Annotated in this window: 404 protein-coding genes, 1 other RNA gene, 1 pseudogene and 1 riboswitch (1 of these 407 only partly in view); of the genes and pseudogenes, 164 read left to right on the top strand and 242 right to left on the bottom strand. The window is 65.9% G+C overall.

What is annotated here, in order from left to right; genetic code table 11:
* The 7 genes from lpxC to murC all read right to left on the bottom strand — a co-directional run.
* On the bottom strand, positions 1 to 538 hold the 5' portion of the coding sequence (gene lpxC / locus HL666_RS02030; RefSeq protein WP_172111032.1) for a UDP-3-O-acyl-N-acetylglucosamine deacetylase. Its footprint begins 422 nt before the window's first position; the window shows 538 of its 960 coding nt (coding positions 1–538); it begins with the start codon at positions 536 to 538; its stop codon lies beyond the left edge, outside the window.
* Positions 539 to 883: 345 nt separating this feature from the next.
* Entirely contained in the window at positions 884 to 2,725 is a 1,842-nt protein-coding gene (gene ftsZ / locus HL666_RS02025; protein ID WP_172131702.1) for a cell division protein FtsZ, read from the bottom strand.
* A gap of 91 nt (positions 2,726 to 2,816) precedes the next feature.
* The gene (gene ftsA, locus HL666_RS02020) at positions 2,817 to 4,136 is read right to left on the bottom strand and encodes a cell division protein FtsA (RefSeq protein ID WP_172111034.1); all 1,320 of its coding nucleotides are present in this window, start codon (positions 4,134 to 4,136) and stop codon (positions 2,817 to 2,819) included.
* On the bottom strand, positions 4,133 to 5,188 hold the full coding sequence (locus tag HL666_RS02015; RefSeq protein ID WP_172179622.1) for a cell division protein FtsQ/DivIB: 1,056 nt from the start codon (positions 5,186 to 5,188) through the stop codon (positions 4,133 to 4,135). The genes ftsA and HL666_RS02015 overlap by 4 nt, the downstream gene beginning before the upstream one ends.
* 306 nt (positions 5,189 to 5,494) lie before the next feature.
* Positions 5,495 to 6,484 carry a D-alanine--D-alanine ligase family protein gene (locus HL666_RS02010; RefSeq protein ID WP_172179620.1) on the bottom strand — a complete coding sequence of 330 codons (990 nt, stop codon included), beginning with the start codon at positions 6,482 to 6,484 and terminating at the stop codon, positions 5,495 to 5,497.
* A 69-nt stretch (positions 6,485 to 6,553) separates the two neighbouring features.
* Entirely contained in the window at positions 6,554 to 7,477 is a 924-nt protein-coding gene (gene murB / locus HL666_RS02005; protein ID WP_172111037.1) for a UDP-N-acetylmuramate dehydrogenase, read from the bottom strand.
* Positions 7,478 to 7,481: 4 nt separating this feature from the next.
* Positions 7,482 to 8,885 (bottom strand): UDP-N-acetylmuramate--L-alanine ligase, encoded by a 1,404-nt coding sequence (gene murC, locus HL666_RS02000; protein WP_172111038.1) that lies wholly within the window; start codon positions 8,883 to 8,885, stop codon positions 7,482 to 7,484.
* A gap of 359 nt (positions 8,886 to 9,244) precedes the next feature.
* Between murC and HL666_RS01995 the strand changes: the two genes are divergently transcribed.
* Complete coding sequence (locus HL666_RS01995) at positions 9,245 to 9,982, top strand: carbonic anhydrase (protein ID WP_172179618.1); 738 nt, start codon at positions 9,245 to 9,247, stop codon at positions 9,980 to 9,982.
* Between the two features lie 4 nt (positions 9,983 to 9,986).
* On the opposite strand, the gene HL666_RS01990 is transcribed toward HL666_RS01995, so the two are convergent.
* The 10 genes from HL666_RS01990 to rsmH all read right to left on the bottom strand — a co-directional run bounded on the left by HL666_RS01990 (position 9,987) and on the right by rsmH (position 22,244).
* Complete coding sequence (locus HL666_RS01990; RefSeq protein ID WP_172179616.1) at positions 9,987 to 10,796, bottom strand: IclR family transcriptional regulator; 810 nt, start codon at positions 10,794 to 10,796, stop codon at positions 9,987 to 9,989.
* Positions 10,797 to 10,870: 74 nt separating this feature from the next.
* Positions 10,871 to 11,974 (bottom strand): undecaprenyldiphospho-muramoylpentapeptide beta-N-acetylglucosaminyltransferase, encoded by a 1,104-nt coding sequence (gene murG, locus HL666_RS01985; protein ID WP_172179614.1) that lies wholly within the window; start codon positions 11,972 to 11,974, stop codon positions 10,871 to 10,873.
* Between the two features lie 46 nt (positions 11,975 to 12,020).
* Positions 12,021 to 13,172 carry a putative lipid II flippase FtsW gene (gene ftsW, locus HL666_RS01980; RefSeq protein WP_172179612.1) on the bottom strand — a complete coding sequence of 384 codons (1,152 nt, stop codon included), beginning with the start codon at positions 13,170 to 13,172 and terminating at the stop codon, positions 12,021 to 12,023.
* A 230-nt stretch (positions 13,173 to 13,402) separates the two neighbouring features.
* On the bottom strand, positions 13,403 to 14,803 hold the full coding sequence (gene murD / locus HL666_RS01975) for a UDP-N-acetylmuramoyl-L-alanine--D-glutamate ligase (RefSeq protein ID WP_172179610.1): 1,401 nt from the start codon (positions 14,801 to 14,803) through the stop codon (positions 13,403 to 13,405).
* Between the two features lie 114 nt (positions 14,804 to 14,917).
* Complete coding sequence (gene mraY / locus HL666_RS01970; protein ID WP_172111044.1) at positions 14,918 to 16,024, bottom strand: phospho-N-acetylmuramoyl-pentapeptide-transferase; 1,107 nt, start codon at positions 16,022 to 16,024, stop codon at positions 14,918 to 14,920.
* A 181-nt stretch (positions 16,025 to 16,205) separates the two neighbouring features.
* Positions 16,206 to 17,582, bottom strand: coding sequence for a UDP-N-acetylmuramoyl-tripeptide--D-alanyl-D-alanine ligase (locus tag HL666_RS01965; RefSeq protein WP_172179608.1), 1,377 nt, complete (start codon positions 17,580 to 17,582; stop codon positions 16,206 to 16,208).
* On the bottom strand, positions 17,579 to 19,039 hold the full coding sequence (locus tag HL666_RS01960; RefSeq protein ID WP_172179606.1) for a UDP-N-acetylmuramoyl-L-alanyl-D-glutamate--2,6-diaminopimelate ligase: 1,461 nt from the start codon (positions 19,037 to 19,039) through the stop codon (positions 17,579 to 17,581). The genes HL666_RS01965 and HL666_RS01960 overlap by 4 nt, the downstream gene beginning before the upstream one ends.
* A 68-nt stretch (positions 19,040 to 19,107) precedes the next feature.
* On the bottom strand, positions 19,108 to 20,856 hold the full coding sequence (locus HL666_RS01955) for a peptidoglycan D,D-transpeptidase FtsI family protein (RefSeq protein ID WP_172111047.1): 1,749 nt from the start codon (positions 20,854 to 20,856) through the stop codon (positions 19,108 to 19,110).
* A complete protein-coding gene (gene ftsL, locus HL666_RS01950; RefSeq protein ID WP_172111048.1) occupies positions 20,853 to 21,245 on the bottom strand; it encodes a cell division protein FtsL in 393 nt (130 codons plus the stop codon). The genes HL666_RS01955 and ftsL overlap by 4 nt, the downstream gene beginning before the upstream one ends.
* Positions 21,246 to 21,248: 3 nt before the next feature.
* Positions 21,249 to 22,244, bottom strand: coding sequence for a 16S rRNA (cytosine(1402)-N(4))-methyltransferase RsmH (gene rsmH / locus HL666_RS01945; RefSeq protein WP_172179604.1), 996 nt, complete (start codon positions 22,242 to 22,244; stop codon positions 21,249 to 21,251).
* A 566-nt stretch (positions 22,245 to 22,810) separates the two neighbouring features.
* On the opposite strand from rsmH, the gene HL666_RS01940 reads away from it, so the two are divergent.
* Complete coding sequence (locus HL666_RS01940; protein ID WP_172179602.1) at positions 22,811 to 23,662, top strand: peptidoglycan recognition protein family protein; 852 nt, start codon at positions 22,811 to 22,813, stop codon at positions 23,660 to 23,662.
* Between the two features lie 4 nt (positions 23,663 to 23,666).
* Here HL666_RS01940 and HL666_RS01935 read toward each other — a convergent pair whose 3' ends face one another.
* A complete protein-coding gene (locus tag HL666_RS01935) occupies positions 23,667 to 24,911 on the bottom strand; it encodes an RNA polymerase sigma factor (protein WP_172179600.1) in 1,245 nt (414 codons plus the stop codon).
* 23 nt (positions 24,912 to 24,934) lie between these two features.
* Positions 24,935 to 25,288 carry a YciI family protein gene (locus tag HL666_RS01930; RefSeq protein ID WP_172179598.1) on the bottom strand — a complete coding sequence of 118 codons (354 nt, stop codon included), beginning with the start codon at positions 25,286 to 25,288 and terminating at the stop codon, positions 24,935 to 24,937.
* A 139-nt stretch (positions 25,289 to 25,427) separates the two neighbouring features.
* Between HL666_RS01930 and rnpB the strand changes: the two genes are divergently transcribed.
* An RNA gene (gene rnpB, locus HL666_RS01925) (RNase P RNA component class A) lies at positions 25,428 to 25,867 on the top strand.
* A gap of 45 nt (positions 25,868 to 25,912) precedes the next feature.
* Here rnpB and HL666_RS01920 read toward each other — a convergent pair.
* From HL666_RS01920 to HL666_RS01910, 3 genes are all read right to left on the bottom strand, one after another.
* Positions 25,913 to 27,730: an ABC transporter ATP-binding protein gene (locus HL666_RS01920; RefSeq protein ID WP_172179596.1), complete on the bottom strand. Its 1,818-nt coding sequence runs from the start codon at positions 27,728 to 27,730 to the stop codon at positions 25,913 to 25,915.
* A gap of 320 nt (positions 27,731 to 28,050) precedes the next feature.
* Positions 28,051 to 29,640, bottom strand: coding sequence for a DHA2 family efflux MFS transporter permease subunit (locus HL666_RS01915; protein ID WP_172179595.1), 1,590 nt, complete (start codon positions 29,638 to 29,640; stop codon positions 28,051 to 28,053).
* A 235-nt stretch (positions 29,641 to 29,875) separates the two neighbouring features.
* A complete protein-coding gene (locus tag HL666_RS01910) occupies positions 29,876 to 31,195 on the bottom strand; it encodes an HlyD family secretion protein (protein WP_172179594.1) in 1,320 nt (439 codons plus the stop codon).
* 189 nt (positions 31,196 to 31,384) lie between these two features.
* Here HL666_RS01910 and HL666_RS01905 point away from each other — a divergent pair, with 189 nt between their 5' ends.
* The 3 genes from HL666_RS01905 (at position 31,385) to HL666_RS01895 (ending at position 33,966) form a co-directional block, all read left to right on the top strand.
* Positions 31,385 to 32,023 (top strand): TetR/AcrR family transcriptional regulator, encoded by a 639-nt coding sequence (locus tag HL666_RS01905; RefSeq protein WP_172111056.1) that lies wholly within the window; start codon positions 31,385 to 31,387, stop codon positions 32,021 to 32,023.
* Positions 32,024 to 32,473: 450 nt separating this feature from the next.
* Positions 32,474 to 32,776: a hypothetical protein gene (locus tag HL666_RS01900; RefSeq protein ID WP_172131687.1), complete on the top strand. Its 303-nt coding sequence runs from the start codon at positions 32,474 to 32,476 to the stop codon at positions 32,774 to 32,776.
* Between the two features lie 629 nt (positions 32,777 to 33,405).
* Entirely contained in the window at positions 33,406 to 33,966 is a 561-nt protein-coding gene (locus HL666_RS01895) for a dihydrofolate reductase family protein (RefSeq protein WP_172131686.1), read from the top strand.
* Positions 33,967 to 34,227: 261 nt separating this feature from the next.
* Here HL666_RS01895 and nikR read toward each other — a convergent pair whose 3' ends face one another.
* On the bottom strand, positions 34,228 to 34,725 hold the full coding sequence (nikR, locus tag HL666_RS01890; protein ID WP_172111059.1) for a nickel-responsive transcriptional regulator NikR: 498 nt from the start codon (positions 34,723 to 34,725) through the stop codon (positions 34,228 to 34,230).
* A 188-nt stretch (positions 34,726 to 34,913) separates the two neighbouring features.
* On the opposite strand from nikR, the gene HL666_RS01885 reads away from it, so the two are divergent.
* A complete protein-coding gene (locus tag HL666_RS01885) occupies positions 34,914 to 37,262 on the top strand; it encodes a TonB-dependent receptor (protein WP_172180175.1) in 2,349 nt (782 codons plus the stop codon).
* 162 nt (positions 37,263 to 37,424) lie between these two features.
* Positions 37,425 to 38,039 (top strand): class I SAM-dependent methyltransferase, encoded by a 615-nt coding sequence (locus HL666_RS01880; protein ID WP_172179593.1) that lies wholly within the window; start codon positions 37,425 to 37,427, stop codon positions 38,037 to 38,039.
* On the opposite strand, the gene HL666_RS01875 is transcribed toward HL666_RS01880, so the two are convergent.
* Together HL666_RS01875 and HL666_RS01870 are read right to left on the bottom strand one after the other, a co-directional pair.
* Complete coding sequence (locus HL666_RS01875; protein ID WP_172111061.1) at positions 38,040 to 38,285, bottom strand: hypothetical protein; 246 nt, start codon at positions 38,283 to 38,285, stop codon at positions 38,040 to 38,042. It abuts the gene before it with no gap.
* A 284-nt stretch (positions 38,286 to 38,569) separates the two neighbouring features.
* Positions 38,570 to 39,772: an extensin-like domain-containing protein gene (locus HL666_RS01870; RefSeq protein WP_172179592.1), complete on the bottom strand. Its 1,203-nt coding sequence runs from the start codon at positions 39,770 to 39,772 to the stop codon at positions 38,570 to 38,572.
* A 38-nt stretch (positions 39,773 to 39,810) separates the two neighbouring features.
* Between HL666_RS01870 and HL666_RS01865 the strand changes: the two genes are divergently transcribed.
* Together HL666_RS01865 and HL666_RS01860 are read left to right on the top strand one after the other, a co-directional pair.
* Positions 39,811 to 39,960 carry a hypothetical protein gene (locus HL666_RS01865; RefSeq protein ID WP_172131683.1) on the top strand — a complete coding sequence of 50 codons (150 nt, stop codon included), beginning with the start codon at positions 39,811 to 39,813 and terminating at the stop codon, positions 39,958 to 39,960.
* Positions 39,961 to 40,184: 224 nt separating this feature from the next.
* On the top strand, positions 40,185 to 40,964 hold the full coding sequence (locus HL666_RS01860; RefSeq protein WP_172179591.1) for a DUF2147 domain-containing protein: 780 nt from the start codon (positions 40,185 to 40,187) through the stop codon (positions 40,962 to 40,964).
* A 79-nt stretch (positions 40,965 to 41,043) separates the two neighbouring features.
* On the opposite strand, the gene HL666_RS01855 is transcribed toward HL666_RS01860, so the two are convergent.
* The gene (locus HL666_RS01855; protein ID WP_172179590.1) at positions 41,044 to 42,417 is read right to left on the bottom strand and encodes an ATP-binding protein; all 1,374 of its coding nucleotides are present in this window, start codon (positions 42,415 to 42,417) and stop codon (positions 41,044 to 41,046) included.
* Positions 42,407 to 43,174 carry a response regulator gene (locus tag HL666_RS01850; RefSeq protein ID WP_172111066.1) on the bottom strand — a complete coding sequence of 256 codons (768 nt, stop codon included), beginning with the start codon at positions 43,172 to 43,174 and terminating at the stop codon, positions 42,407 to 42,409. Before HL666_RS01850 ends, HL666_RS01855 begins: the two co-directional genes overlap by 11 nt.
* 229 nt (positions 43,175 to 43,403) lie before the next feature.
* Here HL666_RS01850 and HL666_RS01845 point away from each other — a divergent pair, with 229 nt between their 5' ends.
* Genes HL666_RS01845 through HL666_RS01835 form a run of 3 tightly spaced genes read left to right on the top strand, consistent with a single transcriptional unit; the run spans position 43,404 to position 48,157 of the window.
* Entirely contained in the window at positions 43,404 to 44,879 is a 1,476-nt protein-coding gene (locus HL666_RS01845) for an efflux transporter outer membrane subunit (RefSeq protein WP_172179589.1), read from the top strand.
* Positions 44,880 to 44,906: 27 nt separating this feature from the next.
* Positions 44,907 to 46,196, top strand: coding sequence for an efflux RND transporter periplasmic adaptor subunit (locus HL666_RS01840; protein ID WP_172179588.1), 1,290 nt, complete (start codon positions 44,907 to 44,909; stop codon positions 46,194 to 46,196).
* On the top strand, positions 46,196 to 48,157 hold the full coding sequence (locus HL666_RS01835) for a MacB family efflux pump subunit (protein ID WP_172111069.1): 1,962 nt from the start codon (positions 46,196 to 46,198) through the stop codon (positions 48,155 to 48,157). Before HL666_RS01840 ends, HL666_RS01835 begins: the two co-directional genes overlap by 1 nt.
* 175 nt (positions 48,158 to 48,332) lie before the next feature.
* Here HL666_RS01835 and HL666_RS01830 read toward each other — a convergent pair whose 3' ends face one another.
* The 6 genes from HL666_RS01830 to asd form a co-directional block, all read right to left on the bottom strand.
* Positions 48,333 to 49,226, bottom strand: a complete 894-nt coding sequence (locus tag HL666_RS01830) for a DUF3313 domain-containing protein (RefSeq protein ID WP_172180173.1) — start codon at positions 49,224 to 49,226, stop codon at positions 48,333 to 48,335.
* Positions 49,227 to 49,656: 430 nt separating this feature from the next.
* Positions 49,657 to 51,861 carry a xanthine dehydrogenase family protein molybdopterin-binding subunit gene (locus HL666_RS01825; RefSeq protein WP_172179587.1) on the bottom strand — a complete coding sequence of 735 codons (2,205 nt, stop codon included), beginning with the start codon at positions 51,859 to 51,861 and terminating at the stop codon, positions 49,657 to 49,659.
* A 4-nt stretch (positions 51,862 to 51,865) separates the two neighbouring features.
* Positions 51,866 to 52,882, bottom strand: a complete 1,017-nt coding sequence (locus HL666_RS01820) for an FAD binding domain-containing protein (protein ID WP_172179586.1) — start codon at positions 52,880 to 52,882, stop codon at positions 51,866 to 51,868.
* Positions 52,879 to 53,388 (bottom strand): (2Fe-2S)-binding protein, encoded by a 510-nt coding sequence (locus HL666_RS01815; RefSeq protein ID WP_172179585.1) that lies wholly within the window; start codon positions 53,386 to 53,388, stop codon positions 52,879 to 52,881. Before HL666_RS01815 ends, HL666_RS01820 begins: the two co-directional genes overlap by 4 nt.
* A gap of 144 nt (positions 53,389 to 53,532) precedes the next feature.
* On the bottom strand, positions 53,533 to 54,537 hold the full coding sequence (locus HL666_RS01810) for an NUDIX hydrolase (protein ID WP_172179584.1): 1,005 nt from the start codon (positions 54,535 to 54,537) through the stop codon (positions 53,533 to 53,535).
* 108 nt (positions 54,538 to 54,645) lie between these two features.
* The gene (gene asd / locus HL666_RS01805) at positions 54,646 to 55,521 is read right to left on the bottom strand and encodes an archaetidylserine decarboxylase (RefSeq protein WP_172111075.1); all 876 of its coding nucleotides are present in this window, start codon (positions 55,519 to 55,521) and stop codon (positions 54,646 to 54,648) included.
* 38 nt (positions 55,522 to 55,559) lie between these two features.
* Here asd and HL666_RS01800 point away from each other — a divergent pair, with 38 nt between their 5' ends.
* Positions 55,560 to 57,221: an aminotransferase class III-fold pyridoxal phosphate-dependent enzyme gene (locus HL666_RS01800; protein ID WP_172180171.1), complete on the top strand. Its 1,662-nt coding sequence runs from the start codon at positions 55,560 to 55,562 to the stop codon at positions 57,219 to 57,221.
* Between the two features lie 275 nt (positions 57,222 to 57,496).
* On the opposite strand, the gene HL666_RS01795 is transcribed toward HL666_RS01800, so the two are convergent.
* The 3 genes from HL666_RS01795 to HL666_RS01785 all read right to left on the bottom strand — a co-directional run bounded on the left by HL666_RS01795 (position 57,497) and on the right by HL666_RS01785 (position 60,050).
* Positions 57,497 to 58,129 carry a hypothetical protein gene (locus HL666_RS01795; RefSeq protein WP_172131671.1) on the bottom strand — a complete coding sequence of 211 codons (633 nt, stop codon included), beginning with the start codon at positions 58,127 to 58,129 and terminating at the stop codon, positions 57,497 to 57,499.
* Between the two features lie 130 nt (positions 58,130 to 58,259).
* Complete coding sequence (locus HL666_RS01790; RefSeq protein WP_172111077.1) at positions 58,260 to 58,949, bottom strand: class I SAM-dependent methyltransferase; 690 nt, start codon at positions 58,947 to 58,949, stop codon at positions 58,260 to 58,262.
* 45 nt (positions 58,950 to 58,994) lie between these two features.
* Positions 58,995 to 60,050 (bottom strand): glycosyltransferase family 4 protein, encoded by a 1,056-nt coding sequence (locus tag HL666_RS01785; protein ID WP_172179583.1) that lies wholly within the window; start codon positions 60,048 to 60,050, stop codon positions 58,995 to 58,997.
* Positions 60,051 to 60,399: 349 nt separating this feature from the next.
* On the opposite strand from HL666_RS01785, the gene HL666_RS01780 reads away from it, so the two are divergent.
* The 4 genes from HL666_RS01780 to HL666_RS01765 all read left to right on the top strand — a co-directional run bounded on the left by HL666_RS01780 (position 60,400) and on the right by HL666_RS01765 (position 65,327).
* Entirely contained in the window at positions 60,400 to 61,095 is a 696-nt protein-coding gene (locus tag HL666_RS01780) for a L,D-transpeptidase (RefSeq protein WP_172179582.1), read from the top strand.
* Positions 61,096 to 61,338: 243 nt separating this feature from the next.
* Complete coding sequence (locus HL666_RS01775) at positions 61,339 to 62,976, top strand: DUF4403 family protein (protein ID WP_172179581.1); 1,638 nt, start codon at positions 61,339 to 61,341, stop codon at positions 62,974 to 62,976.
* A gap of 220 nt (positions 62,977 to 63,196) precedes the next feature.
* Positions 63,197 to 63,937, top strand: a complete 741-nt coding sequence (locus HL666_RS01770) for a response regulator (protein ID WP_172111081.1) — start codon at positions 63,197 to 63,199, stop codon at positions 63,935 to 63,937.
* A gap of 25 nt (positions 63,938 to 63,962) precedes the next feature.
* Positions 63,963 to 65,327, top strand: a complete 1,365-nt coding sequence (locus HL666_RS01765) for an ATP-binding protein (RefSeq protein ID WP_172179580.1) — start codon at positions 63,963 to 63,965, stop codon at positions 65,325 to 65,327.
* Positions 65,328 to 65,395: 68 nt separating this feature from the next.
* On the opposite strand, the gene HL666_RS01760 is transcribed toward HL666_RS01765, so the two are convergent.
* Both HL666_RS01760 and HL666_RS01755 read right to left on the bottom strand, forming a co-directional pair.
* Complete coding sequence (locus tag HL666_RS01760) at positions 65,396 to 65,938, bottom strand: PRC-barrel domain-containing protein (protein ID WP_172111083.1); 543 nt, start codon at positions 65,936 to 65,938, stop codon at positions 65,396 to 65,398.
* A 300-nt stretch (positions 65,939 to 66,238) separates the two neighbouring features.
* Complete coding sequence (locus HL666_RS01755; RefSeq protein ID WP_172111084.1) at positions 66,239 to 66,487, bottom strand: hypothetical protein; 249 nt, start codon at positions 66,485 to 66,487, stop codon at positions 66,239 to 66,241.
* 448 nt (positions 66,488 to 66,935) lie between these two features.
* On the opposite strand from HL666_RS01755, the gene HL666_RS01750 reads away from it, so the two are divergent.
* The 11 genes from HL666_RS01750 to HL666_RS01700 all read left to right on the top strand — a co-directional run bounded on the left by HL666_RS01750 (position 66,936) and on the right by HL666_RS01700 (position 77,646).
* Positions 66,936 to 67,727, top strand: a complete 792-nt coding sequence (locus HL666_RS01750) for a lytic transglycosylase domain-containing protein (RefSeq protein ID WP_172111085.1) — start codon at positions 66,936 to 66,938, stop codon at positions 67,725 to 67,727.
* A gap of 78 nt (positions 67,728 to 67,805) precedes the next feature.
* Positions 67,806 to 67,916, top strand: a riboswitch (TPP riboswitch).
* Positions 67,904 to 68,917, top strand: coding sequence for an FAD-dependent oxidoreductase (locus HL666_RS01745; protein ID WP_172179579.1), 1,014 nt, complete (start codon positions 67,904 to 67,906; stop codon positions 68,915 to 68,917). It overlaps the preceding riboswitch by 13 nt.
* Positions 68,908 to 69,105, top strand: coding sequence for a sulfur carrier protein ThiS (thiS, locus tag HL666_RS01740; protein ID WP_172131664.1), 198 nt, complete (start codon positions 68,908 to 68,910; stop codon positions 69,103 to 69,105). The genes HL666_RS01745 and thiS overlap by 10 nt, the downstream gene beginning before the upstream one ends.
* Positions 69,106 to 69,421: 316 nt before the next feature.
* Positions 69,422 to 70,204, top strand: coding sequence for a thiazole synthase (locus tag HL666_RS01735; RefSeq protein WP_172179578.1), 783 nt, complete (start codon positions 69,422 to 69,424; stop codon positions 70,202 to 70,204).
* Positions 70,191 to 70,799 (top strand): thiamine phosphate synthase, encoded by a 609-nt coding sequence (locus tag HL666_RS01730; RefSeq protein ID WP_172179577.1) that lies wholly within the window; start codon positions 70,191 to 70,193, stop codon positions 70,797 to 70,799. The genes HL666_RS01735 and HL666_RS01730 overlap by 14 nt, the downstream gene beginning before the upstream one ends.
* 387 nt (positions 70,800 to 71,186) lie before the next feature.
* On the top strand, positions 71,187 to 73,088 hold the full coding sequence (gene thiC, locus HL666_RS01725) for a phosphomethylpyrimidine synthase ThiC (RefSeq protein ID WP_172179576.1): 1,902 nt from the start codon (positions 71,187 to 71,189) through the stop codon (positions 73,086 to 73,088).
* 226 nt (positions 73,089 to 73,314) lie between these two features.
* Complete coding sequence (locus HL666_RS01720) at positions 73,315 to 74,511, top strand: HEPN domain-containing protein (protein ID WP_172179575.1); 1,197 nt, start codon at positions 73,315 to 73,317, stop codon at positions 74,509 to 74,511.
* A gap of 66 nt (positions 74,512 to 74,577) precedes the next feature.
* Positions 74,578 to 74,964 (top strand): RidA family protein, encoded by a 387-nt coding sequence (locus HL666_RS01715; RefSeq protein WP_172179573.1) that lies wholly within the window; start codon positions 74,578 to 74,580, stop codon positions 74,962 to 74,964.
* 515 nt (positions 74,965 to 75,479) lie between these two features.
* A complete protein-coding gene (locus HL666_RS01710) occupies positions 75,480 to 76,802 on the top strand; it encodes an acyltransferase family protein (RefSeq protein WP_172179571.1) in 1,323 nt (440 codons plus the stop codon).
* Positions 76,803 to 76,915: 113 nt separating this feature from the next.
* Complete coding sequence (locus HL666_RS01705; protein WP_172111094.1) at positions 76,916 to 77,173, top strand: hypothetical protein; 258 nt, start codon at positions 76,916 to 76,918, stop codon at positions 77,171 to 77,173.
* A 203-nt stretch (positions 77,174 to 77,376) separates the two neighbouring features.
* Positions 77,377 to 77,646, top strand: coding sequence for a hypothetical protein (locus HL666_RS01700; RefSeq protein ID WP_172111095.1), 270 nt, complete (start codon positions 77,377 to 77,379; stop codon positions 77,644 to 77,646).
* Between the two features lie 30 nt (positions 77,647 to 77,676).
* Here HL666_RS01700 and HL666_RS01695 read toward each other — a convergent pair whose 3' ends face one another.
* Complete coding sequence (locus HL666_RS01695) at positions 77,677 to 78,297, bottom strand: glutathione S-transferase family protein (RefSeq protein WP_172179569.1); 621 nt, start codon at positions 78,295 to 78,297, stop codon at positions 77,677 to 77,679.
* A gap of 111 nt (positions 78,298 to 78,408) precedes the next feature.
* Between HL666_RS01695 and HL666_RS01690 the strand changes: the two genes are divergently transcribed.
* Complete coding sequence (locus tag HL666_RS01690) at positions 78,409 to 78,909, top strand: mismatch-specific DNA-glycosylase (RefSeq protein ID WP_172180169.1); 501 nt, start codon at positions 78,409 to 78,411, stop codon at positions 78,907 to 78,909.
* An 853-nt stretch (positions 78,910 to 79,762) separates the two neighbouring features.
* Here the strand turns inward: HL666_RS01690 and HL666_RS01685 are convergent.
* On the bottom strand, positions 79,763 to 80,203 hold the full coding sequence (locus tag HL666_RS01685; protein ID WP_172111098.1) for a hypothetical protein: 441 nt from the start codon (positions 80,201 to 80,203) through the stop codon (positions 79,763 to 79,765).
* Positions 80,204 to 80,670: 467 nt separating this feature from the next.
* On the opposite strand from HL666_RS01685, the gene HL666_RS01680 reads away from it, so the two are divergent.
* Positions 80,671 to 80,940, top strand: a complete 270-nt coding sequence (locus HL666_RS01680; RefSeq protein WP_172179567.1) for a helix-turn-helix domain-containing protein — start codon at positions 80,671 to 80,673, stop codon at positions 80,938 to 80,940.
* Positions 80,941 to 81,101: 161 nt separating this feature from the next.
* Complete coding sequence (locus HL666_RS01675; protein WP_172179565.1) at positions 81,102 to 81,641, top strand: collagen-like protein; 540 nt, start codon at positions 81,102 to 81,104, stop codon at positions 81,639 to 81,641.
* Positions 81,642 to 81,696: 55 nt separating this feature from the next.
* Here HL666_RS01675 and HL666_RS01670 read toward each other — a convergent pair whose 3' ends face one another.
* Positions 81,697 to 81,969: a DUF2277 domain-containing protein gene (locus HL666_RS01670; protein WP_172111101.1), complete on the bottom strand. Its 273-nt coding sequence runs from the start codon at positions 81,967 to 81,969 to the stop codon at positions 81,697 to 81,699.
* 93 nt (positions 81,970 to 82,062) lie between these two features.
* Between HL666_RS01670 and HL666_RS01665 the strand changes: the two genes are divergently transcribed.
* The 7 genes from HL666_RS01665 (at position 82,063) to HL666_RS01635 (ending at position 89,259) form a co-directional block, all read left to right on the top strand.
* Complete coding sequence (locus tag HL666_RS01665; RefSeq protein ID WP_172179563.1) at positions 82,063 to 83,121, top strand: alpha/beta fold hydrolase; 1,059 nt, start codon at positions 82,063 to 82,065, stop codon at positions 83,119 to 83,121.
* A 19-nt stretch (positions 83,122 to 83,140) separates the two neighbouring features.
* A complete protein-coding gene (locus HL666_RS01660) occupies positions 83,141 to 83,494 on the top strand; it encodes a hypothetical protein (RefSeq protein WP_172131653.1) in 354 nt (117 codons plus the stop codon).
* 36 nt (positions 83,495 to 83,530) lie between these two features.
* On the top strand, positions 83,531 to 83,947 hold the full coding sequence (locus HL666_RS01655; protein ID WP_172179561.1) for a DoxX family protein: 417 nt from the start codon (positions 83,531 to 83,533) through the stop codon (positions 83,945 to 83,947).
* A 30-nt stretch (positions 83,948 to 83,977) separates the two neighbouring features.
* Positions 83,978 to 84,583, top strand: a complete 606-nt coding sequence (locus tag HL666_RS01650) for a pyridoxamine 5'-phosphate oxidase family protein (RefSeq protein ID WP_172111105.1) — start codon at positions 83,978 to 83,980, stop codon at positions 84,581 to 84,583.
* A gap of 166 nt (positions 84,584 to 84,749) precedes the next feature.
* Positions 84,750 to 85,877 carry an efflux RND transporter periplasmic adaptor subunit gene (locus HL666_RS01645; RefSeq protein WP_172131650.1) on the top strand — a complete coding sequence of 376 codons (1,128 nt, stop codon included), beginning with the start codon at positions 84,750 to 84,752 and terminating at the stop codon, positions 85,875 to 85,877.
* Positions 85,874 to 88,951: an efflux RND transporter permease subunit gene (locus HL666_RS01640; RefSeq protein WP_172179559.1), complete on the top strand. Its 3,078-nt coding sequence runs from the start codon at positions 85,874 to 85,876 to the stop codon at positions 88,949 to 88,951. Before HL666_RS01645 ends, HL666_RS01640 begins: the two co-directional genes overlap by 4 nt.
* Positions 88,948 to 89,259: a DUF3240 family protein gene (locus HL666_RS01635; protein ID WP_172111108.1), complete on the top strand. Its 312-nt coding sequence runs from the start codon at positions 88,948 to 88,950 to the stop codon at positions 89,257 to 89,259. Before HL666_RS01640 ends, HL666_RS01635 begins: the two co-directional genes overlap by 4 nt.
* Positions 89,260 to 89,359: 100 nt before the next feature.
* On the opposite strand, the gene bfr is transcribed toward HL666_RS01635, so the two are convergent.
* The 3 genes from bfr to HL666_RS01620 form a co-directional block, all read right to left on the bottom strand.
* Positions 89,360 to 89,845, bottom strand: coding sequence for a bacterioferritin (gene bfr, locus HL666_RS01630; RefSeq protein WP_006615586.1), 486 nt, complete (start codon positions 89,843 to 89,845; stop codon positions 89,360 to 89,362).
* Positions 89,846 to 89,965: 120 nt separating this feature from the next.
* Positions 89,966 to 90,250: a (2Fe-2S)-binding protein gene (locus tag HL666_RS01625; RefSeq protein WP_172111109.1), complete on the bottom strand. Its 285-nt coding sequence runs from the start codon at positions 90,248 to 90,250 to the stop codon at positions 89,966 to 89,968.
* A 163-nt stretch (positions 90,251 to 90,413) separates the two neighbouring features.
* The gene (locus HL666_RS01620) at positions 90,414 to 90,668 is read right to left on the bottom strand and encodes a hypothetical protein (RefSeq protein WP_172111110.1); all 255 of its coding nucleotides are present in this window, start codon (positions 90,666 to 90,668) and stop codon (positions 90,414 to 90,416) included.
* A 166-nt stretch (positions 90,669 to 90,834) separates the two neighbouring features.
* Here HL666_RS01620 and HL666_RS01615 point away from each other — a divergent pair, with 166 nt between their 5' ends.
* Together HL666_RS01615 and HL666_RS01610 are read left to right on the top strand one after the other, a co-directional pair.
* Entirely contained in the window at positions 90,835 to 91,173 is a 339-nt protein-coding gene (locus HL666_RS01615) for a hypothetical protein (RefSeq protein WP_172111111.1), read from the top strand.
* 219 nt (positions 91,174 to 91,392) lie between these two features.
* Positions 91,393 to 91,674, top strand: coding sequence for a hypothetical protein (locus HL666_RS01610; RefSeq protein ID WP_008964967.1), 282 nt, complete (start codon positions 91,393 to 91,395; stop codon positions 91,672 to 91,674).
* A 117-nt stretch (positions 91,675 to 91,791) separates the two neighbouring features.
* Here HL666_RS01610 and HL666_RS01605 read toward each other — a convergent pair whose 3' ends face one another.
* The 3 genes from HL666_RS01605 to ettA form a co-directional block, all read right to left on the bottom strand.
* Complete coding sequence (locus HL666_RS01605) at positions 91,792 to 93,036, bottom strand: lytic murein transglycosylase (protein WP_172180167.1); 1,245 nt, start codon at positions 93,034 to 93,036, stop codon at positions 91,792 to 91,794.
* 229 nt (positions 93,037 to 93,265) lie between these two features.
* A complete protein-coding gene (locus tag HL666_RS01600; protein ID WP_172131646.1) occupies positions 93,266 to 93,847 on the bottom strand; it encodes a TIGR00645 family protein in 582 nt (193 codons plus the stop codon).
* A 144-nt stretch (positions 93,848 to 93,991) separates the two neighbouring features.
* Positions 93,992 to 95,641, bottom strand: coding sequence for an energy-dependent translational throttle protein EttA (gene ettA / locus HL666_RS01595; protein ID WP_172131645.1), 1,650 nt, complete (start codon positions 95,639 to 95,641; stop codon positions 93,992 to 93,994).
* Between the two features lie 303 nt (positions 95,642 to 95,944).
* On the opposite strand from ettA, the gene HL666_RS01590 reads away from it, so the two are divergent.
* Both HL666_RS01590 and HL666_RS01585 read left to right on the top strand, forming a co-directional pair.
* A complete protein-coding gene (locus tag HL666_RS01590) occupies positions 95,945 to 96,163 on the top strand; it encodes a hypothetical protein (protein WP_172131644.1) in 219 nt (72 codons plus the stop codon).
* A gap of 146 nt (positions 96,164 to 96,309) precedes the next feature.
* Positions 96,310 to 97,272: a D-2-hydroxyacid dehydrogenase family protein gene (locus tag HL666_RS01585; RefSeq protein ID WP_172179557.1), complete on the top strand. Its 963-nt coding sequence runs from the start codon at positions 96,310 to 96,312 to the stop codon at positions 97,270 to 97,272.
* Between the two features lie 66 nt (positions 97,273 to 97,338).
* Here the strand turns inward: HL666_RS01585 and HL666_RS01580 are convergent, their stop codons facing one another.
* Positions 97,339 to 98,505, bottom strand: a complete 1,167-nt coding sequence (locus tag HL666_RS01580) for a L,D-transpeptidase (protein WP_172179555.1) — start codon at positions 98,503 to 98,505, stop codon at positions 97,339 to 97,341.
* Between the two features lie 363 nt (positions 98,506 to 98,868).
* Between HL666_RS01580 and HL666_RS01575 the strand changes: the two genes are divergently transcribed.
* On the top strand, positions 98,869 to 99,876 hold the full coding sequence (locus HL666_RS01575; RefSeq protein ID WP_172179553.1) for a hypothetical protein: 1,008 nt from the start codon (positions 98,869 to 98,871) through the stop codon (positions 99,874 to 99,876).
* A 4-nt stretch (positions 99,877 to 99,880) separates the two neighbouring features.
* Here the strand turns inward: HL666_RS01575 and sseA are convergent, their stop codons facing one another.
* From sseA to HL666_RS01560, 3 genes are all read right to left on the bottom strand, one after another.
* A complete protein-coding gene (gene sseA / locus HL666_RS01570) occupies positions 99,881 to 100,738 on the bottom strand; it encodes a 3-mercaptopyruvate sulfurtransferase (protein WP_172179551.1) in 858 nt (285 codons plus the stop codon).
* 108 nt (positions 100,739 to 100,846) lie between these two features.
* Positions 100,847 to 101,257 (bottom strand): rhodanese-like domain-containing protein, encoded by a 411-nt coding sequence (locus tag HL666_RS01565; protein ID WP_172179549.1) that lies wholly within the window; start codon positions 101,255 to 101,257, stop codon positions 100,847 to 100,849.
* 166 nt (positions 101,258 to 101,423) lie between these two features.
* On the bottom strand, positions 101,424 to 102,599 hold the full coding sequence (locus HL666_RS01560; protein WP_172179547.1) for a vWA domain-containing protein: 1,176 nt from the start codon (positions 102,597 to 102,599) through the stop codon (positions 101,424 to 101,426).
* Positions 102,600 to 102,716: 117 nt separating this feature from the next.
* On the opposite strand from HL666_RS01560, the gene HL666_RS01555 reads away from it, so the two are divergent.
* The gene (locus tag HL666_RS01555) at positions 102,717 to 102,962 is read left to right on the top strand and encodes a GlsB/YeaQ/YmgE family stress response membrane protein (RefSeq protein ID WP_172111121.1); all 246 of its coding nucleotides are present in this window, start codon (positions 102,717 to 102,719) and stop codon (positions 102,960 to 102,962) included.
* A 98-nt stretch (positions 102,963 to 103,060) separates the two neighbouring features.
* Positions 103,061 to 103,903 carry an AAA family ATPase gene (locus tag HL666_RS01550; protein ID WP_008964954.1) on the top strand — a complete coding sequence of 281 codons (843 nt, stop codon included), beginning with the start codon at positions 103,061 to 103,063 and terminating at the stop codon, positions 103,901 to 103,903.
* Positions 103,904 to 103,946: 43 nt separating this feature from the next.
* Here HL666_RS01550 and HL666_RS01545 read toward each other — a convergent pair whose 3' ends face one another.
* Both HL666_RS01545 and HL666_RS01540 read right to left on the bottom strand, forming a co-directional pair.
* Entirely contained in the window at positions 103,947 to 104,321 is a 375-nt protein-coding gene (locus HL666_RS01545) for a response regulator (RefSeq protein WP_172111122.1), read from the bottom strand.
* Positions 104,314 to 105,753, bottom strand: coding sequence for a sensor histidine kinase (locus HL666_RS01540; RefSeq protein ID WP_246741425.1), 1,440 nt, complete (start codon positions 105,751 to 105,753; stop codon positions 104,314 to 104,316). The genes HL666_RS01545 and HL666_RS01540 overlap by 8 nt, the downstream gene beginning before the upstream one ends.
* 265 nt (positions 105,754 to 106,018) lie before the next feature.
* On the opposite strand from HL666_RS01540, the gene HL666_RS01535 reads away from it, so the two are divergent.
* Positions 106,019 to 107,530 carry a helicase HerA domain-containing protein gene (locus HL666_RS01535; RefSeq protein ID WP_172131637.1) on the top strand — a complete coding sequence of 504 codons (1,512 nt, stop codon included), beginning with the start codon at positions 106,019 to 106,021 and terminating at the stop codon, positions 107,528 to 107,530.
* A 48-nt stretch (positions 107,531 to 107,578) separates the two neighbouring features.
* Here the strand turns inward: HL666_RS01535 and HL666_RS01530 are convergent, their stop codons facing one another.
* A complete protein-coding gene (locus tag HL666_RS01530) occupies positions 107,579 to 109,708 on the bottom strand; it encodes a phosphocholine-specific phospholipase C (protein WP_172131636.1) in 2,130 nt (709 codons plus the stop codon).
* Positions 109,709 to 109,951: 243 nt separating this feature from the next.
* On the opposite strand from HL666_RS01530, the gene HL666_RS01525 reads away from it, so the two are divergent.
* Complete coding sequence (locus HL666_RS01525; RefSeq protein ID WP_446471654.1) at positions 109,952 to 111,544, top strand: ATP-binding protein; 1,593 nt, start codon at positions 109,952 to 109,954, stop codon at positions 111,542 to 111,544.
* A 789-nt stretch (positions 111,545 to 112,333) separates the two neighbouring features.
* On the opposite strand, the gene HL666_RS01520 is transcribed toward HL666_RS01525, so the two are convergent.
* Entirely contained in the window at positions 112,334 to 113,449 is a 1,116-nt protein-coding gene (locus tag HL666_RS01520; protein WP_172131819.1) for a helix-turn-helix transcriptional regulator, read from the bottom strand.
* Between the two features lie 343 nt (positions 113,450 to 113,792).
* Between HL666_RS01520 and HL666_RS01515 the strand changes: the two genes are divergently transcribed.
* Positions 113,793 to 115,472, top strand: coding sequence for a methyl-accepting chemotaxis protein (locus HL666_RS01515; RefSeq protein WP_172179545.1), 1,680 nt, complete (start codon positions 113,793 to 113,795; stop codon positions 115,470 to 115,472).
* A gap of 42 nt (positions 115,473 to 115,514) precedes the next feature.
* On the opposite strand, the gene HL666_RS01510 is transcribed toward HL666_RS01515, so the two are convergent.
* Positions 115,515 to 116,693, bottom strand: coding sequence for a cytochrome P450 (locus HL666_RS01510; RefSeq protein ID WP_172179543.1), 1,179 nt, complete (start codon positions 116,691 to 116,693; stop codon positions 115,515 to 115,517).
* Between the two features lie 97 nt (positions 116,694 to 116,790).
* Positions 116,791 to 117,582: a helix-turn-helix transcriptional regulator gene (locus HL666_RS01505; protein ID WP_172179541.1), complete on the bottom strand. Its 792-nt coding sequence runs from the start codon at positions 117,580 to 117,582 to the stop codon at positions 116,791 to 116,793.
* 178 nt (positions 117,583 to 117,760) lie between these two features.
* Between HL666_RS01505 and HL666_RS01500 the strand changes: the two genes are divergently transcribed.
* A complete protein-coding gene (locus tag HL666_RS01500) occupies positions 117,761 to 118,906 on the top strand; it encodes an ABC transporter substrate-binding protein (protein WP_172111128.1) in 1,146 nt (381 codons plus the stop codon).
* A gap of 309 nt (positions 118,907 to 119,215) precedes the next feature.
* Here the strand turns inward: HL666_RS01500 and HL666_RS01495 are convergent, their stop codons facing one another.
* The 5 genes from HL666_RS01495 to HL666_RS01475 all read right to left on the bottom strand — a co-directional run bounded on the left by HL666_RS01495 (position 119,216) and on the right by HL666_RS01475 (position 123,950).
* Positions 119,216 to 120,850 (bottom strand): GMC family oxidoreductase, encoded by a 1,635-nt coding sequence (locus HL666_RS01495; RefSeq protein ID WP_172179539.1) that lies wholly within the window; start codon positions 120,848 to 120,850, stop codon positions 119,216 to 119,218.
* A gap of 63 nt (positions 120,851 to 120,913) precedes the next feature.
* On the bottom strand, positions 120,914 to 121,507 hold the full coding sequence (locus HL666_RS01490) for a GNAT family N-acetyltransferase (RefSeq protein WP_172111130.1): 594 nt from the start codon (positions 121,505 to 121,507) through the stop codon (positions 120,914 to 120,916).
* 112 nt (positions 121,508 to 121,619) lie between these two features.
* Positions 121,620 to 122,546, bottom strand: a complete 927-nt coding sequence (locus tag HL666_RS01485) for an SMP-30/gluconolactonase/LRE family protein (protein ID WP_172111132.1) — start codon at positions 122,544 to 122,546, stop codon at positions 121,620 to 121,622.
* Between the two features lie 172 nt (positions 122,547 to 122,718).
* Positions 122,719 to 123,558, bottom strand: coding sequence for an AraC family transcriptional regulator (locus HL666_RS01480; RefSeq protein WP_172179537.1), 840 nt, complete (start codon positions 123,556 to 123,558; stop codon positions 122,719 to 122,721).
* An 86-nt stretch (positions 123,559 to 123,644) separates the two neighbouring features.
* Positions 123,645 to 123,950: a hypothetical protein gene (locus HL666_RS01475; protein WP_246741453.1), complete on the bottom strand. Its 306-nt coding sequence runs from the start codon at positions 123,948 to 123,950 to the stop codon at positions 123,645 to 123,647.
* A gap of 185 nt (positions 123,951 to 124,135) precedes the next feature.
* Here HL666_RS01475 and HL666_RS01470 point away from each other — a divergent pair, with 185 nt between their 5' ends.
* On the top strand, positions 124,136 to 124,408 hold the full coding sequence (locus HL666_RS01470) for a hypothetical protein (protein WP_172111136.1): 273 nt from the start codon (positions 124,136 to 124,138) through the stop codon (positions 124,406 to 124,408).
* A 23-nt stretch (positions 124,409 to 124,431) separates the two neighbouring features.
* Here the strand turns inward: HL666_RS01470 and HL666_RS01465 are convergent, their stop codons facing one another.
* The 4 genes from HL666_RS01465 to HL666_RS01450 form a co-directional block, all read right to left on the bottom strand.
* Complete coding sequence (locus tag HL666_RS01465) at positions 124,432 to 124,908, bottom strand: HXXEE domain-containing protein (protein ID WP_172131632.1); 477 nt, start codon at positions 124,906 to 124,908, stop codon at positions 124,432 to 124,434.
* Between the two features lie 330 nt (positions 124,909 to 125,238).
* Entirely contained in the window at positions 125,239 to 125,673 is a 435-nt protein-coding gene (locus HL666_RS01460; protein ID WP_172111140.1) for a cupin domain-containing protein, read from the bottom strand.
* 89 nt (positions 125,674 to 125,762) lie between these two features.
* Positions 125,763 to 125,924 carry a hypothetical protein gene (locus HL666_RS01455; protein WP_172111141.1) on the bottom strand — a complete coding sequence of 54 codons (162 nt, stop codon included), beginning with the start codon at positions 125,922 to 125,924 and terminating at the stop codon, positions 125,763 to 125,765.
* A gap of 81 nt (positions 125,925 to 126,005) precedes the next feature.
* A complete protein-coding gene (locus HL666_RS01450) occupies positions 126,006 to 126,659 on the bottom strand; it encodes a glutathione S-transferase family protein (protein ID WP_172111142.1) in 654 nt (217 codons plus the stop codon).
* Between the two features lie 196 nt (positions 126,660 to 126,855).
* Here HL666_RS01450 and HL666_RS01445 point away from each other — a divergent pair, with 196 nt between their 5' ends.
* Positions 126,856 to 128,076: a polyhydroxyalkanoate depolymerase gene (locus HL666_RS01445; protein ID WP_172131630.1), complete on the top strand. Its 1,221-nt coding sequence runs from the start codon at positions 126,856 to 126,858 to the stop codon at positions 128,074 to 128,076.
* Here HL666_RS01445 and HL666_RS01440 read toward each other — a convergent pair.
* The gene (locus tag HL666_RS01440) at positions 128,066 to 129,115 is read right to left on the bottom strand and encodes an AraC family transcriptional regulator (protein WP_172131629.1); all 1,050 of its coding nucleotides are present in this window, start codon (positions 129,113 to 129,115) and stop codon (positions 128,066 to 128,068) included. The two genes, HL666_RS01445 and HL666_RS01440, sit on opposite strands and share 11 nt — an antisense overlap.
* Positions 129,116 to 129,248: 133 nt before the next feature.
* Here HL666_RS01440 and HL666_RS01435 point away from each other — a divergent pair, with 133 nt between their 5' ends.
* The 3 genes from HL666_RS01435 to HL666_RS01425 all read left to right on the top strand — a co-directional run bounded on the left by HL666_RS01435 (position 129,249) and on the right by HL666_RS01425 (position 132,456).
* Entirely contained in the window at positions 129,249 to 129,698 is a 450-nt protein-coding gene (locus HL666_RS01435) for a cupin domain-containing protein (RefSeq protein WP_172111146.1), read from the top strand.
* A gap of 272 nt (positions 129,699 to 129,970) precedes the next feature.
* On the top strand, positions 129,971 to 131,458 hold the full coding sequence (locus tag HL666_RS01430; RefSeq protein ID WP_172179535.1) for a flavin-containing monooxygenase: 1,488 nt from the start codon (positions 129,971 to 129,973) through the stop codon (positions 131,456 to 131,458).
* Positions 131,459 to 131,661: 203 nt separating this feature from the next.
* Positions 131,662 to 132,456: an extracellular solute-binding protein gene (locus tag HL666_RS01425; protein WP_172179533.1), complete on the top strand. Its 795-nt coding sequence runs from the start codon at positions 131,662 to 131,664 to the stop codon at positions 132,454 to 132,456.
* A gap of 91 nt (positions 132,457 to 132,547) precedes the next feature.
* On the opposite strand, the gene HL666_RS01420 is transcribed toward HL666_RS01425, so the two are convergent.
* From HL666_RS01420 to HL666_RS01410, 3 genes are all read right to left on the bottom strand, one after another.
* Positions 132,548 to 133,345, bottom strand: a complete 798-nt coding sequence (locus HL666_RS01420) for a transporter substrate-binding domain-containing protein (RefSeq protein ID WP_172111151.1) — start codon at positions 133,343 to 133,345, stop codon at positions 132,548 to 132,550.
* Positions 133,346 to 133,507: 162 nt separating this feature from the next.
* Positions 133,508 to 133,747, bottom strand: a complete 240-nt coding sequence (locus tag HL666_RS01415) for a hypothetical protein (RefSeq protein ID WP_172111152.1) — start codon at positions 133,745 to 133,747, stop codon at positions 133,508 to 133,510.
* Positions 133,748 to 133,900: 153 nt separating this feature from the next.
* The gene (locus tag HL666_RS01410) at positions 133,901 to 134,776 is read right to left on the bottom strand and encodes a hypothetical protein (protein WP_172179531.1); all 876 of its coding nucleotides are present in this window, start codon (positions 134,774 to 134,776) and stop codon (positions 133,901 to 133,903) included.
* A gap of 432 nt (positions 134,777 to 135,208) precedes the next feature.
* Here HL666_RS01410 and HL666_RS01405 point away from each other — a divergent pair, with 432 nt between their 5' ends.
* Positions 135,209 to 136,357, top strand: a complete 1,149-nt coding sequence (locus HL666_RS01405) for an efflux RND transporter periplasmic adaptor subunit (protein ID WP_311975671.1) — start codon at positions 135,209 to 135,211, stop codon at positions 136,355 to 136,357.
* Between the two features lie 9 nt (positions 136,358 to 136,366).
* A complete protein-coding gene (locus HL666_RS01400) occupies positions 136,367 to 139,516 on the top strand; it encodes an efflux RND transporter permease subunit (protein ID WP_172179529.1) in 3,150 nt (1,049 codons plus the stop codon).
* A 4-nt stretch (positions 139,517 to 139,520) separates the two neighbouring features.
* On the opposite strand, the gene HL666_RS01395 is transcribed toward HL666_RS01400, so the two are convergent.
* On the bottom strand, positions 139,521 to 140,714 hold the full coding sequence (locus HL666_RS01395; RefSeq protein ID WP_172180161.1) for an MFS transporter: 1,194 nt from the start codon (positions 140,712 to 140,714) through the stop codon (positions 139,521 to 139,523).
* Positions 140,715 to 140,806: 92 nt separating this feature from the next.
* Here HL666_RS01395 and HL666_RS01390 point away from each other — a divergent pair, with 92 nt between their 5' ends.
* Together HL666_RS01390 and HL666_RS01385 are read left to right on the top strand one after the other, a co-directional pair.
* Positions 140,807 to 141,610, top strand: a complete 804-nt coding sequence (locus HL666_RS01390; protein WP_172131624.1) for an AraC family transcriptional regulator — start codon at positions 140,807 to 140,809, stop codon at positions 141,608 to 141,610.
* 128 nt (positions 141,611 to 141,738) lie between these two features.
* Positions 141,739 to 143,088 carry a malonyl-CoA decarboxylase gene (locus HL666_RS01385; RefSeq protein WP_172111159.1) on the top strand — a complete coding sequence of 450 codons (1,350 nt, stop codon included), beginning with the start codon at positions 141,739 to 141,741 and terminating at the stop codon, positions 143,086 to 143,088.
* Between the two features lie 985 nt (positions 143,089 to 144,073).
* Here the strand turns inward: HL666_RS01385 and HL666_RS01380 are convergent.
* The 6 genes from HL666_RS01380 to HL666_RS01355 all read right to left on the bottom strand — a co-directional run bounded on the left by HL666_RS01380 (position 144,074) and on the right by HL666_RS01355 (position 149,178).
* Complete coding sequence (locus HL666_RS01380; protein ID WP_172179527.1) at positions 144,074 to 144,484, bottom strand: SRPBCC family protein; 411 nt, start codon at positions 144,482 to 144,484, stop codon at positions 144,074 to 144,076.
* A 270-nt stretch (positions 144,485 to 144,754) separates the two neighbouring features.
* A complete protein-coding gene (locus HL666_RS01375) occupies positions 144,755 to 145,219 on the bottom strand; it encodes a DUF2269 family protein (protein ID WP_172179525.1) in 465 nt (154 codons plus the stop codon).
* 293 nt (positions 145,220 to 145,512) lie between these two features.
* Complete coding sequence (locus HL666_RS01370; RefSeq protein ID WP_172179523.1) at positions 145,513 to 146,568, bottom strand: hypothetical protein; 1,056 nt, start codon at positions 146,566 to 146,568, stop codon at positions 145,513 to 145,515.
* Positions 146,569 to 147,058: 490 nt separating this feature from the next.
* Positions 147,059 to 147,307 carry a DUF3297 family protein gene (locus HL666_RS01365; RefSeq protein WP_006614234.1) on the bottom strand — a complete coding sequence of 83 codons (249 nt, stop codon included), beginning with the start codon at positions 147,305 to 147,307 and terminating at the stop codon, positions 147,059 to 147,061.
* Positions 147,304 to 147,780: a glutathione peroxidase gene (locus HL666_RS01360; protein WP_172179521.1), complete on the bottom strand. Its 477-nt coding sequence runs from the start codon at positions 147,778 to 147,780 to the stop codon at positions 147,304 to 147,306. The genes HL666_RS01365 and HL666_RS01360 overlap by 4 nt, the downstream gene beginning before the upstream one ends.
* A 3-nt stretch (positions 147,781 to 147,783) precedes the next feature.
* On the bottom strand, positions 147,784 to 149,178 hold the full coding sequence (locus tag HL666_RS01355; protein ID WP_172179519.1) for an amidase family protein: 1,395 nt from the start codon (positions 149,176 to 149,178) through the stop codon (positions 147,784 to 147,786).
* Between the two features lie 397 nt (positions 149,179 to 149,575).
* On the opposite strand from HL666_RS01355, the gene HL666_RS01350 reads away from it, so the two are divergent.
* Both HL666_RS01350 and HL666_RS01345 read left to right on the top strand, forming a co-directional pair.
* A complete protein-coding gene (locus HL666_RS01350) occupies positions 149,576 to 150,679 on the top strand; it encodes a lactonase family protein (protein ID WP_172179517.1) in 1,104 nt (367 codons plus the stop codon).
* Positions 150,680 to 150,898: 219 nt separating this feature from the next.
* Positions 150,899 to 151,333 (top strand): group III truncated hemoglobin, encoded by a 435-nt coding sequence (locus tag HL666_RS01345; RefSeq protein WP_172180159.1) that lies wholly within the window; start codon positions 150,899 to 150,901, stop codon positions 151,331 to 151,333.
* A 94-nt stretch (positions 151,334 to 151,427) separates the two neighbouring features.
* On the opposite strand, the gene HL666_RS01340 is transcribed toward HL666_RS01345, so the two are convergent.
* Positions 151,428 to 151,685 (bottom strand): DUF6894 family protein, encoded by a 258-nt coding sequence (locus HL666_RS01340; protein ID WP_172111173.1) that lies wholly within the window; start codon positions 151,683 to 151,685, stop codon positions 151,428 to 151,430.
* Between the two features lie 303 nt (positions 151,686 to 151,988).
* On the opposite strand from HL666_RS01340, the gene pqqA (HL666_RS01335) reads away from it, so the two are divergent.
* The 10 genes from pqqA (HL666_RS01335) to HL666_RS01290 all read left to right on the top strand — a co-directional run bounded on the left by pqqA (HL666_RS01335) (position 151,989) and on the right by HL666_RS01290 (position 162,981).
* Complete coding sequence (gene pqqA / locus HL666_RS01335; RefSeq protein WP_012029362.1) at positions 151,989 to 152,069, top strand: pyrroloquinoline quinone precursor peptide PqqA; 81 nt, start codon at positions 151,989 to 151,991, stop codon at positions 152,067 to 152,069.
* 211 nt (positions 152,070 to 152,280) lie between these two features.
* Positions 152,281 to 153,210, top strand: coding sequence for a pyrroloquinoline quinone biosynthesis protein PqqB (pqqB, locus tag HL666_RS01330; protein WP_172131616.1), 930 nt, complete (start codon positions 152,281 to 152,283; stop codon positions 153,208 to 153,210).
* A gap of 20 nt (positions 153,211 to 153,230) precedes the next feature.
* Positions 153,231 to 153,986, top strand: coding sequence for a pyrroloquinoline-quinone synthase PqqC (pqqC, locus tag HL666_RS01325; protein ID WP_210261728.1), 756 nt, complete (start codon positions 153,231 to 153,233; stop codon positions 153,984 to 153,986).
* A 246-nt stretch (positions 153,987 to 154,232) separates the two neighbouring features.
* Positions 154,233 to 154,541 carry a pyrroloquinoline quinone biosynthesis peptide chaperone PqqD gene (gene pqqD / locus HL666_RS01320; protein ID WP_008966525.1) on the top strand — a complete coding sequence of 103 codons (309 nt, stop codon included), beginning with the start codon at positions 154,233 to 154,235 and terminating at the stop codon, positions 154,539 to 154,541.
* On the top strand, positions 154,538 to 155,731 hold the full coding sequence (gene pqqE / locus HL666_RS01315; RefSeq protein WP_172179513.1) for a pyrroloquinoline quinone biosynthesis protein PqqE: 1,194 nt from the start codon (positions 154,538 to 154,540) through the stop codon (positions 155,729 to 155,731). Before pqqD ends, pqqE begins: the two co-directional genes overlap by 4 nt.
* On the top strand, positions 155,724 to 156,716 hold the full coding sequence (pip, locus tag HL666_RS01310; protein ID WP_172179511.1) for a prolyl aminopeptidase: 993 nt from the start codon (positions 155,724 to 155,726) through the stop codon (positions 156,714 to 156,716). The genes pqqE and pip overlap by 8 nt, the downstream gene beginning before the upstream one ends.
* Positions 156,717 to 156,867: 151 nt before the next feature.
* Entirely contained in the window at positions 156,868 to 157,536 is a 669-nt protein-coding gene (locus HL666_RS01305) for a DUF4286 family protein (protein WP_172131611.1), read from the top strand.
* A gap of 645 nt (positions 157,537 to 158,181) precedes the next feature.
* The gene (locus tag HL666_RS01300; protein WP_172179509.1) at positions 158,182 to 159,981 is read left to right on the top strand and encodes an FAD-dependent oxidoreductase; all 1,800 of its coding nucleotides are present in this window, start codon (positions 158,182 to 158,184) and stop codon (positions 159,979 to 159,981) included.
* Complete coding sequence (locus tag HL666_RS01295; RefSeq protein WP_172179507.1) at positions 159,951 to 161,801, top strand: 2-oxoacid:acceptor oxidoreductase subunit alpha; 1,851 nt, start codon at positions 159,951 to 159,953, stop codon at positions 161,799 to 161,801. Before HL666_RS01300 ends, HL666_RS01295 begins: the two co-directional genes overlap by 31 nt.
* 124 nt (positions 161,802 to 161,925) lie before the next feature.
* The gene (locus HL666_RS01290; protein WP_172179505.1) at positions 161,926 to 162,981 is read left to right on the top strand and encodes a 2-oxoacid:ferredoxin oxidoreductase subunit beta; all 1,056 of its coding nucleotides are present in this window, start codon (positions 161,926 to 161,928) and stop codon (positions 162,979 to 162,981) included.
* Between the two features lie 280 nt (positions 162,982 to 163,261).
* Here the strand turns inward: HL666_RS01290 and HL666_RS01285 are convergent, their stop codons facing one another.
* Entirely contained in the window at positions 163,262 to 164,533 is a 1,272-nt protein-coding gene (locus HL666_RS01285) for a TMEM143 family protein (RefSeq protein ID WP_172179503.1), read from the bottom strand.
* Positions 164,534 to 164,678: 145 nt separating this feature from the next.
* Between HL666_RS01285 and HL666_RS01280 the strand changes: the two genes are divergently transcribed.
* Positions 164,679 to 165,089 (top strand): VOC family protein, encoded by a 411-nt coding sequence (locus HL666_RS01280; protein ID WP_172179501.1) that lies wholly within the window; start codon positions 164,679 to 164,681, stop codon positions 165,087 to 165,089.
* Positions 165,090 to 165,114: 25 nt separating this feature from the next.
* On the opposite strand, the gene HL666_RS01275 is transcribed toward HL666_RS01280, so the two are convergent.
* From HL666_RS01275 to HL666_RS01265, 3 genes are all read right to left on the bottom strand, one after another.
* On the bottom strand, positions 165,115 to 166,653 hold the full coding sequence (locus tag HL666_RS01275; RefSeq protein WP_172111191.1) for a SpoVR family protein: 1,539 nt from the start codon (positions 166,651 to 166,653) through the stop codon (positions 165,115 to 165,117).
* Positions 166,650 to 167,927: a YeaH/YhbH family protein gene (locus HL666_RS01270; RefSeq protein WP_172111193.1), complete on the bottom strand. Its 1,278-nt coding sequence runs from the start codon at positions 167,925 to 167,927 to the stop codon at positions 166,650 to 166,652. Before HL666_RS01270 ends, HL666_RS01275 begins: the two co-directional genes overlap by 4 nt.
* 224 nt (positions 167,928 to 168,151) lie before the next feature.
* Positions 168,152 to 170,095, bottom strand: a complete 1,944-nt coding sequence (locus HL666_RS01265; protein WP_172111194.1) for a PrkA family serine protein kinase — start codon at positions 170,093 to 170,095, stop codon at positions 168,152 to 168,154.
* 999 nt (positions 170,096 to 171,094) lie between these two features.
* On the opposite strand from HL666_RS01265, the gene HL666_RS01260 reads away from it, so the two are divergent.
* Genes HL666_RS01260 through HL666_RS01240 form a run of 5 tightly spaced genes read left to right on the top strand, consistent with a single transcriptional unit; the run spans position 171,095 to position 178,620 of the window.
* The gene (locus tag HL666_RS01260; protein WP_172179499.1) at positions 171,095 to 173,941 is read left to right on the top strand and encodes a bifunctional transaldolase/phosoglucose isomerase; all 2,847 of its coding nucleotides are present in this window, start codon (positions 171,095 to 171,097) and stop codon (positions 173,939 to 173,941) included.
* A 12-nt stretch (positions 173,942 to 173,953) separates the two neighbouring features.
* A complete protein-coding gene (gnd, locus tag HL666_RS01255) occupies positions 173,954 to 175,003 on the top strand; it encodes a phosphogluconate dehydrogenase (NAD(+)-dependent, decarboxylating) (RefSeq protein ID WP_172179497.1) in 1,050 nt (349 codons plus the stop codon).
* On the top strand, positions 175,000 to 176,517 hold the full coding sequence (gene zwf / locus HL666_RS01250) for a glucose-6-phosphate dehydrogenase (protein WP_172179495.1): 1,518 nt from the start codon (positions 175,000 to 175,002) through the stop codon (positions 176,515 to 176,517). Before gnd ends, zwf begins: the two co-directional genes overlap by 4 nt.
* A gap of 3 nt (positions 176,518 to 176,520) precedes the next feature.
* Positions 176,521 to 177,789, top strand: coding sequence for a 6-phosphogluconolactonase (gene pgl / locus HL666_RS01245; RefSeq protein WP_172179493.1), 1,269 nt, complete (start codon positions 176,521 to 176,523; stop codon positions 177,787 to 177,789).
* Positions 177,790 to 177,807: 18 nt separating this feature from the next.
* Positions 177,808 to 178,620 carry an HAD family hydrolase gene (locus tag HL666_RS01240; RefSeq protein WP_172111203.1) on the top strand — a complete coding sequence of 271 codons (813 nt, stop codon included), beginning with the start codon at positions 177,808 to 177,810 and terminating at the stop codon, positions 178,618 to 178,620.
* A gap of 25 nt (positions 178,621 to 178,645) precedes the next feature.
* On the opposite strand, the gene HL666_RS01235 is transcribed toward HL666_RS01240, so the two are convergent.
* Together HL666_RS01235 and malQ are read right to left on the bottom strand one after the other, a co-directional pair.
* On the bottom strand, positions 178,646 to 180,457 hold the full coding sequence (locus HL666_RS01235) for a glycoside hydrolase family 15 protein (RefSeq protein ID WP_172179491.1): 1,812 nt from the start codon (positions 180,455 to 180,457) through the stop codon (positions 178,646 to 178,648).
* 41 nt (positions 180,458 to 180,498) lie between these two features.
* Positions 180,499 to 182,451, bottom strand: a complete 1,953-nt coding sequence (gene malQ, locus HL666_RS01230; protein WP_172179488.1) for a 4-alpha-glucanotransferase — start codon at positions 182,449 to 182,451, stop codon at positions 180,499 to 180,501.
* Positions 182,452 to 182,803: 352 nt separating this feature from the next.
* Between malQ and treS the strand changes: the two genes are divergently transcribed.
* The 5 genes from treS to treY are packed head-to-tail and all read left to right on the top strand — an operon-like array spanning position 182,804 to position 194,888.
* Complete coding sequence (gene treS / locus HL666_RS01225; protein WP_172179486.1) at positions 182,804 to 186,106, top strand: maltose alpha-D-glucosyltransferase; 3,303 nt, start codon at positions 182,804 to 182,806, stop codon at positions 186,104 to 186,106.
* The gene (glgB, locus tag HL666_RS01220; protein ID WP_172179484.1) at positions 186,103 to 188,241 is read left to right on the top strand and encodes a 1,4-alpha-glucan branching protein GlgB; all 2,139 of its coding nucleotides are present in this window, start codon (positions 186,103 to 186,105) and stop codon (positions 188,239 to 188,241) included. Before treS ends, glgB begins: the two co-directional genes overlap by 4 nt.
* 4 nt (positions 188,242 to 188,245) lie before the next feature.
* Complete coding sequence (gene glgX / locus HL666_RS01215) at positions 188,246 to 190,321, top strand: glycogen debranching protein GlgX (RefSeq protein WP_172131598.1); 2,076 nt, start codon at positions 188,246 to 188,248, stop codon at positions 190,319 to 190,321.
* On the top strand, positions 190,318 to 192,081 hold the full coding sequence (gene treZ / locus HL666_RS01210) for a malto-oligosyltrehalose trehalohydrolase (RefSeq protein WP_172179482.1): 1,764 nt from the start codon (positions 190,318 to 190,320) through the stop codon (positions 192,079 to 192,081). Before glgX ends, treZ begins: the two co-directional genes overlap by 4 nt.
* A gap of 2 nt (positions 192,082 to 192,083) precedes the next feature.
* Entirely contained in the window at positions 192,084 to 194,888 is a 2,805-nt protein-coding gene (treY, locus tag HL666_RS01205; RefSeq protein WP_172179480.1) for a malto-oligosyltrehalose synthase, read from the top strand.
* Here treY and HL666_RS01200 read toward each other — a convergent pair whose 3' ends face one another.
* Entirely contained in the window at positions 194,889 to 195,200 is a 312-nt protein-coding gene (locus HL666_RS01200) for a polyhydroxyalkanoic acid system family protein (protein WP_172179478.1), read from the bottom strand.
* Between the two features lie 171 nt (positions 195,201 to 195,371).
* On the opposite strand from HL666_RS01200, the gene HL666_RS01195 reads away from it, so the two are divergent.
* Positions 195,372 to 195,536, top strand: coding sequence for a DUF3309 family protein (locus HL666_RS01195; RefSeq protein ID WP_006614022.1), 165 nt, complete (start codon positions 195,372 to 195,374; stop codon positions 195,534 to 195,536).
* A gap of 67 nt (positions 195,537 to 195,603) precedes the next feature.
* Here HL666_RS01195 and ligD read toward each other — a convergent pair whose 3' ends face one another.
* Positions 195,604 to 198,333, bottom strand: a complete 2,730-nt coding sequence (ligD, locus tag HL666_RS01190; RefSeq protein WP_172179476.1) for a DNA ligase D — start codon at positions 198,331 to 198,333, stop codon at positions 195,604 to 195,606.
* An 816-nt stretch (positions 198,334 to 199,149) separates the two neighbouring features.
* On the opposite strand from ligD, the gene ku reads away from it, so the two are divergent.
* Complete coding sequence (ku, locus tag HL666_RS01185) at positions 199,150 to 200,028, top strand: non-homologous end joining protein Ku (protein ID WP_172179474.1); 879 nt, start codon at positions 199,150 to 199,152, stop codon at positions 200,026 to 200,028.
* A gap of 253 nt (positions 200,029 to 200,281) precedes the next feature.
* Here the strand turns inward: ku and HL666_RS01180 are convergent, their stop codons facing one another.
* From HL666_RS01180 to cyoA, 8 genes are all read right to left on the bottom strand, one after another.
* Complete coding sequence (locus HL666_RS01180) at positions 200,282 to 200,584, bottom strand: DUF6496 domain-containing protein (RefSeq protein WP_172111223.1); 303 nt, start codon at positions 200,582 to 200,584, stop codon at positions 200,282 to 200,284.
* A 216-nt stretch (positions 200,585 to 200,800) separates the two neighbouring features.
* Positions 200,801 to 201,334 (bottom strand): response regulator transcription factor, encoded by a 534-nt coding sequence (locus tag HL666_RS01175; RefSeq protein WP_172111224.1) that lies wholly within the window; start codon positions 201,332 to 201,334, stop codon positions 200,801 to 200,803.
* A complete protein-coding gene (locus HL666_RS01170; protein ID WP_172179472.1) occupies positions 201,324 to 202,676 on the bottom strand; it encodes an ATP-binding protein in 1,353 nt (450 codons plus the stop codon). The genes HL666_RS01175 and HL666_RS01170 overlap by 11 nt, the downstream gene beginning before the upstream one ends.
* Positions 202,677 to 202,722: 46 nt before the next feature.
* Complete coding sequence (locus HL666_RS01165; RefSeq protein WP_172111226.1) at positions 202,723 to 203,553, bottom strand: SURF1 family protein; 831 nt, start codon at positions 203,551 to 203,553, stop codon at positions 202,723 to 202,725.
* Positions 203,553 to 203,924 (bottom strand): cytochrome o ubiquinol oxidase subunit IV, encoded by a 372-nt coding sequence (gene cyoD, locus HL666_RS01160; protein ID WP_172111227.1) that lies wholly within the window; start codon positions 203,922 to 203,924, stop codon positions 203,553 to 203,555. Before cyoD ends, HL666_RS01165 begins: the two co-directional genes overlap by 1 nt.
* Positions 203,921 to 204,550: a cytochrome o ubiquinol oxidase subunit III gene (gene cyoC / locus HL666_RS01155; protein WP_172111228.1), complete on the bottom strand. Its 630-nt coding sequence runs from the start codon at positions 204,548 to 204,550 to the stop codon at positions 203,921 to 203,923. The genes cyoD and cyoC overlap by 4 nt, the downstream gene beginning before the upstream one ends.
* Positions 204,547 to 206,556 carry a cytochrome o ubiquinol oxidase subunit I gene (gene cyoB / locus HL666_RS01150; RefSeq protein WP_172179470.1) on the bottom strand — a complete coding sequence of 670 codons (2,010 nt, stop codon included), beginning with the start codon at positions 206,554 to 206,556 and terminating at the stop codon, positions 204,547 to 204,549. Before cyoB ends, cyoC begins: the two co-directional genes overlap by 4 nt.
* 25 nt (positions 206,557 to 206,581) lie before the next feature.
* Positions 206,582 to 207,757, bottom strand: a complete 1,176-nt coding sequence (cyoA, locus tag HL666_RS01145; protein ID WP_172179468.1) for a ubiquinol oxidase subunit II — start codon at positions 207,755 to 207,757, stop codon at positions 206,582 to 206,584.
* A 152-nt stretch (positions 207,758 to 207,909) separates the two neighbouring features.
* Between cyoA and HL666_RS01140 the strand changes: the two genes are divergently transcribed.
* Complete coding sequence (locus tag HL666_RS01140; protein WP_172179466.1) at positions 207,910 to 209,217, top strand: MFS transporter; 1,308 nt, start codon at positions 207,910 to 207,912, stop codon at positions 209,215 to 209,217.
* A gap of 357 nt (positions 209,218 to 209,574) precedes the next feature.
* Here the strand turns inward: HL666_RS01140 and HL666_RS01135 are convergent, their stop codons facing one another.
* The 8 genes from HL666_RS01135 to HL666_RS01100 form a co-directional block, all read right to left on the bottom strand.
* Positions 209,575 to 211,287, bottom strand: a complete 1,713-nt coding sequence (locus tag HL666_RS01135; protein ID WP_172179464.1) for a 2-hydroxyacyl-CoA lyase — start codon at positions 211,285 to 211,287, stop codon at positions 209,575 to 209,577.
* Positions 211,288 to 211,315: 28 nt separating this feature from the next.
* Positions 211,316 to 212,254, bottom strand: coding sequence for an AEC family transporter (locus tag HL666_RS01130; RefSeq protein WP_172179462.1), 939 nt, complete (start codon positions 212,252 to 212,254; stop codon positions 211,316 to 211,318).
* Positions 212,255 to 212,296: 42 nt separating this feature from the next.
* Positions 212,297 to 213,847 (bottom strand): AMP-binding protein, encoded by a 1,551-nt coding sequence (locus HL666_RS01125; protein WP_172179460.1) that lies wholly within the window; start codon positions 213,845 to 213,847, stop codon positions 212,297 to 212,299.
* Positions 213,848 to 214,083: 236 nt separating this feature from the next.
* Entirely contained in the window at positions 214,084 to 214,182 is a 99-nt protein-coding gene (gene pqqA / locus HL666_RS01120) for a pyrroloquinoline quinone precursor peptide PqqA (protein WP_172111298.1), read from the bottom strand.
* A 130-nt stretch (positions 214,183 to 214,312) separates the two neighbouring features.
* Positions 214,313 to 214,945 carry a hypothetical protein gene (locus HL666_RS01115; RefSeq protein ID WP_172131583.1) on the bottom strand — a complete coding sequence of 211 codons (633 nt, stop codon included), beginning with the start codon at positions 214,943 to 214,945 and terminating at the stop codon, positions 214,313 to 214,315.
* The gene (locus tag HL666_RS01110; protein ID WP_172111299.1) at positions 214,942 to 215,439 is read right to left on the bottom strand and encodes a c-type cytochrome; all 498 of its coding nucleotides are present in this window, start codon (positions 215,437 to 215,439) and stop codon (positions 214,942 to 214,944) included. Before HL666_RS01110 ends, HL666_RS01115 begins: the two co-directional genes overlap by 4 nt.
* Positions 215,440 to 215,538: 99 nt before the next feature.
* Positions 215,539 to 217,317: a methanol/ethanol family PQQ-dependent dehydrogenase gene (locus HL666_RS01105; RefSeq protein WP_172111300.1), complete on the bottom strand. Its 1,779-nt coding sequence runs from the start codon at positions 217,315 to 217,317 to the stop codon at positions 215,539 to 215,541.
* 106 nt (positions 217,318 to 217,423) lie between these two features.
* On the bottom strand, positions 217,424 to 217,846 hold the full coding sequence (locus HL666_RS01100; RefSeq protein WP_172179458.1) for a copper chaperone PCu(A)C: 423 nt from the start codon (positions 217,844 to 217,846) through the stop codon (positions 217,424 to 217,426).
* A 235-nt stretch (positions 217,847 to 218,081) separates the two neighbouring features.
* Between HL666_RS01100 and HL666_RS01095 the strand changes: the two genes are divergently transcribed.
* From HL666_RS01095 to HL666_RS01085, 3 genes are all read left to right on the top strand, one after another.
* Complete coding sequence (locus HL666_RS01095) at positions 218,082 to 218,795, top strand: GntR family transcriptional regulator (RefSeq protein WP_172111236.1); 714 nt, start codon at positions 218,082 to 218,084, stop codon at positions 218,793 to 218,795.
* A 103-nt stretch (positions 218,796 to 218,898) separates the two neighbouring features.
* Entirely contained in the window at positions 218,899 to 219,585 is a 687-nt protein-coding gene (locus tag HL666_RS01090) for a GntR family transcriptional regulator (protein WP_172131582.1), read from the top strand.
* Between the two features lie 143 nt (positions 219,586 to 219,728).
* Positions 219,729 to 220,589: a formate/nitrite transporter family protein gene (locus tag HL666_RS01085; protein ID WP_172111238.1), complete on the top strand. Its 861-nt coding sequence runs from the start codon at positions 219,729 to 219,731 to the stop codon at positions 220,587 to 220,589.
* A 15-nt stretch (positions 220,590 to 220,604) separates the two neighbouring features.
* Here the strand turns inward: HL666_RS01085 and HL666_RS01080 are convergent, their stop codons facing one another.
* From HL666_RS01080 to HL666_RS00915, 34 genes are all read right to left on the bottom strand, one after another.
* Entirely contained in the window at positions 220,605 to 221,969 is a 1,365-nt protein-coding gene (locus tag HL666_RS01080; protein ID WP_172179456.1) for a sensor histidine kinase, read from the bottom strand.
* Positions 221,944 to 223,401 carry a sigma-54-dependent transcriptional regulator gene (locus HL666_RS01075; protein ID WP_172179454.1) on the bottom strand — a complete coding sequence of 486 codons (1,458 nt, stop codon included), beginning with the start codon at positions 223,399 to 223,401 and terminating at the stop codon, positions 221,944 to 221,946. The genes HL666_RS01080 and HL666_RS01075 overlap by 26 nt, the downstream gene beginning before the upstream one ends.
* 8 nt (positions 223,402 to 223,409) lie before the next feature.
* Complete coding sequence (hypE, locus tag HL666_RS01070) at positions 223,410 to 224,450, bottom strand: hydrogenase expression/formation protein HypE (RefSeq protein WP_172131580.1); 1,041 nt, start codon at positions 224,448 to 224,450, stop codon at positions 223,410 to 223,412.
* Positions 224,447 to 225,574, bottom strand: a complete 1,128-nt coding sequence (gene hypD, locus HL666_RS01065; RefSeq protein ID WP_172179452.1) for a hydrogenase formation protein HypD — start codon at positions 225,572 to 225,574, stop codon at positions 224,447 to 224,449. Before hypD ends, hypE begins: the two co-directional genes overlap by 4 nt.
* A complete protein-coding gene (locus HL666_RS01060) occupies positions 225,571 to 225,807 on the bottom strand; it encodes a HypC/HybG/HupF family hydrogenase formation chaperone (RefSeq protein WP_172111243.1) in 237 nt (78 codons plus the stop codon). The genes hypD and HL666_RS01060 overlap by 4 nt, the downstream gene beginning before the upstream one ends.
* Positions 225,807 to 228,065, bottom strand: a complete 2,259-nt coding sequence (gene hypF / locus HL666_RS01055; RefSeq protein WP_172179450.1) for a carbamoyltransferase HypF — start codon at positions 228,063 to 228,065, stop codon at positions 225,807 to 225,809. The genes HL666_RS01060 and hypF overlap by 1 nt, the downstream gene beginning before the upstream one ends.
* Positions 228,062 to 229,036, bottom strand: coding sequence for a hydrogenase nickel incorporation protein HypB (gene hypB, locus HL666_RS01050; RefSeq protein ID WP_172179448.1), 975 nt, complete (start codon positions 229,034 to 229,036; stop codon positions 228,062 to 228,064). Before hypB ends, hypF begins: the two co-directional genes overlap by 4 nt.
* Positions 229,036 to 229,377 (bottom strand): hydrogenase maturation nickel metallochaperone HypA, encoded by a 342-nt coding sequence (hypA, locus tag HL666_RS01045; protein ID WP_172111246.1) that lies wholly within the window; start codon positions 229,375 to 229,377, stop codon positions 229,036 to 229,038. The genes hypB and hypA overlap by 1 nt, the downstream gene beginning before the upstream one ends.
* Complete coding sequence (locus HL666_RS01040; RefSeq protein ID WP_172179446.1) at positions 229,370 to 230,470, bottom strand: nickel-dependent hydrogenase large subunit; 1,101 nt, start codon at positions 230,468 to 230,470, stop codon at positions 229,370 to 229,372. Before HL666_RS01040 ends, hypA begins: the two co-directional genes overlap by 8 nt.
* Complete coding sequence (gene hybE / locus HL666_RS01035; protein WP_172179444.1) at positions 230,467 to 230,976, bottom strand: [NiFe]-hydrogenase assembly chaperone HybE; 510 nt, start codon at positions 230,974 to 230,976, stop codon at positions 230,467 to 230,469. The genes HL666_RS01040 and hybE overlap by 4 nt, the downstream gene beginning before the upstream one ends.
* On the bottom strand, positions 230,973 to 231,182 hold the full coding sequence (locus tag HL666_RS01030) for a rubredoxin (RefSeq protein ID WP_172111249.1): 210 nt from the start codon (positions 231,180 to 231,182) through the stop codon (positions 230,973 to 230,975). Before HL666_RS01030 ends, hybE begins: the two co-directional genes overlap by 4 nt.
* A complete protein-coding gene (locus tag HL666_RS01025) occupies positions 231,179 to 232,042 on the bottom strand; it encodes a hydrogenase expression/formation protein (RefSeq protein WP_172131576.1) in 864 nt (287 codons plus the stop codon). Before HL666_RS01025 ends, HL666_RS01030 begins: the two co-directional genes overlap by 4 nt.
* Positions 232,043 to 232,045: 3 nt before the next feature.
* The gene (locus HL666_RS01020; RefSeq protein WP_172131575.1) at positions 232,046 to 232,486 is read right to left on the bottom strand and encodes a thioredoxin domain-containing protein; all 441 of its coding nucleotides are present in this window, start codon (positions 232,484 to 232,486) and stop codon (positions 232,046 to 232,048) included.
* A 223-nt stretch (positions 232,487 to 232,709) separates the two neighbouring features.
* Positions 232,710 to 233,000, bottom strand: a complete 291-nt coding sequence (locus HL666_RS01015) for a HypC/HybG/HupF family hydrogenase formation chaperone (RefSeq protein WP_172111252.1) — start codon at positions 232,998 to 233,000, stop codon at positions 232,710 to 232,712.
* A 24-nt stretch (positions 233,001 to 233,024) separates the two neighbouring features.
* Positions 233,025 to 233,609 carry a HyaD/HybD family hydrogenase maturation endopeptidase gene (locus HL666_RS01010; protein ID WP_172179442.1) on the bottom strand — a complete coding sequence of 195 codons (585 nt, stop codon included), beginning with the start codon at positions 233,607 to 233,609 and terminating at the stop codon, positions 233,025 to 233,027.
* Positions 233,610 to 233,623: 14 nt separating this feature from the next.
* On the bottom strand, positions 233,624 to 234,367 hold the full coding sequence (gene cybH / locus HL666_RS01005; RefSeq protein WP_172179440.1) for a Ni/Fe-hydrogenase, b-type cytochrome subunit: 744 nt from the start codon (positions 234,365 to 234,367) through the stop codon (positions 233,624 to 233,626).
* Between the two features lie 14 nt (positions 234,368 to 234,381).
* A complete protein-coding gene (locus HL666_RS01000) occupies positions 234,382 to 236,172 on the bottom strand; it encodes a nickel-dependent hydrogenase large subunit (protein WP_172179438.1) in 1,791 nt (596 codons plus the stop codon).
* A gap of 22 nt (positions 236,173 to 236,194) precedes the next feature.
* Entirely contained in the window at positions 236,195 to 237,298 is a 1,104-nt protein-coding gene (locus HL666_RS00995) for a hydrogenase small subunit (RefSeq protein ID WP_172179436.1), read from the bottom strand.
* 225 nt (positions 237,299 to 237,523) lie between these two features.
* On the bottom strand, positions 237,524 to 238,963 hold the full coding sequence (locus tag HL666_RS00990; RefSeq protein ID WP_172179434.1) for a nickel-dependent hydrogenase large subunit: 1,440 nt from the start codon (positions 238,961 to 238,963) through the stop codon (positions 237,524 to 237,526).
* Positions 238,960 to 239,976, bottom strand: a complete 1,017-nt coding sequence (locus HL666_RS00985) for an NADH-quinone oxidoreductase subunit B family protein (protein WP_172179432.1) — start codon at positions 239,974 to 239,976, stop codon at positions 238,960 to 238,962. The genes HL666_RS00990 and HL666_RS00985 overlap by 4 nt, the downstream gene beginning before the upstream one ends.
* A gap of 14 nt (positions 239,977 to 239,990) precedes the next feature.
* Positions 239,991 to 241,094, bottom strand: coding sequence for a HoxN/HupN/NixA family nickel/cobalt transporter (locus HL666_RS00980; protein ID WP_172180158.1), 1,104 nt, complete (start codon positions 241,092 to 241,094; stop codon positions 239,991 to 239,993).
* Positions 241,095 to 241,269: 175 nt separating this feature from the next.
* The gene (locus HL666_RS00975) at positions 241,270 to 242,586 is read right to left on the bottom strand and encodes a trypsin-like serine protease (protein ID WP_172179430.1); all 1,317 of its coding nucleotides are present in this window, start codon (positions 242,584 to 242,586) and stop codon (positions 241,270 to 241,272) included.
* Positions 242,587 to 242,744: 158 nt separating this feature from the next.
* The gene (gene phoB / locus HL666_RS00970) at positions 242,745 to 243,452 is read right to left on the bottom strand and encodes a phosphate regulon transcriptional regulator PhoB (RefSeq protein WP_009028046.1); all 708 of its coding nucleotides are present in this window, start codon (positions 243,450 to 243,452) and stop codon (positions 242,745 to 242,747) included.
* Positions 243,453 to 243,468: 16 nt separating this feature from the next.
* Complete coding sequence (phoU, locus tag HL666_RS00965; RefSeq protein WP_172111260.1) at positions 243,469 to 244,185, bottom strand: phosphate signaling complex protein PhoU; 717 nt, start codon at positions 244,183 to 244,185, stop codon at positions 243,469 to 243,471.
* Positions 244,186 to 244,215: 30 nt separating this feature from the next.
* Positions 244,216 to 245,037 carry a phosphate ABC transporter ATP-binding protein PstB gene (gene pstB / locus HL666_RS00960; protein WP_172111261.1) on the bottom strand — a complete coding sequence of 274 codons (822 nt, stop codon included), beginning with the start codon at positions 245,035 to 245,037 and terminating at the stop codon, positions 244,216 to 244,218.
* Positions 245,034 to 245,924 carry a phosphate ABC transporter permease PstA gene (gene pstA, locus HL666_RS00955; RefSeq protein ID WP_246739145.1) on the bottom strand — a complete coding sequence of 297 codons (891 nt, stop codon included), beginning with the start codon at positions 245,922 to 245,924 and terminating at the stop codon, positions 245,034 to 245,036. The genes pstB and pstA overlap by 4 nt, the downstream gene beginning before the upstream one ends.
* Before the next feature lie 3 nt (positions 245,925 to 245,927).
* Positions 245,928 to 246,926: a phosphate ABC transporter permease subunit PstC gene (gene pstC / locus HL666_RS00950; RefSeq protein WP_172111262.1), complete on the bottom strand. Its 999-nt coding sequence runs from the start codon at positions 246,924 to 246,926 to the stop codon at positions 245,928 to 245,930.
* A 91-nt stretch (positions 246,927 to 247,017) separates the two neighbouring features.
* Entirely contained in the window at positions 247,018 to 248,028 is a 1,011-nt protein-coding gene (pstS, locus tag HL666_RS00945) for a phosphate ABC transporter substrate-binding protein PstS (RefSeq protein WP_172111263.1), read from the bottom strand.
* A 1,018-nt stretch (positions 248,029 to 249,046) separates the two neighbouring features.
* Positions 249,047 to 249,367: a hypothetical protein gene (locus HL666_RS00940; RefSeq protein WP_172131567.1), complete on the bottom strand. Its 321-nt coding sequence runs from the start codon at positions 249,365 to 249,367 to the stop codon at positions 249,047 to 249,049.
* A gap of 174 nt (positions 249,368 to 249,541) precedes the next feature.
* Positions 249,542 to 249,736, bottom strand: a complete 195-nt coding sequence (locus tag HL666_RS00935) for a hypothetical protein (RefSeq protein WP_172114313.1) — start codon at positions 249,734 to 249,736, stop codon at positions 249,542 to 249,544.
* 38 nt (positions 249,737 to 249,774) lie between these two features.
* The gene (locus HL666_RS00930) at positions 249,775 to 250,008 is read right to left on the bottom strand and encodes a type II toxin-antitoxin system HicB family antitoxin (protein WP_172114312.1); all 234 of its coding nucleotides are present in this window, start codon (positions 250,006 to 250,008) and stop codon (positions 249,775 to 249,777) included.
* Positions 250,005 to 250,619, bottom strand: coding sequence for a hypothetical protein (locus tag HL666_RS00925; RefSeq protein WP_172179428.1), 615 nt, complete (start codon positions 250,617 to 250,619; stop codon positions 250,005 to 250,007). The genes HL666_RS00930 and HL666_RS00925 overlap by 4 nt, the downstream gene beginning before the upstream one ends.
* A 177-nt stretch (positions 250,620 to 250,796) precedes the next feature.
* Positions 250,797 to 251,258: a hypothetical protein gene (locus tag HL666_RS00920; RefSeq protein WP_172179426.1), complete on the bottom strand. Its 462-nt coding sequence runs from the start codon at positions 251,256 to 251,258 to the stop codon at positions 250,797 to 250,799.
* Between the two features lie 190 nt (positions 251,259 to 251,448).
* Positions 251,449 to 252,378, bottom strand: coding sequence for a hydrogen peroxide-inducible genes activator (locus tag HL666_RS00915; protein WP_172179424.1), 930 nt, complete (start codon positions 252,376 to 252,378; stop codon positions 251,449 to 251,451).
* Positions 252,379 to 252,607: 229 nt separating this feature from the next.
* Between HL666_RS00915 and katG the strand changes: the two genes are divergently transcribed.
* A complete protein-coding gene (katG, locus tag HL666_RS00910; RefSeq protein WP_172179422.1) occupies positions 252,608 to 254,788 on the top strand; it encodes a catalase/peroxidase HPI in 2,181 nt (726 codons plus the stop codon).
* A 241-nt stretch (positions 254,789 to 255,029) separates the two neighbouring features.
* Here the strand turns inward: katG and HL666_RS00905 are convergent, their stop codons facing one another.
* Positions 255,030 to 255,845: a lytic murein transglycosylase gene (locus HL666_RS00905; RefSeq protein ID WP_172131564.1), complete on the bottom strand. Its 816-nt coding sequence runs from the start codon at positions 255,843 to 255,845 to the stop codon at positions 255,030 to 255,032.
* A 622-nt stretch (positions 255,846 to 256,467) separates the two neighbouring features.
* Between HL666_RS00905 and HL666_RS00900 the strand changes: the two genes are divergently transcribed.
* Positions 256,468 to 257,058 carry a PepSY domain-containing protein gene (locus HL666_RS00900; protein WP_172114306.1) on the top strand — a complete coding sequence of 197 codons (591 nt, stop codon included), beginning with the start codon at positions 256,468 to 256,470 and terminating at the stop codon, positions 257,056 to 257,058.
* A 40-nt stretch (positions 257,059 to 257,098) separates the two neighbouring features.
* On the opposite strand, the gene HL666_RS00895 is transcribed toward HL666_RS00900, so the two are convergent.
* The 9 genes from HL666_RS00895 to HL666_RS00855 form a co-directional block, all read right to left on the bottom strand.
* Positions 257,099 to 257,794: a TetR/AcrR family transcriptional regulator gene (locus HL666_RS00895; protein ID WP_172114305.1), complete on the bottom strand. Its 696-nt coding sequence runs from the start codon at positions 257,792 to 257,794 to the stop codon at positions 257,099 to 257,101.
* A 151-nt stretch (positions 257,795 to 257,945) separates the two neighbouring features.
* Positions 257,946 to 258,668 carry an HAD-IA family hydrolase gene (locus tag HL666_RS00890; RefSeq protein ID WP_172114304.1) on the bottom strand — a complete coding sequence of 241 codons (723 nt, stop codon included), beginning with the start codon at positions 258,666 to 258,668 and terminating at the stop codon, positions 257,946 to 257,948.
* A gap of 5 nt (positions 258,669 to 258,673) precedes the next feature.
* Positions 258,674 to 259,609, bottom strand: coding sequence for a CbbX protein (cbbX, locus tag HL666_RS00885; RefSeq protein WP_172114323.1), 936 nt, complete (start codon positions 259,607 to 259,609; stop codon positions 258,674 to 258,676).
* A 157-nt stretch (positions 259,610 to 259,766) separates the two neighbouring features.
* On the bottom strand, positions 259,767 to 260,186 hold the full coding sequence (locus HL666_RS00880; protein ID WP_172114303.1) for a ribulose bisphosphate carboxylase small subunit: 420 nt from the start codon (positions 260,184 to 260,186) through the stop codon (positions 259,767 to 259,769).
* Positions 260,187 to 260,260: 74 nt separating this feature from the next.
* Entirely contained in the window at positions 260,261 to 261,721 is a 1,461-nt protein-coding gene (locus HL666_RS00875) for a form I ribulose bisphosphate carboxylase large subunit (RefSeq protein WP_172114302.1), read from the bottom strand.
* Positions 261,722 to 261,756: 35 nt separating this feature from the next.
* Positions 261,757 to 262,839 carry a class II fructose-bisphosphate aldolase gene (gene fba, locus HL666_RS00870; protein WP_172114301.1) on the bottom strand — a complete coding sequence of 361 codons (1,083 nt, stop codon included), beginning with the start codon at positions 262,837 to 262,839 and terminating at the stop codon, positions 261,757 to 261,759.
* 45 nt (positions 262,840 to 262,884) lie between these two features.
* A complete protein-coding gene (tkt, locus tag HL666_RS00865) occupies positions 262,885 to 264,924 on the bottom strand; it encodes a transketolase (RefSeq protein ID WP_172179420.1) in 2,040 nt (679 codons plus the stop codon).
* Positions 264,921 to 265,796 carry a phosphoribulokinase gene (locus HL666_RS00860; RefSeq protein ID WP_172131560.1) on the bottom strand — a complete coding sequence of 292 codons (876 nt, stop codon included), beginning with the start codon at positions 265,794 to 265,796 and terminating at the stop codon, positions 264,921 to 264,923. The genes tkt and HL666_RS00860 overlap by 4 nt, the downstream gene beginning before the upstream one ends.
* 36 nt (positions 265,797 to 265,832) lie before the next feature.
* On the bottom strand, positions 265,833 to 266,885 hold the full coding sequence (locus tag HL666_RS00855) for a class 1 fructose-bisphosphatase (RefSeq protein ID WP_172131559.1): 1,053 nt from the start codon (positions 266,883 to 266,885) through the stop codon (positions 265,833 to 265,835).
* Between the two features lie 146 nt (positions 266,886 to 267,031).
* On the opposite strand from HL666_RS00855, the gene HL666_RS00850 reads away from it, so the two are divergent.
* Positions 267,032 to 267,952, top strand: coding sequence for a LysR family transcriptional regulator (locus tag HL666_RS00850; protein WP_172114297.1), 921 nt, complete (start codon positions 267,032 to 267,034; stop codon positions 267,950 to 267,952).
* 48 nt (positions 267,953 to 268,000) lie between these two features.
* Here HL666_RS00850 and bchJ read toward each other — a convergent pair whose 3' ends face one another.
* The 16 genes from bchJ to bchF all read right to left on the bottom strand — a co-directional run bounded on the left by bchJ (position 268,001) and on the right by bchF (position 285,984).
* Positions 268,001 to 268,642, bottom strand: a complete 642-nt coding sequence (bchJ, locus tag HL666_RS00845; RefSeq protein ID WP_172131557.1) for a bacteriochlorophyll 4-vinyl reductase — start codon at positions 268,640 to 268,642, stop codon at positions 268,001 to 268,003.
* A 1-nt stretch (position 268,643) separates the two neighbouring features.
* Entirely contained in the window at positions 268,644 to 270,248 is a 1,605-nt protein-coding gene (gene bchE, locus HL666_RS00840) for a magnesium-protoporphyrin IX monomethyl ester anaerobic oxidative cyclase (RefSeq protein ID WP_172179418.1), read from the bottom strand.
* 96 nt (positions 270,249 to 270,344) lie between these two features.
* Positions 270,345 to 271,556, bottom strand: a complete 1,212-nt coding sequence (gene hemA / locus HL666_RS00835; protein WP_172179416.1) for a 5-aminolevulinate synthase — start codon at positions 271,554 to 271,556, stop codon at positions 270,345 to 270,347.
* Positions 271,553 to 272,608, bottom strand: coding sequence for a putative photosynthetic complex assembly protein PuhE (gene puhE, locus HL666_RS00830; protein ID WP_172114293.1), 1,056 nt, complete (start codon positions 272,606 to 272,608; stop codon positions 271,553 to 271,555). The genes hemA and puhE overlap by 4 nt, the downstream gene beginning before the upstream one ends.
* A 13-nt stretch (positions 272,609 to 272,621) precedes the next feature.
* Positions 272,622 to 273,683, bottom strand: a complete 1,062-nt coding sequence (gene acsF / locus HL666_RS00825) for a magnesium-protoporphyrin IX monomethyl ester (oxidative) cyclase (RefSeq protein ID WP_172179414.1) — start codon at positions 273,681 to 273,683, stop codon at positions 272,622 to 272,624.
* The gene (locus tag HL666_RS00820; RefSeq protein WP_172114291.1) at positions 273,680 to 273,985 is read right to left on the bottom strand and encodes an O2-dependent cyclase accessory protein; all 306 of its coding nucleotides are present in this window, start codon (positions 273,983 to 273,985) and stop codon (positions 273,680 to 273,682) included. Before HL666_RS00820 ends, acsF begins: the two co-directional genes overlap by 4 nt.
* Positions 273,982 to 274,473, bottom strand: coding sequence for a photosynthetic complex assembly protein PuhC (gene puhC, locus HL666_RS00815; RefSeq protein ID WP_172114290.1), 492 nt, complete (start codon positions 274,471 to 274,473; stop codon positions 273,982 to 273,984). Before puhC ends, HL666_RS00820 begins: the two co-directional genes overlap by 4 nt.
* A gap of 13 nt (positions 274,474 to 274,486) precedes the next feature.
* Positions 274,487 to 275,140, bottom strand: a complete 654-nt coding sequence (gene puhB, locus HL666_RS00810) for a photosynthetic complex putative assembly protein PuhB (protein ID WP_172114289.1) — start codon at positions 275,138 to 275,140, stop codon at positions 274,487 to 274,489.
* On the bottom strand, positions 275,137 to 275,916 hold the full coding sequence (puhA, locus tag HL666_RS00805; protein WP_172114288.1) for a photosynthetic reaction center subunit H: 780 nt from the start codon (positions 275,914 to 275,916) through the stop codon (positions 275,137 to 275,139). Before puhA ends, puhB begins: the two co-directional genes overlap by 4 nt.
* 19 nt (positions 275,917 to 275,935) lie before the next feature.
* Entirely contained in the window at positions 275,936 to 277,366 is a 1,431-nt protein-coding gene (locus tag HL666_RS00800; RefSeq protein ID WP_172131554.1) for a BCD family MFS transporter, read from the bottom strand.
* Positions 277,363 to 278,064 carry a magnesium protoporphyrin IX methyltransferase gene (gene bchM, locus HL666_RS00795; protein ID WP_172114286.1) on the bottom strand — a complete coding sequence of 234 codons (702 nt, stop codon included), beginning with the start codon at positions 278,062 to 278,064 and terminating at the stop codon, positions 277,363 to 277,365. Before bchM ends, HL666_RS00800 begins: the two co-directional genes overlap by 4 nt.
* Positions 278,065 to 278,079: 15 nt before the next feature.
* Positions 278,080 to 278,988: a ferredoxin:protochlorophyllide reductase (ATP-dependent) iron-sulfur ATP-binding protein gene (bchL, locus tag HL666_RS00790; protein ID WP_172131553.1), complete on the bottom strand. Its 909-nt coding sequence runs from the start codon at positions 278,986 to 278,988 to the stop codon at positions 278,080 to 278,082.
* The gene (locus HL666_RS00785; protein WP_172179412.1) at positions 278,985 to 282,575 is read right to left on the bottom strand and encodes a magnesium chelatase subunit H; all 3,591 of its coding nucleotides are present in this window, start codon (positions 282,573 to 282,575) and stop codon (positions 278,985 to 278,987) included. The genes bchL and HL666_RS00785 overlap by 4 nt, the downstream gene beginning before the upstream one ends.
* Complete coding sequence (bchB, locus tag HL666_RS00780; RefSeq protein WP_172179410.1) at positions 282,550 to 284,109, bottom strand: ferredoxin:protochlorophyllide reductase (ATP-dependent) subunit B; 1,560 nt, start codon at positions 284,107 to 284,109, stop codon at positions 282,550 to 282,552. The genes HL666_RS00785 and bchB overlap by 26 nt, the downstream gene beginning before the upstream one ends.
* Before the next feature lies 1 nt (position 284,110).
* Complete coding sequence (locus HL666_RS00775; protein WP_172114282.1) at positions 284,111 to 285,397, bottom strand: ferredoxin:protochlorophyllide reductase (ATP-dependent) subunit N; 1,287 nt, start codon at positions 285,395 to 285,397, stop codon at positions 284,111 to 284,113.
* On the bottom strand, positions 285,394 to 285,984 hold the full coding sequence (gene bchF, locus HL666_RS00770; protein WP_172179408.1) for a 2-vinyl bacteriochlorophyllide hydratase: 591 nt from the start codon (positions 285,982 to 285,984) through the stop codon (positions 285,394 to 285,396). The genes HL666_RS00775 and bchF overlap by 4 nt, the downstream gene beginning before the upstream one ends.
* Positions 285,985 to 286,213: 229 nt before the next feature.
* Here bchF and HL666_RS00765 point away from each other — a divergent pair, with 229 nt between their 5' ends.
* From HL666_RS00765 to HL666_RS00740, 6 genes are all read left to right on the top strand, one after another.
* Complete coding sequence (locus tag HL666_RS00765; protein WP_172114280.1) at positions 286,214 to 287,110, top strand: cobalamin B12-binding domain-containing protein; 897 nt, start codon at positions 286,214 to 286,216, stop codon at positions 287,108 to 287,110.
* Between the two features lie 140 nt (positions 287,111 to 287,250).
* Positions 287,251 to 288,621, top strand: coding sequence for a transcriptional regulator PpsR (gene ppsR, locus HL666_RS00760; RefSeq protein WP_210261685.1), 1,371 nt, complete (start codon positions 287,251 to 287,253; stop codon positions 288,619 to 288,621).
* 16 nt (positions 288,622 to 288,637) lie between these two features.
* Positions 288,638 to 289,564 carry a chlorophyll synthase ChlG gene (gene chlG, locus HL666_RS00755; RefSeq protein WP_172179406.1) on the top strand — a complete coding sequence of 309 codons (927 nt, stop codon included), beginning with the start codon at positions 288,638 to 288,640 and terminating at the stop codon, positions 289,562 to 289,564.
* Positions 289,561 to 290,895 (top strand): BCD family MFS transporter, encoded by a 1,335-nt coding sequence (locus tag HL666_RS00750; protein WP_172179404.1) that lies wholly within the window; start codon positions 289,561 to 289,563, stop codon positions 290,893 to 290,895. Before chlG ends, HL666_RS00750 begins: the two co-directional genes overlap by 4 nt.
* Before the next feature lie 4 nt (positions 290,896 to 290,899).
* Positions 290,900 to 292,111, top strand: coding sequence for a geranylgeranyl diphosphate reductase (locus HL666_RS00745; RefSeq protein ID WP_172179402.1), 1,212 nt, complete (start codon positions 290,900 to 290,902; stop codon positions 292,109 to 292,111).
* Between the two features lie 11 nt (positions 292,112 to 292,122).
* The gene (locus HL666_RS00740) at positions 292,123 to 292,386 is read left to right on the top strand and encodes a hypothetical protein (protein ID WP_172179400.1); all 264 of its coding nucleotides are present in this window, start codon (positions 292,123 to 292,125) and stop codon (positions 292,384 to 292,386) included.
* 273 nt (positions 292,387 to 292,659) lie between these two features.
* On the opposite strand, the gene HL666_RS00735 is transcribed toward HL666_RS00740, so the two are convergent.
* Positions 292,660 to 293,094 (bottom strand): c-type cytochrome, encoded by a 435-nt coding sequence (locus tag HL666_RS00735; protein ID WP_172114274.1) that lies wholly within the window; start codon positions 293,092 to 293,094, stop codon positions 292,660 to 292,662.
* A gap of 328 nt (positions 293,095 to 293,422) precedes the next feature.
* Between HL666_RS00735 and ppsR (HL666_RS00730) the strand changes: the two genes are divergently transcribed.
* The gene (gene ppsR, locus HL666_RS00730; RefSeq protein ID WP_172114273.1) at positions 293,423 to 294,793 is read left to right on the top strand and encodes a transcriptional regulator PpsR; all 1,371 of its coding nucleotides are present in this window, start codon (positions 293,423 to 293,425) and stop codon (positions 294,791 to 294,793) included.
* On the top strand, positions 294,794 to 296,968 hold the full coding sequence (locus HL666_RS00725; protein ID WP_172114272.1) for a GAF domain-containing protein: 2,175 nt from the start codon (positions 294,794 to 294,796) through the stop codon (positions 296,966 to 296,968). It abuts the gene before it with no gap.
* A 320-nt stretch (positions 296,969 to 297,288) separates the two neighbouring features.
* Here HL666_RS00725 and HL666_RS00720 read toward each other — a convergent pair whose 3' ends face one another.
* The 12 genes from HL666_RS00720 to HL666_RS00665 form a co-directional block, all read right to left on the bottom strand.
* Positions 297,289 to 297,984 carry a biliverdin-producing heme oxygenase gene (locus tag HL666_RS00720; RefSeq protein WP_172179398.1) on the bottom strand — a complete coding sequence of 232 codons (696 nt, stop codon included), beginning with the start codon at positions 297,982 to 297,984 and terminating at the stop codon, positions 297,289 to 297,291.
* Between the two features lie 18 nt (positions 297,985 to 298,002).
* The gene (gene pufM / locus HL666_RS00715) at positions 298,003 to 298,929 is read right to left on the bottom strand and encodes a photosynthetic reaction center subunit M (protein WP_172114270.1); all 927 of its coding nucleotides are present in this window, start codon (positions 298,927 to 298,929) and stop codon (positions 298,003 to 298,005) included.
* Positions 298,930 to 298,947: 18 nt separating this feature from the next.
* A complete protein-coding gene (gene pufL, locus HL666_RS00710; RefSeq protein ID WP_172114269.1) occupies positions 298,948 to 299,790 on the bottom strand; it encodes a photosynthetic reaction center subunit L in 843 nt (280 codons plus the stop codon).
* Positions 299,791 to 299,953: 163 nt separating this feature from the next.
* A complete protein-coding gene (pufA, locus tag HL666_RS00705; protein ID WP_172114268.1) occupies positions 299,954 to 300,142 on the bottom strand; it encodes a light-harvesting antenna LH1, alpha subunit in 189 nt (62 codons plus the stop codon).
* A 16-nt stretch (positions 300,143 to 300,158) separates the two neighbouring features.
* The gene (pufB, locus tag HL666_RS00700; protein ID WP_172114267.1) at positions 300,159 to 300,389 is read right to left on the bottom strand and encodes a light-harvesting antenna LH1, beta subunit; all 231 of its coding nucleotides are present in this window, start codon (positions 300,387 to 300,389) and stop codon (positions 300,159 to 300,161) included.
* 151 nt (positions 300,390 to 300,540) lie between these two features.
* Positions 300,541 to 300,768, bottom strand: coding sequence for a hypothetical protein (locus HL666_RS00695; protein WP_172114266.1), 228 nt, complete (start codon positions 300,766 to 300,768; stop codon positions 300,541 to 300,543).
* Between the two features lie 29 nt (positions 300,769 to 300,797).
* Entirely contained in the window at positions 300,798 to 302,249 is a 1,452-nt protein-coding gene (gene bchZ / locus HL666_RS00690) for a chlorophyllide a reductase subunit Z (protein ID WP_172179396.1), read from the bottom strand.
* Complete coding sequence (bchY, locus tag HL666_RS00685) at positions 302,249 to 303,796, bottom strand: chlorophyllide a reductase subunit Y (RefSeq protein ID WP_172131548.1); 1,548 nt, start codon at positions 303,794 to 303,796, stop codon at positions 302,249 to 302,251. Before bchY ends, bchZ begins: the two co-directional genes overlap by 1 nt.
* Before the next feature lie 45 nt (positions 303,797 to 303,841).
* Complete coding sequence (locus HL666_RS00680) at positions 303,842 to 304,840, bottom strand: chlorophyllide a reductase iron protein subunit X (protein ID WP_172131547.1); 999 nt, start codon at positions 304,838 to 304,840, stop codon at positions 303,842 to 303,844.
* Positions 304,837 to 305,778, bottom strand: a complete 942-nt coding sequence (gene bchC / locus HL666_RS00675) for a chlorophyll synthesis pathway protein BchC (protein WP_172179394.1) — start codon at positions 305,776 to 305,778, stop codon at positions 304,837 to 304,839. Before bchC ends, HL666_RS00680 begins: the two co-directional genes overlap by 4 nt.
* Positions 305,779 to 305,868: 90 nt before the next feature.
* Entirely contained in the window at positions 305,869 to 307,014 is a 1,146-nt protein-coding gene (locus HL666_RS00670) for a methyltransferase (protein ID WP_172179392.1), read from the bottom strand.
* 319 nt (positions 307,015 to 307,333) lie between these two features.
* The gene (locus HL666_RS00665; RefSeq protein WP_172114260.1) at positions 307,334 to 308,203 is read right to left on the bottom strand and encodes a polyprenyl synthetase family protein; all 870 of its coding nucleotides are present in this window, start codon (positions 308,201 to 308,203) and stop codon (positions 307,334 to 307,336) included.
* 46 nt (positions 308,204 to 308,249) lie between these two features.
* Here HL666_RS00665 and crtD point away from each other — a divergent pair, with 46 nt between their 5' ends.
* Together crtD and HL666_RS00655 are read left to right on the top strand one after the other, a co-directional pair.
* Positions 308,250 to 309,854, top strand: coding sequence for a 1-hydroxycarotenoid 3,4-desaturase CrtD (gene crtD / locus HL666_RS00660; protein ID WP_311975691.1), 1,605 nt, complete (start codon positions 308,250 to 308,252; stop codon positions 309,852 to 309,854).
* Positions 309,851 to 310,714, top strand: a complete 864-nt coding sequence (locus tag HL666_RS00655) for a carotenoid 1,2-hydratase family protein (protein WP_246741423.1) — start codon at positions 309,851 to 309,853, stop codon at positions 310,712 to 310,714. The genes crtD and HL666_RS00655 overlap by 4 nt, the downstream gene beginning before the upstream one ends.
* Before the next feature lie 423 nt (positions 310,715 to 311,137).
* Here the strand turns inward: HL666_RS00655 and HL666_RS00650 are convergent, their stop codons facing one another.
* From HL666_RS00650 to hutI, 10 genes are all read right to left on the bottom strand, one after another.
* Positions 311,138 to 311,281, bottom strand: a complete 144-nt coding sequence (locus tag HL666_RS00650; protein ID WP_172114258.1) for a hypothetical protein — start codon at positions 311,279 to 311,281, stop codon at positions 311,138 to 311,140.
* Positions 311,282 to 311,318: 37 nt separating this feature from the next.
* On the bottom strand, positions 311,319 to 312,359 hold the full coding sequence (locus tag HL666_RS00645) for a phytoene/squalene synthase family protein (protein ID WP_172179388.1): 1,041 nt from the start codon (positions 312,357 to 312,359) through the stop codon (positions 311,319 to 311,321).
* Entirely contained in the window at positions 312,356 to 313,894 is a 1,539-nt protein-coding gene (locus HL666_RS00640; protein ID WP_172179386.1) for a phytoene desaturase, read from the bottom strand. Before HL666_RS00640 ends, HL666_RS00645 begins: the two co-directional genes overlap by 4 nt.
* A 51-nt stretch (positions 313,895 to 313,945) precedes the next feature.
* Positions 313,946 to 314,851 (bottom strand): alpha/beta fold hydrolase BchO, encoded by a 906-nt coding sequence (bchO, locus tag HL666_RS00635; RefSeq protein WP_172179384.1) that lies wholly within the window; start codon positions 314,849 to 314,851, stop codon positions 313,946 to 313,948.
* Between the two features lie 48 nt (positions 314,852 to 314,899).
* On the bottom strand, positions 314,900 to 315,868 hold the full coding sequence (locus HL666_RS00630) for an alpha/beta fold hydrolase (RefSeq protein WP_172179382.1): 969 nt from the start codon (positions 315,866 to 315,868) through the stop codon (positions 314,900 to 314,902).
* A 133-nt stretch (positions 315,869 to 316,001) separates the two neighbouring features.
* Entirely contained in the window at positions 316,002 to 317,741 is a 1,740-nt protein-coding gene (locus tag HL666_RS00625; RefSeq protein WP_172179380.1) for a magnesium chelatase subunit D, read from the bottom strand.
* Entirely contained in the window at positions 317,738 to 318,784 is a 1,047-nt protein-coding gene (gene bchI / locus HL666_RS00620) for a magnesium chelatase ATPase subunit I (protein ID WP_172131814.1), read from the bottom strand. The genes HL666_RS00625 and bchI overlap by 4 nt, the downstream gene beginning before the upstream one ends.
* A gap of 82 nt (positions 318,785 to 318,866) precedes the next feature.
* On the bottom strand, positions 318,867 to 320,537 hold the full coding sequence (hutU, locus tag HL666_RS00615) for a urocanate hydratase (protein WP_172179378.1): 1,671 nt from the start codon (positions 320,535 to 320,537) through the stop codon (positions 318,867 to 318,869).
* A 9-nt stretch (positions 320,538 to 320,546) separates the two neighbouring features.
* Positions 320,547 to 322,094 carry a histidine ammonia-lyase gene (gene hutH, locus HL666_RS00610; RefSeq protein WP_172179376.1) on the bottom strand — a complete coding sequence of 516 codons (1,548 nt, stop codon included), beginning with the start codon at positions 322,092 to 322,094 and terminating at the stop codon, positions 320,547 to 320,549.
* Positions 322,091 to 323,305 carry an imidazolonepropionase gene (hutI, locus tag HL666_RS00605; protein ID WP_172179374.1) on the bottom strand — a complete coding sequence of 405 codons (1,215 nt, stop codon included), beginning with the start codon at positions 323,303 to 323,305 and terminating at the stop codon, positions 322,091 to 322,093. Before hutI ends, hutH begins: the two co-directional genes overlap by 4 nt.
* 88 nt (positions 323,306 to 323,393) lie before the next feature.
* Between hutI and HL666_RS00600 the strand changes: the two genes are divergently transcribed.
* From HL666_RS00600 to HL666_RS00580, 5 genes are all read left to right on the top strand, one after another.
* Positions 323,394 to 324,752 (top strand): formimidoylglutamate deiminase, encoded by a 1,359-nt coding sequence (locus tag HL666_RS00600; protein ID WP_172179372.1) that lies wholly within the window; start codon positions 323,394 to 323,396, stop codon positions 324,750 to 324,752.
* Positions 324,749 to 325,486: a histidine utilization transcriptional repressor HutC gene (hutC, locus tag HL666_RS00595; RefSeq protein WP_172179370.1), complete on the top strand. Its 738-nt coding sequence runs from the start codon at positions 324,749 to 324,751 to the stop codon at positions 325,484 to 325,486. Before HL666_RS00600 ends, hutC begins: the two co-directional genes overlap by 4 nt.
* 130 nt (positions 325,487 to 325,616) lie before the next feature.
* Positions 325,617 to 326,561, top strand: a complete 945-nt coding sequence (locus HL666_RS00590; protein ID WP_172131533.1) for an ABC transporter substrate-binding protein — start codon at positions 325,617 to 325,619, stop codon at positions 326,559 to 326,561.
* A gap of 177 nt (positions 326,562 to 326,738) precedes the next feature.
* On the top strand, positions 326,739 to 327,512 hold the full coding sequence (locus HL666_RS00585) for an ABC transporter permease (protein WP_172180154.1): 774 nt from the start codon (positions 326,739 to 326,741) through the stop codon (positions 327,510 to 327,512).
* On the top strand, positions 327,509 to 328,294 hold the full coding sequence (locus tag HL666_RS00580; protein WP_172179368.1) for an ABC transporter ATP-binding protein: 786 nt from the start codon (positions 327,509 to 327,511) through the stop codon (positions 328,292 to 328,294). Before HL666_RS00585 ends, HL666_RS00580 begins: the two co-directional genes overlap by 4 nt.
* Positions 328,295 to 328,594: 300 nt before the next feature.
* On the opposite strand, the gene HL666_RS00575 is transcribed toward HL666_RS00580, so the two are convergent.
* Together HL666_RS00575 and HL666_RS00570 are read right to left on the bottom strand one after the other, a co-directional pair.
* The gene (locus tag HL666_RS00575; protein WP_172179366.1) at positions 328,595 to 328,882 is read right to left on the bottom strand and encodes a hypothetical protein; all 288 of its coding nucleotides are present in this window, start codon (positions 328,880 to 328,882) and stop codon (positions 328,595 to 328,597) included.
* Positions 328,883 to 328,899: 17 nt separating this feature from the next.
* Positions 328,900 to 329,661, bottom strand: coding sequence for a DUF899 domain-containing protein (locus tag HL666_RS00570; protein ID WP_172131530.1), 762 nt, complete (start codon positions 329,659 to 329,661; stop codon positions 328,900 to 328,902).
* Positions 329,662 to 329,748: 87 nt separating this feature from the next.
* On the opposite strand from HL666_RS00570, the gene HL666_RS00565 reads away from it, so the two are divergent.
* Positions 329,749 to 330,969, top strand: a complete 1,221-nt coding sequence (locus tag HL666_RS00565; RefSeq protein ID WP_172131529.1) for a winged helix-turn-helix domain-containing protein — start codon at positions 329,749 to 329,751, stop codon at positions 330,967 to 330,969.
* 33 nt (positions 330,970 to 331,002) lie between these two features.
* A complete protein-coding gene (locus HL666_RS00560) occupies positions 331,003 to 331,647 on the top strand; it encodes a Vgb family protein (protein WP_172179364.1) in 645 nt (214 codons plus the stop codon).
* A 45-nt stretch (positions 331,648 to 331,692) separates the two neighbouring features.
* On the opposite strand, the gene HL666_RS00555 is transcribed toward HL666_RS00560, so the two are convergent.
* A complete protein-coding gene (locus HL666_RS00555; RefSeq protein WP_172131527.1) occupies positions 331,693 to 332,862 on the bottom strand; it encodes a hypothetical protein in 1,170 nt (389 codons plus the stop codon).
* A 209-nt stretch (positions 332,863 to 333,071) separates the two neighbouring features.
* Between HL666_RS00555 and HL666_RS00550 the strand changes: the two genes are divergently transcribed.
* From HL666_RS00550 to HL666_RS00525, 6 genes are read left to right on the top strand one after another with little or no spacing between them, the layout of a single operon-like run.
* Positions 333,072 to 333,893 (top strand): sugar phosphate isomerase/epimerase family protein, encoded by an 822-nt coding sequence (locus HL666_RS00550; RefSeq protein ID WP_172131526.1) that lies wholly within the window; start codon positions 333,072 to 333,074, stop codon positions 333,891 to 333,893.
* A gap of 50 nt (positions 333,894 to 333,943) precedes the next feature.
* Positions 333,944 to 335,581 (top strand): ABC transporter substrate-binding protein, encoded by a 1,638-nt coding sequence (locus HL666_RS00545; RefSeq protein WP_172131525.1) that lies wholly within the window; start codon positions 333,944 to 333,946, stop codon positions 335,579 to 335,581.
* A gap of 4 nt (positions 335,582 to 335,585) precedes the next feature.
* Positions 335,586 to 336,560, top strand: a complete 975-nt coding sequence (locus HL666_RS00540) for an ABC transporter ATP-binding protein (protein ID WP_172131524.1) — start codon at positions 335,586 to 335,588, stop codon at positions 336,558 to 336,560.
* The gene (locus HL666_RS00535) at positions 336,557 to 337,549 is read left to right on the top strand and encodes an ABC transporter ATP-binding protein (RefSeq protein WP_172179362.1); all 993 of its coding nucleotides are present in this window, start codon (positions 336,557 to 336,559) and stop codon (positions 337,547 to 337,549) included. The genes HL666_RS00540 and HL666_RS00535 overlap by 4 nt, the downstream gene beginning before the upstream one ends.
* On the top strand, positions 337,549 to 338,478 hold the full coding sequence (locus tag HL666_RS00530; RefSeq protein WP_172131522.1) for an ABC transporter permease: 930 nt from the start codon (positions 337,549 to 337,551) through the stop codon (positions 338,476 to 338,478). The genes HL666_RS00535 and HL666_RS00530 overlap by 1 nt, the downstream gene beginning before the upstream one ends.
* Positions 338,479 to 338,489: 11 nt before the next feature.
* Positions 338,490 to 339,332, top strand: coding sequence for an ABC transporter permease (locus HL666_RS00525; protein ID WP_376698575.1), 843 nt, complete (start codon positions 338,490 to 338,492; stop codon positions 339,330 to 339,332).
* A 6-nt stretch (positions 339,333 to 339,338) separates the two neighbouring features.
* On the opposite strand, the gene HL666_RS00520 is transcribed toward HL666_RS00525, so the two are convergent.
* A complete protein-coding gene (locus HL666_RS00520) occupies positions 339,339 to 339,506 on the bottom strand; it encodes a hypothetical protein (protein WP_172131520.1) in 168 nt (55 codons plus the stop codon).
* A gap of 86 nt (positions 339,507 to 339,592) precedes the next feature.
* Positions 339,593 to 340,504 (bottom strand): NAD(P)/FAD-dependent oxidoreductase, encoded by a 912-nt coding sequence (locus HL666_RS00515; protein WP_172114236.1) that lies wholly within the window; start codon positions 340,502 to 340,504, stop codon positions 339,593 to 339,595.
* Positions 340,505 to 340,754: 250 nt separating this feature from the next.
* Between HL666_RS00515 and HL666_RS00510 the strand changes: the two genes are divergently transcribed.
* The gene (locus tag HL666_RS00510; protein WP_009025659.1) at positions 340,755 to 340,916 is read left to right on the top strand and encodes a hypothetical protein; all 162 of its coding nucleotides are present in this window, start codon (positions 340,755 to 340,757) and stop codon (positions 340,914 to 340,916) included.
* A 284-nt stretch (positions 340,917 to 341,200) separates the two neighbouring features.
* Here HL666_RS00510 and HL666_RS00505 read toward each other — a convergent pair whose 3' ends face one another.
* From HL666_RS00505 to HL666_RS00485, 5 genes are read right to left on the bottom strand one after another with little or no spacing between them, the layout of a single operon-like run.
* Positions 341,201 to 342,688, bottom strand: a complete 1,488-nt coding sequence (locus HL666_RS00505; protein ID WP_172179358.1) for an ABC transporter substrate-binding protein — start codon at positions 342,686 to 342,688, stop codon at positions 341,201 to 341,203.
* Between the two features lie 35 nt (positions 342,689 to 342,723).
* Entirely contained in the window at positions 342,724 to 343,758 is a 1,035-nt protein-coding gene (locus tag HL666_RS00500; protein WP_172180153.1) for an ABC transporter ATP-binding protein, read from the bottom strand.
* Between the two features lie 14 nt (positions 343,759 to 343,772).
* Entirely contained in the window at positions 343,773 to 344,783 is a 1,011-nt protein-coding gene (locus tag HL666_RS00495) for an ABC transporter ATP-binding protein (RefSeq protein WP_172179356.1), read from the bottom strand.
* Positions 344,780 to 345,646, bottom strand: coding sequence for an ABC transporter permease (locus HL666_RS00490; RefSeq protein ID WP_172179354.1), 867 nt, complete (start codon positions 345,644 to 345,646; stop codon positions 344,780 to 344,782). The genes HL666_RS00495 and HL666_RS00490 overlap by 4 nt, the downstream gene beginning before the upstream one ends.
* A gap of 8 nt (positions 345,647 to 345,654) precedes the next feature.
* Positions 345,655 to 346,605, bottom strand: a complete 951-nt coding sequence (locus HL666_RS00485) for an ABC transporter permease (protein WP_172114232.1) — start codon at positions 346,603 to 346,605, stop codon at positions 345,655 to 345,657.
* 204 nt (positions 346,606 to 346,809) lie between these two features.
* Between HL666_RS00485 and HL666_RS00480 the strand changes: the two genes are divergently transcribed.
* From HL666_RS00480 to HL666_RS00470, 3 genes are read left to right on the top strand one after another with little or no spacing between them, the layout of a single operon-like run.
* Positions 346,810 to 348,165, top strand: a complete 1,356-nt coding sequence (locus tag HL666_RS00480; RefSeq protein ID WP_172179352.1) for a GH1 family beta-glucosidase — start codon at positions 346,810 to 346,812, stop codon at positions 348,163 to 348,165.
* Between the two features lie 4 nt (positions 348,166 to 348,169).
* Positions 348,170 to 349,150, top strand: a complete 981-nt coding sequence (glk, locus tag HL666_RS00475; RefSeq protein WP_172114230.1) for a glucokinase — start codon at positions 348,170 to 348,172, stop codon at positions 349,148 to 349,150.
* A gap of 6 nt (positions 349,151 to 349,156) precedes the next feature.
* Positions 349,157 to 350,095, top strand: coding sequence for a 1-phosphofructokinase family hexose kinase (locus tag HL666_RS00470; protein WP_172114229.1), 939 nt, complete (start codon positions 349,157 to 349,159; stop codon positions 350,093 to 350,095).
* On the opposite strand, the gene HL666_RS00465 is transcribed toward HL666_RS00470, so the two are convergent.
* Complete coding sequence (locus HL666_RS00465; RefSeq protein ID WP_172179350.1) at positions 350,055 to 351,245, bottom strand: SbmA/BacA-like family transporter; 1,191 nt, start codon at positions 351,243 to 351,245, stop codon at positions 350,055 to 350,057. The two genes, HL666_RS00470 and HL666_RS00465, sit on opposite strands and share 41 nt — an antisense overlap.
* 100 nt (positions 351,246 to 351,345) lie before the next feature.
* Between HL666_RS00465 and ppsA the strand changes: the two genes are divergently transcribed.
* Positions 351,346 to 353,781 (top strand): phosphoenolpyruvate synthase, encoded by a 2,436-nt coding sequence (ppsA, locus tag HL666_RS00460; RefSeq protein WP_172179348.1) that lies wholly within the window; start codon positions 351,346 to 351,348, stop codon positions 353,779 to 353,781.
* Here the strand turns inward: ppsA and HL666_RS00455 are convergent.
* Together HL666_RS00455 and HL666_RS00450 are read right to left on the bottom strand one after the other, a co-directional pair.
* A complete protein-coding gene (locus tag HL666_RS00455; RefSeq protein WP_172131510.1) occupies positions 353,778 to 354,056 on the bottom strand; it encodes a hypothetical protein in 279 nt (92 codons plus the stop codon). The two genes, ppsA and HL666_RS00455, sit on opposite strands and share 4 nt — an antisense overlap.
* A gap of 241 nt (positions 354,057 to 354,297) precedes the next feature.
* On the bottom strand, positions 354,298 to 355,323 hold the full coding sequence (locus HL666_RS00450; RefSeq protein ID WP_172114225.1) for a histone deacetylase family protein: 1,026 nt from the start codon (positions 355,321 to 355,323) through the stop codon (positions 354,298 to 354,300).
* 468 nt (positions 355,324 to 355,791) lie between these two features.
* Here HL666_RS00450 and HL666_RS00445 point away from each other — a divergent pair, with 468 nt between their 5' ends.
* The 7 genes from HL666_RS00445 to HL666_RS00415 all read left to right on the top strand — a co-directional run bounded on the left by HL666_RS00445 (position 355,792) and on the right by HL666_RS00415 (position 365,898).
* Positions 355,792 to 357,129, top strand: a complete 1,338-nt coding sequence (locus tag HL666_RS00445) for an MFS transporter (protein WP_172179346.1) — start codon at positions 355,792 to 355,794, stop codon at positions 357,127 to 357,129.
* Between the two features lie 1,053 nt (positions 357,130 to 358,182).
* The gene (locus HL666_RS00440) at positions 358,183 to 359,085 is read left to right on the top strand and encodes a LysR family transcriptional regulator (RefSeq protein WP_172114223.1); all 903 of its coding nucleotides are present in this window, start codon (positions 358,183 to 358,185) and stop codon (positions 359,083 to 359,085) included.
* Positions 359,086 to 359,222: 137 nt separating this feature from the next.
* Complete coding sequence (gene kdgD, locus HL666_RS00435) at positions 359,223 to 360,164, top strand: 5-dehydro-4-deoxyglucarate dehydratase (protein ID WP_172179344.1); 942 nt, start codon at positions 359,223 to 359,225, stop codon at positions 360,162 to 360,164.
* A gap of 158 nt (positions 360,165 to 360,322) precedes the next feature.
* Complete coding sequence (gene gudD, locus HL666_RS00430; protein ID WP_172179342.1) at positions 360,323 to 361,678, top strand: glucarate dehydratase; 1,356 nt, start codon at positions 360,323 to 360,325, stop codon at positions 361,676 to 361,678.
* A gap of 53 nt (positions 361,679 to 361,731) precedes the next feature.
* Positions 361,732 to 363,180: an aldehyde dehydrogenase family protein gene (locus HL666_RS00425; RefSeq protein ID WP_008966065.1), complete on the top strand. Its 1,449-nt coding sequence runs from the start codon at positions 361,732 to 361,734 to the stop codon at positions 363,178 to 363,180.
* Positions 363,181 to 363,385: 205 nt separating this feature from the next.
* Positions 363,386 to 364,924 (top strand): galactarate dehydratase, encoded by a 1,539-nt coding sequence (garD, locus tag HL666_RS00420; protein WP_172179340.1) that lies wholly within the window; start codon positions 363,386 to 363,388, stop codon positions 364,922 to 364,924.
* Between the two features lie 179 nt (positions 364,925 to 365,103).
* Positions 365,104 to 365,898 (top strand): class II aldolase/adducin family protein, encoded by a 795-nt coding sequence (locus HL666_RS00415; protein ID WP_246741422.1) that lies wholly within the window; start codon positions 365,104 to 365,106, stop codon positions 365,896 to 365,898.
* Between the two features lie 96 nt (positions 365,899 to 365,994).
* On the opposite strand, the gene HL666_RS00410 is transcribed toward HL666_RS00415, so the two are convergent.
* Positions 365,995 to 367,083 (bottom strand): SMP-30/gluconolactonase/LRE family protein, encoded by a 1,089-nt coding sequence (locus tag HL666_RS00410; protein WP_172179338.1) that lies wholly within the window; start codon positions 367,081 to 367,083, stop codon positions 365,995 to 365,997.
* Positions 367,084 to 367,310: 227 nt separating this feature from the next.
* On the opposite strand from HL666_RS00410, the gene HL666_RS00405 reads away from it, so the two are divergent.
* The 4 genes from HL666_RS00405 to HL666_RS00390 all read left to right on the top strand — a co-directional run bounded on the left by HL666_RS00405 (position 367,311) and on the right by HL666_RS00390 (position 372,561).
* On the top strand, positions 367,311 to 367,892 hold the full coding sequence (locus HL666_RS00405) for a hypothetical protein (RefSeq protein WP_172114217.1): 582 nt from the start codon (positions 367,311 to 367,313) through the stop codon (positions 367,890 to 367,892).
* A gap of 113 nt (positions 367,893 to 368,005) precedes the next feature.
* Positions 368,006 to 369,163, top strand: a complete 1,158-nt coding sequence (locus HL666_RS00400; protein WP_172179336.1) for a patatin-like phospholipase family protein — start codon at positions 368,006 to 368,008, stop codon at positions 369,161 to 369,163.
* 52 nt (positions 369,164 to 369,215) lie between these two features.
* Complete coding sequence (locus HL666_RS00395; protein ID WP_172114215.1) at positions 369,216 to 371,126, top strand: gluzincin family metallopeptidase; 1,911 nt, start codon at positions 369,216 to 369,218, stop codon at positions 371,124 to 371,126.
* A gap of 160 nt (positions 371,127 to 371,286) precedes the next feature.
* Positions 371,287 to 372,561 carry a ComEC/Rec2 family competence protein gene (locus tag HL666_RS00390; protein ID WP_172180149.1) on the top strand — a complete coding sequence of 425 codons (1,275 nt, stop codon included), beginning with the start codon at positions 371,287 to 371,289 and terminating at the stop codon, positions 372,559 to 372,561.
* On the opposite strand, the gene pdxR is transcribed toward HL666_RS00390, so the two are convergent.
* Positions 372,549 to 374,009 carry a MocR-like pyridoxine biosynthesis transcription factor PdxR gene (pdxR, locus tag HL666_RS00385; protein WP_172179334.1) on the bottom strand — a complete coding sequence of 487 codons (1,461 nt, stop codon included), beginning with the start codon at positions 374,007 to 374,009 and terminating at the stop codon, positions 372,549 to 372,551. The genes HL666_RS00390 and pdxR overlap by 13 nt on opposite strands.
* A 64-nt stretch (positions 374,010 to 374,073) precedes the next feature.
* Here pdxR and HL666_RS00380 point away from each other — a divergent pair, with 64 nt between their 5' ends.
* Entirely contained in the window at positions 374,074 to 374,796 is a 723-nt protein-coding gene (locus HL666_RS00380; RefSeq protein WP_246741420.1) for a pyridoxamine 5'-phosphate oxidase family protein, read from the top strand.
* 140 nt (positions 374,797 to 374,936) lie between these two features.
* On the opposite strand, the gene HL666_RS00375 is transcribed toward HL666_RS00380, so the two are convergent.
* From HL666_RS00375 to HL666_RS00345, 7 genes are read right to left on the bottom strand one after another with little or no spacing between them, the layout of a single operon-like run.
* On the bottom strand, positions 374,937 to 375,983 hold the full coding sequence (locus HL666_RS00375) for an ABC transporter substrate-binding protein (protein ID WP_172179332.1): 1,047 nt from the start codon (positions 375,981 to 375,983) through the stop codon (positions 374,937 to 374,939).
* Positions 375,980 to 377,152, bottom strand: a complete 1,173-nt coding sequence (locus tag HL666_RS00370) for an NAD(P)/FAD-dependent oxidoreductase (RefSeq protein WP_172114664.1) — start codon at positions 377,150 to 377,152, stop codon at positions 375,980 to 375,982. The genes HL666_RS00375 and HL666_RS00370 overlap by 4 nt, the downstream gene beginning before the upstream one ends.
* Positions 377,136 to 378,530, bottom strand: coding sequence for an FAD/NAD(P)-dependent oxidoreductase (locus tag HL666_RS00365; protein WP_172179330.1), 1,395 nt, complete (start codon positions 378,528 to 378,530; stop codon positions 377,136 to 377,138). The genes HL666_RS00370 and HL666_RS00365 overlap by 17 nt, the downstream gene beginning before the upstream one ends.
* The gene (locus HL666_RS00360; protein ID WP_172134512.1) at positions 378,523 to 378,816 is read right to left on the bottom strand and encodes a (2Fe-2S)-binding protein; all 294 of its coding nucleotides are present in this window, start codon (positions 378,814 to 378,816) and stop codon (positions 378,523 to 378,525) included. Before HL666_RS00360 ends, HL666_RS00365 begins: the two co-directional genes overlap by 8 nt.
* Positions 378,817 to 378,820: 4 nt before the next feature.
* Positions 378,821 to 379,615, bottom strand: a complete 795-nt coding sequence (locus HL666_RS00355; protein WP_172179328.1) for an ABC transporter permease — start codon at positions 379,613 to 379,615, stop codon at positions 378,821 to 378,823.
* Positions 379,616 to 379,620: 5 nt separating this feature from the next.
* Positions 379,621 to 380,478: an ABC transporter permease gene (locus HL666_RS00350; protein WP_172179326.1), complete on the bottom strand. Its 858-nt coding sequence runs from the start codon at positions 380,476 to 380,478 to the stop codon at positions 379,621 to 379,623.
* Positions 380,475 to 381,530, bottom strand: a complete 1,056-nt coding sequence (locus tag HL666_RS00345; protein ID WP_172179324.1) for an ABC transporter ATP-binding protein — start codon at positions 381,528 to 381,530, stop codon at positions 380,475 to 380,477. Before HL666_RS00345 ends, HL666_RS00350 begins: the two co-directional genes overlap by 4 nt.
* A 177-nt stretch (positions 381,531 to 381,707) precedes the next feature.
* Between HL666_RS00345 and HL666_RS00340 the strand changes: the two genes are divergently transcribed.
* Complete coding sequence (locus tag HL666_RS00340; protein WP_172179322.1) at positions 381,708 to 382,529, top strand: IclR family transcriptional regulator; 822 nt, start codon at positions 381,708 to 381,710, stop codon at positions 382,527 to 382,529.
* A gap of 187 nt (positions 382,530 to 382,716) precedes the next feature.
* Here HL666_RS00340 and HL666_RS00335 read toward each other — a convergent pair whose 3' ends face one another.
* From HL666_RS00335 to HL666_RS00310, 6 genes are all read right to left on the bottom strand, one after another.
* Positions 382,717 to 383,727, bottom strand: a complete 1,011-nt coding sequence (locus HL666_RS00335; RefSeq protein WP_172179320.1) for a CobW family GTP-binding protein — start codon at positions 383,725 to 383,727, stop codon at positions 382,717 to 382,719.
* Positions 383,724 to 385,331 carry an amidohydrolase family protein gene (locus tag HL666_RS00330; RefSeq protein WP_172179318.1) on the bottom strand — a complete coding sequence of 536 codons (1,608 nt, stop codon included), beginning with the start codon at positions 385,329 to 385,331 and terminating at the stop codon, positions 383,724 to 383,726. The genes HL666_RS00335 and HL666_RS00330 overlap by 4 nt, the downstream gene beginning before the upstream one ends.
* A 232-nt stretch (positions 385,332 to 385,563) precedes the next feature.
* Positions 385,564 to 386,394, bottom strand: a complete 831-nt coding sequence (locus HL666_RS00325; protein WP_172179316.1) for an ABC transporter permease — start codon at positions 386,392 to 386,394, stop codon at positions 385,564 to 385,566.
* An 81-nt stretch (positions 386,395 to 386,475) separates the two neighbouring features.
* Positions 386,476 to 387,507, bottom strand: coding sequence for an ABC transporter substrate-binding protein (locus HL666_RS00320; protein WP_172114644.1), 1,032 nt, complete (start codon positions 387,505 to 387,507; stop codon positions 386,476 to 386,478).
* 30 nt (positions 387,508 to 387,537) lie between these two features.
* Complete coding sequence (locus tag HL666_RS00315) at positions 387,538 to 388,602, bottom strand: ABC transporter ATP-binding protein (RefSeq protein ID WP_172179314.1); 1,065 nt, start codon at positions 388,600 to 388,602, stop codon at positions 387,538 to 387,540.
* The gene (locus HL666_RS00310; protein ID WP_172179312.1) at positions 388,602 to 389,426 is read right to left on the bottom strand and encodes an ABC transporter permease; all 825 of its coding nucleotides are present in this window, start codon (positions 389,424 to 389,426) and stop codon (positions 388,602 to 388,604) included. Before HL666_RS00310 ends, HL666_RS00315 begins: the two co-directional genes overlap by 1 nt.
* A gap of 629 nt (positions 389,427 to 390,055) precedes the next feature.
* Here HL666_RS00310 and HL666_RS00305 point away from each other — a divergent pair.
* The 6 genes from HL666_RS00305 to HL666_RS00280 all read left to right on the top strand — a co-directional run bounded on the left by HL666_RS00305 (position 390,056) and on the right by HL666_RS00280 (position 399,167).
* Positions 390,056 to 390,946 (top strand): ABC transporter substrate-binding protein, encoded by an 891-nt coding sequence (locus HL666_RS00305; RefSeq protein WP_172179310.1) that lies wholly within the window; start codon positions 390,056 to 390,058, stop codon positions 390,944 to 390,946.
* A gap of 304 nt (positions 390,947 to 391,250) precedes the next feature.
* Entirely contained in the window at positions 391,251 to 392,879 is a 1,629-nt protein-coding gene (locus HL666_RS00300) for an amino acid ABC transporter permease/ATP-binding protein (protein ID WP_172179308.1), read from the top strand.
* A 229-nt stretch (positions 392,880 to 393,108) separates the two neighbouring features.
* The gene (locus HL666_RS00295) at positions 393,109 to 394,350 is read left to right on the top strand and encodes an acetamidase/formamidase family protein (protein ID WP_172179306.1); all 1,242 of its coding nucleotides are present in this window, start codon (positions 393,109 to 393,111) and stop codon (positions 394,348 to 394,350) included.
* A 172-nt stretch (positions 394,351 to 394,522) separates the two neighbouring features.
* The gene (locus HL666_RS00290; RefSeq protein ID WP_172179304.1) at positions 394,523 to 396,856 is read left to right on the top strand and encodes an acetamidase/formamidase family protein; all 2,334 of its coding nucleotides are present in this window, start codon (positions 394,523 to 394,525) and stop codon (positions 396,854 to 396,856) included.
* A 200-nt stretch (positions 396,857 to 397,056) separates the two neighbouring features.
* On the top strand, positions 397,057 to 397,440 hold the full coding sequence (locus HL666_RS00285; protein ID WP_172114630.1) for a RidA family protein: 384 nt from the start codon (positions 397,057 to 397,059) through the stop codon (positions 397,438 to 397,440).
* 131 nt (positions 397,441 to 397,571) lie between these two features.
* Positions 397,572 to 399,167 (top strand): gamma-glutamyltransferase family protein, encoded by a 1,596-nt coding sequence (locus HL666_RS00280; protein WP_172114628.1) that lies wholly within the window; start codon positions 397,572 to 397,574, stop codon positions 399,165 to 399,167.
* Between the two features lie 78 nt (positions 399,168 to 399,245).
* Here the strand turns inward: HL666_RS00280 and HL666_RS00275 are convergent, their stop codons facing one another.
* Positions 399,246 to 400,106, bottom strand: a complete 861-nt coding sequence (locus HL666_RS00275; protein ID WP_172114626.1) for a LysR substrate-binding domain-containing protein — start codon at positions 400,104 to 400,106, stop codon at positions 399,246 to 399,248.
* 175 nt (positions 400,107 to 400,281) lie between these two features.
* Here HL666_RS00275 and HL666_RS00270 point away from each other — a divergent pair, with 175 nt between their 5' ends.
* Positions 400,282 to 401,031, top strand: coding sequence for a haloacid dehalogenase type II (locus HL666_RS00270; protein ID WP_172179302.1), 750 nt, complete (start codon positions 400,282 to 400,284; stop codon positions 401,029 to 401,031).
* A 41-nt stretch (positions 401,032 to 401,072) separates the two neighbouring features.
* On the opposite strand, the gene HL666_RS00265 is transcribed toward HL666_RS00270, so the two are convergent.
* From HL666_RS00265 to kynU, 4 genes are all read right to left on the bottom strand, one after another.
* Positions 401,073 to 402,584 (bottom strand): amidase, encoded by a 1,512-nt coding sequence (locus HL666_RS00265; RefSeq protein WP_172179300.1) that lies wholly within the window; start codon positions 402,582 to 402,584, stop codon positions 401,073 to 401,075.
* Positions 402,585 to 402,835: 251 nt separating this feature from the next.
* Entirely contained in the window at positions 402,836 to 403,660 is an 825-nt protein-coding gene (locus tag HL666_RS00260; protein ID WP_172179298.1) for a hormone-sensitive lipase, read from the bottom strand.
* Between the two features lie 36 nt (positions 403,661 to 403,696).
* Positions 403,697 to 404,536, bottom strand: coding sequence for a tryptophan 2,3-dioxygenase (kynA, locus tag HL666_RS00255; protein WP_172179296.1), 840 nt, complete (start codon positions 404,534 to 404,536; stop codon positions 403,697 to 403,699).
* Positions 404,533 to 405,726 carry a kynureninase gene (kynU, locus tag HL666_RS00250; protein ID WP_172179294.1) on the bottom strand — a complete coding sequence of 398 codons (1,194 nt, stop codon included), beginning with the start codon at positions 405,724 to 405,726 and terminating at the stop codon, positions 404,533 to 404,535. The genes kynA and kynU overlap by 4 nt, the downstream gene beginning before the upstream one ends.
* A 129-nt stretch (positions 405,727 to 405,855) precedes the next feature.
* On the opposite strand from kynU, the gene HL666_RS00245 reads away from it, so the two are divergent.
* On the top strand, positions 405,856 to 406,260 hold the full coding sequence (locus tag HL666_RS00245) for a DUF4864 domain-containing protein (protein WP_172134495.1): 405 nt from the start codon (positions 405,856 to 405,858) through the stop codon (positions 406,258 to 406,260).
* Positions 406,261 to 406,287: 27 nt separating this feature from the next.
* Here the strand turns inward: HL666_RS00245 and HL666_RS00240 are convergent, their stop codons facing one another.
* Both HL666_RS00240 and HL666_RS00235 read right to left on the bottom strand, forming a co-directional pair.
* Positions 406,288 to 407,610, bottom strand: coding sequence for a TAXI family TRAP transporter solute-binding subunit (locus tag HL666_RS00240; RefSeq protein WP_246741419.1), 1,323 nt, complete (start codon positions 407,608 to 407,610; stop codon positions 406,288 to 406,290).
* Positions 407,611 to 407,917: 307 nt separating this feature from the next.
* Positions 407,918 to 409,156: an MFS transporter gene (locus tag HL666_RS00235; RefSeq protein WP_172114611.1), complete on the bottom strand. Its 1,239-nt coding sequence runs from the start codon at positions 409,154 to 409,156 to the stop codon at positions 407,918 to 407,920.
* A gap of 589 nt (positions 409,157 to 409,745) precedes the next feature.
* Between HL666_RS00235 and HL666_RS00230 the strand changes: the two genes are divergently transcribed.
* From HL666_RS00230 to HL666_RS00180, 11 genes and pseudogenes are all read left to right on the top strand, one after another.
* The gene (locus tag HL666_RS00230) at positions 409,746 to 410,177 is read left to right on the top strand and encodes a hypothetical protein (protein ID WP_246740063.1); all 432 of its coding nucleotides are present in this window, start codon (positions 409,746 to 409,748) and stop codon (positions 410,175 to 410,177) included.
* Between the two features lie 75 nt (positions 410,178 to 410,252).
* Positions 410,253 to 410,534, top strand: a complete 282-nt coding sequence (locus tag HL666_RS00225) for a hypothetical protein (protein WP_172114607.1) — start codon at positions 410,253 to 410,255, stop codon at positions 410,532 to 410,534.
* Positions 410,535 to 410,543: 9 nt separating this feature from the next.
* Positions 410,544 to 411,959: a TolC family protein gene (locus HL666_RS00220; RefSeq protein ID WP_172179292.1), complete on the top strand. Its 1,416-nt coding sequence runs from the start codon at positions 410,544 to 410,546 to the stop codon at positions 411,957 to 411,959.
* Positions 411,960 to 411,972: 13 nt separating this feature from the next.
* Positions 411,973 to 413,307 carry a multicopper oxidase family protein gene (locus tag HL666_RS00215; RefSeq protein ID WP_172179290.1) on the top strand — a complete coding sequence of 445 codons (1,335 nt, stop codon included), beginning with the start codon at positions 411,973 to 411,975 and terminating at the stop codon, positions 413,305 to 413,307.
* A 29-nt stretch (positions 413,308 to 413,336) separates the two neighbouring features.
* Positions 413,337 to 413,798 carry a cupredoxin domain-containing protein gene (locus tag HL666_RS00210; RefSeq protein ID WP_172179288.1) on the top strand — a complete coding sequence of 154 codons (462 nt, stop codon included), beginning with the start codon at positions 413,337 to 413,339 and terminating at the stop codon, positions 413,796 to 413,798.
* Between the two features lie 163 nt (positions 413,799 to 413,961).
* Positions 413,962 to 414,258, top strand: coding sequence for a copper-binding protein (locus HL666_RS00205; RefSeq protein ID WP_172179286.1), 297 nt, complete (start codon positions 413,962 to 413,964; stop codon positions 414,256 to 414,258).
* Between the two features lie 268 nt (positions 414,259 to 414,526).
* Complete coding sequence (locus tag HL666_RS00200) at positions 414,527 to 414,820, top strand: DUF1330 domain-containing protein (protein ID WP_172114597.1); 294 nt, start codon at positions 414,527 to 414,529, stop codon at positions 414,818 to 414,820.
* Between the two features lie 109 nt (positions 414,821 to 414,929).
* Positions 414,930 to 415,715: a hypothetical protein gene (locus HL666_RS00195; protein ID WP_172179284.1), complete on the top strand. Its 786-nt coding sequence runs from the start codon at positions 414,930 to 414,932 to the stop codon at positions 415,713 to 415,715.
* A 92-nt stretch (positions 415,716 to 415,807) separates the two neighbouring features.
* Positions 415,808 to 416,095, top strand: a pseudogene (locus HL666_RS34475) (type II toxin-antitoxin system HicB family antitoxin); the annotation flags it as partial.
* A 774-nt stretch (positions 416,096 to 416,869) separates the two neighbouring features.
* Positions 416,870 to 419,098, top strand: coding sequence for a tetratricopeptide repeat protein (locus HL666_RS00185; RefSeq protein WP_172179280.1), 2,229 nt, complete (start codon positions 416,870 to 416,872; stop codon positions 419,096 to 419,098).
* A 288-nt stretch (positions 419,099 to 419,386) separates the two neighbouring features.
* Entirely contained in the window at positions 419,387 to 420,550 is a 1,164-nt protein-coding gene (locus HL666_RS00180) for a TAXI family TRAP transporter solute-binding subunit (protein WP_172114591.1), read from the top strand.
* A 440-nt stretch (positions 420,551 to 420,990) separates the two neighbouring features.
* On the opposite strand, the gene HL666_RS34045 is transcribed toward HL666_RS00180, so the two are convergent.
* Positions 420,991 to 421,200 carry a glutathione S-transferase N-terminal domain-containing protein gene (locus HL666_RS34045; RefSeq protein WP_246741418.1) on the bottom strand — a complete coding sequence of 70 codons (210 nt, stop codon included), beginning with the start codon at positions 421,198 to 421,200 and terminating at the stop codon, positions 420,991 to 420,993.
* A 38-nt stretch (positions 421,201 to 421,238) separates the two neighbouring features.
* Positions 421,239 to 421,586, bottom strand: coding sequence for a MerR family transcriptional regulator (locus HL666_RS00170; RefSeq protein WP_172179278.1), 348 nt, complete (start codon positions 421,584 to 421,586; stop codon positions 421,239 to 421,241).
* An 86-nt stretch (positions 421,587 to 421,672) separates the two neighbouring features.
* Between HL666_RS00170 and HL666_RS00165 the strand changes: the two genes are divergently transcribed.
* Positions 421,673 to 422,683 carry a zinc-dependent alcohol dehydrogenase family protein gene (locus HL666_RS00165; protein ID WP_172180145.1) on the top strand — a complete coding sequence of 337 codons (1,011 nt, stop codon included), beginning with the start codon at positions 421,673 to 421,675 and terminating at the stop codon, positions 422,681 to 422,683.
* A gap of 83 nt (positions 422,684 to 422,766) precedes the next feature.
* Here the strand turns inward: HL666_RS00165 and HL666_RS00160 are convergent, their stop codons facing one another.
* Positions 422,767 to 423,690, bottom strand: a complete 924-nt coding sequence (locus HL666_RS00160) for an alpha/beta hydrolase (RefSeq protein WP_246741417.1) — start codon at positions 423,688 to 423,690, stop codon at positions 422,767 to 422,769.
* An 860-nt stretch (positions 423,691 to 424,550) separates the two neighbouring features.
* Between HL666_RS00160 and flhA the strand changes: the two genes are divergently transcribed.
* Complete coding sequence (gene flhA / locus HL666_RS00155) at positions 424,551 to 426,674, top strand: flagellar biosynthesis protein FlhA (RefSeq protein ID WP_172179276.1); 2,124 nt, start codon at positions 424,551 to 424,553, stop codon at positions 426,672 to 426,674.
* Between the two features lie 370 nt (positions 426,675 to 427,044).
* Positions 427,045 to 427,245 (top strand): hypothetical protein, encoded by a 201-nt coding sequence (locus HL666_RS00150; RefSeq protein WP_172114573.1) that lies wholly within the window; start codon positions 427,045 to 427,047, stop codon positions 427,243 to 427,245.
* 131 nt (positions 427,246 to 427,376) lie between these two features.
* Here HL666_RS00150 and HL666_RS00145 read toward each other — a convergent pair whose 3' ends face one another.
* The 4 genes from HL666_RS00145 to fliI form a co-directional block, all read right to left on the bottom strand.
* Positions 427,377 to 428,381, bottom strand: a complete 1,005-nt coding sequence (locus HL666_RS00145) for an anti-sigma factor (RefSeq protein ID WP_172179274.1) — start codon at positions 428,379 to 428,381, stop codon at positions 427,377 to 427,379.
* A gap of 54 nt (positions 428,382 to 428,435) precedes the next feature.
* The gene (locus HL666_RS00140) at positions 428,436 to 428,984 is read right to left on the bottom strand and encodes a sigma-70 family RNA polymerase sigma factor (protein WP_172114569.1); all 549 of its coding nucleotides are present in this window, start codon (positions 428,982 to 428,984) and stop codon (positions 428,436 to 428,438) included.
* 155 nt (positions 428,985 to 429,139) lie between these two features.
* Positions 429,140 to 429,559, bottom strand: coding sequence for a flagellar export protein FliJ (gene fliJ, locus HL666_RS00135; RefSeq protein WP_008960735.1), 420 nt, complete (start codon positions 429,557 to 429,559; stop codon positions 429,140 to 429,142).
* Positions 429,560 to 429,668: 109 nt separating this feature from the next.
* Positions 429,669 to 430,991, bottom strand: coding sequence for a flagellar protein export ATPase FliI (fliI, locus tag HL666_RS00130; protein ID WP_172114567.1), 1,323 nt, complete (start codon positions 430,989 to 430,991; stop codon positions 429,669 to 429,671).
* Positions 430,992 to 431,432: 441 nt separating this feature from the next.
* On the opposite strand from fliI, the gene ctrA reads away from it, so the two are divergent.
* A complete protein-coding gene (ctrA, locus tag HL666_RS00125; protein WP_012046382.1) occupies positions 431,433 to 432,134 on the top strand; it encodes a response regulator transcription factor CtrA in 702 nt (233 codons plus the stop codon).
* Positions 432,135 to 433,231: 1,097 nt separating this feature from the next.
* Here ctrA and HL666_RS00120 read toward each other — a convergent pair.
* Complete coding sequence (locus HL666_RS00120; protein ID WP_172179272.1) at positions 433,232 to 434,410, bottom strand: hypothetical protein; 1,179 nt, start codon at positions 434,408 to 434,410, stop codon at positions 433,232 to 433,234.
* A gap of 177 nt (positions 434,411 to 434,587) precedes the next feature.
* On the opposite strand from HL666_RS00120, the gene HL666_RS00115 reads away from it, so the two are divergent.
* Positions 434,588 to 436,303: an alginate export family protein gene (locus tag HL666_RS00115; protein WP_172179270.1), complete on the top strand. Its 1,716-nt coding sequence runs from the start codon at positions 434,588 to 434,590 to the stop codon at positions 436,301 to 436,303.
* Between the two features lie 14 nt (positions 436,304 to 436,317).
* Positions 436,318 to 437,319, top strand: a complete 1,002-nt coding sequence (locus HL666_RS00110; RefSeq protein WP_172179268.1) for an SDR family NAD(P)-dependent oxidoreductase — start codon at positions 436,318 to 436,320, stop codon at positions 437,317 to 437,319.
* Between the two features lie 147 nt (positions 437,320 to 437,466).
* On the opposite strand, the gene HL666_RS00105 is transcribed toward HL666_RS00110, so the two are convergent.
* The 6 genes from HL666_RS00105 to HL666_RS00080 form a co-directional block, all read right to left on the bottom strand.
* Complete coding sequence (locus HL666_RS00105) at positions 437,467 to 439,608, bottom strand: phospholipase D-like domain-containing protein (protein ID WP_172179266.1); 2,142 nt, start codon at positions 439,606 to 439,608, stop codon at positions 437,467 to 437,469.
* 366 nt (positions 439,609 to 439,974) lie between these two features.
* On the bottom strand, positions 439,975 to 441,378 hold the full coding sequence (gene hydA, locus HL666_RS00100; RefSeq protein WP_172179264.1) for a dihydropyrimidinase: 1,404 nt from the start codon (positions 441,376 to 441,378) through the stop codon (positions 439,975 to 439,977).
* 29 nt (positions 441,379 to 441,407) lie between these two features.
* Complete coding sequence (locus HL666_RS00095) at positions 441,408 to 442,136, bottom strand: maleate cis-trans isomerase family protein (RefSeq protein ID WP_172179262.1); 729 nt, start codon at positions 442,134 to 442,136, stop codon at positions 441,408 to 441,410.
* Between the two features lie 343 nt (positions 442,137 to 442,479).
* Positions 442,480 to 443,259: an ABC transporter ATP-binding protein gene (locus HL666_RS00090; RefSeq protein ID WP_172179260.1), complete on the bottom strand. Its 780-nt coding sequence runs from the start codon at positions 443,257 to 443,259 to the stop codon at positions 442,480 to 442,482.
* A gap of 2 nt (positions 443,260 to 443,261) precedes the next feature.
* Positions 443,262 to 444,074, bottom strand: a complete 813-nt coding sequence (locus tag HL666_RS00085; RefSeq protein ID WP_172179258.1) for an ABC transporter permease — start codon at positions 444,072 to 444,074, stop codon at positions 443,262 to 443,264.
* Positions 444,075 to 444,385: 311 nt separating this feature from the next.
* Entirely contained in the window at positions 444,386 to 445,393 is a 1,008-nt protein-coding gene (locus HL666_RS00080) for an ABC transporter substrate-binding protein (RefSeq protein WP_172180141.1), read from the bottom strand.
* A 192-nt stretch (positions 445,394 to 445,585) separates the two neighbouring features.
* Here HL666_RS00080 and HL666_RS00075 point away from each other — a divergent pair, with 192 nt between their 5' ends.
* From HL666_RS00075 to HL666_RS00045, 7 genes are all read left to right on the top strand, one after another.
* The gene (locus tag HL666_RS00075) at positions 445,586 to 446,338 is read left to right on the top strand and encodes a GntR family transcriptional regulator (RefSeq protein ID WP_172179256.1); all 753 of its coding nucleotides are present in this window, start codon (positions 445,586 to 445,588) and stop codon (positions 446,336 to 446,338) included.
* Between the two features lie 69 nt (positions 446,339 to 446,407).
* On the top strand, positions 446,408 to 446,812 hold the full coding sequence (locus HL666_RS00070; RefSeq protein WP_172114550.1) for a DUF350 domain-containing protein: 405 nt from the start codon (positions 446,408 to 446,410) through the stop codon (positions 446,810 to 446,812).
* Positions 446,813 to 446,814: 2 nt separating this feature from the next.
* The gene (locus HL666_RS00065; protein ID WP_172114547.1) at positions 446,815 to 447,222 is read left to right on the top strand and encodes a hypothetical protein; all 408 of its coding nucleotides are present in this window, start codon (positions 446,815 to 446,817) and stop codon (positions 447,220 to 447,222) included.
* Between the two features lie 326 nt (positions 447,223 to 447,548).
* Entirely contained in the window at positions 447,549 to 448,724 is a 1,176-nt protein-coding gene (locus tag HL666_RS00060) for a glutathionylspermidine synthase family protein (RefSeq protein WP_172114544.1), read from the top strand.
* 111 nt (positions 448,725 to 448,835) lie between these two features.
* Positions 448,836 to 449,216 carry a response regulator gene (locus tag HL666_RS00055; protein WP_172134473.1) on the top strand — a complete coding sequence of 127 codons (381 nt, stop codon included), beginning with the start codon at positions 448,836 to 448,838 and terminating at the stop codon, positions 449,214 to 449,216.
* Between the two features lie 287 nt (positions 449,217 to 449,503).
* Entirely contained in the window at positions 449,504 to 450,331 is an 828-nt protein-coding gene (locus HL666_RS00050) for a hypothetical protein (RefSeq protein WP_172114540.1), read from the top strand.
* Positions 450,332 to 451,161: 830 nt separating this feature from the next.
* On the top strand, positions 451,162 to 453,336 hold the full coding sequence (locus HL666_RS00045) for a RelA/SpoT family protein (RefSeq protein WP_376698574.1): 2,175 nt from the start codon (positions 451,162 to 451,164) through the stop codon (positions 453,334 to 453,336).
* Between the two features lie 608 nt (positions 453,337 to 453,944).
* Here the strand turns inward: HL666_RS00045 and HL666_RS00040 are convergent.
* The 8 genes from HL666_RS00040 to HL666_RS00005 form a co-directional block, all read right to left on the bottom strand.
* A complete protein-coding gene (locus HL666_RS00040) occupies positions 453,945 to 455,432 on the bottom strand; it encodes a sensor histidine kinase (protein WP_172179254.1) in 1,488 nt (495 codons plus the stop codon).
* 11 nt (positions 455,433 to 455,443) lie between these two features.
* Positions 455,444 to 455,740, bottom strand: coding sequence for a circadian clock KaiB family protein (locus HL666_RS00035; RefSeq protein WP_006613308.1), 297 nt, complete (start codon positions 455,738 to 455,740; stop codon positions 455,444 to 455,446).
* A complete protein-coding gene (gene kaiC / locus HL666_RS00030; RefSeq protein WP_172179252.1) occupies positions 455,737 to 457,491 on the bottom strand; it encodes a circadian clock protein KaiC in 1,755 nt (584 codons plus the stop codon). The genes HL666_RS00035 and kaiC overlap by 4 nt, the downstream gene beginning before the upstream one ends.
* A 226-nt stretch (positions 457,492 to 457,717) precedes the next feature.
* Positions 457,718 to 458,587 carry a CheR family methyltransferase gene (locus tag HL666_RS00025; protein ID WP_172134469.1) on the bottom strand — a complete coding sequence of 290 codons (870 nt, stop codon included), beginning with the start codon at positions 458,585 to 458,587 and terminating at the stop codon, positions 457,718 to 457,720.
* Positions 458,584 to 459,777: a protein-glutamate methylesterase/protein-glutamine glutaminase gene (locus HL666_RS00020; protein WP_172179250.1), complete on the bottom strand. Its 1,194-nt coding sequence runs from the start codon at positions 459,775 to 459,777 to the stop codon at positions 458,584 to 458,586. Before HL666_RS00020 ends, HL666_RS00025 begins: the two co-directional genes overlap by 4 nt.
* A gap of 73 nt (positions 459,778 to 459,850) precedes the next feature.
* Positions 459,851 to 460,216, bottom strand: a complete 366-nt coding sequence (locus HL666_RS00015) for a response regulator (protein ID WP_006613312.1) — start codon at positions 460,214 to 460,216, stop codon at positions 459,851 to 459,853.
* 68 nt (positions 460,217 to 460,284) lie between these two features.
* Complete coding sequence (locus HL666_RS00010; protein ID WP_172114528.1) at positions 460,285 to 460,755, bottom strand: chemotaxis protein CheW; 471 nt, start codon at positions 460,753 to 460,755, stop codon at positions 460,285 to 460,287.
* A 25-nt stretch (positions 460,756 to 460,780) separates the two neighbouring features.
* A partial coding sequence (locus HL666_RS00005) for a response regulator (protein ID WP_172179248.1) occupies positions 460,781 to 461,373 on the bottom strand: 593 nt, incomplete at its 5' end.

Here is a 461,373-nt window from a genome sequence, read left to right as displayed (position 1 = left end):
TGAGCTCGAAATGGTAGGCCTGACGGCCGATCACGGCGTTCGAGAAGTCGACCTCGACCTCGACACGGAAGCCCGCATTGTAGGGGCGCAGCTCGCCCATCGAGGACCCCATGGTCACCTGAACGGGCTTGAGGACCTGGATGTAACGGCGGGGAGCGGACTGGTTGATGATGCCGGCCTGGTCGATCGCCGCCACGAACGGAGCTGCGCTGCCGTCCATGATCGGAACTTCGGGACCATCGACCTCAATCAAAGCGTTATCGACGCCCATGCCGCGCAGCGCGGCCAGAATATGCTCGGCGGTGGAGACCAGCGGCCCCTGGCGGTCACCCAGGACGGTCGCGAGCTCGGTGGCGATCACCGAACCGAAAGCAGCCTGGACCTCACGGTCGGCACCATCGAGGCCGGTCCGAAGGAACACGATTCCGGTATCAATCGGCGCCGGCCCGATCGTCAGGCTGGCAGGCGCGCCGGAGTGGACGCCTACACCGGTGACGGTGGCTTGCGAACGAAGCGTTGTTTGCCGGCTGAATTTCATCGACGATCGCCCAAGACCCCGCCTGAACCCGTATCGGCCGCCCCTCGCGAACCGACTCATTTTCAGGCATCCCCAAGTCACGGCAGAACTTAACGAGCCCCCCAAAGAGCGCCAACTCACGCTTCTTTACGGATTGTTACCCCATCTCTGCCGTATTCGCGCCAACCCTTAACCAAACTGGAACGTGGCTTTAACCCTCCTCGTTCCGCATCCAAGCACCGAAAGAATAATTAATCATTTAAAATCAGTTAGTTGAAGCACCACTCGAGCCTCCCGGCAGCCCATCAAAAAGGCCCGGCTCTCGCGAGCCGGGCCTGTTCAGCGCCATCGGGGCTGTAACAATTCTCAGGTTGCCTGCCGGCGCAGGAAGGCCGGGATATCCAAATGGTCGTCGCCCTGTGGCGCAGGGGCCACAGGCGCGGGACGGCCATGGACGTCCAAACCCTGCGGAGCGGGACGGCGCGCATATTCCGAGACCGGCGATTCGTGACTCGCGACCTGCTGGCTAACGCTCCGCTGCGGCTTGCGTTCCGGCAGGGGCGGCATCTGCGGCATGGCCGGAGCGACGTTGCGCGCCGAGACCGGCTGCTCGCCATCCTCTTCGCGCCGGCCGAGGCCGACATTGGCGAGACGCTGCAGCAGCGACATCCGGGTCTTCTGCGGATGCTCCTCGCCCTCGTCTCCCCTCGCCTGCCGGATCTCGGCCTGAGCCGGCATCGGCAGATCTTCGAACTTCGGCATGCGCTGGGTGCGGACCGGAACCCGCTCGGCCGCCTGCGGAATGAAGGTCTCCGGCGGGGCCGCCGGTTCCACCGGCGCAGCGCGCTGCGCCTCCGGCTCGGGGAACAGCGACGGCTTCTGCGCGATCGGGCGAACGGTCACGTCGCCGTAGGAGGCCGGCTGCACGGGGGCAGCGACCGGCGCCGGCTCGCTCGCCATCGCGGCGGCGACGGCGGCCAGCGTGTCGCGCTCGAGATTCGGAGCCGGCCGCGGCGCCGGGGCCATCGGCGCGGGCGCCGAAGCGGCGACGGCCGGAGCCTGCGAGGCCTGCTGCTCGAGCTTGGCGGCGCGTTCCGCCAGCCGCTGATTGTCGGCGCGCAGGCGCGCCGTCAGGTCGGCGAGGCGGCTTTCAGGGAGACCCGCATGAGCGGTCGGGGCGGCGGCAATCGGAGCGACAGCCGCCGCCGGCTGTGCAGTCGTCGTGACGCCTCGGTTGAACTGCGCCTGCTCGATGCCGGTGGCAACAACGGAGACGCGGATCAGGCCATCGAGCGATTCATCGAAGGTGGCGCCGACGATGATGTTGGCGTCCTGGTCGACCTCCTCACGGATGCGGGTCGCGGCTTCGTCGACCTCGAACAGAGTCAGGTCCTTGCCGCCGGTGATCGAGATCAGCAGGCCACGGGCGCCCTTCATCGAGGAATCGTCGATCAGCGGGTTGGCGATCGCGGCTTCCGCCGCGGTCAGCGCGCGCTTCTCGCCCGACGCTTCGCCGGTGCCCATCATCGCCTTGCCCATTTCTCTCATCACCGCTCTCACGTCGGCGAAGTCGAGGTTGATCAGGCCTTCCTTGACCATGAGGTCGGTGATGCAGGCGACACCCGAATACAGCACCTGGTCGGCCATCGCGAAGGCGTCGGCGAAGGTGGTCTTCTCGTTGGCGACCCGGAACAGGTTCTGGTTGGGGATGATCAGCAGCGTATCGACGACCTTGTGCAGCTCGGAGATACCCGACTCCGCGGTGCGCATCCGGCGCGCGCCCTCGAAGTGGAACGGCTTGGTGACGACACCGACCGTGAGGATGTTCATCTCGCGCGCCGTCTTGGCGATGACGGGAGCCGCACCCGTGCCGGTTCCGCCGCCCATGCCGGCGGTCACGAACACCATGTTGGCACCCGAGAGATGATCGCGGATCTCGTCGATCACCTCCTGCGCGGCGGCAGCTCCGACGTCCGGCTGCGAGCCGGCGCCGAGACCCTGCGTCACCTGCGTGCCCATCTGGATGATGCGCTGCGCCTTGGACATCGTCAGCGCCTGCGCGTCGGTGTTGGCGACGACGAAGTCCACGCCCTGCAGTCCGGCCGTGATCATGTTGTTGACGGCGTTGCCGCCCGCGCCGCCGACGCCGAACACGGTGATCCGGGGCTTCAGCTCGTGGATATCAGGAGGGGTAATAGTGAGTGCCATGGGGTGCCTCTCGATCACGCGCGCGTGGGTTCGCCCCGGCCGCCGGCCGTGGGTGGTGTTGGTGAAAATCGCAGGGTGCGGACGTCGGTCATCAGAAGCCCTCGCGAAGCCATCGTCCGACCTTTCCGAAATAGCCGTCGGTTCCTGTCCCGACCTGCCGCGTATGCCGCGGTTCGACATGTTCGAGATGCGCGTATTGCGGATAGACCAGGAGCCCGGTGGGGACCGCGAAGGCGGCGTTCTTGGCCTCGTTGGGAAGGCGGCCAAAGCCGAGCGGACGCCCGACCCGGACCGGCCGGTCCAGGATCCGCGTCGCAAGCTCGACCAGCCCCGTCAGCTGGGAGGCGCCTCCGCTGAGGACGACGCGCGCCTTGGGTTCTGCCGCAAAGGGCGAATCCTTCAGCCGGTCGCGGACCATTTCAAAAATCTCCTCTGCGCGGTGCCTGACGATGTTCGCGATGGTGGCGCGGGACACGATCTGCGGAACATCCCGCTCGTTGTCACCCGCCGTCGGAACAGACATCAACTCACGCGCGTCGGACCCGCCAGTCAGCACCGTGCCATATAACGTCTTGATTCGCTCGGCATCTGCAATGCACGCTGATAGTCCGCGCGCAAGATCCATGGTCACGTGATGCCCGCCGAGCGCAAATCCGGAGGCATGGACGAAGCGGCCGCCGGAATAGAACGCGATCGTCGTGGTGCCCGCGCCCATCTCGACCACGGCCGCACCGAGATCCGCCTCGTCGTCGGTCAGCACCGACAACCCGGCAACATACGGGCTCGCCGCCATCGCCTCGACGTTGAGATGGCAGCGCTCGACCACGAGCATCAGGTTCTTGGCCACGGTGGCGTCGGTCGTGACGACGTTCATGTCGACGCCGAACTGCCGCGCCAGCATGCCGCGGGGGTCGCGGATGCCCTTCACGCCGTCGAGGGTGTAGCCGACCGGCAGGGCATGCAGCACCGCCCGGCCCTCCCCCGTCGCATGATGCATCCCGGTCGAGGTCACGCGGCTGACATCGGCCTGGGTCACGGCAGCGCCGCGGATGTCCGACGTGGCCTCGATCAGATGACCCATCACGCGGCCGCCGGCGACCGGCAACAGCACGGACTCGACCCGCACCTTGGCCATGCGCTCGGCCAGCGCGACCGCCTGCCGGACGGCCTGCTCGCATTCGACCGGATCGACCACGGCGCCGGCCTTGACACCGCGCGACTGGATCTGGCTGTAGCCGATCAGCTCGACGGCATGGGTGCGGCCACGCAGCGCGTCGCTCGGTGGCGCCGGCTTCAATCGCGCGATCATGCAGGCGATCTTGCTGGTGCCGACATCGAGCGAGGCGACGAGCGCCGTGCGCTTCTGGCCCATCGGGCGCGTCTTCGGAGTCTGGCGATCGAAGCCGGTCATGCGTCACCGGCCTTCTTCTTGGACTTCTTATCCTTGAACAGTTCGTCGCGCGCCTTGCCCGCATCTTCGGAGAGCTGCACCGTCAACCGGTCCGCAAGACGCATGTCGATGGCGACGATGTCGCGCGAGAACAGCTTGTCCTCCTGGTCGAGCTGACTCAGGGTGGCGAGCGCGTTGCCGACGTCGTATTCGGGCAGGCGAATGTCGAGGCCGTCCTTGGTGCGCAGGTTCCAGCGGCGCTCGCCGACGAACACGGCCGCCTTGGTCACGGCGCGGACCTGCGGATAGCGCGCGAGCAGCGCCAGGAAATCACGCGCACGGCTCTCGGCGCCCTTGCCGACCACGAGCGGCAGGGTCAGGAAGCGGCGCGACACATATTGTTCGAGCACGGCACCATCGTCGGCGATCACCGAGAGCCGGCCGTCCTGCTGCCACAGCGCGAAAGCCTTGCGCTCGACGATGTCGATCTGCAGCTGGTTCGGAAAGAACTTCTGCACGGTCGCTTCCGCAATCCAGGGATTGGCCTTCAGCCTGTCGCGAACCGCGGCGGCATCGAGGAACAGCAGCGAGGAGCGGCCGGTGACGCCGCCGATCGCCAGGATCTCGTCCTGGGTGAGCTGCTTGCGGCCGTTGATCGCAACCGCCGTGATGCGGAAGCCGGCGGCATTGGCGAGGGAATTGCGGGTGTCGGACAGCGCCGCGCTGACATCCTGCGCGTGGCCGCCCTTGACGATGCCGAGCCAGACGCTGCCGAACAGCAGGGCCACCGTGGCAATGGTGCCGAGCCGGCGCGGCAGATAGCGCTCGACGAAAGCCACGATGCGCGGCGGCGCCTCGCGCTCGACCATCGGCGCCAGCGCGACCGGCACCTGCGCACGATCCCCGCGCGGCGGCCGCCTGCCGTGCTGCGGCTTCGTCTGTCGCCGCGGCAGCCTGACGCGCGTAAGACGGGCTGAGACATACTCGCGCAGCAGGATCACCGCGCCAAGGGCAGCGGCCTTGAGGTCAGCTTGAGGCCTCTGCGATCGAGCGAGGCGTCCTGCACCATCCATTGCACGAGCTCATCAACTGTTGCGCCCGCAATACTCGCGGACCCACGCCCACGATCCCGGCCGGCCGATACTGGTGACGATGGCGATGCGCATCGTCACGACAGCTCGACCCGGCAGCCGAGCACCACTGAAGCGCCAGCGTTAACCTTCGGACGTCCTGGTAAACAAAAAGTAAAATCGGTCCGGAGAGACGATTTTTTTCTCCGATTTATGAGGACCTTGCCCAGGATTCTTAAGCATTTTACCGATTACAGGAACCACCGGGGGACGCCGGGCCGGGTTCCTCCGGTGCGCGTATCGAACGTCTTATCTGCGGACGCGGCGTTCGGCCAAGGCGAGCTGCTGCTGCAGAAAATCGACGAAGGCGATGCCTTCCGCCTTCAAGGCCTTCGGATACAGGGAGGCGGCGGTCAGCCCCGGCAGGGTGTTCGTCTCGAGATAAACGGGGCCATTGGCCGAGACGATGAAATCGGTGCGCGAATAGCCGCCGCAGGACAGCGCACGATGCGCCTTGATGGCTTCGCTCTGCAGCGCGGCCGTCACCTCCGGGCTGAACCGCCCGGGACAGATCTCCTTCGTCGCCGTGGCGAGGTACTTCGCGAAATAGTTGAAGGCGCCATCGGCGGGAAGGATCTCGATCGGCGGCAGCGCGATCAGCGCGCCATCGGCCTGTTCGAGCACGCCACAGGTCGCCTCGGTCCCGGTGACGAAGGGCTCGATCAGATACTCCTCGGTTGCAGCCGCCGCCTTGACGGCGACGAGGTCCTGCTTGGCGTTCACGAAGATCAGCCCGAAGCTCGAGCCGTCCTTCACAGGCTTGGCGATCAGTCGGCCGTAGCGGGCGAGCGCCGCTTCGGCATCATCCAGCGCGACGCCCTCAGCCGCCGTCACCCCTCCGAGCACGGCAAAGCGCTTGGCCGCCACCTTATCGAAGGCGAGGTGCGAGGCAGCGGAGCTCGAGCCGGTGAACGGCACGCCGCGAAGCTCGCACATCAGTTGAAGCTCGCCATTCTCCGCCCGGCCACCATGCAGGCCGAGCACCAGGACCCTATCCTCCGTGCGAGCACGATCGAGCGCCTCGGCCAGCGTGCCGATCCTCGCGCCATCGGCCGTGAACGGCTCCTCGAACGGCTTGGCATGAGCGGTCAGCGCCTCGCCGCTCGCCTGATGCACCGTGTCGTCGGCCTCCCAGAACCACAGGTCCGCCTCCGGCAGCGCCGCATGCAGCGCCTTGGCGCTGGCGACCGAGACGAGGCGTTCCTTGTTGGAGCCGCCGAATAAAATCGTGGTGCGCATCAATGGCTTCTCGGTTGATCTCAAAACGCGGTCGCGACGATACGGAAGTTGCGTCAACAGGCGGGCCGTTCAGCTCGCCTTGAGTCCAATCCGCTTGATTTCCCACTGCAGCTCGATGCCCGAAGTCGCCTTGACGCGCTCGCGCACGGTCTCGCCGAGCGTCTCGATGTCGTCGGCGCTGGCGCTGCCGGTGTTGATCAGGAAGTTGCAGTGCATCTCCGAGACCTGCGCGCCGCCGACCTTGAGGCCGCGGCAGCCGGCGGCATCGACGAGCTTCCAGGCCGAATGGCCCGGCGGATTCTTGAAGGTCGAACCGCCGGTCTTCTCGCGGATCGGCTGCGCCGTCTCGCGATGCGCCTGCACCTCGGCCATGCGCGCGCGGATCGCCTCAGGCGCGGATGGCGTTCCGCGAAAGCGCGCCCCGGTGAAGATCAGCGAGGGATCGGCGCCGCTCGCGCGATAGGTGAACTTCATCTCCGGATTGGTGAAGCGATGCGTCTCGCCCTGGCGGTCGATCGCGGTCGCCTCGACCAGGATATCCCTGGTCTCGCCGCCATTTGCGCCGGCATTCATGCGGAGCGCGCCACCGACGGTGCCGGGAATGCCGAACAGGAATTCCAGACCGGCGAGATTGGCTGAAGCGGCAACCTCGGCGACCCGCTTGTCGAGCGCCGCGGTGCCGGCCGCAACGATTTCACCCTCCGCCTTGACCTCGCCGAACGCGCGCGGCGCCAGCCGGATCACCACGCCCGGGACGCCGCCATCGCGCACGATCATGTTCGAGCCGACACCGATGACGTAGACCGGCAGATCGGCGGAGAGGTGCTTCAGGAAGTAGGCGAGGTCGTCGGCGTCGGCCGGCGTGAACAGCACCTGCGCCGGTCCGCCAACGCGAAACCAGGTGAGCGGCGCGAGGCTCTCATTGGCGAGCAGCCGTCCGCGCAGCTCGGGCATGGCGGCTTTGAGGGCGGGCGTGATGTCGGGGAAGCTCACCGCCCTACCCCAGAGCCTTGAGCTCGTTCGGCAGCGCGTAGGCCCATTGCGTGATGTTGCCGGCGCCGAGGCAGACGACGAGGTCGCCCGGCTTGGCGAGGTCCTTGACGATGCCGGCGAGATCGGCGGCCTTCGGCAGCGGCACCACGTCACGATGGCCGTGCGCGCGCAGGCCGAGCACGAAATGATCGCGGTCGATGCCCTCGATCGGCGCCTCGCCCGCCGCATAGACATCGGCGACGATAACGGCGTCCGCATCGTTGAAGCAGGTGCAGAACTCCTCGAACAGCGACTGCAGCCGGGTGTAGCGATGCGGCTGCACCACGGCGACGACCTTGCCGTTGGTGGATTCCCGCGCCGCCTTCAGCACGGCGGCGATCTCGACGGGATGGTGGCCGTAGTCATCGATGACGGTGACGCCATTCCACTCTCCGGTACGGGTGAAGCGGCGCTTGACGCCGCCGAAGCCGGCGATCGCCTTGCGGATGGCGTCGTCGGACAGGCCGAGTTCGCGGGCCACCGCGATCGCCGCTGTCGCGTTCGAGGCATTGTGCCGGCCCGGCATCGGCAGCGCGATGTCGGAGATCTCATGCGTCACGCCGCTCTTGCGGTCGCGGAACACGACCTTGAACGACGAGCCGCCGCCCATCGGCGTGAGATCGACCAGGCGGACGTCGGCCTGCGGGTTCACGCCATAGGTGATGATGCGGCGGTCCTCGATCTTGCCGACCAAAGCCTGCACCACCGGATGATCGATGCACATCACGGCGAAGCCGTAGAACGGGACGTTCTCGACGAAGGCACGGAACGCGTCCTGCACGGCGTCGAAGGTCTTGAAATGATCGAGATGCTCGGGATCGACATTGGTGACGATCGCGACGTCAGCCGGCAGCTTCAAGAACGTGCCGTCGCTCTCGTCGGCCTCGACCACCATCCACTCGCCCCCGCCGAGCCGCGCATTGGTGCCATAGGCATTGATGATGCCGCCATTGATGACGGTGGGATCGAGCCCGCCGGCATCAAGCAGCGCCGCGACCATCGAGGTGGTCGTGGTCTTGCCATGGGTTCCGGCGATCGCGACGCAGCTCTTCAGCCGCATCAGCTCGGCCAGCATCTCGGCACGGCGCACGACGGGGATGCGCTGCGCACGCGCGGCCATCAGCTCGGGATTGTCGCGCTTGATCGCGGTCGAGACCACGACCACATCAGCGCCCGCGACGTTCTCGGCCTTATGGCCGACGCTGACATTGATGCCCTTCTCGCGCAAACGCGCGACGTTCGCGTTGTCGGACGCGTCCGAGCCCTGCACCGTGTAACCGAGATTGCACAGCACCTCGGCGATGCCGCTCATGCCGATGCCGCCGATCCCGACGAAGTGGATGGGTCCGATCTCGCGCGGCAGTCTCATGGGGGCATCTCGTCTCAAGGGTTCCGGGCGCCCGGCGGGAGGGGAGCGGCCGCGAATCATCAGCCCTTCTTGCAAGACATGACCGACCTGGACAAGTCCGGCCGGGCCGTAAGAACTGCCAAATTCGCTGGCGTTCGCCCGATTTTGGCCGAATTTGGCAGCCCGGCCGGCGCGGTCGGCCAGGAGTTCCCGCTCGATCCCCACCTTTACAAATTGTTAAGCGCGATTACACGCTGCCCCCTCCCAACAGGATACCTGCAATTTTTGCGCGATCACCGCGTCAGTTCGCGTGGCATGAGTAGCGGGCGGCCGGCGTGCCGGGCACGCATATTTCAATCTTTGATGGAGAACCCTCGCCGATGTGCTCGCTGTGTGAAACGCACCCTCCCGTATTGTCCCGCCGCCGGCTGCTCGGCGGCGGCGCAGTGCTGGCTGCCGCGGCGGTCGGCGCACTTCCGGCGTTTGCCAAGGAAGCCAAGCAGGCGAGCGACAGCGCAATGCCCCCCAACGCCATCTCTCCGGACGACGCGATGAAGCGCATCGTCGATGGCAACGCCCGCTATGTCGCCGGCAACCTCGACAACAAGGATTTCTCGGCCGGCCGGGCAGCGCGCGCCGCGGCCCAATACCCGATCGCCGCGATCGTGAGCTGCGCCGATTCCCGGGTCGCGCCCGAGCTGGTGTTCGATCAAGCGCCCGGTGAGCTGTTCGTGGTCCGGGTCGCCGGCAATTTCGTCAACGACGACGGTCTCGCCAGCCTCGAATATGGCGTCAAGTTCCTCGGCACGCCTCTCGTGCTGGTGCTCGGTCACAGCGGCTGCGGCGCCATCGATGCGACGATCAAGGTCCTCAAGGACGGCACCAAGCTGCCAGGCCACCTGCCCGCCCTGATCAATGCGCTGAAACCCGGCGTCGAGGCTGCGATCGCGAAGAAGCCGCAGGATCTGCTGGCCGAAGCCACCGCGGAGAACGTGCGCAACAACGTCCGACGCCTGTCGACCGCCAAGCCGATCGTCGGCCGCATGGTCGCCGAGGGCAAGGTGAAGATCGTGGGCGGCATCTATGACATCGGCACCGGCCGGGTCACGATGATCTGACGCCTCAAGCCGGCCGCAGCACGCGATCCGCACGCGCGGCTGCGGCCGCGAGCCAACACACCTGGTGGCAGAACCAGGCCTCCACGGAGGCCACGAAACCCGGCGTCAGCATCAGATGCCGGCGCCCGTCGCTGAAGCGCAGCAGACCGCGCCCCTCCATGGTCGCCAGCAGATTGCGGATATGGGAGCGCGAGACGCCGAGCGAGGTCGCAAGCTCCGCCGTCGAAATCTCGACGGCCTCGCGCCCAGCGGCGGACCGGGCGACGAGCGTCAGCGCCAGATGGATGCCGCTGTCGTGCTCGTCGGTCCAGGCGAGATCGGGAAATCCCGTCAGGGGCCGATTGTCGCGGCACAGCCAGCTCGCACATTGCCGGATCGTCTCCGCATAGAACGTGGCGTCGTCCTGCAGACGAAAGCTCGGTCCGTCGGACTGCGTCAATCGGGCGTGGCAATCCAGATGCATGGCAAGCCAGCCTCGCAGCCCCTCGAGGATGACGGGGCCGGGCACCAGGTAGCGGATACGGGCATCCTCGGGATCACGCTCGACGGTCACCAGCGACAGACCGCGCAACACCGCGACGAACGCCGCCGTCTGCCGCGGACCCGGCAGCCGCCTCTGCAGGCGTGTCAGGGTCGGCCGCTCGACCGGCTTGCGCGCCGACATGTGCATCATCACGATGTGCGCAGCGATTTCCGTCGGAGCGCGCTGACCGAACAGCTTGATCATCAGGCGTTGACCGCGCAGCGGCGCAATCAGCTGGTCGCAAAATCCGACGAGCACAGGCACAAAGGACGGATGGCGCCGCAAGTGCATCGGATGATCGTCAAGCAGGACAGGGCCATCGTCGGAGCTCCGGTTCATCATGGGATCACCGTGCGCTTGCGCGACTAGAGCGCCGCCGTCCTGATCACGAGATCGGCCAGCCGTTCCGCGGCATCGAGCCGCCCGGCAGTGCGCGCGGCCTGGGCCATCGCGGCGAGACGCGTGGGCTCGGCGGCGAGCGCCGAGATCTCGGAGGCCAGCCTGTCGGAGGTGAATTCGCTCTGCACGATCCGGATCGCGGCGCTCGCGTCCGACAGCACACCGGCATTGGCGAACTGGTCCTGGTCGATGGCGCCCGGCAGCGGCACCAGGATCGAGGGCCGGCCGATCGCGGCGAGTTCGGCCACGGTGCCGGCGCCGGAGCGCGAGATCACGAGATGATTGGCGGCAAGCCGCGCCGGCAGGTCGGCGAAGAAGGGTTGCAGGTCGGCATTGATCTTCAGCCGGTCATAGACTGCGCGCACCCGCGCCATGTCCTCCTGGCGCACCTGCTGGGTCAACACCAGGCGGCCCCAAAGGGCGGGCTCGAGCCGCTCGATCGCGCCAGGAACGACGTCGCTCATCACGCGGGCGCCCTGGCTGCCACCGACCACGAGCAGCCGCAGCGGACCTGCCGTCTCCGGCGCAACATAGGGCACGGCCGCAGCTTCGAGGATCGCTGGTCGCATCGGCGTGCCGACGGTGGTGGTCTTTGCGGCAAGCGCCGGATCGCGGTCGAGCACACCGGGCAGCGAGGTGGCAATCGCCTTCACATGCGAGGACAGGAACCGGTTGGCGCGGCCGAGCACGGCATTGGCGTCGTGGATCAGGCTGGGCACCCCGGCGAGCCGCGCGGCCAGCAGCGGCGGCACGGTGGGATATCCGCCGAAGCCGATCACGGCCGCAGGCTTCAGCCGCCGCATCAGGCTGAAGGCGGCGACAGTGCCGGTGCCGAGCAGCAGCGCGGTGCGCGCGAGCGCCACCGGAGAGCGGCTGCGCACGGTCTCGCTCGGCACCACGTCGATCATGTCCTTGGTGAACAGCCCACCGTAGCGCAGCGCGCGCGCATCGGTGACGAGACGAACGCGGTAGCCGCGTCTGATCAGCTCGACACCAAGCGCTTCGGCAGGAAATAGATGTCCGCCGGTGCCGCCGGCCGCGAGCAGGATGAGGGGCGCAGTTGAGGTCATGCGCGCTTGTTTACAGCCAATGTGTCGTCATTGCGAGCGAGGCGGCTCACGCATAGTTGCGCAGCGAGCCGGCCGCGTCGGTCGCCTCCATCTCGATCCGCGGCCGCTGCCGTGTCAGCGCCAGCATCATGCCCACGCCGTAGGCCAGCGACACGATCGAGGAGCCGCCATAGGAGATGAACGGCAAGGTCATGCCCTTGGCCGGGATCAGCTGCAGATTGACCGAGATGTTGATGGCCGCCTGGATGCCGAACAGGATCGCGAGTCCCGACGCTGCGAAGCGCGAGAAGCCGTCCTCGCTGGCATAGGCGCGCGACAGCGTGCGGATCACGATGAAGCCGAACAGCGCGACCAGCGCCAGGCACAGGATGATGCCGAACTCCTCGGCCGCGACGGCAAAGACGAAGTCGGTGTGGCTGTCCGGGAGACTCCGCTTGGCGATGCCCTCGCCGGGCCCGAGCCCGAACCAGCCGCCATTGGAGAACGCCTCCATCGCGGTGTCGACCTGGAAGGTGTCGCCCGACGCCGGGTTCATGAAGCGCTTGATGCGCCCCGCCACGTGCGGCACCAGCAGATAGGCGCCGAACAGGCCCGCGGCCGCGGCACCGGCGAGGCCTGCGACCCAGATCATGCGCATGCCGGCGATGAAGAACAGCGAGCCCCAGACCATCAGGATCAGCATCGTCTGGCCGAAATCCGGCTCCATCACCAGAAGCGACACCAGCATCAACAGCAGCACCAGCGCCATCGTCGTCGCCGGCATGTCGGGCCGCCGCGCGGACTCCGAGAACAGCCAGGCGGAGACAACGACGAAGGCCGGCTTCGCCGCCTCGGACGCCTGGATGTTGACGCCGACCAGCGTGATCCAGCGGCGCGAGCCCTTCACCTCGGGGCCGATCGCCAGCGTCAGCACGATCAGCACGATAGCGATCGTGAACACCACCAGCGCGCTGCGCCGGATCTGCCGCGGCGACAGGAAGGAGACGCCGATCAGCACGATGAAGGACGGCAGCAGGAACAGGACGTGGCGGTTGAAGAAGTGGAACGGATCGAGCCCGATCCGGGTCGCCACCGGCGGGCTCGCCGCCAGCGACAGGATCACCCCGCACAGCATCAGCGCCAGGATCGAGCCGAGCAGCGGCTTGTCGACCGTCCACCACCAATCGGACAGCGGATTGCGTTCTTCACGGGAGAGCATCGGACCACCACCTGAGCCGAGGAATCAGCCCATTGGCGCCCAGGATGGTTATCGAAGGGTTAAGTCAATCCCATCAATTGGAGCAGTCATGTGATCCAACAAAGGCTGGATCCCCCGCGAAAGCGGGGGATCCAGTACGCCGAGATAGCGCGGTGAAAGCACATAGGCCTCTGGAATACTGGGTCACCCGCCTTCGCGGGTGACGACAGCGGAGGTTGGTATGAGAGCGATTACACCACCGGCTTCACGCCCGGCAGCGCCTGCACCAGATCGCGAAAGCGGCTGCCGCGGATCTCGAAGTTGCGGAATTGGTCGAACGAGGCGCAGGCGGGAGATAGCAGGACGACCGCATCCTTCAGTCCCGAAGCTTCGGCATCGGCGGCCGCCTGGGCCACCGCAACCTCAAGCGTGCCTGACATGGTGTGGGGCACTCTGTCCCCCAGCGTGCCGGCGAACTCCGTCGCCGCTTCGCCAATCAAATAGGCCTTGCGGATGCGCGGGAAGAAACCGGACAGGCTGGTGATGCCGCCGGCCTTGGGCTTGCCACCGGCGATCCAGAAGATGTCGGCGAAGGACGACAGCGCATGCGCCGTTGCGTCCGCATTGGTGCCCTTGGAATCGTTGACGAACAGGACGCTACCGCGGCGGCCGACCTGCTCCATGCGATGGGCGAGGCCGGGAAAGCTGCGCAGCCCCTGCTGCAGCACGTCTTCCTTGACGCCGATCGCAAGCGCGGCGGCCGCGGCGCAGGCCGCGTTCTGGGCGTTGTGCTGGCCGCGCAGCGAGCCGATGCCGCCGAGCCGCGCGATCTCGCTGCGCGCCCCGCCCGCGCTGCGCACGATCGTTTCATGCTCGACATACATCCCGTCGGCCAGCGGGTTCCGCACCGAGATGCGCACGACGCGCTTGCCGGCCTGGTCCAGCCGGTCGGCGGTCGCGCGCGAAAAACCATCGTCGACGCCGACGACCGCGGTGCCCCTGGCTTGGACGCCCGCAACCAGCCGCTCCTTCACCGCCGCGTAGTTCTCGATCGTGCCGTGGCGGTCGATGTGGTCCTCGCTGACATTGATCAGGATGCCGACGCTCGGATCGAGCGACGGCGTCAGGTCGATCTGGTAGGACGACATCTCGATGACATGGACGCGGCCCATGCGCGGCGGCTCCAGCGACAGGATCGCGGTGCCGATATTGCCGCCCATCTGAGTGTCGTAGCCGGCCACGCGCATCAGATGCGCGAGCAGCGCCGTTGTGGTCGACTTGCCGTTGGTGCCGGTGATCGCGATGAACGGAGCATCAGGCGCGTGGCGCCGGCGCTCGCGGCAGAACAGCTCGATGTCGCCGATCACCTCGACGCCTGCATCGCGCGCCTTCAGCACACTCCAATGCGGCACGGGATGGGTCAGCGGCACGCCGGGCGCCAGCACCAGGGCGGCGAAGTTCGCCCAGGAGACGGTGCGCAGATCGGCGGTAATGAACCCGGCCTGTGCGGCTTCCGTCATACGCTCGGCACCATCATCAGCCGCGATGACTTCTGCGCCGCCGGCCCGCAACGCGTGACACGACGCCAGCCCCGAGCCGCCGAGCCCGAACACGGCAACGGTCTTGCCGGCGAATGAGGTGACGGGGATCATGTGGAGAACTCCGTCATTCCGGACACCGCGCCGCGGTGATCCGGAGTCTGGAGATTCCGGGTTCGCGCCGCGCGCGCCCCGGAATGAAATGACGGTGTACTTGAAACGACATCATCAGCGCAGCTTCAGCGTGGACAGGCCGACCAGCGCCAGCATCACCGAGATGATCCAGAACCGGATCACGATCTGCGGCTCGGTCCAGCCGAGCTGCTCGAAATGATGGTGAATCGGCGCCATCTTGAAGATGCGTTTTCCCGTCAGCTTGAACGAGGCCACCTGCACGATCACCGACACGGCTTCGAGCACGAACAGGCCGCCGATCACTGCCAGCACGATCTCGTGCTTCACGGCAACCGCGATCGAGCCGAGCATGCCGCCGAGCGCCAGCGAGCCGGTGTCCCCCATGAAGATGGAGGCCGGCGGCGCGTTGAACCAGAGAAAGCCGAGGCCGGCGCCGAGCACGGCACCACAGAGCACGGCGAGCTCGCCGGTGCCTGCGACATAGTGGATCTGCAGATAATCCGCGAATACGGCATTGCCGGCGAGGTAGGCGATCAAGCCGAAGCTTGCGGATGCGATCATGACCGGCACGATGGCGAGGCCATCGAGCCCATCGGTCAGGTTGACGGCGTTGCCGGCACCGACGATGACGAAGGCGCCGAAGATCACGTACATCCAGCCGAACTTGAAGACGAGATCCTTGAAGAACGGAATCGCCAGCCCGGTCGAGGACGGATCGCGTCCCAGGCGAACCAGCGCATAGCAGGCGACCAGCGCGATCGCCGCTTCGATCAGCAGGCGGAGGCGGCCGGCGAAGCCTGAATGCGATTGCTTTGTGACCTTCAGATAGTCGTCATAGAAGCCGACGAAGCCGAAGCCGAGCGTCACCGCCAGCACGATCCAGACATAGGGATTGAGCGGATTGGCCCACAGCACGGTGGACACGACGAGACCGGACAGGATCATCAGCCCGCCCATGGTGGGCGTGCCCTTCTTGCTGATGATATGCGATTGCGGCCCGTCGGTGCGGATCGGCTGGCCCTTGCCCTGGCGCAGCCTCAGATGGTCGATGATCCAGGGCCCGAACAGGAACACGAACAGCGCCCCGGTGACGACGGCGCCGCCGGTCCGGAACGTGATGTAGCGGAACACGTTGAGCAGCCCGCGAAAGACGGACAGGCTTGGAAAGGTATTCGTGAGCTCGATCAACCAGTAGAACATTCAACCCGCCTATGCCGCCTCACCGAGACCGCGAACACGGATTCTGTCGCGAATCCAGTCCAATCTCTTTTAACCATGATCGGGGCCGGGTGCGAATCGTTGCCTGCGACGAGGGACCCGTCCGGCACGGCAGCCCGGCCACCAGTGGAAGATATTCTGCAGCGCCGCGATATCGCCGAATTCACGTCGCAGGGCGCAGGGCCGCCGCGAGCTTCGACACGAACTTGTTGACCCAGAAGATCTTCTTGCTGCCTTTGATGACGACGACGTCGCCGGGTGCAAGCAGCGCCGCGACATGGCCGGGGTCCAGCGTCACCGGGTCCTCGTGCCAGCCCAGCCGCTTCTGCTGTGGCAGCTCGTCGAACAGGTGGCGCATCAGCGGGCCGACGCAGTAGACACCGTCGATGCCGGCGAGATGGCTGATCATTCCTTGATGATAGGCCGGCGCCTCCTCGCCTAGTTCCAGCATGTCGCCGATGAGGGCGATCCGCCGCCCCAGGACCGGCCGCGCCTGCAGGCTGTCGAGCGCCGCGGCCATGCTGGCCGGATTGCCATTGAAGCTGTCGTCGATCAGGACGATGTCGCCGACGCTCTGCTCAACGCCGCGCCCGGTCATGATGCCGACGTGGCCGAGCGCCGGCGCCAGCTGCGTCGGATCAAGGCCGGCCGCGGCGACCGAGGCCAGCGCCGCCAGCGCGTTGTGCAGGCGATGCGGCGCACCGGGCGTCAGCGCGAAGGCGACGCGGCGGCCAGCGATGTCGGCGGTCACGTCCCAGCTTTCGCCGCGCGAGCTATGCGACAGCTCGCGAACCTCAGCGTCGCCGCCGAAGCGGATCACCTTGCCGCTCCATTCGGGCGCGGCAAGATCGGCGGGAAGCACCAGGATGCCGTCGGCCGGCAAGCCACGCGCGATCGAGATCTTCTCCTGCCGGATCGCCTCGAGACTGCCGAGCTTTTCCAGATGCACGGGCTGGACATTGACCACCAGCGCCACCGATGGCTGCGACAGCTCGGTCAGCCGCGCGATCTCGCCCTTCTGGTTCATGCCCATCTCCACCACCCAGACCGAGGCGGAGGGATCGGCATTGCACAGCGTCAGCGGCACGCCCCAGAAATTGTTGAAGCTCGACGGGCTGGCTGACGCGCCGGGATAGGCAGCGATGAATTCCTTGGTTGAGGTCTTGCCGGCGCTCCCGGTCAATCCGATCACCGGCCCATGAAAACGCGCCCGTGCCGCACGCGCGAGCGCCCACAAGCCATCGATCAGCGTATCCGCCACCACGAGCTGCGGCACCGTGACGCCCTCGATCCGACGCGGCACGATCATTGCGACGGCGCCGGCCAGTTCGGCATTCGCGGCAAACTCCCAGCCGTCACGGCTTGAGGCGAAGCTCGAGACGAAGCCGCCGCTCGGGGTCCCGCTCAGCGCAACGAAGAGGCTGCCGGGCTTGACGGCGCGGCTGTCCTGCGTGACGAAGTCGATCGGCGTCTCCGGATAATCGCCGGTGAGGCCGAGCGCGCGTGCCGCCTCGGCCACCGTCCACAGCGCCTTCGTCATGATGCCCTCGCTGCCAATGCGTCCGCGACCGCTTCATGATCGCTGAAATGCAGCACCGTGCTGCCGATGATTTGTCCGGTCTCATGGCCCTTGCCGGCGATCACCAGCGCATCGCCCGGCTTCAGCTCGCCGATCGCGATCCGGATCGCCTCGGCGCGATCGCCGATCTCTCGGGCGCCTGGGGCCGCGGCCAAGATCGCGGCGCGGATCGCCGAGGGATCCTCGCTGCGCGGATTGTCGTCGGTGACGATGACGCTGTCAGCTTCTTCAGCGGCAATCGCGCCCATCAGCGGCCGCTTACCGGTGTCGCGGTCACCGCCGGCGCCGAACACCACCACAAGCTTTCCTGAGGCATAGGGCCGCACGGCCTGCAACGCCTTGGCGAGGGCGTCCGGCTTGTGGGCGTAGTCGATGAAGACGGGCGCGCCGTTGTACTCGCCAACCAGTTCGAGCCGCCCCTTGGCGCCCTCGAGCCTCTCGAGCGATTCAAACACGGCCTGCGGATCACTGCCGGTGCCGATGGCAAGGCCCGCCGCTACCAGAGCATTCTCGACCTGGAACGCGCCGACCAGCGGCAGCCGGACCGTGGACATGCGGCCGCAATGCTGCAGCTCGAGCTGTTGCGTGAAGCCATCCACCGCGGCGGCCACGAGCCGGATGCCCTCCCCGGTCCCGTCGCCGCTCGTCCCAACGGTCATCAGGCGAAGCCCCCGCGCTTGCGCCGCCGCGATGACCTCCGGAGAGCACTCATGATCGGCCGAGATCACGGCGGCACCGCCGGGCGCAACGAGATCGCGGAACAGCCTGAGCTTGGCATTCAGATAGTGCGCGAGGTCCGGGTGGTAATCCATGTGGTCGCGCGACAGGTTGGTGAACCCGCCGGCCGAGACCTTCACGCCATCGAGCCTGAATTGATCGAGACCATGCGAGGAGGCCTCGAACGCCAGGTGCGTGACGCCGTCCCGGGTGATCTCGTCGATCTGCCGATGCAGCGCGATGGGATCGGGCGTGGTCAGCGAGCCGTAGACGGTGCGCCTGTCCGACACGAGGCCGACGGTGCCGATGCTGGCCGAGCTGTGGCCCAGCATCTGCCAGATCTGCCGCGTGAAGGCGGCCACCGAGGTCTTTCCGCTCGTACCGGTGACGGCGGCGATGGTGGAAGGCTGGCGCGGGAAGAAGCGCGAGGCGGCGAGCGCCAGTGCCCGCCGAGGGTTCGCCAGCGTGACGAAGGGAACGGACAGCACTGATCCAGGCGCTGCGGCGCCCGCTACCGCGACCGCACCGGCTGCGATCGCAGCGGTGATGAAGCTGGCGCCGTCGGCTTTGGTTCCCGGGAGTGCGAAGAACAGATCGCCGGGCCGGACGGCGCGGCTGTCCACGGCAAGGCCGGAGACTTCGACGGCGGCGATCTGCGGGGCGAGCTCCGCCTGATCCCCGAAGAGGTCGTGAAGTTTCATCCTGGTCCCGTACCGATTCTGGCCCGCCCGGGTGGCGGAACCTGCAAAGCCGACGATTCGCGGACGGCTTACTGTGTCAGCCGCGATGCCGCAAGAATTTGGCGGTCGGACGGCGGCAGGTCGAAACGGGGCTCGATGCCGAGCAGCGGCCCGATCCGGGAGATCACGTTGCCGGCGGTCGGCACTGCATTCCAGCCCGAGGTGATGAAGCCGTAGGTTTCCTTCAGCGGCTGCGGCTCGTCCAGCATGATCAGGAGCTGGTATTTCGGCTTGTCGGCCGGGATCACGGCGGTGAAGAGGGTCAGCACCTTCTTCTTGGCGTAGCGGCCGTTGATCACCTTCTCCGCTGTGCCGGTCTTGCCGCCGATGTAGTAGCCCTTCACGTCGGCCTTGCGCGCGGTGCCGACCTCGGCGTTCAGACGCATCAAGTACCGCATTTTCTCCGAGGTCTCCGGCTTGATCACACGCTTGGCGATCGCCATCGCCTCGGCCTCGGTGCGCTTCATGAAGGTCGGCGGGATCAGATAGCCGCCATTGACCAGCGCGCTGACGCCCATCACGCCCTGCAATGGCGCCACCGCCATGCCGTGACCGAACGCGATCGTGACCGTGTTCAACTCGCTCCAGCGCTTGGGCAGGATCGGCGAGGCGCTTTCGGGAAGCTCGGTGCGCAGCCGGTCGAACTGGCCCATCTTGCGCAGGAACGCCTTGTGGCCCTCGACGCCCTGCGTCAGCGCGATCCTTGCTGCGCCGACATTGGAGGAGAAGTAGAACACTTCCTTCATGTTGAGGAAGCGCCCCTTCGGCTCGTCGTCATGGATCGCGAATTTGCCGTAATGCAGCGGCCCGCGCGCGTCCCACAACGAGTTGAGATCATATTTTCCGGTGTCGAGCGCCATGGCCAGGGTGAAGGCCTTGAAGGTCGAGCCCATCTCGTAGACCCCGGTGGTGAGGCGGTTGATGCGGTCGGGATCGTGCGCTTCTTTCGGATTGTTGGGATCGAAATCCGGCAGCGACACCATCGCAATGATCTCGCCGGTCCTGACATTGACGACCAGGCCGGAGGCCGCCTTGGTCTTGAACTTTTCCTTCGCCTTCAGCAATTCGTCGCGCAGTGCGTGCTCGACGCGCAGATCGACCGACAGCTCTACAGGGCGCTGCAGGCGGTCGGTAGCGAAGCCGGCGCGATGCAGGTCGGCCAGACCCTGATTGTCGAGCCACTTCTCCATGCCGGCGATGCCCTGGTTGTCGATGTTCACCAGGCCGATCAGATGGGCCACCTCGTTGCCGGTCGGATAGACACGCTTGTTCTCGCGCAGGAACCCAATCCCAGGCAGACCGAGGCGATGGATGTCCTGCTGCTGCTTCGGCGTCATCTCGCGCTTGAGCCAGACGAAACCCTTGCGCGACATCAGGCGGTCGCGCACCTCGCTCGTATCGAGATCCGGCAAGGTCGCGGTGAGCAGCTCGATCGCCTCGTCCTTGTCGATCAGGCGGCGCGGCTCGGCAAACAGGCTCGGCGTCTTGACGTCGGTGGCAAGCACGGCCCCGTTGCGGTCGACGATGTCGGGCCGCGCGGTCGCGATGGCGTCCTGCTGCGCGGCCCGACGCGCGCTCGGCCCGTCGGAGCCGACCGCAAACATCACGAGCCGGCCGCCGATGATCGCGTAAACCGCGGCGAAGGCAATGATCGCAAGCCCGATGCGGGCGCGGGCCTTGGCGGTGCGATCGACGTCGCGCCCGTACAGCAGCGTGCGCACCAAGCGCTGGCGCCAGGGCTCCTGTGGCTTGACCTGGGGCCGAAGCTGATCGGTCATTGCTGATCCTCCGGGCGACGCACCGATCCGGTCACGGGGGGCTCTTCATTGATCGCGTCGATCGCATCGATCATCGATCCGATCGGATCCGGATTGTCCGGGCGCGTAAACCGCGGCGGCCGCTCCGGGAGATTCTTGAGGCTGTCGTACTGCGTGGCGTTGAGCGGCTTCAGCGGCAGATGCCGCTCGACGAGACCCTGCAGCCGGAGCGGCGCATCGAGTTTGGCCCATTCCGAACGCAGGAGAGCGATGGCCTCGCGCTGCTCGCGAATCTCGGCGCGGAGTTGCAGCACGCGCTCGACGCGCGCGGTCGATTCCATCTTGATGCGGTAGACATAAGCGGCCGCGAAGATCAGCGAGCAGATCACGACCAGATGGAGGAGGCGCATCGGTCAGCCTCCCCGCAGGACAGCGGCCAGACGCGGCCATGGAGAGGACTTCGCTGCGACATGTGTCGGCGCAGCCGTGCGCTCGGCGCCGCGCAGCTTGGCGGAGCGCGCGCGCGGATTGGCCTCGGTCTCGGCCTCGTCCGCCACGACCGGCTTTCGGTTGAGCAACTGGAAGCTCGGCGCCTCCTGCGCGATCTCCGGCAGATGGCGCGAGCCGCCGCCGGTCTTGCTGCGCTCGGCGAGGAAGGTCTTGACGATGCGGTCCTCGAGCGAATGGAACGAGACGACCGCGAGACGGCCGCCCGGCGCAAGGATGCGCTCCGCGGCCGACAGCGCCTGTTCGAGTTCGTCGAGCTCCTCATTGACGAGGATACGCAACGCCTGGAACGTCCGGGTCGCCGGATGGATGTCGCCCGGCTTCGACCTGACGACCCGCGCGACGAGATCGGCGAGTTGCCGCGTCGTGGTGATTGGCTGCTCTTTCCGCGCGGCGACGATGGCGCGGGCCACCGCACGGGAGTGGCGTTCTTCGCCGAAGATGTAGATGACGTCGGCCAGATCGCGCTCGGAGGCCTGCGCCACGATATCGGCGGCGGTCGGCCCCTGCCCTCCCATGCGCATGTCGAGCGGGCCATCGAACCGAAACGAAAAGCCGCGCGCGGCGGAATCGAGCTGCATCGATGACACGCCGACGTCCATCACGATGCCATCGACATGGCCGAGACCTTGCGCAGAGCAGATGTCGGCCAGTGCAGAGAAACGGTTCTCCACCAGCGTAAGACGGCCGCCTGCCTCGGTGGCGAGATCGGCTCCGCCGGCAATCGCGGTGCTGTCGCGGTCGATCCCGATCACCCGTGTTCCCGGCGTAGCCAGGATCAAACGCGTGTAGCCGCCTGCGCCGAAGGTCGCATCGACATAGGTTCCGCCGGCGCGCGGTGAAAGCATCTCGACCGCTTCAGGGCCGAGCACCGGGACGTGGCGCTGGTCAGCCGTGCTCACGCGGCTTCCCCACAGGAAATCCGCCGATCCGGACTGACTATGCTTGGCTGCGAGCCCATCGCGCCTTCGATCCTCGCGCCCCGTCAATTCGCCCAACCATCGCCCAGAACGGCCGACGGTCAGCCCCACAAATGCCCGGCCCCCAGCACGCGAACTCCGTGCCGGGGCATTCCCCCGTTGATCAGCGACCAAGCGCTGCCGGATGCCCCCGGCAGCACTCGGTACGGTAATATCCCGTGCAGGACCTTGCATATGGCGGCTTGCCGTCTCGAAAGCCGGCTCGGCTCTTCACCACTTAGTAACGGCGTTTAGCGTTAACAAACCGTTGACGGTCTGTGGCGGATATGAGGCACTTGGGGCGGGCAGCGCGAGCGCGGAAGAACCGATTGCCCTGCGAGCCGAGCTCGCTCGACGAAACCTCGATGGTTCTCGGCGCGTTTGCGCAACGGTCGGATCAATATGATGGGCCGGCATGCGATTTCGATTGCGGCTGGGACATGTAAAAGAGTAGTGCCTGCCCATATTCGATTTGAGCCATTGCCCTTGCCGCCCGCTTCGAGTCGTTCATGCCAAATTCCACCGACAAGCCGGAATCGAAGCGTCCCCGTGCGCTGCCGATCCCCAAGGGCGTTTCAGACCTGCCGATGTTCACGCCGGATTCGTCGATCGCATCCGACGTGATCCCGTCGGCGAACTTCGGCGAGCGCAAGGGCGGCCGCCAGCCGGACATGGTCATCCTCCACTACACCGGCATGCCGGACGTCGAGGGCGCGATCACCAAACTGTGCACCGCCGGCACCGAGGTGTCAGCGCACTACATCGTGCTCGAGGACGGCCGCATCGTCCAATGCGTGCCCGAGGCGCTGCGTGCCTGGCACGCGGGGCTGTCGTCCTGGGGCGGCGAGGAGGACATCAACTCCTGCTCGATCGGCATCGAGATCGTCAATCGCGGCCATGACTGGGGCTACCCGGACTTTCCGCCACGGCAGATCGCCGCCGTGATCGCATTGTGCCGCGGCATCATGCTCCGCCGCAACGTGCCCGCGCATCGCGTGCTCGGCCATTCCGACGTCGCCCCGTCGCGCAAGAAGGATCCGGGCGAGAAGTTCCCCTGGCACTCCCTCGCCAATTCCGGAGTCGGCCATTGGGTGCAGCCGGCGGCGATCACCAAGGGCGAGACGCTGAAGCTCGGCAGCATCGGCGATGACGTCAAGGGCTTGCAGAAGGCGCTCGCCAAGTACGGCTATGGCGTGCCGATCACCGGCAAGTTCGATGGTCTCACGATGGAGGTCGTGACCGCGTTCCAACGGCACTTCCGTCCCGAGAAGGTCGACGGCATCGCCGACCGCTCAACCTTGTGGACGCTGCATGCCCTGCTGACGAGTCTGCCGGCGGACGAGCCGCCGCCGCGAGCGTGAGCGATCACGTCTCAGCGTCGAGCTCGGCGAGCCGGCGCGCGTAGAGACGCTTCAGCGGTACGAGCTGCGTCGCATCGCTCGCCTCATGATAGGCCGCGCGCGCCTCGTCGTGCTGTCCGAGCCGCCGCAACAGATCGGCGCGCACGGCCGGAAGCAGATCATACTGCTTCAGGCCGCCGCGCGCCGCCAGCGAGTCGACCAGCGCAAGCGCGCGCGCCGGGCCGTCGACCATCGAGACTGCCGCTGCATGATTGAGCTCGATCACCGGCGATGGCGCAATTCGCAAAAGCACCTCGTAGAGACCGACGATCTGCCGCCAGTCCGTGTGCTCGTAGCTCGACGCCTGCGCATGGAGCGCAGCGATCGCCGCTTGCACCGTATAGGGCTGCGGTCGTCCTTTCACGGCCAGGGCGCATTCGACCAGGGCCAACCCTTCGTCAATCTGCGCGCGATTCCACGTGGAGCGATCCTGGTCCTCGAGCAGGACGATGTCGCCCGAGGCATCCATGCGCCCGGCGCGCCGCGCGTCGTGCAGCAGCATCAAAGCGAGCAGACCCGAGATGTCGGCGGCCTCCGGCATCAGGTCCCGCACGAGACGGCCGAGCCGGATCGCCTCGCGCGCCAGATCGTGTCGGATCAACGCGGAGCCGGAGGTCGCGAGATAGCCTTCGGTGAATACGAGATAGATGACCGTCAACACGCCGCGCATGCGCTCATCGAGGGCGTCGCGACCGGGCACCTCATAAGGGATGCCGGCGAGGCGGATCTTCTGCTTGGCGCGCACCAGGCGCTGCGCCATCGCGTCCTCGCTGGTGAGGAAGGCGCGGGCGACTTCCGCCGTGGTGAGGCCGCACACCGTGCGCAGCGTCAGCGCCACCTGCACCTCCGGCGCGAAGGCCGGATGGCAACAGGTGAAGATCAGCCGCAGCATGTCGTCAACGAGATCGGCGGGGGCGGTGGTCTCATCGCTGGCGGCGTCGCGCTCGATCGCGTCGACGATTTCCTGCTCCTTGGCACGAAAGCTGCGCTGCCGCCGGATGCGATCGATCACCTTGTTGCGCGCGACATGCACCAGCCACGCCCGCGGATTGGCGGGGATCTCGGACCCCCGCCATGTGACCAGCGCCGCCGCGAACGCATCCTGCAACGCATCCTCAGCGAGATCGAAATCGCCGACGAGCCTGATCAAGGTCGCAAGCGCGCGGCCCGATTCGTCGCGGAACAGTTTTTCGATGGCATCGGGCGTCATGTTCTCGCGCCGCCGAACTGGCCTCAATGATTGTACTGCCAGACGGGCCTGACCTCGATCGAGCCGAGTCGGGCGCCGGGAATGCGCGCGGCAATGCCGATCGCCTCGTCGATGTTCTTGGCCTCGATCATGTAGTAGCCGCCGAGCTGCTCGCGCGTCTCGGCGAAGGGTCCGTCGGTGGTGAGGATCTTGCCGTCGCGCACCCGGACGGTCGTGGAGGTCGAGGTCGGCTGCAGCCGGTCACCGCCCTTGTAATTGCCGCTCGAGATGATCGATTGGGTGAAGGCCTGATACTCCGCGAGCATCTTGCCTTCGGCTTCCTTCTCCATCTTCGCGTATTCGACCTCGTTCAGGTAGATCATCAACAGGTACTGCATCGGACTTGCTCCTCTCTTCGGCTGGATCGCCGACATCCAGTCGAATGGCATCGACGCGGAACGACACGCGCAGGATAATATTTTTTGACCGCCCGGCGACGGCTTGACGCGCCGGCTGCGAAGCCCCATTCACAGCGCATCAGTCGGCCGGACGGCCGCTCCGGCAGGTGCCGAAAGGCCGCCGGGGAGGAAAGTCCGGGCTCCATCGACATGCGGTGCCGGATAACGTCCGGCGGGGGCGACCCCAGGGACAGTGCCACAGAGAACGAACCGCTTCTTCCCGCAAGGGAGGCAGTAAGGGTGAAAAGGTGCGGTAAGAGCGCACCGCGGGACCGGCAACGGAACCGGCATGGTAAACCCCACCGGGAGCAAAACCGAATAGGGACGGCCACGCGGAGACAATCGCCAAGGCACTTTGTGTCAGGCGATGACGTCCGCGGGAGCGATGTCAGGCTCGCCGTCCGGGTAGGTTGCCCGAGGTCTCGCGCAAGCGCGATCCCAGAGGAATGGCCGTCACGTATCGTCATGCGCAAGCTTGGCGGTGCCCTACAGAACCCGGCTTACAGGCCGGCTGATATGTTCATGAGGGGCTCGGCGCAATAGCGCCGGGCCCCTCACCATTTCTCACCCCGCGGCGGAGAGCTGGCTGAACTCGATGGCCTGGCGCTCGAACAGGCTGCGATAGAGCCCACCCGGCTTGCCGACCAGCGTGGCGTGGCTGCCCTGCTCGACAATGCGGCCGCGGTCGAACACCAGGATGCGGTCGAGGCTGCGCACCGTCGCGAGACGATGTGCGATCACGATCGCCGTCCTGCCCTTCATCAGCCGCTCCATCGCCTCCTGGATCAGCGCCTCCGATTCCGAGTCCAGGCTCGAGGTCGCCTCGTCCAGGATCAGCACGCGCGCATCCGCCAGGAAGGCGCGCGCCAGCGCCACCCGCTGCCGTTCGCCGCCCGACAACTTGACGCCGCGCTCGCCGACCAGGGTGCCATAGCCCTTGGGCAGGCGCATGATGAACTCATGCGCATTGGCAAGCCGCGCCGCCTGCTCGATCTCCGCCTGGCTGGCGCCGGGCCGGCCATAGGCGATGTTCTCGGCGAGCGAGCGGTGGAACAGGATCGGCTCCTGCTGCACGATCGCGATCTGGCTGCGCAGCGAATCCTGCTTCGCATGGGCGATGTCCTGCCCGTCGATCAGGATCCGGCCGCCGCTGACGTCGTAGAGCCGCTGCACCAGCTTGACGAAGGTCGTCTTGCCGGAGCCCGAGCGCCCAACCAGCCCGATCCGCTCGCCCGGCCGGATGTCCACCGACAGCCGGTCGTACAGCGGGGCGCGATGGCCGCCATAGTGGAACGTGACGCCGTCGAACACGATATGCCCGCCCGTCACCGCGATCGCCTTGGCATCGGCGGCATCGACGATACCGATCGGCTCGCCGTGGATCGCCACCAGCTCGTCCATGTCGTTGACCGCGCGCTGGAGGTTGTTGATGTGCATGCCGACATCACGCAGATAGGCGTGGATGACGTAGTAGCTGGTCAGCACATAGGTGACGTCGCCCGGCGAGGCCCGGCCCTCCATCCACAGCAGCACGGCGCCGCCGATGACCGACGAACGCAGGCACAGCAGCACGCCGAGCTGCACAGCGGCGGTCGTGTTATAGCGCAGCCATGTGCGGCTGACGCGCCGGGACCAGCGGTTGACGACGCGCATCAGCCGGCCGTCCTCGCGGGCTTCCGCGCCGAACGACTTCACCACGGCGTTGCAGCTCAAGGCATCCGCCAGCGTGCCACCGACCTTGGTGTCCCAGGCGTTGGAGATGCGCGCGGCCGGCGCGATGTAGCGGGTCGAGAACACGACCGTCATCGCCACGTACAGCACGGCGCCGACAGCGATCACCGCGCCCAGCGCGCCCCAATGCAGGCCGAGCAGCACCATCGAGCCGAGCAGCACCGAGAGCGACGGCAGCAGGGCCAGCAGGATGGTGTCGTTGTAGAGGTCGAGCGCCCACATGCCCCTTGTGATCTTGCGCACCGTGGAGCCGGCGAAGCTGTTGGCGTGCCAGTCGGTCGAGAAGCGCTGCACGCGCACGAAGGCCTCGCGCGCCACGTCCGACATGATGCGCAGGGTGAACGGCACGATCAGTTGCAGTCCCGACAGCCGCAGCACGATCGAGGCGAAGCCGAGCGCCACGATGGCGCCGAACGCCACCAGCGCGCTATGCCGCGCGTCGGCATTTGCCGGGCCTAGTGTCAGCGCGTCGACGAGTTTGCCGGAGAATAGCGGCATGAACAGGTCGGCGGCGGTGGCGCCCAGCAAGCACACGGCGATGCCGAGGGTCATGCGCGGCTGCTTCAGCCAGTGACGGGTGACGAACGGGATCACGACGCGGATGGCGGCGGGACGCTTGTCGGCCTTCAGGCCGGAGACGTTGAGGGTCATGGCATCATCCGGCCGCGCTCGCGGGCGACAGGCCGGCTCCAAATGAAGCAGAGGCGACGCGGCGCGCGGTCTGCGAATGAACGATCAGGCGTTGGGAAGTGAAGCGGTGGCGCTCAATGCGAGCGGCGGAACACCAGGACCGGCATCGAGCGCGTGGGCGTGACAAGCACAGGCGTCGACAACGCGAGCATCGACCGGGTGCATGCGGTCTGCAGATGCGATGTGGTCATGCAGATCTCCCCGGTTCGAGCGACAATTCGTGTTCCATACCATCGCTGGTATGATTTGGCAACCCGCGCTCCCCGCGCGGGCCGCTCACGTCAATGTGCGTCGCCGCCGCCGGCCATCGGCGAGCTCGGCTTGTTGAGCAGCATCACCATGAAGCTGAGCGCGATGTAGAAGCAGGTCAGCATGAAGAACGCGTCGCCATAGCCCATCACCACGGCCTGGCGATGCACGATCTGCGTCAGCTGCTTCATCGCCATCAGCACCGAGTCGCCCATGCCCTGCAGCTTCTGCTGCAGCATGTTCAGCGTCTCGACCGCGGTCGCATTGCCCCAGGTCACCCGCTCGTGCAGGCGGGAGATATGCAGGTCGGTGCGGTCATTCAGCACCTGGTTGATCACGGCGAGGCCGACGGCGCCGCCGAGATTGCGCATCAGGTTGAACAGGCCCGACGCATTCTTGACGCGCTCCGGCGCCAGCGTGCCGAGCGCGATGTTGTTGGTCGGAACCATCGCGCACATCATGCCAACGCCGCGCAGCACCTGCGGCAGGAACAGCTCCCAGAAATCATAGTCGCGGGTGATGCCGGTCATCTGATAGGAGCCGATCGCAAAGATGACGAGGCCGAAGGCGATGATCAGGCGCATGTCGATCTTCACCATCAGGCGGCCGACCACCGGCGCCATCAGGAACATGGTGACGCCGGAGACGAACATCGTCTCGCCGATCATCAGCGCGCTGTACCCGCGGACCTCGGCGAGATAGCGCGGATAGATGTAGGTCAGGCCGTAGAGGCCGATGCCGATGCAGAACTGCAGCAGGCAGCCGACCGCGAAATTGCGGTCGCCGAACGTTCTTAGATCGACGATCGGCTCGTCCGCCGTCAGCACGCGCCAGAAGAAGCAGACCGCCGAGACCACGCAGACCGCGGCGCAGACCGCGACCGACGTATCCTGCAGCCACTCATGCAGCGGCCCCTCCTCCAGCACGTATTCGAGCGAGCCGAGGAAGCCGGCCATGAACAACAGGCCCCACCAGTCGAAGCGGTCGAGCAGCGCGAAGTTCGGCTGGTCGAAATCGACCAGCGCCAGCACGCCTGCCGTGATGATGACGCCCGGCACGATGTTGACGAAGAACAGCCAGTGCCACGACATCGCATCGGTGATGTAGCCGCCGACCGTCGGGCCGACCGTCGGCGCCAGCGTTGCGACCAGGCCGATGATCGGGCCGACGATGTGGAACTTGGAGCGCGGGAACACCGTGTAGGCCGAGGCGAACACGGTCGGGATCATGCCGGCGCCGAGGAAGCCCTGCAGCGCGCGCCACACGATCATCTGCTCGATCGAGGAGGCGAAGCCGCACAGGAAGCTCGAGATCGTGAAGCCGGCCGCCGAGATCGCGAACAGCAGCCGCGTGCCGAGCGCGCGCGACAGGAAGCCGGACAGGGGAATCGCGATGACCTCGGCGATCAGATAGGCGGTCTGCACCCACGAGACTTCGCTGGAGCTGGCCGACAGCCCGGCCTGGATCTCGCTCAGCGAGGCCGAGACGATCTGGATATCCAGGATCGCCATGAACATGCCGAACACCATGATCAGGAACGCAAACAGCCGCCGCGGCGCAATGCGATCCGACGGCGCCGCGGGCGCGCTCATGGTGGGATTGGCTGTGGTTGCGGTGGCCATGGTCTAATTAGTCCGCTTGGGTCAAGGACCGCGCCGCGAAAAATGGTGCGCTCCCCTCCCCCTTGCGGGGAGGGGTCGGGGGTGGGGGTCCCCAACGGCGGTCTCGCCCGGAGTACCCCCCTCCCCAACCCTCCCCCACAAGGGGGGAGGGAGCTCACTGTCGATGCCGACGCATCTTCGTTCAACGTCGACTGCAGAATCGATATATCTGCAGCCTTAACGTCCAATCAGCTGACTACTTCCCCTGCACCGTCGCCGGTGCGTCGAGGTCGGCGTCGTTGTCGGCATCCTTGGCGCCGTCGGTGGTGTCGACTGTCACGTAGACCGACATGCCGGCGCGCAGCAGGTTTTGCCGAGCCACTTCCTTCGGCACGCGGATGCGGACCGGCAGGCGCTGCACGATCTTGGTGAAATTGCCGGTGGCGTTGTCGGGCGGCAGCAGCGTGAACACCGAGCCTGATGCTGGCGAGATGCTGTCGACCACGCCCTTGAAGCCGCGAGCGCCATAGGCATCGACCTTGATCGTCACGGGCTGGCCGGGACGGATGCGCTTGAGCTGGGTTTCCTTGAAGTTCGCATCGATGAAGACGTCGTCGAGCGGCACGACGTTGCCGAGCCGCTGGCCGACCGCGACGAAATCGCCGGTGTTGACAAGGCGGTTGGAAAACGTGCCGTCGACAGGCGCGCGCACGGTGGCGAATTCGAGATCGCGCTCGGCCTTGGCGAGCGAGGTCCTCAGCTCGGCGAGTTGCGCCTGGGCCTCGGCCTGCTGCGCCTTGGTCACCTCGACATTGTCGCGTGCAGCGTCGAAGGCGGCGCGCGCGGCGCGGACCGCGGCCATGCCCTGGTCGCGCGCGGCTTCCGACTGCTCGAAGGTGGCGTGCGAGGCGAAGCCCTTGCTGCTCAGCGCCTGCTGGCGCTCATAGTCGAGCCCGGCGCGCTTCATCGCCGCCTCGGAGGAGGTCAGATTGGCCTGCGCCTGCTCCACCGCGCTCTGCTGCGCGGCGACCTGACGGCCGATGCGCGCGATGGTCGCCTCCTGGGTGGCGATCTTGCTGCGCGCGGCGTCGACCGCGATCTTGTAGTCGCCGTCGTCGATGCGGAAGATCACGTCGCCCTTGCGCACCGCCGAATTGTCGCGCGGCACGATCTCCTGGATGTGGCCGGAGACGCGCGCGCCGAGCATGGTGTTGTTGGCGCGGACATAGGAGTCGTCGGTCGAGACCATGAAGCGGCCGACCAAGAAATAATGCGTGGCGTAGCCAGCGACGGCGAGCGCCAGCAGCAGGCCGATGCCGGCGAGCACACGCTTGCGCTTGCCGGATTTGGGCGGGGCAGCCGGCGCGGCCTGCGGCTTCTCTCCGGCCGGGGCCGCCGCCGGCAGCTCGAGCGGAGCTTCGGTGGTCACGTCGGCCTTCGGCTCGACGGCCTTTGCATCGGCCGGCTTGCGCGGAGCAGCGTCATGCGTGCGGATCGCCTCGCGTGTCCCCTGGCCCAGCGCATCCTCCGATTCCGGACGGCGTGCCCGCACAGCCTGTTCTCTCGCAGCAGCCATCAGCCACTCCCACCCATGACAACGGAGCCGCCCCGGCCCCGCAAAAAATCCGACCGAACCGTTCGGTCAATCCACTTCTATCATTGACCGAACCGTTCGGTCAATATATATCTTCGCTACCGCAACATATCCGCGCAGATGCTTGTGTGACGTTGGCGCCGGCCAAATCTTCGGGAACAGCCTAAACCAATGATTGATGCTGCCGACAACACTACCCAGGTGACGCAGGACGAGGATTCCTCGAAACGGCGTCAGATCCTCGAAGGCGCTCGCAAGGTCTTCATGGACATGGGTTTCGATGGCGCCAGCATGGGCGAGATCGCGCGTGTCGCCGGCGTCTCGAAGGGCACGCTCTACGTCTACTTCGCCGACAAATTCCGCCTGTTCGAGGCCATCGTCGAAGAGGAGAGCGTGCATCGCGGCGCCTCGAATTTCAGCTTCGATCCGGATCGCGATGCTGCGACGGTTCTCGGCGAGTTCGGCAAGGCCTGGATCGCGGTGGTGTGCCGGCCGGGCGGCGGATCGGCGATCCGCACCGTGATGGCGATCGCCGAACGCATGCCGGACGTCGGCCGCCGCTACTACGAATGCGTGCTCAATGGCACGATCAGCCGGCTGGCGGCCTATCTGCAGGCCCGCGTCGAAGCCGGCGAACTCGCCATCGACGACTGTCATCTGGCGGCCTCGCAGTTTCAACAGATGTGCCAGGCCACGCTCTTCCTGCCCTTCATCTTCCAGGCCGAGCCGGCCCCCTCGCCCGACCGTGTTCACAAGGTCATCGGCAGCGCCGTGGGCATGTTCCTGGCCCACTACGGCGTGAAGAACTGACGGACTGATCCGCACGCCCGCCGGCGCGGCAACGATCTCGTCACGATCGGACATGCGCTCACCTTCTCGCGGCGGATGACGCCCGAGCTCTGCAATCGGATCACCCTCGTCTTGATCAGAGGGTGCAGGGAAGGCCGGGCGCTGGCCGCGCCCGTGGCCCGCCTGCTCAAAAAAATGCAGGCGGCAGGTACCACAGGTCTGGCCGAGAACACCCGGCCTTCCCTGCGCGATGGGCTTACGACTTATACGTACTCTCCCCGGTGTCCGGGCTTGTAGCCACCGTCGCCGTCCGGATCATCACCGAACGACTTAGCGCCAGCGTCGGGGCGCCAGGACCATACGACTTCATCGTCCTGCCGGAAACGTTCGTCCGCTCGCGATAAGCGCGCTGCGCTCCCGACAGGCCACCGCTCCCCGCCTCCCACGTTCGTGACGATCGCGAAACGCCCCTTGCCGATCGAGACAGGATGGCGACAGACAAACACGATTTCCGAAAAAAAGAAACAAGAATCTTTTTCGCCGGAAGACTGGACAGGGCAAATCAGTCTGATCGGACGAACGAAATTGGATTTTGCGCGCACGCGGTTTTTGGCGCGCGACCGCCGCAGCGCGGTGTCGCGCGAGCAAAGCGATGCGATCCCGCGGCAGCACCACGAATCTGAGTTGCCTCAGCGCAAGTGCGCTCGCAACGAGGTGGACGATGCAAGGCGTGGAGGAGGCAAAGGCGCCTCGCTCCGCTGCAGCCGCAGGTGACGATGCAGCGGCGCCATGCCCACGGCCGGAGCATAGAGGCCCGAACAGGCCTCTTCCTGACATCACGACTGCCGTTTCCATTCACCTCGACTTAGCTCAGCGCCGGCGATACTGTTGATGCGGACCTGCCGGGCGGCTGCGAGAAACGCCCATCATGCCCCCTAAAATCAATATACCGCCGCCACCACCAACACAGTGCTGGGCGCTGCAATTGCTGCAATCGCAAGGAACCGGCGGGCGTGTCGAAGCCGCTCTCTTCGGCGGGCCGGGCTGGGCAGCTGCCGGCTCGGAATGCAGGGTCGTCACTGCAAGGGCTAGGGCCAGAATCAGCACGGTCATGATACGCATAGCTGTCCTCCTGTGTGACGCTGTGGTCGCGGAGCGTCTTTTCGCTGCCAACGCTATCGGCTTCTTGCACCCGTAGTCGGAGTGGCGCGCAATCAGGTTCAGGCGGTGTCTCGCGGGAAGCATCAGTTCCACCGTCTCGGCCGGCGTCGGCGCACGGCGGGCGTATGGGCAGACTCCTTGCTCAGATGCAGCCAACCGATGGTCCGCGATGGCCAACAGCTGCATCTGCGCGAGTGGCGGCAATTGCTTGTACCTGTGAGGCCCTGTGATATCGTTTCGCCATGGCCAAGCTCGTCTTTGGAATGAACATGTCGTTGGACGGCTACGTCGACCACGACCACGAGGCGTTCGCGCCCGATCCGGTGATGTTCAAATACTTCATCGAGCAGACGCGCAGAACCGCCGGCAGCATCTATGGGCGCGGCCTCTACGAGGTGATGCGCTATTGGGATGGGAACGATTGGGAGCAGGGTGACTCGGCGATGGGCGGCGATCTGCAGGCGTTCGCGGAAGCGTGGCGGACCATGCCGAAATGGGTGGTGTCGCGTTCGCTTGAATCGGTGGGGCCGAATGCGACGTTGATCGGCGACGATGTCGATGCCGTACGAAAGCTGAAGGCCGATCTCGTCGGCGAGATCGAGGTCGGCGGGCCGAAGCTGGCGGCGAGCCTGACCAGGCTTGGGCTGATCGATGAGTACCAACTCTTCCTTCATCCCGTCGTGCTTGGTCACGGCCGGCCATTCTTCGTTGGCCCACAGCCGCGGCTCCGACTGGTGGCCAGCGATCGCATTGGAGAGGACGTGATCAGGTTGACGTACGTCCCTGCCAAATCTGAATGCTAGCCGCGTTGCGGCGGGCACGGCGCGATACGTACCTCATGAGCATCGCAGACGCGCCTTTGCCCAAAGTACCCTGCGTTGGCGCAAGGCGCCTCGCAATGACGTGAGTGGGCAAGGTCTGCGCGTCGACCTCAACGGTCATCGCCCGGCTTGACCGGGCGATCCAGTACGCCGAGTCGGTTGCGATAGCGCCGACAGGCCGCGGCGTGCTGGATGCCCGCCTCCGCGGGCATGACGGCCGAGTGTGTGGCGGCCAGGAGGCGTCTACTTCTTCGCACTCTTGGTCGTGTGGGAGTGTGAATGGCTGTGGCTGCTGCTATGGCTGTGCGAATGACTCTGCGCGTGCCCATGCCCGACCGCCGCCTCGATCGGCATCATCGCGACGTGACCGTGGCGGACGCCGCGTTCGGCGATGACGTGGTCGGCGAAGGCCTTGACCTCGCCCCTCTCGCCCTTGAGCACGGTGACTTCGAGGCAGCTCTCCTGGTCGATGTGAACGTGCAGGGTGGCCTGGGCGAGGCCGGAATGATCGTGCGCCTCCTGCGTCAGCCGCTTCGGTAGTTCGCGCGCAGCATGGTCGTAGACGTAGCTCAGCGTCGCAATGCAGGCACGGCTGTCGGTGCCGACATTGTCGGCGCTCTCGAGCCCGCTGCGAAGCAGGTCGCGAAACGCCTCCGAGCGATTGTCGTAGCCGCGCGTCGCCATGAAGGCGTCAACCTCCGCGAGCAGATCGTCGTCGATGGTGATCGTCAGGCGCTGCATGCATCGTCTCCCGGCGGCAACAGTGTCGTCGAAGTATGATGTTTCCACGTTGACATCATACCGGTGTCACCTTAGCGTTCTTTAACACTCGACAGTGGGGCGATCCAAGCGCGCGTGCCGCCGGCCAATGAGGGCTCGCGGCCAACGACGGTGCACGCCCGATGGTGAGATCGAGGCGCGTGGCGACGATGCGGTGGCGTGGAGCGAGTGTTGGGGTGCTGATGGCGGCATTGGCGCAGCAGGCGGAGGCCCATCCGGAGCGTGCCCCCGCCGAATTGCCAACCGTCGATGTCGATGCGCCCAAGCGAACCGCCAAGCCGCAGGCACGACGCGCGGCGCAACAGCCGAAACCCGGCGCAGCACGCCCGCGCGCCGGCGCAACGCCAGCAGCGACAGCCGCAGCGGCCTCGGCGCCTTCCGGAGCGCCCAGTGTCGGCTCAGGCGCGGCACGCCCGCGGGACATGGCGAGCGAGACAGTGATTACCGGCGAGGAGATCAACGCGCGCCCGGCGACGCGTCCCGGCGAGGTGCTGGAGGCGGTGCCCGGCCTGATCGTCACGCAGCATTCCGGCGAAGGCAAAGCCAACCAGTATTTCCTGCGCGGCTACAATCTCGATCACGGCACCGACCTCGCGCTGTTCGTCGACGGCGTGCCGGTCAACATGCGCACCCATGCGCACGGCCAGGGCTACGCCGATCTGAACTGGCTGATGCCGGAGACGATCGGCCGGGTCGACGTCCGCAAGGGCCCCTACTTCGCCGACGAAGGCGACTTCGCCTCGGTGGGAAGTGTCCATATCGGCCTGATCGACAGCGTACCCAAGGCGATCGCGCAGATGACGGCCGGCAGCTTCGGCTATCGCCGTTTCTTCGGCATGGACTCGGTGCATGTCGGCGACGGCCACCTCCTGATTGCCGGCGAAGCCGGCCGCTATGACGGTCCCTGGACCACGCCCGACGATGCCAAGAAGATCAACGGCCTGATGCGCTACTCGCAGGGCACCGCGACCGACGGCTTCTCCATCACCGGCATGGCCTATGCAAACCGCTGGACCTCGACCGACCAGGTGCCGGAGCGTGCGATCACCTTGGGCGATCTCGGCCGCTACGACGCGTACGATCCGACCGACGGCGGCAAGACCAACCGCTTCGCGCTGTCAGGCCGCATTGCCGGCACCGACGACGCCGGCTCCTGGAAGGCCAACGCCTATGTGGTCAAGAGCCAGCTCGATCTCTACAACAACTTCACCTATGCGCTCAGCAACCCGACCTACGGCGATCAGTTTCACCAGCACGACGACCGGCTGATGCTCGGCGCCAACGCGTCGCGGACAATCAACGGCAGCTTCGCGGGGCGGCCGATGGAGACGACGATCGGGATCCAGACGCGCTATGACGACATCGCGCTGGCGCTGACCAACACCCGTCAGCGGGTGCTGCTCTCCGACATCGATCAAAATGAAACCGGCATCGTTCGCGCCGACAAGGTCGGTGAAGGCAGCGTCGGGCTCTATGTCGAGAACACCGTGCGCTGGACCGACTGGCTGCGCACCACGGTCGGCTATCGCGGCGACTATTATCAGACCCACGTGTATTCGCTGACCAACGGCAACAACACCGGCGATGCTGCAGCCAGCCTCGGCAGTCCGAAATTCAGGATGGTGATCGGGCCGTTCAACAAGACCGAGTTCTTCGTCGGCGCCGGCTATGGCATGCACAGCAACGACGCCCGCGGCGCCACCACCACGGACGATCCGACTGCGCCGAGCACCAGGATCGACTCCTCGCCCCTTCTGGTGCGCACCAAGGGCGCCGAGGTCGGCGTTCGCACGCGCATCATCCCGGGGCTCGACTCGTCGCTCAGCCTGTTCATGCTCAACCAGGACTCCGAGATCCTGTTCTCCGGCGATGCCGGCAACACCGAGGCGAGCCGGCCGAGCCGGCGCTATGGCTTCGAGCTGACCAACCATTACCGCCCGGCGTCGTGGATCGACATCGATGCCGATCTGGCGATGACGCATGCCCGCTTCGTCGGCTCCGACGACGGCCAGGCCGACACCTATAACCAGCTCGTCGCGGCCGTCGCAGCCGGCGCGACGGCCGAGGTGCTGCGCGGCAACGCGCCCGGCAATTACATCCCCAACGCGCCGTCGATGATCGCCTCGGCCGGCATCACACTGGGCGAGAAGACCGGCTGGTTCGGGTCCTTGCGCTGGCGCTATCTCGGATCGACGCCGCTGACCGAGGACAACTACTTCCGCTCGACCGCGACCAGCGTGTTCAACGGCCGCATCGGCTTCCGCGACGCCAATGGCTGGCGCATCCAGCTCGACGTGCTGAACCTGCTCAACACCAAGGCCAGCCAGATCTCCTACGGCTACGGCTCGCTGCTGCCGACCGACCAGCTCTACAAGGACTGCTACGGCAGCGCGCCGACAGGCGTGCCGGCGCAGGTCTGCCAGACCGGCGTGATGGACCGCGTGCTGCACCCGATCGAGCCGCTGACATTCCGGGTGACGGTGGCGGGGACGTTCTAATCCAACGCGGTGCCCCCACCGTCATTCCGCGGCAAGGCCGCGGGCCTTGAACCCGGATGACGACGAGTGGCGGCTGTTCCGCTCCCCGCCCGGCCGCCATCGCACGCCGCGGCTCGGCTCGTGCTATCCTCGCACGCTGCGCCGAGACATCCAGAGCCCACCGTGACCGACCGCACCGCCCATTGGCAGACCGTCTACACCACCAAGACCGAGACCGAGGTCAGCTGGCATCAGGACGAGCCGGCGACGTCGCTGCGGCTGATCCGCGAGGCCGGCGCCGGGCCTTCATCGCGCATCATCGACGTTGGCGGCGGCGCCTCGCGGCTGGTCGATGCGCTGCTGACGGCGGGCTATGGCGCGCTGACTGTGCTCGACATTTCCGAAGCAGCGCTGGCGGCGGCGCGCGCCCGGCTCGGTGCGCCTGCGGCAACCGTCGGCTGGATCGCGGCGGATGTCACGCGCTGGAGGCCGCAAGCGAGCTATGACGTCTGGCACGATCGCGCCGCGTTCCACTTCCTCACCGACGCTGTCGATCGTGAAGCCTATGTCGTGCAGCTGCGCAGCGCCGTCGTGCCCGGCGGCGCCGTGATCATCGGCACCTTTGCCCTCGATGGTCCGGAGAAATGCAGCGGGCTGCCGGTCGTGCGCTACGATGCCCAGAGTCTCGCCGGAACGCTCGGCACCGGCTTCGTGCTGCAAGACAACTGCACCGAGGCGCATCGCACGCCGTGGGGCTCGGTGCAGAAATTCCAGTTCTGCCGGTTCCAAGCCTGTTAGTCAGCAGCACAAAGGCGGACCATCCGCCACGATCGCGATCTCATGATCCGCGACATCGTCCGCTGCGGCCGCCGGCGCACCCGGCGACACCCGCCACGGGATTGGCCTCGGCGGCATCCGCTCCAGCCGCTGCGCGTCGGCGACGGCGCGGCGCGCGATCTTCAGCGAGCGGCACACCAGAACCGGCTGCTCTTCGGTGCCGACCTCGAAGCCTGAGCCAATCGCCCTGATGCGATACAATGCCATCTCCGCCACTCCCAATCCCGCCTGCAACCAGGACCCCGCGCGCCTTGTTCCTGGCGACTGTGGCAGGTCTAGTGTCGGCCAATGGCGGACGACGAAGCTGGTGAAGGGAATCCTAACGCGCCGCGCGCTCCGACTGCATTTGCGTTCCGCAGCGGGACAGATGGCGCGCAAGGGCGCTTACCGGGGCGAGAAATCCACAGCCGCACACAGCCGCGCGAGCGAGTGGCGAATAGCGAGCAGCGAGGTGAACGTTCCCGATTCACCGCTCGCCATTCGCCTCGTTCTCAATAATCCCGGAACTCGTCTTCCTCGTTGATCAGCTGGCCGATCGACTTGGCCTGCTTGCGCGGCGCGATGGAGCTGGTGACATCCGGCTCGCGCTGGCCGTAGCCGTAGCGGCGCTGCTGGGCGCGGGCGGCGACCGTCTCGCCGGATTGCGCGGCAGGCTGGCAGATCAGCCGCCGGCTGGCGCGGCGCATCAGGTCCACATGGATGTGGTCGTAGTGATAGACGTTCGAACCCGGCGCCAGCACCGTGGTGAACTGCTGGCACGCCCCGCCCTGGATGTCGCGCAGAAAGCCCTGCTCCTCCGGCAATCCAATCCAGCCGTCCTTGACGGTGATGCGGCGGCCGTCGGCGAGCATGAAGGCGGAGATGTCGAGCGCGTTGCCGAACGCGTGCTCGGAAATATGCGCGCTGGGATTGCCGTTCATGCCCCGGCAGGAATAGGCCGAGATCTGCTTGATCTCGACGACCTTGGTGCCGAACCAGCGCTGCGCCGCCGGCTGCACCGACTCCGCGATCCAGCGGTCCAGCGCCGAGACGATCGGACAGGCGAGCGTCGCCGTCGGCTTGACCGCGACGGGGCCGACCGTGCCGACCGGATCGCGCGACGGGCCGAGCCGCGGCGGCGCCTCCGGCTGCTGCGGATAGGCCGATCGCGGAGTGGCAGGCTGCGTGCGGTAGGGCGAAGCGGGATAGGAGCCGTCGGGCGGCAGGTTGACGTCGTCCTCGCCGGCCGGCGGCTCGAGCTGCAGCGGCGCACCGGCGGGTGCGCCATAGGATGGCGCGCGCGGCGCCACGCTGGACGACGAATAGGTCGACGACGGATAGCTCGGCGGTGGCGCTGCTGGCGGCTGATAGGTGGTGGGCGGTGAATAGCCCGGCGCCGACCGGTTGATCGGCCAGCGCGGCTGGCCGCCGATCGTTGCCGGAGGACGCAGGCTCTCGTCGGCAAAGCCGTAGGTCGCGGTGGCTTCGCCGAGCGCCGCGACCTTGAGTGGATAGTCGGCGCCGCACATGCCCGGGCCGGAGATCGGATCGATACGGACGATGTCCGCACTCTCCTTCACGGCCCCTGATTTCAGGCAGGCGATCTCGGCCTCGGCCCGCCACGGCTCGCGCTCCTGGAAGAATCCACGGCCGCAACCCGCAAGCGAGACAAGGACGATGGAGCCGACGAGATACAAACGAACTCCGCGCGTCATCTGCAGAGGTTTGCGGCAATTTGCTTAAGGAGCTGTCAATGCCGTCCGTTGACGGTGCGGAAACCATCGCGGCTCGCGAGCTGATCGAAACCCGCGCAAGCGGCAGCGGCGCTGTCTTTTCTGCCGATGCGGACATGTTAATCTTCGCCGCAGTCCGAAAAACGCTGAGAACGGGAGCCGTGTCATGACCCCTGCTGGTCGGTTGAGCACGATGGTCGCGTATGCTGCGTTTGCCTTCGTTGGCGCAATCGTGATCGGGCTGGTCTAGAAGCCGCTGCGCTTGACGCGCGCGTGACCGGCCGCGTCGCCCGATCGGCGCAGACGCGACGGTGACCTGCATCACAGACCGGTGGGTTCCAGCCCCCTTAAGAGTTCCCTCAGGTTCACGACGCCGCCCGAGGGAGCTCCATCCATGAAGTCCGTGTTTCTGGCCGCAGCCGCCATTCTGATCGCCAGCAGCGCCGCGCAGGCCGGCAGCTCGATCGCGTTCGATTTCGACGGCCGCAAGATCCGCGTCACCGTACCGCGCAATTGCCAGTCGCTGTCCTGCCTGCAGGTGTCCGGCATCGATCTCAGCGGGCTGAAATCCAAGCTCGACGATGACGATGCGCCGGCGACGAGCGCGGCGGCACCGGCAGCCGCCGCGCCTGCGGCGGCAGCTCCCGTCGCACCTTCTCCCGTCGTCAACACGCCCGCGGCCGTCGCAGCCGCGCCCGCCGTCGCGGCGCCGGCCGCCCCTGCTCCGGTCGCCCCCCCCGCAACGGTGCAGATGCCGGTGCCGCCGGCGCCCGTCACCTCGACCGCGACGGTGGCAGCGCCGCCACCGGTCGCTGCGGCGCCGGCCCCTGCGCCCGTGCCGACGACCGTTGCCGCCGCGCCGGCCGCTCAGCCCGCACCGGCCGCAGACCCGAACTCGCCGCTCGGCCTGTGGGCCACGGAGGGCGGCAAAGGCAATGTCGTGATCGAGCCGTGCGGTCCCAACATCTGCGGCTACGCCGAGAAGACGCGCGAGAAGATCCTGATCAACATGAAGCCGAAGGACAGCAAATGGGTCGGCCGCATCCATGATCCCGACGGCGGCGGCAACTACGACTCGACCGTGGTGCTCAAGAACCCGAACACGCTGCGGGTCCAGGGTTGCGCCTTCGGCGGCCTGTTCTGCGGCGGCCAGACCTGGAAACGCGTGAGCTGACGCCGTCCCTCGACGTCAGCGACGCCGGAGCCCTGCCGGGATCAAGCACCGGCGGGGCGCTTCTCGCTCGGCGCACGGCTCACGCCACCTTGGCCGGGATTGCCGCGGCTGCCGGCATCACCGCCCGCAGCGGCAGCGACAGGCGGACCCGCAGGCCGCACGGCGTGTTCGGCATCAAGGCGATGCCGCCGTCGTGCTTCTTCATGATCTCCTGCGCGATCGACAGGCCCAAGCCGAAGCCGCCGGCGGAGCGGGCCTGGTCGAGCTTGACGAACGGCTCCAGCGCGCGCGCCTGCAGCGCCTGGGGAATGCCCGGGCCGTCATCGGCGACCTCGATGGCGATCATGCCGTCGACCACCGCCGACAGGCTGACGATGACCTCGTTGCCGTGCTTGACGGCGTTCTCGACCACGTTGGTGACGGCGCGCGACAGTGCCCGTGGCCGGCCCTCGCAGACCAGGCGCTGCGGCCCATGATAGGTGACCGCGTGGCCGACATCAGCGAAGTCGCAGCAGATGGTCTCGAGCAGACTCGACAGCTCGATCCGCGCCGGCTGCTCGGCCTTGGTGTCGTCGCGCAGGTAATCGAGCGTCTCGTCGAGCATGCGGCTGACCTGGTCGATGTCGCGCAGCATCGCGCTGCGCATGTCGGCCTGGCCGATGCGCTCCGAGCGCAGCCGCAGCCGCGTCAGCGGCGTGCGCAGGTCGTGGCTGATCGCGGCCAGCATCCGCGTGCGGTCGTCGAGCAGCGCGCGGATGCGCGCCTGCATGTCGTTGAGCGCCTCGGCGACCTGGGCGATCTCCCGCGGACCCCGTCCGCTGAGCGGCTCCTGCGCGCCCGGCGAGCGGCCGAACGCGGCCGCTGCGCGCGCCATCTCCGACAAGGGCCGGATGATCGCCCGCGCTGCATAGATCGACAGCAGCACGCCGAGGATCAGGATCAGGAACAGGAACACCATCGTCGGCTTGACCACCATCGGCCAGAAGTCCAGCCGGGGCACGTCGTCGAACACCAGCGCGCGCTCGCCGTCGACCTGGACAATGATCTGGGTCGGCGGCGCCGCGCCGTAGCCGACGCCGTGCAGCATGGTGATGTCGCGCAACACGGCGAGCTGACGGCGGGCGAGCTTCGAGGTCAAGGGCACGTTGCGCACCGGCTTGGCCAGCAGCGTGAGCGCGGTCAGCGGCACCAGCTCGACCTGGATGCCGGAGCTGCGCAGGCTCGACAGGCTGCTCTCGACCGCCACGGGGTCGTTCGCGGCGCGCACGAAATGCACGGCCTCGGCGACGCGGGCGATACCGTAGGCCGGGGATTCCTGCTCGTCCGGCGGATCGAGAAACAGCAGCGCTGCGGCGATCATCACGACCATGCCGAACAGCAACGACAGCGACGCCAAGGTCACGATCTGGGTGGTGAGGCCGAGCCGCGGGCACGTCTTGCTGTCAGGCTTCATCGATGGTCTCGACCTTTGGCGTGAAGACATAGCCGCCGAGGCGCACGGTCTTGATCATGCTCCAGCTCCTGGCGCCCGGCTCGATCTTCTGGCGGATGCGGCTGATGTGGACGTCGATGCTGCGCTCGACCGGTCCGGCCTGGCCGCCATGCGCCTGCTCGATCAGTTGCTCGCGCGACAGCACGCGACCGGCATTGCGGCAGAACGTCAGCAGGATGTCGAACTCGGCGCTGGTCAGGGTGATCTTGACGCGGTCGGGATCGAACAGCGTGCGCGTCGCCGGCTCGATGCGCCAGCCGTCGAAGCTCATCGCCGCCTGCCGCGCTGCGATCACAGCGGGATGCAGCTGCGAGCGGCGCAGCAGCGCGCGGATGCGCGCCACCAGCTCGCGCGGATTGAACGGCTTGACGACGTAGTCGTCGGCGCCGAGCTCGAGGCCGAGGATGCGATCGATGTCCTCGCCCTTCGCCGTCACCATGATGATCGGCACGGTCGAGATCTGGCGCAGGCGGCGGCAGATGCTCATGCCGTCCTCGTCCGGCAGCATCAGGTCGAGCATGATGAGATCGACCTGCTCGCGCTGCAGGACATCGTTCATCGCCGCCGCCGAGGCGACGAAGCGCGGCGCGAAGCCGTGCTCCTGCAGCAGCTCGGTGAGCAGTGCCGCGATCTCGCGATCGTCCTCGACGCAGAGGATGCGCGCGGCTGCCGGCATGTTCGCGTCTGCTGCCACGACGGTATTGTGTGACGACATCATGCGCGGAACATGGTCGATTTTAGCCCAAATGAACAGCCCGAAGCGGCGTCGGATCGTGGCGAAATCAAGCTGTATTGTTAAGGCGGAAACATTTCTTCACGCGACTTAATCCTGCGCAATCGGCATCCCGCCTACCGTCCCTGCCATCAGACGACATCAACAGGGAAGTCCTGCGGCGTGGCCAACCGGCCGGCACGGCCCGCTTCCGAACCGCGATCGCATCAATCCCGTGAAGCCCATCCTGCTTGCCTTCTGCCTCGCCACCCCGCTGCTCGCCGGTTGCGCCGTCGGCCCGGACTACGTCAAGCCGGATTTCGGCACGCCGCAGACCTGGAGCAGCGACCGCCGCCAGCCGGCGCAGACGCTGCGGCTCGCGCATTGGTGGCGCGGCTTCGGCGACGCCCTGCTCGATCAGCTGATCGGCGAAGCCGTCGGCGGCAATCTCGACGTCGCGGCCGCCAAGGCGCGCATCCGCGAGGCGCGCGCCACGCAGCGCCAGGCGATAGGCGCGCTGTTTCCGAGCGTGAGCGGCACGGGCTCGGCGACCGAGACCCGCAGCGCGGGCACCTCCGCGAGCGGCATCGCGATCGCCCCGACGACATACAGCCAGTTCCAGGCCGGCTTCGACTCCAGCTGGGAGCTCGATTTGTTCGGCGCCAATCGCCGCGCCGTCGAAGCCGCCGGCTACGGCATCGACGCCGCCGAGGACGATCTGCGCGCGACCTTGCTCACCTTGATCGGCGATGTCGCCTCCAACTACATCGATGCGCGGGCCTATCAGGCCCGGGTGGCGCTGGCCAAGCGCACCGCCGCCTCGCAGCGCGAGACCGCCGCGCTGACCGAGCGCAAGCAGAACGCCGGCTCGGCCTCGGCCGTCGATACCGCCAAGGCGAGCGCGCTCGCCGCCAGCACGGAAGCGACCATCCCGACCTATGAGAGCAGCTATCAGCAGGCGGTGCACCGGCTCGGCGTGCTGCTCGGCCGCGACCCGACCGCGCTCAGCCTGAGGTTGGCGCGCGCCACGGCGATCCCGTCGCCGCGACTGCCGCTGCCGAAGGGCATCCCGGCCGACGTGCTGGTGATGCGGCCCGATGTGCGCAAGGCCGAGCGGCAGCTCGCGCAATATACCGCCAAGATCGGACAAGCCACGGCTGCGCTCTATCCGGACGTCAGCCTCACGGGCTCGGTCTCGACCACGGCGCTCAAACTCGGCGATCTCGGCAAGAGCTCGACCATCGGCTGGTCGATCGGCCCGAGCGTGTCGCTGCCGATCTTCAACGGCGGCAAGCTGCAGGCGGCGGTCGAGATCGCGCAGGCCCAGCGCGACGAGTATCACGTCGCCTGGCAGAGCGCGGTGCTGACCGCCCTGGAGGATGTCGAGAATGCCATCGTCAGTCTCGCCCAGGAGCGCACCCGCATCCGCAGCCTGACGGAATCGGCGCGCCGCTATGGCGAGGCCGCCAAGCTGTCGCGCTCGCTGTACCAGACTGGATCCAGCACCTTCCTCGACGTGCTCGACGCCGAACGTTCGCAATTCACCGCCGAGGACAGCCTGCTCGCCAGCCGCGCCACGCTGGCGAAGAACTACGTGGCGCTGGCCAAGGCGCTCGGCGGCGGCTGGACCGGCGCCTTGGACAGCTCGATGCCCATCGTCGTCGACGACAACACCGGTCCGCATCTGGCGCAAGCCATCGCGCCGAAGTGACTCCTTGCGTTAACCCGAAGTGATGCCATGAATGCGCCGCTCTCCCCGATTCGCCATTCGATCGAGACCGACACCCCGGTCCCGCCGCAGCCGCCCAAGCGACATCGCCGCCGGACGCCGCTCATCATCGGACTGCTGGTTGCGCTGGCCGCCGGCGGCACCGCAGTGATGAAGCTCAAGCGCAACCCGAACGCCGATCTCGTCACCGCGCCGGTCACGATCGGCGACATCGAGCAGACCGTGCTCGCGACCGGCACGTTGAAGCCGGTCAAGCTGGTAGCCGTCGGCGCCCAGGCCTCGGGCCGTCTCGTCGCCCTCAACGTCCGGCTCGGCCAGGAGGTCAAAGCGGGAGACCTGATCGGAGAGATCGACTCGCTCACGCAGCAGAATACGCTGCGCACCAACGAGGCGTCCTTGCGCAATGTGCGCGCCCAGCGCGAGGAGAAGCTCGCCACCCTGGCGCTCGCGGAAGCCAATCTCGCCAGACAACAGACGACGCTGGCGCAGAAGGCCTCGTCGCGCGCCGACTACGACAGCGCCGAAGCCACCGTGAAGCAGACCCAGGCGCAGATTGCGCAGCTCGACGCACAGATCGTCGAGGCCGAGGTCGCGATCGAGACGGCGCGCGTGAACCTTGGCTACACAAGGATCACCGCGCCGATCGACGGCACCGTGCTGTCGATCGCCACCCAGCAGGGCCAGACCGTGAACGCGGTGCAATCGGCGCCAACCATCGTCGTGCTCGGCCAGGTCCATACGATGACCGTGCGAGTCGAGATCTCCGAGGCCGACGTCGTCAGGGTGAAGCCGGGTCAGAACATCTACTTCACCATTCTCGGCGATCCCGATCATCGCTACGAGGCCAAGCTCGCAACCATCGAGCCGGCGCCGGAATCGATCAAGAGCGATTCGAGCTTCTCCTCGACCTCGACCACGACATCGAGCAGCAGCAGCTCGTCGTCGAGCTCCACCTCCTCGGCGATCTACTACAATGGCGTCTTCAACGTCGCCAATCCCGACGGACGGCTGATGACCTACATGACCGCCGAGGTCCACATCCTGCTCGGCGAGGCGCGCAACGTGCTGACGATCCCCGCGTCGGCGCTCAGCAGCGCCAACGTCGACGGCAGCTATACGATCCGCGTGCTCGACGGCGCGGGCGCGCTCGACCGGCGGACGGTGCGCATCGGCCTGAACAACAAGATCAGGGCCGAGGTGACGTCCGGCCTGCGCGCCGGCGAGCGCGTGGTCATCAACGCCCCCGACCAGGCACCGAAGCAGGCCGTGATGCCGCCGCCCTCGGCGGGAGCCATGTGATGGCCGAGGTGCTGATCGACCTGCAGAACGTCGGCCGGCGCTATGCATCCGGCGAGGGCACCGTTCATGCGCTGCGCGGCGTCGACCTTCAGATCGCCCGCGGCGAGATGGTTGCGATCATCGGCCAGTCGGGGTCCGGGAAATCGACGCTGATGAACATTCTCGGCTGCCTCGACCGTCCGACGTCCGGCAGCTACCGGATTGCGGGCCGCGAGATGGGCTCGCTCGATCCGGACGAGCTCGCAGCGCTCAGGCGCGAGCATTTCGGCTTCATCTTCCAGCGCTATCATCTGCTCGGCGAGCTGACGGCGGCCGAGAACGCCGAAGTTCCAGCCGTCTATGCCGGCCTCGGCCCGGCCGCACGCCGCAGCAAGGCCGCGGCGCTGCTGCAGCGTCTCGGCATGGGCAGCCGCACCGATCACCGGCCCGGACAGTTGTCCGGCGGCCAGCAGCAGCGGGTGTCGATCGCGCGCGCACTCGTCAACGATCCGGACGTGATCCTCGCGGACGAGCCGACCGGCGCGCTCGACCGCGCCAGCGGCGAGGAGGTGCTCCGCATCCTCGAGGAGATCAGCGCGTCGGGCCGCACCGTGATCATCGTCACCCATGATGCAGGCGTGGCGCAGCGCGCCCGGCGGATCATCGAGATCGAGGACGGGCGCGTGCTGTCCGACCGGCTCAATGCGCGAGCGCCCGGTGGTGCGCGCAGGGACGCGCCCGTGATGCCGCAGCAACAGGCCCGCGCATGGTGGCACAGTCATCTCGACCGCTTCCGCGAGGCGGCCCGGATGGCGCTGCTGGCGATGAATGCGCATCGGCTGCGCGCCTTCCTCACGATGCTCGGCATCATCATCGGCGTGGCCTCGGTCGTTCTGGTGCTGGCGCTCGGCAGCGGCTCGCAGGCGCGGGTGCTCAAGGACATCAACCGGCTCGGCACCAACACGCTGGAGTTCTTTCCCGGCAAGGATTTCGGCGACACCAAGTCGAGCAAGATCAGGACGCTGGTGCTGGCGGACGCCAGGGTGATGGCGCAGCAGCCCTATGTCGACGCAATCTCGCCGACGGTCTCGACCACCAGCACGCTGCGCTATGGCGCCATCGAGGTCAGCGCCCAGGTCTCCGGCGTCGGCGAGCAGTATTTCCGCGTCAAGAACACCGAGCTCGCCGAGGGCAGCTATCTCGATGCCGACACCGTCAGGTCCTATGCCCAGGATGCCGTGATCGACGACAATGCGCGCAAGGCGCTGTTCCCCGACGCCGACATCAGCCCGCTCGGCAGCGTGATCCTTATCGGCAAGGTGCCGTGCCGGATCGTCGGTGTTACCAAGCAGCAGCAGGCCGGGTTCGGCTCCAGCTCGACGCCGATCGTCTATCTGCCCTACACCACCGTGCAGGCCCGCTTCATCGGCAACCAGGTCCTGCGCAGCATCAGCGTTCGCGTCGACGAGGCAACGCCGATGGCGGACGCCGAGCGCGCCGCGACGGCATTGCTGACGGCGCGGCACAACACCAAGGACTTCTTCGTCCTCAACACCGACGACATCCGCAAGACCGTCGAGAGCACGACGTGGGTGCTGACCCTGCTGGTCGCGGCCATCGCCGTGATCTCGCTCCTGGTCGGCGGCATCGGCGTCATGAACATCATGCTGGTGTCGGTGTCCGAGCGCGTCGGCGAGATCGGCGTGCGCATGGCGGTGGGCGCCCGCCGCAGCGACATCCTGATGCAGTTCCTGATCGAGGCCGTGCTGGTCTGCATGCTCGGCGGCGCTCTCGGCCTCTCGCTCGCCGTCGGCTTCGGCACCGTCTTCAACGCGCTCGATCTCGGTTTCCAGCTGATCTACTCGCCGCTCGCGATGGTCGGCTCCGCCGTGATCTCGATGGCCATCGGCATCGGCTTCGGCTACATGCCCGCCCGCAGCGCCTCCCGGCTGGATCCGGCCACGGCGCTGGCAAGGGAGTAGTAGCGGGAGGCGTCATTGCTCTTTGAGCGAGCCATTGGAAGAGAGAGCCGAGCATTCACCACAACGGCAGCGCGCTCCCTCTCCCCGTTCTTCACGGGGGGAGGGAGTGCCGCGTGCACGGGGCGAGTACGAGACTCTCAATCCTCTTAGCTTTCAAACAATCGCTTTCCCACCCCTACCGCTTCGCCGCCATCTGCGTGCTCGCCTGCGCGTCCTGCGTCACCGCGCCCTTGTCGACCCACTCCGGCGGGGCGCCGAGGCGGTTGGCGACCATGCCGATCAGTCCGGGGTCGCGGCCGTAGGCCTCGCAGACTGGGTTCTTCGGCTTGCCGCCGAGCGCGGCGCCGATGCGCTCGATCGAAGGGATCTTGGGCGGCTTGCCGAACGGCGTTTCGCCGGTCACCAGCAGCTGACCGAAATCGGCGCTGAACGAGCCGGCGAGGTCATAGGCGTCGCCGGCCTGCGAGATCACCGGCGAGTTGGTGAACGAGTTGGCGCCGCGCGCCCACACCATCGCGGCCTGCTGTCGCCCCCTGCGGTCGACGGCCTCGGCTTCGATGGTGAGACTGCCGAGCCCGATCGGCAGACGCGGCACCGGCACGGGAACGCCGAGTGCGCCGGGCACGGCGGAGACGACCTTCGAGGCGCCGGCCGCGACCGGGTCGGTCGCAGCCGCCTGCGTGATGAAGGTGCGCGTCGCGAGATCGGCGCGCTCGTTCGGCGCCACCACGATGAAGCGCTCACTCAAGTTCAGGCACAGTGCGCGATCGACGGCATTCGTCACCAATCTCTGCTGCGGCTCGCTGAGCACCGAGCCGACATCGCCCGCGAACGTCGTCGGCATGATGCGCACCGTCGAGGCCGCCAGCACGTTGTCCTTGTTGACGTTGAGCACCGACTTGGCGAGCACGCCGTTCGACTCCGCCAAAGACTGATAGGACTTCAGCGCGCCGCTTTGGGTGATCGGCGCCGACGCGCACCCGGCGAGACCGAGCGCCGCGCACAGTCCAGCAAGATGCGAGAGCAACAGAGACTTGCGCGACCTGACCAAACGCTCGATTTCGACCATGCCCGGGATCGCCTCACGCTGACCGATGTGCGCCGGCTTGGGCGCCCGCATGCTTGTCTCCCTACAATCCGGACAGCATGGGGCGGAACGGTGGAGAGATGTCACTCCACGCCGCGAACCAAGGAGAGAGTGCGGCAAGATTGGTCGGGTTACGGTCGCGGGTTTCAAAATTTCCTGGTGATTGCGGCGACGGCAAAGACCGCGCCGAGCCGCAGCCGACGGCCGGAGACCGGTCCTTTACAGAACGCCAGTCGGGCGATGAAATTCGTCTGAGAATACTCCGATTTGCTGCTCCGTCACGCCCGGGCTCGTCTCGGGCATCCACGTCGTTCCGAACGCGCGGGACGACGTCGATCGCCGGGACAGGCCAGGCCACGGCGACGTCGAAACAGACGTGCCCTGCAGATGCAGCGTTCTCACGCGCAACTCCTCACCCCAGCAGTTTGTCCAGCGTGATCGGCAGGTCGCGCACGCGCTTGCCGGTGGCGTGATACACCGCGTTGGCGATCGCGGCGGGCACGCCGACGATGCCGATCTCGCCGACGCCCTTGATGCCCATCTTGTTGATAATGCGATCCTCCTCGTCGACGAAGATCACCCGGATATCGTGAATGTCGGCGTTCACCGGCATGTGATACTCGGCGACGTTGGCATTCATGATGCGGCCAAAGCGGTGATCGATGGTGGCCTCCTCGTGCAGCGCCATGCCGACGCCCATGACGACGCCGCCCATGATCTGGCTCGCCGCGGTCTTGGTGTTGAGGATGCGTCCGGCCGCGACGGCGCTGACGATGCGTGTCACCCTGATGACGCCGAGCTCCTCATCCACCTTTACCTCGGCAAAGATGGCCGAGTGCGTGTTGTGCGCGTGCTGGTCGTCGTTCTCGAACTCCGAGCCGCGCTCCTTTTCGATCCGGTCCATGCCGCCATGGCGCATGATGTCGGCCATCGGCACCGAGCGGCTGCGGTCGGCAATGGCCATGACCGCGCCGTCTGCCAGCGTCACCTCCTCCGCACTCAGTCCCTGCAGTGGCGAGTCCTGCATCGTAAAGGCGATCTTCAACAACTCGGCGCGAATGTCGTCCGCCGCATTGACGATGGCGTGCGAGATCGAGGCGGCCGTCCACGAGCCGCCCTCGACCGGCGCCTTCGGCAAGGTCGAATCGCCGAGCTTCACGGTGATGCTGTCGAGCGGCACGCCGAGCATCTCGGCGGCGACCTGCGCCATGATGGTGTAGGTGCCGGTGCCGATGTCGGAGGTCGCGCTCGCGACCTCCACGTGACCGTTGGCCGTCATCACGATGCGGGTGGCGAACGGCATCTGCATCGCTTCCCAGGCGCCGCTCGCCATGCCCCAGCCGACGAGCTCGCGACCGTCCCGCATCGAGCGGGGCTTGGGACTGCGCTTCGACCAGCCGAACGCATCGGCGCCCTGCTGATAGCACTCCTTCAGCCGCTTGCTCGAGAACGGCAGGTCCTTGTCCTGATCGCGATCCGAATAGCAGCGCAGCCGCAGCGCCAGCGGATCCATCTTCAGCGCCACCGCCAGCTCGTCCATCGCGCATTCCAGCCCATAGACACCGCTGGCCGCACCGGGCGCGCGCATGTCGCCGGGCGTCGGCACGTCGAGCTTGGCCAGCCGGTGCGTCGCGCGCGAATTGGCCGAGGCGTAGAGCACCTCGCCCCAGCCGATGTCGTTGCGCGAGAACGCCTCGTGCTGCGAGGTCATCGCGATCGCCTCATGCGTCAGCGCGGCCAGCGTACCGTCCTCACGGGCCCCGAGCGCCAGGCGCTCGATCGTCGCCGGGCGATAGCACAAGCCGTACATCTGGGCGCGGCTGAGCACCACGCGCACCGCCCGCTTCAGCTTGAGCGCCGCCATCGCGGCCAGCACCACCTGATATTGCGGGCGCAGGCCGGAGCCGAAGGCGCCGCCGACGAACGGCGACATGACCTGGACATCGCCCTCCTTCAGCTCGAACACGCCGCAGACATAACGCTGCACGTTCTGCACGCCCTGGGTCTTGTCATAGACCACGAGCTTGCCGCCCTCGCGCCACAGCACGGTGGAGCCGTAGAGCTCCATCGGATTGTGGTACTCGATCGGCACGCCATAGTCGGCATCGTGGCGCACGGACGCTCCGGAGAGCGCCTTCGTCGCGTCGCCGCGCGGCTTCACCGGCTTGTCGACCTTGAAGGCCTGCTCGCGCCGGGCATGGAGATCCGTCGCGAACTCCTCCGTGTGATACCTGATGTCGACGAGCGTCGCGGCGAAACGTGCCGTGTCCTCGTCCTCGGCGACGACGAGCGCAACCGGCTGGAAATTGAAATGCACCCTGTCGTCGTAAAGCGGGCGATACGGGGCGCCGTCCTCGGGCGCGACCTCGTCGCGATAGGCCTCATCCTTGTCCGCCATCCGGATCCGGTTGGCGTGAGTGAGCACGTCGATGACGCCCTCGACCGCGCACGCGCGACCGGCGTCGATGCTGACGATCCGGCCTTTCGGAATGGTCGCGCTGACCACGACGCCGAAGGCAAGATCCGGCGCGGTGAACTCGGCGGCATATTTGGCGGCGCCGGTGACCTTGGCGCGACCGTCGACGCGGGAGGTGGCAGTGCCGATATGGGCGGTCATGAGGTCACCGGATCGTCTTGATGGATTGAATCTGCGGCGTGCCGCTCGCGGCCTGCGTCAGCGTGCGGATGATGGCGCGGCGGGCGAGCGGGACCTTGAAGGCGTTGTGGGCGACGTGCTTGGCATCCTTGAGCAGGATGTCGGCGGCCCGGCCGAACGCCTCGTGCCCGGGGGCCTGCCCGCGCAGCGCGTTTTCTGCGGCCTCGTTGCGCCACGGCTTGTGCGCGACGCCGCCGAGCGCCAGACGCGCCTCGCCGATGCGTCCGCCGTCGAGCTCCAGCGCGGCCGCGACGGAGACCAGGGCAAACGCGTAGGAGAGACGATCGCGAAGCTTGAGATAGCTGTGGTTGGCGGCGAAGCCTTGCGGCGGCAGCACGACGGCAAGGATGATCTCGTCGGCCCGCAGCGTGTTGTCGAGGTCGGGACGGTCGCCGGGCAGGCGATGGAAATCGGCGAACGGAATCGCGCGCTCGCCCTGCGCACCCGTCACCTGCACGGTGGCATTCAGCGCGGCCAGCGCCACGCACATGTCGGAGGGATGCGTCGCGATGCAATCGGCGCTGGCGCCCAGAATCGCATGATTGCGGTTGAGGCCGCCGGTCGCAGAGCAGCCCGCTCCGGGCGTCCGCTTGTTGCAGGGCGTCGCGACATCGTAGAAATAGGCGCAGCGCGTCCGCTGCAGCAGGTTGCCGCCGGTCGAGGCCATGTTGCGCAGCTGCGCCGAGGCGCCGGCGAGGATCGCGCTCGCCAGCAACGGGTAGCGACTCTCGATGAGCGAGTGATAGGCCAGCGTGCTGTTCGGCACGAGCGCGCCGATCCTCACGCCACCTGCGCTGGTTTCTTCCACGGCGGTCAGCGGCAGGCGACTGATGTCGATCAGCCGGCGCGGCTGCTCGACGTGATACTTCATCAGGTCGATCAGGTTGGTGCCGCCGGCGATGAATTTCGCGTGGGGCGTCGCCGCCTTCATCTTCACAGCCTCAGCGACGTCGCAGGCGCGGACGTAATCGAAATTGTTCATCGGCCGCCTCCCATGGCCTGCTCGATCGCGCCGACGATGTTCGGATAGGCACCGCAACGGCAGATGTTGCCGCTCATCAGCTCGCGGATCTCCTCCCTCGTCTTCGCCTTGCCCTCGGCGATCAGGCCGGCGGCCGAGCAGATCTGGCCCGGCGTGCAATATCCGCATTGGAAGGCATCGTGATCGATGAAGGCCTGCTGCAGCGGATGCAGCTCGTCGCCCTTGGCGAGGCCCTCGATGGTGGTGATCTCCGCGCCGTCCTTCATCACCGCAAGCGTCAGACATGACAGTGCGCGGCGGCCATCGATCAGCACCGTGCAGGCGCCGCATTGACCGTGGTCGCAGCCCTTCTTGGTGCCGGTGAGATCGAGATGATTGCGCAGGAGGTCGAGCAGCGTGGTCCAGGGCGCCACCGACAGCGTGCGGCTTTCCCCATTGATCCGCAAGGTGACGGACAGCGGGGCAGGCTTGGTGAGAGGTGCGGCACTCTCGCGCGACGGGCTCATGCGGGGTCTCCGTTGACGGACCCGCATCAACCCGCAATGGCGCGATTGGTTCTCAGCAATTTTCGGGCGGCGGACAGCGGCAACCGCCAAAAGTCGCGCGGGAGGGCCCGCCGCCTGCCCGTATCCATCGACGTCGAATAAGGCTCAGGCGGCGCGGCCGAGCCAGGCCCGCATCTTCTGCGCCAGACTGCGCCGGCCACCGCCATCCGGCGCGTCCGTGGCGGTTGTGGCGCCGTCCTGCAACTCAGCCTCCAAGTCGGGACGCGGCGTGTCGGGATGCGGCGTGGCCTCGCTCTGACGGTTGCCCTCGGCGGCCGGCTCCGAGGGTGCGGGCACCAGGGATTTGATCGCGGCCGCCACGGCCTCGATGCGTTCGAGATCAGCCGGCACGCGCTCCGTTGGCGGCGCGACCACGGGCTCCGCGTCCGACAGCGGCGCGACCATCTCGGAAGCACCGGACTCCGGGCGATCCAGCTGGGACGTTGCATCGAGCGCGGGCTCGCGTGCGATCTCCGGGATCGCCTCCGGCTCGGCCGCAGCAGGCCGCACTGCCGGCAGCTCCGACGGGGCGGGCTGCGCCACGCGGCCGCGGCGCCGCTTGGCCGTCGCGGGCTTTTCGGCCGGTGCCTTTTCCACCGTCGCTCTTTCGATCACCGGCTTGTCGTCTGCGGCCTGCTCGATCGCGGGCTTTTCAACGGCTGCCTTGGGCTCCAGCGCCGGCTTGGCCTTGGCCTTGCGGATCAGTCCGGCAAGCGCGTAGGGGCCGACCGTTTCCAGGAACGTCCTCTCGTGATCGCGCGACAGCCGCTCGACCGCGGCATCGAGCGTCAGCCAGTCGACGGCGCGGACGTCGTCCATCAGCGGCTGCGTCTGCGTGCCGATCGCTTCCATCCGCCAATAGTGCACGACCTTGGAGCGGGTGCCGGTGTCATGGACCAGGGTGCCGAGGAATTCATGCACCGTCACCTTGTGACCGGTCTCCTCCAGCACCTCGCGCTTGGCAGCATCGCGCGGCGTCTCGCCGTCGTCGAGCTTGCCCTTCGGCAGCACCCATTCGTCGCGCTTGCGCAGGCGCACGACCGCGATCCGCGGCGGTTGCTCCCGCCGCAGCACGATGCCACCTGCCGCCATGATCGGCGCTCTCGCCATCACCTCTCCCACACCACGGGGTTGCAGCCCGTTGATTCGCCAGTTCAACGCCAGGATATGGCGGCGCGCAACGGCGAAATCGAGATGTCGGTGGTGCCGATGTCACATTCAACCGGCGGCGACGCGCCTGCGCCACAGTGGCTGGCCGGCGCGGATGCGTGCGCCCTCCGCGACGTCAGGGCAGAACGTGAAGTCGCCGGGCGCGAGCAGGATGATGGTCGAGCCGTGCTCGAACCAGCCGAGCTCGTCGCCCTTGCGCACGCTCTCGTTACAGCTGTAGGCGAGCGGCCGCTCGGTCTGCGCGTTCAATACGCGGTCGAGCGCATGCAGGCGGATGCTCGCGACAAGGATCGCGGCGACCGGGACGATGGTGAGCGGCTCGCCGGTTGCGAGACGGGTGCGGATCACGGCGCGCTCGTTCTTGCAGAACAGCCGCTCGACGCGCTTCAGCGCGATCGGATTGACGTTCCAGACGTCGCCATGGATCAGGCTGACATGCTCGAGCGTCATGTCCGCCGGCGCATGGAAGCGGTGATACATGCTCGACGTCAGCCGGATCGTGACGAAGCTGCCGTTGCGATGGGTCTCGACCACGGCGGGATCGGCGACCAGCTCCTTCAGAGAATAAGGCGCACCCTTGATCTGATAGAGCTCGCCGTCCCTGATCGTACCGTGCGCGCCGATGATGCCGTCGGACGGCGTAGTCACGATGGCGGGATCGGGATCGAACGGCCTTAGGCCCGGCTTCAGCTCGCGGGTGAAGCAGGCGTGCAGGCTCTTGAAGTGGCTCTCCTTCGCCTCGGACAGGTCGAGATCGGAGAACAGCTTCCACAGCGCGATCGAGGCATCCCTGACCAGCGGATTCTCGATTCTGGAGAACCAGCCCATGAAGCGGGTCAGCGCGGCGCGCGGCACGCGGTTGGTGAACAGGAAGTTGAGATCTTCCTGTTGGGTGAAGGCGGCGATCAGGCTTTTGACTGTCATGAATCTGTCAGCAGGTGGGGTTAGCGCTTTTGGACATGATGGAAACCTCGATTCCTTATGTATCGCTCGCCGTTGGCGCTGCCGTGACGGCCGCCGTCGCACCGAAGGTCAAGGCCCGCATCGAACTGTCGCGCGCCAAGCACCGCTCGCTGGCCGGCCATTCCAAGATGTCGCGCCGGATCTCCAAGCTGATCCCGCGCTATGAGTTCGACATCGACGAGTTCTTCCGTTCCGACGGCGCGCCGCCCGACGTCGCGACCCGGCGTCAGGACGGCTTCTTCCGGCTCGGCGCGCTGTTCCAGGAGAAGTTCGCCAAGAGCCGCGCGCTGACGGCGGAGGCCGCAAGCCGGATCTCCGATTTGCAGTTCACGCAGGCCTACCGGGTGCCGTTCCAGTACAGCAAGCTGGTCAAGGAGCAGCTCGGCGCCGGCTCGTTCATGCAGTCCTCGTCGGGTGTGACGGTCACCGATCTCGACGGCAACCAGTTCTACGACCTGACCGGCTCCTACGGCGTCAACATCTTCGGCTACGACTTCTACAAGGAGTGCATCGCCGCCGCCGAGCGGCGCGCGCAGGCGCTCGGCCCGGTGCTCGGGCTGTACCATCCGGTCGTGGCCGACAATGTGAGGCGGCTGACGGAATTGTCCGGCATGGACGAGGTCTCGTTCCACATGTCCGGCACCGAGGCGGTGATGCAGGCGGTGCGGCTCGCCCGCTATCATACCGGCCGCAGTCATCTGGTGCGCTTCGCAGGCGCCTATCACGGCTGGTGGGGCGACGTGCAGCCCGGCGTCGGCAATCCGATCGCGCCGCACGAGACCTACACCCTGGCCGAAATGTCGGAGCGGACCTTGCACGTGCTGCGCACCCGGCGCGACATCGCCTGCGTGCTGGTCAACCCGCTGCAGGCGCTGCATCCGAACGGCAACGCGCCCGGGGATTCCGCGCTGGTCGATTCCTCGCGCAAGGGCCGTTACGACCGCGCGGCCTACACGGCCTGGCTGAAGCGGCTGCGCGAGGTCTGCACGGAGCGCGGCATCGTGCTCTTGTTCGACGAGGTGTTCCTCGGCTTCCGGCTCGCGCCCGGCGGCGCGCAGGAGTATTTCGGCATCACAGCCGACATGGTGACCTACGGCAAGAGCCTCGGCGGCGGGCTGCCGATCGGCGTGGTCTGCGGCAAGCGCGAGTTCATGCGCCGCTTCCGCGACGACCGCCCGGCCGACATCTGCTTCGCGCGCGGCACCTTCAATTCGCACCCCTACGTGATGACGGCGATGGACGAGTTCCTGAGCCGGCTCGACAGCCCGAACTTCCGCGCCATCTATGACGGGCTCGACGACAGCTGGAACGGCCGCGCCGCAAGGCTCAACGCGGAACTCACCGCCAAGGACCTGCCGGTGCGGGTGTCCAACATGCAGTCGATCTGGCTGGTCGAGTACACCGTGCCGTCGCGCTACAATTGGATGCTGCAATATTATCTGCGCGCCGAGGGTCTCGCCCTGAGCTGGGTCGGCACCGGCCGCTTCATCTTCAGCCTTAACTACACCGACGCCGATTTCACCGAGGTGACCAGGCGTATCGTCGCGGCTGCCGAGAAGATGAAGCAGGACGGCTGGTGGTGGAACGACGGCACCCTCACCAACAAGGCGATCAAGCGCCGGATCCTGAAGGAAATGCTCGGCGCCGTGGTCGGGCGCTGACGGCGCTGCCACCCTCCCCTGGAGGGGGAGGGTCGCCTTACGGGGCGCGCAGCCGCATGTAAGGCGGGGTGGGGTGATCCCTTCACGCAGTTCAGTGCCCGTGGAGAGATCGCCCCACCCCGACGCCCGCTGGGCGCGCGTCGACCCTCCCCCTCCAGGGGAGGGTGGCACTGCCGCCTTGGCCTCGCGCGCGATTGATCTCACTTGAATGTCCCCACAAACACCGATGCCCGGGACTGGCCCGGGCATCGCTTCACTTTGGGCGTCGAACCAGCTCAGGCGTGCTGCTCTTCGAGGCCCTCGCCCATCAGATCCAGACCCGGATCGATCAGCTCGCCGCGCAGCAGCGCGATCGGGGCCTTGCGGTACAGCATGAAATCGTTGAACGGGTCGGTGATGATCTTCGTCATCCAGACGAGGCCGGTCTCGACGTCGCGGATGAAGAACAGGTGGATGGTGCGGAACAGCAGGCCGCCGACGCCGATCACGAGCCAGAGCTTGGCGGTCTCGCGGGCGAAATCCATCGCCGACGTCCAGGGCGTGAGGAAGCCGAAGAACGACGGCTGCAGATAGAGGACGACCGGCGCGGCGGCCCAGATCGACATCAGCACGACCTTGCGCTGCAGATTGTAGCCGACCTTGATCTCCTCCTTGTGCTCGTGCGTCGCCTGGTTGACGTGGTCGTAGCCCTTCGGCTCGAAGAAGAAGTGCCCCGCCTGGCGCGAGGTCATCGACACCAGCCAGCCGATCAGCGCCGAGATCAAGGGATCGAACACCATCATCACATAGGCGATCATGAAGCTGACCGCGCTGACGAAGTGCAGGCTCTGATTGATGCGGCTGTGGTGATAGTAGCGATGGTCGTCCCAGCGCTGGATGCGCAGCTGCTCCAGGAAATGCTTGATCATGGTTGCTCCGAGGACTGAGTTGCAAGGCGTGTACGGGGATTCGATGTAGGCGATGTGACAACATCGACTTGTCACATCGCTGGACACACGAACGCGGGACTTGAGAGACTGCCGGAACGTCACCGCGGCATCAGGCCGCGGCGGCGGGCTCCATCTTTCGGAAGCGGACCAGCGAGAAATGGCCGAGCGGCGGGATCAGCCGGCGCTCGATCAGCTCCATGCGCTGCGCGCCCGCGAGCCAGCGCATGTAGCGCGACCAGCCGAATTCGGCGGTACGGAAGCCGAGCCGGCGCACCACCGGCTGCAAGGCCTGCTCGATCACCCGGCGCATGCCGTCATCGGCACTCACGCGGGTCAGGATGATCAGCTCGCCGCCTGGACGCAGCACGCGGGCGAACTCGTCGAGCGCGACCTCCGGGTTCGGCACGGCAGTGACGACATATTGCGCCATCACGACGTCGAAGGAATCATCCGGGAAGTCGAGATTCTCGGCATCCATCACCGCGAGCCCCTCGACGTTCTTCAGCCGCTGCTCGGCGACGCGCCGCATCGCCTTGCCGAGCATCGCCTCTGAGATGTCGGTGCCGAACACGCGCACATGCGGCGCATAGAGCGGCAGCGAGATGCCGGTGCCGACGCCGACCTCGAGCACGCGCCCGCCGAGCTTGTTGGTGGCTGATATCGCAGCCTTGCGGCCCTTCTCGAACACGCCGCCGAACACGAGGTCGTAGACCGGCGCCCAGCGGTCATAGGCCTGCTCGACCTGCTCGCGGTCGAAGTCGAGCTCCCGCGCACCGTCGAGCTTCATGGTTTCTGCCATCGTAACATCTCACTACGTTTGGAATGGATGGGGGTCACGCAAGGTTCAGCCGCGCACCGCGCTCTGCCCGGCCAGTACCGGCGTCGGACGCACGACGCGCGACGGCTGCAGCACGGCGAGGTTGCCGATGAACTGGCGCGCGCTGTTCTCCCAGGAGCGGTCGAGCGCGAACGCCCGGCAGGTCTCGCGCGACATCGTCAGCGCCTTCAGGCAGGCCGCGCGCAGATCCCAATCGATCGCGCCGATCGGATGGTCGGCGATGACGTCGAGCGGCCCGGTGACAGGAAACGCCGCGACCGGCGTGCCGCAGGCGAGCGATTCGAGCTGAACCACGCCGAACGTATCGGTCAGGCTCGGAAACACGAAGACGTCGGCCGCCGCCATGTGCGCGGTCAGGTCCTTGCCCTTCTTCTCGCCGAGGAAATGCGCAGTCGGGAAGCGGCGCTCCAGCTCCGCCTTCGCCGGGCCGTCGCCGACCACGACCTTCGAGCCCGGCAGATCCAGCGACAGGAACGCATCGAGGTTCTTTTCGACCGCGACGCGTCCGACGGACAGGAAGATCGGCCGCGGCAGATCGAGCACAGCAGGTTCGTCGGGATTGAACAGATTGGTATCGACGCCGCGCGTCCAGAAGCCGAGCTTCTTGAAGCCGCGCCCCGCGAGCTCCTGCCGCAGCGAATTGGTCGCGACCATCGTCATCGCGGCGGCGTCGTGGAAGCGACGCATCACCCAATAGCCGACGGCATCGGGAATACCGGTGCGCACGGAGACGTACTCCGGAAAGCGCGTCGTGTAGGACGTCGTGAACGGCAGGCCATGGCGCAGGCAGTAGCGCCGCACCGCCCAGCCGATCGTGCCTTCCGTCGCGATATGGATGGCGTCGGGCGCCGCCGCCTCGATGCGGCGGGCGATCTCGCCCGCCCTGGTGATCGCCAGCCGCAGGCCCGGATAGGTCGGCACACCGACCGATGAGAAGCCCTCCGGCGTGAGGAAGGTGATGTCGGCGCCGAGGCCTGCGGCTGCGCGCGACAACGATGTCAGCGTGCGCACCACGCCATTGACCTGCGGGTGCCAGGCGTCAGTTGCGATTAAGATCCGCATAAGGCGATCCGGAAAGTTGCAGCGATTCTGAACGGCCGCAAATTCCGACATTGTTATTTCAGGCGTGTGACGTCATCGAACTGTCGAAGGCTGTTTTTGTCGTCATCCGCCATTTTCCCAGCGAGTCATCGGAGGGACGCGGCACGGGCCTGTCGCGAAACCGTCATGAAACAATCGGTTAAAGCCACGAAACCGTTTTGCACCGGGCGCGCAAACGCACCGAAACTTTTCTCCCCTATGAGTTGCAGATCGAGGCGCCGCTCGAAGCGCCAAGCATGATGACAGGCAACCGATTTCAGATCCGCCGGCGGAGACGATGGCGGCGAGAGCATTCAAACAGGGGACGTCCATGTTCGCGTCAGGCACAGTCCGTTCGCAATCCAAATTTCTTCTCGGCGCGCTCGTCGCCTGCGTCTTCGCGGCCGCAGCCCCGGCGAAGGCCGCGCCCCCGGCACCGCTGCCGTTCCCGTTCCTGCTGCCGCCGGTCGCGAGCTATGAGCCGCCCGGGTTGGCGCCGCAGACCATCAATCCGCGCGAGGACGAGGCCAGCGCCTATGAGTTGCCGGCGCGGTTGCGCCGCCAGGTCGTGAGCTACGCGACCCGTGAGGCGCCGGGCACGGTCGTGATCGACACGCCCAACAAGTATTTGTACTACGTGCTCGGCAACGGCCAGGCCATGCGCTACGGCATCGGTGTCGGCCGCGACGGCTTCACCTGGTCGGGCGTGCAGTCGGTCACGAAGAAGGCCGAATGGCCGGATTGGACCCCGCCGCCGGAGATGATCGCCCGCCAGCCCTATCTGCCGCGCCACATGGCCGGCGGACCCGGCAATCCGCTCGGCGCCCGCGCGATGTATCTCGGCGGCACGGTCTATCGCATCCACGGCACCAACGCGCCCGAGACGATCGGCACGCATGTTTCGTCGGGCTGCATCCGCCTGACCAATCAGGACGTCATCGACCTGTATTCGCGCGTCAATGTCGGGGCCAAGGTGATCGTGCTGCCGATGGAGCGCCGCGCGGATCTCGGCCGCGTCACGCGCTGAGCCCTCACCTTCCCATTTCCCGATCCTCCCTGACTGGACCGCCGCGGCGCTGAGCCCCGGCGGTCACTTCTTTGCGCGCCCTGCTCCATTCACCATCACGGCCGATTGATGGCTGCCTGCTGCATTGGCCACTCTGGCGCGCCTCCGTCCGGCCCTGTAAGCTCGGCAATCTCGCATTAACCGCGATCTCGCCCGCTACCGGCATCAGCCGGCGTCGTGGCAGCTGGAGTCCGTGGATCCGACATGAACCTTCCGACGCCGCGACCGGATTGGCAGAGCAGGCCTCATCCGCTCGCTCCGAAAACGCAGCGGCGGCAGCGGCGCTCGCCGCCGCGGCTGCGGTTGATCCTGATCGGCGCCGCGGGCCTCGCCGCCATCGTGCTGATCGGCATCATCGTCGCGGAAGTGTTTCTGTTCTCGGGGAGCACGCCGGCCCCACAGCTCGCCGCGTTGCCGCCACTGCCGCCGGCGACGCGCAACTCGATCATCATGGCGCCGGTCTCGATCTCGCTCGCCGCGATTCGTGACGCCGCCGAAAAGGCCACGCCGCGCAACTTCTCCGGCAAGGCCGACAATCCCGTGGCCCAAGTGCTGCAGAACGCCGACATCGGCTGGACCGTCACGCGCGGCGCCATCGCCGCGACCGGCAGCCAGGACACGCTGTCGCTGGCCACGCCGCTGTCGGGGCGGCTCAACGTCACCGGCGCGTTGTCGGCGAAGGCGACCGGCGCGCTCGGCGACGCCATCGGCGGCCTGCTCGGCTCGGATGCGGCCAAGCAGATCGGCGGCATCAACATCAAGAACCTGAATGCCACCGCCGACATCAAGGGCAATGTCCTGATCGCGATGCGGCCGCGCCTGGCCGCATCCTGGTACGTCGAGCCGAACTTCTCGGCCCAGGTCAATCTCGGCGACACCGCACTCACGGTCGCCGGCGCCCGGGTCAACGTGCCCGCTCAGATGAAGCCGGTGATCGACAAGACCGTCAATGACCAGCTCAACGTGCTCAGCGAGCGGATCCGCAAGGATCCGACGATCAGGCGCACCGCCCAGGCGCAATGGGCTCGCGCCTGCCGCTCGGTGCCGCTTCAGGGCACCGCTCCGGGATTGCCGGCCGTCTGGCTGGAGGTCAAGCCGACGCGGGCGCTCGCCGCGCAGCCCGTGATCGATGCCAATGCCGCCAGCATCACGATGGGGATCGAGGCGGAAACCAGGGTGACCGCGGCGGAGACCAAGCCGGTGTGCCCGTTCCCCGAGAAGATCACGATCATTCCGCCGACGGCCGGCGGCATCAACGTCGCAGTTCCGATCGACGTGCCCTTCACTGAGCTCAACAAGCTCGTCGATTCGCAGCTCGCCGGACGCACCTTCCCCGAGGATGGCTCCGGCCCGGTCGCAGTGACGGTCAAGCATGCAACCGTCGTCCCCTCGGGGAACCGGCTGCTGATCTCGCTGCAGGTCAAGGGCAAGGAGAAGGAAAGCTTCTTCGGCTTCGGCGCCGACGCGACCGTGCACATCTGGGGCCGCCCGATGGTGGATCAGGCGCAGCAGATCCTGCGCCTCTCCGACCTGCAGCTCGCCGTCGAATCGGATGCCGCCTTCGGCCTGCTCGGCGCCGCCGCGCGTGCCGCAGTTCCGCATCTGCAACGCGCCCTGCTGGAACGATCGGTGGTCGATCTCAAGCCGTTCGCCGACAATGTCCGGGAGAAGATCGCAAACGCGATCGCCGAGCTGCAAAAGAACGAGAACGGCATCCGCGTCGATACCGACGTCAACAATCTGGCCCTGACCGACATCGCCTTCGACGCCAGCACGCTGCGCGTGATCGCGACGGCGGAAGGCACGCTGTCGGTTCGCGTCAATTCACTGCCGGGACTTTGAGGTTGCTGATCCGATCCATGCGCAAACTGCAGCATTGCTTGGTAGTCTGGTGCAGCCGAACTACCTTAGCACCGCTCCGGCAGCACCAAGCTCGACGCGCCCACGCGGAAGCCGTAACACCTGTCTGGACGGCTTCCAGTCCTTGCCGGACGTTGTCGCCAGGAAACATTCCGTAACAAAAAAATTCGCAAAACGCCGCGATTCTAGGTCACTTGTCGGTATGGCCCAGACACAACCACACATCCTTGTCGTCGAGGACGACCGCGAGACGCGAACGCTGATCGCGAAATATCTGCGCAACAATTCCTGCAACGTGACGACCGCGACCGACGGCCGCGAGATGACCCGGATCATGGGTGATCATCGCATCGACCTTTTGATCCTCGATGTGATGCTGCCCGGCGAGGACGGCTTGACCTTGTGCCGCAAGCTGCGCGCGGAATCGCAGGTGCCGATCATCATGCTGACCGCGCGCGGCGAGGACGTCGACCGCATCCTCGGCCTCGAAATGGGCGCCGACGACTATCTGCCGAAGCCGTTCAATCCGCGCGAGCTGCTCGCCCGCATCAATGCGGTGCTGCGCCGGCAGGCGGCGGCGATGACCGCGAGCGCCACCGAAGGCGCGACCGCGCTGAGCTTCCTCGGCTGGAAGATCGACTTCCGCCTGCGCGAGCTGCGCAATCCCGAGGGCGCCCGCGTCGCCATGACCAGCGCCGAGTTCGATCTGCTCCGCACCTTCTGCGAACGGCCGGGCCGGGTGCTGTCGCGCGACAGCCTGCTCGACCTGACGCAGGGCCGCAGCGCCGGCTCGTTCGAGCGCTCGATCGACGTCCTGGTCAGCCGCATCCGTCGCAAGATCGAGCCGGATCCGCAGGAGGCGACGATGATCAAGACCGTGCGTTCCGGCGGCTACATGTTCACGCCCGTCGTCGAAGTGGTGACTGCGCCGCAGAGCCATTGATCGGCCGGGCGCGGATAGCGGTGTCATGATGTCGTTCGGCTTTTTCAGCCTGAAGGGAATCCGCGGCCAGATCACCGCACTGGTGGCCATCTCGATCGTGGCGCTGCACGCCATCATCACCGCCGCGTTCCTGATCCATCGTGCCGACCAGCCCGAGGGCGGGGTCGAAGCGGGACCGTTCCAGCTCGCGGCCGTCGTCCACGTCATCGGCCGCGCGCCGGCGGCCGAGCGACCGCGACTGATGGAGGACATCTCCCGCGCCTATCCCGAATTCGACATCAGGCCGCATTCCGGGCCCTCGCCGGACGCCGGACCGCGTACCGAGGAGCAGGCTCCGCCACCCCGCAGCAATCTCGACGCTCGGGCGAATGTCGGCGGCTTTCGCGGTCTCGGGCCGGGCTATCGCGTCTTCATGCCACAGCGATCCGGCGACAATCGCATCATCTTCGCCCTGCCCGACAGTTCCATGGTTTCGGCCAAGATGACGGCCCCCCCGCGCCGTCCGCCGTTCTGGGGAGCGCCGTGGCTGACGACGATCATGTTCGCTCTGATCAGCACCACGCTGCTGGGCCTGTGGGCGGCGCGCGCGCTGACCGCGCCACTCTCCGGCTTTGCCAAGGCCGCGGAAACCTTCAGCCTCGACGGCGACGCGCCGGCCTTGCCTGAGCGCGGACCGGAGGAGATCCGCGCTCTGGCGCGGGCGCTGAACCGGATGCGCCAGCGCATCACCGCGCTGATCAACGACCGCACCAAGATGCTCGCGGCCATCAGTCACGACCTGCGCACGCCGCTGACCCGCATGCGGCTACGCTGCGAGTTCGTCGAGGACGAGTTGCAGCGCAGCCGCATGCTGGCGGATCTCGATCAGATGCATACGATGCTGGGCTCGGTGCTGTCATTCCTGCGCAACGGCCGCAAGCTCGAGCCGATGACCCTGGTCGATATCGCCAGCATCCTGCAGCTCGTCACCGACCAGTTCGCCGATGTCGGCCACAACGTCAGCTATGTCGGGCCAACGCGTGCGATGGCGACCGTGCGGCCGGACGACGTGATGCGCTCGGTCACCAACCTGGTCGAAAACGCCGCCAAATACGGCAAGGAAGTCATCGTCCGGCTGACGGTGTCCGGCAAGCGCCTGAGGATCGATGTCGAGGATGATGGACCGGGCATCGCCGATGCCCGCAAGTCCGACATGCTGGAGCCGTTCGTGCGCGGCGACGACGCCCGCAACATGGACGAGGCCACCGGCTTCGGGCTCGGGCTGTCGATCGCGAAGGCGATCGCTCTGGCCCATGGCGGAGAGCTGTCGCTGCACGACCGCAAGCCGTGCGGGCTGATCGCGCGCATCGAGCTGCCGCTCAGCCAGACCACGCTGCGTCCTGCGGCGTGACGCACGAACGCGCCCGGAACGATCCGGGCGCGCCGCGTGAAAGGTCGGCTCTACGTCGATGACGCGGGTTACTCCGAGTACTTGAACTCGGGCATCGCCTTCAGCTGATCCTTGGTCGAGTTGATCATCGCGTGGTCGGGGTACCAGCGGCTCTTCGACGAGCTCATCGAGGAAGAGGACGAGGTGCCGGTGGCGGCGCCGGTCGTCGTGGTGGAGGCCGGCGGGGTTGTCGCCGAGGTCGTGCCGGACGCCGGAGCGTTGGCGGCAGTGGTCGACTGAACCGGCTGGTCCGAGAACTTGATCTGGTCGAACGAAACGGCGACGAGGTGCTCGCCCATGCCGAGGAAGCCGCCGACGCCGATCACGACACCCTTGACCGCGCCGCTCTTGTCGACGAGCAGATCATCGATCGAGCCGACGTTCTCGTTGTTGTTGTTGTACACCTTGACGCCGACCAGCTTCGAGCTGCGCCAGTCACCCTGATAGGACGCTGCAGTCGTGCTGGCCGAAGTCGTGGTGCTGGTGGTCGTGGTGGTGCTCTCCGCAGCAAAGGCGGCGGTCGCGAGCAACAGGGAACCGGCAAGGCCGGCCGCAACAGTCTTCATCACCATGTGGTGTCTCCTCTTCGTGAATGGTGACGAGAGAACTGCAGCCGGCAGTCGGCGTTCCCACGGAACTACGATTTCGTCGCGCGGCGCGACAAGCGGCCCCAGTGCGACACGGCAGTGCGCATTTGTAACATTGAGATCAATGCGAACCCGTTACCACGACGACGGTCTGCTCCCTCCCGTTCTCGCGGGAAGAGAGAGCAGACCGTCATCGTGGTGAACAGGTCGGGGTGGTGGACAGGTCGGGTCGATCGATAGAATCCGATCCATCGGGATCGCTGCGGACGTCCTCACGTCCCCCGGCTACGCCGCCAGTGCGCCGTCCTCATCGACGGCCTCCGCGTAAAACGCGATCGTCTCGTAACGGTAGTCGCAGAGGCGGCAGTGCCAGAGATAGGCGGTGCGACGGCCATCCTTCTCGACCCAGGACGGCAGCGCGATCGGCTCGCCGCATTGGGCACAGGGATTGTTGCGCGGCAGGTCCACGACGCGGACGGTGGATTGCATCGCAACGACGTCGCGCGGATGAATGTCGGTTGCCTTCAAGGCCATGACGCGCTCCCTCTCTGTTCATGTCGTGAATGAGTCAGGCATGCTGTCGAACTAACAGCGTTATCATAGCTGCGGGGCGACCGATTTGCACGCGCCCGGATGCCGCGCGACATCCGACCTCACGGAGATGGGATGGACATTCCGCCGGCGACGAGCGGCGAACCGACCCAAATTCAGATCGCGGCCCAAGCCTTCATCCTCAACGAATCTCCATCGGACTGAGAGCTTCGGCTCCGTTCGTCGACAAGGCCCGCTAGGGTCCCGCAATGTCGCCGCGGAGGGCGGCAGCGGGCACAGGCAAGCCGGCATTTCCACCGGACTGCACGGACCCTTCGCCCCAATTTTGCCACATTATCGCCCGGCGTTCGCACCAATTACGGTGCGTAAAGTGTAAATGCGTGCCGGGGGGCTGCTTGGCATGCGCATGGTTCCCGGGGGATCCTGACACATGAAACGACTCGTGCTGACGGCCTGCATCGCGGGCTTCACGATGGCTGGTCACCTGCCGTCCGTCATGGCGGCCGAGGATGCGAGCGCGGCGTCGGACGCCAAGGCGAGGTCCGGCAAGATCAAGCTGGCGCATGTCCGCTCCGAGGGAATCAAGCAGCTGGCGGCGCGCAGCGCCGTGACCAAGGCCGCCCGAGAGGTCGAGGCGATCGAGGCCGTGAGCGGAGCCGACAGCTCCCGCCCCATGGATGCCATTGCCGCAGCGCCGGCAGAGGCCGATGCCGTTCCGGCTGAAGCGCCCGCGGCCGAGCCGCGCGACACCGAGCGCAAGGCGGCAGACGCCAAGCCCAAGCCCATGAACACCGGCCATCCGCATATCGATGCGCTGGTCGCCGTGCACGCGGCCGCCAACAACGTTCCCGAGGCCCTGATTCATCGCGTGATCGTGCGCGAGAGCAAGTACCAGCCGAACCTGGTCGGACGCTGCGGCTGCATCGGCCTGATGCAGATCAAGCTCGGCACCGCGCGCGGCCTCGGCTACACCGGCGACGCGCAGGGCCTGCACGATCCGAACACCAACCTCACCTATGGCGTGCGCTACCTCGCCGGCGCCTATCGCGCCGCCCGCGGCGACCACGATCGTGCCGTGGCCTATTTCGCCAAGGGCTATTATGAGGAGGCCAAGCGGCAGCGCGTCGCCGACGCCCGGCCCGCCGGCCGCTCCGAGCGCGTCAGCGCCCCGCTCGACATCACGCCGAAGATTGCAACCGGCCGCCACGCCCGGGCGCACTGATCGCATTTGGTTCCTACCCGGTCCCGACCGTCTTTCCGTGACACTCCGTTGACACGGGGCCGTATCGGTCTATTTTAAGCGCGTTCCGAGGGGAGCTCCGAGGGGGAGCTGAGATACCGCACGTGATGCGGTGACCCTTTGAACCTGATCCGGGTCATGCCGGCGAAGGGACAGGGATGCAGCAGACCACCACGCGCGGGGATCTCCCCGTATCCATCATCGGTGCAGGCATCGCGGGTGCCTGGCAAGCCTTGCTGCTGGCGCGCGCCGGCCGCGACGTCACGCTGCACGAGCGCAGCGACGCCGATCTGATGCTCTCCACCAGCCATTGGGCCGGCGGCATGCTCGCGCCCTATTGCGAGAGCGAGATCTCCGAGCCCGTCATCAGCCGCCTCGGCCTGGCCTCGCTGGACATCTGGCGGCGCGAGCTGCCGGAGACCCCGTTCAACGGCTCGCTGGTGATCGCGCATGCCCGCGACCGCGCCGATTACGACCGCTTCGCCCGCCGTACCTCGGGCTATCAGCGCCTCGATGCGGCCGCTCTCGCGGAGCTGGAGCCGTCGCTGGAGGGGCGCTTCCGCGAAGGCCTGTTCTATCCGGCCGAGGGCCATGTCGAGCCGCGCCGCGTGTTGCCGAAGCTGCACCAGCGCATCATGGAGGCCGGCGGCCGAGTGCTGTTCAACAGCGACGTCAAGGCCAGCGATCTCGACGGCCTGGTCATCGACTGCCGCGGCCTCGAGGCACGCGATGCCGAGCCGGAGCTGCGCGGCGTCAAGGGCGAGATGATCCTGATCGAAACGTCCGAGGTGAGCCTCGCACGCCCCGTGCGGCTGATGCATCCGCGCTTTCCGCTGTATCTGATCCCGCGCGAGGATAATCTGTTCATGCTCGGCGCGACCTCGCTCGAGGCCGAGGACACCGGCGTCTCCTTGCGCTCGGCGCTGGAGCTGCTGGGCGCCGCGTACTCCGTGCATCCCGCATTCGGCGAGGCGCGCATCCTCGAATTCGGCTCGGGGCTGCGCCCGGCCTATCCCGACAACCTGCCGCGCATCACGATCAGGGGCGAGCGCGAGATCCGCGTCAACGGCCTCTACCGCCACGGCTTCCTGATCGCGCCGGCGCTGGCGCAGGCGACCTTGAACTACGTCGCGCACGGCCAGATCGACAATGAGGTGATGCGATGCGCGTGACCGTCAATGGCGAAGCCCGCGACATCAGCGCCACATCCGTGGCCGCGCTGCTGTCCGAGCTCGACTACGAAGGCACCCATTTCGCGATCGCGCTGAACTACGACGTCGTGCCGAAGAGCCGCTGGTCCGAGACCGTGCTCAAGGCCGGCGACGAGATCGAGATCATCACGCCCCGGCAGGGAGGGTGACGATGCTGATGGAGCACGCGCTCTCACCTCGCCCTCCGCTGTCGTCCCGGCGAACGCCGGGACCCATAGCCACCGTCGGCCGTGATGGCACTCGGTATCTCCCCGTGTGCCTCAATGTGAGATCACGCGGTGTGGGTCCCGGCGTTCGCCGGGACGACGTGGAGAGACAGTATTCGCCACACCCAAAGCTGTCATCGCCCGGCTTGACCGGGCGATCCAGTACGCCGCGGCCGCTCGGCTCAACCGCACTGCCTCTGGAATACTGGCTCCCCGCTGTCGCGGGGATGACAGTGTCATTCGGGGAGAGAGCTTTCCCATGCTGAAATTCTACGACAAGACCGTCACCTCCCGCCTCCTCATCGGCACCGCGCTGTATCCCTCGCCCGCGATCATGCAGGACGCGATCCGCGCCTCCGGCGCCGAGATCGTCACGGTGTCGCTGCGGCGCGAGGCCGCCGGCGGCAAGACCGGAGATGCGTTCTGGAAGCTGATCAACGAGCTGAACGTGACGGTGCTGCCGAACACCGCCGGCTGCCGCAGCGTGCGCGAGGCGGTCACCACCGCGAAGCTCGCACGCGAGTTGTTCGGCACGAGCTGGATCAAGCTTGAGGTGATCGGCGACAACGACACCCTGCAGCCCGACGTGGTCGGTCTGGTCGAGGCGGCCACCATCCTGGTCAAGGACGGCTTCGAGGTCTTCCCCTATTGCACCGAGGACCTCACGGTGGCGACGCGCCTGGTCGATGCCGGCTGCAAGGTGGTGATGCCCTGGGCCGCGCCGATCGGCAGCGCCAAAGGCATCATCAACCGCGATGCGCTGAAGCTGCTGCGCGACCGCCTGCCGGATATCACACTGGTCGTCGACGCCGGCCTCGGTGCGCCATCGCATGCCGCAGAGGCGCTGGAGCTCGGCTACGACGCCGTGCTGCTCAACACGGCGATCGCCAAGGCCGCGGACCCGATCGCGATGGCGCGCGCCTTCCGGCTGGGCTGTGAGGCCGGCCGCACCGCCTACGAGGCCGGGCTGATGGACGCCCGCGATTTCGCCTCGCCCTCCACCCCTGTCGTTGGGACCCCGTTCTGGCATGCCGTATCCTGATCGTTTCTATCCCGTCGTCGACAGCCTCGCCTGGGTCGAGCGCCTGACCAAACTCGGCGTCGGCACCGTGCAACTGCGCGCGAAAAATCTCGACGACGGCCAGGCGCTGCAGATCGTCACCGACGCGTTGGCGATCACCAAGGGCACGGCGACGAAGCTGATCGTCAACGACTACTGGCGCGCCGCTGTCGTCGCAGGCGCCGAGCACGTGCATCTCGGCCAGGAGGATCTGGCGGAGGCCGACGTCAAGGCGATCAAGGACGCCGGCCTGACGCTCGGGCTGTCGACACACGACGACGCCGAGCTGGAAACCGCGCTCGCCGCCGAGCCCGACTACGTCGCGCTCGGCCCGATCTTCCCGACGACCCTGAAGGCGATGCGCTTCGCGCCGCAGGGCATCCCGAAGATCACCGTATGGAAGCAGCGCGTCGGCACCATCCCGCTGGTCGCCATCGGCGGCATCAAGCTGGAGCAGGCCGCGGAGATTTTTGCTGCCGGCGCTGATTCCATCGCGGTCGTCAGCGACGTTACGCAGAACCCCGACCCCGACGCCCGCGTCCGCGCCTGGCTCGATGCCACCAAGGAGCCTGCGTGATGCGCACCGCTTTTGCGAATGCGTCCGAGAGTGATTGGACGCCGCTCCCTCCCCAAACGAGGTCGTTCCCTCCCCCCTTGTGGGGGAGGGCCAGGGAGGGGGGTGGCTCCGGGGTCGGTGGGTGTGGCTTACCCCCCTCCCCAACCCTCCCCCACAAGGGGGGAGGGAGTCTGAACAGTCTGCGCCCCTCACGATCGCAACTCATCTCCGCTCTTAGCTCCGTGCAGGCATCAAGCCGGCGTGAAGCTCAACTCTCTCCACCGTCATTGCGAGCGAAGCGACGCAATCCAGGGCCGCGGGTGCTGCCCTGGATTGCTTCGTCGCTCACGCTCCTCGCAATGACGTCCCCCATTCACTCCGACAACAACAATTGAGAAGGAGGATCCCATGAACATCCGCTCCAATCCCGACACCACCCTGCCCGCCGTCACCACCGGCCCGCTGCCGTCCTCGCGCAAGATCTACGCGACCCCCGACGCCGCGCCCGATCTGCGCGTGCCGCTGCGCGAGATCATCCTGTCGGAAGCGGCCAGTGAGCCGAACCTGCCGGTCTACGACACCTCGGGCCCCTACACCGATCCGTCCGTGACGATCGACGTCAACGCCGGCCTGCCGCGCAACCGCACCGCCTGGGTCAAGGAGCGCGGCGGCGTCGAGGAATATGTCGGCCGCGACATCAAGCCGGAGGACAACGGCAATGTCGGCGCCGACAAGGCGGCGAAGGCGTTCACCGCGCATCACAAGCCGCTGCGCGGCCTCGACGGCCACAAGATCACCCAGCTCGAATTCGCCCGCGCCGGCATCGTCACCAAGGAGATGATCTACGTCGCCGAGCGCGAAAATCTCGGCCGCAAGGTCCAGCTCGAACGCGCCGAGGCCGCACTCGCCGATGGCGAGAGCTTTGGCGCGTCCGTGCCCGCCTTCATCACCCCGGAGTTCGTGCGCGACGAGATCGCGCGCGGCCGCGCCATCATCCCCTGCAACATCAACCATGCCGAGCTGGAGCCGATGATCATCGGCCGCAACTTCCTCACCAAGATCAACGCCAATATCGGCAACTCGGCGGTGACGTCGTCGGTCGAGGAGGAAGTGGACAAGATGGTGTGGGCGATCCGCTGGGGCGCCGACACCGTGATGGATCTCTCCACCGGCCGCAACATCCACACGACGCGGGAATGGATCCTGCGCAACTCGCCGGTGCCGATCGGCACCGTGCCGATCTACCAGGCGCTGGAGAAGTGCAACGGCGATCCGGTCGCGCTGACCTGGGAGCTCTACAAGGACACCCTGATCGAGCAGTGCGAACAGGGCGTCGACTACTTCACCATCCATGCCGGCGTGCGGCTGCAATACATCCACCTCACCGCGTCGCGCGTCACCGGCATCGTCAGCCGCGGCGGCTCGATCATGGCGAAGTGGTGCCTTGCGCATCACAAGGAGAGCTTCCTCTACACCCATTTCGACGAGATCTGCGACATCATGCGCAAGTATGACGTCTCGTTCTCGCTGGGCGACGGCCTGCGCCCCGGCTCCATCGCCGACGCCAACGACCGCGCCCAGTTCGCCGAGCTGGAGACCCTGGGCGAGCTCACCAAGATCGCCTGGGACAAGGGCTGCCAGGTCATGATCGAGGGCCCCGGCCACGTGCCGATGCACAAGATCAAGATCAACATGGACAAGCAGCTCAAGGAGTGCGGCGAGGCGCCGTTCTATACGCTCGGGCCGCTGACCACCGACATCGCGCCGGGCTACGACCACATCACCTCGGGCATCGGTGCTGCCATGATCGGCTGGTTCGGCTGCGCGATGCTGTGCTACGTGACGCCGAAGGAACATCTCGGCCTCCCGGATCGCAACGACGTCAAGACCGGCGTCATCACCTACAAGATCGCCGCCCACGCCGCCGACCTCGCCAAGGGCCATCCCGCAGCCCAGCTCCGCGACGACGCCCTCTCCCGCGCCCGCTTCGAGTTCCGCTGGACCGACCAATTCAACCTCGGCCTCGACCCGGACACCGCCAAGAGCTTCCACGACGAGACCCTGCCGAAGGAAGCCCACAAGGTCGCGCATTTCTGCTCGATGTGCGGCCCGAAATTCTGCTCGATGAAGATCACCCAGGACGTCCGCGACTACGCCGCCACGCTCAATGATCCCGCGACGGTCGGCATGACGATCAGCGGCACCATCGAGGACGGCATGGCCCAGATGAGCGCCAAGTTCAAGGAAATGGGCGGCAGCGTGTATCTCGACGCGGAGAAGGTGAAGGAGAGCAACAAGGCGTTGTCCTGACGACGCCCGCTCCGCTCCCACCATCGTCATGGCCGGGCTTGACCCGGCCATCCATCAAAGCCGGGCGCAAGCCCGGCTTTTTGGTTTGATGAAGTTCCGATAAAATTCAATCATAATCTGAAGCACGACTCCCGTCTCTCACCTAGAGAATGGCTTTCGGTACAATCAAAATGGACCGATTCGCTGCCATGCGAAGCTGGCAATACAAGCCACACGAGCTCCACCTATGACTCTGGACATCCTCAAGTCGGCACTTGAAAACGCGTCGAGATTGATTCAGCCCGGCCAGCCGCACTATCCCAGCCTGTTAAAAGGCGGATTCCCGATGCCCTACTTTGAGAGCTTTTTGACGGAACCTATCGCGATAGCAATGGATCAGCTCCCGCAACTGACAGCACTGTTTAATAGAAACTTGAATACAACTACTTCAAGCAGCAGAGTTTCAAGCTGGCAACTAGCCACAGCTTCAATTCATCACTTACTTGCAAAACGGCCTGTCGATGCAATTATCGCGGACTTTCTGGATCTGGCAAAGACCTCTGTCTGCAACAGTTTGACATACGTAGGAATTTTTGGCGCGGGAGTCACGAAGAAAATAGCGATAAGCGAAGACGTTGCAATCATGCCCGCCGTAGAGGCGCCACCATCTTTGGCACGAGAGATAGTGTTTGGAATCGACCGTTGGGGCCAAGCTATCGTCAAGATGGGCGAACTTCCGACCCCAAAACCCAACTTGTGCGCACTTCTTTCTAACAATGTTGAAATCTTCGATGGCTCCATAGAAAGTAACATCCGGACATCGCAAAACGCCGGAGAAAAAATAACCGCCCTCCTTCGCGCGCTAACTTTGTCTAGCGGTTGTCCCTTTAGCTGCGGATGGCAAATATCTTGGCTTGATCATCCCGCCATTCCTTATGAAGGCATGGGCGGCTACGGAGCGGGCGGAACGTTTGAGGAAACACCCAAACCTCGGGTTGAAACTTGCTCGCCCGTCGATGCGCATTTGGCCAGCGAAGTTTACAGATCGGCACTGTCCCTACCCTCAAACATCAAAACACCAACCGAACTTGCTATAGATCGACTCCGACGATCGCGAGTTCATACTCCATCGGCAGATACGGCGCTCGATCTGGGTATCGCAGGCGAGATTGTCCTTTTGCACGGACCTCCAGTTAAGAAGCATATCAGTCGGCGATATTCTGAACGTGGCGCTTATCTCATAGCTACGGATCCCGCCGACAGAAAAGAGAAATACAAAGCGTTTCGCGCCATGTACGACGCCAGATCAAGCGCCGCTCACACTGGCAGGATAAACGCCGCGCAACAATCCCGACTGGAGGAATTCGATCAGCTATGTCGCTTGGCAATTCTCAAGGTTATTGATCTCGGCGGCTATCCAAATTGGAGAAGCCTAAATCTCTGAATATAGTGATAGCAGCGACACAACGAAGTCGCAGTGTGAATTGATCAACTAGCAGCCCGAGGCTCCATGCCCATCCACCACATCCCCTCCCCACCGCACATCAAAGCCCCGCCGCTCTCCTTCGGCACCCGGATCGGCGACCTCCTCTTCATCTCCAGCATTCCCGGCTTCGATGCCGACGGCAACCTGCCCGATGAGTTCGAGGCGCAGTTCGCCAATGTCGTGACCAACTTCACGCGCGTGCTGACCGAGGGCGGCGCCGGCCTTCGCGATCTCGTCAAGGTCAACGTGCTGCTGACGCGCGCGGCCGATGTGGCGGCGACGAACCGGCTCTATGCCGCGGCGTTCGGGCCGGCGCCGTATCCGGCGCGGACGACGTGCGTGGTGGTGGCGTTGCCGGATCCGAAGATGCTGATCGAGATCGAGGGGGTGGCGGCGGTGGGGAAGGCGTAGCGGAGTGCCACAGGCTAACTGCTGCCTCTAGCTACTTGCGCGGTGCGCGTGACTGCGCCCTCGCCCCTTGCGGGAGAGGGCATGTAGGACAGCGCGGCGGGCTCGGTTGGGTGAGGGGTATGCTTCGGCGAGTCGCGCTCGCGGAGAGAGACCCCTCACCCAACCGAGGGTGCTGAGAGGCCCTACATGCCCTCTCCCGCAACGGGCGAGGGCGCTGTATCGGGCAGCGTTGCGCTCGGCAGCATTTTTTGGGCCTCTATCTGACTGCTGTGCTTGCGGCTTGCTGGTGAGCACGCTGCCGCCTGCGGCCTACGGCTTTGTCCGCCTGACAGCGCGCGTCCCGTGGCGGACCATTGCGTGGCTTGGGGCCGCCCAAAACTGCGCACGTCTGCCCATTCCCGCTGCAACCCTGCGTCGTCCTGCCCCACACGGCTCTATTTCTCCTCTTGCGCCACATTTAATTTTTAAATATTATAAAATAATCCGAAACATTATATCCGAAAATCTCCCGATTAATGTTTTATCTTTGGCCGATCCACGCCCTGCCCGGTCTCCTGCGCGATGCCGCCGTGTCGCTCCGTGACGCCATCCGCGATGCCTTCCGGGCGCAGGTCTATCCGCTCGGCTACGTGCCCTCGCATGACGGCATGCGCGGGCTGATGACCCTGGGGGTGGTGACGGCGCATGTGTCGCATACGCTGGTGCCGGGCGCGGTGCTGTATATCGACCTGTTCTTCGTCGCCAGCGCCTATTACATCACCGGGCTGCTGCTGCGGGACATCGACAAGCACGGCCAGATCCGCTTCCGCCAGTTCTACGCCCGGCGCTTCGCGCGGATCGTGCCGCCGCTGCTGCTGATGCTCGGCGCCTATCTGCTGTTCACCTGGCTGCTGCGGCCGCCGTTCCTGCCGGCGCTGGAGCGCGCCGCGATCGCGCTCGGCTACATCGCCAACTACTGGTACGTGTTCGATCCCAAGACGATCGAGGACATCGGTCACACCTGGACCTTGTCGACCGAGGAGCAGTTCTATCTGCTGTGGCCGCTGACCTTCGCCCTGCTGGTGAAACGCTTCGGCGTGACCTGGCGGCTGGTCGGCGCGATCTGCGCCATTGCGGCGGCGATCTGGGCATGGCGCGTATCGCTGGTGCTCGGCGGCGCGGAGTGGCGGCGGCTCTACACCGCGTTCGACACCCGCGCCGACGCGCTGATGGCGGGATGCGCGATGGCCGTCGTGCTGCGGCTGGTGCCGCCGGGCGCCTTTCCCGCGCTCGACCGGCTGTGGCCGAAGCTGGCCTGGCCGCTGCTGCTCTATTGGGGCACGGTCACCTTCGTGTTCTGGGCGGCGGACGGGCCGAGCATGAACTACTATCTGTTCGGCAGCATGGTGTGCGGCGTGCTGCCCGGCATCCTCGTGCTGACCATGCTGGCGCGCAGCCACGGCACGATCCTCCACCGCATCTTCGAGATGCCGGTCGCGATCTTCCTCGGCCGGATCTTCTACGGCATCTATCTCTGGCACCTGCCGATCCTCAACTTCCTCGACAGCTACGGGCTGTGGTGGCCGCTGCGGCTGCTGGTCGGACTGCCGCTGTCGATCATCGCCGCGACGTTGTCCTACGCCCTGCTGGAGCGGCACTTTCTGCGGCGCAAGTCGCAAGCCTCGCCGGCCCAGCCAGCAGCCCCCCCGAACACGACCGCCATTCCGGTCCCGGTCGGGGCTTCGCGGTTCAGGCCTGAGCCCATCGGCAATCCGGACCTCGGCTTCGCCTCGCGACAGGCCTCGCAGCCCGACACGGCCAGCGCTCCCGCACGCCATCGCTCGATGGCCGGGCGCTGAGCGCGGCGCGCGGATTTGCCGCATCACGCGGCCGTCAATGCCTTCAAAACGAACGACACCGCCGCGACAAGGCGCCCGACGGCTGGGGCCTGTTTGTTGCCGGAGTTTTCACGATGTCTCGTTTCACCACAATGGCTCTCGCGGGCGCTTGCGCAGTTGCGGCGCTGGTTGCCGCCGCCCCCGCACAAGCCGGCTATTACATCCTTCGCTGGGACAACACCGGCGTCTGCCAGGTCTGGAGCGAGGCGTTCACATTCAGGCCGATCCAATGGCCGTCCCGCTACCAGGTCATCAGCCGTTCCGTGCCGACCTTCAACGACGCCGTCACGCTGCAGGTCAAGCTGCGCCGACAGGGACGGTGCACGCTGTAAACACGACCGGCAAAGCTGCGCTCCGCCGCCTGGGCACGATATCGCCCACTGAGATCACTGACATGGCTGTGAACGGCTGATCCTGGCGCCTTGCCTTGATGGCGCTTTTGTCGCACCACTTCGCTCTGGTTGCCGCCGCCGGCCGCAAGGACCGCGGCGTGCAGCCATGATGCTTTGGGTTGGTTCGTTCCAGGAGATTGACGATGCGTCGCTTGACCTCTCTCGCCGTTGCCGCTGCGGTTGCGGCCGCCTCGATCGCTGCGCCGGCCCTCGCCGCGCCTGCCCCCAAGAGCGGCTACTACGTGATCCGCTGGGACAACACCGGCATCTGCCAGATCTGGAACACCGATTTGCAGTCGAAGCCGGTGGAATGGCCGTCGACGTACAAGATCGTCTCCAAGCCGGTGCCGACCTTCGTCGAGGCCACCAACATCCAGCTCAAGCTGCGCGACGAGCGCCGCTGCTTCCTGTAAGCGGCGTCCGCACGCGCTCGCCCCTGGCGGTCAGGCCGCGGTGACCGCGCTCGGCTGCATTGGCACGAAGCCGGGCAGAGCGGCGATCCGCGCCAGCCATGCCCTGACGTTGGGATAGGGCGTCAATGACACGCCGCCCTCGGGCGCGTGCGCGGTGTAGCTGTAGAGCGCGACGTCGGCGATGGTCGGCGTCGTGCCGGCGAGGAACGGGCGAACGCTGAGCTCGCGCTCCATCACCGCGAACAGATTGTTGGCGATCTGGTGCGCCCGGGCCATGTCGAGCGGGGCCCCGAACAATGTCGCCACCCGCGCCGCCGCCGGACCGAACGCCAGCGGACCGGCGGCCGCCGACAGCCAGCGCTGCACCTGCGCCTGCCCCAGCGGATCGCGCGGCCACCAGCGGCCGGAGCTGTCGTAGCGGCCGGCGAGATAGACCAGGATCGCGTTGGAATCGGGGATCACGGCGTCGCCGTCGACCAGCACCGGCACCTGGCCGAACGGATTGAGCGCCAGGAAATCCGGCCGCTTGTGCGCGCCGCCCTTGAGATCGACGTCGATGAGCTCGCACGGCAGCGCGAGCAGGCTCAGCATCAGCCGCGCGCGATGCGCGTGGCCCGACAAGGCGAAGTGGTAGAGGCGGCGTTGCGACATCAGGTGCTCCCGTTGCTGTGCCGCATGGTCTAAGCCGAGGCCGCCCGATCAACAACGCCGCGCCGCATCAATGGCTTGTTGCAGACAGTGCAACAATGCGACAAGCGCGCGATGGACCGCCTGCCCGACCAGCTCCAGCCCGGCCTGCGCCTCGTCTTCGTCGGCACCGCCGCCAGCGAGCGCTCGGCCGCGACCGGCCACTATTATGCGCATCCCGGCAACCGCTTCTGGCGCACGCTGCATGACGTCGGCCTGACGCCGCGGCTGTATCAGCCGGCGGAGTTTCCGGCGCTGCTGTCGCTCGGCATCGGCTTCACCGATCTGTGCAAGCTGGGCGCGGGGATGGACCATGTCGCGCTGAAAGCGGGCGTCGACGTCGCGGGCTTCATCGCGAAGATCCGGCACTATCGGCCGGCGACGATCGCCTTCACCAGCAAGAAGGCTGCGAGCCTGTTCTACGGCAGACCGACGATCGCCATCACGCTGGGGCGCCAACCGGAGCATGCGGATTTCCCGACGGTGTTCGTGCTCGCGTCACCGTCCGGGGCGGCATCGGGGGCGTGGACGTTGCAGCCGTGGCGGGAGCTGGCGGTGCATGTCGGTCAGCGGTGATGCGAGCGAGTGTCGCCTGATGCCGAGGGCGATGACTAGCAAACATCATGATCATTGCGACAGGGATGAGCTGAAACCGACGAGAACAATGCGGATGATTGCATCTTTCCCACCCCGCCCGACGGGCAATCGTCGCATATACCCCATGCACGAACTGCCCGTCGTGTTGGTTTGTCGCAGCCATCAGCGCTTGTCATGTCGGGCAAATCAGGACGATGTTCTCGCGCAACCCGCCTCATGCAGAGGGACGTACGCGTCGTCACGATACGTGGAGGTGGGCCGCGGTGGACGTGAGGGCTGCGCCGGACGAGCGCCGGCCGTCACGTACGGCGAAGTCGTGATGTCCTGATACCCCGACGCTGGTATCACGCAGGCGCTCATGCGAAAGCTTGGCGCGTGCCATGGTGGCCAACAAGCCGGCGCACCAGGGAGACCACGTATAAGCCGTCAGACCATGCGCGCAGGGAAGGCCGGGATGTCTCCGCCGAACCTGTGGTTCTGCCGCGTGCTTCTTGTTGCACGCGGACCATGGGAGCGGCGAGCTCCCGGCCTTCCCTGCCCCTCTCGAATTTCGATGGGGCTCTCACGATGCATCCCTCGCGCACGAGGTGCGGCGAGAACGCGGTTTCATGAAAGGTGGAGTGGTGGAGAGCAAGATGCACGACAAGGGTGGATGCTTGCGACCATCACAACTGTCATCGCCCGGCTTGACCGGGCGATCCAGTCTTCCAGAGGCAGCTGCGATCGAGCCGATGAGCCGCGGCGTACTCGATCGCCCGGCCTGACCGGGCGACGACACCGGTTGTTAGTTGCGGCGCCGTTGCTGATGTCAGGCACCTCACCCATGCCGCGACTACCTGATCGTGATCGCCAGTCCCGACAGATCGACATTGGCCAGCAGGCCGATCTGCTCGCCCGACAGCTCGAGCACGGCACCCTTCTGGTTGGTCAGCACGATGCCGCGCACGCCGCGGCCGACCGCAAGGCCGGCGCCGGCAGCGCCGTAGACGCCCTCGACGTCCGAAGGACGCCAGATGTTGCTGACGCGGCCGCGCAGCACCGTGCGCGAGCCGCCGAAGACGAGACCCCAGTCGAGCCCGCCGGTCGACAGCGGATAGGCGCGGCCGTGGAAGTTCAGCACGCCGCTGCCGCCGGAGCCGCCGATGATCCATCCTGCCTTGTAGATGGTCAGCGTGATGAAGCCGCCATCCGCGTGCGCCGTGGCCGGCAGGATGGCGCCCGTCGCGGCCGTCAACGCCACCAACAGACCGCGAAGCAAGGATGCAATTTTCATGGATGAAGTCTCCAGCGAAGTGAATGTGGACTGCGTGAACTTGAGGTCATCCGATGGCCACGCATGCCGATGATGCCCCACCAAGCGAATCGATCGGGCCGAATTTAGCCCTTTGCGCGGCGGCACGCATGCCGCGCCGTCAGTGTGTCGGAAATGCCGCCCTCGCGGGACGGCAATGGAGCCCGGCCGGCACGGCGCGATCGACATGCGGGAGTGGGCCCTCGTCGAGCCGCTCTGCGCAGCGAGGCCAGGGCCAGTGCGGCGCGTCGGCGGCGAATTGGGCCGAGACATCAGCGAAACCAAGGCGATTTCGGGGTATTTGGCCGCAGCGCCATGGCCCGCGGCCGGTGTTAAGGCCCCATTAACCTTGTCCGACCACGGTGATTTACGGGCTGGGTGTTCAGTTGGTCTCGATGTTTTCGCGTCGCTCTCTCGAGTTCAGGCGCGGGCGTTGATCGGGAGGAGTTATGTCGCAAGAGTTGTCAGCCGATTCCGCAAGTCCTTCACTCGTTCCCCTTGCCATGCCACCGTCGCGCTCCGCCGCGGAGGTTCTGCCGCTGTTGATCGGCACGCCCTTGTCCGAGATCGAGCGCGAGCTCATCGTTCAGACCCTGGCGCGCTGCAACGGCAACCGCACCCATGCCGCACGACTGCTCGGCATGCCCGTGCGCACCTTGCGGAACAAGATCCGCATCTACACGGCCGACGGCATCGCGGTGCCGGCCTATTCGGCCTGAACCAATGGCGGCCACGCGATATCCCATCGCGTGGAACTCATCAGGATGCGGCGTCGATTGATGTTGATCAATCGGCCTCGCAGCCCTGCTGCAATTGCTGGCCTCGTCGCGGCTCTGTTAGGCTTCGCCGCGAATCAGAGGTGTGTAGCGGAGTTGCGGTAGTGGCAAAGAATCCGGCCGGACGCGGCCTGCAGGGCCCCGTAGGTCCACGTGGCCCGCAAGGCCAGCCCGGACGGCGCGGACCGGATGGGCAGCGCGGCAAGCCCGGTCCCGACGGCAAGCCCGGCGCGCAAGGCAAGCCGGGACCGCAAGGTCCGCGCGGCGATGCCGGACCGCCCGGCAAGCCGGGGCCGCAGGGCCCGGCCGGACCGCAGGGGCCACAGGGCGAGCCCGGCACGCTGCCGACGATCGATCAGCTGATGCCCTGGCTGGAGCAGATCTTCGCCGCCTATGACGACTACAAGCGCAACAGGGATCGCGAGGCGCAGGAGCGCGACGCGCAATTGATCGCGGTGCGCGACATCTTCGCATCGACCGAGCATGACGAGGCGCTGGAAGAGGCCTTCGAGGACGACGATCCGCACGCGATCGACGTGCCGAAGAAGAAGAAAAAGAAGAAGCACAAGAAAAAGAAGAAGAAGCACGGCAAGCATGCCGGCGACGACCAGGGCGAAGACCACGGCGACGACGACGGGTTCTGAGCGTCGGGTTCTGAGCGTCGCCGCGCTGCCGCGACATCACGCGAAAGCTGTGGTCTCAGCCCTTGCCGAATCTGATCGCGGACCGTTCGCGCGCCTTGGCCGCCTCGATCTCGCGATCCCTCGGCGGCGCCTGGGTGTGCAGCGAGGTCAGGAGCCGCCGCGCCGCCTCGGCGACCTCCTCGACCGCACGTGCGAAGGCGGCCTCGTTGGCCTGCGACGGGGTGTTGAAGCCGGAGAGCTTGCGCACGAATTGCAGCGCGGAGGCCTGAATCTCGGCCTCCGTCGCCGGTGGCTCGAAATTGAACAGCGTCTTGATGTTGCGGCACATGACGGGACCAATCCGGTGCTGAACCAGGTCGAAGACCGTGCTATCATGCCTCCGACGCGGCCGCAAAGAGCCGCGCATTTGCAGGGGAAACACATGCTCCGACCGCTTGCCGCCGTCTTCGCCGCCGTGGTTTTTTGCGCGCCGGCCCGCGCCGCCGATTATCCCGCCCCGAAGCAGGGCGACTTCGTCGTCAAGGATTTCAAGTTTCACACCGGCGAAACGCTGCCCGAGCTGAAGCTGCACTACACGACCGTCGGCGAGCCCACCGGCCAGCCGGTCCTGGTGCTGCATGGCACCGGCGGCTCGGGCGCCAGCATGCTGGGTGCGACGTTTGCGGGCGAATTGTTCGGCAAGGACCAGCCGCTCGATGCGACCAAGTACTACATCATCATCCCCGACAGCATCGGCCACGGCAAATCGTCGAAGCCGTCGGACGGGCTGAAGACCAGGTTTCCCGCCTATGACTATGCCGACATGGTCGACGCGCAGCACCGGCTGCTGACCGAGGGTCTCGGCATCAAGCACGTCCGCCTCGTGATCGGCAATTCGATGGGCGGGATGCATAGCTGGGTGTGGGCGACGCGCTACCCGGACTTCATGGATGTCGCGGTGCCGATGGCCTCGCAGCCGACCGAGATGGCGGCCCGGAACTGGATGCTGCGCCGGATCATGCTGGAGACGATCCGCAACGATCCGGACTACAATGGCGGCAACTACACGGCGCAGCCGCGCATGATGAAATATGCCGTCACGGCGTATGGCACGGCCACCGCCGGCGGCACCATCGCCTATCAGCTGGCGGCGCCGACCGCGGCCAAGGCCGACAAGATGGTCGATGAGCGGCTGGCCACGCCGATCCCCACCGACGCCAACGATTTCATCTATCAGTGGGAGTCCTCGCACGACTACAATCCGGCCGCCGATCTCGACAAGATCAAGGCCACCGTCATGCTGATCAACTCGGCCGACGACGAGCGCAATCCGCCGGAGACGGGCGTCACCACCGAGGCGATGAAGCGCGTGACCAACGGCAAGGTCCTGCTGATCCCGACATCGCCCGAAACGCGCGGCCACCTCACCACCGGCAACGCGAAATTCTATGTGGAGCCGCTGCGCGAGCTGCTCGCCACGGCGCCGCAGCGGGGCACCTGAGCTCGGAAGGGACGGACGAATGCGCAAGGCGACGCTGGCCGCTGTTCTGATGGGCTCCCTGGCCTGCGCGAGCCGCGCGCTCGCCATCGACAACGGCCAGTTCGAGAACGTGCCGCCCGACATTCGCGCCTGGTTCAAGAGCGTGATCGCCCCCAACGGCGTGCCCTGCTGCGACGTCTCCGACGGCCACCGCACGATCTATGACGTGCGGGACGGCACCTATTGGGTGCCGATCGAGGGGCGCTGGATGGCGGTGCCGGAGCGCGCCATCATCCGCGACCGCGGCAATCCGATCGGCGAGGCGGTGGTATGGTATGTTCATCACCGCGGCGACATCATCATCAGCTGCTTCGTGCCCGCCGATGCCGTCTGAGCTGGGCGCTGCGAGGTCGGTTGCGGGGATGTGGCCATGACGGAGCCGTTGCGTGACGACGGGACCCGCGCGGTCATGCGCTGGTTGATGGCGGCGTTCTACACCGCAGCGGGGGTCGCGCATCTCGTGACCCCCGAGCCGTTCCTGCGGATCACGCCGTCGGTCGTTCCGTTTGCCCCGCAGGTCATCCTGCTCACCGGACTTTGCGAGCTCGCCGGCGCGACGGCACTGGTGACGAGGCCGCTGCGGCGCTGGGCGGGGATCGGGCTTGCGGCCTATGCCGTGTGCGTGTGGCCGGCAAACGTCAAGCATGCGATCGAGGGCATCGACCTGCCCTATCTCGGCAGCAGCTGGCTGTATCATGGTCCGCGCCTGGCATTTCAGCCGGTGCTGGTCTGGTGGGCGCTCTACGGCGCGGCGGTGATCGACTGGCCCTGGCGCCGCGATGTGTGACGGCGAGATGATGCGAACAGGAGAAGAGCCGTGAGCGACCCAGCCAATGCCGATCTTGCGGCGATCTATCCGAAACCGAACGAGCGGGTGATCGCCAAGGTGCGCCCGGGGCTCGATGCTCACAGCCGCAAGTTCATCATGCTGTCGCCGTTCTGTGTGATGGCGACCTCGGGCAGCGACGGCAGCGTCGATGCCTCGCCACGCGGCGGGCAGCCGGGATTCATCCAGATCGATGGCGATCAGCGCCTGCTGATGCCGGATCGCCCCGGCAACAACCGGCTCGACAGCCTCCGCAACGTGGCGGACGGCCCGGGCCAGGTGCAACTGATCTTCTTCGTGCCCGGAATCAACGAGACGCTGCGCGTCGGCGGCACGGCAGCGCTGTCGACCGATCCCGACCTGCTCGCGAGGCTCGAGGAGTTCGGCAAGCCGCCGCGCTCCGTGCTCGTGATTACCGTCCGGGAGATCTACTTCCATTGCGGCAAGGCGATCATGCGCTCCAAACTATGGTCGCAGGAGGCGCAGGTGCCACGCTCGGCGATGCCGAGCATCAGCGAGATCATCCACGATCAGACCAGCCTCGGTGCACCCGAACCGCAGGACGTGACTGACGCCCGGTGGCGCGAGCAGCTCTGAAAAAGCCACTGTTTCGCCTGAATGCGTCAGCGAGGCGTCAGCTGGAGCCGGGTAGGATGCGCGCTGGAAGTCGTGAGCGCGGGGTTTGATGCAGGTCAACGGCCACCGACGCGGCAGAAACTAGGTATGAATGCGTCATTCTCCGAAGCTGGAACCGATCTCGGTCATGCCAGAGCCCGCTCGCAGTGCACGTCACAGCTTCGCTGCTCTCTGGACCGGCACGCTTCTGCTGCTCGGCTCCGGCGCGCTGCCGTGCGCGGCGTCCGCCGAGGATGTGAAGCTCACGCCGGCCCAGGCGCAGAACCTCGGCATCCGCGTCACCCACCCCATCTCGAGCCGGACCGACAGGACCCTGCCCTATCCGGCCCAGATCGTGATCCCGACGCCGCAATTATGGGTCGTGAGCGCTCCAGTCTCCGGCATGGTCACCAATCTGGCGGTGGCGCGGGGCGACCGCGTCACTGCCGGACAGCCGCTGCTGACACTGGAGAGCCCGAGCTACGTGTCGCTGCAGCGTGACTATCTGCATGCCCTCGCGCAGGAGGTTCTCGCCGTCCAGCAGCTGAAGCGCAACGCCGACCTGTTCGAAGGCAAGGCGATCCCGCAGCGCGTCCTGGAGTCCAGCCAGACGGAGGCGCGCCAGGCCAGCATCGTGGTCGCAGAGCGGCGGCAGATGCTTCATCTCAGCGGCCTCTCCGACGAGGCCATCACGCGCCTGACCAATGAGGCCGCGATCAGCGCGACGCTGACGGTCAACGCGCCGCAAGCGGCATCGGTGGTCGAGATCGTGGTGTCGCCAGGCCAGCGCATGGAGCAGGCCGCCCCGCTGGTGAAGCTCGCACGGCTGTCGCCGCTCTGGGCCGAGATCGCCATTCCTGCCACCAACATCGGCGCCATCAAGGCCGGCGCACGTGTCGACATCGACGGCTACGCGACACCAGGTCGCGTCATCCTGGTATCGGAAACGACCGACGCAGCCACCCAGACGATCCTCGTGCGCGCCGAGATTCCCAACAATGGCGAGCTGCATTCCGGGCAGACCGCCGCAGCACGCATCGGCTTCATCTCCGCCGGCGAGAGCGCCTGGGAGATTCCCTATAGCGGTCTGGTCCGCCGCGGCGATCAGGCTTCGATCTTCGTCGCGATCGCCGGCGGGTTCCGCCAGGTTCCGGTCACGCTGCTCGCCGAAGATCAGGACCACGTCGTCGTGTCCGGCCCCGTCACTGAGCAGGACGAGGTGGCGGTCGGCGGCATCTCGGCGTTGCGCGGCATTCTCTCGCGGCTTGGGCAATGATGCTGCAGCGACTCGTCGCATTCGCGTTGTCGCAGCGGCTGTTCGTCGTTCTCAGTGTGATGCTGTTGATCGGTGCTGCGGCCGTCTTCCTGCCGAGCCTGCCGATCGACGCCTTCCCGGATGTCTCGCCGGTGCAGGTCAAGGTCATCATGAAGGCGCCGGGTCTCACGCCCGAGGAGGTCGAGCAGCGCATCACCGTGCCGATCGAGCTCGAGCTGCTCGGGCTGCCGAACAAGAAGATCCTGCGCTCCACCACCAAATACGCCCTGGCCGACATCACCGTCGATTTCGAGGACGGCACCGACATCTACTGGGCGCGTAACCAGGTGTCGGAGCGGCTGTCGAATATCTCGCGCGACTTGCCCGAAGGCGTGAGCGGCGGCCTGGCGCCGATCACGAGCCCGCTTGGCGAGATGTTCATGTTCACGATCGACAGCCCCGAGCTGTCGCTCGCCGAGCGCCGCAGCTTGCTGGATTGGGTGATCCGGCCGGCGCTGCGCACCGTGCCTGACGTCGCCGATGTCAATGCGCTGGGCGGCCACGTCCGCGCGTTCGAGATCGTTCCGCGCAACGATGCGCTGGCGGCCCGCGGCATCTCCTTCGATCTGTTCCGCAAGGCGATCGAGGCCAACAGCCGCAACGATGGCGCCGGCCGCGTGAACCAGGGCGAGGACAGCGCCCTGGTTCGGATCGAAGGCAGCATCCGCGGGATCGACGACATCAGGGCGATCGTCGTCGACACTCGCGACGGCATCCCGATCCGCGTCAGCGATGTCGCACGGGTGAAGATCGGGGCCCTGACCCGCTACGGCGCCGTCACCGCCGACGGCAAGGGCGAGACCGTCGAAGGACTGGTGCTCGGGCTGCGCGGCGCCAATGCCGGCCAGCTGGTGCGCGACGTCCGTACAAGGCTCGACGAGCTGAAGCCGTCATTGCCCGCCAGCGTCACGATCAACGTGTTCTACGACCGCAGCCGGCTGGTCAACCGCGCCGTCGGCACGGTGGTGCGGGCGCTCGGCGAGGCGACGGTGCTGGTCGTGGTGCTGCTGTTGCTCTTCCTCGGCAATTGGCGCGCCTCGCTGGTGATCGCGCTCAGCCTGCCGCTGGCGATCATGATCGCGCTGCTGGTGATGCGCGCGGTCGGCATGTCCGCCAACCTGATGAGCCTCGGCGGACTCGCGATCGCGATCGGAATGCTGATCGATGCGCTGGTGGTCGTGGTCGAGAACATCGTCGGTAATCTAGGCAAGCACGATCCCGACAGGACGACGCCACTGATCCACATCATCTATCGCTCGGTATGCGAGGTGCTGCAGCCGGTGGCCTCTGGGGTCCTGATCATCATCATCGTATTCGTGCCGCTGCTGACGCTGCAGGGGCTCGAAGGCAAGCTCTTCATTCCCGTCGCACTGGCCATCATCTTCGCGCTGGCGGCGTCGCTGCTGCTGGCGCTCACCGTGATACCCGTCGCGACGTCGTTCGTGCTCAAATCGGCCTCCCACGAAGATCCGCTGCTGATCCGGGCCGCGCAGCGCGTCTACGCACCCGCGCTCGACTGGGCGCTGGGCAACGAGCGCAAGGTCATCCTCGCCGCCATGCTCAGCCTCGTCGCCGCCGGCTACGGCTACACCCAGCTCGGCAAGACCTTCATGCCGACGATGGACGAGGGCGACATCATCGTGAGCGTGGAAACGCTGCCGTCGGTCAATCTCGATGAATCCGTTGCCATCAATGCGCGGCTGCAGGCGGCCTTGATGAAGGTGCCCGACATCGCCGGCATCATCGCGCGCACCGGCTCGGACGAGCTCGGCCTCGACCCCATGGGTCCCAACCAGACCGACACGTTCCTGGTGCTCAAGCCGGCGGACCAGCGGCAAAACCCCAGTCGCGAAGCCCTGCTGCAGCAACTTCGCGACGTGCTGACCGCCTTTCCCGGCATCTCGCTGAGCTTCACCCAGCCCATCGACATGCGCGTCCAGGAGATGATCAGCGGCGTCCGGGGCGACGTCGCCGTCAAGATCTTCGGGCCCGATATCGCACGGCTCAACGACATCGCGGCCAAGCTTTCAGCGCTCCTGTCGAGCGTCGACGGCGCCGAGGACGTTTACACGACCTTGAACGAGGGCGCGCAGTACTACACGGTCACGGTCAACCGGCTGGAAGCAGGCCGCCTTGGTCTCACCGTCGATTCCATCGCCACGTCGCTTCGGACCCAGATCGAGGGACGTACGATCGGCACCGCGCTGGAGACCGGACGACGGACACCGATCCTGGTCCGCGGCAGCGAGACGACGCGTGAGGCCCCGACCCTGCTCGCGATGCTGCCGCTGACGCTGGCGGCCGGACAGCACGTGGCCTTGTCGCAGGTCGCGCGCATCCAGCGCGTCGACGGTCCGGTGAAGATCGACCGCGAGGACGGCAATCGCATGAGCGTGGTACGCAGCAACGTCCGCGGCCGCGACATGGTCGGCTTCGTTCAGGCCGCCCAGCAGAAGGTCGCAGCCGAGCTGCAGCTCCCGGCCGGGTACCGGATGACCTGGGGCGGACAGTTCGAGAACCAGCAGCGCGCCGCCGCGCGGCTTTCGATCGTGGTGCCGGTGGCGATCGGCCTGATCTTCGTGCTCCTGTTCACGACCTTCGGCTCCGTTCGCCAGGCGCTGCTGGTGCTGGTCAACATTCCCTTCGCCTTGATCGGCGGGGTGTTCGCGCTGGTGTCGACAGGAGAATACCTCTCTGTCCCCGCTTCTGTCGGCTTCATCGCCCTGCTCGGGATTGCCGTCTTGAACGGTGTCGTGTTGGTGTCGCATTTCAATCAGCTCCGAAGTCACGGACTGTCCGAGCAGCGCATCGTCGTCGAGGGCGCGCGGCGCAGGCTGCGTCCGGTGCTAATGACGGCCAGCATCACTGCACTGGGACTGATTCCCCTGCTGTTTGCGTCCGGTCCAGGTTCTGAGGTTCAGCGCCCCCTCGCGATCGTCGTGATCGGCGGCCTGCTGTCATCGACGCTGCTGACCCTGATCTTGCTGCCGATCCTGTACCGCCGCTACGGCGCGGCAACGAAGGAAGCGACATGACGGGCCAAGCGGCGTGCCTGACGCTGATCGCGCCGTGTGAGCTGCGCGAGGAGCTGTTCGACTACATCACCGAGCAGACGGACCTCGTCACGGGCTTCACGGCTTCGGACGCGGCCGGACACGGCGCGCGCGTGCGGCTGCGCAGCGCCGCAGAGCGGGTCAAGGGTCATGCTGATGAGATCGTCGTGCGCATCGTGCTGCAGGAAGCGGACTGCGAGCGGCTGCTGGAGCGGCTCAGGAGCGCTTTCGGAGGAACCAAGCTCGTCTATTGGGTCATGCCCGTGACGGCCTTCGGGATCATCGACTGAGCCCGGGTAACTCTCGAATCGGCTTGCAGGGTCGATTCAAGGCCTGCGAGACCAGCCTTGAACCGACCTGCTGGAAGGAAATACCGCAAGGCGGCGAGCGTCAATGCTCGCTCTCGAGGCCGCCGACGTGCTTCTGCGTGTAGAGTTCCAGACCGATGCGGCCGATCAGATCGAGCTGGGTCTCGAGGAAATCGATGTGGTGCTCCTCGTCCTTCATCAGTTGCTCGAACAGGTCGCGCGACACGTAGTCCTTGACGCCGTGGCAATAGGTTGCGGCTTCCTGGTAGAGCGTCCGCGCGCCGATCTCGGCGGCGAGATCGCATTCGATGATCTCCTTGACGTTCTGGCCGATGCGCAAGGGATCGAGCACCTGCATGTTCGGGAAGCCGTCGAGGAACAGAATGCGATCGGTGAACTTGTCGGCGTGCTCCATCTCCTCGATGGATTCCTTGCGCCAGACCTTGGCCATCTCCAGAAGGCCCCAGTTGTTCAGCAGGCGATAGTGCAGCCAATACTGGTTGATGGCAGTCAGTTCGCTGCGCAATCCCTTGTTGAGATATTCGATGACCTTGGGGTCGCCCTGCATGGATAAGCTCCGAAAAAGTTAGAGGCCGCAGGCGCTCAATAACAGGTTCGAAGTGCGGAGACGACCCCCGTTCATGTGCATTTTTGGGGCGAAACAGGCGAGATTGAAGGCAGAAGCGCTTCAGCAGGCAGCCAGCGCAAAGCGGCTTTGGAGGTCGTCCTCTGCCACCTGGACGGAAGAATGACCGTGAGCATGGGCGTGCTGGCAGCCGGCCTGGCAATTGCGCGCGCAGGGCCCCAACGCCTCGTCGATGATGGTCTTGATGGTGCGCGCACAGCGACCGCATTCCGCGCTGCAGCCGAGGCAGCCATAGACCTGCTTCGGGCTGCGCGGCAATTCGTCCGCGGAGGTCACCACCTTGCGGATGTCGTGATCGCTGATGACGTTGCAGGAACAAACAATCATGAGAAACCGGCCAATCGTCTTCGGTCAGCTATCGATAGTCATCCGCACCTACCCGCGCAAAGGGAAAACGGCGCTTTTGAAGCTATTCCAATCTGATAGTAGACCTAGACCGGATCTAAGAATGCGACCTTGTCGCAGATCAAACTCGCTGCGCCGAGACACCTCAATCGCCTCCGCCGCCGTCGCCTCCACCCCCGTCGCTACCGCCGCCATCGATCGGATTTCCCATGGCGTCGGTTGCGGTATTGTTGAACCAGCTGGAAGGGGCGCCTGATTCCCAGGGCCATGAACCACCCGCGTCCGCCCCTGTCGTATCGGCGCCCCTCCCCCGACCCTTCCAATCCACCACGACCAGCAGCACGTAGCAGGCGCCCGCGGCCAGGCAGATCGCGACCGCGATGATCAGGGCGCTGGGCATGCCTGCTCCAGTCCAACGAATTTTGTGCAATGCAGCATTGAACATATCCTCGACATAGGTCGTCCAATGGGACGCGCCCGTTCATTGATCATTCAAGCGGGATATGTGAACCTGCCGTATCGCCTGATGCGCGATCCGCCGACCTGGAGTGAGAGAGGTTAAGGTCATGAAGAAGACTCTTGCGGCCCTGGCCGCCGTCGCAACGCTGTCGACCGCAGCGCTGGCTCCCGCTCCTGCCGAAGCGCGCAACGGTCGTGTCGCCGCCGGTGTCGCTGCCGGTCTGCTCGGTGGCGCCCTCATTGGTGGTGCCATCGCCGCGGGCAGCAATCCCTATTATTACGGGCCGGGCTACTCCTATTCGCCCGGTTACTCCTACGGACCCGGCTACTCCTATTATGGTGGCCCGGCCTACGTCTCCGATCCGGGTTACGCCTGCTACTGGCAGCGCCAGCGCTTCTGGGACGGCTACGGCTGGCGGATTCGCCGCGTGCGGGTGTGCGAGTGATCGTTCACCTTCATTAATTCTCTGAGCCTGCACCGGAATTTCGAATACGGCGGCCGCTTATGGCCACAAAAAACCGTTTTTCGGTCGCATGAGGCCAGACAGAGTTTACGAAGGGTTGACGGATTGTCGTGTTTTCTCGCGACACTAACGGCCCTTGATCGTGCGTAGAATTCACCACCCGGCGCCAGCTTGGGCGCTTCCTCCAGGAGATCTCGGAACATGAAGAAGATCCTGACCGCTGTTCTCGCGGTTGCGACAATCGCAGGTTCGCTGAGCGTCACCGCACCGGCTGCGAAGGCTGGCGACGTTGGCGCCGGCGTGGCTGCCGGCCTGATCGGCGGCGCGCTGATCGGCGGCGCGATTGCCTCCAGCCGTCCGGCCTATGGCGGACCGGTCTATGTCGAAGCCCCCCCGCCGGGCCCGCCGCCGTGCGTGTGGCGCCGTGAGCGCTATTGGGACGGCTATGGCTGGGTGTCCCGCCCGGTACGCGTCTGCTACTGATCTGACTCCCGTCAGAATGCATCAAGCCCGGCCTCAAGGCCGGGCTTTTTGTTTGCCGCCGCCGTTTCCCGTGGCGTCCGTTTCCAGAGTCGTCGTTGCCGTCTCGACCACCGCGCGTCAACGCGCGGCGTTGATCGCCTGGAGCACAGCCTCGCTGGGCCAGCAGTCCACCTTCAGGCCCGCCCTCTTCTGGAATGCGCCGAGCGCAGCACGGGTCTGCATGCCGGCCTTGCCATCCAGCTTGTCACCGTAGAGGCCAAGCCGCGTCAGGCCCTTCTGCATCGCCTCGACGTCTTTGCTCCGAAGCTGCTTCGATGCCGCCCACGGTGTCGCGAACGCAGCCGGGCTCGTCATGCGGTCCGCCAGGTGACCGACGAACAGCACGTAGAGATCGGAGAAATTGTATTCCTTGATGACGAAGTAGTTCACCGTGGTCAGGAACGCCGGACCATAGATGCCCTCGGGCTGCAGTAGCGAGGCGGGCTGCTGCTGCTCGGCGGCGCTGAGCCGCTGGCCTCGCACCGGCACGAAGCCGGCGCGGAGCCATTCGCCGATCGGCTTCTTCACCTCCGGCACGCCCATCGCGCAATCGACATTGGCCGGTGGCTTGACCTCGTAGGCCCAGCGCACGCCACCCTGCCAACCCTTGTTGGCAAGCTGCTGCGCGGCCGAGCCCAGCGCGTCCGGCACCGAGTGCCAGAGATCGACCTTGCCGTCGCCATCGAGATCGACACCGTGCTTGTAGTATTCCGAGGGGAGGAACTGCGTCAGGCCGACCGCGCCGCCCCATGATGCCCTGAGATCGCGGCGCGAGACCACGCCGTCGCTGAGCATCTTCAGCGCCATGATGAACTCGGTGCGATACTGTTCCTTGCGCCTGCCGACATAGGCCTGCGTGGCCAGCACGCGCAGGGCATCATAGGGCAGCGCGTAGCGACCGAAATCGGTCTCGCGGCCCCAGATCGCGAGCACGATCGGGCCGGGAACGCCAAAGCGGCGCTCGATCTCGGCCAGCGCCGGACGATATTGCCGGATCAGCGTCTGGCCATGGGCCGCGAGCCGCGCGATCGAGGCTTCCTTGATGTAGTCGGCAGGCACCTGCACGAACTCGGCCTGGGCCGGCGCCCCCGTGGCGGGACGGCCGGGCAGCAGCAGATCGGGGAGCTTGGTGTCGGGCTCGAGACCGCGCGTCTCGGCATCGAACGTCGCGCGGGAGACTCCCTGCTCCTTGGCTTCGGGCCACAGCGAAGCGATGAATTGCGTGAAGGCGGCGTCGGCGGCAACCGATGGGCCGGGATGGTACAGCAGAGCCAGAAGACAGACGAAAAGACGACAGCGAGCCGCACGCGCCACTCTAGGCATCCTCAAAGCCAAGTCGCCGCTCGACATGCTCGATCCCGAGATCCATCCCATCCGGCCGATTGGACATGCTGGCGCACGGGCTTTCGAGGTTCCCGAGCCGCGGCCTCAGTTCGCGAACATCGACATGCACATGATCAACAGCGTCGGGGATATGGCGCAGATGCTCCAGCACGAGCGAAGGATAGCACAGCCGGCAACGCCTGTGAACGCCAGGCCATGCCCCCGCACCTCAATGCCCCGCCGCCTTTTTCGCATCCTCGATCGCGGCATTCGACAATTTGTCGACCATGGCGATGCCGATCGCCGAGAGGATGAAGACCGTGTGGATGATGGTCTGCCACATCACACCGGTCTCGGTGTAGGTCGATTTGCCCGACGACAGTGCGCCCGCCTCGATGAAGGTCCGCAGCAGATGAATCGAGGAGATGCCGATGATGGCCATCGCCAGCTTGATCTTCAGCACGCTGGCATTGACGTGGCTGAGCCATTCCGGCTCGTCGGGATGGCCCTGCAGATTGAGCCGCGACACGAAGGTCTCATAACCGCCGACGATCACCATCACGAGCAGGTTCGAGATCATGACGACGTCGATCAGGCCAAGCACGGCGAGCATGATCTGCTGCTCGGAGAAGTCGAAGGCGTGCGCGAAAAGGTGCCAGAGCTCCTTGAGGAACAGCACCACATAGACACCCTGCGCGATGATCAATCCGACGTAGAGCGGCAACTGCAGCCAGCGCGAGCCGAAAATCAGCATCGGAATGGGGCGCAGCGCTCCGCCCTTGGAGGACAGGGTGGCGTCGGGAGAGGACATGTCGGGATTTCTCGTGACCAGATTCGATTGCGGAACCTACCATCTACGCAATCATGTCGCACAGGGAAGCGACAACTGGCCGCAGGCCGGGCGCGGCGCATTGTCCCGCAAGCGAGACCGCGCCGCGCCGAGTGATGCCGCCTGTCAGCGCGTCAGCTTCTTGTACTTGACCCGGTGCGGGATCACGCTGTCCTGACCGAGCCGGCGCATCTTGTCCTTCTCGTAGTCCTGGAAATTGCCCTCGAACCATTCGACGTGGCTGTCGCCCTCGAAGGCCAGCATGTGGGTCGCGATACGATCGAGGAACCAGCGATCGTGGCTGATGATGACGGCGCAGCCGGCGAAATCTTCCAGCGCCTCCTCGAGCGCGCGCAGCGTGTCGACGTCGAGATCGTTGGTGGGCTCGTCGAGGAGCAGCACGTTGGCACCCGACTTCAGCATCTTGGCGAGATGCACGCGGTTCCGCTCACCGCCCGAGAGCGCGCCGACCTTCTTCTGCTGATCCGCGCCCTTGAAGTTGAACGCCGAGCAGTAGCCGCGCGAGTTCACCTCCTTCTTGCCGAGCAGGATCAGCTCGTTGCCGCCGGAGATCTCCTCCCACACCGTCTTGTTGCCGTCGAGCGCATCGCGCGACTGGTCGACATAGCCGAGATGCACGGTCTCGCCGACGGTGATGGTTCCGGCGTCCGGCTTCTCCTGCCCGGTGATCATGCGGAACAGCGTGGTCTTGCCGGCGCCGTTCGGGCCGATCACGCCGACGATGCCGCCCGGCGGCAGCTTGAAGGTGAGATTGTCGATCAGGAGGCGGTCGCCGAAGCTCTTGGACAGCCCCTCGAAGTCGACGACGTTCTGGCCGAGCCGCTCGGCCACGGGAATGATGATCTGCGCGGTCTGGGTCTGCTTCTCGCTGGCCTTCTTCAGCAGCTCCTCATAGCGCTGGTAGCGCGCCTTGGACTTGGCCTGGCGGGCCTTCGGCGAGGCCGCGATCCACTCCTGCTCGCGGGCGAGCGTGCGCTGATGCGCGGCGTCCTCGCGGCCCTCCTGCTCCAGCCGCTTCTGCTTCTGCTGCAGCCAGGACGAGTAGTTGCCCTCGTAGGGAATGCCGCGGCCGCGATCGAGCTCCAGGATCCAGCTGGTGACGTTGTCGAGGAAGTAGCGGTCGTGGGTGACGATCAGGATCGCGCCGGGATAATTGCGCAGATGACCTTCGAGCCAGGACACCGATTCGGCGTCGAGATGGTTGGTCGGCTCGTCCAGCAGCAGCAGTTCGGGCTGGTCGAGCAGCAGCTTGCACAAGGCGACGCGGCGGCGCTCGCCGCCGGACAGCTTGGTGACGTCGGCATCGTCGGGCGGGCAGCGCAGCGCATCCATCGCCTGGTCGACCTTGCTGTCGAGATCCCAGAGGCCCTGCGCCTCGATCTCGTCCTGCAGCTTGGTCATCTCGTCGGCGGTCTCCTCGGAGTAGTTCATCGCCAGTTCGTTGTAGCGATCGAGGATCGCCTTTTGCTTGGCGACGCCGAGCATGACGTTCTCGCGCACGGTGAGCTTCGGATCGAGCTGCGGCTCCTGCTCGAGATAGCCGACGCGGGCGCCCTCTGCGACCCAGGCCTCGCCGGTATAGTCCTTGTCGATCCCCGCCATGATCTTGAGCAGGGTCGATTTGCCCGAGCCGTTGACGCCGAGCACACCGATCTTGGCATCCGGGTAGAACGACAGATGGATGTTATCGAGCACCTTGCGGGTCGGATAGGTCTTGGACAGACCCTGCATGAAATAGACGAACTGGCGCGCCATCGCGTGTCCCTCGAACCTGCCTGAATTTTCGGAAAATGGTTGCCGCTGATGTAACCGCGCGGTCCCCAAAGGGCAACCGGCGAGCCGGTCCCGGCCGGAACAAATGCCGGGAGAAGCCCGACGCATGGTGGTCGGCGTGGGCCTGCCGCCTCACGGACGATTACGGATCCGACACGATGTGTGCGGCCGGTCACGACAATTGCAACCGTCTTTTAATTAATTCAGCGGGACACTCGGTCTCGGCACGCAAGAACCGCGCGCCCAAGCGGCGACAAGCCCAGCCGACAACAGCGAGAGCCCGTCATGGCAACCCTTTCGTCAGTCTCCCTGTCCGCTGCAGCGGCAGAACGCCCGAACCGATCCGGCCTCGTCGAGGACATCCGAGGCTTCTGGCGCGAATTCGTTGCGCGAGCCTTCCATCCCTACCGGCCGGAACTGCATTACATGCGCGGCCCGGGACCGGCCTGGCGCGCCAAATACGGCAATGACGCCGCATTCCGTCTGAAGGCCGATCTCGACTGACCGCTCGCCTGCACCCGCGTCCCTGGCGCCTGGCGCTGGTGACCGAGACGGCGCCTTGCGCCGCCGGCACTTTGCGCGCAAGCATGGCTCCATTCCCGACGGCGTTCCTCGAATGACGCCCTCTCCCGACGAATGGACCTTTGCCGATGACGCGGCTGCGCTGTGCAATCCTCGATGACTATTACGATACGGCGCTGTCACTGGCCGATTGGCCGCGTCTGGCCGACAAGGTGGACGTCACCGCCTTCACCCATCCGTTCGCCGGCGAGGATGCGGCCGCCGCCGCACTGGCCGACGTCGACATCGTCTGCGCGATGCGTGAGCGGACACCGTTGCCGCGCACCCTGATCGAGCGGCTGCCGAAGCTGAAGCTCCTGATCACCTCGGGCATGCGCAACGCTGCGATCGATACCGAGGCTGCGAAGGCCCGGGGTATCGTGGTCTGCGGCACGCAATATGGTCGGGATCCGACAGCACCTCTCACGATGGGCCTGATCCTGGAGCTGACCCGCCGGATCGGCCAGGAGAACGCCCGCATGCATGCAGGCCAGCCCTGGCAGGCGCTGGGCGGCATCGAGATCGAGGGCAGGAGGCTCGGCGTGATCGGGCTCGGCAAGCTCGGCAGCAAGGTTGCGGGGCTCGCCAAGGCGTTCGGCATGGACGTGATCGCCTGGAGCCCCAACCTGACGCCGGAGCGCTGCAAGGAGGCCGGCGTCGGCTACGCGACCAAGGAGGAGCTGTTTGCGACCGCGGACATCATCACCATCCATGTCGTGCTCAGCGACCGTTCGCGCGGGCTGGTCGGCGCCGCCGACATCGCGCGGATGAAGCCTTCGGCCTATCTCGTCAACACCTCGCGGGCCCCCATCGTGGATGAGGTGGCGCTGCTGCAGGCCCTGCGCGGGAAGCGCATCGCCGGCGCCGGCCTCGACGTGTTCACGGTCGAGCCGCTGCCGGTCGTCCACCCGCTGCGCGGGCTCGACAACGTCGTGCTGACGCCGCATCTCGGCTACGTCACCGAGGAGAGCTTTCGCGCCCATTACAGCCAGATGGTCGATTGCATCGCAGCCTGGCTCGGCGGCGCGGAACCTCCGCGACGGCTGGCCTGACCCACGCAACAGCCCACAGCAAAACACCCTCCGCGAGGAGGGTGTTTCAATCGATCAAAGCCCGATTCAGCGGATCGTGACCGGTGGCGGCAACGGCTGCACCGTCGTCGGCTGGCTACCCGGGGCCGCCGCCTGGGCCTGGACCGGAATCTGGACCTGCTGCTGCGCCGGCACGGCTGGGCCCGCCGCCGCCATGTTCTTGCTCGAGCCGGGAGGCGCTCCGCCCGGCATGACCACGACGCGGGTGCCCACCTTGACGCGCTCGAACAGGTCGGCGACGTCGTCGTTCAGCATGCCGATGCAGCCCGACGAGACGAACTTGCCGATCGTCGACGGCTGGTTGGTGCCGTGGATACGATAGACGGTCGAGCCGAGATACATCGCGCGGGCACCGAGCGGGTTGCCCGGCCCACCGGCCATGAAGCGCGGCAGATAGGGCTGGCGCTCGATCATCTCGCTCGGCGGATACCAGTCCGGCCACTCGGTCTTCTTGGTGATCTTCTGCACGCCGGTCCAGGTGAAGCCTTCGCGGCCGACGCGGACGCCGTAGCGCATCGCCCGGCCGTTCCCGAGCACGAGATAGAGATAGGTGTTGGGCGTATCGACGACGATTGTTCCAGGCGGCTCCTTGGTGACGAAGTCGACCTCCTGGCGGCGCAGGTTGGCCGGCAGCGGAGCCGGCGCGGCGTCAGGCTGCTCTTCCGGCGGCAGCGCTGCGACCGTCATCGGGCGGTCGCCGGCCGGCGCCTGCGCGGTGCCCGGCACGCTGGTAGCGCCACTCACCACGCCCGGCGGACGCGGCGCACCGGCGTCGCCACCGGGCGCACCATTGCCATAAGTGCCGTAAGCCTGCTGACCGGAGGCCGGCCGATCGGCGTAAATCACCGGCGGCGGACTTGCCGGGCGGCCATATCGCGGATCATCCGGTGACATCACGGGGCCGGTCGGCGCCGCGCCATAGACCGGGGCGCCGGCGGGACGGCCGTAACGGGGATCATCGGGCGATATCACCCGCCCAGGAGGCGGAAGAGCCGCCGAGTTGCCCGGCGCATCCTCGTCGTCGAGCGCGTCGAAATCAGGGGCCTGTCCGCGCACATCGGCCGGATAGGGCGTGGGCTGCGGTGAATACTCGCCCGGCGCGGTCTGATAGACCTGCTGTGCCTCGGCAAACGAGGTTGCCGTCACGCCCGCTGCCGCGACCGCGCAAACCGTCAGGATGTGTCTGATCATCATTGCCCTTGCAATATCCCCAAGCCGCCGATTGGGACCTTTGCTGTGCCAAATGGCCGAAGATAGCGGCGCATTCAAGACAATTCCGGCCGGAGCGGTCCGACTTCGGCAATTTGTGATCATGTCCCCGTCGTTGCACGGAAGTCTCACGCCGCCGAAAAAGTGCAGCAGAGCCGCCGCGAGCCGCATCTCCGCCGCGATTTGACGAGCGAGCGGGAACGCTTTCGGTATTCTGACCTCAGCCTGATTCGCGATGCACGGCAGAAGCCGGCCCCGTCGTGAACCCTGCCATTCCCTGTGATCACCGCGTTCCCTACTGGCTCGAAGGTCTCGGCAGTCCCGCTGCCGTGACGAGAGTTCCCGTCAATGCTTCCCGGCTTTCGTTTCCTCGTCGCCGCGATCCTCTGTTCGATCTCTCTCACCATCTTCGGCATGGGCGCTGCAGCCCTGTTGCGCGCCGCCCATGAGCAGTTCGCCAGCAACTCGTCCTGGCGCTCGACTCAGGCCTCCGGCTTCACGGCCTTCCTGCCGCCGGCCGAGCCAACGCCGGTTCTGGCCGTGCTGCGGGTCGAGCCGAGTCCGGCGCAACCGGTCGCGCCGCCGTTTAGCGCAACCGACGTTCCTTCGGCGGCAGCGGCCGAGCCGCCGAGCCCGCCGGCGGCTGCAGCTCCGGTCACGGAGAAGATCGAGGCGGCGGTCGCGGCCGAACCGCCCGCATTGCCGACGCCATCGCTCCCTGCGGAGACGGTCGACACCGCCTCGGTCTCCGCTGCGATCAAGAGTGTGACAGCTGAACCGAACGAGCGGACCGACAGCGGTAAGCCGGAGCGCACCGCTTCGGAGCTGACTGCTTCGGTCGTCGTTGCCATCGACAAGGCCTCCGACAGGCCCAGGATGGACAACACTCCCCAACCTGCCGCCGCATCAACAGCGACCGTCTCGAGCGACGCCGCGATCGTTCCCGTCGCAGCCGCCGCCCAGGTTCTCGCCAGCGCCGATCCGGCGATGGCGACCCCGGCTCCGATCCCGTCCGCGCCGGCGGCCGCCGTGCTCGATCCGATCGCGGCCAAGCTTGCTGCGCTCGCCGAACAGCCGGCCCATCAGGAGCGGCCCGCCGCCGGCGAGCACCGTGCCTCGGTGAAGATCGCGAGCGTGCAGTTGCGCCGGAGCATTCTCAAGAAGCGTCTGGCCCGCGAGAAGCAGTTCGCCGCGCGCCGGGCCAAGCAGCGCCGCATCGCGCAGCGGGTCCGCTCGGCGCGACAGGCTGCTGCCGCTCAACAGCAGCAGCAGGCTTTCCCCGATCCGTTCGGACAGCAGCCGTTCGGTCAACCCCAGGCCGTTGGCCCGCAGGCGGCCGGGCCGCGCACGCGCTAACCGCTCAAGCGGGGCCCGTCGCCACCGGCGGGCCGTTTTCGACACCCCATTCCGACCAGGAGCCGTCGTACAGCGCGGTGTCGCGGATGCCGAGGCGATAGAGCGCCAGCGTCAGCACGGCTGCCGACACGCCGGAGCCGCAGGAGGTGACGATCGGCTTTGCCAGATCGACACCGACAGCGCCGAACGCCTTGCGCAGTTCCTCGAGCGGCTTCATCACGCCGGTCGCAGCGTCGAACAGCTCCGCATAAGGCAGGTTGCGGCTGCCGGGGATGTGACCGGACCGCAGGCCTGGCCTGGGCTCCGCCACCTCGCCCGCGAATCGCGGCGCCTGCCGCGCGTCGATCACCTGCTCGGCATTGCCGGCGAGATTGGCTACCATCTGCTCGATCCTGCGCACGCGCGCGGCGTCGAAGCTCGCGTCGTAGCTGCCGAGCGCCGGCGTCACCTGGCCGCCGTCGACCGGCCGCCCCTCGGCGGCCCACTTCTTCAGGCCGCCATCGAGCACGCGAATGTCTTTGTGGCCGAACGACAGGAACATCCACCAGGCGCGGGGCGCGGCGACCCAGCCGCCTGAATCATAGACCACCACCGTATCGCCATTGCTGATGCCGAGCCGGGCGGCATCTTGGCCGAACTGCTCGGCGCTCGGGTACATGTGCGGCAGCGGGTTGGAATGATCCGAGACCTCGTCGACGTCGAAGAACACGGCGCCGGGAATGTGCGCCTTCAGGTAGTCATCCTTCGGCAGCGGCAGCACGCCGGGCATCTTGAAGGTCGCGTCGACCACCTTGATCTTGGGGTCGCCGAGATGCGCCGCGAGCCAGTCCGTCGAGACGAGAGGGTCGTTTGGGGTGGTCATGGCCTGGCTCCAGGATCGCTTCAATGCCTCATCGCCGGCTTTGGTCCGGCGATCCATCTTCTTCAAGCGATGGACACGCGGGTCAAGCCTGCGTGTGACGATCAGGTTTCAATCCTTCTTCGGCGCCCACGCTTCGACCGGTCCGCCGGCCTCGCGCCAGGCGGCGAAGCCGCCGCCGATATGGGCGACCGGTGTCAGGCCCATGTCCTGCGCGGTCTTGGCGGCGAGCGCCGAGCGCAGGCCGCCAGCGCAGTGGAAGATGAACCTCTTGTCCGCCTGAAAGATCGGCTTGGCGTAGGGGCTCTGCGGATCGATCCAGAACTCCAGCATGCCGCGGGTGCAGGAGAATGCGCCGGGGATCCTGCCCTCGCGCTCGATCTCGCGTGGATCGCGGATGTCGACGATCACGACATCCTCGCGCTTGGCCGCCTCGATCGCGTCAGCCGCCGAGAGCGTCTCGATCTCGGCATTGGCTTCGTCGAGCAGCGCCTTGATGCCGCGGGTGATGGTCTGGGGCATTCTCTCGTTTCCTTCTGGCGCGTCCTCTTGGCATCTGGCACGCCGTCACATTCGCCGTCATTCCGGGGCGGTCCGCAGGACCGAACCCGGAATCCAGAACTGATACGACAACCTCTGGATTCCGGGTTCGGTCGCTGTCGCGACCGCCCCGGAATGACGGACCGTTCTAGCGCACCAGTTCCTTCATCGCCGACTCCAGCCCCTCGATCGTGATCGGATACATGCGCTCGGAGAAGAGGCGGCGGATGATGGTGGTGGATTCGGAATAGTCCCAGTGCTTCTGCGCGACCGGGTTGAGCCACACCGTATGCGGATAGGTGCGGATCACGCGGTCGAGCCAGACCGAGCCCGGCTCCTCGTTGACATGCTCGACCGAGCCGCCGGGCACCATGATCTCGTAAGGCGACATCGACGCGTCCCCGACGAACACGACCTTGTAGTCGTGCGGATATTTGTGAAGCACGTCCCAGGTCGGCGTGCGATCGGTGAAGCGCCGCTTGTTCTGCTTCCACACGCCTTCATAGAGGCAGTTGTGGAAGTAGAAATATTCCATGTGCTTGAATTCGCTCTTGGCGGCCGAGAACAATTCCTCGACCTGGGCGACGTGCGAGTCCATCGAGCCGCCGATGTCGAAGAACACCAGCACCTTCACCGCATTGCGCCGCTCGGGCCGCATGTGCACGTCGAGATAGCCGTGATTGGCGGTCTCGCGGATCGTGGTGTCCAGATCGAGCTCGTCTGGCGCGCCGGTGCGGGCGAACTTGCGCAGGCGGCGCAGCGCGACCTTGATGTTGCGGATGCCGAGTTCGACATTGCCGTCGAGATCCTTGAACTCGCGACGGTCCCACACCTTCACGGCGCGATTGTTGCGGTTCTTCTCCTGGCCGATGCGGACGCCTTCGGGGTTGTAGCCATAGGCGCCGAACGGCGAGGTGCCGGCGGTGCCGATCCACTTGCTGCCGCCCTGGTGCCGGCCCTTCTGCTCTTCCAGCCGCTTCTTCAAGGTCTCCATGAGCTTGTCCCAGCCCATGGCCTCGATCTCTTTCTTCTCTTCCTCGGTCAGATACTTCTCGGCGAGCTTCCGCAGCCATTCCTCGGGGATCTCGGCCTTCTCCATCGCATCCAGGAGATTTTCCAATCCCTTGAACACGGTGCCGAACACGCGATCGAACTTGTCGAGATTGCGCTCGTCCTTCACCAGCGCCGTGCGCGACAGATAGTAGAAGTTCTCGACCGAATGCTCGGCGAGATCGGCATCGATCGCCTCCATCAGCGTGAGATATTCACGCAAGGAGACCGGGACCTGCGCGTCGCGCAGTGCTGTGAAGAATTGCAGGAACATGCCCATTAGATTGCCCGCCCCTCTCCGCCCGTCAAGGCCTGTCGGAACCGGGCGTACTGGACCGGCCGCCTTTTTGCTCTACAATCCATGGAACAGAGTTCTGAATGGGGGCTTCCTATGAGTCTTATCGTCGCCATCATCATTGGCGCCATTGCTGGCTGGCTGGCCGGCCTGATCGTTCGCGGCGCCGGTTTTGGCCTGATCGGCAACATTGTTGTCGGCATCATCGGCGCGCTGGTCGCAAGCTACGTCCTGCCGGCGCTGCACATCGCGCTGGCCAGTGGCACGCTGGGCGCGATCCTGGACGCCACGATCGGTGCCGTCATCGTGCTCGTGATCCTGGCCGTGATCCGGCGCGCTTGATTATTTCCCCTTCCAATGGCAGCCATCATCTCAAAGCCGCAGCGGCGGTCGCCGCTGCGTAGCCACTCAACACAAGTTCGATCGACAAGCGAGGCGCGATGAAATTTACCGGCACCCAGGACTACGTCGCCACCGATGATCTGAAGGTGGCCGTCAACGCGGCGATCGTGCTCGAACGCCCGCTCCTGGTGAAGGGCGAGCCCGGGACCGGCAAGACCGTGCTGGCCGAGGAGGTCGCGAAAGCCGTCAACGCGCCGCTGCTGACCTGGCACATCAAGTCCACCACCAAGGCGCAGCAGGGCCTCTACGAATACGACGCCGTCTCCCGCCTGCGCGATAGCCAGCTCGGCGATTCCAGAGTCTCCGACATCAAGAACTACATCAAGCGCGGCAAGCTGTGGGAGGCCTTCACCGCCGAGCAGCGTCCAGTGCTGCTGATCGACGAGATCGACAAGGCCGACATCGAGTTTCCGAACGACCTGCTGCTCGAGCTCGACCGGATGGAATTCCACGTCTACGAGACCAACGAGACCATCAAGGCCAAGCTGCGTCCGATCGTCATCATCACCTCGAACAACGAGAAGGAGCTGCCGGACGCGTTCCTGCGCCGCTGCTTCTTTCACTACATCAAGTTCCCCGATGCCGACACGATGGGCCGCATCGTCGACGTGCACTTCCCGAACATCAAGAAGCGGCTGGTCGAGGAAGCCTTGCGGATCTTCTTCGAGGTGCGCGACGTGCCCGGCCTGAAGAAGAAGCCCTCGACATCCGAGCTGCTCGACTGGCTCAAGCTGCTGCTGAACGAGGACATCGGCCCCGAGCAGCTCCGTGAGCGCGATCCGCGCAAGCTGATCCCGCCGCTGCACGGCGCGCTGCTCAAGAACGAGCAGGACGTGCATCTGTTCGAGCGGCTCGCCTTCCTCAGCCGCCGCGAGGTGTGAGACCTCGCGGCTTGGCGGGATGAGCCACATGCCGCGGCCGCCCTCAACGCCCGACGACCATGCGCCCGAGCACGCCGACGATGCCATCGACGGCAATCGGCTTCTCGCAACGCAGGATGTGCGAGAAGCGCTCCGGGATGATGGATTCGTCATAGCCCGTCGTGAACACGAAGGGCACGCCGCGTTCGACCAGCAGATCCGCCACGGGAAACGCCATCTCACCGCGCAGATTGACGTCGAGGACGGCGCCTTCGATCCGTCCCTCGCGCCTGATCAAAGCGAGCGCGTCGGGAACGGTTCCGACCGGACCGAGCACCGTGCCGCCGGCGTCGCCGAGAGCGCAACGCAACTCGTCGGCCAGCATGTATTCGTCCTCGACGACGAGGATATGGCGGTCGCGCAGCGAGCGTTCAGGCATGCTCATCGAGCTCCAGCGTGGTGAGTGAGACGGGAATCGAAATCGTGCAGCAGACGCCATCAGGCGCGAGATTGTACGACGTCTTGGCGCTCAGCTGATACGGAAGAGCCTGCTCGATCAGCTCCCTCCCCTGCCCCGTGCCGGCAGGTTCCACACCGGACGGCGGCATGTCGACGCCGCTCTCCCGCCAATCGATATGCAGCCAGGGCTTGTCTTCCGCCCCATGACGCTCGAGCGACCAGGTCACCGCAAGGCGACCGGAGGGTTGCCCCAGAGCACCGTATTTGAGCGCGTTGGTGGCGAGCTCATGCAGCGCCATGGCGAGCGTCTGCACCGTCGACGACCGCAGCCGCACCCCCGTGGGACCAGCCAGCTCCACGCGCTCGGAGACGCCGGCAACCGCGGACAGCTCGCTGCGGATCAGATCGTCGAAGGTGACCCGGTCCTGCTCCTTCAGGCGCGACAAGAGCCCCTGCACGCGCGACAGCGTATCGAGCCGATCCCGGTAGCGGGCGCGGAAATCGGATAGATCGGTGCTGGCGCGCGCCGTCTTGTCGGCCATCGAGCGGACCACGCCCAACAGGTTGCGCGTGCGATGCTGCAGCTCGGCCACCAGCACCTTCTGCCGCTCCTCCCACTCCCGCCGCTCGGTGACATCGAGCATCGCGCCGGTCATGCGGATCGGCTGTCCGGCGGCGTCGTAAAAGAAGCGCCCGCGTCCATACAAATAGCGGACTGAACCGTCCGGATGCACGACGCGAAACTCGCGGACATATTCCTCGCCGGCCTCCATCGCCCGGCGCAGCGCTGCCTCAGTCGCGGCACGATCCTCCGGATGAAGACGCGCGGTCCAGGCCTCGTAGCTCGGGTTCACCTCTCCGACACCATAGCCTTCCAGGCGGAAGTGCTCGTCCGACCAGTAGACCTCGCCGGTTGCGACGTTCCAGTCCCACAGGCCGAGCCTTCCGACCTCGACCGCACTCCGCAGCCTCTCCTCGCTCTTGCGCAGCTCGTGCTCGGCCAGCTTCTGCTCGGTGACGTCGCGTGCCGCTCCGAACCACTCGAGGACGGCGCCATCGCCACTCATCATCGGAACGGCACGCGAATGCGCCCAGCCGAGCGTACCGTCGACCCTGATGACACGGTGCTCCAGCTCGAACACGCTCTTCGTCGCAATGGCCCTGCCGACGGCGTCCAGCACCTGCGGCTGGTCCTCGGAAGGGATGTACTTCGCGAGCCAGCGCCGGCTCGGAGTCATCGTATCGGCGATGAAATCCTTGCCCCGGAGAAAGCGCATCTCGCTCCAGTCCGGGCTCATGCAATAGACGACGTCGAAGCTCGCGGTCACGAAGGCGCGGAAACGTTCCTCGCTGGCACGCAGCCGCGCCATCGCATCGGCGCCCTGCAGGACCTCGGCTTGGGACGCGAGCATCTGTGTGTCCACGCGCACGGCGTCCGAATGCTCGTTCACTTGCGGCCCCTTTTCTGGCATCGTATCGTGAAACCTGAGCGTGCGCCAAGCGCCGCACGTTTCTTTTCGATAGCGGCTTCGACCGCCCCACGCAGCCGCGAAGTTCCATCAGGAAATCATCCACAGCCGATGCTGAACCTGGGACAAGCCCGCACGGAGGCTCGACGCGTCGGTCCGGGCTTGTTAAGCGCCACCCTCTGCGGGACGCGGGTTTGAGTCGGGGCACATGACGGTTGCGATCGAGATGGGGCAGACGGCGGCGGGATCGCCTGCGGCGCTCGACCTCGAAGAACTCCTGGCGACGCGGCTCCTCGTGCAGGGCAATTCCGGCTCCGGCAAGTCGCATCTGTTGCGGCGGCTCCTGGAGCAGAGCGCGCCCTGGGTGCAGCAGACGATCATCGATCCCGAGGGCGACTTCGTCACGCTCGCGGAGCGATTCGGACATCTCGTCATCGAGGCCGAGGACCACACCGAGCGCGCGCTGCAGGTCGCCGGCGAGCGGGCCCGCATCCACCGCGTTTCCACGGTGCTCAATCTCGAAGGTCTCGACGCCGAGAATCAGATGCGCCGTGCCGCTGCCTTTCTCAACGGCCTGTTCGAGATCTCGCGCGACCATTGGTACCCGATGCTGGTCGTGGTCGACGAAGCCCAGCTGTTCGCCCCGGCCGTCGCCGGCGAAGTCTCCGACGAGGCGCGCAAGGCCTCGCTCGGCGCCATGACCAACCTGATGTGCCGCGGCCGCAAGCGCGGGCTGGCGGGGGTGATCGCGACGCAGCGGCTGGCGAAGCTTGCCAAGAACGTCGCGGCCGAGGCCTCGAACTTTCTCATGGGCCGTACCTTCCTCGACATCGACATGGCCCGCGCCGCCGACCTGCTCGGCATGGAGCGGCGCCAGGCGGAGGCGTTCCGCGACCTCGAGCGCGGCCAGTTCATGGCGCTCGGCCCCGCTTTGTCGCGCCGGCCACTGGGCCTGCGCATCGGCCCGACCGACACCAAACCGCGCAATGCGACGCCGCGGCTGATGCCGCTGCCGGAGGCCTCGCTCGAGGACGCCCGCGCCGTCATCCTCGCCGCCCCGCCGCCCGAGGCCAACCCGCGGCCGCAGCGCAAGCCGCAGCCCGAGCTGCTCGACCAGCTGATGGCGGCGAAGTCCGCCGCGCTGGAGTTTCGTCCCGAGCCGCCGCCGCCCGAGATCAGCGAGGAGGAGCTCGCCGAGCGCCGCGCCCGCGTCGAGCGCGTGCTGCGCGCCGTGCTGGCCGAGCCCGACGCCGGCTTCCGCGCCGTCGGCGTGCTCTACCAGGAGTTCGTCGTCCGCTGCCGCATCGAGGGGCTTGGCACGGCGGTGCCCGACCTCAACGAATTCCGCCGCATGCTGACCCGCGCCCGCGCCGGCCTCGGCGGCGATGCGACCTCCGACGATGCCGGCTGGCAGGACGTCACCCTGCGCGCCTCGCTGCTGCCCGAGGACATGCAGGGCGTGTTCATGATGCTCGCCCGCGCCGCCAAGGACGGCCGTCCCTGCCCGAGCGATGCCGCGATCGCCCGCGCCTACGGCTCGCATTCGCTGCGCCGGGCGCAGCGCCTGCTGAGCTATATCGAGGACCAGGGCCTGATCGTCTGCCAGCTCGACGGTGCCGGCCGCCGCATCGTCACCCTGGTCGAGCTCGCGTGGGCCACCGCCCCCGGCGATCCCAACGCCGACGACGCCGATCACTCGCTCGCCACCTCTTCGTCTTGACGATGCGCCCGGATCGCTCCGGGCGCATCGCGTTGGTGTTGTCAGCGATCAGCTCGCGGCGATCTTGCCCATCGCCGGATCGCTGATGCTGGGGCGGCCATTTTCGACATGGCCCGCGAGCTGCCAGTTGAAATTCGCGTCGCTGTCGGTCGTCACCGTCAGGTCGTACCAGCCATGGGTGTGGCGCAGCCGCACCTTGGTCTCCAGGCGCTGGCCGCGCTGCAGGCGATGCCGATCGCCGCGTCCCGTGTAGTTGTCGGTCAGCGTCACCACGCAGCTCGCGCCCTTGTTGGTGAACGCCACCGCAAGGCTTCGAGCGTCGTCGCCTTCCTCCCAGTCACACATGTGAACGGTGTCGACGTCGACCAGCGCCGAGGCCGAGACGACGCCGCCCTTGAAGTGCCGGTAAAAGCCGTTCGGGCCGTACACCGACAGGTCATATTGGCCGGCGCTGGCCGCGAGGTCCCACACGCCGTTCAGAGACTTGCCGGCCTCGACCGTGTAGCTCCACGGTCCGGTCGCGGTGTTGCCGGAGCGGACGTGGAAGCAGACGCCCGCCTGCCCGGGATTGACGAAGCGGATGCCGAATTTCCTGCGCGCCGCGTCGGCGTCACCGTCGACGCGGAGATCGTAAGGCAGCGCGCGTGCCGGGCGGATGCCGGGCTCCTGCTGCGGCAACACCTGCTTGGCCGGCGGCACCGGATGATAGTCGTCGAAGCGCGCGCCCGAGGTGATGTCGGCGACCGGCGGCTTGTAGCCGGCCGTGCTGGGCAGCGGCGCCATGCCTTCGTTCGGCGAAGTGAAGTTGAACGCCGAGGTGAGATCGCCGCACACCGCGCGCCGCCACGCAGGGATGTTGGTCTCGAACAGATCCGGCGCCCTGTGATGGAAGCGGCGCTCGATGAAGCGGATCACCGAGGTGTGGTCGAACACTTCGGAGCACACGAAGCCGCCGCGCGACCACGGCGACACGACCAGCATCGGCACGCGCACGCCGAGACCATACGGGCCCGCAAGGTGATTGGCATCGCCGGCGAACAGGTCCGTGCCGACGTCGACGGTCGACTGTCCCCAGGCCTGCGACATCGCCGGATACGGACCGACGACGTGGTCGAAGAAGCCGCCCCCCTCGTCGTAGTTGATGATCAGCGCAGTCTTGCTCCACAGCTCCGGATTCGACGTCAGGATGTCGAGCACCTTGGAAATGTACCAGGCGCCCGGTCCGGGCAGCCAGTTCGGATGCTCGCTGAACGCCTCGGGGGCTGCGATCCACGACACCTGCGGCAGCGTGCCGTTGCGGACGTCGTTGCGCAGTCCGTCGAACAGATTGTCGAAGGTGCCGCCATTGGCAATGTTGCTGCCGCGCAGCGCCTTCTCGTACAGCGGGCTGCCCGGCTGTGAATTCTGGTACTGGTGGAAGTACAACAGCGAGTTGTCGCCGTAATTGCCGATCCACGGATTCTGGGTCCAGCCCCAGAAGCCTTCCGCCGTCAGGCCGAGGCCGATGTCCTGATAGACCTTCCAGGAGATGCCGGCCTTCTCCAGCCGCTCCGGGAACGTGGTCCAGTCGTAGCCGGCCTCGGCATTGGTGATGACCGGGCCGCCATTCTTGCCGTCATTGCCGTCCCAGCCGGTCCACAGATAATAGCGGTTGGGATCGGTCGGCCCCATGACCGAGCAGAAGTACTGGTCGCACACCGTGAACGCATCGGCGAGCGCGTAGTGCCAGGGCAGATCCTGCCGGTTCATGCAGGTCATCGTCGTGGTGCCCTTGTTGGCGATCCACTTGTCGTAATTGCCGTTGTTCCAGGCCTTCTGGCCGTCGTTCCAGCCGTGCGCCACGTCCTCGACATAGACCTGGCCGGCATTGTCGACGCGGAACGGCATCACCGATCCGGTGCCGTTCGGCTGCTGCCAGACCGGATTGCCGTTCGGCAGCCTCACGGCGCGCGGGTCGTTGAAGCCGCGCACGCCCCGCATCGCGCCGAAGTAATGATCGAAAGCGCGGTTCTCCTGCATCAGCACCACGATGTGCTCGACGTCCTTGATGCTGCCATGCCGATGGAAGGCGGGAATGGCATGCGCCCGCTCGATGCTCTGACTGAGCGCCGCGGTTGCAGCCGAGGCTCCGAGCAGGCGCAAGAACTCGCGCCGGTTGTGCGCGATCGTGTTCGACATCTCGTTCACTCCACAGGTGATGACGGTGTCGAGCGGCTTAGGTGGCGGCGTTAACAGCCGCGTGACCGGGCGGTTAAGGATGTGTGGCACGGGTTTGACAGCGGCCTTGAGAACGGCATTCCGCCGAGGCGCCATTGCCCTTGCGCCGGAGGTGAAAAGCTGAATGATCCTTTCGGTTTGAGACGACGAGAGGCCGGGCTGGCCTCGGCGGCGACGCGGTGCATTGTTGAGGATGGTTTGCAAATGCCGACATTGACGGTGCAAGCGGCCGGCCTGCCGGAGGCGCCGGGATGGTTCTGGCTGTATGTCGTGTCCAACGCGATCATCGCCTGCGCCTTCTTCACGATCTCCGCCGTCATCGCTCTGTACCTGTGGCGGCGCTGGAAGGAGGTCATGTTCCGCGGTGCTCTGGCCGCGCTCGGGGTGTTCGTGGCGCTGTTCGGCCTCACGCGTCTGCTCGCGATCCTCGATCTCTGGATGTCGGACCCGAGAGTCGAGAGCCTCGTCTATGCCCTTCTTGCCTTGATCTCGGTCGTGGTCATCGTGGCCATGGTCAGGATGCTGCGCCAGATCCTGGTGCTGCCGACGCGCATCGTGCTGCAGAAGGCCTACGAACGATTGGAAGAAGAGATCCGGCAGCGCCGCGCCGCCGAGGCGATGGTGCAGCGGTTCCAGGAGATCGAGGCGAACGAGGCCCAGGTCCGCCAGGCGCAGAAGATGGAGGCGATCGGCCAGCTCACCGGCGGCGTCGCGCACGACTTCAACAACATCCTGACGGTCATCACCGGCACGATCGAGATCCTCGCCGATGCGGTCAAGGACAAGCCGCAGCTCGCCGGCATCGCCGGCATGATCAGCGCCGCGGCCGAGCGCGGCGCCGACCTGACCCGGCACCTCCTCGCCTTCTCGCGCCGCCAGCCGCTGCAGCCGCGCGCCACCGACGTCAACGCGCTCGTGGTCGACGCGGCGCGCCTGCTGCGGCCGACGCTGGGCGAGCAGATCGAGATCGAATCGATGCTCAGCCATGACAGCGCGCCGGCGCTGATCGATCCGAGCCAGCTCTCGACCGCGATCCTCAACCTCGCGCTCAATGCGCGCGACGCCATGCCCGACGGCGGCAAGCTCACGCTGGAGACCAAGAACGTCACGCTCGACGAGGACTATGCGCAATTGAACCGCGAGGCCAAACCCGGCAGCTATGTCCTGATCGCGGTCAGCGACACCGGCGAGGGCATTGCGGCCCAGTTGATCGACAAGGTGTTCGAGCCGTTCTTCACCACCAAGGACGTCGGCAAGGGCTCGGGCCTCGGGCTGAGCATGGTCTATGGCTTCGTCAAGCAGTCCAACGGCCACGTCAAGATCTACAGCGAGCAAGGTCACGGCACCACGGTGAAGCTGTATCTGCCGCGTGCCACCAGCGCGCCGGAGGCGGTCGTGGCGGACACGACGCGGCCGGCGATGGCGCGCGGGGACGAAACCATCCTGATCGTCGAGGACGACGCGCTGGTTCGCGACTACGTCGTCGCCCAAGTGCGCCGGCTCGGCTATCGCACGCTCGCCGCGAGCAACGCCGCGGAAGGCCTCGCGCTGATCGACGCGAAGGAGCGCATCGACCTGCTGTTCACCGACGTGATCATTCCCGGCGGCATGAACGGCCGTCAGCTCGCCATCGAGGCCGAGCGGCGACGTCCAGGCCTGAAGGTGCTGTACACGTCGGGCTACACCGAGAATGCGATCGTGCATCACGGCCGCCTCGATGCCGACGTGCTGCTGCTCGCCAAGCCGTATGTCAGCGCCGACCTCGCCCGCATGATCAGGACGGCGCTGGAGGCGTGAGGGGCGTCGCGGCGCTCTGTGATTTGCCACGATGCACGCCCCATTCTCAGTGTCGTCCCGGCCTTGAGCCGGGACCCATAGCCACCCGCTGACGTGGCTAGGTGGGGTTTGTCCACTCGCGTGCCTCAAACAACTCCCTGGGGTTATGGGTCCCGGCTCAAGGCCGGGACGACAGCGGAGGTCTTGGCCGGCCCCTTCCATCACATGGCCTGCCTCAGGACAGATCATCGCCCCCCGCGGCACGGCGTGCCCGGGTGATGCATCGTCGTGTCCCTCTGAAACACGAGAGGGCGCGGAGAAGGCCGGACCTCGGCTGAGGCCCGTGGCCCGCCTGCTCAAAAGAATGCAGGCGGCAGGTACCACAGGTACAGCCGGACAGATCCGGCCTTCCCCGCGCGATTGGTTTTAACGGTGTCCTTCGTGCTCTCCCTGGGGATCGGCTCTCTTGCCCCCATCGCCTGCGCGTGCCCATAAGCAACAACGCAGACTTGACCTCAGCGTCGAGAGGCCAGGACCACACGACTTCGCCGTCCGTGCCGACTACGCTCGTCTGGCGCAGCCGTCACGTCCATCGCAGCCCACCTCAACGTTCGTGACGACGCGTACGTCCCTCTGCACGAGGCGGGTTGAGCACGACCATCAATCTGATTTGCCCGACGACGCAAGGGATCTGTCCGCGACAAACTAACACGACGGGCAATCGGCGCATGGCACGCATGCGAAGATTGCCCGTCGGGCACATCTGGCCGGTGCTCCTCCAGACGCGGCCTCGTGAAGGCCGGCTGGCGCCTAACGGATGGATGGAGTAACGGCAGGATCGTTGTGCGCCGCCGGCCGCAATGACGCCTGCCTCAGGCTTTCCGACGGCGTCTCACCATAGATCTTTCGATACTCCCTGGCGAAATGCCCCGGATTGCTGAAGCAGCATCGCAAGGCGATCGAGGTCACCGTATCACCTGCCTTCGCATCGTACAGCATGCGGCGCGCATGTTGGATGCGTGTCAGCTTGATCTTCTCGGCCAGGGACATGCCGTTCTTCGCAAAGTACTGGTAGACCGTGCGGGGGCTGACGCCGTAGCGCGCCGCAAGCTGCTCGATCGAGATCTTCTGATCCCAGTGCGTCTCGATGTGATCCAGGATGTTGCGAATGGACTCGGGCATGTGGTTCTCGCCACCGAGATGATCGGCGGTGACGTCGATCGTCGCGCCGACGAGGCGGGTTCGTCCGTCGGACGGGCTGTAGACGGAGGTCGCCATGCCACGGACCCAGCGCAGCGCACCGTCCTGACTCAGCAGCCGGTAGTCGCGCGTGTAGCCGGTTCGTTTCATGATGGCTCGGCCGATGGCCTGCTCGAGTCCGTTTCGATCCTCTGGATGCACGCGGCACAACATGTCGCGCACCGACGATGACGACGCCGGCGGAAACTCTCCCTCGGAATCGTCCGTGTCGACGATCAGGTTGAAGGTCGACAGCCCCGCAAGCTTCTCCGCGGCTGCAAGCTGTTCCTCCAGGATCTTGGTCGCCGTGATGTCCTCGACCACGGCGCAGAACCATCTCATGAAGCCTGTGGCGTCCCTGATCGGCGTGACGATCACGCGTGCCCACACGACGCTTCCGTCCTGACGAAGGTAGCGCTTGTCGAGCTGGTAGCTCGCGACCTCGCCTGCGACCAGCTTGTCGTGCTGCAGCCGGTTGCGCTCCCGATCCTCAGGATGGGTCAGATCGACGAAGGTCAGTTCGCCGGTCTTGAGTCGCTCCAGCGGGTATCCGACGATCCGGCAGCATTCGGCATTCGCAAACCGGATGTGTCCCGTCGAACTGTCGACGATCGAGATGCCGATGCCGAGGCTGTCCAGAAACACCCTGGGCAACGTGATGATTTCGGCAATTTCCTTCCCTGGCATATCCAAGCCGATAGCATATCCACGCCGATAGCATCCAATTTTCATCGAGCTTAGCGGTCAAGACGAACTCGATCTTGATCCAAGGCAAGCGGGCCCTGCGACACTTGATCACCCCTGGCAGATGCAACGGCGCCATTCCTGCACAATCAGAACAACCGCTGCAGATTTCTGCCTAACCGAACCTTACTGAAGACCTGTTAGATTGAATGAAGCCCCGGGATTTTACGGGGATCATCGCGTTCAGGGCTGATCGCAGTCGGCGCAGTCTCCGGATCATGGCAACCGCCGCATGATCTCGATCATCTGCTCATCGCTGACGTGATTGCTTGACAGGAGACCCTTCATGTTTGGCCGCAAGAACAACGCCGCAGCCATGGCCGCCCTGGCTGCAAACGCGATCACCGCAAGGGTGATGGTCGCTGACGACAAGCTCAACATCGTCTACATGAACGACGCAGTGATGGAGCTGTTGCGCGGGGCAGAGGCCGATCTCAAGACGCAGTTGCCGCACTTCCGTGTCGACGCACTCATCGGCACCAACATCGACGTCTTCCACAAGGATCCGACCCACCAGCGACGCATGCTGCAGGCCCTCGCCTCCGAACACCGCGCCACCATCAAGATCGGCAAGTGGACGTTCGATCTGGTCGCGCAGCCGTTGAAAAATCCGGATGGATCACGCGCAGGAACGGTCGTCGAGTGGTCCGACGCCAGCGTGCGGCTGCAGAACCTCGACTACAGCGCTCAGGTCGCGGCCATCGGCCGATCACAGGCCGTGATCGAATTCAACCTCGACGGCACCATCGTCACCGCCAACGACAATTTCCTGAATGCGCTGGGCTACAGCCTGTCGGAGATCCAGGGCAAGCATCACAGCATGTTCGTTTCGCCAGAGGAGCGCGACAGTGCCGCCTATCGCGAGTTCTGGGCCGCCCTGAACCGCGGCGAATACCAGGCCGCGGAATACAAGCGGATCGGAAAGGGCGGCAAGGAGGTATGGATCCAGGCGTCCTATAATCCCGTGATCGATCAGAACGGAAAGCCCTTCAAGGTCGTCAAGTTCGCCACCGACGTGACTGCCCAGAAGCTTCGGAATGCCGATCTCGCCGGACAGATCGCCGCCATCAGCAAGTCGCAGGCCGTGATCGAGTTCGAACTGGACGGCACCGTCATCAACGCCAACGACAATTTCCTGCAGGCGCTCGGCTATACGCTGTCGGAGATCAAGGGCCGCCATCATTCGATGTTCGTCGATCCGTCGGAGCGCGACAGTACGGCCTATCGCAACTTCTGGGCCGCCCTGAACCGCGGCGAATATCAGGCCGCGGAATACAAGCGGATCGGCAAGGGCGGTCGCGAGGTCTGGATTCAGGCCTCCTACAATCCGATTCTCGGTCTCAACGGCAAGCCGTTCAAGGTCGTGAAATACGCCACCGACATCACAAGGCAAGTGCTCACGCGAATGGGCAATGAGCGCGTCCGCGGCATGATGGAGTCCGTCGCCGCGGGTGCCGAGGAGTTGAACGCCTCGGTGCGCGAGATTTCCGAGGCCATGACGAAGTCGCGCGAGACGGCAATGGGGGCCGCTGACCGGGTCGCCTCCGCCGATTCGCAGGCCAAGCGCCTGAGCGAGGCGACACAGGCGATGAGCGGCATCGTCGAACTGATCGGCAACATCACCGGGCAGATCAACCTGCTGGCCCTCAATGCCACCATCGAATCAGCCCGCGCGGGCGATGCCGGCCGCGGCTTTGCCGTGGTCGCGTCGGAGGTCAAGAATCTCGCCACGCAGGCCAAAGCCGCCACCGACAAGATCGGGGCCGAGATCGCCGGGCTGAACGGGATCTCCAGCGAGGTTGTGAATGCGCTGAACGCGATCAAGGTCGAGATTCAGAACGTCAGCGAATACGTCACCTCGACCGCTGCCGCGGTGGAGGAGCAGAGCACGGTCACCGGCGAGATGTCGTCCAGCATGCAGCGCGCAGCCGCGGAGGCGCAGGCGATCGCAGCAGGCAGGGCGTAATCACCCTGAGCGAGCGTGCCCCGACCGGAACGGCGGCGAGGATCAACCCTGCGCCGCGTCCCAGGTCACCGGCAGATTGAGCAGGCCGCGAAAGGCCCAGCCGCCGATGCGCACCGGCTCGGTGTCGCGAAGCCGCAGGTTCTCGAGGCGGGCGAACAGCGTCGGCAGCGCGACGTCGGCGATCATCGCGCGCGAGGCCCAGGCGCCCGCACAGAAGTGCGGGCCGGCGCCGAAGGCGATGCTCTTGGTGAGGTCGCGGCGGATGTCGAAGCGGTCGGGATCGGCAAAATGCGCCTCGTCGCGGTTGGCCGAGCCGAACATCAGGAACACCCGCTCCTCCGGCTCGAAGGCGACGTCGCGGATCATCCAGGGCTTGGCGATGCGCCGCGGTGACATGCCGATCGGCGAAATCCAGCGGGCATATTCCTCGAATACCTGGAGCCAGCGCACCTCGCCGTTCACCGCCGACGCGCGTTGCTCGGGATGCAGCAGCAGGGCCCACACCGTGCCGGCGATCGCGTCGCGCGGCTCGTTCTGGCCGCCGGAGATCGCGAGCTTGATGTTGGCGCGGATACTCTCCATCGGCATGCCCGACGCCAGCATCACGCCGAGCAGGCTCTGATTCGGAGTCCTCTCCAGCACCGGCAGCATGTCGTCGATCGCGGCATCGATACCGGATGTCGCGGCATTGCAGCGCGCCTCGACCGCGGCGTCACCGGTGTAGTTGGCGATGCCATCGATCATGGCCTGCGACCACGCATTCATGTCCTCGAAACGCATGTTGACGAGGCCGGTGATCAGCTTCAGGCACTCGGCCGAGAACGGCAGCGCGAAGTCGCGCACGAGATCAACGTCGGCAGCCGGATCGAGCGCATCGATCAGCCGGTCGGCATGAGCCTGGAACTGCGCCAGCCAGTGCACCCGGACCGCCCGCGGAGAGACCGCCGGCGCGATCGCCTGGCGCTCGGCCATGTGCGCGGCGCCGTCCTTGCGCATCATGTTGTGGCCCATCAGCCGGTTCATCAATCCCTGCGGCTGATGCGAGCTGAACACCTCGATCTGCTTCTCCGAGACGAAGATGTCGTCGCGCCGGCACAGCAGCGTGCTGCCGAGCTGCGGCACGAACGCGATCGGCGCCTCCTTTCGCATCCGCGCCAGCGCCGGATAGGGATCGGCCCAGAACGCGGCCGGATCGATGTCGAAATGGGGTGCGGTGCTCACATTCAGCCTCCGGTCGGACGCCGCATGCTAGCTGCACGCGCGGGCGGCGTCTGTCCCGATGATGGGTGACACCTGCGGCGCGCTCAGTTCAGCCGCCTCAGTTCAGCGGCTTTGGCGCGGTCATCAACCGCAGCGCGATCGCGAACAGCTCGTTCTGCGAGGCGATGCCGAGCTTCTCATAGGCGCGCTTGCGATAGGTGAAGACGGAGTTCAACGCGATGCCGAGATCAGCGGCGATCGCCTCGGAGCTGAAGCCGGAGAGAATGCGCCGGCAGACGTCTTTCTCGCGCGGGGTCAACACCGACAGCGGGCCGCCGGCCGCAAAGAGTGAGGCGAGCTTGTCGGCCGGGTCCGCTGCGGCCGCATGCGCCTGGCAATGCCGCGCGACGATCGCCGCGACGAGCGGGGCGACCGCCCCGATGCGCTGCCGTTCGTCGGGGGCGAAGCCGCCCTGCGCCGCCGTGCGATAGAAATTCACATAGGTACAGTGATCGCCGACCCAGATCGCGGTCGCCGCCTTGTCGACGATCTCGGAATCCTCGAAGAACAGCTTGCGATAGCCCCTCGGATACATGCGGCGTGCGAAGTTGGGCAGCAGGATGTGACGGGCCTGCGCGCGCTGGCCGAAGATCGCCTCGCGGTTCGGATCGGCGGTGTGGAAATGCTGCGAATAAGCGGCGCCGAGGTCGGGGCCGATCGCGATGTTGCCGGTGCTGAGCAGGCAGCGCGCCGAGTGCTGGTTCTCGAAGGTGAACACCATGCAATGGCCGACACCGGCGACGGCACGCAGCGTCTCGATCAGGACCTCTGGAAACGATTGCTGGCCAATGGCGAGCACCATGGCGCTGACAGCGCCCGTCGCATCGCTCCCCGGCGTCATAGCCTCCATGGTGTTTCTCCCGGACCTCTTGTTTGCTTCAGCCTAGCAGCAACGGCCATTGCCTGGAAGCGGCGGCCGGCGTCACCAACCACGGGGACAGACGCGAGGCGGCGGGGCGGCTAGGTTTCGCGGCTCGAAGTCTCGGCCGATCAACGTGCCGGGCACGCTCAACGGGGAGGACGTCGCGATGAGAGCCGCATTCACTGCGCTCGGAATGGCAGCCATGCTGGTGCTCGGCGCGCCGGCGCGGGCCGACATCAAGGTCGGTATCGTGGTGTCCGCGACCGGGCCCGGCTCGGCGCTCGGGCAGCCGCAGATCAAGGCGGTCGCCGCACTGCCGAAGGAGATCGGCGGCGAGAAGATCGTCTACATCGCGCTCGACGACGAATCCGACAGCGTCAAGGGCCTGCAGAATGCGCGGCGCCTGGTGATCCAGGACGGTGTCGACGTCATCATCGGCTCGTCGTTGACGCCGGTCACGATGCCGATGCTCGACGTCGCGCTGGAGTCACGCACGCCGCTGCTGTCGCTGGCGGCCTCGACGGCGATCGTGCAGCCGATGGACGACAAGCGGAAGTGGGCGTTCAAGGTGGTGCCCAACGACGACATCATGGCCGCGGCGATGCTGAAATACATCGCCAAGAGCGGCGTCAAGACGCTCGGCTTCATCGGCGTCTCCGACGGCTATGGCGAGGGTTATTACCAGGAGGTGAGCAAGCTGGCGCCGAAGCTCGGCATCACCGTCACGACCCACGAGGTCTATGCGCGCGGCGACACCAGCGCGGCCGGCCAGGCGCTGAAGGTGATCGCCACCAATCCGGATGCGGTGTTCATTGCATCGGCCGGCACGCCGGCGGTGCTGCCGCAGCAGGCGCTGCGCGAGCGCGGCTATCAGGGCAAGATCTTCCAGACCCATGGCGTGGCGACGCAGGAGTTCATCAAGCTCGGCAAGGAGAATGTCGAGGGCGCGATCTTCGCCGGCGAGGCGTTCTCGATCGCCGACGATCTTTCGCCCGAGGATCCGTTCCGCCGCGCCAACGATGCCTTCGTGTCGGCCTATCAAGCCGTCCATGGCGACCGGCCGAACATTTTCGCGGCGCATCTGTGGGACACGGTCACGCTGCTGAAGGGCGCCATTCCCGGCGCGCTCAAGGCCGCCAAGCCCGGCACGCCGGAATTCCGCGCCGCGCTGCGCGACGAGCTCGAGCGCGGCAAGGACGTCTATCTCAACAACGGCCTCTCCACCATGAGCCCGACCGACCACAACGGCTACGACGAGCGCTCGGCGTTCCTGATCAAGGTCGAGGGCGGGAAGTTCAGGCTGGTGAAGTAGTTCATGTTCGCGTTTTTTGGCACAACTACCCCGACGCGGACGGTGCACTCCCCTCCCCCTTGCGGGGAGGGGTCGGGGGTGGGGGTCCACGAGTCCGACTATCAATGATGCGCGATTGAGTGCGCGCGAGACAGACTGCATCGGAGAGAACGAAGTCAGTGCTCTCGGCGAAGCACAGCTGCCGAAAGTGAGCCTGAAACTGCGTTCAGCGCCCGGGGACCCCCACCCCCGCCCCCTCCCCGCAAGGGGGAGGGGAGCTGACCTTTGGCGCGGTGGGTGCTCGACCTCCACGGGTGAGGTGACGCGCTCTTAAGCCGACAGCCTCTCCGCCGCCTCGCCCTTGCCCAAAATCAAATCCGCCGCCTTGTCGCCGATCATCAAGGTCGCCGCATTGAGGTTGGCCGAGATCATGCGCGGCATGATCGAGGCGTCGGCGACGCGCAGGCCTTGCAGGCCGTGGACGCGGAGCTGGTCGTCGACGGTGGCCCAGGTGGAATCGGCCGGGCCCATGCGGCAGGTGCAGCCGGGGTGGAACGTCGTGGTGGCGCGCTGGATGGCGGCGGCGAGGAATTCGTCGTCGCTGTTCACCTTCGGGCCAGGGAAATCCTCATAGGCGTAGTACGGCGCGAGCGGAGCCGACGCCAGCAGCCGGCGCGCCAGCTTCATGCCGGCGACGATGACGCGGCGATCGAGCTCGGCGGTGAGGTAGTTGGTCTGGATGATCGGCTGGGCGAACGGATCGGCGGAGCGGATGCGGACATAGCCGCGGCTCTCGGGACGCTGCTGCCAGGACGCGACCGTCATGCCGGGCTCGTCCTCGAGCTGGCCCTGCACACCTTCCTTGTAGCTCGCGGGCGTGAAGGTGAGCTGCAGGTCGGAGCTCTCCGCAGTCTCGCCGGAATGCCAGAAGCAGTAGACCATCGTGGGCGACAGCGACAGGATGCCCTTGCGTGTCACCGCCCATTTCAGCGCCTCGCCCCACAGATTGAGGCCGCGCGCGAGCTCGTTGATGGTCTTGATGTTCTTGACGCGCGCCACCGTGCGCGGCGCGTAATGATCCTGCAGGCCCTCGCCGACGCTGCGCAGCGCATGGCGCACCTCGATGCCGTGCTCCTGCAACAGCTCGGGCGCGCCGATGCCGGAGAGCTGCAGCAGCTGCGGCGAGTTGTACGCGCCGCCGGACAGGATCACCTCTTTGCGCGCGCGCACCTCGACCGGCACGCCGCCGCGTCCGCCGCGGCTGTAGCGCACGCCGACCGCACGCTTGCCCTCGAGCATGATGCCGGTGGCATGGGCATTGGTGCGGACCTCGACGTTCGGCCGCTTGCTGGCGGGCTTGAGGAACGCGGTCGCCGACGACACGCGGCGGCCGTTCTGGATGGTGCGCTGGACGTAGGACACGCCCTCCTGGATGGCGCCGTTGTAGTCGGGATTGCGGGGGATGCCGAGCGAGACAGCGCCGTCCATGAAGGCCTCGCACAGGGTGTCCTTCCACTCCATGGTGGTGACATGCAGGCTGCCGTCGCGGCCGCGATACTGCTCGTCGCCGGCGCCGATGCGCTTCTCCATCCGCCGGAAGTGCGGCAGCACGTCGGAATAGCTCCAGCCGCGATTGCCCATCTGCGCCCAGGTGTCGAAGTCCTGGCTCTGGCCGCGATTGTAGACGTGGCCGTTGATCGACGAGGAGCCACCGAGCGTCTTGCCACGCGGCGCATAGATGCTGCGGCCGGCTGTGTAGGGCCCCGGCTCCTGCTGGTAGCCCCAATTGATGCTCTTCATGTAGAAGGTCTTGATGAAGCCGGCCGGCAGATGGATGTAGGGGTGCCAGTCGCGCGGGCCCGCCTCCAGCACGCAGACGCTGACCGAGGGGTCCTCGCTGAGGCGGTTGGCGATCACGCAGCCGGCCGAGCCGGCGCCCACGATCACATAGTCGAAATTATCCATCTCGTCTGTCGTCCCGGTCTCGTCATGCCTGCCGCATGACGCGGCCAAGCGGCCATAGCGCGATCAGCGCGGCTTGTCATTCAACTGGTAGTCGAGATGCGCCCGCACCGTCGGCCATTCGGCCGCAGTGATGCTGTAGACGACGGTATCCCGCAGCGTGCCGTTCGGCGCGATCTGGTGGCTGCGCAGGATGCCGTCCTGCTTGGCGCCAAGCCGCTCGATGGCGCGGCGGCTCTGGTGGTTGAAGAAATGCGTGCGAAACTCGACCGCGATGCAATCCATCGTCTCGAAAGCGTGCGCCAGCAACAGCCGCTTGCACTGCGTATTGAGCGCGCTGCGCTGCACCCGCTTCGCATACCAGGTCGAGCCGATCTCGACGCGGCGGTTGGCGGCGTCGACGTTCATGTAAGTCGTCATGCCGGCGACCTTGCCATCGGCGTCGAGCACGGTGAACGGCTGCATGTGGCCCGCGGCGAACAGGCCGAGCCGGCGCTCGATCTCCTTGGCCATGGTCTCAGGTTTCGGAACTGCGGTGTACCACAGGTTCCACAATTCGCCGTCGCGGACGGCTTCGACCAGCGCGTCGTGGTGGTCTTGCGAGAGCGGCACGAGGCTGGCGTGCGCGCCACGGAGGGTGACCGGTTCGAGAAAGGGCATCAGCGGATTCCGTCATTGCGAGGAGCGCAAGCGACGAAGCAATCCAGAGCCGCGCGTGCCGCCCTGGATTGCTTCGCTGACGCTCGCAATGACGGAACTATCACGTGACGCGTCACTTGTTCAGAAAATTCAGCGGCAGGCCCGGCCGCGGCCAGTCCATCGCCACCAGCTCGCCCTTGCCGGAGAGCGTGATGTAGGCGGTCTTCAATTCCGGACCGCCGAAGGCGATGTTGGTGGTGACGCGGTCGCCGGTGGGCACCTGCTCGACCAGCGTGCCGTCGGGGGCGATCACGCTGATGCAGCCCGACACCAGCGTTGCCACGCAGACATTGCCGTTGGCCTCCACCGCCAGGGAATCGAACATCTGGTAGCCGCCGAGGCCTGCGATCGGCCGGCCGCGCTCGCCGCGATAGATCACCTCGCGCGGCTTGACCGTGCCGGGCTCGGACAGGTCGTAGGCCCAGAGCCGCGCCGTCGGCGTCTCCGCGATGTAGACGGTCTTCTCGTCGGGCGACAGGCCGATGCCGTTGGCCGGCAGGATGCCGTGCACGGCCTCGACGATCTCGGTCATGCCGGGCCTGAGATAATAGAACGCGCCGACATCCATGTCGCGGGCTCGGCGCTTGCCGAGGTCGGAGAACCACAGGCCGCCATGCCGGTCGAATACGAGGTCGTTCGGCCCGCGCAGCTCATGCTCGCCGCAACGGCTCACGACGGTCTCGACCTTGCCGCTCTGCAGATCGATGCGCTGGATCGAGCCGCCGAGATAATCCGCGGGCTGCGGGCCCGGCATGATCATCTTGCCGGTCGGAATCCAGGAGAAGCCGCCATTGTTGCAGATATAGATCTTGCCGTCGGGCCCGAGCGCCGCGCCATTCGGCCCGCCCGGAATCTGCGCGACGATCTCCTTGCGGCCGTCCGGAAACACCCGCGTCAGGCGCTTGCCGCGGATCTCGACCAGCACCACCGAGCCGTCGGGCATCACGACGGGCCCTTCCGGAAATTCCAGATCGGTGGCGAGCACGCGCATGTTGGACATCTGACGGCCTCCCGCTTGTTTGCCGCGATGCGGCGCATTGTTGTTATGCAGGAGTTTATCGCAAAGCCAGCACGGCTTGCCAAGCAAACCGCCGGTCGCACGACCGCAGAGCAGCCCTGCGGAGCGGCGCGCTTGCAGCGTGTCGACGCAAGTTCGGGCCGCGCGCGACGCGTCAGCGGATCACCGGCAGCCAGATTTCCAGTCCGCCATCGCCGGTGAGCGGGTCGAAGCGCTGATCGTAGCGCTCGAAGTTCGGCGCGTCGGCGACCTCATAGCCCGACTGCGGCAGCCAGCGATTCCAGATCGTATGCACGGTGCGGCGGATCGACGAGATGTGGCCGGCATGGGTGAACACGGCGAACGTCGCGGCCGGAACCCGCACGCGGCTGAACGTCCGCGGCAGGTCGGAAAAATCGGCCACCTCGACGCCCGCGACATAGTCGAAATTGCCGGCATCGTCGCCGTTGCAGCAGACACCGTAAGCCACCGCGCCGCAACGCCCCGGAACCTCGTGCATGATCTCGTTGAACCGTCGCCATAAGGCTGGAATGCCGGCACCGTTATCGAAACTGAAACGGTCGCCAAGACCGGCGACGAGCAGCGGCTCGGCAGTGACGAAGCGCGGCGCGGCGAGATCATCGAGCGGTGTCTGGTCCATGAGGATCGGCTCCTGCAATGCGAGGCCATCGAGGCGTGCATGGGCGCGGACCGCTTCCGGCGTGACGCCGAACTGATCGCGGAACGCGCGCGTGAATGCTTCGTGGGAGCCGTAGTCCGCATCCAGCGCCAGACGGAGAATGTCGGGCGCGCCGCCTGCCAAGGCCCGTGCCGCCTCGCTGAGACGCCGCAGCCTGACATAGCGCATCACCGATACGCCGGTCGCGGCCGCGAAGGCGCGCACGATGTGGAAGCGCGACACGCCGGCAATGCCGGCGATGTCGTCGAGCGACATCGGCGCCGACAGATGACTCTCGATGTACCAGAGCGCCTTCTGGGCCGGGTTGTTGGACACTCATCTCTCCGGACGAAGCAGCCGATCGTGCACGACCGGCGCCAACGTCGCTTGACAATTGTTGCTGTCGAACCGGCAGGTGCCTGCTATTTGCCGGCGGGCTTTGCCGGCGAATCAGCCTTCTTCTTCAGCTCGTCGACGAGCTTCGCCTGCGATGCCTTCAGTTCGTCGATCGCACCCTGCTGCGATATCAAGGCCGCCTTCAACGCCTGGATCTGCCGATTGGCCGCATCGAGCTTCTGCTGTTGATCGAGCGACTGCTTGGTCATCGTCTTCTGCAGGAAGTCGATGTTGCTCTGCAGACATGATGTACGCCGATCCATCGCCTTTTCTGCGGTGCAGATTTCGATCCCGGGAATATCCTGCGCATGTCCGGCAGAGCCCATGCACATTGCGAGCACATTCACGGCAAACAGGATTCGCGCGGCAACGACGATTCGCATCACAATTTTCTCATTGGCTTGCCAAACACATGATTTTGCGTGGAACTGATGCTGTTTCCAGAATGATACCATACTGAGACCTCAATCGCGCATTGAAGTTCGGGCCGGGACCCGTTTTTAGGGAGATGGACAGAATGGCTACGCGCGAAAAACGGCTGGCGCAATTCGACGGCAGCGGAGAGCCACCACCCGGGCAGACGGTCGAGGTGCTGTGCGAGGATCACAGCGGCACCTACCAACTTCCGTTCCCCTGTTTCTACATTGATGGCAAATGGCACAACAAGGAATCCGGCGGCGCACTCGAGGCCACCGTCATCGGCTGGCGCTTTCCGCGCGCGCGTTTCGACGAGCGCAACGGGCGGCGCATGCAGGCGAGCTTCGTTGCTGATCGCGCTTCGTCTTATTGATCACACCGGGCCCTGAGTTCCGCTCAGGGCCGGTCTTGCCGAAAATATGATTTCGAACGCAGATTGAGCAATACGACGGGATAGGCCATCAGCAGCGCGCCGGCCACGATTGCAGCAACCGCCGTCGCGCCATCGACCAATCCGTCACTCCACGCCCGCCGCCACATTGCGATCGCGACGGGAAAGAACAGCACCAGCGCCGTCGCCAGGCCCGGCGAGAACCGGCCACCGCTCCGTACGAACGGCAGCACGTGAAAGAACACCGCGTTGATCATCATCAGCGCGGCATAGGCGAGCGGTGCGAGGGGCCATGTCGCCGCGAGCTCTGCCTGCACCGCGCCGAGCACGACGACGAGGGCGTTGGTCACGTAGAAATCACTCCACTCGACCGGCAGCTTCATCACCGCCCGCGCCCAGTTTCGCCAGTCGAAGGTGTATTCCTCGAGAATATGCGCGCCATAGGCGGCCAATGCGAGCCAGGCCCACGTGGTCAATGTCATGATCGATCCCCCTCGCGTCCTGTGTACCGGCGCGGGATGAATCGTCCTAGCGTCGCGTGCTGCGAGGTTCACAGCGGACCGCCGCCGCATCAGAGCCGACGTTGTTTCAAAACGTGACGGTGCTGGGTTGCCGCCTTAATCTCTGGAACGCGCCCTGAACGAATCGCGTCCGAATCGGCCGCCGCGCCAGGTACGCCGCCTGTTCACGGCTACATATCGGCCTCGCGGCCGGTCACCCACGAGATCCTGAGACGGTGCATCCGGCCGCGGACGGCGACCGGATGCCAGGGAGTTAACGGCTGGGTGGAATGGTTGTGGGCGTGAGCCTGCTCAGCTCCAGGGCGTCACGGGCGGGACCTTGTCGGTCGCCGGCGGCATCTCGACGGTTTTGAAATCGGCCGGGCTGACGATCTCCATATATTCCATGTCAGGAGAATAATCGTAGAGATAGTGCGTGATCCCCGGGCGCTGATGCACCACGTCGCCGGCCTTCACCAAGGTCGGCTTGTCCTCATACATGAAGCGCGCCCAGCCTTTCATCATGATGACGATCTGAAAGTCGCAATCGTGCCGGTGCCAGCCGGTGCCATCGACAGGAGGACAATCGGGATTGGCCTTGACGAGATGGCAGATCACCTGACCACCGGTGGCGTCCGCGATGCCGAGATCGCGATAGAGGAAGAAGTCGCGCAATCCACCGCCCTTGTAGTCGGTGTCTTCGGGCTTCACGTGCGAGAACTTGGTCACCACTGCATGCTGGTTCATGACGGCCTCCACCGGTTGATCGCGGCATCGGCAACCGTTGCGGCCCATCGATCGGCCACAGCGGCCACCACGCTCGAAAGCTCGTTTTGCTATGCGAAAACCGCGCCACGCCCTGCGGGCAGCGCACGAATCAGGCCGCCAGAGCCGCCGTTGCAATCCGAACTGATTGTTAACAACCGATTTTTGACGCGGGCCGCGCGCGTGACGACGCGCAACGCCACGCGGGGATCGAGCATGATAAAGGCTGCCATGCGGCTTCAAATTGGGCAGCGGCTGCCGCTCCCCTGAGCCTTTGCGAGGCGGTCACGCGGCCGCGCGAACCCGCACGGCTGCTAATATTCGACCTCGAGCTCCTCGATCTCCTCCGGCTCGGCCTTGGCCGCCTCGATCCATTCGCGCATCTCCGGCATTGCCATGACCAGATCGGCATAGGCCTTCAGCTGCGGCTCGAGCTTCACGTCATAGGTGACGAAGCGCGTCACAACGGGCGCATACATCGCATCGGCCATGCCGCGTTGACCAAACAGGAACGGGCCGCCCGACTTGTCCAGACAGTCGCGCCAGATCGCCCAGATGCGATCGATGTCGGCCTGGGCTCGGGTCCACACCTTGAAGCCGGGAAAATGACCCTTGAGATTGACCGGGAGCGAGGCCCGCAAGGTGGTGAAGCCGGAATGAATCTCGCCCGAAATCGAGCGGCAATGCGCTCGCTGGATCCGGTCGGCGGGCAACAGGCCGGCGTCCGGGAACGCCTCGTTGAGATATTCCCCGATCGCGAGCGTATCCCAGATCGTCGCTCCGTCGTGCCGCAGGCAGGGCACCAGGATCGAGGACGACAACAGCAGGATCTCCGCCCGCGCGGAGGCATCGTCCGGCCCGACGATCACCTCATCGAAATCGAGCCCGGCAAACCTGGCGAGCAGCCAGCCGCGCAGCGACCATGACGAGTAGTTCTTGCTGCTGATGGTCAACGTCGCTTTGGCCATATCGCCCTGCCCCCTTTGTCGCTTGTCGTTCGGCCGCCGTCCGATGCGCGGCTGCCCCCGCCGGCTCAGGATCGGGTCCGGAGCCGGATACTCCAATGATTTCACGCAGCAAGCGACATGCCAGTTTTTGAGGCAAGACTCCCCGCCTCTGGCTCCGATATTGCATGCATGAAGTTGGAGTGACGGACGGGACCCCATGGCGCTGCTGTACCAAGCCTACCAGAATCACATGGACCTGACCGAGCCCTGGCGCCAGGGCGCCGCGGCCGCATTGCGCTATCTCAACCTGATCCCGTCGGGGCTCTCCAGCCGAGCCATGCGCCGGCTGTCGGCTGCCCTCGAGCTGATCTCGCGCTCGGCCCTGACCTATGCGCGGCCGGCGTACGGAATCGACAGCGTGATGGTCGGCAACCGCGAGCTTGGCGTTACCGAGGAGGTGACGTTCAAGACGCCGTTCGGCTCATTGCTGCACTTCAAGAAGGACGGCGCGCCGGACCAGCCCAAGGTCCTGCTGGTGGCGCCGATGTCGGGCCATTTCGCAACGCTGTTGCGCGGCACGGTGAAGACGCTGCTGCAGGATCATGACGTCTACATCACCGACTGGCACAATCCGCGCGACATCCCGCGCGATCACGGCCGCTTCGGACTGGAGGATTACACCGATCATCTCATCACCTTCCTCGGCCAGCTCGGTCCGCGCCCGCACATGGTCGCGATCTGCCAGCCGTCGGTGTCGGCCCTCGCGGCCACCGCAGTGATGTGCGAGGGCAACCACCCCTCACGGCCGGCGACCTTGACTCTGATGGCTGGACCGATCGACACCAGGCTGCAGCCGACCAAGGTCAACGAGTTCGCCAAGAGCAAGCCGATCGATTGGTTCGAGAACAATCTGATCCATTACGTGCCCTTTCAGTGCACGGGCGCCTTCCGCAAAGTGTATCCGGGCTTCGTGCAGCTGACGGCCTTCGTGTCGATGAATCTCGAACGCCACGTGAAGCAGCATATGGATCTCGCCAACCATCTCGCCAAGGGCGAGGTCGAGAAGGCCCAGACCATCAAGACGTTCTACGACGAGTACTTCGCGGTCATGGACCTGCCGGCCGAGTTCTACATCGAGACCGTGCGCGACGTGTTTCAGGAGCATCTGCTGCCGCAGGGCAAACTGATGCACCGGGGCCGGCCGGTCGATCCGAAGGCCGTGCGGCGGATCGGCCTGATGACCGTCGAAGGCGAGCGCGACGACATCTGCTCGATCGGCCAGACGCTCGCTGCGCAGGACATCTGCACCAATGTGAGGGCCTATCGCCGCGTGCATCACATGCAGGCCGGCGTCGGCCATTACGGCGTGTTCAGCGGCAAGAAGTGGAACAACGAGATCTACCCGCTGCTGCGGGATTTCGTGCACGTCAATTCGTGAGCCGACCGCGACGGCGCTGCACGCGTTGCAGCGTCGCTGACGGTGTCTCGCCGAACTTGTCGCGATAGGCGCCTGCCATCCGCCCGAGATGAGTGAAGCCGAGCTCGAAGGCGAGATCGATGATCCGTGCCTCCGGCGCCGCCGTCATCAGTTGCGCATTCAACCGGGCCAGCCGGATGTCGAGCAGCATGTCTGAGATCGACATGCCGAAATGACGGCGGAAGCCGCCTTGCAGCGCACGGATGCCGATGCCCGCCGCGGCGGCGAGCTGGGCCAGGTCGAGCGGCTCCGCGGCCTGCGCATCGAGCAGATCGCGAGCCCTGCGCACGGCGCCCGGCAGCGTCTCGATCCGGCCGGAATGACGTCTGATCGCCTCCGACAGCCCGTTACTCGGATGCGCGAACAGGATGTCCAGCAGCGTCTCCCGCCAATTGGCGGCCATCGCGGCGGGCGGCCTGCGCTCACCTACCAGGCCCTCGGCGAGGTCCGTGAGCGCGAGCATGTGGGCCCGCAGGCGCGCACCGTGAAGGGTCGTCAGCGCGACCGCGGGCTCGAACTCGACCGGCTGCACCGCACGCCCGGACAGCGCCGCAGCGCGCTGCTCCACCAGATCGCGGTCCAGCAGCAGGATCAGCTGCGCGCAATTGTCCCACACCATGCGCGTCGGCAATGTCGGCGACAACAAGGAGGCTGCACAATCCGGACCGGTCGCAATTTCGCGCGCGGCCGTGCGGATGCTTGCTGCCCCTGCGAATGGGAGCTGAACCAGGAAGAAGCGATCGAGGCAGCCGGGATCGATGGTGACGACGCCGCCATAGGCGACATAATTGATGGAGAAGCCATCGAATGCCGCGCAATTATGCAGCGCGAGGAAATCACGCGCAGTCTCGGCCTTCGGCTGCAACCCGTGCGGACAGAAGATGCGTCCTATTTGTTCAGCGGCTTCATCGACATCGTGCGTTGCAACACGACCATAGGCTGCCAGCCGCGGCGCTGCGGGCAGCTTCCAACTACGATCGATGGCTGCATCGGCAGTCATGGCTCACATCGTCCGTCGAAATCATTTGAAACCTATAATAATTAGCATCTGGCGTCGAGGGATTCGTTTTCTGGATAGACACCACGCCGCGACCTGCTCGATCCTCACCTCGTGTGCAGCAAGGAGATCCGCCATGATCACACTGGAAAAAGGCATCACGCGCGCCGGCACCGGCTATGCCGGCAAGACCTGGAACATCCTGGGTCAGCTCTACTTCCCAAAAGCCGTCACCGACTCGACCTTCGCGTTCGAGACCAACAGCGATCCCGGGCAGTTCGTGCCGGTTCACGTCCATCCGACACAAGACGAGTTCATCCTGGTGCAGGAGGGCGTGCTCGACCTCAAGCTCGACGGTGCGTGGGTGAAGGCCCACGCCGGCGATCTCGTGCGCATGCCGCGCGGCATTCCGCATGGCTATTTCAACAAGTCGGACAAGCCGGCGAAGGCACTGTTCTGGGTGTCGCCGATGCAGAAGCTCGAGGCACTGTTCAACATGCTGGACAACCTCGCCGACCCTGCCGAGGTCGTGCGGATCTCCGCCGAGCACGAGGTCAACTTCCTGCCGCCCGAGGCCAACGACTAGGCGCGGCGACGCCGGGAGCTCGAGCTCATCATGGAGCGTGCATCGGGCGCGATCGGCTTGGCGCCCCGCGGGATGAGCGGATGCGACGCTTGAACCACGTCTGACCGGCGAGAGCATTCTCGCCAGTTCGCCGGCGCTGGCCTGCTATCAGCGTCGTCTGCTGCGGTCGCGCCGGGCGACCTTCGTCATCATCACGTCTTTCAGCGAGCTCCTGCAGCGCGGCCGGTGACGCCTGCCCGCATGCAACTGCGTGCTCGCCAACAGGAGGTCCCATGATCACTCGAAAAAACGTCTGCGTGATCGGCGCCGGCGTCTCCGGCCTCGCTGCCGCGAAGGCATTCACGGCACACGGCCACAATGTCACCATCGTCGAGCGCAGCGCCGATCTCGGCGGCGTCTGGGAGCCGGCGCGCTCCTATCCGGACGTGCAGACCCAGAGCCCGAAGGAGCTCTATCGCTACACCGACAAGGCGATGCCGGACAGCTATCCGGAGTGGCCGAAGGGACCGCAGGTTTATGCTTATCTCGCCGACTACGCGCAAAGCCATGACCTCACTCGCCTCATGCGCCTGAACACCACGGTGCTGTCGATGCAGCGGCGTGCGGACGGCAAGCCAGGCTGGACGCTCGATCTCAAGACCGGCGATCAATCGAGCCGAGAGGATTTTGATTTCGTCGCCGTCTGCACCGGCCAGTTCAACGAGCCGCAGACATTGTCGCTTGCCGGTGAGGATCAGTTCGCGGCCGCTGGCGGCACCATCCTGCACTCGTCGAAGTATAACGATCCCAGCATCGCCAAGGGCCGCAACGTCGTCGTGCTCGGCGGTTCGAAATCGGCGACCGACATCGCCGTCAACGCGGTCCGCTCCGGCGCGCGCTCGGTGACGATCGTGTTTCGCGAGCCGGTGTGGCGCATCCCCTATTTCATCGGCGGCCTCATCAACTTCAAGCGCATCCTCTACATCCGCGCGCAGGAGCAGATGTTCGCGAGCTGGGGCATCGGACCGCTCTCACGTCTCGCACATCAGCTCGCCAAGCCGCTGGTCTGGGCGAATTGGCGCGGGCTGGAGAGCCTGCTCAAGGCCCAGCTCAAGCTCGCCAAGTGCAAGATGGTGCCCAAGGAGCGGATCGAGGACGGCGTCAATTGCTCGGTCCCGATCGCGACGCCCGACTTCTTCCCGATGGTCGCCGACGGCCGCATCAAGGCGGTGATCGGCACGTTCGATCACTACGAGTCGAACACGATCGTCGCCAGCAGCGGTGCGCGGATTCCAGCCGACGTCGCCGTGCTCGCCATCGGCTACAAGCTCGGCGTTCCCTTCCTCTCCGAGGCTGATCGCGCCAAACTGGTCGATCCCGACGGGCAATACCGGCTGTATCGGCTGATCGCCAATCCGGATCTTCCCGACATGGGATTCGTCGGCTTCAACTCCAGCTTCTGCACCGTGCTCTGCGCCGACATGGCAGCGCATTGGCTGGTTCGCTACGCCGACAAGCAGCTCGCGCACCAGCCGAGCGAGCGCGAAATGCAAGACAATATCGAGTTGATGCTGCACTTCAAGCGGGTCGAGCGCCCGGCCGCAGCCGTCTATGGCGGCTTGTGCGTCGCACCTTATCACTTCAAGCATTTCGACGAACTGCTCGCTGACATCGGTGCGACAAGACGGAAGAGACATCCAGTGGCCGAGATGTTCACGCCGCCAGATGCGGACGCATATGGCCGCTTCCTCGCGTCCGCGCCGACCTACCAGGCGAATTGACCTGCGAATGCGGCGTGGGCGCGCGCCGCACTGCAAACACCGCGGCGCCACAAACGTGGCCGATGATGGTGCAAAAGCGGGCTCCAATGGCGGTCGCATCCATCGTTTCGAAGACGCGTCGCGGGGTCGAAGGCTGGCCTTCGCTGCACGGTCACGCTATCCAGGGCGCCCTCCGCCTCCAGCGGTCCGCCTCGGAGCCTGCCATGCCAATCACCGCCCGTCTGCGCACCATCGGTCTTGCGGTCTCGTCCGCCATCCTCCTGACCACCTCAGTCCACGCAGCAGAGATCCATGTGATGATCTCCGGCGGCATGACGGCTGCGTTCAAGTCGCTCGTGCCGGAGTTCGAGCGGCGTTCCGGCCACAAGGTCACGATCGCCTATGGCCCGTCGATGGGAACGACGGCGAATGCGATTCCCGTTCGCCTCGAGCGTGGCGAGCCGGCCGATGTGCTGATCATGGTCGGCTATGCGCTGAGCGATCTCACCACCAAGGGCAAGGTGATGCCCGACAGCCGTGCCGATCTCGCCAACTCGCCGATCGGCGTTGCGGTGAAGTCGGGCACGCCGCATCCGGACATCTCGAACGCCGACGCCGTGAAGCGCATGCTGATCGCCGCCAAGACGATCGCCTATTCGGACAGCGCCAGCGGCGTCTACGTCTCGACCGAGATGTTCGACAAGCTCGGCATCAAGGAGGAGATGAAGGGCAAGGCGCGGATGATTCCGGCAACCCCCGTCGGCGAGATCGTGGCCACGGGCGAGGCCGAGATCGGCTTCCAGCAGATCAGCGAGCTCAAGCCGGTGCACGGCATCGACATCGTCGGACCGCTGCCGGCCGGGCTGCAGAAGATCACCGTGTTCTCGGCCGGTATCGCCATGGCGGCGAAGGAGCCGGAGGCCGGCAAGGCGCTGATCCATTTCCTGGGATCACCGGATGCACGCAAGACAATCGCCGAGAGCGGACTCGATCCGATCGTCAGAAGGTCTCCGAACTGATCCGATCGCATCGACGGCACAACGAAAAACTCTCCCTCGCATGACGCGCAGGGAGAGTTCGATCAGCGGAACTTGAAGGCGGCGGACGGCCTCACTGCGTGAGCAGCGTCGACTCGCTGAGATTGTTGGCGCCGTAGGCCTTCTTGAGCGTACCGTTGGCCTTGGCTTCGGTCATGAACTTCGTCACGAAAGCCAGCGATTGCGGCCGCTTCTGCGGCACCGCGACGGCGCTGTCCGTCTTCTTGAAGGTCTCGGCCAGCACCTTGGTGCCGGGGACCTGCTTGGCAATGAGGGTCAATTGATCACGCGCGAGCGCCAGCGCATCGATCTCCCCGGCCGACAGCAGGGCGTAGACCTCCTCGTAGGATTTGAAGCCGGTCACGGTCGCCTTCTTCAGGAACGCCTTCGCCCCGCGCAGCACCGTGGTATCGTTGATGGCCGCGATCTCATGGCCGGCCTGGTCGAGCGACGCCATGTTGGGGATATCGAGACCGGCGCGGATGATGAACGTGGTCTCGACCGAGTCGTAGACCGGTCCGAACGAGACCTTGGTCTCGCGCTCGGAATCCTTCGGCATGAACGCCACATCCCAGATGCCCTTCCCCGCGTCATCCGTGATGGCATTGGAGTTCGGATGCTCGACGAACTCGACGGGCACACCGATCTGCGCGGCCATGGCCTTTCCGAGTTCGACCGGCACGCCGGCATAGCCGCTGTCGGACTTGACACACCAGAATGCGCCGCCCGCAGGGCCGACGGCGATGGCGACCCGGAGCTTGCCGGTCGACGCGATTTCTTCTTTCAAGCCGGCTGCGAATGCAGTGTTGCCGATAACCGTGACTACCGCAGCTGCCAGGGCTGCATCACGCAGCCAGCGCCAGAACGCCATGGCCCTCTCCCATCCGATGCAAGTGAATCCAGACCGCACCTTGCCGGGAGCCCGTTAAATACAGCTTACCTTGCTTATGCAAAGCAACATGCGGCGCGTAAAACTTGCGCGCCGCAATCGCCGATTCAAATAACGCGATACCAAATACTTATTAAGTGCGCCTTAAACGCAGCGGCGCACCCAGACGCCGTTGACCAGCACCGTTCGGCAGGCCGTCGTCGCAGCAGCCACCGGCGGTTTACGGACGACCACGGCGCCGGCCGCACCGGCACAGCCGGCACGGACGACGCCGCGTGCGCAGACAACGGCATTGGCGTCCGACATCGACACGAATGGCATCAATGCCAGGACGAAAAGGCCGCACAGGGTGGAAAGAACGATACGTGAAAGAATGGCGCGCATGTCGAACTCCTGATGATCATTGGTTAGTAAAATATCCACCCTGTTAGAATTTTGCCGAGGCGCCGCCGCCTGACAACTGTGACAATTTGGGTGGATCGAAACAGCTGCGAGCTCGTGCCCGTCCGTGCAGCACTCGCCCCAGCACCCATCCGGTTACCGGTTAGCGGCAAACTGCGCGAGCATGCCCTTGCAGTTCGGCGACAGCGATCCCGCATTGGCCGCGAGACACTGCGCGATCCGGCCACCGCCGGGTTCGATCCCGCTGCAATAGGCGCGCGCATCCGAACCGCAGGCAGCCCGGACGATGCGCAACTCCTCCAGCGGCCGCAGCGGCCGCAGCACCATGGCGGGTGCCGCCGGTGCAGGCGCCGCAGCAGCCGGGGCCGTGGGAGCGGCCGCCACGGCCACGCCTTTCGCCGCCGGGGTTCCGCCGGCGCCCGCGATCGCCTGGGCGCAGGATGCCGATACCTTGGCCTTGTTCTGCTCCAGACATTGCAGCGCCGCCGAGCCGCCGGGAGGCACGCTGCTGCAAACCTTGCGATAGTCCCCGCTGCAAGCGCTGCGGATCGCCGCCACCTGGGCTTCGCTTGGCTTCGCGGTCGCTACCGGCTTGGCCGGCTCTGATTTCGCCGTTGCAGGCTGCGCGGGCGCCGGCTGCGCGGCCGTTTTCGGCGGCTCGGCCGGCTGGCTCGCCTCGGCTGCGGCCGGTTTGCTCGCGGCAGGCTGCGGTGCCGGCTTCGCCTCGGCGGCCGGCTTCACATCCGCCGCGGGCTTCGCTTCGGCCGCCGGCTCGAGCGCCTTCACCGCCGTCTGACAGGACGACGACAGACTCGCCATGTTCTTCTGCAGACACTGGAACGCCGCAGCGCCGCCGGGCGGCACGCTGGAGCATTTCGACATGTAGTCCGACCGGCAGGCCGATTTGATCGCATTGCGCTGGGCGTCGGTCTGCGCCAGCGCCTGCGTTGCAACAAACCCGGTCGCGGCCGCCATGCCGAGAGCGAGCATCCACCTGAAGCGATTGATCATGGGCCGATCCTCAATGGTCTTGAGCGTCAATCCGTCGTCGCCGGCGCGGCGGCGTGCATGGCGTTCGATTGGAGCTCGTGAGTATGCGTTCGCGCACAAATTCAGCACCGCCGGCCGACATCTCGTCATCCAGCGGCGCCCGAAGAAATGATGACCCAACGCTGCGCCGTCGATCGGCACTTGGCAAGTGGGAAAAATTGGGTGGATCGGCACGACACGCAGATTTCTTCGTGCTGCGGCTGCGCATTGCAGTTCCTCCGATGAACGATTGTTGTTATTCAGGCGACCAACATTCTTGTTGTTGCTCGACGTCGACATTTTTCGCAGTCATTGCATATGGAAAGCGGAATGGCGCCGACCTGCCCGGATCGACCCACGTCGTCTCGACAAACTCCCACGGCACCCGCAGCCCCGAAGCTGCCCGCGACGTCCGTGCCACGAACCGGATCCATCGCGCTTCTCATCAGTTCGGCGGCGTTGCTGCTCGTCGGCTGCGAGCAGAACAGCTACCAGCCGCCGCCTCCACCAAAGGTCGAGGTGGCTCAACCGGTGCAGCGCGCCGTGACGCGCTATCTGGAGGCCACCGGCAACACGGCGCCGGTCAAGAGCGTCGATCTCGTCGCCCGCGTCCAGGGCTTCCTGCAGTCGATCGACTACAAGGACGGCGACACCGTCAAGGAGGGCACGACGCTGTTCACGATCGAGCCGGAGACCTACAAGCTCAAGCTCGACCAGGCGCAGGCGGCCGAGGCTGGCGCTCAGGCCTCGTTCAAGCAGGCCGAGGCCGACTACAAGCGGCAAGCCGATCTCGTCGCGCGGCAGGCCGCCTCGCAGGTCGCGCTCGACAATTCGATATCGGCCCGCGACAACGCCCAGGCCAATCTGCAGCAGGCGCAGGTCAACACCAAGATCGCCAAGGTCAACTTTGGCTATACGAAGGTGACCGCGCCGTTCGATGGCGTCGTCAGCGCGCATCAGGTCTCGGTCGGCGAGCTCGTCGGGGTCGCATCGCCGACCCAGCTCGCGACCATCGTCGCGCTCGATCCGGTCTATGTGAACTTCACCGTCAACGAGCAGGACGTGCTGCGCATCCGCGCCGAGGCGCGGCGCCGCGGCATGACGTCCTCTGATCTCCAGCAGTTCCCGATCGAGTTGGGCTTGCAGACCGAGAACGGCTATCCGCATCAGGGCAAGCTCGACTACGCCGCTCCCACCGTCAACGCCTCGACGGGCACGCTGGCGGTGCGCGGACTCGTGCCGAATCCGGATCACATGCTGCTGCCGGGCTATTTCGTGCGCATCCGCGTGCCGGTCGATCGGACGGAAGCCGCGCTGCTGGTGCCTGACACCGCGCTCGGCAGCGACCAGAGCGGCCGCTATGTACTCGTCGTGAACGGCGACAACGTCGTCGAGCAGCGCAAGGTCAAGGTCGGCCCGCTCGACGGCGGCCTGCGCGTGATCGACGACGGCCTGAGGCCGAACGACCGCGTCGTCGTCGCCGGCCTGCTGCGCGCCATTCCCGGGCAAAAGGTAGATCCACAGTTGAAGGCCATCGAGCAGCCCGCCTCCGTGACCAGATAGGAGCGGCCCGTGATCTCCAAATTCTTCATCGAGCGGCCGGTCCTCTCCAACGTCATCGCGATCCTGATGATGCTGATCGGCGCCGTGGCGCTGTTCAACCTCGCCATCGCGCAATATCCCGACGTGGTGCCGCCGACCGTTCAGGTCAGCACGCGCTATCCCGGCGCCAGCGCCAAGACCGTGACCGACACCGTCGCGCTGCCGATCGAGCAGCAGGTCAACGGTGTCGAAGGAATGCTGTACATGCAGTCCTACAGCGGCGCCGACGGCAGCTATTCGCTGACGGTCACGTTCAAGATCGGCACCGATCTGAACTTCGCGCAAGTGCTTGTGCAGAACCGCGTCTCCAGCGCGCTGGCGCAGCTGCCGCAGCCGGTGCAGAACCAGGGCGTCACGGTGCAGAAGCGCTCGACGTCGATCCTCTTGTTCGTCACCCTGACGTCGCCTGACGCGAAGTATGACAGCCTGTATCTGAGCAACTACGCGACCATCAATCTCAAGGACGAGCTCGCGCGCCTGCCGGGCGTCGGCAGCGTCACGGTATTCGGCGCCGGGCAATATTCGATGCGGATCTGGCTCGACCCGAGCAAGCTGCAGGTGCGCAACCTGGTGCCGCAGGATGTGATCCAGGCGATCCAGCAGCAGAGCCAGCAGGTCGCCGCCGGCCAGATCGGCGCACCGCCGGCGCCATCCGGCCAAGCGTTCCAGTACACGCTGAACGTCGCCGGGCGGCTCGATGATGCCCGGGAGTTCGAGGACATCATCGTCAAGACCGGCAACAATGGCGACGTCACCCGCCTGCGCGACGTCGGCTCGGTCGAGCTGGGCGCGCAGACCTACGGCCAGATGTTCTCGCTCAACGGCCAGCCCGCCGTCGGCATCGGCGTGTTCCAGTCGCCGGGCGCCAATGCGCTGGAGGTCGAGAAGGCCGTCGAGACCAGGATGGCGCAGCTGGCGAGGACGTTCCCGAAGGGCATCCAGTACGACACGCCGTTCGACACCACGAAGTTCGTCAATGCCTCGATCCACGAGGTCTACAAGACGCTGATCGAAGCCGGAGTGCTGGTGCTGGTCGTGATCCTGATCTTCCTGCAGGACTGGCGCGCCATGCTGGTGCCGACCACGACGGTGCCGGTCACCATCATCGGCGCCTTCGCGGCGATGGCCGCGCTCGGCTTCACCATCAACCTCTCCACCTTGTTCGCGATCGTGCTGGCGATCGGCATCGTGGTCGACGATGCCATCGTCGTGGTCGAGGGCGCGGCGCACAACATCGAGCGCGGCATGAACGGCCACGACGCGGCGATCCGCGCCATGGACCAATTGTTCGGACCGATCGTCGGCATCACGCTGGTGCTGATCGCGGTGTTCCTCCCGGCCGCCTTCCTGCCCGGCCTGACGGGCCGCATCTACGCGCAGTTCGCGCTGGTGATCGCGGCGACCGCCCTGCTCTCGGCGATCAACGCCGCGACCCTGAAGCCGACGCAGTGCGCGCTGTGGCTGCGGCCGCCGGTGCCGCTGGAGCAGCGCAACATCCTCTACCGCGTCTTCAACAATCTCTATGCGCGGCTGGAGCGGCGCTACACCGCGCTCATCGGCAGGCTCGTCAGGCACAGCACCGCATCCGTCATCGTCGCGCTGGTCCTGATCGCCGCCGGCGGCTACGGGCTGTCGCGGGTGCCGACGGGCTTCCTGCCGATCGAGGACCAAGGCTATCTGATCGCCGCCGTGCAGCTGCCCGACGGCGCCTCGCTGGAGCGGACGCAGAAGGCGCTCGACAAGGTCGGCGCCATTGCGAAGGCCACGCCCGGCGTCGCCCAGGTCATCACCATCGCCGGCATCTCCGCGCTGGACAACAGCGCCAGCCTCGCCAATGCAGGGGTCGCCTACATCATCCTCAAAGACTGGGAGGCGCGCGGCAAGGGCGAGGACCTGCGCTCCCTCGTCTACGGCCTCAACGACAAGCTCGCCGACATCATCGAGGCGCGTAGTCTCGTCCTGCCGCCGCCGCCGATCCAGGGCATCGGCAATGCCGCCGGCTTCGCCATGCAGGTCGAGCTGCGCGACGGCAACAGCGACTATGCCAAGCTGCAGGCGATGACCTCGGCGATCGTCGCCAGCGCCCAGAGCCAGAGCGCGCTGCAGCGCGTGCAGTCGCCGTTCCGGGCCATGGTGCCGCAGTTCGACGTCGAGATCGACCGGGTCAAGACCCAGACCCTGCATGTCACGACCGACCAGGTGTTCTCGGCCTTGTCGTCCTATCTCGGTGCCTCCTACGTCAACCAGTTCAACAAGTTCGGCCGCGTGTTCCAGGTCTATGTCCAGGCCGATTCCACCGCGCGGCTGACGCCGCGGCAGATCGAGAGCCTGATGGTCCGCAACCAGTCGGGCGACATGATCCCGCTCGGCACGGTCGCAACGGTCAAGCCTTCGGTCGGACCGTCGCTCATCAGCCTGTACAATCTCTATCCCTCCGCGGCGATCGTCGGCCTGCCTGCGCAGGGCTATTCCTCCGGCCAGTCGCTCAAGCTGATGGAGGAGATCGCGGCGAAGACCCTGCCGCCGGGCGCGGGGTATGAATGGACCGCGATGTCGTATCAGGAGAAGGTCGTCTCCAATCAGATCTATCTCGCCTTCGCGCTCGCCCTCCTCCTGGTCTATCTCGTGCTCGCCGGCCAATATGAAAGCTGGTACGCCCCGGTCTCGGTCATCCTCGCCGTGCCGCTGTCGCTGCTCGGGCCGATGGCGGTCCTGACCGCGCTGAAGATCGACAACAATCTGTATGTCCAGATCGGCCTCATCCTCCTGATCGCGCTGTCGGCGAAGAACGCGATCCTGATCGTCGAGGTCGGGCTGGAGCTGCACGGCCGCGACGGCAAGCCGCTCATGGAAGCCGCGGTTGAGGCGGCGCGGTCGCGGTTCCGGCCGATCCTGATGACCTCGTTCGCCTTCATCCTCGGTGTCGTGCCGCTGGTGCTCGCGACCGGGGCCGGCGCCAGCGCGCGCAAGTCGATCGGCATCACCGTGTTCTCCGGCATGCTGGCCTCGACCTGCCTCGCCGTACTGTTCGTGCCGGCGTTCTTCGTCGTGGTGCAGCGTTTCGAGAACTGGCGCGCGGCGCGCAAGGCGAAACCGGTGATCGCGCAGCCCGCGGCCTGAGCCATCATTCGGCCGGCGCCTCCCGCAATGCGGGCCGCGCCGCTGGAAGCTCCGGCGGCAGGATCAGCGCGGCGATGATCGCGACCAGCGCCAGCGCGGCGAAGGCCTGCAGCATGGTGACGAAGCCGCCGCGCTCGTACAGCCAGGCGACCAGGCCGACCGAGGCGCCGGCCGCCGTGAAGCCGACGAAGTAACGCACGGCATAAGCGCGCGAGCGCCACTCCTCGGCGGTGTATTTGCCGACCATGGCGTCGTTGACGGTCACCTGCCCGAACGCCCCCATCACGATGCCGATCGAGGCCAAGATCAGCGCCCAGTCGCGCGCATCGGCGGCGAGGTAGAGCAGCGGCGCCAGCACCAGCGACAACGGCAGCGCGACCGCCTTGAGCGTGTGACGATCGAGCAGCCGGCCGATCGTGTACTGCGTCATCGCGCCGAACACGTAGACACCGGCCGCGATCACGCCGAGCAGCGCCGGGCTCTGCGTCAGGCCAGCCAGCCGCTCCGCGAACAGCTTTGGCAGCGCCACCGTGATCGCGTTGAAGGTGGTGGAGATCGCGATCACCACCAAGAGCAGCGCCAGCACCACCCGCCACATCTGCTCGCGCGCCACGCGGGCCTGCGCCGCCGCCTGCTTCGAGCCGCGGCGGTCTTCATGCGCGACCAGCATCGCGAAGGCCAAGCCGATGCCGATCGTGATCACGCCGGGCACGATGAAGGCGAAGCGCCAGCCGAGATACTGCCCCACGACGCCCGTCACCAGTGCAGAGGAGGCGACGCCGAGATTGCCGAACACGCCGTTCAGCCCCATGTCGCGGCCGAGCCGGTCGGCATAGGAGACGAGCATCGCGGTTCCCACCGGATGATAGATCGAGGCGAACAAGCCGATCGCGAACAGCGCCGCGCCGAGCTGCCACGGCGTCTGCACCAGACCGACCGAGATCATCGACAGGCCGATGCCGAGATAGAACACCAGCATCATGTGCCGCCGGCTCCAGCGGTCGCCGAGCCAGCCGGTCACGAGCGCGCCGGCGCCGAAGGCGATGAAGCCCGGCGTCGCATAGGGCAAGAGGTCCGCATAGGCCATGCCGAGCGCGGGGCCCATGATGATGACCGCGGCCGCGAAGATCAGCATCGCATAATGGTCGATGAAATGGGCCGCGTTGACGAAGCCGATGACGCGGCTTGGTCTGTTCAGGCTTGATCTGTTCAGGCCTGGGCTGTTCATGAGCGGATCCTCGATTCCCGAATAATTTGGTTATACTGGCTCGCCGCAACGAGAAGCCGCCAATGACCATCGTGGACACGCCATTGAAGCCGCTCGGCGCCGACCGGGTGACGACCGAGCCCGGCGTGCACCTGATCGCGCGCAGCTACCACAAAGGCACCCGGCTCGATCCGCACATGCACAGGGAGTCGCAGCTGATCTACGCCTCCGCCGGCACGATGCAGGTGACGACGCCGCAGGGGCGCTGGCTGGTGCCGCCGGACCGCGCGGTATGGGTGCCGGCGCGGCATGCGCATGCCATCGACATGCTGGCGGACAGCGAGATGCGGACACTGTATTTCGAGCTCGACTGGCTCGCGCGCGAGGCGCGCGGGCAGCGGCTCGACCGCGAGTTCGTGGTGCAGGTGTCGCCGCTGCTGCACCAGGCGATCCTGGCAATGTTCTCCCCCGACGGCGGGCCCGAGCGCACCGCCATGCTGGTCCGCCTGGCGTTGCTCGAATTGCGCCGCGCCGAGGATTCCTCGACCTTCATCCCGCTGCCACAGGACCCGCGTGCCCGCCGTGCCGCCCTGCTCGTCCTCGCCTCGCCCGCGAGCGAGCACGATCTCGCGACCCTTGCGGGCAAGGTCGGCAGCTCCGCCCGCACGCTGTCGCGGCTGTTCGCGGCGGAGACCCGGCTGAGCTTCAAGGCCTGGTGCCAGCGCGCCCGCATCGCCGCGGCGATCGAGCGGCTGTCGACCGACCGTCATCTCTCGGTCAAGCAGCTCGCCGCCGATCTCGGCTACGCCAGCGTGCCGGCTTTTTCGTACGCCTTTCGGCAGGTGACCGGCCGCACGCCGACGGAATTCGCCGGCCAGACGGGGTGACATCGCCGGCGCGCATGCGCGCGCGGGCGGCGGCGTTGACGATTTGTTATGTTTGAATGTCGCCACCTTTGCCATAAATCCATGTAACATCGCAGCCTGTCGCTTTTCGGGGATTCGACTGAGACCAGATGGCCAACGCCTTTTTCACTGACCTGATCACCACCATTTCCGAGCGCGGCCGGACATTGCTGCGCGGTGGAGGCAGCGCCGTCGACAAGCATGACGCGAAAAGCCTGACCGAACTGTGCGAGGCCCTGGTGTCCGGCGCCGGCGAAGCCTCGGGCACGGCCATGGCCCGCGATGTGCTCGATGGCTATCATGACCTCGATGCGGAGGGCCGCAAGGCGTTCTTCACCGCCCTCGTCCATGATTTCGGCCCCGACAACGCCCGGCTTGCCAAGGCGATCGACGACTGGCGCGCGGCGCCGTCGGACGAAGGCGCGAGCGCGCTGCATTTCGCCTCGGAGCCGCGACGGCAGGAACTGATCCGCCGCCTCAACCGCGCGCCGGGCGGCACGCCCGAGCTGGTCGCGATGCGCACCGATCTCCTGGATCTCCTGAAGGCAAATCCGGAACTCGCCGCGCTCGATCGCGACATCGTGCATCTCTTGAGTTCGTGGTTCAACAGGGGGTTTCTGGTGCTGCGCAAGATCGACTGGTCGACGCCGGCGAACATCCTCGAGCAGATCATCCGCTACGAGGCCGTGCACGAGATCCACGACTGGGACGACCTGCGCCGCCGCATCGATCCGGTCGATCGGCGCTGCTACGCCTTCTTCCATCCGGCGATGCCCGACGCGCCGCTGATCTTCGTCGAGATCGCGCTGACCGAGACCATCCCCGGCGCCATCGCGCCGCTCCTCGCGGTGGATCGCGCCCCGGTGCCCGCCGATCGCGCCCGCACTGCGGTGTTCTACTCGATCTCCAACACCCAGCGCGGCCTCGGCGGCATCTCGTTCGGCAACTTCCTGATCAAGCAGGTGGTCGAGGAGTTGAGACGCGAGCTGCCGAAGCTCGACACCTTCGTGACCTTGTCGCCGGTGCCGGGCTTCATGGGCTGGCTGAAATCGACCGAGGACGCGACCGAAGAGGATCGCAACGTGCTCAAGCTCTTGAACGAGCCGCGCTGGGTCGAGGACGTATCCATCACCGCCGAACTGCGCAGCGTGATCGAGCCGCTCGCCGCGCATTACTTCCTCAAGGCGCGCACGTCGAAGGGCAAGCTGATCGACCCCGTCGCCCGCTTCCACCTCGGCAACGGCGCAAGGCTGGAGCGCATCAACTGGCTCGGCGACCTCTCCGCCAAGGGCCAGCGCGAGTCGGCAACGGTGATGGTGAACTATTTGTACCGGCTCGAGGACATCGAGAAGAACCACGAGGCGTACGCCAATGACGGCGAGGTGGTGGCCTCCAGCGCGGTGAAGAAGCTGCTGCGCGGCGAAGGCCGGCGGCTGCTGGATATGCGGTTGTCGTCGTAGGATTTGCGGGCGCGCAGCAGGAGGCCGGCGATCGGTCCACCCCGATGACGTCACGACGTCAAGGCCGTAAGCTCGAAGATGGCGCGAACATTCATCTCAGCCGCCACCGACCTTCGCTTGTGGTCAGCTCTCCCCGTCATGGCCGGGCTCCGTCCCGGCCATCCACGTCGGCCGGCATCCTCGGAACGACGTGGATGCCCGGGACAAGCCCGGGCATGACGGAGTTGCTCATCAACAGATGCCCTCGTAGCTGAAGGTGGCTCGGCGGTGTGCCTTCGTCACAACCACCGCCGTCATCCCGGCGAACGCCGGGATCCATAACCACAGGCAGTCGTATGAGGCAGGCTCGTCATGACCTGCTCGGACAACCACGTCCGCCGCGGCGTGGGTCCCGGGTCGGCGCCGTGCCGCGCTGCGCGCGTCACGGCTTGCCCGGGACGACGCCGTGGGAAAACCGGTTTCACATCTCAAACAGCTGGGACGTGCGACAGTGGTCTCGCGGCGCATCGCGCCCGAGTGTTGCGAAACACGTCACCCTCATCGAAGACAGAGGGCGCAGGGAAGACCGGGTGCTGGCCGCAACCCATGGCCCCCGTGCGTGAGAAAAGTGCACGGGGCAGGAACCACAGGTACGACCGGTGCATTCCGGCCTTCCCTGCGCGATGGTTGGAACGGTGTCCTTCGTGCTCTCCCTGGGGATCGGGCTCTTTTGCCCCCATCGCCCGCGCTTGCCGTCAAGCAACAACGCAGACTTGACCTCAGCGTCGAGAGGCCAGGACCACACGACTTCTCCGTCCGCACGAACGCCGGTCGTCTGCCGACATCCTCACGGCCACCGCATCCCTGCCCCGACGTTCGTGACGACGCGTACGCCCCTCTGCGATGAGGCAGGACGCGCGCAGTATTGCTGATTTTCGGAATTTGTCAAGAGCGAAGATTCAGGCCGCTCACGACGCCCTATCGGGACGCCGTGCGCCCGGCACACTCAGGACGCCTTCGCCTCCACGTGCCGTTTGAAATTGTCGAGAATGGCCTGCCAGCCTTGCTGCTGCATCTCGACCGGGTGCGTCGTTTCAGGATCGAAGACAACGCGAACGAGAACGCCGTTCGGGCCGGGCTCGAAGTGGACCTCGGCTTTCCGGTCCCCGAAGGCGTAGGCGATCAGCTGATGTTCGACGATTTTCGTGTAGGTGCCGGCGAAGTCAAAACCCATGCTGCCGTCCTTGGCCTCCATCCGCGACGAGAACGCGCCACCTTCCCGGAGGTCGACCGTGGCCTTGGTCGTATGCCAATCGTCCGAGGCAGCGTTCCACTCCACGATGTCGGCCGGCGTCGTATAGGCGCGCCAGACCTGATCGATCGGGGCTGCGACGGTGGTTTCGACGGTGATCCGCATGACCATTGCTCCTGGTTCGATTCGACGGCTCGCTGCAGACGTGCAGGAGTCGTGCTCGAAGGACGATACAGACTGGCAGATCCCGACAGACGGATACGACAAATCTTGCCTCCAGGGATGAGGCCGCAGGATTCGCGATGCGCAAAGCGATACGCGTCATTCGTCGCCGCCGCAGCGGTCACCGAATTGCCCTGTCACCGATTGAATTAACGGTACCACTCTCGATCTGTGCGTGATCCAAGCAATCGCGAGAACCACCGCCGAAAGCGATCAGCCCGGCTTGAACACCATCAGATAGAAGATGCCGAGCATGGCCGTCGTCGAGGGAAGGCCAAGGAAGGTCCAGACCTTGAACAGCTTGTGATATTCGGCGGACAATCCCGCATTCGTCTCGACAGCCTTGCTCGAGAGGTCGACCATGCGATGCTGCAGCCGCACGCCGATGATCCAGCAGACTCCCGCCACGCCAAGCAGCATCAAGGCCCATCCGAGCCAGCCGCTCGACAGCGGGTAGTCCGCGATCGAGGCCATCCAAGATCCCGTGACAACCTGAGTCAGCGCCGCGAGGACGGTCAAATAGAGTTCGACCTTGACGATAGGAGGCCCGAATTCCGCGATCCATCTGGTCTTGTGAGAACCATAGACGATCGTCCCGAGCACGCCGGCGAAAACGCCGCCACCGAACAGAACCGTAGAGCTGATGATGTGGATCAGTGTCAGCGTTTGATAGAGCATGACCCGGCGTTGACCCCATGTTCAATCACGTGTTGCGGTCAGCCTGCGCGCGCGAAGGGAACGCAGCTCTCAAGCGAGCATGCAATGCCTACGAGCGAATGACAAGATTGCGGCGGAGCTCTCGGACGGGCTGAGCGATGCGTGCCCGATCCTCGATCGCCGAAGTCATATTGCTTGCGCCCGATGGTTCGAGGCGCGCAGCGGGCGCGCGCCTCGTGAGGCCTCCCAGCAGTGCCTGCGGCTGCGAACGTCATCAAGAGGAGCACGCGAGGACGACCGAACCGGTCATCGTCCTACTCGACCCCGCCCTGCGGTCGCAGCCGCATCACGGAGGGCGGCAGATTGGCGGCCAGCCACTCCGCAATCACACGCTGCTTCCTATGATACGCCAGACCGGCCGCCACCACCGCAACGCCGATCAGCGACAGCGCGAACGGAAACAGCAGCGAGTCCCTGAAGACGACGTTGGCGAGATGGCCGAGATACATCGTGATGCCGATGGCGCCGAACACGGCGTAGGCGCGGCGGACGATGATGACGGCCACGGCAAGCAAGCCGACATTCATCAGGCAGTAGATCGCCTTGCCGAGCTCGGTGGCGCCTTCGGTGGCGCTGATGCCGCCCCAGAAGGCCATCAGGCCGAACAGATGCAGCCAGAAGCCGAAGTCGCGGCTGTCGCTGGTGTAGTCGACGATCCAGGCCAGGCTGAGCATGCCCAAGCCGAACCAGATCGAGACGATGCGGCGCATCTCCCAATCGATGTGGCCGACATTGAAGATCCAGGGCGTGAGGTCCATCGACATGAACCACAGCGCCACGGAGATCACCGCATGGATGAAGGGCACGCGGTAGAAGCGCAGCGCAATGACCCCCGCTGCGACGGTGGCGAGCTCCATGAACAGCCAGCTGCCTTTGATCCAGACGTAGAAGTCGTGGACCGTGCCGGGCTTGCCGAACTTGCCCCACCAGCCGAGCTCGGCCTGGACGCCATAGACGGCGAGCGGCGCCATCGACACAGCGATGGCAATCAGCAGGCCGCCGGGGACGCGCAAGCTGCGGCGCCAGAGGTGGTCGCCGGCGAAGCCAAACGCGGCGGCGTAAGCGAGCGCGCAGGCGGTCAAAGCGCGGCCCCCCATCTGCGAGAAGGCGACCGTCGAGAACAGGCCCATGGCGCCGATCACGATCAGCGCGCCGGCATACCAGAGCAGGTGCGCGGCATCGAATTTGGCGCGGGGTGTGTTGGTGGAGGAGGCGCGCTGGTGGAGATAGGCGAGCAGGCGGTGCAGCTCGTCCGGGCTGATGGCGCCGGCGCTCGATGCGGCGCGGAGGTCGGTTTCGGAATAGGACATCGTCGTTACCTCAGGTGGTCCGCCGGAGGGCATGCGGGTCCGGTCGCGCCAACGCTGCTCGCGTTGCGCGTCACGGGCCGATGCCGGCGTGGCGGATAAGGGTGAGTGTAGCGGAACGTGAGCGACGTTCAAGAAATATTTTGAGCGACGCTCAAATATTCCTCAGGTCAAGGGTCAGTCCCCGCTCCCGCGCATCGGTTCCTGTCCGTAGGCCCGACGCCCGCACGTCACCCTCAGTGTCATTCCCCGCGCAGGCGGGGAATCCAGTACGCCGCGGCCTCTCGATCAATTGCTGCCGCCTCTGGGATACTGGATCGTCCGCCTGCGCGGACGATGACAGATGGGGTGGAACGAGCTTTTTCCGCGTCATTGCGAGCGAAGCGAAGCAATCCAGAGTCCTTGCTCCGGCCCTGGATCGCGTCGCTTCGCTCGCGATGACGACCAACCGCGACGCGAGATCTGCGGCTAACGCTGTCGAGGCCCCCGCCCGTCAATCCTTGAAATACGGCTCCACCGGGCCGTGCACCTTGATCGTCAGCGGGTTGCCGTGGCGGTCCTTGGCGGTGCCGGCGGCGACGCGGATCCAGCCTTCGCTGATGCAGTATTCCTCGACATTGGTCTTCTCGGCACCCTTGAAGCGGATGCCGACGTCGCGCGACAGGATCTCCGCGTTGTAATAGGGGCTCTTCGGATCGACCGAGAGACGGTCGGGGAAGGTGAAGGTCTCGTTGTCGCTCACAGCAGTGCCTCGATCTCTTTCTTCAACGCCTCGGGCGTGGTGGTCGGCGCATGGCGCGACACCACATGGCCAGCGCGATCGACCAGGAATTTGGTGAAATTCCATTTGATCGCCGAGCCCAGCAGGCCGGTCTTCTCGCCTTTCAGGAACTTGTACAGCGGGTGCGCCTCCGCGCCGTTGACGTCGATCTTCGCGAACAGCGGGAAGGTGACATCGTACTTCGCCGCGCAGAACGCGCCGATCTCCTCGGCCGTGCCGGGCTCCTGGGCGCCGAACTGGTTACAGGGAAAACCGAGCACGGCAAAGCCCCTGTCGGCGTAGGCGCGGTGCAGCGCTTCCAGGCCGCGGTATTGCGGCGTGAAACCGCAGGCGCTGGCGGTGTTGACGATCAGCAGCACCTGGCCTTCGAACCGCTTCAGCGGCACCTCCTCGCCCGACAGCGAGGTCGCGGTGAAATCGTAGATGCTCGCCATCGGTCAGGCCGTGACCGGATCGATCGGCGACGGCGGCGTGCCGCCGGCCTCGATGGCCTCGCCCGCGGCGAGGCACATGTCCTCACGAAAGCGCTGGCCGACGAGCTGCACGCCGACGGGAACGCGGCCGACCATGCCGGTGGAGACGACGAGGCCCGGCAGGCCGAAAAAGGGAATCGCGATCTGCGTCAACTGGGCGTGCCAGACCTGCTTGAACGACTCCTCGTCCTTGCGGTCGAGCTGGTCGGCGAACGGCAGCATGCCGGAGACGGGCATCAGCAGCAGCGGATGCTGCTCCATGAACAGGAGCCATTGCCGGGTCAGCGCGGCGCGGCGTGCCAAGGTCGCGGAGAGATCGAACGGATGCACCTTGTCGCGGTTGCCGCGCAGGCAGGCGAGCGCGCCGGGGTCGCCTTCCTTCTCCGCCGCGGCGAGCTGGGCCTCGTAGCCGTCGCCGAGCCACAGACGCGTCTGCAGCAGTGCGGCCTCCTGCATCGGCGGGGTGTCCTGGACCTCCTCGACGGTCCAGCCGGCGGCCTCGAGGCGCTTGGCAGCGTCGCGCAGCGCGGCGACCACCTCCGGCACCGGATTGAGACCGTCGGGATTGACGCAGAGCGTGACGCGCTTCGGCAGCGGCGGACCTTCGAGCGGCACCGGCATCCACCAGACATCCCGCACGTCGCGCGCCGACATCACTGAGAGCGCGATCCTGACGTCGTTGACCGTCCGGGCGAGCGGGCCGGAGACGGCGCTGATCTGCGGGCCGATCGGACGCTCCGGCAGGCAGGTGTTGAAGGCGGGGATGCGGCCGACGGTCGGGCGCAGGCCGTGGATGCCGCAGGCATAGGCCGGATAGCGCACGGAGCCGGCAATATCAGTGCCGTGGCCGATATGGCCGATGCCGGCCGCAGTGGCCGAGCCGGCGCCGCCGGAGGAGCCGCCGGGCGTGATGCCGGGGTCGCGCGGGTTCTTGGTGTGGCCATGGATGAGATTGCTGGTGAACCAGCGATAGGACACCGCAGGCGTATTGGTGCGGCCGAGCAGCACGGCGCCCGCCTTGACGAAATTGTTGACCACCGGGTTATGCGCGGTCGCGATCGCGTCCTTCTGCAGGTTGAGGCCGTTGGTGGTGGCGTAGCCCTGCTGGTCGACATTGACCTTGATGGTCACCGGCACGCCGGCGAGCGGCCCGGGATCCTCGCCGCGCGCCAGCCGGGCGTCGATCGCGTCGGCCTGCTGCAGCACGTCCGTAGGCCGATGGTCGATCACGGCGTTGATCGCGGGGTTCACCGCATCCAGCCGGGCCAGCGCCGATGTCGCGGCTTCTCGCGCGGAAACCTGTTTCGACTTGATGAGGGCGGCAAGGTCGGCAGCCGGCAGGCGCCAGAGATCGGTCATGAGGAGCTCCGTAATGGTCTGGCGTTCTTAGCGCGGCGGACAGAACGGAGAAAGCGGTCTGGGCGCGGCCCTCCTGATAGGCCTATGCAACAAAGTGCATGGGTGTTGTTGCTCCCCGCCCTCTCTTCCTCGTCATGGCCGGGCTTGTCCCGGCCATCCACGTCGTTCGGCGCCCGTGGATGGACGTGGATGCCGGGTCACGCCCGGGCATGACGGAGAAACAAACTGGCCTCGCGAAGTGTGGCGAGGAGCCGTCGCCGACGACGGACTGACTGCCCGATCGACAGCGCGGATCGATCAATACCCGTCCTGCATCGATCGATCCGGAAACAGGCTTGGTCAAGCCTGACAAACGACTTTAAGACCTCGACCAACAACATCACAAAGGGGGAAACACATGATCAGATCGGGCACCATCATGGCCGCAACATTCGTCCTCGCCGCCGCGGCCACGCTTGCGCCGCGCGCGGTCTCTGCCGAGACCTACGCCTATGTCGGCAATGCCGACAGCAACGACATCAGCGTGTTCAAGTTCGATGCAACGACCGGCGAGATGACCCTGGTGCAGACGGCGGCGTTCGCAGGCGTCGAGAAGCCGGGCTCGTCGACCCCGCTCGCGATCAGCCCGGACAGACGCGTGCTGGTCGCCGGCGTCCGCTCGCAGCCTTTCCAGGCGGAGAGCTTCGCGATCGACGGCAAGACGGGCCAGCTCACCCACATCGGCAACGGACCGCTCGCCGACAGCATGGCCAACATCGCCTTCGACCGCACCGGCAAGGTGCTGTTCAGCGCCTCCTATGGCGGCAACAAGGTGGCGGTGAATCCGCTGCAGGCGAATGGCGTGGTCGGAGCACCGAGCCAGGTGATCCCGACCGGACTGAACGCCCATGCCATCCTGCCCTCACCCGACAACCGCTTCGTGTTCGCGACCAATCTCGGCTCCGACCAGGTGCTCGGCTTCGCCTTCGATGCGGCAACGGGCACGCTGACGGCCAAGGACGCGCGGACGGTGAAGACGCCGGAGAAGTCAGGCCCGCGGCACTTCATCTTCCACCCGAACGGCAAGTTCATCTATCTGCTGCACGAGCTCAACGCGGATCTTGCAGTCTACGCCTACGACGCTGACAAAGGTACTTGGCGCGAGCAGCAGCGCATCACCACCCTGCCCCCGGGTTTCACCGGCAAGCCTTGGGCGGCCGATCTTCATGCAACGCCTGACGGGACATTCCTCTACACTTCCGAGCGCGGCTCCAACACCTTGGCCGCATTCAAGATCGATGCGGCGAGCGGGCGCGTGACCGTGATTGGCAGCGTGCCGACCGAGACCCAGCCGCGCGGCTTCGCCATCGACCCCACAGGGCGTCATCTCGCCGCCGTCGGCGAGGTGTCGAACGGCATGACGGTGTATCGGATCGATGCCACGAGCGGCGCGCTGGAGAAGGTGAAGTCCTACGCCGTCGGCAAGAAGCCGAACTGGGTGGAATTCGTCAGCCTCCCATGAGCGGCGGGTGGAGAGACCGAGCTTGTGGCCATCCTTCGAGACGCGCGCCCGAGGGCGCGCTCCTCAGGATGAGGGCGGAATGTGCGGCGAGGACTACTCTCCGCACACCGCACTGTTTACCCTGATGGTGAGGAGCGCCGTCTTCGGCGCGTCTCGAACCACGAGGACCGCTGCGGCGCGGCCTTTCCATCGGCGCTCTTTCTCCCTATATACAGCGCCATGAGCATGCCCGCCGCCCGGCCCGACCGCCATCCCCTTGCGGTTCAACATCCGGAACTCGACGATTCCTCGATCCACCTTCTCGTCCAGACCTTCTACGGCCGCGCGCGCGAGGACGAGTTGATCGGCCCGATCTTCAACCGCACGGTCGAGGATTGGGACGAGCATATCGACAAGATCAGCGATTTCTGGTCGTCGATGTTCCTGAAGACCGGCCGCTACAGCGGCGCACCGATGCGGCCGCATCTGTTGCTGGACTTGCAGGGCACGCATTTCGACCGCTGGCTGGAGTTGTTCGAGGCGACGGCCAGGGACCTGTTCGCGCCCGATCTCGCGGAACTCTTCATCATCCGGGCGCGGCGCATCGCCGACAGCTTCGAGATGGGGATCGCGAGCACGCGCGGCGATCTCGTGCGTCCCCGGCATTCGGTCTGAGCCCGACGCGCCATCAGCGGGCGCGGCGCCCCACCTCAGCCCGTTCGATCCGCGGCAACGCCGAACTGAGCAGCCTCTCCGCGCCTACGCGCGCTCAATGGCGCGTCATCGATTGCGCGGGCATGTTGAAGATCGCCTCGGAGAACGGAAACTCCAGCACGATCTCGCCATCCTCGTCGGTGACCTCGATGACGGCGGTCATCAACGCTGCATTGCCACCTTCGGTGCGCAGCAATTCCTTGATCATGTCGCGCGCCACTTCCCAGGCGCGATCGGGGTTGCGCAGCACTTCGCCGTCGGTGTCGGAGACCAGTTCCTCGCCGATCCGTGTGTTGAAGAAATATCTAGGCATCGTCAGCTTCCAATGGGGTCACACGCTGGGATTTTGAAGTCTCGAACGTCTCACAACTGCTTTATCCAGCCCATTCCACCGAAGGCTAATGGCGGAACAGGACGGCGTTGCGAAGCCATCGATCACGAATTCGTTGTTTTCGCGGCTCAATCCGGCGAAAACGACAGCAATTCGCGCTTGCGACTTCGCACTGCAATAAGCAGGCCTGAGAGGCTCAAACAAAAAGATTCCACTGGCGAACTTTTCGTAGCACGGTAGTTTAATGCTGAGGACGATAACCGTCCCATCTTGAAGGAGAGGACAATGGCCTGGAAAGCACCGAAGATCGTTGAAGTGCCGGTCGGCATGGAAATCAACATGTATGCCTGCGCCGCTCGCAAATAATTCGCGGGTGTGACGTCCCGGTCTCGCCGATCAGGACGTCGACGCTTGAGGGTGGGGATCAGCGATCGCGCGGCCCATGCGCAGGTCTCTTGCGGCAGATCCGATGTCCCACCCTCGTCACCTTCTTTGACCTGCCAGTCGTCCTGACTGCCGGTCGTGCTGCCGCTGGTAATCGCGTGCGTCACCACAGCTGAATTCCAGGAGACGGCTCATGCTTCGCCTCGTCGTCCTGGGCGCCGCCGCGGGCGGCGGAGTCCCGCAGTGGAATTGCGGCTGCGCCGTGTGCCGCGCCGCGCGCACCTCACATCCCGAGATCCGCAACAGCCAAGCCTCGGTCGCCGTCAGCGCCGATGGCGCCAACTGGTTCCTGATCAACGCCTCGCCGGACCTGCGCCAGCAGGTGACCCAGACGCCGCAGCTGCATCCGAAGCCGGGTGCGTTGCGCCACAGCCCGATCGCGGGCGTGATCCTCACCAATGGCGAGATCGATGCGGTCACGGGGCTGTTGTCGATGCGCGAGAGCTCGCCTTTTTCGATCCATGCGCACCCCAAGGTGCTTGCGATCCTCCGCTCCAACAACATCTTCGATGTGCTGAAGGAGGAGACAGTCAAGCGCGTGCCGATCGTGATCGACGTTCCGTTCCGCCCCTTGCTGCAGGACGGCACGCCGTCGGGACTGGAGATCACCGCCTTCGCCGTGTCCGGCACCAGCGCCTGGTATCTGCGCGACAAGCAGCATCCCGGCGGCAGCTCCTCCACCGGCGACACGCTCGGCTTGAGGATCGAGGACGTCGACAGCGGGCAATATGCCTACGTCATCGCCGCCTGCGCCGACGTCGACTTTGACTTGAAAACGAGATTGAAAGGCGCGCCGCTGGTGCTGTTCGACGGCACGGTGTGGCGCGATGACGAGATGATCCAGGCCGGACTCGGCAACAAGACCGGGCAGAGCATGGGACATATCGCGATGTCCGGAGAAAGCGGCGCGATCAAGCAACTGGCGGACCTCGGGATCGGCAGGAAGATCTTCCTGCACATCAACAACTCCAATCCGGCGTGGCTGCACGCCTCACCCGAGCGGCAAACGTTGGAACGCGAGGGATGGGAAATCCCCGCTGAAGGGATGGAGATCGTACTGTGAGTGAGGTCAATCTGAGCGGAATGACGGCGCTGTCGATCGGCCGCGGCGTCACGCTGAACAATGCGAGCGAACTGGAAGCCGCGCTGCGCCACATCGGGGCGACGCGCTATCACAATCATCACCCGTTCCATAAGCTGCTGCACGGCGGCAAGCTGAACAAGGGCCAGGTCCAGGCCTGGGCGCTGAACCGCTACTACTACCAGTCGACGATCCCGCTGAAGGACGCGATGGTGATGACCCGCTTCCGCGACCGCGCCACGCGGCTGGAATGGCGGCACCGCATCGAGGATCATGATGGCGACGTCGGCAGCGAGGGCGGCATCGAGCGCTGGATCAAGCTGACCGAGGGCCTCGGCCTCGATACGGCCTATGTGGAATCCACCGAAGGCATCCTGCCGGCGACGCGCTTCGCGGTGGAGGCCTATGTGCATTTCTGCCGTGACCGCTCGCCGCTGGAGGCGATCGCCTCGTCGCTGACCGAGCTGTTCGCGCCGAGCATTCACGAGGAGCGCATCTCCGGCATGCTCGAGCACTACAATTTCGTCAACAACGACACGATGAGCTACTTCAAGCGCCGCCTCACCCAGGCGCCGCGCGACGCCAACTTCGCCCTGCACTACGTCAAGGAGCACGCCACCACGCCGGAGCAGCGCGCCGCCGTCTGCAACGCGCTGATCTTCAAGACCAACGTGCTGTGGGTGCAGCTCGACGCGCTGTATCACGCCTATGTCGAGGGCCACATCCCGCCGGGCGCGTTCGTGCCGAAGGAGGGATGATCGTGTTGTTCGCGGCTTTCTCAGCAACACCGGTGCCACCCTCCCCTGGAGGGGGAGGGTCGCATCGCGCGAAGCGCGAGGCGGGGTGGGGTGAAGCCACCAGCCGTGGTGCGCGTGGAAAGATCACCCCACCCCGTTGCGCATCGCAAGCGATGCGCAACGACCCTCCCCCTCCAGGGGAGGGTGGGGACCGCCGATGCCGGAGCATCGGACCGAACGCACCCGTCGCTATTTAGAGACCCCGCCATGGCTCCGCGTCACATCCAGGTCACCGAAACCAGCCGCGTGGTGCTGCCGCGGCATACCAAGCTGAAGTATGACGAGACGCGGCAGGTCTGGGTGATCCTGGCGCCGGAGCGGGTGCTGGCGCCGGATGAGATCGCGGTCGAGGTGCTGAAGCTGTGCGACGGCGCGCGCAGCGTCGCCGGCATCATCGACGAGCTCGCGGCGAAATACGCGGCGCCGCGCGACGTCATCGCGACCGACGTCGTGGCGATGCTGCAGGATCTCGCCGACAAGGGCTTTCTCACCGAGGTTCGGGAGACCACATCATGACCGAACTGACCGACACATCACCGCAGATCGACAGCAATGATGGCATCGCCGTGCTGGAGCGCCGCGGCTCGGTCGCCGAGACCTACGGCATTCCGCTCGCGGTGCTGCTCGAACTCACGCATCGCTGCCCGCTGCAATGCCCCTATTGCTCCAACCCGCTGGAGCTCGATCGCGCTGGACAGGAGCTGACGACAGCCGAATGGAAGAAGGTGCTGTCCGAACTCGCCGAGATCGGCGTGCTGCAGGTGCATTTCTCCGGCGGCGAACCGACCGCGCGCAAGGACATCGTCGAGCTGGTGCAGCACGCCAATGATGTCGGGCTCTACACCAACCTCATCACTTCGGCGGTGCTGCTGACGCGCGAGCGGCTGAAGGAGCTGGCCGACGCCGGGCTGTGCCACGTGCAGATCAGCTTCCAGGGCAACGAGCCGGGAGTCGCCGACCGCGTCGGCGGCTACAAGGGCGGTCACGCCAAGAAGCTCGAAGTGGCGCGCTGGACCAGGGAGCTCGATCTGCCGCTGACGGTCAACGCCGTGATGCACCGGCAGAACCTGCATCAGTTGCCCGACATCATCCAGATGGCGGTCGATCTCGACGCCGACCGGCTCGAGGTCGCCAACGTTCAGTACTACGGCTGGGCCTTGAAGAACCGCGCCAGCCTGATGCCGACCTACGAACAGCTGGAACAGACCGATCGTCTGGTCGAAGAGGCGCGCGAGCGGCTGAAGGGCACGCTGACGATCGACTACGTCGTGCCGGACTACTACGCGCTGCGGCCGAAGAAGTGCATGGGCGGCTGGGGCCGACAGTTCTTCAACATCTCACCGTCGGGCAAGGTGCTGCCGTGTCATGCGGCCGAGAGCATCGCCGGGCTCGACTTCATGTCGGTGCGGTCGAACAATTCGATCGCCTGGATCTGGCAGAACTCGGAAGCCTTCAACCGCTATCGCGGCACCGGCTGGATGAAGGAGCCGTGCAAGAGCTGCGAGTTCCGCGAGATCGATTTCGGCGGCTGCCGCTGCCAGGCGTTTGCGCTGACCGGCGACGCCGGCAATACCGACCCGGCCTGCACCCTGTCGCCGCTGCACGAGAGCATCTTCAAGCAGGCCGAGCGCGATGCGGCCTCCGGCCAGGACCGCTTCCTGTATCGCAACTTCGCCGGCGGCACGCCCGAGAGCAACGATGCCTGACGCCGAAGCCGGCCGCGCTTCCGCGCGCCGCAGCAGCGATCCGTTCGCGCCGCTGACCTCGGAATGGCTTGACGTCTCCGGCGGGCACCAGATCTATGTCGAGAGCAGCGGCCGCGCCGGTGGCATTCCCGCAGTGTATCTGCACGGCGGCCCCGGTTCCGGCTGCCAACCGGATCACCGTCGCCTGTTCGACCCCGAGCGCTTCCATGCCGTGCTGTTCGACCAGCGCGGCGCCGGCCGCTCGCGCCCCGCGCGCAGCCGCGACAACAACACCCTGCCCGATCTGATCGGCGACATGGAGGCGATCCGCGCCAAGTTCGGCTTCGAAAAGTGGATCGTCGCGGGCGGCTCGTGGGGCGCGACATTGGCGCTGGCCTATGCGCAGGCACATCCGGACCGCGTAACGGGGCTGGTGCTGCGCGCGACCTTTCTCGGCACCCGCGCCGAGGTGGAGATGGCGTTCGGCGAGACCTTGGCTCGCTTCCATCCCACGCTCCACCGCGACTTCCTGGAGATGCTGCCGGAGACCGAACGCGCCAATCCCTGCGAGGCCTATTTCCGCCGCATCCTCGATCCTGATCCGGCCATCCACGGCCCGGCCGCGCGCGCCTGGCACGACACCGAGCGGGCGCTGTCCGAGGTCAAGCCGGCGCGCGCCCATCTCGATCGGCTCGCCATCCGCTCCGGCAGCGCGCTGCCGGCGACGCCGTTCATGGAGGCGCACTATTTTTCTCAGGACAGCTTCATGGCGCCCGACCAGTTGCTTCGCGATGCGACCAAACTCGCCGGCATTCCCGGCATCATCGTGCAGGGGCGTTACGACCTGCTCTGCCCGCCCTCAACCTCCGCGCGGCTCGCCGAGGCCTGGCGCGACGCCGAAATCCGTGTCGTCGAAGCCGCAGGTCACAATCTTTATGACCCCGGCATCCGCGATGCGGTCATGAAAGCCATCTGCGATCTGGCGACGCGCGCGACTGCGCCTTAAACACATCACTCATTCCCCTCATGCTGAGGTGGCGCGTCAGCGCCGTCTCGAAGCATGAAGCCCGCGACACTTCGGGCCTCATGCTTCGAGACGGCCGCCTTTGGCGGCCTCCTCAGGATGAGGATCAGCCACACGCTCAGGGAGCCTCGAGATGCCCATCGCCGGCAAAGGCATGCTGTTGACGTCGATGAACATCGACGCCGCTCACGAGGCCGACTTCAACCGCTGGTATGACAGCGAGCATCTCGAGGAGCGCGTCGCGATCCCCGGCTTCATCGAGGCGCGACGCTATGTCGCCGAGCAGGGTAGCCCGAAATATCTCTGCCTGTACTCGGCAGAAACCATCGATGTGCTCGACAGCGCGCCCTATCGCGCGCGGCTCGAGGCGCCGACGGAATGGTCCAAGGCCGTCATGGCGCGGTTCAAGAACATGATCCGCAGCGTCGCGCGGATTACGATCTCGAAAGGAGCCGGCCGCGGCGCGGTGCTCGGCCTCATCCGGCTGCGACCCAAACCGGGACAGGACGACGCGCTGCGAGATGCGCTGCAGATCGAGCTCGATCCGCGCGAACTGAAGGGCGTGATCTCGATGCACCTGCTCGAAGGCGATGCTGATCTCTCGGGTCCCGCGGCTGGCGTCCCAGCAACCTCGCGCGATGCCGACTGGTTCATCCTGATCGACGGCACCGACAGCCACGCCATCGCGACGCTGATGACGACGCGCTTTGCGGCGATCGATGGGCCATTGGCGACGCAGATTTCAGCCGGCATTTATCGCCTGATGTGGGACCTGAGCCGCGCTGATATCGCTACCAACTAAGTCAGTCCCGCTCTCTCTCCACGCGTCATGGCCGGGCTTGTCCCGGCCATCCACGTCGTTCGGCAAACTGGGAGGGACGTGGATGCCCGGGTCAAGCCTGGGCATGACGAGCAGTTTGACGAGTGCTTCCGGAGTCCTTGGCACATTGGTCATATCGACCCGGCTGTCATCGTCCGCGAAAGCGGACGATCCAGTACGCCGTGACACCTCGGTTCGATTACATCTGCCACGGAGTACTGGATGCTCCGCCTTCGCGGATCATGACAGCAGTGGAGCCGGCGAAAGCTTGTCCGGGAACACGGGGGGTTTGAGGGCGACCTCGTCTCATCGCAACATTTCGCGATACATTCACGCGGCAAACAAATGACGGTCGCACATCCCGCATCGCAACACGTGGCCGCATCGCGCCTGCAATGCGGCATTGCACCACTGTTCATGACCACCAGCCCTGCAAATTTGCCTTTGTGTGCGCCTTGGAATGGCTCTAGTCTGATAAGACTATTCAATTGAGCCATTCAAAAAACAGAAGGGCGACGATCAGGGCCTGCTCCGGACCTCAACCGATCCTCTGCTGATCCTGATCATCAGTCGTCCTCACGTCAGGAAGGCCGTGCGCTCGTGGTTCGCCGCGCGGACAGGGTAGGAATGAGAGCGACTGATATCTCGGCGCCCGACTACTTTCACAAAGTGGTCGATTGCCAATGGGCTTGTCCCGCACACACGCCGGTCCCCGAATACATCCGCCTGATCGCCGAGGGTCGCTACAGCGACGCCTACATGATCAATTGGAAGTCGAACGTCTTCCCCGGCATCCTCGGACGCACCTGCGATCGCCCCTGCGAGCCCGCCTGCCGACGCGGACGCGTCGAGGAGAGCCCGGTTGCGATCTGCCGGCTGAAACGCGTCGCCGCCGACTTCAAGGACGACGTGCAGGAGCGCATGCCGCGCCCTGCCCCGAAGAACGGCCGGCGCATCGCGCTGGTCGGCGGCGGACCGGCGTCGCTGACCGTCGCGCGCGACCTCGCGCCGCTCGGCTATCACTGTACCGTGTTCGACGCCGATCCCAAGCCCGGCGGCATGATGCGCTCGCAGATTCCAAAGTTCCGCCTGCCGGATAGCGTGATCGACGAGGAGACGGGCTATGTGCTCAGCCTCGGGGTAGACTACAAGGCCGGCCATCGCATCGACAGCCTGAAGGCGCTCCTCGCCGAGAATTACGACGCCATCTTCATCGGCTCCGGCGCGCCACGGGGCCGCGAGCTGAACATTCCCGGCCGCAAGGAAGCCGCCGCCAACATTCATCTCGGCATCGACTGGCTGTCCAGCGTGTCGTTCGGCCACATCGACAAGATCGGCAAGCGCGTGATCGTGCTCGGCGGCGGCAACACCGCGATGGACTGCTGCCGCACCGCGCGCCGGCTCGGCGGCGAGGACGTCAAGGTCATCGTGCGCTCCGGCTTCGAGGAGATGAAGGCGTCACCCTGGGAGAAGGAAGACGCCCTGCACGAGGACATTCCGATCCTCAACTACCTCGTGCCGGTGGCCTTCACGCAAGACAATGGCAAGCTGACCGGCGTCACCTTCCAGAAAGTGAAGGCCGAGTATGACGACAAGGGCCGCCGCTCGCTGGTGCCGTCGGGCGAACCGGATCAGACGTTCGAATGCGACGACGTGCTGGTCGCCGTCGGCCAGGAGAATGCCTTCCCCTGGATCGAAGCCGATTGCGGCATCGAGTTCGACAAATGGCACATGCCCAAGGTCGATCCGACCACCTTCGTCTCGACCAATCCAAAAGTGTTCTTCGGTGGCGATGCCGCGTTCGGCCCGAAGAACATCATCTGGGCGGTCGCGCAGGGCCATGAGGCGGCGCTGTCGATCCACCGCCTGCTCTCGGGCGAGGACATCACCGAGCGGCCGCTGCCCGAGGTGCATGTCTCGTCGCAAAAGATGGGCATCCATGAATGGAGCTATGACAACGACGTTTCGCCGGAAAAGCGCTTCAAGGTGCCGCACCGCGACAAGGTCGTTGCGCTGAAGGACATCCGCGCGGAGGTCGAGCTCGGCTACGACGTCAAGCTCGCGCTCGGTGAGGCGCATCGCTGCCTGAACTGCGACGTGCAGACGGTGTTCTCCAACACGCTGTGCATCGAATGCGACGCCTGCGCCGACATCTGTCCGATGGACTGCATCACCTTCACCGAGAATGGCGAGGAGGCCGATCTGCGCGCGCGGCTGCGGGCGCCGTCGCTGCATCCCGACCAGGATCTCTACGTGTCATCGGATCTGAAGACCGGGCGCGTGATGGTGAAGGATGAGGACGTCTGCCTCCATTGCGGCCTGTGCGCCGAACGCTGCCCCACCGGTGCGTGGGACATGCAGAAATATTTCATCGAGACGACTCACGCAGGTAACGCATGTCCCAGCAAGCGCCGCTCAGCAGCGTAAACGACTTCGTCGTCCGCTTCGCCAACGTCAACGGCTCCGGTTCGGCCAGCGCCAACGAGCTGTTCGCGCGCGCCGTGCTCCGCCACGGCGTGCCGGTCAGCCCCCGCAACATCTTCCCCTCCAACATCCAGGGCCTGCCGACCTGGTACGAGGTGCGCGTCACCGAAGCGGGCCATCTCGGCGCGCGCGGCGGCGGCACCGATCTGATGGTGGCGATGAACCCGCAGACCTGGGACAAGGATGTCGCCGGCATCGTGCCGGGCGGCTACCTGTTCTACGATTCGACCAAGCCGATGCCGTCGACCAAGTTCCGCGACGACGTCACCGTGATCGGCGTGCCGCTGACCGCGATCACCAACTCGACCTATTCGGACCCGCGCCAGCGCCAGCTGTTCAAGAACATCATCTATCTCGGCGCGCTCTCCGCCCTGCTTGAGATGGACCCGAAGCTGATCGAGCAATTGATCGGCGAGCAGTACAAGGGCAAGGAGAAGCTGCTCTCCTCCAACGTCCATGCGCTGCATCTCGGCCGCGACTGGGCGCTGCAGAACCTGAAATGCCCGATCGGCCTGCGCATCCGCAAGGCGGACAAGGTCGGCGACCGCATCTTCATCGAGGGCAACAATGCCGCCGCGCTCGGCGCCGTCTATGGCGGCGCCACCGTCTGCGCATGGTATCCGATCACGCCGTCATCGTCGGTGGCCGAGGCGTTCACCAATCACTGCAAGAAGCTGCGGCATGATCCGGAGACGGGCCAGGCCAAATACGCCATCGTGCAGGCCGAGGACGAACTCGCCTCGATCGGCATGGTGGTCGGCGCCTCCTGGAACGGCGCTCGCGCCTTCACCACGACATCGGGCCCGGGCGTCTCGCTGATGACCGAGTTCATCGGCCTGTCCTACTTCGCCGAGATCCCGGCCGTGATCATGAACGTGCAGCGCGCCGGCCCCTCGACGGGCATGCCGACGCGGACACAGCAATGCGACCTGATCGCCTGCGGCTATGCCTCGCACGGTGATACCAAGCATGTGATGTTGTTCCCCGAGGATCCCGCGGAAGCGTTCGAATTCGCGGCTGCATCGTTCGATCTGGCCGAGCGGCTGCAGACCACCGTTTTCCTGATGCTCGATCTCGACATCGGCATGAACCAGCGGCTGTGCCGGCCGCTGAAATGGGACGACGCCAAGCAGTATGACCGCGGCAAGGTGATGACCGCCGAGATGCTCGAGGAAGGCCGCGATTTCGGCCGCTACCTCGACGTCGACGGCGACGGCATCCCGTTCCGCACCCTTCCAGGCACGCATCCGACCAAGGGCTCCTATTTCACCCGCGGCACTTCGCGCGACCGCTACGCACGCTATTCGGAGGAAGGCGCCGTCTATGCCGACAACGTGCAGCGCCTGCTGCGCAAGTTCCAGACGGCACAGGACATGGTGCCGCGGCCCTTGCAGGCCAATGCGGCCAAGCCGTCCAAGTATGGCGTGATCTATTTCGGCTCGACCGCGCCGGCGATGGACGAGGCCATCGAACTCCTGGAGGCGCGCGGCCACCAGCTCGATCGGCTGCGCATCCGCGCGTTCCCGTTCCATTCGAGCGTGGCGAGCTTCATTGCCGAGCACGACTTCGTCTACGTGGTCGAGCAGAATCGCGATGCGCAGTTGCGTCAGCTGATCGTCACCGAGAACGGCATCGATCCGGTCCGTCTGGTGCCGATCCTGCACTATGACGGCACCCCGATCACCGCGCGCTTCATCGCGGATGCGATCGGCACCCATCAGGACCAGATCAAGGTCACCCCGCTGCGCAAGGCGGTGTCGTGATGGTTTACCCGCATTCTCCTCGCGTCATGCCCGGGCTTGACCCGGGCATCCATCTCCTTCCCGGCTCGACGTGGATGGCCGGCACAAGCCCGGCCATGACGGCCGTGAGCGACACGGTGCTCTCATGACCTACATCGCAAAGCCGACATTCCAGCATCCGGGCATCAAGAAGAACGAGCTCGGCTATAGCCATCGCGACTACGAAGGCAAGATCTCGACCTTGTGTGCCGGCTGCGGCCACGACTCGATCACGGCGTCGATCATCGAGGCCTGCTTCGAGCTGTCGATCGAGCCGCATCGGGTGGCAAAGATCTCGGGCATCGGCTGCTCGTCGAAGACGCCGGATTATTTCCTCGGCAATTCGCACGGCTTCAACACCGTGCATGGCCGCATGCCCTCGGTGCTGACCGGCGCCAACCTCGCCAACCGCGAACTGATCTATCTCGGCGTGTCCGGTGACGGCGATTCCGCCTCGATCGGCTTCGGCCAGTTCGCGCATGCGATCCGGCGCGGCGTGAACATGACCTATATCGTCGAGAACAACGGCGTCTACGGCCTGACCAAGGGCCAGTTCTCAGCGACCGCCGACCGCGGCTCGAAGTCGAAGAAGGGCGTCACCAACACGGACAACCCGATCGACCTCGTCGGCATCGCGCTGCAGCTCGGGGCCACCTATGTGGCGCGCTCGTTCTCCGGCGACAAGAAGCAGCTGGTGCCGATCATCGAAGGCGCGATCCGGCACAAGGGCGCCGCCTTCATCGACGTGATCAGCCCGTGCATCGCCTTCAACAATCACGCGGGCTCGACCAAGAGTTTCGACTATGTCCGCGAGCACAATGACGCCGTGAACCGGCTCGACGTGCTGACCGGGCGCGACCCGATCGAGATCGACCAGGATCCCGGCACGGTGCAGATCGTCGAGCAGCACGACGGCTCGCGGCTGGCGCTGCGCAAGCTCGACGCCGACTACGATCCGCACGACCGCCTGGGCGCCATGACCTTCCTGCAGAAGCATGCGGCGCAGGGCCAGATCGTGACAGGATTGTTGTATGTCGATCCCGAAGCGGACGACCTGCACAGCCACCTCAACACGGTGGAGCGGCCGTTGAACCGGCTGGAGGCGGCGGATCTGTGCCCGGGGCAGAGCGTGCTCGACAAGATCAATGCGAGCCTGCGTTAGCAGAGGAAAGCCCTGCTTGGACACATCACGCTTGGCTGCTCACCCCGCGTGAACCCAATCCTCGGGGGGCAAGTGCAGCGCCGTCCTCGGTGCGCCCCCTCACGGTGAGGAGCGTCGCCCTTGCGACGCGTCTCGAACCGCGAGGCCCGAGCTGTGGCCTTGCCCTTCGAGACGCCCGCCTGCGGCGGGCTCCTCAGGGTGAGGGTGAAGAGCATTTGCTGGGGCAAGAGAAGCAAGCCGCCGAAGTTCTTCACCAGCAGGCTGCGCATAATGAGCGAGACTACGCCCGCAGCGCATTCGCCCACACGCGGTCGAGCTGCGCGATCGCTTCCGGCAGCGGCAGCGCCGACAGCGACTCGTCATCACCGCTGACAAGTCCGAACTCGCGCAGCCTGATCAACGCCTCATCGATATTGAACGCCCGCCCCAGTCCGAACATCTGCTGCAATAATTCCTCGACATGGCTCCCCAGTGCCGCCCGGCTCAGCGGCACCGCCGCCAGCAGCAGGCCACCATAGGCCAGCACCGCCTCCTTCCAGTCCTGGTCCTCGGCCTCGCCGATCAAATAGTTGAAGATGCCGGAATTATTGTTGACGTTGCGGAAGTAGATGTTGTCCGTGACCTGCTTCTGATGAATCAGCGACTGGCGATGGAAGTTGCCCCATTGCCGCAGGATGAAGGCGCCGAGCGCGAACAGGCCGGACAGCGCCGCCAGCGCCTGCTCGGTGTCGTTGTCGTGCACGGTGCCGCTGAGGCCGAGATAGAAGCCGGCGACGATGAACAGCACCGTAAGCGTCGATGCCAGCTTGAGCAGGATCGGCACGCCGCCGACCAGCGCCGGCACCCCGAGCGTGAGCTGCTCGCGCAGGCCCATGACGACGCGGACGTTCGGCAGCAGCGCTTCGAGATCGAAGCGCGCGATGTGGCGGAAATATTTGAACAGCACCGCCCCGCCGCGGATCTTGTTGCGGCCGCGCCAGGCGGCGGTCTTGCGCTTCTTCTTGGTGGGCTCGTCGGGCCTGGTCGCGACCATCAGGATGATGTCGTCATAGACCTCGATGTCCTGCTTGCGCCGCCGCAGGCCATAGAGCATGGGCACCTCGATGGTCTCTTGATGCGTGCCCCGCCGGAACATGCGGACGGCGCGAAAGTCGGAGACCGGCGCCCTCAGCTTGACCCTGACAAGCGCGTGCTCGGCGAAGGCGCGCTCGATCTCATCGTGGCTGATCTCGATGAAATTGGCTTCGCCCAGCACCCGGACGAATTCGTCGGTGAGGTTGCAATAGGCGGTGTCGAGCTCCTGGGCGGAGCGATGGCGGCCGGCGGGGACCTCGGGATCGAAGTCGAAATAGACGTCGCGCAGCCGATCGAGCTCGTCGAAATATTCGTGGTGCAGGATGGCGCCGAGCATGTGCGCCAACCGGCGCAGCTCGGCCGCCTGGGCATCATCCAGGCCGCCATGCGCAATGACGGCATCCAGGACGTCGGACTTGCGTATCGGAATGAACCGGTCCCGCCGATCCGTTGCCGCCGTCTCCTTTGCTCCAACCACGCCTTATGCCCGAGCCTTGATCATCGTCCGCAACGGCCGGCTGTAACCACTCGGCCAACGGCGGGCACCATAGCGGGCTCGTCAGCCTTGCGCCACTCGACGCGGGATGGAAAAGCTCGCGGAGGCCGACCGGGAAGGAAAGATCATGACCGATGATGTAGAGACGGTGTCAGCATTTCGCGCCATTCGCGCCATTGATTACACGGTGATCCTCGCCCGCGACTGGGACGTCATGCGGCCGTTCTACGAGGAGGTCCTGGGCTTCCCGCTGCTCCGGGAATTGTCGCAGGGGTGGATCGAATTCCAGGTCGGCTCCAACACGCTCGCGCTCGCTCGGCCGCAGCGGCTGAGATCGGACCAGCCGACCCCGCCGGGAAGCGCGGCGCTTCAGCTCGCCTTCAAGGTCGGACGCGACGACGTCGACCGCTGCGCAGCCGAGCTGACCGCGAAGGGCGTCGCGCTCATGGAGCCGCCGAGGGACCAGCCCTTCGGCCATCGGACGCTGTTCTTCAGGGATCCCGACGGCAATCTGCTGGAGATCTTCGCGGAAATCTGACGTCGCTCAGGGCATGGCGGCCGCGCTACGCGGCCGCCGGTTGTATCCGGGGATTGAGCACGTACTCCTTCAGCACCTTGTCGGTGGCGGCGTCGACCTCGACCAGCGACACGTCGTAGCTCCAGAGATCGGCGAGATGCTGCAGCACGCGCTTGGTGTCGGTCTCGCTGAGCTGCGCGCCCTTCACCACCGTATGCCGCAGCATCAGACGACGGTCGCCCGCGAGGTCGACGTCGACCACCTCGATGTTGGGATCGATGTAGCCCACGTCATATTGCTTCGACAGTTCGCGGCGGATGCGGCGATAGCCGCGCTCGTCATGGATGGCATCGACCAGGATGCCAGCGCGCTCGGCCGGATCGTCATGCAGATGGAACAGGCGCAACTGCCGGATCAGAGCCGGGCTCAGGAACTGGCTGATGAAGCTTTCGTCGCGATAATTGGCCCAGACGTCACGCAGCACCGCCATCTCGTCGCCGGTGCCGGCGATGTCCGGAAACCACTCGCGATCCTCCTCGGTCGGATCCTTCACGATGCGCTCGATGTCCTGCATGATCGCAAAGCCGAGCGCGTAAGGATTGAAGCCGGAGAAGCGCGGATCGTCGAACTCCGGCTGGAACACGACGTTGGTGTGCGACTGCAGGAATTCCAGGAAATTGCCGTCGGTGAGACGACCCTCCTGGTGCAGGCGACTCATGATGCGATAGTGCACGTAGGTCGCCGTGCCCTCGTTCATCACCTTTGTCTGGCCCTGCGGATAGAAATACTGCGCGATGTGGCGGACGATGCGCAGCAATTCGCGCTGCCAGGGCGCCAGTCGCGGCGCTGATTTCTCCAGGAAATAGAGCAGATTCTCCTGCGGCAGGCCCAGCAGCGCGCGGCGGCGCTCGACATTCAGCACCGCGCTGGTCTTGGCCGGCCCTGTCGGCACCGTGCGCCAGAGATCGTTGAACTGCTCCTCTTCGTAGAGCCTTCGCTTGCCGGCGCGCTTCTCCTCCTCGCGGAAGTCGAGCTTCTTCTTGCCGGGATAGCGGTCGACGCCGTGCGACATCAGCGCATGCGCGGCATCGAGCGTGTGCTCGACCGCGAGCCGGCCGAACCGATCCTCGCATTGCGCGATGTAGCCGCGGGCAAAGTCGAGATAGTCCAGGATGCCGTCGGCATCGGTCCACTGCTTGAACAGGTAGTTGTTCTTGAAGAAGTGGTTGTGGCCAAACGCCGCGTGCGCGATCACCAGCGTCTGCATCGTCGCCGTGTTCTCCTCCATCAGGTAGGAGATGCACGGCGAGGAGTTGATCACGATCTCATAGGCGAGGCCCATCAGGCCCTTGCGATACGAGGCCTCGTGATACGCGAAGTGCTTGCCGAACGACCAGTGCTTGTAGAACAGGGGCATGCCGACCGAGGAATACGCGTCGAGCATCTGCTCGGCGGTGATCACCTCGATCTGGTTGGGATAGGTGTCGAGCCCGAGCTCCTTGTGCGCCACGGTCTCGCAGGCATCGTGGATGCGCTGCAAGGTGAGGAAGTTCCAGTCTGCGCCTTCGAACAGAAGCCCACTCATGACGCGGCCCTCTCCTGCGTCGTGCCGCGACGCTGAAACAGATCGTGAAAGACCGGGAAGATCTCGCTGCGGTCGCGCACCTTGCGCATCGACAGCGGCTCGCCATTGGCGCGCAGCCGTTCATAGAGCGACCACAGCGCCGAATCGGGCATCTCGAACGAATAGGTGCCGGATTCGCCGACCTCGAGATAGGCGAAGAATTGCGACACCGGCAGGATGTTGTCGGTCAGCAGCCGCGCGACGTTCTCCGAATCCGAGGTTGCGTTGTCGCCGTCCGAGGCCTGCGCCGCATAGATGTTCCAGTCCGACGGGCGGAAGCGCGAGCGGACGATGTCGTGCATGCATTGCAGGGCGCTCGACACCAAGGTGCCTCCGGACGCCGGGCCGTAGAAGAAGGTCTGCTCATCGACCTCCTCGGCGCGGTCGGTGTGACGGATGAACACGATCTCGACATGGCGGTAGCGCCGCGTCAGGAAGACGTAGAGCAGCATGTAGAACCGCTTGGCGAGGTCCTTCATGTGCTCGGACATCGAGCCGGAGACGTCCATCAGGCAGAACATCACCGCCTGCGCAATCGGCTTCGGCACCGCCTCGAAGCGGCGATAGCGAATGTCGATCGGATCGATGAAGGGAATGCGCTTGGCCTTCGCCTTCAACGCTTCGAGCTCGGCCGCGAGCGCGGCCTTCTTCTCCTCGTCGGTCTCCTGCTCCATCTGGGCTTCGAGCTCGGCAATCGCCTCGGGCCGCGGCCGGCGCAGCGCGACGCGGCGGGCGAGCGCGCGGGTCACCGTGCGGCTGACCGAAATGTTGGCCGGTGAACCCGATGTCGAATAGCCCGCGCGCACCAGCCCTTCGCTCTCGGCCTCGGCAAACTTGCGCTTGGCGAGATCGGGCAGCTCAAGATCGTCGAGGAACAGGTTGACGAATTCCTCCTTGCTGAGCACGAAGCGGAACGCATCCTCGCTGTCGCCCTGCCCCGGCCCCGACTTGCGGCCGCTGCCGTCGCCGGAACGCGGCAGGATGTCGCCCTCGACGAACTTCTTGTTGCCCGGCAACACCATGTCGCGGGTGCCGCCCTCGCGGCGAAGGCGCGGCTCGTCCATGCCGTCGAGCGGGATCGAGACCTCGCCGCCCTCCAGCACGTCCTTGATGTCGCGGTCCTGCGAGGTCTTCTTGACCGCTCCCTGAACCAGGGCCTTGGCGCGGCGCAAAAATCGTTGGCGGTTTTCCAGACTTTTGCCGCCCGGATTCAGGCGCCGATCAATAATGTGCATGACCACGTTCCATACGCCTCCTGCTGCAGCGGCTTCTGCTCCTGCTCTCCCCCGCCGCGATGCGCAATACGGTGTCGGATCCGGCACCGCATCAGCATCATCCGCCTGCTCGACGCTTCGCCTTGCAGCTCAGCGTCGACCGTTCCGCATCGACCGCAGTCCAGGCGCCGACGCTCCTCCGATGGCCTACAGCTCATGCAGTGAACACCGGCGCCGCACCACGATCAACCCGCCTGCTTCACGCGCATGTACCACTCGACCAGCCGGCGGACCTGCCGCTCGGTGTAGCCGCGCTCGACCATGCGCGCGACGAAGTCGTCGTGCTTCTTCTCGGTCTCGCCGTCCTTCTTGCTGCCGAACGAGATGACCGGAAGCAGATCCTCGACCTGGGAGAATATCCTCTTTTCGATGACCTCGCGGATCTTTTCGTAGGAGGTCCATGACGGATTTTTTCCGCCGTTCTGGGCCCGGGACCGCAGCGAGAACTTGACAACCTCGTTGCGGAAGTCCTTCGGGTTGGCGATCCCTGCCGGCTTCTCGATCTTGGTCAGCTCCTGGTTCAACAGCTCGCGATTGAGCAGCTGTCCCGTATCGGGATCCTTGAAGTCCTGATCCTCGATCCAGGCGTCGGCGTAGTCGACGTAGCGGTCGAACAGGTTCTGGCCATAATCGGAGTAGGATTCCAGATAGGCCTTCTGGATCTCGTGCCCGATGAACTCGGCATAGCGCGGCGCGAGGTCGGCCTTGATGAATTCGAGATAGCGCTTCTCGACCTCCTCCGGCAGCTGCTCGCGCTTGATCGACTGCTCCAGCACGTACATCAGGTGAACCGCGTCGGCGGAGACTTCCGACGTGTCGTGGTTGTAGGTCGCGGCCAGCACCTTGAACGCAAAGCGGGTCGAGATGCCGTCCATGCCCTCGTCGACGCCGGCGGCATCGCGATATTCCTGGACGCTGCGGGCCTTCGGATCGGATTCCTTCAGGCTCTCACCATCATAGATCCGCATCTTGGCATAGAGCGTCGAGTTTTCGTGCTTGCGGAGCCGCGACATGACCGAGAAACGGGCCAATGTCTCCAGCGTCGCCGGCGCACAGGGGGCGGTGGCGAGCTCGGAGCCCTGGATCAGCTTCTCGTAGATCTTTCGCTCCTCGGTGACGCGCAGACAGTACGGCACCTTGATCACGCAGATGCGGTCGATGAAGGCTTCGTTGTTCTTGTTGGTCTTGAAGCTCTGCCACTCCGCCTCGTTGGAGTGGGCGAGGATCACGCCATTATAGGGAATCGCACCGATGTTCTCGGTACCGATATAGTTGCCTTCCTGCGTCGCCGTCAGCAGCGGGTGCAGCATCTTGATCGGCGCCTTGAACATCTCGACGAATTCGAGAATGCCCTGGTTGGCGCGGTTGAGACCGCCCGAATAGCTATACGCATCCGGATCGTTCTGCGCGTAGGTCTCCAGCTTGCGGATGTCGACCTTGCCGACCAGCGAGGAGATGTCCTGGTTGTTCTCGTCACCCGGCTCGGTCTTGGCGATGCCGATCTGGCGAAGCCGCGACGGCTGGATCTTGGCGACGCGGAATTGCGAGATGTCGCCGCCGAAGGCTTCCAGCCGCTTGTAGCACCACGGGCTCATCAGACCGGACAGACGGCGGCGGGGAATGCCGTATTTCTCCTCGAGCATCGGACCGAGCGTGTCGGGATCGAACAGGCTGAGCGGCGATTCGAATACGGGGCTCAGCTCATCGCCGGCTTTGAGCACGTAGATCGGATGCGTTTCCATCAACTGCTTCAGTCGCTCGGCGAGCGACGACTTGCCGCCGCCGACGGGTCCGAGCAGATAGAGGATCTGCTTGCGCTCTTCGAGCCCCTGCGCGGCGTGGCGGAAGAAGCCGACGATGCGCTCGATCGTATCTTCCATGCCGTAGAAGCCCGCAAAGGCAGGATACAGGCGAACCGTCCGGTTCAAAAAAATACGGCCAAGGCGTGGGTCCTTGGCCGTGTCTATCATCTGAGGCTCACCGATCGCAGCTAGTAGTCGCTCAGCGGCGTTCGCGTATCGCATCGGGTCGGTTCGACACGATTCAAGATATTCCTGCATCGACATGTCGGTCTGGCTGCGTGCCTCGAACGACCTCGCGAACGCGTTGAACAACGAATCGTTGTACATGATCCCTCTCCACGTAGGTTCCGCCGCACTGCTGCAACGGGCCGAGATCAAAGTACGTTCCTACTGATCTCGAACCGATTTAGAGTGAAGCGCGCTAGCCCCCATTGGGCACCCTCTTGGTCCTCTTTCGCAACGCAAAGCGCATGCAGCATATGCCCTATCAACATGCACTTCGCTCAATAGTTCGGCAAAAGCAGGCCGACTCCCTTCATTTGTACCCCATTGTCTCTGCTTCGCAACATCCGCAATACCCCGGCACCGTAGTCTCCCTGCGCCGCACAAGCCGTTGTGAAGCCACGTGAAGCGGAGCTGCGACACGCCCGAAGCAGTGTCGGCGACGCAGGTGAACCACAAATGAACGAAGCTCTTCCCCGCGAAGACCGCGGCGCCGGAACGATTCGTTCCTGGCGTGACGTGGTGTGCGCGTCACATGCGACCGGAGAAATTCGCAAGTAGCGCCGGCAGCGTGGTCATGCTGTGATCGAAGTGCGCAATCGCTGCTATCCGGCAAGGATGAAGGCATCTCACCGAAACAGATGTGCGCTGCTTTTCGCTCTGCAAGGACGCGCACCTTCATCGGCCCAACATATTCGCGCGCATATTGACGGGTTCTGCTCGCGCGAGCATCGGCGAGTGGAGCCATCGTGCGATCATCTCTCATTTGAGCGAAATGGAACGAATGAGCGTCGTTTGGCAACGGCCTGTCCAATGACGCTGGCGCCAGCCGTTCGGATCACGTGACGCGATCGCGCGGCCAGTCAGGAGCCGTCTCAGCCAAGACATCGCCGCGCCGCCGCCGGGGCGATCTTGGCGTGCGCTCATATGGGAATCCGGTGCCCTTGGAAGGCTTTGGAAGCCCGCAGGAAGCGCTTGGGATTCAACGAGGATCAATCCAATATGAATGGCGTTATCCAAACGGCTGACGCATAGTTTCGTCCGGGGCCGGGCCGGTTCTGCCCGGAACCTAAAAAAGCAAGCCAGAGCACATAGATAGGCATCATGAATCCGGTCAAGAAACTCGAACGACATGGCCAGGCGGTCTGGCTCGACTTCCTCGCTCGCGGCTTCGTCGCCAAGGGTGACCTGAAGCGGCTGATCGAGGAGGACGGCGTCAAGGGCGTCACCTCCAATCCCGCCATCTTCGAGAAGGCGATCGGCAGTTCGGACGAATATGACACGCCCATCGCCAAAGCGTTGAAGGGCGGCGACCGCTCACCGACGCAGTTGTTCGAAGCCGTGGCGGTCGAGGACATCCAGAACGCCGCCGACGTGCTCCGATCGGTCTATGACAGTTGCAACGGCAATGACGGATTCGTCAGCCTCGAAGTCTCGCCCTATCTGGCGATGGACGCCGAGGGAACGATTGCCGAAGCCGAGCAGCTCTGGAAGGCGGTCGACCGCGAAAATCTGATGATCAAAGTGCCGGCGACGAACGCCTGCCTTCCGGCCATCCAGCACCTGATCTCCAGGGGCATCAGCGTCAACATCACGCTGCTGTTCTCGCAAGACGTCTATCGGCAGGTTGCCGAAGCCTATCTCGCCGGCTTGGAGGCTCATGTCGCCCACGGTGGCGATCCCTCGCATGTCGCGAGCGTCGCCTCGTTCTTCGTCAGCCGCATCGACAGCGTCGTCGACAAGCAGCTCGACGAGAAGATCGCCCAGGCCAACGACCCAACCGAGAAGGAGCGGCTGGCCGCGCTGAAGGGCAAGATCGCCATCGCCAACGCCAAGATGGCCTATCAGGACTACAAGCGGCTGTTCTCGGGCGAGCGCTGGGAACGGTTGGCGGCCAAGGGCGCCAAACCGCAGCGCCTGCTGTGGGCCTCCACCGGCACCAAGAACAAGGATTACAGGGACGTCCTCTATGTCGAGGAGTTGATCGGCCCCAACACCGTCAACACCGTGCCGCCAGCGACGCTCGACGCATTCCGCGACCACGGCGAGGTGCGCGACAGCCTGGAGGAGGACGTCGACGCCGCGAAGGCGGCGCTCGAGGAGCTGGCGAAAACCGGCATCTCGCTCGACGAGATCACCGCCGACCTCGTGGTCGACGGCGTCAAGCAGTTCGCCGATGCCGCCGACAAGCTGTATGGCGCGGTGGCACACAAGCGCGCGGTGGTCTTGGGCGCCGGACTTGGGCAGCAGTCGATCGTTGTTGCTGCTGATCTCGAGAAGAAAGTGCAGGCCGCGACCGAGGATTGGCGCAAGGCCGCCAAGATCCGCCGCCTCTGGCACAAGGATGCTTCGGTCTGGACCGGCCGCGACGAGCACAAATGGCTGGGCTGGCTGACCAGCGCCGAGAAGGCCGACCTCGCCGACTATGAGGACTACGCCCGGCGCGTGAAGGGACAGAAATTCTCCGACGCCGTCGTGCTCGGCATGGGCGGCTCCAGCCTCGGCCCGGAGGTGTTCGCCAAGACCTTCCCGCGCAAGGCCGGCTTCCCCAGGCTGCATGTGCTCGACTCCACCGACCCGGCGCAGGTACGCGCGATGGAGAAGAAGATCGACGTTGCGAACACGGTGTTCATCGTCTCCTCGAAATCGGGCGGCACCACCGAGCCGAACGCGATGAAGGACTATTTCTTCGCCCGCGTGAGCGAGGCGATCGGGGCCAAGAAGGCCGGCCATCGTTTCATTGCCGTCACCGATCCCGGTTCGTCGCTGGAGAAGGCGGCCAAGGCGCAAGGATTTGCGCGCATCTTCCACGGCGAGCCGAGCATCGGCGGCCGTTACTCGGTGCTGTCGCCCTTCGGCTTGGTGCCGGCCGCAACCGCCGGCATCGATGTGCGCAAGCTGGTCACGCAGGCGCTGTCGATGGTGCGCTCCTGCGGCCCCGACGTGCCGCCGTTGCAGAATCCGGGCGTGCAGCTCGGGCTCGCCATGGGTCTCGCCGGTCTCGATGGCCGTGACAAGGTGACCATCTTCGCCTCACCCAAGGTCGCCGATTTCGGCGCCTGGGCCGAACAGCTGATTGCGGAGTCCACCGGCAAGGAAGGCAAGGGCCTGATCCCGATCGACGGCGAGCCGATCGCCTCGCCCGAGGTCTATGGCAACGACCGCTTCTTCGTCGACATCAAGGTCGAAGGCGATGATGATCCCGATCACGCGGCGAATCTCGCCGCCCTGGAGGACGCCGGTCATCCCGTCGTGCGCATCGTGATGGGATCGATCGACCAGCTCGGGCAGGAGTTCTTCCGCTTCGAGATCGCCACTGCCGTGGCAGGCGCCGTGCTGGGCATCAACCCGTTCGACCAGCCTGACGTCGAATCGGCCAAGATCAAGACCCGGGAGCTGACGGCCGCCTTCGAGCAGAGCGGAGCGCTTCCCGCGGAAGAGCCCGTCGTCGCCATCAAGGGCTGCGAACTCTACACCGACGCGCACAATGCCGAGAGCCTGCGCGAGCATGGCGCCGACGGCACCCTCGCATCCTGGCTGAAGGCGCATCTCGGCCGCGCGGGCGACGGCGACTACATCGCGCTGCTCGGCTATATCGAGCACAATGGCGCGAACACCGAGGCGCTGCAGCGGATGCGCGTGAAGCTGCGAGACACCAAGCACCTCGCGACCTGTGCCGAGTTCGGCCCGCGCTTTCTGCATTCGACCGGCCAAGCCTACAAAGGCGGGCCGGACAGCGGTGTGTTTCTCCAGATCACCGCCGACGAGGCGCAGGATCTGACGATACCCGGTCAGAAGGCCAGCTTCGGAGTCATCAAGGCGGCGCAGGCGCGCGGCGATTTCGACGTGCTCACCGAGCGCGGCCGGCGGGCGCTGCGGGTTCATCTCAAGGGCAATCTGAAATCGGGCCTGAAGATGCTCGACGGCGCGCTCACCGAAGCGCTGAGCTAGGAAGGGCTCGTCATGCAATTGGGAATGATCGGTCTCGGGCGGATGGGCGGCAACATCGTGCGCCGCCTGATGCGCGCGGGACATTCTTGCGTCGTCTATGATCGCGACACGAAGGCCGTCGCGGCCCTTGTCTCGGAAGGCGCGACTGGCGCCGCGAGCTTGGAGGAGTTCGTCAGCAAGCTTGCCACGCCGCGGCACGCCTGGATCATGCTGCCGGCCGGCAAGATTACGGAAGCCACCGTTGAACAACTGACCAAGCTGATGTCGGCTGATGACGTCATCATCGATGGTGGCAACAGTTTTTGGCAGGACGACGTCCGCCGCGGCAAGGCACTCCGAGAGCGCGGGCTGCACTATGTCGATGTCGGCACCTCCGGCGGAGTCTGGGGCCTCGACCGCGGCTACTGCATGATGATCGGGGGCGACAAGGCCGTCGTGAACCGGCTTGATCCGATCTTCGCAACGCTCGCACCGGGGATCGGCGATATTCCGCGCACGCCGGGTCGTGATAGCCGCGACCCCCGCGTCGAGCAGGGCTACATCCACGCCGGCCCCACCGGCGCGGGACATTTCGTCAAGATGATCCACAACGGCATCGAGTATGGCCTGATGCAGGCCTATGCCGAAGGCTTCGACATCCTGCGCAATGCCAACAGCGAGGTGCTGCCAGAAGCGCACCGGTTCGATTTCGATCTCGCCGACATCGCCGAGGTCTGGCGCCGGGGCAGTGTCATTCCGTCCTGGCTGCTCGACCTCACCGCGAGCGCACTGGCGCGTCAGCCGGGACTCGAGAAGTACTCCGGCTATGTCGAGGATTCTGGCGAGGGCCGCTGGACCATCAATGCCGCGATCGACGAGGCCGTGCCGGCGGAAGTGCTGACGGCCGCTTTGTTCGCGCGCTTCCGCTCGCGCCAGGAGCACACTTTCGCGGAAAAGATCCTGTCGGCCATGCGCGAGGGCTTCGGCGGCCACAAGGAGCCGGAGCAGCATCCTGATCCCGCGCGCCAGAGCGCGCCCGAGATCGTCAAGCCCAAGGATAACAATGGGGCCGACCGCGCGTGACACATCCCCGCCAGCCGCAACATCAGAAGCCTGACGCCTGCGCCTTCGTTATCTTCGGAGTGACCGGCGATCTCACGCACCGCCTCGTCCTGCCGTCGCTCTACAATCTCGCCGCCAATCATCTGCTCCCGGATCGGTTCTGCATCGTCGGCATCGCCCGCAAGGGCATGTCGAGCGAGCAGCTGCGCGACAATCTGATGGAAGGCTTGCGCAAATACGCGACCCGTCCGGTCGAGGACGAGATCGCCCAGCGCCTGCTGCACTGCGTCACCGCGATCGAGGCCGATCCGAGGGAGCCGGACAGCTTCGATCAGCTGAAGGCGCGGCTCGAAAAGCTCGAGGCTGCGCGTGAGACCCATGGCAACCGGCTGTTCTATCTGGCGACGCCGCCGACTGCCTTTGCGCCGATCGCCCAGCAGCTCGGACGTGTCGGGTTGCTGAAGGAGGACGGCAAGGCGTGGCGCCGGCTCGTGGTCGAAAAGCCGTTCGGCACCGATCTCGCTTCGGCCAAGAAGCTGAACGACCAGTTGCTGGAGCTCGTCACCGAGCACCAGATCTACCGCATCGATCACTACCTCGGCAAAGAGACGGTGCAGAACATCCTGGTGCTGCGCTTCGCGAACGGCATGTTCGAGCCGATCTGGAACAGGCATCACATCGACCACGTCCAGATCACGGTCGAGGAGAAACTCGGGGTGGGAACGCGCGGCAGCTTCTATGACGCGACCGGCGCGCTGCGCGACATGGTGCCGAACCATCTGTTTCAGCTGCTGTCGCTGGTGGCGATGGAGCCGCCTGCGCGTTTCGATGCGCATACCGTCCGCTCCGAGAAGGCAGAGGTGCTCTCGGCCATCCAGCCGCTCACCGAACAGGAAGCGCTGCTGAATTCCGTCCGCGGCCAATACAAGGCGGGCCAGGTCGGCGACACCGAGCTGTCCGACTACCGCAAGACCAAGGATGTTCGGCCCGATAGCCCCACCGAAACCTATGCGGCGCTGAAGCTCACCATCGACAACTGGCGCTGGGCCGGCGTGCCGTTCTACCTCCGCACCGGCAAGGCCCTCGGCGCCAAGCGCACCGAGGTCGCGATCAAGTTCCGCCAGGCGCCGTTCGCGATGTTCAGCTGCACGCCGATCGATACGCTGGCGGAGAACTATCTCGTGATCGGCATCGAGCCGACCCAGAGCATCACCTTGCAGTTCAACACCAAGATTCCAGGGCCGACCATCCGCACCGACGGCGTGCAGATGAAGTTCAACTACAAAGATTATTTCCAGGCCGAGCCGGCCACCGGCTACGAGACGCTGATCTATGACTGCATGATCGGCGACAACATCCTGTTCCAGCGTGCCGACAGCGTGGAGGCCGGGTGGAAGGCGGTGGAGCCGTTCATCGAGGCCTGGAAGAAGGCCGGCCGCGACGGCCTGCATTCGTATGAAGCCGGCAGCGACGGCCCTGCGGCGGCCGCCGATCTGCTCGCGCGCGACGGTCGCAGCTGGCGAAGGCTGACCTGAGCCATGGCGACCGCCTCTCCCGCGTTGGTGCGCGTCGCCGACAAGGCGGCGATGGCACAGGCTGCAGCCGATCGCCTCATTGCACAGATCGCGGTCAACCCCGGCCGAATCGCCATCTGCCTGACCGGCGGATCCAGCCCGAAGCAGCTCTACGAACTGCTGGCGACGGACGCCTGCCGTGCGCGCATCCCATGGGCACGCGTGCACTGGTTCATCGGCGACGAGCGCTTCGTGGCCCCTGGCGACCCACTGCACAACATGACGGTGGCTCGGCACGCGTTCCTCGATGCCTGCGCACCACCTGCGAACATTCATCCGATCCCGACCGACACGGCCGCGCCCGAGGCTGCAGCGCGCGCCTATGAACGCGAGCTGATGGCCTTCTACGGCGCCGACAAGCTCGATCCGGCACGGCCGCTGTTCGATCTGGTGCTGCTCGGCATCGGCCCCGATGGCCACGTCGCCTCGCTGTTTCCAGGCTTCCCGGCCGTCGATGTCAGTGATCGCTGGGTCGTCGGCGTCGACAAGGCCAACGTGACGCCGTTCGTTCCCAGGGTCAGCCTGACCCTGCCTGCCCTCGGCTCCTGCCGAACCATGCTGTTCGAAGTGGCCGGCCCGGACAAGCGCGCGATCTTGACGCGGGTGCTGGCGGGCGAGAACCTGCCCGCCCATCGCGCCCGCTCGAACCATCACACGATACTTCTGATCGACGCGGCGGCGTGGCCGGAGACCTCATTGGATCGATCACCGCCGGAGCTGCCGCAGGCGCTCATCATCATGGGCGTGGCCGGCTCGGGCAAGAGCACGATCGGCGAGACCCTGGCTCAGCGCCTGGGGTGGCGCTTCGAAGACGGCGACAGCTTCCATCCGCCAGCCAACGTCGCCAAGATGAGTGCGGGCCACCCGCTCACCGACGAGGATCGCTGGCCGTGGCTTCAGGCGATCGCCGATGAGATTGCACGTTGCCGCGCGAACGGCGAACGCATCATCATCGCCTGCTCGGCCCTCAAGAAGGTTTATCGCGATATCCTGGCCGGCAATCGAGACGACGTCCGCATCGTCTATCTCGAGGGGAGCCAGAACCTGATCGCCGACCGGATGCGTCACCGCAAGGGTCACTTCATGCCGACCGGCCTGCTCGACAGCCAGTTTGCCACGCTGGAGCCGCCGGGAGGTGACGAACATCCCGTCACGGTATCGGTCGATGCTCCGGTGGAGACGATCGTGGACGGCATCCTGCAACGGCTGCGCATCGGTCAGGGCCGCGCCTGACTGCGAATGGAAGGTCTCATGACCCACATTGCTCTCGTCGTTTCCGATGTCGACGGCACGCTCCTGACCAAGGACAAGGTGCTGACCGAGCGGGCCGCAAAGGCGGCGCGCCAGCTCCGCGAGGCGGGCATCGCCTTCACCATCACATCCAGCCGGCCGGCGATCGGCATGGGCTTTCTGATCGCGCCATTGCAGATCGACCTGCCGGTCGGTCCGTTCAACGGCAGCTCGATCATCGGTCCCGACATGCGGCCGCTGGAGCAGAGCCTCATTCCGGCCGGGGCCGCCGAGCGGTGCATCGATCTGCTGCACCGGCGCGCCATCGACATCTGGGTGTTCACGAGCGATGCGTGGCTGACGCGCAATCCGGACGGCGACTACGTGCCCAACGAACAGCGCGCGATCCGCGCCGACCCGACCATCATCGATGATTTCACCCCCTATCTCTCCAGCGCCTGCAAGATCGTCGGCGCCAGCCGCGATTTCGAGCTGCTGGCCCGCTCCGAGAGCGAGATGCGCGAGCTGCTGGGGACGGAGGCAACTGCCGTCCGCTCGCAGAGCTATTATCTCGACATCACCCCGCCCGGCCGCAACAAGGGAACGTTCGTGACGGCGATGGCGCAGCGCCTCGGCATCCCTCTCGACCAGGTCGCGACCATCGGCGACATGCATAACGACGTCGCGATGTTCGATGTCAGCGGCCTCTCGATCGCCATGGGCAATGCCAGTGACGACGTCAAGAACAAAGCCAAGCGCATCACCACGTCGAATCAGGACGAAGGCTTCGCCAACGCCATGGAGATGATCCTGGCCGAGAACGCGCAAGGTTAGCGGCCCCGGCAGTCGGGCGCCGGGCTCATGACTCCGACCGCTGCTTGGCCGGCTTGTCGCTCGCCCGCTTGGCACCGCTGAGATTTTGCGCCGTGTTGATCAGCGCAATATGTGTCAATGCCTGAGGAAAATTGCCGGTCTGCCGGCGTGCTTCGATGTCATATTCCTCGGCAATCAGCCCGACGTCATTGGCGATTTCGACCACGCGCTGGAACAGGATCTCGGCCTTCTCGAGCTCGCCGGTCAGCACGTGCGCATCGGCCAACCACAGCGTGCAGGCCAGGAAGGCGCCTTCGATCGGCTGCTGCTCCTCCGACGACATCTCGCGCGGATCATGGCGCAGCACGAAACCATCGCGGAGCAGGTGCCGCTCGATCGCCGCGATGGTGCCGCGAATGCGCGCATCTGAGCACGGCAGGAAGCCGACGGCCGGCAACAGCAGCAGGCTGGCATCGAGCAGCCCAGACCCGTAGGATTCGACGAAACTGCCGAGCCCCGCATCGAAGCCCTTCTCGCAGACGTCGCGATGAATGGTCTCGCGCAGACGTCGCCAGCGCTCGAGCGGCGCCTCCAGATGGAAGCGCTCGGCGCTCTTGATGGCGCGGTCGAACGCAACCCAGGTCATGACCTTGGAGAACACGTAGTGGCGGCCGTCGCCGCGACGCTCCCAGATTCCGTGGTCGGGCTGGTTCCAGACGTCGGTGAGATGATCGAGCACCGCGCATTCGAGCGCCCAGGTGCCGTCATCGAGCTTGAGCCTGCTCATGCGTGCCTGGTGAAAGGCGTCGATCAGCTCCCCATAGACGTCGAGCTGAAGCTGCGCATGGGCTGCGTTGCCGATCCGGACGGGCTGGGCGCCTTCATAGCCCGGGAGCCATTCCGCTTCCCACTCGGTCAACCGGCGCTGCCCCATGATGCCGTACATGATCTGCATATGCGCCGGCGCGCCGGCCGCCGCCCGCAGCAGCCAATTATGCCAGGCCAGCGCCTCTTCGGTATAGCCGGAGTTCATCAGCGCCAGCAGCGTGAAGGTCGCGTCGCGCAGCCAGCAGAAGCGATAGTCCCAATTGCGCCAGCCGCCGAGCTTCTCCGGAAGCGATGTAGTGGGGGCCGCGACGATGCCGCCGGTCGGGCCGTAGGTCAGCGCCTTCAGCGTGATGAGCGAACGCATCACGAGATCACGATGGTCTCCCTGATAGGTGCAACGGCGCGACCAGTCCCGCCAGAACGCTTCGGTGTCGCGGAGCGCCTGCTCCGGATCGATCGCTTTCGGGGGCGCCAGATGCGATGGACCATAGGTCAGAACGAACGGCACGGTCTCGCCGGCCACGACCCCGAACTCCGCCACCGTCGTCATGTTCTCGCCGCGCGTCTCGACCGGCGTGTGCAGCACCGTCATGTCGGGGCCGCACACGGCGAGCAGCGCGGTGCGGTCCTCCGAGCGCCTCACCCAGGGGATTTCGACGCCGAAGCCGAAGCGGATGATCAGGTCCATCCGCAGGGCCACCTTGCCGCTGATGCCGCGAACTAGCCGGACGATGTCGGAGGCGCTGCCACGCGGCGGCATGAAATCGACCAGCTCGACCGTTCCGGCCGCGGTCTCGAACCGGGTCTCCAGGATCAGGCTGTCGCCACGATAGCGGCGCGAGCTGGCGGTCACTTTGTCCTGGGGCGCGATGAGCCAGCGGCCATGGTTGTGATCGCCGAGCAGCGCCGCGAAGCACGCGTCGGAATCGAACGCTGGCCAGCACAGCCAGTCGATCGATCCGTTCCGGCTCACCAGCGCCGCCGTCTCGCAATCACCGATCAGCGCATAATCTTCGATCCTGCAAGACATCCGGCATCCGCGTGAAAATGCCCCCGCCCGAACCCCGCTGCTTAAACGCCGGCCGGACTGATCCGTTCAGCGGTTGCGGCCTTCAGCGCCGCGACATTTGCGGCGCCGGAGATGTCCTCGATGTCGATCGGCATCTTGCGGCGCCAGTTGGGATGCTCGTCGATCGTACCGGGGATATTGGGCTGATCGACCACGCCGAGCAGATCCTCGAGCGAGATCGCCAGCAGCCGCGACCGCGTCCGCGACAGGAATCCAACCGCAGAATAAACGTTGTTGCCGTGGATCCCATTGTGGCGCAGCACCTCGTCCCAGAGCCCGAGCGCACGCCAGCGATCCTGATCGCTCTCGCCGGGATCGATGGCCAGACCGCGCTTGGTGTTGAGGTCGCCGAACGACCGCCAGCCGGCATAGGTCGAGAGATCGTGGGTGTTCAGAGTGACCAGGGCGTTGGGCGGGTAGGAGTCGACGTCGCGGAAGCGTCCGTTGTCGTCGCGCTCGAAGATCATCACCTTGTAGGACCACAGCCCCCAATCGGCCATCTGCTCGCGAAACCCTTCCGGCACGGTGCCGAGATCCTCACCGATGACGATGCATTCGTTGGCGATGCTCTCCATCGCGGTGGCGGCGAGCAGCGCATCGAACGGCATCTGGACATAGGCGCCCTGCTTGGCTGGAAAACCATGCGGCACCAGATAGAGCCGCTTCAGGCCGAGCACGTGGTCGAGCCGGATCGCGCCGGCGTGACGCATCGAGGCCCTGATCATCTCGCGAAACGGCTCGAAGTTCTTCAATTCGAGCCCTGGAGCATTGAAGCCCGCCAGTCCCCAGTTCTGTCCGACCGTGTTCAAGGGATCAGGCGGCGCGCCAACGGACAGCGTGCGCGAGATGGCGCCCTGCTCGTTCCAGGCATCGAACCCATCGGACTGGACGCCGACGGCGACATCGAGATACAGGCCGACCTTCATGCCCAACCGATGGGCAAGATCCTTGCAACGGCGCAACTGGCGCTCGGCGAGCCACTGCACATAGGCCACGAAGTCGGCCTCGCGCCGCTCCGGACCGCTCAGCAGCGCGGCGCAGCGCGCAGCGTCGGGCTGCCGCCATTCCTCGGGCCATTCCCACCACGGTTTTTGGAAACGATGCCGCAGCACCTCGAAACAGGTGAAGCGCGCCAGCAGATCGCCGCGCTCGGCGCGATAGGTCTTGAACTCCGCCGCTTCGGCGCTGTCGGGCGCAGACACGAAGGCGTCGAACGCCGCGCGCAAGGCCGGCCATTTCAACGCCGCGACGCCGTTGTAGTCGACCAGCACGGATTGCCGGAGCGCCTCGAGCTGCTTGTCGTCCGGTCCCTTCGCAAAGCCGGGCGCCTGCTCGACATCAATATACAGGGCGTTGAGAAACAGCCGGCTGTTCGGCGCGTAGGGACTGAAATCGCCGGGCCGGTCGTCGAACAGCGCGTGCAGCGGATTGAGGCCGACGCCGTCCGCGCCCAGCTTGGCACATAGCTGAATGAGATGGGCGAGGTCGGTGAAATCCCCCATGCCCCAGTTGCGGCGTGACCTGATGCCGTAGAGCTGCACCGCCAACAGCCAGACGCGGTCGAAATCGCCCGGGAACGCCTTGTCGGGCGCAACCAGCAGCGGCAGTTCCTCTCGGCATGACGTCGCATCCAGGAGCTCCAGGCGATAGCTGCCCACGGGTAGATCCTGGGGCCATTCGACCAAGGCGTCGTGCGTCTCACCCTTTGCAATTGTGGCGTCGCCGCGCTTGATGACCCAGGCCACCGGCAGCTTGGCGTCCTCGCTGAGGCGGCTGCGGACCGGCTGCGCAGACCGAATCACGATCGCGCCGCTCAGGAGCCGGTGAGGCGTCGGCCTGGGGAAGGCCTCGACGATAATCTTGAGGGCCGCCTCGTCGGTAACGCGGCGCTGTCCCTGACCATCATAGAATTCTGTCAGGATTCCGAGACTGTGAGCTTCGCTGTAGAGATCCATTCGGCACGCGATCTGGACGTATGGGGGTCGTACGTCGGTAAATTATTGTGGGACAGCAAGAGGATAGACCTCTAACGCGCCGCCCCTGCCCTCGTTCCTCAGGGAACAAATCCGGGCCCGGCAGCTTTGTATGAGGTCGTCTCGATTCCTAGCGAACCGGGACACCGATTTCTTGTCAATGGCATCACAGTGAACAAATTTACGCACACGTTCGAGAGCGTCGCCCTCCAGGACGCTTTCTCCCCTATTCTGCCCTCTTTTGAGGAGAGCCGCATCTGTCGGAGCCGAGACACGTCGCGTCGCGCCCCCGTCAGCAGCCGATCTTTCATCCTCTCTCCTAGGTGAGGGCCTCATGAACCTGATGTCATCCCTGGATGTCCCCAATCTTCAGACCGAGACCGACGGCGACGGCCTGTGGTACAAGGACGCGATCATCTACCAGTTGCACGTCAAGGCGTTTGCCGACAGCAACCATGACGGCATCGGCGACTTCGCCGGCCTCACCGAGAAGCTCGACTATCTCCAGGATCTCGGCGTCACCGCGCTGTGGCTGCTGCCGTTCTATCCCTCGCCGGGCCGCGACGACGGCTACGACATCGCCGATTACGGCAGCATCAATCCCGATTTCGGGACGATGAAGGAGTTCAAGCGCTTCATCCAGGAGGCGCAGCGGCGCGGTCTGCGCGTGATCACCGAGCTTGTCGTCAACCACACCTCCGACCAGCACCATTGGTTCAAGCGCGCACGGCGCAGCCCGCCCGGCTCCAGCGCGCGCAACTGGTATGTCTGGAGCGACACCGACCAGAAATATCCGGGCACGCGCATCATCTTCACCGACACCGAGAAGTCGAACTGGACCTGGGACCCCGAGGCCGGCCAGTTCTACTGGCACCGCTTCTTCTCGCACCAGCCGGATTTGAACTTCGACAATCCGCGCGTCGTCAACGCCATCATCCAGGTGATGAAGCGCTGGCTCGATGCCGGCGTCGACGGCTTCCGGCTCGACGCCATTCCCTATCTCTGCGAGCGCGACGGCACCAACAACGAGAACCTTCCCGAGACGCACGCGATCATCAAGCGTCTGCGGGTCGAGCTCGACAACTACGCCAAGGACAAGCTGCTGCTGGCCGAGGCCAATCAATGGCCGGAGGACGTGCAGGAATATTTCGGCCAGGGCGACGAGTGCCACATGGCCTACCACTTCCCGCTGATGCCGCGCATCTACATGGCGATCGCGCAGGAGGATCGTTTTCCCATCACCGACATCCTGCGCCAGACGCCGGACATTCCCGCGAGCTGCCAATGGGCGCTGTTCCTGCGCAACCATGATGAGCTCACCCTGGAGATGGTAACCGACGTCGAGCGCGATTATCTGTGGTCGACCTATGCCAACGATCCGCGCGCGCGCATCAATGTCGGCATCCGCCGGCGGCTGGCGCCACTGATGGACAACGACCGGCGCAAGATCGAACTGATGAATTCGCTCTTGATGTCGTTCCCGGGCACGCCGATCATCTATTACGGCGACGAGATCGGCATGGGCGACAACATCTATCTCGGCGACCGCAACGGCGTGCGCACGCCGATGCAATGGACGCCCGACCGCAACGGCGGCTTCTCGCGGGCCGACCCGGCGCGGCTGTACGCGCCGATGATCATGGACCCGGTCTATGGTTACGAGGCGGTCAACGTCGAGGCGCAATCGCGCAGCCTGTCGTCGCTGCTCAACGCCACCAAGAAGCTGATCTCGGTGCGCAAGTCGACGCTGGCATTCGGCCGTGGCACGATGACTTTCATCCGTCCTGCCAACCGCTCCGTGCTGGCCTATGTCCGGCAATACAGGGACGAGGTTATCCTCTGCGTCGCCAATCTGTCGCGCTCGGCGCAGGCCACCGAGCTCGATCTGTCGGCATTCAAGGATCGCGTGCCGATCGAGATGCTGGGCCGCTCGCGATTTCCCGCGATCGGCGAGCTGCCCTATATGATCACGCTCGCGCCCTATGGCTTCTATTGGTTCCAGCTCAAGGAGCGCGAGAAATCCGAGCCCGTCGTTCAGCGCGCGGTGCCGGAGTTCGAGACGCTGGTGGTACCGCTCGGATCGACGTGGGTATCGCTGGCGCGCACGCGCAGCCTGTTCGAGCACGACGTACTGCCTGGCCACCTCGCGCGGACCCGCTGGTATCCGGAGCGCGCACCGGAGGCGATCGAGGCGACGCTGACATCGGCCATCCCGTTCTGCGACATCGGCGACAACCGGCCCTGGTTGATCTTCTTCAAGGCTGCCGGGCGCAAGGACGATCTGCGCTATCTGCTGCCGATGCAGATCGACTGGGTCCGCTTCGATCGCGAGCGCTACAACCCGCAGGCGTTCGCCGCCGTGCGCCAGGGCGCCCGCGAGGGCACGCTGCTGGATGCCGCCAACAACCCCATTTTCCTGTCGCTGCTGCTGCGCAATCTGGCGCAGTCGCTGACGGTGGAGGAGAATGGACTGCGCCTCGAATTCCGCCCGACCTCGAAGTTTCCCGACAAGCCGATCCGCGAGTCCGAGCAGATCCGCGTCATCGAGACCGACCGGTGCAGCAGCAAGGCGGTCGTCAACAACGAATTCTTCATCAAGATCTACCGTGAGCTCGAAGCCGGCTCCCATCCCGAGACCGACGTCGGTCGGTTCCTGACCGAGACCGCCGGCTTCGCCAACGTGCCGCCACTGCTCGGCAGCGTCGAGGTGATCCAGGACGGCGAGCGGCGTACCGTCGGCAGCGTCCACGGTTTTGTCGAGAACCAGGGCGATGGCTGGACCGTCAGCGCCGCCTATCTCGACCGCTACATCGACGACCAGCGCGTCTTCGCAGCGAGCGGAGACGTACGCCAGAGCGAGGAGCTGTCCCCTTATCTGCGCTACGTGATGCAGGCGGGGCGGCGGCTCGGAGAACTTCATGTCGCGCTGGCCTCGCGCAGCGACATCGCCGAATTCGCCCCCGAGCCCACCACCGCCGACAGCCTCGATCATTGGATCGATCGGCTGCGGGCCCAGGCCGGCCTGGTCTTCGGCAGCCTGAGCGAGCGCCGCGACCGGCTCAAGGATCCCGAACGTGGGCTGGCCGACCAGGTGCTCTCCCGCCGCGGCGAGTTGTCGGAGCGGCTGAGCGCACTGGCCCGCCATATCGGCGGCCAGGACATCCGCGTCCATGGCGATTTCCATCTCGGGCAGATCCTGATCGTCAAGGACGACATCTTCATCATCGACTTTGATGGCGACGAGGAGCAGCCGCTCGAAGAGCGGCGACGCAAGGCGCCGCCGGCGCGGGACATCGCAGGCTTTCTGCGCTCCATCGACTGCTCGATTCGCGTTGCGCTCGACCGCGCCCTGAATGCCGCTCCGGATGATCACGGCAGGCTCGCCGCCGCCCTCTCGGAGTGGCGCGATCAGGCAACCGCTGCTTTTCTGGCCGGCTATCGCGAAGTCAAGGCTCATCAGCGGCTCTGGCCGGACGATTCGCGCGGCGCAGAGGCGCTCCTTAACTTTTTCATGCTGGAAAAAGCCCTCGGAGCGCTGGAATATGATCTGGCTCACCGGCCGGACTGGTTGCGCGTCGCGCTGGGCAATCTGCTTCGCGTTCTGTCCGAGTCAGCACCTGCCAGCGAGTCCTCATGACCCATCTTTCTCCCGAGGCGTTTGCGATCATCGAGGGCCGGCATGCCGACCCTTTTCGCTATCTCGGTCAGCACACCGTCGACGGCAGGACCGTCGTGCGCGCGTTCTTGCCCGAGGCCTCCCGGGTCGAGGTGGTCGGCGAGCATGGCGAAGTGGCGCCGCTGGCGCGCATCCACGATGCCGGCCTGTTCACCGGAACGATGTCGTCGATGCAGCGCTACCGGCTGCGGGCGACCTTCGGCGATGCCGTCACCGACCTCGAGGACCCCTACCGCTTCCTGCCGATCTTGAGCGATTTCGATCTGCATCTGCTCGGCGAAGGCAATCATGAGCGGCTCTACGACAAGCTCGGTGCCCATCCGATGGTGCTGGATGGCGTCGACGGCGTCGGCTTCGTCGTGCTCGCGCCGAACGCGCGGCGCGTCAGCGTCGTCGGCGATTTCAACTTCTGGAATGCGCGGCGGCATCCGATGCGCGTGCGCGGCAACGGCTATTGGGAGCTGTTCATTCCCCGCGCCCGCGCCGGCGATCACTACAAGTTCGACATCATCGGCCCGCAGGGCGAGCACCTGCCGCTGAAATCCGATCCGATGGCGTTCGCGGCCGAGATGCGTCCAAAGACGGCTTCGATCGTGGTCGACGAAACCAGCCTGCCGCGGCCACGGCCTGCCCCGCACGACATCAACAAGCTGAACAAGCCGGTCTCGATCTACGAGGTGCATCTCGGCTCCTGGCGGCGCAAGGACAACAACCAGTGGCTGACCTATCGCGAGCTCGCCGAGCAGCTGCCGGCCTATGCGCGCGACATGGGCTTCACGCACATCGAATTCCTTCCCGTCAGCGAGCATCCGTTCGATGGCTCCTGGGGTTATCAGCCGACCGGCCTGTACGCGCCGACCAGCCGCTTCGGCAGCCCGGAGGATTTCTGCGCGCTGGTCGATGCATGCCACCGCGAGGGGCTCGCGGTCTGGCTCGACTGGGTGCCCGGACATTTTCCGGATGATCCGCACGGCCTCGGCCATTTCGACGGGACTGCACTGTATGAGCACGCCAACCCGATGCAGGGCCGGCATCTCGACTGGGGCACGCTGATCTACAACTACGGCCGCACCGAAGTCGCGAATTTCCTGCGCTCCAATGCGCTGTTCTGGCTGGAGCGTTACGGCATCGACGGCCTGCGGGTCGATGCCGTCGCCTCGATGCTTTATCTCGATTACAGCCGTCCCTCCGGCGGCTGGATCCCGAACAAGTTCGGCGGGCGCGAGAATCTCGAAGCCGTCGAGTTTCTGCGCCGGACGAACATCGACGTGTTCGGCCGTTTCCCCCAGGCCACCACGGCCGCCGAGGAGTCCACCGCCTGGCCGCAGGTGTCGCGCCCGGTCGACATGGGCGGGCTCGGCTTCGGCTACAAATGGAACATGGGCTGGATGCACGACACCTTGCGCTACGTCAGCAAGGACCCGATCCATCGCAAATATCACCACGGCGAGATCCTGTTCGGCCTGCACTACGCCTTTTCGGAAAATTTCATCCTGCCGCTGTCGCATGACGAGGTCGTGCACGGCAAACGCTCCATCCTCGGCCGGATGCCCGGCGACGACTGGCAGCGCTTCGCGAATCTGCGGGCCTATTACAGCTTCATGTTCGGCCACCCCGGCAAGAAGCTCCTGTTCATGGGCTGCGAGCTCGCCCAGGAGCGGGAGTGGAATCACGACACCTCGCTCGACTGGCATCTGCTCGGCGACAAGCGCTATGCCGGCATCCAGGCCCTGATCCGCGACCTCAACCACCTCTATCGCAACGTGCCGGCGCTGCATGAGCGCGACTGCGAGCCTGACGGGTTCGAATGGCTCATCACCGACGATGCCGACCGCAACGTCTTCGCCTGGGTGCGGAAAGGCTTCGATGAGCGCTCCCGATGCGTCGTGGTCGTGAACTTTTCGCCCAACGTGTATTACAATTACCGGGTCCGCGTGCCGCTCGGCGGCACGTGGAGGGAAGCTTTCAACTCCGACTCCCTCCATTATGGCGGCAGCAATGTCGGCAATGTCGGCCAGGTCCATGCCTCTGAAGATCAACACCTCGACCTCATCCTCCCGCCCATGGCAGCGGTATTTCTCGTCCCGGAAGCCTGACTCCATGCGCCTGGCCGCAGGAAGCCACGCCCGTCTCGGCGCCACCTGGGACGGACGAGGGACCAATTTTGCGTTGTTTTCCGCCAATGCCGAGAAGGTCGAACTCTGTCTGTTCGACAGCCAGGGCCGGCGCGAGATCGAGCGGATCGAGTTGCCCGAGCGGACCGAGGACGTCTGGCACGGCTATCTCAACGACGTCTCGCCGGGGCAGCTCTATGGCTACCGCGTCTACGGCCCTTACGAGCCGGAGCACGGCCATCGTTTCAACGCCAACAAGCTGCTGCTCGACCCCTACGCCAAGCGGCTGGCGGGACGGCTGGTCTGGAGCGATGCGCATTTTGCCTACCGCGCCGGCTCGCCGCGCGAGGATTTGTCGTTCGACCGCCGCGACAACGCCCGCGGTATGCCAAAGGCCGTCGTCATCGACGAGACCTTCAACTGGGGCCGGCGCGAGATGCGGCCGCAGATCCCGTGGGAGGACACGATCATCTACGAGGCCCACGTCAAGGGTCTGACCAACAAGCGCGACGATGTCCCGCCGAACCTCCGCGGCACCTATGGCGGGCTGTCGTCGCCTGCGATGATCAAGCACCTCAAGCGGCTCGGTGTCACCACGATCGAGTTGCTGCCGATCCACGCCTTCATCGATGACCGCATGCTGGTCGAGAAGAAGCTGGTCAACTACTGGGGCTACAACACGATCTCGTTCTTCGCGCCGGAGCAGCGCTACGCGCAGGACAATCCGCTCGACGCCTTCAGGACCACCGTGGCACGGCTGCACGATGCCGGCATCGAGGTCATGCTCGATGTGGTCTACAACCACACTGCCGAAGGCAATCATCTCGGCCCGACGCTTTGCTATCGCGGCATCGACAACGCCTCCTACTACTGGCTCAAGCCCGACAATCCGCGCTTCTATGACGACTTCACCGGCTGCGGCTCGTCGGTGAACCTGACGCATCCGCGCGTGCTGCAGATGGTGATGGACTCGCTGCGCTACTGGGTCGAGGTCTGTCATGTCGACGGCTTCCGCTTCGACCTCGCCACCACCTTGGCGCGTGAGAAGCACGGCTTCGACCGGCGCAGCGGCTTCCTCACCGCGATCCGCCAGGACCCGGTGCTGGCGAGCGTCAAGCTGGTCGCCGAGCCCTGGGACGTCGGTCTCGGCGGCTATCAGGTCGGCGCCTTCCCGTCGCAATGGTCGGAATGGAACGACCGCTATCGCAGCGCCATGCGTCGCTACTGGAGCGGCGAAGGCAGCCTGATCGGCGAGGTGTCGAGCCGCATGACCGGCTCGTCCGATATCTTCAACCATGACGGCCGCACGCAGCGCGCCAGCGTCAATCATGTCACCGTCCATGACGGCTTCACGCTGGCCGATCTGTTCAGCTACAACAGCAAGCACAATGAGGCGAACGGCGAGGACAATCGCGACGGCTCCAACGACAACCACAGCAACAATTTCGGCCACGAAGGACCGACCGACGACGCGACGATCACCGCGTTGCGGCGGCAGTCGCGCAAGAACCAGCTCGCCTGTCTGTTCCTCGCGCAGGGCCTGCCGCTGCTGCTCGCGGGGGACGAGGTCGGCAACTCGCAAGCCGGCAACAACAACGCCTATTGCCAGGACAACGAGGTCGGCTGGGTCGACTGGAGCGGCATGGGGCGCGAGGGCGACGACCTCATCGACTTCATCGCGCATCTCTCCGAATTGCGCCGCCGCTTCGGCCAGATCCGCGCGCGCCGCTGGCTCGATGGCCGCCGCTCCGACGGCAGTTTCGGCGTGTTGTGGCTGACGCCCTCGGCGGAGGAAATGACGCAAACCGACTGGACCTTCCCTGACGGACGTTTTCTGGCCTATGTGCTCGCCCCGGTGGAACAGGAGCAGGCTCCGATCTTTATCGTTCTGAACGCGGCCCCCGAAGAGATCGGATTCAAATTGCCCAAGCTCGCCGAAACCAAGACGTGGCAACAGGTTCTCGACACCACCCAAGTCCAGCAGAAGCAGACCGACTTCTCGGCGGGTACCGATCTGAAGGCCCCGCCGCGCTCGGTCCTGGCGTATGCGGGCCTGTCATGATCTCGCGGCAGTTCGGACCACGCATCACCAAGGACGGCACGACGTTCCGCCTGTGGGCGCCTGCCGCCAAGCGCGTCGATCTGGTGCTCGACGGCCAGCATGCCATGCAGCGCGGCGACGGCGGCTGGTACACGCTCCACGTCCCGGGCGTCGGCGCCGGCGCGCGCTACAAGTTTCGTATCGATGACGAGCTCGACGTTCCCGATCCCGGCTCCGACTTCCAGCCCGAGGACGTCTTCGGTCCGAGCGAAGTCATCGATCATGGCGCCTATGCCTGGCGCGCGAAGGAGTGGCGTGGACGGCCGTGGCAGGACACGGTGTTCCTCGAAAGTCATGTCGGCACCTTCACCCAGGACGGCACCTACAGCGCGATGATCGACAAGCTCGATCATCTGGTCGAGACCGGCATCACCGCACTCGAGCTGATGCCGCTGGCGGACTTCGCCGGCAGCCGCAACTGGGGCTACGACGGCGTTCTGCTTTACGCGCCCGACAGCGTCTATGGCCGCCCCGACGATCTCCGCACGCTGATCGACGAGGCGCATCTGCGCGGGCTGATGGTGTTCCTCGACGTCGTCTACAATCACTTCGGTCCCGAAGGAAACTACATCGGCCGCTATGCGCCCACTTTCTTCACCGATGCGCATACGCCTTGGGGCAGCGCGATCGACTATCGTCGTCCGGAAGTGCGCGCCTTCGCGATCGAGAACGCGCTGCATTGGCTGACCGACTATCGCTTCGACGGGCTGCGCTTCGACGCCGTCAATCACATCCTCTCTAACGAGGGTGAGATTCCGATGCTGCACGATCTCAGCGCCGCTGTCGGCAAGCTCGTCGAGCAGACCGGACGACACATCCATCTCGTGCTTGAGAACGGCGACAATCGCGCCAGCATGCTCGATGCGGCGGAAGATCCGCCCCGCGGCAAGTTCCGCGCACAATGGAATGACGACTACCACCACGTTTGGCACGTGATGCTGACCGGCGAGACGGGTGGCTATTACGGCGACTACCACCAATCGCCGCGCGGCGGCCTCGCTCGCGCGCTCGCGTCCGGCTTCGTCTATCAGGGCGAGCAGGCCGCCTTCTGGGGCGGCATCCCGCGGGGGGAGCCCAGCGGTCATCTGGCCCCCGCCGCGTTCGTGAACTTCCTGCAGAACCACGACCAGATCGGCAACCGCGTGTTCGGCGACCGGCTGCAAGCGCTGGCGCCGCCGGAAGGGATCGCGGCTGCGCTGGCAGTCACCCTGCTCGCACCGACCGTGCCGATGTTGTACATGGGCGAGGAATGGGGTTCGAAGCAGCCGTTCCCGTTCTTTTGCGATTTCCAGGGCGATCTCGCGAACGCCGTGCGCAGGGGCCGGCGCAAGGAATATGAGTGGGCGTATGCCAAATATGGCGACGAGGTGCCCGACCCGCTCGACATCGAAACCTTCAAGTCCGCGATCATCGATTGGAACGCGCGCAACGTGTCGCCCGGCCGCGAGCGGCTGGCGCTGGTGCGCGATCTCCTTGCCGCACGACACAAGCACGTCGCGCCCCGGTTGCCGCGCGCCAACTTCGGCAAAGCCGACGTCACCGACGACGGCCTCATGAGCGCGCATTGGGTGATGGGCGACGGCAGCACGCTCCGGCTGCTCGCCAACGTCTCCGACAAGGAAATCTTGGCGGCATCGAACGTCGCGGGCACCCCCATCTGGGGCGGCACGCCCGGAGATCGCCTGCCGCCCTGGTCGGTGTTCTGGAGCATCGGAGGATAACCATGCCTCCAGCCATCCCGCTCGCGACCTACCGCCTGCAGCTCACCGCCGACTTCAATTTCGAGGCAGCGGCGCGGGTCGTGCCCTATCTGAAGGCGCTCGGCATCAGCCATGTCTACGCCTCGCCGTTCATGACGGCGCGCAAGGGCTCGACGCATGGCTACGACATCACGGATCACACCAAGCTCAATCCCGAACTCGGCGGCGAGGAGGGCTTCGCCAAACTCAGCGCCGCGCTGAAGGCTCACGACCTCGGGCTGATCCTCGATTTCGTGCCGAACCATGTCGGCGTGCACTTCGACGACAATCCTTGGTGGCTGGACGTCCTCGAATGGGGCCAGGCCTCGCCGCACGCGGCCTCGTTCGACATCGACTGGGACCAACTGCCGTATCGCGCGCGCGGCGGCGTGCTGCTGCCGATCATCGGCACGTCCTACGGCCATGCGCTGGAGCACGGCGATATCGAGCTGCGCTACGATCCGGAGGAAGGCTCGTTCTCGTGCTGGTACTTCGAGCACCGGCTGCCGGTCGCACCCGAGCGCTATGGCGAGATGCTGCGCATCATCGTCAAGGAAGCCGGTGAAGAAAGCAGCGAGGCCGGCAGGGCGATCCTGGAGCTCGCCTCGCGCTACCCCGGCCTGCGCCGTCCGAACCGCAAGGAAGCGCCCAGCTTCAAGGCAATGCTCAAGGCCATCCCCGGTGCCGCCGACGTCATCGCGCGCGGCCTCCCGGCGTACAAAGCGGGCGAAGACCGCCCCGCGCAGACATTGGCCCTGCACCATCTGCTGGAGCGGCAGCACTACAAGCTCGGGCATTGGCGGCTCGCCTCCAGCGACATCAACTACCGCCGCTTCTTCGACGTCAACACGCTGGCTGGCCTGCGCGTCGAGGACGCCGGGACGTTCGAGGCGATCCACCGGCTGGTGAAGAAGCTGATCGCGGATGGTCAGCTGCAGGGTCTGCGGCTCGACCATATCGACGGGCTGCGCGATCCCGCGCAATATTTCCAGCGGCTGCGGCGGCTGATCCGTGACGCCCGGGGGCCCGCAGCCGGGCCTTTCTACGTCGTCATCGAGAAGATCCTCTGCGAGCATGAGAAGCTGCCTGGTTTTGCCGGCGTGCATGGCACCACCGGCTACGAGTGGATGAACGTCATCACCCAGCTCCTGATCGACGGCAAAGGTCTGGAGCCCTTGGACGAGATCTGGCGCCAGATCAGTAACAAGCCGCCGAAGCTCGCGCCTGTGATCAAGGAGGCGAAGCGTCGCGTGCTGGAGACGCTGCTGACCAGCGAGTTCACCGTGCTCACGCGCCTCTTGGCGCGGATCGCCAATGGTCACTATTCCACGCGCGACTATTCGGAAGACAGCCTGCGCCAAGCTCTCGAGCTGTACGTGCTGCACTTTCCGGTCTACCGGACCTATCTCACAACGGCTGGCCCGACCGAGGCCGACCGCAAGCTGATCGATCACGCCATCACGCAGGCGCGTGCCGAATGGTTCGCCTCCGACGGCTCGATCTTCGACTTCCTGCGCGATGCGCTGACGATGGATCTGATCAAGCGCGACCGCAACACCAGCCACAGCGTCCCGCGCGTGCGCCGCTTCGCCTTGAAGGTGCAGCAGTTCACCGGGCCGATGATGGCGAAGTCGCTCGAGGACACCAGCTTCTACCGCTTCCACCGCCTGCTCGCGCTCAACGAGGTCGGTGGCGATCCGTCGGCCCATGCGCTGGCGATCGGCGACTTTCACGCGTTCATGCGACAGCGCGCCAGGCATTGGCCGCACGGCATGACGGCAACCGCCACGCACGACACCAAGCGCGGCGAGGACGCCCGCATGCGGCTCGCGGCCCTCACCGAGCTGCCCAACGACTGGACCTCCGGGGTGGCGCGCTGGAAGACCCTGAACGCGCCGAACGTCGTCACCGCCGGCACCATGCGCGCGCCGTCGGCGACTTTCGAATACATGCTGTACCAGACCCTGGTCGGCATCTGGCCGCCCGCCGGCACCGATGAAGGCCTCGTCGAGCGGCTGCAGGCCTATGCGGTGAAGGCCGCGCGGGAGGGCAAGGAGGAGACCAGCTGGCTCAATCCGAACGAGGCCTATGAAAACGGTCTGCGCAGCTTCATCGAAGGCAGTCTGGATCGTGGTCGTTCGTCCGAGTTCCTGCAATCGCTGGAGACGTTCGCCAAGCGCATCGCCCTGCTCGGCGCGCTCAACTCGCTGACGCAGCTCACGCTCAAGGCGACAATGCCCGGTGTACCCGACTTCTACCAGGGCACCGAGTTCTGGGATCTCTCGATGGTCGACCCCGACAACCGCCGCCCGGTCGATTTTGCCGCGCGCGAGAGCGCATTGCGAGAGAATGAAAGCCCGAACTGGACCAATCTTGTCGAGCATTGGCCTGACGGCCGCATCAAGCTCGCATGGACGCGGCATCTGCTGAAGCTGCGCAGCGAGCTTGCCCACGTGTTCACCGACGGCAGCTACGAGCCGCTCGAGGTGACGGGCCGGCACGCCGACCACATCGTCGCCTTCGCGCGCAGGCGCGGGCGCGAGGCTGCCATCGTGGTCGTCGGCCGCAATTTTGCGCCGTTCACCGACGGCGGCCGCGTCTGGCCGCACGCCGATGCATTTGACGCGAAGGTGCAGGTTCCCGGCTACGCAGCCCCCCAAGTTCAAGACAGCGTGCTCCCTGTCTCCGCGCTCTTCACCCATCTGCCGGCCGCATTGATATCCGCCGGGGTGGACGGTGCGCCCGAACGCGGCGGCAGGCGAACGCCTGCCCTCGCGTCTCCGAGCTGATCAGCTCTTCTTCGTCAACAACAGCTGACCGCGACTGCGAATGGCTGACTGCGCCGCCTCTGCAAAGCGCTGCAACAGCCAGGGCAGCGTGACCTCGACACGCACATGGTCGTCGGCAACATCGACGTGGCCCGACGCCGCCTGGCCGAGCGCGCGGACACGAAAGATCATCTTGTCGCCGTCCCACCGCTCCTCGTCGACGCTCAGGACCGGCAGGCTACCCGCGGCGCGGCTCAGGCCGGATTGCAGCCGCCGCACGGCTTCGTCCTTGCCGAGGCGATGCGGAATGGAAACGACAAGCGGTCTTGACATCGCGATCTCCTGACTAACAACCGACCTCATGTAGTCATCGGTCGATGCGACCGCAAAGATACACTCCCCATTTTACCTGTTTCCCTCGCGGAACTTTCGAAGTTCCGACCAGTTTCCTCGACGAAGGCAGAGCCATTTGTCGCCCCGCTGCCGGGCCCTGGAGGAAAGTACATGTCCATCGGAACGATCATCCTCATCATCCTCATCATCGCGCTGCTCGGCGGCTTCTCCGGCATCGGCGGCGGCCCGTTCTACGGCACCGGCTATTACGGCGGCGGCGGTCTCGGCCTCATCATCGTCATCGTGCTGATCCTCGTCCTGCTCGGTCGGATCTGATTCACCTGCGATACTTTTCGGGCAGATGTGGCAAAGACCATGTCTGCCCGAAGCAGCTAACAGCCTTTCACAGCTTGTCCGTCAGCTTCTTGATCGCCGGCTTGATCGCTCCAGCCGCGTCGTCATAACCATCCCACGCCTTGGTCTTGGCCAGCAGCGCCGGAACCGTGCGGATCGTATAGCGCTTGGGATCGAGCCCGTTCTTCACCTGCGCCCACGTGATCGGCATCGACACCGTGGCGCCGTCACGCGCCCGCGGTGACAACACCGCGACCGCAGTCGACATGCGATCATTGCGCAGATAGTCCAGAAAGATCTTTCCCTTGCGCAGCTTCTTCGACATGTTGAGCAGATACTGCTCGGGAGTGTCGTTCGCCATCCACTGGCACACGTCCTGCGCGAACGCCTTCGCCTCCGGCCACGTCACCTTGTCGCGCGCGCCGTATAACAACGGCGTCACCACGTGCAGGCCCTTGCCGCCGGTGGTCTTGCAGAAGCTTTCCAGACCTAGCGTCTTCAGGCGCTGCCGCATCTCCTTGGCCGCGGCAATCACCTCCTCGAATGCGACGTTCGGCGCCGGATCGAGATCGAATACCAGCCGGCCCGGCACGTCGTAGACATCGGGCGCGCAATTCCACGGATGCAGCTCGACGGCTGCGACCTGCGCCACCGCGATCAGGCCTTCGACCCGATCGATCTGCAGATAGGGTTTGCGATCGCCGGACACTTTCACCAGCTCCAGCAGATCGGACATACCCTGCATCCCATGCCGCTGGAAAAACCGCTCGCCGCCGATGCCATCCGGCGCGCGCACGATCGAACATGGCCGCCCTTTCAGATGTTCGATCATCCAGTCGCCGACGGCTTCCAGATAGGTCGCGAGATCGAGCTTGGTGACGGGCTCGCCGTCGCCGGCATCCGGCCACAGCGCCTTGTCCGGCTTCGAGATCGCAACGCCCATCACCGTCGCCGAACTCTTCGATCGCGCCGGCGTCTTGTGCACCGTGGTGCCGCCGGTCGCGACCGTCGCCGCGGCACGCGCGACGGGCTTGGCAACCTTGGCCGCGACGACCGGCTCCTCGGCGACGACCTCGCGCGCCGGCTTGTCCTGGCGCAGCCCCTTGAACGAGGCCTGCCTAACATTGTTGTCCGCGGTCCAGCCGGCGAACTCGATCTCGGCGACCAGTTCAGGCTTCACCCAATGCACCTCGCGCGCCTTGCGCGGAGCGTTCTTGCCGCTGAACGGGTTCTTGTCGGATGCGGCCGCCTTCAGCGCCGGCATGATCTCCTTCACCGTGTCCTGGCCGAAGCCGGTTCCGACGATGCCGACATAAGCGAGGTGATCGTCCTTGTTGACGCCGACCATCAGCGAGCGGAATTTGCCGTTGGTGGTCTTCCAGCCGCCGATGACGACCTCGTGGCCGGGCCGCGTCTTGGCCTTGGTCCAGCTCTCGGTGCGGCCGGAGTGATAGGCCGAATCCAGCTTCTTCGACACGATGCCCTCGAGGTTCAGCTTGCGTGCCGAGTCCAGCACGGCCTCGCCGTCGCTCTCGAAATGCTCGACATAGCGGATAACGGGCGTCCTGCCCTTCATGTTCGCCTTCAGCAGCTTCGCCAGGCGTGCCTTCCGCTCGTGCAGCGGCTGGCGGCGCAGGTCGAACTCGTCGACGAACATCAGGTCGAAGGCAAAGAACACCAGCTCATCCGTCTGCCCGGACGAGATCGCCGCCTGCAGCGCCGAGAAGTTCGGGTTGCCGTCCTTGTCGAGCGCGACGATCTCGCCATCGATAATCGCATCCGGCAGCTTGGCCGCGGCTTCCGCGATCGCGCCGAACTTGGCGGTCCAGTCGAGGCCCTTGCGCGTCTTCAAGGTCGCCTGGCCGTCCTCGACTCGGATCTGCACGCGATAGCCGTCGAACTTGATCTCGTGCGCCCAGCCCTCGCCGCTCGGCGGCGCGGCCACGGAGGTGCACAGCTCGGGCGGCACGAAGTCGGGCAGCGACGCGACGTTTTTGGGCTCGATCGTCTTCGTCGCACGCTGTGACTTCGCACCACTGGCCTTCGTGGCCTTAGCTCTTGTGGCTTTGGCTTTCGGCGACGGCGCCTTGGTCAATCCCTTGTTGATCTTCGGTTCGTTGTCTCCGCGGTTGGAGTGCCACACCGCATCGGCGTTCATGCGCTGGCTCTTGGCCAGCATGAACGGCTTCGGCGCCTTGCCCTTGCCGGCCGCGATCTGCTCCATGGTGCGCCCAGACGCGACCGACTTGTCGGCACTCAGGATGTCGTTCGCTTCGCCTTCCCTGGCAAACTCATCGCGATGCTTGATCAGCAGCCAATTGGTGCGCTTGCCGCCGGTGCGATCATGGCGCATTCGCACCAGGACCCAGCCACCATGCAGCTTCTCGCCGTCGAGGGTGAATTTGAAGTCGCCCTTCTTGAAGCCGCGTTCGGCATCGTCGCTCTCCCAATAGCCGCGGTCCCACAGCATGACCGTGCCGCCGCCATATTCGCCCTCGGGAATCGTGCCTTCGAAGTCGCCGTAGTCGAGCGGATGGTCTTCGACCTCGACCGCGAGGCGCTTGTCGTGCGGATCGAGCGACGGCCCTTTCGTCACCGCCCACGACTTGAAGACTCCGCCGAATTCGAGCCTGAGATCATAGTGCAGCCGGGTCGCGTCATGCTTCTGGATGACGAAACGGGGACGGTCCGCAGGGGCAACCTTGGCATCCCCGGACGGCTCTGCCGTTTTCTCGAAATCGCGCTTCTTGCGATAGGTGGTAAGCTTCTTGATCGCCACGGTGATCCCTCGCGTTGGGCGCTAGCGTAGCAAAGCCGGCCGGGTCGCGGAACCGGCTGAACCGCATGATAACACCGGGCAAAGTTCCGTGTTCCCGGCGCTCGTCGAGCCCGGGTGTTGCCGCCGTTCGCCCTCTGCGAAACGAGAGGGTGCAGGGAAGGCCGGGTGCTGACCGCGGCCCATGGCCCGCCTGCAACAAAAAAGCAGGCGGCAGTCACCACAGGTACGGCCATCAACCGGCCTTCCCTGCGCGATGGTGTTAACGCTTACTTCGCGATCTCCCCGGTGTCCGGCTTGTTAGCCACCGTCGCCCGCGTGCCTCGCCGGCAGCACGGACTTGACGCCAGCATCGGGGCGCCAGGACCACGCGACTTCACGTCCGAGAGCCAGCGCTCGTCCGCGCATGAAGCGCACGCTACCGTCTCGTCCATCGCCTCCCACACTCCACGTATCGTGACGACGCGTACGCCCTCTGCATGAGGCGGGATGCGCGGAAAGATCGGTCTGATTTGCCCGACAACGCAAGGGATAATGACTGCGACATAGTAACCCGACGGGCATGCTCCATCGTAACGCCACTCTTCGCGAGGCAGAGCCGATCATACCCGCTCGTTTCACGGCGTCATGGCCGGGCTTGTCCCGGCCATCCACGTCGTTCGGCGGATGCGGGTCGACGTGGATGCCCGGGACAAGCCCGGGCATGACGAGTGACAAACAGGCGGCGCATCCGGGGTAATTGCTCCAAGCCGCTGCACACGGAACCGCAACGACGACTTGTCCGTTGCAACGCTGTCCTCACCGTTCACGGAGATCCCGATGGCCCCCCGCGCCTATTGGAAAGGCTCGCTCAAACTCTCGCTCGTCAGCTGCCCTGTCGTGCTCTATCCGGCATCCACTTCGGTGGAGAAGACGCGCTTCCACCTGATCAACCGCGAGACCGGCAATCGGCTCAAGCAGCAGATGGTCGATGCCGAGACCGGCGACATCGTCGAGAGCGAGCAGAAGGGCCGCGGCTACGAGCTGTCCAAGGGGCAGTATGTCGAGATCGAGCCGGAGGAGCTGGAGGCGGTCCAGATCGAGAGCAACCACACCATCGACATCGACAGCTTCGTGCCGCGTGAGGAGATCGACCAGCGCTACCTCAATCATCCCTATTACATCGCTCCCGACGGCAAGGCAGCGGTCGACGCATTCGCGGTGATCCGCGACGCCATGAAGGACCAGGATCGCGTCGCACTGGCACGCATCGTGCTGACGCATCGCGAGCACGTCATCGCGATCGAGCCGATGGGCAAGGGCATGCTCGGCACGACGCTGCGCTTCCCTTACGAGCTGCGCGACGAAGCTGAGTTCTTCGACGACATCAAGACGCCGAAGATCACCAAGGACATGGTCGAGCTCGCCGGCCACATTCTGGAGACAAAGGCCGCGCATTTCGATCCCTCGGAGTTCAAGGATCAGTACGAGACGGCGCTGAAGGCGCTCGTCAAGCGCAAGGCCTCTGGCAAGCCGATCAAGCTGCCGGAGCCGGAGGAACGGTCCGACAACGTGGTCAGCCTGATGGATGCGTTGAAACAGAGCCTGGGCAAGGGCGGCAAGAAGGCGTCGCGTTCACCATCGCGGCGAGCGCCGTCGCATCGCCGTCCGGCAAAGAAGGCGCATCGCTCGGCGGCGCGGCAACGCAAGGCCGGATGAAGTCGTAACCTGGATGTCGCTGCGCTCATCCGGCTACAGACGGCTCGTCTAGCTCAAGCCCCCACGCCCACCGCCGTCATCCCGACGAACGCCGGGATCCATACTCCACGGCGGGTATGGTGAGACGAGACTGGTCGGACATCCCGCCCCATCACATCTCCCTGGGGTTCTGGGTCCCGGCGTTCGCCGGGACGACAGCGGATGATCGGGCGACGACTGCGCGTCACGGCGCGCGTTGCGCTGATCAGCGCTATCAGTTCTTCTTCGACGACTTCTTCTTTGTCGTTTTCTTGGTGGTCTTCTTCGTGCTCGTCTTGCTCGCACTCTTCGAGGATTTCTTGGCAGATTTCTTCGCCGAGGACTTCGCGCTCTTCCTGGCCGGCACCTTCTTGCCTTCGCGGCGCGCTTCCGACAGGCCGATCGCGATCGCCTGCTTGCGGCTCTTGACCTTGCGGCCCGAGCCACCGCTCTTCAACGTTCCGGCCTTGCGCTTCTTCATCGCGCGCTCGACGTCCTTGGACGCACCCTTCGCGTATTTGCGTGCTGTTCGTGCCATTGAAGATGATCTCCCTGTGACACCACAGCAATCACGACACGGCGCGAAGGTTCCGTTTCCGAGGAACAGGGGATCCGAGGATGAGCTTCGCGATCTGTCACCATGGGCTGCGTGGGGACTGGGTTGATCTTCGCCAGCTCCCCTTTCCGCAGAGGTCGCGCTGCCTGCTTGCGGGCAAAAGTCGGATTGCATCGAAGCTGCGATCCGAATTGAGGCCTACTTCACCGGCCGCTTCTCCAGCTTGCGGGCCAGGGTCCTGCGATGCATGCCGAGGCGTCGTGCGGCTTCGGAGATGTTGAAGTCGGTATCGATCAGGGTCTGATGGATGCGCTCCCACTCGAGCGTCTTGATCGACGTAGCGCGCTCCGCGAGCGCCACCTGGGCGTTGCCCTGGGCCTTGCGGAAGGCTTCCTCGATGTCGTCGGTGTTCGATGGCTTGGCGAGATAGTGGCAGGCGCCGAGCTTGATGGCCTCGACGGCCGTGGCGATGCTGGCGAAGCCCGTGAGCACCACGATCAGCATCTCCGGATCATGCGCATGCAGCTTCTCGACACAGACGAGGCCGGAGGCGCCGCCGAGCTTGAGGTCGACGACGGCATAAGTAAACGTCCTTTCTTTCAGGATGTCGTCGACCTGCTCGAGCGAGGCCGCGATCACGGCCTCATAGCCGCGGCGCTCGAATGAGCGTTTCAGGGTGCGTGCGAAACCGTCGTCGTCCTCGACGATGAGGAGAGAGCGTTCAATCTCCACTGGGCTCTCCAATCGCAAGCATCGACAGCGGCAGCGAGAGCCGCACGGTCGCCCCGCGTCCCCGATGGTTCCAGGCAGAAACGCTGCCGCCCAGCTTGCGGATCACGTTGACCACCAGGAACAGGCCGAGGCCGCGGCCCGGGCGGCCCTTGCTAGACTGGTAGGGACGCCCGAGTTGCCCGAGCATGACCGGATCGAAGCCGGGTCCACGATCGCTGACGCTGAGCAGCAGCTGATCGCCATCGCGCTCGACGACGAGCTCCACCCATTCGCGCGACACTTCGAATGCGTTGTCGAGCACGTTGACGATGGCCTGCTTCAGCGCGACGTCGGAGACGATTGCAGGGTCCGCGCCGAACTCGTTGCGGACCATCAGGTTGCGCGCCGAACGCGCCGCGCTCCATTCCGCCACCAGCGTGGTCAGGAACGCCCTCAACGTCGTCGGCGCCGATCCTTCGCCGCGCGCCTGCCCGGCCGACACCAGGATGTCTGTGACGATCGACTTGCAGCGCTGCACCGCGGCTTCCATTTCGGTGAAATCCTCCGCCAATGCCGGATCGGCCGAGATCGCGGTCATGCGCCGCCAGTCGTTCAGGATCACCGAGATCGAGGCGAGCGGCGTGCCCAGTTCATGCGCGGCGCCCGAGGCCAGGAGGCCCATGCGAATGATGTGATCCTGCTCGGCGGCATGCTGACGCAGATCGGCGAGCTTGGCGTCGCGCTCGCGCAGGTTACGGTTGATGCGGGTGACGAAGACGACGAGCAGCACGGCGTCGAGCACGAAGCCGACGAACATTCCGGTGATGTGCAGCGCGAAGGCGTCGCTGACGTGATGCTGCGGGAGATCGAGCGGGCGGTACTCGATGGTGAGCCAGACGAAGCTGAGCACGGTGAGCGCGACCAGCGACCAGGACGAGCGCGCATCGAGCAGCACGGCGCCAAGCGTCACCTGAAGCAGATAGAGACAGGTGAATGGATTGGACGCGCCGCCGGTGAGATAGAGCTCGGACGTCAGCGCCACGACGTCGAGCATCAAGGCGATCAGCAGATGGCGATTGGCGACATCGTCGCGCGTCCGCAGCCAGATGTGGCTGGCCACGTTCAGCGCCACGAGCGCGCAGATGATCGCCGCCATGGGCAGCAGTGGCAGGGTGATGCCGAACCAGTACGTGACGAAGGCGATGGTGACGATCTGTCCGACCACGGCGATCCAGCGCAGCTGAATCAGCAGCACCATGTTCTTGCGGTTGGTCGCATCCTTGGTCGGCAGCGGAGCGTGGATCTCGGGTGTGGCGATCGCTGCGACAGCTCCGATCGGCAGATTCGGCGCCTCGTTCCTCATGACGCGGCGTCCGCAATTGGCGTAAGCGTCGAGGGGACTAGTCCGCTCACAATGGCGACGCCCCATGTCCACGCATGCCCTGCTGCCGATGATCCCATTCCGCATCCTGCGCTGCCGCCGCGCCGGCCTCGCCGCGCGCGCGGTGCAGCCGCTGCACGCCGGCGCCGGCCAGCATCAGGGCCAATGTAAACCACGTCAGCGCGTAAACCAGATGGTTGTTCGGAAAGGCGATCACGGTCAGGCCACCGATCGGGAAGCCGCCCGGATTAGGCGTCGCGTCGGCATCGACGAAGTAAGGGGCGACGTCCTGCAGGCCGCGCGCGGCCGCGATCGCCGCGACGTCACGTGAATACCAGCGATTGGCCTGGGGATCATTGTGGCGCAGGAAGCCGCCGCCGGGCTCCGAGAGCCGCAGCAATCCGGTCACGCTGACCGCACCATCCGGGTTCCCGGCGCCGCGGCTGGCGCGATCGCGCCGATCCGACGGCACGAAGCCGCGGTTCACCAGCACGACGCCCTCGGTCGTCTGCAGCGGCGTCACGACCCAATAGCCGGGCCCCTCGATCGTGAGCGCCTGGACCAGCGTCTCGCCGTCGTTGAGGAAGCGGCCGCTCAAGGTCACCCGCTTGTATTCGTCGTCGTTGCGGTTGACCGCCGGCCATGCGGCCCGCTGCGGCACGGGCACCGGCGCGGCATGAACGCGGCGCTCGACCCGGTCGATCAGATCGAGCTTCCAGGCGCGGCGCTCGACCTGCCAGACGCCAAGCGCCAGCAGGATCGCGACGCACGCGACCCAAGCCGCCCCGATCGCAAGCGTCGCCGGCCGCCACGCGCCCGGCGTTCTCCGTCCCCCTGCCCCGTCGGCAGGAGCCGGCATCACGGCGTCTGGCCCATCTCGTGGACCGGCATCATGTTGGTGGTCAGATGATGCATGACCCACAGCGAGCCTGACAACGCGATCACCACCATGATGATGGTGAAGATCAGCGCCATCATGGTCCAGCCGCCCTCGGCCTTGGTGTTCATGTGCAGGAAGAAGACCATGTGGACGACGACCTGCACGGCCGCGAACGCCATGATGATCAGCGCCGTCACCTGCTTGTCGAGCGAGCCGCTCATGACCAGCAGGAACGGGATCGCCGTCAGGACGACCGAGAGACCGAAGCCGATCAGCTGCCCCTGCCGCGTACCGGCATGGTCATCGGCCGACTGGTGCGCATCCGCGTGGGCGTGGACATCCGAGCTCATCGCAGCATTCCCATCAGATAGACGAAGGTGAAGACACCGATCCAGATCACGTCGAGGAAGTGCCAGAACATGCTGAGGCAGACGAGGCGACGCCGGTTGGCCTCGATCAGGCCGAAGCGCTTGACCTGCACCATCAGCGTGACCAGCCAGATCAGGCCGAACGTCACGTGCAGGCCATGGGTTCCAACCAGGGTGAAGAACGACGACAGGAAGGCGCTGCGCTGCGGCGTCGCGCCCTCATGGATCATGTGCGCGAATTCGGTCAGCTCGATACCGAGGAAGGCGAGGCCGAACAGGCCGGTGACGACGAGCCAGCCCTGCATCGCGCCAACGCGGTTCTGCTGCATCGACAGCATCGCAAAGCCGTAGGTGAGCGACGACAGCAGCAGGAACGAGGTGTTGACCGCGACCAGCGACAGGTCGAACAGGTCCTTCGGCGCCGGGCCCGCGGCGTATTTGGCGCCGAGCACGCCATAGACGGCGAACAGGATCGCGAAGATGAGGCAGTCGCTCATCAAATAGATCCAGAAGCCGAGCTGCGTGCTGCTGCCTTCCGGGTGATCGTGCTCGTCGACGACGTAGAAGACCGGCTCGCCGGCCTTTATAGTGCCCGTTGCAATCGTCATGACTTGGCTCCTGCCACGAGCAGCTCGGTGCGGGCGCGCTCGACGCTGACGACCTCGTCAGCCGGAATGTGGAAGCTGCGGTGATAGTTGAAGGTGTGGCCGATCGCGACCGCCAGCAGCGCGACGAAGCTGCCGGCCGCCATCCACCACATGTACCAGATCAGGCCGAACGCCATGGTGGTGCTCAGCCCTGCCAGGATCACGCCGGTGCCGGTGTTGCTCGGCATGTGGATCGCCTTGAAGCCGGTGAGCGGACGGGCGTAGCCGCGGCGCTTCATGTCCCACCACGCGTCGTTGTCGTGGATGACGGGCGTGAAGGCGAAGTTGTAGGCCGGCGGCGGCGACGACGTCGCCCATTCCAAGGTGCGCGCATCCCAGGGATCGCCGGTGGTGTCGACGAGCTGCTCCCGGCGCAGCACGCTCACGGCAATCTGGATCAGGAAGCTGGCGATGCCCAAGAGGATCAGGAACGCGCCGATGCCGGCGATGACGAACCAGATCTGCAGGCTCGGATCATCGAAGGTGCGCAGGCGGCGCGTCACGCCCATCAGGCCGAGCACATAAAGCGGCATGAAGGCGAAGTAGAAGCCGACCGTCCAGAACCAGAACGACATCTTGCCCCAGAACGGATCGAGCTTGAAGCCGAACGCCTTCGGGAACCAATAGGCGATGCCGGCGAACAGGCCGAACAGCACGCCGCCGATGATCACGTTGTGGAAATGCGCGACCAGGAACAGGCTGTTGTGCAGCACGAAGTCGGCCGGGGGCACCGCGAGCAGCACGCCGGTCATGCCGCCGATCACGAAGGTCAACATGAAGGCGACCGTCCACATCATCGGCAATTCGAAGCGGATACGGCCGCGATACATCGTGAACAGCCAGTTGAACATCTTCGCGCCCGTCGGGATCGAGATGATCATCGTGGTGATGCCAAAGAACGAGTTCACGCTGGCGCCGGAGCCCATGGTGAAGAAATGGTGCAGCCAGACCAGATAGGACAGGATGGTGATGACGACGGTGGCGTAGACCATCGAGGTGTAGCCGAACAGCCGCTTGCCCGAGAAGGTCGAGGTGACCTCGGAAAAGATGCCGAACGCCGGCAGGATCAGGATGTAGACCTCCGGATGGCCCCAGATCCAGATGAGGTTGACATACATCATCGGATCGCCGCCGAAATCATTGGTGAAGAAGTTGGTGCCGATATAGCGGTCGAGCGACAGCAGCGCGAGCACCGCCGTCAGCACCGGGAAGGAGGCGACGATCAGGACGTTGGTGCACAGCGAGGTCCAGGTAAACACCGGCATCTTCATCATGGTCATGCCGGGCGCCCGCATCTTCACGATGGTGCAGATCAGGTTGACGCCGGATAACAGCGTGCCAACGCCGGCCACCTGCAGCGCCCAGATGTAATAGTCGACGCCGACATCCGGACTGTAGGACAGGTTCGAGAGCGGCGGATAGGCGAGCCAGCCGGTGCGCGCGAACTCGCCGACGAACAGCGAGCACATCACCAGCACGGCGCCCGCCGTGGTCATCCAGAAGCTGAAATTGTTGAGGAACGGAAACGACACGTCGCGCGCGCCGATCTGCAGCGGAACGACATAGTTCATCAGGCCGGTGACCAGCGGCATCGCCACGAAGAAGATCATGATCACGCCGTGCGCCGTGAACACCTGATCATAGTGGTGCGAGTTGAGGTAGCCCTCGGAGCCGTTGAAGGCGATCGCCTGCTGCAGGCGCATCATCAGGGCGTCGGCGAAGCCGCGCAGCAGCATGACGATGCCGAGCACCATGTACATGATGCCGATGCGCTTGTGGTCGACGGTGGTGAACCACTCCTTCCAGAGATAACCCCAGAGCCGGAAATAGGTCAGCGCGCCCAACAGCGCGAGGCCGCCGAGCGCGACCATCGCGAAGGTGCCGACGATGATCGGCTCATGCAGCGGCAGCGACTCCAGGGTCAGCCGGCCGAAGATGAGCTTGGTGAGATTGGCAGTGTCGAACATGATGTGATCCTCGCGAATCCGAACGTCAGGAATTCGACTTGGAGGTCGGCAACGGGATGAACGACGCCTTGGACGGCCGCATCAGGCCGGGCCGTTCCAGCCCGCGGCCCTGCAGCGGCGTCCAGTCGAGCGGCGCCAGCACGGTGGGCGAGGAGTCCTCGGCCATGCGCGTGACCTGGTCGCCCGGCAGGCAGACGCCGCCGGCCACGAAGCTCGGCTCGGCGCCGAACACGGCGCCGCGGCCGGCGAACTTGTCGTAGGCGAGCGGCAGCGTGTTGCGCACGCCGGCCATCCCCATGCCGCCCCGGGCATCGATCGCCATCATCTCGCTCATGCACATCTTACCGGTCTCGACGCACATGTTGAGGATGGCGCGGAACAGGTCGCCATCGACGGAGGCGTAATAGCGCACCGGCTCGTTGGCGCTCGGACGCTCCAGCGTGAGATATTCCGACTTGCCGAGCTGAGTGCCGCTGGCCTTGGCCTTCTCGACCCAGCTGGCAAACTCCGCATCCGACAGGCCGTGGAAGGCGAAGCGCATGCCGGAGAAGCCGGCGCCGCTGTAGTTCGCCGAGAAGCCGCGATAGACGCCGGGCTTGTTGATGACCGCGTGCAGCCGGCTCTGCATGCCCGGCATCGCGTAGATCTGGCCTGCGAGTGCCGGAATATAGAACGAGTTCATCACCGAGGACGAGGTGATCCGGAAATCGAGCGGCCGGTTCACGGGAGCGGCGAGCTCGTTGAGGCTGGCGATGCCGTATTCGGGATAGATGAACAGCCACTTCCAATCGAGCGCGACGACGTTGACCTCGAGCGGCTTGTCCTGCGGCGTCACTGCGCGATCCGCCGAGATGCGGCCGAGGGTGCGGTAGGGATCGAGCAGATGCGTGCCCATCCAGGTGACGGCGCCCAGGCAGATGATGATCAGAAGCGGCGCGGCCCAGATCAGAAGCTCGAGCTGGGTCGAGTGGTCCCAGTCCGGCGTGTAGGTCGCGGACTGGTTCGACTGGCGGTAGCGCCAGGCGATCATGGCGGTGGCCACCATCACCGGCACCACGATCAGCAGCATCAGAACGGTGGCGATGATCACGAGATCGCGCTGCTGGGCGGCGACGTCACCGGAGGGCGCGAGCACCACCAGATTGCAGCCGCCGAGCGCGAGCCCCAGCGGTAGCAGGGCCAATATCTTCCAGTAACGCACGATTAACCTCGTCGAAGCGCGGATCTCTGAACGAGGCCTCACGTAGCGACCGGACGTCACGCCCAACATTGGACAATTTGTCCAATACCGGAGCGACGCTGGGGCAGACATCTACGGGCCTGAGATAGAGTGCGAGAGGACTGCGAGCGGCGATGACACAGGCAGCGGCCATGGACGGCGAGACCAATCTCTCCCGCAGGCACGAAGCGAATCCGGGCGAGATCGCGATCGGCGTCATCATCGGCCGCACGTCGGAGTTCTTCGACTTCTTCGTCTACGCCATCGCCTCGGTGATCGTGTTTCCGCGGCTCGTTTTCCCGTTCGCCGACGAGCTCACGCAGACGCTGTATTCCTTCGCGCTGTTCGCGCTCGCCTTCATCGCCCGCCCGTTCGGCAGCGTGATCTTCATGGCGATCGACCGCCGCTACGGCAAGAGCGCCAAGCTGATCATCGCGCTGTTCCTGCTGGGCACCTCCACCGTCGCAATCGCCTTCCTGCCGAGCTATTACACCGTCGGCGCGGGCGCGATCTGGCTGCTGGCGCTGGCGCGAATCGGCCAGGGTCTCGCCTGGGGCGGCGCCTGGGATGGGCTCGCGTCGCTGCTCGCGATGAACGCGCCGGAGCATCAGCGCGGCTGGTACGCGATGATCCCGCAGCTCGGCGCCCCGCTCGGGCTGATCGTCGCCAGTGTGCTGTTCGCCTTCTTCGTCGGCAATCTCTCGGCAGCCGATTTCTTCGACTGGGGCTGGCGCTATCCGTTCTTCGTCGCCTTCGCCATCAACGTCGTCGCGCTGTTCGCGCGGCTGCGCATGGTGGTGACGCCAGAATATGACGAGCTGTTCCAGTCGCGCGAACTGCAGCCTGCCAGCGTCAGCAACACCATCCGCCACGAGGGCCGCAACATCGTGATCGGCGCCTTCGCGCCGCTGGCGAGCTTCGCCCTGTTCCACATGGTGACCGTGTTTCCGCTGTCCTGGGTGTTCCTGTTCACCAAGGAGACGCCGGCGCGATTCCTGATCATCGAGGCCGTCGGCGCGGTGTTCGGCGTGGTCGCGATCATCGCCTCCGGCATGCTCGCGGACCGCATCGGCCGCAAGTCGCTCTTGATCGGCTCGGCCATCGCGATCGCCGTCTTCTCCGGCTTCGCGCCGCAGCTGCTCGATGCAGGTCCGGTCGGCGAGACCGTCTACATGGTGCTCGGCTTCATCCTGCTCGGCCTGTCGTTCGGCCAGTCTTCCGGCGCGATCGCCGCCAACTTCGCCCGCACCTATCGCTACACGGCGTCGGCGCTGACGGCAGACCTGGCCTGGCTGTTCGGCGCCGGCTTCGCGCCGCTGGCGGCACTGCTGCTGGCATCGTATTTCGGCCTGCTGTCAGCCGGCGGCTATCTGCTGTCCGGCGCGGTGTGCACGCTGCTCGCGCTGTGGCTGAGCGCACCGCGGCAGTTGGAGCAGAAATAAGCGAGGCGACACAATTCGCTGCTATTGGCCTCTTTGACAGATTGAGCTTCCGGCCGCGAACAGCGTGCTGATCGAGACGAAAGCTTCGATCGTAGTTTGCGCGCTTCGCCCTGCTAGGAAAGACTTCCACCCCTCACCCTGAGGAGCCCGCCGAAGGCGGGCGTCTCGAAGGGCGAGGCCACAGCTAGGGCCTCATGGTTCGAGACGCGCCGCGCCCGAACCATCTCGGCTTGCGTCAAGCAGATTGCGGCGCGGCGCTCCTCACCATGAGGGTGGGGTTAAGAGACCGGCGACACGTGGGCTACACGCTCATGTCGATGATCGGGATCAGACTCAGCGTTGGAGACCAACGACAGATCAGCTGCCCCGCCACTTCCGCTCCGCCTCGTCCCACGCCGCGAGCGGCTGCAGGTCCGGCACCCAGGCCAACCCGGTCTTGGCGTCCGACGACACCGCCTCCGGCGTCACCACCATGTCGAGCAGCGCCGGACGATTGGCGAGCGCGCGCTCAATCGCCGGCCCGAGCTGCTCCTCGGTTTCGACGCGCTCGGCATGCATGCCGAAGGCCCGCGCCATGGCGGCGTGATCGGCGAATTGCAGTTTTGTGCCGACGATCTTGCCGTGCGTCACGGTCTGGTCGTGCACCTCGATCTGCCAGGCGCCGTTGTTGGCGACGATGATCAGCACCGGCGCCTTGTGGCGCACGGCCGTATCCACCTCGATCGCGTTGAAGCCGAAGGCGCCATCGCCGGTCGCCACCACCACGGGCTTGTCGGGATAAGCGAGACTTGCAGCGATACCGTAGGGCACGCCGATGCCGATGCAGCCGAACGGGCCGGGATCGAGCATGAGCGGCGCGCTCAGGCCCACACGCGCGAAGGACAGGAAATCACCGCCGTCGGTGATGACCACGGCATCATTGCCGATGGCCTCCTGCAACGCTGACAACACGCGATTGGGATGCAGCCGACCGTCCGAGCCGGGGGCTGCCGTCGCCATGCTCTGCTTCAGCTTGGCGGCGCGTTCCTGATGCGCGGCGCGCAGCCTCGCGGCCCATTGCCGATCGACGGCCGATTCGCGATTGCCCGCCAGCGCGACGATCGCACCAAGCGTCTCCGCCGGTGACGCAAGGATCTCGGCCGCGCCGCGACGGTTGTCGCGCAACTCGCTTGCGGTGTCGCTGATGCGGACGAACTTCGCGTCCTTGAACACGGCCGGCGAGCCATAGGCCAGCTGGAAGTCGAGCTTTCGTCCGACCGTGAGCACCAAATCGGCATCGCCCATCACGGCGCCGCGCATCGCGCCGACCACGGACGGATGGTCGTCGGGCACGAGCCCCCTGCTCTCGCCAGTGTCGAGATAGACCGCGCCGAGCCGGTCGAGCAGCGCGATCAGCCCGGGACCGGCACCACGCGCACCACGCCCGGAGATGACGAGCACGCGGCGCGCCGACCACAACAGCTCGACGGCCTTCTCGACCTCAGCGGGATCCGGCCGTGTCGCCGCGCGCGGCTTCGGCGCGAGATGCTCGTCCAATTGCAGCGGCTTCGGAACAATCCCGCGCAGCGTATCGACCGGAAAGTCGATGAAGACCGGCCCCGGCTCGCCGCCATCGCCGAAGGCGCGCGCGATCGCCTCGTCCAGCTCCTGCAGCACCAGCGACGGCTCGCGTACGGTGCGGGCATAGCGTGTGATCGAGCGCACCAGCTGGGTGTGATCCATGTCCTGCAGGCCGCCGCGGTTCTCCTGCGGTCGCGGATTTCCGCCCGACATCACAAGCACCGGCGCGCGCGAGACGTGGGCGTTGGCGATGCCGGTGATCGCGTTGGTCATGCCAGGTCCTGCCGTGACCAGCGCGACGCCGAGCTCGCCGGTGAGCTCCGCATGCGCCTGGGCCATGTGGACAGCCGCGCGCTCGTCGCGCACGTCGATGATCTGGATTCCCTCCGCATCGAGCCGCATCCAGATCGGCATGATGTGACCGCCGCACAGCGCGAAGACGCGAGTAACGCCGCGGCGCTTGAGCAGGCGGGCGATCAGGTCGGCGGCACTGTCGGGAGAGACTTTCATCGGACCACTCCGGCGAACGAGGTTGCGGTCAGCCCGGCGCCAGCCAGGCCACGAGCAGCGAGACGGTGAGGACGGCGAAGATGTGCGAGACGAGGATCGAGCCCGAGGTGACGCCCGCCTCCAGGCCGTAGAGCTTGGCGATGGTGAACGGCCCGGAGCCGATCGGCAGCGCGCTCAGGATCACGGCCGAATGCGACCACAGCGGCGGCATCGAAAACACGTGGAAGGCGAGCAGCGCCGTCACCGCCGGCTGCATCACGAGCTTCAGCGAAACGAGAATGGCGATCGAGGTGGCGTCGCGCGTGACGACGCGCTCTTGCGCGAGGAACAGTCCAATGCAGACCAGCGCCGCCGGCGAGGCCGCGCCACCGAGCAACGTCGTGAAGCTCATGAACGGCGCCGGCAGCGCGAAGCCGCTCAGGCCCACAGCGAGCCCCGCGACGGGCGCGATGAACAACGGGCTGGTCAGCAGCGAGCGCGCGACCTTGGCGATGGTGGCGCCGAGCGTGGCGCCCTTCTGCAGATCCATTTCGACCACGACGATCGCAAACAGGAACAGCACGCAGGCCGTGAACAAGGTTGCGATGATCGAGGCCGGCGCGCTGTCTGGACCGAACACCAAAAGGCACATCGGAATGCCCATGAAGCCGACATTGCTGTAGCCGGCGTCGAGCCCCTCGATGCTCGCATTCGCGACCCGTCGTCCGCGCAGCCGGCTGATGACGAAGCCGGTCGCAAAGGTCGCGGCGATGCCGCCGCAGAAGGCGCCGATGAAGCCGAACTGGCTGACCTGATCGACGCCGATCTTGGACATCGCCGTGAAGATCAGCGCCGGCAGCGCGAGATAGACCGCGAAGCGGTTGAGATTGTCGGTCGCGGTGCGGTCGAACACACCGAATCTGCCGCACAGGAACCCGGTGAGGATCAGTGCGAAGATGGGAAGAGCGGAATTGAGAACGGCCTGCATCGCAGCTACATATCAGACGCGCGGCGCATTGCAGCGACCAACTCACGAAAATCTCTTCTTCAGCTCGCGATGCAGGATCTTGCCGGTGGCGTTGCGCGGCATCTCCGCGTCGGTGATGAAGGCGTAGCTTCGGGGCCGCTTGAAGCCGGCGAGACGCTCCTTGGCCCAATCGACCAGTTCGCCCTCGTTCACCGTCATGCCGTCGCGCGGCACGATCACGGCATGGACGCGCTCGCCCCATTTGTCGTCCGGCAGGCCGATCACGGCGATGTCCTTGACACTCGGATGCGCGCCGACGAGCGCCTCGACCTCGGAGGGATAGATGTTCTCGCCGCCCGAGATGATCATGTTGCTCTTGCGGTCGGCGAGGTGGATGTAGCCGTCGGCATCGCGGCGGGCCATGTCGCCAACCGAACAATAATCGCCGCGAAACGCCTCCTTCGTCTTCTCCGGCAGGCGCCAATAGCAGTCGAAGGTGTGCGCGTTGGAGGAATAGAGCTCGCCCGCCCCGCCGTCCGGCACCTCGTTGCCGGCCTCGTCGAGAATGCGGATCGGCGCGGCGCCGACGCATTCGCGGCCCACCGAGCCGAGCTTGGTGAACTGCTCGTGCGGATGGAGCATGGTGACCCAGCCGGTCTCGGTGGCGCCATAGAGCTCGTAGAGGCCCGACTTCGGGAACATCTCCATGACCTCGCGCTTGGTCTCCGGGCGCGCCGGTGCCGAGGAGATCATCAGCTTGGTGACCGCGCTGAAATCGTGCTGCGCGCGGATCGCGCGCGGCAGGTCGAGCATCATGATGTAGTGCGTCGGCACCAGCGAGGTGAAGGTGGAGCCGCCGTCGGCGAGCGTGGTCACCGCGTGCTCGGGATCGAAGCTCTTGCGCGAATAGATCGAATTGACGCCGCCGATGTAGCCGAACGCGCCGAAGAAGTTCAGCGAATTGGCATGGCACATCGGCATCACCAGCAGCGCGCCGTCATTGCGGCTGAGCTTCAGCTCGATCTCGGTGACCATCGACAGCAGCACGGCACTGCGATGGCTGCGCAATACGCCCTTCGGCTTGCCGGTGGTGCCGGACGTATACATCAGGGTCCAGGGGTCGGACAGCACGACGTGCTGGTCGGGCTCGCTGGATGACGCCGCCGCGATGATGTCCTCATAGCAACGATAGCCGGCCGGGCGCGGCCGCGTGCCGAAGTGGATGAAGCGATCTGCGGCGATGCCGAGATCCTTGCGTGCCTCCTCGACGAGGCCCACGAGTTCGTCCTGCACGATGACGGCAGCCGCTTCGGCGTTCTGGACGATGAACTCCACCTCGGGCGCGGTGAGGCGGAAATTGATCGGCAGTGCGACGAGGCCGGCCTTGGCGGTGGCGGCATAGATCTCGCACCATTCGACGCAGTTATAGGCGAGGATCGCGACGCGATCGCCCTTGGCGAGCCCGAGGCCGATCAGCGCGTTGGCGAGCCGGCAGGCGCGCTCATTCCACAGCGAAAAGCTCATCGATCGTTCGAGGTCGCGGGCCCCGGTTCGCTCCGGCGACGTCCGGGCGTGCGCCGACAGCATCTGCCCGAAGTTCAAGAGCTCCCTCATCGTCGTTCCCCTCACCTCTAAGGATCGTGTCCGGCAGGCCGATCGACGACCGCGGCACGCCCGCGATGACGACCGTGCCAATCGGTTGCCGCGGGGTATAGCCGGATGCCCCAGTCCGGTTGAATCCGGCTGACGGGGCGGGCGGCGCATTCACCAATGCCGACCCGAGCGGCGACATGCGGTCTCGGCGAGTGGCAGCGGTGAACGGCATGCCGCCGCTGTCACCCGATGTCGGATCAGCTCTTTCGCCGAGCAGACTGCCCGCTGGCGCAGGCATACATGTTGATTTCCATGCCGACGGAGACTTCGACGATCTTGGGCGCAGTCCAGCTCATGCTCTTTCTCCCGGGGGGGCAGATCATCGCCGCGCAAGCGGCCACCTGCATCACCGGCAACTCTCAGCACCCGGTGAAGGCAAGCGTGATCATGTCGGCCTTCGCCCGTCAGGACGAAGGATCTCTTCGATTAGTTCGCCTGCTTCGTGATCCGGATCAGCGTCTGGTCGACGAAGCTCTTGATGTCCTGATCAGGCTTTCGAAACAGCTCGCGCTCGACCGTCAGCATGCGGCCGGGGACCGTCTTCTTGCAGAGCTCGCGCAGGAACACGCCGCCGACCGGCTGCTCGCCAGCCGTCGGCTGCCGCTCCTGGCAATCCCAGCCGTCGGCGCCATAGCGCGACTTCACCTGGTTGCCGAGCAGGAACGCCTTCTTACGAATGTAGAGCCGCGCCTTTGGATCGGTCTCGATGGTGAGGCCGGTGACGGTCCCCTTGTCGTCGACCAGAACGGTCAGCAGCACCGGATGCCCCGCAACCTTGGTGCCGTCCTGGCTGGTCTCCGGATCGAAGTCGAAGCGCACCGCATGACGTGACTGCTCGTCAGCCGGACAGTCGCGCCAAGCCGACCATGCATTGAGCTTGCGGCTTGGATCCTTGACGCAGGTCAGGTTGACATAGCCTTCGTTCGGCAAATCGCCGACGGGCATGCCGACGGTGATGTCGCGCAAATCGTAGGTCGGCACCGCCTGGGCGGAGGCCGCATGCATGACGAAAGGCAGCAGAACCATCGCGAAGATGGCGGCAAGTGATGTCCGTTTCATTTGGATGGCTCGCTTGCAGGCTTGGTGGCGTTGGCCTTGTAGATGTCGCAGACGCGCGATGTATTGCCGAAGAAGGCCGTGCATTCGTCGTAGTTGGGCTCACCGCGCCCCTTGATGTGCGCGAGCACGTAGTCCGCAACCGCCTCGATGTCATTGGGGCGCAGGAACACGCCCCCCTCGGGCGGCATGCGCTCGCCGACGTCCTGGCGGCTCATGTCATAGCACTTTGCCGTGTCATAGGAGCCGCGCGCGAAATACGGCATGCCCGTTCCAGGTCGGCCGCAGGTCACGGTCTCGATGATGTGCTGGCGGTCGAGCTCGGTCTTGCGCAGCGACAGCGCGTCGCCGCCATAGCCGCCACCACCATTGCCGTGCCATTTGTGGCAGCCGACGCAGTTCGCGCGCTTGAACACCGCTTTGCCCGCTTCGGTCGGGTCGGCAGGTGCGGCTGACTGCGCCGAGGCGAGCGGTCCTGAGACGAGAACGAAAGCCAACGCCACGGCGGACGTGATCGCACTGATTTTCATCTGATCTTCTTGTCGAACAGGGAATAGGGGCGGAGCGGAGGCAAGGCCTCCGCTCCGAAACCGGCATCACAGCGCGAAGACGTAGAGCATCGAGCCGGGCTGGATCTTCTTCAGCTCGGGCGTGGCTTCGATGAACCACTTGTCCCAGGCGCCGCCGAGACCGACCAGGATCGCGACATACTGCTTGCCGTCGACCGAGAAGGTCACGGGAGGCGCGTTGACGCCGCCGCCGGTGTTGAACTCCCACAGCTTCTGCAGCGTCTTCGCATCGAGCGCCATCACCTCGCCGGAGGGCTGGCCGGTGAAGACGAGATCGGGTGTCGACAGCATGCCGCCGAGGTTCGGGAACGGCGTCTCCATCTTGCCGGCGATCTTGCCGGTGGTGACGTCGATCGCGGTCACGCTGCCCGTGATCTTGAACGGCTGGCTCGGTCCGCCGCCGGTCCAGAACTCGCGCGGCTTCAGCTTGTCCTTGGTCGCCTCTTCGACGGTGATCCGGTTGCAGCTCTCGATCACCGGGATGTACCAGAGCTTGAGATCCGGATTGTAGGACGTCGGCGGCCAGTTCTTGCCGCCCATGTTGCCGGGGCAGATGTCGGCGACCTTGTTCTCACGATGCGGCGTCACCGCAGCGTTGTAGCGCTGCACCGGATTCTTCGGATCGTACTCGATCGGCTTGCCGGTCTCGGGATCGAGGCCCTTGGTCCAGGTCACCTTCTTGACGAACGGCAGTCCCCAGATGAACTTGCCGTTGGTGCGATCGATCGCATAGGCGAAGCCGTTGCGATCCGCTTCCAAAGCGAGCTTCAGCGTCTGGCCGTTCGGCGCGGGCACGTCGACCAGGACGTTCTCGGCGACGCTGTCATAGTCGTAGGGATCATTCGGCGTGTGCTGATAATGCCACTTGATCTTGCCGGTGTTGGCGTCGAGCGCCAGCGAGCTGTCGGTGTAGAGGTTGTCGCCGGGACGATAGGCATTGTCCCAGTCCGGACCGGGGTTGCCGACGCCCCAGATGATGGTGTCGGTCGCCGGATCGTAGGTGCCGGTCACCCAGGTCGAACCGCCGCCGGCCGCGGCCGCGTCGTTGCTGTCCTTCCAGGTTTCGCTGCCGGGCTCGCCCTTTGCCGGAATGGTGTGGGTGCGCCAGACTTCCTTCTGGGTGCCGAGATCGGTCGCCGCGATCCAGCCGCGGATGCCGTATTCGGCGCCGGCGACGCCGGTGATCGCCATGTTCTTCACGATCAGCGGCGCGCCGGTGATGACCTCGCCCTTGTCGGGATCGGCGACCTGACGCTGCCAGGCCACCTGCCCGGTCTCCTTGTTGGTTGCGATCAGGCGCCCGTCGAGCGTGTGCGAGACGACGAGATTGCCCCACAGCGCGACGCCGCGATTGTCGACGCCGCAGCAGGCGATGGCGCCGGCCCAGTCATGATCGGTCTTGGGATCCATCTTCCAGACCAGCTGGCCTTTGCCGCCGCGGGCATCGATCTTGTAGACCGAGCCCCAACCGTCGGTCACATACATCATGCCGTTCTCGACGATCGGCGTGCCTTCGAGACCGCCATGGCTCCAGATGCCGCCACCCTCGACGCCACCGAGATGCATCGTCCAGGCAACCTTCAGATTCTTGACGTTGTCCTTGTTGATCTCCTTCAACGTCGAGAAGCGCGTGCCCGAATAGTTCTTGTGATGATGCAGCCAGTTGCCGGCTTCCTTGTCGGCATTGAGCAGCCGCTCCGGCGTCATCTCATCGGCGGCTTGCGCCGGAGAGGCGAGCTGGAAGCAGGCGAAAGCTGCGCTGGCGAGCAGCATCGCCCGTAACGTGGACCTGACGTGTTTCCTCATCATTTCCTTCTCCCAAGATGATTTTTGCATTTTGTTTGGACGACACCCCGCCGGCGCGCAGCGGAGAGGCAGCAGGCGACAAGCAAGCTTCAGAGACTTGCAAGCTTCAGGGCGACTTGCGGACCTCGACCTCCGTTTCGATGGATCCAGCTTTCTGGAACACGATCGTGCAGGTGAAGCGCTTTCCGGGCTCGAGCGGCTCGCGCGTCTGCAGCAGCATCACGTGATAGGCGGTCGGCAGCAGCACCAGCGTGCTGCCCGCGGGAATCGGAATGTTGGGGATAGCGCGCATCGCCGGCGCGCCTTCGCCGCGATCGACGGTGTGACGTTCGGAAAAATTCGCGATCGGGCAACGCACGCGCATCAAGGCTTCGGGCGCCGTGGTTTCGTTCTTGATCGTCAGCAGCAGCGGAATGTCGCGACCGACCTCGGGCGTCGCGGGCACCCAGGCTTCGGAGAGAGTCAGACCTTCTCCGGCTGCAGCAACTGCAGGCGCCGTCGCGACGAACGCGGCAGCAAACGCCGCCACCCTTCCGTACGCTGATGCCGGCCTCAAGCCGGCGCGCACGCTGCCCCCCGAGGACGCCGAGCAGCTCTGGTCACGCTTCGAACGAGCCGGTTGATCCGACACGGACGCCCTCCCCGATCATATGAAAGCCGTTTTAGCTTGGCTCCTTATTTTTGAATTCGTACTCTGAATTCGAATTCCTCGCAAATGGAATTTCAGGCTTGACGTGCTAATGTCCGACAAAATGTGATGACTCATGCGAATCGTGCCCCCCGCCCCCTCCCTGGTCGATCAGGTCGTCGAAGCGATCACTGACGAGATCGTCAGCGGCGTACTCACCTCCGGCTCCCGCCTGATCCAGGACGATCTGGCGCAGGCCTACGGCGTATCGCGCCAGCCGGTGCAGCAGGCCCTGATCCTGTTGCGCGGCTGCGGGCTGGTGCAGAGCGCACCGGGCCGGGGCCTGATCGTGGCGCCGCTCGATCCGGGCTTCGTCCGCGATCTGTACGAGATGCGGGCCGTGCTGGAAGGGCTTGCGGCGCGGCTCGCTGCCGAGCGCGCGAGCGACCGCGCTGCGGTTGAAGGCCCGGCCTACATCGCGGCTGGCCATGAGGCGGTCCGGAGCGGTCTCGTCAGCCGCAAGATCGAGACCGACATCGCCTTCCACCATTTTCTCGGCGAGCTGTCCGGCAATACGCTGATCGGCGAGACCATGGCGCCGCATTGGCCGTGCCTGAAGCGCGTGATGTCCGACGTGCTGCAGAAGGAGGAAGGCATGTCCCAGACGGTCTGGGACGAGCACGAGGATATTCTCGCCGCGATCATCGCGGGCCGCAGCACGGACGCCGAACGGCTGAGTCGCGAGCACATCTCGCGCGCCGCCCGCGTGTTCATCCGCCATCTCGAAATCCAGCAGGAGAGCCGGCCGAAGCAGCGGCGCACGCTCTCGGCGCGGAAGTTCTCGCTATGACCGCCACGAATCGCACGGCGTTCGCGGGCTCGGCTCCAACGTGCCGCCCGCCCGCCTCGCATCGATCGGCAGACGTAACACCTGATCAGGTGCAGGAGGCCGCGTGCCGCCGCTGAAGACCCAGCCGAGCCTGACCGAACGCGTCTACCAGCGCATTCTGTCAGACATTGTCGGCGGCGATCTGCCGGAGTCCGCGCGCCTGATCCAGGACGATCTGGCGCGCGATCTCGGCGTATCGCGACAGCCGGTGCAGCAGGCGCTGCTGTTGCTGCGCAATCAGGGATTTGTACGCGATGCGCCGGGCCGGGGTTTGGAGGTCGCGCCGATCGACACCGACTTCATCCGCAATCTCTATGAAATCCGCGCTGTCGCCGAAGGCCTCGCCTGTGCACTCGCCGCCAGCCGCGGCGCCGAGCGTGCCGCCGAGGAAGGCCCGAAGCTGATCGAGGAAGGCCGGCGCGCGGAGCGCGAGCATTCGGTCGAGAAGCTGATCGAGGCCGACGTGAAGTTTCACGAATTCCTCTATGAGATCTCCGGCAACTCCGTGATCCAGGACACCACCCAGCCGCACTGGCTGCACCTGCGCCGGCTGATGGGCGAGGTGCTGATGCGCGACGAGACCCCGCGCCGGATCTGGGATCAGCATGAGGAGATCCTGAACGCGGTGATCGCGGGCGACGCGCATAAGGCCGAGGACCTAGCCCGGCAGCACATCACGCGCACCGCCACGGTGCTGCTGGCACGGCTGTCCAAGCAGCGCGAGCGAGGGCCGGTCGCCACCGTATCCTGACCTCGGCCTCCGCGCCGGCGACCACATCCGTCGCACCATCCATCAGGAACCTTGCCGCCTCCTCGCACGTTCAGGCCGACGGGAGATCCCGCATCTCCATGTCAGCGTTGGCAGCAGCCACGCCAGCCGACGGATCCCGCGACGTGCGCAGCAAGGCAACCGCTCCGACCTTCAGCCCGGCCGCCGACATCGAGGGCGTCTCGGAGCAGCAGAGGCGGGAGATTCGGGCGCAGAGCCGGCCCAACGCCGCACTGATCCACGAGACGATCCGCGCCGAGGGCGAGAGCGAGCTTGAACGGCGCTGGTGGGCCATTCTGATGTCGGGCCTCGCCGCCGGCCTGTCGATGAGTCTGTCGCTGATCGTGCAGGGCGAATTCCTTGCCTTCCTCTCCGACGAGGCGGCGCGACGGCTGCTCGCTCCGCTCGGCTACACCGCAGGCTTTCTCGTGGTGGTGCTCGGCCGCCAGCAATTGTTCACCGAGAACACGCTGACGCCGATCCTGCCGCTGCTGCACCACCGCGACCTCAAGACCCTGGGACAGGTGGCCCGGCTCTGGAGCCTCGTGCTGATCGCCAACATCGCAGGGACCTGGGCGGCGGCGGCGGCGCTGGCGTATACTGATGTGTTCGAGCCGCGGGTCGTCCAGGCGTTCACCGAGCTGAGCCGCCACACGGTCGAAGGCCCGTTCTCGACCACCTTCATGCGCGCCGTCTTCGCAGGCTGGCTGATCGCGCTGATGGCGTGGCTGCTGCCGGCCGTGCGCGGCGCGCGCGGCCAGATCGTGATGGTGATGACCTATCTGGTGGCGCTCGGTCAGTTCGCGCATATCATCGCCGGATCGGTCGAATGCGCCTTCCTCGTTCTCAAGGGGCAGGTCTCATTGAGCGGCTATGTCGGGGACTTCTTCGTTCCCACCCTGCTCGGCAATGTCGTCGGCGGCACCACGCTCGTGGCGCTGCTCAACTATGGTCAGGTGGCTGCCGAGCTGGATCAGGAGACCTGATCGAGGCGCGGACGGTCAAGCGGCCGGAAGCGCGAAAGAGAACGTGGCGCCGCCCTGCGGCTCGGTGGTCGCGGACAGCTCGCCGCCATGCTCGCGAACGATACCGTAGCTGATCCACAGCCCGAGCCCTGTCCCCTCGCCCACACGCTTGGTCGTGAAGAACGGCTCGAAGATGTGGCTCAGGTGATCCTTGTCGATGCCCGGACCATTATCGGCGATCCGAAAGAGAACCTCGCCGCCCTGGCGCGCCGCCGTGACCACGAGCCGCGGCAGCTCGGTCGATCGCATCGCATCGATCGCGTTCTCCACCAGATTGACGATCACCTGATGCAACTGGCCTTCATTGCCGGAGATCCACAGATCCGGCTCGACCTCGATCTGGATGTCCACCCGATGCTGTTTGGTGCGTCCGGCCCACAGCACGGCGGTGTTGATCAGCCGCTCGATGTTGACGCGCTCGACCTCGCCGAGCTTGGAGAACGACAACCGGCGCAGGTTCTTGACGATCTCGCTGATCCGCACCGCGCCTTCCAGCGTGCCTTCGATCAGCGGCCCGAAATCCTCCAGGATGGCATCGATCCGCAGATCGTTGCGGAGCGCGGCGACGTCATCGGCAACCGGCTGCTCGTGGATCGCGTCGAGATAGCCGACCAGCGCGGTCCGGTAGCGCATCAGGGTGTGGATGTTGCCGTACACGAAGCTGATCGGATTGTTCAGCTCGTGGGCAACCCCGGCGACGAGCCGGCCGAGGCTCGCCATCTTCTCCTGCTCGACCAGTTGCCGTTGTGCGCGCTGCAGCTCCTGATGCGCCTTGTGCAGGGCCTCATAGGCGCGGCGGAGCTCGCCGATCGGACGGCCGGTCAGCACCACGCCGATGAAGCGGCCTCGGTGATCGTGCCGCGGCGAGCTGTTGATTGCAAACAGGTCGGAGCTGCCGGCGGCCGACGCGAACCGCAGTTCTCCGTCGACCACCTCGGCACCGCTGCGGAGCGTCAGCAGCAATGCGAGCTTGCCGCGATGTTCGGAATCGATCATGTCGGCAATGTTGCGGCCGACGATGTCGGCCAACAAGCGGCCCGAGGTCCGCTGAAACGCCGAATTGGCCTGCTGCACCGTGCCCCTGGCGTCGCAGACGACCAGAATGTCCGAAACCGATTCGATGACGTTGGTGACGAAGGCCTGCGCCTCCTCGAGCTCGGCATTCTTGTGCTCGAGATCGACCTCGTAGCGCAGCAGATCGGAATAGACCTCATCCATCTTGCGGATGACTTCGATCCAGACGCCTTCGCGCTCGCTGTCGAATTCGAGCGATCCGCTGCGCGCGATCAGCTTCAGCAGCGTATCGGCGCCGGACTCAGGAGAATGCGTGGCCTTTGCCATTTTTCTTCAGATCGTATCTCGACAATTTGTTGCGCAGGCCGACCCTCGACAGACCGAGCTCGCTGGCGACGCGACTGATGTTACCATCATATTTCTCCAGACAGTGGACGATGATGGTCTTTTCCAGATCCTCGACCCTGTCCTTCAGGCTGCCCGAACCGTTGAGCTTGCCATTGGCCATCGCGGGCGCGGCACGGCGGCCGTTGCGCCGGCCGGCAAAAGGCGGGCAGCGCAGCTCGTCGGCATCGGCCAGCACCGCCATGCGCTGGATCTCGTTCTGCAGCTCGCGGACATTGCCCGGCCAATGATAGCGGGAGAACTCCTCCAGCGCCGGCGGCGCGAAGCGCAGATGCGGCCGGTTGAACGAGGATTTCACCGCAGCGAGCACGCCTTCGGCGATCAGCGGAATGTCCATCGGACGCTCGCGCAGCGACGGCATGTGCACCGGGAACGCGGCGAGCCGGTAGTAGAGGTCGCGGCGGAACCGTCCGGCCTCGACCTCGGCTTCGAGATCTCGGTTCGTAGCCGCGACCACACGGACGTCGACCTTGCGCACCCGCTGCGCGCCGAGCGGCCGGATCTCGCCCTCCTGCAGAACGCGCAGGAGCTTGACCTGAAACGCCGGCGACGTCTCGCCGATCTCGTCCAGAAAGATGGTACCGCCGTCGGCCACCTCGAACAGGCCGATGCGATCCTGATAGGCGCCGGTGAAGGCGCCCTTCTTGCAGCCGAACAGCTCGCTTTCGAGCAGCTCGTCCGGCAATGCACCGCAGTTCTCGACGACGAACGCCTTGCTGGCGCGGGCGGAACCGTAGTGAATCGCGCGTGCGAGGAGCTCCTTGCCGGTCCCCGACTCGCCGGTGATCAGCACCGAGATGTCGTAGTCGGCGGCGCGCCGGCCGAGCTCGATCACATGGCGCATCGGGCTCGCCGCCGAGTGCACGATGCGGTCGAAATCATACAGCCTCTTGGCCGCGCCGCGCTTGACCGAGACGACCTTCTTGATGTGCTCAGGCGTGGCCTTGACGTCGACGCCCGCGGTTTCGGTTTCCTTCTGCAGCCGATACAGCTGCACGGCCTCGCGCACGATGTCGATCAGGCGGTCCGGCTGCCAGGGCTTCGTGATGTACTGATAGATGCCGGCCTCGTTGAGCCCGGCGATGATGTCCTCGGAGTCCGAATAGCCGGAGATGATCATCCTGACAGGATCGGGCCATAGCTCGCGCACGCGCTTCAAGAAGCTGACGCCGGATTCCTGCGGCATCCGCTGGTCGCAGATCACCGCATGCACGATCTCGCCTTCGAGCAGCTTCTCGGCGTCCGCCGTATTGCCCGCGCACAACACCTCGAAGTCCTGGTTGAGGACACGCCGCAGCGCCTCCTGCGACCGGATCTCGTCATCTACGACCAGTATCGTTCCCTGAATACCCATCACGCGTCTCAGCAGATCCGCGGCAGCTGCTCGCCCGACAGCCAGTCGACGATGCGGCCGCCGCCGAAACTCGTTGCCATCTGGACGAAGCGGTGATCGTCCGCAACGGCCTCACCGATGTCGGCGGCATCGCGTCCGAGCGGATGCCTCGTCATGGCAGCGAGCACTGCATCTGCCACCTCAGGCGCGACGACCGCGACCAGCTTGCCCTCGTTGGCGACATGCAGCGGATCGAGCCCGAGCAACTCGCAGGCCGCCGCCACGGCCGGCTTCACCGGAATCGCCTCCTCCAGCAGGCGGAAGCCGAGATTGGACTGCTGAGCGATCTCGTTCATCGTCGCAGCAAGGCCGCCCCGCGTCGGATCGCGCATCAGCCTGATGCCCTGGCCTCCGGCAGCCACCATGTCGGCGACGAGATCATGGAGCGAGGCCGAGTCGGAGACGATCTCGGTGTCGAAGGTCAGGTTCTGCCGCTTCGACATGATCGCGACGCCATGGTCGCCAAGGCTGCCCGACAACAGCACGCGATCGCCCGGCCGCGCTCTGTCAGCCGACAGATCGAGCCCTTGGGGCAGCACGCCGACGCCGGCCGTCGAGATGAAGACGCCGTCGGCCTTGCCGCGCTCGACCACCTTGGTATCGCCGGTGATGATGGCGATGCCCGCCGCCCGCGCCGCCTCGCCCATCGCATCCGCGATCCGTTTCAGGTCGGCGAAGGCAAATCCTTCCTCGATGATGAAGCTCGCCGACAGATAGAGCGGCCGCGCGCCGGCCATCGCGATGTCGTTGACGGTGCCATGCACCGCCAGCGAGCCGATGTTGCCGCCGGGGAAGAACAACGGCGAGACGACATAGCCGTCGGTCGTCATCACCATGCGGCCGGCGGCCACGTCGAACGCGGACTGGTCGTTGCCGCGCGCCAGCCATTCGTTGCCGAACGCCTCATGGAACAGGCCGGCGATCAGCTGCGCCATGGCGCGGCCTCCTGCGCCATGCGAGAGGTCGACACAGCCGTTCTTTAGGTCGAGACGGCGCTGATGCATGCTCATGATGCGAGCCTCCGCTGATGGTCGCGGAAGCGGCCATAGGTCCAATGCGCCGCACAGGCGCCTTCCGACGACACCATGCAGGAGCCGATCGGCGTCTCCGGCGTGCAGGCGGTGCCGAACAGCTTGCAGTCCACCGGCTTCTTGAGACCGCGCAGGATCGCCGGGCACTCGCAGGCCGGATTGTCGGCGACGACCAGTTCGGCCATGACGAAGCGCTGCTCGGCATCGAGATGCGCAAATTCAGGCCGCAGCTTCAATGCGCTCGCCGGAATGCTGCCGAGGCCGCGCCATTCGAACTGGTCGCGCAGTTCGAAGATCTCGGCCACTTCCCTGATCGCCCGCTGATTGCCGCTGCCGGTGACGGCGCGGCGATACTGGTTCTCGACCTCGTGGCGGCCGTCATTGACCTGCTCGATCAGCATCAGGATCGCCTGCATCATGTCGAGCGGCTCGAAGCCCGCGATCACCACCGGCTTGCCGTCGTCGCGCGCGAACGGCTCATAGGGCGCAGTGCCGATCACGGTCGAGACATGGGCCGGGCCGACGAAGCCGTCGATCTCGATCGGCGTCTCGCTGTCGAGGATCGCGCGCATCGCCGGGGGCGTCAGCACGTGGTTGCAGAACACGCTGAAATTCGAAAGCCTCTTCTTTTCGGCGGCGCGGATCATCACCGCCGTCGGCGGCGTCGTGGTCTCGAAGCCGATGGCGAAGAACACGATCTGGCGGCTCGGGTTCTGCTCGGCGAGCGCAATGGCATCCAGCGTCGAATAGACCATGCGGATGTCGGCGCCGCGCGCCTTCGCCTTGAGCAGTGAAGCGCCGCGCGAGCCGGGCACGCGCATCAGGTCGCCATAGACACAGAGGGTGACCTCGGGACGCTCTGCGAGCGCGATGGCCATGTCGATGCGCCCCGCCGGCAGCACGCAGACCGGACAACCGGGGCCGTGGATCATGCGGACGTTGGCGGGCAGCATGTCTTCCAGGCCGTAGCGCGCGATCGCATGGGTGTGGCCGCCGCAGAACTCCATGAAGCGGTAGGCGCGCGCCGGGTCGGCCTTGGCGTGGATGGCGCGTGCGAGGCCAATGGCAAGCTCCTTGTCGCGATATTCGTCCGCATATTTCATGGTGCCACCTCCGCGACCGCCGCGCCCATCTGCCGGAGCAGGTCGAGCGTCTCGCGCGCCTCCTCCGGATCGATCTTGGTCAGCGCGTGGCCGACATGAAGAATGACGTAGTCGCCGATCGCGATCTCCTCGATCAGCGCGACCGAGACCTCCTTGCTGACGCCATCGATCGACACGATCGCCATGTCGTCAGGCAGCAGCTTGATCACCTCGGCAGGAATGGCCAAGCACATCAGACGATCTCCCCAGACAGATTTTCATTGCGGACCAGTTGCAGGCCGGCTGCCCAAGCCTGCCCAAGGCTCAGGCCACCGTCATTCGGCGGCAGCCGCCGCGGCAGCAGCGCATCGAATCCGGCCGCGCGACAGCCGCGGACGATCTGCGCCGACAGATGCGCGTTGACAAAGCAGCCCCCGCTCAGCACCAGCGTGCCGATGCCGGTCGCGCGCGATGCCATCGTGATCCAATCGACACAGGCCGCGGCCAGCGTGCCGTGAAACAGCCCGGCGGCTTCGGCGACATCGAGTCTATCTGAAGCCAGATGCGCAAGCAGCGGCCGCAGCGACAGCACGCCATCGGCGATGGTCCAGCCGTGGTCCAGCGTCGTCGCCTCGCGCACCAGCGCCTCCAGCTTCATCGCAGCCTCGCCTTCGTAGCTCTGCACCGCGCTGACACCGAGCAGTCCCGCGACCGCATCGAACAGCCGGCCGGCGCTGGTCGTGACTGGACCGTCGGCGCGATCGAGCAGCATGGGCATGTGGCGCGCCTGCGACTGGTCGTCGAAACGCGTCCCGATCTCGGTTTCGCGGTCGAGGTCATGCAACACGGCCGCGGCCATCCGCCATGGCTCCCGCGCCGCACGATCGCCGCCCGGCATCTTCAACGGGGCGAGATGGCCGAGGCGCCGGAATCCGGCGCCGTCGCATGACAGCAACTCGCCACCCCAGGCGCCGCCATCGCTGCCATAGCCGTAGCCATCGAGCACCAGCGCGAGCGCGGGTCCCGTCAGCCCGTGCTCGGCCATGACGGAGGCGGCATGCGCATGGTGATGCTGCACCGAGAGCGTGGGCAGACCACGGCCATGGGCGAAGCGGGTCGAGGCCATGTCGGGATGCATGTCGTGGGCGATGGCGACGGGCGCAACGTCCAGGATGGAGGTGAGATGCTGGACGGTTTCCTCGAAGAAGCGGATCGCTTGCGTCGTATCGAGATCCCCGAGATGCTGCGACACGAACGCCTCGTCGCCGCGGGTTACCGTCACCGTCGCCTTCAGGTGAGCGCCGACCGCGAGCATCGGTGGCACTGCGCGTGCAAGCCGGATCGGCTCGGGCACATAGCCGCGGGCGCGCCTGATGAAGCTGGGAGCTCCGGCCACGATCGCCACGACGGAATCGTCGGCGCGCATGACGATGTCACGATCATGCGTGACGATCAGGTCCGCAATGTCGTGGAGAGTAGCCTGAGCCTCGTCATCGTCGGTCAGCAGCGGCTCGCCGCTCGGATTGGCGCTGGTGCAGACCAGCGCCCAAGCTGTCTTGCAGACATGCGCGCGGAGCGCATGGAAGAGCAAATGATGCAGCGGCGCGACCGGCAGCATCACGCCGATCCTGGCCAGCCCAGGCGCGACCGACGGCGCGAGATGATGGCGCGATTTCGACAGCACGATCGGGCGCGCGACGTGCTCCAGCAGCGCGCGCTCAGTGAGGTCAATCTCGGCCACCTCGCTTGCGGCATCCACCGAGGCCAGCATCACGGCAAACGGCTTGCCGTCGCGCTGCTTGCGCGCGCGCAGCCGCTGCACCGCCTGCTCGTCCCGCGCGTCACAGAGCAGCTGATAGCCGCCGAGTCCCTTGATGGCGACGATCCCGCCCGCAGCGAGCGTGGCAGCGATCTCGTCGATCCCGTGGCTGAGGCGAGGCCCGCAGCATGGGCACGAGATCGCCTCGGCATGGAAGCGACGACCGAGGGGATTCTCGTAGTCCTGCCGGCACGCCTCGCACAACGGAAAACGCTTCATCGCGGTCGTCGCGCGGTCGTAAGGCAGACGCTCGGCGATGGTGAAGCGCGGGCCGCAATGGGTGCAGTTGACGAAGGGATAGAGATGGAAGCGGCTGCCGGGATCGAACAACTCGGCAAGGCAAGCTTCGCACGTCGCGGCATCCGGCACGATCCGCGTCGTCACCCGGCCGCCGATGCTCGCGCCGATGCAAAAATCCCGGCTGGACATCGCCGCGACCCGCTCGACGGCGATATCGTCGATGCGCGCCAGCGGCGGCGTCTGCTGCGGCAGAGCCTCGACGAACTCGGCGATTCCGTCGCCCTCGACCTCGATGACGACGCCGTCCGCATCATTGGCGACGAAGCCGCCGAGCCGGTGGCGCGTGGCCAGGCCATGGACATAGGGACGAAAGCCCACGCCCTGCACGGCGCCGCGCACGCGGAGCCGGAGGCGCCCAGGTTCCGCCGCCGATGTCGGGCCTGGGACGCTCATCCCTGCACCGCGCCCAGCGCGCTCGCCCGCATCCGATCGGCCTGCTTCCTGATCCAGGCGTAGAAGGCCGAGAAGCCCTCGCCCGTCTTTGCGGACATCGTCAGCACCTCGATTCTGGGATTGACGCGACGGGCATATTCGATCGTCTGCGCCAGGTCGAAGTCGAGCACCGGCGCGAGATCGATCTTGTTGATCAGCATCAGCGCTGATGCCGCGAACATGTCTGGATATTTGAGCGGCTTGTCCTCACCTTCCGTGGTCGAGAACACCACGATCTTGCAGGCCTCGCCGAGATCGAAGGCGGCCGGGCATACGAGATTGCCGACATTCTCGATGAACAGCAGCCCGCCGCGCAGCGGCGGCAACCGGCCATAGGCCTCGCCGACCATGGCCGCATCGAGATGGCAGCCCTTGCCGGTGTTGATCTGGATCGCCGGCACACCTGTCGCGCGGATGCGCTCGGCATCGTTGGAGGTCTGCTGGTCGCCCTCGATCACGGCGACCGGGCGGCTCTGCTTGAGATCGGTGACGGCACGAACGAGCAGCGAGGTCTTGCCCGCGCCGGGGCTGGAGACGAAGTTGAACGCCAGCACGTCCTGCGCGGCGAAGCGCGCGCGGTTCTCCGCCGCAAGCCGGTCGTTCTTGCCGAGAATGTCGCGCTCGATCTGGATGATGCGGCCGCTGGACAGGCCGGCAACCTCCTGCCCCGCCGGGTTCGCCGAGCAATCGATGTCGGCAGCGCCATGCGCGTGATGATGATCATGCGGGTGTCGGTGATCATGATCATCGTGGCCGTGATGATGAGGATGATCGTGTCCGTGACCATGGTGATGGTGCCCGCCGTGGTCATGGCTGTGATCATCCCCATGAGCATGATGATGGTGATGGTGATGATGGTCGCCGTGATCATGATGATGATCGGCCGACTCGATCGAAGCCTTTGCGTCACCGCAGCCACAAACTGTACACATCACTCGACCTCCAGCTCCTTGACCCGCATGTCCTCGCCGCCCGTGACCTGCAATTGATGGCTGCCGCAGGCCGGGCACGGCTGATAGCGTTGCGCGATCTCGACGCTTCGCGAGCAGGCGAGGCACCAGGCCGAGCCCTTCTGCTCGATGATCTCGAGCGCCGCGCCTTTCGCGATCGTGTTGGCGGTGACCGCCTCGAAACAGAAGTGCAGCGCCTCCGGCGCGACGTGGCTGAGCGCGCCGATCTCCAGCCACACGGTCTTCACCTTTGCGAACGCGCCTTTGCGGGCCTCGTTTTCGATGATCTCGACGATGCCCTCGCACAGCGCCATCTCATGCATGCGCCGTCTCCCGCGTCGTGAGGTGATAGCCGACACAGGGGTCGAACGCGCCGATCATCGCATCGACCGCGTCGCGATCGGCGGCGCCGCGCAGTACGGCGCCGGTCAGACTGCTCACGACCGGGCCGCGCGGATGAAAATTCCATTCGGTCGGCGCCAGATATTCGAACCGAGCGATCGCGCCTTGCGCATCCAGCTCGATCACGTGATGCAGACGCCCGCGGGTGCATTCGACCGCAGCGGCGCCGCAGCGATGCCCCAGCGCGTAAGCGGTGACGATGCCCTCGTCAGAGTCGTCCTCGGCTTCGCCTGTCTCGATCCAGCGGGCGAGCGCGGCCACCTCTGCGATCCTGGCCAGGAGCCGTTCGACCGGGCCCGCCTGCAGCGGGGCCGCAGGCCTCCGCCGCGCCCAGACGCCGGTTTCGGGAACGCGGCCGTCGAGCTCGGGGGTCTCCGCGAATGCGGAGCCCTGGTCCATCAGCCCGGCGACGACGGCGCGATCGTCGGCGGCCGACAGGACACCGTGCACTGCCGGCATGTGCCTCCATCCTCCGTCCTCGGCGGCCATTCGGGCTGCCGTCATCAGCTTTGCGAGTGGAGTTCCAGGAGCAACGATCTCCGATGCCGAGCTTACGCCGAGCTGCCCCAGTCCCATCTTGATCTGTGACAAGACGTCGGCGCGAGACGGCCCGCTTGCACCTGGCTTGGCATCACCTTGGAGCGAGGCGACGGCCTGCAGCAGCCCGTGCGCCTGCTGCAGCGCGCCACGATCGCGCGCGATTGGTCCGAGCAGCAGGCCGCGCAACAACTCGGCGAAACGCTCGGTCACCACCGCCCTGATACGGCGATGGCGCGTCAGCGGCGCGACCGGCTGGCCTCGCGCCGCTTCGATCGCCGAGAGCAGCGCGACCTGATGCGCCGTGGCGCATAGCGAGAACAGACGGGGCAGCGCTGCCAGCAACGTCTCGGCTGGCTTGCCGGCGAACAACCGCCCCAATGGCGGCCGCGTGCGAGGCTGGATGTTGACGTCCGTGATCCGTTGATCGGCGACCGACAGCACCACATCGATCCGGTTGCGGAAGCTCAGCGTCATGCACGCCTCTCCGAGAGCGTGCCACGCAGGAATGCGCGGCGATCGATCGCGCGCGACGCGGTCACGGCCTGTTCCGTATCCGGCTCCTCATCGTGCGCCGTCATCAGCGCCGCCATGGCGGCCTTCGCCGCAGCACGGGCCGCGGCCATGTCCTCGAACTCGAACATCGGCGAGAACAGCGAGCAGCTTGCGATTGGGCCAACACCGGCCACGTCGCCGATCGTGAACGCGAAGCATCCGGCCGGCAGCTCCAGCGTGACGGAGGCTCCGACCGAGCCTTCTGCGACGGGAACGATCACGTTCATGAACCAGGGCGTGACGACGATGCCGATCGTGAGCCCGTTGAGGCTGGTGAAGCCCACGGCCTCGACGTCGAGCACATCATGATAGATCGGCAGCTCGCGCATGGTGCGCGTGCCGATCTCACGATAGAGGCCGGCAAGCCGCTCGCCCCACGCCGCCGGCGTGAGCTCGCATGGTTCCTGCCCGGCCGCGCCGGCGCTCATGACTCGACCGCCATGAACTTGCCCTTCGGCGCGTCGCAATTCGGGCAATGCCAGTCGTCCGGCAGCGCCGCGAACGGCGTGCCCGGCGGAATCTGCGCGACGCCATCGCCCTCGGCCGGATCGTAGCGCGTCCAGCAGATGCCGCACTCCAGCAGCACGTCGTCGGCGAGATCGCTGCGAACGCCGAAATTCTCGAAGCCGCTCATGTAAAATAGGCCTCGATGATCTGCTTCAGACGCTCGGCGGAATCCTCGAAATCCTCGGGCGCGGCGAGCGCGACCACCGGCACGCCGCCGACCTCGAGCGTGTCGAGAATGATCGTGTCCATCGCGTTGAAGAATTGCACCGACCAGACATGGCGCACACCGGTCGCCAGCACACGGCAGGTGCCGTAGCCGCGCGACATCAGCTGGATCGGGCCGTTTCCGAGCGTCTCCTGCAGGAAGCCCATATCGGCCGGACTCATCGGCAGCAAAGTGAAGTTGATGGTCTGCGAGCGCTGCCCCGGCCGCCAGGAGAGCGCGCGCTCGCGAATCTCGGCGAGCACCGGAAGCGCGTTCATCGTCCCCTCGGGCGCAGGCCCGATCACGACGTCGGAAGCGGTGAGATCGGCGGCCGCGCGCGTGACGATCTCGGGGACAGCCCCGATCTCGATGTAATCGTGACTCTCATCCGCCTCCAGCCGCACCCGCCAGATGCCCGCCAGCACCGACTCCTGGATCTGCGCGAGCTGACCGTCTGGCAGCGCCACGACGCCGGACACCTCGCCCTCCCCCAGCACGTCGTCGATCAATCGGCGCTCGAGATCGTTGAGACCTTCCAGGCGGAACAGCCGTGTCGGTGCATCGGCGGCCTGCGCTGCGACCGCCGACGCAATCGTCGCCAGCAGCTCGACGGCGCGTGGACAGCTCCGCGCCAGCGCCTCCGAGTCCAGTGTCGCAAGCTTGGCGAGCGCGCCTGACGCCGTCAGTCCCTTGTATTGACTGTCGAGCGCCTCCTCGCCGATCGGAAACACGCTGACGGGCTGCTCGGCGCCTTCGGGAGCAATCCAGAATCCGGGCTTCATTGGTCAACTCCTCGACGGCTGATGGGCTGGGACGATGCTGGCGACGACGGTCGCCGCAGTCCCGGCGGGACGATCGATGAGGTGAGAGATGCGATCGACATAGACCGACCAGTCCTGAATCTTTGCGATCACGCCGAGCGTATCCGCCCCACGACACAGGATCAGGCTCGGCTGCACGCGCACGCCGAACCGCGTTCCGAGCTCCGTCTCCGCATCGCGCGCAATGACCGCGCCACGCAGCCGGCCCTGAAACGCCGTGACCAGCTCCGGCAGCACGATGGCCACGTCGAGCGCTTCGGGAAATCGCGCGGGATCACCGGCCGAGAGCAGCACCCCAACCGCCCCGGCACGATGGGCGTCGTCGAGGAAACCATCAACCGTGACGGCATCGACCTCCGGCAACCCGCTTCGCCTGCGTGCAGGATCGCGCTGCAGCATCTCCATCGACGTCTCCCTGGCCAGTTATCGTTGCGTGACCTGACTGGTTAGCAATCAACGTGCCAGACACCGCCGCGGCCGAACGCAAGCCAGCGCATTGAATTAATTAGGCTTATTTCCGATGTTAAGACACGATAAGGAAATTGCAAAGCTACTTTCCAGCTACGTGCCGGAAACTTCATTGCTTCTGAAAAGCTTCTTGTCAGATATGCGACGCGCGCCAATCGCACTACCGCAGATGCTCCGGCAACTGCGGCTCCCGTCCGATCAGGTCGGCAAAGAAGTCGTCGCAGTTCTCACCCTTCATGGCCGCCTGCAGCCCGCGAAGCGCCTCGCTGATCAGCCGGGCCTCCTCGTCGTCGAGCAGGCGAACCGCATTGTCGAGATAGACCAGCACCTTCGCGCCGACCGGCGGGTTCGACAGCAGCAGCACCGAGACACGCCGCTCCTCGCCGTCGCAACGGCACAGCGCCGAGACGCCATCGGTCTCCACGATCGTCATCGGCAGGCCCAGGCACATGGCGAACTCCCTTACGGCGCCCGGCTATTCGGCCGGGTCCGCCCGCATCTCGTAGCTGTGATGATCGATGTCGTTGGCGAGCAGGCGCGCGTCGCCGGCGAGCGGCTCGGGTCGCAACACCGCCGAGACGCCCCACTCCGCCAGCACGGCACAGGCCAGTTCGATGGCCGGAGCAATCTGTGCGCGCACCGGCGCGGTCAGCGGCCCGCCCCAATCCTCGAGGTCGAGCGGCTGGCAGCCGATCAGCGCGAGCCGCTGCGGATAGCGGCCGAGCAGATCGGCCGCGCTCAAGACCTCCTGGAAACCGGTCTGGTGCAGGCTCATCTTCTTGGCGCCGGTGAAACGCGGCACCTCGTCGTCGCGGACGAGCTTGAGCTCGCCCGGCGCAAGGCCGTAGTCGATCGCGTCGAACACGATCAGGCCGTCGGCCTCCTCGACAAAGTTGACGAGGTAGAGTCCCTGCGTGCCGCCGTCGAGGATCGTGACGTTGTCGGGCACGGCATAGCGGCGGTGGAATTCCTCCACCACGCGCACGCCGAAACCTTCGTCGGCCCACAGAATGTTGCCGATCCCGAGCACCAGGATCCGCTCCAGCTTCGTCTCAGCCATCGCGCTTCCTCCAACTACTCGCGGAACTGCCGCTCGCCGGAGATCATCGAGGAGATGATGCTCTGGCGCGACATGATGTCCTCGCGGATGGCGGCATAGACGTGCACCGTCACGAACATCACCAGCGCCCACATGCCGAGGTGATGATAGGTGTGCACGTCCTGGCTGTTCGGCCAGATCGAGAACACCCAGCCGAACAATTTGTACTGCCAGCTGTCGATGCCCTCGCCTTCCGAATACAGCGCAAAGCCGGTGACGATCATGAAGGCGACGAACAGCGTGAAGCCGGTGAACATCGCCGTCTGCGCCAGCGGATTGTGGCCGACATACATCTTCGGCTCGCGCTCCAGAAACGCATACCAGCGGATCTCGTGCAGCACCTCCTTCCAGAACTGCTTGCGGTGCACCGGGATGTAGAAGATCTGCCGGGAGTGATGGTTGCCGACGAACGCCCAGAGAATGCGGGCGAGGAAGAACACCGCCAGCACCTGGCCGGCCGCGAAATGCGCGAACCGGATGTAGCCCATCACGAAGCTCGCCGACGCCTCGCCTTCCACCGTCGGCAGCGGCGTGCCGATCAGATACCCCGTGATCATCAGGACGACGATTGCGAACGCATTGACCCAGTGGCAGATGCGCACCGGCGCTTCGTAGACATAGACCGTCGGACGGCCGATCGCACGCTCACCGGCTGCGTCGGCCGCAATCGCGGCGAGGTTCGGCTCGGACTCGGCGGGCCGCGTAATGGCATCCATCATGGTGCGTCTCCCCGCTACCTGACCTTGACCGTCGCCATTTCCTGGCCGTCCGGGCTCATCACGTGGGTCGAGCACGCGAGGCACGGATCGAACGAATGGATCGTGCGCAGGATCTCCAGCGGCTTCTCCGGATCCGCCATCGGCGTATCCATCAGCGAGGCCTCGAAGGCGCCGATATTGCCCTTGGGATCCCTGGGCGAGCCGTTCCAGGTGGTCGGCACCACGCACTGGTAGTTGTCGATCTTGGTGTCCTTGATCTTGATCCAGTGCGCGAGCGCGCCGCGCGGCGCCTCGGTGAAGCCGTAGCCCTTGGCTTCCTTGGGCCAGCTCTCCGGCTTCCACTTCTCGACATTGGCGGTCGAGGAATCGCCGGCCTTGATGCGCGCCACCAGCTTGTCCTGGAAGTAGCGCATCTGGCCCGCCGCCCAATCGCATTCGAGCGCGCGGGCTGCGGTGCGGCCGAGCGTCGAGAACAGCGCCGTCACCGGCAGGTTCAGCGCCTTCAGCAGCTTGTCGGTCGGCTCCTTGAACTCCGGCTTGTTCTGCGCATAGCCGATGATGTAGCGCGCCAGCGGCCCGACCTCGACCGCGTTGCCGCGCCAGCGCGGCGCCTTGATCCAGGAATATTTGCCGCCTTCGTCGAGCTCCTTGATGTCGGTCTTGGTGCCCTTGGCATTCGGGCCGAGCTGGTAGTTCGGCTCGGTGACGCCATCCCAGGGATGCAGACCCTTGCTCTCGTCCGGGTATTTGTACCAGGAGTGCGTCACGAACTCCTGGATCTGCTCGGGATCGCCATGGTCGATCGGCAACACCTCGTTGAGGTTGCCGTTGAGGATGACGCCGCGCGGCAGCTTGAGGTTCTTGGCCGAATAGTCGTTGGCGTTCTCCGGGATGTCGCCATAGGACATCACGCTCTTGCCGGAGAGACCGCCGCCATAGAGCCAGTCCTTGTAGAACGAGCCGATGGCCACCACGTCGGGAAGGTAGACCTTCTGCACGAACTCGATCGAGCGATCGATGATCGAGGAGACCAGATTCAGCCGCTCCATATTGATGGCGCCGACCGCGCCGGTGCCATCGACATTGACTGCGCAAGGCACGCCGCCGACCAGCCAGTTCGGGTGCGGGTTCTTGCCGCCATAGATGGTGTGGATCTTGACGATCTCCTTCTGGAAGTCGAGCGCTTCCAGATAGTGCGCCACCGCCATCAGGTTCGCTTCCGGCGGCAGCTTGTACGCAGCGTGCCCCCAATAAGCGTTCTTGAATGGACCGAGCTGGCCGGACTCGACGAACTTCGTCAGCCGGATCTGCAGGTCCTTGAAGTATCCAGGCGACGACAGCGGCCAGTCCGAGATCGACTGCGCCAGCGCCGAGGTCGCCTTCGGATCGGCCTTGAGTGCCGAGACGACGTCGACCCAATCCAGCGCATGCAGATGATAGAAGTGCACGAGATGGTCGTGCACCTGCAGGCAGAGCTGCATGATGTTGCGGATCGAGTTGGCATTGTCGGGGATCATGATCCCCAAGGCATTCTCGACCGCGCGCACCGACGTCAACGCATGCGTTCCCGTGCAGACGCCGCAGATCCGCTCGGTGAAGGCCCAGGCGTCGCGCGGATCGCGGCCGCGCAGGATGGTCTCGATGCCGCGCCACATCGTGCCGGTCGAGACCGCGTTGCGGATGACGTTGTTGGAATCGACGTTCACCTCGACGCGCAGATGTCCCTCGATGCGCGTGAGCGGATCGACCACGACGCGTTTGCCGGAATTGTCGAGATTGAAGCCGTTGGGGGTCTGGATGCCCATGATTGCCTGCCCTGAATGTCGATCAATGATCTTGCTTGGCGCTGTCTTTGGCGTCGTCGCGCGTGGTCGCGAGCCGCTTCACCGCCGTGACCGCCGCATGCGCCGCGACCGCCACGCCGACGGTCCCCGCCGCGACCATGCCGACCTCGTCGGCGTTGTGCTCGATGCCGAACTGCTTGATCTTGGTGAGCCGGTCGTAGAACGAGCCCTTGTCCCAGAAGCCGTCCTCGGAGCAGCCGATGCAGCCGTGACCGGACTGGATCGGGAACGACACGCCACCGTTCCAGCGCACCGTCGAACAGGCGTTGTAGGTGGTCGGGCCCTTGCAGCCCATCTTGTAAAGGCAGTAGCCCTTGCGCGCGGCCTCGTCGTCCCACTCCTCGACGAACTGGCCGGCGTCGAAATGCGGCCGGCGGTAGCATTTGTCGTGGATCCGCTGCGAGTAGAACATTTTCGGCCGCCCCTGGCGGTCGAGCTCGGGCAGCTTGCCGAACGTCGTGATGTAGGTGACGACGCCGGTCATGACCTCCGCGATCGGCGGGCAGCCGGGCACCTTGATGATCGGCTTGTTGGTGATGACCTTGTCGATCGGCGTCGCCTGGGTCGGATTCGGCTTCGCCGCCTGAACGCAGCCCCATGAGGCGCAGGCGCCCCAGGCGATGATCGCCATGGCGTCCTCGGCCATGACCTTCAGCTTTTCGACGAACGGCTTGCCGCCGTCGATGCAGAACATGCCGCCTTCATTGAGCGGCGGATTGCCTTCGACGGCGAGAATGTACTGTCCCTTGTACTTGGCGCGCGTCTCTTCGAGGATCTCCTCGGCCTGATGGCCGGCCGCCGCCATGATCGTGTCGTCGTAGTCGAGCGAGATCATCGACAGCACGACATCCTTCACCAGCGGATGCGCCGAGCGGATGAAGCTCTCCGAGCAGCACGTGCATTCCAGCCCGTGCATCCAGATGACGGGCGTGCGCGGCTTTGTTTCCAGCGCATTGGCGATGCGACTCGCTGCGACCGGCCCGAGACCGAGGCTCGTCGCGGTGAGACTGCAGAACTTGTGGAAGCTGCGCCGCGTGATGCCCTGCCGCCGGATGACGCTGTAAAACGTTTCAGTCGTCGCGCCCATGAGTCCTCCCCCTGCTGTCGCGTTGGCGATCATCTGATCGCGATCTGGCGGAAGGGGACAGCAAGATGCGGGCCAGCATCAGCGCTGGATTTGAATCATAATGATTCCAGATGCTTGAAGCTCTGCTATCAGTGCGATCGGGAGATCAGCAGCGGATATCAGGCGACAATCGGAAAGCACGCGCTTTGCACCGACAAGCTTGTTTCCGCATGCCGCTCAGCACGGTCAGTGCGCGGTGCACACCATGCAGGGATCGAACGACCGGACGACATGCTGGATGCTGACCGCGCGCGCGCCGGCATCGCCGACCTCGGTTCCGACCAGCGCCTGCTCGAGCGGGCCGGCGACGCCCTCCGCATCACGCGGCGAAAAATTCCAGCTGGTCGGCGCGATGATCTGATAGCGCTCGATCCGGCCGGAGCGCAGTGAGAGCCAGTGGCCGAGGCTGCCGCGCGCGGCCTCCACGAGCCCGACGAAGCTGCCGTCGAGCACCTCGCCACCAGTCTCGCAGAACGGCTCGTTGAGGCGCAGCGCCTTGATCCAGCGTTCGATCGAGAGCGCGAGCTGCGCCGTCTCGATCAGCCGGGCGATCACGCGGTTGCGGACGTTGCTGCCGTCGGCTGCCAACAACGCGGTGATCAGCTTCTGACCATCGACCGCCTGTCTGGCCAGAGCGCCGACCTCGACCGGCTGGCCGGCAAGCCGCGGCGCCTTGCACCAGCTGTAGGCGTCCGCCTTTTCGGCATCCGGCATCGTGCGACTCTCGGCGGGATCGAGCGACGTCTCGCGCATCCAGGCGTGGGAGACGTCTTCCGTGATCCGGTCCGATGGCAGCGTTTCGGTCTTGCCATCGCGGCGACGAAGCCCGGCCCGAAAACGCGCGCCATCCAAATCGTGATAGGCGCCGAAGCTCATCAGCGCGCCCGGGCCCTTGCCGAGATCTGCGAGCGACAGCGCGTCGGCAAGCCGCAGGAATTGGGCGAAGTCGCCGTCGCGGCCATCGCGCCACTGATCCAGCTCGTCCGGCGTCGACAGCGCCAGCAAATGTTCGAGCTTGTCGGCAAACACCACGCGTTCGAGGAAGCCGCGAAACGACGCGGCGATCGCATTGAGACGGATGCGCTCGCCGAGCTCGATCGCGCGCGTCGTCCCGCCCGGCTGGAACGCGAGGCTGTGCGGCCATTTGCCGGCGATGACGCCCATGATCTCCAGGAGCCGCGCCCGCGCCGGCAGCGCGTCGCGCGCAGCTGATCCCTTGGTCGCCGTGAAACGCTCCGCCACCGCGCCATGCCAAGCCTGTGCGGCGTAGGACTCGCGGGCGAAGTCGGGCATGAAGAAGATGTAGAAGTGCGTGAGGTGATCGGCGGCGTTCTCGGCGGCGTGCGCGATGTTGGTGGCAAGGATGCCGTTGGGCGCAGCAGTGACGCCCATCGCCTGACGCAGCGCGCTTGCGGCGGCGATCGACTGCGACACCGAGCAGATGCCGCAGATGCGCGGCGCGATGACCAGCGCGTCAAGCGGCGGCCGTCCCTCCAGGATCTGCTCGAAGCCGCGATAGAGCGGCGCGGTCACCTCGGCGCGCGCGACTCGACCTTGCTCGATGTCGAGCCGGACTTCGAGGTCCCCCTCGACGCGATTGAACGGGCCGACCGTGATCCGCGTCATGGGCGGCGCTTGTCGCCCGAGCGGCTCGGCGGCACCACGACGTGATCGGCGGTCGCGTTGACGCGCACGCGGCGTGGCGTCGCCGATTTCGACAGCGCCGCCAGCGCGACGAACCAGGCCTTCGGCATGTCGGTCGGAAGGCCGACCGGGATGCCGGCGAGCTTGGCCGTCTGCAGATAGTTCTGCGCGCTCTCGAATCCGGGCGACGTGCAGGCGATGCAGGCATAGCCGCCCTTGGTGCAGGAGCCGCCGCCGTTCCAGGAGCGCTGATTGCAGTCCCCGACCGCCTGCGTCGCACGGCAGCCGAGATGCTCCATCAAGCAGCCGCGCTCCGACATCACTTCCGCGCTCGCCTTGAACTCGTAGAACTCGTTGCGCGAGCAGCCGTGATGGGCGAGGTGATTGGCGATGAACGTCGGCCGGCCGACCGCGTCGAGGCCGCCGGCAGTCAGGTCACCCGACGCAAGCGCCAGCAGGCTCTCCATGATCCACCCCGGATGCGGCGCACACCCGGCAACGTTGATGACGGGCAGCCCGTGCCTGGAACGGAAGCCCGCGCCCAGCGCGCCGCCGATGTCGCTGCTCTCGAATTGCAGTCCGACAGCGTCCGTCGGATTGATGCCGGCGGCGGGAATGCCGCCATAGGCCGCACAGCTGCCTACGGCGACGACGTAGTCGGCCAGCGGCGCCAGATCGAGCAGCCAGTGATAGATCGAGCGGTTGGTACCGGCGAGCATGTTGAAACGGCCCGTCAGATCAGGCCCGCGTGCGACCGAGCCCTCGAGGACCAGCAGATCGAGCCGCTCACGGCCGTCCCGGATGGCCTCCAGTATTTCGACGACTTCGTCGCCGGTCTGCTCGCTGACGGAAGGATGCCAGATCAGATCGATACCGGACTGACGCAACTCGTCGAACCAGCCTGACGCGCCGCTCTCCAGGATCGACATCGTGCAGCCGCCGCAGCTCGCGCCCTGCAGCCACAGCATCCTGGTCATTACCTCTGAGCCGGCCATCGTGACGTCCCGCTTTATCCTGCGCCGCGCGCTCCGCTTGGCATCACCGTCGGATTTAGCGCCGCGGCGCGAACGGTGGCAAGCGCTTCGCCCGGGGCGCGCCCGGAACCGCGCCGGTGGCGGCTGACCAACGCCGATCCCGCCCAGATCAGTCCGAACAGACCGATGGCGACGATCCCAAGATTGCCAAGGCTGTCGCCAACCTCGATCGCGCCCAGCCCGAGCCGCGGCGCCAACAGCGTGACGGTCTCCACGCCGCCGATCACCAGCGCGATTGCGACGGATGCGCCCGTGATCACCAGATTGTAACGCCGCTTGCGGGTCGGATCGGTCAGCGCCCAGCGATAGGCACCCGTCATCAGCATGCTATCGGCGGTATCGACGGTGGCCATCGCCGCCGCGAACAACACCGGGAACACCAGCACATGAGCGAGGCTCGCGCCGCGCGCCGCCTCGGTCGCCGACAGGCTCAACAGGCCGATTTCGCTGGCAGTGTCGAAGCCAAGCCCGAACAGGAAGCCGAGCGGGTACATGTGCCAGGCGCGGGAGACGATGCGAAGCACGGGTCGCAACAAGCGAATCAGGATGCCGCCCCCGGAAACCCCGGCGCCGCCGGCGTCCGGCCGAGCCGCGCGGCGCCAGAGCTTCACGAACAGCACCAGATTGACGACCGCGATGAGCAGCAGAAAGCCTGCCGAGACCGACGTTCCGATCGTTCCGCCGATCGCCCGGATCGTACTCTGCTCGCTCAACAGGTCAGAGCCGGCAACGAGGCTCACCACGATGGTCGCGATCACCACGACGCTCGAATGGCCGAGCGCGAAGTAGAGTCCTGCAGCGCGCGGCTTGTCGCCATCCTGAACCAGCTTGCGCACGACGTTGTCGATGGCGGCAATGTGGTCCGCATCGACCGCGTGCCGGAGGCCGAGCAGCCAGGCCAGCAACGCCGTGCCGACGATCGCGGGCCGGTCAGCGTAGAGCGCGAAGGCCCACGCCCAGGCGAGCGCGTTGGCCAGCACGAGGCCGGCGAGCAGCGCGGCGGTCGAGCCACCCGCCCTCGTGAACCAGACTGGGATCCGGCGGGTGGGGTGAGGATGATCAATCGGAAAAATTGTCATACTCACCAGGAGAGCAAGACCCGCGCCATTCGGCAAGAGCCATGGCCGACGCCGAACTCGGCGCGGATTCAGTCGTTCGGGGGCCGTGCATCCCAGACCAGCCCTTACCTTGGCAACCCGCTATCCGGTCACGCACAAACATTGACCAGTGGCTGCCGCCTCCGCCGTTCTCCCCTCACCGTGCCGAGGCGCTCTGCGCGGCGATCTCGCGCCGCACGGTCGCCTCGAACTGGCTTGCCGGCGCGGCGAACATCAGCCGGGTCTCCTCGTGGAACGCCGAGAAGATGCCAACCACGGCCGGCTCGCCGCCGATCTCGGCCATGATCGGCGAGCCCGAATAGCCGAAATTGGCCAGGCAATGCACGGTCAGCAGCTTGCCGTCCTTGGTCATCCCCGCCCTGCAATTGCGCTGGCCGGTCGGCGAATAGCGCCGCTCCTGGCCATAGCCGATCTCGGAGATGGTGCCGGCCCTGGTTGCAGCGACCAGCTCGTCGCGGCTCAGCGCCCGCACCGCCACCGGCTTCGACGGCAGCGCGTCCTTCAGGATGATCAGCGCCCAATCGGCCGGGGAGCGGTCGAGCGACCATCGGTCGTGCTGGGTCGGGACGAACTCGGGCGCGACGATCAGCCGTTCGGCGATCGATGAGGCGGCCGGCGTGCCCCTGTTCATGCCGGCCAGGAAGCGGACGTTGCCGGGATTGACCTGCGCGAGCCCGTTGAACACGCAATGCGCGGCAGTGAGCACCACGCGCGGCGCGATCAGGGTGCCGGTACACCAGCCGCCCGTCGAATACTGCGCGACGGTGACGACGCCGATCGACGAGGCCGGCCAGGAGGTCGGGTCCACGACCTCGCCGATGTGCCGGTCGAGTCCGAGCAACTGCTCGGGACGCGGGTTGGCCACCCCGGCGTCCGCCGATTCGAATCTCGGCTTCCAGCTCGCGATCATCGCCTGCGCCTGGACGCGCTGCGCCTCGGTCAGCTTGACCCGCTGCACGTCGCGGCCGGCCGAGCGCACGCCATTGCGGCCGGCCATTACCAGCCAGGCATAGCCCTGCACGACGTCCTGGGTGACGCCGCGGCCGTCGAGCATCATCAGGCCGAGCATGTATTGCGACTGGGCGAAGCCTTGGGCTGCGGCGCGGCTGAACCAGCGGGCGGCTTCGCCGTAGTTGCTCGCGACACCCTCGCCGTTGATGTAGCCGATGCCGAGATAGTGCTGGGCGACGGCGAGGCCCTGGTCCGCCGCCTTGCGATACCATGCCAGCGCCTCGGCCGCGTTGCGCGGCTGGCCCCAGCCGAAGGCCTGCATGAAGCCGACGTCGAACTGCGCCCGCGCATCGCCCTTGGCGGCCAGCGGCAGCAGGCGGCGCATCGCCGCGGCGTGCTGTCCATTTCCTGCCGCGGCGACGGCGTCCTCGATCTCGGCGGCCGAGGCGCCAGCAACGGTGCCGAGCAGCACGGCAAGACTTATGAGTATGGTCTTGATCAAGGGCGTCCGCTGAGACCGAAACATCGGTCGCCCAGCAGGCACGATCAAGACGGCGGCGGCGTGGCGGAAAGCGGACGGCGGTGTCCTTAATCCGGCCCGCTCGCGTATCACCCCTGCTCCACCATCACGCCGAAGTGCCCCTCACGCCTGTCCGCCTCTTATGCCTGCTCGCTCTTGGCAAAGCGATCGTCCAGCGCGTAGCCGGCGCCGCGCACGGTGCGGATCGGGTCCTGCTCGCGACCGGGATTGAGCAGCTTGCGCAGGCGGCCGATGTGAACGTCGACGGTGCGCTCGTCGATATAGATGTCGCGGCCCCAGACGCTGTCGAGCAACTGCTCGCGGCTGAACACGCGGCCGGGATGCTCGAGGAAGAACTCGAGCAGGCGATACTCGGTCGGGCCGAGATCGATAGGCCGGCCCGAGCGCGCCACGCGGCGCTTCTCGCGGTCGAGCTCGATGTCGCCATAGGACAGCACCGTCGCCAGCCGCTCCGGGCTCGCCCGCCGCAGCAGGCCCTTCACCCGCGCCAGCAGCTCCGGCACCGAGAACGGCTTGACGATGTAGTCGTCGGCGCCGGTGGCGAGGCCACGCACGCGCTCGCTCTCCTCGCCGCGCGCGGTGAGCATGATGATCGGCAACTGCTTGGTCTCGGAGCGCGCCCGCAGCCGCCGGCACAGCTCGATGCCGGAGAGGCCCGGCAGCATCCAGTCGAGCACGACGAGATCTGGCACGCGCTCCTTGAGCCGCGTATCCGCCTCGTCGCCGCGCGCCACGGTCTCCACTTCGTAGCCTTCGGCTTCGAGATTGTAGCGCAGCAGCGTCGTCAGCGCCTCCTCGTCCTCAACCACCAGAATTCGCGCGCCCATGTCGGAATCGTCTTTCTCAGTTGCCGGGGATCGTGGCCGCGAAGCTCGTCATGTCGCCCTTCGGGCGTTTGTCCATGATCTGCTGGCCCTCGATCATATAGAACACCGTCTCGGCGATGTTGGTCGCGTGATCGCCGATCCGCTCGATATTCTTGGCGCAGAACATCAGGTGGATGCAGAACGAGATGTTGCGCGGGTCCTCCATCATATAAGTGAGGAGCTCACGGAACAGCGAGGTGCAGATCGCATCGACCTCCTCGTCGCCCTTCCAGACCGTCATCGCCGCCGGCAGGTCATGCGCGGCATAGGCATCCAGCACCGTCTTGACCTGCGACTGCACCAGGTCGGTCATGTGTTCCAGGCCGCGGATCAGCTTGAGCGGATGGAAGTCACTCTCCAGCGCGGCGACGCGCTTGCCGATGTTCTTGGCGAGGTCGCCGATCCGCTCCAGATCGGTGGCGACGCGCATCGCGCCGACGATCTCGCGCAAATCGACCGCCATCGGCTGGCGGCGCGCGATCGTCAGCACCGCGCGCTCCTCGATGATGCGCTGCAGCTTGTCGACTTCGGCATCGGCGGCGACCACCTTCTGGCCGAGCGCCACGTCGCGCCGCACCAGCGCATCGACGGAATCGACGATCAGCCGCTCGGCGAGGCCCCCCATCTCCGACACCAGCCGGGTGAGGTCCTGCAGATCGCTGTCGAACGCCTTGGCGGTATGTTCACTGGCCATGATGATCTCCTGAAGGCATTGCTGTCGGCGTCAGCCGAACCGGCCGGTGATGTAATCCTGGGTCCGCCGATCGCTCGGCGAGGTGAAGATCTTGCTGGTATCGTCGAACTCGATCAACTCGCCGAGATACATGAAGGCGGTCTTGTCGGAGACTCGCGCCGCCTGCTGCATGTTATGCGTCACGATCGCAATCGTGTAGTTCTCCGAGAGCTCCTGGATCAGCTCCTCGACCTTGGCGGTCGAGATCGGGTCGAGGGCCGAGCACGGCTCGTCGAACAGGATCACCTCGGGACGCACCGCAACCGTGCGGGCGATGCACAGACGCTGCTGCTGGCCGCCGGACAGCGACAGGCCGGAGGCGTTGAGCTTGTCCTTGACCTCGTTCCACAGTGCGCCGCCGCGCAGCGCCTTCTCGACCCGGTCGTCCATCTCGGACTTCGAGATCTTCTCGTAGAGGCGGATGCCGAACGCGATGTTCTCGTAGATCGTCATCGGGAACGGCGTCGGCTTCTGGAACACCATGCCGACCCGCGCGCGCAGCAGATTGAGATCGAGCTTGGGATCGAGGATGTTGGTGTTGTCCAGCATCAGCTGCCCGGTGGCGCGCTGGCCCGGATAGAGGTCGTACATCCGGTTGAAGATGCGCAGCAAGGTGGACTTGCCGCAGCCGGACGGGCCGATGAACGCCGTGACCCGGTTGGTGCCCAGCGTCAGGTTGATGTTCTTCAGCGCGTGATGATCGCCGTAATAGAAGTTCAGGTTGCGCGCGGTCACCTTGGCCGGCGCCTCGGGGAGCGGCTGGCCATGAAGCGCGTGAGCGGGCTGACTGACGGAGACGGACAGTTCGGTCATTTCGTTTTCCTCTCGGCGCCGAGAATGCGTGCACCGACGTTCAGGGCGAGCACGGCCAGAGTGATGAGAAGGGCTCCGCTCCAGGCCAGCTGTTTCCAATAGGCATACGGGCTCTGGACGAAATTGTTGATGGTGACGGGCAGGTTCGCCATCGTCTTGGAGAGGTTGAGGCTCCAGAACTGGTTCGACAGCGCGGTGAACAACAGCGGCGCGGTCTCGCCGGCGACGCGGGCGGTCGCCAGCAGCACGCCGGTGATGAGGCCCGAGCGCGCCGCGCGGTAGGCGATGCGGCGGATCACGAGCGAGCGCGGCAGGCCGAGCGCGGACGCCGCCTCGCGCAGCGGATTCGGCACCAGCAGCAGCATGTCCTCGGTGGTTCTGAGCACGACGGGGATCACGATGACGGCCAGCGCCAGCGCACCGGCGATCGCCGAGAAGCCGCCCATCGGCACAACGACCGCGCCGTAGATGAACAGGCCGATGATGATCGACGGCGCCGACAGCAGGATGTCGTTGATGAAGCGGATCACCGAGGTCAGGCGGTCGTTGCGGCCGTATTCGGCGAGGTAGGTGCCGGCGAACAGGCCGAGCGGCGCGCCGATGCCGACACCGATCACCGTCATCATGATCGAGCCGACGATGGCGTTGCGCAGGCCGCCTTCACTGGCGCCGGGCGGCGGCGTGTCGGCGGTGAAGACCTGCAGGCTGAGGCCGGCGAGGCCGTTATAGAACAGCGTGAACAGGATCAGCGCCAGCCAGGTGACGCCGAACGCCGCGGCGGCGATGCAAAGGCCGCGGACGACGAGGTCGCGACGGCGGCGGCGCGCATAGATCGGGTTGACGGGATTGACCGGCGTATCGACGGTGGACATCTCGACGCTCGTCATGGGTTACTTTCCTGCCTTGGCGTCAAGCCGCGCCAGCATCAGCCGGGCGCTCGCCAGCACGAAGAAGGTGAGGACGAACAGAAGCAGGCCGAGCAGGATCAGGCTCGACTGATGCAGGCCGTCGCTCTCCTGGAATTCGGAGGCGATCGCGGCCGAGATCGTGGTGCCCGGCGCGAAAATCGAGGACGAGATCCGGAACGAGTTGCCGATGATGAAGGTCACCGCCATGGTCTCGCCGAGCGCACGGCCCAGCGCCAGCATCACGCCGCCGATGACACCCACCCGGGTGTAAGGGATGACGACGCTGCGCACGACCTCCCAGGTGGTGCAACCGACGCCGTAGGCGGCTTCCTTGAGCACCGGCGGGACCGTCTTGAAGACGTCGACCGAGATCGAGGTGATGAAGGGCAGCACCATGATCGCCAGGATCAGCGAGGCGTTGAACAGGCTGAGATAGGACGGCGGTCCGGCGAAGATGTCCTGCAGCACCGGGATGTTGGCGCAGAGGTTGATCATGAAGGGCTGGAACGTGGTGGCCAGGAACGGGCCCAGCACGAAGAAGCCCCACATGCCGTAGATGATCGAGGGAATGCCGGCGAGCAGCTCGATGGCCAGCCCAATCGGGCGGCGCAGCCATTGTGGGCACAGTTCGGTCAGAAAGATCGCGATGCCCAGGCCCACGGGAATGGCGATCAGCATCGCGATGAACGAGGTCACCAGCGTGCCGTAGATCGGGCCGAGCGCGCCGAGCACCGGCGGATCGGCAGAAGGCGCCCAGCGCTTGGTGAAGAGGAACTGGAAGCCATACTCCTTCATCGCCGGCCAGGCGCCGATGACGAGCGAGATGATGATGCCGCCGAGGATCAGCAGCACCGAGATCGCCGACAGGCGGGTGATCCAGTAGAAGGTGACATCGCCGAGCTTGAACGCGCTCAGCGCGCGGGCGCGATCATAGGGCCCTGCGGCAGCGGCGATATCGCCGACCTCGCTCTCAACGGCCATCTCAGCCAAGTCCGCCCCCTGCTTCTTTGACACCATCATCACCTTGAACGAACCCTCTCCCGTTTCCGGGAGAGGGCAGCACGCTTTCAGATCAGCTCTTGATGTCGGCCGACCAGGTCTTCTCGATCAGCTTCACGACGCTGTCGGGCATCGGGATGTAGTCGAGCTCCTCGGCCATCTTGTCGCCCTTCTCGAACGACCACTTGAAGAACTTGATCGCCTCGGCGGAGGCCGCCTTGTCGGTCGGCTCCTTGTGCATCAGGATGAAGGTCGCCGCCGTCATCGGCCAGGACTTGTCGCCCGGCTGGTTGGCGAGGATCACGTAGTAGCCGGGGGCCTTGGACCAGTCGGCATTGGCGGCGGCGGCCTGGAAGGCCTCGACGGTCGGCTGCACGGTCTTGCCGGCCTTGTTGATCATGCCGGTGTAGGTCAGCTTGTTCTGCTTGGCGTAGGCGTACTCGACATAGCCGATCGAGTTCTTGGTCTGGCTGATGTTGCCGGACACGCCTTCGTTGCCCTTGGCGCCGACACCGACCGGCCACTCGACCGCGGTGTTGAAGCCGATCTTGCTCTTCCAGTCGGCGCTCGCCTCGGAGAGATAATAGGTGAAGTTGAAGGTCGTGCCCGAACCGTCGGAGCGGCGGACCACGGCGATCGCGTCGGACGGCAGCTTGACGCTGGGGTTCAGCTTCTTGATCGCGGCGTCATCCCACTTGGTGATCTTGCCGAGATAGATGTTGGCGAGCGTCTCGCCGTCCAGCACCATCTCGCCCGGCTTGACGCCCTCGAGGTTGACGACCGGCACGATGCCGCCCATCACCATCGGCCACTGCACCAGGCCGTCCTTGTCGAGCTGCTCGGCCTTGAGCGGCGCGTCGGTGGCACCGAAGGTCACGGTCTTGGCCTGGATCTGCTTGATGCCGCCGCCGGAACCGATCGACTGGTAGTTCAGACCGTTGCCCGTCTCCTTCTTATAGGCGTCGGCCCACTTGGAATAGATCGGGAACGGGAACGTCGCGCCCGCGCCGGTGATGTCGGCAGCGAAGGCCGACGTCGATGCGGCGACCAAGCCGGCAGCGACAATAGCTTTGACGAAATTCATAGCTGGTCTCCATGCTTGGGAAGCGAAGCGCATGACGCACCCGATTGCGCTTCCCCGGCCGCTTTAAGGGGCCTCGGTGCCGCTTTTATAAAGGTTCGATGACAGCTGGATGACAGTCGCAAAGCATTGATAAGTATTGAAAATTCGAAACTACCCCGAATTTTTACGGTCGATCTGGCCGGGCTTCCGAGCGCTTGTACACCGGCACTGAGAGAGCGGTGCTCACGCCGCTTCCGAAAGGTATGATACGGCGTTTGCCGCTGATCACGGCGACGTAACAGTCCCCATGACATGCGTCCAACCGCCATGCGTTCAACGGCCGTCTGCCCCGACGCCTGCGTCACATTCGGTGTCGTCCTGGCCTTGAGCCGGGACCCATAGTCATCGGCTGATGTGGCTGTGCGGGATCGGTCCACCAGCGTGCCCAACACATCTCCCTGGGGTTATGGGTCCCGGCTCAAGGCCGGGACGACAGTGGAAGGTTGGGCTCGCACCTTGCGCAAGGCAGACAACAGATACGTCATCAGACACGTCATCGCCTTCCCGCGGCACGGCGTGCCCGGGTGATGCATCGGTCATGCCCCTCCTGAATCATGAGAGGGCGCGGGAAAGGCCGGACCTCGGCTGAGGCCCGTGGCCCGCCTGCTCAAAAGAATGCAGGCGGCAGGTACCACAGGTCCAGCCGGACAGATCCGGCCTTCCCCGCGCGACGGTTTTACGGTGTCCTTCGTGCTCTCCCTGGGGATCGGCTCTCTTGCCCCCATCGCCCGCGCGTGCCGTCACAGCAACGACCGCGAACTTGACCTCAGCGTCGAGAGGCCAGGACCACACGACTTCGCCGTCCGCAACGGCTCGCGCTCGTCTGGCACGGCCGTCACGTCCATCGCCACCCACCTCAACGTTCGTGACGACGCGTACGTCCCTCTGCTGCGAGGCGGGTTGCGGGGAGATAACCACTAATTCCGAAATATCGCAAGCGATTTATTTTTATCAGAAGGCAAAAAGAACCGATTTGGCATCAGGGATTGGACGAGGCCGATCGATGCTTCAGGATGTCGCGCGCGGCCCCCGCGATGCGCTGGCCCAGAGAGAGCGCAGTCTCCCGGTCCCTGACGTGGAATATCTCGTCACTGATCAGGCGGTCGTCGAGCCAGACGCGAAAGGCCTGCTCGCTGTCCGGCGTAAACGTACCCTCCTCATAGATGAAGCCACTCAATGGGCCTTCGATCACGTAGTCGGTATCGGCGGCAAGCTGCGAGGGCCGCGCGCATTGTGCCCAGACGCGGCCATCGGCGTCGATGAACGCCAGGACACCGTCGTCACGCTCCTCAACTCTCATCCGCGCCACCTCGCGTGAGGCGACCACCTCTCTCCCCGTCATTGCGAGCGCAGCGAAGCAATCCAGGGCTCCCACGGGACTCTGGATTGCTTCGTCGCTTCGCTCCTCGCAATGACGGTCGAGGTGACATCAGAACTGTCCCGATTTGATTGGGTACCCTTGCGGATCGCGCCGCTATCCCTGCCCCGGACACTTGATCTCCTTGTAGACAGCATCCGCGAACGCCTTGATGCCGGTGTTGATGCGCAGGGGCGAGGTCAGCGTCTGATAGGTGACGATGCCGCGGGTGATCGACAGCACCTTGTAGCTCTCGGCGATCCTGGTCTTGTAGCACTTGCCGACCTGGATGGCGTCCTCAGTCAGTGGCATGCTCTCCTCCTTGCTGAACTCTCCGGCGCCGCGTCGGCTCACGCCGGCTGTGCGGCGGCGCGCGCCGCGCCGGGGACCGGCGGGTCGCGATCGACGGCCTTGAGCGCATCGAGAGCTGCGAACAGTGCCTGCTGTCCGTCGGCGATGGCCTGCCGCGCCGTCTCGGCGATGCCGATGACCCCGGGGAGATCGGGAAAGGTGACGAGAAAGCCGCCACCATCCTCGGCGCCCAGTTCCGTCACGTCATAGAGATAGGCGGCGACATCGCTCATCGCGCGGCCTCATCCATGTCGTCGATCATCGCCACGAAGGCCCGGATATGCGGCGGCCTGATCTTCGCCTTCAGCGGAATGGTCACGCAATGCGGGACGGACGGATGCAGGAGGACCTCGTGCGTGCCGGTGATCTTGCGAAACTTCATCGCATATTGCGAGGCGATGATCTCGAGATCGACGGGTTTCCAGTCGCCCCCGGGATCGGCGCGCAGCGCTTCGACGCGCTGGTTGTGTGACCTGCCCTGTCGGCTTTGCAACACTGGGCTGGCGGGCGACGCGCCATTGTCCGTTGCGGCTCCGCGATCGTCCGGACACAGCAGGGTGAGAAACGCCACCACGAAGTCGCCGACCGTGTCGTTGCGATGCGCGAGCCGCCAGTTCTGCGACAACACCCGCTTGGCGCCGCTGCGTGCATTGTGGAGCGCGACGAGCTCGTCCATCATCGTCAGAACCCTGACGGCACTGAGATTATAAGGCTCCTGCGTGAACCTGCGCTTGAGGTCGATGCGCTCCTTGCGCAGGCTGGCATTCTCGACCAGCCAGTCGACGATCGTTCCGACCCAGAACGCCTCGGTATTGACAGCCTCGGTATCGACAGCCTCGGGCATAACCGCTCTCCGGGCGCGCGTCTTGGACGCTCCGCCGCTGGAGGAGATCGATACAAGACCCGTGCCATCGCCGGACGTCGCTGTGCCGGGAGTTCAGCGGAGTGTCGCTGGTGAACATGCCAGCCCGCCCGCGCGATGGCTCGCGCGGGCGGGTTTGCATGATCGATCAGATGCGGCTCACCACGGGGGACCGCCCCACGGGCCGCCACCCCAGCCACCGTAGTATCGATGGCGCCAGTACGGACGGCCGTAATAGGGACGGCCGTAATACGGAGCGTAGCCGACGCCGACATAGCCGTAGGGTCCGCCGCCGTAATAATAGGGGTCGTCGTAGTAATAATAGGGTGTTGCCGCCGCCGCGATGCCCGCACCGAGCAGCGCGCCGGCCACGAGCGCGCCGCCGCCCCAGCCGCCGCCGCCCCAGCCGCCACCGCGCCAACCGCCACCACGCCAACCGCCACCATGCCACCCGCCGCCGTGCCAGCCGCCGTAGCGGACCTGCACCGTGCCGAGCGGCGCCACGTCGGCCTTCGCTGCGGCCGACAGCGCAGTGACGGGTGCAGACAATGCCGGAGCGCTCGCTCCGGCCAGCAGCGCGCCGGACAGGGCCAGCGCTCCCACATAGCTCAAGCTTCGCATCACAAGGACTCCTCGACCAAGGTCATCACGCATGACTGCCCGCGAAGGTCATCCGGCGCAGTCCTCCGTCGCGATCGCGACGACGAGCAAACAAGTTGCTCGACGCTACGAACCACCGGTCGGCACGACCGTTCCATTGCAAGAGCGCGATCGGCGGAGAAGAACCTCGAACGGGACGTTTCCGGAAGGATCAGCCGCGCCGCTTGCGGCCCTGCGCCGCTGCGACCTGCTTGCGCAGGCCTTCGGCCGCGCCGGCCACGACCTCGGAGATCTCCAGAAGCTGCTTGGCGAGCGGGCTGGTCTTGCGCCAGACCATGCCGATGCTGCGCTGGGGCTGTGGCTCGGCGAAGCGCGCCAGCGACACCGCGGCCGAGCGCGTCTCGACGCCGACCGCCATCTCGGGGATCAAGGTCACGCCCATGCCGGCGCCGACCATCTGCACCAGGGTCGACAGCGAGGACGCATCGAGCATCTCGCGCGGCGCCTGCATGTTGCAGAACGACAGCGCCTGGTCGCGGAAGCAGTGCCCCTCCTCGAGCAGCAGCAATCGCATCTCGCGCAGCATCTCGCTGCTCGGCACGTCGGCACCTTCATATTCGGGCGGGCGCACCAGCAGGAAGCTCTCCGAGAACAACGCGACCTCGGTCAGCGACGGCTCCGACACCGGCAGCGCGACGATCGCGGCATCGAGCCGACCCTCGACCAGCTCCTCGATCAGCGTCGGCGTCTTGGACTCACGGACATGAATATCGATCTCGGGGTGCTTGCGCGTCAGGTTCCCGATGAGTTTGGGCAGCAGATACGGCGCGATCGTCGGGATCATTCCCAGCCGCAGCCGGCCGGTGAGCTTGTCGCGCGAGGCGCGGGCGAAATCGCCGAGCTCATCGACGGAGCGCAGGATGTCCCGCACCCGCTCAGCAAGTTGCTCGCCGAACCGCGTCAGCACCACCTGTCGCGCATTGCGCTCCAGCAGCACGCCGCCGAGCGCCTCCTCCATCTCCTTGATCTGCATCGACAGCGCCGGCTGCGAGATCGCGCACGCCTCCGCGGCGCGGCCGAAATGACCGAGACGCGCCAGCGCATCGAAATAGCGAAGCTGCCGCATCGTCAAATGTATCATCAGATTATCTTATCGTTCACGAGCTCGAAGTCAATTTTCACTGACCACAATCTTCGGATGCATCGACAACGGCTGGCACCGCTCTGCGTTCGCGCGATGTCACACGACATTCATCAGATAATCTTATCGTTATGATCATCAATCTCAATTTCCCCTGATCGGAGGACCCGCGTACGGTCCCGCCACCCACCCCAGGGGGGAACCATGACGATCACGTCAGGAGAGAAACATGGATGACGTCAGCAAGTGCCCGTTTTCGGGCGGCTTGAAGGGATTTTCGAACAAGGATTGGTGGCCGAACCAGCTCAACCTCTCCGTCCTGCACCAGCACTCGAACCTGTCCGACCCGCTCGGTGAAGCGTTCGATTATTCCAAGGAATTCAAGAGCCTCGATCTCGACGCGCTGGTCAAGGACCTGACCGCGCTGATGACCGATTCGCAGGACTGGTGGCCCGCCGATTTCGGTCACTACGGTCCGCTGTTCATCCGCATGGCCTGGCACGCCGCCGGCACCTATCGCATCGGCGACGGCCGTGGCGGCGCCGGCACCGGTCAGCAGCGCTTCGCGCCGCTCAACAGCTGGCCTGATAACGCCAACCTCGACAAGGCCCGCCGCCTGTTGTGGCCGATCAAGCAGAAATACGGCCAGAAGATCTCCTGGGCCGACCTGTTCGTGCTGACCGGCAACGTCGCGCTGGAATCGATGGGCTTCAAGACCTTCGGCTTCGGCGGCGGTCGCGCCGACACCTGGGAGCCCGAGCAGGACATCTATTGGGGTCCCGAGGGCAAGTGGCTCGCCGACGAGCGCTACAGCGGTGATCGCGAGCTCGCAGGCTCCCTGGCCGCCGTGCAGATGGGCCTCATCTACGTCAACCCGGAAGGCCCGAACGGCAACCCCGACCCGGTCGCCGCCGCGCGCGACATCCGCGAGACCTTCGCCCGCATGGCGATGAACGACGAGGAGACGGTGGCGCTGATCGCCGGCGGTCACACCTTCGGCAAGACCCATGGCGCGGGTGATGCGTCGCTGGTCGGTGCCGAGCCGGAAGGCGCCGACATCGCGCAGCAGGGTCTCGGCTGGGCCAGCAAGTACGGCTCGGGCAAGGGCGGCGACACCATCACCTCCGGCCTCGAGGTGATCTGGACGTCATCGCCGACCAAATGGAGCAACAACTTCTTCTGGAATCTGTTCGGCTACGAGTGGGAGCTGACCAAGAGCCCCGCCGGCGCGCATCAGTGGACGCCGAAGGGCGGCGCCGGGGCCGGCACCGTGCCGGACGCGCATGACAAGTCCAAGCGCCACGCACCGTCGATGCTGACCACCGACCTCGCGCTGCGCTTCGATCCGGAATACGAAAAGATCTCGCGGCGCTTCCTCGAGAACCCGGATCAGTTCGCCGACGCCTTCGCCCGCGCCTGGTTCAAGCTGACCCATCGCGACATGGGCCCGAAGGTGCGCTACCTCGGCCCGCTGGTGCCGAAGGAGGACCTGATCTGGCAGGATCCGGTGCCGGCACTCGATCATCCGGTCGTGGATGACAAGGACGTCGCAGCGCTCAAGGCGAAGATTCTCGCCGCTGGGCTCTCGGTGTCGCAGCTGGTCTCGACCGCCTGGGCCTCGGCCTCGACCTTCCGCGGCTCGGACAAGCGCGGCGGCGCCAACGGCGCGCGCATTCGCCTGGCTCCGCAGAAGGACTGGGCGGTCAACAACCCGGCCGAACTGTCGAAAGTGCTCTCGACGCTCGAGGGCATCCAGAAGGAGTTCAACGCATCGGCCAGCGGCGGCAAGAAGGTCTCGCTCGCCGACCTGATCGTGCTGGCCGGCAACGCCGGCGTCGAGGCTGCCGCCAAGAAGGCTGGCGTCGAGGTGACGGTGCCGTTCGCACCGGGCCGCACCGATGCTTCGCAGGAGCAGACCGACGTCGAGTCGTTCTCCGTGCTCGAGCCGACCTATGACGGCTTCCGCAACTACCTTGCCGGCAAGCAGTGGCTGTCGGGCGAGGAGCTGCTGGTCGACAAGGCCCAGCTGCTCACCCTGACCGCGCCGGAGATGACCGTGCTGGTCGGTGGCCTGCGCGTGCTCGGCGCCAATGCCAATGGCTCCAAGCATGGCGTGTTCACGGCGCAGCCGGAGACGCTCTCGAACGACTTCTTCGCCAACCTGCTCGACATGGGCGTGGTCTGGCGTCCGGTCGATCAGGGCGAGCACACCTTCGAGGGTCGCGACCGCAAGACCGGCGCGATCAAGTGGACGGCCACCCGCGCCGACCTCATCTTCGGCTCGCACTCGCAGCTGCGCGCGCTGGCCGAGGTCTATGCGAGCTCGGATGCCAAGCAGAAGTTCGTCAAGGACTTCGTCGCCGCCTGGACCAAGGTGATGAACCTCGACCGGTTCGACCTGAAGGCCTGAGGCGACAAGCCGACTGACCGGCATCAAAGAGAAGCGGCGCTTCAGCGATGAAGCGCCGCTTTTTCATTTGGACAGGGGCCTCATGGTTCGAGACGCGCCGCAAGCGGCGCTCCTCACCATGAGGGTCTGACATTTCGCTGCAAACTCAGCCTCGTCCTGAGGAGCCCGCCGCAGGCGGGCGTCTCGAAGGACGCTGGCGAGCGCGCTGCAACTGCAAGCCTCCCTGCTCCAGAGCAGCGCCTCACCGCGCCGCGGCCGAGCCGCCGCCGTCGATCTGGCGGCCCATCAGCGCGATAGCCTTCTGATAGACGCCGGCGGCGTTCCAGGCTTCGATCGCAACGAAGTTCGGCTCGCCCGGCTGATAGCCGGCGCCCGCCTTCCAGCCATTGGCGCGCAGGAAGTTCGCGGTCGAGGCCAGCGCGTTCGCCGCGACGTCGAGATTGCCGACGCCGTAGGCCAGGATGTTCTTCGGCATGAACTGCGTCTGCCCGACCTCGCCATGCATCGAGCCGCGGGTGTTGCCCGAGAGCACGCCGCGATCGATCAGCTTCAGCGCGGCGTAGAGCTGCTCGGTGAAGAACTCCGGCCGACGGCAGTCGTAGGCGAGCGTGGCGATCGACGACAGCATGTGCTGGTTGCCGCGCTGGCTGCCGAACGCGCTTTCCATTCCCCAGATCGCAATCAACGGCCCGGGGGGCACGCCATAGCGCTGCTCGATCGAGGCGAACATCGCCGCCTGCGACTGCTTCAGCTGCCGGCCGCGCGCGACGATCGCAGGCGCTCCGCGCTTGGCCAGGAACTGATCGAGCGACAGCTGGAAACTGCGCTGGCCGCGATCGGCGGCGATCGTGGCGGACGCGTAGTTGGTCTGCATCAGCGCCGCGATCGCGGTGCCGCCGACGCCCTTGGCCCGCGCCTCCTCGCTGAACTCGCGCTTCCAGGTCTCGAAGCCCGCGGGGGAGCTGCCGCACTGCGCCGCCTGCGCACCGCTGCCGAAGGCTGCAAACAGCGCAGCCACGGTGAAGGTGAAGGTAGTCATGGCCCGGCGCTTGGTCATCGATGCTCCTTTGATCGCGTCCCGCACCTGCGGCTTGCACGGCTGCACTGGCGTGAGTTGGGACGCTCGGCGCGGCAATATTGGCCGCTATGGTTGAAACGTCGCCAACCTATCGGAAATGAGAAAAAATCATAGCCGGTCGCGGCGGCCGGCAGGATTGGCCGCCCCGGTCCGCTGGCGCGAGTCGCGCCGCCCGCGACATGCGCCACGGGTTCCTACGCCACGGCTCCCGCAATCGTGATCATCTGCCGCCTTGCTCATCGCAGCCGCCTCCGATGGCAAGCCGATCGAGGGCGCTGAAGAGCGAGCGCGAGATTCAGAGCTATCTTTCGGCGACCTACCAGTTTGCCCGGCACAACAGGCTGGCGTTCAACATGACGGCGATCGACCAATCCGTCCTGAAGGCCAGGGGGGCTTCGACACCGACGACATGCGCGCGCTCTACGCCCTCGGCCATGACAGCGCCCGCTCTGGTCGCTTCTGGGCCCAGACACCTCCCGTTCCCCTGAGGCTTGACGGCCACCGCCGGCGCGATTATAGAACGATACAGTTTCGTTTTTTACGACCTTTTAATCAGGAATGCTCTAGAAGTACGGTCCGAATCTGAGGCACCAGGACGCTCATGAGACGCAGCATTCTCCTTACCCTCATCCTGTTGTCATGGACCTCGCTGGCGCACGCCGTGGCCGGCGCCTCGGCGACCGACACGCCGGAGGCCAGCAGCTCGCAAGCCCCCAGCGATCCGGCCCTCAGCCAGGTGGCCATTGACCGCGAGCTCGAGCGGTTCCGTCGGACGGAGGTGTCGCTGCACCAGGCGCTGCGGATCGCGGAGAAGATTCATCCGGGCTCGAGAACCGCCGACATCAGCTTCGAGGGCGGGCTCGACGCGCCCGTCTACAAGGTCCGCACCCTGCAGAGTGGCCAGATCTGGGAATCCGATATCGACGGCTCGACCGCCAAGGTCTTGAACACCGTCCTGTTCTCGACCGTGCAGGGCCTGAGCGAAAGCGACCGATCGAGCCTGGCTGCGCTCACCACCGTGTCGCTGAAGATGTCGGATGCGATCCGGATCGCGGAACGCTCCGCGGCCGGCAAGGCGATCAGCGGCGGCCTCATCAGCAAGGACGGCAAGCTCGCCTTTATCGTCGTCGTGGTCAGCGGCAAGGACCTGAAGCAGGTCACGCTTGAGCCGACATCGATGCGACGGCGCTGAGGCGCCGACTCATCGTAGCCTCAGACCCAAAGCTGCAGCCTTATGCCTTGGCGTGGAGAGCAAGGAAGATCTTGACCCGCTCGCGGACGAAGCCGGGCATCTCCTTGCGGATGGTCCTTTCCTTCATTCCCATCAGCGCGCGCATCAGCAGCGGCAGCACGATCAGGTCGATGAAGATCTCGGCCGACGCCTCCGGCGCCTTCGAGGGCCCGCGCCTGGCCGGCAGACCGGCCGAGCCGAGCGTGTCGGCAAGCAGCACCTCCACCACCTGGACCGTCCGCTTGCGCGAGACCTCGTGAAATTGGCAGCTGAGATCGGGAAAGCGATAGGCTTCGCCGATCGTGACCCGCAACAATCCGATCGACTCCTTGAAGGCGCGGTCGACGATCGCCATCGCGAGCCCCACCAGTTGCTCCTGAACGGTGCCGACCGGAGGCGTATAGGACGAGCGCAAACTCACCAGTTCGCCGATCGAGCGCTCGACGATGGCGGCAAACAAGGCCGGCTTGCCGGCGTAGCGCGCATAGATGGTCGGCTTGCTGGCCGGCGCGCGCTCGGCGATCTCATCGATGCTGGTGCCGTCGAATCCGCGCTCGAGAAACACCTCGCGCGCCGCGTCCAGGATCCGCTCTTCGATATTGCCGGCCAACGCCTTCGGCGGCCGTCCGACCCGCCCGCGCAGCGCGACCGTACGCGCGGCGTCACTCCGTTTCACCTTGGCCTGCGTGCGGGCCATACTCTACGACCTCGACTCGACATGTCAGCATGTCGTCAAGGGATTACACGTTCTCGGCTGAACGGCAATAGAACGGCTGTTGCGAGGCAGCCATGCGCATCCTGGTGTACATAATTGGCCGTGCAGAACTTTGCTCGACCATCAAAACACCTCAGGGACCAAGCTCGCTGAGATCATCAAGCACCGCTAATGCACCATCAAATACATCATCGTGAAAATAGAGACTGCGGGTAATGAGCACCGGAACGCCGGCGCGCGTCGCCGCCATCAGCCCGTTACCGGAATCCTCGACGGCGACGCAACTCGCGGCGGGCAGATCCAGCTGCGACAACACCTCCAGGTAGACGTCGGGCGCGGGCTTCTTACGCGCGACGTCATCGGCCGCGACGACCGCGGCAAATCTGGCCTCCCACTCCTTGCCGAACACGGGTGCCAGCAGCGCATCGATGTTGACCCGCGTCGTGGTGGTCGCGATGGCGATCCGTTGCTCGCGCGCCCAGGCGGCGTCGAGCAGCGCCCTGATGCCGGGACGCAACGGACAGCCCTTCTCCGACATGATGGCGGCAAACCGCTCCGTCTTGATCCGATGCAGCTTGGCGATCACCGCATCGCTCAGGGGTGGTCCGGAGCGCCGCATCTGATCGAAGGCACGGATGCGCTCCTTGCCGCCGGCGACGCGCAGCAGCTCCTTGTAGATCCGGCGGCCCCAATGCCAGTCGATGCCGCCAGCGACGAAGGCCTCGTTGAAGGCCTCGCGATGGATCTCCTCGGTTTCAGCGAGCGTCCCGTCGACATCGAGAATCAATGCGCCGGCATCGGCAATACGGCGCCTGAGATCTTCCACAGGTGAATTCTTCACCAAGGCGAGGCTCATCGCTGCTACTCCGTCCTTACGTCGCCCTTGCTGTTACTTTTGGCAAACACGCGGCTCGCCAGCACGTCGCTGGCCTCGATCGACATCACGTCCTCGGATGTCAGCACGCGGTCGAGCCGCGACACCAGCCGGTTGGCTTGCCGCAGACGGATCCGATCCAGCGCATTGCGGATCGAGCGCGCGTTCGAGAACAATGGCTGGGTGCGCCGGATCGTGATGTACTTCTCGAACGCTGCACGCGCCTCCGGCGTGAAGCGATAGTTCTGCCCCTCCAGCATCCTCTCGGAGATCGTCAAGAGCTCCCCTTCGGAGTAGTCCGGGAAATCGATGTGATGGGCGATGCGCGAGCGGAAACCGGGATTGCTCTGGAAGAACTTCTCCATGCGATCGGCATAGCCGGCCAGGATCACCACCAGATCCTCGCGCTGCGACTCCATGATCTGCAGCAGGATCTCGATCGACTCCTGGCCGTAGTCGCGCTCGTTCTCGGGCCGGTAGAGATAGTAAGCCTCGTCGATGAAGAGGACACCACCCATCGCCTTCTTCAGCACCTCCTTGGTCTTCGGTGCGGTGTGGCCGATGTACTGGCCGACGAGATCGTCACGGGTGACGCTGATGACGTGGCCGCGCCGGACGAAGCCGAGCCGGTGCAGGATGCCCGCCATGCGCAGCGCGACCGTGGTCTTGCCGGTGCCGGGATTGCCGGTGAACGACATGTGCAGGGTCGGGAACGTGGTCGTCAGACCCATTTTCTGACGGATGCGCTCCATCAGCAGCAGCGAGGCGATCTCGCGGATTCGCGTCTTGACCGGCGCAAGCCCGACCAGTTCGCGGTCGAGCTGCTCCAGCACCGGCGCGATGTCGACGCTCTCGAACTCGCGGCGCAGATCGATCGCTTCGACCGGCGTAGCCTTGTCGGCATCCGCCTGCGTGGCCTGCATCATGGGCTGGTGCTCCGCTTCGCCGAAGTTCGCACATGCTGGCGGCAGGTCCCCCGCGAACTCCGGCAAGCAGGGGACACCGTCGAATCGGACTTGATCAATGCGGCAGAGCCGGCGCCGAAGTCCCGCCGGGACCGGGACTTCAGCGCCGCCGCTCTTATGAGTAGCGCTCCCCTTCGGGGCGCTCGGCGGCGTAGGACCGCGTCGAATACCGCTGATTGCGTCCAACGGTCTCCTGGCGATCGAGCCGGAAGCCGGGCTCGTTCTGCGGCCGGTTGACGATGAACGACAGCCGGATCGACTCCCAGCCATGGGAAGAATCGAACGCCGAGATGCGGATGTAGCGCTCGCCATAGATCTTCCGGCATTCGGAGAGCTCCCGCATGATGCCGGCGGCGTCGCGCAGGTCGAACATCGGCAGGCCCCACATCTCCCAATAGGTGTTGCGGGGATGCGGATCGTCGGTGAACTCGATGTTCACCGCCCAGCCCTTCTCGAGGCAGTACTGGATCTGGGCCGTGATCTGCTCGTCGGTCAGATCGGGCAGGAAGGAAAAGCAGCCTTGAGTCACGCGCATGGTGAAAACTCCTGATGTTGTGCGGCCGGGCGGGCCGGTGTCCGGCCCGCAGCGCGGCTTCGCATCGAACGAGGTTAAGCGGCGGGGGTGACGGTCGGCACGAAGTCCGGCGTATCCGTGGATTCGTAGTTGAAGGTGACGTCCTTCCAGATCTCCAGCGCCTCGCGCAGCGGCGTGCAGGTCTGCGCCGCCTTGGCGAGGATCTCCGGGCCCTCATGCACGTAGTCGCGGCCCTCGTTGCGGGCGAGGATCATCGCCTCCAGCGCGACGCGATTGGCGGTCGCACCGGCGGCGATGCCGCGAGGATGACCGATGGTGCCGCCGCCGAACTGCAGCACGACGTCCTCGCCGAGCAGGTCGAGCAATTGGTGCATCTGGCCGGCATGGATGCCGCCGGACGCCACCGGCATCAGCTTGTTGAGGCTCGCCCAGTGCTGGTCGAAGAACACGCCATGCTCGAGCCGCATCGGATTGAAGTCCTCGCGGCAGATGTCGTAGTAGCCGCGCGTGGTGTTCGGATCGCCTTCGAGCTTGCCGACCACGGTGCCGGCATGGATGTGGTCGACGCCGGCGAGCCGCATCCATTTGGCGATGACGCGGAACGAGACGCCATGCGAGCGTTGCCGCGTGTAGGTCGAGTGTCCCGCGCGATGCAGATGCAGGATCATGTCGTTCCGGCGCGCCCACTTCGCCATCGACTGGATCGCGGTGTAACCGATCACGAGGTCGATCATGATGATGTTGGAGCCGAGCTCCTTGGCGAACTCGGCGCGCTCGTACATGTCCTCCATCGTCGCCGCGGTGACGTTGAGATAGGTGCCCTTGATCTCACCGGTCCCCGCCTGCGCCTTGTTGACGGCTTCCATGCAGTACAGGAAACGCTCGCGCCAATGCATGAAGGGTTGCGAGTTGATGTTCTCGTCGTCCTTGGTGAAGTCGAGGCCGCCCTTGAGCGCCTCGTACACGACGCGGCCGTAGTTGCGGCCGGACAGGCCGAGCTTCGGCTTGACGGTGGCACCCAGCAAAGGTCGGCCGAACTTGTCGAGCCGCTCGCGCTCGACGACGATGCCGGTCGCCGGACCCTGGAACGTCTTCACATAGGCCACCGGCAGCCGCATGTCCTCGAGCCGCAGCGCCTTCAGCGGCTTGAAGCCGAACACGTTGCCGATGATCGACGCCGTCAGGTTGGCGATCGAGCCCGGCTCGAACAGATCGAGGTCATAGGCGATGTAGGCGAAGTAGCTGCCCGGCGAGCCCGGCACCGGCTCGACCCGGTAGCACTTGGCACGATACTTCTCGGCCGCGGTCAGGCGGTCGGTCCACACCACGGTCCAGGTCGCGGTCGAGGATTCGCCGGCCACCGCAGCGCAGGCCTCGGTCGGATCGACGCCGTCCTGCGGCGTCACGCGGAACAGCGCGATGACGTCGGTGTCCTTGGGCTGATAGGACGGCTCCCAGTAGCCCATCTTCTTGTATTCCATGACGCCGGACTTGTAGCGATCCTTGCCGCGCACCGTGATCGACTGGTCGTTCATGTGTTCCTCCTGAATGTTCGTTATGGCCGTGGACGTCAGGCAGCTTCAGTCATTCCCCCAACTCGTGGATCGAGCGCACCGGAGCGGTAGCGCCTGGCCATCTCCGCCAGCGGAATGACCTTGATCCTGGATGCATTGCCGGCGGCGCCGAACTGCTCGAATCGCTCGCGGCACAACTCGCGCATCGAATCCATTGCCGGCTTCAGGAATTTGCGCGGATCGAACTCGACCTTCGACTGCGCGCCGACCTTGCGGAAGATCGCGGTCATCGCCAGCCGGCAGTCGGTGTCGATGTTGACCTTGCGCACCCCGTGGCGGATGCCGCGCACGATCTCCTCGACGGGGACGCCCCAGGTCTGCGGCATCTCGCCACCGAACTGGTTGAACATGTCCTGCAGGCCCTGCGGCACCGAGGACGAGCCGTGCATCACCAGATGCGTGTTGGGCAGGCGGCGATGGATCTCCTCGATGACGTTCATGGCGAGGATCTCGCCATCCGGCTTGCGCGAGAACTTGTAGGCGCCGTGCGAGGTGCCCATCGCGATCGCCAGCGCGTCGACCTTGGTGGCGCGGACGAAATCGACCGCCTGGTCGGGATCGGTCAGCAGCTGCTCGCGACTGACCTTGCCTTCGAGGCCGTGGCCGTCTTCCTGCTCGCCGCCGCCATGCTCGAGTGAGCCGAGCACGCCGAGCTCGCCCTCGACGGACGCACCGACCCAATGCGCCATGTCGGTGACGCGGCGGGTGATGTCGACATTGTACTCGTAGTCGGCGGCGGTCTTGGCGTCGGCCTTGAGCGAGCCGTCCATCATCACCGAGGTGAAGCCGTACTTGATCGCGGTGGCGCAGGTCGCCTCGTCGTTGCCGTGGTCCTGATGCAGGCACAGCGGGATCTGCGGATACATCTCCTCCAGCGCGTCGATCATCTTCGACAGCATGATGTCGCCGGCATAGGAGCGCGCGCCGCGCGAGGCCTGGATGATCACGGGCGCGTCGACGGCGGCGGCCGCCTCCATGATCGCGAGCCCCTGCTCCATGTTGTTGATGTTGAACGCCGGCACGCCGTAGCCGCGCTCGGCGGCATGGTCCAGCAATTGTCTGAGCGTGATCCGCGCCATAATTCGTCTCCGTCCCTGTGTGCTCTGTTCTGTGAATGCCGGGCGTCAGGACGCCCGCGCCCGGATGATGTTGCGCATGGCCGCGTCGGCCACGGCCGCCGGCGTGATGCCGAATTCGCGGTACAGCACATCGGCCGGCGCCGAGGCGCCGAAGCTGTGCATGCCGACGAACTCGCCGGCATCGCCGAGCCAGCGCGCCCACTCGCCCTCGATCGCGGCTTCGACCCCGATGCGCGGAGCGTTGCCGAGCACCTCGGCGCGATAATCCGCGGTCTGCTTGCGGAACAGCTCGAAGCACGGTGCCGACACGACCGCGGCCTGCACGCCCTCCGCGGCCAGCAGCTTGGCCGCCTCCAGCGCAATCGCCACCTCCGAGCCGGTCGCAATCAAGGTGACGTCGCGGCCGGCTTCGGGCTCGACCACCACGTAAGCGCCGAGCGCAACCTTGTTGTGGTCGGACGCTTCGGTGCGGAAGGCCGGCAGCGCCTGGCGCGACAGGCACAGCACCGACGGCGAGGTCTCGGCGCGCAACGCGCAGTCCCAGGCTTCAGCCGTCTCGACCGCATCGGCGGGACGGAACACGAGCAGGTTCGGAATGGCGCGCAGGCTCGGGACATGCTCGACAGGCTGATGCGTCGGGCCGTCCTCGCCGAGGCCGATGGAGTCGTGCGTCATCACATGGATGACGCGAATGCCCATCAGCGCGGCGAGACGAATCGCCGGGCGATTGTAGTCGGCGAATGCCAGGAAGGTGCCGCCATAGGGAATGAAGCCGCCATGCAGCGCGACGCCGTTCATGGCTGCGGCCATCGCATGCTCGCGCACGCCGTAATGGACGTAGTTGCCGTCCATGCTGGCCGGCGTCACGGACTTGTGCGTCTTCGCCTTGGTCAGGTTGGAATGGGTCAGATCGGCCGAGCCGCCGAGCAGGTTGGGCAGCACCGTCGCGATGACGTCGATGACGTTCTGCGAAGCCTGGCGGGTCGCGATCTTCGGACGCTCGGCGGTGAGCTGCGCGATGAACTGCGCCATCCGCTCGGTGTAGGCGGCCGGCAGCTTCTTGTTGAGTGCGTCGTGACAGGGCGAGCGGTCCGACGTGCAGAGCTTGCGCGCCCGCTCCTTCCACGCCTGGCGCGCGCTGCGGCCACGTGCGCCGATCTCGCGCCAGCTGACCAGCACATCGGCAGGCACTTCGAACGGCCGGTGCGGCCAATGCAGCGCGGCGCGGGTCTTCTCGACCTCCTCAGGGCCGAGCGGCGCGCCATGTGCCTTCTCCGAGCCCTGCCGTCCGGGCGAGCCGAAGCCGATCGTGGTGCGGCACGCGATCATGCTGGGACGGTCGCTCTGCCGTGCGGCGGCGATCGCCGCTTCGATGGCCTGGGGATCATGGCCGTCGATGCGAGTCGTCGCCCAGCCCGAGGCCGCAAACCGCGCGAGCTGGTCATCGGAGCAGGCCAGCCCGGTCGAGCCGTCGATCGAGATGCCATTGTCATCAAAGAGGACGATCAGCCGGTTGAGCCCGAGATGGCCGGCGAGGGAGATCGCCTCGTGGCTGATGCCCTCCATCAGGCAGCCGTCGCCGGCGATCACATAGGTGTAGTGATCGACGAGATCATCGCCGTAGCGCGCGTGCATAAGGCGTTCGGCGAGCGCCATGCCGACCGCTGTCGCGATGCCCTGCCCGAGCGGACCGGTCGTGGTCTCGACACCAGGCGTATGGCCATACTCGGGATGGCCTGGCGTCTTGGCGCCCCACTGCCGGAACTTCTTCAGTTCGTCGACAGTGACGGCCTCGTAGCCGGTGAGATGCAGCAGCGCATAGAGCAGCATCGAGCCATGGCCGGCCGACAGCACGAAGCGGTCGCGGTCGGGCCAGGCCGGATCGGTGGGATCGAACTTCATGAAGCGGGAAAACAGCACGGTCGCGACGTCGGCCATGCCCATCGGCATGCCGGGATGACCCGACTTCGCCTTTTCGACGGCGTCGATCGCAAGGAAACGGATGGCGTTCGCCATCTCGGCATGGCTGGGATCGGCCTTGAGATCGGTCTTGGTGGCCAGCGTCTGCACGGCGGTGGCGGTCATAGCGTGCGCCTCTTTCGGTCCATCAGTTGCATGATCATGGGGGTGAGGATGAGCTGCATGGCGAGATCGAGCTTCGAGCCATGGATCACGATCGAATTGGCGCGCGACATGAAGCTGCCCTGGATCATCGACAGCAGATAGGGGAAGTCGATGCCGCGCGGGTTCTTCAGGCGGATCACGACCATCGATTCGTCGGGCGTCGGGATCCAGCGCGCGATGAACGGGTTCGACGTGTCGACCGTCGGCACGCGCTGGAAGTTGATGTCGGTCTCCGAGAACTGCGGGATGATGTAGTTCACATAGTCCGGCATGCGCCGCAGGATGGTGTCCGTGACCGCCTCGGTCGTGTAGCCGCGCGAGGCGCGGTCGCGGTGCAGCTTCTGGATCCATTCGAGATTCATCACCGGCACGACGCCGATCTTCAGGTCGGCATGCTGCGCGATGTTGACCTTCTCGGTGACGACGGCGCCATGCAGGCCTTCGTAGAACAACAGGTCGGAATCTTCCGGCAGCCGGCTCCATTCGGTGAAATTGCCGGGCCTCGTGTCGTAGAGCCGCGCCTCCTCCTCGTCGTGAACGTAGTGGCGCGTGGTCCCGGTGCCGGTTTCGGAATAGTCTCGAAACGTCTTCTCGAGCTCTTCGAACAGATTCGTCTCGGGGCTGAAATGGCTGAAATGCTTGTTGCCGCGCTCGGCCTCCTCGACCATCTTGCGGCGCATCTCCTCGCGGTTGTAGCGATGGAACGCATCGCCCTCGATATAGGCCGCCTTGACGTTCTCTCGGCGGAAGATGTTCTCGAAGGTCTTCTTGACCGACGTGGTGCCGGCGCCCGACGAGCCCGTGATCGAGATGATGGGATGACGACGTGACATGACTTTTCTCCGGAAGGCGCGCTGAGCAGGGCTGGCTCAGCGAAACAGACCGCGCCGCGCGAACAGCGGCGCATCGCTGGTTTCGAACAGCGGCTCGACGCCCTCATGCAGCTGGTCGACATCGCGGACGAGCCGGACGTCCCCCATGATGAGGGGCGCACGCTGATGCGGCGAGCGTGCCGACAATTCGAGGATGCGGGCGCGGCCGCTCGATGCCGAGCCGCCGGCCCATTCCATGATCAGCGCCATCGGGTGCGCTTCGTACACCAGGCGCAGCCGGCCCTCGCGATAGCCTGGACGGGAATCCGCCGGGTAGAGGAACACGCCGCCGCGCATCAGGATGCGATAGGCCTCGGCCACGAGCGAGGCGATCCAGCGCATGTTGAAGTCGCGGCCGCGCGGGCCCGCGGCGCCGGACAGGCACTCGTCGACATAGTTGCGCACCGTGCCGCTCCAGTGCCGACGGTTCGAGGCGTTGATCGCGAACTCCGGCGTATCCTGCGGGATGCGGATCCCCGACTTGGCGAGGATGAATTCGTGCAACGTCGGATGCAGCACATAGAGGTCGACGCGGCGGTCGATCGCGAGCACGAGACAGGTCTGCGGTCCGTAGACGAAGAAGCCGGCGGCAAGCTGCGCGGTGCCCGGCTCGAAGAAGCTGGAGAGCACGTCGCGACCGCGTGGCCGGATCGAGAAGATGGTGCCGACCGAGATGTTGTTCTGCAGGTTCGACGAGCCGTCAAGCGGATCGATCGCGACGCAAAGTGGGGCAGCCTCATTGACGGTTTCCGGACGATCGACCTCTTCGGACAGAATGCCGGCGACGGGCGCCCGGCACAGCGCATCGCGCATCAGATTGTCGGCGACGATATCGAGCGCCTTCTGGACGTCGCCGTCGGTGTTGACCGTGGCGGCGCCTTCGTCGACGCCCGACAGCGGGGCGATGGCGATCTGGCGGGCAAGCTCGCGTGCAGCGTCGGCAAGGGCCTCGATGACCGCGGCGCAGTCGGCGTCCGCGCCTTGCGATGCAAGATGAGCCTGCAATGTCTGATGATGATCCGGCTGAGTCATGGGCCACTCCCTCGCCATCAGCTCCTCTGTCGGGAACTTGATGAAGCTGCACGAAAGCGTCGTGCCGCGCCGCTATCAACACTCGATTTGCGTGATTAGGGAAATTTCAATATCTTTGGATTGACCAAAGTTTTCCTTATGCGAACGATCTCATCGAGGGTTCCATGAGCCGGCACTTCTCTCGCGACCTCACCATCCGCCAGCTTCGCGCGCTGGTGGCTGTGCAGAATTCCGGATCGGTGACCTCCGCGGCCAGCCGCCTGAACCTCACGCAGCCTGCGGTCACCCTGCAGATTCGCAATCTTCAGGAACTGGCCGGGCTGCCGCTGATCCAGCGCACCACGGACGGCATGATCCTGACGGAAGCGGGCCGCAGCGTGCTGGCGCTCGCCGAGCGCGTCGAGGCCGCCTTGCAGGATTGCGAGCAGGCGCTGGACATTCTCGCGGGACGCAGCGGCGGACGCGTCGCGATCGGCGCGGTCAGCACCGCGAAATATTTCGTGCCGTTTGCGATTGCTGAGTTTTCGCGGCGGTTCCCGAAGATCGATGTGACGCTGCGCATCGGCAACCGCGACAGCCTGCGCGAGGCGTTGCGCGGCTATGATCTCGATATCGCCATCATGGGCCGGCCGCCCGCCGACGTTCCGGTCGACATGCGGCCGTTCGGCAAGCACCCGCACATCATCATCGCGCCGGCCAATCACCGGCTGGCCCGTCGCAAGCGGATCGCGGCCGAGGATCTCGCCGGCGAGGTGTTCATCACCCGAGAGCCGGGATCGGGCACCCGGCTGCTGATGGAGACCTTCTTCGAGAAGCATGGTCTGAAGCCAAAGACCAGCATGGAGATGGACAGCAACGAGACCATCAAGCAGGCCGTCATCGCCGGCCTCGGCATCGCCTTCATCTCGCAGCACACGGTGGCCCATGAGCTCGGCGAAGGTCGGCTGGTGACGTTGAAGGTGGCGGGCCTGCCGATCATCCGGCAGTGGCACGCGGTCCGGCGCGCCGACAAGCTGCTGCTGCCGCCGGCGCAGGCGATGCTGGATTTCCTCGGCAGGGAGGGCGCACGGTTTCTGCCGAGCTGAGCGCGACACCCGAAGCCGTGACGGTGTCGCCTCGCGCATGGGCCGATCTCACCAGTCGATCACGAAGCGGCAGGCGGATGCGCCCGCCGCTTCGCAGCTGATCTCGCGGGCGCGGGCGTTCCGATGCACCAGCCTTGCAAACAGCGTCTCGAAGGTGGCTGCGTAGAAGTCGCAGATCGGGTGGTCCGTCCCCTGCCCGCGGCACAACGGACAATGGCTGATCTCGTACACCGTCGGCCGCCCCGGACGGGCGGTGAAGATGCCGGTGCCGGCGAAGGTCCAGGCATGGGCCGAGATCGCGCGCGACAGCGCACGGCTAGCGAGGCGCGCCGGCAGCAGGCGAAGCACGCGCTGGGCCACCGCGGGAATGCGGTGCGTGAGCAGATAGAGCGCGGTCAACTGCCCCGCCTTTGCGCTGACCACACGGGCGGCATCGTCGTCCAAAGTGGCCCTGAGCGCGCGATGCAGGCGGATGACCTCGGTCTCATCCACCATGTCGGCCGGCGGTGCCGTGAGATACGGCTCCAGCCGTGCGGCCGCAAACACGCGACGCGCATCTTCCTCGCCGCGCAGCAGACGTAACGCCTCCGCGGTCTGGATGATCGCATTGGGTCCGATGCGTCCGGCGGACTGATCAGAGGCAGCGGCCGCGCGCGACAGCGTGACATGCCGGGCGCGCGTGCCGTGCATGTCAGTGCACCCTGGTCTCGGCCTCGTCGCTCATCTGCTCGGTGCCGCCGCCGCAGGCCATCACCTGCGCCTGCTGCGGTCCGGTCAGCTTGCGATTGTGGCTCGTTTTCCATTCGACCTTGCCGGGCTCGGCGCGCTTGCGCGAGGTGTCGAAGCCGAAATCGACCTTGCCCTTGGATTGCGGCCCCCAATAATTGACGCGGCCGAGATCGTAGAACTTGCGCTCGAACCCGGACTTCAGGAACGCCTTGAGGCAGCCGAGCAGATAGCGGCGGCGCTCGCCGGAGCCGGCCCAGGGATACGAGAACAGCGCCTTGTGCATGTAGAAGCGCCGGTAGTTGTTCATGACGCCGTCGAGCAGCTCGCCGCGATCCATCGCGTCGGGCTTCATGATCGGGGTGACGAAATTGTACTTCTCGTAGTCGAAGATCTCGACCTTGTCGCCGAGATCGCGGAACAGGTCGGAGAACGGCCACGGCGTGTACATCGCCCAATTGGCGAGATCAGGCTTCCAGTCGCGCGCCATCTGGTAGGTCTCTTCCAAGGTCTCGCGGGTCTCGTTCTCGAGGCCGACGATGAACTGCGCCTCGACGACGATGCCGGCGTCGCGCAGCAGCTGGATCGCCTTCTTGTTCTGCGCGACCGTGGTCTCCTTGTTGAAGCGGTCGAGCTTCATCTGCGCCGCGGCCTCGGTGCCCAGCGAGACGTGGATCAGGCCGGCCTTGCGATAGAGTGGCAATAGCGCCTCGTCGCGCAGGATGTCGGTGACTCGGGTGTTGATGCCCCAGAGGATCTTGAGGTCGCGGCGGATCAGCTCCTCGCAGAAGGCGACGAACTTCTTCTTGTTGATGGTCGGCTCCTCGTCGGCGAGGATGAAGAAGCCGACATCGTGCTCGCGCATCAAGGTCTCGATCTCGTCGACCACCTTCTTCGGGTCACGGATGCGATAGTCGCGCCAGAATTTCCACTGCGAGCAGAAGCTGCAGGTAAAGGGACAGCCGCGCGCCATGTTGGGGATGGCGACGCGCTTGTTCATCGGGATGTAGATGTACTTGCTCCATTCGAGCACGCTCCAGTCGGCCGTGATCGCGTCGAGGTTCTTCACCGTCGGCGCCGCTACTGTGGCAACCACCTCGGTGCCAACGCGATAGGCGATGCCCTTGATGCTGCGGCGGTCGCTCTCCCAGCGGCCGTCCTCGCGGGCGCGCATCAAATCGACGATGATCTCCTCGCCCTCGCCCCGCACGATGGCGTCGATCCACGGCGCTTCCGTCAGCACCTGCTGATACATGAAGGTGGCGTGGATGCCGCCGAGCACGGTGAGCGCGTCGGGGTGCTCTTCCTTGGCGATCTCCAGCAGCCGCTCGGCCTTGTAGATCGAGGGCGTGATCGCGGTGCAGCCGATCACATCGGGCTTCTCAGCTCGCAGGAGGCTGCGGACCTGCTCCTCGGAGAGGTCGTTGGTCATCGCGTCGATGAAGCGGAGATCGGTGAAGCCGGCGGCCTTGAGCGCGCCGGAAATGTAGGCGGCCCAGGCGGGCGGCCAGTTGCCGGCGATCTCGGCGCCGCCGGAGTGATAATTCGGATGCAGCAACAAAATCCGCACGGCGTTCTCCCCCGATTATCAATTTGTCTAGTGATCCTAACGTCAAGTTAGATTGACAAATTGATCTGGCTCAAACGCCGTGCGATTAGACGAACCTCATGCCGCCTGCGCCAAGCCCATCTCGGCCCAGATCTCCGACAGCGCCGACACCAGATGCTCGATGTCCTCGTCGGAGTGGAAGGGCGACGGCGTGATGCGCAGCCGCTCCGTGCCGCGCGGCACCGTCGGATAGTTGATCGGCTGCACGTAGATGCCGTAGCGGTCGAGCAGGATGTCGCTGATGCGCTTGCACAGCACGGGGTCGCGCACCATCACCGGCACGATATGGCTGGGGTTGTCGAGATGGCTGACGCCGGCTTCGTCAAGCCGGCGACGCAGCCGCGCGACGCGGTCCTGGTGCCGCGCCCGCTCGGCGTTGCTGGCCTTGAGATGCCGGATGCTCGTGAGCGCACCGGCGGCGACCGCCGGCGGCAGCGAGCTGGAGAAGATGAAGCCGGAGGCGAAGCTGCGGACGAAGTCGCAGACCGTGTTCGAGGCGGTGATGTAGCCGCCGATCACGCCGAACGCCTTGGCCAGCGTCCCCTCGATGACAGTCAGGCGGTCGGCAACGCCGTCGCGCTCGGAGATGCCGCCGCCGCGCGGGCCGTACAGGCCGACGGCATGGACCTCGTCGAGATAGGTCATGGCGTTGAACTCATCGGCGACGTCGCAGATGTCGGAGATGGGCGAGATGTCGCCGTCCATCGAATAGACGCTCTCGAAGGCGATCAGCTTCGGCACCTTCGGGTCGAGATCCGACAGCTTGTCGCGGAGATCGGCGACGTCGTTGTGGCGCCAGATCCGGGTCTCGCAGCGGCTGTGGCGGATGCCCTCGATCATCGAGGCGTGATTGAGCTCGTCGGACAGGATCACGCAGCCGGGCATGCGCCCCGCGAGCGTCGACAGCGACGTCCAGTTCGAGACGTAGCCGGAGTTGAACAAGAGCGCGGCCTGCTTGCCATGGAGATCGGCGAGCTCGTCCTCGAGCAGGATGTGATAGTGGTTGGTGCCGCTGATGTTGCGGGTGCCGCCGGCGCCGGCGCCGCAGCGGTCGAGCGCCTCGTGCATGACTTCCAGCACCTTCGGATGCTGGCCCATGCCGAGATAGTCGTTCGAGCACCACACCGACACCTCGCGCTCGCCATGCGGACCGCGATAGGTCGCACGCGGGAAGGCGCCGGCCTTGCGCTCGAGATCGGCGAACACGCGGTAGCGTCCTTCGCGCCTGAGGCCGTCGAGCTGGCGGCGGAAATAGTCTTCGTAGTTCATGGTACTCCCCCCTGTGCTGTCGTGTTCGGATCGACCGGCGGCGTGACCGACACCGCGGCCAGTCCGGTGATGGTTTGCGCCTGCGCATCGGCGCGGGCCTGCCGATAGGCCTGGCGGAACTGCTCTTCGAGCCGCTGCCGCGCCAAGGCGGCGGCTGTCTTCTGCGCCGACATCGATGTCTTGGGCGCAGGGATCGGGCGCTCCACCTCGGGCGTGGCCGGCACGACCGCCAGCACCGGGCGCGCCATCGGCATCACGGGCACCGGTGCCGGGATGGCAGCAACGGTTGCCATCGCCGGCTCGACAGGCGCGCTCCAGCGCCAGAGATTGATGACCGGCATCGGCAGCGCCATGAAGCCATGCTCGAGCAGGCCAAGCGCGATCAACGAGGCGAGCAATGACAGCGCGACGCCGTCGAACGAGGATTTGGCGCCGAGCGCGGCAGCAGCGACCAGCACGGTCGCGGCGGTCGCCGCGGCAATCGAGAATGGGAACAGTAGGTTGGTGGATTTCTTGGCGAAATAGCTGCGCATGAAGCGGACCTGCTGCGGCAGCAGTTCGTCGTTCAGGGTACGCACGCCAAGGAACAAATTGATCTTGGCGCTCTGGCGCAGCACCAGCAGCGCCGCGAACGTCCACCAGCTCAGGCGGTTCGGCGCGCCCGAGGTCACCGCGAACACGAGGCCCGCGGTCGCGATCAGCGCCAGCTCGTGATAGGCGATCGCCTGCAATGCGAAGCCGACGCGCGAGGTCGGCGTGCAGTCACGCGGGCACGGCTCGGGCCGCGGCCCGGTGATCCAGCCGGCGAGCAGCGACATCTCGACCGTGCCCCACAGCAGGATCGCGCAGGTGAAGGCGCAATAGGCGTTGGCATCCTCGGCGGCCTGGCTGGACACCGCGACGCCCGACAGGGCCGCGACGAAGGCCGCGGCCGTGCCCCATTTGAACGCGGCCGGATGGCGGGCGGCAAGCCCGACCAGCGCCAGCACGGCGCCGGTCGAGAACCACCAGACGAACACGACATAGGGAATGGCAATCGCGGTCGCGCCCATGGCCGGCTCCTTGTCACCAGGCGGGTTGCAGCCTGATCTCCCGTGGCAACTCGTTGCTCTTGGCCGGCAGCATATACAGCCGGCCAAAGGTCAGTGCGGCCTTCAGCGGCAGCACGGCACGCTTCAGCGTGCCCATGATTCCGCCCTGCGCCTTCGCGTCGGCGATCGCCTCCGAAATCTCGCGCAGGCGCTTGAGGCCTTCCCAAAACCGCGGATTGTCGATGTCGAGCATCACCGGGAAGACCTGGCGCGAAATCTCCGAGGTGATGCGGAACACCCGCATGTCGTACTCGTCCACGGGCATGCCCAGCGCCTCGTAGAACGCCGGGCGCATGTGGTCGCGGACATGCATGGTGGCGAACACCGCGAGCAGGAAGAACTTGATCCACAGCTTGTTGTATCCGCTCAACAGCTTCGGATCGGCGCGCATCAAGAGCGCAAACGCCTCGCCGTGCCGGAACTCGTCGTTGCACCACTTCTCGAACCACTTGAAGATCGGGTGGAACTGGCGTTCCGGGTGCCGCTCCATCTGGCGATAGATGGTGATGTAGCGGGCGTAGCCGATCTTCTCCGACAGATAGGTGGCGTAGAAGATGAACTTCGGCTTGAAGTAGGTGTATTTCTTCGTCTTGGTGAGGAAGCTGAGATCGACGCCGATGCCGTGATCCTTGAGGATCTCGTTGATGAAGCCGGCATGGCGGGCCTCGTCACGGCTCATGAACTGGAACAGCTCGCGGATGTCGGGATTGCTGATCCGCTTCTTGATCTCGGCATAGAGCACGCAGCCGGAGAACTCGGCCGTCAGCGACGACACCAGGAAGTCCTTGAACTCGGCACGAAGCGCTTCCGGCAGCTCGTTGAGATCCTTGTCGAACTCCGGCGTGCGCACGAAGTGCTTGCGGTTGTGGTCGGCGCGCAGCTCGGCCATGACCGCATCCCATTCGCGACGGACGAGATCGACGTTGAGCCGGTCCATCGCCGCGAAATCGGTGGTGTAGAAGCGTGGCGTGAGGATCGTGTCCTCCAGCGCCATCTTGGTGGAGATGTTGCCGGAACCGCCTTCCATTGCGATCATCTGACCCTCCCGTCCGAAAAGCTGACGTCGTACAATTCAGTGAGTTCGAGATAGCCCGCGACATGCATCATCATGCGCTTCACCGGACCAGCACGAACCACAGTGGCCGTGCGGCGCAGGTTGAGCTGCTCGCCGAACTTGACCGTGATCGGCTCGCCATGAATCACGACCTCGTCGCCCGGGCGGATGTTGACGTCACGGTCGAGCGTGACATGGGCGTGCAGCGTCTCCGAGGTCTGCTCGACCTCGATGCTGCAGCCGATGTCGAAGCGGCGCGGCTCGTTGGCCCATAGTCCTTTCATCGCGTTTCTCCCATGGTCATCAGCTCCGTGAACCGGCGCTTGTTGTTGTCGCCGAACGGCCCGAGATCGACGCGCCGCCCGGTTGCCGGATCGTCCAGGCTCATGCGGCCATCGGACCAGCGGTTGATCGTGAAGGCAGGCCCCGAGCCGATCGCGTGACGCTGGCGGTCGAACGCCATGCTGCGCAGGACCGTGCGCAAGAATCCGTCGCCGCCCACCTCGACGATGCCGACGACCTTGCCGCCGTCCGGCGACATGACGGAGATGCCCCCATCAGGGCGGTCCTCGAACCGCAGCGCCACCGTCTGCACGGCGGCGGCGTGATCCGTATGGACGGTGCCTATGCCCGTCCAGCGGCCGACGCCGGCCGCAACCAGGGAGAAGATCACCAGCGCGAAGGCCGCGCGCAATGCGCCCTTCGGAATGACGATCTCGGGTTCGGCGTGATGCTCGACATAATGTTCGACATGGCCCTCGGCTTGGCTCATGACCCCCTCCTCATCACGCCGCGCTGGCGACCGCGCCGGCAGGCGAGGCGCCTTGCGGCTGCCCGTTGCCGGCAGCGATCGGCTGCGTAGCGACCGCGCCATCCGATGCTGCGACCAGCGCCTTGGCGAGGATCTCGGCCACCTCGCGGGCATCAGCCACGCCGCGCAGCATCGGCTCGACCTCGTTCAACCGCCACGGACGGGCATGCGGCCATAGCAGCAGCCAGGACAGCCGTTCTTGCGCTTTCACCCCGAGCGGCAGATCGCCGGAGCCGTCGGAGAAGAGCTTCACGTCGGCGCGCGAGACCTGCTTGAACGGCACGTTCAAGGTCATCGGCAATACGGCGCCGAACTGCAGCAGCACGCGCCGAGAGGTGATGGTGTAGCGCGTGGTGCGTCTGTAGAGCACCGCAAGCCCGGTGAGCAGCACCGTCGCGATCGCCACCGGCACCACCAGCGACGACGCGCTGACGAGCGAGGCTACGAGCGGCTGGTGATCCAGCGTGCCCGTCACCACGCGGGCGCCGAACAGCGCCGCGAAGTAGGCGAGCACCAGGCGCAGGTGGAAAACGCGCAGCAGCAGCGCCTTCACCGTGGGCTGTCCCTGCCAGAGCAGGCGCTCGCCTGCCGGCAGCATCAGCTGATCCTGGTCGCGACGCGTGCTCACAGCAGCGGCTCCTGGCGCGCAGCGGTCGCATAAAGATGGCCGCCGCCGTAGTAGCCGACGATCTTGTCCTCCTCGAGCTTGGTGACCTGATCGGGGCTGGCGAGACCGGGCACATTGGCGAATTGCGAACCGAGGATGGCATCGACCAGCACCGCCTTGCGCGACTTGTCGACCACGCACATCGTCATCGGCAGCAGCACGTGGCGACCGACGATGCCGTCGACCTCGACTTCGAGATAGCGGATCAGCATTTCGGCGCGGTCGACCCACACTTCACGAATTTTGCCGCCGAGCTTGCCGTCGCAGCCGAACACCGGCATGCCGCGCGGATCCGGATCCTCCGTGGCGATGAAGATGCTGCCATCGACGCGCAGCGGCACGATCGCCGGGATGTTGTCCATGGTCAGCTCCGGCTCGTCCTTGCGCGCGGCATAGGAGCCCGGGCCGACGCCGTCGAGCATCGGGTTGCCGGTCGGCAGATACGGCGTGCCCGGCCATGGATACATCGGCGTGACCGGCGCGTCGGCGCGGTCGTTGTCCCAGTTCGGCAGGGTCGCAGTGCGCCCGCCATGCATGTGGTAGGTCTTCGGCGACGGCGGCGTCGGAAAGCCCTTGCCGCTCGCAGGGACCTGCCGGCCGATCCGGCCCTCGAACTGCAACGGATAGCCTTCGCGCTTGTCCTCGGTGCGCAGGTAGAAGATCAGTCCTGCGAAGAACACCCAGAAGCCGTAAAGCACGACCTGGGCGACATCGATGTAGCTCGTGAATGACGTCATGGCTTCCTCCCCGACTGGGCTAACCTGGAAATTCAGCGATTCCGAATTGTAATTGCTGCGGCTCCGCCGCCCGCCGCCGGACCAGAGGTCCGATGACGGCCAATGTCGCAAACAGCAGCGCGATCTCGACGTGGTAGACGATGCTGTAGCCGGTCGCCGGCCCCGCCAGCGCCACGCCGAGGCGCCCGTCCAGTGCCAGTTGCGACATCACATCGCGAATGGCGCCGCCGCCGGCGATCGCTATCCCCGCTGACGTCGCCTGCACCGCGCCCCAGGCGCCGAGCGCGAGCCCGCTCTCGCCGTTCTGCACCAGCGCCATCGCCGCCGTCAGCGTGCCGACTGCGAACAGGCCGCCGCCGAATCCGATCAGCGTCGTACCGATCCGGAACAGCAAGGGCGAGGCGAGCGGCGCCGAGAAGATCACCGCGACGAACGCAAACAATCCGATGAAGCCGCCGAGCGCCGCCACGCGATAGGGATCGGAACCCTTACCAAGGCGCCGCGCGGACAGGCCGAAGCCTGCGAGCGTGCCTGCCGCGAACAGGGCCGTGAGCGCGGTGGTCTCGCCGACGGTCAGATGCAGAATCTCCGCGCCATACGGTTCGAGCAGGATGTCCTGCATCGTGAAGCCGGCGGTGCCGAGCCCGACCGCGACCAGCACCCGCACCGAGCCACCGGCCTCGCGGAAGTGCCGCCAGGAATCCCCGAAGCGCGGCCGCGCGCGGCTCGCCGAGGTGCGTGACGGATCGCGCGCCTCCTGCTTCCACAGCGCGATGACGTTGAGCACCATCTCGGTCAGCGCCGCGCCCTGGATCACCTGGATCAGGCGCATCTCGCTGAAATCCGCCAGCAGGCCGCCGAAGGTCAGCGCGCTCGCCATCATGCCGAACATCAGCATCACATAGAGGAAGGCGACGACGCGCGGGCGCGACTGCTCCGGCGCGATGTCGGTCGCGAGCGAAAGGCCCGCGGTCTGCGTCGTGTGCAGCCCGGCGCCGACCAGCAGGAACGCGAGCGCGGCCCCAATGCGGCCGGCGATCACCTGGGCAGGCGCGTCGCCCGACGACAGCAGGAGCAGCGCGAACGGCATGATCGCGAGTCCGCCGAACTGCAGAAGCGTGCCCATCCAGATGTAGGGCACCCGGCGCCAGCCGAGTACGGAGCGGTGATGGTCCGACTTGAAGCCGATCAGCACGCGCAAGGGTGCGAACACCAGCGGCAGCGCCACCATGGTCGCGACCAGCCAGGAGGGAACACCGAGCTCGACGATCATCACTCGGTTGAGCGTACCGTTGAGCAGCACCACCGAAATGCCGATCGAGACCTGGAACAGCGACAGCCGCATCAGGCGTGACAGCGGCAGCTCGGTCGAGGCGGCATCCGCAAACGGCAGATAGCGCGACGACAGCCGCGTCCACAGTTGCAGGACCGATGGTGCGCGCGCGCTCATGACGGGCGGAGCTCCAGCGCCTGCGAGATGTAGAAGCCATTGGCGATGCGGCTGCTGCGCGCGCAACGCCAGTCGGCGAGATCGGGATGATCAGCGATCAGGCGAGACAGCTTCTGCTCCGCGACCGGCTCGATCGCCGGCGCGCGGTTGCCGCGCGGGAACAGGCCGCCGACCGCGTGCATGACGGCCAGCAGCGGCGTGCGCGGCGCGTAAGTCATCAGGATCGCATCGGACGTCCGCCCGGCAAGCCCGGCGACGATGCGCACGGCATCCTCCGCGCGGTAGTGGATGAAGGAATCCATCGCGACGACGAAGTTGAAGCCGCCATGCCTGGGGTCGAGCATGTCGCCGGCGACGAAGCGGATCGCATCGCGGCTGATGTCGTCGGGCAGCCGGCGCTGCGCGATCTCGATCAGCGTCGGCGAGATGTCGACGGCGACGACGTCGGCACCGCGGCGCGCCGCCTCGATGGAGAAGCTGCCGGTGCCGCAGCCTGCATCCAGGATCCGCGCGCCGCGCAGGTCGAGCGGCAGCCACGACAGCAGCGTCCGCCGCATCTCGTCGCGACCGGCGCGAACGGTCGCGCGGATACGGCCCACCGGCGCATCCGAGGTCAGCCGCGTCCAGGCGGCAACCGCGGTGCGGTCGAAATAAGTCTCCACTTCACTGCGGCGGGCGAGATATTGCGCTGAGGTCATCGGAGAGAGCCCTACTCAATCGAAACCAAGGAGATCGAAGATGTCGCGATCCTTGAGCGGCACCGCCTGCATCGGCTCGCTGCCGGCGAGCAGCGAGGCGGCCAGGCGCAGATATTCGTTCTGTGCGCGCCCGACGTCGGGCGAGGCTTCCATCTCGAACAGCGTGCACTTCTTGAGCCGGCTCTTCCGGATCACGTCGAGATCGGGGAAATGCGCGACCGTCTTCAATCCTGCGCGCTCGTTGAACTTGTCGATCTGGTCGGTGGCCGCGCTGCGATTGGCGATGACGCCGCCGAGCCGCACCGGATAGTTGCGCGACTTGGCCTGGATCGCGGCGACGATGCGGTTCATCGCGAAGATCGAGTCGAAATCGTTCGCAGCCACGATCAGCGCGCGGTCGGCATGCTGCAAGGGGGCCGCGAAGCCGCCGCAGACGACGTCGCCGAGCACGTCGAAGATCACCACGTCGGTGTCCTCGAGGAGATGATGCTCTTTGAGCAGCTTCACGGTCTGGCCGACGACATAGCCGCCGCAGCCGGTGCCGGCCGGCGGCCCGCCCGCCTCCACACACATCACGCCATTGTAGCCCTGGTAGACGAAGTCCTCGGGGCGCAGCTCCTCGGCGTGGAAATTGACCTGCTCGAGAATGTCGATGACCGTCGGTACCAGCCGCTTGGTCAGGGTGAAGGTGGAGTCGTGCTTGGGGTCGCAGCCGATCTGCAGCACGCGCTTGCCGAGCTTGGACAGCGCGACCGAGAGGTTCGACGACGTCGTGCTCTTGCCGATGCCGCCCTTGCCATACACCGAGAACACTTTCGCGGTGTCGATGACCACGTTCGGGTCGAGCTGCACCTGCACGCTGCCGGCCCCATCGGGGCGACGCAATGCCGTCGAGGCGAGCGGCGGTCTCAAGGTCACGTTCATGCGGCAACTCCCACGCCTTCGAGGCGATCTTCGAGCTCTTCCCCGGCCTTGCGCAGGACGTCGAGCATCTCGGCATCCGGGGTCCAGTATTTGCGCTCATGCGCCTCGATCAGACGGTTGGCGATCTTCGCCGACGCAGCAGGATTGAGCGAGGCGAGCCGCTCGCGCATCGCCGGGTCGAGCACGAAGGTCGTTGTGATCTGCTGATAGACCCACGGCGCCACCTGGCCCGTGGTGGCCGACCAGCCGACCGTGTTGGTCACATGCGACTCGATCTGGCGCACGCCCTCATAGCCATGGGCGAGCAGCGCCTCGTACCATTTCGGATTGAGGGTGCGGGTGCGCGTCTCCAGCGCGACCTGCTCGGACAAGGTCCGCACGGTGCCCTCGCCGCGGGTCTGGTCGCCGATATAGACCGGCGCCGCCTCGCCCTTGGCGCGCTTCACCGCCCGGCTGATGCCGCCGAGCGTATCGAAATAATGATCGATCGTGGTGACGCCGAGCTCGACCGAGTCGACGTTCTGATAGGCGGCATCGACACCCGCGAGCACATGGCCGAGCAGCGCGTCCCGGCGCACGGGACGGCCATCGGTGCCGTAGGCAAAGCCCTTGCGGCGCGTATAGACGTCGGCGAGCTCGTCCTCGTCGGTCCAGGCGCCGCAATCGATCAGGTGGTTGACGTTGGCGCCGTAGGCGCCCTCGGCATTGCCAAACACGCGGAGCGCGGCGTCCGCGATCTCACCGCCATGCGCGGCCTGGAAGGCGAGTGCGTGCTTGCGGACGTAGTTGAACTCGGCCGATTCGTCCGCCGATGCCGCGAGCAGCGCCGCTTCCGCGAGCAGCTTGGTCTGTAACGGCATCAAGTCACGGAAGATGCCAGAGAGGGTGATCACGACGTCGATGCGCGGGCGTCCGAGACGCTCCAGCGGGATCAGCTTCGCGCCGCAGAGGCGGCCGTAGCTGTCATGGCGCGGCTCGGCACCCATCAGCCACAACGCCTGCGCGATCGGCCCGCCTTCGGTCTTGAGATTGTCGGTGCCCCACAGCACCAGCGCGATCGTCTCCGGCAGCTTGTGGCCCTCGCCGGCATGGCGGGCGAGCAGCCGCGCGACCTGGCGCTCGGCATCCTTGATCGCGAAGGCGCTGGGGATACGGAACGGATCGAAGCCGTGCAGATTGCGTCCGGTCGGCAGCACGTCGGTGTTGCGCAGCAGGTCTCCGCCGGGCACGGGGCGGATGTAGCCGCCGTCGAGCGCATGCAGGATGGCCGGCGTCTCGCTGTCGGTCGCGAGCAGCTTGTCCAGCTCGACGCGCTTGGTGGCATCGGTGATCCCGGCGAGGTCGAGCAGCTCGGTGCGCTGCGCCTCGGGCGGCGGGGTGCCGACGACGTGCAGGCCGTGCGGGATCAGCGAATATTCCAGCTCCAGGAGGCTGGCCGAGAGCGAGGCGATCTGCGCATTGCGCTCGTCGCCCCAGAGCGGCTCGGCCACGGCGAGATCGACCGCGGCCGCCTGCGCCTGGATCAGCGCGGCGCTGTCCGTCCGCACCTGCTCGGTCGCATCCGGCGACAGGTTGCGCCAGGCATCGAGCGAGGACTTCAGGTCGGCAAGGCCCTTGTAGAGGCCGGCGCTGGTGATCGACGGCGTGAGATAGCTGATCAGCGTGGCGCCACCGCGGCGCTTGGCGAGCGCCCCCTCGGACGGATTGTTCGAGGCGTAGATGTAGAAGTTCGGGAGGTCGCCGATCAGCCGCTCCGGCCAGCACTCGGCGGAGAGGCCGGCCTGCTTGCCCGGCATGAACTCGAGCGCACCATGGGTGCCGAAATGCAGCACGGCATGCGCGCGATACTCCTCGCGCAGCCAGCGATAGAACGCGGCAAAGGCATGGGTGGGCGCGAAGCTGTGCTCGAACAGCAGCCGCATCGGATCGCCTTCATAGCCGAAGGCGGGCTGCAGGCCCACGAACAGATTGCCGAACTGCTCGCCCAGCACCATCAGGCTGGACCCGTCGGTCTGGTGACGGCCAGGCGCCGGTCCCCATTGCTTCTCGATTTCGGCCAGATGCCGCTCGCGGCGGACGTGCTGGTCGACGGGAATGCGAACCGCGACATTGGCAGCCGTGCCGAAGCGCTCGGCATTGCCCTTCAGAACCCGTGACCGCAATTCGTCGACACTCGCGGGGACATCGATCGTGTAGCCGGCGGCGCGCAGCGAGGTCATCACATTGTGCAGCGACTCGAACACCGAGAGATAGGCGGCGGTGCCGGCGCTGCCGCCGTTCGGCGGGAAGTTGAACAGCACGGCCGCGATCTTGCGCTCCGCGCGGGCCGAACGGCGCAGTTCGACCAGGCGGGCCAAGCGGGCGGCAAGTTGCGCAGCCCGTTCCGGCAGGCTTGCCATGTCGCGGCCGGCATCGGCCATCGCCGAACGGCCGCCGAACACGGTCGGGCCAACCGCGCCGTCGAGCTCGGGGATCGCGACCATCATGGTCGCCTCGACCGGCGTCAGCCCGCGCGCGTCGCCGTGCCACTGCTCGACGGTCTGAAACTCGAGCGGATGCGCCGCGATCAGCGGCACATCGAGGCCAGCCATCACCTCCTCGGCGGCGCGAGCGTCATTGTAGGCGGGGCCGCCGACGAGCGAGAAGCCCGTCAGGGACAGCACGGCATCGACGGCGGCGACGCCGTCCTTCTGGAAATAACGCTCGATCGCCGGGCGCGAGTCGAGCCCGCAGGCGAACACCGGCACGGCAGCGAGGCCGCGGGCCTCCAGAGCGGAGATCACACCGTCATAATGCGCCGTGTTGGCCGCCAGCAGATAGGAGCGCATCAGGATGACGCCGACGCGGCCAACCGGCTCGGGCAGAGCCGGAAGCTCCTCGATCCGCTCGGCGATGCGCTGCTTCAGCCTTGGATGGTACAGGCCGACATCCGGATAGCTCACCGGCTCGGCCGCCTTGAGCTTGCCGCGCAACGCAGCGCGCGGGCCGTCGGCGTAGCGACCGACCAGGAAACGCACCATATTCGCAAAGTTCTGCTCGGAGCCGGCGAGCCAATATTGCAGCGTCAGGAAATATGCGCGCAGGTCCTGCGCCGTGCCGGGGATGTAGCGCAAGAGACGCGGCATCCGCTGCAGCATCTTCATCTGGCCCTGGCCGCTGGAGTTGCCCGAGCGGTTGCTGCCGCGCAGCCGCTTCAAGAGGCCGAGCACGCCGGTCGCCGAGCCCGACATCGTCAGCTTGCCAAGGCGCGTGAGGCGCACGACCTCGCCGGCCGACAGGCAGCCGATCATCGCATCACAATGATCACGGCGGGCCTGCAGCGCCGGCAGCACCGGCTGGATGTGGTCCTCCATGAACAGCATGGTGGCGACGACGATGTCGCCGGTCGCGATATCGGCGAGGCAGTGTTCGAGCGCGATCGGATTGCAGCCCCATTCGTCGGCTGCGTGCACCTTCAGATCGAGGCCGGGCAGCTCCGCCTGCAACGCCGTGCGCGCGCGCACGGCAGCCGAGGCGAGATGGCTGTCCATCGTCACGATCACCACCCGGATGGGTGTGACGTCAGCGACCGAAATGCGCTTTGGCATCGTACAAGGTCTCGAGCGTGATCAGGTTGACGTTGCGCTCGCGCGCGAAGCGTTCGGTGTTGCGGCGGGCCTTGCCGCGCACGAAGAACGGAATCTTGGTCAGCTCGCGTTCGGCGTCGGACGCCCAGGCGAGTTCGGTGGATGTGACGGTGGTTTCGACGACGCGCAGTTGCGGCTGCTGGGGCGGTGCCGCTGGCGCTGCGCCGAGATGCGACGGCGCATGATCGCCGAATTCGTGGTCCTCGCGGAACATGCCGAGCAGGTGCTCCTCCAGGCCCATCATCAGCGGATGCACCCAGGTGTCGAACAGCACGTTGGCGCCTTCGAACCCCATCTGCGGCGAGTAGCGCGCCGGGAAATCCTGCACATGACACGGCGCCGAGATCACGGCGCAGGGAATGCCGAGCCGCTTGGCGATGTGGCGCTCCATCTGCGTGCCGAGCACGAGCTCCGGACGCAGCTCGCTGACGCGGGCCTCGACCTCGAGATAGTCGTCCGTGATCAGCGGCTCGACGCCATAGATCGCGGCGGCCTCGCGGATCTCGCGGGCGAATTCGCGGGCATAGGTGCCGAGGCCGACGACCTCGAAGCCGAGCTCCTGCGTCGCGACGCGCGCCGCGGCCACCGCGTGGGTCGCATCGCCGAAGATGAAGACGCGCTTGCCGGTCAGATAGGTCGAGTCGACGGAGCGCGAATACCAGGGCAGCCGGCTCTCGGTACGCGACAGAACGGGCTCCGCATCGACGCCAGCCAGGCTTGCGACCTCCGCGATGAAGTCGCGCGTCGCGCCGACGCCGATCGGGATCGTGCGGGTAAAGGGCTGGCCGAACTGGCGGTGCAGCCACTGCGCCGCCGTCAGCGCGATTTCCGGATAGAGCACGATGTTGAAATCGGCCTGCGGCAGGCGGGCGAGATCCGATGGCGTCGCGTTCCACGGCGCGACGACGTTGATCTCGATGCCGAGCTCCACAACCTGCCTGGTCACTTCCGCGAGGTCGTCGCGGTGACGGAAGCCGAGAGCCGTCGGACCAAGCAGGTTGCAGACTGGACGAGCGCCCGCCTCCCGTTCACGGCGGGGGGAGCCATCAGCGGAAGGCGCAGCCAACGCCCGTACAATCCGGTAGAACGTCTCCGAGGCGCCCCAATTCTCCTTGCGCTGATAGGCCGGCAGCTCGAGCGGGATCACCGGAATCGGAAGCCTGAGCGCCAGCGCGAGCCCACCGGGATCGTCCTGGATCAGCTCGGCGGTGCAGGACGCGCCGACCAGCATCGCCTGCGGCTGGAAGCGCTCATAGGCCGCGCGCGCCGCGCTCTGCAGCAGATCGGCAGTGTCGCCGCCGAGATCGCGGGCCTGGAAGGTGGTGTAGGTGACCGGCGGCCGGCGGTCGCGGCGCTCGATCATCGTGAACAGGAGATCGGCGTAAGTATCGCCCTGCGGCGCATGCAGCACGTAGTGCACGTCGCGCATCGCGGTCGCGATCCGCATCGCGCCGATGTGCGGGGGGCCTTCATATGTCCAGACCGACAGCTGCATCTCACACCGCCAGTCTGGTTTGCCGCAACAGCGGCCGCGCGAACAGCTCAGCGAGATCGCCGGCCTGCTCGAATCCCTGGATCGGCGTGAAGATCAGCTCGATCGACCATTTGGTCGTCAGCCCCTCGGCCTCCAGCGGATTGGCAAGGCCGAGTCCGCAGACGACGAGATCGGGACGCGCCTCGCGGCAGCGATCGAGCTGCCGCTCGACGTCCTGGCCTTCGCTGAGCTGCGTGCCATCGGGCAGCATCGCCAGCTCAGCGGCGAGATGATCGCGATGCAGATAGGGCGTGCCGACCTCGACCAGCTCCATGCCGATCTCGCGGGCGAGGAAGCGCGCCAAGGGAATCTCGATCTGCGAGTCCGGAAACAGGAAGACGCGCTTGCCGGCGAGCTGCGCACGATAACGCGCCAGCGCCTTCTCCGCCCGCGCCTTGAGCGGCGCGAGGGTGCGCTCGACATGGGCGCGCGACACGCCGAAGGCCTCGGCGGCCGCGGCGAGCCAAAGCGCGGTGCCTTCGCCGCCGAGCGGGAACGGCGCCGCTATCCGGCGGCAGCCACGTTCTTCAAGTGCGCGCGCGGTGTCGCCGAGGAACGGCTGCGCCAGCAGCACGCGCGTCTCCGGCCCGATCGCCGGAAGCTCCGATGAGCGGCGCGGCGGCAGGAAGGACACCTGATCGATGCCCAGCGCGGCAAACGTTCGCTTGAACTGGTCCTCGACCACATCGGCGAGCGCGCCGACGACGAGCAGCGACGGCCGCGCAGCCCGATCGGCTTGCGGCAACACCGGCACCAGTGATGCGAGGCAGGCATCCTCGCCTTGCGTGAACGTCGTCTCGATGCCGCTGCCGGAGTAGTTGAGCACGCGGACGCCGGGCGAGAAGCGCTGCGACAGCCGCAGCGCGGCGCGTGACAGGTCGAGCTTGATCACCTCGGATGGGCAGGAGCCGACCAGGAACAAGAGCTTGATGTCCGGCCGACGCGCGAGCAGTTGCGCGACGATGCGGTCGAGCTCGTCATTGGCGTCGACGAGGCCGGCGAGATCGCGCTCCTCCATAATGGCAGTGGCGAAACGGGGCTCGGCGAAGATCATCACGCCGGCGGCCGACTGGATCAGATGCGCGCAGGTGCGCGAGCCGACGACCAGGAAGAACGCGTCCTGAATTTTTCTGTGCAGCCAGACGATGCCGGTGAGGCCGCAGAACACCTCACGCTGGCCGCGCTCACGCAGCACACCGTCCGGCGAAGTGCTTGATGTCACGGTACAGGCTTGCGCGGACAGGCTCATGACGCGCGCTCCGTCGTAGCTGCGGCCATCGCCTCGTCCTGCAGCCGCGCCGCACGCAGCTTCAGCAGGAATTGCGCGGCGTTGATCGCGTAGGCGGCGTAGGCGGCAAGCACCAGCAGCATCTGCTGCTGAGCGCTGCCGATGTGGCCGACGATCGCGGCCAGATAAGCCGTATGCAGCGCGATCACCAGCATCGAGAACACGTCCTCCCAGAAGAAGGCCGCGGCGAACAGGTAACGCCCGAACACGACCCGCTCCCAGATCGAGCCGGTGATCATGATGGTGTAGAGCAGCGCCGTCTTCAGCACGACCGAGGCGGTGGCGAGCCAGAGCCCCTCGCCGGTCGTGAGATAGCGCGCAACGAGGCCGAGGCTGATCAGGAAGACGAGAAATTGCAGCGGCGCCAGGATGCCCTGCACCAGCGTCCACGGCGTGGCGTCGCGCCTGCGCTTTTCCTCAGGCGTGTAAAGCGCTTGCCGCTTTGCACGCGGCGCCTTCTCAGGGGTGAAGCAGAGCAGACTCCACAGCGACGGATCAGTCGCGGATGTGAACTGCGCGTCACACGATGTGTAAAGATGATTTGACAACACCGGTGCCCAGTGATGCGATGACGACAACCACAGGGGGATTTGTGGTGCACCGCACTCGGTTTGGTCAACGTGACGTTGTAGAGTTCGCAGGTGGCGCATCGCAAATCCCCGAGTGCGAGCCCGATGGGGAAACGCTAGACCTGGGCAGGAAGAGTGTCAATCAAAATTGACGTCAAATAATATTGACGCAACGAGTGACGTGCGCTCATATGGAGGGGAGGCGCTGATGACCGAGCTCAATGAGACAGCCCGATTTCCGCGAGCACGCTTTCGGACGAAGCGTGGACGGTCCGGCTTTCATCCGCCGGCATCGCCGCGCGTCAACGTGCCTTTGCACAGCACCCGCCATCCCCAGCTCAACGGAGCGATCGAAGCCGAGATCATTCCGCGACTGGTGATGGCGCATGCCGCCACCCTCGAACGCATGCCCGCGATCATCACGGCCTCCGCGCAGGAGGCTGCCGACTTCGCCGAGCTGGTGCTGGAGGCGGACGATGATCGCGCCGTGGCCTGCATCCAGGCGCATCGCGATCATGGCGAGACGCTGGAGCGGATCTATCTCGATCTGCTGGTGCCGACCGCAAACCATCTGCGCCATCTCTGGGCCGATGACGAGCGCGACTTTGCCGACGTCACGCTCGCGCTGTGGCGGCTCCAGCAGCTGCTGCGCCATTTCAGCCCGGCATTCTGCGCCGAGGTCGCCGTCGCACCGAGCGGCCTGCGCGTGCTCTTGACCACCGCACCGGGTGATCGGCGCGAGATGGGCCACATGATGTTCGGGCTCGTGCTGGCGGGCGAGTTCTTCCGCCGCGACGGCTTCGAGACCTGGATCGAGCCCGACACTGCGGATCGCGGCTTCGTCGATGCGCTCCGCACCCAATGGTTCAACGTCGTCGAGTTCTTCGCCAACAGCGACAAGAAGCTTGACGATCTCGCCTCAAACATAAGGATGGTCCGGCGCGAGTCCTCCAACCAGGACATCGGCGTGCTGGTCTGCGGTCCTGCTTTTATTGAACGGCCTGAACTCGTTCTCCTGGTCGGCGGCGACGGTGTCGTCTCCGATCCGAGCAGAGAGGCTTCGCAAGCCCGGCACGTCGTCAGTCTTCTGACCGAACGGCGATAGCCCTGAGGGTGCAGTGAAGATGAATGCTGGAACGAGACTTGCCGCGCGAAGGCTCCTTGATTGGGAGGACAACGGCGTTGGTGAGGGCGTTCAGAGCTCCGAAAGAGTCGCTTGGCGATCTCAATGCGGATGTTGCGGCCATGCTGGTGGCCGCAGCCTCCGACATTGCGCTCGCGCTCGACGCCGACGGCAACATTCAGGACCTGGCTTTTCAACAAGCCGGGCTGCCGCTTGAATTGAGAAACACAGACGAGTGGATCGGCCGATCCTGGCAAGCAACAGTGTCCGAGGAAAGCCAGACCAAGCCAGAGCTGCTGCTCGCCGAAGCATCCGAGCGCAAGGTGTCGCGCTGGCGCGAGGTGCGCTATCCGGCCGCGCGCGGGCCCGACATCCCGATCCTGTTCGCGGTGGTCGCGATCAAGGGCGCGGCACGCTTCATCGCGGTCGGCCGCGACGTCCGCGCCACGGCGGCGCTCCAGCAGAAGCTGATCGAGGCCCAGGTCACGATCGAGCGCGATTACTCGCGCATGCGCAACGCCGAATCGCGCTACCGGATCCTGTTCCAGATCACCTCCGAACCGGTGCTGATCATCGACGCCGTGAGCCACCGCATCGTCGAGGCCAATCCGGCCGCTGCCGATCTGCTCGAAAACGGCGCCACCAATCTGATCGGCAAGCTGTTTCCGGACGCGCTGCTGCTGGACGACCTGGCGACGTCGCAATCGCTGTCGCTGGCGATTCGCTCCCAGGGCAAGATCGAACGCGCCAAGATCCGGCTCGACGGCGGCCGCGACTATCTGCTCGACGGCACCTTCTTCCGGCAGGACACCTCGTCGCTGTTCCTGCTGCGGTTCTCGCCGCAGTCCTCCTCGCAGCCCGCGATCGCGAAATCCTCCGATGTCAACACCCAGCTGGTTCAGTTTGTCGAATCGGCGCCCGACGGCTTCGTCATCACCGACATGGACGGCCGGCTGCTGCACGCCAACGCGACCTTCCTGCAGCTCGCGCAGATCGAGAACATGCATCAGATCCTGGGCGAGACCATCGACCGCTGGATCGGCAAGTCGGCGATCGACTTCTCGGTGATGCTGACCAATCTGCGCCAGCATGGCACCTTGAAGCTGTTCTCCAGCGTCGTCCGCGGCGAGCACGGCTCGCCGGTCGATGTCGAGATTTCGGCCACGACCGTCGGCGCACCCGGCCAGGCGCGGCTCGGCTTCACCATCCGCAACGTCGGCCCGCGCATCTCGGGCGATGGCAGCGATCACGCGCTGATTCCACGCTCGCGCGAGCAGCTCGCCGAGCTGATCGGCCGCGTGCCGCTCAAGGAGCTGGTGCGCGAGACCACCGACGTGATCGAGCGCATGTGCATCGAGACCGCGCTGAAGCTCACCGGCGACAATCGCGCCACCGCCGCCGAAATGCTCGGCCTCAGCCGTCAGAGCCTCTACGTCAAGCTCAGGCGCTACGGCATGGCCGAGCCGACCGAAGAAGACAGTCAGTTGGAATAGTGGGAAGAGTTCTGCAATGACCGAGATCGCGCCCGTCCCGCTCGCCCCAAAGCTTCGTTCGAGGCTTCCTTCAAGGCTTCAGCCCTCGGCCGTTCTCGAGCTGCTGAAGCCGATCACCTGGTTTCCGCCGATCTGGGCGTTCGGCTGCGGCGTGGTGTCGTCGGGCGCACCGCCGGCGCCGCGCTGGCCGATCGTCGTCGCGGGTCTCGTACTCGCCGGGCCGATGGTGTGCGCCACCAGCCAGGCGGTCAACGACTGGTTCGACCGCCATGTCGACGCGATCAACGAGCCGGACCGGCCGATTCCGTCGGGCCGCATTCCCGGCCGATGGGGTCTCACCATCGCGCTGATCTGGACCGTGCTGTCGCTCGCCGTCGCCACCCTGCTCGGTACCTGGGGCTTTGCCGCCGCCGCGCTCGGCCTCGCACTGGCCTGGGCCTACAGCGCGCCGCCGATCCGGCTGAAGCAGAACGGCTGGTTGGGCAACAGTGCCGTCGGCCTCTGCTACGAAGGTTTGCCCTGGATCACCGCGGCCGCGATCATGAGCGCGCAGGCACCGTCCTGGCCGGTGCTGTCGATCGCGCTGCTCTATAGCGCGGGCGCACACGGCATCATGACCCTGAACGACTTCAAGTCGATCAACGGCGATCGCGTCAGCGGCGTCAACTCGCTGCCGGTGCTGCTCGGGCCCGAGCGCGCCGCCCGCCTTGCCTGCATCACGATGGCGCTGGCGCAGGTCGCTGTGCTGGCGCTGCTGGTCGTCTGGAGCCGGCCGGCCCATGCCTCGATCGTCGCTGCGCTGATCGCGGCCCAGCTGGTGCTGATGCGACGCTTGATGACGAACCCGCGCGAGTTCGCGCCCTGGTACAACGGCACGGGCGTGCTGCTCTACGTGCTGGGCATGCTCGTCACGGCCTTCGCGCTGGCGGGGATGTCGGCATGAGCAACGCTGCGCCCGCCCCCCTGTCCTGGTTCGGCATTGTCAGGCTGGGCCTGGTACAGACCGCGCTCGGCGCGGTCGTGGTGCTGACCACGTCGACTTTGAACCGCGTGATGGTGATAGAGCTCGCTTTGCCTGCCATGATCCCCGGCCTGCTGGTCGCAATCCACTACGCGATGCAGGTACTCAGGCCCTGGCTCGGCCATGGCTCCGATGTCGGAGGACGTCGTTTCGCCTGGATCGTCGGCGGCATGGCCGTGCTCGCCGTCGGCGGCCTGCTCGCCGCAGCCGCCACTGCGCTGATGGCAAGTCATCTCGTTGTGGGCCTCGCCATCGCCGTGATCGCCTTCATCATGATCGGCATCGGCGTCGGCGCTGCCGGCACCTCGCTCTTGGTGCTGCTCGCCAAGCGCACCGCGCCGGGGCGGCGCAGCGCCGCGGCTTCGATCGCCTGGATCATGATGATCGCCGGCTTCATCGTCACGACCGCGGTCGCCGGCAAGGCGCTCGATCCGTTCTCCGGTGAGCGGCTGATGCTGGTGTCCGGCACGGTCTCGGCGATCGCGATGGTGCTGACACTGCTCGGCGTCTGGGGCATCGAGCAGCCGGAGATTTCCTCGGAGAGTGCCTCGGCGAAAGCCGAGCGCGGCGGCTTCATGGAGGATTTTCGCGAGATCTGCCGGGAGCCGCAGGCACGGCGCTTCGCGATCTTCATCTTCGTCTCGATGCTGGCCTACAGCGCCCAGGACCTGATCCTGGAGCCATTCGCGGGCAGCGTGTTCGGCATGACGCCGGGCCAGACCACGCAGCTCTCGTCAGTCCAGCACATGGGCGCGCTGATCGGCATGATCCTGATGCCGGCGATGGCGAGCCTCCATGCCGACTGGCGGACACGGCCGCAGCCCTGGATCATCGGCGGCTGCCTCGCCTCGGCGCTGGCGCTGCTCAGCCTCGTGGCCGCCGCCACCGTCGGCCCGGCCTGGCCGCTGCGCGCATCCGTGCTGCTGCTCGGCATCACCAACGGCGTCTACGCCATCGCCGCGATCGGCGCGATGATGAACATGGTCAGCGAAGGCCGCGACAATCGCGAGGGCACCCGCATGGGCCTGTGGGGCGCCTCGCAGGCGATCTCGTTCGGCATCGGCGGCTTCGTCGGCACTGCGGCTGCCGACGCCGCGCGAGCCTTCATGCCGTCGACCGCCTCGGCGTATGCGGCGGTGTTCGCCGCGGAGGCCGCGTTGTTCGTCCTTTCCGCCTGGCTCGCGATCTGGATCAAGCGCCCGCGCGAACAGGCCTCGACAGTGCAGGTGCAACCGGCCAACCAGGGAGCCTAGTGCGATGAGCACCTCGACCTCCTCCGAAACGTTCGATGTCGTGGTCGTCGGCGGCGGCCCCGCCGGCGCCACCGCGGCCAATGACCTCGCGCGTCGGGGTCACCACGTGCTGCTGCTCGACAGAGCCGGCCGCATCAAGCCGTGCGGCGGCGCCATTCCGCCGCGGCTGATCAGCGAATTCGAGATCCCCGACCATCTGCTGGTGGCGCGGATCTCGTCCGCCCGCATGGTGTCGCCGAGCAACCGCGACGTCGACATGCCGATCGATGGCGGCTTCGTCGGCATGGTCGACCGTGAGCATTATGATGAATGGCTGCGGGCGCGTGCCGCGGACGGCGGCGCGATCCGGCGCACCGGAACGTTCAGCCAGATCACACGTGATCGCGACGGCACGGCCATTGTTCAATACAGCTGGCGCATGGACGACGGCAGCATGCGAGACTACAGCGTGCGAGCTCGGGCCGTGATCGGCGCCGATGGAGCGGTCTCCGCGGTCGCGCGGCAATGCATCCCGGAAGCCAACGAGATCCGCTACGTCTTCGCCTATCACGAGATCATCCGCTCGCCGGATCGCGGCCATCCGCTGTTCGATGCCACCCGCTGCGATGTCGTCTATCGCGGCCAGCTGTCGCCGGACTTCTACAGCTGGGTGTTTCCGCACGGCCCGACCACCAGCATCGGCACGGGCAGCGCGCACAAGGGCTTTTCGCTGCGCGGCTCGGTCGCCGAATTCCGCAGGGTGGCCGCGCTCGATGACCTCGAAACGATCCGCCGCGAGGGCGCGCCGATTCCGTTGAAGCCGCTGTCGCGCTGGGACAATGGCCGCGACGTCGTGCTCGCCGGCGATGCATCGGGCGTGGTGGCCCCGGCCTCCGGCGAAGGCATCTATTATGCGATGGCGGGCGGCCGGGCCGCGGCTGATGCCGTCGCCCTGTTCCTGAAGACCGGTGACGTCGCGGCGCTCGCCGCCGCCCGCAAGTCCTTCATGCGCAAGCACGGTGCCGTGTTCTTCATCCTCGGCATGATGCAGCGCTACTGGTACACGAACGACGCCCGCCGCGAGCGCTTCGTCGCGATCTGCCGTGACAAGGACGTCCAGCAATTGACCTGGGACGCCTACATGAACAAGGAGCTGGTACGCGCCAAGCCGCTGTCGCATGTGCGCATCTTCTTCAAGAACATCGCCCACCTCACCGGGCTCGCCAAGGCGGCCTAGCAGCTCACGCGATGGATGAGCTGTTTCAGAGCCTGCATGTGGTGGACCTGATCCTGACGGTGGTCGTGGTGGAGCTGCTCGCCGTCACGCTGATCTGGCGACGCTATCGCCGCGGCATCAGCCCGCGGGCGCTGCTGCCCAACCTGCTGGCCGGCGTGTTCCTGCTGCTGGCGCTGCGCTGCGCGCTGACGGACGCGCCATGGTTCTGGCTGGCGGCCTGCCTCGCCGCGTCCGGTGTCGCCAATGCCGCGGATATCAGGCAGCGGTGGCGCTAGGCCTGCCAACACTGGCGCTTACCTCGGACGGTCTCGCCGGCATTCACTGTTCTCAGGTCTGCCCGCCTGCTCGCGACACCCACAGCTGTCGTCCCCGCGAAGCGGGGACCCATAACAACCGGCGGTGTGATCGGCGAAGAAGGACGATCCAGACCCGTCTTCACCAACCGGCCGTCCGCGATATGGGTCCCGGCGTTCGCCGGGACGACAGTGATATGTGCCGACGGATCTCGGGCAAGCACTCGGAGATGCGTTGATTACGCCGACCTCAGCTCACTTCTTCTCCGAGAACGTCTTCAGATAGGCGATGACGTCCTTGCGTTGCTGCTCGTTGGCGAGCTTGAACACCATCTTGGTCGAGCCGGTGGCTTGGTCCGCCTTGCCCTTGCCGGTGAGGTATTTCTTGAGGAACGCGCTGGGGTCGGCGAGGTATTCGAAGATGTTGTCGTCGGTCCATACCAGCCCGGCCTCGCCGGCATGCTTGTTCAGGTCCGAATAGGAAAAGCCCGGATAGGTCCCGGTGGGACGCCCGACCACCCCCGTCAGCACCGGACCGACTGCATTCTTCGCCTCGGGACCGATACGGTGGCAGGTCATGCATTGCTTGAAGACCTGTTCGCCCTTGGCAGCGTCCCCACCGTCCAGCGCAAATGCGGCGCCTGCCGACATTGCGATCATGACCGCTGCAACCAAACCAGATCTGACCATATGCGACCTCCCGGTACGTCGTTTCGTTAGCCCATGTGATTGGCACCTTACAGGTAACAATGTCATGTGACCTTGTCATGCCTCGTTCAGGCAAAAGTGAGCGAATAAGTCGCAGTTCGAACATGCATCCACCGCAGGAATACCAACGAAAGTCGGATGCTCGGAAATAAGCCTTGACACCGAAGGCGCTGCGTGGACTAACGACATTCTCAAGACTCTCAATACGTTAGCGGGATGCGGCGCAACACCTTCAAGATGCGCGCCAAATGAACTGGCCGCGATCCCCCGAGCGTCGCAAGAGGGTGCCAAGATAACGGGTGCCAAGACCATGGCCGAGTTTCACGGTCCACGACCCGACGTGACATTGCTGCTCGACATGGACGGCGTGATCCGTGAGGCAACGCTGTCTCCCAACATGTCTGCGGAGAATGTCGACGTATGGCTCGGCCGTCCCTGGTCCGAGATCGTCGATGATGCGACCGAGAAGGTCGAACGCATCATGCAGGACACCAAGCGGACCGGCATTTCCGCCTTCCGCCAGCTCACCCAGCGATTTCCGAGCGGCCTCGAGTTGCCGATGGAATTCACCACCGTCCTGCTCGGCGGCCGCGCCGGCATGCTGGCGATCGGCAAGAATCTGCAGGCAGTGGCGGAGCTGCAGGCGCGGCTGATCTCGGCGCAGCAGACCATCGAGCGCGACTATTGGAAGCTGCGCGAGATCGAAACGCGCTACCGGCTGGTGATCGAGGATTCGAACGAGGCCGTGCTGCTGACCAAGGTGTCGGACCTGCGCATCGTGGAAGCCAACCGGACCGCGGCAGCGGCGCTCGGCGTGTCCAGCCGACGTCGGGACAATCTGGTGGGGCGCGAGTTCCTGCAGGAGATTCCGCAAAAGGACCGCGAGCCGGTGGAACTGATGCTGAGGCGGGTCCGCGATCAGGGCAAGGCGCCCGGCATCGTGATCCATCTTGGCGAGGACGCTGCACCATGGATGCTGCGGGGATCGCTGATGACGAGCGAGACCGCGCCGATGTTTCTTCTGCAAATGGCGCCGATCGGCAAGGCCGCGCCATTGGGCCCGGCGTCGGATGATGCCGAAGGGCTGATCGACAATCTTCCCGATGCGGTCATCAGCATCGACGGCACAGGCGCCATCAAGCGCGCCAACCGGGCGTTCCTGGAGCTGGTCGAGATCGGCTCGAAGGAGGCCCTGATCGGCGAGAAGCTCAGCCGCTGGTTGACCCGCCCCGGTGCCGACCTGTCGGTACTGATTTCGAACGTCGAGCGCCACGGGGCCGTCCGGCTGCTGTCCACCACCATCCAGGGCGAACTCGGAACCGAGACGGAGGTGGAGATCTCGGCTGCAGCGCATGGTCTCGACGGCCAGCGTCGGATCGGCCTCGTGCTGCGGAACATCGCCCGGCGGTTGTCCCCGACCGCAGAGCATGACAATCTGCGGGCGGCGCTCGCAGGCCTCAACGAATCGGTCGGCAAGACACCGCTACGCGACCTCGTGAGGAGCACGGTCGAGGTCGTCGAGCAGCATTACGTCCGCGCCGCGCTCGAACTCGCCAATGGGAACCGGACGTCGGCCGCCGAAATTCTCGGCCTCAGCCGGCAAAGTCTTTACGCCAAGCTCGATCGGTATAATCTGAGCCAACTAGAAGAAAGCGACGAGGAAACCGAAAAGGGGAGATAGTTGCCCGTTCCGCTGACAACGCCGGCCTTCGGCCACGCTACTCTTGCGGATTGCGAGCGTGAACAAATTCATCTCGCAGGCTCGATCCAGCCGCATGGCGTTCTGCTGGCGATCAAGGAGCCCGACAACATCGTCATCCAGGCCAGCACCAATGCCGCGGCCTTCCTCAACACCAGCTCCGTGGTCGGACGTCCGTTGCGCGATCTCGGCGGCAACGTGGCGCTGCAGATCTTGCCCCATCTCAGCGGACCGCTGCATCTGTCACCGATGACCCTGCGCTGCACCGCCGGCTCGCCGCCGCGCCGCGTCGACTGCACGGTGCATCGCCCGTCGAATGGCGGCCTGATCATCGAGCTCGAGCCGGCGACGAAGATCACCAACATCGCACCGGCCCTGGACGGCGCCTTTCACCGCATCACGTCGGCTTCCTCCCTGCTCGGCCTTTGCGACGAGACGGCCACGATCTTCCGGGAGATTACCGGCTACGACCGTGTGATGGTCTACCGATTCGACGAAGAAGGTCACGGCGAGGTGCTCTCCGAGCGGCGGCGGCCGGATCTCGAGGCGTTTCTCGGCAACCGCTACCCGGCCTCCGACATTCCGCAGATCGCGCGCCGGCTGTATGAGCGCAACCGCGTCCGTCTGCTGGTCGACGTCAACTACATGCCGGTGCCGCTGCAGCCGCGCATCTCGCCGCTCAACGGCCGCGACCTCGACATGTCCTTGAGCTGCCTGCGCAGCATGTCGCCGATCCATCAGAAATATCTGCAGAACATGGGGGTCGGCGCAACCTTGGTCTGCTCGCTGATGGTCAGCGGCCGGCTGTGGGGACTGATCGCCTGCCACCACTATGAGCCGCGCTTCGTGCCGTTCGACATCCGCGCCGCGGGTGAGGCATTGGCCGAGACCTGCGCGATCCGGATCGCAGCACTGGAGAGCTTTGCCCAGAGCCAGTCCGAGCTGGTCGTGCGCCGATTGGAGCAACGGCTGGTCGAAGCGGTGTCGCGGGATGGCGATTGGCAGGCTGCGCTGTTCGACGGCTCGCAATCCCTGTTGCAGCCGCTGGGCGCCAGCGGCGCGGCGCTGCTGTTCGAAGGCCAGGTCATGACCGCTGGCGACGTGCCGTCGACACAACGCATCCGCGATCTCGCCGCATGGCTCGACCGCCGGCGCAAGGCGGCTGGCGCAATGGCGCCAGGGCTGACGGTGACCGCGTCGCTGACCCTCGACGAGCCGACCTTTGCCGACATCCGCCCGATCGCCAGCGGCCTGATCGCAGCTCCGCTGTCGGCGAGCGAAGGCGAGTATCTGCTGTGGTTCAGGCCGGAGCAGGTCCGGACCGTGACCTGGGGCGGTGATCCGCTGAAGGCCGTCATCATCGGCGATGATCCATCGGATCTGTCGCCGCGCCGCTCCTTTGCGCAATGGCACCAGCTCGTCGAAGGCAAGTCAGAGCCCTGGTCGACGGCCGAGCTTGCCTCGGCCCGGGCGGTCAGCGAGACCGTCGCCGACGTGGCGCTGCAGCTGCGCTCGGTACGCATGGTGATCGCGCAGGACCAGCTCGCCACGATCAGCGCCCAGGTGCTGCGCTCCGAGCAGCCGGTCATCATCGCCGACGTCGAGGGTCGCATCCTGCTCATGAACGAAGCCTTCGAGCAGCAGCTGCGCGCCTCGCATCCGCACATCCCGCATCTGCGCGACCTCGGCGCCTATTGCACGGCGCCGGCCGAATTCCGCGCCAATCTCGACGACCTCATGCGCAACAAGCGCAGTTGGCGCGGCGAGCTGACGCTGACCGGCGGCACGTCGCCGCAGCGGCCCTTGATGGTGCGCGCCGATCCGGTGATCGCGCCTTACGATCGCGTGCTCGGCTTCGTGCTGATCTTCTCCGACCTGACCGAGCGCAAGACCGCCGAGGAGGCACGCGCACGCTTCCAGGAGGAGATCGACGGTGCGCGGCGGCCGAGCCTGCGGCTCGATCAGAGCGCCAGCCTGATCTACAAGGAGCTCGCAGCATCCACGGTCGAGAATGCGCAACTCGCAGCACTCGAGGTGACGCACGGCGCCCAGGCCGGCAGCATGCCGGAGATGTTGGAGAGCATCCGCAGCTCGACGGCGCGCACACTGGGCATCCTCGAGCACCTCGTGTGGTATCGCTCGCAGGGTGAGGAGTGACGGCGGGACCTCAGATCTCCTACGCGGCCCGGCTTCCTACCGTCGGGCTGTTCGCGCGGGCTATCGATCTCTCCACGCGTCATTCCGGGGCGCGCAAAGCGCGAGACGGAATCCATAGCCGCATCCCGGTCATGAAGACCGGACGCACGCGACGCTCATCTTCAAACGAATGACGTCCTGTGGTTATGGATTCCGGGCTCATTCGCGCTGCTTCGAAATGGCCGCGCCATTCTGCGCGCGAATGCCCCGGAATGACCGCACGGGGAGAGCCTGCACCTGCAAGCACTCTGCGCAGAACTCTCAGCAATCGAGCGCGGACCTCACTCCCGCTCTCGCGAGCCAAGCCCGGACGCCTGCTGCAGCGCTTGCGACAGTGCGATGTTCAGCTGGAACGCTGTGGCGGCCTCCTCGACCACCGCCTCGTGCTCGGCCATGGCCGCGCCGGCCTGCTCCAGCGCGCCGCGGTACTCGTCCTTGAACAGCGGGATATCGCCGATCGCCGAAAACTCGTAGAACGACAGCGCCTGCTGTTGCAAACCGAGCGAACGCGCGAGAATCTTCTTGATGATCTGGCCGCCGCTGAGGTCGCCGAGATAGCGCGTATAGGCGTGCGCCAGCAGCGGATGGCCGGAGCCGGATCCCGCCTCCCGGATGGCGCGCACATAGGCGATCGCTTCAGGCAACACGGTCAGATCGGTCGCATCGAGCTGGGCAAGATCAGCCCTGATCGCAGCACTGCGATGCAGCTCAGGCCGCACGATGAGTCCGACCACGGGCGTGCCCTGATGTCCGACCAGATCCGCCTCGAGCGCCTCGTAGACCGGCAGAAGATTGCGCAGCAGCAGCGCGTAGGCCTGCACCGTCCCGCGCCCGCGCAGCAGCTCGGCGACGAGGCCGGTCCGCTCTGCGGTGACGTGGAGCGCCTTGGTACGGTCGCGCATCGCCTCCAAAAGAGAGGCCGGACGCGTGCTGCGCCCGGCCATCTCGACGTGATCAGTTTCAACTCGGTCCAACATCTCTCAACCTGCGGGACTTCAGCGCGCCGGCGCCAGCCCGTGTTTCACGCCCCACTCGAACCAATTGTCGACAACGGTGCCCGACAGTAGGATACCGATGCCGCCGGTCAAGGTGCAAAGCACGGCGAACCACCAGGCCCAGCGATGGATCGACTCCGCGGTCGCGTTGAAGCCCATGGTCCAGCGCCAGAACAGCGCACCGCGTTCGAATGCCGTACCGCGATCGACGATCTGCTCGAGCTCACGCTCGCCACCGTAGCGGCTGATCGCCAGCACCGTCGCGCCATGCATCGCGAACAGCAGCGCCGATCCGTACAGGAAGGCGATCGAGAGCATGTGGAACGGGTTGTAGAACAGGTTGCCGTGGGTGATCGAGAAATTGTTGGTCCAGTCGAGGTGCGGGAAGATGCCGAACGGCACCGCCTCGCTCCAGCTGCCCATGAAGATCGGCCGGATGAAGCCGAGCACCAGATAGAGCCAGATCGCCGACGCGAACGCCCACGACACATGGGTGCCGAGGCCGAGCGCACGGGCACGGCGATAGGTGCGCGCCCACCACAACAGGATCGACGTCGTCAGGAAGAAGCCGGCCATCAGCCACCAGCCGCCCTCCTGCAGCGGCGGGAAGATCTGCAGGCCGTATTCGGGCGCCGGCGGCTGCAAGGACAGCCAGAAGAACTGACGGATGAACTCGAGCGGACTCCAGTTCACCGAGGCCAGCATGTTGAGACCGATGATCTCGATCGCAACGAAGCCCGACATCAGCGAGGCGAGGCCGAGAAAGCCGAGATAGACCGGGCCTACCTGCGCGTCGCCGAGCTTGCCGAACCAGTAGTTGAAGCTGCCCTTGCCGAGCCGCTCCCAGACGCCGGGCTCGATCGGAATGCCCGGATAGATCGCACTACGGACTTGGATCTGCGTGAAGATGTTCTGGTATTGGGCCATGACGACCTCTCCTTCAACTCATTGCGGCGACCAGATCGGGACCCTGCGCCACCATTCCCACCAATCCGACCAGGCATTGCCTTCCGGCAGCAGCCAGGCGGGGCCGGAGATGACGATGCAGACGGCGCTGAAGAACACGGCCGACAGCGCCAGAAACAGGCCGAGTCGGTGGATGCCGAGCGTGCCGATGGAGTAGCCCAGGAGGTCGCGGAACATGGTGTTCTCATGCTCCGGCGACTTCATCTCCTGGCCGCGGCCGGGATTGGCGGCCGACAGGATCAGCGAGCCGTGCAGCGCGAGCGCGAGACACGTCGTGAAGAAGAACGTGATAGCGATCATGTGCGCGGGATTGTAGTGGAAGTTGCCGAACTGATAGCCGGTGTTCGACACCCAATCGAGGTGGGTGATGATGCCGTAGGGAAAGGCATAGCTCCACGAACCCATCAGCACCGGACGGATCACCTCCAGCGTGAAATAGGCGAAGATCGCAAAGCCGAAGGCGACCGGCACGTGATAGCCGATCGCGAGCTTGCGGCAGATCTCGACCTCGCGCAGCGCCCAGGAGACGAACGCGCCATGCGCGCACACCGTGATGAGCTGCCAGAAGCCGCCCTCCGTCAGTGGCGCGAAGGAAAGTCCGTATTTGGCGTCCGGCGGATTGATGCTGATCTGCCAGAGATTCCACGTCGGTCCGAGCGCTGTCGCGTAGAGGATCAGCGCCACGCCGACGAAGGTGAAGAAGATCGTCGTCACGCCGAAAAAGCCGACGTAGAACGGTCCGATCCAGAAATCGAAGAGATCGCCGCCGATCAACGTGCCGCCGCGGACGCGGTATTTTCGTTCAAAGCTGAGCATTGCCATCGGTCCTGCCTCCGCTGCCCGTCGCTCGATATGCTACGTGTCGTGTCGTACGGTGGGTCGTGTCGTGACCGCCAGGAATCCTGGCGCCCGAGAGATTTGGGAAGCGGGCAGACACGGTCTGCCGCCGAGCGATCGCCCGCCTCCCATTGATGATGCCGAAGCTCTAGGTGAGCTTCACCGGCGTTGCCGGATCGGAGAGCGACGACGTCTTCGCCGCGCGAGGTCCTTCCAGCCAGTTGAACCGGTTCGTGCTGAGCAGGATGAAGTGAATCACCAATGCCAGTCCGAACAGGAAAACCCCGAGAGCCACGAGAACTCTGCGCGGATCGAACAACAACCACAAGCGCCACATAGTTTTCTCCTTTCGATCAGGTCAGGTAGGAGAGCACGAGACTGGCGTAGTGGGTTGCCCCATCCAGCGCCGCCGCCTTGTAGCCAGTCGGCCCGGGCAGCCAGGGACGCCACATCCATGCGAGAATGTGGGCGACGATCGCGACCGCCGTGAAGACCACAAAGCTCGTCATGAAGATGCTATGGAATTCCCTCGCCTCCGATTCGGTCAGCCCCGACAGAGAGCCTCCCTTGTTTGGTTCCACCATAGTAGTACCTCCTGGTGTTGGCCTTTCGGCCGGAAGCCGCTCACCGAGATGAGCGGCGTCGAAGCGCCATCCCGTTGCCGGGATGACATCCATGCGGCGAACCGCACGAATTCCTCAGAACTCACCGGGCTGCAACTCACAGCCCTGAAACTCACAGCCCCATGAAGGACGAGGTCGCGCAGTTCGCGGCCTTGATCCTCGCCTCGCCTAAGATCGCGCCGAGCGGCGCGGGCCTGTGGCCGGTGATGATGGAGCCGATCCGGCGCAGCACGCCCTCGACCATCAGCACGATGAAGCACACCGCGTAGACCAGGAGATAATCGATCCGCTCGCGCGATCTCGGCGCGACGTCACGATCTATGCGCTCGTATAACGACATCGTCCTCTCCCTCTCCGCTATCCCCGTGCCTACGCGGCCTGGCCCGTTGCGAGCTGCGACCGCGCATGCGCGAGAACGTCCTCCGTCACCTTGTCGAGCCCGGCTTGGCGCGCACCGCGCTCGGCCGCATCACGCAGCCGCTTGGCTGCGGAAATCCGCACCAGCACCGGCTGCGTCTCGATGATCTGGTCCAGCGCCAGCTTGGCGCCGTCGTCCCATGGCAGCTCGCGCTCGAGCCGCGCCGGCGTCGCCGCGATCTGGTCGAGCTGCGTCGCGAGCGGCAGGATGTTGAACAGCGCATCGAACAGCGCGTTGCAGACCTCCTGCACGACGTAAGTCGCGCCGGCATAGCCCATGAACGGCGTGCCGGTGTGGCGGCGGATCACCGTGCCCGGGAACGAGGCGGGGATATAGATCGCGCGGTTGCCGGCTTCCGCGGCATACATGCGCTCGTTGTAGCTGCCGAACAGCACCAGCGGCGGCCGCTCGTGGATCAGCTTGCGGATCGCGTCATTGTCGGTCTTGGCGCCGGCGCAGCGGGAGATCGCAAAGTTGCAGGGCAGCCCGAGCTCGGTCTCCAGGAAGTTGCGCAGGCCACGCGCGTAGGTCTCGGAGGCGACGATGCCGAAGCTCGCGGTGCCGAAGAAATCCTGTGTCACCGAGCGCCAGAGATCCCACACCGGCTTGATCGTGGTGTGCTTCTCGCTGATGATGAACGGTTCGGGATCGAGCCCGAGCATCTCGCCCAGCATGCGCAGGAATTTCGTGGTCGAATGCAGCCCGATCGGCGCCTGCAGATAAGGCCGCTCCAGCGTCTCGCACAGCAGACGGCCGAACTCGCGGTACATGCAGATGTTGACGTCGGCATTGACCAGCTTCGGCACGTCGGCAACGTGGCTGCCGAGCGGAAACACCATGTTGATCTCGGCGCCGATGCCCTCCACCAGGCGGCGAATCTCGGCGAGATCCGACGGCATGTTGAAGGTGCCGTAGATCGGTCCGATGATGTTGACGCGCGGCTTCTCGCCCTCGGCGCGCGGCTTGCGCTCGGGGATCTTGCGCAGGCCGTATTCGCTCCACAGCCAGCTCAAGGCGCGGTTGGCGCTCTGCCACTGGTCCTCGTCGATGGTGCGCGGCAGGAAGCGCTTGATGTTGGAGCCTTCGGGCGTCACGCCGCCGCCGATCATCTCGGCGATCGAGCCGGTGACGACCACGGCGGGCAGATCCGGATCGAGCGCGGCGCGGGCGCGCTTCATCGCCTGCTCGGTGCCCTTCTGGCCGAGTTCGTCCTCGCCGAGGCCGGTGACGACGATCGGCAGTTCGTGCGGGGGCAGGCCGTCGGTGTAGTGCAGCACCGAGGTGACGGGCAGATTCTCGCAGCCGACCGGGCCGTCGATGATGACCTGCAAGCCCTTGATCGCGGTGAACGCGTAAACTGCCCCCCAATAGCCGCCGGCGCGGTCGTGGTCGAGGATCAGCATCACACCATCTCCTCGGACTTGCGCTTCTTGGCCTGTGCCGCGACCGCCTTGCGGTACTTGTCGCGGAAGTCGGGACGCGCGACAGGGGTGCCCTGCCACACGCCCGCGGTGTCGCCCTCACCGACACCTTCGAAGAAGTCGCGCATCTCGTCGAAGCGGGCCTTGCCACCGATAGCCGCGTTGACGACCTGCGCCAGCGAGCCGGCACCGGAGACGCCGAACAGCGGCCGCGCCGAAATGAGATTGGTGAAGTACAAAGACGGGATCGCGCGCGCCTTGGCCTTCTGGACCACCGGCGTGGTACCGATGGCGAGATCGGGCGCAAACTCATCGACGGCCGCGAGATCATGCTCCAGCGAGGCGCGGTACTGTACGCGCACGCCGCGGCTCTCCAGCCAGGCGCAATCGGCCTCCGACCAGCGCGTGCGCGGGCACGCGGTGCCGACATAGCGCAGATCCGCGCCGCTCTCGACCAGGAGACGCCCAACTAACAGCTCCGAGCCTTCATAGCCCGACAGCGTGATGCGGCCGCGGATCGGCGCCGCCGCAAGCGCGCCGCGGATCGCCGGCAGCACGGCATTCTTCGCCGCATCGATCTGCGCGCGGCCGACGCCGCAGGTCGTGCCGACGGCCTCGAGCCAATCGGCCGTGCCGTCGCAGCCGACCGGCGCCGAGCCGATGATCGGCCGGCCTGCCGCCTCGAACTCGCGGATCGAGGCCGTATAGAACGGATGGATCGCCGCGACCGCCGCGCAGTCGAGGGCGCCATACAGCTCGCGCCATTCGCGCGTCGGCACGGTGGGTCCTGCCGCCAATCCGAGCGGTGCCAACAGCATGCCGATCCCGACTGGATCGGCCGGGAACATTTCGCCGAGCAAGGTGATCGTCGGCCTGTCGCCGCGCGGCGCGCGGGGCGCCTGCACCGGACCCTGCTCCGCCTCGCGCCGCGCATAGTTCAGCATCGCGCCGGCAAGCACGTCCTTGGCCTCGGCATGGGTGGGCACGCCGAAGCCGGGCACGTCGATGCCGATGATGCGGACGCCGTTGATCTCCTTCGGGAGAATCTGCAGCGGCACGCCCGAGGCGGTGGGAACGCAGAGATTGATGATGACGACGCAGTCGTAGTTCGCGGGGTCCGCGAGCTTGAACACGGCCTCGCGGATGTCCTCGAACAGCTTTCCGGTGACCAGCGTCTCCGAGTTGAACGGGACATAGCCGACACTGCGCCGCGCGCCGTAGAAGTGCGAGGTGAAAGTCAGGCCATAGACGCAGCACGCCGAGCCGGACAGCACCGTCGCGGTGCGCCGCATGCGCAGGCCCACGCGCAGCGAGCCGAACGCCGGGCACATGCTCTGCGGCTGGTCATGCGGCCCGGCCGGATAGTCGGCCGCGTAGCGCGCCAGAACCTCGCTCTTGCCTGCGGCATCGGCCGCCTTCCTGAGCTCGGCCTTGCCGGCATGACAGCCCAGCGCCTCCGGCTGCGCCGGCATGCCTGCCACCGCATCGCCTTGCGCGCTCACCGTCTGATGGACCACTGCATCGCTCATTGCACGAGATTCCGTGACTCAATTCCGCTGCTCAGCACGCGCCGATCACACATGGTCGTAGATCACTTCGAGCGACGGCTTGCTCACCGCCGTGCTGCCGCACATGTCCTCGAGCGTCGCCTGCTCCAGCACCACGTCGCGGCCGACCTCCGAGGCCTTGAACAGGCCGAGCAGGCCATCCTGGGTCAGGGGATGCGGATGCTGCGGCGGCGCCTCGGCGACATTGGTGGCGAGCAGCTCGAACAGCGGCGCCCACGGCGTTCCGGGCCTGCCGATGATCTGATAGCTCGCGCTCTTCCGCCGAATGTCGTCGTCCGCCGGGATCGAGGCCAGCACAGGGATGCCGACCGCATCCGCAAAGGCCTGCGCCTCGCCGGTCCCGTCGTCCTTGTTGATCACGATGCCGGCGACGCCGACATTGCCGCCGAGCTTGCGGAAATACTCCACCGCCGAGCAGACATTGTTGGCAACGTAGAGCGACTGCAGGTCGTTTGAGCCGACGATGATCACCTTCTGGCACATGTCGCGCGCGATCGGCAGGCCGAAGCCGCCGCAGACGACGTCGCCGAGGAAGTCGAGCAGCACGTAGTCGAAGCCCCAATCGTGGAAGCCGAGCTTCTCGATCAGCTCGAAGCCGTGGATGATGCCGCGTCCGCCGCAGCCGCGGCCGACTTCGGGACCGCCAAGCTCCATCGCGAACACGCCGTCGCGCTTGAAGCAGACGTCGCCGATCTTGACCTCTTCGCCGGCGAGCTTCTTCTTCGACGATGTCTCGAGGATGGTCGGGCAGGCACGGCCGCCGAACAAGAGCGAGGTGGTGTCGCTCTTCGGATCGCAGCCGATCAAGAGCACCTTCTTGCCCTGCTGCGCCATCATGTAGGACAGGTTGGCGAGCGTGAAGCTCTTGCCGATGCCGCCCTTGCCGTAGATTGCGATGATCTGCGTGGTCTTCTTCGGCGCAGCCGTCACCGGGGCGTCCGGCTCGATCGCGGCCTCGGCACGCAGGGCATCCGTCATCGCACTGATCTTGGTCGGGGCATTCATCGTGCAGCTCTCCAGTCCAGGACCATCTTGAGACATGACGGATCGTCGAACGCGGTCCGGTAGGCGCTCTCTGCCGATGTTGCGTCGGCGTGATGCGTGATCAGCCCGTCCAGCGACAGCCGGCCGGTATCGATCAGGTTACGCACCGCGATCAGATCCTCGTGCTTCCATTCGGCGGCGACGCGGATCGCCGCCTCGCGCATGAAGGCCGGCGGATAGGAGAAGGTCAGCGGCGCGCTGTAGAAGCCGGCGAGGATGATTTCGCCGCGCGGCGCCAGGCGCGCGATCAAACTGTCGAGTAGCCCGGCATCGCCGCTGGCATCGAAGATCAGGCGATATTCGCGCTTGTCGTCCTGAGTGGGATCGATGACGCGATAGCCGATCGCGCCATCGGCACGCTCGGGATTGCTCTCCCACACGACGGGTGGATCGCCGCCCATCGCGATGATCAGCCGCGCCAGCAGGCGCCCGAGCACGCCATGGCCGACGACGCATTCGGCCCTTCCGTCGCCGCCGATCGACAGCGCATGATAGGCGGTCGCCGCCAGCGCCAGCAGCACGCCGCGCTCGCCGGTCACTTCGTCGATCGCCACGACACGCTGCGGAGGAACGCTGAGCCGCGAGGCCGCGGCCCCAAACAGGCTCTTCACCTCGCCGAAGCAGCGCGCCGCGCCCGGCACGAACACGCGCTCGCCCTTCCGAAAACCAGAATGCGGCGCGGCCTGTGCCACGCGGCCCACGGCCTCGTAGCCGGGCACGAGCGGATAGCCCATGCCCGGAAACTGCGGCATGCGGCCTTCGTACAGCAGCCGCTCGGTGCCGGTGCTGATCGCGCTCCATTCGATGTCGACGGTCAGGCAGTCCGGGGCATCCGCCAGCAGCAGGTGCTGCAGCGACAACTCCCTCGGCCTCCCCAGCACCACGGCGATCGCGTCCATAGCCCAAACTCCCCGGCGACGCCCGCTTAGTTACGGGTGTCAGGTTAGTCCGACTGCGGAGAGTGTCAATATTTATTTACAGTCTGAGTGTCAGCTTTTCGCGACAATCACGCCCGCAATCAACGGGATGCGTGTGCGAAGCACTCGCACTTGCGAAAAGCCTGCCAGATTGAGCAGCTCGCGCAGCCGTTGCGCGCTGCGCGGCCGGCCCTGCCCCATTGCGCGCAAATAGATCTCGAAATAGGCGCTGACCCCGTCGGCGCCTTTGGCCGTGTCGCGCATCGGCTCGCCGAGCAACAACACACCGTTCTCGGGCAGCACCGTGCGCACCTTTGTCAGCAGTTGCGTCACCGCGTCGTCGTCGTGATCGTGCACGACTCGAATCAGCGAGATCACGTCAGCCCCGGTCGGCAGCGGATCGGTGTAGAAACTTCCGGGGGCAATCGTGACGCGATCAGCGAGCCCGGCCGTGGCGAGTCGCTCTCGCGCAATCGCGGCGACCTCGGGCAGATCGAACAGCCCGAGCGCAAGCTGCGGCGCCTGCCGCGCGGCGGCCGCGAGGAAGCTGCCATCGCCGCCGCCGACATCGAGGAGGCAGCGATGGCCGCTCAACGGATAGGCCGCAAGCACGATATCGGCGATCATCGGCTGCGACGCCGCCATCAACGCCGTGTAGGACGCGACGCTGTCGCGCGTCAGCGTGGCGCCGCTCTGGTCGAGCGCATAGGGCCAGTAATGTGCAAGGCGGCGCTCACGGCCCTGGCCGCGCAGCAGCGCCACGGGATCGCCGAGATCGGCATAAAGCGCGGCGTGATGCCGGACCATCGCAGCGATGCCGGGATTGCCGAGCAGTGCCGCGCCGAGCGGCCCCAGCCCAAAGCGCGCCATGCCGCGGTGCTCGAGCAGTTGCAGGGCGGACGCCGCTTCGCACAGGCTGAGCATCGCGTCAGGCGACATCGCCGCATGCGATGCCAGCGCCGCTACCTCGCAGGGCCCGGCGCGCAGGGTCTCGAACAAATCGAGCTGCACACAGGCCGCAAGGGTCTGCGAGTAGACGAAGCCGGCGCACAGATCGAACAGCTCCGCCGCCCGCCTGCGTGCGATCGGCCGCGTTAACGGAAACGCCGCCGCCCAGCGCTGAAATGAAGCACTCGCCAGCAACGCGTCGCGCCAGCCGCGCCAGCGATCGCTGAGGCTGATCGGGGGCGGCGCGTCGCGGCGAATGGCGGCGGGCATCGCCGTCAGCGCTCCAATGGCCGAGCAAAAGCGCATCGACACGCCGCGCTGCCCACCCTCCCCTGGAGGGGGAGGGTCACCGCGCGCAAGGCGCGCGGTGGGGTGGGGTGAGCCCGGAAACAGGTGCGGATGGGTCTAGCTGCTCTCAGGATTGCCTGCATCGGCACCTGCAGTGCTATCAGCACCGCACCCGCGGAAAGTCTGTCACCCCACACCGCCGCGCCTGCCGCTGCGCGCAGGCGCGGCCACCCTCCCCCTCCAGGGGAGGGTGGGCACTGTGCGCGCGGCGCGAGCGATGCCATTCAACGCGGCCGAACCATCACGCCGCCGACGCGGCGAGACGGCGCGGCACCAGGCGCTTGGCTTCCTGCTCCATCAGCACGCGCAGCTCGTGGGCATGGGCGCAGGGCGGCATGGTGCGGATGCCGTCGGACACGAGATCGTGCAGATAGCTGACGGCACCGGTGAGACCATAAATCAGCACGGCGTTGGGCCGCCCGAGCTTGGCATCCTGGCCGACCGGCTTGCCCGCCTCTTCCTCATCGCTGGCCGCATCGCGGATATCATCGGCGACCTGATAGGCCTCTCCTATCTTCTCGCCCAGGCTGCGCCAGGCTCCGGGATCGGGATGCCCCGCCGCCGCCGCGCCGGACACGGTCGCGGCCGCGAACAGCGCGCCGGTCTTGGAGCGATGATAGTGCGAGAGATCGATCTCCGGCTCGCATTCCCAGGCCTGGCCGGCGGCGATGCCATGCGGCACGCCGACGGCGTCGCCGATGGTCTCGATCAGTCGCGCCAGTCGCACCGGCGAGCAGCGCGACTTGGCGAGCGATTGGAACGCGAGCACGATCAGCGCATCGCCGGCGAGCACCGCGAGCGGCTCGCCGAACGCGGCATGCACCGACGGCCGGCCGCGCCGCAGCTTGGCATTGTCGAAACACGGCAGATCGTCATGCACCAGCGAGGCGCAGTGCAGCAGCTCGATCGCCGATCCCGCCGCATCTGTCGCCGCCGGCTCGTCGTCGCCGCACGCCGCGGCCACCGCATGACAGAGACGGGGACGCACGCGGGCCCCCTTGGGGAACACGGCGGCCTGCATGGCGGCGGAGAGGCGGGGCGGACATCCCGGCCGGTCGGCCAATGCCACCGCTGCGACGAGGGATTTTTCAATCCGGGCCATCACGTCCATGCCAGCCTCCCCTGCAGCGACGGCCAACGGGCCATCGCCTATGTAAATTACAACTTACACCCATAGTGTAAATCATGCTAGACATTTCCTACGTCAGACCGGACAGACAGGAGTGCGGGAGATGGCCGATCACCGCGTGATCGTGGTTGGCGCCGGGATCGCCGGCCTCAGTGCCGCGCTCACCCTTGCGGCCGGCGGAGCCGAGGTGACGGTGCTGGAGCGCGCGCCCACGCTGGGCGGCAAGATGCGCCAGATCGCGATCGGGACTGCGCGCATCGACTCGGGCCCGACCGTGTTCACCATGCGCTGGGTGTTCGACGAGCTGTTCGCCGCGATCGGCAGCTCGCTCGACGATCATCTCACCCTGACGCCGCTCGACATCCTCGCCCGTCATGCCTGGACCGATCGCCGCACGCTCGACCTGTTTGCCGATGAAGAGAGATCGGCGGATGCGATCGGCCGGCTCGCCGGACGCAGCGAGGCCGAGGGCTATCGCGCCTTCTGCCGCGACGCGCGCCGCATCTTCGAGACGTTGAGGGATCCGTTCATCCGGACGCCGGCGCCGAGCATGACGCATCTCCTGCGCAATGCCGGCTTCCGCGACCTCACCGCGATCCGACCGTTCCAGACCATGTGGAAGGCGCTCGGCGGCTATTTCCGTGATCCGAGGCTGCAGCAGCTGTTCGGACGCTACGCGACCTATTGCGGCTCGTCGCCGTTCCACGCGCCGGCGACGCTGATGCTGGTGGCCCATGTCGAGCAGGCCGGCGTCTGGTCGATCGACGGCGGCATGCACGAGCTCGCGGCGTGTCTCGCGGCGCTGGCGCAGCGGCACGGCGTCAGCATCCGCACCGACAGCGACGTCGCCGGCATCGTCACGGCGAGCGGCCGCGCCGCGGGCGTGCGCCTTGCCGATGGCGAGCAGATCGCCGCCGACGCCGTGATCGCGACCGCCGATGTCGCCGCGCTTGCGCAGGGGTTGTTCGGCGCGGAGGCCGCGCGCGCGCTGCCGGCCACCCCGGAAAATGCTCGCTCGCTGTCGGCGATGACCTGGAGCTGCATGGCCCGCGCCGACGGCTTTCCGCTGCTGCGTCACAACGTGTTCTTCTCGCGCGACAGCCGTGCCGAGTTCGATCAGTTGATCGAGCGGCGCGCGATGCCGGCCGAGCCCACAGTCTATGTCTGCGCGCAGGACCGCGACGACCAGCCGCGCGAGAACGGCGGCAACGAGCCGCTGTTCGTGCTGATCAACGCGCCCGCATCAGGTGACCAGCATCGCTTTCCGCCCTCGGAGATCAGCCAATGTGCCCGCCAGACCTTCGACCTGTTGCAGCGCTGCGGCCTCAGCGTCGCGACGACGCCCGAACTGACGCGCGTGACGACACCGGCGGATTTCAACCGGATGTTTCCGGGCACGGGGGGCGCGCTGTACGGCCGCAGCTCGCACGGCTGGATGGCGTCGTTTCAGCGGCCGGGCGCGCAGACGAAGCTGCCGGGCCTGTACGTGGCGGGGGGCAGCGCGCATCCGGGACCGGGCGTGCCGATGGCGGCGTTGTCGGGACGGATGGCAGCCGCCAGGGCGATTCTGGACCTCGCTTCGACCGCGCCGTCCCGAAGGACGGCTATGCGTGGTGGTATGTCGACGCGTTGAGCGACGACGGCCGCTTCGGCCTCACCATCATCGCCTTCGTCGGCAGCGTGTTCTCGCCGTACTATGCGTGGGCGCGGCGGCGCGGCCCGGCCGATCCGGAGAACCACTGCGCACTGAACGTGGCGCTGTATGGCGCACGCGCGCGGCGCTGGTCGATGACCGAGCGCAGCAGCCGTGCGATCGCGCGCGATAACCAGCGCTTTGCCGTCGGACCGAGCCACTTGGAGTGGAACGGCCGCGAGCTCATGATCGAGGTCAACGAGGTCACCGTGCCCTGGCCGCTGCCGTTGCGCGGCAAGGTACGCGTGGTCCCGACCGCGCTGAACGAGATCGCCTTCACGCTCGATGCCGAGGGGCGCCATCGCTGGCAGCCGATCGCGCCCTGCTGCCGCGTCTCGGTCGATTTCGACCATCCCGACCTGCACTGGCGCGGCGACGGCTATTTCGACATCAACCACGGCGATGCACCGCTGGAGCGCGATTTCACGAGCTGGCAATGGTCGCGTGCCGCGACCCGCACCGGCACCGTGGTCTCCTACGACACCGTCGCGCGCGGGGGCGTGGACAAGACGATCGCCTTGCATGTCGATCCCGACGCCAAGCTCGAGCGGATCGCGCCACTCCTCGAATCACCGTTGCGCAAGACGCTGTGGCGCGTCGACCGCAGCGCCCGCGCCGACGCTGATACATCCGTGCGCGTCGTGAGCACACTGGAGGACGCTCCCTTCTATGCCCGCAGCCACCTCGCCGCGCGCATCCGTGGCGAGGACGCCGCCGTCATGCACGAGAGCCTGTCGCTCGACCGTTTCCAGATGCCGATCGTGCAGGCCATGCTGCCGTTCCGGATGCCGCGGTGGTGAGGGATTGATAGGCGCGACGTTAGCCACAGTCGCGGGCGAACGCGCGGATTTGCAGCAGTCGCGCGACAGCATACGGTGTCGTCCCGGACAAGCCACGACGCGCGCGAGCGCGGCGGGGCGCCGATCCGGGACCCATACGCCGCGGCGGACATGACGGACAAAATGCCAATCGCCTGTCTGCCTCAAACCGCTCCCTGGGGGTATGGGTCCCGGCTCAAGGCCGGGACGACAGCGGTGTTTGTCGATGCGTTTGCGATCCAATCGACAGCTCCGAACGCGCTGCCGTAGGGTGGGCAAAGGCGCGAACGCGGCGGGACGCCGCGGGCCCACCATCCGCATCCCGCACGCGGGGCGGTGGGCACGGCGCGCACGGTCATCTTTGCTCGTCGCGACGACGTAGGCGCGCCTTTGCCCGCCCTACTGCTACCGCTCCTCCTCCGCGCGCTCCCCCGCCTCACGCTCGGCGCGCCGGCGGTCGAGGCGGCGGCCTTGCCATTCGAGCACGAGCCAGCCGAGCCCGCACATCGCAACGACGACGAATTCGAGCAGGCCGCCCATCTCGCTCATGGCGTCTCACTCATGGCGTCTCACTCATCGCGCTTCGCTACGACGCCCGTCCCGAGCGCGACAGCTGGTCGCGTCGCTCCAGCCGCTCGAACAGATCGATCACCCACAGCGCGCGGTCCTGCAGCGTACGGCGCGGCCGAGCGATCGCATGCGGGCGCTGCGCATCCGCAGCGATCACGGCATCGATCAGGATGCGCGCCTCGGGCCGCAGCGGCGCCAGCGATGGCTGCACCGGCGTGAGCGACACCACCGCGGCCTTGCCGAGCAGTTGCAGCTTGCGCGGCATCGAGACGAAGGCGCGCTGCGACAGCGAATCGAACTCTGCCCGCGCGACCTCGCGCCCGATTTCGGCATAGATCAGCCGCGCAGCGTTGATGCCTGGACGGCAGGTCAGGGGCAGATCGGCGATGCCGGCCGCGGCGCGTGCGTAGAACACGTCGGCCATTGCGAGCAGCCGCGCGGTGACGCGGCCGACGCGGTCGTCGAAATAGGGCGCGACCAGCCAGGTGTCGACGTCGAGTCCCGCCTCGCGCAGCCATTGCCGCGGCAGATAGAGCCGGCCGGCACGCGCGTCCTCGCCGACGTCGCGAGCAATATTGGTGAGCTGCATGGCGATGCCGAGATCGCAGGCGCGCCCGATGGTCTCCGGAGCGCGCCGGTGCATCAACAGCGACATCATCACGCCGACGGTGCCGGCGACGCGCACGGCATAGGCGAGCACGTCGCTCAGCGTCTCGTAGCGGCGGCCCTGGGCGTCCCAGGCGAGGCCTTCGAGCAGCGCCTCCGGCAGCGCGCGCGGAATCGCGAACTGCGCGACCACGCCGGCGAGGGCGCGATCGACGGGACGATCCTCGGGACGATCGGCGTAGATCCGGTCGAGCCGCTCATGCAGCACCTCGATGGCGTCGACGCGGCGACCGGGACCATCGATCGCGTCATCTGCCTCGCGGCAGAACGCATAGAGCGCAATGGCGGGATCGCCGACCGTCCGCGGCAGAACCTTCGAGGCGGCGAAGAACGTCTTCGATCCGCCCCGCAACAGCCGACGACAGATCGCGATGTCCTCGTCCCGGCTCATCGGCGCTCCAGCTCATGCGGCGCGGGCACGAGCTCATCGAGCACGCGCGCTGACGACAACACGCCCGGCAGTCCGGCTCCGGGATGCGTTCCGGCCCCGACCAGATACAGCCGGTCGACCTCTTCGCTCTTGTTGTGCGGCCTGAACCAAGCGCTCTGCATTAGCACCGGCTCGAGCCCGAACGCCGCGCCGCGATAGGAGGACAGGCGATGCTCGAAATCGTCCGGCGTCAGCAGCCGCGACGTGACGATCTGCCTCGCGAGATCCGGCAACAGCGATTCGCTCAGCGCCCGCTCGATCCGCCTGCGGAACGGCTCGGCGGTGGCTGCCCAGTCAATGCCGCTCTGCTGATGCGGCACCGGCGACAGCACGTAGAACGCATCGCAGCCCTCGGGCGCCAGCGACCGATCGGTCGCGGTCGGCCGGTGCAGATAGAGGCTGAAATCATCCGCCAGCACCTTGCGGCGGAAGATGTCGTCGAGCAGCCCGCGATAGCGCGGGCCGAGCAGGATGGTGTGATGCTCGACGTCGTCGTAGCGGCGCCTCGTGCCGAAGTACCAGACGAACAGGCTCATCGAGTAGCGCGCGCGATCGATGCGGGCATCTGTCCAGCGCCGGCGCGGCACGGATGGCAGCAGGTGCTTGTAGGTCCAGGCAGCGCAGCCATTGGACACGACGACGTCGGCGGCGATGGTCTCGCCGGAGGCCAGACGCACGCCGGTGGCAACGCCATTCTTCGTAGTGATCTCGGCGACGGGCGCCGAGCAGTGCACCTGGCCGCCCTGCCCTTCGATCAAGCGGACGAGACCGGTGACCAGTGCGCCAGTGCCGCCCATCGCAAAATGCACCCCCCAGCGGCGCTCGAGATAGGCGATCAGGCAATAGATCGACGTCGTCGTGAACGGATTGCCGCCGATCAGCAGCGGATGGAAGCTCAGGACGATACGCAGCCGCTCATCGCGCACATGCTGCGAGACGAGGCCATAGACCGAGCGAAAACTCTGCAGCTTGATCATCGCCGGCGCGATCTTCGCCATGTCGAGCAGCGACAGGAACGGCACATCGCCGAGCTCCTCGAACCCCTTTCTGAAGATCGCCTCGCTCGCCTTCATGAAGCGCTCGTAGCCGTCGACATCGCCGGGTGAAATTCGCGCGACTTCGGCGCGCATCGCCACCGGATCCGCCGAGCAGTCGAACACGGTGCCGTCGTCGAACCGGATCCGATAGAACGGCGAGATCGGCTTGAGCGTGACGTCGTCGGACATCTTCCGCCCGCACAGCTGCCACAGCTCCTCGAACAGGAACGGCGCCGTGACGATGGTCGGGCCGGCGTCGAAGGTGAAGCCGTCTTGGCGATGCACATAGGCGCGGCCGCCGGGCGCATCGAGCTGCTCGAACACGGTGACGCGATAGCCGCGCGCGCCGAGCCGGACCGCCGCGGCGAGCCCGCCGAAGCCGGAGCCGACCACGACCGCATGCGGCCGGTCTCCGAGCGCAGCCGGAATAGCGGCCTTGATGGTGGAGACGTCGAGCATGGCGAAAAGCGTAAATTGAAATTGACGCTTCCGCCAGTCAAAAATGTCAATTTAGTTTGACATTTCCTGCTGCACTGCGGGGACGCCGAGCCGCTCGGCGGCCGCGACGATCAGCTCCGCGATCCGCGCCGGCTGCTCCTCATGAGCCAAATGGCCAAGCCCATCAAGCAGTTCGAGCTGCGCCTGCGGCACCAATTGGCGCACGCGCCGGGCGACGTCAGGGGTAATGGCGTGGTCGTGGGTCGCGGCGATGAGCAGCAGCGCGGTGTTCAGTCGCGGCAGGTCGCGCACCAGAGGGTTGAGGTCCCAATTTGCCATCATCTCCAGCGCGGCACCGACATGACCGGGACTGCCGACGAGGCGGCGATACAGCCGCTCGCCATTGGCATCGAGCGTCGATCCCGTCGCCTTGAGCAACCGATGCACCGCCGCCGGATCGCGGCCGCGCCAGGCGAACAGCCGCGGCACCAGCGGATTCAGCGCCATCATCTTGGCGAGTGGCGACAGGAACTGCGCCGCAAGACCGCCGAATGGCAGATAGGCTCCATTGAGGCTAACGATCAGTTTTGGCGCGATCAAGCCGTCGAGCGTCATCCGCGTGAGGATCGCCGCGCCCGCGGAATGGCCGATGGCGATCTCGGGCGTGATCGCGAGCTGCTCGCACAGCGTGGCGAGATCACGCGACATGCCCGGGAGCGACAGCCGCTGCCAGTTCGGCGTGGAGGTGAAGCCGTGGCCGGAGAGATCCGGCGCCACGACCGTGACATGCCTAGCGAGCAGCGGCGCGAGATCGCGCCAGGAATGGGTTGCTGCTCCCGTGCCATGGGCCAATAGCGCGACCGGCCCCTCGCCCATGACCTGGACGTGCCAGCGAATCCCGCCGGCGTCGACGAAACGGCTCGCCTCGCGATTGGGCCAGGTGCGCCCGTCGATGCTCCAGCTCGGCTTGTCGCTCATGCCGACGACGACCATTGCAGGCGGCGCTTCAGCCCGCGCCGGAGCGGCTCACGCGCCGGCGGCGCGCGCCAGGAAATCATCGTAGCCCGCGATGACTTTATCAAGCTGCTCGAAATGCGGCATCGCTCCGGTCTGCATCACCTCGATCTGCCAGTTCGGCAGGCCTTCGACCGCATGCTTGCCGTGGTAATCGACGAAATCGCCGCGCACGCCATGCACCATCCACACCGGCATCGCCAGCGCCTGGTACAGCTTCAGCGCATGGACGCTGAACATGTAGCCGGAGACGAAGGAATACGGCGCGTTCTCGGCGCCGGGCTGGTGGGTGGTGATGTAGTCATATTCGAGCAGGCCCTCGTCGATGTCCTTGCGCCCAAAAGTCTTCCGCAGGAAGAAGCGGATGCTGGCGCGCGAGGTCAGCAGCGAAAAGAAGCGGTGTTTCCACAGCGGCACGGTGAAGATGTTGCGCAGCCACGGCATCGCGCGGGTCGCATCCTTGTCGCCGCCCTTCTTGACCGCTGCTTCGGCGCGGCGATCGAAGCCGGTCGGGCTGATCAGGCCGAGCGTGCGAAACAGGTTCGGCGCCTCGGTGCCGGCGCGCGCCGCGAATTCGCAGCTGAGCGACAGCGCGATGGCGTCGATTGGCGTATCGCCGTGGCGACGGCGAACCTCGTTCGCGGCCAGCAGGATCGCATCGGTCATGATGCGCGGCGTGTAGATGCGGTCGGCGCGGTCCGACAGGCCGAAGCCGGGCAGATCGAGCGCATAGACCGGACGGACGTTGCGATAATGCTCGAACAGCGGCTTCATCTCGTAGGCCGTCGCCGCGGCATTGACGCTGTGGATCAAGAGCAGCGGCCGGTGCTCGGACGCCGCGCCAGGATCTTCGCCATAGCAGGCGATGCGGCCGGTGCGCGCATCCGCGAGTTCGAAGCGCGGCGCGGCCAGCGGCGGCGGCATCGACGGCTCGCGCAGGGCGGTGGCATGGTCGCGCTGTGCGGCGGACGCGAGCTGCATGGCGTGCTCCTCTCTCGGGATCTCGTCGGTGGCGCGGGCGCCCGATGCATCCGACATGGGACAGCATAACGTTGACGGCGCCGCTTGTCAGTCGCGGTTGGGAACGCCGCTTGACGTCGTCGGTTCCAGCCGTTCAGCCGCGGCCAGCCTGGGCCATGATCGCCTGCGACAACCGGGTGGCATCGGCATGGGGCAGCGCGACGTAGCGAGCCTGCATCGCGCCTGCGAGCTGCGCCGCCTTGTCCTGCGGCCGTGGCGACGAATCGACCAGCACGACAGGGATGCCCGTCAGCGCCAGCTGCTTCGCCGCCACCAGCGCCTCCGCCTCAGCCTCGCTGCGGCCGCCGCCGTCGCGCGCGACATTGGCGCGGCCGTCGGTCATCAGGACGATGGTCGGCGCTTGGCCTTTGGCTTTGACGGCGAGCGCAAGCTCGGTCGCAGCGAAGATCGCGGCCGACAGCGGCGTGCCGCCGCCGCCGGGCAAGCCCGCAAGGCTGCGCTTGGCGCGGGTCAACGAGCGCGTCGGCGGCAACAGCAGCTCCGCGCTCCTGCCGCGGAACGCGATCAGCGCCACCTCATCGCGGCGGACGTAGCACTCTGCGAGCAGCAGCTCGACGGCGCCCTTCACCTCGGCGAGCCGCTGCAGCGCCGAGGAGCCGGAGGCATCGACGACGAAGATCGTGGTGGTGCCCGAGCGCTGCTTGAAGCGGGTGATGCGAATGTCGTCCTTGTGCACGATCAGCCGGCTGCTCTTGCCGGCGGGTTGTGTCCGCCGCCGCAGCGGCTGCCACGGCGCCGCCGCGCGCAGCGTCTCGAGCACGTTGAGCCGCGCGCCGGCTCGCCACTCGCCACGGCGCGAGCCGATCGGGCGGCCGCGCTTCGGCGCCTTCTGCGCGGTGCCCTGCCGGCCGGCGCTGCTCGCCCGCGTACGCGCCGCGCGTTCGTCCTGCAAGCGCTTCAACAGATCGGCGGGAATAGCGGCTTGTGCCGCCTCGAGCACACGGTCTTCAAGCGGGCCGTCGTTGCTGTGATCCTCCTCGCTCTCAGGCTGATCGTCGCACGGCTCCGGCGCGTCGTTGCTGCCAGCGTCATCCTCCGTCGCCGGCAGCCGCGTGGCGCGCGGCGCCAGCACCAGCCGCGCAGCGCAGGCGATGTGCGACTCGGCGACATCAGTCCCGCCATCAAGGGCCGCCGCGATGCGCGCCACGCGACACGCGAGCAGCGGCGCCCGTAGCGAGTCGATGCCGAGCACGACGGCCGTCGTCGTCAGCGCAGCGATCGCGTCGTCGGACAGACGAACCTGCGGCAGCAATTCGCGCGCGGCCGCGATGTCCGTCGATTTGAACAGGCTCTCGCCGAGATCGGCGCGCGCGACCGCGCCGAAGTCGAGATGACAGGCAAGGCGATCGGCGAGCGCCGGCGACACGCGTTCGTCATCGATGCCCTCGTCGAGCGCGATCAAGCCGAACCGCGCTGGCGCGCGCAACGAGAGGCCATCCCGCTCGATACTGATCGAGCCAGTATCGAGCGCGGCGGTGAGATGAGCAATCGTCGACGGCGCGATGCGCTCGGCCATCACCGCCATCAATACGCCGCCATCGGCCTCGGCAAGCAGCCCGCGCTGCATCACGGGGCGTCCCGCCTGCAGGGTCGCGGCCAGATCGAGGCCACCAAGCAGGCGATCGTCGGAGATCGACGGCGGCAGCTTGCGAACCGCCGTCGTGCTCGGAGTCAGTTCGCGCAACAGATCGAGCCACTGTTCGCGCACCGGCCCGGCGCCTGCACGCAACAGCACAGACGCAGCCCCCGGATCGATCGCAGCCAGCGCGGCGGCAATCATTGCATCGGCCCAGATCGCCGCGCCGTCGCTCACGATGCGAACAGCTCGTTGAGCGCGCGCTCGACCCGCACCGAGGAGCCGGAATCGTCGAGCGGGTTGCGCCTGAGACGGTGCCGCAGCGCCATCGGCGCGACCGTCTTGAGATGGCCGTCATCGACCGCCTTGGCGCCGTCGAGCGCCGCTGCCGCGCGCGCCGCACGCATCAAGGTCAGCTCGCCGCGCAGACCGTCGGTGCCGAGCGACATGCACAGACGCGCCGCCTGCTCCAGCTCGCGGTCGGAGACTTTCACTGAGCCGATGTTCGCGCGGCCCGCCAGGATGCGCTTGCGCTGCTTCGCCTCCTCTTTCTCCCAATGCGCGACGAAAGCGACGGGATCCGTCTCGAACGCATCGCGGCGCTTGATCACCTCGATGCGCGTCGGCAGATCGCTGGGAGTCTTGACCTCGACCGAGAGCCCGAACCGATCCAGCAGCTGCGGCCGCAGCTCGCCCTCCTCCGGATTGCCAGTACCGACCAGCACCACGCGCGCTGGATGGCGGATGCTGAGGCCATCGCGCTCGACGACGTTCTCGCCGGAGGCCGCGACGTCGAGCAGGAGATCTACGAGATGATCCTCCAGCAGGTTGACCTCGTCGATATAGAGAAAGCCTCTGTTGGCGCGCGCCAGCAGCCCCGGCTCGAACGACTTCTCGCCATGGGCCAGCGCGCGCTCGAGATCGAGCGCGCCGACGACGCGATCCTCGGTGGCGCCGAGCGGAAGGTCGATCACCGGCACCGGCACCTCATGCGCCTTCAACGCGGCCGGCTTCTTGCCCTTGCCGCCCGGCTTGGAGCGTGCGCGGCAGTCGGCGCATTGCGCGGCGGCATCGGCCGGATCGCATTGATAGGGACAGCCGACCACGGCGCTCATCGGCGGCAACAGCGCGGCCAGCGCGCGGACCGCGGTGGACTTGCCGGCGCCGCGATCGCCGAAGGCCAGCACACCGCCGACCTTGGGATCGACGGCGGCGATCACCAGCGCCAGCTTCATCTCGTCCTGGCCTACAATGGCCGAGAACGGAAAGGCTATTCCCATGAGCGTCCCCTGCATCGCGGCGTCTCGGCCGCGTTGGCGGCATGAGACCACAATCAGGGGCCGCTCTTCAACCCACCAGCACTTAACGAGTGAGGCTCGGCAGATCGAGGCCGTTGGCCTCGGCGCAGGCGATGGCGTCCTCGTAGCCGGCGTCGGCGTGGCGCATCACGCCGGTCGCCGGGTCATTCCACAGCACGCGCTCCAGCCGCCGCGCCGCATCCGCCGTGCCGTCGGCGACGATCACCATGCCGGCATGCTGCGAATAGCCGATGCCGACGCCGCCGCCATGATGCAGCGACACCCAGGTCGCGCCGCTGGCGCAGTTGAGCAGCGCGTTCAGCAGCGGCCAGTCCGACACCGCGTCGGAGCCGTCCCTCATCGCCTCGGTTTCGCGGTTGGGGCTCGCGACCGAGCCGGAATCGAGATGATCGCGGCCGATCACGATCGGCGCCTTCAATTCGCCGCGCGCCACCATCTCGTTGAAAGCAAGCCCGAGGCGATGCCGATCGCCGAGCCCGACCCAGCAGATCCGCGCCGGCAGCCCCTGGAACTTAATGCGCTGCCGGGCCATGTCGAGCCAGTTGTGCAGATGCCTGTTGTCGGGCAGCAGCTCTTTCACCTTGGCATCGGTCTTGTAGATATCATCGGGATCGCCCGACAAAGCCGCCCAGCGGAACGGGCCGATGCCTCGGCAGAACAGCGGGCGAATATAGGCCGGCACGAAGCCGGGGAAATCGAACGCATTGGCGAGGCCCATGTCCTTCGCCATCTGGCGGATGTTGTTGCCGTAGTCGAGCGTCGGGATGCCCATGGCGTGGAAATCCAGCATCGCCTGGACATGGCCGACCATCGAGGTCTTGGACGCCTGCTCCACCGCTTTCGGGTCGGACGCGCGCTTGGCTTCCCATTCGGCGAGCGTCCAGCCCTTCGGCAGATAGCCGTTGATCGGATCATGCGCGCTGGTCTGGTCGGTGACGATGTCCGGCCGCACGCCGCGGCGCACCAGCTCGGGGAAGATCTCTGCCGCGTTGCCGAGCAGACCAACCGACACAGCCTTCTTCGTCGTCGCGGCCTCCGCCATCAACGCCAGCGCCTCGTCGAGCGTCGCGGCCTGGCGATCGAGATAGCCGGTGCGCAGCCGCATCTCGATGCGGCTCGGCTGGCATTCGACGGCGAGCATCGAGGCGCCGGCCATGGTCGCGGCCAGCGGCTGCGCGCCGCCCATGCCGCCGAGGCCGGCGGTCAAGATCCACTTGCCGGCGAGATCGCCATTGTAGTGGCGGCGGCCGACCTCCACAAAAGTCTCGTAGGTGCCCTGCACGATGCCCTGGCTGCCGATGTAGATCCAGGAGCCGGCCGTCATCTGGCCGTACATCATAAGGCCCATTTTATCGAGCGCATTGAAGTGATCGAGCGTCGCCCAATGCGGCACGATGTTGGAGTTGGCGATCAGGACACGCGGCGCGTCGGGATGGGTGCGAAAGATTCCGACCGGCTTGCCGGACTGCACGACCAGCGTCTGATCGGCTTCGAGCTTGCGCAGGGAGGCGACGATACGGTCAAAGCTGTCCCAGTCGCGCGCAGCGCGGCCGATGCCGCCATAGACGATCAGCTCGCTCGGCTTCTCGGCGACATCGGGATCGAGATTGTTCATCAGCATGCGCAACGGCGCTTCCGTGAGCCAGCTCTTGGCGCTGATGTCGCTGCCATGGGGCGCGCGGATCACCCGTTCATTGTCGAGGCGTCGGTTCATGGGTCCCTCTCATCCAAGCTTGGGAAACACGTCGCGTCCAAGTGCAGCACCCGCCGCCCTGGCCAGCGCACCGCCGGCCACGAGCGCGGCAGCCTTTGCGAGATCGTCAGCCATGTAGCGATCATTCTGAAGCGCCGGCACGTGCACGCGCAGTGCGCCGATCACCGCCGAGAGCGCCGCACTGGTGCCGTGCGGCACACGCAGCTCGATGCCCTGCGCGGCAACGAGCAGCTCGATGCCGATGATATGAGCGAGATTGTCGGCCATGTCGTGCAGCCGTCGCGCGGCATGCGCGGCCATCGACACGTGGTCTTCCTGATTGGCGCTGGTCGGCGTGGAATCGATCGAGCATGGCAGCGCGCGCTGCTTGTTCTCGGCGAACAACGCCGCGGCCGTCACCTCGGCGATCATGAAGCCGGAGTTCAGACCGGGCTCCGGCGTGAGGAACGGCGGCAGGCCGAAATTCAGCGCGGGATCGACCAGCGTCGCGATGCGCCGTTCGCTGATCGCGCCAAGTTCGGATAGCGCGAGCGCGATCTGATCGGCGGCAAAGGCCACCGGCTCGGCGTGGAAATTGCCGCCGGAGATGATCTCGCCGGTCTCGACCAGCACCAGCGGATTGTCGGTGACGGCATTGGCTTCGGTCACGAGTGTACGTGCCGCCTGAGTCAGCAGATCGAGCGCGGCGCCGGCGACCTGCGGCTGGCAGCGCAGGCAATACGGATCCTGCACGCGCTCGTCGCCTTCGAGATGCGACAGCCGGATGGCGCTGCCGTCGAGCAGTTCGGTCAGCACGCAGCCGGCTGCGATCTGTCCGGGTTGCCCGCGCAGCGCCTGGATCTCCGGCCGGAACGGCGCCGTCGAGGCCATCGCCGCGTCGACCGACAGCGCGCCGGTGATCAGCGCGGCGTTCAGCAGATCATGCGCGCGGAACAGGCCGGCGAGCGCGTAGGCCGTCGAGAACTGCGTGCCGTTGATCAGCGCCAGCCCTTCCTTCGGCCCGAGCGTGACCGGGCTGAGACCCGCGCGCGCCAGCGCCTCGCGGCCCGGCACCAGCCGGCCGTCCAGGAAGGCCTGGCCCTCGCCGATCATCACCGCCGTCATATGCGCGAGCGGCGCGAGGTCGCCGGATGCGCCGACCGAGCCCTGCTGCGGCACCAACGGACAGACGCCGCGCGCCAGCATCGCCTGCAACTGCGCGATGATCTCACGCCGGACGCCCGAGGCGCCGCGGCCGAGCGAGATGATCTTGAGCGCGATCATCAGGCGAACGACCGGCTCAGGCGTTGCGGGGCCGACGCCGCAGCAATGCGAGAGAATCAGGTTGCGCTGGAGCTGCGCTGTCTGGTCGGGCGGGATGCGCTTCGAGGCGAGCTTGCCGAAGCCGGTATTGATGCCATAGACGGGCTCGGCGCCCTGCGCTGCCTTGGCCACGATCGCCGCCGCCGCTTCGACGCGCGGCCAATACGCGGAATCGAGCGTCAGCGACGCGCCGGTGTAGACGCGCGCGAGATCATCGAAGCTGACGCGGCCCGGCTCTGCGATGATCGTGCTCATTGCCCTCTCCAGACACGCTGCTGCAGCGGATTGAAGCCCATGCGATAGACCAGCTCGGCCGGGCGGCCGATGTCCCAGATCGCGAGATCGCACCACTTGCCGGCTTCGAGCGTGCCGGTCTCGGCCAACAAGCCCAAGGCGCGCGCGCCTTCGCGCGTGACGCCGGCGATGCATTCATCGACGGTCATCCGGAACAGGGTCGCGGCCATGTTCATGGTCAGCAGCAGCGAGGTCAGTGGCGACGAGCCGGGATTGCAGTCGGTCGCCAACGCAAGCTTGACACCGTGCTTGCGGAAGAGCTCGACCGGAGGCTTCTGCGTCTCGCGGATGAAGTAGTACGCGCCGGGCAACAGCACGGCGACCGTGCCGGCCTGCGCCATGGCCGCAGCGCCGGCCTCGTCGGTGTGCTCCAGGTGATCAGCCGAAAGCGCACCGAACTCCGCTGCGAGCGCGGCGCCGCCGAGATTTGAGAGCTGATCCGCATGCAACTTCACGCGCAGGCCAAGCGCGTGAGCAGCAGCAAAAACGCGCGCCGTCTGGTCAGCGGAAAAAGCGATGTTCTCCATGAACGCGTCAACGGCATCGGCAAGGCCGGATTTCGCGACCGCCGGCAGCATCTCGTTGCAGACGAGATCGATGTAACGATCCTTGTCGCCGCCCGCCTCCGCCGGCAGCGCGTGAGCGCCGAGGAAGCTGGTGCGCACGCCGACCTGTCGCTTGCTGCCGATCGCGCGGGCGGCGGACAGTTGCCGCAGCTCCGTCGCGGTTTCCAGGCCATAGCCGGACTTGATCTCGATCGTGGTCACGCCTTCTGCGAGCAGCGCATCGAGCCGCGGCAGCGCGCTGGCGACGAGCTCCAACTCGCTCGCGGCCCGCGTAGCGGCCACGGTGGACACGATGCCGCCGCCGGCGCGCGCGATTTCCTCATAGCTCGCACCAGCGAGGCGCAGTTCGAACTCATGGGCGCGGTCGCCGCCGTAGACCAGATGGGTGTGGCAATCGACGAGACCCGGCGTGATCCAGCGTCCCTCGCAGTCGACCCGCTCCGGCGCATCGGCGTCGGCGGCAAAGTCCGATTGCGGACCGGCGAAGACGATACGGCCGTCGCGCGCCGCGATCACCCCATCGTCAACGACGCCAAGGCCCGGCTGCCCTTCGCGCAGGGTCGCGAGCCGCGCATTCTGCCAGATCCGGTCGAAACGCTGGACCATGCTGCCTCCCACCTTCACGAAAGCTTGACGGGCGATATGTCTATACATAAACTCGCTTCTGCCGTCCTGTCCAGCGGGTCAATCGATCATGGCGTCACTGCACTTCGCATCCGCGCTTCTGCCCGCAGGTTGGGCCGAGGACGTGCAGATCGTCATCAGCAACGGCACGATCACCCAGGTCTCCGCGGGTGTTCCTCCGACCTCCGACGACGAGCAGCATGAGGTCGCGATCCCCGGCATCGCCAGCCTGCACAGCCACGCCTTCCAGCGTGGCATGGCAGGGCTTGCCGAGATCAGCGGCCATTCCACCGACACGTTCTGGACCTGGCGCGAGACGATGTATCGCTTCGCGTTATCGATGCGCCCGGAGGACGTCGAGGCGGTCGCAACGCTGCTCTATGTCGAGATGCTGGAGCGCGGCTTCACGCGGGTCGGCGAATTTCACTATCTGCATCACGATCGCGACGGCACGCCTTACGCTGATATCGCCGAGATGGCGGTGCGCATCGCCGGTGCGGCCCAGACCTCCGGGATCGGCCTGACCCTGCTGCCGAGCTTCTACGCACATGGCGGCTTCGGCGGCGCGGCGCCGCATGACGGACAGCGGCGCTTCATCTGCGATGTCGATCAGTTCGCCAAGCTGCTGGCGGCCGCCCGCAAGGCGATCGGCTCGCTTCCCGGCTCCAATCTCGGCATCGCGCCGCACAGCCTGCGGGCGGTGGCGCCGGACGAGTTGACGGCCGTGCTGCCGCTCGCCGACGGCGGCCCGGTCCACATTCACGCCGCCGAGCAGGTCAAGGAGGTCGAGGACTGCCTCGCCTGGTCAGGCCGGCGTCCCGTGCAATGGCTGCTCGATCATCACGCCGTCGACGCCCGCTGGTGCCTGATCCATGCGACGCATATGACGGCGGACGAAACAGCGGCGCTCGCGAAGAGCGGCGCGACGGCCGGCCTCTGCCCGGTCACCGAAGCCAGCCTCGGCGACGGCATCTTCCCGGCGCGCGAGTTCTTGCGCGCGCGTGGCCGCATCGGCATCGGCACCGACTCCAACGTGCTGGTCGGCGTCAGCGACGAGCTGCGCCAGCTCGAATATGGCCAGCGGCTGACGCATCGCGAACGCAACGTGCTGACGTCAGGTCCAAATGCGTCGACGGGCCGCACGCTGTTCGACACCGCTCTCTCTGGTGGCGCGCAGGCGCTGGCGCAATCCACCGCTGGGCTTCAGGTCGGCGGCCGGGCCGATATCGTCACGCTGGATCTGTCGCATCCGTCGCTTGTGGGGCGGACGCAAGATGCGCTGCTCGACGGCTGGATATTCGCGACGTCGTCCGAGGCCGTCGACTGCGTCTGGGCCGGCGGCGCCAAGGTCGTCCAGGGCGGCCATCACCGGTCGCGCGAGGCGGCCCGGCGCGGCTTCAATCGGGCCGTGCGGAGGCTGCTCGCATGAGCCTCGCCGAGACCAGCACCAAGCCGGGCGCCGGCACGCTCTACAAGACGATCCGACAGGACATCGAGCGCCGCATCCTCACCGGCGAATGGCCGCCGGGCCACCGCATCCCGTTCGAGCACGAGATCATGGAGCACTATGGCTGCTCGCGCATGACCGTGAACAAGGCGCTGTCGGAACTCGCGCAGGCCGACCTGATCGAGCGGCGTCGTCGTGCCGGCACGTTCGTGCGGCGGCCGCAATTCCTGTCGGCGGTGCTGAAGATCCCGGACATCCGTGCCGAGATCGGCGCGCTCGGCCGCGCCTATGGTTATGAGTTGATCTCGTCGGCGCGCCGGACCGCCAACAGCGCCGATCGCGAGCGCCTCGGTGTCAAGACGCCGTGCAAGGTGATCGCGATCCGCTGCCGTCACAGCGCCGACGGCCTGCCGTTCGCGATCGAGGACCGCCTGATCGATCTCGATGCCGTTCCCGACGCGGCGAAGGCCAATTTCAAGATCGATCCGCCGGGCTCGTGGCTGCTGCATCACGTGCCTTGGACCGAGGCGGAGCATGCCATCAGCGCCATCATTGCCGACGATGCGATCGCAGCTGGCCTCGACATCGCCGTCGGCGCGCCCTGCCTCGTCATCGAGCGCCACACCTGGCGCCAGGGCCAGCCACTTACCGCTGTCAGGCTGGTCTATCCCGGCGAACAGCATCGGCTGGTCGCGCGCTTCAGAGGCAGCGAATGAGCATGGCAATCGCGCCGGATCTGAGCACGAGATTTGCAAGCAAGCGAACAGCGCTTGCAGAGACATGCGGTCACCGCGGGCGACCGCGGACCGCTCCAACACCTTCTTTCAACAGCAAAGGATGACGACGATGCGCAAACTTGGACTGCTTGCAGTAACGGCCGCGCTCCTGGCCTCCACCGCCGCTCTTGCCGACGACGTCAAGGTGGGCATCGGCATTTCCGGCTGGACGGGCTTCGCGCCGCTGACCCTGGCGAAGGAAGCCGGCATCTTCAAGAAGAACGGCCTCGACGTCACCATCAAGAAGATCCCGCAGAAGGACCGTCACCTCGCGATCGCTGCCGGCGACGTGCAGTGCGCGGCGACCACGGTCGAGACCTGGATCTCCTGGAACGCCAACGGCGTCGCCACCAAGCAGATCTTCCAGCTCGACAAGAGCTACGGCGCAGACGGCATGGCCGTGCGCAACGACATCGCCTCGATCAAGGACCTGAAGGGCAAGACCGTCGCCGCGTCCGCACCGGGCACCTCGCCCTATTTCGGGCTGGCCTGGATGCTGAAGAAGAACGGGCTGACGGTGAAGGACGTCACCATCGTGAACCTCGAGCCGGCTGCCGCCGCGCAGGCCTTCGTTTCCGGCCAGAACGATGCCGCCATGACCTATGAGCCGTATCTGTCGACCGTGCGCGCCGCCCCGGACAAGGGCAAGATCATCGCGACCACGCTCGATTATCCGATGGTGATGGATACCTTCGGCTGCACGCCGAAATTCCTGACCGAGAACCCGAAGGCCGCCAAGGCGCTCGCCGACAGCTATTTCGAGGCGCTGGAGATGATCGGCAAGGACCAGGCCAAGGCCTACGAGATCATGGGCGCCGACGTGAAGCAGAGCGGCGAGCAGTTCGGCAACTCGGCGAAGTATCTCCGCTGGCAGGACAAGGCCGCGAGCCAGAAGTTCTTCGAGACCGAGTTCAAGACCTTCAACAAGGAGGCCGCGGAGCTGCTTCTCGAGGTCGGCATCATCAAGCAGATCCCGAAGGTCGAGGATCTGTATGATGCGAGCTTCATCAAGTAACTTAATGCTCCGCTCTCAATGATCCGTCATTGCGAGCGGAGCGAAGCAATCCAGGGCCGCAGGGTGGGGCTCTGGATTGCTTCGTCGCTTCGCTCCTCGCAATGACGGCGTTGATGCGTCAAACAAAAAGCCGCGTCTGCCTGCTGCCCGCGCCAGCCCACGAAAGCCTTCTCCGTGATCCGACCTCTCGATCCCGTCAGCGCCCGATCAAGAACAGCGCTCGGCCTCGCCTTCTTCGTGCTGTTCGTCGCCGCGTGGTCGCTGGCGACGTTCGGCGGCTATGTGTCGAAGACGTTCCTGGCCGACCCCCTGACCATGCTGCGTGAGGGCTGGGACCTGCTGGTCAAGTTCGGCTTCCTCTACGACATCGGCATGACCGTCTGGCGCGTGGTCGGCGGCTTCGTGCTCGCGGCTGCCATTGCCGTTCCGCTCGGTTTGTTGATGGGCGCCTACAAGCCGATCGAGGCGTTCCTCGAGCCGTTCGTCTCGTTCGCGCGGTATCTGCCCGCCTCCGCCTTCATTCCGCTTCTGATCCTGTGGGCCGGCATCGGCGAGTTGCAGAAGCTCCTGATCATCTTCATCGGCTCGGTGTTCCAGATCATCCTGATGATCACCGTCACCGTCGGCAACACAAGGCGCGATCTGGTCGAGGCCGCCTACACGCTCGGCGCCAGCGACCGCGGCATCATCGGCCGGGTGCTGCTGCCGTCGGCTGCGCCTGATATCGCCGAGATCCTGCGGCTCGTGCTCGGCTGGGCCTGGACCTATGTCATCGTTGCCGAGCTGATCGGCTCATCCTCCGGCATCGGCCACATGATCACCGACAGCCAGGCGCTGCTCAACACCGGGCAGATCATCTTCGGCATCATCGTCATCGGCCTGATCGGCCTGATCTCGGATTTCCTGTTCAAGGCGTTCAACGCCTGGCTGTTCCCGTGGAAGCTCGCATGACCACACTCGTCATCGATCAGGTCACGCGCACGTTCCCGGCCCGCCAGGGCCACGCACCGACGCGCGCGCTGGAGCCGGTCGATCTCAGCATCGGCAACAACGACTTCGTCACCATTCTCGGCCCCTCCGGCTGCGGCAAATCGACCCTGCTGCGCATCGTCGCCGGCCTCGATCATCCGACCAGCGGCAAGGTGCTGCTCGATGGCCACGAGGTCAAAGGCCCCGGCGCCGATCGCGGCATGGTGTTCCAGTCCTACACGCTGTTTCCCTGGCTGACCGTGCGCGAGAACATCGCCTTCGGCCTGCGCGAGCGCGGCGTGCCAGAGGGCAAGCGCAACGCCGTCGCCGACCGCTTCATCCAGCAGATCGGCCTGAAGGGGTTCGAGAACCACTGGCCGAAGCAGCTCTCCGGCGGCATGCAGCAGCGCTGCGCGATCGCGCGCGCGCTCGCCAATGATCCGAAGATCCTGCTGCTCGACGAGCCGTTCGGCGCGCTCGACAACCAGACCCGCGTGCTGATGCAGGAGATGCTGCTCGGCATCTGGGAGCGCGACCAGAAGACGGTGCTGTTCGTCACCCACGACATCGAGGAGGCGATCTTCCTCGGCAGCCGCGTGCTGGTGATGAGCGCGCGTCCCGGCCGGATCAAGGCGGATATCAAGATCGACCTGCCGCATCCGAGATCCTACAAGATCAAGACCTCGCCGGAGTTCGTTGCGCTGAAGGAGCGGCTGGTGGAGGAGATCCGCGCGGAAGCGTTGAAGGTGGCGGCGGAGGCGTGAGGTCACGAGCTGGGTACGCGGTGGTTCGGCTGCGCGCTCTCCAGGCAGCGGCGCACGCGGAAGCATACCCCTCACCCAAGCGAACCAGCCGCACTGTCCTACATGCCCTCTCCCACAAGGGGCGAGGGCGCAGTAGCGAGCACTGTGTCGACTCAAACCGAGACCTTCCCTTTCCCATGCTAGCCGCGACAAAACTGCGCGATACAGCGCCCTCGCCCCTTGTGGGAGAGGGCATCGCCAGCTTCTCCGCGGGCTCGCTCGGGTGAGGGGTCTCTTGCCGCGAGCTAGGCTAGTCGACAACTAACGGCCATGCTGCGGCAGTCGTGCCTCGTCAGCCAAAGACCTCGGAGCCCCCCGCCGCATCCGCCTCACCCACGGCACCAGGTGAAACACGCTCATCAGCAGATACATCACCGCCATATCGCCGAGCGGGGCGCCCGCCGGCATGGCCGAGCAGATCACATCTGCCCGGCCGTCGCGGGCCATGGCGTTCAGCACGGCCATCAGCGCGAAGGTCGGCGCCGCGGCGAGGCGCAGGGCATCGGCGAGGTCCGGCATCACGCGCCGCTTGGACAGGTTAAACGCCATGGCACCGCTCCATGCTCTCAGCGCGCCGCGTATTCGTCGCGGCGGCGCCACCACACGCCCTGCTCGTTGCGGCCCTTGGGCGCGCGGTCGAGCCATTGATAGGCGCCCCACAGGCCGTCGAGGCCGCGCGCGTAAGCCGAATAGGTGTGATAGACGACGCCGTCCTCGACGATGAACGCGCTCATGCCGGGGCGGTCGCGCATGAACGTCGCACCGTCCGTGCCGGCGGCCGCAGCGATCTCAGAGACCATTGGCGGCACATCGCCGGCGCCCAGCGGCGGACTGGTGCGGTAGTTGTACTCCGTGCCGCCCTGACGCTGCTGCTGCTCGGTGATCGCGACGTTGAAGTCGAAATTGAAGTCGCTGCTGGAAGAGGACGCCCACGGGAAACTCCAGCCCATCCTTGACTTGTACGCCTTCAGCTTGGCCAGCGGCGCGCGCGACACCGCCCACAGCATCACGTCGTGGTTGGCGAGGTGGACCTGGAAGCCGTTGAAGCCGTCGGCGATCATGGAGCAGGACGGACACCCGGCCTGGAAGTCCGGACCGAACATGAAATGATAGACGAGCAGTTGCGAGCGGCCCCTGAACAGATCGGGCAGCGTGACGGGGCCATCCTCCGTATCGAAACGATAGGCCTTGTCGACGCGCACCCAGGGCAGCGCCTGGCGCCGCTGCGCCAGTTCGTCGCCGCGGCGGGTGAAGTCCTTCTCGGCGGCAAGCAGGTCGAGCCGAGCCTTGAGCCAGTCTTCGCGAGTTCCGGTGAGATGCATGGTCATGTCTGTGTTCCCTTTTGCGTGTTGACCGCGAGACAGACTAGGATCGGCGCGGGAGACACCGGGAGTGACAAGTGTGGCGGGATTTGCATGGACTCGCTGATCTCGGCGGCAGCGCAGGCGCTTGCCGCCGGTGATCCGCTCGGCGCGCTGAACCGCGTCGCGCTGCGCGATGATCCTCCCGCCCTGGCGCTGCGCGGCATCGCCATGGCGCGGCTCGGCGATGTCATCAGGGCGAAGGAGCTGCTGCGGCAGGCGGCGCGGGGCTTCGGCCCCAAGGCGGCCATGGCGCGCGCCCGCTGCGCCGTCGCCGAGGCCGAGATCGCGCTCGCGGCGCGTGATCTGTCGTGGCCGACAAAGACGCTGGCAGAGGCGCGCACGACGCTGGAGCAGCACGGCGACCGCACCAATGCCGCCTACGCGCGCAGCCTCGAGATCCGGCGCATGGTCCTCGTCGGCCAGCTCGACGAGGCCGAGCGCGGACTGGCCGATCTCGATCCCTCGCCGCTGCATCCGGCGGCGCGTACGATCTACGAGCTGATCGTCGCAGGATTGGCCTTGCGCCGTCTGCAGACGAAGGCCGCGCGATCGGCCCTGGAACGCGCGTCGCGCACGGCGCATCGCACGCGCAGCCCTGAGCTGCACGCCGAGATCGAGCGCGCCGCGACGACGTTGTCGGCGCCGGCTGCGCGCCTGACCCGGGATGGCGAGGACCATCTGTTGCAGCTCGACGAGGTCGAGGCGCTGTTTCGATCGGACATGCTGATCCTCGACGCATGCCGGCTGTCGATCCGGCAGGGCGGCCAGATCGTGCCGCTGGCGCGACGACCGGTGCTGTTTGCACTGGCTCGCAGACTGGTCGAGAAGTCGCCTGATGGCGTACCGCGCGCGGAGCTGATTGCGCATGCGTTCCGCGGCAAGGATGCCGACGAGTCGCACCGCGCGCGCCTGCGCGTCGAGATCGGGCGCTTGCGACACCTGCTTCGGGGACTGGCCGAGGTCAATGCGACCAAGGACGGCTTCGCGCTGCGGCCCGGGGGAAATCGGGACGTCGTGGTGCTGGCGCCACCGGTCGAGGACGAGAACGCGCCGGTTCTCGCCTGCCTCGCCGACGGCGAGGCGTGGTCGAGCTCGGGCCTCGCGGTGGCGCTGGGTGAAAGCCAGCGCACGGTCCAGCGCGCGCTGGATACGCTGGCTTCGTCGGGCAAGGTCCAGTCGTTCGGGCGCGGCCGCGCGCAACGCTGGACCTGCACGGTCGTGACCGAATTCGCGACCGCGTTGTTACTCCCGGCCTGGTCCTCACTCGACTAGCGTGCTCCCGTCACAACCGATTGGAAGACCAGCATGACACGAGCAGTAGCAGAGATCATCCGCGAGTACGGACCGTTCGAGGATGTCGAGCGCGTCAATGGCGTCAGCTATGACGGCGAGCAGGTCTGGATCGCGACCGGCCCCAGCATCAAGGCGATCGATCCCACCGATGGCACGGTGCGCAAATCACTCGACATGCCCTCGCATGCCGGCACCGCCTTTGACGGCCGGCACCTCTATCAGATCGCCGAGGATCGCATCCACAAGGTCGATCCCGACAGCGGGCGGGTGCTGGCGACGATTCCCGCGCCATCAGGCGGTGGCGATTCCGGGTTGGCCTGGGCGGAAGGATCGCTCTGGGTCGGCGCCTATCAGGATCGCAAGATCCACCAGATCGATCCGGCGACGGGACAGATCCTGCGCAGCATCCCCTGTACGCGCTTCGTCACCGGCGTCACCTGGGTCGACGGCGAGCTCTGGCACGGCACCTGGGAGGATGACGTCAGCGACATCAGGCGCATCGATCCCGCGACGGGCGAGGTGCTCGATCAGCTCGACATGCCCGCAGGCACCGGCGTCTCCGGCATGGAGTCCGATGGCGGCGACACGCTGTATTGCGGCGGCGGTGGCAGCGGCAAGGTGCGCGCCGTCAGGCGCCCGAAGCGGGCGAGCGGTTAGCGCGCAGGCTCATGCCGTGGAGAGTCCGCGCCTGCGCGCCGACGCCTACTTGCTGAGCGACGTATAGGCGGCCTTGCGGAAATTGGCGTTGGCCTCCTCGCGCGTCTGCAATTGCGGGCCGCCGCCACCCACGGGCTTGGTCGGCGTGATCACCGAGAACAGGACGAAGCCGCCGGCCTTGCGCGGGAAGATGAAGTACTCGGAGATATCCGACTTCTCGCTGTCCTCGCAGGAGGACATGCCGCGGAACACGACCGCACTGTCGACCAGCTCGCTGTTGCGCGCCGAGATGAACTTGCCCTTGCAGTCGCGCGCGTCGTTGCCGACGATGGTGGCCGCGACCTCCAGCCCGTCGAGATTGCGCTGCGGCGGCACGATCCGTACGAAGCCCGTCGCACCGTCCGCCTTCCAGGCGACCCCACCCGCTGTCAGCCACACCGGCCGCTCGCCGCTGCCCAGGATCGATGGGTGCGACAGCGCGGCCTTGAGAATGAAATTGGAGGCGATCTGCATCGCTTCCAGCTGCAGCTCGGGCGAGTCCTCCGACGCGCGCGAAGGCTGCACGCTGGCGGTCGAGGCCGGGGCCGTCGCCGCCGGGCGCTGCGCCGAGGCGGCGCCCGGCTGCACCGTGAAATTCGTCGCCGCCGCTAGGCCGCCGGCATTGATCATGCGCACGCAATTGGCGAGCGACGGCAACAGCACGGACGTGCCGTTCAGATCGAACTGGAACAGGTTGCCCTGTGCGAAGGCCGACATCGTCCGCGCCGCCCGGAACGACTTGATCAGAGTGGAGTCGTTCGGCATCGGCACCACGACCATGTTGGCCGACCAGACCGAGCCCTCGACATTATAGGAGTTGCGGCCGTCGAAGCTCAGGACGATCGGAAATTTCTGTCCCTTCGAGAGCGACCACGTCGGATGAATGAAGGCGAGAGCCCAGTGGTAGGTCGGCAGCGCGAGAACGCCGAAATTGATGCCGCTCTTGTAGCTCGCCGATGCGATGCAGCTCGAGAACTTGCCGGTGCTGTCGTCGGTATAGGCGCCGCCGGACCAGCCCGCGACGGAGACGGTCCCGAATGGCCCTTTCGCCTGCGCGGGAGCATTCTGCAGGAGCAGGCTCAGCGCAGAGATCGCGAACGCAGAGATCAACAACTTCGGGATCGACAACATCGGAGCCGACAACATCCTCCCAAGCATCGCACGCCGTACCGCCATCCCAATTCCCCTTTTTCGCCGCATTGTTGCAATTCCCGCGGCTACGTCAAGTAGAACTCGGCGGCGACCGGCGACCTCAGGGATACGACAAATGGCGTCGATGACGGCCGAGGCCCACGACATCTCGCGGCAGCCGTCCACAGCCCTTCATGGGGGCGTCATCGAACTCCGCTAGCGCTCACGAGGTCTTCAAGCCAAGGGATCTCGCCATGACCACCACGCTGCCCATCCTGGGCGCCGCCCTCTCCGTCAAATCGATTCCGGCCCACGCCGACTGGCTGCTGGAGCGCCAGCGCGATCTCGAGATCCAGGATTTCTTCCGCGCCGATCTGCTCGATAGCGACTGGCGCAGCACCGCCAAGGAAATCAAGTCGATGCTGTCGGGCCATACCGGCCGGCTCGGCATCCACGGCCCGTTCTGGGGCTTCACCATCGCCAGCCACGACCCGATGATCCGCCGCGCCGTCACCAAGCGGCTGTTGCAGGGCCTGGAAGTCGCGGAATTTCTCGGCGCCACGCAGATGGTGATCCACTCGCCCTATACGACCTGGGACTACAACAACATCGACATGCTGTCCGACAATCGCGAGGCGCTGATCGAGCGCGTCCGGGCGACGCTGTCGGATGTCATCGCGTCCGCCGAGCAGGCCAATTGCGAGCTGGTGATCGAGAACATCGAGGACAAGAATCCGCTGGATCGCGTCGGTCTGGCCCGGGCGCTCGGCAGCAGCAAGGTTCGGGTGTCGCTCGACACCGGCCATGCCAACTACGCGCATCATTCCACCGGCGCGCCGCCGGTCGACTACTATGTCGATGCCGCCGGTGACATGCTGACCCACGTCCACCTGCAGGACACCGACGGCTATGCCGACCGCCACTGGGCGCCGGGCGAAGGCAACATCCGCTGGATCGCCGTATTTCGCGCGCTGGCGAAACTCAACTCCAATCCGCGCCTGATCCTCGAACTGCGCAACCACGATCACGTCAAGACCGGCGCGGCGTATCTCGCCTCGCTCGACCTCGCGCAATAAGTCCACGACCTCATTCGCTTCTGACAACCTCGCACCATAGAGAGATTGCCATGACCAAGCTCACCCGCCGCGGCCTGCTCGGCGCCGGCGCCGCGATCGGCGGCAGCTTCATCCTGCCGCGCGTCTCGATCGCGCAAGCCGACAACCGTCCCTCCGTGACCATCGCCGTGCAGAAGGTGACCAACTCCAACGTGCTCGACGTGCTGCGCGAGCAGTCCAATGTCGGCGAGCGCGTGTTCTACTCGTCGCTGTGGGAAGGCCTGATTTCGAAGAACTTCCGCGGCAATCTCGAAGCCGTCCCCGGCCTCGCCACCGAATGGAAGCGGATCGACGACCAGACCGTCGAGCTGAAGCTGCGCCAGGGCGTCAAGTTCCACAACGGCGACGAGATGACGGCCGAGGACGTCGTGTTCTCGTTCAGCCGCGAGCGCATGTTCGGCGACAGCGAGGCCAAGAGCCGCTCGACCATCAAGGCGTTCGAGAAGATCCCGGCGCCGCGCCCGGGCAAGGAGTTGCCGCCGGACGTGATCGGCGTCGCACGCCGGATCTGGCCGGATCTCGTTCGCGTCGATGCGGTCGACAAATACACCGTGCGCTTCGTCAATGCGACGCCGGACGTGACCATCGAAGGCCGCCTGATGCGCTACGGCTCGGACATCATGAGCCGGCGCGGCTGGGAGGAGGCTGCGAGCTATCTCGACTGGGCGCGCAAGCCGATCACCACCGGCCCCTACAAGATCGTCGAGTTCAAGCCCGACGTGTCGCTGACCCTGGAAGCCCACGACGAATATTGGGGCGGCCGTCCGCCGCTGAAGCGCATCCGCTTCCTGGAAGTGCCGGAGGTCGCGAGCCGCATCAACGGGCTGCTGTCGGGCGAGTATCAGTTCGCCTGCGACATCCCGCCGGACCAGATCGCGGGCATCGAGAAGAACACGGCGTTCGAGGTCCAGGGTGGCACCATCCTGAACCATCGCCTGACCGTGTTCGACAAGAACCATCCGCAGCTTGCCAATCCGCTGGTACGCCGCGCCTTCACTCATGCGATCGACCGCCAGGCGATCGTCGACAGCCTGTGGGCCGGCCGCACCCGCGTGCCGAAGGGCCTGCAGTGGGAGTTCTACGACGACATGTTCATCGCCGACTGGAGCGTGCCGGCGTTCGATCCGAAGCTGGCGCAGGACCTGCTGAAGCAGGCCGGCTACAAGGGCGATCCGATCCCCTACCGCCTGCTCAACAACTACTACACCAACCAAGTCGCGACCGCGCAGGTGCTGGTCGAGATGTGGCAGGCTGTCGGGCTCAACGTGCAGATCGAGACCAAGGAGAACTGGTCGCAGATCATGGAGCGCAGCCCGACCCGCGCGGTGCGCGACTGGTCCAACTCGGCCGCCTTCAACGATCCGGTCTCCTCGCTCGTCGCCCAGCACGGCCCGAACGGTCAGCAGCAGCAGATCGGCGAATGGACCAACGCCGAGCTGAACAAGCTGTCGGAGTTCCTGGAGACCTCGACCGATCGCGCCGCGCGCAAGAAGGCGTTCCGCCGCATGCTGGAGATCGCCGAGCGCGAGGACCCGGCCTACACGGTGCTGCATCAGAACGCGACCTTCACCGCCAAGCCGAAGTCGATCAAGTGGAAGGCCGCGCCGGCCTTCGCGATGGACTTCCGCACCGGCAACTACGGAGCGTGATGCCGTGACGCCGCTGGTCAGCATCTCCGACCTCAAGGTCGCCTTCGACGGCACGCACGTGCTGCACGGCATCGATCTCGATATCAGCAAAGGCGAGGCCGTCGGCCTCGTCGGCGAGTCCGGATCCGGCAAGTCGGTGACCTGGCTCGCGGCGCTCGGCCTGTTGCCCGCGAAAGCGAAGGTGGCAGGCTCGGTGCAGCTCGAAGGCCGCGAGCTGCTCGGCGCGTCCGGTGCGGTGCTCGATTCCGTGCGCGGCCGGCGCGTCGCGATGATCTTCCAGGATCCCGCCAGCGCGTTGAATCCGGTTCTGACCATCCGGCGTCAGCTGTGTGAAAGCCTCGCATTGCATCGCGGACTGCGCGGCGAAGCCGCGCGGATCGAGGCGCTCCGGCTGCTCGATCTGGTCGGCATTCCCGACGCGCCCAGGCGGCTGTCGGCCTACCCGCACGAATTCTCCGGCGGCCAGGTCCAGCGCATCATGATCGCGATGGCGCTCGCCGGCCAGCCGGACCTCCTGATCGCCGACGAGCCGACCACCGCGCTCGATGCCACCATCCAGGCGCAGATCCTCGATCTGCTGTCGGCCATCCGGCGCGAGTTCAACATGGCGATGGTGCTGATCAGCCACGATCTCGGCGTCGTCGCCGAGAATTGCGACCGCGTCTGCGTCATGTATGCGGGCCGCATCGTCGAGCGCGCGCCCGCATCGCGGCTGTTCGATGATCCCTGGCACCCTTACGCGCAGGGTCTGATCGGCGCGCTGCCGCCGCTCGATGGTGTCAGACGTCGGCTGCAGGCCATTCCCGGCACGGTTCCGGATCCGCGCGCGCTGCCGAGCGGCTGCGCCTTCGCGCCGCGCTGCAGCTTCGCCGGCGACGGCTGTCATGCCGGCGTGCCGCCGCTGGCGCCGTTCGAGCCGGACCGCGCGGTGGCCTGCCTGCGGCCGCAGCGCGTGCCGGTGGGGCTCGCCGCCGAATGACCGCCCCGCTCGTCGAGGTCCTCGGGATCTCGCGCACCTATCGGATGCGGTCGGGCCTGTTCGGACGTGCCGCATCCGTCCACGCCGTCGATGGCTTGAGCTTCGGCATCGCCAAAGGCGAAACGCTCGGCATTGTCGGCGAATCCGGCTCGGGCAAATCCACCACCGGGCGAATGGCGCTCGGGCTGGAGTCCCCGGACCAGGGCAGCGTGCGCTTCGATGGCGCGCCGATTGCAACGCTCGGATCGTCCGCCTGGCGCGCGCAACGCGCGCGCATGCAGATGATCTTCCAGGATCCGCTCGGCGCGCTCGACCGCCGTCTTTCCGTCGCAGATCAGATCCGCGAGCCGCTCGACATCCACAAGATCGGGACCGCCGCCGAGCGCGACGACCGCGTGCACGAGCTGCTGCAATCGGTCGATCTCAACGACAGCCATGGCCGGCGCTATCCCGGCGCATTGTCCGGCGGCCAGCGCCAGCGCATCGTGCTGGCGCGGGCGCTGGCGACCAGGCCGGACTTCCTCGTCTGCGACGAGCCGGTCTCCGCGCTCGATGTCTCGATCCAGGCCCAGGTCGTCAACCTACTGATCGATCTCCAGGCGCGGCTCGGACTGACCATGCTGTTCATCAGCCACGATCTGCGCGTCGTCAGGCAGATCAGCCGCAAGGTCGCGGTGATGTATCTCGGCCGGATCGTCGAATATGGCGATGCGGACGATCTGTTCGCGCGCCCGCAGCATCCTTACACGCAGGCGCTGGTGTCGGCCTCGCCGGCTCCCGGCCGCCGCAGCACGAACCGGATCGTGCTGACGGGCGATCCGCCCAATCCGGCCGCGCGCCCCTCCGGCTGCGCCTTCCACCCGCGCTGCCGCCATGCAACAGCCCGCTGCGCAGCCGAGGTGCCCCAGCTCGTTGCGCTCGACGACCAGCGGCAGGTGGCGTGCCATCTCACGACCGGCGCGCGCCCGAAGACCCAGGATGCCGCCTGATGCTGCGCTATTTCGCCATCCGCCTGTCGCGCGCGTTGCTGACGATCGCGCTCGTCGTCACCTTCGCCTTCATCGTGCTCCGGCTGTCGGGCGATCCGGCGCTGATGATCATGGGGCCGGAAGCGCCGCCCGAGGTGATCGCCGCATTCCGCAAGGCCTGGGGCCTCGATCATCCGATCTGGGTGCAATATCTCGACTACTTCAAGGCGATCGGTCAGGGCGAGCTCGGCCGCTCGATGCGCGACGGCCGCCCTGCGATACAGCTCGTGCTCGAGCGCATCCCGGCGACCTTGGCGCTGACGATTCCCGCGTTCCTGATGAAGGTGCTGCTCGGCATTCCTGCCGGCATCTATGCAGCGCTGCATCGCGGCTCCGCGATCGACCGCGCGGTGATGATCACCGCGGTCGCCGGCTTCACCGTGCCGAGCTTCGTGCTGGCGCTGCTGCTGGTGCTGATCTTCGCCGTGCAGCTCGGCTGGCTGCCCTCAGGCGGACAGGATTCATGGCGCCATGCCATCCTGCCGATCGTGACCCTCGGCTTCGGCGGCGCCGCGGTGCTCGCCCGCTTCACGCGCAGCGCGATGCTGGAGATCCTGGGCCAGCCCTATATCCGCACCGCGTCCGCCAAGGGCGTGCCGTGGCGCCGTGTCATCACCGATCACGCGCTGCCGAACGCCGCCATCCCGACGGTCACCATCCTCGGCTTCATGGTCGGTAGCCTGATTGCCGGCGCCGTCGTGGTCGAGAGCGTGTTCTCCTGGCCCGGCGTCGGCCGGCTGCTGGTCGTCGCCGTCGCCAATCGCGACCTCGCGGTCGTGCAATGCATCCTGCTGCTGGTGGCGATGACGATGGTGACCTCGAACCTGATCGTCGATTTTCTCTACGGCCTGCTCGATCCGCGGCTGCGCAGCAAGGGAGCGGAGGCATGACCGACGTCGCAATGAAGGCACCGGCCGCGCGGCGGCTGCGCTGGCCGAACGTTCCCGTCTCCGTCATCATCGCCGTGGGCTGGATCGCAGCGATGCTCGTGCTTGCGGCGTTCGCCGATCAGCTGGCGCCCTACGGCTTCACCAAATTCGACCTGCGCAATCGCCTGTCCCTCCCGGGCAATCCGGCGCACTGGCTCGGCACCGACGAGCTCGGTCGCGACGTGCTGTCGCGCCTGATCGTCTCGATCCGGATCTCGCTGCTGATCGCGTTCGGCGCGACGGCGATCTCCGCAATCGCCGGCACCACGCTCGGCTTCCTCGCCGCGCATTTTCGCGGCCTGGTCGAGCAGGCGGTGCTGATGCTGGCCGACTTCCAGGCCAGCATGCCGTTCCTGATCCTGGCGCTCGCCGTGCTCGCCTTCCTCGGCAACTCGCTGCCGCTGTTGATCGGGCTGATGGGACTGTTCGGCTGGGAGCGCTATGCGCGCATCGCGCGGGGTCTCGCGATCTCGGCCAACGCGCAGGGCTATGCCGCCGCCGTGCGTCAGCTCGGCGCCACGCCGCAGCGCGTCTACCTCAAGCACATCCTGCCGAACATCGCCTCGACCCTGATCGTGTCGATGACGCTGGTGTTCCCGGAGGTCATCCTGCTGGAGTCCGGCCTGTCGTTCCTCGGACTCGGCGTGCAGCCGCCGATGACGAGCCTCGGCAACATGGTCGGCTATGGCCGCGAGTACCTCACGCGCGCGCCGTGGATCATGCTGGCGCCGGCGATCACCATCGTAGTGACCACGCTCGCGGTGTCCGTGATCGGCGACTGGCTGCGTGACAAGCTGGATCCGACGCTGCAATAGCGCGCCTCAGTGGCGGGCATCCTCGCTCGCAGCGGCGCCGTGCTCGCAGACGATCAGCGTACGCCCGGTCTGCTCGCACGCAAGCGCGGCCCATTTCGAGGCTTCCTGCAACCAGAGATGGCGGCGCGCCGGATCGCGCTCAGCTTCCTCGCGACAGCTGGACGCTGCCGCCAAACATGCCGATTTCCTATCCATGCGTCAGCGTCCGACAGATCAACGCCCCCGGCACTAACACAGGATAACGCGCCCTGAGGTTGTGATCAACGCCGGCCGGCATCGGACGCGTCGGCATAGCGCATCGGCAAGGAATGATGCGCGTGACAGGCGGCCACCGCAGCGTGACCGAACGCAACCGCAATCTGGTGCAGGTCGGTGACGACGTCTCCGATCCCGTAAAGCGCGTCCACACCGCAGCGCTGCTTGGCGTCGACCTCCAGAAATCCATCGGCGGTGTGGCGCGCGCCGAGCGCGATCGCGAGCTCCGAGCGAACATCGGCGCCCATTGCAGGGTAAACGATCTCGAACCGTTCGCTGCCGCCGTCGACGAATGACGCCTCGATCTCACCGTCGCGGCGTTGCAGCGCATGAAGCGGCGGCGTCACCCGGACGCCGGCTGCGGCCAGCTCTCGTCTCCTGACGTCATCACGCGCGTCGCCGACCGGGATCAAGGCGACGTCGGAACTATAGACGCGCATGAACAGCGCTTTGCCGGCAGCGTGGCCGATCTCGCCGACGATCGCAATCTTGCGGCCGATCGTCTCGAACCCGTCGCAGACCGGGCAATAGCGCAGCTCCCCCGCGCGGACAGCCCCGGTCCAGTCAGCCAGCGGCGTCTGCCTGTCGACGATCCCGGTCGCGAGGATCACCCGCTGCGCCGTGAGTGTTCCCCGTTCATGCGCAGCGATGATGCCGCCGTCGCACTTCTCGAGTACGTTTACCGTGCTCCTGATAATGGGCACGTCGAGCTCCTCCACCTGCTGCTGCATCCGTTTCAGCAGTTCGCCTCCCGGAAGACCGTTCGGGAACCCCGGCAGGTTATGACTGCGCGGGATCAACGCTGCGCGCGATGCGCCGCTGTCCACCACGACGGCACGACGCCGGAACCGTGCCAGATAGATTGCGGCCATCAACCCCGCCGGCCCCCCGCCGACAATCAGAATCTCCGCATGCATCGCCGTACTCGTGTTTGTCAGATCCGACGTGGTCCCCGCGGCAAAAGGTTTCGAGCAGTAAGGTTCCTGCAGAGCGTCGATCCGCTACGGGAACTCGCACGAGCGCGGAACGCAGATGGAACCGTTTACGGCGATCCGACGTTAACTTATGTCGCTGCTGCGGCGGAAAAGCCGTGCAAACTTGGCAGCGAGGGGGATTTTCTGCGAGGGCGCGTGGATGCGATTTGTGAATTCGACTGACGAGAGCTTGATGGCGTACTACGAAAGCGTCCGCAAGCAGGTCGCCGCCGATAGCCGGATCGGCGGTCCCTATCGACTGATTGGCGAGCGCGCCAAGCAATATGCCCAGGAGCTCCAGGCCGAGATGCGGCGCCGGCAATTGCGCTTCACGCCGATCGAGTGGCCGAATTAACTGAATGATTTAAACCGGAGCATGCATCACATCGATGCACGCCTTCGAAACGCGCTGATACGCCGGTGTTAGTTATTGCGCCCTCTCCCCTTGTGGGAGAGGGCATGTAGGACCGCTCGGCAAACTCGGTTGGGTGAGGGGTCTCTCACAACGAGCGCATTTTTGGAGAGAAACCCCTCACCCAACCGCGTTCGGGAATAGGCCGGCGCTGCCCTCTCCCACAAGGGGAGAGGGCGCTGTATCGGGCAGGGTCAGTGCGGACCCAATTGGACGCGTAGCGCCGCTCACTCCCAACTCCAGCTCGCAAAATCGTTCTCGAACTGCGGCACGTCCTTCCAGACGCCCTTGAGCTTCTTGTTGATGATCGTGATCCATTGCGGCTGGAACAGGAAGCCGGCGGCAGCATCGGTCGCCAGCATGCGCTGCGCGTCGCCGAGCAGCTTGGCGCGCCCGGCCTCGTCAGGCGTGTCGACGATCGACTGATAGAGCTTGTCGAAGGCCTCCGACTGATAGCCGAAATAGTAGTTCTTCTCGGTGAACTTCACGAGATCGAACGGCTCGACGTGCGAGACGATCGTCAGGTCGAAATCGTGCGGGCCGTTGAAGACCTGCGACAGCCACGCCGCCCATTCGAGGTTCTCGATCTTGGCGACGATGCCGACCTTGGCCAGTTGCGCCGCGAGCACCTCGCCGCCCTGCCGCGCATAGGCCGGCGGGGGCAGCCGCAGCGAGAGTTGCAGCGGCGTGGTCACGCCGGCCTCGGCGAGCAGCTTCTTGGCCTTCTCCGGGTCGTAGGGATTGATGTCGGTGGTGTCGACATAGCCGAGCGAGCCCGGCACGTAGAAGCTGCCGATCGGCGTGCCCAGCCCGTCGACGGCGCCTTCGATCATCGCCTTGCGGTCGATCGCGGCGAGGATGGCGCGGCGGACGCGGACGTCGTCGAGCGGCTTCTTCTTGTTGTTGATGGTGACGATGGTCTTCGCTTTGGAGCCGCCGATCAGCACCGTGAAGCGCGGGTCCGCCTTGAACTGCGCGAGCGTGCGGGCCGAGGTGCCGCGGGGAAACGCATCGACGTCGCCGGACAGCAAGGCCGCGACCTGCGCCGCCGGATCGGAGATGAAGCGGATGGTGACCTTGGACAGCTTGACGGCCGCAGCGTTGCGATAGTCGGGCCATTTGTTCAGGGTCAGCGAGGAGCCCTTGGCCCAGGCGCCCAGCGTATAGGGACCGGTGCCAACCGGCTGCGTCGCATTGGTCGGCGCGCTCTTCGGCTCGACGATCGATGCGGTGGCCTGTCCGAGCAGGAACGGCAGATTGGGCTCGGAATGTTTCAGCTTGATCTCGATCGTCTCGGCATCGGGGGCCGCCACCTGCTCCATCGCCTGGAACAGCGCCTTGTCCTTGTTGGTGCTGTTGGCGGCGCCGGCGCGCTCGAAGGAAAACTTCACCGCGGCGGAATCGAACGCCTCGCCGTTCTGGAATTTCACGCCCTTAACGAGCTTGAAGGTGTAGCTCTTGAGGTCGGAGGACGCCTTCCAGCTCGAGGCCAGCAGCGGTGACACCGAGCCGTCCTCGTTGATCTTGGTCAGCGTCTCGTAGACGTTGTAGAGCGTGACCTCGGCGATCGCCGCCGCGGCGGCGCTGGTCGGATCCAGCCCCGGCGGCTCCAGCGTCATGCCGACGACGACGCTGTCCTTCTTGCTCTGCGCCGAGGCGGGCGCAACCGCCGCGACGAGCGCGGCCAAAGCGATGATCGTTAGTCTTTTCAACATTGTTTTGTTTCTCCCGGGGCGGAACAAAATACGCGTCAAAGCGGCTTCGAGACAAGGGGCTGGTGCGGTTCTGAAACGAGCGGAGGCAGCGCCATCACGCTCTCCGCCTTGTGGCAGGCCGCAGAATGATGTGCCGTGAGCGCCCGCAGGGCGGGAGCGACCTCCCGGCAATGCGCATCGGCGAGCGGACAGCGCGGCGCATAGGCGCATCCTGCCGAGCCGAAGGACTGCGAGGCGATCGCGACGCTCTGGCGTCGGCGCCTGACCGCGCCCGCCTGCGCCTGCGGCACCGCGTCCAGCAACGCCCGCGTATACGGATGCGCGCATTGCCCGAACAGATCCTCCGGCCGCCCCCGCTCGACGATGCGGCCGAGATACATCACCGCCACCTCGTCGCAGAGATAGTCGACGACCGCGAGATCGTGGCTGATCAGGACGTAGCTGAGGCCGAACTGCTCCTGCAGATCCTGCATCAGATTGAGCACCTGCGCCTGGACCGAGACGTCGAGCGCGGAGACCGGCTCGTCGGCGACGATCAGTTTCGGCTGGGTGATCAGCGCGCGCGCGATCGCGATGCGTTGGCGCTGGCCGCCGGAGAATTCGTGCGGATATTTGTCGATGTCGGCGTCGCGCAACCCGACCTGACGCAGCACGCTGGCGACCCGGACGCGCAGGGTTTCGCGGTCTGGGTTTTCCAGGGCTGTCAGCGGCTCCGCGACGATGCGGGCGACGGTCTGGCGCGGATCGAGCGATCCGTAGGGGTCCTGGAACACCATCTGGAATTCGCGGCGGGCGCGCCGCAACTCATCCGCCGAAACACAATGGAGATCGCGTCCAGCCATCAGCACCGATCCCGATGACGGCTTCTCCAGCGCCATGATCAGCCGCGCCAAGGTCGACTTGCCGGAGCCGGACTCGCCGACGATGCCGAGGCTCTGACCCGCCATCAACGACAGCGACACGCCGTTCAGCGCGAGCACCTCGCCGGGCGACCGCAGCAGGCTCTCGCGCGGCAGCGTGTAGCGCTGCACGAGATCCCTGACCTCGAGCAGCGGCGTCGTCGCCGACATCTTCGCTGCGGTGCTCAAGCGATCACTCCCGCCGGGTCACGCGAGAGAGCGGCATCGGTGCGGATGCAGCGGACGCCGTGCCCGGCGCCGATCTCGCTCAGCGACGGCAGCGCCGCGCGGCAGGCATCGACGACCAGCGTGCAGCGATCGGCGAACGGACAGCCGGCCGGCAGATCGGCGAGTTCCGGCACGGTCCCCGCGATGGTCGCGAGCCGCGTGCCCCTGCGGGCGCCGAGCCGCGGCCGCGCCCGGAACAGGCCCTGGGTGTAGGGATGGCCCATACGCGAGAACACGGCATCGGTCGTGCCGCTCTCCACCACCGTGCCGCCATACATCACGATCATGCGCTGGACGTTCTCGGCGATGACGCCGAGATCGTGCGAGATCAGGATCATCGCCATGCCACGCTCGGCGACGAGATCGGCGATGAGATCGAGGATCTGGCGCTGGATGGTGACATCGAGCGCGGTGGTCGGCTCGTCGGCAATCAGCACGTCGGGACTGCAGGCGAGCGCCATCGCGATGGTGACGCGCTGGCGCTGGCCGCCGGAGAACTGGTGCGGATAGGCGTCGTAGCGTCGCGCAGGATCCGGCAGGCCGACGCGGTCGAGCAGCGCGATCGCCTGCCGCTTTGCCTCCGTCGCCGAGCAGCCGGTGTGCCGCAACAGCGGCTCCGCCACCTGATGCCCGATCGTGTGCATCGGGTTGAGCGCGGTCATCGGCTCCTGGAAGATCATGCTGATGCGGTTGCCGCGCAGCTTGCAATAGTCGGCATCAGCGAGACCGACCAGCTCGCGGCCATCGAGCCTGATGCTGCCGCTGACGTCGGCGCTGTCGGGCAGCAAACCCAGCAGCGCCAGCGCCGTGATCGACTTGCCGCAGCCGGATTCGCCGACGATGCCGAGCGTCTCGCCGCGCCGGAGCGTGAAGGAGACCTCGCGCACCGCCTTGGCCGGGCCGCGGCTGGTGGTGAGCTGAATGCCGAGATCGGCGACATCGAGCAGAGGCGCATCGGCGGCCATCATCGCTGCCTCGCCAGCCGGGGATCGAGCAGGTCGCGCAGACCGTCGCCGAGCAGATTGAGGCCGAGCACGGCCAGCGCAATCGCGGCGCCCGGATACACCGCAAGGCTCGGCGACTGGAACAGCAGGGTCTGCGCGTCGTTCAGCATGCGCCCCCAGGACGGCTGCGGCGGCTGCGTGCCCAGGCCGAGATAGGACAGCGCGGCTTCCGCCAGGATCGCGAGCGCGAACTGGATCGTCGCCTGCACGATCAGGATCGACAGGATGTTCGGCAGCACGTGCTCGATGGTGATGCGGACGCGGCCCTTGCCGGCGGCGCGGGCCGCCAGGATGAACTCGCGCGCCCAGATCGCGCCGGCCGAGCCGCGGGTGACGCGCACGAACACCGGGATCTGGAAGATGCCGATGGCGGTGATCGAGGTCACCATGCCCGGCCCGATCACCGCCGCCAGCATGATCGCCGACAGCACCGCGGGAAAGGCGAAGGTGAAGTCGCTGAAGCGCATGATCACCTCCTCGGTCCAGCCGCGCTGCGCGGCGGCGATCAGCCCGAGACAGACGCCGCAGGTGAGGCCGATGCCGACCGCGATGATGCCGACGAGAATGGTCGCGCGCGCGCCGACCAGCAGCAGCGAGACGATGTCGCGGCCGAGCACGTCGGTGCCGAGCCAATGCGCCGATGACGGCGGCCGCAGCTTCGATGCGACGTCGATCTCATAGGCCGACCACGGCGTCCAGACCAGCGACAACAGCGCGGCGCCGAGCACGAGCAGACACAGGAGCGCGCCGACGACAAAGCTGCGATGACGCAGCGCGCGGCGCCAGAAGGCATTTGGTGCAGGCGCTGTGCCGGCTTGAGCGATCACCGACGGCCTCACAGCTCGTGCACCTTGATGCGCGGATCGATCACCGCATACAGCACGTCGACCACGAAATTGACGACGATGACCATCGCCGCCAGCAGCATCACGCAGTTGCGGACCACGATGAGATCGCGATTGGCGATCGACTGGAAGATGAGACGCCCAAGTCCCGGCAGATAGAACACGTTCTCGATGACGATCGTGCCGGCCAGCAGATTGGCGAATTGCAGGCCCATCACCGTCAGCACCGGGATCATCGCGTTGCGCAGCACGTGCTGCCACAGCACCTCGCGTTTGGTCAGGCCCTTGGCGCGCGCGGTGCGGACGAAATCCTCGCGCAGCACGTCGAGCACGGCCGAGCGCGTCACCCGCGCCAGGATCGCCGCCTGCACCACCGCGAGCGCCACCGCCGGCAGCAGCAGCGAGCGCAAGCCGGGCCAGATGCCGTCCTCCCAGCCGGGGAAGCCGCCGGCCGACAGCCATTGCAGCTTCACCGCGAACAGCAGGATCAGCAGGATCGCGAACCAGAAGTTCGGCAAGGCGATGCCGATCTGGGTCAGCGACATCACACCGACGTCGCCGATCCGGTTGTGATTGGCGGCGGTGTAGATGCCGGCCGCCAGCGCCAGCACCGTGGTCAGCCCCATCGCCAGGATCGCGAGCGGAATGGTCATCGTCAGCCGCTCACCGATCAGCTCGGCCACCGGCGTGCCATAGGCATAGCTGTTGCCGAGATTCCCGCTCACCAGGCCGCCCAGCCAGTGCAGATAGCGCAGCGCCAGCGGCTGATCGAGCCCGAGCTTGACCGTGAGCGCCCTGACCGCGTCGGGCGAGGCATCCGCGCCCATCAGCATCTGGGCGGCGTTGCCCGGCAGGGCGTCGAGCACCAGGAAAATGATCAACGACGCGCCGACCAGGGTCGCGAGCAAGGTCAGGCATCGCCGCAGCAGAAACACGCTCATTCGCGCCGGGACTCCGGTTTTCGGCGGCCGCACGTTCCACAGCTTTCGGTTCTGATGCAAGCCCGTTGCCTGCATGATCGTCCCTCGCCGGTGCAGGGCACCGCCCCGACGGCCATGGCAGTGCCGGCTTGATCCCGGTCAACGGCCGGCGGCCGGCAACCTGCATCATGCGATCCAGCGCAACCGAGCAGGACGCCTCACGTCATGACCAACCGTCCGAGCTTCCTCTGGGGCGCGTCGACCTCGGCCTTTCAGATCGAGGGCGCCGCCCATCTCGACGGTCGCGCCGACAGCATCTGGGATGTCTATTTGCACGTCCCCGGCCGGATCAAGACCAACGACACCGCGGAGACCGCCTGCGATCACTACCACCGCTTCGCTGAGGACGTTGCGCTGATGCGCAACCTCGGCCTGAACGCGTACCGGTTTTCGACCGCGTGGCCGCGGCTGCTGCCGCAGGGACGAGGCGCTGCCAACGAAGCCGGTCTTGCCTTCTACGACCGCCTGATCGACACGCTGCTGGCCGCGGAAATAGAGCCGTGGCTCTGCCTCTATCATTGGGACCTGCCGCAGGCGCTGGAGGCGCTCGGCGGCTGGCAGAACCGCGACATCGCCGGCTGGTTCGCCGACTACGCCGCGCTGGTGGCGCGGCGCTATGGCGACCGTGTCAAGCGCTTTGCAACCTTCAACGAACCCTGCGTGTTCACGCTGTTCGGCTACGGCCTCGGATGGCATGCGCCGGGGATCGCCGACAAGGCGGCGCTGCACAAGGCGATCCACCACGTCAATCTCAGCCATGGTCGCGCCGTCGACGTGCTGCGCAGAGACGTGGCCGGCGCCTCCATCGGCGCGATTCACAACCGCCAGCCCTGCTATCCCTGCACGAGCAGTCCCGCCGACGCTGCGGCGGCCCTGCGGCTCGCGGCCTATTGGAACGACGCCTTTCCGGTCCCGCAAGCCTTTGCCAGCTACCCGCCGGAGCTGCTCGACGCGATTTCGCCTTATATCGCGCCCGGCGACATGGCGCAGATCGCCCGGCCGGTCGACTGGTTCGGGCTCAATCACTACTCGCCGCATTACGTCAGGGACGGCACCAACCTGATCGGCGCCAGCTTCGGCCCGGCGCCGGAGACCGTGCCGCGCAGCGCGATCGGCTGGCCGGTGGTGCCCGAGGCGTTCCGCGACACGCTGCTGGACATCCACCAGCGGTTCCACCTGCCGATCTACGTGCTGGAGAACGGCACCGCGGCGAACGACGTGATCGATGCCTCCGGCCACATCCAGGACGACGACCGGACCAGCTACCTCAAGGCCTATACGGCGGCCATGGAACAGGCGATCCGAGCGGGCGCCGACGTGCGCGGCTATTTCGTGTGGTCGCTCTTGGATAATTTTGAATGGGGGGCAGGCTATTCGCAGCGTTTCGGCATTGTCTATGTCGACCACGCCACGCAGCGCCGCATTCCCAAGGCATCGGCGCGATGGTATGCGGAGATGATTGCGGCTCGGCGGGCCCTGGCGCACGCTGCCGAGCCGCACAAATGGACGGAAAGCGGCTAAAGGAATGAGCGATCGCGTTCTTCTGGGAGACATCGGCGGCACCAATGCGCGCTTCGCGCTGCTCGACGGCAGCACGATCGGCGACGTCGCGCACCTGAAGGTCGCGGACTTCCCGACCATCACCGACGCGATCGCCGATTTCCTGGCGCGCCACGCGGCCGGCGGCGCGCCGTCCACGGCCGTGCTCGACATCGCCGGCCCGATCGAGCGCAATCGCGGCATGCTGACCAACTCGACCTGGGTCATCGACGGCGCCGAGCTGGCCGCCCGGTTCAATCTGCGCTCGGCAAAGCTCCTCAACGATTTCGAGGCGGTGGGCTGGTCCCTGCCCGCGCTGCATCCGGACGATCTGTTTCCGCTCGGCGGCAGCGCAGCGGTCGATGGCGCGCCGATGCTGGTGATCGGCCCTGGCACCGGGTTCGGCGCGGCCTGCTATCTGCCGGGCGACGGCCGTCCGACGGTGGCCGTCACCGAGGCCGGCCATGCGACCCTTCCGGCCACGACGGCGCGCGAGGCTCTGGTGCTGGCGAAGATGCGCGAGCGCTTCGGCCATGTCTCGATCGAGCGCGCCTTGTCCGGCATGGGACTGGAGAACGTCTACCGGGCGGTCGCCGCCGTCGACGGCGTCACGGTGCCATCGCGCGATGCTGCCGCCATCACCCACGCCGCGCTCGACGGCAGCTGCGCCACCTGCCGCGCCACGCTCGACATGTTCTGCGCCTGGCTCGGTGCCGTCGCCGGCAATCTCGCGCTGACCTTCTGCGCCCGTGGCGGCGTGTACATCGCCGGCGGCATCCCGCCGCGTTTTCCGGACTATTTTGCAAAGTCCGATTTCCGCAGGCAGTTCGAGAGCAAGGGGCGCTATGACAGCTATCTGCGGCCGATCCCCGTGCATCTCGTCACCAAGCCCGACATCAGCTTCCTCGGCCTCAAATCGTTCCATGAGTCCGGCATCACCGCGAGCGGCGGCGCGTCCGCGCACTGACATCCCATGAGCGACATTGTCACGATCACGCCGAACCCGGCCGTCGACGTCTCGACGACCGTCGAGCGGATCGTGCCCGTGGCCAAGCTGCGCGGGACGACGCAGCAGCGTGATCCCGGCGGCGGCGGCATCAACGTCGCCCGCGTCATCACCCGTCTCGGCGGCGATGTCGCCGCGCTCTATCCGGTGGGCGGACCGACCGGCGTGCTGCTGAGGCAGCTCGTCGACACGGAAGGCGTCAGCAGCCTGACCTGGACCACGGCCGAGGACACGCGCGAGGACTTCTTCGTCCAGGAGCGCGCGACCGGCCAGCCCTATCGCTTCATCCTGCCCGGGCCTGCGCTGACCGAGCCCGAGTGGCAGGCGGGTCTCGCGCTGCTCGGCGGGCTCGATCCGTTTCCGCGCTTCGTTGTCGGCAGCGGCAGCCTGCCGCGCGGCGTGCCGACCGACTACTACGCCCGCTTGGCCGCGGTCGCACGAGCGCGCGGCGCGCAATTCATCCTGGATACGTCCGGCCCGGCGCTGGCCGCGGCCGTTGCCGGCGGGGTCGACCTGATCAAGCCGTCGCTGCACGAGATGCGCGACCTCGTCGGCGGCGAGCCGTCGGACGCAACCGCGTGGGAGCAGGCGGCCCGCGTCCTGATCATGAACGGCAAGGTCGGAATGATCGCCCTGACCATGGGTCATCTCGGGGCGCTGCTGGTCACGCCCGAGCGCGTGCTGCGTGCCCAGCCGCTGACGATGGTGCCGGTCAATGCCGTCGGCGCCGGCGACAGCTTTCTCGGCGCGCTGGTGGCGAAGCTTGCCGCGAGCGAGCCGCTCGAGGACGCGTTTCGCTTCGCCGTCGCCGCCGGGGCCGCCGCGCTGCTGCGCACCGGGACTGCGCTGTGCGACCCCGCCGATGTCAGCCGTCTGCTGGCTGACGTGCGGCTCGAGACGGCGTGACCTCCGTCCCCACATCCCCGTTGAGCCGGTCGAGCGACAGCAGCAGGCCGCCGACGCGCTCCAGCGACGACATCCAGTCGGCGACCCGGCTGTAATTGTCGACCAGCCAGTTGAACGAGCCCTGCACCAGCGTGAACGCGGCCGCAGCCTGCGTCAGCTCGCCGAGCGTCATCTCGCCGCCGAGGAATTTCGGCGCGCACAGCACCAGCCCGATGATCGGCGCGAGCAGGCTGTTGGTGTGCGAGACCAGGGTCGTGCGCATGAGCTGCCAGCATAGCCGCTTCCACTGCCGGATGGCGCGATCGAGCGCCAGCCACAGCCCGGCGATGACGCTGCGCTCCTCCCGCTTCGGCGTGACGCCTTCGCCGATGTCGCGCAGCAGATGCGCCGCCGTGATCAGCTCCGACTCGGCCTGATTCTTGACCTGGATGACGTGCGTCAGCGGCCGGCCGACCCACAGCATCGCGCCGGTGACGAGCCCGGAATAGACGGCGACGCTGACGACCAGATAGCCGGGAATCCACAGCTGGATTCCCGCGACCGCAAAGCCGATGGGGCCGCCGACCTGCCACAGCACCTGCACGAAGATGATCGCGGTCAGCACCGACGAGATCAGGTTGACGGCGAAATCGACCGGCGCGTCGGTGGCGATGCGGACGTCCTCGGCGATCCGGTATTCGGGAATCTTCTGCCCGCCCTGCACCGTGGCGAGCCGCGCGTAGCGGTCGTTCTCGACCCAATAGTCGATCACCTTGGCCGCCATCCATTGCCGCCAGTTGCGCTGCATCGCCATGCGGCCCCACACCGAGGCGACCGCCAGCACGACGCTCGCGGCACACAACGGGACGAGCAGAATCGCCTGGTGACGCAGCCGCGCCGGATCGCGGCTCTCCAGCGCGTCGAAGAAATCCCTGTTCCAATAGTTGAAGCGAAACTGGACATAGAGCTGCAGCACGACGATGCCGACCAGCACCGCGCACAGCAGCCACACGCGCCAGGCCGCCCATCCGCGCCAGAAGTTCCGCGCGGTCAGCCAGAAGCGCGACCACTGCCGATCGCCGTCCTCGTTCTCGTCGTCGGCCATGTCAGCGGGTCGGAGATCGTCGGGTTCATCGGCAGCGAACGGTTGCCGCTGGGGAACTTCTGTCATGGAATCATCTAAGGAGCCGCGGCCCCATCCCGCTTGATCTTGCGCAAGGCCGGCGCCGCGCGGCAGGACAAACTGAGCTTTGCAGTGCGGGAGACACGTCATGACGGCATCCGGCTACATCCGCTGGTTCAAGGACCTTCGCATCGAGGACGTGCCGGAGGTCGGCGGCAAGACCGCCTCGCTCGGCGAGCTCTATTCGGCGCTGGCACCGCAGGGCGTGCGGGTGCCCAACGGCTTCGCGCTGACGGCCGCGAGCTATCGCGACGCGCTGCGCGCAACCGGCGCCGACGACGAACTGCGCAAGCTGCTCGACGGCCTCGACAAGCGCCGCATCGCCGATCTCGCCAGGCGCGCGGCGAAAGCCCGCGCGATCGTGTTCGCGGCGACCGACCGCGACGACCTGCGGCGCGAGGTCACCAAGGCCTACAAGCAGCTGGAGCAGGAATATGGCCGCGGCGTCGCCGTCGCGGTGCGCAGCTCGGCCACGGCCGAGGACCTGCCGAATGCCAGCTTCGCGGGTCAGCACGAGAGCTTCCTCAACATCCGCGGGCCGAAGGATCTGTTCGAGACCTGTCGCCGCTGCTTCGCCTCGCTCTACACGGATCGCGCGATCTCCTACCGCATCGACAATGGCTTTGCGCACGAGAAGGTCGCGCTGTCGGTCGCGGTCATGAAGATGGTGCGTTCGGATCTCGCGGCCAGCGGCGTGATGTTCTCGCTCGACACCGAAAGCGGCTTTCGCGACGTCGCCTTCATCACCGGCGTCTATGGCCTCGGCGAGACCATCGTGCAGGGCACGGTCGACCCGGACGAGTTCTACGTCCACAAGCCGACCTTTGCAGCCGGCTTCCGAAGCGTGCTGTCGCGCCGGCTCGGCGCCAAGACCAAGCGCATGGTCTACGCCAAAGCGGGTGCGCGCGGCGCGCCGACGCGCACAGAGGCGACGCCGCCGGCCGACCGGGCGAAATTCTGCATCGGTGATTCCGACGTGCTCGAGCTGGCGCAGGCCACCATCACGGTCGAGCAGCACTACTCGCAGAAGGCCGGACGACCGACGCCGATGGATATCGAATGGGCCAAGGACGGCCGCGACGGCGCGCTCTACATCATCCAGGCGCGCCCCGAGACGGTGGCGTCGCAGCGGCGGCCGGATGCGATCGAGACCTTCGCGCTGAAGAAGACCGGCAAGGTGTTGGCGACCGGCCGCGCCGTCGGCGAAAAGATCGCCGCCGGCAAGATCCGCCTGATCCGCACGGCCAAGGACCTGAGCGCCTTCCGGCCCGGCGAGGTGCTGGTGGCGGCCTCGACCAGCCCAGACTGGGAGCCTGTCATGAAGACGGCAGCCGCGATCGTCACCGATCATGGCGGACGCACCTGTCATGCCGCGATCATCGCCCGCGAGCTCGGCGTGCCCGCGGTGGTCGGCACGGAGGATTTCAGCAAGCGCGCCAAGACCGGAACGACCGTCACCGTCTGTTGCGCCGAAGGTGACGCCGGCCACGTCTATGACGGCGCCCTGCCCTTCGAGGTCGAGCGCCTCGCGATCGACGAGCTCGACAAGCCGCGGACCGAGATCATGGTCAATCTCGGCAATCCCGAGCTTGCCTTCAAGACCGCGCTGCTGCCGAACGACGGCGTCGGCCTCGCCCGCATGGAGTTCATCATCAACCAGTCGATCGGCATCCATCCGATGGCGTTGGCCGCGCCTGACAAGGTGAATTCGGCAAAGGATCGCGCGACCATCAAGCGCCTGACCGCGCGCTACAGGAAGCCCGCCGACTTCTTCGTCGAGCGGCTGTCGGAAGGCGTCGGCACCATCGCCGCCGCATTCTACCCGCGTCCGGTGATCGTGCGCCTGTCCGATTTCAAGACCAACGAATATGCCAGCCTGATCGGCGGTCGCGACTTCGAGCCCAAGGAAGAGAACCCCATGCTCGGCTTCCGCGGCGCCTCGCGCTACGCACATCCGGCCTATGCCGCCGGCTTCGCGTTGGAATGCGCGGCCTTGAAGCGCGTGCGCGACGGGATGGGTCTGTCCAACCTGAAAATCATGATCCCGTTCTGCCGTCGCGTCGAGGAGGCGCGCAAGGTGATCGCGGCGATGGCCGGACACGGCCTCGTCCGCGGCGAAAACGGGCTCGAGATCTACATGATGTGCGAGATCCCGAACAACGTGATCCTGATCGACGAATTCGCGAAGCACTTCGACGGTTTCTCGATCGGCTCCAACGATCTCACCCAGCTCACGCTCGGCGTCGATCGCGATTCCGACATCGTCGCGTTCGACTTCGACGAGCGCGATCCCGGCATGCTGGCGATGCTGAAGCTCGCGGTCGAAGGCGCGCATCGCAACCATCGCCATGTCGGCATCTGCGGCGAGGCGCCGGCCAATTATCCGGAGGTCGCGCGCTATCTCGCCGGGCTCGGCATCGACTCCATCAGCGTCAATCCGGCCAGCGTCGTGCGCACGATGGATATCGTCCGCACGGCAGAGCGGGAGCTGGCATCGCCGGCGCCGCAGGCGCTGGCAAGCTAGTCAGGAGCGCCGTTCTCGTCAGAGCCACCCTGACGATCCTGGAAATGGGCGATGGCGCGCTCGGCGTCGGCCATCAGCTCGCGGATATGCCGCGACTGCTCGCTCAGCTGGCCGGCGTCGTCAGGCTGCGCCAGCTGATCCAGCCGGTGCAGAATCTGCCGCCACGATTCCAGCGTGCGCTTGAGCTGCACCAGCTGGATCCCGACCGACGCAGCGAGCGCGATGTCCGCCTGCGCGGCGCGCAGCACCGTCGGGAATTTGATGATGTCGGCCACGATTCACCGTTCAGTGCCGGCGGCGCCGCCGCCCATCCGTCGCAGCCCGACCGCCATCGGCATCTGCATGTCCGCATCCTCCGTTGAAGCGGCCCCACGGCCAGAACGCGCCGCATTGTCGCGATGGACCACCTTAAGGAAGTCTGTATTTTCGCCATCCGTGGAACTCCGGGCGGCTGCCGACGTCCCGATCCCCCCGTAGCTTCGCGGGCTCATGGCGGTGAGCTGGTAAGCACGGCGCTCACCGCGCCGCTTCGAACCCGCCGAGCACCGCGGTCAGGTTCTGGCCGAGAATATCGGAGAGATAGCCGCCTTCCTGCACGAACACCGTGGGCAGGCCGAGCCGCGCGATGGCGCCGCCGATGCGGCGGAAGCCCGGCGTCGTCACCGAGAGGCCCTTGAGCGGATCGTGCTCGGAAGCATCGAGGCCGAGCGCCACGACGAGCGCGCCGGGTGCGAAGGCATGGATGGTCTTCGCCGCGGTCTCGAAGGCCTTGAGGTAGGTGTCGTCGCCGCTCTTCAGGGCTAAGGGAATGTTGAGGTTCGCGCCCAGGCCTGCGCCGGCGCCGCGCTCATGCGCATAGCCCCACACGAACGGATAATAGTGCGTCGGATCGGCATGGATCGAAATGGTGAGCACGTCGGAGCGATCGTAGAAGATGCCCTGCGTGCCGTTGCCGTGATGGACGTCGACATCGAGGATCGCGACGCGCTCGTGGCGCTGACGCAGATGCGCCGCCGCGATGGCGGAATTGTTCATGAAGCAGAAGCCCGACGCGATGTCGCGATAGGCATGGTGCCCGGGGGGCCGGCACAAGGCATATGCCGCATCCTCGCCATCGAGCAGCAGCTGGGCCGCGGTCGCGGCGACGTCCGTGGCGGCGCAGGCACCCGCCCATGTCCCCGGCCCGATCGGCGCCGACGTGTCGGTGGTGTGCCAACCCAGCCGTCCGACGATGTGACTGGGATAGGTCGCCGCGTTGCGCACCGGGTGAATGTTCGGAATCATCTCAGCGCCGGCGTCGCCGAGCGCGGCCCAGGCGTCCCAGGCCTCCTCCAGGAAGTTGAGATATTCCGGGCTGTGCACGCGCGCGCGGGCCTCCTGGCCGAACAGCGTCGGCGCCACCAATTCGTGATTGCCGGCCTTGACTCCCGCAAGCAGACGATCCGCCCGCTCGGGCTGCTCGGTGGTGCGCTTGACCACGCCGCGGACCAGATAGAATTGCGGATCGTGGCTGCGGTGCAGCTCGGTGTAGACGGCCTTCACGCGTCGTGGCTCCTGTTCGCTTTTCGCAAGCGATTGTGCATGCAGCAGCGGTGGATACAAGCACAGATGGTTTGCATCTCCATCGTTCCGGGCGCGCAATTCCCAGCGGGCGGAACGGATCGCTGCGCTTGGTATCTTGTCAGCAGCGAGTTCGCCGGGATCAAGGCGATCCGGCGCGTGAGGCGCGGTGGATGTGAGGAGAGCTCCACCTGCCATTCGGCCGGATGCGGCAGCGATCATCGCAAATGCGCCGAGACCTCGGCAAAACCTGAACGTGCAAGCCTGATCAGCTCATGCATGGCGCGGCAGAGAACGGCCGGACGTCGCAACCGCGATTTGTCGACAGCCGCATGCAGAGCCCAGCATCGATCCAAAATTCGCATCGATCGATACAGGCTTCGGTTTGGACCGCGGCCCTCCATCTCCTCTAGGACAGTCCGCGAGGAACGTACAAGAGAGGTGATGCGCATGAGCGCAATCGTAACTGCGGCCGAATTGCGCCGATCGCGCGTGCGGCTGTTCATCGTGACCATGCTGTTCCTGGTCACCACCGTGAACTACGCCGATCGCGCCACGCTCTCGATCGCCGGCCCCGCGCTCTCCAAGGAGCTGCATCTCGATCCCGTCGCGATGGGCTTTGTGTTTTCCGCCTTCGGCTGGTCCTATGTGCTCGCGCAGGTGCCGGGCGGCTGGCTGCTCGACCGCTTCGGCTCGCGCTGGGTCTATGCCTGCAGCATCGTCATCTGGTCGATCTTCACGATGATGCAGGGCTGGATCGGCTTCTTCTCCGGCGCCGCCGCCGTCACCGCGCTGTTCGCGCTGCGCTTCCTGGTCGGCCTCGCCGAGGCGCCGAGCTTTCCCGCCAATGCCCGCATCGTCGCCGCCTGGTTTCCGAGCAACGAGCGCGGCACCGCCTCGGCGTTCTTCAACTCCGGGCAATATTTCGCGACCGTGATCTTCGCGCCGCTGATGGGCTGGATCGCGCATCAATTCGGCTGGCGCCACGTCTTTACGGTCATGGGCGCGCTCGGCATCATCATGGGCCTCATCTGGATCAAGACCATGTACGGGCCCAAGGATCATCCTGATGTCAACGAGGCCGAGCTCGACTACATCAAGCAGGGCGGCGCATTGATCGACATGGAGGGCGCGCGCGACGGCAAGGCCTCAGCCGGCGGCCCGACCTGGTCGCATATCGGTCAGTTGCTCTCCAACCGCATGATGCTCGGCGTCTATATCGGCCAGTACTGCATCAACACGCTGACCTATTTCTTCCTGACCTGGTTTCCGGTCTATCTCGTCAAGGAGCGCGGCCTGTCGATCCTGCAGGCGGGCTTCGTCGCGACCTTGCCCGCGCTGTGCGGCTTCATCGGCGGCGTGCTCGGCGGCTTCATCTCCGACGCCATCCTGCGCAAGACGGGATCGCTGACCCTGGCGCGCAAGATCCCGATCGTCGGCGGCATGCTGCTGTCGATGGCGATCATCGGCTGCAACTATGTCGACGGCCAGGCGCTCGTCGTCGGCCTGATGGCGCTCGCCTTCTTCGGCAAGGGCATCGGCGCGCTCGGCTGGGCGGTGGTCTCCGACACCTCGCCAAAGGAGGCCGGCGGCGTCTCCGGCGGGCTGTTCAACACCTTCGGCAACCTCTCCAGCATCACCACGCCGATCGTGATCGGCTACATCCTGTCGGCCACCGGCTCGTTCAACGGCGCGCTGGTGTTCGTCGGCCTCAACGCGCTGGTGGCAGCCTTCGCCTATCTCTTCATCGTCGGCCGCATCCAGCGCGTCGAACTCCGAGCCTCCTGAGCACCACGCCCCCTTGCGTGGTCTCGACTTGAACGGCGGCCTCGGGCCGCCGTTTTTTTTGCGCGAACGGCCGTGGCCTCGAACTCAGCCGTCCTTCCGGGGCGACGCGCGAAGGCGCGGCGAGCCCGGAATCCATTTCCCCGCATGCTCTGCCGCACGATGGATTCCGGGCTCGCGCTCCGCGCGCCCCGGAATGACGGGGGAGAGATCTCGACGATCGCTTCTTGCGCAGCAACGCCACCGCGCGAATTCCGACAAAAATAATTCCATTGCTATTTTCCAGAATTCATGATCAACTCCCCGCATCCCGCCTCAATGCAGTAGGGGCGTAGCGCGCGATCGTCACGACACGCGAGGCGGGGATGCGATGGCCGCGATGAAGCCGCAGCGTGTCTTCGGGCACGCGGACGAACGGCTTTGCCGCGGACGTGAAGTCGCAGGGTCCTGATACCCCGACGCTGGTATTAACTTGGCGCGATGCGAGCGCATGGCGCTGGGGATGGTGGCCAACAAGCCGGCGCACCAGGGAGACTGCGTATAAGCGTGAAACCCATCGCGCAGGGAATGCCGGCGTGTTCGGCTTTACCTGTGGTACCTGCCGCCTGCATTTTTTCGCAGGCGGGCCATGGGTGAGGCCTTCACCCGGCATTCCCTGCGCCCTCTGCACTGTCTGCGAGGGACAATTGATTGCAGAACTCGGGCATCACGTGCCGCGAGGACGCGACGGCGTGGCCCCACCAGCCATCTGCTGTGCGAAACGTGAATCCGTCACGCTCTCCGCCGTCGTCCCGGACAAGCATCGACGCGCGCCAGCGCGGCGATGCGCCGATCCGGGATCCATACGCCGCAGCAGGCGTGAGGCGCGAGCTGATTATGACCAGGGTGCCTCAAAGTTCTCCCTGTGATTATGGGTCCCGGCGTTCGCCGGGACGACGACCGAGGTTGCTGATACAGCCCGGCACCATCCAGAGAGCCGTTGAAGCCGTTCCCACCCTACCCGATCGATGCTACTACACCCACATCACCCACCCCATCCATACCTCGGAAGCATTGATGTTCGACCTCAACCAGCTGCGCTGCTTCGTCACCGTGGCCGAGGAGCTGCATTTCGGCCGCGCCGCCGTCCGGCTGAACATGACGCAGCCGCCGCTGTCGCGGCAGATCCAGGTGCTGGAGCACATCATCGACGCGGTGCTGCTCGAGCGCACCAGCCGCTCGGTGAAGCTGACGCCGGCCGGGCGCAGCTTCCTCCCGGAGGCGCGGCGCATCCTGAAGATGGCCGAGAGCGCGGCGCAGGTGGCGCAGCGCATCGCCAGCGGCAAGAGCGGCTCGCTCAAGATCGGCTTCACGGCAGCGGCCGCCTACAGTTTCCTGCCCGACCTCGTCGCCGCCTGCCGCAGCGAGCTGCCCGAGGCCGATCTGTCGCTGAAGGAGATGGTGTCGGGCGACCAGATCGAGGCGCTGGCCTCCGGCCAGATCGACGCCGGCCTGCTGCGGCCGCCGATCGCGCGCCCCGAATTCGCCACCCGCCGCGTCGTCGCCGAGCCGCTCTGTGCCGCGCTGCCGCGACGGCACCGCCTCGCCTCCGCCGAGAGCGTGTCGATCCGCGATTTCGACGGCCAGCCGTTCATCATGTATTCGCAGACCGAGGCGCGCTACTTTCACGACTTGCTGGTGTCGCAATTCATGCGCGCCGAAGTGCTCCCGCGCTACGTTCAACACCTCAGCCAGATTCACTCCATCCTCGCCATGGTGCGCGCCGGCCTCGGCCTGGCCATCGTGCCGGAAGCCGCCTCCAGCCTGAAGATCGCCGACGTCCGGCTGCGGCCGCTGAAGCTGCGCAATCCGACGCCGGCCGAGCTGTTCCTGGTCTGGCGGCGCGATCACGACAATCCGCTGCTGCCAGCGCTGGTCGATCTCGCCGGCAAGCTTGCCGTTCAACAGACCGAAGATTGATGCCCGGCCTGCATCAATCGATACCGTGATTGGCTTGGACCGGCATTGAACTTGGTCCTACGACACGCCCCAGGACGACGCGCGCGGGCCGCGCCACGCGACGTCACACCCCGGAACAAGCGCTGAGGACACGCACGATGAGCAAGATGACCCCACAGGAAATGGCCGCGAAAATCGGCAGCGGCCTGCTCTCCTTTCCCGTGACGCCGTTCAAGGCCGACTATTCGTTCGACGAGGCCACCTATCGCACCAACATGGACTGGCTGTGCGGCTACGAGGTCGCGGGCCTGTTCGCCGCCGGCGGCACCGGCGAGTTCTTCTCGCTGACAGCAGCCGAAGTGCCCCAGGTGGTCAAGGTCGCCGTCGAGGAGACCCGCGGCCGCGTGCCCGTGCTGGCCGGCACCGGGTACGGCACCGCAATCGCCCGCGAGATCGCGGTTGGCGCGGAGCAAGCCGGCGCCGACGGCCTGCTGCTGCTGCCGCCCTATCTGATGCATGCCGAGCAGGAGGGCCTCGCCGCCCATGTCGAGGCGATCTGCAAATCGGTCAAGATCGGCGTCATCGTCTACAATCGCGACAACGCCATCCTGCAGCCGGACACCTTGGCGCGGCTGTGCGAGCGCTGCCCGAACCTGGTCGGCTACAAGGACGGCATCGGCGACATCGAGCTGATGACCCGCGTCTACAGCAAGATGGGCGACCGCCTGACCTATATCGGCGGCCTGCCGACCGCCGAGACCTTCGCCCTGCCCTATCTCGACATGGGCGTGACCACCTACTCCTCGGCGGTGTTCAACTTCGTGCCGGAGTTCGCCACCAACTTCTATGCCGCAGTGCGCAAGCGCGACCACGCCGCCATCCATGCCGGATTGAAGGATTTCATTTTGCCGCTGATCGCGATACGCAACCGCAAGAAGGGCTACGCGGTCTCGATCATCAAGGCCGGCATGAAGGTGATCGGCCGCGATTCCGGCCCGGTCCGCCTGCCGCTGACCGACCTCACCGAGGCCGAGATGACCGAGTTGACCGCGCTGGTGAAGGCGCTGCCAAAAGCGGCGGTGAGCCAGGCAGCGGAGTGATCTACCGTCATTCCGGGGCAAGGCCGCAAGGCCTTGAACCCGGAATCTCGAAGTGAAGGACAAGATGCGGCGCAAGCCAATCTCGAGATTCCGGGTTCAGCCCTGACGGGCTGCCCCGGAATGACAGCGAAAAAACGAGACGACAACGGAGGAGCATGATGAGTCACGACGCCACCAGCACCAGAATTTCCGGCGCGCCGGTCGTCACCGGCATGGAGGTCATTCCGGTCGCGGGCCGTGACAGCATGCTGCTCAATCTCTCAGGCGCGCATGGACCGTTCTTCACCCGCAACCTCGTCATCCTGACCGACAATTCCGGCCATACCGGCGTCGGCGAGGTGCCGGGCGGCGAGAAGATCCGGCAGACCTTAGAGGATGCGAAGAGCCTGATCGTTGGCCAGAGCATCGGCGCCTGCAACACCATCCTCGCCACCATGCGCACCACGTTCGCGGACCGTGATGCCGGGGGACGCGGCAAGCAGACCTTCGACCTGCGCGTCATGATCCACGCGGTCACGGCGGTCGAATCCGCTCTGCTCGACCTGCTCGGCCAGCATCTCGGCCTGCCCGTCGCGGCGCTGCTCGGCGAGGGCCAGCAGCGCACGTCGGTGGAGGCGCTCGGCTATCTGTTCTTCGTCGGCGACCGCAGGAAGACCGACCTGCCCTACGCCACCGGCGAGGGGGAGCGTGAGGGCTGGTATACGCTGCGACATCAGGAGGCGATGACGCCCGAAGCTGTGGTGCGGCTCGCCGAGGCCACCCACGACGCCTACGGCTTTGCCGACTTCAAGCTCAAGGGCGGCGTGCTCAAGGGCGAGGCCGAGATCGAGGCGGTGACCGCCATCGCCAAGCGCTTTCCACAGGCGCGCGTCACGCTCGATCCGAATGGCGCCTGGTCGCTCGATGAGGCGATCCGGCTGTGCAAGGACATGCACGGCATCCTCGCCTATGCCGAGGACCCCTGCGGCGCCGAGGCCGGCTTCTCCGGGCGCGAAATCATGGCCGAGTTCCGCCGCGCCACGGGCCTGCCGACCGCGACCAACATGATTGCCACCGACTGGCGACAGCTCAGCCATGCGCTGCGGCTCGGCGCGGTCGACATCCCGCTGGCCGATCCCCATTTCTGGACCATGCAGGGCTCGGTGCGCGTCGCCCAGACCTGCAAGGACAACGGCCTGACCTGGGGTTCACACTCCAACAACCATTTCGACATTTCGCTGGCGATGTTCACCCATGTCGCCGCCGCCGCTCCCGGCAAGGTCACCGCGATCGACACCCACTGGATCTGGCAGGACGGCCAGTCGCTGACCAAGCAGCCGCTGCAGATCAAGGGCGGCAAGATCGCGGTGCCCGAGCAAGCCGGACTCGGCATCGAGATTGACCGCAGCGCCATCGAAAAGGCTCATGAACTTTACAAGAGCCACGGGCTCGGCGCACGCGACGACGCTGTCGCAATGCAGTATCTGATCCCCGGCTGGACCTTCGACGACAAGCGCCCCTGTCTCGTGCGATGACGGGGGCGATCGGTTAGATTGTCCGAGCAATCGCGCAAAGTCTGGAGAACAACATGAACGCGATCCTCAAGAATTTCATTGCCGGCGAGTGGGTCGACGGCAGCGGGGTGACCCGCAACATCAATCCCTCGAACACCAACGACGTCGTCGGCGAATACGCCAAGGCCGACAAGGCGCAGACCGAGAAGGCGATCGCCGCCGCCAAGGCCGCCTTCCCCGCCTGGTCGCGCTCGACCCCGCAGGAGCGCTACGATGCGCTGAACAAGATCTCGGCGGAGATCCTGTCGCGCAAGGAAGAGCTCGGCCGCCTGCTCGCCCGCGAGGAAGGCAAGACTCTGCCCGAGGGCATCGGCGAGGTCGCCCGTGCCGGCCAGATCTTCGCGTTCTTCGCAGGCGAGGCGCTGCGTCTGACCGGCGAGAAGGGTGCCTCGGTGCGTCCGGGCCTCGACGTCGAGATCACCCGCGAGGCTGTCGGCGTCGTCGGCATGATCACGCCCTGGAATTTCCCGATCGCCATTCCCGCCTGGAAGATCGCGCCCGCGCTCTGTTACGGCAACACTGTCGTGTTCAAGCCGGCTGAGCTGGTGCCGGGCTCGGCGCATGCTTTGAGCGAGATCATCGCGCGCTCCGGCATTCCGGCCGGCGTGTTCAACCTGGTCGTCGGCTCCGGCTCGGTGGTCGGCCAGACCCTGCTCGAACATCCCGACGTCGCTGCGATCTCCTTCACCGGATCGGTCGGCACGGGGCGCAAGATCGCGCAGGCCTGCGTGCTGTCGAACCCGATGAAGAAGTTCCAGTTGGAGATGGGCGGCAAGAATCCGCTGGTCGTGCTCGATGACGCCGACGTCAAGGTCGCGGTCGAAGCCGCCGCCAACGGCGCCTACTTCTCGACCGGCCAGCGCTGCACAGCGTCGTCGCGCCTGATCGTCACCGAAGGCATCCACGACAAGTTCGTCGAGGCGCTGACCGAGCGCCTGAAGGGCCTCGTCGTCGACGACGCCGTCAAGCAGGGCACGCATATCGGCCCGGTGGTCGACGGCAATCAGCTCGAGCAGGACCAGCGCTATCTCAAGATCGGCCAGGACGAAGGCGCCAAGCTGGCCTGGGGCGGCGAGCTGCTCAACCGCGAGTCCCCCGGCTTCTACATGCAGCCGGCGCTGTTCACCGAGGCCAACAACAACATGCGCATCGCGCGCGAGGAGATTTTTGGCCCGGTGGCCTGCGTCATCCGCGCCAAGAACTACGACGAGGCGCTGGCGATCTCCAACGATACCGAGTTCGGTCTCGCCGCCGGCGTCTGCACCACCAGCCTGAAATACGCCTCGCACTTCAAGCGCAACAGCGAGGCCGGCATGGTGATGGTCAATTTGCCGACCGCCGGTGTCGACTACCACGTCCCGTTCGGCGGCCGGAAAGGCTCGAGCTACGGCGCCCGCGAGCAGGGCTCCTACGCGCGCGAGTTCTACACGACGGTGAAGACGGCCTACACCTTCCCGGTGTGAGCGGGTCGTCATTGCGAGCGAAGCGAAGCAATCCAGGGCCAGGACAAGAGTCTGGATTGCTTCGTCGCTTCGCTCCTCGCAATGACGAAAACTGAGATCTGCGGAGTGGGCAAAGCGAAGCATGCCCACCGACGAGCGACAGAACTAATAGGTGGGCACGGCGCTCCGCGCCTTTGCCCACCCTACGGAGCACAACGGAGCCAGCATGAACCAGCAGGTCGTGAACCAGGAGCCGCGGGTCATCAAGCTCAACGCGCGCGACAACGTCGCGATCGTGGTCAACGATTTCGGCCTGCCTGCCGGCACCAAACTTCCCGATGGCTTGATCCTAAAGAGCTTCGTGCCGCAGGGCCACAAGACCGCGCTGGTCGACATTCCCCAGGGCGCGCCGATCGTCCGTTACGGCGAGATCATCGGCACCGCGTCGTCACCGATCGCCGCCGGCGAGTGGGTCGACGAAGCCCGCATCGACATGCCCGAGGCCCCTGCCCTCGACCAGCTGGAAATCTCCACCGCCGTCCCGGCGCCGCTGCCGCCGCTGGAGGGCTACACGTTCGAGGGCTATCGCAATGCCGACGGCTCGGTCGGCACCCGCAACGTGCTGGGCATCTCGACCTCGGTGCAATGCGTGAAGGGCACGCTGGAATTCGCGATAAAGCGCATCAAGTCCGAGCTGCTGCCGAAGTACCCGAATGTCGACGACGTCGTCGCGCTCACCCATGCCTATGGCTGCGGCGTCGCGATCTCGGCGCCCGATGCGGTAGTGCCGATCCGCACCTTGCAGAACCTCGCGCTGAACCCGAATTTCGGCGGCGAGATCCTGGTCGTCGGCCTCGGCTGCGAGAAGCTCGCGCCGGAGCGGCTGCTACCGGAAGGCACCGAGGACTCGATCGTGCGCATGCAGGACGAGGCCTTCGACGGCTTCGGCGCGATCGTCGACGCCATCCTGACGCAGGCCGATCGCCGCCTCGCCGAGCTCAACAAGCGCACGCGCCAGACCTGCCCGGCCTCCGACCTCGTCATCGGCCTGCAATGCGGCGGCAGCGATGCGTTCTCCGGCGTCACCGCCAATCCCGCCGTCGGCTTCGCCGCCGACCTGCTGGTCCGCGCCGGCGCCACGGTGATGTTCTCCGAAGTCACCGAAGTTCGCGACGCCATCCAGCTGTTGACGCGGCGCGCCATCAACGAGGATGTCGGCCGCGCGCTGATCCGCGAGATGGACTGGTATGACGCCTATCTCAAGCGCGGCGGTGCCGATCGCAGCGCCAACACGACGCCGGGCAACAAGAAGGGCGGCCTCGCCAACATCGTCGAGAAGTCGCTCGGCTCGATCGTCAAGTCCGGCTCCGGACCGATCCACGGCGTGCTGGCGCCGGGCGAGAAGGCCAAGCAGAAGGGCATGCTGTTCGCGGCGACGCCGGCCTCCGACTTCATCTGCGGCACCTTGCAGCTCGCCTCCGGCATGACGCTCCAGGTCTTCACCACCGGCCGCGGCACGCCCTATGGCCTCGCGGCCGCGCCCGTCATCAAGGTCGCCACCCGCACCGAGCTGGCGCGGCGCTGGAAGGACCTGATCGATTTCGACGCCGGCCGCATCGCCACCGGCGAGATGACCATCGAGGAGACCGGCTGGGAGCTGTTCAAGCTGATCCTCGACGTCGCCTCCGGCCGCACCAAGCCGTGGTCGGACCGCTGGGGCATCCATAATGATCTCACTCTGTTCAATCCGGCGCCAGTGACTTGAGGAGGCGCTCGCTGACCCGGCCATGATAGTTGCTAAGCTCGAACCCCTCCCCGTCATTGCGAGCGAAGCGAAGCAATCCAGGGTCCCGCCCACCATCCTGGATTGCTTCGCTTCGCTCGCAATGACGCGTATGCTGAGGCGGCGAGCCTAGATAACAAATGGCCGGGAGGAAGAGCCAGATGTTCAAGTTCAGCCGCTTCGCCGCAATCGCCGCAGCAGCCCTCCTCCTCTCGACCGCCCCCTCCCGCGCCGACGACGCCATCCCCGGCGTCCCGCGCGAGCTGCTCGAGGACATCGCCACCGGCAGCCGGGTGCTCGCCGATCTCGGTGTCGTCGATGCCTTCGGCCATGTCAGCGCACGCAGTCCCGCCAATCCGCGTCACTTCCTGATGGCGCGCTCGATTGCGCCGGCGCAGGTCACCGCCGCCGACATCATGGAGTTCGGCGAGAACGGCGAGCCGGTCGACGCGAAGAACCGCGCCGTCTTCCTCGAACGCTTCATCCATGCCGAGATCTACAAGGCGCGCCCGGACGTCAACGCGGTGGTGCACACGCATTCACCGGGCGTCGTTCCTTTCAGCGTCAGCCGCACGCCGCTGAAGCCGCTCTATCACAACGCCGCGTTCCTCGGCGAGGGCGCGCCGGTGTGGGACATCGGCAAGGAGTTCGGCGCCACCGACATGCTGGTGCGCAACAACGCGATCGGCAAATCGCTCGCGGCCGCGCTCGGCGACAAATCGGTCGTGCTGATGCGCGGCCATGGCGACGTCACCGTCGGCCCTGCGGTGCAGGCCGCCGTGTTCCGCGCCTACTACACCGACGTCAATGCCCGACTGCAAGCGCAGGCGCTCGGGCTCGGCTCCGACGTGACCTATCTCAGCGCCGAGGAAGCCGCCAAGGCCGACGGCGTCAACATGGTGATCATGGACCGCGCCTGGGTGCTGTGGAAGCAGAAGGTGCAGGCGGGGAAATAGTCGGGACCAATGGCGCTGCAGGCGACACCATCGAAGATCGTTCCGGAGCGCCCCGACGGGGTTCGCTCCGGAATTCTCTGCAGCGCCGACGCCGTTCTACACCGCGCCTTCCGTCTCGACATACAGCGCGTACAGCGAATGCGACGCCGCCATGTAGAGCCGGTTGTTCTTCGGCCCGCCGAACGTCAGGTTGGCGCAACGCTCGGGCAGCCGGATGAAGCCGATCGGCTTGCCCTGCGGGTTGAACACCATGACGCCATCGAGATCCTCCGGCTTGCCCTTGAGCGGAAACACCTTGCGGCCGTTGACGTCCACCGGCTCCGACGCCAGCGCGCCGTTCGAGCCCCAGCCGCACCAGAGATTGCCGTCACGGTCGACGCGGAAACCGTCGAGCGAGCCCTGGTCGGCGGCGTCGATCAGCTTGGTCTTGTTGCCGACCGTGCCGTCGGCATTGACGTCGTAGCTCCAGATGCTGCGGTTCGGCGTGCCCTTCCACTCCACGACGTAGAGCTTCTTCTCGTCCGGCGAAAAGGCGAGCCCGTTCGGGTTGACGAGGTCGGTGATCACAGCGGTCAGCTTGCCGTCGGTGCCGATGCGGAACACATTGGTGCTGGCCTGCTCGGACTTGGCCTTGAAGCCTTCCCAATTGCCATTGATGCCGAACAGAGGATCGGTGAACCAGATCGTGTCGTCCGACTTCACCACGATGTCGTTCGGCGCGTTCAGCCGCTTGCCTTCGAAGCTGTCGGCGAGCACGGTCACGGTGCCGTTCTTCTCCGTCCGGGTGATGCGGCGCGTCACCGAATGTTCGCAGCTGACGAGCCGCCCCTGGCGGTCGCGCGTGTTGCCGTTGGCGTAGTTCGAAGGGCTGCGGACGACGGTGAAGCTGCCGTCGTCCTCGCTGTACTTCATGATCCGGTTGTTGGGGATGTCGCTGACCAGAACACAGCGTTCTTCGGGAAAATAGACCGGCCCTTCCGCCCAGCGCATGCCGCTGGCGACCTGCTCGACGGTCGAGCTGTAGAGGCGATACTTGGCGAAGCTCGGATCGAGGATCTCGACCGCGGGATCGGGATAGCGCTGGTTCGGCTTGAAGGCGAAGGATTGCGCCTTCGCCTGCCCCGAGATCGCCAGCGCCGCTCCGCTGAGCGCGGCCGAAAGCATGCCGCGACGCGACAATATCATCAGTCTCCTCCGTATCGTTCTTGTGTTGGGCCAGGGACCGGCCATGTTCTTCCCATAGAAGGTGCGCACGGAACTTTCCATTGCTTTTGCGGTATCGATCGGCGCACGGCCATTCCCGCGCTGCAGCGGATGGGTCGTGCCGGCGCTGGTCGGGCCTCTTTTCGCCGCAAAGCTGACACAACGCTAATTCCCGCGCAGACATGATTCCCACGAGGCTCACCCCGCGGATGCCCCTGCATTTTTCCCGTCTCCTCGCCGTTGCGTTCGGTCTGTGCCTCGGCACGCCGCCGTGCCTGGCCGAACCGCCGCTTCCGGCCGCCGGCTCGCTCGAGGACAAGCCCGATATCGATCTCTACGCGCTGATGTCCGGCACCTGTCGCACCGTGAAGGTCGACGGCCGCGAATTCCCGTGCAAGACCGTGGCATTCTTTCACAGCGAAAAGGGCCGCGCGCATTTTACCGTCGCGCTCGACGATCCCTCCGACGAGAGCCACATCATCGCCTTCTCCGGCATCAACGGCCGTCGATCGATCCAGAACGTCTACGAGCTCCCGATCGATCGCATGCTGTTGAACTCGAAGCACCGCCCGAAGGTGGACGGCATTCCGGTGCCCGCAGCGCAGATCTCGTCGGGCGTATGCCGGCAGATCGGCAATTTCGCCATGCTCAAGGTGTCGAGCGTAACCTGCTCCGCCAAGGACGACTCCGGCCGCGCCTACGAGCTGCAATTCGTCTCCGACGGCACGCCCATCATCCTGCGCCGCGTACGCCAGACCATGACCAACGCGGAGCACAATCCCTACCAGTAAGCCTGCCGGCTCGGCAGTCCGGCGCCGTTGCTTGTGCTGGATGCAAAAAAATTCGTCATCCCGTTGAACGTGTGCCCGTCCCCCCCGACCTATCGGCAAAGGGGAGGACCGTCATGCCGACCGAGCCGACCGACCTCGAAGCCGCAAGCGCGCAGCACGAAGACGGCGTGACGCTGTCTCTGTCCGGCGGCGGCTACCGTGCCATGCTGTTTCACATCGGCGCGCTGTGGCGGCTCAACGAAGTCGGACTGCTGAGCCGGCTCAAGCGCATCTCCAGCGTGTCGGGCGGTTCGATCACCGCCGCCTATCTCGGCCTGCGATGGAAGGACCTTCATTTCAACGCTGCGGGCAAGGCGGACAACCTCACCATCATCGTCGATGGTCTTCGCAGGATGGCGGACACATCGGTCGATGTCGGCGCAGTGATCGGCGGGATCCTGCTGCCCGGCACGATCAGCGATCGTGTGGCGGCCGCGTATGACGGCGTTCTGTTCGGCGGCAAGAAGCTCGCCGACCTTCCAGACGATGGCGGCGGCAAGGCGCCGCGCTTCGTCATCAACGCGACCAACGTCCAGTCCGCCGTGCTGTGGCGGTTCTCGCGTCGCTATATGGGCGATTATCGCGTCGGGCTGGTCGATGCACCCGACGTGACGCTTGCCACTGCGGTCGCCGCCTCCTCGGCGTTTCCTCCCATCCTTTCGCCGCTGACGCTGCCGATCCGACAGCCCGTTCGGAAGGTGGATGGCGCCGATCTCAATCATCCACCTTATACGACGAGCGCCGTGCTCAGCGACGGCGGCGTCTACGACAATCTGGGCCTCGAGACCGTGAAGCGCTTCTCGACGCTGCTCGTCAGCGATGCCGGGCAGCAGATCGCTGCGGAGGACGATCCGCATCACGATTGGGCCCGCCATGCGGTTCGCATCCTCGGCGTCATCGACAATCAGGTCCGGAGCCTGCGCAAGCGTCAGTTGATCGACGCCTATCGGCGTGGCGATCACACCGGAACCTACTGGGGGATCCGCACCAACTTCGCGGACTACAGGCTGGCCGCGGATCCGCTGGACTGCCTGCATCGGGACCCCGCGGCGCTGGCGGCCATTCCGACCCGGCTCGAGAAGATGCCGCACGACATACAGAACCGGCTGATGAACTGGGGCTACGCGGTCTGCGACGCAGCGCTGCGCGCTCATATCGACACAGCGCTGCAACAGAAGCTCGGAATTCAGGTCGCCGATCCAACCGGCTTCCCGTTCCCGGGTGCCTACTGAGCGAGCGACCTCGTGCACAACCAACATTAGCGGGCGTCCCGCAGAGGTGAGGATGACGTATCCATCGCGGTTCAAATGCGACGACGTCACGCCCAGGAGCGAAGCAACTGCCGCACAGGCGGAGATGCCGGAGGACATCTTCTCGACGGCGGAAATACCATTTCCGTCGGAGCGTCCGCTCAACGTCTATGCGTTCGATCCGAGCCTCGGCAACTTCGTCAGCAATCAGATGGTCACGCGTGTCCGCTACGAGAACCTCGCAGCCGGCCCAGTCGGCGAGCGCTTCGCGGTGATCGACTACGACGGCAGCCAGAAGACCTTTTACAAGCCGGTCGATCTCGACGATCCGAGGCTGCTGATGACGCACGGGCTGCTTCCCTCGGAGGCGGACCCGCGTTTTCATCAGCAGATGGTGTATGCCGTCGCGAGCGAGACCCTGCAGCGCTTCGAATACGCCCTTGGTCGCCGGGTGCGCTGGCGGACCCGGCTCGACCGCAGTCAACCGCCCGCGCCCAGAGGCGCCTCCCGGCGACTGAACCTGTTTCCGCACGCCATGTGCGAGGCGAATGCCTTCTACAGTCCGGACGCACACGGCATCCTGTTCGGCTACTTCACAGCCAGCCGCACCAATCCTGGCCGCAACCTGCCGGGCCAGACCGTGTTCACCTGCCTGTCGCACGACATCATCGTGCACGAGACCACGCACGCGATCGTCGACGGCATCCGCGAGCATTTCATGGAGCCGACCAATGTCGACGTGGCGGCCTTTCACGAGGCATTCGCCGATCTCGCGGCGCTATTCCTGCATTTCTCGCATAAGGAGGTGCTGGTCGATACGCTGCAGAAGACCGGCGGCAAGCTGTTCGAGTTCAAGCTGAAGGGAGACGCCGAGCTGGCGCCGGGGGCCACGCCGGCGATCCAGTCGCAGCTCGGCGCTGAAAACCCGCTGATCGCGCTGGCCACTCAGTTCGGCGAAGCCGCGGGGCGACAGTCCTGCCTGCGCAGCGCCCTGATGACGCCGGCGACTCCCGAAGGGGCCAAGGAGATCGCAACCAAGATCGAACCGCATGAGCGCGGCTCGATTCTGGTCGCCGCGGTCTTCGACGCCTACTTCACCGTCTATGGCCGCAGAACCTTCGACCTGTTCCGGATCTTTCGAGCCGGCGGCGGAAACATCGACAAGGCCGATCTGCCGGTGCCGCTCGCGAACCGGCTGGCGATGGAGGCAAGCCGGACGGCCGAGGAGTTCTTCACCATCTGCGCTCGCGCGCTGGACTACTGCCCGCCCGTCGACATCACCTTCGGCGACTTCCTGCGTGCGCTGCTCACGGCGCATCTGGACTACACACCCGATGATCCGGACCACATTCGTGATGCCTTGATGCAGGCTTTTCGTCTGCGCGGCATCGTCGCCGAGAACGCAAGCGCCTTTTCGGAGGAGGCGCTGTTCTGGCCAAAGGTGGTGCGCGGAAAACTGGAGGTAGAAGACCTTATCTTCGGTGATCCCAACGGCCTCACCAAGGCGGAGAAGGACCACAATGGCGACGTGCTGCGCGCCTTTGCCGTCGAGAAAGCGGACAAGCTCGGCTTCGATCCGAAGGCCGCCAAGATCGAGGCCCCTTCCTTTCATCCGATGTTCTCGACCGGAAAGGACGGCAAGCTCTATGTCAGCATGATCGTGGAGCTGGTGCAGACCATGCGCGTCCCGTTCGGCCACGGCATCCCCGGCACGTTCCCGATGCGCAACGGCGTCACGCTGCTGATTGCGCAGGATCCACCCGAGCATGACAAGCGTCCCAATCCGCGCGTGCGCTTCGTCATTCCCAAGCTCTACCATCCCGACCGCGAGGAACGCGTGCGCAATTTCTACGTCGGCAGCGGACGCGCCACCACGACGCCATCCGAACATGACGAGGACAAGCGCTTCCGGCTGGACTTCGCGCTGCTCCATGCGGGAGTCTGACATGCCTGGTCGCCAGAGGTCTGAACCATCCAGCCCCCCGCGCACGCGGAAGCCTGCCGGCAGCGGCGGATCGGTCCGCAAGCGGACGACGCCTGCGGCGAAGGCTGCGCCCTCGCCAACAGCCGCGGCGCCAAAGGCCGCTCGCGGCCTGCGCGTGCGCATGTACCGCATCGGCTTCGGCGACTTCTTCCTGCTCAGCGTGCCGACCGGTGGCGGCGCCAGCCATATCCTGATCGATTGCGGCGTTCACGCCAAGGATCTCGGCAGCATGCGCGCGGCCGTCACGCAGATGGCGAAGGATTGCGGCAACCGCCTTGCGCTGGTGATCATGACGCACCGTCATGCCGATCACATCTCGGGCTTCGGCAGCTGTGCCGACATCTTCGCCGAGATCGAGGTAGAGCGGGTGTGGATGCCCTGGTTCGAGAACCCGGACGATCAGAAGGCCGTTGCATTTCAGGCAAGCCTGGTCGCGATGGCCGGCCAACTCGGACGGCAGTTCCAGGCGCGGCTGGCTGCAAAGCCGGATCCCGCGGTGGAGCAGTTGCTGAGCATGGCCGAGAACATCACCGGAGGCCTCGGTGTTGCGGGCATCGCCGCGAACCAGAAGGCGCTGAACGTGCTGCATGGCGGCTTCAGGAACAGCCAGCCAAAGCCTGATTACTACAAGGCTGGCGACGTGCCGACGCTTCCTGCGGCTCTCGCCGCGGCGGGCCTCACCGCCGAGATCCTCGGACCACCGATCGACGACGCCCTGATCCGCCAGATGACCAACAAGAACCAGCAATATCTGGCGGGCGCTACCGAGATCAGCGACCAGCTGGCGCGATTGAAGCCGTTCGGGAACGCCTTCCGCGGCAGGCGCGAGGACTACGACGACAAGGCCTTCGCACCCTACGGCTACGATCGGGTCAAGAGCATGCTCGATGGCGCGCAGCCGGATGTGCTGGCCGCGCAGGCAAAAGCCGCAGACAAGACGCTGAACAATCAGAGCCTCGTCATCCTGTTCTCGTTCGCCGGCAAGAACCTGTTGTTTGCAGGCGACGCGCAATGGGGCAATTGGGAGAACTTTCTCTATGGCGGCGCCTATGGCACGCCGGGCCATACCCAGCTCACCGCCAGGGCCCGGGACATTCTGGGCAAGATCGATTTCTACAAGGTCGGTCATCACGGCAGCGCGAATGCGACCCCGAAGGATGCCGTCAAGGCGATGCGCATCGGCTGCGTCGGGATGTGCTCGACCCAGGAGCACGCCTATAACGAGGTGCCGCGCGCACCGCTTCTCGACGCGCTCCGCCAGCGCATGAACGATCAGCTGGCGCGCAGCGACCAGGTCGCAGCCGCCCCGGACAAGCCTGCAAACCCCGATGCCGGCCCGCTGCCCCCGGCTTTCAGCACGCCGGGACAGCAGCTCTTCATCGACTATGATTTCTGAGCTCGCCGAGATCCAAGGTCACGCATGACCTCCTGAGTCGCGCGGCCAAGCCGCCTCGCGGCATCGGCGAGATCCTTCGGTGGAAAGCCGGCGTAGCCGAGAATGAAGCCGTCCGGCCCACGCTGCACGATCCGCGCATCGGACAGAAGACGACATTCGATATCGGCGCGTTCGCGGATCAGCCGCGCCACGCCTCTCGGCGCTCCCGGTGGCAGCGTCGCCAGCAGATGCAGCCCTTGCGCGGGCGCGGACAATTCCAGTGATCCCTTCGCGTGCTTGCCGAGCGCCTCCGCGATCACATCGCGCGCCTGGCGATAGCGCGGCCGCATCCGCCGCATGTGGGCGGCGATCACGCCGTCGGCCATCAGATCTGCCAGCGCCTCCTGCATGAACGCGGGCGGAAAGCGGTCCTGCGCGGCGCGCGCGCCGACGACGCGGGCCACGAGCGTGGGCGGCACCACGAGATAGCCGAGCCGCAGCCCGGCAAACAACGTCTTGGCGAAGGTGCCGAGATAGATCACCCGTTCGGCACCGATCCCGGCAAGCGCCGTCAACGGCGGCCCGGCGAAGCGATACTCGCTGTCATAGTCGTCCTCGAAGATGTAGGCGCCAGCCTTGCGCGCCCATTCCAGCAGCGCGATGCGCCGCGCCATGCTCATCGCCACGCCGGTCGGAAATTGGTGCGAAGGCGTGACATAGGCGGCTTTGGCCCTTGCCCAAGCCTTTTCTCCCGCGCTCACGGCGACGCCTTCGCCGTCGACCGGCACCGGCACCAGCTTCGCGCCGGTCGCGCTCAGGGTATGGCGCGAGGCGACATAGCCGGGATCCTCGAACCAGACGGCGTCTCCCGGCGCAAGCAGCGCATCGATGCACAGGCGCAGCCCGTGCTGCGTGCCGCTCACGATCAGGATGCAGCTCGGATCGCAGCGGACACCGCGATTGGCGGCGAGATAGTGCGCAATCCGGGTGCGCAGATGCAGGCTGCCGCGCGGATCGCCATAGCCGAGTTCGTCAGGGGCGGCCTGCGCTATCCGTCGACGGCTGGCCGCGGCGAGCCGCTTCAGGAGCCCTGGATCGACCAGCGTACAGCCGAGCGCGAACGGCCGTCGCGGCGGAATGCGGATCTCCAACTCGGCCGCCGGCGCGGCCGCTTGCGGCGCAGGCAGCTGAGCGGCGACGTAGGTGCCGGCGCCATGCCGCGCCTCCACCAGGCCGTCGGACAGCAGCGCCTCATAGGCGGCGACGATCGCGTTACGACGAACGCCAAGCTGCTCGGCAAGCGCGCGCGACGACGGCAGCCGCAGACCGGGCGCGAGCAGCCCGTCGACGATTCCGCTGCGCAGGGCCGCGTGCACCTGCTGCGACTGCCCCCGAATGGCGCGATCGAGCCGGATCGGCAGCGCCAGAACATCGTCCCGACGCCGAGAAGTGGTTGCTGGATTTGGCATCGAAGTGGAACTCCCCGCAACCACTTTGCCATGGCATGACGCGGCCCGCAAACAGGAGACCGAGATGACCGAGCAACAAATGGGGAGCTACCCCGTCGACGACACCAACCGCGTCAAGCGGAGGCACCAACGTGCGCACTACGACCACGCTACGGTGCACGCTTTGCTCGACTCAGGCACCCTCTGCCACGTGTCGTACGTCATCGACGGCCAACCCTACTGCACGCCGACACTTTATTGGCGCGAGGGGACGACGCTATACTGGCATGGCTCGAGCGCGAGCCGGATGCTGCGCAATCTGTCCGAGGGACAGCCGGCCTGCCTGACCGTGACGCATCTCGACAGCCTGGTGCTGGCGCGCAGCGCCTTCCATCACTCCGCCGACTATCGATCGGTGATGGCGTTCGGCCATAGCAGGCTGATCGAGGATCAGACCGAGAAGGCGCGGGCATTGACCATGATGGTCGACCGTCTGTTTCCGGGCCGCACCGCGACGTTGCGCCCGACCACAGAGCAGGAGCTCAAGGCCACGTCGGTGGTGACCATGGAGATCGAAAAAGCCTCCGCCAAGATCCGCGCCGCCGGCGTCATCGATGACGAGGATGACTATGCGCTGCCGATCTATGCCGAGCGGATTCCGGTGCGGACCGTGATCGAGCCGCCGGAGCCGGATGACCGCCTGCTCGCCGGCGTCACCCGCCCGGCGACACTTTCAGCATTCAGGACGGGACGGCGGCTGGATGAGGCGCTGACGGAGACTTATGCGATGAGCTATCTGGCGGGGTAGTTGAGGCAAAGCAAATGCAGGGGGGCAAAGCGCGCCGCGGGCTACGCTGCCCAATGCAGTGCCCTTTCCCGCAGCAAGGGAGAGGGCGCAGTCACGAGCCCCGCATGTGAGGCGTTAGTGGTGCTGCGCTTCAACGCATCTTACCGCTCGATCATCCTGTTCCAGCGCGTGTTCCACTCAGGGCGCTTCGCGTTGATGACGTCCCAGTCCAGCGTGATCGCGCTCTTCATGTAGGTGTGGAAGGTGGCGAGCTTATGCTCGGCCGCCGGAGTGGTCGCCTTGGCGACCGTGTTCGACGGGACGATGTTGCCGGCGGCCAGAGCTTTCGCCTGTGCTTCCGGCGACAGCAGATAGGCGGCGAGCTTCTGCGACAGCTCGGCCTCCGAATTGTTGGCGATCACGCATTCGGCGACCATCAGCACGACCGAGCCCTCCTTCGGCTGCGCATACTCGACCGCGATGCCCTTCTCCTTCAAGGTCGACACCGCGGTCGGCGTCAGCGGAAAGATCGCGGCCTCGCCGGTCTGCACCATCTCGGAGATCTTGGCCGAGTTCGGAATGTATTCGAGCACGTTCTTCCCGATCGTATCGGGGAACGCCTTGAAACCCGGCTCGACATTGGCCTCGCTGCCGCCCTTGATGCGGTTGACCATCAGAAACGCGTGCAGGCCGAACGTCGAGACCGAGGCCGACTGGAACACGACCTTGTCCTTGTATTTGGGATCCGCGAGATCGAGCCAGGAGGTCGGCGCCGCCCAGCCCTTCTCGTCGAACATCTTCTTGTTGTAGGCAAGCCCGGTCATGCCGATGTCGATGCCGGCGGCGATGTCGTCCTTGAGCCGCGCGAACGGCTCGAGCTGGCCGAGCGCCTCGCTCGGCTTAAGCTTCTCGCACAGGCCGAGGCCGGCGGCGCGGATCATCACGCCGTCGTCGAGAAACATCACGTGCATCTGCGGCTTGTCCTTCGCGGCGATCGCCTTGGCGAGGATCTCCGAGGAGGTGCCGGGAACGACGACGATCTTGACGTCGTTCGTCTTCTCGAATTCGGGAAACACGGCCTGCGTATAGGTGCGCTCGAAATTGCCGCCGTTCATGCCGACATAGAGCGTCTTGGTTTCGGCATGCGCGGAGGCAGTAGCGAGCATCAGCGCGAGGGCTGAGCCGAGCGCGGCGCGAGCATCGATCATGGCGAGGTCTCCTTCGATCCTGTCGTCATTGCTGCTTGAGAGGCATCGCCCGGCTGCGATGCGGGTGAGAAACGGGTGATCGAAAATGCATCGATCGGCGTCGAGGTCCGGCCGTCGCGCACCAGCTCGGCGAGGACCTCGCCCACTCCCGGCGCGATCTGGAAGCCGGCGCCGGAGAAGCCGAAGGCGTGAATCAGGCCCGGAGTCGTCGCACTCGGCCCGATCACCGGATTGCGGTCGGGCATCGTCGCTTCGGTGCCGCTCCAGAACCGGATGGCCTGGGCGTGGCGCAGCGGACCGAACAGCTCGCTCGCGCGCTGCATGATCGTCAGAACGCCATCACTGCGCGGGCGCGAGAAGTCGGAATCGGCCAGCGGCGCAGCGCGCTCGCCGCCGACCACGACGTTGCCGCGGGTCACCTGCCGTGCATAGATGCCGCCGCCTTCGATGCCGATGTTGACGGACAGAAACGGATCGAGCGGCTCGGTCACGATCATCGACGGATAGGTGCGCTCCAGCGGCACCGGCTCGCCGAACGCTGCCGCAAAACTGTCGGCCCAGGCGCCGGCGCTGTTGATGACCGCGCGCGCCTTGATGGCGACGTCGCCGGCCTCCAGCGCAAAGCCTTCGAACGTCCTGCTGGCGCCGGTGACCTTCGTCCGCTCCAACACCTCTGCGCCGGCCCGGCCGGCCGCTGCGGCAAAGGCCGTCGCAACGAGACGAGGATTGGCATGACCGTCGCCCGGGCAGAACGAGCCGCCGACGATATCGCCTGCGATGCCGAAGCGCTCGCGCAGCTGATTGTGGCCGACCAGCTCGAGGTCGAGTTCGAACGGCGCGACGTCGGCGGCATAGTGCTCGAGACTCGCCATGTCAGCCGCACTGCGCGCCAGCTTGAGATGGCCCGAGCGCAGGAACTCACCGTCGATGCCGATCAGCTGTTGCAGTCGCGGCCAGATCGCGTGCGACCGCTGCGACAGCGGCAGTTGCTCCGGCGGGCGACCCTGCCGCCGCACGCCGCCATAATTCACGCCGCTCGCCTGCGCGCCGCAAAAGCCTTTGTCGAGCAGCACGACGGAGAAGCCCATGCTGCGCAGCGCCAGCGCGGCAGAGCTGCCGACCAGTCCGCCACCGACGATCGCGACATCGCAGTCAATGCGCCGGGTCATGCTGCCTCTCGTCGACGGACAGGCCCGCAGCCAACGGAATTGGCTTGATCGGCGCCTGCGCACGCAGCCGCCCGACCGCGCCGACCTCACGGCGTGTCTGTGCCGCCAGCAGCTCCGCGGCAGCTGCGCCGCACATGCGCCCCTGGCAGCGGCCCATGCCGATGCGCGTGACAGCCTTGAGCCGGTTCATTTCGGTGAGCGCGAAATCGCCGATCGCGCGCCGTGCTTCGCCCGCGCTGATGTCCTCGCAGCGGCAGAGCAGCGCGTCATCGGCGAGGCCCGCGGCCCAATGCGACGGAAAAGGAAATGCGGCTTCGAGCGCATCACGCAGGCGATCGATTGTCGCGAGCGCACGTTCGAGCACGTCGGCTCGCGGGGGATCATGCGGCAGACCGCGATCCTCCAGCAGCGCAAGCGCGGCGCGCTCGCCAGCGGCTTCCGCGGCATCGGCGCCGGCGATCCCGGCGCCGTCGCCGGCGAGGTAGACGCCCGCAACGTTGCTGCGGCCGCTGACATCCCGCACAGGCAAATGAGCGCGGTCGCGCGGATCGAAACGGAAGGCGCAGCCGGCCAGATCGGCAGCCTGAGTCTCCGAACGAAGGTTCAGGCCGTAGCCGACGCCGTCGCAGGCGATTGCATGCTCGCAACTGGCGGACCGATAGACGATGCGTGCAACCCTGCCCTCGCCCTCGATGCGCAGGCCGGACACGCCGAGCTGCACCCGCGTGCCGCGCAGCGCCAGCTCCGCGGCCATTCGCAGCCCGCGCAACACGATGCCCGGCGCCAGCGGCAGGGCGCGCAGGAGATTGAATTTCGCCGAGAGCGGCGCGCTGTCGAGCACGGCTGCGACATCGACGCCGGCCTTCACGTATTGCCAAGCGACGAGATAGAGCAGCGGACCGGAGCCGGCGAACACCACGCGCCGACCGATCGCACAGCCCTGCGCCTTCAGCGCGACCTGCGCGCCGCCCAGCGTGAACACGCCGGGCAAGGTCCAGCCGGGAATCGGCAGCACGCGATCGGTCGCACCGGTGGCGAGGATCAGCCCGTCATAACTCAGGCGCTGGCTGACGCCGTCGCGGAGAACGTCGGCAACTCCGTCGCCCAAATTCCACAGCAGCGAGCGAGGTCGATAATCCACCCCGGTGCCTAGCGCCGCGAAGTCGCGATGCAGCCGCGATGCCTTGGCGGCGTCGGAGCCGTAGCGTGCACGGTCATCGCGGCCGTCGAGGGCGAGCGGCTGGCGATAGATCTGACCGCCGCAGGCGTGGGCCTCGTCGATCACGGAGGGTCGCAGCCCGGCTGCTGCCAGCGTGATCGCGGCGCGGATGCCCGCGGGGCCGGCGCCGACGATCAGGGGCGATGCGCGCTCAGCCATGGCTGCGCCCCCGCTGCGTGACGATTTGCATGCCTTCGGTGAGTTCAGTCGTGCAGGCGCGCAGCCGCTCGCCGCCTTCGAGCTGGACCCAGCAATCCTGGCACGCGCCCATCTGGCAGAAGCCGGCGCGCGGCGCGCCGGAGAACTCGCTGTGGCGCAGCCGATCGCCGTGGCACAGCACCGCCGTCAGCACGGTATCGCCGGCGCGGCCCTCGCAGGGCGCGCCATCGATCGTGAAGCAGATCACGGGGCTGTCGGTGCGGACGATGCGATGCAGCAGCGGCATGGCGTCAACCCTGCCCGACCAGGATCTTGTCGAGGCCGAAGATGCGGTCGAGCAGCAGCATCGCCGCCGCGGTGATCGCGATCATCAAGGCCGAGACCGCCGCCATCATCGGATCGATCGACTCGGTCGCATACATGTACATGCGCACCGGCAAGGTGACCGTCGCAGGCGAGGTGATGAAGATCGACATCGTAAGCTCGTCGAAGGAGTTGATGAAGGCGAGCAGCCAGCCGCCGGTGATGCCGGGCAGGATCATCGGCACGGTGATGCGGCGGAACACGACCCAGCCGGAGGCGCCGAGCGTCACCGCCGCCTGCTCGGCGCTGCGGTCGAGACCGGAGAGTGCGGCCAGCACCAGCCGGAGCACATAGGGCGTGATCACGACGATGTGGCCTGCGGTCAGCCAGACGAGGCTGCCGGTGGCTCCGAGCAGCGCGAACAGCCGCAGCAGCGCAACGCCGAGGACGAGATGCGGGATCATCAGCGGCGACAGGAACAGCGCGTTCAGCGCCGCACGGCCGCGGAAGTCGAAGCGGTCGAGCGCGAGGCCGGCGGCCACCGCGAGCACCACCGCGATCGTCGCCGCTATCGCCGCGACCCACAGGCTGTTGAGGAAGGAGGCGACGAAGTCGGGATGCGCGAACACCGCCGTGAACCAGCGCAGCGAAAATTGAGTCGTCGGCAGGGTCAGCGTATTGGCCGGGGTCAATGCGACGAGGCAGATCACGACGAGCGGCGCCAGTACGAAGCCGACGACGAGCGTGTGAAACAGCAATGCGATCGGACCGTTGCGGTGCATGCTGATCACCCCAACGTCCGCCGGGCGCGGGCCTCGACCACGCGCTGATAGGCCAGCATGATGACGAGATTGATGACCAGCACCAGGATCGCGATCGCCGCGCCGAGCGGCCAGTTCAGCTCGTGCATGTATTCGTCATAGACCAGGGTCGCCGCCATCTTCAGCCGGCGGCCGCCGAGCAGCGCGGGGATCGCAAAGGCCGACGCCGAGAGGCCGAACACGACGAGGCTGCCGGACAACAGACCCATGGTGACCTGCGGCAGCACAACGCGGCCCAGCGCGGTCAAGCGCGAGGCGCCGAGCGTCCAGGCGGCAGCTTCCACCATCGGATCGAGCTTCTGCAGCGAGGTCCAGACCGGGATCACCATGAACGGCAGCATGACGTGGACCAGCGCGATCACGATGGCGGTCTCGGTGTAGAGGATCTTCACGGTGCCCAGGCCGAGCGCACGGAACGCCTCGTTGACCAGGCCGGTGGGCCCGAGCAGCATGCTCCAGCCGAAGGCGCGCACCACGACCGAGACCAGCAGCGGACCGATGATCGCGAGCAGGAAGATCGAGCGCCAGGGCTCGCGCATGCGCGACAGAATGTAGGCCTCGGGCGCGCCGATCATGGCGCAGATCAAGGTGGTCAGCGCGGCGAGCCGCAGCGTGCGCCAGAAAATGTTGAGGAAGTAGCTGTCGGAGAGAATGATCGCGTAGTGCGAGAGCGTCGTCTCGTCCTTCACGCCGCTCGCCGTGTCGTAGACGTGGAACGACAGCACGAGCGTGAGGACGAGCGGCACGACCACGAGCGCGGTGAACAGCAGCGCGCCGGGCGCGGCGAGCAGCCAGGGTGTCGTGCCGGCGCGCGCGCTGCTCATGCAGGCTGTGCTCCCTCGGGCTTGGCGGCCTTCGCGCTCGATTTGCTCCAGTCGAGTCCGACCGGATCGCCCTCTCGCGCCGGCTCCTCGCCGGCATTGGGCAGGGAGACGCCGATCAGTCCGGCATCCGTCTCGATGGTGAAGAACCACGCGCTGCCGAGAAAGAAGCGCGCGGTGACGCGGCCGTCGAGCACGCCCGCACCCGGCGAGGTCAGCGTGATCTTCTCCGGCCGGATCGCCAGCACGGCCGCCGCGCCCTCGGTGAGATCCGCGCCGTCGCACGGCAGCACGCGGCCGGCGCTTTCGAAACCGCTGTTACGCCAGACGCCGTGAAGCCGGTTCATCTTGCCGACGAAGGACGAGATGAACGGCGTCGCTGGGCTCTCATACAGCCGGTACGGCGCGTCGACCTGCATGATGCGGCCCTGCTCCATCACCACGACGCGGTCGCTCATCGACAGCGCCTCGCTTTGGTCGTGCGTGACCATGATCGTGGTGGCGCCGACCCGCTGCTGGATGCCCCGCAGCTCGAACTGCATCTCCTCGCGCAGCTTGGCATCGAGGTTGGACAGGGGCTCGTCGAGCAGCAACACTGGCGGATCGATGACGAGCGCTCGTGCGACCGCGACGCGCTGGCGCTGGCCGCCGGAGAGCTGGCGCGGATAGCGGTCGGCAAGGGCGGCGAGCTGCACCAGCGCGAGCGCCTGCTTGACGCGCGTCTCGCGCTCAGGCCGCGCAACCTTGCGCATCTCGAGTCCGAAGGACACGTTCTGCGCCACAGTCATGTGCGGGAACAGCGCATAGCTCTGGAAGACGATGCCGAGGCCGCGACGATCGGGCTTCTCGTGGGTGATGTCGCGGCCGTCGAGCGTGATGCGCCCCGCGCTCGGTTCGACGAGCCCGGCGATCATCTGGAGGGTCGTGGTCTTGCCGCAGCCGGACGGACCGAGCAGCGAGATGAACTCGCCCTTGGCGACACTGAGAGTGACGTCGCTGACCGCAGCGGCCTCGCCATAGCGCTTCGTCAGACCGTCCAGCGTCAGGAAACCCATGCATCCTCGCGCGGGAGGCTCCCTGCCATTGCCCGGGAGTGGCCGCCCTGGACGGATTTCACGTCGAGCGGCGACCAACCGTCAATCATGAATTCCGGTATCCTGAATTTATCTTGCCTGAATTCTGATATATGAAATCTTAAATCGTTTCCTCCCTTCCACTTTTCGCTGAGGCAGATGACGATCGCCGATTCCGACTCCACATCAAGCCTGCGACGGGCTTTGAAACTGCTGCGCGTGCTCGCCGAAGGCGATCCCGAGGGGCTGCGGCTGAAGGACATCGCCGAGGCCGCCGGCTGCAGCCAGCCGACCGCGCACCGCATGCTGCAGGACCTCGCCGCAGAAGGTTTTGCCGAGCAGGCCGCGGGCAAGCGCTATCGCCTCGCGCTCGACTTCTACGTGCTCGCCGCGCGCGCCGGCCAGGCCAGCGGTCTGCGCGACGCCGCGCGTCCGGCGCTGCTCCGGCTGTCGGCCACCTTGAGCGACACGATCTTCCTGCTGGTGCGCAACGGCTTCGATGCCGTGTGCCTCGACCGGGTCGAGGGCCCGTTCCCGATCCGCTCCTTCACGGGCGACATCGGCGGCAAGGTGCCGCTCGGACTCGGCCAGGGCAGCCTCGCCATCCTCGCCAATCTCCCCGACGACGAGCAGGAGGCGGTGATCCGCTTCAACATCCCGCGCCTGCTCGACCGCGGCTTCCTCGACGAAGCCTCGCTGCGCAGCGCGCTGGCGCAGGCGCGCGCACAAGGCTGGGTCAACACCAGCACGGGACTCATTCCAGGCATGGCCGGCGTTGGCGTGCCGGTGCTCGACGCGCAGGGGCGCGCGGTCGCCGCGCTGAGCGTCGGCACACTGGCGGAGCGGCTGAACGCGGATCGCCTGCCGCATGTCGTGAAGATCCTGCAGAGCGAGGCGCAGGCGCTGGCGGGGAAGCTCAACCCGTTCGACGTAGCGCTGCGCTATCCCTCGCGCAGCCTGAGCACGATCGGCGGCAGTTAATCTGCACCAAGAGCACCGTCATTCCGGGGCAAGGCCGCAGGCCTTGAACCCGGAATCTCGATGTTGGCTTGCACCGTGTGCAGCCATCTCGAGATTCCGGGTTCAATCGCCCACACGCAACAGCGTGTGGACGATTGCCCCGGAATGACGGCGAGTAGCTTGGCCTCCTGAAGCTTTGACGAGCCGTTCAGGTCACCCACTCCGCGCGCATGCCGCGCGGCGTTGCGCCGCTCTCGGGCTCGCGCCAGGAGAACGTGAACAAGCCGGATGGCTCGACCTGCTCCAGCTCGGTGCGGACGATGTCGCGCGCGATCACGACGATGAAGGGCGCTGGCGGCTTCTCGGCCGTCAATTGCCGCGGCGGCGAGAACACCGTGCCGACGCTTTCGACGATCAGCGGCCGCGGCGCCTCGGGCACCTTCACGAGCCCCTTGATGCGCAGCAGCCGCTCGCCGAGGCAGCCGGCGACATTGTCGAGCCAGCTGGCCAGATTGGCATAGGCGATGTCGGCGAGCGGGCGGACGAGGCAGAGCGCGAGGCGCGGATGCGCGGCGGCCAAAGCGGGCGCGATCTCGCGCAGCGGCGGCGCCGATGACAACGGCGCGAAGGCGGCCGACACGGCCAATGCACGATCCGCATCGACGATGGCCTCGGCCACCGGATTGAGTTGCGCGATCGCAGCGGGCGCTGCTGCCAGGGCGTCGGGCACGAGATCCGCTTTGGTCGCCACGATACGATGCGCCGCGGCCCATTGCGCGGCGGCTTCCTCGAAGGTCGCGACGTCCAGGCCGCGCGTAAGATCGTAGGTCGCCACGACGGCGACGCGCATGCGGTGCTCGGCGAGGGTCGCGAGCTGGCGCAGCACCGGACCCGGCATTGAGAGGCCCGATGTTTCCAGGATGATCCGGCGTAAGGACGGAAGGCCGTCGGGACGCGGCGCCATGATCAGGCGATCGATGGTAAAGGCAAGATCGCTGCCGACCTGGCAGCAGACGCAGCCGTTCGACAGCATCGCCATCGGCACGTCGTCGCCGCTCTCGCGTAAGAGCACGCCGTCGAGCCCGACCTCGCCGGCCTCGTTGACGATCACGGCGGTGTCGGACGCGGTCTCCGCGGTCAGGACATCACGCAGCAGCGAGGTCTTGCCCGAGCCGAGGAAGCCGGTGAGGACGAAGAAGTCGATGATACCAGCGCTCATGGCGCCGCGGCATCCTTGGTCACGTACTTCTCCGGCACGTCGCTCTCCCAGCTGGCCTTCACCAGCTCACGCACGTCGGCGAGCAGTTGCTCGGTGTCGTAGATGATGCCGTCCTTGATGGTGTATCTCAGGCCGCGGTGCCACTCGACCGCGTTGGTCGCATCGTTGAAGCGCATCGCTCCGGTGCCGTAGAGCAGCTTGAAGTCGGTCAGCGGATTGTGGTCGTGCACCAGCATGTCGGCGCGCATGCCCACGTCGATGGTGCCGATCTCGCCCTCGAGGCCGCAGAGTGCGGCGCCCTGCGACGTCGCAGAGCGGATCACCTCCAGCGGATGGAAGCCGGCCTCCTGCAACAGCTCGAGCTCGCGCACATAGCCGAAGCCGAAGATCTGGTAGATGAAGCCGGAATCGGAACCGGTGCAGACCCGGCCGCCGCGGTTCTTGTACTCGTTGATGAAGGCCATCCAGAGCCGGTAGTTCTCCTTCCACTCGATCTCGTTCTGGGTCGACCAGCGATACCAGTACGAGCCGTGGCCGCCGCGCTGCGGCGTGAAGTAGTCCCACATCGACTTCCAGGTGTAATCCTTGTGCCAATAGGCCTGGCGCGCCCGCATCAGGTCGCGGTTGGCGTCGTAGATCGTGAATGTCGGCACGAAGGTGAAGCCGATCTCCAGGAACTGCTCCAGCACCTCGTTCCACTTCGCGGAGCCCGGCTCGGCGCCCTGCCGGAACATCTGGCCCGACACCGAGAAGCGGAAATACTCATCGGTGTAGTTGTAGTCGAGCGGGAAGTTCTGGATCACGCGATCCTCGAACAGCGCCTCCGGCAGGCCGTAATAGTGCTCGGCGCTGGTGAGGCCCCATTTCGCCGTGGTCAGCGCATTCATGCGCGACACCGCCATCTGGGCATGGTGGCAGCCGGTGCGCAGGCCGATCTGTTTGCACTCGTCGAGTGCCGCCTCCATGATCGCGGGCGGCGCGCCGAAGAACTTGATGCCGTCGGCGCCGCGCTCCTTGACTTGACGCAGCCAGCTGCGGCCCTGCTCTGGCGTGTAGATCGTCTTGACCATGTCGTTGACGGCCGGGAAATAGGCGTAGGCGAGCAGCCGCGGCGCGGCGATCGTATTATTCTCGGCGCGCTCTTTCTGGTCGAGCATCCAGGACAGGCCGTTCATCGAGCCCATCTCGCGCACCGTGGTGACGCCGTGCGCCAGCCAGAGCTTGTAGACATAGTCGACCGGCGGCACCCAGCCATTGGCGGAGTGATAGGCGACGCCCGCATGGGCGTGGCAGTCGACGAAGCCCGGCGTAACCCATTTGCCGCGGCAGTCGATCTCGTGATCGGCCGGCTCGCCGGCGTTGCCGGCATAGCCGTAGCCGACCACCTTCTTGATGCTGACGATGCGCCCCTGCTCGACGATGATGTCAACCGGCCCGATCGGCGGCGCCCCGGTGCCGTCGATCACGACCGCGCTACGCAGCGCCAGCCGCTTGAATGGCCCGATACCGCGATCCCTGGTCGTCGCCTTCGGCACGATCGGCGCCGCGCCCTTGTTCCGGATGACGGCGAGCTCATCGCCGGGCAGTGTGGCTTGGTCGGTCATGCATTCTTGTCCTTCTTATCCCGAACTACGAGCCAGAGCGGCGGTGCGCTCCCTCTCCCCGTTCTTCACGGGGAGAGGGTTGGGGTGAGGGGCAGCCGCGCGGGGAGTGTATGTAGTGAGACCTGTCCCCCCTCACCCGGATTGCATCTGGCGATGCAATCCGACCTCTCCCCGCAGGCGGGGAGAGGTTACACCGGCCGCGCGGCAAAATTCTCGCACCACATTCTTAGCCCTACCCCGCCCTGTACTTCCGCGCGAACGCCACGCTGCCGAACACGGTGAACGCCATGGTCACCGCCAGCAGCATGAAGGCCAGCGCGGCGCCCATCGGCCAGTTGTTGCCGCGCACGAACTGGTCGTACACCGCAGGCGCCATCATCTTGAATCGCGGGCCGCCGAGAAGCACCGCCGTTGCATAGGTGTTCATGCACAAAACGAACACCAGGATCGAGCCCGCGGCGACGCCCGGGCCGGACAGCGGCAGGATCACCCGCCAGAATACGCGCGCGCCTGATGCGCCGAGATTGGCGGCGGCATATTCGAGATCGCGCGGAATGCTCTCGATGACCGCCGACAGCGTCAGGATCATGTAGGGTAGCACGACGGCGATGATTCCGATGATGACCGCCTTGGTCGTGTACATGATCTCGAGCGGCGCTGAAACCACGCCGAGCTTCATCAGCACCGTGTTGAGCAGCCCGTCACGCGCGAACAGCGCCATCCAGCCGGCGGAGCGCACGACGTTGCCGACCAGCAGCGGGAACAGGGTGGCGATCACGACGAGGCTCTTCCAGCGGCTCTCCATGCGGCCGAGCCAATAGGCCGCCGGAAACGCCAGGATCAGGGTCAGCAGCGTGCACAGCAGCGCGATGCCGAGCGTGGCCAGGATGATCTGTTGGTAGTACGGATCGGTCGCGGCCTTGATGTAATTGTCCGGCGACAGCGCCTGCATCATCAGCTGGGTCGGGCTGAACTGGTTCAGCGAGATCCGGAACATCAGGATCATCGGCCCGATCAGCAGCGCCAGGACCAAGAGACAGGCAGGGACGACCAGCAGCGCCATCGCGCAAGCTCCGATTGCGAAAGTATCGGCTGTTCAGCCGCGGCTCCTGCGGCGAAGCCGCAGGAGCGCATTATCCAAGGCTCAGGCCTTGAACTCCTTGTTCCAGAAGTCGAGCGTGCGCTGCGAACGCCCTGCAGCATAGGCGTAATCCGGCTTCAACAGCCGCGCGCGCTCGGCCTCGGTGAGGCTGACCTGCTTGGCGAGATCCTCCGGCAGCGGCGCGTCGGTGACGGTCGGGACATAGCCCATCTTGTCGGCGAAGCCGCCCTGCGCCTTGGCGTCCAACATCGCGTCGAGATAGGCGAAGCCGCCGGCCTTGTTCTTGGCGTTCTTCGGCACAGAGGCCTGGAACACGATCGCCGGCGTACCTTCCTTCGGCACGACATGGGCGAGCGGAATGCCGGACTTCTTCCACATGAAGCCGCGGGCGAGCCACATCGTGGTCAGCCACACCTCCTCCGACTTCAGTGCGGCCGCCAACGCCTCGTTCGACGGATAGATCTTCACGTCGAGCGAGCGCCATTCCATCAGCTTCTTCTCGGCCGGATCGAGATTGCTGACACCGCCGCCGCCGGCGAGCGCCGCGGCCAGCGTGTTGTTGGGATAGAGGATGTCGGCGAGGCCGATCTTGCCGCGCCATTTCGGATCCCAGAGATCGGCGAAGGATTGCGGCGGCGTCTTCACCTGGTTTGTGTTGTAGAGGATCACCTGCGCCGAATAGATGTGCGGGATCGCGATGTCGCTTCTCAGCTCGGGGAAGACCTTGTCGAGCCGCTTCACCTGCGCCGCGTCGACCCTCTCGAACACGTCCGACTGCGACACGATGTAGGCGTCATTGTCGGACAGGCAAGCGACGTCCATCGAGCCGCGCCGGCTCTGACGTTCGGCGAGCAGCTTGGTCTTGCGCGGATCGGCGTTACCGACGTCCTGCACGATCTCGAACCCCTTCGGCGTCATGATCGGCTTGTCGATGATGTCGGACAGCAGCTGGCCGTAGTCGCCGCCCCAGGTGCCGACCACGACCTGCCCGCCCTCGGCGCGGGCCGTCGGCATGCCGGAGGCCAGCGCGGCGACGCCGGCGCTGGCAGAGAGAAAATGACGTCGCGAAATCATGGGAGAACCTCTCGCTTGGGATGGGATGCGTTAGGAAGATGTCTGAGGCACGAGACGCGGGACCTTGCGGTCCCATTGCAGTGAAACCGAATCATTGGGCTTGAGCGCGGCCAGCGGCTCGCCGGCATCGGGCGTCGGCCTCACAGCCACCAGCGTTTCGTCGCCGAACGCAACCACGTATTCGGTCTGCGCGCCCATATAAGTGATCGCCTGCACGCGGCCACGCACCTCGCCGGCGTCGCCCGGCACGATGTCAATCCGTTCCGGGCGCAGCGCGAAGGCATTGGCATCATCGCGCTCGCCGCCGATGACATCGACCGGAAGCAGCAGGCCGCCACTGGTGCGGAACTGCCTCTCATCCGCGCGACGGCCGGGAAGGATGTTGCAGCGGCCGACGAAGTCGGCAACGAACGCATCGACCGGCGAATCGTAGAGCTCCTGCGGCGTGCCGATCTGGCGGACGCGGCCGCCCTCCATGACGACGAGACGGTCGGCCATGGTCAGCGCCTCCTCGCGGTCGTGCGTCACCATCAACGTCGTCAGGCCGAGCCGCTGCTGCAGCGCGCGAATCTCGAGCCGCACCTCGGCGCGCAGCTTGGCGTCGAGATTGGACAGGGGCTCGTCGAGCAGGAAGATCCGCGGATTGATCACCAGCGCGCGCGCCAGCGCCACGCGCTGCTGCTGGCCGCCGGACAATTGCCGCGGCAGCCGGTCGGCGAGATGCGACAGCCGCACCAGCTTGAGCGCCTCTTCGATCTTCGTCTTGCGCTCCGCCGCGTTGAGGCCGCGCATCTCCAGGCCGAAGCCGACATTGTCGGCCGCGCTCATGTGCGGAAACAGCGCGTAGGACTGGAACACCATGCCGGTGGCGCGCTTGTAGGCCGGCAGCTGCGTCACGTCCTCGCGGTCGAACAGCACGCGGCCGCTGGTCGGCGGCAGGAAGCCGGCGACCATCCGCAACGTCGTCGTCTTGCCGCAGCCGGACGGCCCGAGCAGTGCGACCAATTCGCCCTCGTTGACCGAGAGATCGAGGCCTTCAACGCCGATGGACGTGCCGAAGCGCTTGGTCAGCTTCTCGATGATCAGCTGCGCCATCACACCACCCGCGACAGTTTGACGAAGCGGTCGGTGACCACCATCAGCAGCCCGACCAGCATGATCTGCACGGTGGCGACAGCGGCGAGCGTCGGATCGATACGGAATTCGAGATAGTTCAGCATCGCGACCGGCAAAGTGATCCGACCAGGGCCGACCAGCAGCATCGACAGATCGAGATTTTCAAAGCTCTGGATGAAGGAGAACATCGCGGCCGCGACGATGCCGGAACGCATCATCGGCAAAGTGATGCGGCGGAACACCGTGAACGGGCTGGCGCCGAGATTGGCGGCGGCCTCCTCGGCGGCGCGATCGAGCCCCTGCAGGCTGGCGACGACGAGACGCACCGTCCAGGGAATCGCGAGCAGCGTATGCGCGGCCACGAGGCCTTCGGTCGTCGCCTTGATGTCGCGGTCGAGCAGGTCCTCGGCGAGCACGTAGAACATGTAGAGGCCGGAGCCAGCAACGACGCCTGGCACGGCGAGCGGCGCCAGCAGGAACGATGACAGCGCCTGACGGCCGCGGAACTCGCCGCGCACGATCGCAAGCGCCGCGGCGGTGCCGAGCGGCACGCCGATCGCGGTTGCGAGCAGCGCCACCTGGAAGCTGGTGACGAGGCCGCGCAAAAATTCCGGCTTGCTCAGCGCGTTCGCGTACCATTTCAGCGACAGGCCCGGCGGCGGGAAGCTCACGATTTCCTGCGCGAAGAAGCTGGTCACGACGATCATGACGACCGGCGCGAAGATCACGGCATAAGCGACGACGATCAGTGTCCGCACTGCGAATTGGCCGAAAGACAGTTGTCCCGTAAAACGGAACAGCATTGCAGACACCTCAACAAACAAAGGGCAGATTGTGCGGCGGCATCGTAGTCGGCAGCTCCGCAGCCGCCAAGCCCGCGAGACGGCTTATCGCAATGCACATGTGCATGGACGAGTCGGCCTGCGGTGCCACGATCCAGACGCGTGAAACTCTGGCCGCTCCATCTCGGCGCGAGACGAGCGCTTCCTGGTGACCGGCTGTGTCTCGTCATCCCCACCGCCGTCATGCTCCGCGAAAGCGGGGCATCCAGTACTCCGCGGCAGAAGAGATTCACCGCGGCGTCACGGCGTACTGGATCGTCCGCTTTCGCGGACGACGACAGCCGGGGGTACGATCATCAATGTGCCAGGACATCGGAAATGGGCGTCTCACGCGGCAAATAATTCTGATTATCATAATTTTCACCACGACACGGGAGATCGCCCCCCGAGCAGCAGCCCATTCCGCAGAGGCGTCGTTTTGGGCAATGGCTGCTCAATTCTTGCACCGGCGTGATCCAATTTTTTGTGCGCCCAGGGACAAGTCATCCGCGCGGGCGCGCACCTAAGCTTCGTCCCGAGCTTGGACCGGGGCGACGGCACCAATGCACCGCCGGACCAGCGCGACACCATCGTTCGAAGGAGCTGGCAACATGCAGACGAGGCTATTCACTGGAGCGCGGCGCGCGTGGCTTGCCGCGCTCGGCGCCATCATCGCGGCAACACTGCTCGCACCCGTCGATGCGAGCGCGGCGACGCCGGCGGGCTGCGCGGCGCTGAAGGAGAAATATCCGGACTGGAAGGGCAAGACGCTCGTCAACGCCATCAATCCGCACACCCCGGGCTACGAGTCGATCGACCCGAAGGACCCGAGCAAATATGTCGGCTTCGACATCGACCTCGGCGAGGCGATCGGCGACTGCCTGGGCTTCAAGCTGACTTACAAGGCGGTGACGTTCGCCGCGCTGCTGACCACTCTGGCGAGCGGCCAGGCCGACATCGTGATCTCCGACATCTACGCCACCAAGGAGCGCGCCAAGGCCGCCGACTTCATCACCTATTCCAAGGTGTTCGACGGCGTCCTGGTCGCCAAGGGCAACCCGAAGGGCATCAACGGCATCAACCTGTCCCTGTGTGGCGCCGCGGCGGCCGAGAACACCGGCTATGTCGAGGTGCCGCTGATCCAGGATCTCGCGCCGAAATGCAAGGAAGCCGGAAAGCCTGAGCCGACGATCCAGCTCTATGACAACAACGCCAACTGCATCCAGGCCATCCTCGCCGGCCGCGCCGATACCTACATCAACGACGTCAACACGGTGGACCAGGCGGTGAAGGCCTATCCGGACAAGCTGGAGAAGGCGATCGCCGTGACGATCCCCTATTCGGTCGGCATCGCCGTGCCAAAAGACAAGCCCAAGTTCCGCGACGCCGTGATGGCCGCGCTGATCGAGGTGCAGAAGGAAGGCATCCACCAGGAGCTGCTGAAGAAGTGGCAGCTCGATCCGGCCAACTTCAAGGAACCGGACATCCTGACGGCGGACTAATAGCGCATTGAGTTTGAGACGAACCTGTCGCGGCGGTGACGGTGCGCTCCCCTCCCCCTTGCGGGGAGGGGTCGGGGGTGGGGGTCCACACGAAAAGTCTTTGCTGAGTCCCCCCCTCCCCAGCCCTCCCCCACAAGGGGGGAGGGAGCGCAGCGTTTCCTGGGCGACACATGCGTGAGCCGACTCTGAACAACTTCGTAGGGTGGGCAAAGCGCAGCGTGCCCACCATTGCTTCCACACGATGATCGCGGTGGGCACGGCGCTCCGCGCCTTTGCCCACCCTACGCACCTCCCGGGTCGACACATGTCCCTCTTCCTGCACTATCTCAGCATGCCGTATCTGCTGCAGGGCATCGAGCTGACCCTGCAGGTCACCGCGCTCGGACTGGTCGGCGGACTGATCCTCGGTCTCATCCTCGCGGCGATGCAGCTCAGCCGGTTCTGGCTGCTGGCGGCGATCGCGCGCGGCTACACCGTGATCTTTCGCGGCACGCCGCTGATCCTGCAGATGGTGTTTGCCTACGACGCGCTGCCCCACATCGGCATCAAGCTGCCGGCAGTGCTGGCCGCCGGTCTTGCGCTGGCCTGCAACGAGGCGCCGTTCATTGCCGAGATGCTGCGCTCCGGTGTGCTCGGCGTCGATCGCGGCCAATTGCTGGCGGGCCAGGCGCTCGGCATGACGCCGGCCATTTTGATGCGCCGGATCATCGCGCCGCAGGCGATCCGCACCATGATCCCGGCCTTCGGCAACGAGGCGGTGAGCGCGCTGAAGAACTCCTCGCTCGCCTCCGTGATCGCCGTACAGGAGCTCACGCTGCGCTCGACGCAGCTCGCATCCTCCACCTTCGACTTCTTCTCGATCTTCTTCGCCTCCGGCCTGCTCTATCTCGTGCTCACCGGCGCCATCAGCGTCATCCAGCTGGCGCTGGAGTGGCTGCTCGATCTCGACCGCACGACGAAGCAGCGCAAGCTCGCCGACTATCTGCCGTGGCGCCGCGTCGATCTCGCGACCAAGCTGGAGCTTGCGGCGAAGACCTCTCCCGCCATCGAGGCCGCTCCGCCCGAACCCGCCGAATTGAAAGAGACGCCGCCACTGGCGCTGTCGATCGAAGACCGCGCCCGGCGCGCCGCCACCATTGCCCGCAACAATATCGCGGTCGAGGTGAAACACCTGCGCAAGGCCTATGACGGCAACAAGGTCCTCGACGGCCTCGATCTCACCGTGCGCATCGGCGAGGTGATCGCGCTGCTCGGTCCCTCCGGCTCCGGCAAGAGCACCCTGCTCCGCTGCATCAATCATCTGGAGAACTGGGATTCCGGCGAGATTCGCGTCGGCGGCCGCAAGCTCGGCTTCGACGAGGCCGGCCGCAAGCTGACGCCGCGGGCGATCGCCAATGAGCGCGCCAATGTCGGCGTCGGCATGGTGTTCCAGCAGTTCAACCTGTTCGGCCATCTCACCGCCAAGGAGAACGTCGCAGGTCCCTTGCGCTGGGTGCACGGCATGGGCCGCTTCGAGGCCGAGCGCCGCGCGGCCGAACTGCTCGACCGCGTCGGCCTGTCGCATCGCGCCGATGCGTTGCCACGGCATCTGTCCGGCGGCCAGCAGCAGCGCGTGGCGATCGCCCGCGCGCTGGCGCCGAACCCGAGCGTGCTGCTGCTGGACGAGCCGACATCGGCGCTCGATCCCGAGCTGGTCGGCGAGGTGTTGGAGGTGATCCGCCGGCTCGCCATCGACGACGGGCTGACCATGATCATCTCGACGCATCAGATCCGCTTCGCTGACGAGGTCGCAGACCGCGTCGCCTTCCTCAACGGTGGCGTCATCCTCGAACAGGGGCCTGCACACGAGGTGCTGACCAACCCGCGCCATCCGCTGACCGCGCGCTTCCTCTCGGTGATGGAGGCCGAGCGGCCGAAGGACGCGGTCGCATGAGCGTGTGGTTCGCAGCCGGCCCGCGGCCATCCTTCGAGACGCCCGCCTGCCGCGGGCTCCTCAGGATGAGGCCTGTGGGTGCGGTGAAGCTCTCCGACTCGACAGAGCTCTATCCCCTCATGGTGAGGGGGCGCGCAGCGCCGTCTCGAACCATGAGGCCCGACCTGCGCCGTTCACGGCACGTGCCGAACTCTCAACATCCTCGATCTCTGAGCAAAGAGGCCCTCGCATGAAGCACCATCTGCTGCCGGTGTCCAACAAGACCGTCCACTGGGGCTATTTCTCCAAGGTGGTGACGCCCGCCCTCACCTTGCGCTCCGGCGACCGCGCCACGATCGAGACGCTGACGCACCACGCCAATGACGACTATGAGCGAATGATCAAGGACGATCCCGGCGCCGAGAGCGTGTTCAAGTGGACGAAAGAACACAAGGCGGTGGCGCGGCGCGGCTCCGGACCGACCGAAGGGCCGTTCATCCGCGGCTCGGGCGAGGGCATCGGCGTGCATCTGCTCACCGGCCCCGTCGCGATCGAGGGCGCCGAGCCCGGCGACGTGCTGGAGGTGCGCATCCTCGACATCCGGCCGCGGCCGAGCCAGTGCGGCTGCCACGCCGGCAAATGCTTCGGCTCCAACGCCGCCGCCAATTGGGGCTTCCACTACCACGACCTGATCGAGGAGCCGAAGCCACGCGAGGTCGTCACCATCTTCGAGCTGGACACCTCGGGCGAGCCGTTCGCCAAGGCAGTCTACAACTACGTCTGGACGCCGCAGACCGACCCGGACGGCATCGTGCATCCGACCATCGACTATCCCGGCGTGCCGGTCGACCACGCCACGATCAAGAAGCGCGAGAACATCCTGCCCGGCATCAAGGTGCCGGCCCGGCTGCATTTCGGCACCATGGGCCTGGCGCCGTCCGAGGCCGACTACGTCTCCTCGATTCCGCCGAGCTACACCGGCGGCAACATCGACGACTGGCGGATCGGCAAGGGCGCGCGGATGTATTATCCCGTCGCCGTGCCCGGCGCCTATTTCTCGGTCGGCGATCCCCATGCCGCGCAGGGCGACAGCGAGCTCGGCGGCACCGCGATCGAGACCTCGCTGACCGGCGACTTCGAGTTCATTCTGCACAAGAAGAACGATCTCGCCGGAACCTCGCTCGAAGGCCTGACGCATCCGCTGCTGGAGACCAGCGAGGCCTGGTCGGTCTACGGCTTCACCTATCCGAACTACCTCGCCGAGCTCGGCGCCAACGCGCAGACCGAGATCGCCAACCACTCCAGCCTCGACCGCGCCATGCGCGACGCCTTCCGCAAGCTGCGTCGATTCCTGATGACGGTGCATCATCTCAGTGAGGACGAGGCGATCTCGCTGCTGTCCGTCGGCGCCGATTTCGGTGTCACCCAGGTCGTCGACGCCAATTGGGGCGTGCACGGCACGATCAGGAAGAACGTGTTCCGGTGTGATTGATGTCGCTGCGGGCCCCCTCCCCGCAAGGTGAAGGGGAACCCACCATTCGTGTTGCAGCGGCATCGCTGATCGCAAGCTTCGGAGCAGCGCCCTGAGCAGCATTATTCCACCACGGACCGTCAAAGCCGTCTGGCACGGGGGTTGCTTCGAATTCCCGGACCCGGGGCGTGCCATGAGTTTCCGTCCGTTCACCAGCGAATCCTATGCGAGGGACGAGCGTCCCGAGGCGTGGCGCGATGTCCTGAACGCGGTCGGGCTGCAGCCGGCTGCAACGGCTCCGTTCTACGACGGTCACGCGACGGCGTCGCACCGCCATGCGCCGGGCATCGCGCTGTCACGGCTGGCGGCGGGCGCACAGATCGTGGCGGCGGTGCCGCAGGCGCAGGAAGACCTCCCGATCGCGCTGCTGGCGATCGAGGATGGCGCCGTGCTCCGCAGCGGCGACAGCCATCGCATCGTGCCATCGGGACATCTGATGCTGCTGCCGCGCGGCGGCGACTGGAGCATCGCGTTCCAGCGCGATCTGCGCGCGATCGTGCTGTCGGTCACCTCGGACGCCCTGCACGGCCGGATCAGCGGCAGACTGAAGCTTGCAAGACCTGAGGTGATCGCACCGAGCGGACTCGCCGACGTGGTCTGCCGCACCATCGAGGCAACCGCGCGCGCGCTCGAGACCCTGAGCGATGCGGAATGGAGCACGGTGGTGCAGAGCCTCGCCGATCTCGTGCTGACGCTCGCGCATCAGCAGGCCGCGCCTACTTCCGAGGCTGGCAGCAGCGCGACGCAGGCGGCGATCCTGCACCGAATCTGCCAGACCATCGAGCGCCGGCTGGAGGATGCCGAGCTGACGCCGGCTCGCGTCGCCCAGGCGGAAGGCATCTCAGAGCGTTACCTGCAGAAACTGTTCGAGAGTGCCGGCGACAATTTCAGTCACTATGTGAGGGAACGGCGGCTGCAGCGCGCCTGGGCTGATCTCTCCAATCCGGCCGAGGCCCATCACTCGATCTCCGAGATCGCCTATCGCTACGGTTTTGGCGATTCAGCGCATTTCAGCCGCAGCTTCCGCGCCCGCTTCGGCCTGTCGCCGCGCGAGTTCCGGCAACAGAAGGCCGAGCAGGCGGTGACCTCGGCGGCGCCGCGCGGCCAGCGCGGCTGGCCGCAGGACGCGCTGGCTCAGCAGCGGGCCTCGCCGTCACCCGCCTCGTCCAGGAGCGAGATCGCGCTGCCGGCGCCGGCCAACGACCAAGACGCACAACGGCATCACCATCATCTCGCGGTTTCGGCCGAGCGGGTGCATTGGGGCTATTTCAGCCGCTCGCTGCCGCCGCAACTGGAGATCGCCTCCGGCGACACGATCACCATCGAAACGCTGACGCAGCACGCCTCGGACGATCCGGAGCTGATGATATCGGGCGATGCCGGCGCGCAGAGCGTATTCGGCTGGACGCATGCGAAGAAGAACGTCGACCGCCGCGGCGCCGGACCGATGGACGCCAGCGTGTTCGGCCGTGGCGCCGGCGAGGGCTTCGGCGTGCACATCTGCACCGGCCCCGTAACGATCAAGGACGCCCAGCCCGGCGACGTGCTCGAGGTGCGCATCCTCGACATCGTGCCGCGGCGAAGCCGCAGCCACGGGCATGAAGGCCGCGTGTTCGGCTCCAGCGTGGCCGCATGGTGGGGCTATCACTACAATGAGCTGATCGCGCCGCCCGCGCCGCGCGAGGCCGTGACGATCTATGAGATCTTCGCCGACGATCCCGAGCCGCATGCGCGTGCGCTGTATTCCTATCGCTGGGAGCCGCAGACCGATCCGGCCGGCATCGTCCACGCCACCTACGACTATCCCGGCGTGCCGGTGGCGCCCGGCAGCGTCAAGCGCCGCCATGGTGTGCTCGACAACATCCGCATTCCCCTGCGGCCGCATTTTGGCGTCATCGCCGTGGCGCCGCGCGAAGTCGACTTCGTCGATTCGATTCCGCCGTCCTATTTCGGGGGCAATCTCGACAATTGGCGGCTCGGCAAGGGTGCGACCGTGTACCTGCCGGTTGCCGTCCCCGGCGCGCTGCTGTCCGTCGGCGATCCCCACGCCACGCAAGGCGACGGCGAGCTCGGCGGCACCGCAATCGAGAGCTCGATGACCGGCACCTTCCAGGTCATCCTGCACAAGAAGAGCCGGCTCGCGGGACAACCCTTTGCGGATCTCAGCTATCCGCTGATCGAGACTGAAACCGACTGGGTGCTGACCGGCTTCAGCCATCCGAACTATCTCGCCGAGTTCGGCGCACAGGGCCAGAGCGAAGTCTACAACACATCCTCGCTCGACCTCGCGATGAAGGACGCGTTCCGCAAGATGCGGCGTTTCCTGATGCACGTCAAAGGCCTCAGCGAGGACGAGGCGATCGCGCTGATGTCCGCCGCGGTCGATTTCGGCGTCACGCAAGTGGTCGACGGCAATTGGGGCGTGCATGCGATCCTGAGCAAGCGGCTGTTCGAGACTGAACGCTGAGGTTCATTGCGCTTCAACTTTGTCCCAGATCTCCGTTATTGCGAGCGAAGCGAAGCAATCCAGGGCGTCACGCGCGACTCAGGATTGCTTCGTCGCGGAGCCTGTCATCGGGCCGCGCTTTGCGCGGACCCGTTGGCTCCTCGCAATGACGACCGGAATTGTGATTTCTAGCTAGCCCCGCACAAGAAGGACCCCTCACCATGCAGTTCCACATGATCTCCGGCGCCACGCGGCCCGTGGCGCCGTTCAGTCACGCGGTGGAGACCGACGGCTTCGTGTTCGTCACCGGCCAGATGCCGGATTCGCCGGAGGCGCCGGGCGTGCTACCGGAGGGCATCGTGGAGCAGACGAAGGCGGTGATGCAGAACTTGAAGTACATCATCCGAAGCCTCAACCTCGGCCTCGAACATATTGTGATGTCTCGGATTTACCTGACCGAATTCAAGCGGGATTACGCGGCAATGAATGAAACCTACCGTTCATTCTTCCCGCCGGACCGGCTGCCGGCCCGCACCTGCGTCGGCGTCACCGGCTTGGCCTATGACGCGCTGATCGAGATCGATCTGGTCTGTCGACGACCGTAGTTTCGAAAGGTAAATTTCTCCTCAACGCCGGTCATTCGATCTGAGCTGAGGAGGCAGACGCTGTTGCCGATTGTGCGGCGGCGCCGGCCGGTGTCAATTCGCCGACGAATGAGGCGGATCGAGGGAGTGCCATGCCGAACCATTTTTCCAATCGCCAGGAGATCCGCAAGCCGGCGGTCAGCAGCAAGGGGGGCATCGTCGCCGCGCAGTCACGCCGTGCGGCCGAAATCGGCGCCGAGGTGCTGGCGGCCGGCGGCGACTGCATCGATGCGGTGGTCGCGACCGGCTTCGCGCTCGGCGTGCTCGAGCCGTGGATGAGCGGGCTCGGCGGCGGCGGCGCCATGGTGCTGTATCGCGCCAGGCAGAACAGCGTCGAGGTGATCGACTACGGCATGCGCGCGCCGGACAGTCTGCGCGTCGAAGACTATCCGCTGGCGAATGACGGCAGCGTCGCCGCCGACATCTTCCCCTGGCCCCGCGTCAAGGACGACCGCAACCTGCACGGCCCCGGCGCGATCGCCGTGCCGGGTATCGTCGCCGGCATGGAGGCGGCGCATCGCCGCTACGCAAGGCTGCCATGGCAGGACCTGGTCACGCCGAGCGTGAAGCTCGCAGCCGAAGGCCTGCTGGTGGACTGGTGGACGACCGTGATGATCTCCAGTTGCGCGGCCGACCTCCGCCGCTATCCCGGCAGCGCTGCGGCCTATCTGAAGGATGGCCTGCCACCGAATCCGCAATGGGGCGCCAAGGCGGTGACGCGGCTGCCGCAGGAGCAACTGAAGGCGACTTTGGCGCATCTCGCGCACGCCGGCGCGCGCGACTTCTATCAGGGCGACATCGCCCGTTCGCTCACCCGGGACATCCAGGCCGCCGGCGGCGCGCTTTCGGTGGAGGATCTCGCCGCCTTCGAGGCCCATCTTCGTGAGCCGCTCGCTATCCCATATCGCGGCGGCACCGTGTTCGCCACGCCGGAGCTGACCGCCGGCCCGACGCTGGCACATGCCTTGCGGCTGATGCAGGCCAGCGTGACGGCCTCCGGGAAGACCCCGGATGCGAGTGCATTCATCGCCTATGCCGAGGCGGTGCAATCGGCCTATCGCGAGCGGCTCAACGACATGGGCGACGCCGCCGGAAAGCGCGCACTCGGCGCCGAATATCTCGCGCCCGCCTGCACCACGCATTATTCGGTAGTCGACCGCGACGGCAACATGGCCGCGGTGACCCAGACCCTGCTGTCGGGCTTCGGCTCGAAGTTCCAGGCACCGCAGAGCGGCATCATGATGAACAACGGCATCATGTGGTTCGATCCGACCCCGGGCACGACCAACTCGCTCGCCCCGGGCAAGCGCTGCCTCACCAACTACACGCCCGTCGTGGCGCAGACCGCCGACGGCAGCCGCCTTGCGCTGGGCGCCTCCGGCGGCCGCCGCATCCTGCCGGCCGTGGCGCAGATGCTGTCCTTCGTGATGGATTACGGGATGGACCTGGACGCCGCGATTCATCACCCCCGCATCGACGCCAGCGAAGGCAACGTGGTCGGCGCCGACACGCGGCTATCCGCTGACGTGATGGACGCGCTCACTGCGAAGTTCGAGACCGTGCCCGCGCCGGTGCAAACCATGCCGATGAAGTTCGCTTGCCCGAGCATCGTGATGCGCAACGGCGATGTGAACAGCGGCGCGACGGAGATCGCCCACGCTTGGGGAGATGCGGTGGCGGAGAGCTGATCTCCGCCTTCGCCCCTGCGGCATCCGCGGCCCGCTTTGCGACCTACGTTCAAGCTCGATCGGTCACAGCTGAACCGACTAAGCCGGCACGCCCGCCGCCGTCAGCCTGTCGGCGAGAAAACTGGTCAGCTCGCCGACCGTGCGGGAATTGGTGCGGCCACGTGCGTAGGCAAGCTCGACGGCCGGCAGGCGGGGAAGACCGATGTCCTGCCGGATGATGCGAAGCGGCGGCTGTACCAGCGCGCGCGCCAGGACGGTAATTCCCAATCCCTCGAGCGTTGCGGCCTTCAGACACTCGAAGCTCGGACTGACGAAGCTGAGGTGCCAGCGGCGATCATGCTGCTTCAACGCCGACAGCGCCAGACGCCGATAGGCACACCCCTCCGGGAACAGAACCAGCGGGATCGATGCATCGTCCGGGCTGTAGTTCGGGCCGCTGACCCAGACCAGTTGCTCCGTCAGCATCGACGTGCCGGCGCGGGCGCCGACTTCCTGCTTGAAGAAGGCGAGGTCAAATTCGCCGCGCGCGCTCCGCTTCATCAGGCTCTCCGATTGGTTCGCCTCGACCTCGATGCCGACCATCGGATTCTTGGTCTTGAAGCGCGCCAGCCAGGTCGTGAAGTCGCGGCCGAAGAAGTCGAGCGGAACCCCGAGCCGCACGAAGCCAACCAGGACGTCGTCGCACATCGACGCATAGGCTTCGTCATTGAGCTGAAGAATGCGCCTGGCGTATTGGGCGAAGCGATCACCTTCGACGGTCAGCTCCAGAACCCGGCCCTTCCGCCGGGTCAACAGGGGCTTGCCGACCTGCATTTCCAGCTTCGCCATCTGCTGGCTGATCGTCGACTGCGACCGCCCGACGGCCTCAGCAGCGCGCGAGAAGCTCATCGTATCGGCAATGACGAGAAACGATCTCAGGCAGTCGATGTCGAAGTTCACGACAACCCCCCGCTATCGAAAAAGACGATACCAGCATCGTCATAATTCACTTTGTCGACCGCGTCGCGCTCCGTAAAGACCAGACTTGCGGCAGCCGGTGCCAGGAGTCGCGTCACCGCAGGACGCCGCTCGCCAAACCCGGCCGCCCCATCCGCTCCGACACAAGGACCTTCCCGTGGCGATCAATACCGTCGTGTTCGACGCTTACGGCACCCTCTACGACATTCAATCGGTGGCGTCGGTCACCGACCAGGCCTTCCCGGGCCATGGCGACATGATCACGCAGATCTGGCGCATGAAGCAGCTCGAATACACCTGGCTCCGCTCGCTGATGCGGCGCTACGAGGATTTCGAGGTCGTGACCCGCCAATCCCTGATCTACACGCTCCGCATCCTCGGACTTCGCTACGAAGACGCGCTGCTCGAACAGATCATGGACAAATACGTCCACCTCGACCTCTATCCCGATGCGCTGCCGGCCTTGACGGATCTCCAGGGACGCAAGCTCGCGATCCTCTCCAACGGCGCCCCGGCGATGTTGACCGCGCTGGTCAGGAATACCGGACTCGATCGCCTTCTCGACAAGACCATCAGCGTCGATTGCCGAAAGACGTTCAAGCCAAGTCCCGAGGCCTATTCTCTGATCGAAACGGAGCTCAGCGCCGCGCCCAGTCAAGTCCTGTTCGTGAGCTCGAACCCCTGGGACGCGATCGGCGCAAAGGCGGCGGGGCTGAACGTGGCGTGGATCGAGCGGGTGACGCCCGAGGCGATGGCCGCGGCTTGCGAGAGCAGCCGCCTCGTGGCGCCGCTGACGATGTTCAAGGCGTTGCGGATGCAGATGGACGAGCTTGGACCAGCCCCCGACCATCGAATCCAGGGCCTGTGCGATCTTGCCGGTCTGCTGCCCCCCATCGCAAGCGCGTAGCTCCTCCGCCGAGCCCGGACAGCACTCTGCTATCAGCAGCGTCATTCTTGTCGATAGCACGCCTCGAGCGCCGCCGCAGCCCGGTACAGCGTCATCTCGTCGAGGTGACGCGCGATCAACATCGCGCCGATCGGCCGGCCATCCGACGTCTTGCCGACCGGGATGGAGATGGCGGGATGGCCGGTGAGGCAGGTCGGCGCCGTGTTGCCCACCATTTCGAAGGCGCGGCCGATGATCTCCTCTCGCGACGCCCCGGCCGAGGGCAGCCGCGTCGTTGCCATCGGCGTCGTCGGCATCAGCAGCACATCGGCTTGACTGAGGGCGCGATCATAGTCCGCCGTGAGCAGGCGGTTGAGGTTCTGCGCCTTGCCGTAGTAGCGGCCGCGGTTGCGCGATGACATGTAGTGGCCGGTCAAGATACCGAGCTTCAGCGTGTCCGACAGCTCGCCGGCCCGATCCCGCCAGCGTGCATGGGCATCGAGCAGACTCTCCAGGAACACGCCCTTCATGTTGGTGCCATAGGCGTTACCGCGCATCATCAGGTCGGTGGCGCCTTCGAGAAAGATCGGGGTCCAGATCGCGGCGCCGGCCGCATGAAGCGGTACGGATGTCTCGCGAATGTCGGCCCCTCGCGCGGCGAGGCGACCGGCTGCCTCGCGCACGCGATCATCGACCTCCGTCTCGGCGCCCGCTGTGGCGAACCCTTCGGGCACCACGCCGACCCGCAGACCCGCGACACCCTGCGACAGCGCTTGCGTATAGGGCTGCCCGAGGGCCCCGCGCTGTCGCGGATCGAGCCCGTCCGGCCCTGCCATCACCTCGAGCATCAATGCGTTGTCGGCCACCGTGCGGGTGATCGGTCCGGCGTGATCCACCGTCAGCTCGACGGCGAAGATGCCCGTATAGGGCACGAGGCCGTGTGTCGGCTTGAGACCGACAGCGCCACAATAGGACGCGGGAATGCGGATCGAGCCGCCCTGATCGCCTCCGGTGGCCATGTCGACGATGTCGGCCATGACCAGAGCGGTGGATCCCGATGACGATCCGCCGGCGTTATAGCCGGGCATGACCGGGTTCTCGACGACGCCATTGGCGGAGGTATGACTGCCGCCGGATGCGCAGTAATATTCGCAGACCGCCTTGCCCAGAATCTCGGCTCCGGCGTCCAGAAGCCGCGTGACGATGGTCGCATCGATCTCCGGGACATAGTCTTCGAGGATGGTGGCGCCATTCATCATCGGGAGACCCGCGACGCACACATTGTCCTTGATGGCAACGCGCTTGCCCTTCAGCTTGCCCTCTGCGGCACCCCTGATGTGCGCGGTCACGGCCCAGGCGCCGAACGGGTTCTCCGCCGGAGACGGGCGCACGCCAGAGGATCTCGGATATCTGACCTCGGGCAGCGGCGCGACCATGCCGTCGACGACGTCGTAAGCGTCGAGTTGGCCCTGCATCAACGCAAGAAACGACGCCGCATCGGCGTCCCCGAGATCGAGACCGATCTCGCGCGCGGCCTGCTGCAGCTCGGTAGCACTGGGACGTCGGACGGGCATCGATGCCTCTCGATCAAGGTGCGAGCCGCCCACCTGCGACAACGCAAGTGGACGTATCAGCACTCAATTCGCGGAGAGATTAGCGAGCCGCCGCGGCGTTCCATAATGAGTTATGTCGATAGCCGTCATTGGTTTTGACGATTGTGTTCAGCGAACGTGATGTCGGTATCGCCTGGCGGCGCTCACACCGAATCGACCTCGACATCTGTGCTCCGCCGAGGTCTGCGATCGCGAAGCCTGCCGCAAGGATCCTATCCGACCAGCGTCGCCATCAACGCGCTGTCCGCGTCCGCCAGATCATCGATCACGTCGAAATGGTGCCGGTCCTGCGCCTCGACATAGGCCGTTGATGCGCCGAGTCCCGTCCAGATATTCGCGAGCAGCTGCGCCTGGCGGCGGAATTCGTTGCGCTCGGCGCCGCCGACCCAGGCGGTGACACGGGCGCCGGCAACCGGTGCGAGCAGCGCCGGACTTTCCTTCAAGGCCGTGGCGTCATCGATGTGCAGCGTGTCGTTCATCGCGGTCCGCTGCAGCGGGCGCAGATCGTGCAGGCCGGAGATCGACACCACGCTGCCGATGCGGGCCTGCCGGTCCGCGGGCAGCGGCGCGCCACGGCAGATCATGCGGCTGACGAGATGCCCGCCGGCGGAATGGCCGGTCAGCGCCACCGGGCCGTCAACTTCGTCCATCGCCTTTGCGATCGCCTGCGCGACATCGGTCGAGATGTCGGCAATCCCGACCTCGGGACACAGCCGATAGGACGGCATCGCCACCGCATGACCGCGCGCAATGGCGCCTTGCGCCAGATGCGACCAGAAGCTCTTGTCGAGCCGCATCCAGTAGCCGCCATGCACGAACACGACGAGGCCCTTCGGCGTGCCCTCAGGGAGAAACAAATCGAGCCGCTGACGGTCGTGTGCACCATAGGCGATGTCGAGCTTGGCACGGCCCTGCCCCGCCATGTCGGCACGGTACGCTTCTGCCGGCGGGACCCACAGACCGGGCCAGCGCTCGCCGCCGGGGATGTTCGGACCGTTGGCATAGGCGTTATCCCAGTCCTTGACGGCGTAGAGCATGAAGATCTCCTCATCGAATGATCAGAGCCCGCGGGCTCACAGCCCGGTGCGAAGCTTCCAGAGCTCGGGAAACAGTACGATCTCCAGCATCTTGCGCAGGTAGTTGACGCCTGACGTGCCGCCGGTGCCGGTCTTGAAGCCGATAATGCGCTCCACCGTGGTGACGTGGTTGAAGCGCCAGCGGCGGAAATAATCCTCGAAATCGACCAGCTTCTCGGCGAGCTCATATAGCTCCCAATGTCGCTGCGGATCGCGATAGACGCTGGTCCAGGCCGCCGCGACTTCCGGGCTCTCAGGTCGCGTGCCGCGCCAGTCGGCGCGCTGACCATCGGCGCCGATGAAGAAGCCGCGCCGAGCCAGCAGGCGCAACGCCTCGTCATAGAGGCTCGGCCTGGCCAGGATCGCCTCGAGCTCCGCCGTCAGCTCAGGGTGATGCGCATGCGGACGCAGCATCGCGAGATTGCGGTTGCCGAGCAGGAATTCGATCGAGCGGTACTGGAACGACTGAAAGCCGGAGGACTCGCCGAGCTTGTCACGGAACAGCGTGTACTCGCTCGGCGTCATCGTGCGCAGCACGTCCCAGGCGCCGTTGAGCTGCTCGAAGATGCGTGACACCCGCGCCAGCATCTTGAACGCGGGCTGCACGTCGTCGTTGGCGATCGCGCCCATCGCCGCCTTGATCTCGTGGATGGCGAGCTTCATCCATAGTTCGGAGGTCTGGTGCTGGATGATGAACAGCAACTCGTCATGCGCCGACGACAGCGGCGCCTGCGCATCGAGCAGGCGATCCAGCATCAGATAGTCGCCATAGGACATCCGTCCCTTGAAGTTCATCCGCGCACCTTCGGTGGCGGGATCGTAAGGGCCGCTGCTCACGTCACGAGCTCCTTCTGGCGATATTCGGGCTTGTCCCACAGCCTGTTGGCGAGCACCTCTTCGAGGATGTCGACGGCGCCGCGCACCTCGGCTTCGCCGATGTAGAGCGGCGTGAAGCCGAAGCGCAGCGCGTCCGGCGCGCGGAAGTCGCCGATCACGCCGCGCGCGATCAGCGCGCGCATGATGGCATAGCCGTCGGGATGGCGGAACGAGACCTGGCTGCCGCGGCGCGACGCATCGCGCGGTGACGCCAGGGTCAGCGAGGGGCAGCGTTTCTCGACCTCCGCGATGAACAGCTCGGAGAGCGCGATCGAGGCCTTGCGCACCTCCTGCATCGAAACGCCGTCCCAGGCATCGAGCGCCGCATCCAGCGCGGCGAGCGCGATGATCGGCGGCGTGCCGATGCGCATCCGCTCGATGCCGCCGCCGGGGCGATAATCGAGATCGAAGGCGAACGGCGCCTCGTGCCCCATCCAGCCCGACAGCACCGGCGGCGCGACATCGGCATGGCGGGGCGCGACATAGATGAAGGCCGGCGCGCCGGGCCCGCCATTGAGATATTTGTAGGTGCAGCCGACCGCGAAGTCCGCGTCCGCGCCGGCAAGATCGACGGGCACGGCGCCGGCGGAATGCGCGAGGTCCCAGACCGCGAGCGCACCGGCGTCGTGCGCTTTCTTCGTCAGCGCCTTCATGTCGTGCATGCGGCCGGTGCGGTAGTCCACCTCGGTCAGCATCAGCACGGCGACGCTGTCGTCGATCGCGGCCTCGACCGCCTCGGGCTCGACCACCTTCAGCGTGGCGCGGTCGCCGAGCATGCGGACCAGGCCCTGCGCCATATAGAGGTCGGACGGGAAGTTGCCGCTGTCGGACAGGATCACGCGGCGGCCGGGATTGAGCGACAGCGCCGCGGCGAGCGCCTGATACACCTTGATCGACAGCGTATCGCCCATCACGACCGTGCCGGGCGCGGCCCCGATCAGCCGCGCGATGCGGTCGCCGACCCGGCGCGGCTGCACCATCCACCCGGCGCTGTTCCAGCCGCGGATGAGCTCATGCCCCCACTCCGCCTCGATCATGCCGGTGACGCGCGCGGGCACCGCCAGGGGCAGCGCCCCCAGCGAGTTGCCGTCGAGATAGATGACGCCGTCAGGAATTTTGAAGAGCGATCGTGTCTGAGAAAAATCCGCCATGCTGCCTTGCTCTGTTCGCCATCCTGAATGCATGATTCGGGCCGAGAGAGAGAGAGACCAGATCGACCGACGGGCCGTGCCGCTCGCCTGATCTGCCTCTGTCACGACCGCGGTCACGGAGCAAGAGCGATGCGCGTTTCAGCCTGGCTTGTCTGTCTCTGCCTGCTGGGGACGCCGGCTTTCGCCGGCAACGACGTCACCGCCGCCCAGAGCGTCATTCGTGCGCAGGAGCAGGCGCTGGCCCGCGACGACGGGGCCACGGCCTATGCGCAGGCCGCCCCCGAGATCCAGGCGCTGTTTCCCAGCATCGAGATCTTCATGGCGATGGTGCGCGAGGGCTATGCGCCGGTCTACCGGCACCGCAGCTTCGAATTCGGAGCTTCGCAAGCGGAGGATGGCACCATCGCGCAGCGCGTCCACATCGTCGATGCCAATGGCGAGGCCTGGGAAGCGCTCTACACCTTGCAGAACCAGCCCGACGGCAGCCTCAAGATCACCGGCTGCTCACTGTTGAAGACCGGCCAATCGGTCTGACTGCGGATCTGAATGCGATGGGTGCCTTCAGCGCGTCGGCGTCGGTGGGCCGCCATGCTGCTGGCGCCATTGCAGGAATTGCCGGAACAATGCGCTGCGCTCGGCCGGGTCGCTCGACAATTGTCCGCCGCTCTGGCGCACGAAGGTTTCGAACTGCTGCTGCTGGACGTCGGCGACCTGCGGCCGCGGCGTCATGTTGCGCGCGACCAGCCAGTCGTCGGCGGCCTTGAAGCGCTTCCAGCCGGGAATCGTGGCGACGATGCTCGACTCCCGCCATTTCGGATGGCGCGGCGGCTTCATGAACTCGTCGAAGTTGGCGAAGAACGCCTCGACGAAGCGCGCCACCTTGCGGTAGCGCTCGGTATTCTCGGGCCAGTTGTAGCTGACGAGCAGCATGCCGATCGCCACCGTCTCGATCGTCTCGCCGGGATTGAGCAGGTTCGGATATTCCTCCGACGCCAGCGTCGTCGGCAAATAGAGATCCTGCAACCGGCGGTCATAGGGAATCGTCACCAGGTGCAGCGCGCGGTTCTCGTTCCGGATGTTGCGGGCCAGCTGGAACACCTTGCCGGTCGAGACGATGTAGGCATCGGCTTCGCCGTCGATCAGCTTCTGGATCGATTTCGCATCGTCGGTCGCGTAGTCGAACGAGGCCGTCATGCCGAGCCGGTTGAAGATCACGCGCGCGGAATAGAACCCCACATCGGTCGGCGCGATGATGCGCTTGCCGTTGAGATCGAAGATCGAGCGGATCGAGGAACGCGCGATGACGTGGATCTCGTTGTGATACAGCCGCGCGATGTAGCGCAGCTGCGAGGTGATGTCCGGGATGCCGTATTGCAGGCGATAGAATTCGGGCACGTCGGCGGCGACCGCGCCCATGTCGATGCTCTTCAGGAACAGGATGTCGGAGACATTGCGCACCGGCCCCTTGCCGAGCACGGGCAGCACGCGGACATTGGTGTGGTCGTCGAGCACGCGCGCCATGTCCGAGCCGAATACCGAGGTCGCGCCGCCGGCCGGTGCGGTGATGATGGTGACGGTGCCGTCGTTGACATCGGTCGGGTTGGGCAGACGCCACACATCGGGCCCGCTGCCGGGAGCCGGCGACAGCGACGCCGGCAGTCCGGCGGGACGGGGCGGCGCCGGCACAGCGGCCGCGGCGTTGGGCCGGGCGGGAGCGGGCGAGACCGGCACGATGACGGAGCGGGTCGCCGCCGGGCGCTGTGGTGGCGGCTGTGGCTGGGATTGCAGCTGGGGCCACGCCTGCCCCGAGGCATGGCCCATCATCAGCCCGACTGCGAGCGCGGCGAGCAATGGAAGCGAAGCAGCACGTGAAACGATGGACATAGCGCAACGGCCTCCTGCACCATCGCGATGCCGCCGCAGCGATCTCGACCGGTCCGGAGCTTTCACCTCGACGCTGCCTTGCTCTGGGCATGCGACGGGCGACCGCGGCCTCGGCTGAGACCTCGCGACAAATTCACTTCGCGATGCGAAGCACGCGGGCCAAATGGTCCCGATCGGCTTCGATCGAGATCATAGTTGCGTGATCGGATTCGATGGTTTTGCGGCGCCCGGCAGGATTTTGTATGACGAGGTGCATATAACCCGGCGATCCGGGTCCGACTGTGGCCGAAGCGCAACGCCGGTCAGATCAGGCTGCCAGCCGGTGTTGCCTTCGTGCCAGGATCAGCAGTGTGACCACGATCGCGAGGTTGAGGCCATTCCAGGCAATGCCGTTGGCGAAGGCCGCCGCATAGGAGCCGGTGGCGTCGAAGATCACGCCCGAGACCCAGCCGCCGAACGACATGCCGAACACCGAGGCGAAGATGACGATGCCGACCCGAGTGGCGGCCTCGCGCGCCGGCATCGCCTCGCGCACGATGATCGCGTAGCTCGGCACGATGCCGCCCTGGAACAGGCCGAACATGCCGGAAATCAGGTAGAGCGAGGTCAGGCCGTCGAAGAACAGGTAGAACAGCAGCGCGAAGCCCTGCGCCAGCGAGCCGATCAGCAGGGTGCGCATGCCGCCGACGCGGTCGGCGAGGAAGCCCGAGCCGATCCGGCTGACGATGCCGAGCGCCATCATCAAGGACAGCATCTGCGCGCCGACGGCGACGCCATAGCCGAGATCGCCGCAATAGGCGACGATATGCACCTGCGGCATCGCCATCGCCACGCAGCAGGCGATCGCTGCGACGCTGAGCAGCACGGTCAGCGCATTGGTGGAGATCGGCAAGGTCAATTGAGGCGGCGCAGCCTGGCTGTGGTCATGCGCGCCAGCGCCGCCCATGCGGGCGCGCAGCACCAGCAGCAGCGCTGACATCGTCACCGCGCAGAAGATGCCGAGCGCGACATGGGTGGCGCGCCAGCCGATCTGCTGCACGCCATAATTCACCAGCGGCGGCCACACCGTGCCGGCGACGTAATTGCCGGAGGCGACGATGGTGACGGCCAGGCCGCGATAGCGCTCGAACCAATGCGAGGCCTCGGCCATCAGCGGCGCGAAGGTCACGGACGAGCCGAGCCCGATCAGGAAATACACCGCCTGGAACTGCCACAAGGTCACCGAGGCGCCGGCGAGCAGATAGGCCGCGGCGGTGGTGGCGATGCTCAGCGCCATCGCGGTGACAATGCCGAAGCGGTCGGTGATGCGGCCGACGATCACGCCGCCGAGGCCGAAGCCGAACATCGTCAGCGTATAGGCCAGCGAGACCGCGCCGCGGCTCGCGGCATATTCGGCCTGCACCGTCGGCAGAACGACAACGACGGTCCACATGCCGGCGCCGCCGATGGAACCAATGACGAGCGCGAGCGCCAGCCGCGCCCAGGCCTGGCGCGAGTCCGGTGTGAAGTGAGGCGCTTCCTCGAATCTTGTCTGGGGTCCGTGCACGATGGCCGCAACTTCGTCGCCGCATGCCGCGGGGTCAAGCCACATTGCTGCAGGTTGGCCCATGCAGAAGCAGCGCAACAAACGGGGCCTTGAGGTGCGCGTGTGCGCGCATTTGCGAACTGCCGTTCCGCACGAGGTGATGAGGGAGCAATCGTCTTGAATGTGGGCAAGCTAGCGCGTCACGCGCGGTGCGCTCCCTCTCCCGGTTCTTACGGGGAGAGGGTTGGGGTGAGGGGCAGCCACACGGGAAGTGTGAGTTGGGCACACACGCGGGCACCGACCGCGCGGAGAGCCCCCTCACCCGGATTGCATCTGACGATGCAATCCGACCTCTCCCCGCCTTAGCGAAGCTGCGCTTCGCCCTGGCGGGGCGAGGTACACCGAGCGCTCGGCGCCAGCGTACCAAAACGGGCAAGTGGCGCGAATTGTGGCCAAAGCGGCGCCAGCAATATGAAGAGCGGATCAGGTGCCCTCCCCTCTTTGCGGTCCAGCGCCGCCTGCGCTACACTGCACCCCGAACGGAGCGATTTGCGCGCGAATGTCGTTGGGGCTTACTCGGAACATGCTGATGGTGGCGGGGCGGTTGCTCTTGCTCGCCTACCTCGTCTGCGTGCTCAGCCCGGGTGTCACGCTGGCCTTCGCCCATGGCGCTGCGCCCTGTCTCGACGAAGCCTTCGTTGCTGTCCGGGTCTCGCATCATCACGCCGCGCCTCATGAGAGCAGCGACGGCGCGATGATGCCGCAGAGACATGCGGCACATGCGCATCATCACCATGATGACCGGGTCGCGGATGCCGGTCTGCAGACGCAGCCTGACCCGGCTCCCTTCCCGGCGCACCACGACCACGGCAAGCTGCCCGGCCCCTGCTGCGCGATGATGTGCGCGGTCGGCCTCACTTCCACCTTGCCGGCGGTCACCCTGCCCTCGCCGGTCACCACCGCCAGCGAGGCCAGCGGCGAAGCCGGCCTGCCCGGACGCACGCCGCCGCTGCTGTACCGCCCCCCCATCGTCCTGGCCTGAGAGCGAACGACGCCGGCTCGTCGCGCCTCGCGCGCGCGGCCGCTTGCGAGTCATCGACAGACCGAAGGACACATCATGTTGTCGCACCTCAAGGCGACGCCCGCAGCCGCACGTCCGGCGCGGCGCAGCCTGCCATTCTCATGTCTCTCGATCGCCGCGACACTGGTCGCCGCGACGGCGCTCGCCGCCTGCCAGCCGCGCATGGTGGCGCTGTCGGGGGCCGACCCCGCCGATCCCTCAGCGCGCGTGGCGCCGGTGCGGACCTCGGCCGTGATCGCGCCCTACACCTCGCTGCGGCCCGCCGCCCCCACGGGTTGGGGCCGGTCCAGCGCCCCGCGCTCCGAACCGAGCCGCTAGGAGCGCGCGATGCAGGGGATCGGAAGACTTGCGCCATTGGTGGCCGCGACCGCGCTCGCCGGCTGCGCCTCGTTCTCGCCCGACGGCGGCATGAGCGTCGTCGCCGACATCACCGGGCGCACCACGGCCAAGGAGGTCGCCTCAATCAGAACCGACGACGACGCCGCACGGATGCGCGACGCCACGCGAAAACTGCTGGCGCGGCCGCTGTCGGCCGATGCCGCCGTGCAGGTCGCGCTGTTCAACAACAAGGGCCTTCAGGCCGCCTTCCATCAGCTGGCGCTGAGCGAGGCCGATGCCGTCGAGGCCAGCCTGCCGCCCAACCCGACGTTCTCGTTGATGCGGATCAGCGGCGACGGTGCGTTCGAGGCCGAGCGCCAGGTCGCCGGCGACATCCTGGCGCTCGCGACCCTTCCGCTGCGCTCGGAGATCGCGCGCGAGCGCTTCCATCAGGCGCAGCTGCGGGCAGCGCTGGCGACGCTGCGGCTCGCCGCGGAGGTCCGCCGCGCGCATGTGCGCGTCGTCGCCGCCAACGAGCTGGTGGCACTGCTGGTCGAGGCGCAATCCGCCGCGGAAGCCACCGCCAAGCTCGCCGCCAAGCTCGGCGAGACCGGTGCACTCAACCGGCTCGACCAGGCGCGCGAGCAGGTGTTCTACGCGGAGACCACGGCCGAGCTCGCGACCGCCCGCCGCGCCGCGGGCAGCGCGCGCGAGCGTCTGATCCGGCTGATGGGGTTGTGGGGCGACGACCTCGACTTCCGCCTGCCCGGCAAGCTGCCCGCGCTGCCGCGCCGGCCGCTGACCGAGCCGTTCGTCGAGCGCGACGCGGTGGCGCATCGCATCGACCTGCAGATCGCGCGGCTCGATCTCACGGCGCTCGCGACCTCGCTGCAGCTCAGTGAAGCGACGCGCTTCGTGACGCTGCTCGACCTTGCCGGCCTCGAACGCAAGACGGGAGAGCCCGACGGCCGCGTCATTCGCGAGCGTGGCTACGATCTGCAATTCCAGATCCCGATCTTCGACGGCGGCGAGGTGCGGGTGCGGCAGGCGGCGGAAACCTACAACATCGCCTTCAACCGCCTCACCGAGCGCGCCGTCACGGTGCGCTCCGAGGCGCGCGACGCCTATCGCAGCTATCGCGCCGCCTATGACATCGCCGGCCACTACGCCCGCGAGGTGCTGCCGCTGCGCCAGATCATCAGCGAGGAGATGCAGCTGCGCTATTCGAGCATGCAGGTCGACATCTTCGCGCTGCTGCTGGAGGCGCGGCAGCGCCTCGCCTCGCGGCGCGCCGCGATCGATGCGGTCAGAGACTTCTTCCTTGCCGAGGCCGAGCTGTCGGCCGCCGTCAACGGCGGCGGCGGGGCAGCGGCCGAGACCACCGCACAACAGACCGCGAGCGCTGTGGCGCCCGGTGATCACTGACAGGAGAGCACGGATGTTGTCACGCCGAACCTTGCTCGGCTCCGCGGCGCTGGCCGGCGCCTCCGCGGTGTCCGGTCGCGCCCAGGCCGCCGCAATTCCGGAAGCCGCCACCATGGACAAGGCCGTGATGCAGCCGCCGCTGCGTCCCTCCGCCGGCCCGGACTATCAGCCGGTGGTGACGCTCAACGGCTGGTCGCTGCCGTTCCGCATAAACGGCGACTGGAAGGAATTCCATCTCGTCGCCGAGCCTGTCACGCGCGAGTTCGCGCCGGGCATGACGACGCATCTCTGGGGCTACAACGGCCAGTCGCCTGGACCGACCATCGAGGCCGTTGAAGGCGATAAGCTCCGGATCTTCGTCACCAACAGACTGCCGGAATACACCACCGTGCACTGGCACGGCGTGATCCTGCCCTGCGGCATGGACGGCGTCGGCGGCCTGACGCAGCCGCACATCAAGCCCGGCAAGACCTTCGTCTACGAGTTCGAGATGAAGCACGCAGGGACCTTCATGTATCACCCGCACGCCGACGAGATGGTGCAGATGGCCATGGGCATGATGGGCATGATCGTTGTCCATCCGCGCGACCGGACGCCGCCACCGGTCGACCGTGACTTCGTGTTCGTGATGTCGACCTATCGCATCGAACCCGGCGGCTATCTGCCCAAGGTCAACGAGATGACCGACTTCAACATGTGGACCTGGAACGCCCGCGTGTTCCCCGGCATCGATCCGCTGCCGGTCCGGCTTGGCGACAAGGTGCGCATCCGCATCGGCAATCTCACCATGACCAACCATCCGATCCATCTGCACGGCCACAAGTTCAAGGTGACCGGCACCGACGGCGGCTGGCTTCCTGAAGCCGCGCAATTCCCGGAGACCACCACCGACGTGCCGGTCGGCGCGGTGCGCGTGCTCGACTTCATCGCCGACAATCCCGGCGACTGGGCGTTCCACTGCCACAAGTCGCACCACACGATGAATGCGATGGGCCACGACATGCGCAACCTGATCGGCGTGTCGCGCAAGGAGCTGGCGGCCGCCGTGGGCAAGCTCGCGCCCGACGGCATGGTGATGGGCCACACCGGCATGGCGATGGGCAACATGGAGATGCCCGCGCCGGACAACACGCTGCCGATGATGACCGGCAGCGGCCAGTTCGGGCCGATCGAGATGGGTGGCATGTTCACGACCGTGAAGGTGCGCGAGGGCCTCGCCCGCGACGACTACCGCGATCCCGGCCCTTACCGGTTTCCGCAAGGCACGGTCGCCTACGAGGTCGCGAGCGCACCGGAACCGGTCCGCCGGAGCGAGAGCGCGACGACGCCAAGCCGCACGCGACGCTGACGGATGACGACGATGATCAGGAGATGTCGATGAAGACTGGATTTGCGATGAGCGCCGCCCTGGCTGCCGCTCTGATCGTCATCGCGGCGGCGCGGGGCCACGAGCAACCTGGGCCGCACGGCTATTCCGCCGGCGAGCCCGGCGATCCCAAGCAGCCGTCACGCACCATCGAGGTGCTGCTCAGCGAGATGGAGTTCACGCCCGCGCGCATCGACGTCAAGCGCGGCGAGCAGATCCGCTTCGTGCTGCGCAACACCGGGAAGGAGGACCACGAATTCCTGCTCGCCACCAAGAAGGAGAACCTGAAGCACGCCGCCGTGATGAAGAAGCATCCGCACATGGAGCACGACGAGCCCAACGGCACGCGGCTCGCGCCCGGCAAGACCACCGAGCTGCTGTGGCGGTTCAGCAAACGAGGCATTTTCGAATATTCCTGCCTGATCCCCGACCACCGCGAGTTCGGCATGACCGGACATGTCAGCGTCAAGTAACTACGGAGTGAACGTAGCCGGGATGAGCGACTTGTCCGCCGAAGCCTGGAAGGCGAAGGCGGAAGCGATATCCGGGTTCGCCTCGATCGCGTGCGAGAACCCGGATGTCGCCTCGCTCATCCGGGCTACGCGCTCATACGATTCCATCACAAGGAGACACACCATGAGAATGCCCCATCCGCTCACGACCGCTGCCGCGCTCGTTCTTGCTCTCGTGACTCCCGTGATCGCCGCCGACGCGATCAGCGGCGACGTCAAGAAGGTCGACGAGGCCAATGCCAAGATCACGCTGCACCACGGCCCGGCCAAGAGCCTGGGCATGGACGAGGCGATGACCATGGTCTACCGCGTCAAGGACGCCGCCTTGCTCAAGGGCCTCAAGCCCGGCGACAAAGTGAAGTTCGAGGCGCAGGAAGATTCGTCGGGCTACACGGTGACGAAGATCGAGAAGGGCAAGTAGCAGGGCACGCCGCGAGCCGCGCTTCTCTCCCCGCCGTCATTCCGGGGCGCGCGGCAGCGCGAGCTCCGATGCGCAATTGCGCATCGGAGAATCCATGCCTGCACCGGTCAGCGAGAGGCCGAATATCAAGCCACGCGGATCTGCCCCAACAACGACCACTCTTGGCTAAGGAATGACGTACGGACGAATGGGTCCGTGAACCGGCGGCCGGACATGTTTGCATTTCGAGTTTGACTGTAGGATCGCAGCGCCCTGCGCGGAGCACGTCATGAAGGCCTATCTCGTCCTCGATCTCGCCGTTCACGACTTCGCATCCTTCAAAGTCTACATCGAACGGATCCCTGCCTTCATCGCGAAGCACGGCGGCCGCTACATCGTCCAGGGCGCGGTGCCCACGCCGGTGGAAGGCGACTGGATGCCGGAGCGGTTGGTGATCCTGGAATTTCCATCGCGCCGCAACGCGACGGACTTCCTCGCCGATCCCACCATCCAGGACCTGTTCGCAATCCGGCACCGCGCCACGACGAGCCGCCTGGTGCTGGTCGACGGGTGCGCGGAGTGAACGCGATCAGCCTGCTCCGCGCGGCGCTTGATCCACATGAAGGCACGTGCAACGGATGTCTCAGCTCCGGCTGGGCGAGAGCAACCTGCACATCGACCGAAGATCTCAGATGCAATTCACACCATTCCACCGCGCAGCGGTGCTCACGCTGAGCGGCTGCGCCTTCGCAGCCGCGCTGACGCCGCGCCCGGCCTGGGCAGGCGCCGGCTTTTATGACCTGCGCACACTCTGTCAGCCGCTCGAGATCCACGATGGATCGCCCGAGGAAAGCGCCTGCCTCAAGGAGATGGCGGGTTCGGTCAGGCGTGACGGACGCAAGCTGACGCTGGGCCTCGCCAACGGCAAGACCAAGGTCATCACCGACGCGAAGGAGTGCGAGCCGGAAGGGCCGGAGGCCAGCTGCATCAGCTACCGGCTGATCGGCCGCCTCGGCGACCGGCATTACATGCTGTTGGTGACGCCTTATGAGTGCCCTTACGTGATGCTGGTCAACCGCCGCACCGGCGTCGAGACCAACATCGGCAGCGGGCCTTTCCTGGCGCCAAACGGCAAGCGCTTCGTCACCATCGATCCGCGAGACGACGGCAATTGCGGCATCGACTATCGGATCGGGATGTTTGCCACCGGCGAAAACCCGAAACTGGAATGGAGCTACAAGCCGGAGGGGCTCGAGCAGTACCAGGTAGACACCTGGATCGGCGACACGCGCATTCGGCTGCAGGCCTCGGGTGAAATCGGCAAGGAAGTGCCGACGGACCTGACGCGCACGGCGCAGGGCTGGCAGCTCAGGCGTCCGAATGGCGAGATCAGCATGGGAGCGGCGGCGGCAGTGGCCCCGCCAACGACGTCACAACAGACCCCGGCCTCCGCGAGCGGAGCACCAGGCAGCCGCTGAAAGACGAGACGAGTTAAAAAAGCTGCTCTAGTCTAGATCGAGAAACAGTCCTTACTGAATCTGAGGCGACCCTGACGCGGCCCTACATCGGTATGATTCACAAGGACGCCGACAGCCATTTTGGCATGTCCTTTCCCGATCTTCCGGGCGTCGTGACCGCGGCCACCAGCCTGGATGATGCGCGCATCATGGCCGAGGAGGCCCTGGCTCTGCACATCGAAGGCGTCATCGCGGACGGCAAGGCCATTCCCGGGCCATCATCGCTGGAGTGGATCATGGCCGATGTCGACAACCGCCCCGGCGTTGCCGTTCTCATTGCCGCAACGGTCGATCAGCCGAAAGCGGTCCGTGTCAACGTGACACTGCCGGAAGACGCGCTGGTATTGAGAAAAACGATTCGACAAATCAGATTACTCTTTCATTTTTTCGGAAATCCTGTATATCTCTCTCCCGTCCTGCTTCCGCCGGAGGGGCGTGTCGCGACCGTCACGAGACGTGGGAGGTGGGATGCGATGGGCGCAGCGACTCGTAGCGTGGCTTCGTGCCGCGCGGACGAACGGTTCGTTGCGCACGGCGAAATCGTGCGGTCCTGACACCCCGACGCTGGTGTCCCGCGGCGAGCGCGCGCAAGCGCATTGTCGCGCATGGTGGCCAACAAGCCCGGTGCACCAGGGAGACCACGTATAAGCCGTTCCAACCGTTGCGCAGGGAAGGCCGGGCGTGTTCGGCCAGACCTGTGGTACCTGCCGCCTGCATTCTTTTCGCAGGCGGGCCACGGGCGCGGCCAGCGCCCGGCCTTCCCTGCGCCCTCCCGTGATTCGAGGGCGGACCTGATGCACAGCCCGGGCGCCATGCGCCGCGGGAAGGCAAGTCGTCGTCCGTCGACACAGAAAGGCGATCGATGCAGACGCGCGCTCGGCACCCCCCGTCACGACAAGAGCCCGGCGGCGCTCCGGCCGCCGCCGTTAACCATTTGCTAACCATGCCGCGGGCAAGCTTTGCCGCGTCGCGCTGCGCGTGGCCGGCGACCGGACGACCACAGGACATCCTGGGCTTTGCTGCCGCCGGGCATGGCGGCGGCCCGGTTGCCGGCCGCAGCGCGTCGCTGCGGCGTCCGACGCCATGCCGTCCTGTCTGTCCGGAGACCCAAGTCCTTGAGCACCGTCGGTTCGCGCGCCTTTCAGAAGGCGCGGCAGGAAAAGAAGCAGAAGAAGCTCGTCGAGACGCAGTTGGCCGCGGCCTTCAAGGCCTTTCAGGCCGGACGCCAGGCGGAGACGCAGGCGCTGTGTGCGAAGCTGCTACAGGAGGTCCCCGGCTGCTTCGATGCCATGCATCTGCTCGGCGTGTCGCTGGTGTCATCGGCGCGCTTCGCCGAGGCCACCGCCTTCCTGGCGCAGGCCGTGGCAATAGAGCCGAATTCCGCCGACGCGCAGTCCAATCTCGGCTGGGCGCTGGTCAATTGCGAGCGCTACGAGGAGGCGCGCGCCGCGCTGGAGCGCTCGCTGGCGCTGCGGCCGAATGCGCCGATCACCCTGCGCAACCTCGCGATCACGCTGCTGCGGCTCGGCCAGGGCGAGGCCTCGCTCGCGGCCGCGACGCGCGCCCTCGAGCTCAAGCCCGATGACGTCGATGCCTGGTGCAATCGCAGCGTCGCCGAGTTGATGCTGCGGCGCTGGGACGCCGCTGCCGCCAGCGCCGAGCGCGCGCTGGCCTTCAACCCGACCCATTTCGAGGCCACGGTCAACAAGGGCCTCGCGCATCTCGAGCTGCACCATTTTGAGCTGGCGGAAGCGACCTTCAATGCGGCGCTGGCCGCACGCCCGTCCCATGCCGAGCTGCGGGCGCATCGCGGCCGGCTCTACATGATCTCCGGACGCACGGCGGAAGCCGAAGCCGATTTCGACGCCGCCGTGACGCTCGATCCCAATCTGCAACTGGGATGGCAGGGCAAGGCGCAGATCTGCATCCTCAACGGCAACGTCGCGCAGGCGATGGCCGCCTGCAAGCGCGTGCTCGACACCAATCCGAAGGCGCAGGTCGCGCTCACCCTGCTCGGCGCCTGCCGCGGCCGGCTCGGCGACGTCGCCGGCGCCATCGCCCAGTTCGACCAGGCGCTCGCGGTGCAGCCGGACTATGACGAGGCGATCACCAAGAAGATCTTCTACCTCGACTTCCTGCCCGGCGCCGACTTCGCGGTCCAGCAGATGGCGCGACAGTATTGGTGGATGGCGGTCGGCTCGAAATTCCCGCGCCGCAAGCTTGCGCCGCGCACGCTCGATCCGAACAGGCGCATCGTCGTCGGCTACGTCTCGGCCGACTTCCGCACGCACTCGGCCGCCTTCGCCTTCCTGCCGGTGCTGCGTGGGCACGACAAGACGCAGGTGCAGGTCAACTGCTATTCGGCGTCGCCGCGGCACGACGACTTCACGGCGAAATTCCAGGCCATCGCCGACGTCTGGGTCGAGGCCTCGAACCTTTCGGACGACGAGCTGGCCGACCGCATCCAGGCGGACGGCGTCGACATCCTGGTCGATCTCTCCGGCTACACCACGGGCACCCGGATGCCGGTGTTCGCGCGCAAGCCGGCGCCGATCCAGGTCACGGCCTGGGGCAGCGGCACCGGCACCGGCCTTGCCACGATGGACTACTTCTTCGCCGACCCGGTGACGGTGCCCGAGAACGTCCGGCCGCTGTTTGCCGAGCACGTCCACGATCTGCCGTCGGTGATCACGATCGATCCGCTGCTCGACATCGCGCCGTCGCCGCTGCCGATGCTGCAGAACGGCCATGTCAGCTTCGGCGTCTACAACCGCATCGACAAGATCTCCGACGCGGCGATCGCGCTGTGGGCGCGGCTGCTCGGCGAGGTGCCGGACGCCACGCTCGTGATCAAGCATCTCGCGCTCAACGATCCCCTGGTGCGCGACGGGCTGATCGGCCGCTTCGTCACGCAGGGTGTCCCGGAAGCGCGCCTGATCTGCCTCGGGGCCAGCGAGCGCAGCGAGCATCTGCGCTCCTACGAGCGCATCGACATCTCGCTCGATCCGTTCCCGCAGAACGGCGGCATCTCGACCTTCGAATCGCTGTACATGGGCGTTCCCGTCGTCGCCAAGCTCGGCGCCGGCGCGGCCTCGCGCGCGGCAGGGGGCATCCTGACCGCAGCGGGGCTCGCCGATTGGGTCGCCGATGACGATGACGGCTATATCCGGATCGCCAAAACCTTCGCGGCACAACCCGAGCTGCTGGCGAAGCTGCGCGCCGAGCTGCCGCACAAGGTCGCGCACTCGCCCGCCGGCGACGTCGCCAACTACACGCGCTGCGTCGAGGCCGGCTATCGGCAATTCTGGCAGGCCTATTGCGCGAAGGAGAGCACGGGCCGCTGATCCATCACGGCAGCTGCCACGGACCTCTGCAACCAGCGGCTGCAAGAGTTCCGGCTGTGCCATTTCGGCCTTGCGCGGCACGGCCACGCCGCGATCCCGCTTGCGCCGCCACGGGTAGGGCGAAATCAAGGATATGGCTTTTTGGTGGCGACACGCCGTCTCCGCAGCGGCGCTGCTACTACCAACCGGCGAGTAGTAGACCGCGCTCGTCGAGCAAGACGATAATGCGCGCGAAAAAAATTGCCGGCCTCACCATCGCTGGGCCGCCGGCCACGGAGGAATTGGGGCATGCGGGTCGCGTTGTTGAGTTGCGTCGTTGCGACAGGATTGAGTGTGCTGGGATCGCTCCTGCCGGCCGAGGCCCAGACCGCGCGGGCGCCGAGATCGGCAACGGCGGCCGCCGCCGGCGAAGGCGGCAAGCTGCAGGAATCCAACGAGTGGACCGTCGGCGTCGCCGGCGGCCTGCTCGAAGGCACCAACATCCGCTTCGCCGCCGAGATGGCCAAGGTGCTCGACGACCGGCCGAACCTGCGCGTGCTGCCGATGGTCACCTACGGCGCGCTCGGCAATATCGAGGACCTGCTCTATCTGCGCGGCGTCGACGTCACCATCACATCGGCCGACGTGCTCGACGAGTTCGTGCGCAACGGCACGCTCGCCAACATCAAGAACCGCATCCGCTACATCTGCTCGTTCTACATCAACGAGATGCATGTCTACGTCCGCCCCGAGATCAGGACGCTCGAGGATCTCCAGGGCAAGAAGGTCTCGTTCAACACGGTCGGCAGCGCCGCCAACCTCACCGGCGGCATCGTCTTCGACCGGCTCAAGATCGGCGCCGAGAAGGTGTTCATCAACAATTCGGTGGCGCTGGAGAAGATGCGCACCGGCGAGATCGCCGGCGTCGTGCACGTCACCGGCAAGCCGACCGACCTGTTCGCCAAGTTCAAGCCCGAACCCGGCTTCCACTTCCTCCCGGTCCCGTTCGCGCGCAGCCTGCAGGACTATTATGTGCCGACCAAGCTGACGTCGCAGGACTACCCCAATCTGCTCAAGCCCGGCGAGACGGTCGAGACGATCGGCGTGCCGCAGGTGCTGGCGGTCTACAACTGGTCGCCGGAGACCGAGCGCTACCGCCGCGTCTCGCGCTTCGTGGAGTATCTGTTCAAGCGCTTCGACCAGTTCAAGCAGCCGCCGTTCCACCCGAAATGGAACGAGATCAACCTCGCCTCGTCGCTGCCCGGCTGGACCCGCTTCCGCGCGGCGGAGGAGCTGCTGGTCAGCACGCGCGCGCCCGAGACCGACGCCAGCGCGACCAAGCAGCAGTTCGAGCAGTGGATGAGTGCGAGAGCCACGACCGGCGGCCGCCGCCTCAGCGACGCCGAAGCCAAGGCGCTGTTCGAGCAGTTCCAGGGCTGGATGAAGCGCGAGGGCGATCAGCCGCCGCGATAGCGGGCGTGGCTACGTCACGACGGGCTTGCGTCGCAGCGCCTGCGGCGCATCCGGCTGCGCCAGCGGATGGGCCGCGACAAACGCGGGCAGCGCCATCCCGGCTTCGAAGACGCGCTACGACGTGGCCGGCGAGGCAGATGTCGGCCTCATCGGCGCATCGCCCGTGGCAAAACCGGCCGGTCGCGGCATGGCCGGCGAGCTGGGCCTCGACCGCGACCAGCATCTCCGTCGCCCAGTGCCTGAGCCAGGCCGTGCGCGCCGGGGCGTCGACATGCAGCACCTCGGTGAGATAGCGCTGCACCTGCGGCGTGGTCAGCGGGTGCGCATCGCAGGCGATCATCGCCGCCAGCGCCCTCACCCGCGCGCGCTCCTTGGCCCGCGGCGCTGCTCCCTGGTGATGCGGGCCTCGTCGAGATAATCGAGGATCGCCAGCGACTGCGTCAGCACCGTCCCGTCAGCGCCATCTGCGGATTGAGCGCGGCATACCTCTCGTCGCGTTGCTGCTGCCGGTCGACATCGACCGCGACCTGCTCGTAGGCGACGCCTTTCAGGTTGAGCGCGATCCGCACCCGAAAGCTCGCCAGCGACCGCCAGAACGAATAGAGCTTGATGGGGATCCTTCGGGGCAGGCCAGCGAAGGTCGACGCCATCGACCGGTCGCCCCGGTCCGCCTTTCGATAGCCGGCAATCAGTTCACGCTCGATATGAAGCCTGCGAGAATCGTCCGGCTCTGGCTGAGGGCCTCGATGCGTTGATCGATGAGGCCGACCTGCTGCGCCAGTATTCTTCGTAGATTGTCGCAAGGTCTGAAATCTGGACGGTTGTTCCGTACGCACGGGAGCAACTGCTTGATCGTCTCCAGCGTCATCCCTGCGGAGCCAAGCACCTTGATCCGGCGTACGGCTTCCTCGTCCGCGGGACCGTAGTCGCGATAACCGGAGGACGTTCGTTGCGGCGCAAGCAAGCCTTCGCCCTCGTAGTAGCGCAGCATCCTTATGCTGACCCCCGTCCTTCGGGAGAGTTCGCCGATCTTCATCCGTAAACCCCTTGACCCTGACAGTGCTGTCAGACCTTACAGATCGTGCTCGCCCAAGTGGAGTCCCCCTTGTGCCGGGAGCAACGATGAAAGCCTATCATTTGAACGGGCACGCAGGTGCAGCGCGCCTCGTGCGCACCGACCTCATCAAACCCGAACCCGCCAGCGGTGAGGTTCGTATTCGGGTCGAGGCGGCAAGCCTCAACTACCGCGACCTCCTGATTTTTGATCGAGCGGGCCAAGGCGGGTTCGACGGCCGCGTTCCGCTCTGCGATGGCGCAGGCATCGTCGATGCCGTCGGCGCCGATGTCGTCCAATGGCGGGCGGGCGACCGCGTTGCCGCCTCGTACTTTCGCGATTGGATCTCCGGGCCGTTCAAGTCGAGCTATGTTCCGTCAGCCCTCGGCAGCAGCGCGATGGATGGCATGCTGGCGGAGTATGTGGTGCTCCCGGCGACGGCGCTGGTCTCTGTGCCGGAGCACCTGACGTCGATCGAAGCCGCGACCCTGCCCTGTGCCGCCGTGACGGCCTGGCACGGCCTCGTCACCCGTGGCGGAATGGGCAAGGACGCCACGCTGCTGGTCCAGGGCACCGGCGGCGTCGCGCTGTTCGGCCTTCAGTTCGCCGCCGCGCTGGGCGCCCGCGCCATCGTCATCTCGTCCTCGGATGAAAAGCTCGCCCGCGCGAAGGCGCTCGGCGCCTCGATCCTGATCAACTACCGCGACACGCCCGATTGGGACGTCGCCGTGATGAAAGCGACGGACGGCGCAGGCGCCAGCCATGTCCTCGAGCTCGGCGGACCCGGCACCTACGACCGCTCGCTGCGCTCGGTCGCATCGAGCGGCAAGATCGTTCAGATCGGCGTCTTGACGGGGTTCGGCCCAAAGCCCGACCTCGCCCGCCTGCAATGGGAGAACGCAGACATCATCGGCGTCACGGTGGGCTCGGTCGAGCATTTCACAGCCATGAACCGCTTCCTGGGCGAACACGCGATCCATCCGATCGTCGATCGCGTCTACGACTTCGACGACGCTCCCGAGGCGTATGTCCATCTCCGGTCCGGATCGCATTTTGGCAAGATTGTCGTGAGGCTGTAGGGCCATGGGCGGATCGACGGGAGCGCCGCGCCGAGCTGGGGGCAGCGTTACCGTCGTGCCGTGCGGCGACGGGTCGATGAAAGTCATTTCGTGCCGATCATCCTGCGCAGCCAGGCGTCGACGATCCCAGTGGCCGGATGGCTGGGATCGCCGAGTTCGCGATTGATCTCCATGTGGCCGCGCAGTCCGGTGCCGCCGACGCCCTGGACCTCGGCTGGCGTGCCCGCCTGCATCAGCGCTGCTCCCAGCGCCTCGGACTGCGCCTTGCCGTCGGCGCGGTCGACATGGAGGATCAGGAATGCCGGCGCGTTCGGCTTGGCGGCCTGGAGAGTCGGCGACAGCGCCCGCTGACGCACTGGGTCGGTGCCGAACGCCTGGATGTAGGTGTCGAGCATGAAACGGCCGCTGTCGGCGAGTTGGCGCGCCACGTCGTAGCAGGCGCCATCCAGCGCGATGATGCCGCTGATATCGCGCAACGACAGCCCAGCTGCCGTGAAGTACCTCGAATCAGTCCCGACCAACGACACCAGATGCGCGCCAGCGCTGTGCCCCATCAGCACGATGCGCGAGGGGGCGATGCCCAGACGCCCGGCATTGTTGCGCAACCACGCCAGCGCCGCGGCGACGTCAGCCGCCTGCTGCTCGACGGTCACGGCCGGCACCAGCCGATAGTCGATTGAGGCAAAAGCATAGCCCTGCGCGAGCAGGTGTTCGACCTTGGCCGCCCCCGTCGCGTTGCGCTTGTCGCCCCGCTTCCATCCGCCACCATGGACGAAGACGACCAGCGGCGCGGCCGCGCCTCCCCTCGCCTGCCAGAAGTCGAGTTTTTGCAGCGAATCGGCGCCATAAGTATATTCGGTGGCCGGCGCGTTTTGGCGCTCGGCCTCGCGAGCCGCCATTCGCGCCTGCAGCCGCTCCAGGAACGGGCCGGCGAATACAGGTGACAGGAATGTCGGCTGCAGCAGCAACAGGCCAGCAGCTAACAAAACGGCAGGTGTCGAACGCAATATCGAGAGCTCCATCGTCGTGAGACGATAGCAGCACGTGTTGCTTAAAGGAGGCCGTACGCGGCGTTGTTACAAAATGTCACGAACGATGACGCCCGGGAAACTACGGGCCGGTCTTGCGCGAATAGTCTGAGCCTACCGTAACGTGAAGCCTTCGCTCCACGCATCCCTGTCTACTTCGTATTCGCTGACGAGAAAGCCATCAGGATAGTCGCGAAAGCCTTCGAACTGAAGCTTGCGCATCTTTGCAGCATTGTCGACGACCGGCCTTCCCTGCGCCCTCCTCTGTGTGGGGGCGGACCTGATGCACGACTCGGGCGCGATGCGCCGCGGGAGACGATGGCGCATGTCTGCGAGACGCATGCCTTTGTGCAGTCCCGGTGCGGAGCGGCGGCACGGGCCTCATGGTTCGAGACGCCGCTACGCGGCTCCTCACCATGAGGATTTGGTTCGGAGACCGGTGCTGCACTTCGTCCACGCGCGGCAGGCTCATGGCGGAGGGCGCGCAGCAGGCGACATGCTTCGAGCCGTACAACGCAGCCCCTCCCCTCACCCTGAGGAGACCGCCGGAGGCGGTCGTCTCGAAGGGCGAGGCCCGGACGGTTTTCATCCGAACGGTGCGGCAGGAGCGCACATCCCCTCTTACCGCAACCTTTCGTTAACCGCCGTTAACCGAACGCTAACCATACACCGGGCAAAAATTGCCGAGTGAGACTATGCGTGTCGTGATTGGGTGCGGTTGACGGGGGAGAGCTTCCGTGGACGCCAGCGCGGTACCTCAGTTTCGGAACGGCGGCCCCGTGGCCGCCGCGCAGTCGTTTGGGGCCGGCAAACGCGGCCCGCGGGAAGGGGCGAAAGCCATGGTCGACGTCACGGCGGGTCAGGGGGCCGGGTCTCCGGCCGGTTTTTCTTTTACTGACCTCAAGACAGCAGTCCTGCGCGGCGACATCGCGCTGGCGCTCGGCATCCTCACCATCCTGGTGGTGCTGATCCTGCCGCTGCCATCGCTGGTGCTCGATCTGTTCCTGGCGATCTCGATCACCCTGTCGATCCTGATCCTGATGACCGCCTTGTTCATCCAGGCACCGCTGGAATTCTCGTCGTTCCCGACCATCCTCTTGATCTCGACGATGCTGCGGCTGTCGCTGAACCTAGCCTCGACCCGGCTGATCCTGTCGCGCGGCCACGAGGGCACGGATGCGGCCGGCCATGTCATCGAGGCGTTCGGCAACTTCGTGATGGGCGGCAATTTCGTCATCGGCATCATCGTGTTCGCGATCCTGGTGACGGTGAACTTCGTCGTCATCACCAAGGGTTCGGGCCGCATCGCCGAGGTCGCGGCCCGCTTCCATCTGGACTCGATGCCCGGCAAGCAGATGGCGATCGACGCCGATCTCTCCGCCGGCCTGATCGACGAGAAGGTCGCCAAGGTCAGGCGCAAGGAGCTCGAGGACGAAAGCGGCTTCTTCGGCGCCATGGACGGTGCCTCGAAGTTCGTCCGCGGCGACGCCGTCGCGGGTCTGCTCGTCGTCTTCATCAACATCATCGGCGGCATCATCATCGGCGTGGCCCAGCAGGGCCTGGGTTTTGCCGAGGCCGCCCGCACCTACACCACGCTGACCGTCGGCGACGGCCTCGTGACCCAGGTGCCGGCGCTGATCGTCTCGACCGCCGCCGGCCTGTTGGTCTCCAAGGCAGGCGTCACGGGGGCCGCCGACAAGGCGCTGATGAAGCAGTTCTCCGGCTACCCGCAGGCGCTCGGCCTGTCGGCCGCCGTGATGCTGGTGCTGGCGCTGCTGCCAGGCATCCCGACCCTGCCCTTCCTGGCGCTCGGCGGCGGTGCCGCTGCGCTCGCGCTCAAGGCCCGCAAGCAGAAGGAGGTCATCAAGGCGGAGGAAGCCGCCGCCGCAGCAGCACCTGCCGCAGCCGCGACGGCGGCAGCCGCCGAGGAGCCGATCTCCGCCGCGCTCAAGATCGACGACCTCAAGATCGAGCTCGGCTACGCGCTGCTGCCGCTGGTCAACGCGCCCGACGGCACCGACCGGCTGACGGACCAGATCAAGGCGCTCAGGCGCTCGCTGGCGATCGAGATGGGTTTCGTGATGCCGTCGGTGCGCATCCTCGACAACGTCCAGCTCGAGGCCAATACCTACATCATCAAGATCAAGGAGGTCGACGCGGGCTCCGGCAAGATCTGGCCGAGCCAGTTCATGGTCATGGATCCCGGCGGCAACCAGGTCGCGGTGCCCGGCATCCACACGACGGAGCCGACCTTCGGCCTGCCCGCCACCTGGGTCGACGCCGGGCTGAAGGAAGAGGCGACGCTGAAGGGCTACACGGTGGTGGACGCGGCAACGGTGCTGTCGACCCACCTCACCGAGCTGCTCAAGGCCAATATGAGCGACCTGCTCTCCTACGGCGAGGTGCAGAAGCTCCTGAAGGAGCTGCCGAAGGAACAGAGCGAGCTGGTCAAGGACATCGTGCCGACGCAGATCACGATCTCCGGCATCCAGCGCGTGCTGCAATTGCTGTTGTCGGAGCGAATCTCGATCCGCGACCTCTCGACCATCCTGGAAGGCATTGCCGACGCGCTCGCCTTCTCGCGCAATCCGGCCACCATCGTCGAGCATGTCCGCGCCAGGCTCGCCCGCCAGATCTGCGCCCAGAACACCTCGCCGATGGGCTATCTGCCGCTGATCGCGCTGTCGGCGAAGTGGGAGCAGGCATTTGCCGAGTCGCTGATCGGCCAGGGCGAGGAGCGCAGCCTGGCGATGCAGCCGTCGCGGCTGTCGGAGTTCATGACCGCCACCCGCGATGCCTTCGAGCGCGCCGCACGCGAGGGCGAGTCGCCGGTGCTTGTGACCTCGGCGGCGATCCGGCCGTTCGTGCGCTCGCTGGTCGAACGGTTCCGCGCCCAGACCACGGTGCTGTCGCAGGCCGAGATCCATCCGCGGGCACGGCTGAAGACGGTCGGGAGCGTGTGAGAAAAGGAGTGCGGGAACCTGCGAGTCAGTCCGAAGTTCTTGAAGGCAGGCCGGCGCCACGCGCCGGTTTTGCTGCTTTTGAGAGCAACCAACCTGTGCTTTACCGCCACAGGCAACTGATTTCTTAATTTTGCGTTAGGTGGCTGGATTTTCCGCCGCAGACCGAACTTCCCTTTAATAATTTGATTTCAAATGAGAATTGTTGATTTTATTGGCTCGAGATCGCGATGCATCACGCCTTATCACACGCTTGTGATGCCATCTACGAAACGGAATCGGGGTTTCCTACGTTCTTACAGGCGAGACGATGAACCGGAACGCTCCCGGCTCACACGAATCAGCGAAGGACGTAAGGCGGCAGGAGGGTTCCATGAACCACTCGATTTACAGCGCGGATCGGACGACCCACCTCAAGATCGTGGTGGTGGCGCTCGTGGCTGGCATCGCAGTGGCCGGCCTCGGCATCTCGGCACGTCTCAACGCAGAGCCGAACTACACGCAGACGGCGAAGGTCATCAAGGCCGGCAAGCCCATTGCGGTGACGAGTTCGGGAGCGTCGCTGGTTCGCTAATTGGAATTTCCGGAATTCACGCGGTTCTCACAGCCCCCCAACTGGCCGCGTGGATATGTAGTAGACCCAACCCCAAGTCGACTACCGAAAACGCCCGCTCCCCACGGGCGTTTTCTTTTTTGCCATTTGGATCAGCGCGTCGGCGGCACCGTCTCGATCAGCTTGCCGGTAAAGACGATCGGCCCCGTCGCCTGCCCCGTCGGCGACCCGCCCTCCGGCTCGACCGTGACGGCGTAAGTGGCGCGGTTGACCGTGTCGGCGTCGTAGGCGGAGAGAACGGGACGGCTGGTGAAATCGCTGCCGCCGATCACGCCGAGCGAGCGCGGACGCTGCAGCTTGTCGGAGACGAGCCACAGCTCGAAGCTCTTGCCGGGCTCTGGCGCGGCGCCGACCCGGCGCACCGTGTAGCTCTTGCTGCCGGCATCGACGGTGAGGATGAAAGCCGGCGACGCCGCGTCCTTCTGCAACAAGGCGACGAACTGAGCCGACGGCTGCGGCGCGGCGGGCACCTTGACCTCGACGGTCTGGATCCGCGGCTTGGGCTGCAACGGCGGCGGCAGCAGATCCGGCCGGTAGAGCTGGACCCCGATCAGCGCGAGCAGCACGGCGGCGATCGCCGTCATCACATTGGCCACGGTGCGCAACTGCCGAACCTTGGACGAGAGCCGAGCGACGATGGCGTTGTCGTTCGCGGCGGGGCCAGTCGCCTGATCGCGACGCACCGGCTCGATCACCGGCGGCGCCGCGGCCGGGACGTCCTGCTCGGAGGCCTCCGTCCGGACTTCAGGCGCCGGAGCTTCGGCTACAACGTGCGCAACCTCCTGAGCGGGTGGTTCGGACAGGGTTACCACGTCCGGAGCCTCCGCGACGGTCACAGAGTCAGGCGGCGGCGGAGCTTCGGCCCTCGCGCCCGACCTTGCGATCTCGGCCTTAATCCGCTCCCACAGTTCCGGGCGCGGCTCGACGAGGCCGACCATCTGGTTGAGCGGCCCGAGACGAAACTCCCACGCCTGGACCAGCGCCGCGAAATCCGTGTCGACCGCCATCATGGCCTCGACCTGCGCGCGCTCGGCGGCGTCGAGCGTCCCCAGCGCATATTCCGCCGCCAGCGCGATATGGTCTTCGCTATACGCCATCACAGGTCCAGGTCACGTCACCCACGAGAATCCCTTGGCTACGCCTTCGGCCTCTCATCCGATCCCGAGGCATTGGCGGATGTCCATCATGCTTCGCCGCAGCCAGGTCTTCACCGTATTCACCGGCGCCTCGAACTTGGTCGCCAATTGCTCGCGGCTCCAGCCGTTATAGTAGGCAAGCAGCACGAGCTTCTGGCGGTCCGGCTCGAGCCGGCCGACGCATTCCAAAAGACGCTTGAGCTCCTCCGACATCTCGCGCCGCGCCAGCGGATCGGGCGTCTCGGCCGCGACCTCGAGCGCGGAAGGCTCATCCTCCAGAGACAGCTCGCCGCGCTTGCGCACCAGGTCGATGGCGCGATTGCGGGCGATGGCGGCCATCCAGGTGATAGGCGAGGACACTGCGGGATCGAACTGGGCCGCGTTGTTCCAGACCTTCACATAGGTCTCCTGCACGACCTCCTCCGCGAGGTCCTGTCGGTGCAAGATACGCAGCACGACGCCGTAGAGTTTCGCGCGCGTCGCTGCGTAGAGGCGCTCGAAGGCGGCCTCGTCCCCCTTGGCGACCGCGGCAAGCAGCCAGACCAGCTCTGCCGGCGTCAACATTCAGCGTCCCCGAAAATCGGCCCACTCCCTCGTTCGACCCTTGCGTCCTCCCGTAGCACAGGTCGCGCGCTGCGCTCCAGCGGGGCGGGCGTGACGAAAAACCCGGACCTTGCGGCCCGGGTTTTCGATGAGCGACAGCCGGGACGGCGTCAGGCTCAGGCGATGACGCCGAGCCGGGCGCGCATCAGGCCGATACTGTCCATGTCGGCCTGCTCGCGGGCGCTCTCCTCGGCCTTTTCGCGGGCCTGGTCGCGCTCGTCGAGCAGCTCCACCTTCTTCATCTCCTCGAACGCCTCGGACAAGGCGGCCTTGGCGTCCTCGAGCTGGGCGCGCAGCTCGTCGGCCGAGCGCGTCAGGTTCTCGCGGCGCTGGATCGCCGCCTTGGCGTAGGTCGGGTAGGCAAAATGGGTCGGGTCGTTGATGCCGGCCCGCTCCTGCTCGGTCTGGATCTCCCGCTCGAGCTCGGCCGACATGCGCTGGAAATCAGCAATCATGCCTTCGATCTGCGTCACCCGGCGGCGTTTCTCATCCACCTGAAACTTTTTCAGGCGGATCAGCGTTTCGCGCGACTTCATCGACTCATACTCCCCAGAAGTCCCGTAGACGGCGCGGGACAGGGCCGGCCGCCCTTACTGGGCCCGCCGACTAGGCTCGTTACATGGAGGGGATGATGTCCCGACAAAGTTAGCTTTCCGTTTCCAAGCGCCCCAAGATCTGTTCCAGCTCCCGATACCCCTGGGCCAGCCCGCACACCTCATCCTTGCGCTGGCGCAGGAAGGCCTCCAACGGCTCGTGCAGCCGGATCGCCTCGTCGACCTCCGGACTGGAGCCCGCGCGATAGGCACCGAGCCGGATCAGCTCTTCCATGTCGGCGTAGGTCGCCATCACCTGGCGCGCCCGCATGATGGTCGGCAGGAATACGGGGTCGGCCGATTTCGGCATCGTCCGCGACACCGATTTGAGGATGTTGATCGCCGGATAGCGGCCACGTTCGGCGATCGAACGCTGCATCACGACGTGGCCGTCGAGAATGCCGCGCACGGCGTCGGCCACCGGCTCGTTGTGGTCGTCGCCGTCGACCAGCACCGTAAAGATCCCGGTGATGGTGCCCTCGCCGCTGCCGGGCCCGGCACGTTCGAGCAGCTTCGGCAGTTCGGTGAACACGGTCGGCGTATAGCCTTTCGCCGTCGGCGGCTCGCCGGCCGACAAGCCGATCTCACGCTGCGCCATCGCAAAGCGCGTCACCGAATCCATCAGGCACAGGACGTCCTTGCCCTCGTCGCGAAAATATTCCGAGGTCGCCAGCGTCAGATAGGCCGCCTGCCGGCGCATCAGGGCCGGCTCGTCGGAGGTCGCGACGACGACGACGGAGCGCGCCAGACCCTCCTCGCCGAGATCGTCCTGCAGGAACTCCTGCACCTCGCGGCCGCGTTCGCCGATCAGCCCGATGACGGAGATGTCCGCATCGACGTTGCGTGCCAGCATCGACAGCAGCACCGATTTGCCGACGCCGGAACCGGCGAAAATGCCGAGCCGCTGGCCACGGCAGCAGGTGAGAAACGTGTTCAGCGAGCGAACGCCGAGATCGAGCGGCGCGCCGACGCGCTTGCGCGAATGCGCCGGCGGCGGATTGTTCCGATAGGGAACCGGCGAGGCCCCTTGCGGCAGCGGCCCCTTGCCGTCGATCGGCTCGCCCATCGCATTGATGACGCGACCGAGCCAGGCGGGCGAGGGCCGCACCTGGTTCGCCGAGTTCGCGATCACGGCGCGGCAGCCGCGGCGCACGCCCTCCAGCCCCGCGAAGGGCATCACCACGGCGTTCTTGCCGGAGAAGCCGATCACTTCGGCAGGGATGTAATTGTTGCCGGTCTCGATCACGAGGCGCGCGCCGACCGACATCGCGTGAATCGGCCCGGCGATCTCCACCATGAGTCCCTTCACGCCGACGACACGCCCATAGGTGTTCACGGCGTCGATGTCGCTGATCTGCTCGGCAAGAGCCTTCATGACCAACCAGCCTTCATGACCAAACCGCCTTCATGACGAGACCGCCCTGATGACAAAAGGGATCCTTCATTGCGAAAACCTTAAGTAGGGACAGATTCGCCTCGCCGGTTTAACTCTGTGTTTACTCGCATCATTAATCATTGCGTCATGGTCTGGAGTGACTGACGTAGTGCGCCTTGCCGCCCCCCAAAAGCGGTGAGGAACGAGAGTCGGTTAGTTCCATCTCTTCACATGGAGCTTGAACGAGGACGGCTGAGAAAAACTGCTTCTTCGCAACACCTTACGGCGATTCGACAAAAATTGCACGGATAGAGCTTGCGCAGCGGAATCAGGATTTGTTAACCATCTCTCGTCAGGATCCGAATCAGTTGTTCAAAGGCGTTTTGAGTGCCGCGGTGGCGGCCGACCTGACGCCCGGAGCGGCGACTATGGGGAACTGGCATGCGCGTTTTGCTGATTGAGGATGACAGCGCCGTCGCGCAGTCGATCGAGCTGATGTTGAAGTCCGAAAGCTTCAACGTCTACACGACTGACCTCGGCGAGGAAGGCGTCGACCTCGGCAAGTTGTACGATTACGACATTATCCTTCTCGACCTCAATCTGCCCGACATGTCCGGTTACGACGTGCTCAAGCAGCTGCGCGTCTCGAAGATCAAGACGCCGATCCTCATTTTGTCCGGCCTCGCCGGCATCGAGGACAAGGTCAAGGGCCTCGGCTTCGGCGCCGACGACTACATGACCAAGCCGTTCCACAAGGACGAGCTGATCGCCCGCATCCACGCGATCGTCCGCCGTTCCAAGGGCCACGCCCAGTCGGTCATCCAGACCGGCGACCTCGTCGTCAACCTCGACACCAAGACGGTCGAAGTCGGCGGCCAGCGCGTGCACCTGACCGGCAAGGAATACCAGATGCTGGAGCTGCTCTCGCTCCGCAAGGGCACCACCCTCACCAAGGAGATGTTCCTCAACCATCTCTACGGCGGCATGGACGAGCCCGAGCTGAAGATCATCGACGTCTTCATCTGCAAGCTGCGCAAGAAGCTGGCCAACGCCTCCGAAGGCCGCAACTTCATCGAGACCGTCTGGGGCCGCGGCTACGTGCTGCGCGAGCCGCACGACATGGACGAACGCATCCCCGCCTGATCCTTCACTGGGTTTACCGGCGAGCCTCACCGCTCGCTCCTCCCAGACTGGGCCCCGCCGCAAATGGCGGGGTTTTTGTTTGTGGGGCCAGCTGATGAGAATTGGACACGAGACCTCGCCACGCGCCAGCTGCGCTCCCCTCCCCCTTGCGGGGAGGGGTCGGGGGTGGGGGTCCCCGGAAACGGTCTGCATGGAAGCCACTGCACGAGTGCTGACCGATACGGCGGTCGCGCTGATCGTACCGGCGCCTGCCCCAAACGCAATTCGGAGCAAGAAACCCCCACCCCCAACCCCTCCCCGCAAGGGGGAGGGGAGTTCACCGCCGCCGCCGCATGAGCGTGCCTCAAACTGACGGACACTCCCTCACCTTCCACCGCGCGCGGCGCAGCAGCCTCTCACACATGAGCGCGATAGCTGCCATCAAGATCCCCAAGAAACCATCGTTGCACGTCCTCGCGATCTCGCGGCGCAAAGCGCCCGAGTGATGTGCCATTCTCACCGCCCTCTTCCGAACCGAGGGCGCAGGGAAGGCCGGGCGCTGGCCGCGCCCGTGGCCCGCCTGCAGAAAAAGAATGCAGGCGGCAGTCACCACAGGTCTGGCCGAAACACCCGGCCCTCCCTGCGCGATGGCTTTACGATTTATACGCGATCTCCCTGGGGACCGGCTGTCTTGCCCCCATCACCCGCAGGCAGCGTTCACCGCAACGCCCGCCGACTTGGCCTCAGCACCGGGAGGCCAGGACCACGCGACTTCACCGTGCACTCGGATCGTTCGTCGGCACGGCGAACCATGCTACGACCCGAAGCGCCCATCGCATCCCACACCCGACGTCCGTGACGACCGCGAAGCGTCCCCTCGTTGGGGCGGGACGGGCGAAGTAAAGCATGATTTCTGCGAAAGCGAAAGCGGAATTTTTGATAAGACGAAATTTCCTCTTGGCGCGCAGCGAGTCCGTCGCGCGCGGCGCAGGGGACGATCCGGATCGCGGACAGCGTCCACGCGCGCCTCGTCCCATCTCCACTCTAAGCGTTGGTGGCTAGCCTCATCGAGATCTCTCGCCCCGGATTGGCCCTAGGCGATACGCGCTTCGCGCAAGTCAAACCTCCGACTGACGCGATGCACGGGCGGTTCGGTAACGCGCGATGAGGGACTCGAATGCCTGATCCGACATTTTCCAGGTTGGCCGACCGGGGGACAGGCCGTTGGCACCAAGGATCAGCTTCTCATGCGCCATGCTGTAGTCGACGAAGAGCTTGCGCTGCTTACGATTCCAGAAGAAGGGCCAGCGGCGGATGCCATCACGCCGCTCGCGAAGGCCTCGGATTTCGTCTTCTGTCATCTTGTCATAGAAGGCCCGCGCCTCAGCCTCTCCTTGCGCCACGATGCGCGCTGTCGCTGCCCGGCTGTCGTGGACTTTTTCCGGCATATAAACAGTAAGCAAATCCGGTCCGAAGTCGTGCTGGCCGACCACCACCGGAACTTGCTGAGGTAGGCCGCGCGTACTCACTTTCAGCCAGATCGCCTGATGGGCGCGCAGATAGAGAAACCAGCAAGCAAGCGTGTAGGAGACAAAATCCCGCGGCACAGCTTCGCCAGACGAGACGCGAGGGTGCCAATGCCGGTGTGGGTAGCCGAGAATGGCGGCATAGAGTCTGCCGAGACCTTCGCAGGTCAGCGCGTAATCGATGTCGAAAAACCCGCCCTGCCAAGGGACGCAGCCCGCTTTGCATCTCGCCAGCATCTCGTGATGTTCGGCCATCGAGAACGGGTACATCGAATCGTCGAAATAGGAGCACTCGAAGCCGGGCTCGATCAGTCCGGGCGCAATTTCGCGATCGGCATGCCCAGACAAATCAATCTCGATCGCGCTGCACCGATAGTTCTTTCGCGAGGGACTCTCGATCTGCGCGTAAAGCTCATCCCACCCCCGGATCGACACAGCAGTCTGGGGCGTAGCCCGACAGATCTCCGAGAATGTTGACGGATGCCCGTCCATCGCGGAATCGAGCGCATGCTCGGCGCCTTCGAAGTTCTCAGTCCAGAAGAACTCCGACATTGCGCGCTCGAAAGCGAGCAGGTCGTCCTCAGTATCAAATCGTAGGCCTATTGGATCGGTCACGACATCAAGACCAGTTGAAAACTCGAGGTCCACAGTATCGATCCGTACCAAAGGAATCGTTACGGAGATCGCTTGCAATGGCACCGGCAACGGCCCGGAGTCCACGATCTTCCACGATGTCGAACGACGTGGATGGCCGGGACGAAGCCCGGCCATGACGCCAGCCGCGCCTACCGCGATTTCCGCGTAGCGCTTTTCTTTGCTCGTCCAACGGCCGCTTTCGGCGGACCGGCCGGTTTGGCAGCTTGCCCGAAATTTCGCTTTGGTTGATTAAGATCAATTCCGCTACCTTGGCGTCGTCGATCATTAGATCATTTGCTGAGCAGGCCTGCCATGCCAAGTGGCACGACGATCTCCCTGTACGGACGGCTGTGCCTTAACCTCGCAGCCTGGCTCCTCTCGTTGCTCGTCATCTTTGCGGCGCATGCGCAGGCGCTGGGGCCGACGTTCGAGAATCGACCGATCGAGGCGGTGCGTCTGGTGCTGTCGGGCGCGGTGCCGAGCGGACCGCAGCGGGTGGCGTTCGAGGATCGCATCCGGCGGGCGCTCAATGTCTATCCGGGGTCGCAGCTCCATGACCTGATGGTCGATTTCGGGCTCGGCAAGGTGAAGCGCATCCCCGGCGTGGCCTCGGCGTCGGTCAACTATGTCGACGGCAACACCGGCGGCGTGTCGGTCGAGCTCAACGTCGTCGTCGGCGACCGGCCGCAGGCGGATCCGGGCCGCGTCGATTTCCCCTACCTTCTTCAAGGCGACGACAGCCTGCTGAAGCTCAAGCTCACGGCCGCGACGCTCGGCTACGCCAATCACGACGCCTGGTACGGCCGGCCGCGGGCCTTCGTCGGCGCCAACCCGCTCGCCAGCGGGCCGGCCGGGGCCGGCTGGTCGTCGTTCGGCGAAGCCGCGCTGGAGGGCGGGCTGCAGGGCATCGGACCGATCGGCAACAATGTCTACGCCTATGGCAGCCTGTCCTATCTGGCGAGCGGCTCGATCGGCACCGACCTGTTCGTCACCGGCCCGCGCCGCCATGGCGCAGTCGAGGACGCCTATGCCGGCATCGTCACCGGGCTCACCGGCGAGGACGGCTCACGGCTGGTGGTCAACCTTTCCGGCGGCCGGCAGCCGTTCCAGATCGCCGACGGCATGCTGATCAGGATCACGGCGAGCAACGGATTCGACCGCGCCGCGCTGCAGCTCAATCCGCGCTGGGCGGCGGACAGTCTTTTTCTGGCGCAGGCGCGCTACAACACGACCAAGTTCGAGGCTTTCCGTCTCGCCCCCGACGAGCTGCCGGCGATCGATACTCACACCGTCGTTGCCGGCGCTAATTTGGAGACGGGCCTCGGAACGCCGCATCAGCTCGGACTGACCTATCTGAGCGTGCCGCGCTCGGACTACGGCTGGTACACGACGTCGGCGCAGGGCACGCGCCAAGGCCTGCAGGTCGCCGACATCCGCTACTACTGGACGCCCGCCATCGGCGCCTCCGGTCCGTACGCGAAGACGGAGCTGGCGTTGCAGTGGAACGACCGCAACACATTTCCGATGCGTGCCTGGGGCGGCTATGTCGAGGCGGGCTACACGTTCAACGAGGCGTTCTGGCGCCCCACTCTGAGCTATCGGCTGTCCGGCTTCAGCGGCGACAACCCGGCGACGCGAACCTATGAGCGCTGGGACCCGCTGCTGTCGGGCGGCACCGGCGAGGAATGGGTGCAGGGCCTGAACCACTACAAGCTGTTTCAGGATACCAATCTGATCGCGCACCGCCTGCAGGCGATCCTGCGGCCGGCGCCGCAATGGGAGCTGGTGCCGCAGGCCTGGCTGTTCCAGACGCAGCAGCTCAACAATATCGGCGGCACCACTTCGACGCTCGCCGGTCATCTGCTCGGCTACGAGGTCAATCTGACGGTGAAGTACTTCATGAGCCGCCACGTGATGTTCCAGTCGGGACTCGCGCTGACGGTGCCGCTGTCCGGCGTCAGCCAGGCCGTCGCCGGCAGCACCCGCCCCTGGTTCAGCGCGATGTCGCTGGCCCGGGTCAGCTTCTGACGAGGGAGATGTCGATGGACCGCCGCAGCATGTTGCAGAGCCTGGGTTCGGGCGCCGTGACGATTCCGCTGGCGCAGTTGCTGCCGGGAGCCGCCGAGGCCGCCGAGGCGCAGGGCCCGGCCAATCTGGCGATCAGCCCGGTCGATCCGGACTACTTCATCAAGGACCGCTTCAGGTTGCGCACGATCGCCATCACCGGATTTGCCCGCGGCATGGGCCGCGCCGCGGCGCTGCGGGCCGCGCGCGAGGGCGCCAATATCGTCGGCATCGACTGGCTGCCGGAGCTGGCGCGCGACACCGCGGCCGCGATCAAGCGCGAGGGCGGTGCCATCGAGTTTCTCGTCGGCGACGTCGCCAAGGGCGACTCCTGCGACCTGATGGTCAAGCGCGCGGTCGAGGCGTTCGGCGGACTGGATTTCGCCATCAACAATGCCGGCGTCATGGACGGCGTGTTTTCCGGCGAGGCCTTCGACTACGACAAGCAGAAGGATCTGCTGTTCGCGCCGCTGCACGAAGCCTCCGATGCCTATTGGGACAATGTGCTGGCCACCAACGCCACCGGCGTGTTCCGCGCGATGCGCGCCGAGCTGCGGCAGATGGTGGCGCAGAAGCGCGGCGGGGCGATCGTCAACGTCGCCTCGATCGCCGGCCTGACTGGGCTGGCGGGCAATCCCGCCTATGTCGCCAGCAAGCACGCCGTCAACGGATTGACCGCCAATGCCGCCGTCGATTATGCGCCCCATGGCATCCGCATCAACTCCGTCAACATGGCGGCGACGGATACGCCGATGATCGCGCGGGCGGCGCAGGCCGTCGCGGCCAAGATGCAGCGATCGCCGGCCGACGGCGGCATGGGACGGCTAAAGACGAACTCCATCCTGAGCTACGCCGATCCCAAGCATCGCCCAGCCACCGTGTGGGAGCAGGTCGCGGTGATGCTGTTCCTGCTGTCGCCCGAGGCGTCGAACCTGACCGGCGCGTTCTACGCAACGGATGGCGGCTGGACGGCGTATTGAGCCCGCTTCGTGCCGGCTGAGGACCGGGCCGATCGCGGGTCCGCGATCCGCTTCGGCCTGGGAGACGAGATCAAGATGCGGCTCGGCGGGCTCGCATCATGATCCAAGGGTCGCGTCCCGCGCGACGGTTCAGCAGGAGCGAAGCGCTCAGCGTCCTCTTTTCGTGACGCTCTTCCTGGCTCGCTTCGCATTTTTCGCGACCTTCTTCGCCGCCTTCTTGCTCGCTTTTGCCTTCTTCGCAGCCGCGGTCTTCTTCTGCGCCGTCTTCGTCGCCTTCTTGACGTTCTTCTTCTTGGTCGTTGTCTTGCGGCCAGCTGACGTCTTCGCGGCGGCAGCCGCCTTCTTCGGAGCCTTCTTGGCCGGCTTGCGCGACGACGTCGCTGGCTTGGTCTTCCCGGCCGGCTTCTTCGCCGGCCTGCCAGCTCCGCCGGGCTTGCCCGGCTTCTTCGGCGCGACACCGCCGCTGCTGCTCTCGCCGCCGCTGGCAGCCCCCCCGCCCGCCGCCGACAGCCAGAACCGCAGCTCCGGCGATTTCTCGTCGGCGCCCTTGATGTAGCGGTCCTGCCAGCTGTCGTCTGATTGCAGCGGCTTGCCGAAGATCTCCGGATGCTCCTTCAGCAGGAAGCGCCAGGCGTAGTGGTCGTAGAGGTCGAGGACGTGGCAGGCATAGGCTTCGGCGAGGCCGCGGTGGCCGCGGATGATCAGCATGTTCTCGTCGTTGTTGTGCGAGGCGCGGAAGCCGAGATTGTGCGAGCCGGTGACGACGACGCAGTCGTCGCTGAACGGATCGATCACCACGATCTTGTTGTGGATGATGGCGAAGCCGTATTTGGCGAGCTCCTTCTCCCACTTGCCGAAGGCGTCCTGCACCGCGCCGGCCGGCACGCCGCGGAAATCGATGCTGCCCTTCTCGCCCGGCTTCTTCGGCTTGCCGGACTCGCCGACCACCTTCACCTCCGGCGCGGCGTCCTCAGCCCCGTCATCCGCGCCGCTTTCCGAATGGCCGCCGGCGTGCAGCGACTTGGAGAATTCGGTCGCACGCACCGGGCTGGTCAGCGCGCCCCGCACGAACAGATCGGGCTTCCTGGCCAGCAGCTCGCCGGCCTTGTTGAGAATGGAGTTGTTGCCGGGATCGAAGGCGAGGAACAGCACGGCGTGCTTGGCCCCGTCCATCAGCTCGAACACGCGGCTCATGTCGCCGGGCGCCTTCGGGGTCTTGCCGAGCTTGCCCGGCGTGTTCGGCGAGAACATCGGCTCGATGGTGACGCCATGGTCGAGCCTGACCGGCTTTTGAATCGCGCTCGCGTTGTTGGCGCGGGCGAAGTCGCGCAGGGTCTTCGACTGCAGCGCCGACTTGTCGCCGTCGGCCGCGTCGACGTCGGCCTTCAGCGCGTTCCAATACGACAGATAGCGCGCCGCCAGCTCGGGGCTCTCGACCACCAGCGCATTGTTGGTCTGGGTGCACAGGCCGGTCGACGTCCAGTTGGTCGAGCCCGAGAGCACCGCGGCCGGCTTGCCGTTCTCCGAGAGCACCATGAACTTGTTGTGCGGGATAGAGCCCTTGCCGAGGATGCGGTCGATCACGGCAACGCCGGCGGCCTTGAGGTCGGCGCGGTTCTCGGCGTCGGCGTCGTCGGTGTCCTTGCCCTGCTCGTTGCCGAGAATGACCGTGCGGCTGTTCGGATTCTGGTGTAGCTGCTTCTCGAGCCCGCTGGGGTCGTTGAGCTCGTAGAGCGCAGCATGGATGGTGCCGCCGCGGTCATCGGCGCGTTTCAGCAGCGAGGTCAGGCCGTCCTGCAGCTGGCCCATCAGGCGGAGGCGAATGGGATCATCGGGATCGAGGATGTGGGGCGCCAGCGCCGCCACGCTCGGGTGATCGTTCAGCGCATGCGTCAGGGCCTGGGTCGCGGTGATGCCGCGGTTGAAATAGACATGGAACGGCGGCCGCTCCGGCGTCAGCGTCACCGGATTGCTCTCCAGCGGCGCGATGCCTGGGAGCGGCGTCAAGGTCTGGCCCGGCGTGCCGCCCATCGGCACGATGCGATATTTGTAGGATCCGCCGCGCTTGGCGAAGAGATCCTTCCACCAGAACTTCTGCACCGGGGCCTGGTCGGTGGCGAGCTTGTCCGCGGTCTGCCCGGCAAAGCGCGCCAGCGCCGGCAGCACGGTGTCGGTGTGATCGGCGAGATCGATGCGGTGAATGGCGAAGCCGAGACAGCCGTCGAGACGGCGATCGAATGTCCAGGCGACGACGGCAATATCATTGTTGGAAAATGCGAGGGCAGGCATGGCGGCACTCCTTGTCTGACAAGGATTATGTCGCGCAGTTGTAACAGGGGTTCGACACATCCGGTACAGGAAAGGGCGAGCGGCGGCGACGCGGGGTGATGGTGCAGCGCAGGAGAGGCCCGTGGCGCGTCGGTTCGCGCGCTTTTCGCGGAGAAGGGTTGGCGACGCAGCCCCCGCTCTCTCCGCCGTCATTGCCGGGCTGGACCCGGCAATCCATCCCTGCGCGAGAACGTTCTGACCAATTTGATGGATGCGCGGGTCAAGCCCGCGCATGACGAGTCTGTCTGGGGGCGTCGATCACCCGCATCTGTGGCCCCGTCTGGATCGCGTCGCTTCGCTCGTGATGACGCGTGGATGGAGCGCGCCTCAGGCCACGGCGCCCGGCTTGCTGCGCGTCACGTAGCGGCCGTCACCTTTCGTGCCGACCAACCGGCCGTTACGCACCACGAACCTGCCACGCAGCATCGTCGCGACCGGCCAGCCCGTGATCTCGATGCCCTCGTAGGGCGTGTAGTCGGAGCCGTGGTGCAGACCCGTCTGGCTGATCTTGGCAGTCTTGGCCGGATCCCACAGCGCGATGTCGGCGTCGTAGCCGATGGCGATCGAGCCCTTGCCCTTCAGGCCGTAGGTCTTGGCGTGGTTGGTCGCGGTGAAGGCGACGAACTGGTTGAGGGTGATGCGGCCCTTGCTGACGCCCTCGGAGAACAGAATCGGTAGGCGGGTCTCGACGCCGGGGATGCCGTTCGGCACCCAGCGGAAGCTGGTGCGGCCCTTTGGCGTCAGCTTGCCAGCCTCGTCGTCGTAGCGGAACGGGCAGTGATCGCTGGAGAACAGTGAGAACACGCCCCGTTGCAGGCCCTCCCAGCACGCCTCCTGGCTGGCCTTGTCACGCGGCGGCGGCGAGCAGACATATTTGGCGCCTTCCATGTTGAGGCCCTGCATGTCCTCCTCCGTCAGCACCAGATATTGCGGGCAGGTCTCGCCATGGATCTTCAGGCCGCGGGCCTGCGCGCGGCGGATCTCCTCCATCGCCTCGCGGTTGGAGACATGGACGATCACGATCGGCACGTCGATCAGCTCGGCCAGCGAGATCGCGCGATGGGTGGCCTCGCGCTCGACCGGGATCGGGCGCGACTTGCCGTGATAGTAAGGCGCGATCTTTCCGGCCCGCTCCAGCCGGTCGGTGAGAAAGCGGATGGCGTCGTAGTTCTCGGCGTGGATCTGGACCAGGGCGCCGGTCTCGCGCGCGACCTGCAGCACGCCGAGGATCTCGTAGTCGTTCAGCGCGAGACCCTCATAGGTCATGAAGATCTTCAGCGACGAATAGCCGTCGGCGACCAGCGCCGGCAGCTCCTGGCCGAGCACGGCGTCGGTGGGATCGGCGATGATCAGATGGAAGGAATGATCGACGTAGCAGGCCTTGTCGGCCAGCGCGTGATAGTCCTTCAGCGCGGCGCGCAGGGGCTGGCCCTTCTCCTGCAGGCAATAGGGCATGACAAACGTGTTGCCGCCGAACGCCGCGGCACGCGTCGCGCTCTCGAAATCGTCGGCCATGACGATGCCGGGGCCCGAGGGCTGGCTGATATGGACGTGGCTGTCGATGCCGCCCGGCAGCACCAGCAGGCCGGAGGCATCGACGATCTCGTCGGCGTCGGTGATGGCCTCGCCGATCGCCACGATGCGGCCGCCCTTGATGGCGACATCGGCTTTGAAGGTGTCGCTCGCGGTGGCGACGGTGCCGTTGCGGATGACGGTGTCGAAGGCAACCATGTGACGCGCTCTCCTTAGGGCAGATAGGCTCAGGCGAATTTGTGAAACAGCGATCCCCACCCGCTGACGCCACTGACATCGACGCCGGCGAGCTTCAGCGACTTCCATACCACGGTCGCGATGGTGTCGAGGATGGGAATGCCGGTCTCCAGCTCGAGCCGCGCGACCAGCGGCGCGGCGCGCATGTTGGTGCAGACCACCGCGATCGCATCCGGCTTCTCGCGCGCGACCTCGCGGATCATGGTCTCGATTTCCGAAGGCGTCACCTCGGCGAAGGAGAAATTGTCCTGCAAATTGAGATGCCGGTCGCCGCGGCAGGCGATGCCGAGCTTGGCATAGTTCGCGATGATGCGCGCCTGTACGTCGTCGCGATAGGGCGTGACGAGGCCGAGCGAGGTGGCCTTCGATACCGCCAGGATCTCGTTCAGCGCCAGCATCGAGGTGGTCGCGGGGATGCCGGTCGCAGCGGTGATCTGCTCGCAGAGCCTGACGTCGGCCTCGAAGCCGAGCCAGCCGGAGGACGTGCCGTTCCAGCCGATGACGTCGACCTTGGCATGGGCGAGCAGTTCGGCGGCGCGCAGGATGTTGGAAATGTCGAACTGCGCCAGCGCGTCGGTGGACAGCGCGATCTCGGTGACCTTGAAGCGCGAGAAATGGGCCGAGACGTTGGGCAGGCCGGCGACCATCGCCGACGTGATCGGCTCCAGCGCGGTGTTCGACGACGGCGTGAGCATGCCGAGAAGGGTGCGTTTGGTCATGGGTGATTATGCCCTCTTGGCATGACTAGAGCCGGCGTGACTAACGGCAATTCCACAGCAGCAGCAGCGGGCGAGCCGCGCATTGATGCGCCCTCTCCCCTTGTGGGAGAGGGCATGCACGCACGCGCAGCGAACTCGGTCGGGTGAGGGGTCTGCCTCGACAAATGAGTTCGCGGAGAGAGAACCCTCACCCGGTTTCTCACTCCGTGAGAAACCACCCTCTCCCACAAGGGGAGAGGGTGCACCGCCGTCGTCGAGACAGCATGCGCAATGAATGGACCACCGCTTCGGCTCCAGTATGCTGGTGCGGCGCGAAGCTGCTCGAGATCAACAAGGCCGCGCGTCATGCCGAAGCCCTCTCCTGCTCCGCCTTCTCCCCGCGCAGCAGCGCCAGGATATGCCGCTTCAGCGCGTTGAATTGCGGGCTCGTGATATCGCGCGGGCGGGCCAGATCGATCGGGATGATCTCGACGATCCGCCCGGGGCGCGCGCTCATGACGGCGACGTGGGTGCCCAAGGTCAGCGCCTCGTCGATGCCATGGGTGACGAACACGATCGTGCCCTGGTGCTGCTGCCAGATCCGCACGAGCTCGGTCTGCATGTCCATGCGGGTCTGCTCGTCGAGCGCGCCGAACGGCTCGTCCATCAGAATCACTTGAGGATTCATCAGCAGCGCGCGGGCGATGCCGACACGCTGGTTCATGCCGCCGGACAACTCGGACGGATAGTGGTTCTCGAAGCCGGTCAGGCCGACCATGTCGATATAGACCTGCGCCCGCGCGCGGCGCTCGGCCTTCTGGCCGCCGCCGAGCAGAAGATGGAAGGCGACGTTCTCCCACACCGGCAGCCAGGGCATCAGATTGGCATGCTGGAACACGACGCCGCGATCGGCGCCGGGCGCGGTGACCGGCCGGCCGTCGACGGTGATGCTGCCGGCGCTCGGCTGCTCGAAGCCGGCGATCATGTTCAGCAGCGTCGACTTGCCGCAGCCGGACGGGCCAAGCAGGCAGACGAACTCGTTGCGCGCGATGGACAGGTTGATCTCGCTGAGCGCGGTGACGTCGGCGTTGCGCTTCCGGTCGGTGAAGATCTTGGAGACGCCGGAGATGTCGATGGCCGCCATTGTCACTCTCCGCCGCGCAGCGTCGTGTTGCGCTGCCAATGCAGCACACGCGCCATCACGGTGCGGATGACGAGGTCGCTGCAGAAGCCGAGCAGGCCGATGCTCGCCATCGCCGCCAGCACCAGATCGTAGCGCAGGAAATAGTAGCTGTCCCACAGCACGTAGCCGAGCCCGCTCTTCACCGCGACCATCTCGGCGGTGACCGTGAGCATCCAGGCCGAGCCGATGCCGATGCGCAGGCCCGCAAAGATGCTGGGCATCGCCGCCGGCAACACGATGTAGCGCAACAGCTTGCGCTCGCTGCCGCCGACCATGGCGCCGGCGCGGATCAGGTTGCGGTCGCAGGTCTTCACGCCGTGGATGGTGTTGAGCAGGATCGGGAAGAAGGCGCCGAGAAACACCAGGAAGATTGCCGGCTTGTTGGCGATGCCGAACCAGATGATGGCGAGCGGGATCCACGACACCGGCGGGATCGGGCGCAGCATCTGCAAGGTCGGCTCGATCACGATCTCGGTCTTGCGCGACCAGCCGATGGCGACGCCGAGCGCCACGCCGAGAACGGTCGCAATGGCGAAGCCCGCCGCGACGCGCGACAGGCTCGCCAGCATGTCGGCGAACCAATGCCCGCTATAGGTCTGGGTGTTGCCGTCGGTGCCGACCAGCCAGTCCGCCCACGCCCACACGACCGTCGACGGGGCCGGCAGCAGCGCTGCCGGCAGCGTCCCCGAGCGCGAGAAGATTTCCCAGCCGGCGAGCACGAGCACCGGGACAATAGTGCGATCGAGCTTGCGGAGCTGGAGCAGTGCGGGGGTCATGGGATAGCCATCACGTGTTCAAACATCATCGACTGATCGTTCGCGTCGTCCTGAAACTGCTCGTCCCACCGCATAAGAAGTAGCCGCGAGCGAGCTGCGCGTGACCGCGCCCTCTCCCCTTGTGGGAGAGGGCATGCAGGGCTGCGCAGCGAACTCGGTTGGGTGAGGGGTCTATCTCGGCAGGCGAGATCGCGGAGAGAGACCCCTCACCCGGTTTCTCACTCCGTGAGAAACCACCCTCTCCCACAAGGGGAGAGGGTGCACTGCCCGTGCGGCTCGATCTCGCCTCATCGGTCGCATTCACCGCTTCATCAGTATCCCAACTCGGTCTTCGGCTTGCCGGTGGCCGCCTCCAGAAAGCGGTAGTCGAGGTTCTTTTCGACGGCGGCGGTGACATCGGAGTTGATGTATTTCAGGTCGCGCATCATCGCGGCGATGGCGAGCGCGGAAGGGCGATACATCTTCGGATCGGGATCGAGGTTCTCGACCGCGCCGGTGGCGATCGCCTTGTCGAGACCGGTGATCTTGGAGATGACCTCGATCAGCGCCGGCTTGTCGGCGGCGATGTGGGCGTCGACCTTCACCACCGCGCGCACCACGCCCTCCAGCGCCTTGGGGTTGGAGGCGATCACGTCGGAGCGGGTCAGGATCAAATTGGTCAGCTTGCCGGCGGCCTGGTCGTAGGGGAAGCCGAAGAACTTTGCCGCCTTTGCCTGCATGATCTGGGTCGCGAACGGCTCGACGGTGCAGATCAGCTCGACCTCGCCGCGACGCAGCGCCTGCAGATGGTCGGAGGGATTTGGGATGTTGACGAACTGCACGTCCTTGTTGATGTCGATGCCCTGCTTGGCGAAGGCCCCGCGCATGTGGATGTCCTGCGCATTGCCGCGCGAGGCGGCGACGCGGAACGGCTTGCCGTCGGCCTTGTACTTCGCGATCAGCGCCTTCAGCGCGCTCCAGTCGCCCGGCGCGACCTCGAGATCATTGCCGAGCAGCATCGCCGAGCCGCCATTGACCTGACCGGAGATGGCGACGACGTCGAAGCCTTTGTCGAGCGCGATGGCGTAGTGCAGATAGGTCACCTGCGCGACGTCGATGTTCTTCGACACCAAGGCGGTCAGCGCATCGGTGCCGGTGTTGAAGCCGACGGCATCGATCGCCACGCCCTCGGCGAATTGCGGCGTCAGCGACATCGGCGTGCAATGCGCGCATTTGGCATAGCCGAGTTTGATCTTGGCGGCATCGTCAGCGAAGCTCGCCCCGGGCAAAGCGAGCGCGAGCAGGGCGAGAAGGGGGAGCAGAATGCGTGTCACGTCCATCTCCAGGGCAGGTCCGATCAAGAGGTCTCTGCCTCCATCAGCAAGCGACATGCCAGTTGGATGCGATATGCAATCTTGCCTTTTCCTCGTAAAATCAATAGTTAGATATTCATATCTCTCAGGCGGATTGCCCGATCCGCGGGCGCTCCGCTCGAATCTCGGGCAACTCACAGCGGAGCAGCGGCCACGCGCATGACCTCTCCCGCACCACGGCCCAAGCTCAAGACGCGCTTCAAGCCGGCGCGGCTGAAGCTGTCGTCCGATCAGTCGACCCGGCCGCTGGCGCGGCTGTCGCTGCACGATCAGCTCCTCGCCAAGGTCCGCGAGATGATCATCGACGGCGAGTTGGCGGCCGGCGCCGCCCTGCCCGAGCGCATGCTGTGCGAGACCTTCGGCGTGTCGCGCACGCCGCTGCGCGAGGCGTTCAAGATCCTCGCAGCCGAAGGGCTGATCGAGCTGCGCCCGCATCGCACGCCGGTGGTGGCGCCGATCGACAGCCGCGAGATCGCCGAGATCTTCGACGTGATGGTGGCGCTCGACGTCGCCGCCGGGCGCGCCGCCGCGGCGCGCGCAACGGCCGAAGACATCGCAAGGCTCGACGCAATGCATGCCGAGCTGACGGCGCTGCATCGTGCCGCCGAGCGCGCCGCCTATTTCCGGCTCAATCAGCAGATCCACACGGAGATCACCAGGCTCGCCGGCAACGCCGTGCTGCTCGGCATGTGGAGCACCCTGCATGCGAGCGTGTTTCGCGCCCGTGCGGTGGCCAATTACGACGCGCGGCGCTGGAACGAGTCGCTCGAGGAGCACGAGGCCTTCATGACGCTGCTGCGCACCCGCGACGCCCAGGGCTTCGCGGCGGCGCTCGGCGACCACACCCGCAAGACCGGCGATTCCGTACTGCAGATGCTGGAGCAGGCCGGGCAGGTCCCGGGCCGCGGATAGACTTTCTTAGTGTCGAACCGGTCATGCTGGCGCTGCGACAGATGAGAGTTCCACGCGTCGGACCCGATCATGATCCTGCAATCGCTCGCCGGCCTGCCGGCCTTCCTGGTCTATTTCTGCACCGCGCTGGTCGCGGTGACGGCGTACCTCTTCATCTACACGCGCGTCACGCCCTACAATGAGTTCCAGCTGATCCGCGACAACCATCCCTCCGCGGCCATCTCGCTCGGCCTGAGCCTGCTCGGCTTCACCCTGCCCCTGGTCAGCGCCATCGCGCATTCCGCCAACGTGCTGGACTGCCTGATCTGGGCACTGGTGGCACTGATCGTCCAGGTGATCGTCTACTATCTCGTCCGCATTCCGGTGCCGGACCTCGCCAACCGCATCGTCGCGGGCGAGATGGCCTCCGCGATCTGGCTCGGATTGGCATCGTTGTCCGCCGGCGCGCTCAACGCCGCCTCGATGATCTACTGACCATGGCCAAGCAGCCTCCCGAATTCGGCAAGCGCCGGCCGCTGCCCCCACCGCCGACGACCCCGCCGGTGAAGCGCTCCGGCCAGGTCGCGCTGCTGTTGATGGGCACGCTCGCGGTCGGCGGCACCGCCTATGCGCTAATGCCGCGGCAGCAGAGCTGCCCGCAGCCGGACGCGACGACGCCCGCGGTGGCAGGCCAGCCGCAACCGAGCAACTGCACCTCGCAGCGCTCGGGAAGCAGCGGCAGCGGCGGTAGCGGCTCCGGACGCTGGGGCTATTCGAGCAGCGACTCGTCCTCGCGCAGCAGCAGCGGCACCAGTTCGACGCATGTCGTCGACGCGTCCTCGGCCCACGTCTCGCGCGGCGGCTTCGGCGGATTTGGCCATGGCTTCGGCTTTGGTGGCGGCTGATTTCCGTCGCGCCCTCGCCGCGAAAACACCGCCTTTGTGCTGTTTGTTGGATTCGGATCTTTGACACAGACTCATAATCATAAAAAACTGGCCTTCCGACTGATCGGAATTGACCCGATGCGGCGTCCGCGCCTGAAGGCGCCGGCGATGATGGAGGCCGCAGCGATCGTTGCGGTCTCGATCGCAGCTCCAAGCCATCGGTCGCGCGGTCCGTCGTCCGGACCGCACGGCGAACATCGTTGTCGCGCTGCCCAGGGCAGCGTGCGTGACGCCGTGCACCGTCTTCACGGGCACGGCGCGCGCGGCTGCGCCTGCAGGTAGGCAAGATGCAGCGGATCCCCTGCCCCGAGCGTGACGACTGGCGCGAGACGGCGGCGCAATGCGGCTTCGATTTCTATGAGCTCGACGGCGAGCGCTACTGGGACGAGCGCGCCTACTATGCGTTCTCGATCGCCGAGATCGAGCTCGGCATCGAGGAGCCGACCGGCGAGATCGAGCAGATGTGCCTGGAGCTCGTGGGGCGCGTCGTCGCCGACGAGGCGCTGCTGCGCCGGCTGAAGATCCCGCAAGCGTTCTGGCCGCTGCTGAGCGAGAGCTGGAAGCGCCGGGACGACAGTCTCTATGGCCGCCTCGACCTCAGCTTTCCAGGCTTCCGCGGCGGCGACCGCGTGCCGGCGAAGCTGCTCGAATACAATGCCGACACGCCGACCTCGATCTTCGAAGCCGCCGTCTTCCAATGGACCTGGCTCGAGCAGGCGACCGAGCGGCGCATCGTGCCGGGACGCGCCGACCAGTACAACTCCATCCATGAGCGGCTGATCGCGCGCTGGCGTTCGCTCGGCAAGGGACGCCGGCTGCATCTGGCGGGAATGACCGCCGAAGCCGAGGATGCCGCCACCCTGGCCTATCTCGCCGACACGGCCGCGCAGGCCGGCTTGTTGACAAGCATCCTTGACGTCACCGACATCGGCTGGCGCGACAAGGGCGGCGGCTTCGTCGATCTCGACGACAATGACATCGCGCTCGCCTTCAAGTTGTATCCCTGGGAGTGGATGTTCCACGATGCTTTCGGGGCGAGGCTCGGAAGTGCAGCGACGCAGTGGGTGGAGCCGCCGTGGAAGGCGATCCTCTCCAACAAGGGCATCCTGCCGCTGCTGTGGCAGATGAACGAAGGTCATCCGAACCTGCTGCCGGCGTATTTCGAGGACGATCCGAAAGCGGCCGGTCTCGGCTCGAGCTTCGTGCGCAAGCCGATCTACTCGCGCGAGGGCGCCAATGTCAGCCTGGTGTCCGACGGCGTCGCCGTGTCTGCACAGGAAGGCCCCTACGGCGCCGAAGGATTCATCCGGCAGGCGCTGGCGCCGCTGCCGGATTTCGGCGGCGTGTTCCCCGTCATCGGCAGCTGGCTCGTCGACCACCAGCCATGCGGTCTTTCGATCCGCGAGGACGCAACCCCGATCACGGGCAACCGCTCGCGCTTTTTGCCGCACGCGATCCTATAGGTTGTTAACGAGTGGCTGCGAAAACGGCTCGACTCCCGATCCGGGATGGTTAGATAGAGCGAGGGGACGGAACTCCTCGACGCGGCGACCACGCACGACCGGATGTGAGGCATGGCGACGGACAATTCTCAGCTCGACGGCTTGCGTATCCTGGTCGCGGAGGACGAAGGGCTGATTGCGCTCGAGCTCGAGACCGTGCTGAGGGATTTCGGTTGCGACGTGATCGGCCCGGTGTCGCGCGTCGCCGACGTGTTGCGCGAGGCCGAGCGCGGCAGACTCGATGGCGCACTGCTCGACGTCAACCTGCGCGGCGAGCAGATCTTCGCCGTCCTCCCCCAGCTCATCGCGCTCGGACTGAAGATCGTCATCACCTCCGGCTATGACGATGCGACCCTGTTTCCGCCCGAGTTTCGCAGCCTGCCCCGGCTCGCCAAACCATTCGACGAGCGCGCTCTGCGTGCGATGTGCGAGGCGACGTTCTTGCCGCGCTAGCCTCGCAGTCAGGCTGATCACCCGCACGGGACTGACAGCGCCAGAGGGCCGCGACCGCGACGACGTATCAGGTTCTCATATCCCATCAACAAGATGCCAAGCGGTATCATGACGGATCGACCGGCCGGAGCAAACGGTTTGCCGGAAGGATCGCTGGCATCCGTCCGAGGGCGCTCCTGCATCCTTCGCGAGAGCGATGATTCCATATTGCCAAACCTGCAGTTGAACGGAATGATCGGACTTTACGATCCGCTCTTTTGAACGGCCATTCCTGTTTCGGATATCAGATGCGAGGCATCAAACGGCGTAAAAGCGGCTCCGCCGATCGTCAGCTGCAAAAGCGCACCAGTACAATGGCGGTGCGGCAGGACTTGCCGCTCGTCCACATCACGGCGGTCGGGAATGCGCGTGAGATCGTCAGCAGCGGCGATCTGGAGATACGCAAGTGCAGGGCTTTCCAGAAAGAGCTGCTCTATTTCTTTGCCGTGAGACTTGCCTACCGGCTCAAGGATGGCGATGAGAAGTCGCACCAGATCAACCGCTTCCCATTCGTCTTCATCGTCCGGCCGGACGCGCTCAAGACGCCCTATCACGTCTATCCGTTCGATACCGGAGCCGCGATCAAGGGCGTTTTCGACAGTCAAGCGGACCCTTACATCCCCCTTGACGATTACGAGCTGGAGCCGACCCTCGAGGCTGCTGCGCGGCACATCAAATGGGCCTTCGGTTCACTCGAAGACTACCTCGAAGGAAATCTGCGGCCGGACATCCTCGACGACGTCCCCATGCACGAGACGGTGACCCGCGGATATGTCGACATTGCGCGCCAGGCAAGGACCGGCAGCAACAAGCCGGACAAGCGAGCCTCGGCCGTAGAGATCGCCGTCAATCACGGCGTCCCGTTGAAGGACAACGTCTTGCTCGCGATTCTCCCCAAGCAGTATCTCGAGGAGGATGGCCAGCCTGCCAACGACGACTTCATTTCACTCCTGCAACAACGCAACGTTCCCTGGGACCATTACGACTGGCAGCCCAACAAGACGCCCAACGAGTTCCAGCAGGAGATCAATCGAGTTGCGATCAGGTTCTTCAAGTCGCAGGGTTTGATCCGGTGATCGACACCGGCCCCTCCGAACTGATCCTGGCCGGATATGCCCCGCTGTCCTCGAGGGGGTTTGCTCTCCCCTGCTTTGTCGCCAGCCCGCAGTCGAACGCGTGGTACACGGCGATTTGTTCGGTGGAAGCCGACCATTCGGGAGAGATCGTCGGCTTCGATGTGTTCGAGTCCGGCGGCATCCTTCGCCTGCCCCCGGAGCAGCACCGGATCGTCGCGCTCCATGAGCCGTGGACCGATGTCTTCATCTGGAAGAACTCGGCTCTGATCGGCACACCGGCCGACATCTGGATCAAGCTCGGACCGGAGCGGGATGAGATGCTCGGCGTGATGCCGCTCACCGGTCTCGATCTGGCTCTGGGAATACCGGATCAAGACGTGTTCGCACTCGTCGGTGACGCGTTCGCGTTCATGCGCCGCAGATTTGGCCCGGAGGATGCGGACGCTTGGCGTTACGGCACCCTCACGCGGCAACAGCTCATGATCGCCTTCAGGCGCCTGGCACGAGACGCCGGCCTGGGAGACGATGTGGCGTCTGCGCTCGGAGCCATCGAAGTCGAGCATCTCGGCTCATCGCGGATCAAGGTCCTGCTTCCCTTCGACGTCATCAGGGCGTTCACCGGAAGGGGTCGATCGGAGGAGCTCGCTCGCCGAGCGAGCGAAGCCCTTGCCCGGCTTGGAAGCGCTCTTCACGATATCGAGGCCATCGATAGCCCGCCGGGCACTCCGGCGCGCAGGATCTCGATCGAAACGGCGAGCCAGAGCGCTCCAATCGATGAACAGCCCGCATTTGACGACACGAGCGAAGGAGATCAGGAAGACACCGCCGAAATCGACCAGCTCGTCGAGCAGATACGAACCTATAATCCAAGGACGGACGAGAACTTGATCCGACGCGCGTATCGCTACGGCACGCTCAATGGAAGAACTCATCGGACTGCGCCGGAGGGCAGGCAATCGTCACCGGCAGCGATCGCAAAGCTCGTCTGCGACCAGCGGCTGGACGATGCGACGATCGTCGCCGCGCTCATTCACGGCGGCAGCGCCGAGACGGAAGCCGCGCGCATCGAGGTAGGCGAGATTGAGGAGTTGTTCGGGCGTGAGGTGGGTCAGCTGGTGGACGGCCTCAAGCGAATGCGGAAGCTGGAGCTTGTTCCGCAGGCGTCCGAGCAATCGGAGAACCTGCGGAAGCTCCTCGTCGCAATCGCCGGCGACGTGAGGGTCCTCCTGGTCAAGCTGGCTGCTCGACTTCACGAGATGCGAGGTCTGGAGCGGATGCCGGAGGCGGCCCAGTTTCGTCTTGCACAAGAGACGCTCGAAATCTACGCACCGCTCGCCGGCCGCGTCGGCATGCAGGAAATGCGCGAGGAGCTCGAAGACCTGTCCTTTCGCGCGATCGATCCAAGCGCATATGGTCTGCTGCTCCAGCGGCTCGACGCGATCACAGCGCGAAATCCCGACCTGATCACCGAGGTCGAAAGCCAGCTGGCAACGAAGTTCCGGGAGCGCGGACTGGCGGCCCGGGTCATCGGACGACGCAAGAAGCCATTCGCGATCTGGCTCGAAATGCAGCGCCGATCGCTCGGTTTCGAGCAGCTCACCCACTATGCGTTCCGCATCATTACGCAGGATCACGCGTCGTGCTACCGGGCGCTCGGCATCGTTCACACCGTCTGGCCGGTCGTCCCCGGCAATTTCGTGGACACCATCTCCACACCGACGGAGATGGACTATCGCGCCATTCACACCACGGTGATCGGCCCAGGCAAGCAACGCATCGAGCTGCAGATCCGAACCGACGAGGGGGATTTCATAGCCGAACTCGGGACGACAGCGTCTTCCTTTGAGAGCGATGCGGACTCGTTCGGCAGGCCGTCGAAGCAGGAATCGGATGCATTCGCTTCGTTGCGTCAGACGATCGGTGCTCTCTCGCAGCACGCGGACACCGAAGACTTCCGCAAGCATACCAAGCTCGAGCTCTTTCGCGATCAGGTCTTCTGCTTCACTCCGAAAGGCAAGCTGATCGCACTGCCGCGGGGCGCGTCAGCCATCGACTTCGCCTACGCAGTTCACACGAACGTGGGCAACAGTGCTGTGGGCTGCAAGATCAACGGAGAGTTCGCGGCGCTGTCGACGGAGCTCGAAAATGAGAACGCCGTCGAGGTGCTGATATCCGACGCGCAGACTGCGCCGCCAGCTGCATGGGAGACGCTTGCGCGGACACGCAAGGCGCGGGCAGCGATCCGGAGAGCGACCCGCAAAGCGGTCGATGAGCAATACGCCGACCTGGGCCGGCGTATCGTCGAGAGATTTTTCGAGCGGATCAAGCTCGATTTTGTCGACTACAAGCTGAAGGGAGCGCTCCCCCGACTGCGCCGCGGCTCGGTCGACGAGGTGATGGCAGCCGTGGGGCGCGGAGAGATCAAGGCGTCCAATGTCGCACGAGCGATCTATCCCGATTACCAGGAAGATCAAGGTCTCCGTCCCGGCGGAAAGAAGGGCGTTGCGATCAGAGTACAGTTCTTCACGACGCAGGAAAATCGGACAAGCGGCTGGAGATCTACCTCGATCGGAGACCTCAAATCCGGCTTGCCCGTCAAGTTCGCGCCTCAGGGCGGTGCGCTGCCGGGCGAGCGCATCGTCGGAATCGTCACTCGGAACGAGGGGCTCACCATCTATCCGATTCAATCCAGATCGCTGGAGAAGTTCGAGGGCGAGCCTGAACGCTGGGTCGACGCCCACTGGGAGGAAAGCGACGCCGGCCCCTGCCGCTTTCCGGCGCGCATTCTCGTTAGATATGTCGACGAGCCGGGAAACCTGGCCGCCATAGCCTCGGTGATCAACGAGCAGGACGGCAACATTGATAACATCTCCACGCGTCGTTCTCTGGGCTTCAACGAGCTCATCGTCGACCTGGATGTCTACGACCTGAGGCATCTGAGCGCGATCATGGCTCATTTGCGCGTCAATTCATCGGTCGACTCGGTCGAACGCATCGAAGGTTAGCGAACCTTCGTCCATCATCGTCCCCTTCGACGGCCCGCATGTTCCCTCCGGAAGCATGCGGGTTCCCGCACCAGCCTCTGGAGGATGATGCGATGATGTGGAAACGCATCATGCTCTGATCGCCAACGTGCTGATAGGGGCGACGGAAGGCCCGCGAATTCTGTCTTACCCTCCCCTGGAGGGGGAGGGTCGATCGCACGCGAAGCGGGCGAGCGGGGTGGGGTGATCTCTCCGCGAAACCGGTGCAAGTGGAGGGATCACCCCACCCCGGCTCACATTACGCTGCGCTCCATGTGAGCCGACCCTCCCCCCTCCAGGGCAGGGCTATCGCATATGGCGATCGATGTTTTGCACCCATCTCCCTCCGCGCCGTCATGGCCGGGCTTGTCCCGGCCATCCACGTCGTCCAGCAGCTGAGAACGACGTGGATGCCCGGGACCGAGCCCGGGCATGACGATGTGGAAACGGTTTCGCGACACACTCAGATTGACCATATGCGATAGCCCTGCCCTCCAGGGGAGGGTGAGAGCGGGGCTGACCTCGAAGCTGCGGGATCGAAAAGGTGCGTCATGCCGTCATGATGCGATTCCGAAGAAACACATCATGCTCTAATCCGGCTGCACGGCCGAGGCGGGCGGATGTTCGGGGGACGTCTCGGCCGTCAGCGCGAAAGTGAGCCTGCAGTGGATCCCTTCGGGCTCGAAATCCAGCGCGGCTTCACCGTCGAGATCGAAGCGGACGACGCGGTCGATCAGGGTGGTGCCGAAGCCGCGCGTTCCGCTGCGTTCCACGCGCGGGCCGCCGCGTTCGATCCAGACCAGCTCCAGCCTGTTGCGGTCGTCGCACCGTCGCCAGGAGATCGTGACCTGCCCCAGGGGCGCGGACAGCGCACCATATTTCGAGGCATTGGTCGCGAGTTCGTGCAGCACCATCGACAGCGGCAGCACCAGCCGCGCCTCCAGCAGCACCGGAGGCCCTTCGATCGCAATGCGGCCTTCGCCGACGCCGTAGGGCGCCAGCACGGTGGTGAGCAGCTCGTTGAAGCCGATGCCGATCCAGCGCGTCTGGGTCAGGATGTCGTGCGCGATCGACACCGCCTGGATCCGCCCGGAGAACGCCTTGTTGAAGGCCGGCAGCGACGGCGAGGTGCGCAGCGTCTGGCCGGCCACGGACTGCACGATGGCCAGGATGTTCTTGACGCGATGGTTCAGCTCCGCGACCAGCATGGTCTGCTGCTCTTCAGCCCGCTTGCGCTCGGTGATGTCGGTCAGGGTGATGATCGAGCCCACGGTGTCCTTGGCGTCGTTGACCAGCGGCCCGCCGGACAGCAGAAACGAGCGACCGGACATGCGCTCGTTGCGCAGGGCGACCTCGACGCCGTGGAAGGGCTTGGTGGCCAGCGCCCGATCGAGACTCTCGCGTGAGAAGCGGGTCAGGGTGCCCTGCTGGCTCGCACTCTGGGCATCGAGCGGAAAGGCCTCCGAGAACAGCTGCCCGACCGGTGAGCGCTCCGCGAGCTGCTCGGCGACCCAGCTCGCATGGGTTATCCGTCCGTCCAGCGCCAGCACGACCACGGCATCGGTGGCCTGCTCCAGGATCGAGCGCGCGAAGCGCTCGGCGGTGGCAACCTCCTCGGCACGGCGCTGGATCGACATGTCGGTCAGCGTCACCAGGGTGGCGGCGACGCCCCCCATCGCCATCTGCCGCATCCACACCGACACCGGCAGGCCGTCGCTGTCGGAGCGGCGCAACTGCGCATCGCTCACCGCGTCGTCGGCGCGCTGCTGCGGCACCGGGCCGGCGAACAACGAGGCGAAGCTGCGCCCCACCAATTGCTGCGCACTAAGCCCCGTCAGCGCACACAGCCGCGAGTTGACGTAGACGATACTGCCGTCTGCATCGAGCGTCAGCGCGCCGTCGCTCATGCGCTCGACCAGGACATGATAGGGCGCGTCGGCACCCTGCAGCATGATGATCTGGGGTCCACTCGGGCCCTGCACCACCACGGCATCGACATTGCCGCGATGGATCGCCTCGACGGTCTCCTCCGCCTCGTTGCGCGGCCGGGCCGCCTGCATCACATCTTTAGCCGCCACGCGTCCTCCGTTCAGCTCGGAGCAATGTCCAGACCGACCAGCACCTTCTCCGCATTGGAGAGGTCGCCGATGATGCGCTTGAGCGGCTCGGGCAGTTGCCGGATCAGCGTCGGAATGGCGACGATCTGATCGCGCTGCGCCAGCGCAGGATCCTTCATCAGATCAATCACCTCGATCGTGTAGCGGCCGGGCAGATGCGTCTCGCACAGCTTCTTGAGGTTGGCGAGCGCGGCCAGCGATTTTGGCGTCTGGCCCGCAACGTAGAGCCGCAGATTATAGCCATCCTGTTCCATTGCTGTCGCCGTCATTTGCCTGATGCCATCGGATTCGACGGCGAGCTCACCGCTCGCTTCGACGAGCGGCTCTGCACCATTGCGATGCGATCGGCGGAGCGCTGATCCTCGCGGGCGGCGCCTTCCAGGTTCAGAAGCTCCATCTCCCCCTCCTCGCTGGCAAGCTGCGCCTTCAGCGTTTCGATCTGCGCCGCGATCTCGCGCCGGCGGCGCTCGATCTCCCGCGTGCGGCGTTCCAAGTCCTGCGTGCGCAGCAGGCGGTCGGCACGATCCCTGACCTCCTGGGCCACCCGGGCCGATCCCGTGAGCACGCCCTCGGGACCCAAATAGACCTCGCGCAACGCGATGCCGTCGCCGCTCATCAGGAACTCGCGCACCTGGTTGGAGTGGGCCATGCCGCGCGACTTCAACAGATAGAGCTGGCGATTGTGCTCGCCGTTGCTCTCGCGATTGTAGAGCAGCAGCCAGGTGTCGGTGAGCGAGGAGATCTGCATCTCGGTGGGCGCCGTCTCCGCGCTGCCGGCGCCGAGATTGGTGAAGAGTGCGGTCACCCCACGCGACTTCAGGAAGTCGATCAGCCGCAGCGTCATCGAATGCACGTCGCCGGCAAGTCCGGCGCCCATCAATGACGAGATCGGGTCGACCACCACGGCGGCGGGATCAAACTCCTTCACCTCACGGTGCATGGCCGCGAGGTGAGTCTCCAGCCCGTAGAGGTTCGGACGGCGCGCCGAGAAGCGCAGCAGGCCGCGATCGACCCATTGCTGCAGGTCGAGTCCGACCGATCGCATGTTGCGCACGATCTGCTGCGGCGATTCCTCGAGCGCGAAGTAGATGCAGCGCTGTCCGGCGGCACAGATCGAGTTGGCAAAATGCGCCGAGACCGTCGACTTGCCGGCACCGGCCATGCCCGAGATCAGGATGCTCGAGCCCTTGTAGTAGCCACGGCCCTCAAGCATCTCGTCGAGATCGGCGATGCCGGTCGAGACCCGCTCCGTCGAGGCATCATGCGACAGGCCCGACGAGGTGATCGGCATCACGGTGATGCCTTCCTGGTCGATGATGAAGGGATATTCGTTGGTGCCGTGCGCCGTGCCGCGATACTTCACGACGCGCAGCCGGCGCGTCGACAGCTGGTCGTGCACGCGGTTGTCGAGCAGGATCACGCAGTCGGCGACATATTCCTCGAGACCATAGCGGGTGAGCGTGCCGTCGCCGCGCTCGCCGGTGATGATGGCGGTCACGCCCTTGCTCTTCAGCCATTCGAACAGGCGGCGCAGCTCGGAGCGCAGCACGGCCTGGTTGTCGAGACCGCCGAACAGCGTCTCGATCGTGTCGATCACGACGCGCTTGGCGCCGACGGAATCGATTGCGAACCCGATGCGGATGAACAGGCCGTCGAGATCATAATCGCCGGCCTCCTCGATCTCGTTGCGGTCGAGATGGATGTGGTCGACGACGATCTTCCTCTGCTCGATCAGCCGCTCGATGTCGTAGCTCAGCGAGCCGACATTCTTGATCAGATCCTCGGGCTGCTCCTCGAACGCGATGAACACGCCCGGCTCGTCATAGGCGACCGCGCCGTTGTAGAGAAACGTCATTGCGAACAACGTCTTGCCGCATCCGGCGGCGCCGCACAGCAGCGTCGGCCGGCCTTGCGGCAGACCGCCGAAGGTGACCTCGTCGAGGCCGTCGATCCCGGTCGGTGACTTCGCAATGACAGGGAGATCCCGCGTCACGATTCGAGGACGCACGCTCGTTTTCATTCATTCCCCCTGCCATCAAGGCAACACGCTTCGGCCACACCAAGGCGTGAATCGACGCGCCAGGACGAAAAAAGTTCCAGCCCCGGGAGAAAGATTTGCGTCTGCGAATGATCCGCCGATGGCCGGCCGGCGTATGTCGGCGGCTGAAGACGAAGGCTTGGGAAAGCCCTGCTTGGGAAAAGCCCTGGCCCGGGGGATCGGGATCGTCCTTGCGAACGGCGCGCGATCAGCGCGCCGCGACCACCTTCAGGCCAGGCAGCAGCGCGGCGCCGCCGCGCGGACTGCGGACCGGATTGATCTGGTACAGACCCCGCCGCTCCTGGTTGGGCTTGAACGCATCCGTGATGCCAACCACCGACTCGGCGGCACCCAGCAGCAGCGTGCCGTCGGGCTCCATCACCTTGGCCATCCGCTCGAAGATCGAGGCCTTGGTCTCCTGGTCGAAATAGATCAGCACGTTGCGGCAGAAGATCACGTCGAACTTGCCGAGATGCGAGAAGTCCTGCAGCAAATTCAGCTGGCGATGCTGGACCATGCCGCGGATGTCGGCGCTGAGCTGCCAGAGTTCGCCGAGCTGGGTGAAGTATTTCACCAGCAGCTGGATCGGCAGGCCGCGCTGCACTTCGAACTGGCTGTAGAGGCCGGCCTTCGACTTCTCCAGCACCTCCTGCGACAGGTCGGTGGCGATGATCTCGATACGCCAGCCGGCGAGCGCCGCGCCATGCTCCCGCAGGCACATCGCGATCGAATACGGCTCCTGTCCGGTCGAGCAGGCGGCCGACCAGATGCGCAGCGAACGACGGCTGGCGCGCGACTGGATCAGCGCCGGCAGGATGCCTTCACGCAGATGATCGAACGGAATCTTGTCGCGGAAGAAGAACGTCTCGTTGGTGGTCATGGCCTCGACCACCTGCGTCGTGAGCTGCTCGCCGCCGCTCTTCATCTTCTGCACCAGCTCCGGGATGCCCGGAAGATTGGCGCGACGGGCCAGCGGCAACAGCCGGCTCTCGACCAGATATTGCTTGTCCGCCGACAGGTCGAGACCGGACCTGTCCTTCAGGAGCTTACGCAGGAACTCATAGTCCAGGGGGGTCACGAACGGTCTCCAGCAAACAGACGGACCAGCTTCGGTGCAATCTGATTCAAGGGAAGGATGGCCGCGCAGATGCCGGCATTGGCGGCCGCGCCCGGCATGCCCCAGACCACGCTGGTCGCCTCGTCCTGCGCGATGACGCTGCCACCGGCCGCGACGATGTCCTTGCCGCCGCGCATGCCGTCGGAGCCCATTCCGGTCAGGATCACGGCCAGCGTCGCGCCTTGCCAGATGTCGACGGCCGAGGTGAACAGGGGATCCACCGCCGGCTTGCAGAAATTCACCGGCGGCCCGTTGTCGAGCGCGATGACCGCGTCGGCGCCATGGCGTGCGACGCGCATGTGGCGTCCGCCCGGCGCAAGATAGATTTGGCCCGGCTTGATGACCTCGCCGTCGATGGCCTCATGCGCCGGCCGGCGGCTCGAGCGCGCCAGATGCTCGGCCAGGATGGTGGTGAAGGTCGGCGGCATGTGCTGGGTGATCAGCACCGGGAAACGATCGATCACCGCACCGAGCTCGGTGACGACGGACATCAGCGCCTGCGGTCCGCCGGTCGACGATCCGATCAGCAGCACCTTCGGCATCTGCGAGCTGAAGGCGCGCCGCGCGATCTGCGCCGGGACATGGGGTGCGGCATGCGCGGGAACGGGTGCGGCGAGCGGGCGCGGCACCGCGGCCGGCCTGAGCTCGTGAACGTGCGGAGTCGCCGCGGGGGCGTGATGCACGGGAGCGGCGCGGCGCGCCTTGGCGCCGAGATTGCGGATCTTCTGAATCAGATCGTAGTGGAAATTGTCCGCAGCCGAGGCCTCGCGCGTGCTCTCGGGCTTGGGGATGTAGTCGGCCGCGCCGAGCGACAGCGCCTTGAAGCTGATCTCCGCGTTGCGGCGGGTCAACGTCGAGGCCATGATGACGGCAAGGTTCTTCTTCTTGGCAAGCAACTTCGGCAGCGCCGCGATGCCGTCGAGCTCGGGCATCTCGATGTCGAGCACGGCGACGTCGGGATTCACGCGATCGATCTGGTTGACGGCCTCGAGGCCGGTGCGGAGCGACGCCGCCACGACCATGTCCGGCTCGGAGCTGATCCAGCGCGAGATCATGCCGCGGATGACGACGGAATCGTCCACGACCATCACCCGGAGAGGTTCCTGCCTGGTCGAACTTGGAATCGAAGAACTGGCCAACGCGACGCTCATAGTTCACCAACAGGACAGAGGCAGAGGGCGACGGCAAGCCCGGACGAGCACGGGCTACTCGACCCGACGGAGATCAGATCAGGCCGACTTCCTGGAATTTGGCTGTCACGATGTCCTTGTCGAAGGGCTTCATGATGTACTCGTTGGCGCCGGCATGCAGCGCGCGCGCGATGTGTGCGACGTCGTTCTCGGTCGTGCAGAACACCACCTTGGGCGCATCGCCGCCGGGCATGCGGCGGAGATTGCCGAGGAACTCATAGCCGTCCATGACGGGCATGTTCCAGTCGAGCAGGACGGCGTCGGGCAGCCCGCGCTTGCAGATCTCCAGCGCCTGCTCGCCGTCCTCCGCCTCGACGATCTGGAAATCCAGACCTTCGAGAATGCGCCGCGCCACTTTTCGAATGACGCTGGAATCGTCAACTACCAAACAGGTTCTCATATCAGCCTCTCGGAATCGGGGTCCAATGCAACGAAGCCATTTGCGTCGCTGCGCTCAAAGCTGCGGCCTCAGGCCGCCATCTTGTCGGCAGCGAGCTCGAGCACGCGATCGACATCGAGGATGACCATCAGCTGGCCATCGAGGCGGTGCACGCCGCCGGCGAGCTTCGCCATGCGCGGATCGAGGTTCACCGGGTTCTCCTCCCGGCTCTCCTCCGGCAGCCGCAGCACCTCGCCGATCTGGTCGATCAAGAGGCCGTAGGACTCGCCGCGCAGGTCGACGCCGACCGCCATCGGCGGCTTGCCGTCCTCGGCCCTGGCAAGGCCCAGCCGCGCCCGCATGTCGACGACGGTCACGATGCGGCCGCGCAGGTTCAGCACACCGGCGATCTCGGCCGACGACAGCGGCACCCGCGTCACCCGCTCCGGCATGAACACGTCCTGCACCCGCGAGATCGGCAGGCCGAACAATTGTCCACCGATCATCGCGGTGACGTATTCGACGGCTGCGCCCTCGGTGGTCTCAATCTTGCTGCTCATCGCACGCTACTCCTGCCCGTTCCTGTCACGCGGCCCGCCGATTGGCTTCGGCGCGCGCCCGTTCCTCGATCTGTTCCTTCAGCGCCGCGATCAGGCCAGGCCGGTCGAACTTGGCGATGTAGTCGTACAGGCCGGCCTGGCGGCCGCGCTCGATCGCAGCCGGCGAGACCAGCGACGACACCGCGATGACCGGCAGCTGGTTCAGGTTCTGGTCGGAGCGGATCGCCTCGGCGAACTCGAAGCCGTTCATCTCCGGCATCTCGATGTCGGTGACGACGATGTCGAAGGTGTGCCCGGAGCGCAGCGTGGCGAGGCCCTCGATGGCGGATGCCGCGGTGCGCACCTTGTAGCCGGCCGACTTCAACACCGGCGCCAGCATGTTGCGGAAGAACGGCGAGTCGTCGACCAAGAGCACCGACTGCGTCTGCGACTCGGTGGCCATCTCCTTGCGGATGAACCAGTCCGCGAAGGCCATCGGCAGGAAGTGACCGACGTCGATGACCTCGGTGGCCTGGCCCTTGATCACGGCCGAGCCGAGGATGCCGTCCCGCGCGCCGGAGACCTGGATGTTGAGCCGCTCTTCGACGATGTCGATGATCTCGTCGACGACGAGGCCCA

It is taken from the genome of Bradyrhizobium aeschynomenes (assembly GCF_013178945.1).
GTDB lineage: Bacteria > Pseudomonadota > Alphaproteobacteria > Rhizobiales > Xanthobacteraceae > Bradyrhizobium > Bradyrhizobium aeschynomenes.
The sequence above is the reverse complement of the archived record's forward strand: the minus strand, read 5'-3'. Positions and strand labels throughout refer to the sequence as shown.

Coding starts and splice junctions, on each gene's coding strand:
- cyoC (WP_172111228.1), bottom strand. CDS start 204,550: ATGACGATTGCAACGGGCACTATAAAGGCCGGCGAGCCGGTCTTCTAC.
- HL666_RS00875 (WP_172114302.1), bottom strand. CDS start 261,721: ATGAACGACCAGTCGATCACGGTGCGCGGCAAGGATCGCTACAAGTCC.
- pstB (WP_172111261.1), bottom strand. CDS start 245,037: ATGACCGAACTGTCCGTCTCCGTCAGTCAGCCCGCTCACGCGCTTCAT.
- HL666_RS01735 (WP_172179578.1), top strand. CDS start 69,422: ATGCTGAAATTCTACGACAAGACCGTCACCTCCCGCCTCCTCATCGGC.
- pqqE (WP_172179513.1), top strand. CDS start 154,538: ATGACCGAACTGACCGACACATCACCGCAGATCGACAGCAATGATGGC.
- HL666_RS00085 (WP_172179258.1), bottom strand. CDS start 444,074: ATGACCCCCGCACTGCTCCAGCTCCGCAAGCTCGATCGCACTATTGTC.
- hybE (WP_172179444.1), bottom strand. CDS start 230,976: ATGAGCGCCGGCGCGGCCGGGCAGGAACCATGCGAGCTCACGCCGGCG.
- HL666_RS01410 (WP_172179531.1), bottom strand. CDS start 134,776: ATGATCAATCGCTTCAGGTGGATGCTCGCTCTCGGCATGGCGGCCGCG.
- HL666_RS01420 (WP_172111151.1), bottom strand. CDS start 133,345: ATGGCGTTCTGGCGCTGGCTGCGTGATGCAGCCCTGGCAGCTGCGGTA.
- HL666_RS01075 (WP_172179454.1), bottom strand. CDS start 223,401: ATGGGTATTCAGGGAACGATACTGGTCGTAGATGACGAGATCCGGTCG.
- HL666_RS00015 (WP_006613312.1), bottom strand. CDS start 460,216: ATGAGAACCTGTTTGGTAGTTGACGATTCCAGCGTCATTCGAAAAGTG.
- HL666_RS01660 (WP_172131653.1), top strand. CDS start 83,141: ATGCGCAAGGCGACGCTGGCCGCTGTTCTGATGGGCTCCCTGGCCTGC.
- HL666_RS00035 (WP_006613308.1), bottom strand. CDS start 455,740: ATGACGGCGACAGCAATGGAACAGGATGGCTATAATCTGCGGCTCTAC.
- HL666_RS00900 (WP_172114306.1), top strand. CDS start 256,468: ATGAGACGCAGCATTCTCCTTACCCTCATCCTGTTGTCATGGACCTCG.
- HL666_RS01835 (WP_172111069.1), top strand. CDS start 46,196: ATGGCCGAGGTGCTGATCGACCTGCAGAACGTCGGCCGGCGCTATGCA.
- bfr (WP_006615586.1), bottom strand. CDS start 89,845: ATGCAGGGCGACCCCAAGGTCATCGAATATCTCAACAAGGGATTGCGC.
- HL666_RS01855 (WP_172179590.1), bottom strand. CDS start 42,417: ATGAAGCCTGACAGCAAGACGTGCCCGCGGCTCGGCCTCACCACCCAG.
- HL666_RS00665 (WP_172114260.1), bottom strand. CDS start 308,203: ATGGACGTGATGGCCCGGATTGAAAAATCCCTCGTCGCAGCGGTGGCA.
- HL666_RS00350 (WP_172179326.1), bottom strand. CDS start 380,478: ATGAGCAGCGCGCGCGCCGGCACGACACCCTGGCTGCTCGCCGCGCCC.
- HL666_RS01475 (WP_246741453.1), bottom strand. CDS start 123,950: ATGTGCATGGGCTCTGCCGGACATGCGCAGGATATTCCCGGGATCGAA.
- HL666_RS01665 (WP_172179563.1), top strand. CDS start 82,063: ATGCTCCGACCGCTTGCCGCCGTCTTCGCCGCCGTGGTTTTTTGCGCG.
- HL666_RS01235 (WP_172179491.1), bottom strand. CDS start 180,457: ATGTCTTGCAGGATCGAAGATTATGCGCTGATCGGTGATTGCGAGACG.
- HL666_RS01965 (WP_172179608.1), bottom strand. CDS start 17,582: ATGACGAAGGCGCTGTGGACGGTGGCCGAGGCGGCACGCGCGCTCGGC.
- pstS (WP_172111263.1), bottom strand. CDS start 248,028: ATGAATTTCGTCAAAGCTATTGTCGCTGCCGGCTTGGTCGCCGCATCG.
- HL666_RS01130 (WP_172179462.1), bottom strand. CDS start 212,254: ATGCAGGCCGTTCTCAATTCCGCTCTTCCCATCTTCGCACTGATCCTC.
- HL666_RS00650 (WP_172114258.1), bottom strand. CDS start 311,281: ATGAGCGAGATGGGCGGCCTGCTCGAATTCGTCGTCGTTGCGATGTGC.
- HL666_RS00195 (WP_172179284.1), top strand. CDS start 414,930: ATGCAATTCACACCATTCCACCGCGCAGCGGTGCTCACGCTGAGCGGC.
- HL666_RS01290 (WP_172179505.1), top strand. CDS start 161,926: ATGACCTACATCGCAAAGCCGACATTCCAGCATCCGGGCATCAAGAAG.
- tkt (WP_172179420.1), bottom strand. CDS start 264,924: ATGACCGCCACCGCCGTGCAGACGCTGGCCACCAAGACCGATCTCAAG.
- pip (WP_172179511.1), top strand. CDS start 155,724: ATGCCTGACGCCGAAGCCGGCCGCGCTTCCGCGCGCCGCAGCAGCGAT.
- HL666_RS00150 (WP_172114573.1), top strand. CDS start 427,045: ATGAACCACTCGATTTACAGCGCGGATCGGACGACCCACCTCAAGATC.
- HL666_RS01415 (WP_172111152.1), bottom strand. CDS start 133,747: ATGCGCGCCATTCTTTCACGTATCGTTCTTTCCACCCTGTGCGGCCTT.
- HL666_RS00245 (WP_172134495.1), top strand. CDS start 405,856: ATGCGCGTTTCAGCCTGGCTTGTCTGTCTCTGCCTGCTGGGGACGCCG.
- HL666_RS01195 (WP_006614022.1), top strand. CDS start 195,372: ATGTCCATCGGAACGATCATCCTCATCATCCTCATCATCGCGCTGCTC.
- HL666_RS01785 (WP_172179583.1), bottom strand. CDS start 60,050: ATGCGGATCTTAATCGCAACTGACGCCTGGCACCCGCAGGTCAATGGC.
- pqqC (WP_210261728.1), top strand. CDS start 153,231: ATGACGGCGCTGTCGATCGGCCGCGGCGTCACGCTGAACAATGCGAGC.
- treZ (WP_172179482.1), top strand. CDS start 190,318: ATGATCTCGCGGCAGTTCGGACCACGCATCACCAAGGACGGCACGACG.
- HL666_RS01200 (WP_172179478.1), bottom strand. CDS start 195,200: ATGTCAAGACCGCTTGTCGTTTCCATTCCGCATCGCCTCGGCAAGGAC.
- HL666_RS00630 (WP_172179382.1), bottom strand. CDS start 315,868: ATGCAGCTCGCGTCCGCCGCACAGCGCGACCATGCCACCGCCCTGCGC.
- ftsL (WP_172111048.1), bottom strand. CDS start 21,245: ATGCGCCTCCTCCATCTGGTCGTGATCTGCTCGCTGATCTTCGCGGCC.
- puhE (WP_172114293.1), bottom strand. CDS start 272,608: ATGGGCGCGACCGCGATTGCCATTCCCTATGTCGTGTTCGTCTGGTGG.
- kaiC (WP_172179252.1), bottom strand. CDS start 457,491: ATGAAAACGAGCGTGCGTCCTCGAATCGTGACGCGGGATCTCCCTGTC.
- HL666_RS00920 (WP_172179426.1), bottom strand. CDS start 251,258: ATGCGAAGCTTGAGCTATGTGGGAGCGCTGGCCCTGTCCGGCGCGCTG.
- HL666_RS01350 (WP_172179517.1), top strand. CDS start 149,576: ATGATCAGATCGGGCACCATCATGGCCGCAACATTCGTCCTCGCCGCC.
- ftsW (WP_172179612.1), bottom strand. CDS start 13,172: ATGCTCTCCCGTGAAGAACGCAATCCGCTGTCCGATTGGTGGTGGACG.
- kynU (WP_172179294.1), bottom strand. CDS start 405,726: ATGGCGGATTTTTCTCAGACACGATCGCTCTTCAAAATTCCTGACGGC.
- HL666_RS01355 (WP_172179519.1), bottom strand. CDS start 149,178: ATGACCGATCTCTGGCGCCTGCCGGCTGCCGACCTTGCCGCCCTCATC.
- hutH (WP_172179376.1), bottom strand. CDS start 322,094: ATGAGCACGATCATCGCAGAGCCGGGCCGCGTCAGCTTCGATGATCTC.
- HL666_RS01780 (WP_172179582.1), top strand. CDS start 60,400: ATGTTCGCGTCAGGCACAGTCCGTTCGCAATCCAAATTTCTTCTCGGC.
- HL666_RS00905 (WP_172131564.1), bottom strand. CDS start 255,845: ATGACCAAGCGCCGGGCCATGACTACCTTCACCTTCACCGTGGCTGCG.
- HL666_RS00055 (WP_172134473.1), top strand. CDS start 448,836: ATGGCGACGGACAATTCTCAGCTCGACGGCTTGCGTATCCTGGTCGCG.
- HL666_RS01360 (WP_172179521.1), bottom strand. CDS start 147,780: ATGGCGAGCATCTACGATTTCACCGCGACCTCGCTGTCGGGCGAGGAG.
- HL666_RS01905 (WP_172111056.1), top strand. CDS start 31,385: ATGATTGATGCTGCCGACAACACTACCCAGGTGACGCAGGACGAGGAT.
- HL666_RS01840 (WP_172179588.1), top strand. CDS start 44,907: ATGAATGCGCCGCTCTCCCCGATTCGCCATTCGATCGAGACCGACACC.
- ettA (WP_172131645.1), bottom strand. CDS start 95,641: ATGGCGCGCCAGTTCGTCTATTTCATGCAGGGTCTGTCCAAGACCTAT.
- HL666_RS01680 (WP_172179567.1), top strand. CDS start 80,671: ATGTCGCAAGAGTTGTCAGCCGATTCCGCAAGTCCTTCACTCGTTCCC.
- HL666_RS01340 (WP_172111173.1), bottom strand. CDS start 151,685: ATGCCTAGATATTTCTTCAACACACGGATCGGCGAGGAACTGGTCTCC.
- HL666_RS00480 (WP_172179352.1), top strand. CDS start 346,810: ATGACCAACCGTCCGAGCTTCCTCTGGGGCGCGTCGACCTCGGCCTTT.
- HL666_RS00575 (WP_172179366.1), bottom strand. CDS start 328,882: ATGGCGTTTAACCTGTCCAAGCGGCGCGTGATGCCGGACCTCGCCGAT.
- HL666_RS00315 (WP_172179314.1), bottom strand. CDS start 388,602: ATGGCGCAGCTGATCATCGAGAAGCTGACCAAGCGCTTCGGCACGTCC.
- hypA (WP_172111246.1), bottom strand. CDS start 229,377: ATGCATGAGATGGCGCTGTGCGAGGGCATCGTCGAGATCATCGAAAAC.
- HL666_RS00320 (WP_172114644.1), bottom strand. CDS start 387,507: ATGATTTCGCGACGTCATTTTCTCTCTGCCAGCGCCGGCGTCGCCGCG.
- HL666_RS00600 (WP_172179372.1), top strand. CDS start 323,394: ATGGCGTCACTGCACTTCGCATCCGCGCTTCTGCCCGCAGGTTGGGCC.
- HL666_RS00445 (WP_172179346.1), top strand. CDS start 355,792: ATGAGCGCAATCGTAACTGCGGCCGAATTGCGCCGATCGCGCGTGCGG.
- pufL (WP_172114269.1), bottom strand. CDS start 299,790: ATGGCAATGCTCAGCTTTGAACGAAAATACCGCGTCCGCGGCGGCACG.
- murC (WP_172111038.1), bottom strand. CDS start 8,885: ATGAGACTGCCGCGCGAGATCGGACCCATCCACTTCGTCGGGATCGGC.
- acsF (WP_172179414.1), bottom strand. CDS start 273,683: ATGATCGCAATGGAAGGCGGTTCCGGCAACATCTCCACCAAGATGGCG.
- HL666_RS01440 (WP_172131629.1), bottom strand. CDS start 129,115: ATGACTGCCGATGCAGCCATCGATCGTAGTTGGAAGCTGCCCGCAGCG.
- HL666_RS00775 (WP_172114282.1), bottom strand. CDS start 285,397: ATGAGCCTGTCCGCGCAAGCCTGTACCGTGACATCAAGCACTTCGCCG.
- HL666_RS01765 (WP_172179580.1), top strand. CDS start 63,963: ATGATGTCGTTCGGCTTTTTCAGCCTGAAGGGAATCCGCGGCCAGATC.
- HL666_RS01170 (WP_172179472.1), bottom strand. CDS start 202,676: ATGAGGAACGAGGCGCCGAATCTGCCGATCGGAGCTGTCGCAGCGATC.
- ppsA (WP_172179348.1), top strand. CDS start 351,346: ATGACGGCATCCGGCTACATCCGCTGGTTCAAGGACCTTCGCATCGAG.
- HL666_RS00890 (WP_172114304.1), bottom strand. CDS start 258,668: ATGAGCCTCGCCTTGGTGAAGAATTCACCTGTGGAAGATCTCAGGCGC.
- HL666_RS00740 (WP_172179400.1), top strand. CDS start 292,123: ATGGATGAGCTGTTTCAGAGCCTGCATGTGGTGGACCTGATCCTGACG.
- puhA (WP_172114288.1), bottom strand. CDS start 275,916: ATGACGTCATTCACGAGCTACATCGATGTCGCCCAGGTCGTGCTTTAC.
- HL666_RS01295 (WP_172179507.1), top strand. CDS start 159,951: ATGTCCCAGCAAGCGCCGCTCAGCAGCGTAAACGACTTCGTCGTCCGC.
- HL666_RS00640 (WP_172179386.1), bottom strand. CDS start 313,894: ATGCTCGACGTCTCCACCATCAAGGCCGCTATTCCGGCTGCGCTCGGA.
- pqqA (WP_012029362.1), top strand. CDS start 151,989: ATGGCCTGGAAAGCACCGAAGATCGTTGAAGTGCCGGTCGGCATGGAA.
- HL666_RS00070 (WP_172114550.1), top strand. CDS start 446,408: ATGATCCTGCAATCGCTCGCCGGCCTGCCGGCCTTCCTGGTCTATTTC.
- HL666_RS01700 (WP_172111095.1), top strand. CDS start 77,377: ATGCGTCGCTTGACCTCTCTCGCCGTTGCCGCTGCGGTTGCGGCCGCC.
- HL666_RS00395 (WP_172114215.1), top strand. CDS start 369,216: ATGACGTATCCATCGCGGTTCAAATGCGACGACGTCACGCCCAGGAGC.
- HL666_RS00145 (WP_172179274.1), bottom strand. CDS start 428,381: ATGGCGTATAGCGAAGACCATATCGCGCTGGCGGCGGAATATGCGCTG.
- HL666_RS01760 (WP_172111083.1), bottom strand. CDS start 65,938: ATGGTGATGAAGACTGTTGCGGCCGGCCTTGCCGGTTCCCTGTTGCTC.
- HL666_RS01275 (WP_172111191.1), bottom strand. CDS start 166,653: ATGAGTGGGCTTCTGTTCGAAGGCGCAGACTGGAACTTCCTCACCTTG.
- HL666_RS01545 (WP_172111122.1), bottom strand. CDS start 104,321: ATGCCTGAACGCTCGCTGCGCGACCGCCATATCCTCGTCGTCGAGGAC.
- HL666_RS00915 (WP_172179424.1), bottom strand. CDS start 252,378: ATGATACATTTGACGATGCGGCAGCTTCGCTATTTCGATGCGCTGGCG.
- HL666_RS01590 (WP_172131644.1), top strand. CDS start 95,945: ATGGCAACCCTTTCGTCAGTCTCCCTGTCCGCTGCAGCGGCAGAACGC.
- phoB (WP_009028046.1), bottom strand. CDS start 243,452: ATGGGCGCGCGAATTCTGGTGGTTGAGGACGAGGAGGCGCTGACGACG.
- HL666_RS01635 (WP_172111108.1), top strand. CDS start 88,948: ATGACGGGCCAAGCGGCGTGCCTGACGCTGATCGCGCCGTGTGAGCTG.
- chlG (WP_172179406.1), top strand. CDS start 288,638: ATGACCGAGATCGCGCCCGTCCCGCTCGCCCCAAAGCTTCGTTCGAGG.
- HL666_RS01425 (WP_172179533.1), top strand. CDS start 131,662: ATGCCAATCACCGCCCGTCTGCGCACCATCGGTCTTGCGGTCTCGTCC.
- HL666_RS01535 (WP_172131637.1), top strand. CDS start 106,019: ATGACGGTTGCGATCGAGATGGGGCAGACGGCGGCGGGATCGCCTGCG.
- HL666_RS01885 (WP_172180175.1), top strand. CDS start 34,914: ATGCGGTGGCGTGGAGCGAGTGTTGGGGTGCTGATGGCGGCATTGGCG.
- HL666_RS01265 (WP_172111194.1), bottom strand. CDS start 170,095: ATGTACAACGATTCGTTGTTCAACGCGTTCGCGAGGTCGTTCGAGGCA.
- cyoB (WP_172179470.1), bottom strand. CDS start 206,556: ATGTTCGACACTGCCAATCTCACCAAGCTCATCTTCGGCCGGCTGACC.
- HL666_RS01910 (WP_172179594.1), bottom strand. CDS start 31,195: ATGGCTGCTGCGAGAGAACAGGCTGTGCGGGCACGCCGTCCGGAATCG.
- HL666_RS00800 (WP_172131554.1), bottom strand. CDS start 277,366: ATGAGCGCGCGCGCACCATCGGTCCTGCAACTGTGGACGCGGCTGTCG.
- HL666_RS01495 (WP_172179539.1), bottom strand. CDS start 120,850: ATGGATAATTTCGACTATGTGATCGTGGGCGCCGGCTCGGCCGGCTGC.
- HL666_RS01565 (WP_172179549.1), bottom strand. CDS start 101,257: ATGCCCCAGACCATCACCCGCGGCATCAAGGCGCTGCTCGACGAAGCC.
- HL666_RS00110 (WP_172179268.1), top strand. CDS start 436,318: ATGGACCGCCGCAGCATGTTGCAGAGCCTGGGTTCGGGCGCCGTGACG.
- HL666_RS01960 (WP_172179606.1), bottom strand. CDS start 19,039: ATGAAACTTCACGACCTCTTCGGGGATCAGGCGGAGCTCGCCCCGCAG.
- HL666_RS00370 (WP_172114664.1), bottom strand. CDS start 377,152: ATGACCCGGCGCATTGACTGCGATGTCGCGATCGTCGGTGGCGGACTG.
- HL666_RS01470 (WP_172111136.1), top strand. CDS start 124,136: ATGGCTACGCGCGAAAAACGGCTGGCGCAATTCGACGGCAGCGGAGAG.
- HL666_RS00140 (WP_172114569.1), bottom strand. CDS start 428,984: ATGTTGACGCCGGCAGAGCTGGTCTGGCTGCTTGCCGCGGTCGCCAAG.
- HL666_RS00305 (WP_172179310.1), top strand. CDS start 390,056: ATGCAGACGAGGCTATTCACTGGAGCGCGGCGCGCGTGGCTTGCCGCG.
- HL666_RS00565 (WP_172131529.1), top strand. CDS start 329,749: ATGGACTCGCTGATCTCGGCGGCAGCGCAGGCGCTTGCCGCCGGTGAT.
- HL666_RS00735 (WP_172114274.1), bottom strand. CDS start 293,094: ATGGTCAGATCTGGTTTGGTTGCAGCGGTCATGATCGCAATGTCGGCA.
- HL666_RS00560 (WP_172179364.1), top strand. CDS start 331,003: ATGACACGAGCAGTAGCAGAGATCATCCGCGAGTACGGACCGTTCGAG.
- HL666_RS00180 (WP_172114591.1), top strand. CDS start 419,387: ATGCGGGTCGCGTTGTTGAGTTGCGTCGTTGCGACAGGATTGAGTGTG.
- HL666_RS01820 (WP_172179586.1), bottom strand. CDS start 52,882: ATGAACAATTTCGATTACGTCCGCGCCTGCGACGTCGCTGAGGCTGTG.
- hutI (WP_172179374.1), bottom strand. CDS start 323,305: ATGGTCCAGCGTTTCGACCGGATCTGGCAGAATGCGCGGCTCGCGACC.
- HL666_RS01455 (WP_172111141.1), bottom strand. CDS start 125,924: ATGGCAGCCTTTATCATGCTCGATCCCCGCGTGGCGTTGCGCGTCGTC.
- HL666_RS00590 (WP_172131533.1), top strand. CDS start 325,617: ATGCGCAAACTTGGACTGCTTGCAGTAACGGCCGCGCTCCTGGCCTCC.
- HL666_RS01815 (WP_172179585.1), bottom strand. CDS start 53,388: ATGAGCCCGTCGCGCGAGAGTGCCGCACCTCTCACCAAGCCTGCCCCG.
- hutU (WP_172179378.1), bottom strand. CDS start 320,537: ATGAACCGACGCCTCGACAATGAACGGGTGATCCGCGCGCCCCATGGC.
- HL666_RS00995 (WP_172179436.1), bottom strand. CDS start 237,298: ATGGGCGCGACGACTGAAACGTTTTACAGCGTCATCCGGCGGCAGGGC.
- HL666_RS01825 (WP_172179587.1), bottom strand. CDS start 51,861: ATGACCGCCCATATCGGCACTGCCACCTCCCGCGTCGACGGTCGCGCC.
- HL666_RS00415 (WP_246741422.1), top strand. CDS start 365,104: ATGTTCAAGTTCAGCCGCTTCGCCGCAATCGCCGCAGCAGCCCTCCTC.
- HL666_RS01435 (WP_172111146.1), top strand. CDS start 129,249: ATGATCACACTGGAAAAAGGCATCACGCGCGCCGGCACCGGCTATGCC.
- bchZ (WP_172179396.1), bottom strand. CDS start 302,249: ATGCTGATCCTCGACCACGACCGCGCCGGCGGCTATTGGGGGGCAGTT.
- murG (WP_172179614.1), bottom strand. CDS start 11,974: ATGACCTCAACTGCGCCCCTCATCCTGCTCGCGGCCGGCGGCACCGGC.
- HL666_RS00170 (WP_172179278.1), bottom strand. CDS start 421,586: ATGAAGATCGGCGAACTCTCCCGAAGGACGGGGGTCAGCATAAGGATG.
- HL666_RS01990 (WP_172179616.1), bottom strand. CDS start 10,796: ATGCACTTGCGGCGCCATCCGTCCTTTGTGCCTGTGCTCGTCGGATTT.
- HL666_RS00365 (WP_172179330.1), bottom strand. CDS start 378,530: ATGGCTGAGCGCGCATCGCCCCTGATCGTCGGCGCCGGCCCCGCGGGC.
- bchI (WP_172131814.1), bottom strand. CDS start 318,784: ATGGGAATAGCCTTTCCGTTCTCGGCCATTGTAGGCCAGGACGAGATG.
- HL666_RS01560 (WP_172179547.1), bottom strand. CDS start 102,599: ATGTTCCTGCAATTCTTCACAGCACTGCGCGACGCGCAGGTCCCGGTC.
- HL666_RS00410 (WP_172179338.1), bottom strand. CDS start 367,083: ATGATATTGTCGCGTCGCGGCATGCTTTCGGCCGCGCTCAGCGGAGCG.
- HL666_RS00720 (WP_172179398.1), bottom strand. CDS start 297,984: ATGTTGGACCGAGTTGAAACTGATCACGTCGAGATGGCCGGGCGCAGC.
- HL666_RS01755 (WP_172111084.1), bottom strand. CDS start 66,487: ATGGCCTTGAAGGCAACCGACATTCATCCGCGCGACGTCGTTGCGATG.
- HL666_RS01180 (WP_172111223.1), bottom strand. CDS start 200,584: ATGGCACGAACAGCACGCAAATACGCGAAGGGTGCGTCCAAGGACGTC.
- HL666_RS00500 (WP_172180153.1), bottom strand. CDS start 343,758: ATGTCGGCGACGACGCCGCTGCTCGAGGTCAGGGATCTCGTGCAGCGC.
- flhA (WP_172179276.1), top strand. CDS start 424,551: ATGGTCGACGTCACGGCGGGTCAGGGGGCCGGGTCTCCGGCCGGTTTT.
- glgX (WP_172131598.1), top strand. CDS start 188,246: ATGCGCCTGGCCGCAGGAAGCCACGCCCGTCTCGGCGCCACCTGGGAC.
- HL666_RS01525 (WP_446471654.1), top strand. CDS start 109,952: ATGCCGACATTGACGGTGCAAGCGGCCGGCCTGCCGGAGGCGCCGGGA.
- hydA (WP_172179264.1), bottom strand. CDS start 441,378: ATGGTTGCCTTCGACACCGTCATCCGCAACGGCACCGTCGCCACCGCG.
- HL666_RS00765 (WP_172114280.1), top strand. CDS start 286,214: ATGACCGAGCTCAATGAGACAGCCCGATTTCCGCGAGCACGCTTTCGG.
- cyoD (WP_172111227.1), bottom strand. CDS start 203,924: ATGAGCTCGGATGTCCACGCCCACGCGGATGCGCACCAGTCGGCCGAT.
- HL666_RS00090 (WP_172179260.1), bottom strand. CDS start 443,259: ATGGCGGCCATCGACATCTCCGGCGTCTCCAAGATCTTCACCGACCGG.
- HL666_RS00280 (WP_172114628.1), top strand. CDS start 397,572: ATGCCGAACCATTTTTCCAATCGCCAGGAGATCCGCAAGCCGGCGGTC.
- HL666_RS00240 (WP_246741419.1), bottom strand. CDS start 407,610: ATGTCCATCGTTTCACGTGCTGCTTCGCTTCCATTGCTCGCCGCGCTC.
- HL666_RS00260 (WP_172179298.1), bottom strand. CDS start 403,660: ATGCTCTACGCCGTCAAGGACTGGGATAACGCCTATGCCAACGGTCCG.
- HL666_RS00345 (WP_172179324.1), bottom strand. CDS start 381,530: ATGGGTTTCCTGACGCTGGACGGTCTGACGAAGCGCTATGGCGAGGCC.
- HL666_RS01260 (WP_172179499.1), top strand. CDS start 171,095: ATGAATCCGGTCAAGAAACTCGAACGACATGGCCAGGCGGTCTGGCTC.
- HL666_RS00210 (WP_172179288.1), top strand. CDS start 413,337: ATGAAGACTGGATTTGCGATGAGCGCCGCCCTGGCTGCCGCTCTGATC.
- HL666_RS00330 (WP_172179318.1), bottom strand. CDS start 385,331: ATGACCGACCAAGCCACACTGCCCGGCGATGAGCTCGCCGTCATCCGG.
- HL666_RS01790 (WP_172111077.1), bottom strand. CDS start 58,949: ATGGCAGAAACCATGAAGCTCGACGGTGCGCGGGAGCTCGACTTCGAC.
- HL666_RS01465 (WP_172131632.1), bottom strand. CDS start 124,908: ATGACATTGACCACGTGGGCCTGGCTCGCATTGGCCGCCTATGGCGCG.
- HL666_RS01080 (WP_172179456.1), bottom strand. CDS start 221,969: ATGGCAAAGGCCACGCATTCTCCTGAGTCCGGCGCCGATACGCTGCTG.
- HL666_RS01540 (WP_246741425.1), bottom strand. CDS start 105,753: ATGCTCGCGTCCCAAGCCGAGGTCCTGCAGGGCGCCGATGCGATGGCG.
- HL666_RS00060 (WP_172114544.1), top strand. CDS start 447,549: ATGCAGCGGATCCCCTGCCCCGAGCGTGACGACTGGCGCGAGACGGCG.
- HL666_RS00225 (WP_172114607.1), top strand. CDS start 410,253: ATGTTGTCGCACCTCAAGGCGACGCCCGCAGCCGCACGTCCGGCGCGG.
- HL666_RS01920 (WP_172179596.1), bottom strand. CDS start 27,730: ATGACCCTCAACGTCTCCGGCCTGAAGGCCGACAAGCGTCCCGCCGCC.
- HL666_RS01580 (WP_172179555.1), bottom strand. CDS start 98,505: ATGATGATCAGACACATCCTGACGGTTTGCGCGGTCGCGGCAGCGGGC.
- HL666_RS00310 (WP_172179312.1), bottom strand. CDS start 389,426: ATGCTGTTCCGTTTTACGGGACAACTGTCTTTCGGCCAATTCGCAGTG.
- HL666_RS00850 (WP_172114297.1), top strand. CDS start 267,032: ATGAGCCGGCACTTCTCTCGCGACCTCACCATCCGCCAGCTTCGCGCG.
- HL666_RS00405 (WP_172114217.1), top strand. CDS start 367,311: ATGCCCCTGCATTTTTCCCGTCTCCTCGCCGTTGCGTTCGGTCTGTGC.
- HL666_RS00980 (WP_172180158.1), bottom strand. CDS start 241,094: ATGACAATTTTTCCGATTGATCATCCTCACCCCACCCGCCGGATCCCA.
- nikR (WP_172111059.1), bottom strand. CDS start 34,725: ATGCAGCGCCTGACGATCACCATCGACGACGATCTGCTCGCGGAGGTT.
- HL666_RS01745 (WP_172179579.1), top strand. CDS start 67,904: ATGCAGCAGACCACCACGCGCGGGGATCTCCCCGTATCCATCATCGGT.
- HL666_RS01270 (WP_172111193.1), bottom strand. CDS start 167,927: ATGCACATTATTGATCGGCGCCTGAATCCGGGCGGCAAAAGTCTGGAA.
- HL666_RS00375 (WP_172179332.1), bottom strand. CDS start 375,983: ATGATCGATGCTCGCGCCGCGCTCGGCTCAGCCCTCGCGCTGATGCTC.
- HL666_RS00105 (WP_172179266.1), bottom strand. CDS start 439,608: ATGCCTGCCCTCGCATTTTCCAACAATGATATTGCCGTCGTCGCCTGG.
- HL666_RS00285 (WP_172114630.1), top strand. CDS start 397,057: ATGCAGTTCCACATGATCTCCGGCGCCACGCGGCCCGTGGCGCCGTTC.
- fliJ (WP_008960735.1), bottom strand. CDS start 429,559: ATGAAGTCGCGCGAAACGCTGATCCGCCTGAAAAAGTTTCAGGTGGAT.
- HL666_RS02010 (WP_172179620.1), bottom strand. CDS start 6,484: ATGCGCACCACGATTTTATTCGGCGGCTCCAACAAGGAACGCCTCGTC.
- HL666_RS00925 (WP_172179428.1), bottom strand. CDS start 250,619: ATGCCCGAGGCTGTCGATACCGAGGCTGTCAATACCGAGGCGTTCTGG.
- ctrA (WP_012046382.1), top strand. CDS start 431,433: ATGCGCGTTTTGCTGATTGAGGATGACAGCGCCGTCGCGCAGTCGATC.
- HL666_RS00205 (WP_172179286.1), top strand. CDS start 413,962: ATGAGAATGCCCCATCCGCTCACGACCGCTGCCGCGCTCGTTCTTGCT.
- hypF (WP_172179450.1), bottom strand. CDS start 228,065: ATGAGCGTCCCAGGCCCGACATCGGCGGCGGAACCTGGGCGCCTCCGG.
- HL666_RS01345 (WP_172180159.1), top strand. CDS start 150,899: ATGAGCATGCCCGCCGCCCGGCCCGACCGCCATCCCCTTGCGGTTCAA.
- bchB (WP_172179410.1), bottom strand. CDS start 284,109: ATGCAGCTGTCGGTCTGGACATATGAAGGCCCCCCGCACATCGGCGCG.
- HL666_RS00860 (WP_172131560.1), bottom strand. CDS start 265,796: ATGTCACGTCGTCATCCCATCATCTCGATCACGGGCTCGTCGGGCGCC.
- HL666_RS01585 (WP_172179557.1), top strand. CDS start 96,310: ATGACGCGGCTGCGCTGTGCAATCCTCGATGACTATTACGATACGGCG.
- HL666_RS00820 (WP_172114291.1), bottom strand. CDS start 273,985: ATGAAAGGACTATGGGCCAACGAGCCGCGCCGCTTCGACATCGGCTGC.
- ku (WP_172179474.1), top strand. CDS start 199,150: ATGGCCCCCCGCGCCTATTGGAAAGGCTCGCTCAAACTCTCGCTCGTC.
- pufA (WP_172114268.1), bottom strand. CDS start 300,142: ATGTGGCGCTTGTGGTTGTTGTTCGATCCGCGCAGAGTTCTCGTGGCT.
- cbbX (WP_172114323.1), bottom strand. CDS start 259,609: ATGCAGGCCACGCAGGCGGATGCCGACAAGGCTACGCCGGTCGAAGCG.
- mraY (WP_172111044.1), bottom strand. CDS start 16,024: ATGTTCTACTGGTTGATCGAGCTCACGAATACCTTTCCAAGCCTGTCC.
- HL666_RS00120 (WP_172179272.1), bottom strand. CDS start 434,410: ATGGCCGGGCTTCGTCCCGGCCATCCACGTCGTTCGACATCGTGGAAG.
- HL666_RS01000 (WP_172179438.1), bottom strand. CDS start 236,172: ATGGGCATCCAGACCCCCAACGGCTTCAATCTCGACAATTCCGGCAAA.
- HL666_RS00115 (WP_172179270.1), top strand. CDS start 434,588: ATGCCAAGTGGCACGACGATCTCCCTGTACGGACGGCTGTGCCTTAAC.
- HL666_RS00495 (WP_172179356.1), bottom strand. CDS start 344,783: ATGATGGCCGCCGATGCGCCTCTGCTCGATGTCGCCGATCTCGGCATT.
- HL666_RS01795 (WP_172131671.1), bottom strand. CDS start 58,129: ATGATCAAGCATTTCCTGGAGCAGCTGCGCATCCAGCGCTGGGACGAC.
- HL666_RS00360 (WP_172134512.1), bottom strand. CDS start 378,816: ATGCCGCTGCTGCATCGCATCGTCCGCACCGACAGCCCCGTGATCTGC.
- hypD (WP_172179452.1), bottom strand. CDS start 225,574: ATGAAATATGCGGACGAATATCGCGACAAGGAGCTTGCCATTGGCCTC.
- treY (WP_172179480.1), top strand. CDS start 192,084: ATGCCTCCAGCCATCCCGCTCGCGACCTACCGCCTGCAGCTCACCGCC.
- HL666_RS00080 (WP_172180141.1), bottom strand. CDS start 445,393: ATGGACGTGACACGCATTCTGCTCCCCCTTCTCGCCCTGCTCGCGCTC.
- HL666_RS01875 (WP_172111061.1), bottom strand. CDS start 38,285: ATGGCATTGTATCGCATCAGGGCGATTGGCTCAGGCTTCGAGGTCGGC.
- HL666_RS00335 (WP_172179320.1), bottom strand. CDS start 383,727: ATGAGCGCTGGTATCATCGACTTCTTCGTCCTCACCGGCTTCCTCGGC.
- HL666_RS01830 (WP_172180173.1), bottom strand. CDS start 49,226: ATGGTCGAAATCGAGCGTTTGGTCAGGTCGCGCAAGTCTCTGTTGCTC.
- treS (WP_172179486.1), top strand. CDS start 182,804: ATGAACCTGATGTCATCCCTGGATGTCCCCAATCTTCAGACCGAGACC.
- HL666_RS01555 (WP_172111121.1), top strand. CDS start 102,717: ATGAGTCTTATCGTCGCCATCATCATTGGCGCCATTGCTGGCTGGCTG.
- pqqD (WP_008966525.1), top strand. CDS start 154,233: ATGGCTCCGCGTCACATCCAGGTCACCGAAACCAGCCGCGTGGTGCTG.
- HL666_RS01025 (WP_172131576.1), bottom strand. CDS start 232,042: ATGAAGCCCGGATTCTGGATTGCTCCCGAAGGCGCCGAGCAGCCCGTC.
- HL666_RS01640 (WP_172179559.1), top strand. CDS start 85,874: ATGATGCTGCAGCGACTCGTCGCATTCGCGTTGTCGCAGCGGCTGTTC.
- HL666_RS01300 (WP_172179509.1), top strand. CDS start 158,182: ATGAGAGCGACTGATATCTCGGCGCCCGACTACTTTCACAAAGTGGTC.
- HL666_RS01390 (WP_172131624.1), top strand. CDS start 140,807: ATGACCATCGTGGACACGCCATTGAAGCCGCTCGGCGCCGACCGGGTG.
- HL666_RS01600 (WP_172131646.1), bottom strand. CDS start 93,847: ATGTCCTCTCCCGACGCCACCCTGTCCTCCAAGGGCGGAGCGCTGCGC.
- HL666_RS00215 (WP_172179290.1), top strand. CDS start 411,973: ATGTTGTCACGCCGAACCTTGCTCGGCTCCGCGGCGCTGGCCGGCGCC.
- pqqA (WP_172111298.1), bottom strand. CDS start 214,182: ATGAGCTGGACTGCGCCCAAGATCGTCGAAGTCTCCGTCGGCATGGAA.
- HL666_RS01645 (WP_172131650.1), top strand. CDS start 84,750: ATGCCAGAGCCCGCTCGCAGTGCACGTCACAGCTTCGCTGCTCTCTGG.
- HL666_RS01500 (WP_172111128.1), top strand. CDS start 117,761: ATGAGAGCCGCATTCACTGCGCTCGGAATGGCAGCCATGCTGGTGCTC.
- HL666_RS01020 (WP_172131575.1), bottom strand. CDS start 232,486: ATGGAGATGCTGCAGCGCGATCCTGCACGCAGGCGAAGCGGGTTGCCG.
- HL666_RS01040 (WP_172179446.1), bottom strand. CDS start 230,470: ATGACGCTGAGCTTCCGCAACCGGATCGATGTGGTGCTGTCGGTCGCC.
- HL666_RS01030 (WP_172111249.1), bottom strand. CDS start 231,182: ATGAGCGGCTTCGAGAATTTCGGCGTTCGCAGCGATCTCGCCGACGAC.
- HL666_RS00295 (WP_172179306.1), top strand. CDS start 393,109: ATGAAGCACCATCTGCTGCCGGTGTCCAACAAGACCGTCCACTGGGGC.
- HL666_RS01140 (WP_172179466.1), top strand. CDS start 207,910: ATGACACAGGCAGCGGCCATGGACGGCGAGACCAATCTCTCCCGCAGG.
- bchJ (WP_172131557.1), bottom strand. CDS start 268,642: ATGCACGGCACGCGCGCCCGGCATGTCACGCTGTCGCGCGCGGCCGCT.
- HL666_RS00510 (WP_009025659.1), top strand. CDS start 340,755: ATGGCGTACTACGAAAGCGTCCGCAAGCAGGTCGCCGCCGATAGCCGG.
- HL666_RS01505 (WP_172179541.1), bottom strand. CDS start 117,582: ATGGAGGCTATGACGCCGGGGAGCGATGCGACGGGCGCTGTCAGCGCC.
- HL666_RS01915 (WP_172179595.1), bottom strand. CDS start 29,640: ATGGCCACCGCAACCACAGCCAATCCCACCATGAGCGCGCCCGCGGCG.
- HL666_RS00535 (WP_172179362.1), top strand. CDS start 336,557: ATGACCGCCCCGCTCGTCGAGGTCCTCGGGATCTCGCGCACCTATCGG.
- HL666_RS01865 (WP_172131683.1), top strand. CDS start 39,811: ATGCCGTCCGTTGACGGTGCGGAAACCATCGCGGCTCGCGAGCTGATC.
- bchO (WP_172179384.1), bottom strand. CDS start 314,851: ATGAGCGACAAGCCGAGCTGGAGCATCGACGGGCGCACCTGGCCCAAT.
- HL666_RS00065 (WP_172114547.1), top strand. CDS start 446,815: ATGGCCAAGCAGCCTCCCGAATTCGGCAAGCGCCGGCCGCTGCCCCCA.
- HL666_RS01955 (WP_172111047.1), bottom strand. CDS start 20,856: ATGACCGATCAGCTTCGGCCCCAGGTCAAGCCACAGGAGCCCTGGCGC.
- HL666_RS00380 (WP_246741420.1), top strand. CDS start 374,074: ATGACCGAGCAACAAATGGGGAGCTACCCCGTCGACGACACCAACCGC.
- HL666_RS01305 (WP_172131611.1), top strand. CDS start 156,868: ATGCCCATCGCCGGCAAAGGCATGCTGTTGACGTCGATGAACATCGAC.
- HL666_RS01445 (WP_172131630.1), top strand. CDS start 126,856: ATGGCGCTGCTGTACCAAGCCTACCAGAATCACATGGACCTGACCGAG.
- HL666_RS01385 (WP_172111159.1), top strand. CDS start 141,739: ATGGCCAACGCCTTTTTCACTGACCTGATCACCACCATTTCCGAGCGC.
- HL666_RS01575 (WP_172179553.1), top strand. CDS start 98,869: ATGCTTCCCGGCTTTCGTTTCCTCGTCGCCGCGATCCTCTGTTCGATC.
- HL666_RS01770 (WP_172111081.1), top strand. CDS start 63,197: ATGGCCCAGACACAACCACACATCCTTGTCGTCGAGGACGACCGCGAG.
- HL666_RS00935 (WP_172114313.1), bottom strand. CDS start 249,736: ATGCCACTGACTGAGGACGCCATCCAGGTCGGCAAGTGCTACAAGACC.
- fba (WP_172114301.1), bottom strand. CDS start 262,839: ATGGCGCGGATCACGCTCAGACAATTGCTGGACCATGCCGCCGAGCGC.
- HL666_RS01165 (WP_172111226.1), bottom strand. CDS start 203,553: ATGCCGGCTCCTGCCGACGGGGCAGGGGGACGGAGAACGCCGGGCGCG.
- HL666_RS01135 (WP_172179464.1), bottom strand. CDS start 211,287: ATGAAAGTCTCTCCCGACAGTGCCGCCGACCTGATCGCCCGCCTGCTC.
- HL666_RS01775 (WP_172179581.1), top strand. CDS start 61,339: ATGAACCTTCCGACGCCGCGACCGGATTGGCAGAGCAGGCCTCATCCG.
- hutC (WP_172179370.1), top strand. CDS start 324,749: ATGAGCCTCGCCGAGACCAGCACCAAGCCGGGCGCCGGCACGCTCTAC.
- HL666_RS01125 (WP_172179460.1), bottom strand. CDS start 213,847: ATGAGGGAGCTCTTGAACTTCGGGCAGATGCTGTCGGCGCACGCCCGG.
- HL666_RS01095 (WP_172111236.1), top strand. CDS start 218,082: ATGCGAATCGTGCCCCCCGCCCCCTCCCTGGTCGATCAGGTCGTCGAA.
- HL666_RS01105 (WP_172111300.1), bottom strand. CDS start 217,317: ATGAGGAAACACGTCAGGTCCACGTTACGGGCGATGCTGCTCGCCAGC.
- HL666_RS01655 (WP_172179561.1), top strand. CDS start 83,531: ATGACGGAGCCGTTGCGTGACGACGGGACCCGCGCGGTCATGCGCTGG.
- HL666_RS00895 (WP_172114305.1), bottom strand. CDS start 257,794: ATGGCCCGCACGCAGGCCAAGGTGAAACGGAGTGACGCCGCGCGTACG.
- HL666_RS01430 (WP_172179535.1), top strand. CDS start 129,971: ATGATCACTCGAAAAAACGTCTGCGTGATCGGCGCCGGCGTCTCCGGC.
- HL666_RS00555 (WP_172131527.1), bottom strand. CDS start 332,862: ATGGCGGTACGGCGTGCGATGCTTGGGAGGATGTTGTCGGCTCCGATG.
- HL666_RS00545 (WP_172131525.1), top strand. CDS start 333,944: ATGACCAAGCTCACCCGCCGCGGCCTGCTCGGCGCCGGCGCCGCGATC.
- katG (WP_172179422.1), top strand. CDS start 252,608: ATGGATGACGTCAGCAAGTGCCCGTTTTCGGGCGGCTTGAAGGGATTT.
- HL666_RS00880 (WP_172114303.1), bottom strand. CDS start 260,186: ATGCGCGTGACTCAAGGCTGCTTTTCCTTCCTGCCCGATCTGACCGAC.
- HL666_RS00010 (WP_172114528.1), bottom strand. CDS start 460,755: ATGAGCAGCAAGATTGAGACCACCGAGGGCGCAGCCGTCGAATACGTC.
- thiS (WP_172131664.1), top strand. CDS start 68,908: ATGCGCGTGACCGTCAATGGCGAAGCCCGCGACATCAGCGCCACATCC.
- HL666_RS01010 (WP_172179442.1), bottom strand. CDS start 233,609: ATGGCTGAGACGAAGCTGGAGCGGATCCTGGTGCTCGGGATCGGCAAC.
- malQ (WP_172179488.1), bottom strand. CDS start 182,451: ATGGATCTCTACAGCGAAGCTCACAGTCTCGGAATCCTGACAGAATTC.
- HL666_RS01995 (WP_172179618.1), top strand. CDS start 9,245: ATGTGCTCGCTGTGTGAAACGCACCCTCCCGTATTGTCCCGCCGCCGG.
- HL666_RS00440 (WP_172114223.1), top strand. CDS start 358,183: ATGTTCGACCTCAACCAGCTGCGCTGCTTCGTCACCGTGGCCGAGGAG.
- HL666_RS00300 (WP_172179308.1), top strand. CDS start 391,251: ATGTCCCTCTTCCTGCACTATCTCAGCATGCCGTATCTGCTGCAGGGC.
- pufM (WP_172114270.1), bottom strand. CDS start 298,929: ATGGCCCAATACCAGAACATCTTCACGCAGATCCAAGTCCGTAGTGCG.
- HL666_RS01515 (WP_172179545.1), top strand. CDS start 113,793: ATGTTTGGCCGCAAGAACAACGCCGCAGCCATGGCCGCCCTGGCTGCA.
- HL666_RS01710 (WP_172179571.1), top strand. CDS start 75,480: ATGTTTTATCTTTGGCCGATCCACGCCCTGCCCGGTCTCCTGCGCGAT.
- HL666_RS01800 (WP_172180171.1), top strand. CDS start 55,560: ATGGAAACCTCGATTCCTTATGTATCGCTCGCCGTTGGCGCTGCCGTG.
- HL666_RS00670 (WP_172179392.1), bottom strand. CDS start 307,014: ATGCCCGCCGCCATTCGCCGCGACGCGCCGCCCCCGATCAGCCTCAGC.
- HL666_RS01060 (WP_172111243.1), bottom strand. CDS start 225,807: ATGTGCTTGGCCATTCCTGCCGAGGTGATCAAGCTGCTGCCTGACGAC.
- HL666_RS00750 (WP_172179404.1), top strand. CDS start 289,561: ATGAGCAACGCTGCGCCCGCCCCCCTGTCCTGGTTCGGCATTGTCAGG.
- HL666_RS01485 (WP_172111132.1), bottom strand. CDS start 122,546: ATGTCCAACATGCGCGTGCTCGCCACCGATCTGGAATTTCCGGAAGGG.
- HL666_RS00680 (WP_172131547.1), bottom strand. CDS start 304,840: ATGAATGCCCCGACCAAGATCAGTGCGATGACGGATGCCCTGCGTGCC.
- HL666_RS01625 (WP_172111109.1), bottom strand. CDS start 90,250: ATGATTGTTTGTTCCTGCAACGTCATCAGCGATCACGACATCCGCAAG.
- HL666_RS00325 (WP_172179316.1), bottom strand. CDS start 386,394: ATGGCGCTGCTGGTCGTCCCTGCCTGTCTCTTGGTCCTGGCGCTGCTG.
- HL666_RS01810 (WP_172179584.1), bottom strand. CDS start 54,537: ATGGCGAGAGCGCCGATCATGGCGGCAGGTGGCATCGTGCTGCGGCGG.
- HL666_RS00465 (WP_172179350.1), bottom strand. CDS start 351,245: ATGACAGAAGTTCCCCAGCGGCAACCGTTCGCTGCCGATGAACCCGAC.
- bchL (WP_172131553.1), bottom strand. CDS start 278,988: ATGAACGTGACCTTGAGACCGCCGCTCGCCTCGACGGCATTGCGTCGC.
- HL666_RS00265 (WP_172179300.1), bottom strand. CDS start 402,584: ATGCCCGTCCGACGTCCCAGTGCTACCGAGCTGCAGCAGGCCGCGCGC.
- HL666_RS01690 (WP_172180169.1), top strand. CDS start 78,409: ATGGACCGCCTGCCCGACCAGCTCCAGCCCGGCCTGCGCCTCGTCTTC.
- HL666_RS00390 (WP_172180149.1), top strand. CDS start 371,287: ATGTACCGCATCGGCTTCGGCGACTTCTTCCTGCTCAGCGTGCCGACC.
- HL666_RS01620 (WP_172111110.1), bottom strand. CDS start 90,668: ATGCCCAGCGCCCTGATCATCGCGGTCGCGATCTGCCTGGCCGCGGGC.
- HL666_RS00470 (WP_172114229.1), top strand. CDS start 349,157: ATGAGCGACATTGTCACGATCACGCCGAACCCGGCCGTCGACGTCTCG.
- HL666_RS01615 (WP_172111111.1), top strand. CDS start 90,835: ATGAAGAAGACTCTTGCGGCCCTGGCCGCCGTCGCAACGCTGTCGACC.
- HL666_RS00050 (WP_172114540.1), top strand. CDS start 449,504: ATGCGAGGCATCAAACGGCGTAAAAGCGGCTCCGCCGATCGTCAGCTG.
- HL666_RS01670 (WP_172111101.1), bottom strand. CDS start 81,969: ATGTGCCGCAACATCAAGACGCTGTTCAATTTCGAGCCACCGGCGACG.
- HL666_RS00990 (WP_172179434.1), bottom strand. CDS start 238,963: ATGACGCGGATCACGGTCGGCCCGTTCAATCGCGTCGAGGGGGACCTC.
- glk (WP_172114230.1), top strand. CDS start 348,170: ATGAGCGATCGCGTTCTTCTGGGAGACATCGGCGGCACCAATGCGCGC.
- HL666_RS00095 (WP_172179262.1), bottom strand. CDS start 442,136: ATGACCAAACGCACCCTTCTCGGCATGCTCACGCCGTCGTCGAACACC.
- pqqB (WP_172131616.1), top strand. CDS start 152,281: ATGCTTCGCCTCGTCGTCCTGGGCGCCGCCGCGGGCGGCGGAGTCCCG.
- HL666_RS00930 (WP_172114312.1), bottom strand. CDS start 250,008: ATGAGCGATGTCGCCGCCTATCTCTATGACGTGACGGAACTGGGCGCC.
- HL666_RS01490 (WP_172111130.1), bottom strand. CDS start 121,507: ATGCCCTTTCTCGAACCGGTCACCCTCCGTGGCGCGCACGCCAGCCTC.
- glgB (WP_172179484.1), top strand. CDS start 186,103: ATGACCCATCTTTCTCCCGAGGCGTTTGCGATCATCGAGGGCCGGCAT.
- HL666_RS00290 (WP_172179304.1), top strand. CDS start 394,523: ATGAGTTTCCGTCCGTTCACCAGCGAATCCTATGCGAGGGACGAGCGT.
- bchY (WP_172131548.1), bottom strand. CDS start 303,796: ATGAGCGATGCAGTGGTCCATCAGACGGTGAGCGCGCAAGGCGATGCG.
- HL666_RS00550 (WP_172131526.1), top strand. CDS start 333,072: ATGACCACCACGCTGCCCATCCTGGGCGCCGCCCTCTCCGTCAAATCG.
- HL666_RS00355 (WP_172179328.1), bottom strand. CDS start 379,615: ATGCACCGCAACGGTCCGATCGCATTGCTGTTTCACACGCTCGTCGTC.
- HL666_RS01705 (WP_172111094.1), top strand. CDS start 76,916: ATGTCTCGTTTCACCACAATGGCTCTCGCGGGCGCTTGCGCAGTTGCG.
- HL666_RS00745 (WP_172179402.1), top strand. CDS start 290,900: ATGAGCACCTCGACCTCCTCCGAAACGTTCGATGTCGTGGTCGTCGGC.
- HL666_RS01895 (WP_172131686.1), top strand. CDS start 33,406: ATGGCCAAGCTCGTCTTTGGAATGAACATGTCGTTGGACGGCTACGTC.
- HL666_RS01240 (WP_172111203.1), top strand. CDS start 177,808: ATGACCCACATTGCTCTCGTCGTTTCCGATGTCGACGGCACGCTCCTG.
- HL666_RS00505 (WP_172179358.1), bottom strand. CDS start 342,688: ATGTTGAAAAGACTAACGATCATCGCTTTGGCCGCGCTCGTCGCGGCG.
- fliI (WP_172114567.1), bottom strand. CDS start 430,991: ATGAAGGCTCTTGCCGAGCAGATCAGCGACATCGACGCCGTGAACACC.
- gnd (WP_172179497.1), top strand. CDS start 173,954: ATGCAATTGGGAATGATCGGTCTCGGGCGGATGGGCGGCAACATCGTG.
- cybH (WP_172179440.1), bottom strand. CDS start 234,367: ATGATGGATGCCATTACGCGGCCCGCCGAGTCCGAGCCGAACCTCGCC.
- ftsZ (WP_172131702.1), bottom strand. CDS start 2,725: ATGGCACTCACTATTACCCCTCCTGATATCCACGAGCTGAAGCCCCGG.
- hypE (WP_172131580.1), bottom strand. CDS start 224,450: ATGAGCATGCATCAGCGCCGTCTCGACCTAAAGAACGGCTGTGTCGAC.
- pdxR (WP_172179334.1), bottom strand. CDS start 374,009: ATGCCAAATCCAGCAACCACTTCTCGGCGTCGGGACGATGTTCTGGCG.
- HL666_RS01530 (WP_172131636.1), bottom strand. CDS start 109,708: ATGTCGAACACGATCGCGCACAACCGGCGCGAGTTCTTGCGCCTGCTC.
- HL666_RS00075 (WP_172179256.1), top strand. CDS start 445,586: ATGACCTCTCCCGCACCACGGCCCAAGCTCAAGACGCGCTTCAAGCCG.
- kdgD (WP_172179344.1), top strand. CDS start 359,223: ATGAGCAAGATGACCCCACAGGAAATGGCCGCGAAAATCGGCAGCGGC.
- sseA (WP_172179551.1), bottom strand. CDS start 100,738: ATGACCACCCCAAACGACCCTCTCGTCTCGACGGACTGGCTCGCGGCG.
- HL666_RS01280 (WP_172179501.1), top strand. CDS start 164,679: ATGACCGATGATGTAGAGACGGTGTCAGCATTTCGCGCCATTCGCGCC.
- HL666_RS00020 (WP_172179250.1), bottom strand. CDS start 459,777: ATGAGCGTCGCGTTGGCCAGTTCTTCGATTCCAAGTTCGACCAGGCAG.
- HL666_RS01715 (WP_172179573.1), top strand. CDS start 74,578: ATGCCCATCCACCACATCCCCTCCCCACCGCACATCAAAGCCCCGCCG.
- HL666_RS01850 (WP_172111066.1), bottom strand. CDS start 43,174: ATGATGTCGTCACACAATACCGTCGTGGCAGCAGACGCGAACATGCCG.
- gudD (WP_172179342.1), top strand. CDS start 360,323: ATGAGTCACGACGCCACCAGCACCAGAATTTCCGGCGCGCCGGTCGTC.
- pufB (WP_172114267.1), bottom strand. CDS start 300,389: ATGGTGGAACCAAACAAGGGAGGCTCTCTGTCGGGGCTGACCGAATCG.
- HL666_RS00645 (WP_172179388.1), bottom strand. CDS start 312,359: ATGAGCCGGGACGAGGACATCGCGATCTGTCGTCGGCTGTTGCGGGGC.
- HL666_RS00525 (WP_376698575.1), top strand. CDS start 338,490: ATGAAGGCACCGGCCGCGCGGCGGCTGCGCTGGCCGAACGTTCCCGTC.
- pstA (WP_246739145.1), bottom strand. CDS start 245,924: ATGACGAGCGTCGAGATGTCCACCGTCGATACGCCGGTCAATCCCGTC.
- HL666_RS00985 (WP_172179432.1), bottom strand. CDS start 239,976: ATGGCCGGCTCAGAGGTAATGACCAGGATGCTGTGGCTGCAGGGCGCG.
- HL666_RS00200 (WP_172114597.1), top strand. CDS start 414,527: ATGAAGGCCTATCTCGTCCTCGATCTCGCCGTTCACGACTTCGCATCC.
- HL666_RS01730 (WP_172179577.1), top strand. CDS start 70,191: ATGCCGTATCCTGATCGTTTCTATCCCGTCGTCGACAGCCTCGCCTGG.
- thiC (WP_172179576.1), top strand. CDS start 71,187: ATGAACATCCGCTCCAATCCCGACACCACCCTGCCCGCCGTCACCACC.
- HL666_RS00340 (WP_172179322.1), top strand. CDS start 381,708: ATGACGATCGCCGATTCCGACTCCACATCAAGCCTGCGACGGGCTTTG.
- garD (WP_172179340.1), top strand. CDS start 363,386: ATGAACCAGCAGGTCGTGAACCAGGAGCCGCGGGTCATCAAGCTCAAC.
- pstC (WP_172111262.1), bottom strand. CDS start 246,926: ATGGCCGTTGAGAGCGAGGTCGGCGATATCGCCGCTGCCGCAGGGCCC.
- HL666_RS00855 (WP_172131559.1), bottom strand. CDS start 266,885: ATGGCGAGGGAGTGGCCCATGACTCAGCCGGATCATCATCAGACATTG.
- HL666_RS01695 (WP_172179569.1), bottom strand. CDS start 78,297: ATGTCGCAACGCCGCCTCTACCACTTCGCCTTGTCGGGCCACGCGCAT.
- HL666_RS00485 (WP_172114232.1), bottom strand. CDS start 346,605: ATGAGCGTGTTTCTGCTGCGGCGATGCCTGACCTTGCTCGCGACCCTG.
- HL666_RS01550 (WP_008964954.1), top strand. CDS start 103,061: ATGAAATTTACCGGCACCCAGGACTACGTCGCCACCGATGATCTGAAG.
- HL666_RS01870 (WP_172179592.1), bottom strand. CDS start 39,772: ATGACGCGCGGAGTTCGTTTGTATCTCGTCGGCTCCATCGTCCTTGTC.
- ftsA (WP_172111034.1), bottom strand. CDS start 4,136: ATGACCGGCTTCGATCGCCAGACTCCGAAGACGCGCCCGATGGGCCAG.
- HL666_RS01930 (WP_172179598.1), bottom strand. CDS start 25,288: ATGCAGTACCTGTTGATGATCTACCTGAACGAGGTCGAATACGCGAAG.
- bchC (WP_172179394.1), bottom strand. CDS start 305,778: ATGGACGCGATCGCCGTGGTGCTGGGGAGGCCGAGGGAGTTGTCGCTG.
- puhC (WP_172114290.1), bottom strand. CDS start 274,473: ATGAGCCAAGCCGAGGGCCATGTCGAACATTATGTCGAGCATCACGCC.
- murD (WP_172179610.1), bottom strand. CDS start 14,803: ATGATCCCCGTCACCTCATTCGCCGGCAAGACCGTTGCCGTGTTCGGG.
- HL666_RS01460 (WP_172111140.1), bottom strand. CDS start 125,673: ATGAACCAGCATGCAGTGGTGACCAAGTTCTCGCACGTGAAGCCCGAA.
- HL666_RS01375 (WP_172179525.1), bottom strand. CDS start 145,219: ATGCTCTATCAAACGCTGACACTGATCCACATCATCAGCTCTACGGTT.
- HL666_RS34045 (WP_246741418.1), bottom strand. CDS start 421,200: ATGGCGTCGACCTTCGCTGGCCTGCCCCGAAGGATCCCCATCAAGCTC.
- pgl (WP_172179493.1), top strand. CDS start 176,521: ATGGCGACCGCCTCTCCCGCGTTGGTGCGCGTCGCCGACAAGGCGGCG.
- HL666_RS00530 (WP_172131522.1), top strand. CDS start 337,549: ATGCTGCGCTATTTCGCCATCCGCCTGTCGCGCGCGTTGCTGACGATC.
- HL666_RS00940 (WP_172131567.1), bottom strand. CDS start 249,367: ATGAGAGTTGAGGAGCGTGACGACGGTGTCCTGGCGTTCATCGACGCC.
- HL666_RS00400 (WP_172179336.1), top strand. CDS start 368,006: ATGCCGACCGAGCCGACCGACCTCGAAGCCGCAAGCGCGCAGCACGAA.
- HL666_RS01450 (WP_172111142.1), bottom strand. CDS start 126,659: ATGGCCAAAGCGACGTTGACCATCAGCAGCAAGAACTACTCGTCATGG.
- HL666_RS00785 (WP_172179412.1), bottom strand. CDS start 282,575: ATGCCAAAGCGCATTTCGGTCGCTGACGTCACACCCATCCGGGTGGTG.
- ppsR (WP_172114273.1), top strand. CDS start 293,423: ATGGCCGAGTTTCACGGTCCACGACCCGACGTGACATTGCTGCTCGAC.
- HL666_RS01115 (WP_172131583.1), bottom strand. CDS start 214,945: ATGAAACGGACATCACTTGCCGCCATCTTCGCGATGGTTCTGCTGCCT.
- HL666_RS01935 (WP_172179600.1), bottom strand. CDS start 24,911: ATGACGCCCGATGCCATCGAAAAACTGTTCCGCGACGAATCGGGCCGC.
- asd (WP_172111075.1), bottom strand. CDS start 55,521: ATGACAGTCAAAAGCCTGATCGCCGCCTTCACCCAACAGGAAGATCTC.
- HL666_RS01860 (WP_172179591.1), top strand. CDS start 40,185: ATGAAGTCCGTGTTTCTGGCCGCAGCCGCCATTCTGATCGCCAGCAGC.
- HL666_RS01750 (WP_172111085.1), top strand. CDS start 66,936: ATGAAACGACTCGTGCTGACGGCCTGCATCGCGGGCTTCACGATGGCT.
- HL666_RS00695 (WP_172114266.1), bottom strand. CDS start 300,768: ATGTCGTTATACGAGCGCATAGATCGTGACGTCGCGCCGAGATCGCGC.
- HL666_RS01520 (WP_172131819.1), bottom strand. CDS start 113,449: ATGCCAGGGAAGGAAATTGCCGAAATCATCACGTTGCCCAGGGTGTTT.
- HL666_RS01370 (WP_172179523.1), bottom strand. CDS start 146,568: ATGTCCTATTCCGAAACCGACCTCCGCGCCGCATCGAGCGCCGGCGCC.
- HL666_RS00165 (WP_172180145.1), top strand. CDS start 421,673: ATGAAAGCCTATCATTTGAACGGGCACGCAGGTGCAGCGCGCCTCGTG.
- HL666_RS01605 (WP_172180167.1), bottom strand. CDS start 93,036: ATGCCTAGAGTGGCGCGTGCGGCTCGCTGTCGTCTTTTCGTCTGTCTT.
- bchM (WP_172114286.1), bottom strand. CDS start 278,064: ATGACCTCAGCGCAATATCTCGCCCGCCGCAGTGAAGTGGAGACTTAT.
- HL666_RS00580 (WP_172179368.1), top strand. CDS start 327,509: ATGACCACACTCGTCATCGATCAGGTCACGCGCACGTTCCCGGCCCGC.
- HL666_RS00220 (WP_172179292.1), top strand. CDS start 410,544: ATGCAGGGGATCGGAAGACTTGCGCCATTGGTGGCCGCGACCGCGCTC.
- ppsR (WP_210261685.1), top strand. CDS start 287,251: ATGCTGGTGGCCGCAGCCTCCGACATTGCGCTCGCGCTCGACGCCGAC.
- HL666_RS02015 (WP_172179622.1), bottom strand. CDS start 5,188: ATGGATGGTGCAGGACGCCTCGCTCGATCGCAGAGGCCTCAAGCTGAC.
- HL666_RS01610 (WP_008964967.1), top strand. CDS start 91,393: ATGAAGAAGATCCTGACCGCTGTTCTCGCGGTTGCGACAATCGCAGGT.
- hemA (WP_172179416.1), bottom strand. CDS start 271,556: ATGAACTACGAAGACTATTTCCGCCGCCAGCTCGACGGCCTCAGGCGC.
- HL666_RS01940 (WP_172179602.1), top strand. CDS start 22,811: ATGCCAAATTCCACCGACAAGCCGGAATCGAAGCGTCCCCGTGCGCTG.
- HL666_RS01720 (WP_172179575.1), top strand. CDS start 73,315: ATGACTCTGGACATCCTCAAGTCGGCACTTGAAAACGCGTCGAGATTG.
- HL666_RS01380 (WP_172179527.1), bottom strand. CDS start 144,484: ATGCGGATCACCGTCGAAACCACCGTCGCAGCCCCGATCGATCAGGTC.
- HL666_RS00425 (WP_008966065.1), top strand. CDS start 361,732: ATGAACGCGATCCTCAAGAATTTCATTGCCGGCGAGTGGGTCGACGGC.
- hypB (WP_172179448.1), bottom strand. CDS start 229,036: ATGTGTACAGTTTGTGGCTGCGGTGACGCAAAGGCTTCGATCGAGTCG.
- HL666_RS01015 (WP_172111252.1), bottom strand. CDS start 233,000: ATGTGCCTGGGCCTGCCGATGACGATCGTGGAGACCGATGGCGTCTCG.
- HL666_RS01685 (WP_172111098.1), bottom strand. CDS start 80,203: ATGAAAATTGCATCCTTGCTTCGCGGTCTGTTGGTGGCGTTGACGGCC.
- phoU (WP_172111260.1), bottom strand. CDS start 244,185: ATGGCCAGTGAACATACCGCCAAGGCGTTCGACAGCGATCTGCAGGAC.
- HL666_RS00515 (WP_172114236.1), bottom strand. CDS start 340,504: ATGCATGCGGAGATTCTGATTGTCGGCGGGGGGCCGGCGGGGTTGATG.
- HL666_RS00570 (WP_172131530.1), bottom strand. CDS start 329,661: ATGACCATGCATCTCACCGGAACTCGCGAAGACTGGCTCAAGGCTCGG.